Origin of the sequence: Legionella antarctica, from assembly GCF_011764505.1 — a bacterium.
Taxonomy (GTDB): domain Bacteria; phylum Pseudomonadota; class Gammaproteobacteria; order Legionellales; family Legionellaceae; genus Legionella; species Legionella antarctica.
The window spans coordinates 2,314,436-2,775,808 of sequence record NZ_AP022839.1; the positions used below are offsets into that span (position 1 = coordinate 2,314,436).

Sequence of the window (461,373 nt, forward strand, 5' to 3'; positions counted from 1 at the left end):
GGAGTTTGCAGCAATACAGCACCTAGTGTTCCCCCCAAAACAATCAATAAGGCAGCTTCATTGAATAGAGAATGGATATCCCCTCCCTCAATCATTTGTCCTACAATAATTGCAAGAAAACCTATTAATAAACCAATTAGCGTTAATGCATCCATTATTATTATTTATTCCGGTAAGCGTGATTTTATACGGTGAGTTGCCTGGCTAAGAATTTGAGATATACGAGACTCACTCACCTCCAAAATTTCTCCAATTTCCTTTAAATTAAGATCTTGTTCGTAATACAAGGACAATACTAACCGCTCTTTATGAGGCAATCCCTCAATAACCTCAGTAAGATGACTCATTAAATCAGTATGTTGAACGCTGATATGAGGCTCATTTGATGCCCCACTCCCTTCAGTATATAAAACATCGTCTGTTACACCCAAGTCATCAAAACCATATAAATGACTGCTGGCAGAGTCTTGCAGCATTTCATGGTATTCATTAATTGGAAGACCCAACTCCTCCGCCACTTCAAAATCTTTAGCCCCACGGCCCAATTTATGTTCAACCTGTTTTACAGCCTCAGAAATCATTCTGGAGTTACGATAAACAGAACGAGGAACCCAATCATTACGTCTAACTTCATCAAGCATATGTCCTCGAATACGAATTCCAGCATAAGTCTCAAATGAGGCCCCTTTAGACGAGTCATAATGTCTTGCAGCCTCAAGTAAACCAAGCATTCCAGCTTGAATTAAATCGTCAAGTTGAACACTTTGGGGTAAACGCCCTAATAAATGATGGGCTATACGTTTCACCAATAGAGCATGACCATTTACTAGTGTTTCCTGGGTTTGTTGATTTACTTTGCTGTATGCAGCTAAAGCATCCACGATACTCTCCTTACAAAAACAGCACAGATAATTGATAATCTATAAAATCTAACCCAAACGCATAAATCTATTCTAAGTATAGTGAACAATTTCTAAAATTCACCTGAAACTAATCGCTCCAGAAAGAAACTGGTGTTGCCCCCTAATAATGGTTTAAACGGCCAGTTATTTACTGCCTCTGCTAACTCCCTTAATGAAGCCGTAGCAGGGGAGTCCGGGTATGCAACCAGAACAGGTTTTTGCTTTTTTACCGCTTTATGAACGTTCTCATCAAACGGTATTGCTCCTAAGTAGTTTAGATGAACATCAAGGAATTGTTCTGAAACTCTGAATAATTTATTAAATAAATCGCGTCCATCTTTTAAACTTCTAACCATATTGGCTAAAACATGGAAATGAATCCATTCATATCGTTTACTCATCACCTTGATTAAAGCATAAGCATCGGTTAATGAAGTCGGTTCATCACATACAACAACGATTAACTCTTGTGAGGAACGAGCGAAACTTAATACTGTGTCCGAAATTCCCGCAGCAGTATCGATAATCATATAGTCCAAATCATCGGTTAATTCATTAAATGCATCGATTATTCCGGCATGCTCAGCCTGAGTAAGTTGGGTCATAAATTCCGTTCCAGAAGCAGCCGGTATTACTCTTATTCCATTGGGTCCCTGCAAAATAATATCGCTTAAATGACATATTCCCTGAATGACATGAGATAAATTATATTTTGTATGCAATCCCAACATGATATCAACATTGGCCAACCCCAAATCTGCATCAAGTAACATCACACTCTTGTTAAGCTGGGCCAGAGCAACAGCCAAATTAACTGAAACATTGCTTTTGCCAACGCCACCTTTACCTGCGGTAACTGCTATCACTTTAACAGGTTTAGTTCGTGACAAATTTCTAAGACCAGAAGCCTGATCTTTAATGCTTTTGATAATTTTAGACATAATATTCACTCCCAACACTCACTTGTTCTTTCTGGATATCTCTATCTGCCTGGAACAATTGAAGTTCTTGTTGAGCGAACAGCTCAACAAGCTGATGACGCGTAGCCATTTTAATGTCTTCTGGAACTCGTTGACCATGCGTCAAATAACTCACCCCTAAGCCAGATTCTATTACCGCACTCAAAACACCACCCGCCGCCAGGGATTCATCTAGTTTTGTTACTATGCATTGATCAATGTGATTTGACTGATATCGTCGTATTGCATCGATGAGCACCTGATAATGGCTAGTTGCAGGTAATACCAAAACCTTGGCAATAGATTGAAGATACGTACTCAAAACATGCATTTGCTTGGCTACTCGCTCATCAGCCGGATTCATCCCTGCGGTATCGATCAAAATTAATTTTTTATCACTTAATTGGCGCAGTACCCGTGCTAAAGAAACCTCATCCTGAGCAACACATACTTTTACCCCCAAAATTTTTCCGTAAAGAACCAATTGTTCTTGAGCTGCGATACGATAGGTATCCATGGTCACTAAACCTAATTTGTCAGCGCCAAATCTTAAAGAAAAACGTGCTGCTATTTTGGCAAGCGTTGTCGTTTTTCCAACACCTGTTGGCCCAACAAATGCATAAATGCCACCCTCCTCTATCCTTCGTGTATCACGAATAGGCAACAATTCTGAAACATGGGCTAAGACGGCTTGCCAGGCTCGTTGCTGATTTAAATCAGGACTGACAATACGTGCCCAGGTCGCAGCAGTAGTATGACTGACTCCAAGATACAGGAGCTTTTGTAACAACACCGTATGTAAGGGTTCATTACCGCCCACATTACCTCTTAATTGAGCTTCAAGCATTCCTCTTAACGTTTGAATTTCTTGACGCACATCATCTATTGGTGTTTGGTGGGAATACTTCTCAGTCAGGGTAGGCGGTTCCGCAGAAGCAACTGCAGCTTGGGTTGACAAAATCGACTCATCAAAATCAATGGCAGCAACAACCTCTACGCCACCCTCTACACGATGACTGGATAAAATTACGGCATCAGGACCAAAAGTTGCCTTAATTTGTTGCATGGCACTGCGGGTATCTGCAGCGACAAAACGTTTCAATTTCATAAAGCCTCCTGCTTTTTATACTCGCGATGAGTATGACTATCCTACGGTACCAATTATTCTTATCTGTTTGTTATCAGGAATTTCCTGGTAAGACAATACATGGAAGTCATTGGATATATTACGCACAAATCGTGCCAAAACAGAACGTATCGCTGGTTGTACTACTAACACTGAGCTTTCTTGTTTTGCTTGCTGCTGAGCAGCAAACTGTGCCAAAGAGTTTTGTATTTTATCTGCCATACCTGGCTCAAAGCTGACACCACCCGTTCCGCTATTCTGAATAGTACTCTGCAATAATTGTTCCAACTCCGGTTTTAAAGTAATAATTGGTAGTTCTTCGTCTAATCCACTGATTTTCTGGGTAATTAACCTTGATAATGCAATTCGTACCTGACTAATTAAAAACTCGCTGTCTTTGGATTTTGGCGCATTCTCCGCCAAAGTTTCGACTATTGTTCTAATATCGGTCAAAGGAATACGTTCTATTAATAACCCTTGCAATACTTTACTTACCATACCCAAAGAAAGCCCTTCAGGCACTAATTCTTTTACCAGTTTAGGCGAATTTACTGCCAACTTATCTAAAAGTTGTTGTGTTTCTTCATATCCTAATAATTGTTGACTATTCAAATCTACTATTTGGCTTAAATGCGTTGCAACAACTGTAGACGCATCTACTACGGTATAACCTAAAGTATGAGCCTGTTCTTTTTGATTTTCATTAATCCAAACTGCCTCCATCCCAAAAGCAGGATCTCTTCCAGGTATCCCTTCAAGAGCGCCAAAAACCTGTCCCGGATTGATTGCCAACCATTTATCAGGATGTATTGCTGATTCCCCCATAACCACACCCGCTAAACTAATCCGGTAATGATCAGGTTTTAAATCCAAATTGTCACGAATATGAACAGAAGGGATTAAAAACCCCAGCTCTTGTGATGTTTTCTTACGAACTCCTTTTATTCGAGAAAGTAATACGCCCCCTTGCGCACTATCAACTAAAGGAATTAAACGGTAACCTACCTCTAAACTAATTACATCAACAGGGTTAACATCATCCCATGATAATTCTGAGGCAACAGGATCTTTCATTTGAGTAAGCTCATTTTCTTTATTAATCTGCAAATCTTTTTTTTCTTTGGCTTGTTTGATAAATAAATAAGCTATTCCCGCTAAACCGGCGGCTAATAAAATAAATGCAATATGTGGCATACCTGGAATAATACCTATCAGGCCAATAATAGCTGATGCAATAATCAGTGAACGGGGATTTGCAAAAACCTGTGATAGAACCTCTTTCCCCATATTTTGAGCGCTGGACACTCGAGTAACAATAATTGCAGCAGCTGTAGATAAAACTATAGATGGAACCTGGGCCACCAAACCATCACCAATAGTTAATAAAATATAATTATGCAATGCATCCGTTAAACTCATTCCATGCTGCAGCACACCAATAATCAACCCACCAACAATATTGATCACCAGCACTAATATGCCCGCAACTGCATCACCGCGTACAAACTTGCTTGCACCATCCATAGAACCGTAAAAATCTGCTTCCTGAGCTACATCGGTTCGACGCTTAATTGCTTGCTCCTGATTGATTAAGCCAGCATTGAGATCGGCATCAATAGCCATTTGTTTTCCAGGTAAAGAATCAAGGGTAAAGCGTGCACTTACCTCAGATACTCGTCCAGCTCCCTTGGTAACAACCACAAAATTAATCACTACCAGGATAATGAAAACAACCAGTCCTACGGTGTAATTTCCACCAATGACTACTTCACCAAATGACTGAATTACCTGGCCAGCAGCATCAGTCCCATTATGACCGTTTAATAATACAACTCGCGTGGAAGCAACGTTAAGTGCCAATCTTAATAAGGTGGCGAGCAAAATAACTGTAGGGAATACCGCAAAATCCAAAGGTCTTTCGCTATAAATTACCGCTAATAACACCACCAAAGATAGCGCAATATTAAACGTAAAAAATACATCCAATAAGAACGTAGGCAAAGGCAGCATCATCATACTGAGCATGATGACCAACATCAACGGAGTACCTAATCCCTGACGCATCCAAAATTGTATATAATGCAAGGCGGCTATCATTTCAGGTCATCCTCTGCTTCACGAACCAATTCTGTTGGAATAGGTACGTTTTGTAAAATTTCAGGTTTATAATCATAACGCTGCTTGTCGCGCAGCTGGAAAACATAAGCTAATACCTGTGCCACGGCGATGTATAATCCTCTCGGGACCTCAGCATTTAATTTAGTAGAAAAATAGATAGCCCGAGCAAGAGGAGGTACCGAAATGATAGGAACTTTATGCATCTTTGCTTCTTTGCTTATTTGAAAAGCGATCAAATCTTTTCCTTTAGCAACAACAATAGGAGCTTGATTGCCTTTTTTATGATAACTTATTGCAACAGCGTAGTGAGTTGGGTTGGTTAGCACTACATTTGCTTTAGGAATCTCACTCATCATACGCCGCCTGGCCAACTCTTGCTGAGCCCGTCGAATAGCGCTTTTTACCTCTGGTTTTCCTTCTGTTTCTTTATATTCATCCTTTAATTCCTGCTTGGTCATTTTCATTGTCTTGCTGTGCTCATATAACTGAAACGGAACATCAACGGCTGCGATTAAAATTAAGCTTGCCGAAATAAAAAGAAAAGACTTAACAATAATATAGCCACCATCATGAATTGCTGTTTCTAATGGGACATTACTCAGACTTAGTAGTAAAGGAAACTGTAAGTTAAGAACTACTATGGCAAATCCTGCAATAAGAACAAACTTAAAAAAAGATTTAAGCATTTCCACAAATCCTTTAAGCGAAACCATACGCTTAAAACCTTTTAACATACTTAATCGCGAGAGTTTAGGCTGTAAGGATTGGCTACTAAATACCCATCCCCCCATCAATAAAGGTGCACTTAAAGATATAAGAAATATAACAACCAATATGGGTACAAGAGCCCAAAGTCCAGCTTTGGCTAAAATAAATAATCGCTCAAAAGCTACCGTTGGAGTTATAAATACCTGTATATCAAACTCAAAGGCCTGGCGCATCATCACAGCTAAATGGGAAGAGAGTTGATTTCCAAAAACAAAAAAACCTACAGCGGTAAATAGTAAAATTACCGTTGCATTAAAATCTTTGGATCGAGCAACCTGGCCTTTCTCTCGCGACTCTTTTAGTCTCTTGGCCGATGGCTGTTCGGTTTTTTCCTGAGCCTGTTCTTCATCTGACATCAGCGTAACATCCCTATTATAAAATGCATTCCCTGTTCAATACTTGAAACCATTTCTATACCGGCGTTCGGCAAGCCGACTCTAATAATACCCATTGCCATTATTAGAGTAATTGGAAAGCCCAAAGAAAAGATATTGAGTTGTGGAGCAACCCGGGTCATTATCCCAAATGATAAGCTGACAATAAGTAAAGACAGTATTGCCGGAATTGAAATTAATACGGCCTCCTTAAACATCCAGCTGGAAAACATAATAACTTGCCACACCATAGTATTATCCATTGAAGAATGGCCTATGGGCATTATCTTAAAACTATTTATTACTGCATCGAGCAAAGTAAGATGACCGTTGAGTGCTAAAAATATTAAAGTAGTCATCATCAGATACAACTGGCTTACTAAGGGAACACTCGCTTTACTGGAAGGATCAACCATCACAGCGAAACCTAAACCGGCCTGCATTGAAATGATCTGTCCAGCCAAAACAAAAATTTGAAATACAAGCTGCAATGCGAATCCCATTAGTATTCCAAGAAATAACTCCTGCAACATGTACACCACATAAATACCATTAAAATACAGAAATGATAGCTGTGGGGGTACGAAAGAAGCACATACCCAACCTAATGTTAAAAGAAATAACACCTTGATCCGTGAAGGGATTAATACAGAAGAAAAAAACGGGGCTGTGAGTATCAAACCACCCATACGCCACAAAGGCCAAATTACTTGGCTGAACGTACGTATCATTGTTGGATAATCCACATTCATCGTTAGTCCCTAACCTATCATATACGGGATATTGGTAATCAAAGAATCTGTATAATTAACCAAAGTTTTTAATAACCAGGGTCCTGCAAATACCAATACTAAAAATGTAACAAACAATTTAGGAATAAAACTTAAACTCGATTCATTTATTTGCGTTGCGGCTTGAAACATCGCCACAATTAAACCAACTATCAAACCTGGCACCATCAGGACAGTTAATAATAAAAGGATTATATTAACGCTTCCGCCAAATAAAGAGCCTATCGAATCCGGGGTCATAGCACCTCCTAAGTCATAGCAAAACTTGAAGCAAGCGAACCTAACACCAAAGTCCAACCATCAACCATCACAAATAGCATAATTTTAAAAGGCAATGAAATAATCAAAGGCGATAGCATCATCATCCCCATAGCCATAAGAACACTGGATACAACAAGATCAATAATTAAAAAAGGCAAAAATAAAATAAATCCGATTTGAAATGCTGTTTTTAGTTCGCTGGTAATAAAAGCTGGAATTACAACACTCATCGGGACTTCACCAAGAGGAGCTGATTCAGCGCGGGCAAATTGCTTAAACAGCGATAAATCATTTTTTCGCGTTTGATTTAACATAAATTCACGTAAAGGAGTTTGTGCATTAGACAAAGCTTGGGGAAAATCCATTTTTTCAGCCATATAGGGTTGTATTGCTGTATCGTTAATTTTATTGAAAACAGGCGACATCACAAAATAAGTCATAAATAAAGCAATACCAATTAGAATTTGATTGGTAGGTGTCTGAGCCATGCCAATGGCTTGGCGTAAAATTGACAGTACAATAATAATTCGCGTAAAAGCAGTCATTGCCATCAATAATCCAGGCAAGACACTCAATATCGTCATGAATAATAAAATTTGCAGGTTGACGCTATAGGACTGTGCGCCATTTACCCCTGGTTGTACTGTGACAGCAGGTAATGAAAGTGGTGCTGCCTGGACTGTTACAGGTAATAAAATGAAAAATATAAACATCATGATAAAAGTCTTGATTTTCATTTTAATGTTTTTCCCACTGCAGATTTAAGAAATTCGGCAAAAGCAGGTTTATTTTCCAAATGAAATCCTGCAGGTAGCTGTTCACCAAAATCATATAAAAGACTTACTGTACTTGCACCAACCCCCATCAACAAATGCCGATCACCCACTTTCAGCAATATAATTTTTTCTTTTGAACCCAAAGTCATACTCGCTATAGTTTGAAACCCTTTAGATGTACTTATCTTAACAAGATTTAAACGCTTCACTATCCATGATAAACAAATAATAATTAATAAAACCGAAAGCAAGCCCATAACAACCCGCATCAACTCATTGTGGCTAATAATATTAGAATGATCAGCAGGCACAGCCAAAGCCACTGTGCTTGAAAAAAGTGAAGTCATGAAGATAAAATGGCGTACTGTAATCATCATCTGAGTCGCTTAATCCGCTCAGCTTTACTCACTATATCAGTTAATCTCACCCCAAATTTATCGTTAACCACTACTACTTCTCCATGGGCCACTAGAGTGCCATTAACCAAAACATCCAGAGGGTCACCTGCTAAGCGATCGAGCGCAACAATTCCTCCTTGATTAAGCTGCAACAGATTGCGAATAGTCATTTTAGTACGACCAATCTCCACGGTCACAGACACTGGGATATCTAAAATCAATTCCATCTTTTCACTCTCAGCATCTTGAGCCAAGGCGTCAGCCTGTGGTGGTTGCTCGAGTACTGTTTCCTTTGATTGAGCCATCCATTTCCCCTAATAAATTATTGTTTTTATTATTTTTAGCGCCCGTTTTTCATTAGCACTACCCAAAGTTGCAGTAAAGCTAGGTGTCCCTTCAATATCCAAAGTGACTATCTCGCTCATTTCCAAAGGGATAAAATCACCTGCTTGCCACATCATGATCGTACCCAACGTACCGGTTGTTTCCGCCATCGCAGAACTAATTGTTAACTCAACGTCCATTAGCTCCTCTTTTAATGAGTTGATCCAGTTAGGATCAATTTCATCATCGGGACGAGAGGCACCTAATTCCAATTGTTGTTTGATAGGCTCCAGCATTGAATAAGGTAAAATAATGTAAAAAGATCCTATTTCTTTGCCAAAATTCATGGTAAAGCGAACCACAAGCAGCATTTCTTCGGATTCGGCTATATTGACTAACTGAGGGTTCGTCTCTTCATTCACTTTCATTAAATCAAGCTGCATAATCGGCTCCCAGGCATGGATTAGATTAGCCATTAGCTTTTTAGTTACTACATCCATGACGCGTAATTCTGTGGCCGTGAAATCGGTTTTATCTTTTTGAGCATAAAATTGAGTGCTGCCCCCAAAATAATAATCCACCAGGTCGTAAACAAAAATGCTGTCGAACAACACGATACCCTTACCGCGCAAGGGTTTAAATTTATAAATACTCATCAGGCTAGGGTTAGGTAAACTAGCCATAAAATCACGATGTTTAACTACTAAAAGTGGATCTTGTTTGAGCTCAAAATCTTTAGCCGTCAATTGATAAATATCCGTTGCAAAATAGCGCAATGCTCTATCGTAAATTTTATCTAATACGGGTAACTGGCCTTTAACAATACGCTTCTGACCAGTAAAATTAAGGGTTTTGACGCCATCATCCCCCACCCGTGTCTGCGGTTCAAATACAGTATCCGAATCAGACTCCTGGTCTTCAGATTCTTCTGCTTTATCTTTCGTGGGGTCCGTATCATTCTGAATTTGTGACTCATTCTCAGGAGATTCATCCTCAGGAGATTCATCCACCGCTTCGAGTAACGCATCTATTTCTTCTTGTGATAAAACATCTTTTTCAGCCATAAGCAGTCCGTTCGCATTTGATACTATTACCTAAATTCATCTTTGAATTTAAGATTAAACTTGTTTGTAAAGCGGTCAATTACTTTAAAATCATATTCAAGCAAATAACATGCCATTAAAAAAATTAGTGATAAATCAATAGCATGATTCATATAGGCTCTTCTAATTTGGCATATAAAAAATGATTCTGTCAATGAATTGACTGGAATATATTTGAAAGTTCGGAAGGAGAGATCAGAGATCTGGTTGGTAGTCCGCGAACAGATCATAATTTTAGTCAAATCCAAGTAGACCAAATCAATTTCTGTCTACTTATATGCATGATAGGGTTGTCGTAATTTATTTAAACTTTAGGTGCAATATTGATGCAGGTTGTTGTTGAACACAGTTTACTGGCAGGATGTGACGGTCGAGTTAGTCTATTTTCTGCAAACAAATCAGGAGCATTTTACTTTAAACCTGGCTTCACAGCATTGAATGAAACTTCTTTTGACGCATTATTTTACGAAGGTCAAAATGACATAGATGGTGGCGTCATGTTTTTAACCAACGCGTCCATTGAGGCCTGGAAAGAAAGGGTAAGTCAACATCCCCTATTGGCCAACTCATCAGAGTTGGAAGAAAATCATAGTGTCAACAGGTTTAAGTAGTTACATAGCAATGTAAGTTTGCTCAGAAATTTAGTCTCTGTTTAATGGACCTTTGGCTGTCGATAATGGGAAACATTAGTTAACTTCATTAATGTTCTCCTTAAAATCATTTCATTAAATTTCTCTAAGCAGCCCTGACATGTTCGAACATGAGTTATTTAATTACCTTTGGAGATTCATTCAATCCATTTTTTTCTAAATTTTTAGGTTTCTTATTTTTAGGCATGTATTGATTCCCAGGATTTGCAGAGTCTTCGAGAGAATCTTTTTTTTTGCCACTGTTTTCTGTTGAACCTTCCTTTTTTAATTTGTCACATACATCCTTAGTTTCTCTTAAATTTGGCGATATGTCGCAGATATTTTTCATGTCTTCAATCTCAGGATGCTCTTTATCCTTATTTTGACTGTCCATTATTTTCTCCCGTCTCACTTTCTATAGGTATAGCATATAAAAGCAGACAAATAGCATCCAGATGCATATAGCATCGATTTGGGTAGTAAAACACCCACTCTTGCTAAATGAATATCTCCCCAAAATCACCAATTCATCTCTTATTTTTCGTATCATGAAGCACGTCATTTTTATATAAATTTTTTCCCTTGTCGTCAGAAAAAATTGGTGCCAATATAACCGATATCTGTGCTATCGTTTCAATATTCTGGAGTACTCCTATGTCGGTATCTGTTAGTAATGAATTAATGTCAGAAGATTTATTATGATATTGTTAGATTTCAGTACCAAATCTTCTTTAAAACGCATTTTAATCCTATTGACCGTCGTATCGGTATTACTAATAAATCAAAAAATAGCTGCCAGTAATAGACTCTTTTTTAATATTATTGCAACAGGAGCCCCTGCCAAACTAAATATTACACTGTGCCTTAATGGGAAAGGACCATTATCGTGTCAAAATTATAAGATCACCTCTTTGGATTTAATTATAAGCACCACCAAACCCAATCATGTGTATCCATCAGTAGGAATAAAGCTAAATACTCCCGGATATTCATTAGTGGGTTGCACACCAAGTAGCAATGGCTATTGTTTGTTCACTACAAGCAATATGACGCCTGTAAGCATCGTTATAAAGAAGCCCCCTCAAACCACATTGACATCAAATCTCTCTACTTTAGTCCTTTCTGTTAATTGTCCACCGATGACCGCGGGATGTGTCTATACTAATAGCGCATTAACCGGTAATCCAAGACAGATAACCATCACCAATAACGGGAAATTTTCCGCTGCAAACTTGTCAATTCTAACATCTGGCTTTCCCTCTGGAACCACTGTTACCTCTTCTACTTGTGGTAATTTATTAGCCCCCGACAACTCGTGTACCATTACCCTTACTCCTGGTAAAACCGCAACTTCGGAATGCACATCAGGTATCGCTCCAATTAATGGGATTATTACTGTGAAGGCTGATGATGTGATTGCAATCCAAGTGGGGGTTTTGGTGTTGAGTTATAGTTGTATTTATCAAGGAGGGTATTTATATTCAATTGATGACAGTACTCCCAGTACAGGGAGTATTGGCGGCAGGGTTGTGGCACAGTTTGACCAAGCCACCCCCAATGCCCCCGGAATTGTCTGGAGTTCAGACAGTTCGGGAACTTATGATGGTGGAGTAAGCATTTGGGGAATTGATGCTCTCTCCACTCCCAGTAGTCCTAGCCCTAATGCAAGCACTCCAACGCCAGCTACACAATACTCTGGGCAATCTAATTGCAATGGCGCTACAGATGGATCTTGTAATAGCGAGAACATCTACATTTATTACAACACTATCGCCGCCTCAGTTCCTTCCTTATCACACTATGCGGCAGGACTTTGCAAACAAAATATCAGTGGCTACCTGGATTGGTACCTACCTGCCATTTGCGATATGGGGCCTGATGACGGGGAGCTAATTTGTACGTCTCCCCCACTAGTTCAGCTTCAACAGAATATGGCTGATAATCTGTCTGTATTATTAAATAATTGCATTGGGGCCAAGTGTTTGGCTGGAGATTATTGGAGTTCTACTGAACACTCAAGAAATCCGATTGATATTGCATGGTCAGAATGCTTCGCTGCAAATGGAGCCAGCTCTCAATGCCTGGATAATAAAGACGAGTTGTTAGGTGTTCGGTGCTCACGATCTTTTACTTCTTAACTTGAACTAATGAGTAAAACAGACAAATCATGAGATCAATTCCGACCCCATGGATAATGATACATTAGAGAATCTTCTCATAAAGAATTTCTTTTAATAAAGCCCCACCCTCGTAGAACTCCTCTAATTTAGTTGTTGCAGTGGCCTCGAAACCCAAAGCCTCATAGAATCCTCGGGCCTGGGTATTATCAGCCAATACCCATTGATATGGGTCCGCATGTCTGGAACAAAATTAAGGAAAAATAAGAGCTATTCATCCATCATTTATAGTTAAAAATTCACTCAAATTAACCTATTTAAACCTACTCAATACCGTATGAATAGTGATTGCTACTACGAATTGTCTTAGGTCATTTTACCACAACTCTATCAGAATGACTTATCCACAAGTCCACAGGTCAGGAGAGCTTCACTTTCTCGTATAGGCCTGTGGGCCTTGTGGGTAAGTCATGACGCTCTCATTTAGGGTTTATGGTCTTTTCCGGCCATAATACACCTCTGCGGGCGTTAAATAATTAAAGGACTGGTGAAGCCTTCGGTTATTATAATACTCAAAATACTCCGTTAAGGCCAGCTCAACCTCTTCAATTGTATCAAAATCATACCGGTAGATTTTTTCTTGCTTAACACTACGCCACAATCGCTCGATAAATATATTATCTAAATAACGTCCTCGCCCATCCATGCTGATAGAAATGTGGTGAGATTTTAGCGTATTTATCCAATCTTTTGAGGTAAATTGAGAACCCTGATCCGTGTTAAAGATCTCACAACGCGAATGCAGCAAAGCGTTTCTAAGCGCCTCAATACAAAATTCAGCCTCCATAGTAGGTGAAATAGCCCATCCAATCACATAACGACTATACCAGTCCATAATAGCTACTAAATACACATGCTTTCCTTTCATGCGGATGTAGGTGATATCTGCGGCCCAAACCTGATTTGGTTTGGTGATATCCACCTCTTTTAATAAATAAGGGAACACCTCATGCTCCTTATTGGGAACGCTTGTATTTGGCTTTGGGTAAACAGTCGATAACCCCATCATTTCCATCAACTTTTTTACTCGACGTTTACCAACAGGATAGCCTACTTCTTTTGACAGCCATCTTGCCCGCTTAATTTTACCTTCACATGGATACTGCAGATAGTGCTCATCAAGTAGCGCCATAAGCGCTTCATCTTCGACAGAAATGGGCTTGGCACTATAATAATAACTTGAAACAGGCAAGTCTAATAGCAAGCATTGTTCACGAATGGTGAGCTCGGCAAGAGGATCAATCATGACGCGCTTTTCATCCAGACTAAAGTTCATGCTTTTTTTTTAGCCAAGATAGCTGCGCTTGAAGTCGACCAATTTCTTGATATAATGCCTCAACAAGCTGCTCTTGGGACTTGGCTTCTTTTTCATTAGCCCCAGAGAATAAATCGTTAATGGCTTTGATGGCCGATTGCTTCCAAGTTTTTACCTGCGTTGCGTGAACACCGTATTCACTGGTAATTTGCGCTTGTGTGAGTTTCCCCTCAATCGCAGCTAGCGTTATTTTTGCCTTCTTGGCCGCCGTATAATAAGCTCGCTTTTTAGACATTTTATTCTCCTCTTTGTATTAAGAAGAATAGCTCTTAAAAAACCTTTTTTTGTGTCCAGAAAACCGCGCCTATATTACATAGATATACCTTGTTGTACCCAAGCTTTACCAGTTCAGACATTGCAGCCAAACATAATATGGTTCCCAATCCCTTGCGCCAGTAATCGGGATGTAAATAAATAGCACTTATTTCCCCAGAAAAACCATTTTCACCAGCATCACGATACGGACAAATACTTGCAAACCCAACAATTTGATGGTCAATTTCGGTGACTAGTATTTTGGCTTCTTGTTTTAAAAGGTTTTTCCACTGCTGAGTTCGCTCTTGTGGGGGTAAACTTTCAAGTATGGTTTCCGGGATAAATTCTTGATACATTTTTTGCCAGGAGCGAAGATGAATAAAAGCGATAGCCTCTGCATCTTTTAGTGTAGCTACTCTAATATGAGACATGGAATTTTTTAATCATAAAATCGCTTTGGTGTAGTATAGTTAATTCTCTTTGTCAGTGCATTAAAATTTTTTGAAATAAAAATTAACCGGGGAAAAAACATTTCAAAATTTTCCGTGTTCTTTTAAAGAGTTATCTTAAGATCTCAGATGAATTTTACCAATAAATTAGTATGAATATTTATACCAACACCTAGTTATACCAATGCCTCATCGAGGACCACAGTCGATAATGTCAGAACACTCGGCTGCAGTTGATATGTCCAATGTTGATTACCACAACCACTTTCCAGGGCTGTAACAGCAGCTTGAGAAGGATCTGATACCAGTTTTCGCTAACCACGAATAGTTTGCTCTATTGCACCATATTCGGGATGAAAGCCAGGATGTATTTTAATAAGAATTCTGGGGCTTTATCGCATTTGCACTAGATAAATCAGGCAAACCGTTCATGCGTAATCCATTAGAAAAAATAGGGATACATCTTATCATAAAATTAAACCATTGGGCAGAGAATGAACAGTTATATAGATAAGCAGCTCAGAAGGTTGTAGACAATTCATCCTTCTCAGGTTGAAATTGACTGCTGTTGCTATTAAGATGATTAATAGTTGGTGTACAAATTATATCTGTGGATATAAATTTTTATAAACATAATTTCATTTAAATTCAACTGGTTGATAAAAAATTAGGCGTTTTTTTAAATATATTAAGGAATCACAGATATTCTATAATGGATAAAATACTGTGTTAATTGATAATAATAAATTCATAGCAAGTGTATTGTTATAAATACCAACACTAAAGGATTATGTGATGAAAAATCAACTGAATGAATCCTCATCAACATCAACAGATTGTCCTGACTCATCATTATTGGCCTCATCCGTAGATGAAGAAGAAATAAATTTTCGTAGTAATGGTGTCCTTACATTAGGAGTAGAAATTGAATTACAAGTGATTGACGAATCCACTTATAACTTGTCCTCCCGAGCAGAAGAAGTATTGAAAGAAACTGCTCATATTGAAAAAATAAAACCAGAGTTTTATTTAAGCACGATAGAAATCGATACTGATATATGTACTACTGTACACCACGCAGAGGATGATCTATACCACACGCTGAGTTCACTGCAACTCGCTACACAAAACCTGGGTATTCTGTTTTCAACTTCCGGCTCTCATCCTTTTTCCAAATATTCAGACTGGATCATTTCCCCGACAGATCGTTACCAGGAGCTAATCGGTCGTAATCAATGGCTCACCCGCCGTATGAATGTTTATGGGCTGCATGTTCATCTTGGGATGTCTAGTGGTGAGGAATGTATTCGTTTTAATAATTTCTTTATGTTTTTTTTACCGCATTTGTTAGCGCTTTCTTCAAGCTCTCCTTTCTGGCAAGGAATCGATACTGGTCTTTCTTCCTGTCGCCCAACCACTTATGAATCACTACCTACAGCCGGACAACCGTATCATGTGCGTACATGGCAAGACTTTGAGCATCTATATAAAACGCTAAAAACATGTGGCTCTATCAAATCTCTTAAAGATTTGTGGTGGGATTTAAGACCAAGCCCTGGTTTTGGCACTTTGGAAATTCGGGTTTGTGATGGAGCAGCCACATTATCTGAAACCTTAGCCATTGTGGCCTTTATTCACTCTCTTGCCCATTGGTTTACCGATAATGGAAGTTGGCTTGAGTCGATAGCCTGTCCTCCATATTGGCTTTCACGAGAAAATAAATGGAGAGCAATGCGATATGGTTTAGATGCTGAATTGGTAATGAATACTGATGGGAAGACAAGGCTGATGCGTGAAGATATTGAGGAGTGGTTTGAAAAACTACAGCCGTACATTGAGCAACTTAATTATCAAACCTATTTCGCTACACTCCAGGCCATTATTGACCGTGGCACAAGCTCTGAGCGACAAAGAAAAGTATTTGAACGAACAGGGTGCCTCAAAGATGTAGTGAAACATAATGTCAGTGAATTTTTACTACAAGTACCTCTATACAGGCGTGAACAGATTATTGAATAATCAAAGTAATGGATTACTTAAAAAGCTGTATAGCGACTTGTGATTTAGAGTGGAGTATGCAATTAAGCAATAACATGCTGTTGGATATTATCAACAGTCCCCTATTAAAAACTATAAAAGGTGGATAAATATGTGTGGTATCGCAGGAGAATACCAGTTCAATAAAAAAAGCATTCCTCTCTTTAGTTTAGAAAAGGCTATTCTAAAACAGTTCAATCGTGGACCAGATGATGGACAACTCTATCAAGTTGAGGGACTTGCACTTGGGCACAGACGACTAAAGATATTTGACCTTACGAATCGTGCAGCGCAACCTATGGTTGACCCTGATCTTGGATTAGCACTTGTTTTCAATGGAGCTATCTACAATTTTTTGGAGTTACGAAAAGAATTGGAAGCTAAAGGCTACTCCTTTATTTCCGAGAGTGATACCGAGGTATTGCTTAAGGGCTATCATGCATGGGGAAAGAAATTTATTCCCCGACTTCGTGGTATGTTTGCATTTGCTATTTGGGAACAAAACACCGGTAACTTAATTCTAGCTCGTGACCGTTCTGGTATCAAACCAATTTATTATAATACTAATTATTCCAGCGGATTCAAATTTGCATCTACACTGCCAGCGCTAATTGAATTTGACGATATTGATACATCCATTGATAAACTTGCACTGCATTTTTATCTGACCTTTCATGCTGTTCCTGATCCACATACTATTCTTTCTGGAGTTAAAAAATTACCCCCAGGTTCGATTATGACCGTATTTCCCAGTGGGGAGGTCTCCCAAGAATCATACTGGCAATTAAAAATAGATGATACAAAAGCCAACCACTCATTTAACGAAAATGAGTGGTTGGCTAAGACTCATGAAGCATTATTGACCGCAACTCAACGTCAATTGGCTGCCGATGTTCCGGTTGGAATACTACTTTCTGGTGGATTAGACTCTTCTTTACTTGTTGCACTAGCCTCGCAACTGAAAAAGGAAGAAATACAAACATTCTCTATTGGCTTTGAGAGCTCTCATGGTGAGCAAGGTAATGAATTTTTATATTCAGATCTTATTGCTTCACAATTCGGCACCAGACATCAACAATTGTTTATTTCAAATAAACAACTCTCCTACTCATTGGGAGAATGTGTTTCTGCTATGTCTGAACCAATGCTCAGCCACGATAACATAGGATTTTATCTGCTTGCTCAGGAGGTTGCCAAGCATGTAAAAGTTGTACTTTCAGGACAAGGTGCAGATGAAATTTTTGCGGGATATCATTGGTTCCAAAATACTCTGGATAAAACTGCTTTAGCTTCACAATCTGCACAAATCATTCTTAACAAAGTGGCCGATCGTCACTATGATGAGTATCAGCAGCTCGTAACTCCAGCTTTTCATACCACACCTCATGCAATTTCATTCTTAACAGACCTATGCGAACAAAATGGTTCGACTAATCCTATTGATAATCTTCTTTTGTATGAAAGTACCTTTGCACTGGCAAATGGTCCTTTGAGTCGAGTTGATAGCATGACCATGGCGGCAAGTCTTGAAGCACGAGTCCCATTCCTTGATGAAGAGGTGATTGACCTGGCTGCCGCCATGCCCCTCCGATATAAGCTTCCTAATGGAGGAAAGTATATTTTAAAACAGCTTGGAAGAAAAATGCTCCCGGATAAAGTAGTAAATCGCTCGAAAGGATATTTCCCTGTTCCTGCACTGAAATACCTGGAAGGAAGTACTCTTGAGCTTATGCATGAAGTGCTCTCACCCGTCAATGTAAAACAGCGCGGTATTTTTAATCCAGAGGCAGTTAAAACATTGCTTGCGAATCCAGAAAAACATTTTACACCATCAGGTATCTCAAAGCTCTGGCAAATAGGTCTACTTGAATATTGGTTTCAACTGCATGGTTTATAAATAAACCTCACTTAAGGATTTGATGCGGTCAATTATTGATTCCGTGGAGTGACTTTAGTCACTCCACGAAATCAATAAGACTTATAGTCTTTAGTTAGCATCTTTCGCATTTCTATATGCGGGATGCTGTCTTCTTCATAAATTTTTCCATATGCTTGAAATCCAAATTGCTCATAAAATCTCGTTAAATAATTCTGTGCGGAACATTTAACAGTAACCCCTGAGTAATTGGTGCCACAATAAACCAACATTTCCTCCATTAACTTTTTCCCATATCCTTTTATCCGAGCAGATGGTTCCGTAACTAGACGACCAAATATAATATATTTCTCAGTAGGGGTTGGCAGAAATAAGCGAAGATAGGCTACTAATGAGCCATTTTCCAGTCCCAATAAATGCAATGCATCAGAGTCTTTCCCATCAGGATCAAGATAAGCACAGTTCTGCTCAACAACAAATACTCTGGAGCGTAGGCCAAGAACAGCATACAGTTGTTCCACTGTTAATTGGGAAAAGTTATACCAGTTAAAATGAATCATAATTGCTTCCGTTTATGTTTATTTCTTTTTTAATGTTAAGAGTCAAATAGCCAACATACCTGCACATAAACCTTAGTTCTCCAATGACTCTGCAGGTTATAATTTAAAAATGATTTATTATTTTCCGAACAATTAATCGTTACTTTGTTGTTGGCATTTTTGTTTTGCCATCGTTTGACAGTTAGCCTGACAATCTATTTCTTCTGAAGTTAAACAAATAGAATTAATGCAGGTTTGTGTGTTTTCGCTAACACACATCTTTGCATCAAATTGTTCACTACCAATTACATCTTGAGGAATGACAGCAGCAAATAGCGCACAAGAAAATAAGCTAAAAAAGACGGTATTCCATGTTGCTGTTACATAGCTCATGTTATTTCCATTTAAATAAAAGCTTAATAAATTATAGTAAGTTTAAATAATTTGATACGGTTTCATAAATAAATAAATCATGAGAGACTTAACAATAGAATATTCCTCTCATGAGCTGCACAGTATGCACAGCAAAAAAATGTTATTGACTAATTTCAGCCGTGCCATACATAGCGAGTCTGTATGTGTCAGACCTGATAACGAAAAACAACTTGCTGACTACCTTACCCTTAATAAACCGACCAATATACTGGCCAGAGGTACAGGACTAAGTTATAGCGACAGTTGTTTGAATGAGAATGGTCTTGTTATTGATACCAAACGCCTTAACCATCTCATTCATTTTGATAGCAGCTCAGGGACTGTAGTGTGTCAGGGAGGCACTTCTTTTAAAGACTTATTCTTACTGGATCCTGAATTTATCCCTCCGGTATTACCTGGAACAGTCCATGCTACTGTTGCCGGTGGTCTCGCCCATGATGTTCATGGTAAGAACAATTCTCTTGAAGGAAGTTTGGGGCATCATATATCCTGGTTTGAATTACTCCTCAATGATAAAACAATACGTTGCAGTCGCGAGCAACACCCAGACTTGTTTCATGCAACTATTGCGGGGTTGGGTTTAACAGGCATTATTACTCGTGTTGCTATCCGGTTAAAAAAAGCATCTCGATTTGTTCAAGTAGAAAATACCGTCTGGGACTCAATTAACTCCCTAACAGATCAGATGTCTACCAACAGTACTCATTATGATTATCAAGTCGCCTGGCTTGACTTGCTACACTCAAGCCCACGTGCCTTATTGTCCACAGCAAACCACTGCCCTCCTATTCCATATAAGGAAAAAAAGTCTCATACTGTTCCCAGGTTACCATTTGGCCTGATTCGATCTTGGAACATGAAGTTATTTAACTCGTTTTATATCAGTAGTAAAAAAGCCAGGGAACAGATAAGTCTGGAAGAGTTTAATAATCCACTGGATAAAATAGGCAGATGGAACAGACTCTACGGACCTAATGGTTTAATTCAGTTTCAGGCAGTATTCGATAAGGACAATGTCCTCGATACTCTGGAACACTTATTAAAGCTTATTCACCACCACAGGGCTACCCCAAGTCTGGCGGTACTCAAACTATTTGGTCAATCTGGTGAAGGGTTACTCTCATTTTGTAAACCGGGTTTTACTCTGGCTATTGATTTTATTCACAACGAACAGGCAAAAAAAGCGATTAAAGCGATGAATCAATGGATCACCGAGATAAACGGACGTATTTATTTGGCTAAAGATTTATTACTAATTCCGGAACAATACCAAAAAATGTATATAAATCACACACGGTTTTCGCAGATACTTTCTGATAATCAATGCAGGATGCAATCAGACCTTGCAAAACGGTTGGGAATAAAACGATGACTGTTAGAACATGGGTTATTTTGGGGGCAACGTCCATAATAGCGGAAAATTTTGCTCATATTGCAGCAGCACAAGGACATCATCTACGGTTAGTGGCTCGCAATGCGGATCAACTGGAAATTATTGCTCAGGATATACGGCTTCGTTATCAAGTTCCCTGCGATATCGTACCTTTAGAGTTTACAAAAAATGACGATCTATTAGCCAGTTTAAAACCAGGCACCAATGAATTAGACTTGTTTATCGCTCACAGTGATTTTACCGGGAATAATGAATTAAATTCACAAACAATTACCCAACTTATAGAAATAAATGTACTTGCTACCACCCTGATAATTCATGCTTATTTAAACCTCAATCAAACCCAACATCACCTCTTGTATTTAAGCTCGGTCGCCGCCTGTCGAGGAAGATCTAAAAATAGCCTTTATGGTGGAAGCAAAGCCATTATTGAAATTTATCTGGAGGGATTACAACAATCTGCACCACAAACCAAGCATATTACAGTTGTCCGATTAGGTTTTATTGATACAAAACAAACCTATGGTTTACCAGGAATTTTTCACGCCGCCGACCCGCAAAATTGCGCCCGAGTCTGCTGGAATGCTATTAAACGAAAAAAACACATATTCTATTATCCAGCTTATTGGCGAGTCATCATGTCTATTATTATCAGACTCCCCTTCTTTATCTATAAAAAAATGGGAAAAATCTAGAAACCACCGCACTTGAGCAAAATACAATTGAACATACAAGTTTATGTATAAAATAGGCATTTGCTGTGTTATTATTGATCAAATAAATATGGCAAGGTACTATTCAGGATATCAATGAGAACGCTAATTTTAAAAAAAATATTAAAGCAGCATGGTTTTGAACAAAATAATGTAGATATTTTTGACGATAAAATTAGGTTCAAAATCAAAGATATCAATAAATTGGAACTCCAGGAGGAAGGAGCTTCGATCCCTGGAAGAGATGACACAAATTATCATAACTACATCTATCCGGAGGGATTCATTTCAAATTTAGAACAAATTGAAGTGACTTTTTATCCTGAAAATCATAAATATCATGATCGAATATCTAGTGTCATGGGCCACGATTACTAGCCCACTAAAGGTCGGGTTTGGCCACGATTAATGGCCCACTCCATGGCCATCTCTGAGTCCCACTTTGAGTAGCAAATAAACAGTGTTAGTTTGGTCATTACCAATAACTAACGGATTTGTTATGAGATGAGGATTAAAACAATGGCAGAAATTAGAGAGGTGCTATATCAGCACAAAAAAGGGATGACTCAACGCAATATTGAAAAGTCTCTAAGCGTTTCACGAATGAGCATACGCAAGTACGTTTCAATGGCCAAGGATTTGGGTTATCAGGAGGATATTTCCAATGATGAGCTCGAAGTTATCGCTTTGCAGATACATAATAAAATCGTTAATACTACAGCCAACAACAGACCCAATAAATCAGAAAAAGAACTTGAGGCGCATCACGAAAAAATAGCATCACTCCTCACTGAGAAGTGGATTACCCATATGCAGATACACCGAATTTTAAGCGATAATGGTCTTGTTAGCAGTCGAAGAAGTCTTAGTCGTTATATTGAACGTCATTTCCCCTCGTTGCCTAAGGCTACGGTACATTTGTTAACAAAGCCTGGGCATGAAGCACAAGTTGACTATGCGTTTGTTGGGTTTATCAATAATAAAAAAACATACGCTTTTATTATGACGTTATCACATAGTCGGTATCGATATGTTGAGTTTGTACATTCTCAAAATCAGCAATCATGGGCGCAAAGCCATATCAATGCCTTTCATTTTTTTGGAGGCGTGCCCAACTGCATTCTTTTAGACAATTTGAAATCGGGAATTATTAAAGCACATATTTATGATCCAACGGTCAATGAAACCTATGCAGAGTTATCTCGCTTTTATGACTTTATAGCCGATCCGGCGAAGGCTCGAACGCCCGAGCACAAGGGGAAGGTTGAGCGTAGTGTTCAATTGGTAAAAGAACAGGTTATCGCGGGGATAACCTATGATGATTTGGCCTCGATGAACGCCTTTGCACGTGATTGGTGCGCTAATAAGGTATCGCACGTCATCTGCAGTACCACTGGTGAAAAGCCAATTGACGTATTTAAAAATGAAGAATTTAATTTATTAAACCCACTGCCAGCAGGCGCTTTTGATATGCCCATTTGGATGGATGCTCAAGTTCATCGTGACCATCATTTTGTTGTTGCTGGTAATTTTTATTCTGTGCCAACGATACATATCGGGACAAAGGTTAAAATTAGAGTTGGCTTGAAGACCGTTCAGGCCTATGTGAATCATGCTTTGATTAAGACCCATATTCGTAACTACGGGCGTGGACAGTGGGAAACGGATCCCAATGACTACCATAATTCTGCAAAGTATTACTTAGAAAATACTGCTGGCGTTTGTATTGAAGCGGCCAAAGCAATTGGTCAGGCAACGGAGGAAATGGTCACAAAGGTACTGGCTGAAGGCTCTAGAACGAGCTTAAGAAAAGCCCAGGCTATCATCCGCTTGGTTGAGGAATACGGTAATGAGCGCCTTGAAAATGCATGTTTACGCGCGATTTTATTTGATAATTATACTCATCAATCATTGAAAAAAATCCTCACGGAAGGCCTGGATAAAAAAGACACGAGAACATTCTCCACTAAGCGCTCGGCCAATCATGAGAACTTTGCCTATATTCGCGCAGCAAGTGATTACAGCTCAACGATGGAGGCTCATTATGAGTGATATCAATATGTTAGAGCTTGCAAAAAAACTACGTTTGACAGGGATCCCAGACACACTGCTAGCAAGAGTAGAACAGGCTCGCGCAGCGTCCCTCTCTTATGAAGAGTTGCTCTCAATGTTGTTTCAGGATGAGGATGAGGCTCGTCAACAAAAATTGCTTGCTGGGCGTGTAAGGCAAGCTCGATTTGAGGAGCCTCAGTGTTTTGAAAATTTTGAACTGGCTCGATATTCAACACAAGTCACACAAGCCATCCGCACCCTGATGACAGGGAAGTTTATCAAAGAAAAAAACCATGTCATCATCATGGGACCTGTTGGCACCGGAAAGACTCACCTGGCTCAAGCCCTGGGTCTAATGGCATGTCAACGACATAAAAAAGTCTGCTTTATAAGAGCGAATGAACTGTTAAATCAGTTCCACCAAGCAAGAGCGGATGAAACATGGACTGCGCTTTTTAAACGTTACTCACGATACGATGTGCTTATTTTAGATGACTTCGGGCTGAAAGCATTATCGCCAGAACAGTCCACTGATCTGTATGATTTAATAGCAGCTATCCATGTAAACTCTATGCTAATTATAACTACTAACCGTAAAATAGAAGGATGGATGGAGCTATTTTATGATCCGGTTATGGCAAACGCAGCATTAGATCGTATCGTAAATAAAGCTTATCGAATTGTTCTTGATGGGGAGTCATACAGGAAAAAATTTATACCGAAATTTAATTTAGTAGATGACAAGTGAGTTAAAAAAATTTACCCTAAGTGGGCTACTTTGAGTGGCCAGAGGGTGGGCTAGTAATCGTGACCCATGACATCTAGTATCAAAATTCCATTATGTATGTACAAAGATGCAGCAGAGACAGCCAATGCAATGTATAACACACAGCATGAAATCCAAAAAAAGACAGACTCCGTCATAATATCTGTTGATTATTCCAGCGGCAGCGGGTCAACCCCTGCAGAGCGATTACTTGATCAAGTGATAGCGGAACTACAGCCAAGAATTGCAAGCTCAAATGATATTAGCCAGAGGGCTAACTACATCAGTGACTTGGGACGTATTCTTCCACTGATAGTACCTGGTTTACAAAAAGAAATAAAAGATTTCCTGATCAGGAAATCTCGCACTGGCACGTTATTGCAGCTAAAAGACCGAATCGTTGATGCTCCCATGCAGGTTAAGGAGAGATACATTGACCTCGATATCAACATTTTTTACAGCTATATAGAAAAAATGGTCCGTGAAGAGGGATATTTAGCCCAACTTGTCCGTACCTATTTAAAGCTGGATCAAAAAAATTGGATTTTCGCAGACCTGGATTTACTTAATAATTTTACAAAAAATACAGATACTAATGCAAAAAAATTAAAATTAGCATTACTGAATAAAACAGAACCTTTATTTATAAGTACCACTACAGGAAATCATGCCTTTGCAGTTAAAGTAGACTTCCATCGCCAAACCCTGTTTTTAGCGAATCCAGGTGAGGATGATCGAAATTGTGAATCAGTCATTGAGCAATTAAAACAAATTACAGGGTGTATTCATGTTATAAGCGTTATAACTAAAAAATTAGATAGAGAAGAGGATATTCCGTTTAACGACCTTTGTACTGTTGACTCGCTTGCTCTTGCACAAATGATGATGGAGCACCCTATCTTGTCGGAAGAGTGTTTGAACAATACATTCTTAAAAACTGGAGTTTATGTCAATAGGGCGATCAGCGAGACAGACGAAATAGAGAATAGAGACGAGATGGATTCAGAGCTTTCAATTCATCAACCACCTGTTTGCACCACAAATTCTTTAAATACTCCATCTATTCACGAACATCTCATTTCTCTGCTCGTCCAGACCTCCACGGAGGACTCCCAAAATGGAGCAAGACGGTTAGACAACGATCAAAAAATTGTGGTAGAGAATCCACCTTCTGTTTCTTGCAATTTTAAAATGCAGATTTTAGGCGGATTTATAACTGCTTTAGGCGCTTCAGCTGTTGCAATTGCCTTTATAGCACTTAATGCAGGTACCTTTGGTATTGCTGGATTAGTGTTAGCAGGAGTTGGGATTGCAGCCACCCTGGCAGGAGTAGGTCTCTTTGCGAGAAGTAGCATTAAAAAATACGAAAATACACAGCCCAATATGGAACAACCCATGGCTCTACTGTATATGCATTAGTAGAAAGCTTCACTTTGCACTCATTTTGTCTTTATTTTAACTTAAAAGATCATTACAATAGCCAAATTAATATTAATTGTATATTTTGAGTATATTTATGACGTTTGATGATAAAAATAATATTATTGAAGTGTGTGTATTTGAAAGCTATCTTGCCAAATACTTTCTTGAGCACCCTGAGATCTTCCAACCACTTATCAATAAAATACTTGAAGCAATCGACCATGTAATTACAAGCAATTCTGATAGTTCCATGTTCAATAGATTGCTATTTTCGGTATTCTCTCAATTACGGGAAGAATGTCCAGGGATAGAAAATATGAGTGCACTCAAAGAATCTAAATCGCTAGTTGCGTTTGATACTTTTTGCAAGTACTTTAACGAGAGCGTCATGTCGCTTCCTTCAGTAAAATTACCCGAAACAGACCATAAAAACCCTATAAAGATAGCCTCACTAAGTAGTTTAGCCCAATATTCATTATTTACATCCCAAAAGCACGGGGAAGCCATTCTTTTAGAAAAAATGAGACCATCTTATCTGTTCTCAGATAGAAACAGGGGCGTGACAGAGATCGACTGTTCACATAATGAAGAAGAAACCCGAAATTTAGGTATTTTATCTTCTCAGGATACACCAGAGGATCTAACAAGCTTTTTTTTATCACCCCACTTTCCCAGCCGACAATACTATAAACCTCAGGAAAATAGCGTGATGGCACTATGTGGGTATTCCTGCCCATCGTGATCAGTCATTATCGCCCTACCGTGATCAGTGATTATCGCTTGATCGTGATCACCGATTATCGCCTGATCGTGATCACTTTTCCCAAAAAACAGGAATAGGTGATCACGATGCCACCACTCCATATGGGGCGTGGCTTTTGCAAGCATTAGCACCGGTTATACTAGTTAGTTTAATCGGAGAGTAAAAATGTCAGCAAAAGGAACATCTATGCGTAAATTGATTCAGATACTGCGTCTTCATTTTGAGTTAAAATTAAGCAGGCGCCAAATAGCAAACAGTCTTAGTGTATCGGTTGGTGTGGTTATCAAATACATCAATCGAGCCCTGGATAAAAATCTTTCATGGCCTCTTCCTGAGGGGATGGACGAGCCAGCTTTACTTGAAATTTTAAAGCCGAAAGCCGCTCATGCCAGCCTAAACAAGGCGCTAGACTTAATAGATTTCGCAAAAACTCACCAAGAATTAAGCCGAAAAGGCGTCACATTACAGTTGCTTTGGGATGAACATCAATCAGAACAAGAAGGCGCTTTAAGCTATTCTCGTTATTGTTACCACTATCGTGCTTATAAGCAAAGCCTAAAACGCTCGTTGCGTCAGACACATAAGGCGGGAGATAAGGTTTTTATTGATTACAGCGGTGTTACGTTCAGTATTATTGATCCTGAAACAAATGACATCAGGGCTGCTGAAATTTTCGTAGGTGTTTTGGGTGCCTCTAAGTATACGTTTGCTGAAGCCACATGGTCTCAGCAACTTCCTGACTTTTTGGGTTCTCAACGCCGGATGTTTGAGTTTTTTGGCGGTGTTCCAGCACTTGTTGTGCCAGATAATCTCCGTTCAGCCATCAGTAAATCATGTCGATATGAGCCTGATACGAATCCAACATACGCACACTTCATTGAGCATTATGGCACAGCTGTACTTCCAGCAAGGCCTTATCGTCCTCAAGACAAAGCATCTGTTGAATCAGGTGTTCAAGTTGCTCAACGTTGGATATTAGCCCGATTACGACATCAAACCTTTGTGGGTCTTAATGAACTCAATGCAGAGATTGCACGGCTATTAACCATAATGAACCAAAAACCATTTCAAAAACTACCTGGATGTCGCGAGTCAGTCTTCATGGAAATGGACAAACCTGTATTAAAACCGTTACCAGCAGATGCCTATTATTACAGGCAGTACAAAGCGTCTCGCGCAGGTATTGATTACCATGTTGTGCTTCAAGGGCATTATTACAGCGTGCCTCATAGGTACTGCGGCCAGCTCATTGATTTATGGTTTAACCAGCATACGGTTGAATGTTATTTTGAAGGAGAGCGCATAGCGATGCATCTGTATTCAAGCATACCAGGTAAACAATCCACGATTTCTCATCACATGCCCAAGAGGCACCGCATACACACCGAGCAATCAAAAGAGAGATATTTACGGTGGGCGAGCGAGATAGGTGCTTGCACACACATGGTCGTAAAAAGAATATTTGATGAAAAACCTCACCCCGAACAGGCTTACCGTTCCTGCCTTGGTATTTTGAAACTAGCGAAACGCTATGGAGAAATCCGTTTAGAGCAAGCCTGCTCCTATGGTGTACACCAGGGGGCATACAGCCGTAAAAGCGTGTTATCCATTCTAGAAAATAACCTTGACCAAGGAGCAAAAATTCATGCATCACGTGACGTGAACCTACATGGATTAACGCATGACAACATTAGGGGCTCTCAGTATTACCACTGAGTCTGTATCAACAATTTTTAATTAAAAAACAAGGAAAAAAATGAACAATGAATCCGTATTAGAACAAATGAGACAACTAAAAATGACGGGCATGCAGGAGGGCTTTCGTGAACAACAAAGCCAACCCAAACACGCCGACTTAAGCTTTGAAGAGAGGTTAAGTCTCTTGTTGGACCGCGAAATACTACGCAGAGACAATAATCGTGTGCAGAGTTTACAGCGGCGAGCAAAACTCAGGCAATCTGCAGCCATTGAAGATGTTTGTTATAAAAATAAGAGGGGTTTGGAAAAGGCAAAAGTGATGGCTCTTGCTAAATGTGACTTTGTTCGTCACCATCAAAATTTACTTATAACCGGACCTACCGGCTGCGGGAAAACATATCTTTCATGCGCTATCGGAAACCAAGCTTGCCGTCTAGGTTATAAAGTTCGCTATTTATTGTTAACGCGATTTTTAGAAGAAATGAGCATCTCACATGCCGATGGAAGCTATGCCAAGTTAATGACGCAATTACACAAGGATGATGTACTGATTCTTGATGACTTTGGATTAACAGCAATCAATGCAGCACAACGCCACGACTTGTTTAATCTTATTGAAGATCGGTATCAGCTAAAATCGACCATTATTACAAGCCAGTTTCCTGTGGCTAAATGGCATGAGTATTTAGGTGAGCCAACCATCGCCGATGCCATACTCGATCGCATCTCTGAAAATGCACATCGAATAGAACTCAACGGAGAGTCCATGAGAAAAAAAGAAATTGCTTCATCGTGATCACTTTGTAATAATCTCACCGCTTGTAAAAACAGCGCAGTAATAGGTGATCACGCTAGGCGATAATCGGTGATCACGTTCGCAGGAATACCCACTATGGCTTAGGGAGCATTCCTTACCCGTTATTTCTGGCGCATCTGGTGGCATAGGAAAAACTGTAAGCAAGTTAAACTCAATTGTAATGCTTTCAAAAATAGAATATCAACTATTAGGAATTTTGGTTGCATCCTCTACAATTTCTCTTGGTCACCATTCATTTTTTGAGGTACTAAGACCTCTGAGCTTTTTTATCGGCGAATTAGAGGAAAAAAGCAATTTATTAGAGTTTTATGAGCAAACTATCCCTGAGGATATTAGGCTTCTACCTTCTTATAAATCACACATCGAAAATTATTCCAAGTTAATAGATGAGGTGATTTTTGACAATCCCAAAATTGAAAATAGCTTTAAATAAACCAGTTTATTCATCAACTGGAAAATTGAATTTGGGATAAGCTTTAAAAAACTTAGAATAACTATCCCAGCGCAACTCTGTTCAATAGGTATTTCCAATCGATTTTTAATTGACCCGCATGTAAGCAATTATTATAATTTAAAGGTATATTCAATTTTAAAAGAAAACCATGCCTATTCAGGAAATTCATAAAAGATTTGATTTAGCGTGTACTGAAACTAAAAGTCTTATGCGCCGGATGCATTCAGCGATTGATGAGTTGCGAAAAAAATGTCCCGAATGGGACAATGAATTGGCAATAATTAGCCAAGGCTGTATGCAATCTCAAGTTAAACTAAAAGAACTTAGTTTATTAAAAACTGAGCTATCCACGATAACCCCTGATGAGACTAATCCTGCTGATGTACAACAGTTGGAGTTTAACACAAAAATGCAATCATTCTTAAATCAATACAATGATCAGATTGAAGAACAAGAACAAAATTTAGTTCGATTAAAAGAAATTTCTTGCAAAATTGAGTCAACAAATCGATTTTTTCCTAATGTAAGTTCTGATGCATTAAAACAAAATAACTTATCGCAATCAGAATGCCAATCTATATCTAAATTGAAAAATGAATGTACTCATAAAATGAATTAGCTTAGACCTCGACCAACAACTACCAAAATCCAGGGATCGTCCCTCTCGGTGTAGGCTTAAGTTCTTCAGAGCACTCCTTCAACGTGCAATTTTTATCTTGATTAAATGATTTTTTATAAAGCGCATAACGTTCCTTCACAGATAAGGCACCATATTCTTTAATAAAATGACCTGGCACACGTTTCTCACTTTGCTGCATGCAAAAGCATCCATTTTTATTCGGTATTATCTTGGCTTGGGAGGAAAAGAGTTGCTTGTGCCCTATTGATACCAAATATCGATCTATCGCTAACGCAGCCATTTGCTTTTGGTTCTTGTCGCCCAATTGAACGGCTCGATTGGCCCATACAAACGCCTGATAAAAATGATCTGGGATTTCTCCATGTTGATAAATTAAAGCAGCCGCTCTAAAATCTGCGGCGGTCTTAAAGCAACCTTCTCCAAATATTTCCCCGACCCTTTGTCTTCTTTTTAAATCAGCTAAAGCTATTTTTATTTTTCCTTTTTCAGAAAGCTTAAAGTAATTCGCCCTATCACTTTGATCGGTTTTTTCTAATTTTTGCAACTCCTTAGAGCGAAGTGCTTGTTTTTTTGGTTGTTCCCAGCACGGCATATACAACTGCTTCTGCAATGAGACTGAATCCGCATATGATTCCTCATGAAAACCAAGGAATATAAAAACTAATAAAACCAATGAACATCTTTTCATAAACCACCTTTTTTGGTATCTTTTTTTAAACCTAAGCTTATATGCCCCTTTTACCAGGTTACAGACCGAAGATCTATAATGAGTGTTTTTTTGAACATGAACTAAACCGCTTAACCTCCTCATTACCCAGATAGTATAAAGGGCGGAAGAAAAAAAATATCATCAGATTATTAAAGCGCTTCCAGCCAAATGCATGCATAAAATTATAGGATGCATTGATGATTATTTGTAGAGTTCTAAACATATCTCGTGCCAAATGTTTAAAGATACCTTTCTTTGAATGAAGATGAGAGTTGTTGATAATTGATAATCCATAGGGCAAAAATGAATAACATAGAATTATTAAAAGACACATGGAGATCTCTTTATGACCATACAATAAATGTCTATGAAACAATAGAAAAATTTTTTCATCGAGATTATGAACAATGTATCAATGGCGTTGTTATGGATAGAACCCAATATGTTCAACATGTGATTGAGCAAAGGGAAAATATGACTGTTGATTCCATTGATTACAAATATGTTATTGAAAAAGGTAACGAACTTTTTACTTTGTACTATCTTAAGGGAAAAAGCAAAAATGATCGTCCTATTGAAGCTGAAGTGATTGCTTATTGTTCTTTTTCAAAACACCAAATAATAAGAATACATGGTCAAGTCCGTTTAATTAAAGGTGATTATGCTGATGTTGACATGACAAGCGAATAAACACACCTACATTAAATGGAGCAGCTCATGGCTCTCCTGTAACCGAGTAATAAGACTTAGTAAAAAATCTTTAAGCCCTTATGAAAGTATTGCAGGATTTATATGCTATATTTTATACTTAGAGGACATTAATATGACCATCTATCTAAATCACACGATTGTGTCTGTACGCGATCCCAATCGCTCTGCTCACTTCTTAAGTGAAATTCTGGGACTTCCATTACCACATACATTGGGCCACTTCACCATCGTGCAAATCGGTGACACTTCTCTCGATTTTTTCGAAACTAATAAACAAATACAACCCCAGCACTATGCATTCCTTGTGAGCGAGGCTGAGTTCGACGCAATTTTCAAGCGTATTAAAAAACGAAACCTACCCTATTGGGCGGATCCCTATCGACGTAAAGAGAATCAGATTAACGGATGGGATGGAGGAAGAGGAGTGTATTGGGATGATCCGGATGGCCATCTGCTGGAAATCATTACAAGACCATACGGTACAGGCGGCACAACCACCAATATGCCCCATCCTCTAGCTAGAGACGAAAATTAATTACCTTACAACCCGGTTGCTTTTCGTAAAGTAGGAAAAGCAGCGAAGATCGCTCAAAGAAAAATGTGTTACTACCTTAGAAGCCGTCTCAATACAAATTAACACTATGGATAAATCCAACTCAACTCATTAAATCTCCGAATTCATAGATGACTAAGAGGCTATTCACAGAGATATCCACAGAAACTGTGGATAAGTTGTCGCTGTCGCGAAATGATTTGCTCGATAAATAATCGATGAGACTTGATTTGACGCACCAACATGTAACTTAAATCAGATCGAACCCAGCCAGCTCAATCACGCCCCTTGTATAACCGTTTTATAGGTGCTATTTGCATTATTTGCTGCAATATTAGTCATTTTATCAATTTCTGGACGTACCTCGCCTGAAAGATAACGAGTAAGTTGCCTTAAATTGAACCCAAATACAGCAGCATAACCAGCGCTTTTGGTGGTTTCATCAGATTTCATACGGCTTCTACCCAATTGACCTCCGTGTTTCGTGTGGCCAATCAAAGGCTCAATACCAGCGCGTCGATGATGCAATAATTGCCGAATTGGCCATGGTGTTGTTTCACGAGCCGCATTGAGCGTCCTATCAGGACGGGGTAATTGAATTTCAAGGACGCCTTTTTCAATCAATAGCTGTTCGTTGCTCAGTGAATAATACCCTTTATCTGTCGCCACAGATGCCAGCAACCCCTTTCCAAAAAGATGCTCATGTGTATTGAGCATCAGCGGTAAAGACTGAGCATCTGGCATATAAGTAGACGTGCATTCGCCAACAAAAAGAAAATTACCTCCAATACGTCCTAATTGATAGACGCGGCCAAACTGCACTCCTTTATTTAATTTACCTTTGTTAAAACAGCCGACTTCATAAGCATGCAATGAAGAGATCGATGTATTGATAATACCTTCAAAAAGATAACCATGTACATTCTGTAATAACATAGTCCCGCGCCAGCTCAGCGTCTCGACAGAACGGCGAAGCGCCCAATATTTACCCGATGCTAACTTAGCACCAAACAAATATAAATCATTTAAGATAGGCAGTACATCAGCATACGTTTCACGCCATAATCGCTGAAGTACCACGGATAATATACCCCCACCAACATCTTTACGTTTCAAATTAAAATAATACAGCGCGATTTGTTTTAAATTGCTTAGTCCAACGCAGTACTGTTTCATGCCACCAGAACACAATTGATTCAGTCCTTTTCCAACTTTTGACGCAAGGACAGCAACTTTAATCAATAAATTAGCGATTGCGGGATAGGCTATATTAGCTTCTTGCACAGTAGAGTCAATATCGAGCTCCGTAGGATTAGCATAATTCAGTTTAACCGCTTGTTGCGCTATCAAATTGGCAAGCCGTCGTTGTTTTTCAGGGCTTAATCGAGAACGAAACGTCTCGATTTTGGTATGGTCTGGCGCATGCCATTTCTTGATGAGACCATAACCACAAAACAGACGGAAGGCGGCATTATCACGTACCTGCTGCTCAGCAAACCTATCGGTTAAATTAAACATCTGCTGTAAGACATAAACCCCTAAATGAATACGGATTCGCAAGGGTCTGCCCATCCACCAATGTTTCTTCTCCGTGCGCTGTAAATCAGGCAATACTAATTGCAGCATCTCATCCCAGGGGAGTTTCTGAGCCAGCTTAACCAGGCGATGGTCATTACCGACTGTAATGGTAGCGGTGCCTCCTGTAACCGGCTCATCAAAGCCATTCACATCCAAGCTCATTGTTTGCTTACACCCTCTTTATCGTACTGTTCTTTGCTTCGCTACTAATTTGGCACATCTGTTACTGAAAAACATCAGATTCCACCACCAGATGGATAAGTGCTTTTTAAGCATGCCTTTTCGTAGGCGGTAGGTCTGGTAATGACTTAAAATCCCAAGATAAGAGTTGATGGAGCATAAAAAAGCCATCTGCTCTTCTTTGGTGGGTTTATGGTCTTTAACAACCTGGTTATGGCGCTGGATGGCCTCATAAAAATTCCCTTTGATGCGACGTCCGGCATGGATGCAGTGTGGTTTGAGCATCACTCCAAGAAACGGGACGCCTTTGCAGTAGTGCTGCAGGTATCGTTTACGCGGATGAAGCTCAAGTTCGAGCTCTTTTTGCAAAAACTGCTCCATTCGGGGTATGAGTGATTTTAAAAATGCATTATCTTCATGCACCAGAATAAAATCATCGACGTAACGACCATAGAAACGCACACCCAAATCGTGTTTGATGAAATGGTCAAAGGGATTTAAATAGAAATTGGCAAATACCTGGCTGGTGAGATTGCCAATCGGTAGCCCGCAGTGAGACCTGGCATAAAAAAGGCTCTTGTCTTTGGGAAAACCCTGCCAGTCGCGTCGTTTCCCCTTGATAAAGCAGTGGCTGGTTGGTTCATTTTGAATGACTTTGCAGGCGACCTCCAGGATTAATCCCTTGTCGGGCTGGTTATAATGGGTCTCGATAAAACAGCGAAGTTTCTCCCAGAGAATATGGCGGTTAATGCGGATGAAAAAACTTAAGATATCGAGCTTCAGCACATAGGAGTCTCTTTGGTAATTTAAAGAGCATTTGCGGATAAATTCGTCGGCACGCGCAATGCCCATGTGCGCGCCTCGTCCCTTGCGGCTCGCATAGCTATCATAAATAAAGGCTTTCTCAAACAGAGGATTCAATTGATTGATTAACCAGTGATGCACCACACGGTCACGAAAATCAGCAGCAAAGATTTCGCGTTTCACAGGCCTATCAATCACAAAAGCAATCGAGCGCCCAGGGTTCCAGGTGCTAGAATTGAGTTCATCTCGCAAAGCAATGAGATTGCTTTCATAATCCGTTTCAAAGCGGAGCGCATTCATGGTGTTGCGCTTGTTCTTGCGGCAGTCAAAATAGGCTTGAAATAAGGATTCCAATGACGCACCATAGTTCATACGGCTCTGTTCCTTTTCTATCAATAGTCTCATTCTAATAGGGTAGCGTGGACTTGTTAAAAGCCCACGCCGATTGTGACTTTACTTTGTTTAAAACCCCGAACACACCTAACCCGAAGATTGTTGTTCTTATTGTCGTCGTTCTGGTTGCCATTGTTGAAGTTCTGGTTCCAGGCGTTGTTCGTAGGATTGCCGGAAAACTCGGTAGAACTCCAGTAGTTGTCACCGGCAAAACCGCCTAAACAATTAATAAAGGTGTTTTGGTCTGTACAAGGCGTCTTGTGCAGACGCGAATCAACTGCCAAGTCAGTCCCTTTATCGCTTTTAAACAAAAGCATGCTCGCTCATGAACGCCGTAGCTCTCATGATTCTGGCTTTATCGACTGGCATTACGCCAGCCGGTCACCTGTTTGCCTATGCGATCTAAAAGCTCACTTAATAATGCCTGCTTTTTAAGTGATACCAGTTTCATCTCGACACACAGGCGAATTTCTAGTTTCAATAACTCCAACTCATCTAAAAACACCTCTAAGTGCTCTACTCTGTTTTGATTCTTGTTTGCTCGGTAAATACAACGAAGCAAATGAAGGGCGTCACGCTTCATATCCTGGCCCAGTGTGTATTTGTACTCCCTTGGAAAATCTTTTGTTATCTCAAACACCTTTAGTGTCAAAAGGTATGCGTCCCGATAAACCGGCAACTCGGTATATAGCGCCATCATTAAACCATAAAAATTAAGTCCGACCGCTATGCGGTTTTATAAGAGGCAGCTTCGCTGCCTCAAAAGAAAAGGGATAAAGGGTTTAAGGGGTAAAAGCCCGAACACACCTAACCCGAAGACTGTCGAACTTATTGTCGACGTCCTGGACGCCATCGAAGAAGTTCTGGATCCAGGCGCCGGTCGTAGGAACGCCGGAAAACTCGGTAGAACTCCAGTAGTAGTCACCGGCAAAACCGCCTAAACCATTCGTATGCAACGTTGTATATAAGTTGGGATTGGTAGTGCCACAACCCGCATCAGTTCCTCCTGGTGGATTGGAATATCGTCCCAACTCGCAAATCGCCGGCATGAACCAGTCAGTAAACCCCTGTTCACTCTTGTTTCGACAGGCCTGCGCTGCCGGATATTGACCTACAGGGGTTTCAAGCGCATTGGTGTTACTTAATCCATCCGTGATACTGTCCGCTGCCGTATTATCGAATAATGTTGCCCATTGGAAAAAAAAGTCTGCTGGACTTTCTTCTTCATCCGTTAATGCGGCCACTTTCCCACCAATGCTTTGTGTGCTGGGTGTGGCATTATCCACAGAAAACAAAAAACCCCCTTGATAAATACAACCGTATCCTAACACCAAGACATTAACGTCCGTAGATGGCGCATTATCTGCAGTTACTGTGACCGTTGTTGGTACAGGCGCAGTTCCTGGCGCAGTAGTGCAGGCAGAGCTTAAAGAATCCAAACTGGCATTAATGCCTGGGGTGATGGTGATGTCGCAGGTGGCTCCGTTATTCAGTGTGCCCATACAGGCATTACTGGTAATTGACGTTCCAGCAGGAAATCCGGATGTACTCACCTGTACGTTGTTTGCTGGTATTGAGCCCGTATTTTCTATTCGAATGATGCGCGCAGTGCCAGAAAGGGCTGGGTCTGCTCCTGGATTGTTAATTGACAAAGCCAAGTTTTGCGTGAGAGGAGACAGGGTTGTCTGATTAAAGGTTACCTCTATAGCATGATTAGCCTGGATATTGTTCAACTGGAAGCTCGTGCCACCATTTTGTACCACATTGCCATCCAGCAGCCACTGATTGACTCCGAAACCGGTATTGGGTGTTGCCGTAAACGTCAGGCTGCTGCCAGCATTGACCACCTGTGCTGTTGTGGGGGAAATGGAGCCATTCGCACCCGCCGATGGTGCCACGGTGAATTGCTGCACCGGTGGCGGCGTTGCCAGGTGAATACGCAGGATATTGGCTGAACTCGGCTGGTAACACTGCAGGTCATTGCCCTGTTGGCATAAAACAGGGCCGCCCAATACATCGCCCAGCAGGGCAGAGCCATTGATATTGAGCGTCAGCGTACAACTTCCTTTAGCTGGAAACTGGCAGGGTGCGCCCTGAATCACCCCTGCAATGGGTTTCATCACCAGGTTTTTGGCTCTCGAGGACTGATTTTGTACCGTGTAAATCACCTGTGCACTGCCCCCTTTAGCTACGGTAATCTCGGTTGGTGTTTGCGGCACAAACGTCCATAAGGGCTTCGCCGCCTGCGCACTTGCAAGCGTCAGACAGGAGAATAAAACGGTCAGTATTGCATTGCTGAAAAATGTCTTTGTTTTCTCTAGCATGATTTTTATCCTTATGCCACGTAAGTAAGATTGACCAACACCCCATTGGTGTAAAGGTGATTGAGTGCTAATCCTGAATTCATAGTCTGCCCAAAAGCGCGACCCAGTTCGCTTTTACCCCAGTCGGCAAACTCATATCCAACCCCTACCTGCCAGTGGTCATTGAGCGACTTTTGCACGCCAGCCCCCAGCGTGTAGGTCAATGCGGTTTTTGTGTGGTCTGTAAAATTGGCATTGGGTAAGGCTTCAAAAATCAAGGGTGTGTTGGTGAATTCATGAGTGCGGTTAAAACCAACGCCAAGGCTCGCGCTCACCCAGGGCATGAGCCAATAGCCTTTATCAAGCAGAAGTTTTCCTTTTGCCGCTATGCGCGTGTTGCGTACTTTATATTGGTAGCTGTAATTATCAAATTGAGGGTCGGCATCATCCCAGATAATGCCCTGAAGATGGGCACTGCCGGTGGTGGTCACTGCCAGTCCCAATTGACCCAACCACTGGGAGGATAATGACTTTTGTATCCCCACAAACAGCTCACCTGATGCTAATGCATTGGTCGATTTTCTGGCCGCATACGTCTTTTCAATTTCCGGAGCCAAATAAAAAGTCTGAGTCTCCCCACCACGAGCCCAAACCGGGCCTGCGCTCACAGAGCCTACCCAGGTCCAGTCTTTGATGGCCATGACAGGCCCCATAGTGCCAGCTGAGGCTGTACTTCCCAGCACTCCTGCCGTGATGAGAGAAAGAACTAAGCGATGCTTCATAAACGTTCCTTGTATAATACAAATGATTTATTAAATGGACTTAAACAACAGGCAGCGGCAATCGATTTCAATAACAAGCGAATAAATGGACTAATACGCATCGCTGAATAAAAACTGAGCAAAAGGATAGGCAAGAACCCTGAACAAAGGAAATACACACAATAAAAAATAATAGAGGACATTGAAAATAAGGAAAAAGCTATTGCTGATTGCTGATTGCTGATTGCTGATTGCTGGCAATCGTCCCGTCATTGGACCTTACCAGCAATCCTTTTTTGATATCTAATCGATAGTTCATTCCCTGCATCAGCAATCCTATATTTTTACTTGGCGTTAGTGAGTATTGAAAAATTACTCTTAATTATGATACTTTGTTCATGATTTAAAATCAAAAAAATTCCTTCGATTTTTATTCCTCAAACTTGCCCAAATCATTTCGCGACAGCGACTGTGTGCCGTAGATGCACAGAACGTGAATTTAAGGAACGAATTTACCTCGAAGCATAGAAGCTATAGAAAAGATGGCGGTAGTCCCGCCGAAGCAAGCGACCAAGAGCGGGCTTGAAACCACTTCATGTGGCGTATGTTAAGAGCATAGGTCATGAGCGATGAAGAAAAGTCAGAATAGATCTGGCAGGTGTGGAACAGAAAGACGAATGTAAATGAACCACTGATGACGCGTCGATAGCGCGTGATATTGACATCGAAACCGGGGGCAAGGTCGTACTTCCGGGAAGAGTTTATGAGCGAACTTGGGTGCTGCATAAATGGTGTCCGGCGTGTAGGTGGCGTGAGTCTGTTTTCGGGCTTTTCTATGGAACTGCGGGAACCAATGTATTGATGCCAAGGGAAAGGTCAAATTGCAGAAACAATGAGGCTGATAGTACTGATGCAATACATTGGGGCGGAGCAACTCGTATTAGTGTTGAAGTCACTGTAATGGTGATGGAGCGAAGGGGTTGCGTTAAGTCGTTAGCATTAATGTACAACTGGAAGCAGGATGACATATTAGTGACAACAAAACCATTTAACATACCAAAACAACTTGTCTGGCAAGCTTATAAATTGGTGCGAGCCAATGCTGGCTCTGCTGGTATTGATAATCAATCCATTGATGAGTTTAGCCAAGACCTCAAGGGCAACTTGTATAAGCTATGGAATCGCATGAGTTCAGGAAGCTACTTTCCACCAGCGGTGAAAGAAGTAGCTATTCCTAAGAAACAAGGCGGTGTGAGAAAATTAGGTATACCTACAGTGACGGACAGAATTGCGCAAATGACGGTGAAATTAATGATGGAGCCGCTTCTTGAACCGCACTTTTTGAACGACTCCTATGGATATAGGCCTAATAAATCCGCCTTAGATGCGATAGGCGTTACAAGGAAACGGTGCTGGGATTATGACTGGGTCGTTGAATTTGACATAAAAGGTCTGTTTGACAATTTATCCCATGAACTTCTCATGAAAGCAGTGAAGCATCACATCAGCGACAAATGGATAGTGCTGTATGTGGAAAGATGGTTAACTGCACCAATTCATGATCCACAAGGAATATGCCTGCCGAGAACGGCCGGCACGCCGCAGGGCGGCGTGATCAGTCCTCTATTAAGTAATCTGTTTCTGCACTATGCATTTGATCACTGGATGACAAAACATCACCCGGAGTCTCCATGGTGTCGGTATGCCGACGATGGGCTTGCCCATTGCCGGACACAGCGAGAAGCAGAGGAAATGCTAAAAGAGATTGATGATCGATTTAAGTCTCGTGGTCTTGAAATTCACCCTGACAAGACAAAGATTATCTATTGCAAAGACGGAGCACGGAAAGGACGATATGGAAATAAATCATTCGACTTTCTAGGCTATACGTTCAAAGCAAGACGAGTCAAAGTCAAGTCAAGAAACAGTTTCTTCATTGGCTTCACTCCGGTGGTATCATTAAAGGCCGTGAAGGCAATGACATTGAAACTGCGGAGGGGCAGCTGGAGAAATAACACTTCCTTGAGTCTTCAAGAACTGGCTGACTTCATCAACCCGATGCTAAGGGGATGGCTTGCGTATTATGGAAAATACTCACGATCCGCTATGTATCGAGTTTGGCGGTGCGTCAACAATATGTTGTTGGCCTGGGCAAAGAAGAAGTATAAATCATTGGGGAACAGCAGAACCAAAGCAGGCAAACTAATGGAACGAATCCATAAAGAAATGCCTACGCTGTTCATTCATTGGCGCGAAGGTATGTTCGGTGCGTTGACTTAATGGGAGCCGGATGATGCGAGAGTATCATGTCCGGTTCTGCGAGCGGCTGAGGGGGAAGTTCCCTCGGTCGACTCACCAAGTTATCAGTGAACGCAAGAAAAAACAAACAATAATAAGCTATATCCAGCAAGGGCTGAGCTTTAGATAAATTATTGAATTAAGAGAGAAGTCAAGTGGTGTCCCAAAAATTATCCACAAGCGAGTGGTATAAAAATGGATAATTGAAACACTAAGGTAACAACAAAATAATTAAAAAAACAGTCTTGACTGGGGTGTTTTTTGGAAAATACTAGGGTCTGTTGACATTTCACCTGCCGCCTACATGCCGCAGCTTGTCCGCGGCATCCAGTAGATGGTTAATCAAAAGCCACGCTATCTAATCCTTTGATTAATTAGAGCAAACCCCTAATATGACGGTTCTGACACCAAAGTATAAAACGAGTTTGCAATACTTAGCGTTATACTCAATGACGAGTTTTGGTCAAAGCTGAAGGTGCGTACATCTCGTCCAGTAAGTGCTGCACTTATGGTTAATTGCTCGCCTACTAATTGTACCCATCACCAGAATCTCCAGTAATACGGATAACAATCACGTCAGTCACTGACATAAAGTCTCGCTTCTTGCATTAATTGACGCATGTGTCTTACTGCCTCCTTAAATCCACAAAATAAAGCGCGGGCAACAATAGCATGTCCTATGTTAAGTTCAAGTAACTCTTTTATTGCGGCAATCGGTTTTACATTATGATAGTTCAACCCGTGTCCCGCATTAACAATCAGCTTTAAACTCACGGCATAACTTGCCGCTTGTCTAATTCGCTCCAGTTCGTGACTTTGCTTCTCTATGCAGGTTGCATCTGCATAGCAGCCAGTATGTAACTCGATTACTGGGGCACCAATTTCTGCAGCAGCTTTAATTTGCTCCCTATCGGGATCGATGAACAAAGACACTTCACTACCCATGTTTTGCAAACGTCTCACCGCATGTTCCACTGTCTTCTGGTGAGTTAAAATATCCAACCCACCTTCCGTAGTTAATTCTTCACGTTTTTCAGGAACTAAACAAGTATGCTCGGGTAAAATTTCTTCTGCAAAATCAAGCATTGCATCAGTGACCGCTAATTCAAGATTCATTCGTGTTTGTAACACTTGTTTAATTAAGCGAACATCACGTGCCTGAATATGGCGCAAATCCTCTCGCATATGGAGAGTAATGCCATCAGCCCCCGCTTCTTCTGCATCCATTGCTGCCTGAACCGGATCAGGATAGCGTGTTCCTCGAGCCTGGCGCACTGTTGCAATATGATCAATATTAACGCCTAACAATAACTCTTTATTCATTCTGCACCATAAAAATATAAAAAAAAAAGTATAATAGACTTCTTTGGAATATCAATATGTTAACACTTACCTGTATAAAGTACGTGCTTTGATCTCTCTACCTCCCAAAAGATGATCTATAGCTGATCTCATCATTTGTTTTGCTGATTTTAATAAAGCTTCATCATCTAAATTATCCTCTGCAAGAGCAAGAAGATGTTCACCAGGGATGCCTTTACTGACACATATAAATCCCTCACCGGCAACAAATTGGTACTGACGACTGGCATCAATTAAAGCTCCGGATCGAGCCTCCTGAGTCAAGGAGAAAGAGTATCCACAAGTTTTAAGCAAGGTCCACTCAAAACGGCGCAGTAAAGACTCCACCTCCAGGCGATCTGAAGCCAATGCCAAACCATTTAAAGTCATTAAATATGCATTAAACAATGACTCATCTGGAGATGCTGGACTCAATGCATAATAAAGAAGTTCGTTAATGTACAATCCTGAAAAAAGAGAGTTTCCTTCCAGGTGGAGCATGGGAGAGATGCTTTCAATAGTTCGAGTATAGTAACGATCATAACGATCATCAATCTCTACCCATAAAGGAGTAAATGCTTGCAAAAGAGACTGCTTTTTGGGGGTTCGCCCTCCTTTGCAAAGACACTGAATCAATCCTGACTCACGAGTAAAAAAACTCACTCTGGCACTGGTATCTCCAGACCACTGTTTGTGTATAACCCAAGCCTGTGAAGACTTAGTTGTCATAGCCTAGTTGCTTTAAGATGCGTTCATCATCCGCCCAGCCTGACTTAACTTTACACCAGCATTGTAAAAAGACTTTTTTTCCCAACATTTTTTCCATATCCAGACGAGCATTTGTCGCCATTTCTTTTAATTTTTGCCCTTTATCACCAATGACCATACGTTTGTGATTATCTTTTTCTACCAGGATCAAAGCATGAATGCGCACCAGATTCCCTTCATCTTTAAATGATTCAATATCTACTGTAACTGAATAAGGTAATTCCTGACCACAAAAGCGGAAAATTTTTTCCCGAAGTAATTCGGCGCATAAGAATTTTGTTGATCTATCCGTAAACTGATCGTCAGGAAATAAATGTGGGCCTTCAGGTAAATAAGCAATTAATTTAGCCTGGAGGTCATCCACCTGCACTCCAGTTTTTGCTGATACAGGAATAATTGCAACAAAATCATGCCGTTGACTCATTTGTTCCATCCAAGGTAATAATTGAGTTTTATCAGTGATTTTATCCACTTTATTTACTACTAGAACACAAGGAACCTGCGACTGTTTGATTAAACCCAATACGTATTCATCTTCTTCTTCCCAATGAGTTCCATCTACCAAAAAGGCAACTACATCAACATCGCGCAGTACACTAATAGCCGTTTTATTCATCATGCGGTTCATCGCCTTTTTGTTACCCTGATGAATACCAGGGGTATCCACATAAACAAACTGATGCTCCCCTTCCGAACGGATCCCTAAAATACTGTGTCGTGTTGTTTGTGGTTTTTTAGAAGTGATACTTAATTTTTGCTCCAAAATACGATTGAGTAATGTTGATTTCCCTACATTTGGTCTACCTACCAAAGCAATATATCCACAATAACTAGCCATTAAAATTGATTCCTGTTTACTTTTAAAACATTTTATCAGTCACGCCCTAAAACTTCCAGCCGTAAATGAAGATAACCACCGTTCTATTGGAGTTCGGCCAGGTTTTTTCCTGGGTAATTGGGTGGCTGATAGTTTGGTGCAGGGTACTTAGAAGAGATTTAGATACCCTCTTCCCTAAATTAGCTCGTTCATTCATGAGTTTTAGCTACCGGCACGACTACTGTTACACAATATCTACTCGTTTTCCACTTGCTATTTACTCTAAACATCAAGTAATCTGAATTCTATAAAAACAAGGAATGGTTTTTATGCTCGACTTTCAAACTACCGATGGCCAAACAAAGGTTATCATTCCATTACAAATCAGACCCTATAGTCATAAAGCAATGCCTACAATAACGGGAAGCGCTTTCAGTGAAGAAGCAGGAACAGTATTGTATGGACTGTACGAGATGGAATATCTCCTACCTGAGGGAGATAGAATAAGATTAATAGCGAACCATCATCAAAAAACTGTACAGTTAATGTTGTTTACTCACAATCCCCAATTGTTAAAGCTTCTTCCCGGAGAACGCCCCTCTTCACTAGTTGCAGACATAATCAATAGAATCCACCGCTATCAGATTCGTTCCCAGAGTTACAAAAAACCACTTAGTTCCGCCCAACAAGAGAAACTTCAACTGGCCAGGGAATGCATAAACTCCCTGACTCTTCTCTTAAGAGAAGAGCGTCGTTTAAAAAGCCTCGACTATATAGGGCATGAGGAGTTAAGAAGAAAAGTTCTTTCACTTATTGAGCTCTGTAGGGATGGTAACCGAATGTTGGCTAATAACCCCATAATTTCAGAGGGTACCTTTGGTTATTTGCTCTACGATGCACATAAAGCGGCACAACATTATCAGTTCAATCGACTCCATGCTGTTTCTCGACAGGATCAGATGGATTTCACGAAAATAAAGAGTAACAAAACCAATCAAGCCCCCCCCTGTTTTGTGTGGGACAGTGAACTGCATATTGGACATAACAGTCATGATCTGGATGATGCATTAAGAACGATTTGTCAACATTATCAATTGACTCCTGCGAATAATCTAAGTGAGCTTTCTGCAAACAGATTTGCAAAACTGGAAGATTTTTTTCGTCAATTTTGGCGCGACGGACAAGATTGGATGGAGTATTTGTCGATCACTGACAAGCCATCTCATAAAACAGATATCTCTCATCGTTCTGACGGAGTTTCCATCACACAAATCACCCCTTACTATAAGTTTAAAGGGCTTGCGCAAAAAGGTTATGTCAATTTAAATCAATTGATTAAGGATCTAACAAATAGCAGTCAAGAACCAGTTCATGCAAGAACGATCAAAGGGGCAAAAAAAATATTAGGGTGTTTACCAAATAATAATTGGGTAGCATTAACAAAACATCAACAAATCATTCTGCGCCTGGATAATAAACTGGTTCAAATCAGATATTTTATTAAAGATAATCTTTTTTACCCCTTACCTGAGGGCCAGGATTTATATATTTTGAGTCAGGTAAGTAAGCGACACCTTTATTTTCCTGAACGATTCGGTTTAAAAATTACTGCCTTCATTTCACATTTGCCTACATTTTTTAAAAGTTTTTTCAAGAGCATAGGACACTATATAGCTCATGATTTACAAGAGGAATTTTTTAATCAGGTTCATGCAACGCATCCGCACAGCGACCAGAACTTCAATACACCCAGCAGCTTGCCCCCCAAAAAGAGGAGTTCTTTGCATGAGGCACTGGAAAATAATGGACTGTTAGCCAATGGGCAAACACTTGAAGAATTTATTAAGGAACACATAAACAACAGCCCATATGTTATTGCTCGTGCCAATCACCCACCTAGTCCACCGGCCTACGATAATCCCTTTCATCGCGCTTTGGGACTTTTTCGTCATATAGCACGGCTGTTTATAGATACTGGGGAGCGCAATCCTATAGTTGGTACTTTAGCTATGGGGGCTTACGTGTATGGTGCAGGAGCCATCCTGGCCCCCAATACCTTGGCTGATGTCTTAACAAAACTGCATTTAAAAGGTTTAATTGCCGGCATTGAGCCAACTCAGAGACTGGCACATTGGATGAGTCACGGCACAAGGGCAGAGGCAGCTTCTGCATCAATAACTTATTGGCAAGCAACAGTTGCTAGCGGCAATATGGACAAGTTTTTTATAGATGCTGTAAATATTCTTAAAGATGATCTCGCGGAAGTAGCAATTATTGCTTCCCTGGCATTAAGTCTCGGATACGGTATCACTAAAGCAATACCCTCTCTGCAAAAAGAAATGGGTGATTTTCCCTATACCAACTACGCTGCTTTAGGCGGTAAAGGTGGTACTGCACTATACGATACTATCACCCACCCAGGAAATGACTGGTTACTTGGAACATGTAAATGGTTTTTAAAAGGTGTGATTAACGTAGGTAAATTAATCGTTGCTCCATTTTTTGAAGGATATTATTATGGCTATCAGAATGGTTTTCTCCGTGGATGGTGGAAAAGTGGCCTCTTGGTAAAACGACTCACTAAACAGTTTTTTGCTACTATTGCCGATTTAATACTTATAATTTTGACTATCCCTTTACTTGAGATTAGCTCTCTTTTAATTCATATCCCTTTTCGCGGCATTACCAATATTTTTCGTAAGTTATTGGCAAGCCTTGGCAACGTTAAAACTATAGGTCAGTTATTCCTGAGTTTTGCTGAAAGACCCTCTCTCAATAATTACCTCTCTGATTTTAGAATATCACGACTTTATGGCTTCACCTCTCCATTTGGTTATTTTTCCAATCATCTCTTAATCAATATAGGAATTAATACTCTTCGTTTCATTTTTTTACCCCCTCTCCAACTGATTAAAAATATTTTAATCCTCCCCTTTTTTGATCTGGCTTCACTGATTTTTCGTTTGAGCCTATCGATTATTAATCCCACAAGTCGTATTTTTGCCTATGCAATAGGTATAGTACTCGATACTCTTGGAGATGCTTGGGATAATTCACTGGGTTTTTTATTTTCTTCCAGCGCAACAGGCCTCACCATAATTTGCAATTGGCTGGATACTAAAATAGGTCAATTAAAACAATATTTGCTGTCGCTCATCGAAATTGCTCGCGGAGAATTATATAACTGGGCTTTTGCTGAAGAAGATAATCACACACATTTAGCTTTAAATGAGCAAGAGTATTACTGCAGCCAACCCAGACGTTTTGAATTAATTCCTCATAGCGAGAGCCACTGCTTGTTACATAAGTTGCTGGATAAAGGGACGGACTCATACCAAACAGAGAGTTTAAATCAAGAGATATATTACGATAAACTGTTTAAATCCCTCTCTAAAACCACCAGTGAAACTGCCGATCAACAATTTTGTACCGTACAGCCATCTTAAAAAATCATTCGATTTGCAAAAAAAAACACGTACCCCTAAGATGCAATATGAAGGTTTAATAATTTCTCGTTTCAAAGTGGGTTTGTAAATAATAAAAATCATGCCAACTGGTGTTTTATTGTTCAATATTGTGTATAATTAAATTAATCGGGGCAACGAGGAAGGTACTTATGTCTAAAGACCAAAATAAAAGTATAGATCAGAATCTTAAAAACCCCACTGCTACAGAAAAATCTGTCGACCTCGAAACTCAAAACAAACTTGTCCCTGAAAAAATTCCCGTCTTAGAAAAATGGGCTGATTTGATTACTAACAATATCGACAATCCCGATCAATCCCCTACTATTAAAATCAGTCGCTTTGGTCTAAAAAACTCAAAAGATGTGGTGGCTTTTTTACGTTCTCCAGCTGGTGACAGTGTGATAGCGGAAATTGGTACCAAACTTGCAGAGGAAAAGTCACTGCGTCAATACGAGCAACTCCAATTACGCGAAAAACAATTAATGATGAATCGCCTTAAAGCAGCATTTTTTCTTTGGTACATTGAAAAAAAAGCACATGCCGCTGATCAGAGAAGGGAAATAATTCTCGACCAAAATGAAAAAGCGATAAAGAATAGTGGACACACAACGCAACCCACAACACCACTAAACCCTTCATCAGATCGCACTAGTCTGATGAGATCTATTGCTGATTATGATCGTGCTATTAGCACCTACCAGAATAGACAGGATCAACTTCTAAACGAACATAAAATACTTAATACACGACTAAGTAAACTAGATGACCAAATGAGTATGATAAATTTCAAATATGATTTATATGATACCCAATTAAATGATTTTGATGACAGTTTGACCATGCTGGAAAACGCACCGACACCTGACAAAATTGCTGAAATACAATCTAAAATAGATTTAATCCAGGTACAGATGGATGAGATACAGAATAGAGTCAATGAGTTAACCAATTTAAATCTACACGATGAAACTGCCTCTTTAATGAAAACGCACACCAGTTTAGGCTTAGAGCGAGAGCAGTACTTAGAAGTAATTTCTGTAGATGCTAAAATTCAGTCTCAAATAGATTCCATCAGTATTGAGATGGATGAAATACTGGAACAGGTTGATGAGTTAATAAAATTAAATCAGGATGAGAAAGCAGCAACATTAATGAAAAAACACACCAGTATGGGCTTAAACCGTGCCAGACACTTTGATATGCTTGATGTACGAAAGGGTAACAAACATTATGTTACCCTTGATGGAAAAACAGAGTTAAATGGACAATCTGTCTCCTTTAAAGACGCTCATTTTGTTCTGAATAAAGGCCAACAAATTATTAAGGATGGAGATAAGCATTATCTTCTCCAACCAGGACAAGATTGGGAATCGGTAAAAGACAATCAAGAAGCTCTTAAGACAGCCCAGGTTGGCTTTGAACAAACAAAACATGAATTAATGGTGGTGGAAAACCTGGTGAAGCTTAACAAAGGATTAGAATCTACATTTACCAAAACACAGATTTTAGAAGTACATTCTAAAATTAAGAACATCGAAACCGAAGAAACCCTGATAAAAAATCAAACTGGTCTTATTCAAGCATCCAGAGCCAGTGCTCAAAATTTGTTAGATAATCCTAATTTAGGCCTTACAGCCCCAACCCCAACAATTACCCAAGGTAGTGCAAAACCTGCGCCCAAACAAACCCAGACTTCTCCTACCCTGTTATATAAAAACAAACTGGAAGAATTCAAAAATTCGCCAAGTGTGTCCCAAGCTGACCTGATGAATCTTGTCACTAAAGCCCCTGGGGTACATACCCAAGCAGCTACAGCCTATTTGCAAACGGAATTTGGTAAATCATTTTATAAAAACATGCTTAGGACTGCTCCTATTCCTCACTTGATGATGCAATCGTTACTCAGAAATCTTGAGCGTTTTGGTGTCGATCCAACAAAACCTTCAGTTACACCTATTAAAGGACCATTAGAGAAACAATTAGAGAAACCATTAGAACCAGAGTCAAAAAATGAATCTCGTAGCCAATTAACACCACTGTCTACGAATCCATTTAAATAATCTATTTAAAATTGCCTGGGCCTGATGACAAGTCATCAACATGATACTCAAAGCAAAAGGCTGGCTTGTGAAGTGGTTGATTTGGCTAATACCCTGTAGACAAGGAAGAACGACTTAATCACGCGAACAAGTCACGTTATTGATTAATAAAATTTATTTAGAGTATTGTTCGTATAGACTGCTGGCTTCCCGACTTATTAGTTAAAGACTTTCTTATAAACTGATAAAAAGCTCTATTTAATTGGTTTGCTTTTGTCTTTAATCTACTTGCCAACTTAAGACATCTCTTCTAACATGGAAAAATAATGTGACATTCACGGAAGTACACCATGATTATAGATAAGTTTTTGGGTAATCAATCAGTCATTGTATCACTTGATGTTGATAATTTCTTATTTCAACGATTAGAGCAAATCATTGATGCAGGTTTCAATTTGATTGAGATTAACTCTACAGAGCAAGATCTGTTATCTCAGATTATAAAGCAATACCCAAATATTAAGACAGGAGCTGGTGGCATTATAGATACTCAGCAATTAGAAATCTGTTATCAGGCTGGAGTTCATTTTGCATCCAGCCCTGGACTTTTACCAGCAATTGCACAAACAGCTAATGTTTATTCAATGAATTATTTACCAGGTGTTGCAACTATATCTGAAGCGATGACAGCAATGAGTCTTGGCTATCAACACGTACGCCCCTTCCCTGCTACCTTGGACTTTTGTACCCTTCTTAACAACGCCCTTCCCAGTCTGAATTTATTCCCCGCTGAAATTGAATGGGAAGATGCAGAGCATTTTATGAATTTACCAGCTGTCGCAGCAGTAACTATCCACAACCCGGATCAGAAGCAGCTCAATGCTCTGTCATCAGCAGTTTTGATTTGAGTCAGCAGAATTATAAATTACAACCTAGAACTCAATTGTCCTCTACAGGTTCAAGAGGAGTGATGAGCCACATAATAAGATAAACAATTAACGCAGTACCACCAGCCAAAAAGAAAAGAACAAAAATTAATCGGATCCAAAGAGGATCCACTTTAAAATAATTGGCTAATCCACCGCATACTCCTGCAATTTTTCGCTCTTTACGAGAGCGCCATAACCTTCTGTAAGGTGTTGATTTTTCCATATGCTGCTCCATAAATATCTAACCATGTACGTTGATTATTTCAACTACTGTCTTTTAATTGTATGTCATTCGTAATAAATTATCTTAATTTAACAAGAAATAATTAAAGATCACTCTCTGTGAATCAGTAAATCCAAAACAAGGAAAGCAGCACCGATACAAATAGCACTATCTGCTATATTAAATGTAGCAAAATGGTAGTGTTTGTAATAAACATCAATGAAATCAACCACGTAACCCTGAACCCCTCGATCAATCAAATTACCAATCGCTCCACCCAGGATAAGACTTACACCAGCTGATTGAAGCCGAGCCTGATTAGGAGTCCGCCACAACCAGATGATAAGAATGGTACTGACTACAAGGTTAAAACATGCAAAAAACCAACGATGCCAATCACCAGCACCACTTAAAAAACTAAATGCAGCCCCGGTGTTATAGGCCAGTGTAATATTTAACATCGGGAAAATAGGCATCGGTTTGTACGGTGTAAATGAAATTGCGACCCAATATTTAGTTAATTGATCAGCAATTATTACAATAGTACTAAGTAAAAACCAATACCATTTTTTCATATATAATGTCTCACTTCATCCTTTCCACTGATATTGCCCAGACAACGCATACATAATTCTGGATGCTCTTTATTCTGCCCTACATCCGGAAGCCTATGCCAACAACGTGCGCATTTCTCATGGGTGCTCGCCATAACTTCAATAGAAACGCCGTATTCTGTTGTAGTTAGTTCCTTAGCTGCAAGGCTCATGGGATGTACCGTTGCACCTGAGGTGATCAATAAAAAGCGCAACTCCTCTCCCAAACGAGTCAACTTTGGCAATACGTTAGTGTCGGCATAAAGAATAACTTCCGCTGCCAGAGCTGAGCCAATCGTACCTTTTTGCCTTGTTTCCTCTAACGACTTGTTTACCTCATCACGAATTAGATGCAATTGCTCCCAATCTGCCATATTAATTGTATCGATTGCTGGCCACGAGGTGTACCAACTCTCTGTAAAAATCGAATCATTGTTAAACCCGGGAATAGCTTGCCATATTTCTTCCGCTGTAAAGGACAAAATAGGTGCCAACCATAAAGTAAACGCTTTAACAATATGATACATCGCAGTTTGGCACGAACGCCTTGCCTTGCTTTGTTTTGCCGTGGTGTATTGTCGGTCTTTAATCAAATCCAAATAAAAACTTCCCATATCTACTGCACAAAAATTGTGAATTTTCTGATAGATAACATGGAATTGGTAGTGTTCATAAGCACTGATAATCTCTTCTTGTAAGAGCTGGCAGCGTTTTAAAGCCCATCGATCTAATTCCAACATATCATTAACTGAAATACAATCCTGAGCCTCAAAATCGCATAAATTGGCTAATAAGAAACGGGCTGTATTACGAATTCGTCTGTAAGCATCCGCGTTTCGTTTAATGATCTCATCAGAAATACTTACTTCATGTCTATAATCAGTAGATGCAACCCATAGACGTAAAATATCAGCTCCATACTGGCCTACCAGTTTGTCCAGGGCAACGTAATTACCTTTGGACTTAGACAGTTTCTTACCTTCAGCATCCACTGTATAGCCATGAGTTAATACTGTTTTATAGGGTGCAACCCCATACATAGCCACCGCTGTAGTTAAAGAAGAATTAAACCAACCTCTGTGTTGATCAGAACCTTCGAAGTAAACATCAGCAGGAAAATCTAAATCACTGTTTTGTTTCAAAACACTATAATGAGAGATTCCAGAATCCAGCCATACATCCATGGTATCAGTGATTTTATCGTAGAATGGAGCATCTTCACCCAGCAATTCAGTAGCATCTAATTCAAACCAGGCATCAATTCCTGATTGTTCAATAATAAGCGCTACCTTTTCAATAATCTCAAGGGTATCAGGATGGAGTTCTCGTGTTATGCTGTGCACAAATAAAGGCATAGGAGTACCCCACGCCCTTTGCCTTGAAATACACCAGTCAGGTCTATTTTCTACCATATTGCTAATGCGTGCCTTACCCCAGTCAGGAACCCAATTCACCTTATCAATTTCAGATAAGATAGAACTTCTAAGGTCACTTTTATCCATAGAAATGAACCATTGAGGCGTAGCCAGAAAAATCATTGGTGATTTATGGCGCCAACAATGGGGATAACTATGCCTAATCATGTCCTTAGACAGTAACCTTCCCTTTGCAGTCAGTACTTCCAAAATAGGTTCATTGGCCTTTAAAACAGAAAGGCCAGCAAAGAGCTCTACATCCTCAGCAAAACAACCGTTGGCTTTTACTGGATTTATTAATGGCAAACCATAAATTTTTCCAGCCATGTAATCATCAGGACCATGTGCTGGGGCGGTGTGAACAGCCCCGGTACCTGATTCAGTAGTAACATGCTCGCCAAGGATAACCGGAACCTGGCGATCGTAAAATGGATGCTCTAATTTTAGATTTTCAAAAGCTTTTCCTCTAGCCAAACCACATATCCTATAATCGCTTAGTTTATAGCGTGCCATAACAGACTCCACCAGCTCTGTAGCTACTATAAAGTAGGCTATACCCGCGTCAACTAATGAATATTCAATCTCAGGGTGTAAACATACAGCCTCATTAGCAGGTAAAGTCCAAGGAGTTGTTGTCCAGATAGGAAGAGTTAACGATTTAATTTCTAAATTTGCTTTAAACTGATTTAGAAATTCGCCTGCATTTACGGCCAAGAAGGCTACATCAATAGAAGGAGATGTTTTTTCCTCATAGTCTACTTCTGCCTCAGCTAAGGCAGAGCCACAGTCAATACACCAATGCACCGGTTTAAAACCTTGCTGGAGATGACCATTTTTAATCATTAAACCTAAAGCCCGTACAATATTGGCTTCATATTTAAAGTCCATAGTAACATAGGGATTAGACCAATCACCTAAAACACCAAGACGTTGAAACTCTTCTCTTTGAATATCAATTTGACTTGTCGCGTACTCACGACACTTAACTCGAAATTCTCTTGGAGATATTTTGACCCCAGCCTTACCAACTTTTTTTTCCACATTAAGTTCAATAGGCAACCCGTGGCAATCCCATCCTGGTACAAAAGGTGCGTCATATCCGCTAAATGATTTGGATTTAATGATAATGTCTTTAAGAATTTTATTCAGTGCATGCCCACAGTGCAGGTGACCATTGGCATAGGGAGGACCATCATGTAATATAAATCGCTGGTTGCCTGCACGTGCCTTGCGGATTTGTTCGTAAATCCCTTTTGCCTGCCACTCAGCTAACATTTCTGGCTCACGCGTTGCCAAACTCGCCTTCATTGGAAATGAAGTATTAGGAAGATTTAATGTATCTTTGTATTCAGCCATAAGTGTCTACTCTGCGAAATCGTTAAGTTCATGACGGTTTAAAAAAAACAAAATTATGCAGTTGAACCTACTGCACATTCACGTTTAAAAATGCTTTAGCCGCCGCAATATCATTATGAATCTGCGCAATTAAAGCATCCACTGATGTGAATTTAACCTCATCACGCAATTTGTGCAAGAAAAATACTTGCAATAACTCCCCATAAATTGAGTCATTAAAATCAAATAAATGTATCTCCAAAATATTTTTAGTGCCATCAACTGTTGGTCGCTTGCCAATATTAGCTACGCCATGAACTAGCTTCCTTCCTCGGTAGGCCTGCACGACAAAAACACCTTGAAGCGGTAATAATAAACGGTGAAGACTTAGATTAGCAGTAGGAATACCCCATTGTCGTCCTCTTCCATCCCCACGTATTACACGGCCACATAAGATATACGATCTGCCTAAAAGCTTTTCAGTCAAGTCGAGATTGCCTTGCTCAAGTGCCGATCTGATTTTTGTAGAACTAACTCTTGCACTTTGAAAGCAGAAATCCTCATATGTCTCCACTTGGCAATCATAGGGCGCACCCAGCGTTCTTAGCAAATTCACATCACCTGATCGATTTTTTCCAAACCGAAAATCTCCACCAACCAGAAGATACTTTACTTTTAAGACATTAAATAAATACAACATGGCAAAATCAGATGCTGTAGTTTGAGCTAATTTACTATCAAATTTAATACAATATACGTAATCAACCTGGCATTGTTTTAACATATCCAGTTTTTCTCTTAAACTGGATAGTCTTGCCGGTGCCATATCTTTTTGAAAATATTCTCGCGGTTGTGGTTCAAATAATATCAGAACCATAGGCAGGTTCATTTCTCTGGCTTTATCTTTTAATGATTTAATAAGATTTTGATGTCCTAAATGAACACCATCAAAATTACCAATAGTAGCTACTACGCCGTTATCAAACTCAGCTAGATGTTGAACACCACGCAACAATTTCATTAAACGCTTCGATCATCTGTATCAAAACATAGAGTATACTGGTTTTCTGTCTTATTGAGAAATACGGATTTAATAATTTTGTAGTTTGTAGGCAGCGAGACTTAAAATAAAATTGGCTACAACCTGCATTCTCATTATGCTCGTTGTCTACAAACTACATTGCATTGGATGTGGTAAATGAACTTACTAGTTAATGAGCTACTTTGGGTCGTACGATCAAAACATCACACTCTGCACCATGTAAAATTGCATTAGCAGTAGAGCCTAGTAATAAAGAGAGTCCATGTTTACCGTGACTTCCTGTAACAATTAAATCTATTTTATGTTCATTTGCCACTCTTAATATTTCATTTTTAGTAGAACCAAATTCAATAAATCGATGTTTGGCATCAACACCTAATTTTTCAGCAAGTTCATCAAGTTCTTTTTCAGCTTGTTCACGAATAGACAATTCAACTTCAGCAAAGCCAGCAAACCCTGGATATGCATAAGCGGGAATAGGCTCCACAACATGAACCAGAATTAAATCAGCACCATTTTCATCAGCAATTTTTTTGGCCTTATGGGCTGCTAAAACTCCTACCTCATCAAAATCAGTAGCAAATAAAACTCTCTTATACATCATTTTCTCCTTAAAATTCTTATCCTTACATAAGATTAGCAGATCTAAATTTAATTGCCCAGAAACTATCAATCAATCCATTTTATAATTTGCTCAATCTATCAGCTCTGTTTAGTCACTAAATTTAAGACAGATTTTATGTAAATAAGCGATTATGTTTGCTCTTTAATCCAGAAGGGGCAAAATTTTTACTTGGTTTAGCCAGATCCAAACGATATATTAAATCTTTCCGCCCACTTCTGACTGCTGATATAACAATTTAAAAGTAAAATTGAAAATAATGCTCTCTTTAACCAGGATCAGATGACATCATGCTCATTAACTTGATATCCTGTGTGTGATTATATATAGAGCATTCACTATGTTTTTTGACTTATTCGGTGCATCAGTTTCATTAATATCTACCTACTATTTTATTCGCTTGAATAGTAAAGCCTGGCCTGTTGGTATGATAGCTACCGTTATAAACAGCTGGCTTTATTGGCATAAAGGTATCTATGCCGATATGTTATTGGAGTTTTTCTACTTTTTAAGTATGGTTTATGGCTGGTATAAATGGCAAAAAAAACTGCCTCGGTGTATAACCTCTGCTCAAAGCTCCTTGGGCTATCTTAGACCGTTGCAGTGGATTTTATTATGTGTACTTTTTGTTATGCTTTATATATCAATTTACTTTTTGTTAGCAACGTTTACTCATTCAACTGTAGCGTTACTTGATGCGGCCACTACCTCACTCAGCTTAGTAGCCCAATGGTTAATGTGTCATAAAATCATCATTACATGGATACTATGGTTTATTACTGATGCCTTATATGCAGTAATGTATTTAAGTAAGAGTCTTCCTTTCCATAGTATCTTAATGATAATTTATACCTTTATGGCAATTGCCGGCTACTTGGTCTGGGAAAGGCGGTACAAAACAATATTACCCGCCTCACCGGATACCTCTGAGCTTAACCCACACTTGAAAGACCAGACATTGGTCTAATCCATGGATTTAATTTAGTCAGTTTTGCAGGTAACTTTCTGGCATTGAGTTGTGCTTTATTTCTGCTGTCGTACTCACCGAAAGTTAATATATACCAGGATCCTTTTGCATTAGTGAAATGTCTGATCTGTGTTTTATCCATCAGGTTATTATTTTTCCTGAACAGATGCACATCACTAATTACATGGCTTGCAACCAATTGAATCGTGTAGCCATTCGTTTTCAAGTGAGTATCTGGCTTTTTAACCACCATGCTATGTTCTCTGAATGCAACCAATTTGGACTCTGCCACTTTTCGCCCAACAAGGGAAACTGGTTCATCATGAATACTTTTTGGTTTGATAGTAGGAATAACAACTACTTTATCGACAAGTGCTAACCCTTTGAGGTTATCCTCGTCGAATTCCATACCATCTAAAACTTGTTTTTTTGGCAAAGCATAATGGACTAACTGTCGAATTGAAGAGTCTTGCCATGAAGCAATATGGCTTGGAAATTGTTCGGGATGAGTAATGTCCTGCGAAATCTCTTCTTTCTGAACAAAGGTTGATGCTCTGAATACATCAGTAACATATGGGTTACCATCAAAATAAAGATAAGAAATGCCAACAGTTAAAGTAGCGACAATTGCCAGACTTGTTCGTTTTAAAACCAATGTTTTGTTGTTTTTCTTTTGAGAAGAACAATTAAAAACAAACGCCTCCAAACTACTGTTAATTTTAGCCAGATTACCTTTAGTTAACTGATAAAACTGCTTAAATTGAGTATCAGTGAGCGGTTTGTTAATTAAATGAGCACCCATTGCCCGTTGTAATACATAAGTTCTGGTTTCGCTTTCGTTTAATGAGCCTAGTTCTATGGTATGAACCAAGTTATTGAAGTGGTCAGCAGCTAAACTGTTAAGTGTTGCCACTACTGAATAATCAGAGATAAGACAAAGATGAAAAAAGCCAAAATCATCCTGATTTTTGATGGCTAGCATTGCTTCTTTAATTAAGGTTTCGGGTAAATGTTGTGCATCATCAATAACTAATAAAACATGAGCCTTGCGCTCATTAACCTGGGCCACAATAGAGGTCATATTAGTTTGTGCATCGTTATTAAGGTGCAGCTGGGTAGCAATATCATTTATGATGGCTTCCCTATCACAAGGTGGTTTAACAGTCATTGCGATTGATTTAATTTGCAGGTCTAAATTATTTTGCAATAAGGCATTAAACGAGGTTTTACCGCCTTCTTTTTCCGATAAAACTGCAATCAATACATTATTAAACAGAATCAAATGATTGATAAAATCTATCTTGGCAAGCCAGGAACCAGGTTTAAATAACATTCTTGGTTGATTTGCGGTAGCATCAAACTGAGTCTTTCCTTCTTTCATTTTTTTACTCTCCTTCAACCGCAGTAATGAGGGTATTGTACAAACAGTCTTCTGTTATCTTATCATCAAGATAACAATCACCGGGCTTTTTAATCACAACAAAGCGTAGACAATTATTTTTAATTTTTTTATCCAAACTCATTAAATTTCTTAATTTTTCCAAATCAATGGTTCGGGGAATCTTATGTGGCAGACCAGCATAGCGCAACATGGATTCAATTTGTTCAACAACTTTCATATCAATCAATCCTGCTTTATGAGACAAAACTGCAGCGCAATACAAACCTATAGCCACCGCTTCACCGTGCAACCAACGTTGGTAATGCGTGTAAGTTTCCAGAGCATGAGCAAAAGTATGACCGAGATTAAGTAGAGCTCGCTGCCCGCACTCCCTCTCATCTTCTTCTACAAATTTCGCCTTAATATGACAACATTGAGCAATTAAATTTGGCAACTCTCGACTTTGTGCAGTTAAGTCATGTTCCAATGCCCGGAGAAGTTGTTTTAAAAAATCACCTCCAGCTAATAACCCATATTTTATCATTTCAGCAAGACCCGCACGAAACTCTCGCTCTGGCAAGGATTTCAAGGTATCCAAATCAATTATAACGGCATGAGGTTGATAAAAACTGCCTATCATGTTTTTACATGAATCATGATTGATTGCTGTTTTTCCACCTACTGAAGCGTCTACTTGCGCCAGCAGTGTGGTTGGTATTTGTACAAAACGAATGCCTCTTTGATAGGTAGATGCTGCAAAACCAGCTAAATCACCTATCACTCCGCCTCCAAGGGCAATAAGAGTCGTATCTCGGTGGTGTTTGTTTTTTATTAATGAATCATAAATAACAAATAAACTTTGCTGATTCTTATATTCTTCACCATCAACCAAGATTACTACATCACATTGAATCCCTAGAAAAACAGATTGCAAATAATTTAAAAAAAGTGGGGCAATAGTTTGATTAGTGACTATCAACACCTGCTGTGATCGCACCAAACCCCGCAACAACTCAGGGTTAATCAAGCCACCTCGACATATAATTATAGGATATTGATATCCAGGTAAAGAGACATCAACTTGTTCATAAACCTCAAACTTCGCCATAAATATATTTAATTATGTTATTAGCAACAGCCTTTACCGTTAATTTATCGGTTTCAAAACTAACATCAGCCAACTCATCATAAAATGGTTCGCGTTCATCTCTAAGTGACTCTAATCTTCCTTCAAGATCTTCCGTTTGTAATAATGGACGTTTTGTGTCGCGCTTGGTTCTTTCAAATTGTTGCTGAAGTGACGTTTTCAGATAAATTACTGTGCCTCTCCCGGCAAGAGCATTTCTGTTCTCTGGGGTTATTACCACACCGCCACCTGTAGCTAAAACAATATTCGTTTTTTGCGTTAATTCATCAATAACTTTCTGTTCACGGCGTCTGAATCCCTCTTCACCCTCTATATCAAAAATCCACGATATATCAGCACCAGCACGCTCTTCTATGACTTCATCAGAATCAAAAAACTCTAATTTGAGCTCCTTTGCCAAAGCACGACCTATAGTGCTTTTTCCTGCACCCATGGGCCCAATGAGAAAAATATTTCGTACTTTAACTATGCTCATTTTTTCTTACATACCTCTTTAGCTGTAGTGTCATAATTAACCAACTCATTATAACAACAAATTAGATACACGTCTTAGTTGATTTATGATATTAAACCCAAAAACCCAGCTCAGATAAGGCAATATACTTTCTGAAATCAGGATTTTTCATTAATTTAGCCTTTAATAGTGTTGATCTTACTGCAAACTAAATTCTTGCCTGATATTCTACAACGGATAAGCTCTAAAACCCATAAAATTATTTTCATATCCCATATTCAATCGTTTCGATTATTTATATACCTCTTTTTCCCGACCTTCAATCGTAGTAATTGACAAAGAATTAGTTATTATTTTCGGGGTAATGAAAATAAGCAACTCATTGTTATTTATTCCAACCTGTTTGTTTCTGAACAAAACACCTACAACTGGTAACTCACCAAAAAAGGGTATCCTATTGATCGTCTTGGTCTTATCTTGAGTATAGATCCCCCCAAGAACTATAGTCTGGCCATTATTTACCAAAACATTGGTCTGTATCTCCTTGGTAAGGATTGCAGGAACCCCGTTAAATGTCTGAGGCGATGCAGTGTCTTGGTTAATCTGTAAATCCATTAAAATTTTATTGTCTGGAGTGATTTGTGGAGTCACCTTCAAGCTCAGTACTGCCTTTTTAAAAGCTACTGCAGTAGCGCCACTTGAGGTGGCTTCTTGATATGGAATCTCTTGTCCTGATTCTATCAGCGCTGCTTGTTGGTTAATAGTAATCAGTCTCGGGCTGGATATTAACTCAGCACGTCCTTCACTTTCCAGAGCAGAAAGCTCCAAATCGAGTAATATATTATCATTAATTTTAGCCAAAGCGATACCAAGTGTAGCTGGATTAGCAAGATTTGCTGGTGCAGCAATTAGATCCAGGTTTAATCTGTCAGTGAAGGGGGTCACATTGGCCGCTGCAGCGAATGGCGCTACATTAGCCGTTGCTACAGCCTGTTGCATTTGGTTAGCACCTGCTAGCGAACCACTTAAAGTTGGAGATCTGGAAATACCCCATCTGATTCCTATATCCTGGCTAAAATCTTTAGATACTTCGACTATACGTGCCTCAATCAATACTTGTTTCACGGGAATATCTAATTGCTTGATCAAGTCCCTTACTTCTTCTATTTTTGTTCCAGTATCTTGAATCCAGATTGTATTCGTCCTGGCATCGACGCTTAATTTACCTTTTTCAGACAGTAGTGAATTTTGTTTGTCTTTTATTAAAATTGCCAGATCAGCTGCTTTCGCATAGTTGATTTGTAATAAGTCAGAACGTATAGGCTCTAATTTCTGAATGATTTGTTGACTTTTTAATTTTGACTCTTCCATCTTATCGAGATTAGCTTTAGTATCAATCAACATCACGTTCCCCGTTCTGCGCTTATCTAAACCTTGGGTTGTCAAAATAATATCTAATGCCTGGTCCCAAGGGATGTCGTTTAATCTTAAAGTGATATCCCCCTTTACGTTATCGCTAACCACCATATTTACTCCGGTAAAATCAGCAAGCAGCTGTAAAACTGCACGGATATTAATATTCTGGAAGTTTAAAGAGATTCTTTTACCCGTAAATACTTGTTTTTTAAGTTTTGCCTGGTGAAGTTCTTCCGCAGTCAATGGAAATATATCGACCATAAACTGATTATTTATCTGATACACAAAATGGCCATAATCACCCTTATTCAATATGGTCATGCGCACATTTTTTCTATCCTGTTGCATGGTAATGACCTGCGCTGGACTATGAAAATCAGATACATCAAAGCGCTTCATAAGTTGCTGTGGAATTTTTGTATTTAAAAAATTTACCACTACTTCTTTACCTGTTTGGGTTACATCTATAGGAATACTGGTGTCAGAAACATTAATAAGCACTCTTCCTCCTTGTTTTTCTATGCCACGAAAATCAATATGATTTATTGAATGTTTCGCATTAACCACTTGATTCGTTATAAAAACTTCTTTTGCAGGCTCAAAGATCTCATTACTTTTACCGTTTAAAACAAGACTATAAACACGACCGGCAACACTACCAGAGTAAGATACTGTACGAGATAGTTCCAGCATAACTCTGACTCGTTCACCTACCCCCACAATGTTGTATGAATTTACCGAACCTAATTTCACGTGTTGCATTTTCTGCTCTAACGGTAAATGCATGTCTGAATTAATAAAATCCAAAATAAGTCTTGGGGGCTTTTGAGTAATGAAGCTTGCCGGTAACTGTTTTAATGTTTTAGCAAATTCAAAGTCTATCCGTACCTTATCTTCCGGTAAGGGGATTACTTTAACTGATATAAGTGAATTATCTCTAGAAAATGCCACTCCGATACTGGCACTTATTATTAAAATAGCAATGAACGTTCTCAATCTATGATCCTAACTACCAATTCCTGTATCTAAATTTATTGTGGTCATATGTTTCTCCCACGTCCCAGAGTTTTTAATTGTTTCTTCCAATTTAATTAATTCACTCTTAATAACACTAACACGACCGTAATTTTGTCCCATATAACCGCCAACCCGAATTCGACTAATTTGATTATTGGGTTGTTTTATTAGAGCCCACACCTGACTTCCCTCTTTCAGGGTACCGGCAAATTTTAAAGAATCCAGGGGAAATGCCTCTAGAGGCTGTTTGACTCTTTTTTGGTCTGGGGCAAAAACATCAGTCTGTCTCTTAAGTTCAATTGGCTTAAATGGGTTGCGTCGATTATCATGTTCAGGAAATTTAAAAATGGGCAGGGGAGCAAATTTTGGAATTGGTTCAACTGCTAGAGCAGGTCTGGCTTTTATGTCATTAATATATTTTATAAGATCACTATTATCACCAGAACAGGCACTTAGAAATAACCATATGAAGCTCAATAGTAAAAGCTGGATGTGTTTTGTTTTAGTTATCATTGTGTTCGATATCTATATATTTTAGCCGTGATGCTCATCACAAGTACATCCTCAGCGACAATTTTCTTATCTGCGGAAGGCAATCCTTCAACACTAAACTCATGTAGGGTGACAATTCGATTCATTTCAGCGACACGGCTTAAGAAAAGGGCTAATTGCATGTAACTCCCTGTTACCGTAATTTTTATTGGTAATTCAACATAAAAATCATGTTCCACCTCAGGTTGAGGGGCGAATAGCATAAATTTCAATCCTGCACCTATTCCTGTTTTAGAAATTTCTTCCAATAAACCAGGCATTTCATTTTTTGCTGGAAGCTGTTTCAGCATTGTTCCAAAACGTTCATTCATTAACTGCAATTGATTGCGGTACGCTTGCAAGTTAGATGCTTGATGCTGTTTTGATTCGAAATCAGACTTTAAACTTACTTCCTTTGTCTGCAAATTAGCATATTGCTCAAAATTGGCTTTAATAATCAGCCAATACCCAAGTGCTACAATTAAAATACTGACTCCCAAAATAACCCCAATTTTTACAGGTATTGGCCATTGACCAATATTATCGAGGGTTAGTTCACTGAGGTTGATTTTATTCATAATTAATTACCAACCTAGTATTTAGATTTAAGTATAAAACTTAATTTAAATTCATTATTTGCAGGCTGTTTATTATCCATTTTTTTAATCTCTGTCAGATTGGGATTCTGAATCCAGACATTAGTTTCTATATTTCTCATTAAAATAGAGATATTTGTATTCGATTCAGAATACCCCCAAAGATTGACCATGTCATTCTTTCTTTCTAGTTTAGTAACATAGATACCCTGAGGCAATATTTGGATTAATTCATCAAATAAATGAACCATTAGCGTTCTGGTGGATTGTAGATTCTGAACTATAGACATTCTGGAAATAAGTGCTTTTCTGATTAGCGTCAAAGCGTTTATTTCCTTGATCTGAGCTTCCAATGAATTTATTTCTTTTTGCAAAATTTGATTTCTTGAGGTTTGATTACTTACTAATTCAGAAGCATAGTAATTCACGATAATAACAATAAAAGCTGCGAAAACTGAACTGGCAATCAATATCGTCGTAAATACCTTTTTTTCTTGCTCACGTTTTTGCTCACGCCATGGAAGCAGGTTGATTTGAGTCATCTGTTCACTCCATATTTCTTAGAGCCAAGCCACAGGCCACCATTAAAGAAGGAGCATCTTGGGTTACAGCCGCAATATCAATTTTTTCACTAAAAGACATGTGAGATAAAGGGTTTGCAACTGTAGTACTCACACCGAGCTGCTCTTGAATTAACGTAGCAAGATCTGGCTGCCTGGCCAACCCGCCAGCGAGTAAAATATGATCCACAAAACCATCCTGACTGGTAGAATAGAAAAACTGTAAAGTACGTTTTACCTGTAATAAAAGCGTTTCTTTAAAAGGCTCTAATACCTCAGAATCATAATCATCAGGTAATGTTCTTTGAGCTTGAGCCTCGATGACTTGCTGTTGTGTCATTTGGTAATGTTCAGCAATAGCATCAACAAGTTGGATACTCCCAAACTTCTCCTCTCTTGAGAAGACTAACTTCATTCCATGCAATACGAACAAATGACTGAACCTTGCCCCAATATCAATAATTGCTACTATTTTATCTTGCCCCCCAGCTGGCATTGCCAGCTGTTGCGCTGCACGCTCAACTGCATAAGACTCCACATCAACAATTGTTGCGGTTAACCCCGCACGATTTACTGCTTCCACACGACTGTTTACATTTTCGGCCCTTGAGGCAACTATTAGTACGTCTAACATTGCTGAGTTTTTTGCAGAATGACCTAGAATTTCAAAGTCAAGATTAATTTCATCTATCGGATATGGGATGTACTTATCAGCCTCTATAGCAATCAGCTCTTCCATTTCCTCATTATTTAAACCATCGTTGATTTGTACCACTTTACTGATAACTGCAGAATCAGGAACAGCTAATGCCACTTTTTTACAGGTCAAACGTGCATTAACAATAAGTTTTTTAATACAGTTTGATACCGCTTCAATATCCTTAATCACATTTCCGTCAAGAGCATTTAAGGGTAATAATTCACGCCCATAACTTTCAACACAAACCCCATCTCCAGAGCTGGAAATTTCTAATATTTTCACTGATGATGAGCTTATGTCTACTCCCAAGATGGAGTGCTGCCTGGATTGAAAGAGTTTGAGCACCGTTTTATCTCCCTGTATCCTTACTGTACCGCTCTAAAATCGCTGCAAGAGCCTGGACGAATTTGTAACTGATGTTAACGTAAGCTGTTGAAGATTGAAATCTTTTCATTTTTCTTTAGTTAGAGCACATCGATTATTTAATTAAGTTTTATATTTTCCAAGAGTTACATGCTTAAATGCCTCTTCAAACTGTATGTTTTTTCCCAATAATGTCTTTCGTAAGAAATACTTGCACCTCCGCAAAACATTTAATATAGTGAAATAGCAATTTGTAAGGGAATTTCACATCTTTAAGTTTTCATTTCAGTTTTAAAAGGAGTTTTAAATGACTATAGAAGATTTACTCATATCACTAACAACCTATATATTACGTTATCACGATAGTCAGCCTAAGAATATACCTATAATTCCTCCCGAATCTAATCTTGATTTATTGCAAGAACAATATAGAGCGCACGCTCTAAAAACACTTATGAACAGAGATGTACATTATGATGAATATTTAACTGGATTAATCAAAGAAGGAGAAAAAGATTATTCCGGTCGTCTCCCTTTACTATTTTACATTTTAAATGAAATCAAGGTTATAAAATCTATGGTGGATAGAACAACTCCCTTCAGTCCAAATGAATTGGAATGTTATAAAAAACAAATGACCCGGATGCTTATAGATTTAAGGCAGTTGGTTCTGACGATCAAGGGCACAACTTACAACGTAAAATACAGCTCAATAGTTGAGGATGACAAAGAAATCCCCGAAAAGAGTATTTCTCTTTCAGGTACTGCTTCATATTCTTATCTAACCGGGCATTCTTTATGTACCTCAGGATCTCTATTAACTGAGGAAGTATTAAAGCGATTTAATATCACAACTACCTCTTCCGATAAATACATACAAGACATAGCAGAGGAGTTTTGCAAAGCAAGACAAAATGCCTTATTGGTTCCTGAACTGTTATTAAAAATACAAGTGTTAACCAATCTTTCCAGTTCACAAAAAGAATCAATAGCATCACTGGAGCTCGACCTGAAAATGAAAGAAACTACTATCCAGGAACAAGGTGGATCCATTAGAGCCTTAACCGAGCAAGTTGAGAAATATTCAACCATTACAACTAAAGAAAAGTTTCATGCAACTGAGCCACCTGAAGTTGCTGAGACTTTGAAGTGGAAACCTAACCAAGACGAGGCTAAAGTAGAGGAGTTACAAGAGCCAAGCCTTAGTCCGATGAAACCGATTTCTACCATTAAAAACGGATTCGGTAACCCTATGATGCTAGGCTATGCTTATGGATCTCTATTTAGTATGCATGGTTCCCGGTTCCCCCAATTGAGAGCAGTCCAAAATCCTCATCCTGCACAGCAACCCCCAACTGAAGCACCATCATACACTGAGTAAATTTTTTCACGTTTCTTTGACCTATAGGTATACTAGTCAAAGAAACGTGAACTATCCTTCTAAGTTAATCCTTTTTCCTTGCAAAACTCGCAATATTGTATAAAACCACTGTATAATGTTCGTTATATCTCATTCAACTTTAGAATCTATGAAAAAAATGGCATACTTCTGGCGTAAAGGTCTATGGGCGCTGATGAGCCTCTTTTTTCTTTTATTAGTGGCAGGCAGCCTTTTATACCTCTATCTGGAAAGTCAATTACCTAACGTAGATTCACTAAAAACTGTACAATTACAAGTACCACTACAGATTTTCAGTAAGGACGGCTTGTTAATCCAGGAGTATGGAGAGAAGAAGCGTATTCCTGTTACTTATGATGAAATTCCACAAGCATTGGTTCATGCATTAATTGCAACCGAAGATCAGCGTTTTTTTGAACATCCCGGAGTCGACGTTCTGGGCCTTGGCCGCGCCACAGTGCGTATGCTCAGAACAGGTACAAAATCCCAGGGTGGCAGCACCATTACCATGCAGGTAGCACGCAATTTTTTCTTAAGTCGAAAAAAGACTTTTTTACGTAAGTTCAATGAAATCATGTTGGCCATTAAAATAGACCGTGAATTAAGTAAAGAGAAAATTTTGGAGCTTTATTTAAACCGGATCTATTTAGGGAATCGCGCCTATGGTGTTGGTGCAGCTGCCATGGTCTATTTTGGCAAACCCCTGAAAGAACTCAATTTGGCTGAACTGGCTATGATAGCAGGTCTTCCACAGGCACCTTCTACCCAAAACCCGATTGCAAATCCTTTAGCAGCTAAAAAACGCCGTGACCATGTGTTGGAGCGTTTATTAGAAGAGCACTACATCGATGAAGAGCAATATCAAAATGCCATCAATCAACCTATTACCGCAAAATATCATGGTACTAATATTGAGGTTAAAGCGCCCTATGTAGCTGAAATGATTCGTCAGTCTTTATACGACAATTTTGGCCCTGAAGCCTATACCAAAGGCTATAAAGTCTATACAACTATTGATGGTAATTTACAAAATACGGCTAATCAGGTAGTAGAAAAGAATTTAATTGCCTACGACCATCGCCATGGTTATAGAGGCCCCATCGCGACTATAGGAGAAAAAGACAGCCAATCGCCGCAGATTAGACAAAAATACCTGGCACAATACCCAGAATTAAATACCTTGATTCCTGCAGTAATTACCGAAGTTAGAGAGAAAGATGCTACTGCTGCCCTTCAGAACGGCCAAACGTTTATCATCCCTTGGGAGGGTTTATCTTGGGCCAGACCTGCTTTGAAAAAAGGCTGGGTAGGGAAATCACCAAGCAAAGCACAGCAGGTAGTTGCCATAGGTGATATTGTTTATGTTCACGCCACAGAAGATAGATGGCTGCTTGCACAAATACCTGAAGCTGAATCGGCTATGGTCGCCCTTAACCCTAAAAATGGTGCAATAGAGGTTTTAGTTGGAGGATTTAATTTTCAAAAAAGTAAATTTAACAGAGCAACTCAATCAAGCAGACAACCTGGATCCAGTTTTAAACCCTTCGTTTACGCTGCAGCTCTAAATAATGGTTACAATCTGGCTACATTAATTAATGATGCACCTATCGTTGTTGATGATCCAAGCCAACCAAATCTATGGCGACCACACAATGTAAATCTCAAATTTAACGGCCCAACACGTTTAAAACAAGCCTTGGTTCAGTCAAAAAACCTCGTATCCATCAGAATACTTGATGATATAGGCATAGATTACACCGTAGATTTCTTAACCCGTTTTGGATTTAGTAAAAAATCACTACCGAGAGGCTTATCATTGGCTTTAGGCAGTTTATCTGTGAGTCCCATGGATCTGGCTACAGCCTATGCAGTATTTGCCAATGGCGGTTATAAAGTAGAGCCTTATCTCATCGACCATATAACTGATTGTGATGGTAAAACTCTGCTTCAAGCTAAACCCACTGTTGTTTGCAACCCCTGTGATAACAAGGTAGATACTTCTGCCATGGCGCCGCGCGTCATACCAGAAGATATAGCTTTTTTAATCAACTCTGCACTTAGAGATGTTATTCAGCATGGTACTGGACGTTCAGCAAAAGTACTTAATCGTCAGGATCTGGCTGGCAAAACTGGAACAACCAATGATCAGGTAGATGCATGGTTCGCTGGCTTTAATCCTGATCTGGTTGTAACCGTATGGGTAGGTTTTGATAATCCTAAATCACTACACGAATATGCTGCAGGCCTTGCCCTTCCCCTATGGATAGATTTTATGAAAGTAGCCTTAAAAGGTAAATCTGAAAGCGAAATAAAACAACCTGATAATGTAGTGGCAGTACGCATAGACCCTATCAGTGGCTTGCTTGCCAAACCTAATCAGGAAAATGGAGTAATCGAATATTTCCGTGATAAAGAGGTGCCTGCAGAAGAAGATCAAGCACCGGTATACAATGCCAATAATCAGCAGCAACAACAACCTTTTATAGAAGATAATTTATTTTGATAATGAATAACAAACCCGCCAATGGTTTTAAGCATTAACGGGTTTACTACGAGTCATACAAACGTAACATGCCAAGGAGCATAATCTCGTATTAATAAACAGACTGCATCAGGATAAATTTTATAAATACAGTAACACTTCCTTCAGTACAATAGTCCAATCTGTACTTTGCCACTGAACAAATTTCATATCCCTACGTTCGACGGTTTGTCACAGGGAACCAAAGATCAAGTTAGAATAAATTAAAACACGGGAGAGAAATAGGGAGAAGGGATACGTTATAGGCCCATGTTCCAAGCCCTCTTCCGCGAATTATATCAGTTTATTATCCGTGTTTTTTTCGCGGGAGAGGGAGAAGCATGGTACCAAAAATTACAATACCTCAGGCCAGGAGCCCGGTATCATTATCTTCCAGCCAAGGCAATTGAAGCCTTAACATATTCATAATCCAAATCACGAGCAACTGCTTCGTAAGTAATTTTACCTTGATGAACATTTAAGCCATTAAGCAGGTGAGGATCATCTAATAAGGCTAACTTTACCCCTTTTGTTACAATACTCAAAACAAAGGGTAACGTCGCATTATTTAATGCAAAAGTTGATGTTCTTGGAACAGCACCAGGCATATTAGCCACACAATAATGCACTACGTTATCTACCACATAGGTTGGTTCCTGATGCGTTGTAGCACGACTTGTTTCAAAACATCCCCCCTGATCAATTGCAACATCAACAAGAACAGAACCTGGACGCATTGATTTCAGCATTGCTCTGGTTACAAGCTTAGGAGAAGCAGCGCCAGGTACTAATACAGCACCAATTACTAAATCAGCACTAGCCACATATTTTTCTAGAGCATCCGCGGTAGAGTAAACTGTATTTAGCTTTGAGCCAAACTGAAAATCCAGCTCATTCAACCTTTGCAGGGAGCGATCGAGCACTATAACTCGAGCCTCCATACCCATAGCCATCCGCACTGCATTGGTACCAACCACTCCACCACCTAAAACTACAACAGTTGCTGCAGCAACTCCAGGAACCCCTCCCAAAAGTACACCACTTCCCCCTTGGGCCATCTCTAAACAATGAGCCCCAGCCTGAATAGACATACGCCCAGCAACTTGAGACATGGGGGTAAGTAATGGCAGACCACCATTATTCTGAGTCACAGTCTCATAAGCAATCGCAGTTACTCCTGATTCTTTAAGCAGACGTGTTTGCTGAGGATCTGGTGCCAAATGTAAATAGGTAAACAAGGTTTGTCCATCTCGTAATCTTTTACATTCAATAGGCTGTGGTTCCTTTACCTTAACGATAAGTTCAGCACTTTCAAAAACTGCATCTGCAGTATCAACAATTTCAGCTCCTGCGTTTCGATAATCATCGTCAGAGATACCAATACCCAGACCTGCACCTCTTTCAACCAGAACAGAACTCCCCACTCGAACTATCTCTCTGACACTTGAAGGAACCAGTCCAACGCGATTTTCTTGAGATTTTATTTCCTTTGGAACACCTACTAACATAACAACTCCCTTTTAACGTTTCTTTAATTGTTCTATTAATTGCGGTACTAATTCAAATAAATCACCTACTAAACCATAATCAGCGATTTGAAAAATAGGAGCATCTTCATCTTTATTAATCGCAACTATTATCTTAGAGTCTTTCATTCCAGCCAAATGTTGTACAGCTCCAGAAATGCCTACTGCTATGTACAGTAGTGGAGCCACAACTTTTCCAGTTTGTCCTACCTGATAATCATTAGGTACAAACCCTGCATCCACAGCCGCTCTGGATGCTCCGACTGCAGCCCCCAAGGCATCAGCTAAATCTTCAACCAACTTAAATTTTTCCGCGCTTTGCAAACCTCGTCCACCAGATACAACTATTTTTGCAGAGCCCAGGTCGGGCCGTTCAGATTTACTTAATTCATGTTTAACGAACTTACTTCCACTTGCTGGAAGCTCCTGATTAATATTGTCGATACAGCATGGAATTTGTGTTTCCGTAACTGGATTAAATGCAGTAGTTCTCACCGTCATTACTTTCAAATCATCTAAAACACGTACTGTTTCAATTGCATTACCTGCATAAACAGGATGCTCAAAAGTATTAGAGTCTACGATTCTACTCACATCAGAAACTTGAGCTACATCTAACAAAGCCGCTATTCTGGGGAGTATATTTTTGCCATAAGTACTGGAGGAAGCAAGGATGGCATCAAATGAATCAGCAAATGAAACTACTAAATCACTGATTTGTTCAGCAAGCTGATGCTCATAGCATGGTTGATCCACATGCCAGACAGTATGAGCACCAGCCAGAGCAGCAGCTTGTGATGCTACTTTATCGCATTGATAGCCGATAACAAGTAAGGTAGGTTTATTATCCAACTCCAAAGCAGCGGCTAACGTATTTCGAGTCGCAGGATGCATGGTGTTATTATTATGTTCAACAAGTACTAGAGTGCTCATCACGTCTCCTTATCAAAGCACTTTGGCTTCATGTTGTAATTTATCCAGCAATACAGCAACTGACTCAACTATTACTCCTCCAGTCCGAGTTGCAGGTGCATTGACCTTTAAAATTTCCACATGCTGTTTTAGCGGTAACTCCAACGATTCTAATTCAAGCACATCTAAAGTTTTGCGTTTGGCTTTCATGATATTTGGAAGACTGGCGTATCGAGGCTCATTCAAGCGTAAATCAGTACTGACTACAGCAGGCAGAGTAATTTGAATAGTCTCCAAACCTCCATCAATTTCTCTAGTGACCTCCAGATGATCCACACTTTCAGTCACTTTGGATGCATTAGTAGCTTGAGGCCAATTTAATAAAGCAGCTAGCATTTGCGATGTTTGGTTATTATCACCATCAATAGTCTGTTTTCCCATCAAAACTAAATCAGGTTTTTCATCATCTACAATTTTTTTAAGGATTTTAGCAATGTTAAGACTCTCAAAAATTTTATCAGTGCGTACCAAAATAGCTCTATCAGCCCCTAAAGCCAAGGCATGTCGTAAAGTCTCCTGCGAGCTCTCTCCCCCAATACTTACGGCAACAACCTCGGTTGCCCAGTTTTTTTCGCGTAAACGTAAAGCTTCCTCTATAGCTATTTCATCAAAAGGATTCATAGCCATTTTAATGTTCTGTGTTTCAACTCCTGTATTATCCGATTTAACGCGAATTTTGATATATGGGTCTATTACACGTTTCACTGCCACGAGTATCTTCATGGTTCCTCACTGGAATATCAAAACAATCAGCATCTTGCCAGAGGTACGGGTATAAATTCAAGTGGTTGTTTGTATTTAAGCCATATATACACTAGCATAATTTATTTCCTTCTCCAATCGTAAAGACTACAAGTTGCAAAGCAGATGGATCTTGCTCACTCAATAAAGTAATGGCTTTTTCTGCATTATCAACGGCTTCAGCGGTTTTCCCACCTTTAGCATATACCTTTTTATTTGCTTTAATTTTCTCTAATTCTTTTCGTGCTGCAATCAATTTGGCTTCAATAGAATCAGTACCTGCATCCAGAACTCTCATCTTGAAAAGAAAGGTTTCAACCATGTGCCTTTTAGTCCAACCGATACGCCAACTTCCAAAAAACTGATGTCCATTTCCAAGATAAGCCTCTAGTGGTGCAGAAATAACTTTCAATGCCGGATTTTTAAATTGCATCCCTTCACTGAGATTTTTGCTTGCTAAAATTAAATCCTGACCCAAATTAACACCATGATCTGCATGGCTTGATTTACAGTCTTGATGTGGAACTTGTAACAATGGTTTTAAAATAGAAGAACCAATTTGTAAACTTACATCAAGGCATTGATGGGTGGCCCAAAATGTCATTTCTAATAAGCGCACCATCAAAGTAGTAGTTGCTGTTGCTGTAAGTACACTGATCTCTTGCAGGGTTCTCCCAATAGATTTTATTTCTGCGATTTCACTACGCTCCAGATACTGCCCGCCTTTTAGCATGACAAAATATAGCGCGTAAATTGCTAATAGTTCTTGTCCAAAAATTACGGCACCGTAACTAGCAAAGATAATGGGCATAAACGTGAGTAATGTCTTTAAACCATTTGGTTTTATCTGCCCCGCCTCATCAAAGTAACTTCCAGATTCATCCAATAGATTAATCAAACTATCAAAAAAAATTCGGGAAGTATAAGTTTGGGCGGTGCTTTTTAAACTATCGAGCCACTCTCGACAATCTTGTCTGCTGTTAATATCAGCAAAAGAAATTTCTTTAAATTTTTCAGGGTTTAATAATTTATCATAACAAGAAGATAAACATTTAAAACATACCTCATTTTTACCTTCTTGCGATAAATTTTGTTCAAGCCAAATGACTTCAGGCAAAAAATCTGGAGATCTGTCTGGATGAAAATACCGGGATAGTTTCTTATAATTTTTAGATATTCTTTCTTTTTCAGGGCCATTTACTAATAACTGTTGATTAATAAATTTAGCTAAATCCGCGTCTAATTTTAACAGCGCTGTCTTATCCAACTGAGATACATAAAGTTTTTTATCTGCATCGAACCTAGAATAAATCTTCACCAGCGCTGCTAATTCGGTTTCTATAGTCATAAATTACTCCTTTAATTAAATGAACTATTGATGGATGATTATTTTATCCAGGCTTTGCTCAAATATTGATTCCTTTTAATAAATTGAGTGAACGCACCAACTACCAGGATGCATAGATAAAAAGCGGTCATCACATCACTTAAATAATGATAATATAAAAGTACTCGCGTAAGGACAATAAAAAATGCCAAGGCAAGGAAGGCGTAAAAATATTTTGGAAACAGCACACCAAAGCCAGACGCCAAACTAACAACTGTAGTGGTATGACCTGATGGCAGTGACCAATATGATGAAGTTGGTTTAAACCAATAAAAACCATAAATATCGCTTGAAAATAATAAATCAGGTCGAGCACGACCCAAGCTTGTTTTTAAAATCAAACACAATAAATTAGGAAAAATAATACAAGCAAGCAAATACCATGCTCTCGCCTCATAAGTAGTATTAGTACCAATATATCTGAAATACAAACCGGCTAAGGTAAATAAAACAACATATATAATCATTTTTCCTAACGAGGTAACCAGATTAAGAACATGCAAATTAGTTCTGAGATCCAGTTGATAGAAATAAGTCGCCAAGGGCCTATCCAAAAAATGATAAGTTAAAATAACAAGGGCCAGGTAGGTTAAGATAACCCAAGGCCTTTTCATTAAACCGTATGTTCCTTCAAATTGAGTCATATATTATTACCTTCAAATTTTTGTATCCCATCTTATAAGACACTTCTGATTTAGCCAATACTAATCCGTTACTTCTGCTTGTCCATACTAACAAAAATGAATTGGAGATTCCCTAAACAGACATCCAACTACCCCGCTCTATAAGGAGATTGACAAAGTATGCACAGACATATCCACAGAAAATGTGGATAACTAAAGAATGCTCAATTCTGTATATCCTTGTTACAACCTATGTGGAACAAAGACCAAAAACGAAATATATGGTAATTTATAAATATAATGAGGATGCGCTGCTGAGAAATATCCACAAGCTGGAAATTTGGAATAAATGGATATCGGGTCGATTATACTAACAAAAAAATAATAAAAAAACAGTCTTGACTGACATTTTTTTATATTTTTATTGGCATCATATTTTGATTACCAGGGTATGTTGTCAACATCAAACGCTTAACATTCAGACTTCAGCACAGGAAAATTATAAAAAATTGCCCATTAGCTTGTTATTCTCAAGTGGTATTCGTAGAATCGAAATACTTTTTAATCTAATTTGAATTACTAATGCAAGAATTCACCATCATTCAACAAATATGCATTTGGGCTCTTCCTGTTTTATTAGCAATAACCCTCCATGAAGCAGCCCATGCATATGTTGCAAATAGATGTGGCGATACAACAGCGAAAATGTTTGGCCGTTTAAGTTTAAACCCAATTCGTCATATTGATCCTGTTGGAACAATAATACTACCAATAGTTGCAGGTCTGTTAACCAACTTTACTTTTGTTATCGGTTATGCAAAACCGGTTCCAATTAATCAGAATCAATTACGTAATCCCAGACGGGATATGATTCTGGTTACTTTAGCTGGCCCCTGCTCCAATTTTTTAATGGCCTTTTTATGGGCGGGATGCTTAAAGATTGCCACCCTCTTACACCCAGAGGCTTCCATGTTAGCTCTGTTTTTACTATTTACTTCTCGTGCAGGAATGATTATTAATTTAGTATTGGCCTTTTTAAATCTGATTCCTATTCCTCCATTAGATGGCAGCAGAGTGGTCAGCAGTCTTTTACCCACAAGGCAGGCGCTGATCTATGAAAAGATTGAACCATACGGTTTTTTTATCCTGGTCATTCTAATATTCACTGGCATCTTGGGTTATGTGTTGCTTCCATTGATTAATAGTAGCATGGCTTTATTAGGTATGATTTATCGTTTATGAAAATTCTTGCAGATGCATCACTGCCCGGTTTAGATAGCGCTTTTCCTGAACCTTTTACTTTGAGTCGCTATTCTAATGCGGATGAATTATCCAGTCTGCTGTGTGGACAAGATGTTCTCTTTTGTCGTTCGACATTAAAAGTAAATAGTGAGCTATTAAAAAATAATCAATTACAGTATGTAGCAACCGCTAGTAGTGGAACAGATCATTTGGATCATTTATTTTTGAAGTCGCAAAAAATACAAATTATTGATGCTAAAGGCTCTAATGCTTCTTCAGTTGCTGACTACGTGGTTTCTTGTGTTGCTCTTTTGGAAAAACAGAATCTGATAGGCGGCAAACAGGTGGGTATTATTGGTATGGGAAAAACAGGAAGTAAGGTATATTCGCGACTGAAAGCCGCTAATTTTCAGACATGGAATTATGATCCTCTTAAAGCCATACAAGAAAAACAGTTTGAAAGTTGCGAACTGGACAACCTACATGAAGCAGATCTTCTATGTATTCATGCAGAATTGCATTCTCATCTTCCCTACCCCAGTGTTAATTTAATTGATGAGGTGTTTCTTGGGCAACTTAAGCCCGGTTGTGTCATCATAAACGCCGCTCGAGGCGGTATCGTTAACGAAGCGGCTTTGCTCAATACTCGCTGTCCTCTAGTCTACTGTACTGATGTTTATCTTCATGAACCTGCTATAAACAAACATATTGTAGATATGGCAACTATATGTACTCCTCATATAGCAGGACATAGTATAGAGGCAAAATGGACAGCGGTAACCATGATTAGTAAACGATTACATCAGCTTCTTAGGCTACCTGTACCGGAGTTTGATTTACCTGTAAAACCCCAAAATCTGCATTTACCAGAAGATATCTCTTGGCAAGAGCGTGTATTATCAATATATAATCCCGCAGCAGAAACCTTACAGTTAAAAAAAGCTCATGATAAAAAATCCATTTTTTTGAAGCTGCGGAACAACCATCAAAACCGACATGATTTTTCTCTTTACCCCGATTTAATTTGTAATCAGGAAACGCGATTATTGTTGGGCAATATAGAATAGTAATTCTATAAAGTAAGAAACTAAACTGGGCTCTGATCCCTAATTATTTTCGTACTATGCAGCCTTGATGCAGTCCAGAGTAATCAATACTCATTTTTGTTCCTATTTTATTTAGAAAGTTTACCTTTGTTGGAGAATTAATCGCTTCACTACTTCCTGATCGGAAAAATCATGCTTTATGTTCCCTATTTGTTGATAAGCCTCATGCCCTTTTCCAGCAATTAAAATAATGTCGTCCTTCTCAGCATTATTTAGAGCATAGGCAATTGCATCTTCCCGATTTACTAATTTAATCACATGGGTAGCGTTAACAATTCCATCAGCAATCTCTTCAACAATTGCATCAGGATCTTCACTCCGGGGATTATCACTGGTTATTACAACTTTATCAGCATAAAGACTGGCAGCCTTTCCCATAACAGGCCTTTTAGTTTTATCTCTGTCGCCGCCACAACCAAAAACCACCCATAGACGACCTTTTTTTAGTTGACTCAGGGTAGTCAAAACATTTTCTAAAGCATCCGGAGTATGAGCATAGTCCACAAGAACATATGGTGAGTTAGCTACGATTTCCATACGCCCAGGCGCTCCTTTCAATTGAGCCATAACCTGAATTACCTGATCAGGTTTATAGCCACTTGCCAATAAACTGGAAAATATAGCAAGGCTATTATAAATATTAAACTCTCCCAAAGCTTTTGTTCGCAACTGATGTTGTCCCCAAGGTGAACGCACCTCTATTTTTGTTCCATGAATATCAATGTTCCACTTAACAGCTTTCACATCACATTCCTGATGCATGCCATAAGTTATTTTTTTTACATGTGATTTAACGGCACTGCTCATTATATGTTGATAAGCATCATCCTGATTAATAATTGCCCACTGCAATTGATCAATCTCAAATAATAATGCTTTTGCAGCACCATAAGCCTGCATGGTGTGATGATAATCCAAATGATCCAATGTTAAATTGGTAAATATCGCTTGTCTAAACTCGATGGCATCGACTCGATGTTGGCTTAAAGCATGAGAGGAGACTTCCATACAAACCTGTTTAATACTCTGTTTTTTATATTGATAAAGCATTCTTTGTAAACATAATGCGTCGGGAGTGGTATTATCCAGAGGTTGTAATAGATTAACATTCCCCTGGCCTATAGTGCCTATGTATGCAGACTGTTGCCCGAGTAGAAAATGCGCTTGTGCCAATTGATAGGCTATAGTGGTTTTTCCATTAGTGCCAGTTACTCCGGTTACGATTAAAGATTCGCTGGGATTACTATAAAATCGTTTGGCAATTTCTGCTAGTTGCTCAGCCAATTTTGGTAAGGCAATACAAGGAACTAAAGCAGGTAAATCACAAGAAGGAGGAAAGCAAACCGGATCATATACAACTGCAACAGCTCCAGCAGACACAGCCCTCTCGATGAACAGGCGTCCATCGGCTATCGCTCCTGGATAGGCAATGAATAAATCACCTCTTTGAATCAGGCGACTGTCGTTTTTAATGTCAGTGATAACACAGTCAACCACTTCGTGTTTGATCCAGGGTTTTAATAATTGAGTTAATTTCACTTATTGACTCCAAACTAAATGCTATCAATCTTCCCCGTACACACAATACGGCGACGCATTTATTATCAAGCTGCTAGTTCATCTGTAGGTATATTAAACAATCGCAACGCTCCAGACATCACTTTAGCAAATAAAGGGGCAGCAACTGCTGCTGCATAATACCCTTTTCGTGAAGGTTCATGAATAATTACAACTACTACAAATTTTGGTTTGGAAACAGGAGCTATTCCCATAAAACTGGCAGTATAACGCCTGTCTTTATACCCATTTTTTCCAGCAACTCGAGCAGTTCCAGTTTTACCTGCTACGCGGTATCCAGGGACTCTCGCACTCTTTCCAGTACCATCTTTTAACACAGCTTCCATCATCAACAATACTTGCTCTGCCGTTTTAGGTTGCATCGCTTGTATGCCAGGAGTAGGCGTATCATTATGCAGTAAAGTAATCGGCATTAATCTACCTTTATTGGCAAAAATTAAACTGCCTTTTGCCAATTGCAACGCCGTAACTGACAAACCATAACCAAAACCTAAAGTAGCTAAAACAAAAGGATTGGCATCTTTAACTTTCACTACCCCGCCTTCACTCTCTCCAGGATAAGTACTTTCAGTACTCCGACCAAAACCACAATTCCGCAGCAATCCTATCAATTGCTCAGGGGGACTGGCCAAAACCATTTTAGTAACCCCCACGTTACTGGAGCGCTTCAAAACTCCTGTTACATCCAGGACACCATAGTTATGACCATCACGTACAGTATGTCCATGAACAATCATCCAACTGGGGTTGGTATCTATTATCGTATCAGGAGTAAATAACCCTGTCTCTAAAGCACTGGCAATGCTAAAAGGTTTAATTACTGACCCAGGTTCAAACGTATCTGTTAACGCACGATTTCGATATGTGTCTCGATCATAATGTCCACGTGAATTAGGATTATAAGACGGTGCGTTGGCAATAGCTAAAATCTCACCATTTTCAGCATCTACGACTACCACTGAACCTGACTTAGCACCAAACTCTTCAACTGTTTTACTTAATTCACTATAAGCTAAATACTGCAATCGTCTATCAACACTCAAAACAAGCTCATGCCCTGGTCGAGGTTCTTTAAGAATCCCAAGTTCCTCTATAATGCGGCCCAAACGATCTTTAATTACTCTTTTTTTACCAACAATTCCCATTAACCAATCCTGGTAGGCAAGCTCTATTCCTTCCAATCCTTGATCATCCACATTTGTAAATCCTAACAGCTGTGAAATACTATCTGAATCGGGGTAATAACGTTTAAATTCTTTTTGAAAATGAATCCCGGGAATTTTTAATGCTTTTATTTGTTTAGAGAGGATCGGTGGCAACTGCCTTTGCAAATAAAGAAACTCGCGATTTTCAGCATTGACTACTTTTCTGCTCAGCTCTTTAGGGGATAAACTCAAGTATTTAGCCAACTTCATGAATTGTGGTTCATCAGGAGAAAATTCTTTAGGATTAACCCAGACAGACTCTACTGGGGTACTCACTGCCAAAGGAGTACCGTTTCTGTCAGTAATCATTCCTCGATAGACAGGAATATCAATTACCCTTAAGCTACGAGCATTACCTTGACCTTGTAAGAATTTTCTGTGCAAAACAGTAAGATCAACCATACGCCATATCAAAATGACCAGGAGCAAGAGAAAAAAAGCAGCAACTAGTACAAGCCTGGCAAAATGGCGTGATTGTTTCATGGATTACTACTCAAAAATAAAGTTTAGAAGCACAAGCTCTCGTGTGCAATAATTTACAAGACATCGTTTCAAACTGACTTTAATAAATCAGTGTACATGAAGCAATTAAATCTTTCGAGATGATTCCTCTCTAAATTTCAGGACAAACACGTACTCTGTTATTTCTTCAAATGAAGAATTAGTTTAATCGTGCGTGTAATAAATACGTGTTCTTTGAAGTAGGCAATGACATCTTTAGTTTTACTATTGCCAGTTCTTCGACTCTCGCAGGAGTAGCCAGGCTTGCCTGCTCCAGTAATAGCTGCCCCCATTGTAATTGTAAAAAATGGGTCTGTTGTACTTCTTGTTCGACCTGACTAAATGTGGATCGATATGAATTAGTGCTGTAGATCACCGCAAAAGCACTAATTAAAACAGCAACTAACAATACCATCAATAAATATATTGATTTCGACATATGCATATCTGCCAATTGTCCATTAAATAAATTGCCTTGATTGATTACTTTAGCCGCAGCATTCATGCTAATTTCTCCCCTATCCTCAGCACTGCACTTCGAGCTCTGACATTTTCATTTATTTCAACTTCTTTTGGCATTACAGCTTTACCTACTCGCTTAAAATTAGTTTTAGTCTCTTCGTAGCGAACCGGAACCTCTGGTGGCGGTCTCACTCCTTGTTCTTTATCTCTCATAAACTGTTTTACGATTCGGTCTTCGAGAGAGTGAAAACTAATCACCGATAATCGTCCCCCTGGTGCCAAAACATCGATGCACTGTTCTAAACAACTACTAAGATCACTCAATTCTTGATTAACGTGGATACGAATCGCTTGAAAAACACGAGTTGCAGGATGCTTGTGTTTTTCCCATTTGGGATTTGCTTCTTTAACAATTTCTGCTAACTGTAAAGTCGTCGTTATAGGGATTATATCTCTTGCTTCAACAATGGCTTTGGCAATTCTCCCTGCAAATCGCTCTTCACCATATAACCTAAACACGGAAGCCATCTCATTTACCTCGGCTTCATTAACAAATTTAGCAGCACTTATTGATTGAGTTAAATCCATTCGCATGTCTAGTGGACCTTGCTGCATAAAACTAAATCCTCGTTCGGGGTTGTCCAACTGAGGAGAAGACACGCCCAAATCAAGTAATATTCCGTCAACAGATCCAAACACATTTACCTCAGCAGTAAATTCACTAAGACGAGCAAAGGAACCATGAAATATATGAAATCGTTTATCTAAACCAAAGTTATCTTTTGCAAACTCAACAGCATCCGGATCCTTATCTATGGCGAATAATCTTCCTTTTTCGTTTAAATGGTTCAAAATTTCCTTGCTATGACCACCCCGACCAAAAGTTCCATCAAAATAAGTTCCACCCGGTTTAATAGCTAAACCCTTGATTGATTCATGTAGTAATACTGATTGATGCATTGCCATTTAGGTTTCCTATTACAAAGAAAACGTTTTCATTTCATCAGGTAATCCATCAGTTTTGGAAGCCTCTTCAGCTAACCATTGTTCACGTCTGGATTCCCAAAGCTCTTTATTCCATACTTCAAATTTATTTCCTTGCCCTATCATCACTACATCCTTTTCCAGCTGAGCATAATTTCGTAAAACAGTGGGTAAAAGTACACGTCCATTTGCATCAACTTCTATGTCAGTGGCATGACCAATCAACAAACGCTGAATTCTTCTCGCTGCAGCATTAAAACTGGGAAGCTTTTGCAAATTATCTTCAATAAATTGCCATTGTGCAGCGGTGTAAAGCAGTAAACATGTTTCCTCAGTGTCTATAGTCACCACCAAAGGGATTTTCTCTTCTGCCCCCAATGCACTTCTGTAACGCGTTGGAATAGCCAGGCGTCCTTTTGTGTCTATGGTGATGGTATTTATTCCACGAAACATAGTTTTCCTAATGTAAAGGATTTAACTCCTCCACAATTCTCCACTTTTTTATTATTTTACCCCACTTTTATACACTATAGAAACACATTTATTCCTTCGTCAAGGCGAAAACCCACTTTTTTGTTAATTTATTTACAGTTTGGAAGAAATAAAAAGAAGAATGATTATAAATTAATCACTATATCAATATAAGAAACATTTGATATCGGGTACGAATATCTGTCAGATTATTATTGGGAGGCTAGATTCCCTGATTTAGCGATAGATTGTAAAAACGCCATTCGAAACCCGTATGATGTGGGGACATACGGGACTTTAATTAATTGCTAAATGTTCATTAATGCAGCTAAACGAATACCCTGGAGAACTAAATCAGGAACGAGATAATCATAGACCTCTTGCTTATCGAATAAAGAAGCAAAACCACCTGTAGCTAAAACCAAGGGCTTACTGTCGGGAAAAGATTCATTATTGATTCTTTGAATTAACTCTCGGCAAGCACCGAGAACCCCATAATAAACTCCCGATTGAATACTCTCTACGGTAGATCTCCCAACTACATTTTCTATTTTTATAATTTCCACAGAAGGTAATTTAGCCGTATTTTTTGAGAGGGCATCAACAGATAATCTGACCCCGGGTAGTATAGCCCCGCCTAAATATGCTTTTTGTGCGGTAATAACGCAAAAAGTGGTTGCAGTACCGAAATCAATCACAATAATATTTCGATTAGGATAACTATGAGTTGCGGCAATTGCATTGGCAATGCGATCGGCTCCAACTTCCAGGGGATTACGATACTTAATGTTTAATCCGGTTTTAACTCCTGCCTGTAATAAAAAGGGCTCTGAAGAAAAATATTTAACGCAAGCTGATCGCAAGGAATAATCTAACTGAGGAACTACTGAACAAATGCCAATTTTCGTAATTTCTTCCGGGGAGCAATTATTTTCCCTTAAGACACTTTTTAAAAAAATACCTAACTCATCAGAAGTACTGACTTTAGAAGTATGGCGAAAACGCAATTTTATATCATCCTTGTCAAACACCCCACCATATATATGAGAATTTCCAACATCAATACAAAGAATCATAATGCAGTTCTACTCTTAAAAAAAACACGATAGTAAATTGGGATTCTATTATTATCAAGTGTCTCCAATTACTTAACAAGTTATGGATAAGAAACTCAGATTTTACCTTGCTCCGTTCGGCCTGAGGAGGGGTTTAGCCCGTCTCGAAGGCTAAGCACTGTACCAAAACCCTTCGAGACGTCGCTAAAGCGACTCTCCAGGGCGAACGGATCGAGATAGTCACTGGGTTTAATAAGCATCTTATCCATAACTGACGTTAATTAAGAGCAATTGATGTTCATCGACTGCCAAATAAAAAAACCCTGCAAGATGCAGGGCAGAGTGGAGATACAATAAGTTATTAAATATGATACTCATCAGTAGGGTTTAACTACGACAGAAGTACCTATGTCCATAAAACTTTCATTGAGCCATTTTGCTGCACTGGGTAGAACCCGGATACAGCCATGGCTTGCATTATAGCTTGGTACTTCATAGGCAGCATGTATTGAATATGCGCCAGAGAAGTGCATGCAATAAGGCATTTTCGCGCCACCATTGGTTTCAAGAGGATATAAGCTGGACTTACAATCCTCACCTTTTTTAGAGTAAACTCTAAAGTTACCTGTCACAGTACGGCATGGCCTACCTGAATCCTCACAGAAATCCTTACCACCAGAAGCACTACCTGTCTTGAGCCTGTTACCCTGAGCATCATAAGCTGCCCAAGCAGTAGCTTTAGGGTCAAAGACGAATACTTTTCTTCCTGTGGGTTCTTTTTTTGCAGGGAAGTAATTTGAGCCTTTACGGTCTGATGCCATACTCATAGTGTAATGGGTATACCCCGCATCATCGACAACAGCAGTTGATCTATCCATGGACGAACAAGAAGCCGCCAAGGCAAAAACGGGAACTAACAATAGTTGTTTTTTCACTTTATTTCTCCCTCTTTTTTTTACTGTATCGGGAGAATTTAAAATAGGTTTAGCTTTTTTTATTAAATTTTTCTACTGTTTGTATTTTTTGTGGTCTTTAAGTTCATTTAAAAGGTCTTTTTTGTCTTCTTTTGGTACAATTTCAACTATAGCTCGAATCAGCTGCTCATCAGTACATTCAAAACACCCTCCCCTGGCCGGCATAGCATTTAACCCTTCGTCGGTATGCCTGAAAAGAATATCAATTCCTTGCTTCACTCTTAATTTCCAATCACCAGTATACCCAATTCTTGGAGCACCTAAGGGGATCAGGGGCTTTGGGGCATGGCAATTAGAACAAAAATGACTGTATATCTGTTCTCCCTCATTTCTGGTTCCTTCAATAGTCTTTAGAAACTCTTGAGGATGATGGCTATTTGCATATAATGGTGCAACACACATGAATAAAATCAGTTTGTAGATGCTAAAACGATCGGTCATGTTATACTCCTAATGTTGGCGCAATATTTGCATGGAAATCTGACTACATACCAAGAGGGTTAATGTTGTGAACAAGAGCATACTAAGTGTTTTCCTATTTTTTGCAAGTATCTGCTTACATGCGACCCAGGTTCAATCCCTCGCCCTCTTGAAAGATAAAATAGAACAAACCATTTTGAATGAGCTATCCAATTACACCGAAGGTAAAATCCAGGTGTCTGCCAATAAAATTGACTCTCGTTTGAATCTTAAAGCATGTGCAGAAGAACGGCTTTTTGTTTTTAACCCCTATCAAACTCCAGTTTTAAGCAGCAGTACTATGGCAGTAAAATGTCTTGAAGAGGATAATCATTGGATCTTATATGTACCGTTCACAATCACCATCTTTAAAACTGTTTTAGTCTCAAAAAACATGCTTGTTAAGGGGACTCAAGTAAAAGAAAATGATATTTATCAAACTGAAATGGATACTCAAAAGCTAAAGTCAGGATATTTTACCAACAAAAATGAATTAATAGGACTTGTCTGTAAGCATGATGTTGCTGCAGATAGTCCTTTTACCCCATACAATATTGAACTGGCTAAACTGATTCATAAAGGTGAAGAGGTTACTATAGTCGCTAACAATGAAAACTTAACGGTGAGCATGCCCGGAATTGCTCTAAATGAAGGAGCACTGGGTGATACAGTTAAAGTAAAAAATCGGTCTTCAAAACGTATCATAGAAGCACAAGTTACAGGAGAGAAAAGGGTAACGGTTGTTCTATAAACGTCTTAGAAGCTTAAATTTGGATATTAATAGCAAAAAATATGAAATTTTATCGAAAATTTACTAAAGAAAATTTAAAAGGAGCCGATAATTATGCTAAATGTGATTGAGGACAAATCGATGGTTAACCAAATTAATGATTCAGCTAATAGGAAATCTATTGATTCTGATGCTCGCCTCAAAGCCCAACATCAGGAGGTTAGAGGAACGGTTATTGAAAATAGTCCTTCATCCAATAAAGTATCCTTAAGTAGTACTTCGCAGCAACTAGAGGCACTTAAAGCCTCTCTGCAGGATATACCCGAGATTAATGAAGCACGTGTATTGTATTTTAAAGCAGAAATTCAATCAGGAAACTACCTGATTCAAAGCGACAAAATTGCCAGAGGTATGTTAAATAATTTAGAATTAGCTTAAATTCAGAATGAATTTTATAACTTATCAATAACCTCGTGAAAATCGATAGCTTAAAGTCCCGCGGAAAAGCGGCGGGACTTTGAAGAAGTATTTTCCCTGGTTTTTTGAAAAATCGATTTTTTAGGATAATTTTTTTTAGGATAATTTAATGAATAATAATATAAAAACGTTAGCAAGCCATTTGGAGCAGGAAATCAATTGGGTAGAAAACCTCAATATCTTATTATCCGAAGAGAAAACAATACTTGCAACTCGGCAATTCGATTCACTTGAAGAGTTAGCAAACAAAAAGCAACTCTTATCAGATAAGATCGAAGAAAGTGCAAAACAACGAGTAGATTTAATTAGCAATTCAAACAACGATGCCAGTCTTTCTTTGAAAGAATTCCTTATAAATTGCTCTTCCGAAGAAGCCGACCGACTCACCAAGCTCAATCATAAACTGGCAGAATTATTAACTACATGCCGTGAACTGAATAATGTTAACGGGCAAGTTATTGTCACTAATATTCATACTCGCCAAGAAATTGTCAATGCTTTATCAGGAAACAAAGTTAATGGGGTCAGTGTTTATACCGCAACTGGAAATTTGAAATCATCACCCGATAACAACCACCATCAAGAAGCTTAATCTATATTCTAAAGCGCCAAATTTATATTCTGTAAACTGGCGCCATGCAATTTTAATGCACATTACTCCAAAAAAGATTCCCACCTATTTCTTTATACAATAAAATTCTTAAGGATATATCAGTTCAGATTTATGAGAAAAGGGCAAAAGAGGTTTGTACAACGTGCTGCCCTTTTCTATCAAGATTCATTGCATGCGAAGAGCGCCATCGAGCCGGATAACCGCCCCATTCAGCATACCATTTTCAATAATTTGACCAACCAACGATGCAAACTCATCGGGCTTACCAAAGCGTTGAGGGAACGTAATGGTGGCTTCCAGATTGTCTTGAACCTCTTGAGGCATATTTAATAACAATGGTGTTGCAAATAATCCTGGAGCTATGGTATTGACCCTGATTGCAAATCGTCCCAGCTCACGAGCGGCGGGCAAGGTCATAGAAACTATTCCGCCTTTGGATGCACTATAAGCCGCCTGACCTATTTGGCCTTCAAATGCAGCAATGGAGGCTGTATTAATTATAACTCCACGCTCTTGGGATTTACTTTCGATCTCTAAAACCGACATGGCATGAGCTGCTACACGCATTACATTGAAAGTACCAATAAGATTTACATCTATTACCTGTTTAAATGCAGATAGGGGCATAGCGCCTTCTTTTCCAACGATACGTTTGGCTGGAGCAATTCCAGCACAATTAATACATACTCTGGGAGTACCAGTTTGTGCGATGGTTTCTTTCATAGCATTTTCTACCGACTCTTCGCTGGTTACATCGCAAGTAACAAATAAATCAGCTTCACTAGTACTGTCTTCCTGTTTATCCCAAATGACTACTTTCATACCATGTTGAAGCAAGTATTCAACACAGGCCTTCCCCATACCTGAGGCACCGCCAGTCACTAAAGCAATTTGATTATCGAAATTCATTTATACTCTCCATTATTCAGATTTCGAAGTTATCGTTTATGAAATTAACACATTGAAGTCACGAAATAGATAGAATACTCATTCGGAATGAGTCAATTTTTTTCCAAAAAACTATGATGCAAATACAGTCTGACTCATTGCAAAAACTCTTTACTCAGGGCTTTGAATTGAGGTGTTCCTGCGTGCCTTAACCATTCAAAAAATACCATTTCAGCAGTTATCAAGTGAATACCCACTTGTTTCATTCGTTTTAAAGCATATTTTAAATCCTGCTCACTTCTACTGCTAACCGCATCAACAACAATATATACCTCATAACCTGCACTTTTCATTTCCATAGCGGTCTGCAGCACACAAACATGTGCTTCAATTCCAATTACTATTAATTGATTTTTATTGAATTTGCTCAAGCAGGATGTGTACTCAGGTTGTTGCATGCAAGAAAAATGAACTTTTTCGATACACTCTTTTTTATCATAATATGGACTGAGTTGTTCTACTGTTGCTCCAAGTCCTTTTGGGTACTGTTCGCTAACCAGAACAGGCACGCGCATGGTACGTGCTAATTTTAATAACCATTCACAACGAGCTAGAAAAGCATCACAATTTAAAACTGCTGATGTCAGTTTTTCTTGAACGTCAACCAATAACACAATGGAATCTTCTATATTAAGCAACATCCTTATATCCTTATATCCTAGTAAAATAAGCCCCGAATAGCCTCTCACATAATATAAAAAAATGGAGTGGGAGTATTCTATTGTTTTTACTCCAACCCATAAAGAAAAAAAGGCTTGTTGACAAGCCTTGGTAAAATATCAATTATAATGCAGCAATATCTATAGTTTTCATTTTAACATCCATCTGCTTATTACCTCTTTGTATTGAAAGTGTAACCAGATCCCCCACTTTAATTTCAGTGAGCAGATTATACAAAGCATCATAATTGGCAACCGGATGTGCATTTACAGCAACTATAATATCGCCCATAACAATGCGTCCCCAGGCATCTCTATAGGTTCCGCGTAATTTTAAGTGAGCTGCAGGGGTATTGGGTAGCACTTCAGAAATTAAAATTCCTTCTCTAACCCCTAGTTTTTTTGCAATATGAGGCTCAACTCGTTGAATACCTATACCCGATAAAACAACTCGACCGTGCTTAATTATTTGCGTTGCAACCCGCTCAATATCATCTGCAGGCACAGCAAAACCAATTCCAGCAGAAGAACCGGAGCGGGAAAAAATCATGGTATTCAAGCCGATTAATTGACCTGCGCTGTTTAACAGAGGTCCACCTGAATTACCTGGATTAATCGGAGTATCCGTTTGAATCATATTTCGAATAGTCACTCCACCAATTCCAGGAACTTTGCGTCCTAGTGCAGAAATCACGCCTTTAGATAAACTATGATCCAAACCAAAAGGATTACCAATCGCAATTGCTTTTTGACCTACTATTAAATCCTTAAGATGCACGATCTCAAAGGGTTTATAGGTCTTTAAATAAGCTAAAGCCTGGGGCGATTTTATCTCCAGTACGGCGATGTCTTTACGAGGTTCTGCACCAATTACTTTAGCTGGTACTGTCATATTACCAAGACTTACTGCCAAATCATCTGCCCCTTTAATCACATGGTAATTGGTAACAACATGACCTTTTTCATCCCAGATAATTCCGGATCCTGCCCCAGCTGGAACATGTTTTTTTATTGCCGAGTGATTTTGAACCGTTGCCAGGCGATGAACATAAACCACTTTGGGCGAAGACTTTTGAAATACATCTACAGTGTTGCGTTCGTCCGGAAGGAGAGTATTTAAATCGAGACTAAATACGGGGGTTGCCAAAGTAAAACATAAAATAAAAGACATAAACTCTAAACTACATTTCTTCATCATCTTTATACTCCATACCAGCTACACCAGCATATCTCTTGCGAAAAGCCTGACGTGCTAATAACTTATCAATTACTGGTTGCGGAAAATCGGTAATAGTAATAATATTTTTATCCATTAGAATATTTATTACGTCTTCAAGCACACGAATCAATTGCAAATCTGATTTAAGAAATTTTAATTGTAAATTTTTATCACAATCCATTAAAAAGTCAATAAATTCAGAATCATCAGTGTCAATTTGTTCCGTCACACTTCCAGTCTCTTGGCTATACATCGCACAAATCTGACCATCCTTATCACGTTTTATGTAGACCACGAGTTATTCCTCTTGCAACCAATCGGTTAAAGTCCTTGCATTCTAAGATTCCATCTTAAAAACGAGAAAGAGACTTTAGTGAATACCCACAACAGAATTTTGACTGCATGGGAACCATAGTGTAATATACATTATCATATATGTCATCAATTAACTCAAAAGAATAGTTTTTAAGCAATCAATAACTGCGAGTCATCCCCTGAATCTTCACGGTTTGTATCTGTATCATCTTCAATTAGAATCTCATCATCACTGTCTGATGGATCATTCATATCACTCTCTGCTTTTTCAACCTCATCCCTGGCATCATTCTCCATTTGAAACTTGTCCATGGAAATTCCGGTTGACAGATTAAAATATTGCAATAAAAATTGGGCTGGTGCCCAAACCATGGATTTAAAAGTAGATGTACCTGCATCAATAGTCTGTTTTGCAATATGCTCACTATGATCAATATGACGAATATATACCTTTTCTAACAGCCCCGAATGTTGCTTATAAATAAAATCAAGATTTTCATTACGCGACTTTTCCTGCTCTAATAGATATTCTTGTAAATCCGTATGAGTATCCCACAAAGAGATCCGTCTTTGCTGCAGATTCACCAGTTCACTATCGTAAAACTTAATCTCTTCATCAATCTCCAGCTTTAATCTATCGCATGCTACTTTACGCTGAGTAGATAGTGCACCATCCACTATAGCCTCAGATTCTTTGATAGATATTTTAGCATACCGATCAATCAGTTCTGTTTTTTTATGGAGTATGTCCTCTATTTTTCCATCTAAATAAAATATGGCGTCTTTATTAGCGCCAAGCACTTTATAATGCGAATCAAATCGTTTATTACTTTGCATTTGTTCACGCATTTTTTCAAGCTCACCAGCTTCCTGAGTCAATGCCGTTCTTTGTGCCTCATCATTTAATTCTTTGTCCCGACTTAACATCATCATCCTAATAAATGCTGCTATAGTCACTACTGCTCCAAACGAAGCTGCACAAATAAGAGCTATACTTATTGGATCCATAGTAAACTCCTTAATGAGGCAAATGAACCAATTGAGTGTGTATTCCAATAGTAAAATACTGACTAAATGCTTGATATGAATTTACTAAAGGCCATTCACTTGATTGATTGGATATACGGCTCATTGATGTTTCAAAAATTGGTTTATAATATTTTTTGATAAATGATCTCATTTCTTTTAAATCAGGAAAATTTTTTATCAGAACGGTAGCATTTTCTGTTAAATTAGAAAGGCTCACCCCCTCGATCACATTTTCCAGATCCTCATGTCCTTCTACCGCAGATTTCATCCAATCCAGTAACAAAGAACGGGGTTTTATGATCAGTAATTGATGACCTGATTCTAGAGATGCCTCCATTAGAATTATATGGGAATGTATCTCAAATTTAAAACAACAAAGGAAATCCAGGAAATTGGTTTCTATTTCATTGCGGGCCTCATTGCCTAGCCAACGACAAATCTCATGTCGAAACATAGTCGAAAAATTTTTTTCTATTTCCGCAACAGTCTCAGAAACTGAATGATGTTTATTTATGACATAAGCAGTACAATCTGTCTGTAATAGTTTCAGATCGGGTACATCAAGATCCGGTAATTGCGAGGCAAGAAACGATAAAAATACAGCGGTAGGTTTTAGTACCACAATTTCGGATGTTCCTTGATGCATGACGATCTCCTTGATTTATATAACTCATCCTGAAGTACTTCTAAAAAAATCAACGTCCTCATCTTTAATTAAGATAACCAATAACTGCCCGTTAATGGGATCGAACAGCCAAATTCAGTTTAAACGTTCTGAGTTAATCCTGTGTTAGCTATGAAAGCAGAACTAAAATAACTTAATCCATCTTTTCAGTCTAGTTTGACAACCTCATAGTTTCAATAGAAAACAAAGTTTTTTTAAGTACAACTTGACAGAAAGCCCTTTACCTATATGCTTCTGTTTTTATCCTAGGGTTCGGCCTTATGAAATTGTTAGGAAAAATTGCACTTACTTTGCTGTCCTTGTTACTGGTCACGTCGATCATTTTGTGGGTTTTAGCAAAGAATATTAATCCCGAAACAATAAAAAAACTCGTAGGGAGCCAAATTACTACCCTCACTCATAAGCAAAGTCACATCGATGGTACTATCTCCTGGCAATTATTCCCTCGCCCGGGGCTTAAATTTAGTAAAATTATAATTGGCGATACAAAATTAAATGAAGAATATTCACTAGCTATCGATACCATGCTTTTGAATTTAAAAATATCCCCCCTACTAAGCGGAAAATTCGTTTTTAGTCAAGTCAATATCGATGGGCTAAATGCCCGAGTTAACCAGAATGTTACCAAACCAGCCAAACCAACAGATCAATTAGAAAATAGTCATACCAGTAAAAGCACCTATGGGGAGCAATTTGCCATAGAACGATTATTAGTAAGTCATGGTCAAATCATCATCAACAACAATGGCTATTTTACTGTATTTAAAAACTTACAAATTGGGGTTGAACACTTTAATTTACAGAATATCCCATTTACTGTACAGGTTAAAACGAAACTAACTGAGTACAACTCTAATCCACTAATCAAAGCGAATATTAACTTCAAGGGAAGGTTGAATCTGGCGCCGTCAATATTGAATCAACTCCAGAATGGTATTATTCAGTCTGCGGCTGAAGGACAGATTCTTTTGCAGAATATTTCCTTGAATCAATTTGTTATCAAAAAAATAAGTGCCACTCTCAAAACAGGTAAAGAAAGCATCCAACTTAATCCACTTACCCTTTCTCTATACAATGGTGAGTCAATAGGCAATTTGGACTATGGGATTGCCATGAAACAATTCTCTCTCAATCAAACAGCAACAAATTTAAACGGTAAGCAATTAATGGGCATATTATTAGGACATGAAATAATCCATGGGGGATTGGATTACTCAATATAATATAGGCGCGGTTTTCTGGACACAAAAAAAGGTTTTTTAAGAGCTATTCTTCTTAATACAAAGAGGAGAATAAAATGTCTAAAAAGCGAGCTTATTATACGGCGGCCAAGAAGGCAAAAATAACGCTAGCTGCGATTGAGGGGAAACTCACACAAGCGCAAATTACCAGTGAATACGGTGTTCACGCAACGCAGGTAAAAACTTGGAAGCAATCGGCCATCAAAGCCATTAACGATTTATTCTCTGGGGCTAATGAAAAAGAAGCCAAGTCCCAAGAGCAGCTTGTTGAGGCATTATATCAAGAAATTGGTCGACTTCAAGCGCAGCTATCTTGGCTAAAAAAAAAGCATGAACTTTAGTCTGGATGAAAAGCGCGTCATGATTGATCCTCTTGCCGAGCTCACCATTCGTGAACAATGCTTGCTATTAGACTTGCCTGTTTCAAGTTATTATTATAGTGCCAAGCCCATTTCTGTCGAAGATGAAGCGCTTATGGCGCTACTTGATGAGCACTATCTGCAGTATCCATGTGAAGGTAAAATTAAGCGGGCAAGATGGCTGTCAAAAGAAGTAGGCTATCCTGTTGGTAAACGTCGAGTAAAAAAGTTGATGGAAATGATGGGGTTATCGACTGTTTACCCAAAGCCAAATACAAGCGTTCCCAATAAGGAGCATGAGGTGTTCCCTTATTTATTAAAAGAGGTGGATATCACCAAACCAAATCAGGTTTGGGCCGCAGATATCACCTACATCCGCATGAAAGGAAAGCATGTGTATTTAGTAGCTATTATGGACTGGTATAGTCGTTATGTGATTGGATGGGCTATTTCACCTACTATGGAGGCTGAATTTTGTATTGAGGCGCTTAGAAACGCTTTGCTGCATTCGCGTTGTGAGATCTTTAACACGGATCAGGGTTCTCAATTTACCTCAAAAGATTGGATAAATACGCTAAAATCTCACCACATTTCTATCAGCATGGATGGGCGAGGACGTTATTTAGATAATATATTTATCGAGCGATTGTGGCGTAGTGTTAAGCAAGAAAAAATCTACCGGTATGATTTTGATACAATTGAAGAGGTTGAGCTGGCCTTAACGGAGTATTTTGAGTATTATAATAACCGAAGGCTTCACCAGTCCTTTAATTATTTAACGCCCGCAGAGGTGTATTATGGCCGGAAAAGACCATAAACCCTAAATGAGAGCGTCATGACTTACCCACAAGGCCCACAGGCCTATACGAGAAAGTGAAGCTCTCCTGACCTGTGGACTTGTGGATAAGTCATTCTGATAGAGTTGTGGTAAAATGACCTAAGACAATTCGTAGTAGCAATCACTATTCATACGGTATTGAGTAGGTTTAAATAGGTTAATTTGAGTGAATTTTTAACTATAAATGATGGATGAATAGCTCTTATTTTTCCTTAATTTTGTTCCAGACATGCGGACCCATATCAATACATGCCTCTATCCCCCTGAAAAATCCAGGCGTTGAGACTATTAGCGGAACGGGGTCCATCTCGATTAGAGATGGTGAAATTTATAATTTAAACCTGGAACACATGCTAAATAATTTAAAAGATAAGCTTCAACCCGAGATCAAAAATACCCTTGGACAATTAACCAATTGGGATAGCAGCTCGTACAATCGGGGTAATACTTCGTTCAAACTAGCCAGTATGCAGTTCCAGTTTCAAAATGGAATGTTAACCAGTGAGTCTATTTTATTACAAACAGATAAATTACAAGTGAAGGGACATGGAGCTTTAAATCTATTCAATTACGAGTTGAACTCTAAACTTCAAGCTAGCTTAAATAACAACAGTGCAGACCCTGCCATGCTAGAAATTCAGGAAAGACTTAGAGGGTATTTTCCTTTAATAATCTCAGGAACCCTTGATCAACCCAAGGTTCTACCTGATTTTAGGGCAATGTTTCCTCTTCTTGGCCAAAAGCTATTGAATATCAGTATTGAAAAACCCATAAATCAAATCAGAAACCGACTAAAGATTTAAAACATTGATGAATAAAACATTGCAAGACCAGTTTAGTAAACCATTACTGGATTGGTTTGACTTATACGGGCGTAAAGATTTGCCTTGGCAATTACCTCGGACGGCTTATCGGGTATGGGTTTCTGAAATTATGTTACAACAAACCCAAGTACAAACTGTTATTCCCTATTTTAATCGCTTCATACAGCGATTTCCTGCTGTAGACGAATTAGCTCAAGCAAGTGAAGATGAGGTTCTTTCGCTTTGGTCGGGGCTAGGTTATTACAGTAGGGCGAGGAACCTTCACAGCACCGCTAAAACTATAGAAGAACAATATAATGGTTTATTTCCTGAAGATCTTAAATTACTCATGGATCTGCCTGGAATTGGTCCATCAACTGCTGCTGCTATTATGTCACAGGCATTCAATAAACCTGCAGCTATTTTAGATGGAAATGTGAAAAGAGTGCTGGCTCGTTTTTTTCTAATTAAGGGCTGGCCCGAACAAGCCCAAGTCAAGAGATGCATGTGGAGTCTCGCCGATGCCTGCATGCCCCGGAAACGTTGTGCTGACTATACCCAGGCCATTATGGATATGGGTGCTTTATGTTGTACGACTAAAAATCCTGATTGTTTTAATTGCCCTTTACAAAATCATTGCCAGGCTTTTAAAAATAATGAGCAGCACCTTTATCCTAATAAAAAACTAAAAAAACCAGTGCCCATCCAATCGCAACAAATACTGGTTTTATATGATGACCAGGGGCTAATCTATCTCGAAAAAAGACCTCCTACAGGGGTATGGGGTGGTTTGTGGTGTTTACCAGGTTTAGATCAAGGTAAATGCCCTCTCGGTTTCATACAACTTCAATACGACCTCAAGGGAGAAACACCCAAACAACTCACTGCCTTTAAGCACCGTTTCAGTCATTTTCATCTTGAAATCAATGCTCTAAGCATAAAAACCAGAGCTTTAAACAACAAAGTGGCTGCAACTTACGGACAATGGTTTTCAAAAAAGGAGTTATCTCATCTGGGACTTGCTAAACCTACAAGTTTAATCTTATCCAAGTTATATGAGAGTGAAGAAGCTCTTCAATAAAGTTGGAAGGCAGCATAGATATGTTATTGAACACTATACGCATCTCATCATTAAGACAGCCATATAGTTCTTATTTAACCTAAGGTATGGATAAGCTGAAGATTCAGTTGCTTCATTTTGTTTATTTTTATTTCTGATGTTTGGTAAGCAAGAACAGGAAAATCTCACGAAGTACATCAATGACGGCAGACTCAAAATAGAAAATAATCGTTCGGAAACACCATCAAGCATTTTTTTCACTAGTCGAAACGTTCAAAGAACACAATCTTGATGTCTTCGTCTATTCCTAATTACCCGATCGAGAAAGTCGTCACATGCCAAAACATGCAGCATATCCAAAAATTTTTACCCTAAAACACCAATTCTGATCTATTTAAAAGAGGCATATCTGTTTTAAACCATACCGACAAGTAACTCTTTTGTTTGGCGGTTACGGATTATCTTTTCCTTTTCGGTTCTGTAAACATTGTATTAGTTTTTTATCATTCTCATTTTTGTAAGGACATTTTTGCAGGTATTTTTCAACAGCACTAAATGCTGTTTGACTTCCTGTCGTTTGAAACAAAAATGGAAAAATAGCATGAATTAGACAGGCACATCCTCCCTTAATCATAATAAATCCAAATGAAATGGCAAAAAATAAATGAGCCCAATAACTTTGATTTACAGAAGCAGGATGTGCAGTGAATAGTTTTAACATAATAAATTCTCCCAAGAGCCAGATGGATAAGCAATTGGTACCAATTGCTTTATTTTTTCATCATAAATAGGGACGATTTTTGTGATATCTTCTTGTGCGCAAAAATAAATGTCTTTTTCTAAATTTAATTGGGACAAGCGAAGGCCTGCTGGGCAGGTTAAAAGTGAGTCCAATAAATTATCAGAATAAAGGAGGCCGGTGTCTAACAATTGAAATGATTGCAGTTGTTTATTATAAATTAATGAACCGGTTAGAAGATCATCGTTCTCCAGGTTGCCTTTATAGCCCGCTAAAACGATAGAGATGTTAATGTTTAAACGCAAAGCAATTTCTTTCGCCAGTCGTCCTACTGTATCTGCATTAATAATAGCTCCAATTAAAACGGGTACTTTATAGGAGGTACATGCTTTAATTGAAGGGATGCCATTAGTAGAGAAAAAAAGTAATTCGCATCCTTGATGACTATTGTGTAATAAGTCTTCTGGGGAATTACCATAGGTTAGGTGGTCTATTTTTATGCAATTCTGTTCTCCTGCTGTGATTTCCAGTTTACTTACATCGAATGAAGAATTATCGCCCAAACGAATCGATTTGATGCCACCCATGAAGGCTGCAATGATGGAACTGCTGGCACGTAATACGTCAACAATAATACAAAGGTCTCCTCGCTTTGCTGCTTGGCAAGCTCCTTCGGGACCGATTTCAAAACGAATAATTTTATTGTCCATATTACTCCTTTGAAATAGTATCTGCTCTGAGTGAAACACGGAGTGCTTCCAGAGCCAACACATCCCGTGGAGCAATATTTGCTAAATTAACCGAAACCCCAAGATTATTAATAAGCCACACTTGCTGATGCTTAATAGGTGCCTCAAAAAGTAAATCGTGGGCACATACTTCTGTTATAATGCGTTCAAAGTCTTGTGTTTTAATCGAAGTATCTGTATTAAAAAGACCTGTCGTACCAGACTCACGTGCCTCAAGAATAATTTTCCATGCTCCTGCATTTAATTGCTCTCTAATTTCAATTAAACGATCTTCGATACTTAATTGACTGTCTTGTTTCGCATCTTTTCTTCCTACTTCTGATAAGACGACAAAACCATAAGATTTAGCCTTCGTGATTAAATGAATTTTTTCTTCAATTGGAATACCTAATAAACCATCAGACAACTCAACACAATTAAAACCCAAGCGGATGCATTCTTTAAAATAATCCTCAATTTTATTTTGTCTGCGTGCCACTTCAAAGAAAGTACCACCTGGGCAGACATGAATATTGGCTGACTTTAATAAGTTTATTTTCTGCCGTAGTAGTTGTTCAGGATAAAGTTTTGACGTACCAAACCCTAATTTAACAATATCAATATAGTCAGCTACCATTAAAAGAAGCTGCTCTGTGTCCATCAAATGCATTCCCGTATCTAAAAGTGATGTTAAGCCTTCAGTTCTGGGTTTACAGAAGTGCTCCGGGATTTGTATAAAGGAATAAGGGGTGGATAAATTATTTAAGGACGTTGATTTATTAACCAATGATTGAATGTGCTCAATTAATAAGTTTATTGTCTGATTGTTGATTACTGCGGCCTCTGACAAACGACAACTGTTATTTAGGTGGTTTTGCAACCGGGCTTCTAACTCAACGGCCATTAAAGAATCCAGTCCAAATTCAGAAAAATTTTTATTATCGTCAATTGTATCAATACTTATATCAAGCATCTCACTTAATTCCAAATGAATCGCATCTCGTATATTTTGAATAAACGTCAAGTGTTCCAAAGCTTGGTTTTGTTGATCGTGTACTATGTCTTCTTTAGATAAACGATTTATTTCTCTTGATGGTAGTTTTTCTATTGTCCATAGTAATTTTGTGTTGAGTTGCTTATTGATTAATTGAGATTGAATTAGCTTGCGTCTAATTTTACCACTTGTAGTTTTAAGTAAGCTGTGCTCATTAATAAGAGCAATCTGATGGACCGATAATGAATGATCCTGAAGAATAATTTGTTTCACTGCACTAATAATTGCTTCTAAATCGGATTCAAGGTGGTTTTTATTAATTTCTATTACTACTGCAAGCTCCTCTTGATACTCTCCTGGAATACTCACTGCAGCACAAAAACCTTTTCGTACAGCTGGATGGCAGTTTTCTACAGAATTTTCTATGTCATGAGGATAGTGGTTTGTACCATTAATAATAATAAGGTCTTTTAATCTGCCCAAAATGAATAATTTATTATTCAAAGTGAATCCTAAATCACCTGTACGTAGGTAGTTATTCTCTTTACTTGTTGCTAGTTGAGCCTGAAATAAAGTTTCAGTTTCATGTTCTTGATTCCAGTAACCACAAGCCACACTCGCACTAGATAGCCAAATCTCCCCAATTTGCTGATCACCACATGGGATTAAGGTTTTTAGATTGACAACAGTTAGCCCTTCAGAGACTGTTCCGCAACTAACGATAGGATGTGCAAGAGGCTCTTTTGCATCAATTTCCATAAGTTTATTATTGCGTAAAGCTTCTCTATCAAAATAGTGAATTACACCTTCTTTCTCGCCAGTAACCAATAGTGTGTTTTCTGCCAAGCCATAACAGGGCATAAACATTTCTTTTTTAAAACCACAAGGAGAAAATTTCTTGGTAAATTCATCCATAATCTTTATATTTACAGGTTCTGCTCCATTTAAAAAAGCATCCATGCTGCTTAAGTCCAATTGTTCTATCGTAGCAGCAGAAATTTTTCTATTACATAGTGCATAGGCGAAGCTGGGTGCTGAAGTGACTGTTCCCTTGAAGGAGGTAATCGCCTTTAACCAGGTTGATGGATTACGCAAGAAAGTTATTGGTGACATTAAATAAACGGCTATTCCTGTAAAAACAGGATATAGAATTCCTCCAATTAATCCCATATCATGGTAAGGAGGGAGCCAAATTACACAGACAGAATCTAGTTGGGCAACATGAAATTCGTTAATAAATTGTAAATTATTTAATAAGTTACTATGACTTATCATCACACCTTTGGGTTGCCCCGTAGATCCTGATGTATATTGTAAAAATGCAATTTGCTCGGGCTTTATAATCTGTTCTTTATAATCATTAGCTTCGTCTAATGGAATACTATCGGTATTGATCCAGATAAATTTATCGAAGTTCAATTGGCTTAATTCATGAGAATTTTCCAGAAAGTGATTCATAAGATATGTAACAAAGGGTAATTTTTGTAATGCTTTGTTGTTTTTCAATCTGGTTATTTGGTTAATAATAACTTGAGTTGATAAAATTATTTTAGGTTCGGCATTTTTTATAACGGCTTGTAATTTTTCGATTAATTTTTTTTCTGCAGGAGGATAAACTGGTACGGCAATGACACCGGCATAAAATGCGCAAATAAAGAACAGTCCGGGCTGGTAAATTAATAAGACTCTATCTCCTGGTTGTGTATGTTTTTGAATTTTTGCGGCAATAGATTGAGCTTTTATTATTAGTGAAGGATAATTAAGTTTTTCTTCTATACTAATAGATGAATTTATAAAAAATAATCTATCTCGAGACGTTTCCTGAGCTTGTAAGTTAAGTAATTCAACCATATTTCCAAGTTTGGAATGATGAATTGACATACTATTCTCCTGATTAATTGAGCCCTAAACGATTACGCACAGATTGAAATGCGGATAAGGTAATTTCAACATCTTCAAGACTATGCGCAGCTGTAGGGACAAGGCGAAATAGAATAGTTCCCAGGGGAACAACAGGGGCTGATACTGCAGTTACAAAAATACCGTATTCATCTCTTAAAATATGCAATATCTCGATAGCTAACTTTATATCGCCACCACGAATATACACTGGAGTAATCTGTGTTTGAGTTTGTCCAAGATCAAACCCTAGTTTTTTTAATCCTGTTTGCAGGACCGTTGCTATTTGCCACATTTTTAACCGTTTTTCTTTACCATCGATGATAAGATCGGTTGCTTTATCAATTGCATGAATTAAAACCAAAGGATGTGCCTTAGAAAAAATAGCAGGTCTTGAATTAAGGCGTAAGTAAGAAATGACTTCACGAGGCCCACTGGCAAAACCGCCAATTGATACAAAAGCCTTGGCAAAAGTGCCAAAATAAAGATCAATTTCATTTTGTAAATTAAAATACTCCCCACTCCCCCGACCTTCATTACCAATGACACCCAAAGCATGGGCATCATCTAAAAATAAGCGCGCATTATATTTTTCTTTTAATGTACATATGTCCGGTAAATTTGCCAGATCACCTCGCATACCAAAAATGCCCTCAGTGACAATTAAAATCCCACCTTGATTTTCTTTTGAAGCTAATTTTAATTGCCGTTCCAGATCCATCATATCATTATGTTTAAACGGTTTGATCTTTACTCCAGTCCGTGACTGAGCAAGAAAAGCTGCATCAATCATGCATGCATGCGAAAATTGATCAATAATAATAGTATCCCCTTTTCCTACTAAACCGGTTATAGTTCCTAGTACACCCAGGTAGCCTGCAATAAATAAAATTGCAGCATCTTTTTGTGTGAAAGAGGCTAACTTATTTTCTAAATCTACATGAGATACTGTATTGCCAGACATCAGTCGCGCACCCATTGGAGTTGTAGTACTCCAATCCCGGACAGCGTTTAATCCAGCCTCTTGAATTTCTGTATTTTGTGCAAGACCTAAATAATCATTGATGGTCCAAACTATCATAGGTTTGTTTTGAAATTGCATGTGAGGTCCTGAGGGGCCATGTAAAATGGGGCTGATTAAATAGTTTTCATCTTCCTTGCTTTGTGCTGCAAAATTTCCTTTATCGCTATAACATTTATCAAAAATATCTGATTTATTAAATGCCATTTTTTATTCCATAATCTGGAGACCTAATAATGAGTATAGGAGTTAAATATAAATCAATCCAATCGTTTTTTGAACACCTATAATTTTATTGAAAATATACAAGTACCCTCATTTTATAAATATCCATACCAGTAAGACGGAAGAGATCTTCTTTTATATTTTATAATAAACGATTTGCAATCATATATTTTCTGTTTTAACCAATGCCAAAAACTTTCTATTTGATTGTACTTAAGGAGTATAGTGGTAGAACAAAAACTACCCAGGCATGCTCTTTAACAAAAGGCTAACTTTTTTGCGAATGAGACTATTTAAATGAGCCATGGTTTATTTTAGTGATTTACCCTATCTGCGCGAGATCACACAGATTACCTATTTGTAGAAATTGTATTTTATTGTATCAACGCGATAGTTTCTGGATTTGACAGCGGTGAAGCCATAGAGGACTAAGGAGTAGGTATCAACGTTTTCAATGCCACGAAGAAGACGAAAAGCCAGCCTTTATGACTAAATATAGAGATATAGTGTTAGGAATTTGAACTTTGATGCTCTTGCCCGGTTATATTATATTCTGCTAAAGCGTAAAACCTTTAGTATCCAATCAGGTAATGGTTTTTTTGAGTCTCTTTTCTGCAAATTTAAATACCAGCCCATTTTTTTTAGAATGGGTATTTTGTAAGTTTCAACAAACTCAATTAATGCCCCATCAGGATCCTCGATGTAAGCAAAATGCCCCGCAGCATCGCCCATATCAAAATCAGGATTGCTTTCTACTAAAAATTGATAACCTTGCGATTCACAATGCTTTTTAAGAGCTGGCATGTTGTATATATCGAAACAAAAATGGATGAATCCTTGGTCACCCCAAAACCTTCCTGCAAATATTTTTTTCCCTTTTTTATCGGCGAACTGTACTAACTCAATCACGCTGCTTCCCAATAATTTAGAAAAAGCACCTTGTCTTGGTTGGCTATGTTTTAATAAAACCCGTCTTACTTTGTTGCTACTACCTTCAACTCCTTTCCAATCAGAAAACACCCCGGACTTATCATACACAACAGTATCATATCCTAATATGCTCGAATAAAAATTGATTGACTTCTCCATGTTAGATACACCAATAACCATTCCGGAGACACCTCCTTGCTCTAAGACTCCCTTGCTAAACCAATTATTACCTTCAATTATTTCAAACATATTGCCAGATAAATCTTTTAGGTAAAAATGTTTTTGTCCATTGGGATCTGTTGTAACCGGTGTAATTAAATTAAGTTTATTGTGTTTTAGGCGAGCATAGGTTTTATGCACATCTTCCGTTTTCATTTTAGCAATTGTAAAACCCAGATCTCCAACACTTACTGTAAAAAGACAAGGCATAGAATCACGGGTTTTGTATTGCCACATTTCAAAGCCACCACCGCCTTTGAGGTTAATCGCCAGTACAGCATGACGCTGATGCGCTTCCCCACCCGTGTAGAGTAACATATGGCTTACCTCCGATTCTTGATCAAACAGAGGAATATCCATACCAAAATTTTTTCGATACCAGGAAAAAGCTTCAGTAAGTTCTAGATTGCCAATTCCTATTTGTTGAATTCCTGAAATTAAATAGGTCATACTTTATCCTCAAGTTTTTTAATTTGACTAGACTAAAGTGACCTTAGTATCTAGACTATTATCCAAAGAATGTGTTAGAGATCTTATCCATTATTTTATGTGTTAAAATTTAGCTACGGTAATCAGCGCCCTCGCCTACTGCGCACTCCACTGACGCCGATTACAGATTCCACACGATAACTGATTAAACCAGAGCATAACGACCCTGTTTTCAGTTTAGGATTTATCCTCCAAACTTTCCAATTTTGTAGCCTGTTTTTTCATTGACTCACCTTTCATACCAATCGATGAGTGTTATAAATGAGTCTATCTAAAAAAAAAATCGCCTAGCATCATCTCTACGATAGCTTTATACCCTAACCTGCTTGCCCTGTAATTTATCTTGGAGCTATATCCTGTAAATCATTCTCGTATTATTATCTAGAGCTAAGTCTTCTGTACTGAGTCCCTTAATGAGTGCTTTCTTGATATTAGTTATTAGCTTTATTTCCCTGGTATGGGCAGCTAATCATTTAATAACTGGCGCTTTGGGTTTAGCAACTCGCTTCCAACTCTCGCCATTTATTATAGGATTAACTATTGTTGCTTTCGGTACATCAGTTCCTGAGTTAATAATCTTTACTCTGTCTTACCTGGAGAACAAAAATCATCTGATTATAGGAAATGCTATAGGCTCTAATATAGCAAATATTAGTTTAATCTTAGGAATATCGATACTTATTAAACCCCTAACCATTAATTACAATGCCCTAAAAAAAACCTACCCTATAATTATTATCACCATGCTCTTTGCATATAGTCTCACCCTGGATGGTGTTTTAGGTATCATAGATGGGTACCTGTTTTTATTTGCTTGCATTGCCCTGATTATCTTATTTATTTATTTATCGAATCGCAATAACCCCAAAAACCAATTTATCAATGAATTTAAATCGGCAATTAATTGTAACCGATCATTAAAAATGCACATCCTTAGCATGTTTCTAGGCTTGTTTGTGCTTCCGCTTAGCACCAAATATCTAATACAAAGCGCAACAGAACTTGCAAATTTGGCGGGAATGACTCCATTGACAATAGGTTTAACCATTATAGCCATTGGAGCTACCCTGCCTGGTTTAGCCACTGCGGTCATAGCGGTTCTTAAAGGAGAAGAAGATCTTGCAACAGGAACTATTCTGGGTACAAATATTTATAGCTTATTACTAATCCTGGCTTTACCACCAATTATTAACCCGTCTAAAATAGGTTCTTCGCTCTTATGGCGAGAAATGCCGGTAATGGTTTCTTTGACCGTGCTGTTAATTTTTTTAAATTATCAGTATAAAAAGAAACTCGGACTCTGGCATGGTGGAATTCTTCTCATTGTATATTGCAGTTATATTATTTCTTTAATTATAAGAGCGCTTGATTGAACGCTTACAAAATATCGGCCCCATTCCGCGAACTACCAAAACAACCACGTCATCCAACGATATGAGCATGTAGATTATCTAACTGGAGGAGCACTTCCAAGAATTTTAACCGCTTCCACAGCATCTGGTTGGCCCAATCGAGCTGCCATATGAATCCAAAACCATGCTTTATCACGATCCTCTACAACACCTTGCCCATAATAATACATATAACCAATCGCATATTGAGCATCGGGCTGGCCTTTTTCTGCCTGAGGCTTTAACCGAATAAAAGCTCTTCTATAGTCTTGCCCCCTAAAACTCTCTATACCTTGGCGCAAACTTAATGCCCCTCCGGCAATACAGGCAACTAGCAAAGGAATAAGAATGATGACTATTATTAATTTGAATTTATACTTCATGTTCTTTATTCCTCTCGTAAAGGCTCTGCTACAGGTTCAAAGGTTAAATCATTTTTGGGTAAACTTAAACTTTCCAAGGCTCCATTTCGTTCTACCAAAACTCCATTTGCCATAATACGTTTGATTATTGCTCCACCCGGGATTTTATCACCTGTTTTGTACGTATTTTCCTCTCCACCTGCTGAACGAATTATTACTTGTGACTCGTCCGTTTTATCTCCTAACAAAATACCAACTAAATTAACATTCAACATCGATTTTTTAACATTATCCTCATTTAAATCATTCGGAACATACACTCCAAAAAGAGAAGAGTCCAAAATAAAATCTGATGAGTCTGTTTTGGTGTTGTTGGTAAGACTATTGTCAGATTCTGATAAAACAGGAGAATTAACACGAGGAAAAAAAAGGGTGGTGAATTCAAAAATAATCAATATTGAGAAAAGTGAAATTAAACTAATGATTATCCATTTTGCATATTTTGGCGAGAACAAGTAATGGATATCAAATTTCATGTACTCATAACCCTTATTAAATTTAATAGAGCACTATACTTATTAGCGCATTTTATTTATATAGCATGTTGCAAAATTCATTTAGATGCGAATTCATTTATTCTGTGCTAAAAATTAAATGGATACTCATCGTAGCACAAAATATTGTATCTTCATCTTACAAGGTATAAACCTAAGATGAAATAGCTTAAAAATCATTTGCCAAGGATTATTAATGAACAAAGAATCGATTCAAGCTCACGTACATTTAGCAGTCATGTCTCGAGAATATGTAGTCTCCCGATCTATTCAGACAATTGCCAATCTAGGTATTGCAGACCACATGTCTGACCAACCAACATCCCTCCCTGAACTGGCTCGTTTAACGTCAACAGTTCCTGAGCTTTTGGATAGAGTACTCAACTTCCTGACCGTTTACGGGCTTTTTAGCAAACATGGCAACGCTTATGCACTAACTCCATTATCTGCCCCATTAAGGCGCGATCATCCTCACTCTATGAAGGATGTGCTTGGTATGGTTGATGAATCATGGTGGCAAGCGTTCTCTCAACTGGAAGCTGCCCTCAAAACAGGAACCTCTGCATTTAAACTTCAACATGGCACTGATTTTTTTAATTTTCTCAATCATAATCCAGAAAAAAAAACACGCTTTCAGAAGGGTATAGAACAATTATCTAATTTTGATGATGAAGCCATAACTAAAGTATTTAACTTTGGGCAGTTTGAAAGTCTAATCGATATAGGATCGGGTCTAAACAATTTATCAAAAACTATTAAGCATCAATACCCAACCACAACAACTACCTTATTTAATCTGATTGATGAAATTAATCAAGATGTAACCAACGATTATTTCTCATCTTTACCCACTGCTGATGCTTATCTTTTTAAAGGAATATTACATGATTTTGATGATACAAAAGTAAAAAATATTCTTGCCAACTGCTACCAGCATTTACCTAAATTTGCCTCCTTAATTATTGTCGAACAAGTCATGCCTCAAAATCAACAACCCCATACCAACAAAACTATGGATATTATCATGATGGTTTTAGTGGGTGGAAAACAGCGTACTATTAATAGTTGGTGTGAACTGATTGAGACTTCAGGTTTTAAATTAAAAAATGCTTACCCAACCTCAGGGGTGTACACGGTTATGGAGTTTTCAGTAATATGAACCCGAAACTGAGAGATTAGGTATGTTTAATGCCCTAACAGTTCAGTACAGCTTATGAGGCTGATACAACATGGAGCTAAAAATTCCAACAGGATCATGTTGTTTTTTTAACGAGACCCACAGAGAAAATTGATCGCCAAAATGAGTACTCCAATATTCTGGAGGTAAATCCTGACCTAAAAATCCTGATAAATAACGTTTACCTCCTTGCTGAAGAAAACATGCATCCAAATTTTGAATGGCTTGTAAGCAACTATCTTTGAGAATATCAGGAACTCCTGGATTTAAAATCATGAAGGAACAAATTGAATCCTCTTCTGGCAACATTAAAAATCCTTGTTTACGTTTAGCCATAGGGGCTACATGAACCAGACTGGCATAATGAAGAGGCAGTTGTTGTAATAATTCAGCAAGATTTTCTTTTAATACCTTTGTCGTAATAAAACATTCATACCATGGATGCAACAAATCCCATTGCCCTAACATTTTCATTGTATCAAAACGAGAATTATGCCTTAGAAAATATGATGATATTGTTTCTTCTTGAGTATTAATTACCTGCCATGGTTTTAAATGGGAAAGTACGTCATTTAATGCAGGAGCTCTGTTTCCATATTCAACTGAAAGATGAAGCCCATATAGCCATTGGGCCATTGGAACTCTCTTTTCTCCTTTTAGCTTTGCCCCTTGAATTGATGGAGAACAAAACAACTCCATGTAATCTACTTTATCTTTTACTTTATCAATATCTTCAAACCACTGTTCCTGAGATGAATAAACGAGACAAAAGGTTTTAACAAATGACTTTACAGTTCTTAACTCAACAGCGACTTTAGTAATTACAGCAAATTGCCCTTGACCTGATAAACATGCATGAAATAAAGGTGAGTTTTTATTTACAATCTGTTTTAACCCTAAACCATCAATTACTTCCAGTGCACTAATATTACTATTAATAGCCCCATATTTAAATGAGGAAGAGCCGACTCCTCCAGCAGATAATACCCCCCCTACAGATAGATTGCAGTTATAGGGTAAGACAAAAGGTGCTTTGTGTTGTTGCAAAGATAATTCAAGTAAATCTGCCCAGCTTGTATTAGCCTCAATCCAAATTATATCCCCTTGTAAATCTAAAGGTTTTATAAAGTGTCGCATAGACAGAGTCAGGCCTCCGGGGATAGGCAAGGATTGCCCACATTGACTTAAACCATTACCGCGAATGGTTACAGGTAATTTATTTTGATGAGCAAATGTAATTAACGATTGGAGGGAGCTGGTGTTCTCAGGTATGCAGACAGCGGAGGGAGAGGATTGAATTAATTTGCCAAAGTCTTGGCTAAAGGAGACAAGCGTTTGCTCATCCTTGAGCAACGTTTGTCCAGTTTCTCTTTTATGCTGCTTGATTATCTCTGTATTCCACTTTTGGAGTGACATCTTGATTCCTTTCTTTTGCTTGTTCCAATCGTTTGTTACATGCAAGAACTAATCCATCTAACATCTTGTTAAATGCTGCATAGCAACGATCTACCATTTTTAGACCTTCACGACGCGTATTTATGGGCAATCTTCTTTCAAATATATTTTTCTCCATTTCTTCTTCAAATAAAGCATGAGCTAGTTCGACTTCCAAATGAGAGCTTGAGAAGTATTGAAGATTTTTATCTTCGCCCGTTTTTTGGATTTGCTTAACCACTTTTTCAAAGAATACATGTCCTGAAGACTCGATAGTCAAAAGTAAGGCTACATTTAAAATTTCCTCATCCAGTTGATACATTTCTGCCATGATGGCATATGCAGCATCTCGAATAAGCTGAGAATCTTTGCAATATAACCAAGCCACATCATCACGCTCACAAGATTTATCTGCACTGAACTGGCTCATATATTTTTTATCACTCAAGAACCATTTTTCATGACCAGCATCTTCTAACCTGTGATGACGTGCCACCTTTTTTAAATAGGGATCTTTAACTCTTTCTTCGTTAATGCGAAGAATGTCCTGGAAGGTCATAGCCCAAAAGGTTAATTCAGGAACAAAGTAACTGATTTCTTCAATGCTATTTAATTTTTCCAGTAAGCTAAAGAACGGATGATTCATAAATTCATTTTGTTTAGAATCTATATATGTTTGAATAGTTTTCATAACGGACTCCGGGATAAGTTTTATTGACAATTTAATCCTTGCAGTAGCCGTGCCAACATTTTCTCAATTTAAGGTGGGAATTAATCCTTTTTAGTCTGTTTTTTTATTTATTCCGCACCAAAATCTCAGGAAGCGACAAAAAAATGTCCCTGAATCCAAGTATTGTGACAAAATTTTGACCAACAATTTCCTTTAAAATTAATGGTCTATTTTTTGCTCAAAAATATTTGCCAATTTTTTGTCATAATCATTCATTAATTTATCAACTTCTTGCCAATTTACCTCCTTTATATGGTCTATCGAATAACAAATATGATCTAAAAGATTCTCTTGCAACTCTCCTTGCAGCATGGCTTGTGCATAAGGGGTATTGGTAAACATTACTAATACATGCTTTGAAACATATTGTTGGGAATAACGAACCATTAACTCATGTTCCACTTGTTTTCGGAGAATAAAATTTGAATTTCTGATGTCAGAGTGAATTTCATGATAATTATCCATAGACATTTTTGCTACCGCATCGGTATTTAGTTTCCTTTGTTCATAAAAAACAGGCATGACAATTGACCAGTCATCTTTGTGTCGCTCCAATAACTCATCCAAAATTCGGCAATCTTCAAAGGCACTATTCATTCCTTGACCGAAAAATGGAATTACTCCATGTGCTGCATCGCCAATTAATAAACACTCATCCCGATAATGCCAGGGCGAGCACTTTATAGTGCTCATATTTCCGGTTGGATTTTCAAAAAACTCACTAACCAGATTGGGCATTGCTCTATAGGCATCAGGAAACTCCCTTTGAAAAAAAGTAACCAGTTGTTCTTCATTGTCTAAAGACGCGAAACTGTCTTTGCCCTGATTTGCTAAAAATAAAGAACCCGTAATTGAATCATCCGGATTCGGATTACCAAGTAACAAAAAAGAATCGCGTGGCCAAAGGTGAAGATGCTCTTTTGCCATGCCCTTAGCATGTGTTTTACTAATGGATAACTCTTTATATCCATGCGATAAATAATCACGAGTAAACACTACTATTCCTTTGTTTTTTAAAACATCTCGTATATGGGATGAAGCACCGTCAGCGCCTATTAACCTCTCATAGAGGCACTCAACATGCTGTCCATCCCTGGTTTGAAATTGTAATTTTTTCTTATCAATATCTACGTGTTGCAATTTCATATCAAAATGCAATTGTATATTCCTCGACTGTTCTGCTTTATCAAGTAATAAAGCATTAAGTTCTGTTCTTGAAATAGCATTAATGTATTCGTTTTCATGACGACCAAATGGCTGATAGTGAACCTCTGCATTAGATTCATGTATCGCGCGCGCACGCATGGGCACCATAATTTTATTTACTTCATCCATAAGGTTCATGGCCTTCAAACCAGTAATCCCTCTACATGAAAGAGCAAGATTAATCGAACGTCCATAATCAGTTGGACTCTTACGAATATCTGCTCTAGACTCAAATAAATCGACCAAATAACCACGTCTTGCTAAATATAAAGAGCAAAGGGTTCCGGCCAAACCGCTGCCAATTATGGTAATTTTTTTCATTATGCCTCCGTACCCATATTACTTCCCTGTAAACAAACAGCTTTACTTAGGCTTTGTCTTAAATTAATACCCCCATATGCAAAATCTAATCCATACAACAAAGAAAGCTTCACTCAGTTTAAATGCAGCCGTCAATGTAATAGCGATAACAAGCTATGCTTGTAATCTATTATCAGCAATACACTTGTTATTTAAGGACAACAAGGAGCCTTAGCCAACAAGCTAATGCATCAGCAATAGAATTACTGCAAGAATTATACCTACTTTTGGAATATGACTACTGTTTAAGCGGGTTTGTAAGGTTATTAATGATAGCCTTCCAGACTTTTACCGCGAAAAACATGATATGCATATAAAGTGTATGCAAACAATATGGGTAACATAATAGCAACACCCACCAAAATAAAACGTAAGGTTGAGTCGGGTGCAGCAGCTTCCCATATAGTTACCTGATGAGGTATCAGGAAGGGATAAACACTTATAGCAATTCCTGCATAGGAGCATAAAAATATAATGATACTGAAGATAAACGGTTTGAGTTCATGACCCAAAGTTAAGCTTCTCCATGTCAAATAGACCATTAATGCGGTTATTACAGGTAAGGGGGTTAAATAAAGAATATTCGGAAAACTGTACCAGCGCTCAAAAATAATCTCGCTGTGCAAAGGAGTCCAAATACTAACAAAAACCAGAAAAAAACTAAGCAGAACAAGCAGGCCTTTAGCAAAATGAACCATTCTTCTTTGTAAGGCCTTTTCACTTTTAATAATCATCCAGGTAGCACCCAGCAAACCATAACCACAAATCAAGGCAATCCCGGTTAATAAACTAAAGGGGCTCAGCCAGTCAGGATTGTTGATAGTCATTGATCCTTCATCTATTTTAAATCCCTGAACAAAACAACCTAAGATCACTCCTTGGAAAAAAGTTACTCCTATTGAGCTTATTGCAAAAATCCAGTTCCACAAAACCTTGGAACGGTTCGCTTTAAAGCGGAACTCAAAGCTCACACCTCTAAAAATCAATCCGATCAGCATGAGCATAATCGGCATATACAGAATAGGTAACAAAACTCCATAAACCAGAGGAAAGGCTCCATAAAGCATGGCTCCACCAAAAACCAACCAAGTCTCATTGCCATCCCATACAGGTGCTACTGAATTCATCATTTGATCGCGTTCTTTTTCATTTTTTGTAAAAGGAAATAAGATGCCGATGCCTAAATCAAAGCCATCTAAAACAACATACATAATAACGATAAATGCAAGAATACTAGCAAAGATAAAAGGTAACATAGTTATTTATCTCCTGGATTGTTAGTCATGTATTGGAAGGCATGATGCTCTGAATCCTCTATTACTTTTGGACCGATTTTAATTGTCTTAAATAAATAAACGAGATAAAAACTAAAGGTAACCCCATAAGCTAAAAACAAAAGAATCATTGAGATAATTACCTCTTCCATACCGATTGCCGATACTGAATCCTTTGTTTTAAGTAAATTATAGACAACCCAAGGCTGCCGACCTATTTCAGCAGTTAACCATCCAGCAATACTGGCGATAAATCCCAGAGGAACAATTAGAATACACCAGCGATGGAACCATGAAGAGACGTATAATTTTTTTCTAATTCGCAAAAACAGAGCAAATATGGCCGTAAATAACATCAGCAAACCAATACCTACCATAATACGGAAAGTGAAAAATACACTGATCACGTCTGGCTGTTCCTGAGGACTAACTGTTTTTAAACCAATCAACTTGCCATCCCATGAGTGAGTGTTAATCAGGCTGGCAAGCTTCGGAATCTCTATAGCATAGAGATTTTTTTGCTCTGATTGGGAGGGAATAGCAAATAAAACCAAAGGAGCGCCTTTTTGAGTTTCCCATACCGCTTCCATTGCAGCAGTTTTAAGCGGTTGGTACTCTCTAACATTTAGTCCTACAACATCACCCACAAAAATCTGCAAAGGAATAACTAACAAAGCCGCCCACATAACAAAAGAAAGACCTTTTTTAGCCACTTCCACATGCTGTTTCCTGAGCAAATAATAACTGGAAACCGCAGCTACAACAAAACAGGTTGTTGCATAGGATGCCAGAACCATATGAATATAACGAGGAATAAAAGAAGGATTAAAAACGACATCCCACCAGCTACTTACAATGTATTTTCCAGCGATAAAATCATAACCAGACGGAGTCTGCATCCAGGAATTTGCAGACAATATCCAAAACGCAGAAATTGTAGTTCCAACTGTAACCAATAATGTGGCAGCAAAATGCAATATTGGAGGTACTCGCTTCCATCCAAAAAGCATAACCCCCAGAAACCCAGCCTCTAAAAAGAAGGCTGTTAATGTTTCATAAGCAAATAAGGCTCCCAGTACATTTCCAAATTTGGCAATAAAGGGACCGAAGTTAGTGCCTATTTGATAGGCCAGAACTATCCCGGAAACAACGCCCATTCCAAAGGTAAGAGCAAAAATTTTAGTCCAGAATTTACAGATACTTAGATAAACTGGATTTCCTGATTTAAGCCATATTGCTTCCATTATGACCAAAAATACGGCCAATCCTAAATTCAAGGTTGGAAACAAAATATGAAACCCTATGCTAAATCCAAATTGGATTCTTGATAATACTTCAACAATCATGTGACTACCTCAAAATTAGAGTGCTTTTAATCCAGTCCTATATCTTCCTCTTATTTCTTAAAAAATAACACATTGGTTCTACCTTTAGGAGTATCAATACCTCTCCTGCGCTCCCAACCTATCCGGAGCTTTCTCCCTTTTTTTTATCTCACTGCTGAAAAGATCTATCAAAAGCACGGACTGCATCCAGGATGTTCTTGCAAACTGGAGATGCCGAGTTTGAATACATAAAATTTATTGGTTATATGATAACTTAAAAAACTACAGGATGTAATAGTTGATAGTTCAGGAATTCTTGATTTTTGCCTGCGGGAGACTCTTTACATACTCAAAAATTTTATCAGGGGTATCAGGAGCCTTGTAATAGTAACCTTGAGCATAATCGCAGCCATGAGAAATAATGAAGTCTTTCTGAAACTCCGTTTCTATTCCTTCAGCTAACACTTCTATATTTAAACTGTGCCCTAAATTAATGATTGCCTTAGCTATAGAGGCATCATTTTGATTAGAAGCCATTTCACTAATGAACGAACGATCAATTTTTAATTTATCAACCGGAAATTGTTTTAGATAAGACAGACTTGAATAACCTGTTCCGAAATCATCAATTACTAATTTAATACCCATGTCTTTTAATGAATACATGGTGTCAACAACATGATCAATATCTTCAATTAACAAACTCTCTGTTAACTCAAGCTCGAGGTACTTTGCTGGCAGTCCAATACTTTCCAGTATTCCCGACACTAACTCGGGCAAATTCGTTTGACGAAATTGGCGCCCAGAAATATTTACAGCAACAGTTAAATTTTTGAGTCCTTGCTTTTGCCATTTTTTCATTTGCAAACATGCTTCCCGTAATACCCACTCCCCCATTTCAAGAATTAAGCCATTTTCTTCAGCCATCGGTATAAAATCTGTAGGACTGACCATACCCAAAATCTTGCTGTTCCAACGCATTAGAGCCTCAAACCCTACAATTTTAGATTGCTTTAAATCGATAAGAGGCTGATATACCAAAAATAATTCTCTATTTTTTAATGCATCTCTTAAGGCATTATCCAACTGCATATGATTAATGACTCGTCTATTCATTTCAGGCTCAAATACTCTGAAGGTATTTCTTCCATTATCTTTTGCGTGATACATTGACAAATCAGCACTTTTCATTAAAGATTCATAATCAAGGCCATCTCGAGGATAAAAACTAATTCCCAGACTGGCTGTAATTTTTAGATTGTGTTGGTCAATTTGCATGGGCCTTGCTATCGCGTGCAATAGCTCTTGTGCCATAGTTTCCGCCTGCTTCATATCGTCAAGATTGGAAAGTAAAATAACAAACTCATCTCCACCAAGACGAGCAACAGTATCAAAATCATCAGTGGCAATTAACAGCCTGTTTGCGATAAATTGTAATAATTTATCACCCATATTGTGACCTAGTGTATCATTAGTCATTTTAAAGCGATCTAAATCCAGAAATAAAAAAGCTAATATTGAGTTTTTCTTTTTCGCTTGTAAAATACCCTGCTCCACCCTGTCCATAAGCAGAACTCGATTAGGTAAGTTAGTCAGGGAATCATATGTAGCCTGCATTAGTAATTGGTTTTCCATATCTCGGCGTTGAGTTACATCATTTAAAATACAGACATAATGCTTAACATGCCCTAACAGATCCTTAACTGGCGCAACACTTGTTTCACACCAAAATACCTCACCATTTCTTTTGATGCTTTCCATTTCGACCGTTTCTTCACGTAATTCTCTTATTGCAAGCTGTATCCTTTTATTATTTACCTCATCAACATTTATACCCTGCAAGGTAGGTAAAGTTTTCCCTAAAGCCATGCTCTCGGGATATCCAGTAGTTTTTTCGAAGGCTTTATTAATGTATATCACCTTGTTTTCATTGTTGGTAATATCAATAATTGCTATACCGTGAGTACTTGCTTCGATAGCTCGCTCACGAATACGTAGTTCATCCAGTGCCATTCTTTTTTGAGTTACATCCCGAAAACTATACACTCGACCTACTATTTGATTACCTACACGTTGTGGTTGGGTAAATCGTTCGTATATTCGACCATCCTTAAAAATTAATTCCGGTAACTCGCCTTGCCATTCCGGATTTTGATAAAGATACTGAACATCTGAAATTAATGATTGAGGATCGGTTAATTGCTCTAATATGTAGTCAAAACTAATACTCTCTTTTCCAGACTCCATCATATAAGAAGGTATACGCCACATTTCGACAAATTTCTGGTTCCAATCAACTACCGCGCCTTGGCCATTTACCATCATAATCCCATCAGCAGTTGACTCTAACGTTGCACGCAAAAGGGATAGGGATTTCTCAAGTTCGGTATTTTTTTTAACTATTTCATCAGTTTTTACCGAAATATTATCGGTTAAAGGTGCGGTTGAAGAGCGCTTAAAATCGGGTTGATTGTGATACCATTGCTCAAGCAAAACAGATAGCTGAGGATGCATTCCAACTATATCCAATTCCTCACTTATATCAGTGATAGATGGCTCCTTGCCACTTTTTTTTATTATTTCTGCGGCAGCGGCAACTTTTTCGTAATTGAGTTCTTGCCTACGCATGCATCCCTCTCTAGAATGTTCTTACATATCAGTTCACTTTATTTAACTTTAGAACATAATAGACCAAATGTATAATACCAAGTCAAATAAAAGGCTGTATTAAACTTTTTTCAACTCGTTAATGAAGAAAGGAGTCTCTTGTTTGCCCCTGCTGAATTTGAACTATTAAAAGGAATAGAAATGAAAGCCAGTCATTTTGATACTCGTACAATTCACGCCGGTCAAGAGCCTTGCTCCAGTACCGGGGCTGTTATGACCCCTATTTATGCAACTTCTACTTACAAACAAAGCGCTCCAGGAGAGCATCTGGGCTATGAATACTCACGTTCTCAAAATCCCACTCGATTTGCTTATGAAGCATGTATTGCCAGTTTGGAGTCCGGGCAACGAGGATTTGCCTTTGCCTCTGGTATGGCAGCCATTAATACAGTGATTGATATACTGGATGCTGGGGATCACGTTATTGCCATGGACGATCTCTATGGGGGTACATTCAGATTATTTGATAAAGTTAAAACCCGAACATCAAATCTATCATTTTCTTTTATTGATATGTCAGAACCCCACCTTATTGAAGCAGCAATTACTCCGAAAACCAGGTTAATCTGGTTAGAAACACCATCAAATCCCATGTTAAAACTAGCGGATTTGCAAGCAATCGCAGCAATTGCCAAAAAACACAAGCTGATTACAGTTGCAGACAACACCTTTGCAACACCCTGGATTCAACGCCCCCTGGAAGCTGGATTTGATATTGTTCTTCATTCAGCTACAAAGTATCTCAATGGTCATTCTGATGTAATAAGTGGAGTGGTCGTAGTCGGTGATAACCAGGAGCTAATAGAAAAAATGGCTTTTCTCCAAAACTCTTGCGGTGGGATTGCCGGGCCTTTTGATAGTTTTCTTGTATTACGCAGTTTGAAAACACTGTCACTGCGCATGCAAAGACATTGCGAAAATGCAAACCAATTAGCGAATTGGCTGAGCCATCAAATCAAAGTTAAAAAGGTGATCTATCCCGGACTAAAGAGTCATCCTCAACATAAATTAGCTAAAGAACAAATGCATGATTTTGGTGGAATGATTTCCATAGTGGTAGATGGAGGTCTGGAGGGAGCTAAACGATTTTTAGCTCGTTGTGAATTATTCACTTTGGCTGAGAGTCTTGGCGGCGTGGAAAGCTTGATTGAGCATCCGGCAATTATGACCCATGCCTCTGTTCCTGCCGATAAGCGCAGGCAATTAGGAATAGAAGACGGTTTTATAAGACTCTCGGTAGGGATAGAACATGTTGGCGATTTACAAGCCGACTTGGAACATGCCTTGGCCTGATTGATACTGTATTGGAGTTACCTACTATGAAAAAAATAAAAAACAAGGGGCAAGTTCATGCTCTTCTTGCCCTATTAATTCTTGTTATAACAACCATTCTTTGTTTCATTCCCATTCTATTTATTGGTTTACTGAAGGTAGTGCCCAATAAACGATGGCAGGTATTATGTACTCAATGTGTAGACGCCATCTCAATGCTCTGGTGTGATGTGAATAACCTTTATATTGATAAAGTACAGAAAATAAATTGGGAGATAACTGGTCTAGATAATTTAAAACGTAAAGACTGGTATTTGGTTGTTGCCAATCATCAAAGCTGGCTTGATATAGTTATTTTACATCGCTTGTTTAATCGTAAAATCCCGGTTTTAAAATTTTTTATCAAAGATCAGTTAAAATGGGTGCCACTGCTCGGCTTTGCTTGGTGGGCAATGGGTTGTCCTTTCATGAAACGTTACAGCAAGGCATACTTGGCTAAAAAACCACACAAGCAAGGCAAGGATTTAATTTCCACACGCAAAGCCATAGAAACTTTTAAGAGAACTCCGGCCTCTATCATGAACTTTATCGAAGGAACACGCTATACTACTGCTAAAAAAGAACAACAAAAATCCCCTTACACCCATTTACTAAAACCCAAAGCCGGTGGAATCAGTTTCATTATCAGCTCGATGGGACATCAGATTAGCAGTTTACTGGACGTCACTATCGTCTATCCTGATAAGGCTCATTCTCTTTGGGATTTTCTTTGCAAACGAGTTAAAACTGTAAAGATAAATATCAGAATTCTCCCTATCCCACAAAAATTTACCTCGTCAAAATTACTCGATGATGACCAAACTCAAGCGGATTTTAAAAATTGGCTAAATCAGCAATGGGCAGTAAAAGACGACTTGATTGCTTCATTGAAATAATAAAATAGGACTATAAAACATGAATTCATTACAAATCATTATTGAGGAAGCTTTTGAACATCGTCAAACCCTGTCGATGAATACGGCCAAACCTGAGTTAATAGCAGCAATAGATGAGGTGCTTTCTTGTCTCGACAATGGACAATATCGAGTAGCAGAAAAAATAAATAAAGAGTGGATTGTTCACCAATGGATAAAAAAAGCAGTACTTTTATCTTTTAAACTATTCCCAAACCAAGTAATAGACTCCGGATTTTGTCAGTTTTATGACAAAGTACCCCTTAAATACAATGGCTATACCGATGAGCAATTCCAACAATCAGGAGTTAGAGTTGTTCCTCATGCGATGATAAGACGCGGGGCTTATATCGCTAAAAATACCGTATTAATGCCCTCTTATGTTAATGTTGGTGCCTATATTGATGAAGGCGTAATGGTGGATACCTGGGCTACGGTTGGCTCATGCGCTCAGATAGGAAAAAACGTTCATCTCTCAGGTGGTGCTGGTATCGGTGGGGTTTTAGAGCCACTCCAAGCCAATCCAACTATTATTGAAGACAATTGCTTTATTGGTGCACGCTCTGAAGTAGTTGAAGGAGTTATTGTTGAGCGTAACTCCGTAGTATCCATGGGCGTATTTTTAGGCCAAAGTACTAAAATATATAACAGACTCACAGGAACAATAACATATGGCCGAATTCCCGCAGGTTCTGTAGTTGTAGCAGGAAACTTACCCAGCGAAGATGGAAGTCATAGTTTATATTGTGCGGTAATTGTGAAACAAGTAGACGAAAAAACGCGTGCTAAAGTGAGCATTAATGAATTGCTTAGGGGCAATTAACATGACGGATTTGAAAAAAATTCTGAGGCAACTGATTAGTTTTCCTTCCATCACCCCCAACGATGCCGGATGTCAGGACTTTATGATCCAGTTTCTCAACCAATTAGGTTTTTCCTGTCAACAAATGAATCAAGGCCCTGTATCAAATTTCTTTGCCTGCTATGGTGAAATCGGCCCTTTATTGGTTTTTGCTGGCCATACTGATGTAGTGCCCGTAGGGGAAGTTAGCAAATGGCATACTGATCCCTTTGAATTAGAAGAAAAAGAAGGGATGCTTTATGGGCGTGGTGTTGCTGATATGAAGGGAAGTCTTGCCAGTATGTTGCTCATGGCAGAACGGTTTATAAAAACGTATCCCTCATTTCGTGGACGATTAGGTTTTCTTATAACCAGTGGTGAAGAGGGTGATGAGTTTAATTTAGGAACTCCTTATGTCATGGACCAACTATACCATCAAGGTACTTCTATTGATTATTGCATCGTAGGCGAACCCTCAAGCAGTAATCAAATCGGTGATGTAATTAAAATAGGCAGACGCGGCTCGCTCAGCGCGAAAGTCAGTTTACACGGGAAACAGGGACATGTGGCTTATCCTCATTTGGCAGATAATCCTATCCACATGATAAGCCCTGTTTTAGCAGACTTAACTTCAATAGAATGGGATAAGGGTAATGCTTACTTTCCCCCTACCTCCCTGCAAATAACTCATCTCCATTCTGGAGGTCATGCAGGAAATATCATTCCTGGAGAATTGGTTTTGCACTTAAACTTAAGGTATTCAACGGAACAAACAGAAAACTTACTCAAAGAAAAAATATTAAGCATTTTTAACCATTACCAACTTAGTCCTATAATAGAGTGGCGATTAAACGGTAAACCCTTCCTGACAGATAAAGGCTTGCTGCTTGAAAGTTGCAAACAAGTCATTATGGAGCAAACAGGAAAAGAGACAGAATTATCTACTAATGGTGGAACATCTGATGGACGTTTTATCGCTCCTTACGGGGTCGAAGTTGTAGAGCTAGGTCCTGTTAATGCCAGTATTCATCAAGTCAATGAATGGGTTTCTTTAAACGACTTACATTCATTAGAAGCTATTTATTTTTCTATTTGCGAAAAAATATTACTTGGCTAAGAAACAATACGGTATAGCAATCAGGATCATTAAGTTAAGGAATAATTGTAGGCTGAGCCTTGAACCATAGCCGTCAGGCTAAAGAGATATTTACTTATTATAAAGATTTTTCGATGAAAACATACTATCTAGACCGTTCGGGCTGAGGGGTCGTTTACGCCGTCTCGAAGCCCTTCTACTCCAAGACCGGAAAGGCTTCGAGACAGCGCTAAAGCGCTTCCTCAGCCCGAACGGATCGAGGATAGACACGTCTAGAACTGCTTACCCTGACGGCTATGGACCTTGGCCCGAAAAAGACTATTGAGCAAAGATACGCTTCTTTAACTTTCCTGTATTCCTAAGTAACTGTTGTAAGATACTTATCCTAATTCAGCTTCTAATAGAGAAGACTTTCTGGGTTTGAGTTTTACGTCCTCTACAGCAACGGCTTTATCATTAACAACTTTAGTTACACAAGCGTCAGACCAAACATTTAAAGCAGTTTCTAACATATCGATTAAACCATAAAAAGGTAAGATAACACCCATCAGGGTAATCGGTACATTCATGCTCGATAGCAGGCTCACACTAAGAAAAAAACAGCCCATGGGAACACCTGCATTCCCAATGGCGGCTATAGTCGCAACAAAGACCCATAAGCCCATAGTAGCAAAAGACACAGGCATGCCATGATTTTGCATCAGGTAAATGACTGTAGCAAAAATAAACGCAGCACAGCCATTCATATTAATACTGGTGCATAAAGGTAAAACAAAACGACTGATTTGTGGTTTAACCTGTAAGTTGTTCTCCACGGTATCCATGGTTACAGGCAGAGTACCTACCGACGATTTGGAAAAGAAAGCTACAGATAATGCCGGGATCATTGCCCGCATGGTTTTAAAAGGCTTAATCCCATTCATCTTTAACCAAAGTGGTAATATGACAAAACCCTGAACCAAATTAGCCAAAACAATAATCAATAAATATTGACCTATTCCTTTAATATCCATGCCAGAGCGCAGTTGAACCACTGTTGAAGTAATAAATCCAAATAAACCCAAAGGAATTAAAGTGATGATCCAGCGGGTCATAACTAAAAACATTCCATGCGCACCACGGAAAAAACGTGTAATAGTCTCCCGGGAGTCTTCTTCGGGAATCTGACGAACAGCAAAACCAATAACTATACTCAGCAATAACACGCCCATCACTTGTTGATCGAGAAAAGGGGATAATAAATTAGTTGGTATAATGTTAGTCAAATACCCTAAGTAGCCAATATTGTTCATTGATTGTGAAACATTAGCATCTAAAGTTACCTGAACAGAACTTGGGTGAATCAATATATAGAGTATGCAGCTAATGGCTGCTGCAACAAGGGTAGTTGCAAAAGTGTATCTTATAGTGCGCTGCCAGATACTCTTCATAAACCCTTCAGTTTTATAATTGGCAAGAGTAACAATAATAGATAAAGAAATTATGGGTAAACTGATGCATTTAAATATCTTTATAAATAAATCTGAAACCAATAACCCAATCCCTTTCAGAAAAGCGATATCTGACATGCCACTGGCAATACCTAAACCTATCATTAAGGTATAAATCATAGGGGTACTAAAAATGGATTTTTTCTTTGATTGATGTACTGCACACATGTTTAGGTCCTTAGAACGAATAAATAAAATATAATCAAGAGTAAAAAAAGATTTAATTAGCAGCAACAACAATAAAATGATCTATAGGAATTGAAGAGTTGGCGGGTAAAATGTTGCAATTGAATAGACATAGAAACCATCACCTGTGGACAAAAATTAAACATATCGGATATATTCTACCACATTCTGAAGGTGCGTCAAGAACTTACTTGATAAATAGCCAAATTCCATAAGAATGGATCTTACTATCTTTTATACCATCGGGCTTGGGGAGCAATGGCACAGCCAACCGACTTAAGAGATCTGTTTTATTTTAAAACATGAGGTTTCCACCATATCGGAGCACTAACCCTATAACTATGCTTTTCGCTTGGAATTATTAGATTGGCATTATTTAATGAAGTAATGATTATACAGACGTTTAAATATCCACCACAATTTTGACAGAAACATCGTTGCGTAGTTTCTGAAGATTGATAAAAAGCAGGCTTTTTTCCTGTCCATTCAAAATCTTTTAAAGGAAACTCAACCACAGGCAATTGTGGGCGCACCAGATGATTTTTGACACTTGGTCATAGATGGGGACTATGATCTCAAGACACAATTTAATGGAGAAGGCCTGATAATCATAAAGAGGAACCTCATTTTAAGGATCGATTTTTGTCTGGATCTTTTGGGATTAAAATTGATAAAAATAAATTAATTACCATACCTCACTCACCTTAAGCACGCCCCTTGTTTCATAACTGAAATTAATAACTCATGTTACGCACATGGACTTGCAGATTGAACAAAAAGCATTAGAATTCCGCCCTTAATTTTAGGGAGGGATTCAATGGATATGCTTGATCTCTATAGTGATTATTTAATTTTCCAAAATAAATATGCGACAGCTACAGGGTTGTCTGATTTGGTTGATGGAGCATTTGCTCATGACAAAGTAACCCGATTTCTTCGTCTTGAGGACTTTGGTTCAAAATCACTTTGGTGCTATGTAAAAAAGCCAGTTAGGTCGCAAGAAACAGTTGGTGGAGTATTGATTCTTGATGACTCCATTGAGGAAAAACCTTACACCGATGAGAATGAAGTGAATTGCTGGCATTACTCTCATGCTAAAGGGACTGTACTCAAAGGGATAAACATCTTGTCGTGCATGGTTCGCTACGCTGACTTCAGCCTACCCATAGGATATGAGGTGATTAAAAAAGATATCGCTTATTGTGATATTAAAACCAGACAAACGAGAAGAAAGTCCTCAGTGACTAAGAATCAATTATTTCAAAACCTGATTGCCCAGGCCATTACCAACAAGGTGATGTTTGATTATGTTCTGGCGGACAACTGGTTTGGCTCGAAGGCCAATATGGTTCACATCCATAAAGACCTTCAAAAGTCGTTTATCATTGGAATCAAGTCTAACCGAACATTAGCCTTATCTGAAAACGATGCCAAAAACGGACGGTACCAACAAGTAAGAGCATTAGATGTTGAAGAGGATGCAGCCCAAACAGTCTGGCTTAAAGGCCTAGACTTCCCAGTGAGGCTCCTGAAAAAAATATTCAAAAACGAAAACGGTTCAACAGGAATTCTCTATCTTGTTTCTAATGACATGCTAAGTAGTGCCGAACGTCTTTATGAAGTGTACCAGAAACGGTGGCGGATTGAAGAGTACAACTAATCAATTAAGCAAAACGCAAGCTTAACCAAGTCTCCCACTAGAACCGTCAAAACACAAAACAAATTGACCGACTTCTCAATAATAAAAAGCTTAAAATATGGGATATCGCTCGAAATTGGGTTCCTTATATTATAGGTGATCGCAAAGAAATCGAAGTTGCGCTGGACTGGACTAGCTTTTGGCACGATGAACAAAAGACTCTTTGTCTAAATTTATTAACTAATCATGGGCGGGCAACACCATTAATCTGGCAGAGTGTTGAGAATAATCGCCTTAAACATAATCAAGGTCATCATGAGGATCAAATTCTAACGCGTTTAAAGTCAGTAATGCCAGTTGGAGTAAAAGTAACTATTGTTGCAGATCGTGGATTTGCATCATACCGCTTCTTTGACTTTATTGAGAGAGAGCTAGGTTTTAGCTATGTTATTCGCTTAAAATCATCTACTACTATCATCAGTAAAAAATCAACAACAAAGAAAGCAAAAGAATGGCTTCGCACTGATGGCCGTTCCTTAAATATTAAGCAAGCAAAGCTTACAAAGGAAGAATTTCCAGTTGAACAAATAATTATTACCAAATAAAAAAATATGAAAGATGCCTGATATCTTGTTAGTAATTGCACAGATAAGGGATACGTGAAATCATCAACCTATATGGCCAACGCTGGAAAATTGAGCCTTATTTTTGTGACATTAAAGACCAGCGTTTTGGGTTAGGACTTGGCCATACCCACATAAAATCACCTGAGCGGCGAGATAGACTTCTTCTTGTCATTGCTATGGCCTATGTGCTGTTTACTCTATTGGGAGCCGCTGGAGAGCAATTAGATTATGATCGCAAATTAAAAGTAAATACCGTAAAAACAAGAACCCACTCTCTTATACGGCAGGGAATGTTTTACTATGATTTTTTCCGCCATTTTACAGATGAAGAAAAAGAAAATTTACTGAAAGTATTTAATTGCTTACTTGAACAACATGGAGTTTGGAGTGATATTTTATGTGTAATTTAATATGAGGGGATTTCTGAGGTCATCATGACAAAAACGGTCAGTCACTGTGCAGGCTTCAAAATAATGACTTTGATTGACTGCTGCATGAAATTTACCCAAGCTGGCCTTGCTCGATAATTTATATTTTTCATTATGCCACTCCCCTCGGCCAAATCGTTTTAAACCAGGCCTGATCGCTACCGAAATAGACGAAGACGATTTGGTTTGAGATTTAATTTGATTGCAGGAATTTATAATTTTGAGCTTTAGATAGGTTATGCAAGAGGTCTAATGATTGTAAATACCTGTTAAAGTCTTCTCATCCTCGAAGACTGTTTGCGCTACTTTACATCACTGATCGTTGCAAATCCATTCGAATTGCTTTTAAACGATAGCAATTTTCATAGTAACAGCAGATGTTATGCAAAGCACGATGCAAACGACAAAAGCCATTGAATAGTGTTAACTTAAGCAGGATTTTATCACAAGAAGAAGCCAGTACAATACAATGTATGACTCATTTTATCCTTGATTGACTTACCGTCTGGTAAAATGATTTCATAAGCCAATCTGTTTTGCGGTGACTCGGCAGATTGGAACGATATGGTGCGTTATATTTTAATAGGTAAAGCAACTGAAAAATGAACAACCCATCATCCAACCATGATTAAGTATAGGATGATGGGTTATAATTGATGCATTAAATTTTGTATTCATCAGAGGGTACCATATTCACGATTACTTCTTCAGCAAATCCTTTGCAAAGATGAATGATCGCGCCAGCTAAATTCTCATTTCTGTAAGCCGCATGTTGAGGATCTTTATAAGCAGCGAAAAATCGAGAACTATTGACTCGACTTTAGCCAATTATGCAGCCAAAGCCAGTTGATAAATCAATAAGTTAGCAGTTTTTTCGGTTATTTTTAAAGAATCCGTATTATTTTCGTAATTTTTAGACATTGAAAAATACATCTTCACCCAGATTGATCTTCTTATGGCTGTAATAATGTCGACTAAGGTGAGCTCGCCCTTTTTGTCATACCATGATGTAGTTTCTTGCACTAACAATTTTTTAGTTTCATGCATTTTAATGGCAACCAGTACCAATATCGAAAGTAGTCCCATAAGCAGAGGGGTAGTTCTTGCAATAGCCTTATCTGACCACTGACGCTGTGTTTCAATGCCTAAGTGGGCACGGGTTTCTTCAAAGGTAACTTCAATGTTCCAGCGTAAAACAAACCACTCAATAATTTGTGTCGGTGAATTTTCCGTATTGGTGCTGAAAAATGTCTCCGCCTCATTCTTACCATCGGGTGTTTTAACAAGCACTATGCGTAGCCTTATTGGTGGAACGCCTGCATGATACCATAGGCATTCAAAGGTTAAGCACTCAATAGTTTTTTGTTCACCACCATACCACTTTACCTGAAGTGTATCCCATGTCTTAGTATCTACTAGTAATTCCTTGAGCCGGATACGCTGTCCTTTAATTTGATTTCTTCCACGCTTTCCCGCTGGCTTGACCTCAGGAAATTCAAATAACTGCGCATCCATTCGTACTCTGGATATGAGTGTTGCACCATTTTTTATACAGACTTTTGCAAGGGCCATACAAGCATAGGCGCCATCACCAACCAAAATCCAAGGGGTACGGTGCAACCATCGGCTGACACAACGCACCATTTGTATGGTCCAGTCTATCGATGTTTTGTGTCTTTTTCCTGAGGCCTCATCTGACTTTTTTGATGGTGAAAGGATAACCATAAAAGGCAAAGCCCATGGTCTTTTACACCAAGGAAGCGGTACTATCAAGGTCATGCATTCCCATTTCAAACCAAAACAAATAACCACCCGTGATTGGCTGGACGCAACAGCATCACGGTATGCTCCTTTGGCTTTGATGTTCTTTCCGCGTCGGCGCTCCAGTGTTTCATCAACAGCAACAATCTTGGGCCATGATTCAGGAAGCAGTGTGATTAAAAGACCAAATAAAATTTTGCTGGCAGTTAAACCACTCCATTGTGTACGACTCAATACACGATGATATTTTGAGAAATTTTTAACCTCGCTTAAGCCCATAACACGTAAAATACTCGTAATACGCCTTGCCCCTCGACAAAGGATGGCACCAATGAAAAGCGTATTGATATTGTTCCAGGTAGGACGTGTAAATAAAGGTGCAAAAGCAGCTAAAACGGATATAATCTCGGGTGTCATTGTTGAGCAACTCCTTGTACCTTATTGTTTTTGCGAACATCAAGATACTCGCTTTATCCGCTTTAGCAATTTTTTTAAATAGGAGTCATCCCGCTCTTGGCCTCACACCACGAACATACAGAACAAAAATCAACATGAAACGATGGAGTATTGCCGACATGGTGAATATTGGCCGCAAGTTGTTCGCCAAAATTCACAAACAAAAACATCATGCAAACCCTAATCACGACGTGCATTTCATGGCACGAGAAATAGATGATTGGCTGGTGCGGGGTGTTGAATCCATGGTGAATGGCAGCTATACACCGCGCCATCTTAAGCGCCATTATTTTCCAGATGAAATGGTTGATCAGCTGCATTTATCGGACAGGATTTTCCAAAATATTTTGCTCAAACAAATAAAACCTACCTTCCCTTACGTGATGAACCCCAATTGCTACCATCTTCATGGACCAAGTGGTGTACGGCTTGCCACGCGGCGTATCCGGCAAGTGCTTTTGGAAAAAAAACCACAATACATCATCCGCGCTGACATCAAATCGTTTTACAAGTCCATCCCGCATCACCAATTGATTCAAGATATCAAAAAGCACTATAACGATCTCAATGTCCAATCCATGCTAGAACAAATTATTATCAATCCCATTGAAACCCCTCGCGGATATAAAAATCCCGATCAGGGAATTGCGCTACGTGGGCCGCTGTCTCAGTTTTTTAGTGGCATTTATTTAAAGCCATTGGATGATGCCTTCAATTCGATGGATGTAACCTATATCCGGTATCAGGATGACATTCTTATTCTGTGCCAAACCAGCCGTCAGCTTAACCGTTGCAAACAGCGCATGATGGAGGTGTTGCATGAAAGACGGCTCAGTTTATCGCGCAAAAAGACACGCATAGGCAACATTGAGAAAGGATTCCACTTTCTCGGAATACACTATCCTGGGACGCAAACCCAGGATAACACCCATGTGATACAGGCAAATGATAGAGCAGTTATCCCGGCGGGTACTGCGCAAAATCTAACCTCATTGTGGGGGGGGGTACAGAGATTGCAATTAATCATCAAACGCCTGGGCTTGACACTATTGTCCCGCACGCAAGGACGTTACGAAAAGCACGAGAGCAGATTAATCTTATGGTCAAAGATGGGGTGTCTCCCAAAAAGATCAGAAGGTACCTACATCTCTGGGTCATGTGGTGGGTAAGAACAACAGAAAGTTGGCAGTACCAGGAGCTACTTGAATGGTTTTTAAATGTGTGCTGGGATTTTAGCCCGGCGGCCTATGCCGCCGGTCTGCTCACGCACGCCATTAAAAAATACGGTTATCAATCTCAAGCCCAGGTTTTGTCGGCTCCAGGTTTTTACGCGACTGCGTGAGATCTAATGTTCTTACTTCATCAAGGCGGATTATAGCCGCCAAATCATCCGGCGCCGCCGAAAGCGTCCAACCCCCACGGCCCCGCCGCGCCCACCCCACGCCCCGCCCTAATTAATGCAAAATCAACCGCAAGCCCGGAAGAATCAGAAATAACCAAGGGGAACCACGATTCGCCTTTGTTTGTATTATAATTGTGGAACGCTAACTTACGGGGTAATTTGTCCTCATTAAACTGAGGTGTTGGGTCAAACGAGCGGTCTTTACGGCAATATTCATTAGCCACATGGACTGGAACATCGCGCTGCTCTTTTCCAACCTCCATCCATGCCGCCTTCATGGCGTCACAATTCTGGGAGCTCTCCCAGTTATCATAACCATCAATATAATTGTTCAGTGCTGTTTTGAGTGGGGTTAAGTCAAAATGCTTTGAATTCTTAACCTCGACCCCATGTTGCTTATAGGTTAACCCATTGCTCTCTATCGCTTCGCAGCGCTTTAGCATCGCCGCTTTTGTATTCTCGTCCATATGCGATTCAAGCATCCGGCACATATGCTTGTCCTTTGCCCAATAAGCGTATTCATACGCTGAAATATTGGTAAAGGTTCGACCTGAATAGTCGGTCACTGTGCCTCGTTCAAGTAATAACTCCTGGAGCTGGTGGGGATTTTTTTTCCTTATTGTAAATATTTTTTCTGCATGGTCTTGCTTTCCATGAGCCACAAACTCCAGGAATTTGGATAAAATGGCAGGGGGTTGAAATAAGGTTCGGGTATGTTTATCTAATATAGCATTCGTTTTGGCTTTTATCGAAGGTAGGTGACCCGAAATTTCCTTTCCTATCTCTGAAGGTAAATCGTAGATTGATTTTTTCATACCCATTCTCTCTTAATAATAATTCACATATTATAACCAGTATCACAAAAAAAGTACATAGTGAATTTATATTTATCATTTCGAATTCCATGCTATGGTTGAGGCGAGGTGAGTAGAATTGGGTTCGATATATTGCTTGAGGTTTTAAATTATCTCATAGCAGGTTTTGGAAAATGGCCAAAGTCCAGTTATTAAAGGTCTCATTAATCATCGTGTTCAATATAGCATGACGCAAATATTTGAATAGCTCCCTCAAAATTTTGGAGGTTAATTTATCACCCTGTACTTTTATCCATTCCTGGTATGCTGGATTAAGTTCTTTTTGAAGTAATTGCTCTACAAGATTAATAATGTCCGATTTTATAGGGCAAATAGAGTCATTAAGGAGGTATTGATTCTCTTTATAAAAGGAAGATTCATTCCTCAAATGAGTTTCTGTGCGTTCTGCACGATCTTGCTCCGTTTTATTCGTAAAATAGCTCTTATAGCTTACAGTATCTCCCCAAAGACCGGGATCCTCTCGCTTAATAATTAAATCATCAAGTAATATCGAATCATAAGATTTTTTTGGTAATTCAAATATGGAGTGTGCTGAGTAACCTGTACTTTCTGAAACTGGAGATCTACTGTAACTTAACGCTTTACTTGAGGTGAAACGAGGGAGTTTTTCTGCAGACGACTCAAGTCTGGTGCGGATTGGTTCAACATAATCAGTTTCTGTAACTGTTCGTCCACTGGTTGATCTTTTCCTGATTGGTGGCTCTTGTGCATCATGATATGGGTCCGCATGTCTGGAACAAAATTAAGGAAAAATAAGAGCTATTCATCCATCATTTATAGTTAAAAATTCACTCAAATTAACCTATTTAAACCTACTCAATACCGTATGAATAGTGATTGCTACTACGAATTGTCTTAGGTCATTTTACCACAACTCTATCAGAATGACTTATCCACAAGTCCACAGGTCAGGAGAGCTTCACTTTCTCGTATAGGCCTGTGGGCCTTGTGGGTAAGTCATGACGCTCTCATTTAGGGTTTATGGTCTTTTCCGGCCATAATACACCTCTGCGGGCGTTAAATAATTAAAGGACTGGTGAAGCCTTCGGTTATTATAATACTCAAAATACTCCGTTAAGGCCAGCTCAACCTCTTCAATTGTATCAAAATCATACCGGTAGATTTTTTCTTGCTTAACACTACGCCACAATCGCTCGATAAATATATTATCTAAATAACGTCCTCGCCCATCCATGCTGATAGAAATGTGGTGAGATTTTAGCGTATTTATCCAATCTTTTGAGGTAAATTGAGAACCCTGATCCGTGTTAAAGATCTCACAACGCGAATGCAGCAAAGCGTTTCTAAGCGCCTCAATACAAAATTCAGCCTCCATAGTAGGTGAAATAGCCCATCCAATCACATAACGACTATACCAGTCCATAATAGCTACTAAATACACATGCTTTCCTTTCATGCGGATGTAGGTGATATCTGCGGCCCAAACCTGATTTGGTTTGGTGATATCCACCTCTTTTAATAAATAAGGGAACACCTCATGCTCCTTATTGGGAACGCTTGTATTTGGCTTTGGGTAAACAGTCGATAACCCCATCATTTCCATCAACTTTTTTACTCGACGTTTACCAACAGGATAGCCTACTTCTTTTGACAGCCATCTTGCCCGCTTAATTTTACCTTCACATGGATACTGCAGATAGTGCTCATCAAGTAGCGCCATAAGCGCTTCATCTTCGACAGAAATGGGCTTGGCACTATAATAATAACTTGAAACAGGCAAGTCTAATAGCAAGCATTGTTCACGAATGGTGAGCTCGGCAAGAGGATCAATCATGACGCGCTTTTCATCCAGACTAAAGTTCATGCTTTTTTTTTAGCCAAGATAGCTGCGCTTGAAGTCGACCAATTTCTTGATATAATGCCTCAACAAGCTGCTCTTGGGACTTGGCTTCTTTTTCATTAGCCCCAGAGAATAAATCGTTAATGGCTTTGATGGCCGATTGCTTCCAAGTTTTTACCTGCGTTGCGTGAACACCGTATTCACTGGTAATTTGCGCTTGTGTGAGTTTCCCCTCAATCGCAGCTAGCGTTATTTTTGCCTTCTTGGCCGCCGTATAATAAGCTCGCTTTTTAGACATTTTATTCTCCTCTTTGTATTAAGAAGAATAGCTCTTAAAAAACCTTTTTTTGTGTCCAGAAAACCGCGCCTATATTATCAGGACCATAAACTTTGATACTGTTCTTATCTTTTTCGGCATGCAAATTCAATAAAGAGGATCTACTGACAAGTTTAGACAAGAAAGGCTTTGATGGGTAAGTGTGGGTAAACGAAGAGACGTTTTCAATAATTGCCGTTTCCGAAGTAAGCAATATCCCAGGAAACTGTTTACTGCTTAATTGCAACAAAACATCATAAATGCTCTCTACTTTTTCTGTAGACAGAAACGTGCACGTGGCTCTATTCGTTTTTTCATTATAGTCCCAAATGACGATAGTGTCGCTAAGCTCGTGATTGATTTTAGCCATCCATGGCTGAAATCGACTCGCAAACGCGACAAGTATGCCTCCGGCGGCCCTGGCCGTCCTGTGTCCGCTTGTTTTTTCACCCCATTCGGGGTTCAAAAACAACGCTACCCCAATGACTGACGCCTTTTCGGATGCCTTATATTTTGCCTGCGGCAAAACATCCGGCTCTAAGGCTACCAGGGACTACCAGCCTCGCTCGTTCCTCGCTTCCTTGGCTGGCAGCGGAGGAACATTATTAAACGTTATATCAGGAAAATATATCTTCATAGAAAACATCAATGTGTAAATCAAGGAAACTAAAAGTATTATTTAAATCCCAAATGGTCAAGCATATTTTATAATAAAGATGAAGTGTGCTCATAATACAAAAGCAATCCACTCGTTACTGATATACAGAAAACACTCAAGAACAACAATACGTAAAATAGGTTGCAGTAAATGATTCAGAGACACAAATAGAAAAGTGCAATCATAAATAATAATCGATATCTGTTACTGAGAATCTTTAGTCAGATAATTGTGTACATTTAATTTATCCAGTGTTAATTTAATTCAGTTTAATATCATTATGATCTGTATTTGGTCATTATAGATTGTAAATCAGCATGCAAAAATGACCCCCTTTTAGGGTAAATCAGCATCCAATTTTGACCCTCTAAAATCGAGTAAAACGTGTACTCTAGATTTTAATAATCTAGAGGGAATTAGAGGATGTTGATCATGGAAACAGAAGCAAAAATTAGGCGCATGTTTCATGTGCAAAAATTAACTATTGCGGAAATTGTTCGCACAACAGGATTATCGCGTAATACAGTTAGACGGGTAATCCGAGCAGAAAAGTCTGGGAAAAATTATCAACGCTCCATTCAACCACTACCTGCACTGAATATCTTCAAAGAGACGTTGGTATCATGGTTGAACAACGACCACAAGTTATCGAAAAAGGAACGCCGTAGTGCAATGAAGTACTACACTCAACTAAAAGAAAGTGGCTATTGCGGTTCTTATGATAGTGTCCAGCGTTTTGTTAAAGTATGGCGCTGTACGAGTCGAGAGTCATTAAAAGCCTATATTCCACAATACTATCATCCCGGAGAGGCCTATCAGTTTGATTGGAGTGAAGAAACTGTAGAGCTTGCAGGCGTTGTTCAAAAAATCAAAGTAGCTCAATTTCGTTTAAGCTACAGCCGTAAATTTTTTCTTGTAGCATATCCTCGAGAAACTCAAGAAATGTTATTTGATGCGCATAATTTAGCCTTCAAATTTTTTGGTGGCTTAACGCTAAGAGGTATTTATGACAACATGAAAACGGCGGTAGATAGTGTTTTCAAGGGTAAGGAGCGTGCTTTTAACCGGCGATTTTTGGCATTAATGGATCATTACTTAATTGAACCTACAGCCTGCAATCCCGCAGCCGGATGGGAAAAGGGGCAGATTGAAAATCAAGTTGATAATGTACGTGACTGGGTATTTAAACCACGTCTTAAATATGAAACCTTGTCGTTATTAAATGAACATCTTCAGCAGCAATGCCAATTATTGGCCGAGAAAAGGCATCACCCAGAACAACAAGAACTAACTGTTGACGCTGTATTTCAAGAAGAAAGAACTCATTTTAGAGCGTTAAATCATCCATTTGATGGGTATAAAGAAGTTTCAACTCTAGTACATTCAACCTGCTTGATTCATTGCGATAGAAATCGTTATAGCGTTGATTGTGCCTATGCCAACCAGATGGTGACGCTCAGGATATACGCATTAACTATAGAGGTATTTTCAGGTAATGAGTCCATCGGTTGCCACCAACGCACCTTTGGCCGCAATAAAACACTGTTTAATCCATGGCATTATTTACCTTTACTGGAGCGCAAGCCAGGGGCATTACGCAATGGTGCTCCATTCAAAGACTGGCAATTACCACCAGCCATTTTAAAAATCAAAAGCATTCTCATGAAGCGCCGTGGTGGTGACAGAGAATGCGTTGAGGTGCTGTTGGCAATGAGTGAGCATGGCATTGAGGCGGTGAGTGTAGCCTGTGAATTAGCGCTAACAGAGCAGGTGGTTAGCCGTGATTATATTCTTAATGCGTTGCATCGATTACGGCCTACAGCACTTCCTCAAGCAACGACAATGCCCGCTGGATTAATCTTAAAGGAAGAACCCACAAGTAATTGTCATAAATATAATTTACTCTTAACGGGAGCAAATCATGCCATTCACTAAATTATCTGAGTTGCTTAAGATATTAAAATTACAAGGCATGTTAGATAGGTTGCTAGCCTATGAAGAGTCGAAGCCTTTGGTGAAACTAACTCATTATGAGTGGTTATCTATGCTATTAGAAGCAGAACAAATAACACGCAAAACGCGTGCTATTAATTATCAACTGAGTGTCGCAAAATTCCCGGTCAATCGTAATTTAAGCCAATTTGATTTTACGCAACATCCTGTTAATGAAGAAGAAATAAGTTTATTGCACGCAGGGAGCTTTGTTGATGCTGGGCGCAATATTATTTTTGTGGGTGGCACGGGCTCTGGTAAAACGCACTTAGCTATTGCTATAGCAACTAATTTAATTAAGCAAGGAAAGCGGGCTTGTTTTTATAATGTTGTTGATCTGGTCAACAAATTAGAACAAGAAAAAAAACAAGTTAATACAGGACGGCTAGCTAATCGCCTGCAAAATTTTGATGCTATTGTCCTGGATGAGCTTGGATATTTACCATTTTCTGAAGCGGGCGGAGCTCTGTTGTTTCATTTAGTTAGCAAATTATATGAAAAAACATCATTAATCATTACAACAAACTTAAATTTTGGTGAATGGCCAAAGGTGTTTTGTGATACAAAAATGACCGCAGCCATGCTGGACAGATTGACTCATCATTGCTCTATTGTTGAGACTGGAAATGAAAGTTATCGCTTTAAAAATCGAAGCTAAAACAGTAAAGTAAATAATCAATGTGATATGTTTTTGAGGGTCAATTTTGGATGCGGTTTGAGGGTCAAAATTGGATGCTGATTGACAATTATAGATCGAATTGATAGCCTATTATGGCACTTAGTATAACTACGATACTTGACTACAGGGAGAAGAAAATGGAACAAAAAGTTGAATTTATTACACAAGATGCCAATATTTTTATCTATGACAAGATGGATCCTAAAGCAACAACTCAAATTCTGTTCAGTAAAATTGAATTATTAAAAAAATCACCGATATTTTCTCCGATGATTCTTAATCTACAAGAAAAAGGCGGTCATTTTTGGTTAATACGGGAGAGTCGGATTGAGGGCTTGCTGACAGTTCAATCCCTTAGTTATAATACTTCATCATCTCAGTGGCAAGCAAATACAGCGTCACGCTATATGTTATCAGTAGATAAGGGATGGATATCCAATAGGCACAATCCAAAAACTATCGAATTCAACACCCTTGTCCAACAAACAGGTGGTTTCATTAAAGTGACTGAGGAAAACGCAGGGACTGAGCTTCCTGGATTATTAAAGATATTGTCCAATGATGGTTATTATACAGAAAACAGAATAAACCCTAAAATAGATGAAGAAACAAAAACAAAAGGCTACTCTGACTATCATGTCAGATCGGTTGGTCATAGTTTCAAATTGGAACCAACAACAGTTACGTTACCTGAAAGGATACTTATGGCTCTTTCATGTCCTTTGGCAACGCAAAAAACAGGTGAGGCCAAACTAATGAAGGATCCTGTTACAGCCCTTGATGGAGTTACTTACGAGCGCACCAGTTTATTGGAACAATCTCCTTCTTTCCAGGAAAAGATTGATTTTTATCCAAATATCAAACTTAAGACAATCATTAATTATGTTGCTGCAACTTCGTTAAAACCAGAAGAGTATTTGACCAAACTTAAAAAAGTAGAGTTTGATATTCTGGATCCTATCTTATTGAGTAAGATGGATAGTCCGGTATTAAGCCCCAGTGGACATTCATTCGAAAAAAATTCTATAGAACAATGGATAAAATCGAAACAAAGTGATGTGCCAACATGGGGCAGTACGCTCCCTATTCCTGATCCTGTTACCAATGAGAATATAAGAGGCAAGCCCTTTATCGAAAATATAAATTTAAAAATGTTTATTCAAGCCTGGCCGAGTTTTTATGAGCAACAACAATCTACGCTTTCATCTCCCTCATACACGATAGGGTAATTTGTATGCATTCTCCCAACGCAGGGGAATGCGCATTTGAAACCAATACAAAACCTGATTAGGTTTGCTTAAATTTTTATTTACTGCATGTTCTTCATCCCTTACATTTAAAGGGGGAATAATCGAAATGTGACTAAAGAAGAAATTAACATTATCGATTGGGAATACTCTGGAATAAACGACAGGGCGGTAGATCTTGCTTCAAACCGCAGTGATACTAGCTCTTCAAATGGAATACTCATTTTATTCTCGTTGAATATTTTGGTTATTTTAAAGCATAATGACTGAATTTTGTTATTATTATTTGGCTGAGCCCGAGCATTTTTGAGATCTAACTGGTACGATCACCGTATATAGCTAAGCTTTAAATTCTTATTTAAATATTATCCATCTGTTGGAACTTTCTAAAATGAAATTGTTCAAAAAAAATTTTTATCCATTATTGTTATTGGCAATACCTCTTACTCTGACTGGCTTGCTGCAATCTTCCACCTATTTTTTTGAAACCATGTTTCTAGCTCAGTTAGGTTCAGAAGTATTAGCTGCAGGAGCTCTTGTGAGCTGGTTATTTGGAACCTTCATTGTCATACTCATTGGAATATTAAGTGCTATTAATATTCTGGTTGCCCATAAATATGGGGAACAAGATAAGCACGGAATTTCTTTAGTGGTGAGAGACGGAGTATGGCTGGCCTGCATTCTGTCCATTCCTTCGTTTATTTTATTTTGGAACTTGTCACCCATATTCATCTTGTTTGGACAAAATCCGTCTGTAGTTCAGTTTGCTCAATCTTACTTGCATGCCTTGGCTTGGGGACTATTACCGAATTTTCTAATGTTTGCCCTTCTGGAATTTATTGTAGGTTTAGGGCATGCCCGAGTTCTTTTAGTGTTTAGTATCCTTTCTGTCTCGCTTACATTGTTTTTGAGTTTTGCTCTGATTTTCGGTAAATTTGGATTCCCAGCCCTTGGAATAGCTGGAGCTGGATGGGGAACCTCTATCAGCTACTGGATCTCCTTTTTCCTCCTGACTATCTATGTGGTCCTCAACAAACACTACAGATCCTATCTACACTATTTAATATCGTTCACGGAGCGATCCTATATAATGGAATTAATAAAAATAGGCGCCCCCATGGGTATCATGTACTGTGTTGAAGTAGGGTTTTTCTTTGCTTTAACTCTGATAATGGGTTCTTTAAGCAGTCAACTACTCGCAGCGAATCAAGTTGCTTTACAGTATATGGGAACCCTGATGTCTCTCATTTTCTCCATTGCCCAAGCAATCACTGTGCGTATGGGTCATTTATTAGGCTCCAGGGATATAGTTTCAGCAGAGCGAGCCTGCTACGTGGGTGTTTTCCTGTCTGCATTTCTCATGATCATCATAGGCAGTTTGTATTGGTGTATTCCTTCAACATTGATTTCAATTGATTTTGATGTCCACAATCCCGATAATTTTGAACTGGTACAACTTGCAACTCAATTGTTAGCAGTTTCTGCTTTTTTTCAACTGTTTGAAGCCATGAGAATTGCTCTTTTTGGTGCTCTCCGCGCATTGAAGGATACCCGTTTTACTTTATTTATCTCAATTATCAGTTTTTGGGGACTTGCCTTACCTGTTGGTTGGCTGCTAACAACTCGTCTGAATTTGGGGGGAACCGGTCTTTGGTGGGGAATGGTATTAGGTGCAGGTTTTAGTGTCCTGTTACTTTTCTGGCGATTTAAGTTTAAAATTAGAAATGACTACGCGCATCACTTCTCTTGAACAAACGCTAAAATGGAGCTCATGTTTTAATCTGGTTTGCCTGTGCGGATTATGCAATAGGCTCCTAAACCCTATGCCACATGAAAAGAAACACCATACAAGTTTATTTGGAGTAATTTAAATGAATAACCAACCCAACACGGATATTGTTTTGCAAGATGAGTTTTACGTATCCTGTCAGAATCGCCGGGTAAGTGTCTGCCACTGAGTCCGGATTAATCCGAGCCGCGCGCGTCAGCAAGCGGAATTCTTTAAAAATATTCAAAATACCTATTGACACGGTTTTTCTGTAAAACTGATGTTTTTCCATATCAAACGTAAGTCATGCAATATGCATGCCCTAAGATCCCCAAGATCACAATGTAGCCCCTTTCACTAATAAAACATCTCCCTCCTGAGGTCAGATTTTTTCTTAGCCCTTAGTGGCGTTAAAACTCGAAAAATGCGTTCAAAAAAAGTCATGTTATGATTGCCGTATCAGCATTAGTAACGCAGTGGTAGATGATGAAACGCCAAGAAATCAAACAAGTTTTAGATGAGTTAACAAAAGATATCGATAGTCTTGCCGACAAAAAGGCCGTGACTATCATTAAGGTATTGGTTAATTTGGTCGAAATGCTTGCCGAAGAAAATGCTTTGCTCAGAGAGGAAAACCAAGTATTACGTGATGAGATAAACCGCCTTAAGGGTGAACAGGGCAAACCTAATATTCGCGGTCAATCCAAAGGTAGCAATGGCGATAATACAGGCAATTCCAATCATTCATCTGAAGGAGATCGCAATAAACGTGGTAAAGGGAACAATAAAAACACAGGCAAAGACAAAAAAAACGTACGTATTGATAGACGTGTTACGATTGCTCTGGACAAAGCAACGCTGCCAGATGACGCCAAGTTCAAGGGTTTTGAGATTCGAATCATCCAGGATCTAAAAATCATCACGGATAATGTTGAATTCAAGCTGGAAACGTATTACTCACCATCTTTGAAAAAAACCTTTATTGCGCCGATTCCTGGCGAATATAAGGGCAGTGAATTTGGTCCTGGGGTTAAAGCGCTGGTCATCACATTATACCGTGATGCAGGGATGACGGAGAGCGCCATTGAGCGCTTTTTAAAAACATGTGGTATTCAAATATCACATGGTAAAATTGCTTCCATGCTGACAGAAGGCAATGATATTTTTCATCAGGAAAAAGAAGATATTGTCGATGCCGGTAGCAACGCAGGCTTGTACCAGCAGATGGATGACACAGGCAGTCGTGTTAACGGCAAAAATCACTACACCCATGTTTTATGTAATGACTTTTTTACAGCATACTTCACTCGTCGTAAAAAAGATCGCTTGACCTTATTGGAGTTGCTGTGTCGAGACCAATTAAAGTTTATGTTTAATCAGGAGGCTTATGAGTTAATGGATGAGTTTGGTCTCGCAAAAAAATGGTTGGATCAAATTAAACCAATGCTGCATGCACAACCCCTCACACGTGAATCAATCGATAGTTTGATGGGAACACTTTTTCCAAATCCAAAAAAACACAGCACGAATCGACGCATAATTCTTGAGTCAGCAGCTCTTGCCTATTATCAGCACTCGAAATACTTCATCCATTATTTAATGACAGATGATGCGCCTCAGTTTAATAAATTGGCCCTACATCATGCGCTGTGCTGGATCCATGAAGGTCGTCATTATAAAAAACTCACTCCATTCTCAGATATGAATCAGAATATATTGGCTGTATTTCTTGAGCAATTATGGGATTTCTACCATGCATTATTGACTTACAAGACGGCTCCATCTCAATCAATGGCCCAACAACTATCAATGCAATTTGATACTTTGTTCGCAACCACGACAGGCTATGATGTTTTAGATCAACGCATTGCAAAGACACGTGCTAAAAAACAAGCGTTATTATTGGTGTTAGACCATCCATTTCTGCCATTGCACAACAATGCCTCTGAATTAGGGACACGGTTTCAAGCAAGGATACGCGACATCAATCTCCAAACGGTCTCCCAAAATGGCACCAAATCAAAGGATACGTTTGCCACGATTGTACAGACGGCCAGAAAACTGAAAGTTAACGTTTATCAGTATATTTACGATAGGGTGACTAAAAAATTTGAAATGCCATCATTGGCTGAATTAATCTTACTTAAAGTGCGGCAGGTTCCATGCACCACATAAGCATCTCGAGATAATTCCGCTTGCTGACGCGCGCGGCTCGGATTAGTCCGGGCTCAGTGGCAGACACTTACCCGGCGATTCTGACAGGATACAGTTTTACGATTTAAATTTTTCAAATTTAAAATTGGATGCAACAGAATTACACAATAAACAATTTGAAAATTGCACCTTTACCCGATCAAGCTTCGTTGAAACAATATTCCACTCGTGCAGATTTACTGAATGTGAATTCAAGCTATGTAATCTTAGTTCTGCCCAATTTAAGTATACTTCGTTTACTGATACTGTTTTTGATGAATCTAAATTAATTGGTATTAACTGGACCCAAGCCAAATGGCCCAATATTAGTTTAACCAGCCCAATTAAGTTTTATAAGTCAAATATTAGCCACTCCAGTTTCTTTGAATTACAATTAAGAGAAATTATTATTGAGGATAGCAAAGCCCACGATGTAGATTTTAGGGGGTGTGATTTATCAAATGGAGTTTTTATATTAACCGACTTCCAAAATAGCTTGTTCATGCGCAGCAAACTATATGCAGCAAATTTCATCGAAGCCATTAACTATTATAATATTAACCCCAAAGAAAATGACATTCGCAAAGGAAAATTCTCTATGCCTGATGCAATAAATTTACTTCACTATTTTGAAATCGAAATTGAGGGTATTTAAAAGATCTTATAAAATTTAATTCTGAGAGTCCAAATAAAAGCTAATAAACACCAGCCAGGCATTACTGTTTAAAATAAGGACGTTTAAATTTTACTAGTAAAAAACAACGTTTAATGTCAATCTTATAATAGAAGAGTGTTATCTAAATAAGTTAGTCAACTAAAACTGATGAATAGACTGCACTTGTAGATCCTTGTCTTCGTCCAAAGTGACAAGTTTCAGGGAATATTAAGCGACCACAAAAATTATTACAATTATGTGAGTCTTTAAATATCAAAGGAACTGATAGCTTAATATAGTGGACCCCAAAAATGAGACAGTGGTGTAAAATAGAAACCATTGTTAAACGGGGTAATATAGGCGCGGTTTTCTGGACACAAAAAAAGGTTTTTTAAGAGCTATTCTTCTTAATACAAAGAGGAGAATAAAATGTCTAAAAAGCGAGCTTATTATACGGCGGCCAAGAAGGCAAAAATAACGCTAGCTGCGATTGAGGGGAAACTCACACAAGCGCAAATTACCAGTGAATACGGTGTTCACGCAACGCAGGTAAAAACTTGGAAGCAATCGGCCATCAAAGCCATTAACGATTTATTCTCTGGGGCTAATGAAAAAGAAGCCAAGTCCCAAGAGCAGCTTGTTGAGGCATTATATCAAGAAATTGGTCGACTTCAAGCGCAGCTATCTTGGCTAAAAAAAAAGCATGAACTTTAGTCTGGATGAAAAGCGCGTCATGATTGATCCTCTTGCCGAGCTCACCATTCGTGAACAATGCTTGCTATTAGACTTGCCTGTTTCAAGTTATTATTATAGTGCCAAGCCCATTTCTGTCGAAGATGAAGCGCTTATGGCGCTACTTGATGAGCACTATCTGCAGTATCCATGTGAAGGTAAAATTAAGCGGGCAAGATGGCTGTCAAAAGAAGTAGGCTATCCTGTTGGTAAACGTCGAGTAAAAAAGTTGATGGAAATGATGGGGTTATCGACTGTTTACCCAAAGCCAAATACAAGCGTTCCCAATAAGGAGCATGAGGTGTTCCCTTATTTATTAAAAGAGGTGGATATCACCAAACCAAATCAGGTTTGGGCCGCAGATATCACCTACATCCGCATGAAAGGAAAGCATGTGTATTTAGTAGCTATTATGGACTGGTATAGTCGTTATGTGATTGGATGGGCTATTTCACCTACTATGGAGGCTGAATTTTGTATTGAGGCGCTTAGAAACGCTTTGCTGCATTCGCGTTGTGAGATCTTTAACACGGATCAGGGTTCTCAATTTACCTCAAAAGATTGGATAAATACGCTAAAATCTCACCACATTTCTATCAGCATGGATGGGCGAGGACGTTATTTAGATAATATATTTATCGAGCGATTGTGGCGTAGTGTTAAGCAAGAAAAAATCTACCGGTATGATTTTGATACAATTGAAGAGGTTGAGCTGGCCTTAACGGAGTATTTTGAGTATTATAATAACCGAAGGCTTCACCAGTCCTTTAATTATTTAACGCCCGCAGAGGTGTATTATGGCCGGAAAAGACCATAAACCCTAAATGAGAGCGTCATGACTTACCCACAAGGCCCACAGGCCTATACGAGAAAGTGAAGCTCTCCTGACCTGTGGACTTGTGGATAAGTCATTCTGATAGAGTTGTGGTAAAATGACCTAAGACAATTCGTAGTAGCAATCACTATTCATACGGTATTGAGTAGGTTTAAATAGGTTAATTTGAGTGAATTTTTAACTATAAATGATGGATGAATAGCTCTTATTTTTCCTTAATTTTGTTCCAGACATGCGGACCCATATCAGGGTACCAAGTGGCTAAAAAAAAATTTACATCTGACTTCAAAGCAAAGGTAGCAATTGAGGCATTAAAAAGTCACAAGACGACCAATGAATTGGCATCTGAATTTGAGGTGCATGCAACACAAATCAATCTGTGGAAAAAACAATTACTGGATGGAAGCAAGCAATTGTTTAGCGGCAAGCATGACAAAGACATGGACTCCATCATACAAGAACGAGATCGATTATACACGCAAATAGGCCAGCTAGCGGTTGAGTTAGACTGGCTTAAAAAAAAGACCGGTCATCTAAGTTGAGCGTGCGGGAGAAGCGAGCCATGATTGATGTCAATCACCCTACACTCAGCATCGTACGCCAATGTGCATTGGTTAATTTGTCACGCGCTAGCTACTATCGCACTGCTGGCGAAGGAATATGTACCGAGAGCCCAGAGAATCTGGCTTTGATGGTCTTGATTGATGAGGAATACATGCGCCATCCTTTCTATGGAAGCAGAAAGATGCGTTCTTATTTACGTCGCCTTGGCCATGACGTTAACCGTAAGAGAGTGCAGCGTTTGATGCGGATCATGGGTCTGGTTTCAGTGGCACCAAAGCCGAATACGAGTAAAAAGAACAAGGAACAAAAGGTTTATCCCTACTTGCTACGTGGTTTAGTGATTGATCGACCCAATCAGGTTTGGTGCACCGATATTACCTACGTTAGGATGCAAGGAGGCTTTGTATATTTGGTGGCAATAATGGACTGGTATAGCCGCAAGGTGCTCTCTTGGAAGGTATCAAACAGCATGGATGATGACTTTTGTGTAAGCGCTGTCAATCAGCATCCAATTTTGACCCTCAAACCGCATCCAAAATTGACCCTCAAAAACATATCACATTGATTATTTACTTTACTGTTTTAGCTTCGATTTTTAAAGCGATAACTTTCATTTCCAGTCTCAACAATAGAGCAATGATGAGTCAATCTGTCCAGCATGGCTGCGGTCATTTTTGTATCACAAAACACCTTTGGCCATTCACCAAAATTTAAGTTTGTTGTAATGATTAATGATGTTTTTTCATATAATTTGCTAACTAAATGAAACAACAGAGCTCCGCCCGCTTCAGAAAATGGTAAATATCCAAGCTCATCCAGGACAATAGCATCAAAATTTTGCAGGCGATTAGCTAGCCGTCCTGTATTAACTTGTTTTTTTTCTTGTTCTAATTTGTTGACCAGATCAACAACATTATAAAAACAAGCCCGCTTTCCTTGCTTAATTAAATTAGTTGCTATAGCAATAGCTAAGTGCGTTTTACCAGAGCCCGTGCCACCCACAAAAATAATATTGCGCCCAGCATCAACAAAGCTCCCTGCGTGCAATAAACTTATTTCTTCTTCATTAACAGGATGTTGCGTAAAATCAAATTGGCTTAAATTACGATTGACCGGGAATTTTGCGACACTCAGTTGATAATTAATAGCACGCGTTTTGCGTGTTATTTGTTCTGCTTCTAATAGCATAGATAACCACTCATAATGAGTTAGTTTCACCAAAGGCTTCGACTCTTCATAGGCTAGCAACCTATCTAACATGCCTTGTAATTTTAATATCTTAAGCAACTCAGATAATTTAGTGAATGGCATGATTTGCTCCCGTTAAGAGTAAATTATATTTATGACAATTACTTGTGGGTTCTTCCTTTAAGATTAATCCAGCGGGCATTGTCGTTGCTTGAGGAAGTGCTGTAGGCCGTAATCGATGCAACGCATTAAGAATATAATCACGGCTAACCACCTGCTCTGTTAGCGCTAATTCACAGGCTACACTCACCGCCTCAATGCCATGCTCACTCATTGCCAACAGCACCTCAACGCATTCTCTGTCACCACCACGGCGCTTCATGAGAATGCTTTTGATTTTTAAAATGGCTGGTGGTAATTGCCAGTCTTTGAATGGAGCACCATTGCGTAATGCCCCTGGCTTGCGCTCCAGTAAAGGTAAATAATGCCATGGATTAAACAGTGTTTTATTGCGGCCAAAGGTGCGTTGGTGGCAACCGATGGACTCATTACCTGAAAATACCTCTATAGTTAATGCGTATATCCTGAGCGTCACCATCTGGTTGGCATAGGCACAATCAACGCTATAACGATTTCTATCGCAATGAATCAAGCAGGTTGAATGTACTAGAGTTGAAACTTCTTTATACCCATCAAATGGATGATTTAACGCTCTAAAATGAGTTCTTTCTTCTTGAAATACAGCGTCAACAGTTAGTTCTTGTTGTTCTGGGTGATGCCTTTTCTCGGCCAATAATTGGCATTGCTGCTGAAGATGTTCATTTAATAACGACAAGGTTTCATATTTAAGACGTGGTTTAAATACCCAGTCACGTACATTATCAACTTGATTTTCAATCTGCCCCTTTTCCCATCCGGCTGCGGGATTGCAGGCTGTAGGTTCAATTAAGTAATGATCCATTAATGCCAAAAATCGCCGGTTAAAAGCACGCTCCTTACCCTTGAAAACACTATCTACCGCCGTTTTCATGTTGTCATAAATACCTCTTAGCGTTAAGCCACCAAAAAATTTGAAGGCTAAATTATGCGCATCAAATAACATTTCTTGAGTTTCTCGAGGATATGCTACAAGAAAAAATTTACGGCTGTAGCTTAAACGAAATTGAGCTACTTTGATTTTTTGAACAACGCCTGCAAGCTCTACAGTTTCTTCACTCCAATCAAACTGATAGGCCTCTCCGGGATGATAGTATTGTGGAATATAGGCTTTTAATGACTCTCGACTCGTACAGCGCCATACTTTAACAAAACGCTGGACACTATCATAAGAACCGCAATAGCCACTTTCTTTTAGTTGAGTGTAGTACTTCATTGCACTACGGCGTTCCTTTTTCGATAACTTGTGGTCGTTGTTCAACCATGATACCAACGTCTCTTTGAAGATATTCAGTGCAGGTAGTGGTTGAATGGAGCGTTGATAATTTTTCCCAGACTTTTCTGCTCGGATTACCCGTCTAACTGTATTACGCGATAATCCTGTTGTGCGAACAATTTCCGCAATAGTTAATTTTTGCACATGAAACATGCGCCTAATTTTTGCTTCTGTTTCCATGATCAACATCCTCTAATTCCCTCTAGATTATTAAAATCTAGAGTACACGTTTTACTCGATTTTAGAGGGTCAAAATTGGATGCTGATTTACCCTAAAAGGGGGTCATTTTTGCATGCTGATTTACAAAGCGCGTTGGAGAGCGCCATCAGGCTCCACGGCAGGCCTGATATTTTTAATACGGATCAAGGCTCCCAGTTTACCAGTAAGGCGTTTACCGATGTTTTAAAAGACCATGACATCAAAATTAGCATGGACGGGAAAGGTCGATGGATGGATAATGTGTTCATTGAACGGCTATGGCGTTCAGTCAAATATGAAGATATTTACATAAAAGAATACGGAACAGTTTTAGCACTACGAAATGGTTTAAGGGTGTATTTCAAGTTTTATAACGACGAAAGACCTCATCAATCATTTGGAATATACACGCCGTCAGAGGTTTATGCTGGCCTATATGAGGCTGCAGCGTAATGGAATGCCTGTGGATATGTGGACGCGTCCTGCGGATCAGCCATCGCCCTTCGGGACATGTGGACAAGCCATGGATAACAAAAAGACGTTATCCACCGCTTGACCACACTCGATGGCTTCGCGCCCACATACCCACAGGCTCAATAACAGGTGTTTCATTAACTGCTATTGTGGTTGACTCGTGTGCTACGCACCCTCGTCAACGAAAGAAAGTAGAATTAAAGTTATATCTTAAATTAAACGGATCGCTGTCTTGACAATGGGGTCCACTGTATAACATCATGAAAAAAAACCACCTGAAAGAATATACCCTTGAGCTTTTAAATTGTGCTGGAATAAATTTAAATGGTGATAAGCCGTGGGATATCCAAATACATAATGAAGATTTTTATACTCGTGTTTTGAAGCATGGTTCATTAGGACTTGGTGAAGCATACCTGGATCACTGGTGGGATTGCAAAAATCTGGATCAGTTTTTTGATCGAATAATTCAAGCGGATCTTGAAAGTAAAGTTAAAACAAATATAGGAATGTTATTTAAATTCGCATTGTTGAAAATCATTAACTACCAAACCAAAAATCGGTCCTTGTTGGTAGGAAAAAAACATTATGATTTAGGTAATGATTTGTTCCAATCCATGCTGGATAAACGCATGAACTATACCTGTGGCTATTGGAAAAATGCGAATAATTTAGATGATGCTCAGCTTGATAAACTCGAATTAACCTGTCAAAAAATGATGTTACAACCGGGCATGAAGGTATTGGATATTGGTTGTGGTTTTGGTTCATTTGCCAAGTATGCCGTTGAAAAATACGATGTTGATGTGGTAGTACAGTGGACCCCATTGTCAAGACAGCGATCCGTTTAATTTAAGATATAACTTTAATTCTACTTTCTTTCGTTGACGAGGGTGCGTAGCACACGAGTCAACCACAATAGCAGTTAATGAAACACCTGTTATTGAGCCTGTGGGTATGTGGGCGCGAAGCCATCGAGTGTGGTCAAGCGGTGGATAACGTCTTTTTGTTATCCATGGCTTGTCCACATGTCCCGAAGGGCGATGGCTGATCCGCAGGACGCGTCCACATATCCACAGGCATTCCATTACGCTGCAGCCTCATATAGGCCAGCATAAACCTCTGACGGCGTGTATATTCCAAATGATTGATGAGGTCTTTCGTCGTTATAAAACTTGAAATACACCCTTAAACCATTTCGTAGTGCTAAAACTGTTCCGTATTCTTTTATGTAAATATCTTCATATTTGACTGAACGCCATAGCCGTTCAATGAACACATTATCCATCCATCGACCTTTCCCGTCCATGCTAATTTTGATGTCATGGTCTTTTAAAACATCGGTAAACGCCTTACTGGTAAACTGGGAGCCTTGATCCGTATTAAAAATATCAGGCCTGCCGTGGAGCCTGATGGCGCTCTCCAACGCGCTTACACAAAAGTCATCATCCATGCTGTTTGATACCTTCCAAGAGAGCACCTTGCGGCTATACCAGTCCATTATTGCCACCAAATATACAAAGCCTCCTTGCATCCTAACGTAGGTAATATCGGTGCACCAAACCTGATTGGGTCGATCAATCACTAAACCACGTAGCAAGTAGGGATAAACCTTTTGTTCCTTGTTCTTTTTACTCGTATTCGGCTTTGGTGCCACTGAAACCAGACCCATGATCCGCATCAAACGCTGCACTCTCTTACGGTTAACGTCATGGCCAAGGCGACGTAAATAAGAACGCATCTTTCTGCTTCCATAGAAAGGATGGCGCATGTATTCCTCATCAATCAAGACCATCAAAGCCAGATTCTCTGGGCTCTCGGTACATATTCCTTCGCCAGCAGTGCGATAGTAGCTAGCGCGTGACAAATTAACCAATGCACATTGGCGTACGATGCTGAGTGTAGGGTGATTGACATCAATCATGGCTCGCTTCTCCCGCACGCTCAACTTAGATGACCGGTCTTTTTTTTAAGCCAGTCTAACTCAACCGCTAGCTGGCCTATTTGCGTGTATAATCGATCTCGTTCTTGTATGATGGAGTCCATGTCTTTGTCATGCTTGCCGCTAAACAATTGCTTGCTTCCATCCAGTAATTGTTTTTTCCACAGATTGATTTGTGTTGCATGCACCTCAAATTCAGATGCCAATTCATTGGTCGTCTTGTGACTTTTTAATGCCTCAATTGCTACCTTTGCTTTGAAGTCAGATGTAAATTTTTTTTTAGCCACTTGGTACCCCGTTTAACAATGGTTTCTATTTTACACCACTGTCTCATTTTTGGGGTCCACTATAGTAGGTATTACAATTTCTAAAGAGCAATGTGAATTTGCTCAAAAAAATTGCGCTCATTTACCAATTGAAATTCTTTTTCAGGATTATAGAGATGTACAGGGTCGTTATGATTAATATAGGCGCGGTTTTCTGGACACAAAAAAAGGTTTTTTAAGAGCTATTCTTCTTAATACAAAGAGGAGAATAAAATGTCTAAAAAGCGAGCTTATTATACGGCGGCCAAGAAGGCAAAAATAACGCTAGCTGCGATTGAGGGGAAACTCACACAAGCGCAAATTACCAGTGAATACGGTGTTCACGCAACGCAGGTAAAAACTTGGAAGCAATCGGCCATCAAAGCCATTAACGATTTATTCTCTGGGGCTAATGAAAAAGAAGCCAAGTCCCAAGAGCAGCTTGTTGAGGCATTATATCAAGAAATTGGTCGACTTCAAGCGCAGCTATCTTGGCTAAAAAAAAAGCATGAACTTTAGTCTGGATGAAAAGCGCGTCATGATTGATCCTCTTGCCGAGCTCACCATTCGTGAACAATGCTTGCTATTAGACTTGCCTGTTTCAAGTTATTATTATAGTGCCAAGCCCATTTCTGTCGAAGATGAAGCGCTTATGGCGCTACTTGATGAGCACTATCTGCAGTATCCATGTGAAGGTAAAATTAAGCGGGCAAGATGGCTGTCAAAAGAAGTAGGCTATCCTGTTGGTAAACGTCGAGTAAAAAAGTTGATGGAAATGATGGGGTTATCGACTGTTTACCCAAAGCCAAATACAAGCGTTCCCAATAAGGAGCATGAGGTGTTCCCTTATTTATTAAAAGAGGTGGATATCACCAAACCAAATCAGGTTTGGGCCGCAGATATCACCTACATCCGCATGAAAGGAAAGCATGTGTATTTAGTAGCTATTATGGACTGGTATAGTCGTTATGTGATTGGATGGGCTATTTCACCTACTATGGAGGCTGAATTTTGTATTGAGGCGCTTAGAAACGCTTTGCTGCATTCGCGTTGTGAGATCTTTAACACGGATCAGGGTTCTCAATTTACCTCAAAAGATTGGATAAATACGCTAAAATCTCACCACATTTCTATCAGCATGGATGGGCGAGGACGTTATTTAGATAATATATTTATCGAGCGATTGTGGCGTAGTGTTAAGCAAGAAAAAATCTACCGGTATGATTTTGATACAATTGAAGAGGTTGAGCTGGCCTTAACGGAGTATTTTGAGTATTATAATAACCGAAGGCTTCACCAGTCCTTTAATTATTTAACGCCCGCAGAGGTGTATTATGGCCGGAAAAGACCATAAACCCTAAATGAGAGCGTCATGACTTACCCACAAGGCCCACAGGCCTATACGAGAAAGTGAAGCTCTCCTGACCTGTGGACTTGTGGATAAGTCATTCTGATAGAGTTGTGGTAAAATGACCTAAGACAATTCGTAGTAGCAATCACTATTCATACGGTATTGAGTAGGTTTAAATAGGTTAATTTGAGTGAATTTTTAACTATAAATGATGGATGAATAGCTCTTATTTTTCCTTAATTTTGTTCCAGACATGCGGACCCATATCAGATCGTATCGTGTCACTGGGTATGTTCGAGCATGTCGGCGCAAAAAATTACCTTACTTACCTGCAAAAAGTCCATCACTGTTTAAAAGACGATGGGATGTTTTTATTACATACCATTGGCAGTAATATTACTAACCTTTCCGTTGATCCATGGGTAGCCAAATATATTTTTCCACATGGCAGTCTGCCTTCAATTATGCAAATAGGAGCCGCTACAGAAAAGTTATTTATTATGGAGGACTGGCATAACTTTGGAGCTGATTACTCTAAAACATTAATGGCGTGGCATAACAATTTCAATCACAATTGGAATGAATTAAAGGCTCAATACGACAGCCGCTTTTACCGTATGTGGAACTATTACTTACTCTCTTGTGCAAGTACCTTCAGAACTCGTCAAACCCAGCTTTGGCAAATTGTATTTTCCAAAAATGGAATCAAAAAAGGGTATCAAGCACCCAGACTTTAACTACTGCATAATCATACCAGAGGTTATCATGTCAGATAAAAAGGTAAATTAATGGTGGGCCGTGTAGGGATCGAACCTACGACCAAGAGATTAAGAGTCTCCTGCTCTACCAGCTGAGCTAACGGCCCTTAAGAGATAAGAAATAAAACTTATTATACTATACATTAATCCAAACAATCCATCCTTAAAAAATCATGAGGCAGCTGCACTGCCTCAAAAGAAGTGGAACAAAGGGCTAAGGGCTACAGTAACGGGGTAAAAGCCCGGACACACCTAACTCGAAATTCGGCCGTCTTAAAGTTGGAAGTCTCAAAAAAGCTGAATATGTAGGCCCAGGCAGCGTCCTCAGGTTGGCCAGCATCCTCAGTAGAGCTCCAGTATTGGGCCGGTTCAAAACCGCCAATTTCATCTCTATTTGTATTCAAGCAGTTGAGTTGGCCTGAGGGTAGGGTATTGTTTCCTGCTGGCAGGAACCAATCGTCATAACAGGTATTACCAAGCTCACAAGGGCTATGTCCTAGCGAATCAACACTATAAATACTACAAATTCCTGCGGCATAGGTATTTTCATCTATAGTTCCAGGAGGAGGACAACCAGCCCCTATCCCATTGGTCAAACAGTCAACAATAGCTGTCGTATTGCTCTCCCCATCAATAGTCCCGGCGCTAGTACCAACAGCTATGCCAGATCCGCCCCATGGTATATCGATGCCGTTATCATCAGTGGCTGCAATCAAATTATTTAATCCTCCATTTAGGCAAGCAATCGTTCCACCAAAAGCCGATTGTCCTAGTTCTGTGGCCACATAGGTAAAACCATTAGTCAGAGTTGCTCCCCCAGCTGGCGTTTCAATGACTACATCCACAACTCCAGCCACATGGGGTGGTGTTACCGCAGTCACCGTGGTCGAGTCGACTACATGGACATCGGTTGCAGGGTCTCCATCAAAGGTCACGGCAGTAGCATCGGTTAACCCCGTTCCGGTAAGCGTTACGCCAACCCCGCCTGATGCAGTTCCTGAATTTGGATTTATCCCTGTTAGAGTGCTTCCTGATTCAATGGCAATGGCTGCCGTAAGTGCGCTGGTATTGGTGCCCTGAATGGTGAAGTTGGTCTGCGGTACAACCGTATTATCAGGGGTAAAGGTCAGCGTACAACTACTACCTGGTGGTACGTTGGCACAAGTGTTGCCTGTTTCTGTCACATGACCTTCTAGTTGTCATGGGTCACGATTACTAGCCCACCCTCTGGCCACTCAAAGTAGCCCACTTAGGGTAAATTTTTTTAACTCACTTGTCATCTACTAAATTAAATTTCGGTATAAATTTTTTCCTGTATGACTCCCCATCAAGAACAATTCGATAAGCTTTATTTACGATACGATCTAATGCTGCGTTTGCCATAACCGGATCATAAAATAGCTCCATCCATCCTTCTATTTTACGGTTAGTAGTTATAATTAGCATAGAGTTTACATGGATAGCTGCTATTAAATCATACAGATCAGTGGACTGTTCTGGCGATAATGCTTTCAGCCCGAAGTCATCTAAAATAAGCACATCGTATCGTGAGTAACGTTTAAAAAGCGCAGTCCATGTTTCATCCGCTCTTGCTTGGTGGAACTGATTTAACAGTTCATTCGCTCTTATAAAGCAGACTTTTTTATGTCGTTGACATGCCATTAGACCCAGGGCTTGAGCCAGGTGAGTCTTTCCGGTGCCAACAGGTCCCATGATGATGACATGGTTTTTTTCTTTGATAAACTTCCCTGTCATCAGGGTGCGGATGGCTTGTGTGACTTGTGTTGAATATCGAGCCAGTTCAAAATTTTCAAAACACTGAGGCTCCTCAAATCGAGCTTGCCTTACACGCCCAGCAAGCAATTTTTGTTGACGAGCCTCATCCTCATCCTGAAACAACATTGAGAGCAACTCTTCATAAGAGAGGGACGCTGCGCGAGCCTGTTCTACTCTTGCTAGCAGTGTGTCTGGGATCCCTGTCAAACGTAGTTTTTTTGCAAGCTCTAACATATTGATATCACTCATAATGAGCCTCCATCGTTGAGCTGTAATCACTTGCTGCGCGAATATAGGCAAAGTTCTCATGATTGGCCGAGCGCTTAGTGGAGAATGTTCTCGTGTCTTTTTTATCCAGGCCTTCCGTGAGGATTTTTTTCAATGATTGATGAGTATAATTATCAAATAAAATCGCGCGTAAACATGCATTTTCAAGGCGCTCATTACCGTATTCCTCAACCAAGCGGATGATAGCCTGGGCTTTTCTTAAGCTCGTTCTAGAGCCTTCAGCCAGTACCTTTGTGACCATTTCCTCCGTTGCCTGACCAATTGCTTTGGCCGCTTCAATACAAACGCCAGCAGTATTTTCTAAGTAATACTTTGCAGAATTATGGTAGTCATTGGGATCCGTTTCCCACTGTCCACGCCCGTAGTTACGAATATGGGTCTTAATCAAAGCATGATTCACATAGGCCTGAACGGTCTTCAAGCCAACTCTAATTTTAACCTTTGTCCCGATATGTATCGTTGGCACAGAATAAAAATTACCAGCAACAACAAAATGATGGTCACGATGAACTTGAGCATCCATCCAAATGGGCATATCAAAAGCGCCTGCTGGCAGTGGGTTTAATAAATTAAATTCTTCATTTTTAAATACGTCAATTGGCTTTTCACCAGTGGTACTGCAGATGACGTGCGATACCTTATTAGCGCACCAATCACGTGCAAAGGCGTTCATCGAGGCCAAATCATCATAGGTTATCCCCGCGATAACCTGTTCTTTTACCAATTGAACACTACGCTCAACCTTCCCCTTGTGCTCGGGCGTTCGAGCCTTCGCCGGATCGGCTATAAAGTCATAAAAGCGAGATAACTCTGCATAGGTTTCATTGACCGTTGGATCATAAATATGTGCTTTAATAATTCCCGATTTCAAATTGTCTAAAAGAATGCAGTTGGGCACGCCTCCAAAAAAATGAAAGGCATTGATATGGCTTTGCGCCCATGATTGCTGATTTTGAGAATGTACAAACTCAACATATCGATACCGACTATGTGATAACGTCATAATAAAAGCGTATGTTTTTTTATTATTGATAAACCCAACAAACGCATAGTCAACTTGTGCTTCATGCCCAGGCTTTGTTAACAAATGTACCGTAGCCTTAGGCAACGAGGGGAAATGACGTTCAATATAACGACTAAGACTTCTTCGACTGCTAACAAGACCATTATCGCTTAAAATTCGGTGTATCTGCATATGGGTAATCCACTTCTCAGTGAGGAGTGATGCTATTTTTTCGTGATGCGCCTCAAGTTCTTTTTCTGATTTATTGGGTCTGTTGTTGGCTGTAGTATTAACGATTTTATTATGTATCTGCAAAGCGATAACTTCGAGCTCATCATTGGAAATATCCTCCTGATAACCCAAATCCTTGGCCATTGAAACGTACTTGCGTATGCTCATTCGTGAAACGCTTAGAGACTTTTCAATATTGCGTTGAGTCATCCCTTTTTTGTGCTGATATAGCACCTCTCTAATTTCTGCCATTGTTTTAATCCTCATCTCATAACAAATCCGTTAGTTATTGGTAATGACCAAACTAACACTGTTTATTTGCTACTCAAAGTGGGACTCAGAGATGGCCATGGAGTGGGCCATTAATCGTGGCCAAACCCGACCTTTAGTGGGCTAGTAATCGTGGCCCATGACACTAGTGCGGTTCCTGTGAAATTGGAGGTAATATTGGTAGCTGTGACTTGGGTCGAGGTGTTGTTAATATTCAGTTGCCCGGTTGGGCCACCCACTGTCAGGGTTAGAGGAGACCCCGAACCAGTGATAACCACATTTGTTATCGGTGGTGACTGGGTGATGCGTAAAATGTTATTGGCACTTGGTCGATAGCACTGACTGGTAGAGCCCTGTTGGCAAACCACTGGTCCATCAACAATAGGTCTGTTTAACTCCCCTCCGTTTATCTGTAAAGAAAGGATGCAGGAATTCTTGCCTCGTAACACAAAGGGATTACCGCATACACCCAGTCCCGTAGTGATTTGCGAAATACCCTCAATACGCTGCAAGGTCAGAGTATGCGGAGCCCTGGATTGATTGGTCACTCTGTATTGCACTGTAGCGGTTCCATTAGCAGGAACCTGAATATTGGTCGCCGTCAAGGGCTCAAAAGTCCACAATGGGAGGCCGACTGCCTGTGCTGCGGATAACATCAACCCAGATCCCAGGAACGCTGTTATTTTCCAAAAAAGGTGTTTGTTACTTTTTTGCATGGTTATAGTCCTTTTACCACATCATTAAAGTTAGATAGCACACCATCATTTTAGTGGTGTTTTAGCGTTGAAACTCAGATAAGAGTCTATCTCAAACTGAATTAATATCCAACTAAAATACCTTTTAGCAAAACCCTTGTTCAGGCGAAGGCCTGACCGAACAGAAAAGCTTGCACCTGATTCAAATGGCCCAATTGGCCTTCGAGAGTCTGTAAAGTATTCGCTGAATCCAGTTCGATCTCCTTGAACACAAGGTCTTTCTGTTTTGTATAAGATCTGCGGGTCGCGTATTAAGTTCACTAGGCAGGTTGTTACGTTCAGAAATATGGCTTGGCTTCTCATGGCTTTAAACGATGAATTGTAAGCAGTCCTTCATGGTTTTGCTTATTTTAATGTATTTTACTACACTTTAAGATAACCATTTTTTTGCAAAAAGGCTTGGCAGGATCCAGCCAAAGTCTAATATGTTACTCAAGCCATGTATTCATTTTTAAGCTATAAACTATATTTTCCCGAAAATCTGGCTTTTAACGTATCTAGGTCAGTTTAAAACAATGCAGCATTAAGGAGAATATTATGAACGCAATCGATTTTCTTATAAAGGAGCACAATGACGTAAGACATGCTTTGGCGAAAATTGAGGAAAATTCTCTTCACGATGAAACCAAAAGACAAATGTTTCAATCTTTATGCCAGGATCTGATTAGACATGAGACTATGGAGCATGTAGTTTGGTATCCACACTTTAAGAATGACCAAAGATTAAACCCAACTGTAAGGCATTTATTATCTGAGGAGAAAACCGCTGAGGAAATTATAAAGCAGTTTGAACATATTGACGCGCAGCAGGAATGGGATAGAAAATTTTCCAAATTAAAAAATGAAGTGGAGCACCATGCCGATGAAGAAGAGGAAAAGCTTTTCCCTGAAGTTAAAAAAATTTTAACAGAGGATGATTTAGAAAAAATTGGCCTGGACATGTTTCATTTTAAAAAAGATTATCCCAATTGAAAATAGTTACTCGATCTGAACAAATTTAAGAGTCGTTGTTCAAATCAGGTCGAGTAAATAGTGTGCGGATATCTCAAAAAATCTTTTTTTTTGATTGTATCATACTGGTTGTTTCTTTTTTTAAGGTAAATTAATTTGGTTTTCAATTTACTCATAACGGATAAGCAGAGAAATTAAAAGCTCAGAGAGAAAAAAAATTCGCTGAGCTTCATATTATATGACCATTACTTGTTACTGACCAGTGTTAGTATCTTCGGTACCTGTGCTACTACCAGTCCCTATACCACTATCACTACCCATGCCAGTTCCACTATTGTCAGCAGGATCAGTATTGATGCCTGTATCAGTGCTGCCAGGAGTACCCATACCTGGATTAGTGCCCGCGCCAGGATTTATACCCGTGCTGCCTGCTGGGTCAGTAGTTATTCCTGTATCTGTCCCTGTTCCAGTGGTGGTCGTGGTACCTGTGCCCGTACTTCCGCTGGAGCCAGAATTTTCATCCATAGCATTTGCTGTGGCAAAAGCAAAAATTGTTAATAAAGTTAACATTATTTTTTTCATCATTATCTCCTTGGAGAGTATATAACTATGTTCAAAATCACTTATTTGAGATTAAAACTCGAACAACAGCTATGTGACATAGAATATTTCTGACATCTTCTAGCTATTGATATTAGACTAATATACTCATCTGAATTATCTCCTTGTGTTATGTCTATTCTATAGTGATAGGACAATAAAAAAATTTATTCAACCTTCGTATTATTTTTTTTCATTAACCTATTGAAGATACTAATAATATTTTTTGTTATGTTTTAGCATCACAATGCTCAAAACGTCTCTATTTTATCTTAATAGCCATTAATCCCCAAAAAAAACGTACTCACTACTTTGGATTTATTCCAGTTCATCTAAAGGTAATAATTGATTTGTCTTTAAAAAATTCTCCCAAGGATCTGTTTTTAAGGCATCCAGACGTGAAAAAATATTTTTTAGATTAAAATCAGTATCTTTTTGATTGTTACTTAATTCATCCCAGGCAATTGGTGTAGCGACAGGAGCGTGGATTCTTGCTCTGGTAGAGTAGACAGCAATCGCAGTGGCGCCCCGTTGATTTCGTAAATAATCAATAAATATTTTTCCTGCTCTTTTTGATTTGGACATTTTGCTGATGTAATTTTTCGGCTTTAGTTGCTCCATAAAATTCACAAAAACATGAGTAAAATTTTTTATATCCGCCCAATCGTATTCAGGCTTGATTGGAATTACCACATGTAATCCTTTTCCACCGCTCGTTTTAACAAAGCTCGTTAATTTATATTGTGCTAAATTTTGCTTGATATCTAATGCAGCAGCTACAACTTTTTTCCACTCCACATCTGGTGCAGGATCCAAATCCATCGTTATCCAATCAGGATACTCAAGGGCATTAATCTGGCTACCCCAAGGATGGATTTCTAATACCCCCATTTGTACCAGACTCAACAGACCTTTTTTATCATCTAAATAGATGTATTTTTCACGTATACCTTTGCTTTCAATAGCAATAGCCTTCAGCGCTTCAGGAGTCCCTTTATTATGATGGCGCTGATAAAAACAATGTTGGTAACCTTCAAGGCAACGCAGCAAAGTTAAAGGTCGATTTGTTATATAAGGTAATATGTAAGGACTAACTACATCATAATAATCCAGTAACTCTTCCTTGGTAATTTTGTCTTCAGGGTACATAATTTTACCAGGATGACTTATTTTAAATACCGATGCTTTTTTGATAATTTTATGATCAGATTTGAATTCAGGAGAAGAAACGGTCTTTTCCAATGATTTTTTCAGTTCTGCTTTAACCGTATTTGCTTTTTTATCCAGACGTAATCCTTTAAAGCTTGGGTGACGCAAATACCCTTCTGCCGTCCACTCGCTGAATTCAACTTCTGCCACAAAAATTGGTCTTACCCAAGAGGCATCTCGAGCCCCTGGAGGTAATGTATGAAATGGATTGTCAGATTGAGCGTGTTTTTGTAACAGAGAGCCTATTTCTTTCAAGGAGGCATCACTAAACCCGGATCCTACCTTTCCAGAGTATACTAACTCACGGTTACTGTTATATACACCCAGTAACAAAGCACCAAAAGAACGATGCTCCCCCTTGGACTGTGTATAACCACCAATTACAAACTCTTGTCGATTAGTGCATTTTATTTTTAACCAACTTTTACTTTGCCTGGTAACATATGGAGCATTTGCTTCTTTAGAAATAATCCCCTCCAATGACATATGACAGGCCTGTTCAAAAACCTCAGATCCCTGAGCTTGAATGAAATCACTGTAACGAATAGTGGTAGATTGATTTCTCAATAAAGTATGTAACAAGTCTTTTCTTTTGATTAAAGGCAAAGACATCAAATCATATTGATCGTAATAAAGCAGATCAAAAATATAATAGATAAAAGGAGCGTCAGAATTACCTTTGATTGCGTTTTGCAATAACTGAAAATCTGATTTACCCTCTTTATTTAATAATACGATTTCACCATCAAAAACAGCTTTATTTAATTTAAGTTTTTTTATATCAGCAACAACCTTCGGAAAATGGCTCGTCCAATCTTTATTATTGCGCGATTTCAGAGCAACACTGCCTCTATCGACAAAGGCTATAATCCGATATCCATCAAATTTCACTTCATGCAACCAATCATCTCCTTTTGGAGGTTTAATCGCCAAAGTAGCAAGTTGCGGGGAAATGAATTCAGGCAAAGGGCTGGTTCTTAAATGGTCCAATCCTTTCAGTTGAGGAGCTTTAAGGCTGGATTTGGATTTAACTGCAGGTATTTTTTTTTCTCCCTGCGCAGTCCATATTTTATGATAATGCTCGCTGATTTCCTTAATAGATTGGTTGGTAAGTACGCTATTAGGCTGCTCTTCAGTGATATTATAATCATTCAATGAGTGGCTATGAACATCTTTATGTTTAATTAAAAACCAATGTTGCTCGTCTTTAAATCGAATTAAATCCCAACGTCCCTTTAACTTCTCAGCATCTATCTCGAAACGAAGATGACCTTTTTTAAAAGCCTTACGTGGATTATCATCCAGCGGTTCCCAAACTCCTTTATCCCAAAGCATGACGGTACCTCCACCATATTCTCCCTTTGGTATAATGCCTTCAAAAAATCCATATTCAACCGGGTGATCCTCCACATGTATCGCTAATCTTTTAACTGCAGGATCCAGACAAGGACCTTTGGGAATTGCCCAGCTTTTTAAAACACCATCTAACTCGATACGAAAATCATAGTGTAAATGACGAGCCGCATGTTTTTGTATGACAAATAAACGGTGGTATTGAGGAGTAATTTTTCCTTTAGGTTCCGAGGTTTTATTAAAATCTCTTTTTTGACGGTATTTTTTTAAAGTCATAATTTTGTCCGAAACTTCCTGTTGTAAATCGAGTTATCAAGCTACCAGTTTAATTATAGTAAAATTAACCAGATCCTGGAAAAGACAGATTTTGCCTGCTCGTTGCGTTTATTGACGCACAAACACAATAAAACTAAAACCATGACGGCTATCGAAGTTGTTGCTCTTGATATTGATATTGATACCACGCTTCAGCCCCATAGGCATGCAATAATTTCTTTTCCTGTAGAGAGTGATAGTTATAAACAATCTGGATTTATTACGATGATTATCCCCAAAAGGGTTTGATATGGTATCCATGCGAAACCTACTGAATTTACCTTAGAAAAACTAAAACTTAGGCTCTATTTCAGGTGATAAGTGTCTTGAATAGAGAAATAAAGGCCTGCTTTATTTTTATTTGGATTATAATTAACCCAAAGGGCAGTCATCTTCCTGGGGAGGATTATGAGAAGGTTACCATTTAAAAAATCATTCGTTTCCTCAATTGGAGTCGAATTAGAATTACAACTCGTCGATCCTCATTCCTTTGCTTTAATTTCGCGCTCCAAAGATTTAATCAGAAGTATTAAACCTAATAAAGAACAACTCAGAATCAAACCTGAAATAACGCAAAGTATGATCGAAATCAACTCTTCTATTCACCATTCCCCTCAAGCCATGCTAAAAGAGTTGAATGAGATAAAAATTTATTTACTCCAGAAAGCAAATAACCTGGACCTTGCCATTTGTGGGGGGGGGACTCATCCATTTCAAACCTGGTCATTGCAAAAAATATTTCCCACCATGAGGTACAAAGAAATTTCACGAAAATTTACTTATTTATCTAAAATAGCAACTGTCTTTGGTCAACATATACATATTGGCTGTGGAAATGCAGAGAATGCCATTTATCTTACTCATGCAATTTCACGATATGTGCCTCAATTAATTGCAATAGCTGCATCCTCACCTTTTTATCAGGGAGTAGATACACATTTTTACACATCCAGGGCTACAGTTTTTAACGCCTTTCCACTAAGCGGGTCTATACCTTATCTAACTGATTGGAATGAATTTTCAGATTATTTTTATAAAATGCGTCGTCTTGGTATTGTAACAAGTATGAAAGATTTCTATTGGGATATCAGACCAAAACCTGAGTTTGGAACTGTTGAAATCAGAGTTTGCGATACACCATTAACCATCAGGAAAGCAGTATTGATTAGCGCCTATATTCAATCCTTAGCTCTTTATTTATTGGAAGAAAGGCCAACACAAGTGAATCATGACTTATATTATCTTTACAATCAAAATCGTTTTGAAGCTTGTCGCTACGGCTTTGAGGGAAATTTTATTGATCCCTTTACTTTGAAATCATGTTCAATAAGTGAAGATATCTTGTGCACAATTAAGATTATCGAGAAATACAGTCACCAATTAGGCAATACTGATTATATCTCACAGTTACTTGATAACGTCACCCACGGAATTAATGATGCAACAATTTTAAGAGGTATTTTTAAACAGGTAGACTCTTTGCCTAAGGTGGTTGCAAAACAATGCGAAGCTTGGTCTGAAGTGACTAAACAATAAATTTCATTACTGAAGTATCACATTTCGCCTTACTGCAGGACAAATCTGTAATCGTTTAAACATACAACACGACCGGGTCGCTGCCTTTATTTCGAATCAAACATGACCGGTTTAGCATTTTTTGGAGAGGTGACTGACTCATTAAATCAACCTAAAAAAATTTATCAAGTATTCCCCAAAAAATTTTATTCGCCAATCCTCAGGCGAATTCCATTTGATTCTATGATAATCCTGCCTTGCTTATAAAGTTGACCAATTGCACTTTTAAAGCTTTTTTTACTTTCACCGAAGGCACGCTGAATATCTAATGGAGAGCTTTTATCGTGCAGGGGTAGGAAACCCTCTTTTTTATTCAATTCCGTAAGGATGCGTTTTGCCAGTTCATTGATGCTGTCTTGACCCGTTTTCCGTAATACGACATCAATCTTGCCATCTTCTCGTATTGCTTTAATATAACCTTGCATCCTTTTTCCATAACCTAACCTCTGAAAAATGTCCCCGGCATGAATTAAACCCCAGTGAGTATCGTTAATAATTACTTTATTTCCCAACATAGTTGTTTCTGCAATGAGCAGACTCACTTCATCTCCTTGCTTGTAATGAGCTGGGGATTTATCCAGAAAATAATCCAGTTTGGAGCTGGCAATAATCCGCCCTTGATTGTCCTGCTTCACGTAAACGATGTAAGCTTTATCCTTTTCCATCGGACGAAACTGCTCAGGCTTTGGCACCAGTAGATCTTTATCTAGGCCCCAATCTAGAAATGCCCCCACTTGATTAACATCAATTACCTTTAAACAAGCACAACTTCCCAAGGTCACACTCGGACGGAGTGTTGTAGCAATAATTTTATCTTCCGAATCAAAATAGATAAACACCTCCACCATGTCATCGAACCGGGTACCACGTGGCACGAATTTTTTAGGTAATAAAATTTCGCCTAATTCGTCACCATCCATATAAACACCAAATGGCACCTCTTTTATTACTCTTAATTTGTTAAACTGCCCTACTTTGATCATTTATCGCCTCACGTTGGTATCATCGCCAAGCTTACCATAGAAAGGAGGCCTGTGTTGACTTCCCATTCAAATGTGACTGTTTATCTTCATCACTATCCCGCCTGTTGTCGTTATAAAGACATCGATTGCTATCCTCGTAGCAACTTAATTACTGATGCAAAGAATTCCTATATTAAGACTGTCCTTCATGGTTAGTTAATAAATCTGAACGATGCTATTTCAGAAAGTCATTTGCTTCTAAGTTATGTTTTTTTAAAAGATCAATATCAAACCTTTATATTCTCATATAAACTCTGTGAACTAGTCGAAACACCAATGACATATGATAATTTATTGACTTTAAAAATGTTTTGAATTTACAAAGTGTAAAAGGGGTAAGGATGCAGCGCTTTTTTGTTTTTTTTATTGTCTTTTTTTTTCAATTTAATTGTTATTCATATTCTGAACAACTCAGAAAATCTATAGATTCGCAGGTGGATGAATATATTGAAAAAAGCTGGGATACCCTGACCCGCAATAGTAAAGATTTATTCCTGACCAATGCCGATGAAAAATTATCAGAGGCTCAATCAATTATTTACCTGCCCGCCCATGAAAATCTTGTCGCCATAAGGGATAAAATTACTAAAAATTGGCAAACAAAGACAACAAATCGAGTAATTTTTAAATACCTGCCCAAAGATGTTTCCACAATAAAACAGCATGGCTTACTTTATTTGCCCTATCCATATGTTGTGCCGGGAGGTCGCTTTAATGAAATGTATGGTTGGGACAGTTATTTCATTGAGTTAGGCTTGCTAGAACATAATCGCCTGAAAATGGCTCGGAACATGATTGATAATCTGATCTATGAAATTAATTTTTACGGTACCATTCTCAATGCGAACCGAACTTATTATCTGCAACGTTCTCACCCGCCATTATTAACAGAAATGATACTGGCCTATTTTAATAAAAGCCATGATAAACACTGGCTAAAATCCACGGTACCGGCGATACAAAAATTACATAAATACTGGACTACGCCCCCTCATTTGATTTCAAAACTAGGTTTGTCACGTTATTGTGCTGGTGGAAGCGGAAGGCCCCCTGAAGAATCCTCTGTTTATTATGCAAACGTATTAAATTTTTATAAAACACATCCAATCGAAGATTATGATAAATCACTTTTTTACAATGCAAAATCAAATCAATTGACATCCCAATTTTATGTTGCTGACCGAACCGTCAGGGAGTCGGGATTCGATATTACGGGCAAATATGGACCATTTAGTGCCGGAATTCAGGATTATGCCCCGGTAGATTTGAATGTATTGCTCTATCAGATGGAAAAAGACCTGCACGAAATTTATATGATTCTTGGTGATAATTCGAGGGCTGCACATTGGGCCAAGAATGCCAATAAACGTGCCAGACTGATCAATCAATATTTATGGAGTGAAGAGACTGGTTATTATTTTGACTATAATTTTAAAACCAATCAATTAAGACCTTATATTTATGCGACAACCTATTATCCTCTTTGGGCGGGTATTGCGTCTAATAAACAAGCACAAGCAGTAGTTAGCAATCTTCATGATTTATTAGCAAAGGGAGGTATTTTAACCAGCTGCTATAAACAGGGAGTACAATGGGATGCCCCTTTTGGTTGGGCACCTTTGCAATATTTTGCGGTACGGGGACTGGAGCGATATGGTTATAAAAAACAAGCCCTGGACATTGCAACACGATTTATACGCACGATAAATAAAGGCTATGAGGAAACTCATACTCTTTTTGAGAAGTATGATGTTAGAAGTATGAGCCCACACACCGAGAACAAAATACAATACAGCTACAAAACTAATGTAGTAGGCTTCGGATGGACTAATGGTGTATATCTTGTATTTAGGACATTTATTAATTCTTCTGCAACGAGGCGAAGTTCTTCTTCTGCATAATAACGATAACCTGCTTTAGGATATGTCGCCGCGACCTCTCCTTCCTGATACTTTGATCCTTATAGTTCCCTCCACAATTACTCATGCTGCAGTTCTTTTGAGACAGCCCAAAGTGCCAGTCAGTGACCCCTGGGGCTTCGCAGGATCACAAACATGAACGTTGCTATCAAACTTGATATACGTTTATCCATAATTAGATTTTTTTTTCTTTGATGGCAAAATACTGCTTTTCTTTAAATGCTTTTCAATTTCTTTAGGAGTTAATGGCTGGCTAAATAAAAAACCCTGTATCTCATCACAATCTCTTTGTTTCAAAAAATCCATTTGTTTTAGAGTTTCTACCCCTTCCGCCAACACCTTGAAATTGAAGCTACGTGCCATAGCAATAATTGCTTCAATGATCACTTCATCACTACGCGAAGTTGATATGTTTTGCACAAACGACTTGTCTATTTTCAAACAATCAAATTGAATTTGTTTCAGGTAATTTATACTTGAGTTTCCAGTTCCAAAGTCATCTAACGCAATTTTAATACCTATTTCCTTTAATTGATTAATCGTTTGAATGATATCCTGGTGAGTTATGACGACATTCTCTGCTATTTCAAACTCCAGATATTGGGAATCAAGCTCGAACTCATTTAATATTTCTTGCACCGTATGAGTAAAATTGGCTTGTCGCAATTGTTGGGTAGCAATATTAACAGCTACTCGAATTAGAGGGAGTCCTGTTTTATGCCAGGCATTTATCTGCCGACAAACTTCTCGGAGAACCCACTCACCTATAGGTACAATTAATCCAGAATCTTCTGCTATTGGAATAAAATCCAAAGGAAGCAATAAACCCCTGGTCGGATGATTCCAACGAATCAATGCTTCAGCACATAACAGGCTTCCTGGATTTATATTAAACTGGGGTTGGTATAACAAAAAAAATTCCTTATTTTTTATTGCCTTACGTAACTCAGCCTCCAATTTAAAACAACTTTTGCTACGCTCATTTAAGTATTTAGCATAAAAGTAATATTGGTTTCCGCCTCGCTCTTTTGCTTGATACATTGCCAAATCCGCACATTTTAATAACTCATTAACCGTTTTTCCATCCTTGGGAAAAAGACTAATTCCCATTGTAGTATTTATATTTATGTCACGATTTTTTATTTGGAAGGGTTGATTAAGAGAGTCTAAAATTTTAGACGCTACTGAAATAATATTTTCAACTGTTTTAAATCGATTGAAAATCATAATATAGGCGCGGTTTTCTGGACACAAAAAAAGGTTTTTTAAGAGCTATTCTTCTTAATACAAAGAGGAGAATAAAATGTCTAAAAAGCGAGCTTATTATACGGCGGCCAAGAAGGCAAAAATAACGCTAGCTGCGATTGAGGGGAAACTCACACAAGCGCAAATTACCAGTGAATACGGTGTTCACGCAACGCAGGTAAAAACTTGGAAGCAATCGGCCATCAAAGCCATTAACGATTTATTCTCTGGGGCTAATGAAAAAGAAGCCAAGTCCCAAGAGCAGCTTGTTGAGGCATTATATCAAGAAATTGGTCGACTTCAAGCGCAGCTATCTTGGCTAAAAAAAAAGCATGAACTTTAGTCTGGATGAAAAGCGCGTCATGATTGATCCTCTTGCCGAGCTCACCATTCGTGAACAATGCTTGCTATTAGACTTGCCTGTTTCAAGTTATTATTATAGTGCCAAGCCCATTTCTGTCGAAGATGAAGCGCTTATGGCGCTACTTGATGAGCACTATCTGCAGTATCCATGTGAAGGTAAAATTAAGCGGGCAAGATGGCTGTCAAAAGAAGTAGGCTATCCTGTTGGTAAACGTCGAGTAAAAAAGTTGATGGAAATGATGGGGTTATCGACTGTTTACCCAAAGCCAAATACAAGCGTTCCCAATAAGGAGCATGAGGTGTTCCCTTATTTATTAAAAGAGGTGGATATCACCAAACCAAATCAGGTTTGGGCCGCAGATATCACCTACATCCGCATGAAAGGAAAGCATGTGTATTTAGTAGCTATTATGGACTGGTATAGTCGTTATGTGATTGGATGGGCTATTTCACCTACTATGGAGGCTGAATTTTGTATTGAGGCGCTTAGAAACGCTTTGCTGCATTCGCGTTGTGAGATCTTTAACACGGATCAGGGTTCTCAATTTACCTCAAAAGATTGGATAAATACGCTAAAATCTCACCACATTTCTATCAGCATGGATGGGCGAGGACGTTATTTAGATAATATATTTATCGAGCGATTGTGGCGTAGTGTTAAGCAAGAAAAAATCTACCGGTATGATTTTGATACAATTGAAGAGGTTGAGCTGGCCTTAACGGAGTATTTTGAGTATTATAATAACCGAAGGCTTCACCAGTCCTTTAATTATTTAACGCCCGCAGAGGTGTATTATGGCCGGAAAAGACCATAAACCCTAAATGAGAGCGTCATGACTTACCCACAAGGCCCACAGGCCTATACGAGAAAGTGAAGCTCTCCTGACCTGTGGACTTGTGGATAAGTCATTCTGATAGAGTTGTGGTAAAATGACCTAAGACAATTCGTAGTAGCAATCACTATTCATACGGTATTGAGTAGGTTTAAATAGGTTAATTTGAGTGAATTTTTAACTATAAATGATGGATGAATAGCTCTTATTTTTCCTTAATTTTGTTCCAGACATGCGGACCCATATCAAAGCATATTAAAAACCAATTTAAGAATTTTGTTGTAAATTATATCATAAAATAAGCCAAGTGACTAAACGGTGATCATAAAAGCTAAATGCTTGTATTAATGATATTTGTAGAAGGAGTGTCAGGATGAAGAAATTTATTGTGGCTGGAAACGAGTGTAGATACCGATCAGAAGATGTAGAAAAAATGAACCGATAGGTAATATTTTCTTAATAATGGTATGGTAGGATTCACTTAATTTTTCTCATGAGATTGTTCAAATGCCATATCAGAGTAAACTCTTAATAAAATTTAAAGATAAAGAGGCGGGTAAAAATAGAAGTTCTGTAGATGGTTTTTATCGCGACCCTGATGGCAATGAATATTTTATCAAAAAACCGTCCGATAAATGTGAGTTATTTGCAGAATTATTTGCCGGTTTGTTATTGAAGCAATTTATAAATGAAGGTTTAATTGATAAAGACTATTGTCCTTCCTTAATTTGTGCTGATGCTATTCAGTTTGAAGAGGGTACCTATGGTTTGATACAACCGCTTATTTCGTTTAACGAACTGCATAAAGCTATCGGAACAAGTTACAGCAATGGTAACGACAGAAATCCGCTCAAGGAAGCTGTTTATGGCCCTGATTATTATACTCAGGTGATGCAAGGAAATGCTTATTTTGGATTATCTTTAGTGCTGATGTATTCACTGTTATTTAGTGCTCACAGTGTACACAGTGGTAATATCATTATTCTTAAAAATAAAGATGTAATCGCCAGCAATCAATACGGTCGTATTGATTGGGGGGATGCTTTTCGTTACCTCGCCCATCCCCAAAATAATGACAACATACTTTATGCCTACGAAAATCGTGGTTTGTTTAATATTAAAAAGCTCACTAAAGAATATTTTCTTAACTACAAAAAAATAATCGGAATATATCCAGCAATGGCTGAGAAAGCAAGACAACTGCAAGACAAAATGACACCGAATTTAATGTTAAAGATGGTTACTAATGCTTTAAAATTAACACCTCATGATTTGTTGGATACTACCACGCGCACAAATTTTGCAAACTATATTTCAATGCCCTCATTCGAAAAGGTAATATTTGGTTTTAATGGCAATTATGAGCCTTTTGCTCAGGAATTCGCTGATTTATTAACAGCTCGACTTGCTAAAATCACAGACTTAAAAGACTTGAATGTACAAGAAGCTCAGGAAAATCTTTATAAAAGTACTATAGTTTTACCATCGATTACTCTATCTTTTAATGAGAAGGAGGCATTTCCTGCTATTATGGATAATTGGGAGAAAAAATTAACAAAAACGAATGATGGCCGGACTTTAGATATTAGTAATTTGGATTTATCCACATTAGCAGAGCACTATAATTGTTATTTGAATGAAATTGCAGAGCAATGTGAACAATCTAATATCTGGGACCACACTGATGATTCTGCTAATATGTTTCAACCTTTTGATTTTTCAAATGGAGCCCTTATACATGGACATGCGTTCATTAGTAGTTATAAAGAAAGTACTGTTTTACGTCGATTATTCTCAATAAACCCATCAAATTTAAATTTATCCCGTTTTGCTGCTTTTGAAGACCCAAGTAATGACTACTCAAAAAAATATCCAGAATCCGTTTGGCATAAACTTGAATTGTTATTAGTGACGGGACAAGGGGTGTCAATCAGCATCCAATTTTGACCCTCAAACCGCATCCAAAATTGACCCTCAAAAACATATCACATTGATTATTTACTTTACTGTTTTAGCTTCGATTTTTAAAGCGATAACTTTCATTTCCAGTCTCAACAATAGAGCAATGATGAGTCAATCTGTCCAGCATGGCTGCGGTCATTTTTGTATCACAAAACACCTTTGGCCATTCACCAAAATTTAAGTTTGTTGTAATGATTAATGATGTTTTTTCATATAATTTGCTAACTAAATGAAACAACAGAGCTCCGCCCGCTTCAGAAAATGGTAAATATCCAAGCTCATCCAGGACAATAGCATCAAAATTTTGCAGGCGATTAGCTAGCCGTCCTGTATTAACTTGTTTTTTTTCTTGTTCTAATTTGTTGACCAGATCAACAACATTATAAAAACAAGCCCGCTTTCCTTGCTTAATTAAATTAGTTGCTATAGCAATAGCTAAGTGCGTTTTACCAGAGCCCGTGCCACCCACAAAAATAATATTGCGCCCAGCATCAACAAAGCTCCCTGCGTGCAATAAACTTATTTCTTCTTCATTAACAGGATGTTGCGTAAAATCAAATTGGCTTAAATTACGATTGACCGGGAATTTTGCGACACTCAGTTGATAATTAATAGCACGCGTTTTGCGTGTTATTTGTTCTGCTTCTAATAGCATAGATAACCACTCATAATGAGTTAGTTTCACCAAAGGCTTCGACTCTTCATAGGCTAGCAACCTATCTAACATGCCTTGTAATTTTAATATCTTAAGCAACTCAGATAATTTAGTGAATGGCATGATTTGCTCCCGTTAAGAGTAAATTATATTTATGACAATTACTTGTGGGTTCTTCCTTTAAGATTAATCCAGCGGGCATTGTCGTTGCTTGAGGAAGTGCTGTAGGCCGTAATCGATGCAACGCATTAAGAATATAATCACGGCTAACCACCTGCTCTGTTAGCGCTAATTCACAGGCTACACTCACCGCCTCAATGCCATGCTCACTCATTGCCAACAGCACCTCAACGCATTCTCTGTCACCACCACGGCGCTTCATGAGAATGCTTTTGATTTTTAAAATGGCTGGTGGTAATTGCCAGTCTTTGAATGGAGCACCATTGCGTAATGCCCCTGGCTTGCGCTCCAGTAAAGGTAAATAATGCCATGGATTAAACAGTGTTTTATTGCGGCCAAAGGTGCGTTGGTGGCAACCGATGGACTCATTACCTGAAAATACCTCTATAGTTAATGCGTATATCCTGAGCGTCACCATCTGGTTGGCATAGGCACAATCAACGCTATAACGATTTCTATCGCAATGAATCAAGCAGGTTGAATGTACTAGAGTTGAAACTTCTTTATACCCATCAAATGGATGATTTAACGCTCTAAAATGAGTTCTTTCTTCTTGAAATACAGCGTCAACAGTTAGTTCTTGTTGTTCTGGGTGATGCCTTTTCTCGGCCAATAATTGGCATTGCTGCTGAAGATGTTCATTTAATAACGACAAGGTTTCATATTTAAGACGTGGTTTAAATACCCAGTCACGTACATTATCAACTTGATTTTCAATCTGCCCCTTTTCCCATCCGGCTGCGGGATTGCAGGCTGTAGGTTCAATTAAGTAATGATCCATTAATGCCAAAAATCGCCGGTTAAAAGCACGCTCCTTACCCTTGAAAACACTATCTACCGCCGTTTTCATGTTGTCATAAATACCTCTTAGCGTTAAGCCACCAAAAAATTTGAAGGCTAAATTATGCGCATCAAATAACATTTCTTGAGTTTCTCGAGGATATGCTACAAGAAAAAATTTACGGCTGTAGCTTAAACGAAATTGAGCTACTTTGATTTTTTGAACAACGCCTGCAAGCTCTACAGTTTCTTCACTCCAATCAAACTGATAGGCCTCTCCGGGATGATAGTATTGTGGAATATAGGCTTTTAATGACTCTCGACTCGTACAGCGCCATACTTTAACAAAACGCTGGACACTATCATAAGAACCGCAATAGCCACTTTCTTTTAGTTGAGTGTAGTACTTCATTGCACTACGGCGTTCCTTTTTCGATAACTTGTGGTCGTTGTTCAACCATGATACCAACGTCTCTTTGAAGATATTCAGTGCAGGTAGTGGTTGAATGGAGCGTTGATAATTTTTCCCAGACTTTTCTGCTCGGATTACCCGTCTAACTGTATTACGCGATAATCCTGTTGTGCGAACAATTTCCGCAATAGTTAATTTTTGCACATGAAACATGCGCCTAATTTTTGCTTCTGTTTCCATGATCAACATCCTCTAATTCCCTCTAGATTATTAAAATCTAGAGTACACGTTTTACTCGATTTTAGAGGGTCAAAATTGGATGCTGATTTACCCTAAAAGGGGGTCATTTTTGCATGCTGATTTACAGACAAGGGGCTATTAACGATCTAAAAATGATAAATCAAGCTAGAGAGTTTGGGTTTGACGAAGATGTGGTTGAAATTCAAAATCGTCTAAAAGAGCGTTTATCTTCATTTCAACTTCTACACACTATAGTGGACCCCAAAAATGAGACAGTGGTGTAAAATAGAAACCATTGTTAAACGGGGTACCAAGTGGCTAAAAAAAAATTTACATCTGACTTCAAAGCAAAGGTAGCAATTGAGGCATTAAAAAGTCACAAGACGACCAATGAATTGGCATCTGAATTTGAGGTGCATGCAACACAAATCAATCTGTGGAAAAAACAATTACTGGATGGAAGCAAGCAATTGTTTAGCGGCAAGCATGACAAAGACATGGACTCCATCATACAAGAACGAGATCGATTATACACGCAAATAGGCCAGCTAGCGGTTGAGTTAGACTGGCTTAAAAAAAAGACCGGTCATCTAAGTTGAGCGTGCGGGAGAAGCGAGCCATGATTGATGTCAATCACCCTACACTCAGCATCGTACGCCAATGTGCATTGGTTAATTTGTCACGCGCTAGCTACTATCGCACTGCTGGCGAAGGAATATGTACCGAGAGCCCAGAGAATCTGGCTTTGATGGTCTTGATTGATGAGGAATACATGCGCCATCCTTTCTATGGAAGCAGAAAGATGCGTTCTTATTTACGTCGCCTTGGCCATGACGTTAACCGTAAGAGAGTGCAGCGTTTGATGCGGATCATGGGTCTGGTTTCAGTGGCACCAAAGCCGAATACGAGTAAAAAGAACAAGGAACAAAAGGTTTATCCCTACTTGCTACGTGGTTTAGTGATTGATCGACCCAATCAGGTTTGGTGCACCGATATTACCTACGTTAGGATGCAAGGAGGCTTTGTATATTTGGTGGCAATAATGGACTGGTATAGCCGCAAGGTGCTCTCTTGGAAGGTATCAAACAGCATGGATGATGACTTTTGTGTAAGCGCGTTGGAGAGCGCCATCAGGCTCCACGGCAGGCCTGATATTTTTAATACGGATCAAGGCTCCCAGTTTACCAGTAAGGCGTTTACCGATGTTTTAAAAGACCATGACATCAAAATTAGCATGGACGGGAAAGGTCGATGGATGGATAATGTGTTCATTGAACGGCTATGGCGTTCAGTCAAATATGAAGATATTTACATAAAAGAATACGGAACAGTTTTAGCACTACGAAATGGTTTAAGGGTGTATTTCAAGTTTTATAACGACGAAAGACCTCATCAATCATTTGGAATATACACGCCGTCAGAGGTTTATGCTGGCCTATATGAGGCTGCAGCGTAATGGAATGCCTGTGGATATGTGGACGCGTCCTGCGGATCAGCCATCGCCCTTCGGGACATGTGGACAAGCCATGGATAACAAAAAGACGTTATCCACCGCTTGACCACACTCGATGGCTTCGCGCCCACATACCCACAGGCTCAATAACAGGTGTTTCATTAACTGCTATTGTGGTTGACTCGTGTGCTACGCACCCTCGTCAACGAAAGAAAGTAGAATTAAAGTTATATCTTAAATTAAACGGATCGCTGTCTTGACAATGGGGTCCACTGTACACTGAGTTTAGTAAATTACTGACAGTTTCTGGAACTTCAGTCCTTAAATCCCTTGAAGTACCTGTTGAAAGCTCATTTTTTTATCCCATTTATGATGTGCAGCTTATGCAGATGAACGAAAATCAATTAGCAACAATTTGTCTGGAGGAGATGAATACCCCCATTACAAGCCCTTTAATTATCCGAATTCTTCAAAACGAAATGCTTTGGAAAAAAATAGAAACATCTTTTTTTAGTGGGGTATTTAATGCACGTATGGACAACCCACTTGAAAAAATAACAAAAATAGTTAAATGGCATCAGCTATTACAAAACCCCAATGTAAAAACTGCTAATGATATACGGATATTAGAAGAAAAAGAGAGGTTGTTGCAAAATCAGGATAAAGCAGAGGAAAAGAACATAAAAGATACAACGCAACAAGGTTACCAAATGGGTGATATTTCACGACATTTATTTCAGAAAGCTCAAGAGGCTCAGGCAAACTATCATTTTGGTGATATAACAAAAGGTCTTTTGGCAATGGTGAACAAAAAAAGCTCACCTTCTTCTCAGCCTTCTCAAGAACTTCCCCCCGAAAAGAGCTATAAAATAGGTGATTATACTAGAAGTTTTTTCTCTTCTAAGAAACCTGCTGCCCCTGAGAGTCCTCCCTCAAATGACCCAATCTTGCCACAGAAAAACGAAAAGCTATAGGTTAAGAGTTGATATGATAGCTTAGCTCAAATAGAGATTGGCGATCATAGTACAGTGAAATCCTGATAGTTTCCCGGCAATCGGAAAGTCAGAATTTTACTGTAGGTTTATTTCAGTGACCTGAACCAATAAGGGGGTATGATGATGACCGGTATGGGCAAAAAGCAACGATCCTTCAACGATTACTTTGCTATTTAGAAATTTTTTTCCCTGCTTGTAGAGCTCAGGAGTTAGTATTAATTGGAATCGACTCTGATTGTCCTCTGTAATTACTTTACCTGTGTTGATAAAGTCTTCCCCCTGAACGCAATAGGTTTTTTTTGTTACAAGAATCCAATAGGTTTCTGGATGATCCCCTTTTTCTATACTTTTATACTCAGGAAGCCCAGGGAATGTCTCGATATGAATTGTTCCTGATAATTGAGTATTTTGGTCCGTGAGAATGCACCCGGCTGTTTCAGCAGTTACTGTCAGGGAAAGTAGATTCATCAGTAGAAAAAGCAGAATATTCATAATAATCCTTATCTGTTTACTGGTCCGTACATCTGTAAGAATAGTACAAATAGCAAGCGCATCAATATTCACTATAGAGACGCGGAGCTTGTACATAGCTAATTTTCCACCCGGTTCTGGTTTGCTGTAAATACCAACGTGTTTAGTGTTCGAAGCCAATGATTCGCGGAATCCAGCATAAGAATATGTATTTGCTAAGGTGACCCGTGCCGATAGGACTCCATCATTTTTTATCTCTTTATATACAAAAATAAACGAATCACTGAAGATAAAATACGAGGAAAATATTGACCATTTTCGGTTGAATGTTATCGGGTAAGGATCTTTATCGCTGGAAAATGTCCCTTCCATCTATTAAATTCCCAATTTTATTTGCTCTTAATTTACACTTCAGGTCTTTTCTTTGTACTCTGTGTGATGGATCATGTCTATACTGAGATCAAAACACTCTTATTTAGAGCACCTATAGTCAACCTGGATCTGGAGGATTTATGACGTTTAAGTATCGGGCAATCACCGCTAATTGTGGCAATGATGTTATAGGTAAAAATGCCTGTAAAAAGATTGCCAATATGTTACAAGCTGAAAAGCCGGATTTTTACATTATTAATTGTCAGGAGGTAGCAGTTGAAGCAACCCTGCGACAATTACAAAAGGCCGCTGGTAAAGGGTATACTGTTGTATGTATAGGACAAATGGCTACCCACACTAAACTATCAACGCAATTTCATTCCGGTACCGGAATTGCCACTTTTATCATTCATAATGATGATATAGAAGTTGATTGCCAGACAACTCAAGTGGCAAGGCGAAGCAACAGCAGGCTAAGCGGAGGTAGTGGTTTCAATAAAGGTGGTTTAATTACTGACTTTACTGTGGCAAGAAAAATAGGTGATAAGATAGTTCATTTACAAGCAATTAGTGGGCATTTAGAATCAAATGACACACAAAAACGAATTAAAGACTGGCATAACATCAATCAAACGATCGCAAAAGAGGTAACTAACTGGGAGAACTTGGTTGACGCTTGTCCTGATTTAATAGTTTCTGGTTATGATGCTAATACGCGCAATAAATTAAACGATAATGGAGAAGCTGAAAATTTATGGATTGTTCCAGGTGGTACCAGCACACCAGAAATCCAAGCGCTGCATCAAGCGGCTCTTGGAGGGCAACACTTCAGTGATCCCTCTACTTACAAAACAGAATTAGAAGATATAACCGAGATAGAGGATAAAAAACGACCAGGATATACCCGAGGTGGGATGCTGGATTTTGTTAGCATCGCTGATGGTGGAGAACCAAGCTCAGAGATTACAGTTGATGGTGTAATTAAAATTAAATCTAATGCAAAAGATTCTGCACGAGATCACGATGTCATTATTTGTCCAGCTAAAGAATATCCATTGGTTGTAAATGATTTTGCCAGAGTCAGGGGGCAAATAGCCATGCGCCTTGAACGATCTGCTCCTAGTTTGGCCAAAGAGATTAGAGGGTTAACAGATGATAATGCAGAGAGCAAAAATCAATTAATTCAAGTATATCAGCAATTTCTAAGTCCCAAAGGATTATTAAACAATAGTATTGCGTTACATATCCAGAAACTAGCCAGTTTGAATCGATTAACTGATCCTGCTTTTTTACAAGATGAAAAGTTAAAAAAACTGATCACAGAAACACTGTTTCCAGCCACTGCCTGGTTTGAAAGTGCTCATTTAGCCAGTAACGCGGAATCGGCGAAACAACTAAATCAAAAATTAGAGTTAATGCATCTGTTGCTCACATCATTGAGTCAATGCCCGAGTCAATTCGAAGTCGAAAAACGCATTACATTATATGCAGAACAGGTCCAAAATATTGAAGGTAATACATACAATGCTCAAACAGCAGCTGATACATTTAAAGAGTTGCAGGTGATTGAATATTGGGCCCTTTACGCAGAATTAAAAGCTAACTTACTAAGAATTAAGCAGAACAATCCCTATACAAAAGATTTATTAGAACAAGGAATGGAAATTCTAGGGCACATGAACGCAATTATCCCTAACGCTGATAAGGCTAGGGAGTTGGACTCACATAGCATGGCTCAACTTGGTCGCGTCCTAAGATATAGCTCGCAAGCTATAGAAACTCTCGATAACCATGGGGATATTACCCCCCTCACTATAAAACTGACCGCCCTTGCTCAAGACGTATCGGGAAAATCATCTCCTGATTGGAGAAAATTAGGTAGGGCATTAGTAGTATTTGCATGCCTGGCATTAGTTGTTGCTGGTGTATTAGCTGCAATTCCAACAGCAGGTTCCAGTCTCATCTTGGCTTTAATGGGGGCAGGTGCTGTTGCAGGTGCACTTGGTTTGACCGTATATGAATTTGGTGAGGAAGAAGGATTGGCAAAAGCAGTTTTAGATTATAAAACTGCTGTGGAAAATATTGTTACAGATGAACGTTCAATTGATGAGGATCCCGAGGAGGATACCTACGGTGGAACGTTCAATAACTCCTAAGGCGATGTTGATTTACAATAACCAATTCATTGAAACCAAACCGGGATAAACTATAGTACAACCGGAGTTTAAACAGGTGGAGTTGACTATACATTGGCAACTTATGCCACTGTGACATTTTCTATCTATAGGATCTCATACGAAAAATAACAAGACAGAGTGGGAAGGTGAAAAAAGTAAATAGTTATTTTTCGCGTAGAAAGGCAACCTTAGCAATAACCTGTATAGGTCAACATTTATAAGCCAACGCCAAAAGTACCTGTTTAATTAAAAAAGAACTAAACTTATACAATACATATGAAAGATACTTTATTAAACCAGATCAAGTGTCTATTTTTAAAATAGGATAAAACATGATTTATATTGTAATCAAAAACCTGCCTCATTTACTAAAAACCAATAATCCTCTGCAACATATTAAAGACACGTTAACAAAAATAAAACCAAAACTAGTGTTCATGAGTGAGATAGAAGCAGCTCAGTATATCGAGTCAGAATATAAGGTTATGAGTCCACAACTTATGCAAAGCACCAGTTATGGGTTAGTTGAGCTAGATACCGATAAATCCAATTTTTATTTACTTCAATCAGAATCAAAATTAGTAGAAGTTTTAAAGGCAATAATCATTAAAGGTAAAAGAATGGATGCTCAATTGATTGAGGTGGAGGAACATGAAAAACAACAATTAGCCGAGATGAATTACGAGGAAATCAACCCTCAAGACATGCTGCTGACAGAGCCTTACCCGTGTTCGTTATTAAAAATACCTGGGGAGTTACGTTTTCTTTGTTTCATTGATTATGCTTTGTTTCATCATTATTTGGAAAATTGGATTGCATACAATACACGTGAACCTGGCTCTGTTTTAGATTTATTCAATACACAAGCAAATATTTGCCGTTCAATATTTTCGGAAAAAAGTCCTGAGCCATTATCGATAAAACATATCAGGGACTTACAGGCCTCGTTAAGCTTCAATTTATTTCAAACAGAAAAATCGAAGTCAGGGAAGCTTCGCGATGGATTTAACTCATTTCCCATTAGCAGGGATGCCATAAATGTTGAGGGGGCAATTGAATTATTAAAAAGAATAAAGAATGAAAACAACGAGAATGGCTTCATGATAGGGGCGGTGAAACACTTTGAAATTGTGCATATATATTGTATGCAATTGTCTAATGCATCACGAGAAAGATATTTAAGCACTAAACTTCCGTTAACATTTCAGAAGTACAATGAAATATTTACAGAAATAAAGGCTAGTGCTTTAAAAAATACAATAAAGAAAGTTATTGAACAAAATCCACATATCCGTTCAGATGCATTGGAACAAATTATTAATTCCTTTCTAAAAGAAAGTAAAATTGAGGAGCAGTTTCTAAATGAAGAAAAATATAAACCAGTTCAATTAGACTCGCTTTCTGCTTATACACACAACATAGCTATGAGAGCAAAACTAGTCCCAACCAAGGTTGAAATGGCTTTTGAATTGGGTGTAGCTCGAGAGAATGCTTGGATTAGCCATACTACCTTAAAGAATACTACTGATGAAGAACTAGAAACTATCGCGAAGCAGTTAGTGACTTCCGTTAAAGATACCTCCTTATCATTATTAACCCCAGATCCTGTTTCTGCTGAAGAAAAGGCCAAAATGGCCATCGATAGATATAATGTTGATATAAATACAGCAAAAACCCCCGATGATGTCATACTTTGTATCGTCACCCTGGTTCATGAATTGGAGATTTTACATGTGTTTCATGATGTAAATTGTCGTACCAACTATTTTTTACTCAATGAGCAGTTGATTAAGCATGGCCTCAAACCTGCCATACTTTACAATCCGAATCGTTTGGACTGTTATAATATTGCGAGTTTGGTAAACCAGGTAAAACAGGGAATATGTCGTTATGATTATGTGATGACTAATAGTGTGGAGTTATTTAAAATGAATGAGTCAATCACAGGTACAAAAAAATCCAGTGATAAACTTTATGAAATCATCTCAAGTCAATTAACAGAGGTGATTACTGATTTTAATGATCAATATCAAATGCATATCAATAATCTTGAAAAAATCTTATTAAGGCAAACTCCCTCTTCCTCAGGATTGTTTTCCTCACGTGTTAATACCGGGATGATTGAAGAAATAAAGATGTTATTTGAACAATTTAAAATTGACCAGAATTTACTCTCCTTTATAACGGGTATTAATCAAATGCCTAGAGTGGAGTTGAACTTGATTATTGGGAAGGAGTTCCTAGATGAATTCGATAGGTTAATAATTTTTAGTCAAATTAATTCATTTTGTCAGTTCACATGTGCTCGTGATCAACCTGTTCAACAGTTAAATAATCAAATTTATTAACATGAGGCTTGTCAGGTAGAAATTGAATTCCCCACAGTGCGATACTTGAATTATCGTCGTATAAAAAGCGACCATCTGCAATGATTAAGGGTAAAGAGTTCACAAGAATAAGATAGCCCCCACTAAACCAGGTAAAAATTTTAAAGTCACGCAATAAAGTCGGCGATTTTTTTACATATTCAGGTAATGCATCAGGTAAAAACAGCGGGTAACTTTTGATAAGCCTAATCTCACTAGTTTTAAATAAAGGGGTAGTTACCTCAAAGACCAGCAAATTTTTATTGATCGCAATTCCTTTCCAGGAAGTTGAACTTGCGAGTTTTGGAAGAGCCCGGATCCTGGTTGTTGCAAGCTGCAGTTTCTTAACCTCCGATTTTATTGCATCAAGGGCGCGATGGTGCTGAAACGCATTAAACATCATAAATGAACAGGCAAAAATAAGAGCGAAAATTAGTATCCTGTCAGAATCGCCGGGTAAGTGTCTGCCACTGAGTCCGGATTAATCCGAGCCGCGCGCGTCAGCAAGCGGAATTCTTTAAAAATATTCAAAATACCTATTGACACGGTTTTTCTGTAAAACTGATGTTTTTCCATATCAAACGTAAGTCATGCAATATGCATGCCCTAAGATCCCCAAGATCACAATGTAGCCCCTTTCACTAATAAAACATCTCCCTCCTGAGGTCAGATTTTTTCTTAGCCCTTAGTGGCGTTAAAACTCGAAAAATGCGTTCAAAAAAAGTCATGTTATGATTGCCGTATCAGCATTAGTAACGCAGTGGTAGATGATGAAACGCCAAGAAATCAAACAAGTTTTAGATGAGTTAACAAAAGATATCGATAGTCTTGCCGACAAAAAGGCCGTGACTATCATTAAGGTATTGGTTAATTTGGTCGAAATGCTTGCCGAAGAAAATGCTTTGCTCAGAGAGGAAAACCAAGTATTACGTGATGAGATAAACCGCCTTAAGGGTGAACAGGGCAAACCTAATATTCGCGGTCAATCCAAAGGTAGCAATGGCGATAATACAGGCAATTCCAATCATTCATCTGAAGGAGATCGCAATAAACGTGGTAAAGGGAACAATAAAAACACAGGCAAAGACAAAAAAAACGTACGTATTGATAGACGTGTTACGATTGCTCTGGACAAAGCAACGCTGCCAGATGACGCCAAGTTCAAGGGTTTTGAGATTCGAATCATCCAGGATCTAAAAATCATCACGGATAATGTTGAATTCAAGCTGGAAACGTATTACTCACCATCTTTGAAAAAAACCTTTATTGCGCCGATTCCTGGCGAATATAAGGGCAGTGAATTTGGTCCTGGGGTTAAAGCGCTGGTCATCACATTATACCGTGATGCAGGGATGACGGAGAGCGCCATTGAGCGCTTTTTAAAAACATGTGGTATTCAAATATCACATGGTAAAATTGCTTCCATGCTGACAGAAGGCAATGATATTTTTCATCAGGAAAAAGAAGATATTGTCGATGCCGGTAGCAACGCAGGCTTGTACCAGCAGATGGATGACACAGGCAGTCGTGTTAACGGCAAAAATCACTACACCCATGTTTTATGTAATGACTTTTTTACAGCATACTTCACTCGTCGTAAAAAAGATCGCTTGACCTTATTGGAGTTGCTGTGTCGAGACCAATTAAAGTTTATGTTTAATCAGGAGGCTTATGAGTTAATGGATGAGTTTGGTCTCGCAAAAAAATGGTTGGATCAAATTAAACCAATGCTGCATGCACAACCCCTCACACGTGAATCAATCGATAGTTTGATGGGAACACTTTTTCCAAATCCAAAAAAACACAGCACGAATCGACGCATAATTCTTGAGTCAGCAGCTCTTGCCTATTATCAGCACTCGAAATACTTCATCCATTATTTAATGACAGATGATGCGCCTCAGTTTAATAAATTGGCCCTACATCATGCGCTGTGCTGGATCCATGAAGGTCGTCATTATAAAAAACTCACTCCATTCTCAGATATGAATCAGAATATATTGGCTGTATTTCTTGAGCAATTATGGGATTTCTACCATGCATTATTGACTTACAAGACGGCTCCATCTCAATCAATGGCCCAACAACTATCAATGCAATTTGATACTTTGTTCGCAACCACGACAGGCTATGATGTTTTAGATCAACGCATTGCAAAGACACGTGCTAAAAAACAAGCGTTATTATTGGTGTTTGATATGGGTCCGCATGTCTGGAACAAAATTAAGGAAAAATAAGAGCTATTCATCCATCATTTATAGTTAAAAATTCACTCAAATTAACCTATTTAAACCTACTCAATACCGTATGAATAGTGATTGCTACTACGAATTGTCTTAGGTCATTTTACCACAACTCTATCAGAATGACTTATCCACAAGTCCACAGGTCAGGAGAGCTTCACTTTCTCGTATAGGCCTGTGGGCCTTGTGGGTAAGTCATGACGCTCTCATTTAGGGTTTATGGTCTTTTCCGGCCATAATACACCTCTGCGGGCGTTAAATAATTAAAGGACTGGTGAAGCCTTCGGTTATTATAATACTCAAAATACTCCGTTAAGGCCAGCTCAACCTCTTCAATTGTATCAAAATCATACCGGTAGATTTTTTCTTGCTTAACACTACGCCACAATCGCTCGATAAATATATTATCTAAATAACGTCCTCGCCCATCCATGCTGATAGAAATGTGGTGAGATTTTAGCGTATTTATCCAATCTTTTGAGGTAAATTGAGAACCCTGATCCGTGTTAAAGATCTCACAACGCGAATGCAGCAAAGCGTTTCTAAGCGCCTCAATACAAAATTCAGCCTCCATAGTAGGTGAAATAGCCCATCCAATCACATAACGACTATACCAGTCCATAATAGCTACTAAATACACATGCTTTCCTTTCATGCGGATGTAGGTGATATCTGCGGCCCAAACCTGATTTGGTTTGGTGATATCCACCTCTTTTAATAAATAAGGGAACACCTCATGCTCCTTATTGGGAACGCTTGTATTTGGCTTTGGGTAAACAGTCGATAACCCCATCATTTCCATCAACTTTTTTACTCGACGTTTACCAACAGGATAGCCTACTTCTTTTGACAGCCATCTTGCCCGCTTAATTTTACCTTCACATGGATACTGCAGATAGTGCTCATCAAGTAGCGCCATAAGCGCTTCATCTTCGACAGAAATGGGCTTGGCACTATAATAATAACTTGAAACAGGCAAGTCTAATAGCAAGCATTGTTCACGAATGGTGAGCTCGGCAAGAGGATCAATCATGACGCGCTTTTCATCCAGACTAAAGTTCATGCTTTTTTTTTAGCCAAGATAGCTGCGCTTGAAGTCGACCAATTTCTTGATATAATGCCTCAACAAGCTGCTCTTGGGACTTGGCTTCTTTTTCATTAGCCCCAGAGAATAAATCGTTAATGGCTTTGATGGCCGATTGCTTCCAAGTTTTTACCTGCGTTGCGTGAACACCGTATTCACTGGTAATTTGCGCTTGTGTGAGTTTCCCCTCAATCGCAGCTAGCGTTATTTTTGCCTTCTTGGCCGCCGTATAATAAGCTCGCTTTTTAGACATTTTATTCTCCTCTTTGTATTAAGAAGAATAGCTCTTAAAAAACCTTTTTTTGTGTCCAGAAAACCGCGCCTATATTAGTTAGACCATCCATTTCTGCCATTGCACAACAATGCCTCTGAATTAGGGACACGGTTTCAAGCAAGGATACGCGACATCAATCTCCAAACGGTCTCCCAAAATGGCACCAAATCAAAGGATACGTTTGCCACGATTGTACAGACGGCCAGAAAACTGAAAGTTAACGTTTATCAGTATATTTACGATAGGGTGACTAAAAAATTTGAAATGCCATCATTGGCTGAATTAATCTTACTTAAAGTGCGGCAGGTTCCATGCACCACATAAGCATCTCGAGATAATTCCGCTTGCTGACGCGCGCGGCTCGGATTAGTCCGGGCTCAGTGGCAGACACTTACCCGGCGATTCTGACAGGATACGAAAATTACTCCTTTCTTTTTATTAAACGTATAAGTCCAGACAACACCTAAAAAGAGAGGTATGGTTATAAATGGATCTATTATTGAAATAATATCCCAGCTGACTCGTTCATCTGAGAATGGCCAAAATAATACTGTTCCGTAGGCAGTACACGCATCAAGCAGGCCATGTGTAGCATAGCCAATTAAAGCTGCAAGTAAGGTTAGTCGCCAATTTTTACGGAAGCGTTCAAACAACAGTAATATTAATGTTATTACAATGGTGCCAACAGGGATAAATAAGAGGGAGTGAGTAAAATGTCTATGATAAAGAAAAAACAGCATTGGATCGTCCGCAGATTGAATTAACACGTCCAAATCAGCAGCCATTCCTGCCAAAGCTCCAACCAACCAGGCATTATGTTTGTCCTGGTTATGTAAAAAAGCCTGGGCAGAAGCAGCGCCAACAACTCCCTGTGTAATAAAATCCATAAACGTCCTTTAGCAACATGTTTAAAATAAGTCCCCGTACTGGAAATTTTTCTATACTACGCTACTTGTGTGATCAAAAAAAATATATAACAAGTTAAATCATATTGGGTACTTATGAGTTTACAATAAATGTTTGTTCTTTAGCTTTAACAAATCTTCAGTAACTAAATATTTTTGATTAATTGACGCAGCAAACGATTTTGTATATGTTGCGATATTTAAAGAGAAGCCTTATCTTTTTTTAGGGATTAAACAGGAGTTTATATGATTCAAAAAGGTGTAGTAGCATTCCTGCTGTGTTTAAGTATTGCTAATCCTATATATGCAACGTCTTTGTTTGGAAATATAACTCAGCCCAAAGCATTAAGTTCTGTCAAAAACGAGTTACAAAAAAACGAATCTAATCAAGATTATACCGATTTCAGTGGCACATGGGAATCATCAAAATGTATGGGGAGTTCGCTTACTCTAAAGATTAGAAATTCATCTACTGAATTTACTGTAAATGATACTGAACCCATGACAATCGGAACCATGATGACAAAATCGAACTCTGGAATAAAAAATGGCTCTTTAATTGCGACTGGAAATGAGACAACCTCTATTGAATGGGATGACAGTAAAAGTCAGTTAATTATTAAGATCATAAGTATTAATAAATCGTTTACCACTGAAAGCACGGACTATTTATCGGATACTCAGATGTATTTAACAATGAATCATTTAACATTTAAACTCGATAATGGGCAATTAAAAATAAAGATGGACACTGCTGATTATGCCGATTTACAACGTATTGATGAATCACATCCAACCTGTGTCTTCAGTAAAGTTGAATAATTGAACCATCTTATACTAATTCAGTATGAGTCAATTGTCGTTACGAGCCCTCTGGGATTGCTTCTCGCAACGACGCGATTTTTTCTTAGCTTGATTGTTGTAGCTTTACATCTCAGACTTATTTTGGTTGCTTTAGAAATCAATAGTTGCAATGATCGTATGTCATCGACCCCAGTCGTTTAAAGCTGTTTTATATTCATTTTTATAATCCAAATTCAGCAAGCATAAACCGTGAGGGAATTTTAGTAAATGGTATCAGTTTATTAATACCTTCAGTGCAGAGTTGTTTGCTAAAAAAAGTCTAAATCAAGATCACTCTTGAGAGTTAGTTGGACTAATCCATTAATTGCTGAATAATAGTTTACCCTGAGAACTTTGATAGGAGCACCTGTTATTTGATGCAAATATATGTTAATAAATAATCAATCTGATTGCTATAAGAATAATTTCCTGGTCTATATTAAATTAAAAGCTGTTTCATTTTTGAGGAGATTCTATGATACGGACATCTTGGTTAATTGTAATTGGTGATAGTTTATCAGATATAGGGACACTTAATAAACGTAAGCTGCTAGGCCTGCTTCCTATGAGTTATGTAACTGGTCTCGATGGTAAATCACCAAGAGGGAGGTTTACCAATGGCTATCTTTGGGCCGATTATCTCAGCGCGACTACCATAGAAGACTTTGAAATAGAGTTTGAACGCAAACGACTTAAATTAAAACATAGTCCCAGAGCTAATGCCGATATTGGGGACGAATTTCTGACGAGCAGCCTACGTCGCAATAAAAATGAATCGTCCTTTAATTTAAATGATGACAGGCACATCATGTTTGATGAGAGACGATTTGCACGATTCTATTGTGAGGGTGGTTTAACCTCTTATGATTATTCTTATAGCTTATCTTTAGAACCGAGATTAGAAGCTTACAGACTCATCGTAGCGACGTTGGAAAAAAAACGCGAAGAACTCATAGCCGATGATATAAAATATCATGTAACCAGTCCCGAAAAAGAGGAGACACTCGTTATTGAATGGTCAGGTGCCAATGATTTATTGACGGTGAACGAAAAACCTTCCTACCAAGCTGTAGATAATGCAGTTAATGAACGAATTAAGAATATTGAGCAATTAATTCAAAATGGATATAGAAATTTTGTTTTATTTAATTTACCTAATCTTTCCTTAACCCCCCGATTTCAAGCTAGACAGCAAGACGAGAAAGACAATGCTGCAGAGTGCTCTGAGTATTTCAATATGCAGTTAGCCACGCGATGCGAGGAGCTCACTAAAAAATATCAAGACTCACCTCGTTCATTAAATCTTTCTGTTTTCGATGTCCATTCTCAGTTTGAGGAGGTCTATGAAAACCCAAGTCTGTATGGGTTTGATCAAGATAAACTTAAGATCCCTTATACTGCTTCAGCAGAATTTGAAAAAAACAAAATAAATCCAAGATTGGTTGCAGGAAAAATTTCTCCAGCTAAAGGGTACATGTTCTGGGATGATGTCCATCCTACAATGGCTATGCATCATTTTTTAGCAAAGCGATTTAAAGAAAAATACGGCACCTTTTATGATTTCGTTCCTTCCCAACCTTCCCGCAAAATATCGGTCAAAGATGATTCTTGCATCCCCAATAGAACGTTCATCTCATCAGAAGTGGCTGTAAACCTGGATCCAGAGGTGAGGTTACCTGAAGATATAAAGGCAATTCTTTATACGCTCCAACAAAATGCTAAGAATATGTGTGAATCAAAATATCCAAATTACCGCGAAAAAGGTATTTTATTAAAAAAATTTCTGTTTGAGCTTCAATGCCAAAACGGAGATTTGGAAAAACTAGATGAGGTTATATCTTCATTTCATATGGCAAGAAATAACGTAGGAGCATTAAAAACACATTATCGGCCACTCTTTGACTTTTTTGCCCTGAAAACAATACAGTGGACCCCATTGTCAAGACAGCGATCCGTTTAATTTAAGATATAACTTTAATTCTACTTTCTTTCGTTGACGAGGGTGCGTAGCACACGAGTCAACCACAATAGCAGTTAATGAAACACCTGTTATTGAGCCTGTGGGTATGTGGGCGCGAAGCCATCGAGTGTGGTCAAGCGGTGGATAACGTCTTTTTGTTATCCATGGCTTGTCCACATGTCCCGAAGGGCGATGGCTGATCCGCAGGACGCGTCCACATATCCACAGGCATTCCATTACGCTGCAGCCTCATATAGGCCAGCATAAACCTCTGACGGCGTGTATATTCCAAATGATTGATGAGGTCTTTCGTCGTTATAAAACTTGAAATACACCCTTAAACCATTTCGTAGTGCTAAAACTGTTCCGTATTCTTTTATGTAAATATCTTCATATTTGACTGAACGCCATAGCCGTTCAATGAACACATTATCCATCCATCGACCTTTCCCGTCCATGCTAATTTTGATGTCATGGTCTTTTAAAACATCGGTAAACGCCTTACTGGTAAACTGGGAGCCTTGATCCGTATTAAAAATATCAGGCCTGCCGTGGAGCCTGATGGCGCTCTCCAACGCGCTTACACAAAAGTCATCATCCATGCTGTTTGATACCTTCCAAGAGAGCACCTTGCGGCTATACCAGTCCATTATTGCCACCAAATATACAAAGCCTCCTTGCATCCTAACGTAGGTAATATCGGTGCACCAAACCTGATTGGGTCGATCAATCACTAAACCACGTAGCAAGTAGGGATAAACCTTTTGTTCCTTGTTCTTTTTACTCGTATTCGGCTTTGGTGCCACTGAAACCAGACCCATGATCCGCATCAAACGCTGCACTCTCTTACGGTTAACGTCATGGCCAAGGCGACGTAAATAAGAACGCATCTTTCTGCTTCCATAGAAAGGATGGCGCATGTATTCCTCATCAATCAAGACCATCAAAGCCAGATTCTCTGGGCTCTCGGTACATATTCCTTCGCCAGCAGTGCGATAGTAGCTAGCGCGTGACAAATTAACCAATGCACATTGGCGTACGATGCTGAGTGTAGGGTGATTGACATCAATCATGGCTCGCTTCTCCCGCACGCTCAACTTAGATGACCGGTCTTTTTTTTAAGCCAGTCTAACTCAACCGCTAGCTGGCCTATTTGCGTGTATAATCGATCTCGTTCTTGTATGATGGAGTCCATGTCTTTGTCATGCTTGCCGCTAAACAATTGCTTGCTTCCATCCAGTAATTGTTTTTTCCACAGATTGATTTGTGTTGCATGCACCTCAAATTCAGATGCCAATTCATTGGTCGTCTTGTGACTTTTTAATGCCTCAATTGCTACCTTTGCTTTGAAGTCAGATGTAAATTTTTTTTTAGCCACTTGGTACCCCGTTTAACAATGGTTTCTATTTTACACCACTGTCTCATTTTTGGGGTCCACTATATTTAAAAAAACATGGGTTATTGTAAACAGCGAACTTCTGGATAATTGTATTATCGCGGTTGGTTTTTACGGAAAAAACCTTCAAGTGGGGCATGCATCTCAAGGAGGTTGGGATATTTTTGGTCCAGTACGTAGAGTAACTCGTTCAAAAGCAAATGCTCTATATGAACTGGATTACAAACCTGCTTTGCAGCTTTACAAAGAATACTTAGGTGAAAAATCTGTCGATTTACCGGCATCAGGATTACTTTACCCTTTGTCAATTAGTGATCCTTCAACTGATGAAAGAACTCACTTGGTTAGAACCATCTTACATGTTGATGAACAAACTCAATCGCTGATCTTTGCAGGTGATATTCCATTAGGATTTAATGCGCAGTTAATGCGTGCTAATTTTGACCGCTTAATTGATAGCGCCAGTGAAGCAAGTTTATTGGCGAGTAAAGAAATGTCTGTTGATGAGAATAGTAAAGATTTTCCGGTATTTGCTATTTGTATTAGTTGTTTTGGCAGACGCTTATTACTGGGAGAGAGGACGGAGGAAGAAACAGATTCAACCCTTAAAAGCTTACCGCAGGGTTCTACCCAGACTGGTTTTTATTCCTATGGTGAATTGTCACCTTTTACTTCGGGAAAATGCGAATTACATAATCAAACCATGACCATTACAACTTTTTATGAGCGATGAACAGTACCTCATATTGTAATAAGAGGGCGTATGGATATTCATAAACTTTTAAAACGTCAACTTGAAAAATGCAACATAGTCGTTGATAAAAAACCTGAAAACGATGAAGCGTGGCAGAAGTTTCTTGCTCGTGTTAATCAAACTTATACTGATGCAGATCAAGATCGGTACATGCAAGATAGAGCTATAGAGATCTCCTCTCGAGAAATGAGATATTTAAATCAAAAGCTGGAAAACGCACAACACATTGCTGGGCTGGGCTATTGGAGCTACGATGGAAAATCTGATCGTGTGATTTGGTCAAATGAATTATTTATTATGATGGGTCTTAATCCTAATGATTATCCGCCTAATGTCAATGAATTTATGGAATTGGTTTACGAGCAGGATCGATACGCGTTGCAACAGAAACTAAAAAACGCTCTTGAAAATGGAATTAATTATGAGTGTGAATTACGGGTAAGAAACACTGATGGGACCTATCGTTGGTACAAAACAATTGGTATTTGTCTGGAACAAGAGCAACAACTTGAAGGCATTTTTATAGATATCCAAAAAAATAAAATAGCTGAAGAGAAAATAAAAGACTTAAATCAAAAAATATTCTCTACTGCTCGTCGAGCAGGCATGGCTGAGGTAGCTACCAATATTTTGCACAATATTGGTAATATTTTAAATAGTTCAAACACCTCAATTAGTCTCTTAAAAAGCAGCTTTTGTCAAAATTACATGAAAAAATTATTTAAAATTATTGAAATGATGTCTCAACATAAAGAGGATATGGGTTATTTTTTAATCAATGACCCTAAAGGCCAATTAATTCCGGAATATTTAGTTGTTCTTTCTAAAAAAATACTTGAAGAACACCAGAGCAATATTGTTGAGGTGGACAGTCTTATTAATGATTTAAAACATATTAGTGAGATAGTAACCATGCAAAATCCTGTTAGTGGATCCTCCAGCATCAATGAACAGGTTTATCTGCCTGAATTGATAGAAATTGTATTAAGTATGTCGTTTAGTGTATCAGAAAGAGAATTAATTGAGGTAATTAAAGAGTTTAATCAATGTCCTTTGATATTTAATGACAAATCAAAATTAATACAAATATTAGTAAATTTATTGCAAAATGCAAAAGAAGCTGTATTGCTAAATACAACACACGCAATAAAAAAAATTAGAATTGTAACCCATAAAATCAATAGTAATTCGATTCAAATCAAAATTATAGATAATGGAGTTGGGATTAATGATATGGGTCCGCATGTCTGGAACAAAATTAAGGAAAAATAAGAGCTATTCATCCATCATTTATAGTTAAAAATTCACTCAAATTAACCTATTTAAACCTACTCAATACCGTATGAATAGTGATTGCTACTACGAATTGTCTTAGGTCATTTTACCACAACTCTATCAGAATGACTTATCCACAAGTCCACAGGTCAGGAGAGCTTCACTTTCTCGTATAGGCCTGTGGGCCTTGTGGGTAAGTCATGACGCTCTCATTTAGGGTTTATGGTCTTTTCCGGCCATAATACACCTCTGCGGGCGTTAAATAATTAAAGGACTGGTGAAGCCTTCGGTTATTATAATACTCAAAATACTCCGTTAAGGCCAGCTCAACCTCTTCAATTGTATCAAAATCATACCGGTAGATTTTTTCTTGCTTAACACTACGCCACAATCGCTCGATAAATATATTATCTAAATAACGTCCTCGCCCATCCATGCTGATAGAAATGTGGTGAGATTTTAGCGTATTTATCCAATCTTTTGAGGTAAATTGAGAACCCTGATCCGTGTTAAAGATCTCACAACGCGAATGCAGCAAAGCGTTTCTAAGCGCCTCAATACAAAATTCAGCCTCCATAGTAGGTGAAATAGCCCATCCAATCACATAACGACTATACCAGTCCATAATAGCTACTAAATACACATGCTTTCCTTTCATGCGGATGTAGGTGATATCTGCGGCCCAAACCTGATTTGGTTTGGTGATATCCACCTCTTTTAATAAATAAGGGAACACCTCATGCTCCTTATTGGGAACGCTTGTATTTGGCTTTGGGTAAACAGTCGATAACCCCATCATTTCCATCAACTTTTTTACTCGACGTTTACCAACAGGATAGCCTACTTCTTTTGACAGCCATCTTGCCCGCTTAATTTTACCTTCACATGGATACTGCAGATAGTGCTCATCAAGTAGCGCCATAAGCGCTTCATCTTCGACAGAAATGGGCTTGGCACTATAATAATAACTTGAAACAGGCAAGTCTAATAGCAAGCATTGTTCACGAATGGTGAGCTCGGCAAGAGGATCAATCATGACGCGCTTTTCATCCAGACTAAAGTTCATGCTTTTTTTTTAGCCAAGATAGCTGCGCTTGAAGTCGACCAATTTCTTGATATAATGCCTCAACAAGCTGCTCTTGGGACTTGGCTTCTTTTTCATTAGCCCCAGAGAATAAATCGTTAATGGCTTTGATGGCCGATTGCTTCCAAGTTTTTACCTGCGTTGCGTGAACACCGTATTCACTGGTAATTTGCGCTTGTGTGAGTTTCCCCTCAATCGCAGCTAGCGTTATTTTTGCCTTCTTGGCCGCCGTATAATAAGCTCGCTTTTTAGACATTTTATTCTCCTCTTTGTATTAAGAAGAATAGCTCTTAAAAAACCTTTTTTTGTGTCCAGAAAACCGCGCCTATATTACTTCCCGTGATAGTTTTTGATGAACCAGAAGATTGTGATTACATTTTTATTGATAACGATAATAGGGTTCACCTGCTTTTACCTATTATTGGGGGGCAGGAAATAGCAATTGATAATACTTGTGAATCCGCACGTGAATTGCAAACTTTTTTCGGAACAAACAGTAACTCTGCAGAAAATATTCTTCGTCGCTATAAGGACCGTTTATTAAATGACATCTCTGCTATTCAAAGCCAAAAAGGCATATCCCGTTGTGCTTATCAAGATTTAATGAGAGAGAAAAAACAAAGACTTGAGCAAATTGAAAAATACATCAATCTGATTGGAGAAATAAAAGATAACTACAATACTGGTATTAATCGGCTATTTACAGTAGGAATTCCAGAGCTCCCCTCTACCATTCATAAAATAATAAAGTCAGCAAACAACGCATTTGTAGTAAGACTTTCCCCGCATCACCCAGATCCATTTACAAAATTTTACGATCCCTTATTCAGTCTAATGAGAAACAGATCCAGGTATGCGATTTGGGGTTTCAAGGCACTTACTAAGGGATTGGGAGCTCGATTACGCTCAGCATTCCAGCCAGAAGACTCCACGCCACTTTTAATCAATCGAAAATCACCTAAAGAACAGGTAATACAAAAAGTTTTAAGTGCAATCGAAGACAAAAACATGAATGTTCCTGTCGAGGCACGCGAAAAAAAACTGAACGATTTAAAAATAATCATTCAAAATGAATTGGTTAAAATTATTCCCGAAATAACATCACTGGAAAAAAATCGCTCTGGACAAACTATGGATTTGAACTTTATGGAGCTAATGGGTATAAATGAACACGATGTTATTGAAGAGTGGATTAACACACTTATAGACAGTAGTTTGGATCCAATTACCTGGGAAAATCCAGAATTATGCGAGATATTGCTTGGCGTCGAGAACAAAGGTAGTGTGTTCTATGATCCTGCTGATAAGGGAATTAGCCCAGAACAACTAGCGGAACTCATGTCAATCAGGGTCCAATATTTACTAGCCGAGATCAACATTTATTGTAAAAAAAACGAATTATCCAAGGCGAATTTTGGCAAATTTTTTGATAAAGAGCCGCATGCTACTCAAATTAGCAGATTGGTTAAAGAGGGTCTTGCTCAAGGGCAAGACATAGAGCCAATTATTTACGGATATGTCAACAACCACTTAGCTGCGCTTGGGCTTAAAACCTCTCTAGCGGTTACTCAACAAGCGCATATCACTAAGAAATTTACCGATAATTATAGGGTTATCAGAGACTCTCCTCATTTTGACGAGTTCCTTGTTATAGATCCAGATAAAAAAGGGGCTATTTTTTCTTACAAATCAAGGATCTCTTGTCATTTTTTAGATTTTTTTACCTTACAAACCAAAGGAAAATACCCCTTGGGTGATTTTGAGAATCATGCAGAAGCCCTTAAAAGCGGTACTTCAAATCGTTTACATCATAAAAATCACATCGTTAGTGAAGGATATGAGACGATAAAAATATTTCGAGAAGAAGTAATAAAATTACTGGCAGAGAATAAACCGAATGAATTGTTGGCATTTTTAATCGCCAAATCACCTTATGGCGTGCCTAATTACTCAATGCTATCTCTTGAAACGCAAAATTATATTTCCTACAATCGCAACTGGCCTTTCATTGAACAAGAGCTTTTAAATACGACTACTATTTTAGCAAATGAGAAACAGGACCTTTTAAAACTTCTCTCGCCCAATAATGTGAATAGAGAAAACCTCAGTGCTATTGTCTGGTCAAAATATTCCTCAAAACTGCTTTTTGAAGTTGAGCTAAATAAGGTTGCAGATGGTTTAATACGAATGGTACATGTATATAACAAAAAACGATCAAGGCAATGGTACAAAGGATTTCGCGATGAAGTGCGTATCAAGCAATGTGAGGTTTTAATGCAAGTTGGACAGGAGATTAACTCACTTTTGGATTGTCATCCCCTTTCAAAAGAACAGATTCTTGAAAAAATAGTACAGTCAATAGAGACACTTAATCGAATTAATAATGAAATCTCGTTAGAGACCTCCAACCGATTTCAGAGTACCCTACAACAAGAAATTAAAATATTCCAAGCGAAATTGATAACCCTGTGTGAACTAGACTCCTATGAATTTATATCAATGAACATTAATATGAAAATTGAAGAGCAATTAGATAAAATCAGAGACCCAGCAGTAAAGGACATTGTTAAGACCCTCCCCGCTCATTACCATACAGACGAAGGAATTATGTTATTCAACACGCTTAATCTCGAAGAGTCTATGAAAGTTGCCAGTTATTTAAATATAGAATATCGTGACTTAGATAGAGCTGTTGATAAAAAAACTCTTTTGGAACACGACATTCCACTACTGTTTAAAGAGATCAATTTGCAGTTGCTTTTACAGTTAAAAGAAGATGCAAGCATTAGCCAAGAGGTTTTTGAAAGATTCATTAAATTAGCTGATACAATCCCACCAGAACTTATGACAAGAAAAAACATCAAGGCATGGTCTCATGCTGAAGTTTCAGAGGAATCGGATCCTGCTAAATTGTTAGCCAAGGTTAAAGAAACAAAACCAATTGATAAATTAAAATTTTTTAATAGGGAGCCCGAAAAAAGACCCGACGATGAACCAAAATCATCTGCTCCTCAAATAGGCCCATTCCAATAAAAGGACTGATGAAAATGGCACCAGTTAATTACTTTGATTTGTACCTGGTATCAATACATGAGTAAACTTAAAGGGATCGGATCTAATTAGGAGGGTATTAGGGTCTGTTGACATTTCACCTGCTGTCTACGTGCCCTGGCTTGTCCCTGAATCTCCTACACATCTTGTATGTAAGAAGAAATAATGATCAAATTCACCTTATTATTTTTAAATAAGGTGAGTTTTATGAATTCGGCATTAAGCGATTCTAGTGTATGGTCAGAGGCATTATTTAGTGGTATTGAGCTAGGCGATAAACGATTGACAAAACGTCAAGTTGAATTAATGATAAAGGCAGTCAAAGTAAGTCTGCAACCGCCCGAGCGCAGAAATGGAGAAGAACCATTAAAGCCCGTCTCAGTGAATGTAGTATATGCCACTGAAACACATCCTCAAACAGAAGCTATTTTGGAGTGGATATTAATAACGACAGAAGATATTTTCTCTTTTGAACAAGCAAGGAAAGTGATCCGATATTATGAACTCAGGTGGCGTATCGAGGACTTTCATAAAGCATGGAAATCCGGAACAAACGTAGAACTTTTACGAATGCAATCTGCTGATAATTTAGAAAAAATGATAGTCATTCTATCTTTTTTAGCCATTAGATTACTTCAACTCAAAGAGTATTTTGAGCCAGACTCTCAACTCCTGGATGCGGAACATGTTTGTGTTCCTTGTGATGAGTTATTGAGCGAGGTTGAATGGAGGGTTTTATGGAAAACGGTGGAGAAAACGGAGTTTCCATCTCAAACTCCTGATGCATACTGGGCATTCAAAGCAATTGCCAAACTTGGTGGATGGACCAACTCCAAGAGAACTGGTAAATCGTCATGGTCAACTATTTGGAACGGTTGGTTTAAATTGAATGAGCGAATAGAAGGATTTCTAATCGCTCAAAGCATCTACATGGATAAGATGTGATCAAGAGACAGGGACAAGCCGCGGCACGTAGACAGCAGGTGAAATGTCAACAGACCCTAGTTGAATTATTATTTTTTTGCAGCATGCAATTTCGCTTGAAGTAAGGAAATTGGCTGTATGTAGTTTTGCCAAAAATTGCCCACTAAAGTAGAACTCTCATAAAAAGTTAGATTCATTCCTGGTGGAATTGTATGACGTTGATAAAGCGCTGAAAAGCAATCCTCTTGATAAACACCTCTGTTTAATACGTCAATTATATTGAGTATAGTGGAATTAAAATATTCTTTTTTTGCAATATAAGACATGCTTTTTTTTCGTACTCTATCAATCGAACTATATAACGATGGCAAATACATCCTGTCCATGGCTCTTATTTGAAGCGCATTCGATTGTGCTTGTCGGTATCCGTTCGGTGAACTACGGGTTGCATTAGAAGAAGGGGTTAATTCATCTTGAGATTAAAAGGAAGAAGATTCGTGAAGTCTTCTGCGGTTTTACAGAAGCGGATTTTTTCGAAGAGGACTTTGAGGTAATCAAAAGGATTAAGGCCATTGGACTTAGCTGTTGCAATAAGGCTATAGAATAATGCCCCAGCATGAGCCCCTCTAGGGCTTCCAGACATGAGCCAGTTTTTTCTGCCCAGAGCAAAAGGCCTAATGATGTTTTCAATGGCATTATTATCAATCTCGAGCATCCCATCAAGCAAATAAGCAGTAAGCTCCTTCCATCGCTGAGACATGTAAACTAAGGCATCACCCAGCTTTGATTTGGGTACCGCATTTTTTAAGGATTGGTCAAGCCAAGTCTTTAAAGCGTCAAGAATGGGTTTTGATTGTTCGAGCCTTATCTGATAGCGTTGTTCTGCCGTATAGTTCCCATCCCGAGCAATTTTTTCAATGGCATAGAGCTTTTGAATATACGCCACGGCCTGATGTGATTTACCTGTGGTTTTAGCCAGTTTGACAAGCTCAGCAAAAGGACGTCTGGCATGTGCAAAACATCCCAAATGAATAATATCAGGATGGTCATCAACCCAGTCATAACCAACATACCCATCTGTTTGTAAATAGCCTTTAAACTCTTTAAGTAGTTCTTTAGGCCATTGGGCTTGTCGGGTTTCACGATAATCAAACACAATGATTTTTTTATCCGGTTTGTGATTCTGGTATACCCACATATAGCTCTTGGATGTATTTTTTCGATTAGGCTCATCCATCACCTGAAGTGGTGTTTCATCGGCCTGAAGGTAGTTTGATGCAACCAGCTCTTTGATTAGAGCGTTCCTCATTGGGCTACATACCTCAGATGCTGCCATTATCCATCCACATACTGTATTGCGAGCCATCTCAATGCCCATTCGTTTCCAGATGTGCTCTTGACGGTATAAAGGGAGGTGGTCTTGGTATTTACTAATAATGGCATGAGCTACAAGGCTTGGTGTGGCAATGCTTTTAGGAAGGAATAATTGCGGCATAGGGGCAATGCTTACCCCTTCATCACAACGATTACATGCATATTTGGGTCGCACATGGGCAATGACCGTCAGCTTTGCAGGAACAAACTCTAGCTGTTCCGTGACCTCTTCGCCAATACGTTGCTTCATACAGCCGCAAGCACACAGTTTTTCTTCTTCTGCAATGTCATGCTCAATGGTTTCACGGGGTAACTCTGGAGGTAATGGGCGTCGTACTGGTTTTTTGCGAGTATAGGTGACCGTAATTGTATTATCTTCTTGCGGCAGCTCTGTGACCTCTATGCTTTCTGCTTCATCAAATTGCAACTCGCCTTGCAGAATATTGTGTTCAGATGAGGGAGAGTATTTACGCTGTTGAGCCAGTTTGAATTGCTCTAGCATATTAAAATACTTTTGCTTCCATTCCAGAGCTTCTTTTTTTAATTGATTAATTTCTTCCTGCAAAGGCATTAAAAGTGATTGGTCTTTTGAGGAAATCATGGCTGGTTTAGTGCTTGTTTTAATGGTGATATTATACCATAACCACCATGATTTCTTCAGTGTTTTTCAATGAAAATCACGGTAAATCACCGGGTTTCCTCCTTGATGAAAGGTGAATTTATTGCTGGCCATGAGCCATTTTAAGTGCTCTTTTGTCAGCTCAATATGACCTTGGGTATTGCGGGGGAAAATGAATTTCCCTTTCTCTAATCTGCGGTACCATAAGGTAAAACTCTGCTCTTCATAGTACAGTGCTTTTAACTTATCTCCTCCTCTGCTACGAAACAAAAATAAATGACCTGCACTAAGCTCCATTCCAAAAACTTCATGCACCAGAATGGCTAGAGTATTAATGGATTTGCGCATATCAGTTATTCCACAATATAAATGCACTTGAACATCATCTGGAATTAACATAAGGTCATCAACTCCCTTAATAATATCAGTCGGTGTTGATGGTCAGCTGCATCAAGTTCACAGCGTATTTTATTAGGGAGTTCAATAACTAATTTAAACACTGCCTTAGCAGAAGGTAATGGAGTAATAATAAGTGGCTCAAATAAAGCCTCTTTGGCTGGGGTAACTGCTTTAGACTCTTTCTTGAATTTATTGCGATAAAATCTGAGCCTGGAGTCTGATATTCCTTTATTACGGCAAAATAATCCTGGTGCTAAACCACTTTCCTCATAGGATTTAACCATGTCACTCCAGTACTCATCTCTTTTTGTCATCGTCTACTCCAATAGTTATGGTGTAGCGATCTTCTTCAATTTTCACTTATTCCTCTAGGTGTATTTCACCGAACGGATACGCTTGTCGAACTAAAAGTGTAGAAATATTTTTAGCAGGGTATGAATCCAGATGTTTTAACGTTAAGAAACAATCATCAAAATGAATGTGATTATCACCAAACCATCCTTTATTTTCTATCACTTCAAGATACTTTAATTTATATCCTTTTCTTAATTGAAAACATGCTTGCAAATCCATCTGTTGTTGAAGAGGCAAATCGCCAAGTTCGGTGCATATCAATTTGTCCAGAAGAGTTGAAATATAATCAGTAAAATCATTTAAATGGATAAAGGCACGTGCTTTATTTGTATCCTGTCAGAATCGCCGGGTAAGTGTCTGCCACTGAGCCCGGACTAATCCGAGCCGCGCGCGTCAGCAAGCGGAATTATCTCGAGATGCTTATGTGGTGCATGGAACCTGCCGCACTTTAAGTAAGATTAATTCAGCCAATGATGGCATTTCAAATTTTTTAGTCACCCTATCGTAAATATACTGATAAACGTTAACTTTCAGTTTTCTGGCCGTCTGTACAATCGTGGCAAACGTATCCTTTGATTTGGTGCCATTTTGGGAGACCGTTTGGAGATTGATGTCGCGTATCCTTGCTTGAAACCGTGTCCCTAATTCAGAGGCATTGTTGTGCAATGGCAGAAATGGATGGTCTAACACCAATAATAACGCTTGTTTTTTAGCACGTGTCTTTGCAATGCGTTGATCTAAAACATCATAGCCTGTCGTGGTTGCGAACAAAGTATCAAATTGCATTGATAGTTGTTGGGCCATTGATTGAGATGGAGCCGTCTTGTAAGTCAATAATGCATGGTAGAAATCCCATAATTGCTCAAGAAATACAGCCAATATATTCTGATTCATATCTGAGAATGGAGTGAGTTTTTTATAATGACTGATATGGGTCCGCATGTCTGGAACAAAATTAAGGAAAAATAAGAGCTATTCATCCATCATTTATAGTTAAAAATTCACTCAAATTAACCTATTTAAACCTACTCAATACCGTATGAATAGTGATTGCTACTACGAATTGTCTTAGGTCATTTTACCACAACTCTATCAGAATGACTTATCCACAAGTCCACAGGTCAGGAGAGCTTCACTTTCTCGTATAGGCCTGTGGGCCTTGTGGGTAAGTCATGACGCTCTCATTTAGGGTTTATGGTCTTTTCCGGCCATAATACACCTCTGCGGGCGTTAAATAATTAAAGGACTGGTGAAGCCTTCGGTTATTATAATACTCAAAATACTCCGTTAAGGCCAGCTCAACCTCTTCAATTGTATCAAAATCATACCGGTAGATTTTTTCTTGCTTAACACTACGCCACAATCGCTCGATAAATATATTATCTAAATAACGTCCTCGCCCATCCATGCTGATAGAAATGTGGTGAGATTTTAGCGTATTTATCCAATCTTTTGAGGTAAATTGAGAACCCTGATCCGTGTTAAAGATCTCACAACGCGAATGCAGCAAAGCGTTTCTAAGCGCCTCAATACAAAATTCAGCCTCCATAGTAGGTGAAATAGCCCATCCAATCACATAACGACTATACCAGTCCATAATAGCTACTAAATACACATGCTTTCCTTTCATGCGGATGTAGGTGATATCTGCGGCCCAAACCTGATTTGGTTTGGTGATATCCACCTCTTTTAATAAATAAGGGAACACCTCATGCTCCTTATTGGGAACGCTTGTATTTGGCTTTGGGTAAACAGTCGATAACCCCATCATTTCCATCAACTTTTTTACTCGACGTTTACCAACAGGATAGCCTACTTCTTTTGACAGCCATCTTGCCCGCTTAATTTTACCTTCACATGGATACTGCAGATAGTGCTCATCAAGTAGCGCCATAAGCGCTTCATCTTCGACAGAAATGGGCTTGGCACTATAATAATAACTTGAAACAGGCAAGTCTAATAGCAAGCATTGTTCACGAATGGTGAGCTCGGCAAGAGGATCAATCATGACGCGCTTTTCATCCAGACTAAAGTTCATGCTTTTTTTTTAGCCAAGATAGCTGCGCTTGAAGTCGACCAATTTCTTGATATAATGCCTCAACAAGCTGCTCTTGGGACTTGGCTTCTTTTTCATTAGCCCCAGAGAATAAATCGTTAATGGCTTTGATGGCCGATTGCTTCCAAGTTTTTACCTGCGTTGCGTGAACACCGTATTCACTGGTAATTTGCGCTTGTGTGAGTTTCCCCTCAATCGCAGCTAGCGTTATTTTTGCCTTCTTGGCCGCCGTATAATAAGCTCGCTTTTTAGACATTTTATTCTCCTCTTTGTATTAAGAAGAATAGCTCTTAAAAAACCTTTTTTTGTGTCCAGAAAACCGCGCCTATATTAGACGACCTTCATGGATCCAGCACAGCGCATGATGTAGGGCCAATTTATTAAACTGAGGCGCATCATCTGTCATTAAATAATGGATGAAGTATTTCGAGTGCTGATAATAGGCAAGAGCTGCTGACTCAAGAATTATGCGTCGATTCGTGCTGTGTTTTTTTGGATTTGGAAAAAGTGTTCCCATCAAACTATCGATTGATTCACGTGTGAGGGGTTGTGCATGCAGCATTGGTTTAATTTGATCCAACCATTTTTTTGCGAGACCAAACTCATCCATTAACTCATAAGCCTCCTGATTAAACATAAACTTTAATTGGTCTCGACACAGCAACTCCAATAAGGTCAAGCGATCTTTTTTACGACGAGTGAAGTATGCTGTAAAAAAGTCATTACATAAAACATGGGTGTAGTGATTTTTGCCGTTAACACGACTGCCTGTGTCATCCATCTGCTGGTACAAGCCTGCGTTGCTACCGGCATCGACAATATCTTCTTTTTCCTGATGAAAAATATCATTGCCTTCTGTCAGCATGGAAGCAATTTTACCATGTGATATTTGAATACCACATGTTTTTAAAAAGCGCTCAATGGCGCTCTCCGTCATCCCTGCATCACGGTATAATGTGATGACCAGCGCTTTAACCCCAGGACCAAATTCACTGCCCTTATATTCGCCAGGAATCGGCGCAATAAAGGTTTTTTTCAAAGATGGTGAGTAATACGTTTCCAGCTTGAATTCAACATTATCCGTGATGATTTTTAGATCCTGGATGATTCGAATCTCAAAACCCTTGAACTTGGCGTCATCTGGCAGCGTTGCTTTGTCCAGAGCAATCGTAACACGTCTATCAATACGTACGTTTTTTTTGTCTTTGCCTGTGTTTTTATTGTTCCCTTTACCACGTTTATTGCGATCTCCTTCAGATGAATGATTGGAATTGCCTGTATTATCGCCATTGCTACCTTTGGATTGACCGCGAATATTAGGTTTGCCCTGTTCACCCTTAAGGCGGTTTATCTCATCACGTAATACTTGGTTTTCCTCTCTGAGCAAAGCATTTTCTTCGGCAAGCATTTCGACCAAATTAACCAATACCTTAATGATAGTCACGGCCTTTTTGTCGGCAAGACTATCGATATCTTTTGTTAACTCATCTAAAACTTGTTTGATTTCTTGGCGTTTCATCATCTACCACTGCGTTACTAATGCTGATACGGCAATCATAACATGACTTTTTTTGAACGCATTTTTCGAGTTTTAACGCCACTAAGGGCTAAGAAAAAATCTGACCTCAGGAGGGAGATGTTTTATTAGTGAAAGGGGCTACATTGTGATCTTGGGGATCTTAGGGCATGCATATTGCATGACTTACGTTTGATATGGAAAAACATCAGTTTTACAGAAAAACCGTGTCAATAGGTATTTTGAATATTTTTAAAGAATTCCGCTTGCTGACGCGCGCGGCTCGGATTAATCCGGACTCAGTGGCAGACACTTACCCGGCGATTCTGACAGGATACCTTTATTTGTTAATATTTTTTCCGATAGATTGACTGTACCAGGAAAACAACCCTCAATTACAGATAATAATGGAACGTAAGTTTTTGCCAACTCAGCCAGCCTTTCTGGCCAGGTTAAGGTTACAATCGCAAGCTGGGGCTTATAATTTTCCCACTCAGTAAATAAAGTTAAATTTTGCTTTATTGCAAACCCGACCATCATGCCAAGGACTAATTCCTCCATAAATGGCCTGGGAGCTTCAATTGCAGTCAAGAGTTTATTACAAAAATATTTTGGTGGTTTATTTTTAAAAAGTTTTGCCGGAAAAACATTGGCTCCTTGGATTACAAGAGAGCTATAAAGAGTGTTATCCCAGTCAAAAGTTATCTTATCGATAGAATTTCTAAGAATAAAATCTCTTGCATATTTGAATGTTTCTACAGCTAATGCTTCTGCGGGAGATTTTGGCAGATATCGATTAAGACAGACATAGTTAAGTAGACGTACTATGTCTGTATGATCATTAGTGTTTAAAAGGATATCGGGCGCCGAATTGTAGCCTGATATATTCGTTCTATTTAGACTGAGATCAGAATTAATAAAACCCTTATAACTCATAACACAACTCCAGCCACCTAAAATTCTCAACAGCTAATAAGATATTAGTGCTGCCTATTGAGGTTGTATATTTTTTAATTATAGCAGCTGCTGACTAAGGTATTTTTCAGGAAACAAATTAGTTCTTTTTTTAAATTCACTACTATAATTTTATAAAGCTAAAAAAAAAGTTACTATGAATAATCATTTTTCGGGCCTTTCCAAAATAAAAGTTATGCTTAATTACTTTAGTATCATAGCCTTAATCTTTTTGCTGAGTGGTTGTGAGAATTCCTCGCCCCTTAAATTCAATGGCTATGTGGAGGGACAGTATATTTATATAACAACACTCATCCCAGGTACCTTAAAATTATTTAGTGTAGAAAAGGGAATGACTGTGCGAAAAAATCAATTACTATTTACTTTAGAATCAGACACTTCCAGTCAAAATCTCGCAATTGCCCAAGCAAAAGTTGAGGCAGCCCTTGAAGATTTAAGAAAGGCGAATGACCTTTACAAGATGCAGAAACTTAATAAAGACAGAAATACTATTTTATCAAGTAAGGATATTATTTCAAAAGAAGAATGGGAAAATAGTATATTAAATTACGAGCAGGCCATCCAAAATAAAAAAATAGCTCAGGCAAACCTTACTTCGGTAAAAGCGCAAGAGCAAAAAGAGAAGTGGAGTATAAAACAACAGAAGGTACTGGCGCCCAAAACTGCCTTGGTTTTCGATACATTCTATACCGAAGGAGAGTATATACCCTCGGGAACACCGGTGATGTCGTTACTGGATCCAAGTCAAATTAAGATTATATTTTTTGCTCCTCAAAATATTCTAGCAAAAATCAAAATAAATCAAAAAATTAAGGTAACTTACGATGGTGCTCCTGAACCTGTTGATGCAAGGATAAGCTATATTTCTACAAAAGCTGAATATACCCCTCCTATTATTTACAGTAATGAGGAAAAAGAACGCCTTATTTTTCGAATTGAAGCATCAGTAGAACTTAATGCAAAGAATGCGACTGTACATCCAGGACAGCCTGTTAGTATCAGCTTTTAGTTGAGGGGATTATGCAAAATTCCAGTTATATTATTGAAGCACAAAATTTATACAAATACTTTTCAGAGGTACCTTCTGTTAAGGATGTTAGTTTAGAAGTTAAATATGGCGAAATTTTTGGTTTTTTAGGTCCTAATGGTTCTGGAAAAACAACTTTAATCAGAATGTTGTGTGGTTTATTAACGCCCGACTCTGGTGGCGGAACATGTCTTGGTTAATATAGGCGCGGTTTTCTGGACACAAAAAAAGGTTTTTTAAGAGCTATTCTTCTTAATACAAAGAGGAGAATAAAATGTCTAAAAAGCGAGCTTATTATACGGCGGCCAAGAAGGCAAAAATAACGCTAGCTGCGATTGAGGGGAAACTCACACAAGCGCAAATTACCAGTGAATACGGTGTTCACGCAACGCAGGTAAAAACTTGGAAGCAATCGGCCATCAAAGCCATTAACGATTTATTCTCTGGGGCTAATGAAAAAGAAGCCAAGTCCCAAGAGCAGCTTGTTGAGGCATTATATCAAGAAATTGGTCGACTTCAAGCGCAGCTATCTTGGCTAAAAAAAAAGCATGAACTTTAGTCTGGATGAAAAGCGCGTCATGATTGATCCTCTTGCCGAGCTCACCATTCGTGAACAATGCTTGCTATTAGACTTGCCTGTTTCAAGTTATTATTATAGTGCCAAGCCCATTTCTGTCGAAGATGAAGCGCTTATGGCGCTACTTGATGAGCACTATCTGCAGTATCCATGTGAAGGTAAAATTAAGCGGGCAAGATGGCTGTCAAAAGAAGTAGGCTATCCTGTTGGTAAACGTCGAGTAAAAAAGTTGATGGAAATGATGGGGTTATCGACTGTTTACCCAAAGCCAAATACAAGCGTTCCCAATAAGGAGCATGAGGTGTTCCCTTATTTATTAAAAGAGGTGGATATCACCAAACCAAATCAGGTTTGGGCCGCAGATATCACCTACATCCGCATGAAAGGAAAGCATGTGTATTTAGTAGCTATTATGGACTGGTATAGTCGTTATGTGATTGGATGGGCTATTTCACCTACTATGGAGGCTGAATTTTGTATTGAGGCGCTTAGAAACGCTTTGCTGCATTCGCGTTGTGAGATCTTTAACACGGATCAGGGTTCTCAATTTACCTCAAAAGATTGGATAAATACGCTAAAATCTCACCACATTTCTATCAGCATGGATGGGCGAGGACGTTATTTAGATAATATATTTATCGAGCGATTGTGGCGTAGTGTTAAGCAAGAAAAAATCTACCGGTATGATTTTGATACAATTGAAGAGGTTGAGCTGGCCTTAACGGAGTATTTTGAGTATTATAATAACCGAAGGCTTCACCAGTCCTTTAATTATTTAACGCCCGCAGAGGTGTATTATGGCCGGAAAAGACCATAAACCCTAAATGAGAGCGTCATGACTTACCCACAAGGCCCACAGGCCTATACGAGAAAGTGAAGCTCTCCTGACCTGTGGACTTGTGGATAAGTCATTCTGATAGAGTTGTGGTAAAATGACCTAAGACAATTCGTAGTAGCAATCACTATTCATACGGTATTGAGTAGGTTTAAATAGGTTAATTTGAGTGAATTTTTAACTATAAATGATGGATGAATAGCTCTTATTTTTCCTTAATTTTGTTCCAGACATGCGGACCCATATCACTATACTTACTCTATTAATTTCCTTTTTTTTAGTGAACGATAAATAAGGAAAGCGAGATGATACAAATAATACCAACGATATTATCAGGTGGAGAAGGTACCAGACTGTGGCCTGTATCTCGTTTGTCACACCCGAAACCTTTTATAAAACTTCAAGACGGCTATAGCCTTTTACAAAAAAACTTTCAAAAAGCCTATGATTTAAAAAGTACAAAAGAGATTATAACCGTTACTAATCAAGACTTTTTCTTTAAAACTTTAGATAACTACTCTGAGTTAAATAAAACAAACAAAGAATTGTCATTCATCCTAGAGCCATACCCTTGCAACACCTGTTCAGCCATCCTAACAGCCGCATTTTTTATAGCAAAAAAATATAATATGAATGCCCTGTTATTGGTTTTACCCGCCGATCATCTAGTTGAAAATCAAAGTTCATTCGAAGAGGCTGTAAAAATTGCCACCGATCTTGCCACACAGGATAGGCTTGTTACCTTCGGCATTAAGCCTGACAAGCCTCAAACTGCCTATGGATATATTGAAGTTAGTGGCTCTGAAGTTCTTGGATTTATAGAAAAACCTTCTTATGATAAAGCGGTAGAGTATCTCAAATCGGATAATTACCTCTGGAATTCCGGCATGTTTTGTTTTAAAACAGGCATAATACTCGAGGAAGCCCAAAAACATTGTCCTGAACTTTATCAGGCCACAAAAAATTGTTTCGAATCATCAAGAATTATTTCCTCTGAAGATTATAACAAGGTCACACTGGATATTGAAACCTATAAGCTTATCGACAATGCAAGCATTGATTATGCTATTTTAGAAAAATCCAATAACATCGCAACAGTACCTTGTGATATTGGTTGGAAGGATCTTGGATCATGGGACAATGTAGCCGATTTAATTCCTGCAGATAATTCAGGAAACCAGATTGATGCAGAGGTGATTTTGAATAATGTCTCTAACTCATATATCAAAAGTGACCATCGAATTATTGCCGCACTAGGGATCAATAATTTAATGATTATTGACACCAGCGATGCTTTATTAGTTGCAGACAAAAATGAAGCTCAGAATATAAAAATTATTTATGAACAATTAAAAAAGGTCAATCATAAAACCTATAAAGATCAAAGCATAGAACATCGCCCCTGGGGTTCTTACTCAATTCTTGATGAGGGTAAAGGCTTTAAAATTAAGCACATACAAGTAAATCCCAAGGCATCTCTAAGCTTGCAAATGCATCATCATCGTAGTGAACACTGGGTAGTAGTTCAAGGGAAAGCCAAAGCTAATCTGGATGGCATTGATGTTTATATCAATCCAAATGAATCCTTATATGTACCTATAGGAAAAAAACATAAATTAGAAAATCCTTATGATGAACTTTTGATCCTCATTGAGGTTCAATGCGGTTCATACCTTGCAGAAGACGATATAGTCCGTTTCGATGACCTGTATGGACGTTGCTAAATCAATAAGCCCCAAAAACCTTTTAATTGAGGAAGTAATGACTAAAAAAAAATTATCAATTTTTATAGTCGCAGAAACTTTTCCACCAGAAGTAAACGGTGCAGCACGCTTTGGACAAAGACTGGCTGAAGGATTAAGTAAAAAAGGACATGATGTATCCGTTATAGCCCCTTGTTCCACGAAGGGAACAAGCCATACAACAACCAATCATGGATATACTGAGTTCCGATTAAAATCACATTCAGTTATCACACATACCACGTTCAGAGTATGCTTTCCCTGGCAAGTCAAACGCCTTATCAAACAAATTTTTGAAGAAAAAAGTCCAGATATTGTGCATGTCCAATGTCATTTCTCTCTGGGTAGACTTGCTATAAAAGAAGCCAAAATACGTAAAATACCCGTTGTTGCAACAATACATGTGATGCCCGATAACATAGCACCTTTCCTTCCTTTGCCTCAGAACATGAAAAAATGGTTTATCCGATATCTATGTCGTGATACAGAAAAAGTATTAAGTAATGTGGATGTCATTACTGCCCCCACGCAATTAGCAATCCAACACCTTAGTAAAAATGTTACTATTGAAGGGATAATAGCGGTTTCCAACGGGATTGATCCGGGTTTATACGAACTAAGGGAACATGAAGTCAGTATGAAAAATGACAATCCCACAGTTCTATTTGTAGGACGTCTAGCACAAGAAAAAAATATCGATGTGCTAATTAAGGCAATTGCCAAGCTTTCCGCCTCGATGAAAATCACCTTGGAAATTATAGGTGAAGGAGAACTTCATGATGAATTACGTCAATTAGCCAGCTTGTCATGGGCCACGATTACTAGCCCACTAAAGGTCGGGTTTGGCCACGATTAATGGCCCACTCCATGGCCATCTCTGAGTCCCACTTTGAGTAGCAAATAAACAGTGTTAGTTTGGTCATTACCAATAACTAACGGATTTGTTATGAGATGAGGATTAAAACAATGGCAGAAATTAGAGAGGTGCTATATCAGCACAAAAAAGGGATGACTCAACGCAATATTGAAAAGTCTCTAAGCGTTTCACGAATGAGCATACGCAAGTACGTTTCAATGGCCAAGGATTTGGGTTATCAGGAGGATATTTCCAATGATGAGCTCGAAGTTATCGCTTTGCAGATACATAATAAAATCGTTAATACTACAGCCAACAACAGACCCAATAAATCAGAAAAAGAACTTGAGGCGCATCACGAAAAAATAGCATCACTCCTCACTGAGAAGTGGATTACCCATATGCAGATACACCGAATTTTAAGCGATAATGGTCTTGTTAGCAGTCGAAGAAGTCTTAGTCGTTATATTGAACGTCATTTCCCCTCGTTGCCTAAGGCTACGGTACATTTGTTAACAAAGCCTGGGCATGAAGCACAAGTTGACTATGCGTTTGTTGGGTTTATCAATAATAAAAAAACATACGCTTTTATTATGACGTTATCACATAGTCGGTATCGATATGTTGAGTTTGTACATTCTCAAAATCAGCAATCATGGGCGCAAAGCCATATCAATGCCTTTCATTTTTTTGGAGGCGTGCCCAACTGCATTCTTTTAGACAATTTGAAATCGGGAATTATTAAAGCACATATTTATGATCCAACGGTCAATGAAACCTATGCAGAGTTATCTCGCTTTTATGACTTTATAGCCGATCCGGCGAAGGCTCGAACGCCCGAGCACAAGGGGAAGGTTGAGCGTAGTGTTCAATTGGTAAAAGAACAGGTTATCGCGGGGATAACCTATGATGATTTGGCCTCGATGAACGCCTTTGCACGTGATTGGTGCGCTAATAAGGTATCGCACGTCATCTGCAGTACCACTGGTGAAAAGCCAATTGACGTATTTAAAAATGAAGAATTTAATTTATTAAACCCACTGCCAGCAGGCGCTTTTGATATGCCCATTTGGATGGATGCTCAAGTTCATCGTGACCATCATTTTGTTGTTGCTGGTAATTTTTATTCTGTGCCAACGATACATATCGGGACAAAGGTTAAAATTAGAGTTGGCTTGAAGACCGTTCAGGCCTATGTGAATCATGCTTTGATTAAGACCCATATTCGTAACTACGGGCGTGGACAGTGGGAAACGGATCCCAATGACTGATATGGGTCCGCATGTCTGGAACAAAATTAAGGAAAAATAAGAGCTATTCATCCATCATTTATAGTTAAAAATTCACTCAAATTAACCTATTTAAACCTACTCAATACCGTATGAATAGTGATTGCTACTACGAATTGTCTTAGGTCATTTTACCACAACTCTATCAGAATGACTTATCCACAAGTCCACAGGTCAGGAGAGCTTCACTTTCTCGTATAGGCCTGTGGGCCTTGTGGGTAAGTCATGACGCTCTCATTTAGGGTTTATGGTCTTTTCCGGCCATAATACACCTCTGCGGGCGTTAAATAATTAAAGGACTGGTGAAGCCTTCGGTTATTATAATACTCAAAATACTCCGTTAAGGCCAGCTCAACCTCTTCAATTGTATCAAAATCATACCGGTAGATTTTTTCTTGCTTAACACTACGCCACAATCGCTCGATAAATATATTATCTAAATAACGTCCTCGCCCATCCATGCTGATAGAAATGTGGTGAGATTTTAGCGTATTTATCCAATCTTTTGAGGTAAATTGAGAACCCTGATCCGTGTTAAAGATCTCACAACGCGAATGCAGCAAAGCGTTTCTAAGCGCCTCAATACAAAATTCAGCCTCCATAGTAGGTGAAATAGCCCATCCAATCACATAACGACTATACCAGTCCATAATAGCTACTAAATACACATGCTTTCCTTTCATGCGGATGTAGGTGATATCTGCGGCCCAAACCTGATTTGGTTTGGTGATATCCACCTCTTTTAATAAATAAGGGAACACCTCATGCTCCTTATTGGGAACGCTTGTATTTGGCTTTGGGTAAACAGTCGATAACCCCATCATTTCCATCAACTTTTTTACTCGACGTTTACCAACAGGATAGCCTACTTCTTTTGACAGCCATCTTGCCCGCTTAATTTTACCTTCACATGGATACTGCAGATAGTGCTCATCAAGTAGCGCCATAAGCGCTTCATCTTCGACAGAAATGGGCTTGGCACTATAATAATAACTTGAAACAGGCAAGTCTAATAGCAAGCATTGTTCACGAATGGTGAGCTCGGCAAGAGGATCAATCATGACGCGCTTTTCATCCAGACTAAAGTTCATGCTTTTTTTTTAGCCAAGATAGCTGCGCTTGAAGTCGACCAATTTCTTGATATAATGCCTCAACAAGCTGCTCTTGGGACTTGGCTTCTTTTTCATTAGCCCCAGAGAATAAATCGTTAATGGCTTTGATGGCCGATTGCTTCCAAGTTTTTACCTGCGTTGCGTGAACACCGTATTCACTGGTAATTTGCGCTTGTGTGAGTTTCCCCTCAATCGCAGCTAGCGTTATTTTTGCCTTCTTGGCCGCCGTATAATAAGCTCGCTTTTTAGACATTTTATTCTCCTCTTTGTATTAAGAAGAATAGCTCTTAAAAAACCTTTTTTTGTGTCCAGAAAACCGCGCCTATATTACATCCGCTTGGTTGAGGAATACGGTAATGAGCGCCTTGAAAATGCATGTTTACGCGCGATTTTATTTGATAATTATACTCATCAATCATTGAAAAAAATCCTCACGGAAGGCCTGGATAAAAAAGACACGAGAACATTCTCCACTAAGCGCTCGGCCAATCATGAGAACTTTGCCTATATTCGCGCAGCAAGTGATTACAGCTCAACGATGGAGGCTCATTATGAGTGATATCAATATGTTAGAGCTTGCAAAAAAACTACGTTTGACAGGGATCCCAGACACACTGCTAGCAAGAGTAGAACAGGCTCGCGCAGCGTCCCTCTCTTATGAAGAGTTGCTCTCAATGTTGTTTCAGGATGAGGATGAGGCTCGTCAACAAAAATTGCTTGCTGGGCGTGTAAGGCAAGCTCGATTTGAGGAGCCTCAGTGTTTTGAAAATTTTGAACTGGCTCGATATTCAACACAAGTCACACAAGCCATCCGCACCCTGATGACAGGGAAGTTTATCAAAGAAAAAAACCATGTCATCATCATGGGACCTGTTGGCACCGGAAAGACTCACCTGGCTCAAGCCCTGGGTCTAATGGCATGTCAACGACATAAAAAAGTCTGCTTTATAAGAGCGAATGAACTGTTAAATCAGTTCCACCAAGCAAGAGCGGATGAAACATGGACTGCGCTTTTTAAACGTTACTCACGATACGATGTGCTTATTTTAGATGACTTCGGGCTGAAAGCATTATCGCCAGAACAGTCCACTGATCTGTATGATTTAATAGCAGCTATCCATGTAAACTCTATGCTAATTATAACTACTAACCGTAAAATAGAAGGATGGATGGAGCTATTTTATGATCCGGTTATGGCAAACGCAGCATTAGATCGTATCGTAAATAAAGCTTATCGAATTGTTCTTGATGGGGAGTCATACAGGAAAAAATTTATACCGAAATTTAATTTAGTAGATGACAAGTGAGTTAAAAAAATTTACCCTAAGTGGGCTACTTTGAGTGGCCAGAGGGTGGGCTAGTAATCGTGACCCATGACACCAGCACATTAAAAATTGAAGATCAGGTAAAGTTTTTAGGATGCATTGATGATCAGGGATTACGTAAAGCCTATCTCCGAGCGTCTATCTTCTGCATGCCCAGCACTGCAGAACTCCAATCTTTGGCCACCCTGGAGGCAATGTCAGCTTCACTACCGGTTATGTTAGCTGATGCTTTAGCTCTACCTGCTTTGGTGAAAGAAAATTTGAATGGCTATCTATTTAAGCCTGGTGATTATGATGATTTAGCAAATAAGATAAAGCATTTTTTCCAGCTTCCTGATGAACTGAAAAATAGAATGGGACAACAAAGCAGACACATTATTTCGTCCCATAGCTTGGAAAATACTTTATCAATTTATGAAAAAATGTATAGAAACCAGTTAAATAAAGATTCGATTTCTCCAAACGAAGATAAACCCAAAAAAATTAATAGAAAATCCACTTAACAATCATTCTTGTTATTGCTACAAAGTGTAGTAATTATTTATCACCTAAAGAATAATTGTCTAACCATTTTTCAATAGCTTTTAAGGTTACTTCATTAACTGATAGAAGTTGATAGTATAGTTTATCCAACTATAGTGGACCCCAAAAATGAGACAGTGGTGTAAAATAGAAACCATTGTTAAACGGGGTACCAAGTGGCTAAAAAAAAATTTACATCTGACTTCAAAGCAAAGGTAGCAATTGAGGCATTAAAAAGTCACAAGACGACCAATGAATTGGCATCTGAATTTGAGGTGCATGCAACACAAATCAATCTGTGGAAAAAACAATTACTGGATGGAAGCAAGCAATTGTTTAGCGGCAAGCATGACAAAGACATGGACTCCATCATACAAGAACGAGATCGATTATACACGCAAATAGGCCAGCTAGCGGTTGAGTTAGACTGGCTTAAAAAAAAGACCGGTCATCTAAGTTGAGCGTGCGGGAGAAGCGAGCCATGATTGATGTCAATCACCCTACACTCAGCATCGTACGCCAATGTGCATTGGTTAATTTGTCACGCGCTAGCTACTATCGCACTGCTGGCGAAGGAATATGTACCGAGAGCCCAGAGAATCTGGCTTTGATGGTCTTGATTGATGAGGAATACATGCGCCATCCTTTCTATGGAAGCAGAAAGATGCGTTCTTATTTACGTCGCCTTGGCCATGACGTTAACCGTAAGAGAGTGCAGCGTTTGATGCGGATCATGGGTCTGGTTTCAGTGGCACCAAAGCCGAATACGAGTAAAAAGAACAAGGAACAAAAGGTTTATCCCTACTTGCTACGTGGTTTAGTGATTGATCGACCCAATCAGGTTTGGTGCACCGATATTACCTACGTTAGGATGCAAGGAGGCTTTGTATATTTGGTGGCAATAATGGACTGGTATAGCCGCAAGGTGCTCTCTTGGAAGGTATCAAACAGCATGGATGATGACTTTTGTGTAAGCGCGTTGGAGAGCGCCATCAGGCTCCACGGCAGGCCTGATATTTTTAATACGGATCAAGGCTCCCAGTTTACCAGTAAGGCGTTTACCGATGTTTTAAAAGACCATGACATCAAAATTAGCATGGACGGGAAAGGTCGATGGATGGATAATGTGTTCATTGAACGGCTATGGCGTTCAGTCAAATATGAAGATATTTACATAAAAGAATACGGAACAGTTTTAGCACTACGAAATGGTTTAAGGGTGTATTTCAAGTTTTATAACGACGAAAGACCTCATCAATCATTTGGAATATACACGCCGTCAGAGGTTTATGCTGGCCTATATGAGGCTGCAGCGTAATGGAATGCCTGTGGATATGTGGACGCGTCCTGCGGATCAGCCATCGCCCTTCGGGACATGTGGACAAGCCATGGATAACAAAAAGACGTTATCCACCGCTTGACCACACTCGATGGCTTCGCGCCCACATACCCACAGGCTCAATAACAGGTGTTTCATTAACTGCTATTGTGGTTGACTCGTGTGCTACGCACCCTCGTCAACGAAAGAAAGTAGAATTAAAGTTATATCTTAAATTAAACGGATCGCTGTCTTGACAATGGGGTCCACTGTAAACATCACACGATGCCCAGCTTTAAAATATCGCTCCAAATATTGGCATGCGTAAAATAGTCTTCTGGTACCTATATAGACAGCACCACTTTTTATCTTGTGAGCAATTGTTTCGATCTTTTCCCAATCACCTTGAGCATAAGCAAGAGTCATTTTCTGTATATCTTTTTGAACAACATCTGAAATGCTCTCTTTAAGAATAACTAGTAGCGTCGACAAATCGCTTATTTGATTCATCGCATATTTGATATCAAAAACTGGAAAATCATCGAGTTCAAATAATTCTTGTTCTGTATTGGGTAAATCCAACCCGAGTCCCTCGGTTTTCTTTTTTGTTTTTTCTTTTTGCACTCCCAATGGAGTATTTAGAACATATTGGTTTACCAATTGCTCAATCAGCTTTGAGCTCCCAGACTTGGTGAATACATCATTCATTCCTGATGCGATGCACTCATCATAAGCTACTGCTTTAGCATGTCCGGTTAATCCAATTATAGGTTGAGCCATTCTATTATTATCGTTTTCCCACTGACGTATTTTTATAGCTAAGTCATTGCCGGACATGCCAGGAAGACCTATATCGGTTATAATTAAATCAAAGGCATCGGATTGCGCTAAGGCCAACCCCTCCTCACCAGTAGTAGCTGATTTAAAAGTATACCCTAATTTAATAACTAAAGTTTCTAGTACTTTTAATGCCATTAAATTATCTTCAATCAATAATAAATGAGGTATCTTCTCCCTATCCTTTGCCTGAAATGACAAGACATTTTTTTTGTCCCTTGTAATATCATCATCAGTTGCTCTTTTGCATATTATGTCAAAGAAAAAAGTAGTTCCTCGCCCCTCTTCACTTGTTAAAGTGATATTTCCTCCCAGTAAGTGAACATAGGACTGAGCAATAGATAGTCCTAATCCATAGCCATTATAAATCCCTTTGTAGGATGGACTTACACGAAAAAATCGATCAAATACTTTACCCTGCAATTCTTTTGTTATACCTATACCCGTGTCTGCTACGCTAAATTGCAAGTGCGCTTGATTGCCTTCATCACTAATACAGTTTATGTTTATAGCAATATAGCCTTTTTGAGTAAATTTAATTGAATTTCCTAAAAGATTAAGAAGGACACGCTGAATTTTTTTCCTATCACTTATGATGTATCGGGGCACTTTAGAATCAATGCTAACAGTCAAATCTATATTCTTTAAAAGAGTTGTTGGACGCTCTAATTTTATTAATTCATCGATATTTTGTATCCTGTCAGAATCGCCGGGTAAGTGTCTGCCACTGAGTCCGGATTAATCCGAGCCGCGCGCGTCAGCAAGCGGAATTCTTTAAAAATATTCAAAATACCTATTGACACGGTTTTTCTGTAAAACTGATGTTTTTCCATATCAAACGTAAGTCATGCAATATGCATGCCCTAAGATCCCCAAGATCACAATGTAGCCCCTTTCACTAATAAAACATCTCCCTCCTGAGGTCAGATTTTTTCTTAGCCCTTAGTGGCGTTAAAACTCGAAAAATGCGTTCAAAAAAAGTCATGTTATGATTGCCGTATCAGCATTAGTAACGCAGTGGTAGATGATGAAACGCCAAGAAATCAAACAAGTTTTAGATGAGTTAACAAAAGATATCGATAGTCTTGCCGACAAAAAGGCCGTGACTATCATTAAGGTATTGGTTAATTTGGTCGAAATGCTTGCCGAAGAAAATGCTTTGCTCAGAGAGGAAAACCAAGTATTACGTGATGAGATAAACCGCCTTAAGGGTGAACAGGGCAAACCTAATATTCGCGGTCAATCCAAAGGTAGCAATGGCGATAATACAGGCAATTCCAATCATTCATCTGAAGGAGATCGCAATAAACGTGGTAAAGGGAACAATAAAAACACAGGCAAAGACAAAAAAAACGTACGTATTGATAGACGTGTTACGATTGCTCTGGACAAAGCAACGCTGCCAGATGACGCCAAGTTCAAGGGTTTTGAGATTCGAATCATCCAGGATCTAAAAATCGTATCCTGTCAGAATCGCCGGGTAAGTGTCTGCCACTGAGTCCGGATTAATCCGAGCCGCGCGCGTCAGCAAGCGGAATTCTTTAAAAATATTCAAAATACCTATTGACACGGTTTTTCTGTAAAACTGATGTTTTTCCATATCAAACGTAAGTCATGCAATATGCATGCCCTAAGATCCCCAAGATCACAATGTAGCCCCTTTCACTAATAAAACATCTCCCTCCTGAGGTCAGATTTTTTCTTAGCCCTTAGTGGCGTTAAAACTCGAAAAATGCGTTCAAAAAAAGTCATGTTATGATTGCCGTATCAGCATTAGTAACGCAGTGGTAGATGATGAAACGCCAAGAAATCAAACAAGTTTTAGATGAGTTAACAAAAGATATCGATAGTCTTGCCGACAAAAAGGCCGTGACTATCATTAAGGTATTGGTTAATTTGGTCGAAATGCTTGCCGAAGAAAATGCTTTGCTCAGAGAGGAAAACCAAGTATTACGTGATGAGATAAACCGCCTTAAGGGTGAACAGGGCAAACCTAATATTCGCGGTCAATCCAAAGGTAGCAATGGCGATAATACAGGCAATTCCAATCATTCATCTGAAGGAGATCGCAATAAACGTGGTAAAGGGAACAATAAAAACACAGGCAAAGACAAAAAAAACGTACGTATTGATAGACGTGTTACGATTGCTCTGGACAAAGCAACGCTGCCAGATGACGCCAAGTTCAAGGGTTTTGAGATTCGAATCATCCAGGATCTAAAAATCATCACGGATAATGTTGAATTCAAGCTGGAAACGTATTACTCACCATCTTTGAAAAAAACCTTTATTGCGCCGATTCCTGGCGAATATAAGGGCAGTGAATTTGGTCCTGGGGTTAAAGCGCTGGTCATCACATTATACCGTGATGCAGGGATGACGGAGAGCGCCATTGAGCGCTTTTTAAAAACATGTGGTATTCAAATATCACATGGTAAAATTGCTTCCATGCTGACAGAAGGCAATGATATTTTTCATCAGGAAAAAGAAGATATTGTCGATGCCGGTAGCAACGCAGGCTTGTACCAGCAGATGGATGACACAGGCAGTCGTGTTAACGGCAAAAATCACTACACCCATGTTTTATGTAATGACTTTTTTACAGCATACTTCACTCGTCGTAAAAAAGATCGCTTGACCTTATTGGAGTTGCTGTGTCGAGACCAATTAAAGTTTATGTTTAATCAGGAGGCTTATGAGTTAATGGATGAGTTTGGTCTCGCAAAAAAATGGTTGGATCAAATTAAACCAATGCTGCATGCACAACCCCTCACACGTGAATCAATCGATAGTTTGATGGGAACACTTTTTCCAAATCCAAAAAAACACAGCACGAATCGACGCATAATTCTTGAGTCAGCAGCTCTTGCCTATTATCAGCACTCGAAATACTTCATCCATTATTTAATGACAGATGATGCGCCTCAGTTTAATAAATTGGCCCTACATCATGCGCTGTGCTGGATCCATGAAGGTCGTCATTATAAAAAACTCACTCCATTCTCAGATATGAATCAGAATATATTGGCTGTATTTCTTGAGCAATTATGGGATTTCTACCATGCATTATTGACTTACAAGACGGCTCCATCTCAATCAATGGCCCAACAACTATCAATGCAATTTGATACTTTGTTCGCAACCACGACAGGCTATGATGTTTTAGATCAACGCATTGCAAAGACACGTGCTAAAAAACAAGCGTTATTATTGGTGTTAGACCATCCATTTCTGCCATTGCACAACAATGCCTCTGAATTAGGGACACGGTTTCAAGCAAGGATACGCGACATCAATCTCCAAACGGTCTCCCAAAATGGCACCAAATCAAAGGATACGTTTGCCACGATTGTACAGACGGCCAGAAAACTGAAAGTTAACGTTTATCAGTATATTTACGATAGGGTGACTAAAAAATTTGAAATGCCATCATTGGCTGAATTAATCTTACTTAAAGTGCGGCAGGTTCCATGCACCACATAAGCATCTCGAGATAATTCCGCTTGCTGACGCGCGCGGCTCGGATTAGTCCGGGCTCAGTGGCAGACACTTACCCGGCGATTCTGACAGGATACTAAAAATCATCACGGATAATGTTGAATTCAAGCTGGAAACGTATTACTCACCATCTTTGAAAAAAACCTTTATTGCGCCGATTCCTGGCGAATATAAGGGCAGTGAATTTGGTCCTGGGGTTAAAGCGCTGGTCATCACATTATACCGTGATGCAGGGATGACGGAGAGCGCCATTGAGCGCTTTTTAAAAACATGTGGTATTCAAATATCACATGGTAAAATTGCTTCCATGCTGACAGAAGGCAATGATATTTTTCATCAGGAAAAAGAAGATATTGTCGATGCCGGTAGCAACGCAGGCTTGTACCAGCAGATGGATGACACAGGCAGTCGTGTTAACGGCAAAAATCACTACACCCATGTTTTATGTAATGACTTTTTTACAGCATACTTCACTCGTCGTAAAAAAGATCGCTTGACCTTATTGGAGTTGCTGTGTCGAGACCAATTAAAGTTTATGTTTAATCAGGAGGCTTATGAGTTAATGGATGAGTTTGGTCTCGCAAAAAAATGGTTGGATCAAATTAAACCAATGCTGCATGCACAACCCCTCACACGTGAATCAATCGATAGTTTGATGGGAACACTTTTTCCAAATCCAAAAAAACACAGCACGAATCGACGCATAATTCTTGAGTCAGCAGCTCTTGCCTATTATCAGCACTCGAAATACTTCATCCATTATTTAATGACAGATGATGCGCCTCAGTTTAATAAATTGGCCCTACATCATGCGCTGTGCTGGATCCATGAAGGTCGTCATTATAAAAAACTCACTCCATTCTCAGATATGAATCAGAATATATTGGCTGTATTTCTTGAGCAATTATGGGATTTCTACCATGCATTATTGACTTACAAGACGGCTCCATCTCAATCAATGGCCCAACAACTATCAATGCAATTTGATACTTTGTTCGCAACCACGACAGGCTATGATGTTTTAGATCAACGCATTGCAAAGACACGTGCTAAAAAACAAGCGTTATTATTGGTGTTAGACCATCCATTTCTGCCATTGCACAACAATGCCTCTGAATTAGGGACACGGTTTCAAGCAAGGATACGCGACATCAATCTCCAAACGGTCTCCCAAAATGGCACCAAATCAAAGGATACGTTTGCCACGATTGTACAGACGGCCAGAAAACTGAAAGTTAACGTTTATCAGTATATTTACGATAGGGTGACTAAAAAATTTGAAATGCCATCATTGGCTGAATTAATCTTACTTAAAGTGCGGCAGGTTCCATGCACCACATAAGCATCTCGAGATAATTCCGCTTGCTGACGCGCGCGGCTCGGATTAGTCCGGGCTCAGTGGCAGACACTTACCCGGCGATTCTGACAGGATACATAAAATCGATTTAAAATTAACCATAAGATAAATAACCATGAGTAAATTAAGGGTAAATTATGGGCAAAGTAATTCTTATTCATGCTAATTGTCATAATCCAGCTGCAAAAGGTGATTTTGCTTTTGCTGGTAACATGGCAAAGGATCTTGTTCGTGAATTAAACAAACAAGGTATCAATGATATTGATGTCATTTTAGTGAGCTCACTAGACGGAATACCTCGATTTAAAAGTATGTATGGCAATCCGGTGGACGGGCGTGTATCCATTGAGGGTACGAGCGTAGGACTTTCTTCCTTGGAAGAGTTTGATGCCGTTGAAAATACAGTGGTTTCTTTTGTTGACGCAAATCGTTGTAAACATTCTTCATCTGATATTATAAAACGTGTTATTTCTCCAGACACAAAATTCCAATTTATTGGAAATGTGAATCAAAACGCCTTTTCCAATCTATTCACGCAATCTCTTTATCGTATGCAAGCGAAACAGCAACAACTTGGCCTTTATGATGCTTTTGATGATGAGGACATGCAAATCGGAAGTGCGGGTCTTGGTCAGGATAGATTAGGTATACCTTCGATTACTAAATCAGAAGATTTGCCTACCCTTTCACTTGTTGAACAGTCACAGGTTCCACAAGGTGAATATGGATTTATGTACATTGCTGCAGTAAATTCATCCAAAGATTATAAATTAATTGCGCAATACATTAAATTAAGCGGTAAAGATACCTATACTCTGGTAGGCCAGTTTACAACGAAGCAAACTGAAATTCGTTACGCATTCGATCATGATTTGACGCTAATTACCTCCAAGGCATTTCCTAAAATTGATTACCATCAATCCTTACCTTATGGAGTGATGCGTCAAACGGTAGCAAATTCGTCAAGCATATTGGTTATGTCAACGGGCGTAACCAGCACTCTTGAAGCGATGCAGGACAAAAAACTGCCTTATTATCAAGATATGGATAACAATACTGAATTTGTGGCAGCCTATCTCATTGCAGTGAAGTCAATGGTTTTAAGTGACACTACATTATTTAGTGCATTGCCCGATATGATTATTGAATTGTCGAAACTTCTTTTTGCTAATAAGCCACTAAGCCGTATGGATATGGAGCGTACCAATGATTTGCTCGAGCTCCATTCAGTAAGCTCAAGATTAGTAACTACAAACCAGTCTATTATAGATCAGGCCAGTGGAAAAATTGCACCTAAATTACTTGGTTTCTTAGGTGAATCAAGAAAGACTAAAGATCCGGTGCAACTTGCTACCGTGTGTGCCTCTTTACGTAAATCAGTTGAAATGGGAAGCCCAGTGCATGACCAAGCCTTAAGAAGAGCTGCTACATGGGGACGTTTATTTGAACTTAAAGTATTGATTAAATCCATGTCCGTGTCTGATTTGGATAAAGTGGATCCTAATTATGGTCGTGCAGCACTCCACTGGGCTGTTGGGAACAAAAACTTTGATTGTGCGCGTGCATTGATTAGATCGGGTGCTTCTATAGATCTGCAGGATACAAACGGGCAAACTCCATTACACAAAGCTGTAAAAAATGGGGATAAGCCTATGATTAAAATGCTTATCGAAGCTGGTGCTTCTGTTGATATTCCAGATAACAGTAAAAGCAGCCCTAAAGATTGTGCTCCTGACAGTGGTCTCTTGTTATTTATCAATGATTGCCATTCACATCTGAATTCAAACATCATATAACATACCGGATAATTAACATCCTTAAGGTAATCTATTAACTATGTTGAGTGTGCCTACAGGCAGCTCAATATAGTTATTTTCCCAGTAACTTTTGAAATGCTAATTTTAAACGCTCCAAATATTGGTTATAAAACATGGTTGTGTTTTCTCTAACATCGCGCTGGAACCGACCTTCTGCCATGATCGGTGCAGATGGATAATAATAGGATTATTTTGGATGGACAAAGGTAATAAAGACTACATTGACGCCTCTTTATTCTAATGATTCTTAAGGGTGATCTTGCCCCGGAAAATCGGACACTTTGCTAAGCGACAATTTTAGCTTCAAAGAACTCCGGCGTTTTGTAACCGATCGTCGAATGAAGTCGTTTTCGATTGTAGTATATTTCAATATATTCGAACACATGATTTTTAGTAAGGGCTCTTGTTGTTAGTTTTTCTCCATGAATAGCCTCAACCTTGAAACTATGATTCCAGCTTTCCATTGCAGCATTGTCAAAACAATCGCCACGCTTACTCATGCTGCATGTTAGTCCATGAAAGGCAAGAAGCTTTTGATACTCATGGGAACAGTATTGGCTACCACGATCCGAGTGAAGAATAAGCCCTGGTGGTGGTTTACGACGCCATAAAGTCATTTGTAATGCATCGATAACCAATTTGGCACTCATACGCTCTGATATAGACCAGCCAACGACCATGCGCGAATACAGGTCCATCACAACAGCAAGGTAGAGCCAACCCTCATCAGTCCACACATACGTAATGTCGCTCACCCATTTTTCATTTGGTTTTTGAGCTGAAAAATCTTGTTCCAATCGATTCGGCGAAACAGGCAATTGATGATTACTATTTGTTGTTGCTTTATATTTTTTCGCAGCCCGAGCACGCCAACCGTGTTGTTTCATAATGCTAGCAACACGGTGGCGACCAGCTGGCTCTCCCTCAGCGTTTAATCGCTTAGTAATTCGAGGAGCTCCTGGGCGTGATTTCTCGTCATCAAAAATAGCCTTGATTTTACAGGCTAACTTTATATTTTCCTTTTGGCGTAAAGAGGGTTCTCGATTTAGCCAGCTGTAGTAACCACTGACAGACACTCTTAATAAACGGCACATGAGCATCACTGGAAATTTATTCGATTGGTCCTTAATCATGGCGTACCTCACTTTGATTCCTTGGCAAAGTACGCCGCCGCTTTTTTTAAAAAGGCATTTTCCTCTGCTAATCGAGCAACCTCTCGTTTTAATCGGGATACTTCTGCTTGTTGTAACTTTTGATTCTCAATGGAGTCACCGCCTTGTTTCTGTTGAGTTCTCCAGTAATACAACATGGATTCTTTTAAGCCAAGATCTTTCGCTACTTGTGGTATGCCATCTTTAACCGCTCGTTCAAGAGCTTGATCTTTAAATTGAGGGCTATATTTTTTACGTACTATTTTTTTATCTGACTCATTATTGCTCATTGTTCACCTCTGCTTTAGGAGTTTACTCCCTTAGCTAGGTGTCCGACAAATCAGGGCAAGATCAACAGTTAAAATCAAATAAAACCACCAGCCTAAAGATAATAGTTTCGGATATAGCAAACAAATCAGTAAGCCTGAAACGAAATAAACTGATTTAATTAACGCTATATCCAGTATTGAAAATTTTTGAAGTTTTGATTCTAAATAGCTTTCAGCCGTCATAATGTTCTCCTTTAAATGAAAATCCTAAAGTCTAGGCTTATTAGTCTAATGTGTTCTATCATGACTACAGCAGCTAATTGGAATTACAAAAAATCATGACACAATCTTTATTTAATAGTGTAGCAGTCATTTCCATGTTATTGGGTATCTGGTTTTTGTTTCATAAAAAAATTCGGAATTCAGTAATATGGGGTGCTACAGTAACTCCTTTGGCATCCATCATTGGTAGTGGATTTTTAGTTTCTGCACCAATACTTATTCTAGCAACGGGCCGTTGGGCATCGTTAGTAATGATATTAGTTGTTTGTATTGCTTATGGTTTGGGAGCTTGCCTTAGATTTAATATTAAAAATATTGAACCGGTTTTAGGCAATTTAGTTACCTATCCTTGGCTTAATCGAATTGAAGCTATATCCCGACCTTGTCTTGGAATAGCTTATGTTATTTCTGTGGCATTTTACTTAAAACTATTATCGGCATTTGCTTTACGCGGTTTAGGTTTAGATAATCTTATATATGAAAAAAGTATTACAACATTAATCTTGTTTTTTATTGGAATCGTGGGGAAACTCCGTGGATTACATAGTCTTGTATTTTTTGAAACTTATGCAGTTAATCTAAAATTAGCGATTATATTTTCTATTATTGTCTGCTTTGCCTTATACAACAGTGAATTACTGACTCAAGGAACATGGATCATAAAACAATATCCTAATGAAACGTGGTGGATGGGATGTCGCAAGGTGATGGGTATGTTAATTATTATCCAAGGCTTTGAAACCTCACGATATATTGGGCTAGGTTTCAGCGAAACCATTCGGATTAAAACAATGCGTTATGCCCAATGGATTTCTGGTGTTATCTATATTTTGTTTGTAGCATTGGCTATGGTTGTTTTCACTGATATTCATCAAATTAGTGAAACTTCCATAATTGATATATGTCGTATTGTGGCACCTGTATTAGCACCTATGTTAATTATTGCTGCAATTATGAGTCAATTTAGTGCTGCAATTGCAGATACTTTAGGCAGTGGGGGATTACTTGTTGAGGCAACTCACAAAAAGATAACTGTAAATAACAGTTATCTTTTGATTACCATGTTAGCAATAGTATTAACCTGGCTTACTAATATATATGAAATTTTAACGTTGGCATCAAAAGCATTTGCTGTTTATTACGCCTTTCAAATTGTATTAACACTTATCTCTCTTGAACACTTTAAACCTCAGAAAAATTATTTGATAAATAGAGTGTTTTATAGTTGTCTTTTATTGTTAATGCTCGCCATTCTTACTTTTGGCATTCCAAGTGGATAAAAATTCCCTTATTAAAAATATCACTTGGATAAGTATAGTCCTTTTCTCGTATTATTTTTTTGGTCTATGACTTTTGGAACAAATTTAAAGATCTTCTGCGTCACTGAAGATTTATCTGCAGTGACGCAGAAAAATCACCTTGATTTTGCCGCTAAAATCAACACATTTCAGCATTTTGTCCGATCCCGCCAATCGGGATTGGACAAAATTCTTTCCAAAACACCTTGCGAAGCAAGCACTGCTTTGCTAATTTGGAATCAAGCATGACTGAAGAGCTGGTGAAAATCCGGCGAAACGTCAACCGACGTCTTATGCTAAGCCACTTCATTCCCTAACTCTGTGGCTGGACGTTCAGTCGGGAAAATCATCTAGGAATCTCTGTCATCCGACAGGGCAACTCCCTCGGGAGTTTAAGTCAATTTATTTCAATTTGACCATGGACTTGTATGACAAGAGCCATTGTCTTGTCGTTTTTATTAATCATCAAAACAAGGAGGAAATAACCACCCAAAAAACTGTGGTAAATTGGCGAGATCGTTTGCCTTATAACGATTGATTTGCCCCCTACTTCGAGCTTTATGGCTTTGGCCAGGTTTCATCTTTGAGTGAACCGCTCGTTCAACACTAAACCAAAGACAGGGCAAATAATTTTTTATCGGATGAGATGATGAGAAAATACAACTCGATAGTGTCGCTAAGCTCGTGATTGATTTTAGCCATCCATGGCTGAAATCGACTCGCAAACGCGACAAGTATGCCTCCGGCGGCCCTGGCCGTCCTGTGTCCGCTTGTTTTTTCACCCCATTCGGGGTTCAAAAACAACGCTACCCCAATGACTGACGCCTTTTCGGATGCCTTATATTTTGCCTGCGGCAAAACATCCGGCTCTAAGGCTACCAGGGACTACCAGCCTCGCTCGTTCCTCGCTTCCTTGGCTGGCAGCGTAAGACAAACTGCCAATCAATATTTAAAGCTCGGCAATCAAGGCAGCTACAAAATCAAAAAACAACGAGCATACGTCATTCGTAAAATGATTGATGATCTCTATACCATTGGTGATGTTCCATCCTCCTGGAAAAATATCCAATCACATCATATTCACCAACTGGTAGCCCATTGGAAAAATAGTAAACTACGTTCCAGCACGTTTATGAATCATATGACTATCGTCAGACATTACCTGCTCAGCATAGACTGCCCCATTCCCAATATCGACAATAAATCGCTGCAACTTAGCAAAACCTGCAAAAAACGCAAAAGAAAACTCAAAATACAGCACAACCATTGGCAATCTTGGGATAATCCAATCCCCCGTCTCATCATGGCATTACAAACTGAATTTGGTCTTACCTTTCAAGAAGCCATTTATATAAAACCAGAAATTAACATACAAGCAGACAGTATTTGGATAACCAGAAACATCGCCTTTAACTCCTTAGACAGGACAATTCCTATCAGATTTGAAACGCAAAAATCCATTCTGGTTGAAATCAAAAAGATGACTAATGGTAAGTCTATTGCTGAATTTAACGATTATGAAGACACCAGAATTGCTTGGCGAAAAGCTTTAAAAAAACATGCTCTACCGATTAATAAAGCCTACCGCTACCTATACGCAAAACAGATGGGTCAGTATCTTTTGCCCCTATTAGGAAAATATGAAACCTACTGGGTTATTCGCAGCGAAATGGGCATCAAATCCCGTGATTCTTTATGGAGGTATCTCAATGAGTAAGTCTAAACTTAAAAATGCTCAGTATTCCATCAATGAATGCATTAAGAAAATCCAAAACTACTCTCACGCCAGCAGAGCGGATATGAAACACATGCTGAATCGCTGCATCAAAGATCTGCATGAACTTGGCTACATGGTCACGCACATAAAAGGATTAAAGCCAAAGCACATACACATCTTGGTTGAGCATTGGAAAAACCAAAATAAGAACCCTGCAACGATTAAAAATTACATGTCTAAATTGCGTAAAGTGGCATCAGTGCTGAACACACCTGGATTGGTTAAATCAGGTAATGACAGCTATCAAATAAGTAAACGAAATTATATACCCCAATATAATAAAGCAATCAATAACGTCGATTTTTCAAAATGCCCAGATCCGATGATCCGCCTATCCCTCGAAGCCCAATCCCTCTTTGGCCTTCGTCGTGAGGAATCCATGAAGATAGTACTCAGTGATGCCTGGCAGGGAAATAAATTGGTCATAAAGCCTAGCTGGACAAAGGGAGGGATCGGGCGCGATATAAAATTAACCAACGAGCAACAACGGCAATGGTTGCTTAATGCCATAAAACAAGTTCCTGAAGGGCAATCTCTCATTCCAAAAGAAAAGTCCTACAAAAATCATTTGGCTCAATATCAGGAGGTCATTACAAAAATGGGGCTAAGCAAATGTCATGGACTTCGCCATGCTTATGCCCAGCGAAGATATCATGAAATAACAAAGTCCTATGACAAAACTGGTCAAGGTCTTATATGCCCAATACAAGGGGGTAAAACTTATAAGGAGCTTAATCCTCTTGAAAAATATTGGGATAGGACTGCAAGAGAAATAATTACCCAGTCCCTTGGACATTCGAGATTGAGTATTACCAAGGTCTATTTGGGTTAATTAATAAGTAGTATAATCACGGTTAAATCGGCAGTAAATTAGGATTACTGAAATGTATCAACTCATACGCTTATCATCCAATCATGACGAACAAAGCCACCTAATCGAAGAAAAGGTTATAACATCATGGGAAGGAAAATATGGAAAGATTCATAAAAGAATCAACTTAAAATTAAACATATTAATTGCTCTGTCTGTTGTAAAATTAATTAGAGGCTATCCGGAAAATACCACTTTTATTCAAGAGCCCTATACTGAGATAATGAGCTCACAATAATAATAGCAGAAATGGAACGAAAATCTTATCGAACTGATTTAACAGACAAGCAATGGCAATTAATTAAGCCCCATTTACCACCAGAGAAAGATCGGGGAAGACCACGAACAACAGATTTACGTGAAGTGGAGAATGCACTACTCTCTATGTTACGCACCGGGTGTCAATGGGATATGATCCCAGAAGGATTTCCTCCTAAATCAACGATAAACGATTACTTCAACTCATGGAAAAGAAATGGAACCCTAGATGAAATAAACAGAGTTTTGCGCCAGGATGTACGCAAAAAAGCCGGACGTAACCGCTTACCAAGCGCTTCAATTATTGATAGTCAAACCAGTAAAACAGCTTCTGTTGCTGAGTCTTCTGGCTATGATGGAGGCAAGAAAACCAAAGGTCGAAAGCGCCATATTGCCGTTGATGTTATAGGTTTGCTTCTTTGTGTTGTTGTACACTCAGCAGCAATTGATGAACGCAGTGGTGCAAAGTTGCTTATGCTACGCGTTAAACAAAGGTTCCCAACACTATTAAAGGTTTGGGCTGATGGCGGTTATACTGGCAGCAAACTACAAAACTGGTTTTCATCAGTATGCCAGTGCATTCTAGAAATAGTTAAAAGACCTCGTAAAAAATTCCAAATAGTGAAATGGAGATGGATTGTTGAGCGCTCTTTTGGCTGGCTAAATTGGCACAGACGGCTTAGCAAAGATTACGAATATTATGAGGATAGCGCTGAAGCATGGATTAAGCTTGCTTTCATTAATGTAATGATTCATCGGCTCCAGCCTGGATAAACAGAATAAATTAGTGGGGCTTTCGATGAAAAATATAAGCTCCGAGGGTTAGGTATGTTTACTGACTGAATCTGTTTTAATTTTTTGCAAAAAAATTATGAAGCAGGTAAATTTTAGTATTATTTAAACCAGACGCATGTTTAAATATAGACCAAACATGACTGGTTCGGGCTATGCCTCCGATTTTTCGGATAGCCTCTTAAAAGATGCACCTATTTTGATATTAGATGAAGCCACAAGTTCCTTGGATACTTTAACAGAAAAATTGATACAGGAGTCATTACAAATAGCCATGAATAACCGGACTGTTATCGTGATTGCCCATAGACTATCAACAATTTTAGCTATGGATAAAATTCTAGTTATGGAGAATGGCAAAATTATTGAAATGGGCAATCACCAACAGTTAATCAATGCAGGAGGCTTTTATAAAACATTATGGGATGCTCAAAGCGGACATAGTTTTATTTAACTACCATTAAAAAGATTCCTTGCTTGTTTATTTAATCGAATCATAATCCGTATAAATTTCATGCAAAACCCCTTTTACGTCAGTACCTTTAATTGGCCAACATAAGGTTTTCCATAATGCCCATCCTAGAGCACGTAACCAGGTATCATTATCCAGTTGAACTGCATTTTTAAATACTGCCCGTTCTTCACTGGAAAAAAAATTCCACGCCATCACCAAATCACACGCAGGATCACCAACAGCAAGTTGACCGAAATCGATAATAGCGCACAGCTTTCCATTACGAACTAAAATATTGCCAATGGCTATGTCTCCGTGAACCCAAACAGGTTCTAAACGCCATTCAGAAGAGAGTGCCTGTTGCCATAATGATGCTGCAAGGTTTTGTTCATGAGAGCCTTCAATTTTAGGAATTGCAAGTTGCATTTCATGTTCATAGGCCTTTAACGAACCACCTCGATGAAAATTATGTGCGCCTGCCAGAGGCCCACCAGTAGCATCTAAAGATTGAAATTCTTTTAAACACTGACCTAATGTTTCCGCAAAATATTTTATATCATGAATATTCTGTCTTGAAGCAGACTCTCCTTCAATCCAACGATTAATACTCCAATGACATGGATAATCTGGTGATGGTTTTCCAAGTGCCATCGGTTGCGTAATTTGAAATGAGAGTTGTTTAGTAATATAGGCGCGGTTTTCTGGACACAAAAAAAGGTTTTTTAAGAGCTATTCTTCTTAATACAAAGAGGAGAATAAAATGTCTAAAAAGCGAGCTTATTATACGGCGGCCAAGAAGGCAAAAATAACGCTAGCTGCGATTGAGGGGAAACTCACACAAGCGCAAATTACCAGTGAATACGGTGTTCACGCAACGCAGGTAAAAACTTGGAAGCAATCGGCCATCAAAGCCATTAACGATTTATTCTCTGGGGCTAATGAAAAAGAAGCCAAGTCCCAAGAGCAGCTTGTTGAGGCATTATATCAAGAAATTGGTCGACTTCAAGCGCAGCTATCTTGGCTAAAAAAAAAGCATGAACTTTAGTCTGGATGAAAAGCGCGTCATGATTGATCCTCTTGCCGAGCTCACCATTCGTGAACAATGCTTGCTATTAGACTTGCCTGTTTCAAGTTATTATTATAGTGCCAAGCCCATTTCTGTCGAAGATGAAGCGCTTATGGCGCTACTTGATGAGCACTATCTGCAGTATCCATGTGAAGGTAAAATTAAGCGGGCAAGATGGCTGTCAAAAGAAGTAGGCTATCCTGTTGGTAAACGTCGAGTAAAAAAGTTGATGGAAATGATGGGGTTATCGACTGTTTACCCAAAGCCAAATACAAGCGTTCCCAATAAGGAGCATGAGGTGTTCCCTTATTTATTAAAAGAGGTGGATATCACCAAACCAAATCAGGTTTGGGCCGCAGATATCACCTACATCCGCATGAAAGGAAAGCATGTGTATTTAGTAGCTATTATGGACTGGTATAGTCGTTATGTGATTGGATGGGCTATTTCACCTACTATGGAGGCTGAATTTTGTATTGAGGCGCTTAGAAACGCTTTGCTGCATTCGCGTTGTGAGATCTTTAACACGGATCAGGGTTCTCAATTTACCTCAAAAGATTGGATAAATACGCTAAAATCTCACCACATTTCTATCAGCATGGATGGGCGAGGACGTTATTTAGATAATATATTTATCGAGCGATTGTGGCGTAGTGTTAAGCAAGAAAAAATCTACCGGTATGATTTTGATACAATTGAAGAGGTTGAGCTGGCCTTAACGGAGTATTTTGAGTATTATAATAACCGAAGGCTTCACCAGTCCTTTAATTATTTAACGCCCGCAGAGGTGTATTATGGCCGGAAAAGACCATAAACCCTAAATGAGAGCGTCATGACTTACCCACAAGGCCCACAGGCCTATACGAGAAAGTGAAGCTCTCCTGACCTGTGGACTTGTGGATAAGTCATTCTGATAGAGTTGTGGTAAAATGACCTAAGACAATTCGTAGTAGCAATCACTATTCATACGGTATTGAGTAGGTTTAAATAGGTTAATTTGAGTGAATTTTTAACTATAAATGATGGATGAATAGCTCTTATTTTTCCTTAATTTTGTTCCAGACATGCGGACCCATATCATAGAGAGCCATGGCAACCATTTATATTCTTTATTTATTTGTGGCTCATACTCCAAATCGCTAGGCAAACGAATCACCATTTCTTCACCTAGATGAAATGTTCGATTATCCCAACCACTTTGAGCAACTGGGTGAATTGGTAGTGACTGCCATTGTGGAAATTGCTCAGCAATCAGCTTTTGAGCTAAGTTTGTGTCAATTTTTACTTTATCCATTAAGGACTCTTTATTGTATATTTCTATTGAGCTATCTTAACACATATCCAAAAGGTGCATAAAAAGCACTCATCATACCGAGGCAAACATGATTGTAATAAAAAAGCTGGGCGAATTGCATGTAGATGAATTGTCATCCTATCTCAACCATTATCAAGAAACGACCATGTTCATTAGAAACAATCTATACCACTCGGGAATTACCTATCAAAATGCACCATTTCACGGAGAATATTACGGTTCCTTTGAAAACAACCAACTGAATGGCGTTTTAGCGCATTACTGGAATCGTAATGTGATGATGCAAGCTGAAAATTTTTCTGCATTATCAGCATTGGTAGAGGAATTTGAACTTAATAGAACAAGACCCATTGCTGGAGTACTTGGCGAAGACACCCAAGCCGGTTTTGTCATTGATAAGCTAAATTTAGAAACGTCCCTATTTGCCATTAATTATCAGGAAAAACTATTCTTACTTGATCTTGAAAAAATGACTATACCCCAAGCAGTTCATTCATATAGCTGCACACTAAAACCAGTGCAAGAATGTGACATTCACATCATCAAAGAATGGCTTATCGCTTATCATATTGAAGCACTTGGGGACGATGCTGATAATCCCACACTTGAGCAATCTATTGTTGATGAGATTCAAGATACACAGCTTAGCCAAAATCGATGGGTTTTATTTGTAAATAACACCCCTGTTTCTCTATGTGGGTTTAATGCCAATCTCCCTGATATTGTACAGCTGGGTCCCGTTTATACTCCTCCTTCATTAAGAAATAGAGGTTTTGCCAGAATTGCTGTGTACCTTTGCCTAAAACAAGCTACAGACCGACAAGTCAAAAGAGCCATTTTGTTCACTAATGATAATTCCGCCATATGCGCATACCAATCCCTTGGTTTTCATCAAATTGGAAAATACCGATTAGCACTGTTAAAATAATGTGCTTATTGGAGGTAAGATGTATGGTTGATCTTGAAATCGTTAGTTTATTGTCGTTAATTTTTCTAGGTATAGTATGTGGTTATATTGCCGGAAGATATCGTAAACGGGTAGCTGAAAATTGCGGTGAATCTCGAGTCAGACACTCGTTAGCAAAGTATTGCCAAAACAAAGATGCTCATGTTCTGAGCAATATTACTTTACGTTTAGAGGATGGTTCCACTACTCAAATTGATCATATTCTAATTACAAAAAAAGGCATATTCGTTATAGAAACAAAGCACTACAAGGGATGGATATTTGCTATAGAAAAATCAAGATTTTGGTCTCAATCCCTCTATTACGATAAATTCAGATTTCAAAATCCCATACACCAGAATTATAAACACGTTAAAGCCATACAAAAGACTCTTGATTTTATAGAACCACAACATATCCATAATATCGTAGTTTTTAGTGGCGCAGCCGTGTTTAAAAGTGCCAAACCTCATAATGTTTTTTATTTAGAAGAATTAATCCCTGCAATCGAGCAATACTCCGATGGTGCTTTAAGTTTAAACCGTGTTCAGTTTTGCGTTGGGCGATTAGAGTATATGCGCCTGGCATTAACACAAGAAACTGATATTGAGCATCAGGCATATTTAACACAACGGTTTGGCAATTATTGAAGCTAACCCAGACAAAGTCATCATGGGGAAAAGAATAAATTATTTACCAGGGCATTACTAAAATTTATCGTAGAAGAGAAAATAAAACAGCATGATACAATACTCAATTAAATACCTATTGAGTCAGAAATGATCGCATTACGAGAACCCTCCGCCCAAGATGAAACTGTATTTGTTTCTACAATGAAAAATAGCAGCGATTTTCATTTTCCTTTTATAACCGCACCCTGCACTTCTGAAGAGTTCCAGACTTATTTGAATAAGAGCAAACAAGAAAGCGAACAGTATTATTTGGCTTGGAATGATGACCAACAGATTATCGGTGTCTTTAATATTAGTGGCATTATGCGAGGTGTATTTAAAAGTGCTTATTTAGGGTATTACGCCGCTGAGGAGTATGCTGGGAAAGGATTAATGAGCGAGGCACTAAAATTAGTTCTGCAAGAAATATTCACAACTTTAGATCTCCATCGAATTGAAGCCAATATCCAGCCAACAAATACTGCGTCGATACAATTGGCAACGAAAAACGGCTTTATCAAAGAAGGGTTCTCACCCCGTTATTTGAAAATCAATGGCATCTGGCAGGATCATTTTCGTTTTGCTCTAACCTTTGAAGATTGGTTAGCAAACCAGTAGCAGGAAACAATGTAATAAATCTATCGGGTTATATCTGAACTCCTAAAAATGAATTATTATTCATACAGTATCAATAATATTCAAGATAAAATTCACCCTCTCAAAAACCGCCCACAAAGGAATATCTATTAATTGATATCCCAATTCTGCATACGCCTGTCTAAATCATTTTCAAATACCTGAGCCGCATCAAAAGTTAGCGTTCGCTCCTCATCATTAATATAAATCTGTTCCCATGCCGGAGCAAAAAACACTGTTGGATTATATCGATTAGTATGGCTAGCTTTTAGCTCAGAACCAATGTCTAAATTAAAACATTTACTATAAGCAATCAGATCAGGAAGACCTCTATCAAAAAATACCAAATCAAATTTGGGAGCGCTCTCATAATCATAAAGCATCCTTGATAACATCAACTCTTTAAACAAAAAGGGATTCTTATCATAAACACCTTCACCATCAATGAGTCGTTGCTGTAATAAAACTCGCCTGGCAGGCTCATCAACGATGGGAAAACCCCGCTTTGATAATTCAGCCAACATTGCAGTTTTACCGCTACCTGGCGAGCCAGTTAATATGTAAAGTTGGTTCATTATTTCCTCTTAAAAATATTTTATATCTAATACATTAAAGTTAATCATGATTCAATTACGTTCATTTAATATCAACAGAAAAAAATTCTTGATTTCCAATACTGGCTTGCTAATCTGGAAGCAACACAACTGACGAGCCAGTGTAACTCTGACGAAACCTATAGGTCTTGTGATATGCCATCTTGTTCCCTAACTCCATGGCAGAGCGTTTAGCAGGGAAACCACTTCAAGAGATGTTTTTACGGCTTTACGCCCGAGGAGTGCTTTAAGCACATCATCATTAATAATTAGGTAAATCAACCGATGTTTCGGTGATCTTTTTTGCATAACCCAATTGGGATGAATTGTCCCTTTGGGGCTAATCCTCCCTATTTCTAAGGAGTCTACCATGCAACAGCAGGAACCAGTACAACTTGAGATTGAACATTTGCTCTTTGAGCTGAATTGTTGTGTGAATGAATTAAGTCGTCATCGACTGCAAATTAATCCCTATGACCTTCAGCATGCAGAATTAAGTTTGCATAAATTGGAGTCTCTGATTTCCTTTGTCAAACAGTTCGACACTCAACGAATTGCTTGTTAATTGAATCAACTAAGCCTTATCCGCATAACAGCAAACCACCTGCCTATGCGGATGTTTTCCTGTTATGCACTCACATTTAATAATAACAGGAGAATATAATGACTGCATCGTTAAACCGCGTTCAATTAATCGGCAATCTCGGCGCTGATCCTAAAAATATCACCGGAAAAGACGGACAATCTTTTGTCACAGCCACTTTGGCTACCAATGAGTCATTCAAACAGAATGATGAATGGCAAACCAGAGTGGAATGGCATCAGCTGGTACTCTTTGGAAAGCTAACCAAAATCGCTGAGTATTTAAAGAAAGGTTCGCAAGTATACCTAGAAGGTAAACTGCGTTCTAATCAATGGACTGACAATGAAGGAAAAGCGCGTCAAGCCTTAACCATTGTTGTCAGTCATATTCAGCTACTCAGCCCACCCAAATCAGCTGATGAGTCAAGCAACAAAACCGCAGAACACCATATGGCGCAAATGCGAGAAATATTGCAACACGATTCAGAAGAAATTCCGTTTTAATCATACCCTATCACGGGAGCAAGCTCCCTTGTGGGATTGCTCCCTTTCCACAAGGAGATAATCCCATGGACACCCCTTCAATTTACGTCGCCTGTCTAGCATCTTATAACAACGCCACTTTACATGGTGTCTGGATAGATGCCACGCAAAGCGATGATGAAATCATGGAGGAAATCTGGACTATGCTAGATAACAGCTCAGAACCCAATGCTGAAAAATACGCCATAAACGATTATGAAGGATTCGGCAGCATCAAGATCCATGAGTACGAGTCAATATGTAATATTGTTGAGTACGCCTCATTTATCCAAGAACACGGAGAGCTAGGTTTAGCTCTTCTCTGTGACTATTCGATTGATGATGCACAAACTATGTTAGAGGATCATTACCAGGGTTGTTATGATTCAGAGGTTGATTTTGCCAGGCAATTATTTGATGACTGTTATACTCATCAAATACCGGATAGTTTGATCTGTTATTTTGATTTTGAGGATTTTGCTCGGGATCTTTTTATCAGTGATTATTGTTCGGTGAAAGTTGAGGGGCAAACCTATATCTTTTCATCTTTTTAAGCTCCTTAATGGAGCTTTATTTTATACTTAAAACCCCATATCATACCGTTTTTTTACCCAATAGAGTTTTGTTGATGAAAATAGTGCTGTACAAATATATGTCATTAGAAAAAGAAGAACATTTTGAATATTTGGACAGTTACCTTAAGCAACAAATTTGGCTTACTCCTCTTTCATCATTTAATGATCCATTTGAAGGACGGTTTAAACTAACGTCCTTTAGGCCTGAGACTATTTTATCAAAACCAGATCTATTTAATCAGATGCTCGAGTTACAACGTCAAAATGGAGAGCCTGATTTAAATAAAGAAACATTTGCATCTCGGCTTACATCAGCAGAATTCCAAGATGTGTTATTAACTCATTCCCCTGAGGTGCATAATATTTTTCAGGCACATGGAACAATTTGTTTAACACCCGATCCAGCTAACATTCCTATGTGGGCTTATTATGGTAATAACCATCAAGGTTGCTGCATTAAATTTGAACTTGACTTTCAGCTTATTCAAAATGAAACGGGACTTGTTGATTTAGCCCTTTTTGCCAAAGAAATAAATAATGGAAAAACATTATTATCTTTTCATTTACCTAAAACAGATTATGAGTTTGTGTTATCTAAAGTTCAATATGAAGAGGAAATGCCCACAATAGACTTAAATGAAATTATTAAATTAACAGAAATAGAGAAGATAAAGTATTTAGTTTCTCGCTCTGTTGGGGTGAAATATAAGCAGTGGCAACATGAATATGAATACCGTTTAATTGCAAATACGAACAGCTTTATTGAGAACAACCAGTCTCTGCCATTGGTGAACATTGCCCCTTTCTTAAGTGTCACAGGCATCGTAATTGGTTCAAATATGAAGAGTGACACTATAGACCGAGTAAAAAAGATGGCTAATCAATATGAAATGAGTTTATCAAAAGCATCATGCTCATCTGATGGATATAAAATCGAAATTACAGAATATATGGATGTACAAGAAAGTGCTGAAAATCAAGCAAGATACTTAGAGCCGGAAGCTATTTCATGATGATTTTCTCGTTTCTAAACCCAGCAATCAAGGTTAGCACCACAAAAAGAAGTAGTAAATTTAATATCAATTAATAACTATGAATTACATTTCAAAACTGGTACCAAAAACGGTACCAAAATTTTTCTATTTTTAAACTCCAACACGTAACCCATTGATTCTACAATGCCGCTGCGCGGAATCGAACCGCAGACCTTTTGATTACGAATCCCAGATCGTGCTATTAATGGCAATAATACACGACAAATAACGATAATAAAATCAATCAATTAACTCAAATCAGTGATTGGCATTTGTTGCCGTAAATCATGGTTTCTTGTCATCTCGTGCCACTAGAGTGCCACTAAATCGCATAACCATATTAGCACTGGAATTATAACTAAATATAACCTATAATAACCATTAAGAATAATAACAAGGTTTTACGGTGTCGTTCACGCTGCTGATCAAAAAACAGGCTAAGAAAGCACTGCAAAGTGTACCACAACCTGATAGAACCAGAATTACTGAGAAGCTTGTATTGTTAGGAGAAAACCCCGACAACACAAGCTTGGATATAAAAAAGCTACAAGGCGAACCCTATTTTCGTCTACGTGTTGGACAATGGCGCATTATTTTCGATAGAGATAATGAAGTGAAAATTATTTCAATTGAGAAAATTAAACCCCGTGGAGGTGCTTACAAATGAACCTACAAACAATTAAATCAATGGATGGCAAGATCGAATATGTCCTTTTGCCAGTTGCCGCCTACCATGCCTTGCGTCATCAAATTACAGAGCAATTAAAACATCCGCAAGAAAACGAAGATTATGAAGTGTTTAACCCAGCTGATTATATTGATAATCCAGTCGCCCTAGCCCGAATTCAAGCAGGTATTACACAAGAAGATTTAGCCAAGCTGATGGAGGTTACTCAAGCTTATATCAGTAAAATTGAGAACCAAGATAATGTATCTGTAAAATTATTAAACAAGACTCATGAGGCACTTAGAAAGATTCAAGGGCTAAGTTGAATCGTCAGTATCTCTTTAAGTAGCATTTTGCCGTTTTATCACAAATGATATTCGCCAACATGTAAGCTTGATATATGTTACCCCCAATTTTATTTTCTAGCTCAGCCAGATCATGCTCAAGTTCACTGTTTGTTTTATTTGTCATAAAATTAAAAGAATCAATTAACTTTATAGCAGTTGCCTTCCAAGCATAATCTAATATAGGATTTTTAAAATCAGGGTCATCAGAATAAAACTCAGAGACTTTATAAGCACAAGTCCTATTTCCATCTAAAGCACATCGCTTAAAGTATTTTAAAGAGTCTCTCTTATTATTCATTTCAAGTGAAAATCCTATCATGGCAGCACAAACACTCACATTTTCATTATAATGATGTGTGTATATGTACTGACCTTTTACAAGATAAGGATAAGCATCCAAGTACCGGGGATTGTCTTGAGGATTAAGAAAATAAAAATATCCTAGACGATTGGAGCAAAACAAATTGCCTCTATCGGCACATTCCTTTAATTTCCCTTCCCATAATTGAGAGTTTTTCTTTACAGCATGGTACTCATAATCAATTTTTTCATCCTCTTCTCGACTAAGTCTATCTCTACACTGTTTATTTCCATTTGCTGTACATTCAATAAGTTTCTGAGTAAATTCTTTATTGAACAAAGATTTATTATATTTAGTTTGAATTTGGGTAAGTACTTTTAAATCTTCTAAAGCAATTAAATCTATATCTTGTTCTAGGACAGGTTTGGCATAACATTTAATGCCTAAGATAAATAGGTAACACACCAGCAAAGCAATTTTTTTCATAAGATGATCTCGGTCTATTAACATCAACTTCGACCACAGTGATTTATTTTTATAATTATTTTATCTAAGTAAGCCGACTTAATTATTTTTGGTTATGATTACAAAAGATTGTCATTCTATCAAATAATGGGCGCAATGCAAACATGATGGTTAATAAATACTAATTATTCTTCAAATCGACTGGCAGAGGAACTCAGAGAGTTGTGCCCCCCCGGATGACCACTACGCCGCCAAAACCCCGGCTACCCCCTCCCACCCCTGTCCACAATCTAAAATTGAATTCCATTTTATGCTTGGCTAAATAAGCTCTTTGATAAACCTATTGCTACGTTTAATTGCCAGTCTAATCTCCTCTCTGAATGCCTTAGCCTCGCCTGTTGTCTCTCCATGCTTTAATGCGTTGAGATTATAGAGTGGCGCACCTGAGCCTCTTGCTCCTCCATGTACACGACAACGGGCTTTGCCTCTGATTGCTGGGCAGCGACAAGGCTTACCATTATTGCCTTTTGTTCGTGCGCCACACCGAGGCGCAGATTCAAAGGCATAGCATTTTTTCTCGGTTCTTGAGGTTGTTTTCATGTTTTTTCCTTATTACCCAGACCCCCTTGAATATTCCCCACAATAGCTTGGCCGCCTTGATGAACATCAACACGTTCAACAATAATTTTTTGGCCTCCAATACCTTGTAGCTTAGCTAGTACAGCAGCTTGCTGAGTAAAACAATTCGCTAATTTTATTGCAGAGTTGGTGTAACATTTCTTCAGCTCAAAATCAGTAGCCCCAATAGCAAAAGCCATTGTTGTCTGTTGTAATTCGTGGATCGAGAGCATTTCAGCCACAAGCATAGCTTGCAAGCTACTTTGAGCATTTAAAGCTGTCAAAGCATCGCAACTCTTCTCTTTAGCTTCATCAAGATTAAAACTGTCTGACCGAATGTTGTTAGCGGCAATAGCATTTTTATGAATCACACGTCTATTAAATCTCTCTCTTGCGTGAGCTTTGGCATCTGTTTTATCAAGTTGCTTTTCTTTTGTTCTCTTAATGCTTTTCATGTTTGTCTCACTCATTTCATCATGCTCAAATAGTTCACTATTTATCTGGGCTGATAGTTTCTAAAAACACTCAAAACCCTTACTGACAAAACCGACAGAATAGAGTTTTGTCAGTTTTGTCGGTCAGCATGTGGTGGTATTCCCTATTTTTAACCTCTGTTTCATGTTAATCATTCCAATGGTAAGCCACTTTCGGGCGGCCATTTGTATCTACTGAGCTTATTGTTTCTCTGCTAAGATAACCGTAGTCCATTAGCCAAGCTAAAGATTCGTTAATCAACGCAACCGAATCAAGCCCTGACCATCCTTTCCGCTGTATATCCCGAACAGATAAAGGATTAGGCAATTTCTTCTTACGATCCAAAATCAATTTTGCACTATCAAGACTGAAGTTAGTTGCAATGCTATAAAGCCTCTCGGCATGGCTAAGCAAATAATCTGTCCAACTCAAGGCTCGCACCGTTGCAGCTATTCCAACAGCCTCACGTCCCCCATCAATTATTTCAAACAACAATGCCAATCCAGCAATTGTTTGAGGCATTTTCAATATATGACTTTCAAGTACAGGATGAATCTCAGGAGATCTGGCAATATCCTGAATTTTCTTCATCCATTGAATAAATAATTCCTGTGCTTCACTGGTAAATCTAAATTGGCGAGGCTCTTCATCTACGCCCATAAGATCGAGATTATGTAGCGTCTCAAAAACACCGTCATATCTCACTTTTGCTTCTTGGTTAGGTACTCTATCAATCCATTGCCAGCTACCAATGTCATCCGGCCATATAGCTAACTGAAAACGTTGAATTAGCCCATCATCGACAATGCCCCTTGTTGCGTCACGTACTAACAAAGAGATTTTGCTAGGCTGAATGCCACCTATAATTGAAAGAGTACAGCTTTCAATTTCAATCGTACCTCGACCAATGCGGTCGTAAACATAACGGCCATTCCCATCAAAGCATTCAAGATAAAAAGCACGATCAGATTGATATTCCTCGCGATTTAGATTAGCTAACCACCCTGATAGTTCATCACGCACAAACACCAGCCCATTAGGATTTTCATTTAATAACTCACCCAATTTTTCTACAGTGGGGTCGTTTACTATTAATCTATGCCGCACGGGCGGAATAATATTATCCACTATTCTAAGTGCTTCCCTTGCCGCATCACGGTTATTCTTTTTTAGTGCTTCTTTCGCCTTACTTTTGGCTGTAGTAGCCTCCAATTCCAGCAAAATACATTCTTCCTTGTGGTTTTGTTGATCTTCTTTATATTGCTGTGCTGCCTGCTTTTCAAATTGCCATAAAGGCCTTAATGCTTCTTTCATACTCGGGCTTTTCATAGCAGATGGCCTTCCGATAATTGCTCCCCATTGATTAGGTACAACACACCAGCTATCAAATTGTTTGGGGCAGATTGATGCCTTACGGCCTAGTAAACCAGATAATCCGATAATTGCAGTTACAGCAACAAAATCAGGTAGGCTTTGCTGCCGCTCGGCCACATCAAAAATATAATCTCGGATTGATTCGGGCAACATCTCAGCTAATAGAGGAAGAACTGGCGGTCTTGATTCTGGTAATGCCCTAGGCTTGGTTTTTGTTTTTAATCTGCTTTGTACTGATTTATTATGCTGATCAATGGTATTGCCATCTGGCGCAAAAGTAAGTTGTGCTGCTCTTATAACAGCGTCATGGACTGATAATTCTTCATGTAGCATCATCAAATCAAACGCATCATGCCAATAGCCATCATTAAGTCGATTATTATGATGACTAAAGACTCGTTCACCCCTCACCACCATACCAGCACTATTGGATGCAGAGTCAGGCGGCAGCCAACGTTCTTGAGCAGATGTTGCTAACTTTCGTTTATAGCCATATTGAGTTAAAAGTTTAGTAAGGGAGTTCTGTTCATTAAATGCGTTTATTGGGGATAAATCATCACCTGAAGAATTTTGCTTAGGTGGCATATGGGTGTTTGGAGGTAATATTTCCGGCTCAAAAACATCAATTGGATTCCCATTTAAATACTCAAAACACAATGGTTTAATATCAGAATTCACGAGTTTTCTAGGACAATACCAAGCCTGAGCAAACACACTATTTTCCTTAGCATAGGCAAGTAATTCTTCATCAAGATTATGATTGATAAGCAAGACTAATGCTTCTGCTGTAGCTGCCAATTGCTCCTTATGATAGGGCTTCTTGGTAACCAGTATAATACGGTAACGATTGCCTTTGCCCCCTGCGTAATGCGAATATGAGCCATAAATGATATGCCCGATATTAAGTTTCTTTAAAGCGTTATGAACAAGCAATGGATCAGGTGCTCCTTCAATTTCTTGTCCATATTGGTTCATTCGCTTATCACAATCTATTATCAGTGTGCTGGCTAAGCCTTCTATGTTAATGTCAGCGCGAGGCATACACCGGCCAGCTTCCATAATTTTTAATCTGGCTCGAAGGAAATGACTACCATCCTTATCACCTATTTGAATGGTTCTAAGCTTTTCTAGTAATGCTTCTCCAGTGATATGGGTATACTGGTTAGTAACTCGCACCCCCTGTTCAGAGGATGCGATTTCAGTATTTCTTATTATTGTTATAAAATCACTCATGGGATTTACCTCCCGTTAGGCTTGAGGTTGCCGCCTCTAGGCTAACGTATTTATCTGCGCAGGTTATCGTGGTCTTTGATTGGCTAATAGCGCTAACCTGCTCCAACCTTTTTAAAGCTTGCTGCTTTCGACGCTTTAATACTTCTGCTTTTGTTTCTTGGCGTTGTTCTTGTCGCAATTCCGGATTTTTATAACGGTTAATTTCCTTCCAAGGCATGTAATAATCACAGGTGCGATCATGCGTATAAATACTTTCCACAGGGATGAACCATTGATTCCGTATAGTTGATATCCATGAATGAAGAGAAGCATTACCAAAGTCCTTGCGGTTCAGCTTCTTACCCTCCAGCATGGCTTTTAAGGCCATTGATGTTTTACCATCACTTTTATTGCTCATGCTTGATTCTCCTTCAGCCAAAGGAAGAATTTTTCTTCATCAATTAAGACCCTGCGGCCGTTGCGTAAAATGGCCCCGATTTTTTTTAATCCATTGGAGTCGGCATAGAAAATACGATCTCTGATTCCCCCTTCTGTAAACGCCGGATATTTTTGGCAGAATTGCTTTACTGTAGATAACGAAGGGATTGAGCTTATAACGGTCATAATTCACCTCAGGGTTGTTACTAAGAATGATCACGGTTTACCGCAATCGCCTGACGTTAATTAAGCCTTATTGAAAATTTGCTGTACCCCAATAGGGGTATAAACTGCCCGATTAGAGCTTATTCGGTTTTGATGGTCGATGTTTTTGGGATGCTGTTTTTAACAGATTACGGATTGTATCGTCACTAAGATCAATTCCATATTTTTCGAGAATTCCACTAAATCCATATCGATTTGAGCCAGTGGCTATATTTTTGGTATTGTTTGGGTCATAACCAAGCTCCAATGCTAACCCAAGATACAGCTTCTCAGATGAGTTAATCAGCCTTGGATCTGGTGCTTTCTCTTTTTTGGCCTCAGATACAGCCGTTAATTGCTCTGGAAGTGCCCATTTTTTCTGAGTAGCATAATCAAGCAAGTCTTTGAGGGTATACTCATAATTCCGATCTTCAAGTGGTATTCCAGCATTTAAGTCTTGTGTTCCTGAGATAGGACTAATCATACCAATTTTCATAGCCTCTGTGAGTCTCAATCTAAAATAACTCTCGCTTCTTTCGGAATTGCAAACAGCCAAGAGTATTGAAAATTCATTTCTTGAAACAACATCTCTGTCTAAAAACTCACTTACAAGATTAGTTATTTTTCTGTTTTCCGAGATAATCGGATCATAATTTTGATGGACTTGGATGCCTTTAGATTGTGCCCAACTTATTAGATAAACTGCTTCATATTTAGGTTCAGATGTCATTCGATCCTTTATTTCTGTTGCCTTTGTTGTATTTAAAGGCAACTCTTCACCTAAACGTTTAATCTTCCTGTAAAACTCCTTCATCTTTTCATAAGATAAATTTAAATAACCATTTCCATGTATGCCGATATGAAGAGGTTCAAATCCTGCGGCCAAATAAATAAATTCGTTCAAAGTTACAAAAGCAACTTGGTTCCAATGTAAAAAATCAGCTCTTTTTAAATTTTGATGATCGAAATAGCTCATTTTAGCCCCCCAAATATTTTTTCATTCATACTGCCAACTACAGAGCTGATATGATTGTCACTAAGATGAGAATAACGCTTGGTCATCTGTACTGTTTTGTGTCCGAGAACCTCCATCAGATCACGCTGAGTCGCGCCATTCATAGCAAGATAGCTAGCGCAGCTGTGACGCAAATCATGAAACCTGAAATCAGTAATTAATGCCTTTGATACGGCAACTTCCCAAGGCCTCTTGATATCAATAGGTTGTTTGCCATCTTTACTTGGAAAAATATAATCAGAATCAAGTCGAGCAATTTTTAAATGCTGAGCAAGTACTTCATGAGCGTAGCCGATTAGCGGTACTCTGCGCCGTTCTTTATTTTTGGTATTTTCAAGAATCAAAAATCCTTCATTAAGAAACACATCACGCCGTGTTAAATTAAGGATCTCCCCCTTACGCATTCCCGTAGAAAGAGCTAATACGACAATTGTATGTAGTTGTTGATTACCTGACTCCTTACAAGCTTCAAGTAATCTGCTGCGCTCATTATCATCAAGATAACGTACTCGGCCTTGGCTCTCTGGATGCTTCTTAATTTTTAAAACAGGATTTGATTCGATCCATTCCCATTCATTAATTGCAGTGTTTAACGCATGGGATAAAGCTGCCAAATAACGATTAACAGTGGCGGCTGTCCTTTTTTCACCCCTGTTAGTTGTTCCATTAGCCAGCTCCTCCCTTAAAGATGAAATAGCTTGAGAGGTGAAATCAGCTAAGACATGATACCCAGCCTTATCTTTCCACCATAATAATTGTTTTTTCTGTGCTGATTGCATTGACGCTGATTTGTGAGGCAAGATGATTTCAATGTAACGGTCTATTAGCTCAGCTAATGTTCTCTTTTTCGATTCTGCTGTCTTGAAGTGACGGTTCTCATGAATAGCTGATTCAATACTACTCGCCCACCGTCTGGCATCTGTTAGCCTTTCAAATATGGCTGACTCTGCCCGTTTTCCTTTTAACCTAACCCTCGCAAGGTATTTAACTTTGCCTTCTTTTGTTATTCTTTTTTCTATCGATGCCATACCAAACTCCTACAATGGAGATCGGCAACTGATATGCTATAGTTACATCAGTCACCATTAGCCCCGTAACGGTTAATGTTGATTAGGGTTGGTGGTTACCGCCATCAACCCATCCTGCCGCAGAGACTACAATAAACTATAAAAAACCGCAACTATTGATGGTTAATCATAATACCAAAGAATTTAATTCTTTTTAAATCAACAAATTAAGCACTCCAACTTATGCTTAGTGGCAATAGCGTGGCATTTAAAATTAACAAGACCCGATATCTTGTTTTAATTTAAAACAATTTGAATTAAGTCAGAAGTGAGTAGGCTGTACTGCTTAGAGCATCGTTGAAAAAATCTATGATGGTTTTTGATGATGGGAAAACTCGCCACTCAGATGTGATTTACTGCCACTTGTTATTATCTATTGCCACTACAGTGCCACTAAATTACATTTTAACTTTTGATTTTCTGCGAAATACCGCATTTTTACTGGTGCCGTTGAGACGAATCGAACGCCCGACCTATTGATTACGAATCAACTGCTCTACCAACTGAGCTACAGCGGCATGAAGAAAAGTATACTTTAGTTTATTGATGTTGCAATACAAGTTTTAATAGTACAGTGGACCCCATTGTCAAGACAGCGATCCGTTTAATTTAAGATATAACTTTAATTCTACTTTCTTTCGTTGACGAGGGTGCGTAGCACACGAGTCAACCACAATAGCAGTTAATGAAACACCTGTTATTGAGCCTGTGGGTATGTGGGCGCGAAGCCATCGAGTGTGGTCAAGCGGTGGATAACGTCTTTTTGTTATCCATGGCTTGTCCACATGTCCCGAAGGGCGATGGCTGATCCGCAGGACGCGTCCACATATCCACAGGCATTCCATTACGCTGCAGCCTCATATAGGCCAGCATAAACCTCTGACGGCGTGTATATTCCAAATGATTGATGAGGTCTTTCGTCGTTATAAAACTTGAAATACACCCTTAAACCATTTCGTAGTGCTAAAACTGTTCCGTATTCTTTTATGTAAATATCTTCATATTTGACTGAACGCCATAGCCGTTCAATGAACACATTATCCATCCATCGACCTTTCCCGTCCATGCTAATTTTGATGTCATGGTCTTTTAAAACATCGGTAAACGCCTTACTGGTAAACTGGGAGCCTTGATCCGTATTAAAAATATCAGGCCTGCCGTGGAGCCTGATGGCGCTCTCCAACGCGCTTACACAAAAGTCATCATCCATGCTGTTTGATACCTTCCAAGAGAGCACCTTGCGGCTATACCAGTCCATTATTGCCACCAAATATACAAAGCCTCCTTGCATCCTAACGTAGGTAATATCGGTGCACCAAACCTGATTGGGTCGATCAATCACTAAACCACGTAGCAAGTAGGGATAAACCTTTTGTTCCTTGTTCTTTTTACTCGTATTCGGCTTTGGTGCCACTGAAACCAGACCCATGATCCGCATCAAACGCTGCACTCTCTTACGGTTAACGTCATGGCCAAGGCGACGTAAATAAGAACGCATCTTTCTGCTTCCATAGAAAGGATGGCGCATGTATTCCTCATCAATCAAGACCATCAAAGCCAGATTCTCTGGGCTCTCGGTACATATTCCTTCGCCAGCAGTGCGATAGTAGCTAGCGCGTGACAAATTAACCAATGCACATTGGCGTACGATGCTGAGTGTAGGGTGATTGACATCAATCATGGCTCGCTTCTCCCGCACGCTCAACTTAGATGACCGGTCTTTTTTTTAAGCCAGTCTAACTCAACCGCTAGCTGGCCTATTTGCGTGTATAATCGATCTCGTTCTTGTATGATGGAGTCCATGTCTTTGTCATGCTTGCCGCTAAACAATTGCTTGCTTCCATCCAGTAATTGTTTTTTCCACAGATTGATTTGTGTTGCATGCACCTCAAATTCAGATGCCAATTCATTGGTCGTCTTGTGACTTTTTAATGCCTCAATTGCTACCTTTGCTTTGAAGTCAGATGTAAATTTTTTTTTAGCCACTTGGTACCCCGTTTAACAATGGTTTCTATTTTACACCACTGTCTCATTTTTGGGGTCCACTATATAGTGAGTTTCTAATTAAATTAGGAGTTAGGAGATTTAGGGTATTATTAATTATTATTGGTTGGTTGGTTATTCTTATAATCCAAGTTGATCTGTTCTTTTTAAGAGAGTCTTTTTGCATAGATCATATTCTGGTTGTAGCCTAGTTTTTCATAAATAGGGCTTCTATGAATTTCAGTAAGATAGCCTTGTTGTTGCAAATAAGAGGCAATATGCTCGACTCTGTTATCGATATTATTGACCTCAATACATAACTGTTTAATCATGGCAAATTGTGATGGCTTGATACTTTTTACAACATCAAATTCAGCTCCTTCAACATCAATTTTTATAAAATCGATATGATTTATATCGTTTTTTTCAATAAAATGACCAAGTGATGTAAGCCTACACTGGACTTTTTTTTCTACCGTTCGTTGTTTAAAATTTCGTTTAATCAAAAATTTTCGCATAAAAGGCAAAAATTTCAGTTGGTAATACAATAATTTGTAACGAACTCGAGAAATTTTTAATAACGTATCATAATTTAACAGAGGATTATAATTAGAAATGAGTTTATCAATAGGCTTAAAGGTTGCAGTTGTCAAATCATTCCCAAAAAGGGTAAATTCAACAGAACAATCTTCTCTAACATCCCCAATGCCCAGGTTATAGAGGCGCGTTTGCTCTTTAAACTGCTTTAAATTTTTCTTTAGACATTCAAAAGAGGCAGGAATGGGTTCAAAGGAATAAATTAGAGCATCGTATTCACATTTTCTCAGGGCAAAAAGGGAAAACAGCCCTATATTGGCTCCTACATCAATAATAATATCACCAGGATTTAAAGTAAGATGATTAAATAAATAAGCGTTTTGATAAAAAATTTCATAAATTAATGCACGCGCCTCAAAATCATTGATGTAATATAATTTACCAATTGTGAATTCTTTGCTTAAGATTTTATCATTCATCTAATGTAACCTTTCGATCCTGAATTTAATTACTACATTAATAGATTATTAACTTCATGATAGCATATTCCAAATTGATTATTCCCTAATATAGGCGCGGTTTTCTGGACACAAAAAAAGGTTTTTTAAGAGCTATTCTTCTTAATACAAAGAGGAGAATAAAATGTCTAAAAAGCGAGCTTATTATACGGCGGCCAAGAAGGCAAAAATAACGCTAGCTGCGATTGAGGGGAAACTCACACAAGCGCAAATTACCAGTGAATACGGTGTTCACGCAACGCAGGTAAAAACTTGGAAGCAATCGGCCATCAAAGCCATTAACGATTTATTCTCTGGGGCTAATGAAAAAGAAGCCAAGTCCCAAGAGCAGCTTGTTGAGGCATTATATCAAGAAATTGGTCGACTTCAAGCGCAGCTATCTTGGCTAAAAAAAAAGCATGAACTTTAGTCTGGATGAAAAGCGCGTCATGATTGATCCTCTTGCCGAGCTCACCATTCGTGAACAATGCTTGCTATTAGACTTGCCTGTTTCAAGTTATTATTATAGTGCCAAGCCCATTTCTGTCGAAGATGAAGCGCTTATGGGTATCCGTTCGGTGAACTACGGGTTGCATTAGAAGAAGGGGTTAATTCATCTTGAGATTAAAAGGAAGAAGATTCGTGAAGTCTTCTGCGGTTTTACAGAAGCGGATTTTTTCGAAGAGGACTTTGAGGTAATCAAAAGGATTAAGGCCATTGGACTTAGCTGTTGCAATAAGGCTATAGAATAATGCCCCAGCATGAGCCCCTCTAGGGCTTCCAGACATGAGCCAGTTTTTTCTGCCCAGAGCAAAAGGCCTAATGATGTTTTCAATGGCATTATTATCAATCTCGAGCATCCCATCAAGCAAATAAGCAGTAAGCTCCTTCCATCGCTGAGACATGTAAACTAAGGCATCACCCAGCTTTGATTTGGGTACCGCATTTTTTAAGGATTGGTCAAGCCAAGTCTTTAAAGCGTCAAGAATGGGTTTTGATTGTTCGAGCCTTATCTGATAGCGTTGTTCTGCCGTATAGTTCCCATCCCGAGCAATTTTTTCAATGGCATAGAGCTTTTGAATATACGCCACGGCCTGATGTGATTTACCTGTGGTTTTAGCCAGTTTGACAAGCTCAGCAAAAGGACGTCTGGCATGTGCAAAACATCCCAAATGAATAATATCAGGATGGTCATCAACCCAGTCATAACCAACATACCCATCTGTTTGTAAATAGCCTTTAAACTCTTTAAGTAGTTCTTTAGGCCATTGGGCTTGTCGGGTTTCACGATAATCAAACACAATGATTTTTTTATCCGGTTTGTGATTCTGGTATACCCACATATAGCTCTTGGATGTATTTTTTCGATTAGGCTCATCCATCACCTGAAGTGGTGTTTCATCGGCCTGAAGGTAGTTTGATGCAACCAGCTCTTTGATTAGAGCGTTCCTCATTGGGCTACATACCTCAGATGCTGCCATTATCCATCCACATACTGTATTGCGAGCCATCTCAATGCCCATTCGTTTCCAGATGTGCTCTTGACGGTATAAAGGGAGGTGGTCTTGGTATTTACTAATAATGGCATGAGCTACAAGGCTTGGTGTGGCAATGCTTTTAGGAAGGAATAATTGCGGCATAGGGGCAATGCTTACCCCTTCATCACAACGATTACATGCATATTTGGGTCGCACATGGGCAATGACCGTCAGCTTTGCAGGAACAAACTCTAGCTGTTCCGTGACCTCTTCGCCAATACGTTGCTTCATACAGCCGCAAGCACACAGTTTTTCTTCTTCTGCAATGTCATGCTCAATGGTTTCACGGGGTAACTCTGGAGGTAATGGGCGTCGTACTGGTTTTTTGCGAGTATAGGTGACCGTAATTGTATTATCTTCTTGCGGCAGCTCTGTGACCTCTATGCTTTCTGCTTCATCAAATTGCAACTCGCCTTGCAGAATATTGTGTTCAGATGAGGGAGAGTATTTACGCTGTTGAGCCAGTTTGAATTGCTCTAGCATATTAAAATACTTTTGCTTCCATTCCAGAGCTTCTTTTTTTAATTGATTAATTTCTTCCTGCAAAGGCATTAAAAGTGATTGGTCTTTTGAGGAAATCATGGCTGGTTTAGTGCTTGTTTTAATGGTGATATTATACCATAACCACCATGATTTCTTCAGTGTTTTTCAATGAAAATCACGGTAAATCACCGGGTTTCCTCCTTGATGAAAGGTGAATTTATTGCTGGCCATGAGCCATTTTAAGTGCTCTTTTGTCAGCTCAATATGACCTTGGGTATTGCGGGGGAAAATGAATTTCCCTTTCTCTAATCTGCGGTACCATAAGGTAAAACTCTGCTCTTCATAGTACAGTGCTTTTAACTTATCTCCTCCTCTGCTACGAAACAAAAATAAATGACCTGCACTAAGCTCCATTCCAAAAACTTCATGCACCAGAATGGCTAGAGTATTAATGGATTTGCGCATATCAGTTATTCCACAATATAAATGCACTTGAACATCATCTGGAATTAACATAAGGTCATCAACTCCCTTAATAATATCAGTCGGTGTTGATGGTCAGCTGCATCAAGTTCACAGCGTATTTTATTAGGGAGTTCAATAACTAATTTAAACACTGCCTTAGCAGAAGGTAATGGAGTAATAATAAGTGGCTCAAATAAAGCCTCTTTGGCTGGGGTAACTGCTTTAGACTCTTTCTTGAATTTATTGCGATAAAATCTGAGCCTGGAGTCTGATATTCCTTTATTACGGCAAAATAATCCTGGTGCTAAACCACTTTCCTCATAGGATTTAACCATGTCACTCCAGTACTCATCTCTTTTTGTCATCGTCTACTCCAATAGTTATGGTGTAGCGATCTTCTTCAATTTTCACTTATTCCTCTAGGTGTATTTCACCGAACGGATACGCTTATGGCGCTACTTGATGAGCACTATCTGCAGTATCCATGTGAAGGTAAAATTAAGCGGGCAAGATGGCTGTCAAAAGAAGTAGGCTATCCTGTTGGTAAACGTCGAGTAAAAAAGTTGATGGAAATGATGGGGTTATCGACTGTTTACCCAAAGCCAAATACAAGCGTTCCCAATAAGGAGCATGAGGTGTTCCCTTATTTATTAAAAGAGGTGGATATCACCAAACCAAATCAGGTTTGGGCCGCAGATATCACCTACATCCGCATGAAAGGAAAGCATGTGTATTTAGTAGCTATTATGGACTGGTATAGTCGTTATGTGATTGGATGGGCTATTTCACCTACTATGGAGGCTGAATTTTGTATTGAGGCGCTTAGAAACGCTTTGCTGCATTCGCGTTGTGAGATCTTTAACACGGATCAGGGTTCTCAATTTACCTCAAAAGATTGGATAAATACGCTAAAATCTCACCACATTTCTATCAGCATGGATGGGCGAGGACGTTATTTAGATAATATATTTATCGAGCGATTGTGGCGTAGTGTTAAGCAAGAAAAAATCTACCGGTATGATTTTGATACAATTGAAGAGGTTGAGCTGGCCTTAACGGAGTATTTTGAGTATTATAATAACCGAAGGCTTCACCAGTCCTTTAATTATTTAACGCCCGCAGAGGTGTATTATGGCCGGAAAAGACCATAAACCCTAAATGAGAGCGTCATGACTTACCCACAAGGCCCACAGGCCTATACGAGAAAGTGAAGCTCTCCTGACCTGTGGACTTGTGGATAAGTCATTCTGATAGAGTTGTGGTAAAATGACCTAAGACAATTCGTAGTAGCAATCACTATTCATACGGTATTGAGTAGGTTTAAATAGGTTAATTTGAGTGAATTTTTAACTATAAATGATGGATGAATAGCTCTTATTTTTCCTTAATTTTGTTCCAGACATGCGGACCCATATCACCCTGCCACAAGTCGCACCGCAAGATGAATCTACCTGAGAGGGAAATTGTTCGATTTATCAGTTATATTTAATAAAATATACTTTAAATTCAGTCCCCTGACTTGCTTTTTAATTCATACGAAGAATAATTAAAAACATTAAATTTATTTAAGAAGCCCAGATTTAATGCTATAAATGCTGAAAATATTCATTTTGAATATAATTTTTAACCAACCTCAAAAATAATTTCTTATTTAAATCATTAAGATATGATTTTTTCTTATTTTTTTTAAGTTGGAATAGTTTTATTATTTTCCATATGAATATAACATTAGCTCCCTATTAATTATTGTGAGAATTAAACAGCCCGTGAAGAAGAATATTCCAACTATGTCCAAACCTATTAAAGACAGTGGCTACCGCCGAGGTTTAAAGGATCGTCATGTTCAGTTAATTGCCTTGGGTGGAATCATTGGCTCAGGTTTTTTCTTAGGAACTGGAGAGGTTATTAATCTCGTAGGCCCTGCTGTATTTATAGCCTATATGTTGGGCGGGTTGATAATATATTTGACAATGCTGTGTATGGGTGAACTGGCAGTTGCCATTCCCATTTCAGGTTCTTTTGTTACCTACACTTCTGATTTTATTTCTCCTGCAGTTGCTTGTGGTGTCGGGTGGTCCTATTGGATTAGCTGGGTAGCTTATATTCCAGCAGAATGTGTGGCAGGGGGCATCCTTATGGAGATGTTTACCGGGATTAATGGCTATATTTGGGCTGTTTGTTTTGGTTTACTGATCACATATATCAATCTGGCAAAGGTAGATACTTTTGGAGAGATCGAATTCTGGTTGGCTTTAATTAAAATTGTAGCCTTGATGGGATTCGTTGTCTTAGCCATTTTGATTTTTCTTGGAGTTTTTAGTGGCACTGAGCCTCATGGGTTTATTGGTCTTAGATACATCTGGGATGATGGTGGTTTGCTTCCTAATGGAACGATGGCCTTATTGACAGCCATGGTTCTGCTACTGGTAAACTATCAAGGCTCTGAAATTATTGGTCTTGCTGCAGGAGAGTCTGAAAATCCCGCACGGATGATTCCTCACGCTATTCGTAACGTTACACTTAGAATCCTGTTTATTTATATTATTCCAGTCTTTTGTCTGGTATTAATTTTCCCTTGGCAGAAAGCTGGTTTATCCAACTCTGTATTTGCAGATGCGCTGAATTTCTATGGTTTAAAGTGGGCCGGATCAGTAACCAGTTTTGTAACTCTATCTGCAACTCTTTCCTGTGCCAACTCAGGATTTTATGGCACAGTTCGTTCTTTGAATGCTCTGGCTCGAGATGGAATGGCTCCTCATACTTTTGCTAAATTCAATCAAAATGCCGTCCCTCAGAATGCTGTAATCGCTACTTTGATTGGAGTTTGGGTCCTCTTGGGTGTAGGGTATTTTTTTGGACAAACGAAACTTTACATCGCGTTATTGCTTGTCTCTGGATTTACTGGAGCTTTAGCATGGATTTCCTTATGTGCCTCCCAAATTAGCTTTCGAAACAGGTTGTATCAGGCGGGTTATACTACTAAAGATTTACGTTATGTAACGCCCTACTCTCCATATACTGGGATTGTGGCGATAATTTTAATGGTTATTGCCCTGTTTTTCCTCGTTTTAAATAAAGATCCAATGTATAAATTGGCTTTTGTAATTGGCATGGTGAGTTTTCTTGTGCCCATTGCGATTTATAAGATATTTGATGTCTCTAAAAAGAGACGTAAAGCTTTGCATGTGAAAAGTCGAGTTAAGTTTCAGGATTTGTTCCCTCCGCTTTAAGTTTTTTGTGGAGTAAGGAAAAACGTCATCCCTAAGGAAATGAGGGATCTCCTAGTGGCTGTGCAGCGCTTATTAGGGTATCTCTGCCTGTCTTTAAAGGGAATTAATGTAGTTTTTGTCCATTAGGAACTTTGGGATCGGATGTAATGAGGCAGATGGCTCCGTTCTCATCGGTAAAACCAACCAATAAAAATTGTGAAGTAAAGCCTGCAATGTTCTTTTCACCTAAATTCACACAACCGACCACTGAGCGTCCTAGTAAAGACTCCGGAGTGTAGTGAACGGTGACTTGAGCTGATGTTTGTAGTACGCCCAAATCCTTTCCAAAATCCACCCATACTTTACAGGCAGGCTTTATAGCGCGTGTAAACTCCTCTACTTTGACCACAATTCCGGAACACAGCTCTATTTTATTAAAATCATCATATGTCACAATCATTTTCTTACCTCCTTTTAAAATTTTAAAACCATTATAGTTACCAATTTTTGTCTTACTGGTGGAAAGAGTAAAAGTTTATCGAAAGACAAATCTCGTTGGTGGTTATAACCTCTGGCAATATTCGACAAAAGCCAAGCTCACTTCTTCAGGATTATCAATCCAGGGAAAATGCCCAGCCTCACGAATTTCCCTGATGAAAATATTATCACGCTGAAACAGCATTGAGTTTCTAAATAATGTTAATGGGGTTAACTGATCACGCTCGCCAGCAAAAATCAGTGTCGGGATCGTTTCTGGTATCCATTGAGATACATAATCGCTGTCAAAAAATTGTGCAGACCACTCACAGCTCTCATAATTGAAGGGCAGAGATTCAAAAAAAGAAAGAGCCTTTGTTAATCCGGCTGAAGTAAACAAGTATGGGGCAGAGGCAATAGTCATCTTTTTCAGGAGTTCATTATTGGGTTGTTCGAGGTATTTTTTGTTCAGCTTTTCGAGTGCGTCAATAGGATTCCTCTTGACGTAGCTCATAAATACAGTTTGCCAGGATGCATCAGGTGCAGAATCCATTAATACCAAACCGGTGAGTAACCCCTCTAGCTTTGCTGTTGCCAAAGCATACATCCCTCCAGTTGAATGGGCAACAAGAATCACCTGTTCCAGCGATGCAACGGCTTCAATAAGAGCGTCAGACCAATGAGAAAAATAATGCTTGTTGTCTTCGGTGACGTTTGAGCCATCACCTGGCAAATCAAGGTGCCAAATAGTACCTGGTAGTTGCAGTAATGAGGATAAATCCGTAAGTGACTCAGAGCCAAGCCCTGGTCCCCCAGGCAATAAGACCCAGTTAAATGGCTTACCCTCTCTGCTTTTGATATATTGTAGACGTGCTCTTAAAGAAGTCCAAAGATATTTACTCATAATCTTACCTAATAAATTGAGATAATTTAAAATTTAAAACAGAGCATAACTAATCCTGGAACTATTTGAAATATCGGTTTCAACTCATCACGAACTCGTTCAATTGCAGTTCAGGCACAAGGCTTCTTAATAAAATTAAAAGTTCATGTTCTTGATAGTCAACACATGCACTATTTAACATTCGCATAGTCTGTGTAAGCTCATTCCAATCCAGCTCGCGGAATTTTGCTTTGAATAGTTTTTCATGCTCTGTCGGCGCTAATTGCTCTGATTCATGGAACAACTCTTCATATAATTTTTCTCCGGGGCGCAATCCAGTGTATTCAATGAGAATGTCTTTGTCAGGTTCTTTACCAGCAAGGCGAATCATTTGCTCCGCTAAATAGCTTATTTTTATAGGTTCACCCATGTCCAACACAAAAATTTCACCACCACACCCATTAATCATTGCTTGCAAAATTAACTGACATGCTTCGGGAATCGTCATAAAATAACGTTGCATGTCAGGATGAGTTACTGTTAACGGGCCACCTGCTTGTAATTGTTTTTGAAATAGGGGAACAACACTCCCAGCTGACCCAAGAACATTACCAAAACGAACTGTAATAAATTGAGTTTGCACTTTGTCATTTAAATTCTGACAGTATATTTCCGCAACACGCTTGGTAGTTCCCATAATGTTAGTGGGATTAACTGCTTTGTCCGTAGAAATTAAAATAAATTTCTCTACGCCATAAGTAACACTGGCTTTAGCAACTGTCTGCGTACCCAATACGTTGTTATACACAGCAACGCGTATCTGATTTTGCAGCATGGGAACATGCTTATAAGCCGCAGCATGGAATACGATTGTCGGTTGAAAGCGAGCGAACAGATGATTGATTGCTATTTCATCAGTAACACTTACCAAGCACAACTCGATAGGAATTCCAGGGAAACTCTCCTTCAACTCCTGCTCGATTTTATAGAGATTAAATTCACTATTTTCCACGATAATCAAACTGGCTGGTTTCAGGGCCAAAACCTGTCGGCATAATTCAGAACCAATTGAGCCACCACCCCCAGTTATTAAAACTCGTTTTTCAAAAATAGTTGCCGCAATTTTATCCCATTGCAGACTGACCTGATCTCTGCCTAATAAATCCTCTATATTTACTGGCCTTAAGGCATTCACCTCAACTCGACCAGCTGCTAAGGCAGAAATACTGGGTAATGTTCTGAAAGGCACGCAACTTGCTTCACAATAAGTAACTATTCGCCTCATGGTCGAAGAGCGTGCAGAAGGAATGGCGATAAATATTAAATCTACATCATAAAGGTTAACAAACTCCACAATCTGCCGAGTTGTTCCCAATACCCTGATTCCATGAACCTCTAATCCAGTTTTGCTGATATTATCATCAACAAATCCTATAGGTTGATAAATATTGCTCCGTTTCAGATCCCGAGCCAACCCTTCTCCTGAGTGTCCTGCCCCTATGATCAAAACTTTCTTGAGGTCGACCTCTTTCTTACCCATTTCGCGCTTATCCCAATGAATACGAAACAATAATCTTCCACCACAGAGCAAGGTAGCCAGAATAATGCAGTATAAGGGAAAAACAGACCTGGGAAGATAATGTAATGATGAGGTTAGGTAAAATACGGGTATTACCAAAACAATCCCACTGACTGAGGCTTTTAAGATGCGTACTACATCATTTAAAGATGAAAAACGCCATAAGCCTCTATAGGTTTTAAAATAATAATAACAACTAATTTGGACAACGATTAGTGACGCCAAGGCAATAAATGAATGATTGGAGGTTAAAATACTGGGGTAAGGATGCATATTATAACGGAGCCAGTAAGCCGCATTCCAGGCAATTGGAATGGCTGATACGTCAAACAAAATAACGGGCAACTTTGAAAGCAATTTTCTTAGAAATAAAATTATTTTTTTTATCATGAAATACACAGTATTTAATCCATTCTAATAGAAAGGATGGTACACCAAGTTAAAGGGCATAGCATCAAAAATTAGTAAACAATTCATACTGATATTTAGAATCGGGAGATTCAGTATAAAAAACCTTGGTTAATTTGTACTCATCCTGACCTTTAAGTATTTTTTTCAAGCAAATATCACTTGGAGTATAGGTCACTTGACCATGTTCAATTAGAGCAGTCAAAATAATTACTTGCGGTTTTTCACCTAAAATTCGGTGGCAAAATTGCTCATACATCTGTGCTTTAGGATATTGGGTCATTGATAAATTATTCAAACAATAAGAATCTATAAAATTTAACTGACTATGATATGGAATGAACCCTGCATCGGCTAAAACAACGGTATCATGCTTGCGAGCGTGCCTATCTAACCAACGTAGCACCTTAGTGCGTAGTTGTTCTCCTTGTACCGGATTATTTTTAAAATAGCGGTATTCTGCAAGAGTGGCTGATGGAATGAAAAAAAAGGCAACACAGAAAGAGACTATATATAAAGCCGTAAAAAAAATCTGATCTCTTTGTTTGGAATACATTATAACAGTATCACATATACCCTTAAGTGCTAAGGGGAGTAACAGAACAAAAGCGGGTAAAAAAAGACGATTATCAAAAGCTGCCACTGGATCTGAACCTAGCAGCATTAACAAGTACAACAAACTAGGCAAACCTAAAAAATAATAGCGCTTATCTGGTTTCTTAAACCAGGCAAAAAAAGAAAAAGCAGCGAATGGCCATATGAGTTTAAGATAGTTTTTATCCAGTACATACGAGGTATTCGCAAGACCTTTGCAATAAACAGAGTTGGGAAATAAAAATCCGTAGTAGCTCCATCGCCATAAAAAATAGGGCAGGAAGATGAATAAAAGGGGCAGAAAAAAAAGAAGCATCCCCTGCCAATAATTTTTACTTCCTTTTTGAGGCATATCCCACAGAATCAAGATAATAAATAAAACCATAAAGACAGGAGCTTCTGGACGAGTCATCCCCGCTAGTGTCAATAACAGCCCAGAAAATAAAAAATAAGTGGGTTTAGGAATTCCACGTAGGCCAGGGAATAAATTGTATCCTAATCCACGTAGAACAAAATAAACTGCCCCACATAGTAAGGCCTGATACATCGTAGTCTCAAAACCACTCACTGCCCAGATGATTTGTCCCTTGTAAAGCAGTATTCCAAGACAGGGAATTAACGATTCACGTCGTTCAAACCAAAATCGGCTTATCAAATAGATAAAATAACAGGTAAAAAAAAGACCTAACACCCCAGCAGACTTCAGTACCAAAACCGGGTCACTATTTAAAATTAGTGAAAATGCTCCCAAGACAACAAAACTAAAATTTGAATAGCCTTCTACCGGAGGGGATTGTAGATTCCATAGTAATCCATCTCCTGCGGCCCAATTTCTGGCATAACGCAAGGAAATGAACATATCATCTATTGTAAAAGGCCAGATTGCTTGTATTTGAAAAATAAATAAATAGATTAAGAGGAAAATAAAAATACTATCATACCAATGAAACCCCTTTTTCATTGGGTTAAAGCCATAAAAGTTAATACAGCAAAACAGTATAAATTTATTCGTGACAATCTATCACTCACAAAGACATTTACCGGATCATCATTATCTATATTCTGAGTAGAAAGCCAGGAAAAACGCCATAAAGCGATAGCAGCAAAAGGTAACGTCAAAATGAAATAAAATGACTCATCCCTCGCATAAATAGTGTAGAAAAGGTAGGTGATGAACGTGGCTATCCCGGTACTGATTATCAGCCACTGAAGAAGCAATGGATGGTATTTTTTGAGAACTTTTCTTGTAGAGTGTTTTAATCCTAATTGCATTTCCAGTCGACGTTTATTTAAGGCAATAAATAAACTCAGTAAAGTTGCAGCTACAGTCAACCATCCTGAAATAGGCAATCCTATTCCTACGGTACCCGCGAGGACTCTTTGCATGAAACCTGTCGCAATACAGGCCACATCCAAAATAGGTATTAATTTTAATATATGGTTATAAGCCAGATTAACTACCAAATAAACTGTCAGAATAATAGCTAATTGTTTTGAAATGAACCACCCAAGGGTAAGGCCTGTTATCAGTAATAGAAACAACATGAAAATGGCCTCGGAAACCGACACATTATCACTTGCTATAGGACGACGACATTTATGAGGATGTAAACTGTCTTCCGATCGATCCTGGATGTCATTATAAATATATACCGCACTTGAAATCAAACAAAAAGCGAAAGAAGCTAATAAAGCAGGAACCAAATATCCTGATGCGGGTGTATAGAAAAACCCCAACATAACAAAAGCGGCTTTACTCCAATGTGATACCCGCAAGATTAAGAAAAAATGGCTCAGCCGTTCCATAAAACGTACCTTTATGAGGTTATTCATTAATTTGACCATGTAACATGTTCCTACAAAGCTTAAAACAGCACTGCTATTTACTCTTTAGATAAAAGTACCATAATTCAGAAAAAAAACATCCTTTCAATGACTTAATTGCCAAATAAAATAAGATCAGCAAAGAGAATGCAAAAATTTAGTAAAAAACAATCAAATATGATTGCATTAAGCCAATGAGCAAGTAAGATAAACTATACAAATAGATTACTCTCAACGGATATGAGGTATATATTATGCGCTTGATTCTTTCCAACGATGCCCTGGATAAACTGCCTTTTTTACGCGAACAATATCAAAAAGCAAGAAATGTTGATCTGGAAGAAACTCCTTCCATGTTAGGGTTACCTACTATGTTTGGCGGAACGGACATTAAAACCCGAAAAAAACAGGTTATCTTCATGGAGAAAATATTCGCCTTACTCCGGCCCAATCTAAAAAAACTAGAAAATATAACCTCCCCTGAGGAATTACCGGCTAATACGACTGCCTGGAGAGTTTACCTTACTGCATGTTGGTACGTGCAATCGCAAAACTCTAAAAACTCTGCTTTATCATCGGGCCTTAATGAGATGCTGGGAATAACCGCTGAAAATTACCCTGACGAAGAAGATAAGGAGAACTGCTACGCGACAGCCAATCGATTTATCAATACTAAAAATGCACTGGAAGAAGCAAACGTCGCATTGATCAACGCAAAATTAAGACCGTTCACTGAAAAAGACTGGAGTGATTTCGCGCAATTTATTAGCGAATCCAAGGTGAAAAAAGAATCTAGCAATCATTATACTGATTTTCCTATCACATCGATTGCTCAACCGTTATTCGCCGCAACGTTCGCCTACACTGGAGCTACAGTAGGTTTATTAAGCGGCGATGTAATCAGTAAATCTACTCAAGGCATGTCAGCCAAGTACCAACTCACAGCTCTAATCGGAGGGAGTCTTTTACTTTTCGGCCCTACGGGAACCACGGGGGTTGCCTTTTTTGCTCCAGTTATCGCAAGCAAATTAATTACTGCCTTTTGTAGTATTACTCTAGCCCATGTTCTAGGGGCTACCATGGGAATTATCGGTCATGGTGTAGGAACTGCAATAGGATTACCCTTGGATCTGGCTTATCATTTACTTTGGAAAGTGTGTGCTGCAATAAGTGGCTACTATTACAAAGATCCTGGTGCCCCAACAATTACCGGCATACGCATTTCAGACGGAGCCGCCATAATTAGTGGTATAGCAATAGCTATCACTCCTGTAGAGGAACTTAGCGAAGTTCATCAAAAACAAATAATAGAACTCAAAGAGGACGGTTCGCTGTATGTCAATGGTAAGGATATCATGACAGCACAAAGCGGAATTCAACTTCCACCAATGGTCATTGATGAGTTAAAAGAACATATAAAAAGGCACCCAGCAGCAATGATAGAGAACTCTGAAAGTGTGCAAGAAACGGTTTTAGCCGAAAATTCAGTTCAGGACACTCAGGATGAATCTCATGCACTGCCCTGTTCAATTTAGTTCTCCAATAACTAGCCCGCAATCGACAGCGTTTGCAGGCTTAGTTTAATACCTCATTCCTACCTGATCCGCTCCTAAAAGATTAGTCATCAGACTCAATAATTGATCAGTTGGTGTTACATGCCACTGCTGTGGCAAACTCAAATGTGCTTTTGCATGTTCATTCATATAATTTAATTGAACGATACAACGCCCCGAATGGGATTTTAAAATCGTCTGGATTGAAGTAATTAACGATTCACTGTTTTGCTTAAGGCGCAGTTCCAAACAACGTGCAAACTTGGTGCGAGCATCAGCAATACTGTAAAGCTGGGTGGCGGTCATTTTCACGCCCCCATTATAATCATCAAGCGCAACCTCACCCTCAACAACCAGCATGTGCCCTGTTGCTATAGGATCAGTACACTGTTCAAAAATTTCACCAAAGACCACTACATCCATTCTGGCTGTAGAATCATCCACGCCAAGGATTACCAATTTTTTACCACGTTTGGTAATGATCTTTCGAACACTTGAAACCTGTGCACAAATATTTGCCTTTTTATGCATTGAGGGATTTAGTTGACTTATAGGCAGGATAAAATCGCCGAATTCTCGTCGATATTGATCTGCAGGATGCCCTGTAAGGTAAAAGCCCAAAACCTCTCGCTCTCCTTCGAGTCTTTGTGCCTCAGACCAAGGTTTGCAGGAATTATAACTTTGTTCACTGGCATTATCTTCAAGCAGCGAGAATAAATCAAATTGTCCGCTGGACTGATTTTGATGCTCTTTTTCAGCGACTTTTAACGCTTTTTCCAAAGATGCCGTCAATACTGCTCGTTCCACTTGCCAATCATCAAAGCCTCCGCTTTTAATCAAAGCCTCAAGTACCCTTCTGTTCACTTTACGCAAATCGAGTCTTTGACAAAAAGTGAATAAATCAGTGTAGGTATCATTTCTCCCACGCTCTTCAGTAATACAGTCAATGGCTGACTCTCCCACCCCTTTTATAGCCCCAAGTCCATAAATAATGGTGGTATCATCGCTAACTGTAAAATGATACAAAGAACGATTAATAGATGGGGGTAACACCTTTAATTTCATATGGGCACATTCATCTATAAAGGTGACTACCTTATCGGTATTATCCATATCTGAAGACATGACAGCAGCCATAAATGCGGCGGGATAATGGGCTTTGAGCCAAGCGGTTTGGTAAGCAACTAAAGCATAGGCTGCCGAATGTGATTTATTGAATCCATAACCTGCAAATTTCTCCATCAAGTCAAATATATGAGTTGCAACCTGCTCGTCTACACCCCTTTCTGTCGCACCCTTGGTAAAAATCTCCCTTTGCATGGCCATTTCTTCAGGTTTTTTCTTACCCATAGCTCTTCTTAACATATCAGCAGCACCTAAGGTGTAATTTGCCAATACCTGAGCAATTTGCATTACTTGTTCTTGATATAAAATGACCCCATACGTTGGCTTTAGAATAGGCTCCAAATCAGGATGAGGGTAATCCACCAAAGCTCTACCGTGCTTTCGATCAATAAAATCGTCAACCATACCTGATTGCAAAGGTCCAGGTCTAAACAGGGCGACCAAAGCAATGATGTCTTCAAAACAATCGGGCTGAAGCCGGCTAATCAATTCCTTCATACCTCGTGATTCAAGCTGAAAAACTGCCGTAGTTTTACAGGCCTTTAATAAATCAAAGGTAGCGGGATCATTCGTAGGTATTTGACTGATGTCTACAGGAACTAAACCTGATTGCTGACACTGTTTGTTAACCGTGGCTAATGCCCAATCAATAATGGTCAGTGTTCTTAAACCTAAAAAGTCAAATTTGACTAAGCCAGCCGCCTCAACATCATCTTTATCAAATTGACAGACTATTTGATTCGAACCCTCTTCACAGTAAATCGCTGTGAAATCAGTAAGTTGCGATGGAGCAATGACTACGCCCCCGGCATGCTTTCCTGCATTACGGGTTATTCCTTCCAATTTGAGTGCCAGATCGATTAATTCTTTAACTTCTTCTTCATCTTCATACCGTCTTTGAAGCTCGGGTTCAAGCTCCAGAGCTTTACTTAAAGTAATTCCTATTTCAAATGGAATTAATTTTGCCAGTTTATCGACAAAACCATAGGGATGGCCAAAAACACGTCCTACATCTCGTATAACCGCTTTTGCAGCCATAGTGCCAAAGGTAATAATTTGAGACACACTTTGCCTGCCGTATTTTTCGGCGACATAATCAATAACTCTATCCCGACCCTCCATACAGAAATCAATGTCAAAGTCAGGCATGGAAACCCGTTCAGGATTCAAAAATCGTTCAAAAAGCAATTCGTATTCTAAAGGATCCAGATCGGTAATCTTTAATGCATAGGCAACAAGAGAACCCGCCCCTGAACCCCGTCCCGGTCCAACCGGGACACCATTTTTCTTGGCCCATTGAATGAAGTCAGCAACGATTAAGAAATAACCGGCAAAACCCATGTTATTGATCACTTCTAATTCAATGTGCAAGCGGCGATCATATTCGCCTCTTGCCGCCATTAGATCATCTTCTGATTTTGTGCGAAATAATTGTTTTAAACGCTCCTCCAGCCCTACCTCGGATAAGTGGGATAAATAAGCTTCAACCGTAGAGCCTGTAGGAATGGGAAAATTGGGTAAGTAATTATTACCCAAATCAATTTTTAAGCTGCACCGTTTACTAATTTCCACCGTATTTGTAACTGCGCTTGGCAAATCAGAAAATAATGCTTCCATTTCTTCTGCTGACCGCAAATACTGTTGAGAACTATGTCGTTGAACTCGTCTTGGATCCGCTAAACCATACCCTTCATGAATACAAACTCGAGCCTCATGTGCTTCAAAATCCTCTTCATCAATGAAATGAACGTCATTCGTAGCAACAATGGGTAAATTAAGCTCTTCTGCCAAAGCAATCAACTTTTCGTTATAATGAGTTTCGTCTGCTCGGCCGGTACGTTGGATCTCCAAATAAAATCGATTAGGGAATAACTTCATCCAGTGTAACGCACGTGTTTTTGCTAGAGGCTCATCATTAGCTAACAGCGCTTGACCAATATCACCAAACTTTCCCCCTGATAAGGCAATTAATCCAGCGGCATAATCATCAATCCATTGATTTTGGACGCGGGGCTGGCCTTGATATTGTCCCTCCTGGTAGGCTTTAGACACCAAACAGGTTAAATTTTTATACCCTTCAGAATTAAGGCATAAGAGCACTAAAGAGGAAATAACATCGGGACTCTCAGGATTATGGCAAGGTAAATCACTGCCGATGATGGGTTTAATTCCGGCATCTACAGCACTCTTAAACACCTTTACTGCGGCAAATAAATTGCAATAATCAGTCACTGCTACAGCAGACATCCCTCGAGCCGATACAGCCTTCATTAGTGGTTTAATTCGAACCAAACCATCAACTAAAGAAAACTCCGTGTGGACACGCAAATGAACAAATCGTTGTTGCATAGGGGATAAACTCATTAAGCATAATAGGTGAACTTTACCCTAAATAGGGTTAACTAATCTAGGGGCTGATAACAATTCACCTTTTACAAATTAGATTGATGAGGATCAAAAGCGTCCCTTACGGCATCTGCAAATAAATTAATAGCTAAGACTAAAAGAAACATCAGTAAAAATGCCGCAAATATTGGCCACCAAACTAAGGGATCACGCGTTAATTCAAGTCGAGCACCATTAATCATATTCCCCCAACTGATTGTCATTGGCGATACCCCTACTCCCACATAAGATAAAACTGCCTCAGCCAAGACCAGAAAACTAAAATCCAGGACCAGGGTTATGACCACAATATGCATCATATTAGGCAGCAAATGTTTGCGAATAATTGTAAACCAATTGCTCCCCTGTGCCCGTGCCGCTGTGACATAATCTACTTCGCGTAATTTCAGGGTTTCTGCTCGCAACAGACGACATAAACTTGTCCAACTGGTAACCCCAAGAATCAAACAAAGAGCTAATAATCGTGCATCAGCACTTTGCGCAAGAGTTGTAAACTGTTCAGGGTGACTGGCGATATAGGTTTGCAAGGACAACACTGATGCTGTAATTAACAATACGCCAGGAATCGAACTTAATGTGGTATATACATATTGAATAATATCATCGATTACGCCACCAAAATATCCTGCGGCTATCCCAAGAAACAATGCCAGGGGTAGCATAAATAGAGTGGTTAACAGCCCAATAATTAGTCCCGTACGAATGCTTTTGATAGTAAAATAAAAGATGTCCTGTCCAATTTGACCAGTACCAAACAAATGGAATGATCGAGAGAGCCAATAAGAAAAAAAAACTGCGAATACCAGAATACCCAAGGTAATTAAAGCGCTCATACCCGGGGCGCTTAAAGCATAAATATGCTCGGAGCACCTAACCAATTTGATTACAACACTTACCAACCAACAACCTATAATGAAAACAAGAGAATATACTAAAGAGCGACTGCCAATCTCTTTGATGAGTTCATCTCTATCAGCTTTAGTTGTTACCGACTGGGGAGGATAGTTTAAACGTGGATATACCTGTTTCGCTAAACCATTAATCAATTCCGTCTCTGTAACAAACATTGTCAAAGCTAAGGGTGCAGAATAAGTTTTCTCATACGTGCTGCCAAGAGGAGCCACTATTTTATCTAAAAAAGACTCCGCATGTTCAGTTCCATTCTTTGTTGATTGGAGATGAATGGAATCCAACACGCCTATGGTTAAAAAAAATAATAATACTATGCCTGCACTAACTGCCAGCGGCCTATGCAGAATGAGAGAAAAGGACATTCTGATGTGTCGTTTGCGCAAGCTGGCTAAAATCATGACGCAACTCAATACTAGAAGAGTGAGAAAACACTTGTCTGACCAGAGTAATTCAAATCTCATTGCTCCCCTCTCAACCTATTTCGACTCATGATAATCGTACCCGGGGATCAACGAGCACATAGGAAAAATCAGTTAATACTAATCCCACGATATAAAGAATAGAACCTAAAAAAACCATAGCTCTGACTATGGCAAAATCCTGTTGCTGGATGGCATCAATGATATAGCTCCCCAGTCCTGGAACTCCAAAAAAAGATTCCAGAACTAGACTGCCCATAAATAAAGAAGGAATAATTACTACGATACCGGTTAAAATGGGCAGCATTGCATTTTTTAATACGTGTCTAAAAAGAACTCTTTGTTCCGATAACCCTTTAGCACGTGCTGTTTTAACATAATCCTTATTAATTTCTTCCAGAAATAAAGTACGATACCATCGGGAACCTGCTCCTATCTGGCCAAGAACCGCCACAATAACAGGCAACATAATAAATTTCAGTGCATCCATACCCCCATCATAACCAGAGATAGGGAATAACTTTAATATTTTTCCAAACAGAAACTGACCGCCAATAATATAAAATAAACTGGAAATAGACATTAAAATAATACAAATAATTACCCCAGCTAAATCAAGGTACGTGGTCCGAAAAAAGGCCATGGACATCGCAAACATAATATTAACCACTATGCCTAACACTAAAACAGGTAAGGCAATAGCCAAGCTAGGCCACATTCTATAACCAATATCATAACTAATATCTCTGCCCGCATCAGAAACTCCAAACTCAAAGCGAAACAACATCAATGATTTTTGGAAAAATAACGTTTCTTTCACACGATTAATTCCTAATTGAGATCCATTATAAAACAAAGGTAAATTGTAACCATGAACTTGTTTCCATTCATCTACTGCTGTTTGCGCCACATGCTTATTTCCTAAATGCATGCGGGCGATATCATCGGGTGTATTGACCATGAAAAACAAAACAAAAGTTAGTAGATTTATTCCAAATAGGATAGGGATTGCATACATAACCCGACGAAGCATATATCTGATCATGATATTTTAATCCTTGCAGCCGGCAACTTTTCCTTCTTTATATAAGCAATGAACAGAAAAGCGGTTAAAGCAATAATGAGGAGGAGCAGTATACCTAACGGCCATAGAACAGGCTGATTCCAGGTAAGGCGTAATTCATTTCGCTTAGATACATTGATAGAAACATACTTTAAGGTATTGTGTGAAATTGTATCCGCTTTAACTCGTGAAACCCAGCTTTGGGACAAAGTAAAATCCTGTGAATGCATACCCCACACCCAAGGGGCATCATTTCTTATTATTTCTAACATTTTGTCGATAATCTCCTGCCTTTGCTGGTCATTGCTCCGATTTTTCATTAAATCATATAAGCGATCATACTCAGGATTCTTATAATTTGTAGCATTCTCTCCACCATATTTTACCTTGCCATTTGGTCCGTAGAGCTGAAAGAGAAAATTTTCAGGATCTGGATAGTCTGCATTCCATCCCCAACTAAATAATTGCATATTACCTGTACGAATTTTTTCCTGAAAACGATTATAAAGAGTTGCTCTGATATTCAGATCAATGCCAATGCTAGCGAATTGTTTACGCATCCAATCCAAAATGGATTTATCTTCAGGTGTGCCCTTGGTGGTCACATCGTAATGAAGTATTAAACTTGCGCCGCTTTTAGGATCAATACCCTCAGGATAACCTGCCTCCGTCATCAATTTTTTAGCATCCTCTAAGGAACGCCTTCTTATAGCATTATCGTTCCATTCATACACATAAGGATTAATCCCGGCTTGGCCCTGTTTATGGCCATATATGCCGGGGGGAATAGGCCCTTGTGCTGGACGTCCTCGTCCATTATAAAAAATGGCGATATATTCATCGTAATTCACGGCAATGGAAATTGCCTGTCTTAACTTTCGTGCTCTTTCACTAGTTCCGCCAACCACACCATCAAACATATTAAAACCCATATAAAAAATATTAGGTTCCAAAGTTTGAGTTAAGTAAATTTTTTTAGCAGCCATTTCCTCACTTAGCATGGCTTCCCCAAAACGATTGATTCGTATTGCCTGATCAAAACTATCCGCACTAATCCCTGAAACATCATAATATCCCTGTAAAAATTTATTCCAGCGAGGTATTGATTCTTTTTCCAAGGTATAAACAGCTTTATCAATCAAAGGTAAACGCTTTCCTGCATTGTCCAGATAGCCTGTTTTTCTGTCTTCTTCAGAAGCATTTAAAGGAAAATATACTTCCCGATAATTAGGATTTTTTTCAAGTACCATTCGTCTATTCGGATTATTTTCCGTTAACATAAATGGACCCGTGCCGATAGGATACCAGCCAAAATTGATATTTTTATCATCCATTCCATTTTGTGAGTAAAATAAATCCACCTCCCAGGGAACAGGTGAAAAAAATGGCATTGCCATCCAATATAAAAATTGGGAATACTGTCCTTTTAAAGTAATTTCAACGGTATAATCATCCAGCTTTTTTACCCCTTTTAATGGAAAGTTCCGCAGATCCACATACTGGTTTTCACCTCTACCAGAAGAAGGAAGCAAATCAGCGAACTCCTTAAAACCAAGAATATACTCACTCATCAACCCATAAATCGGTGAGCTTACGGCAGGATTAGCCAAACGTTTTATTTGATAAATAAAATCATCAATAATTAATTCACGAGTTCCTGTGTATTTAAAATCGGATAACTTATGGATGTCATGATCATCAAGATAATCTTCATCGATATCAAAATAGCGATAAGACCCATTTTTATTTTTAGCTAATGCTGGATGCGGTTGATAGAAAATGCCCTTTTTGATTTGGACAGTGTATACACTATAGGTGGGTTCGATCTTGCTCCCATTAGTAATAAAGGCTCCATTGGCATCAAGATATTCAGGTTGTGGCAATTCCATAGCTATTAAAGGTGTCAGTTGGTAAGGTCGAGTAAAATAATCGTATGCAAGCATGGGTTCATAAATCTGGGTTATAAACACATATTCATTTGCAGAATAGGAGCGAGCTGGATCCAGTGTTTTAGGCTGTTGTGTAAAGGAAGAGTAATATATATTTTCTTTAGTCTCGCTTTCTGGATAGGGATTATTCATTATCCAGCCGTCAGCATACACTAAACCCCAGTTTATTAGCATGAAAACCAGCAACACTCTTATAAAGGTTAGTCGTCCCACCCACTTTTCCCTGTACCAAATAACCATATTAACTTTGCAGTATATCCCTAATTGGATTTTTTCCAAAATGGCAATTTAAGGAGCCGGGAAGCTTCATCTCGAACTTAACGCGATCTCTGTTTCCAAATTTAAAGAGGGTACATCCCTTTACCCTTGGCTTACTTAAATCTCAATCTTATTTTTAGGTTCAAAGGGACAGCATCTTTAGCAACTGTTCCTCTTCCAGAACAGCAACACCTAGTTCTGTTGCCTTTACCAACTTGGACCCAGCTTCGCTTCCGGCAATTAGGAAATCTGTTTTTGCAGATACACTACCGCTTACTTTAGCACCTAAGGCCAATAGTTTTGCTTTTGCATCTTCACGCCCCATAGTATTCAGGGTACCGGTTAATACCACTGTCCTCCCAAATAAAGGATGCTCTTGATTGATTACTTTTTTTTCTGTTTTAGGCCAATGGATACCCAACTCTAACAAACGTTGAATCACCTCAAGATTGTGGGGTTGAGCAAAAAAATGTACCACATAGGCAGCACCTACCGGTCCTATGTCATTTAAGCTCATCAGCTCATCCACAGTAGCAGACTGAATAGCATCAATATCTGAGAAATGTTCTGCTAAAACGCGAGCACTGGACTCACCAATTTCCCTAATCCCTAATGCATAAAGAAACCGGTTAAACGTGGTTTTCTTACTCTGTTCTAAAGACGACAATAGATTTTGTGCTGACCTCTCTCCCATTCTGGGTAGATTGGCCAAAGTAGGCAAATCAAGCTCATACAGATCAGATAAACGATGCACTATACCCTCATCGACTAACTGCTCTATGAGCACAGAGCCTAAACCGTCTACATCCATAGCCTTGCGGGATGCAAAATGCCACATCATTCTTTTTAACTGAGCTTTGCAAAATAGACCCCCGATACATCGTGCAACAGCTTCTCCTTCCTCGCGGATGACCTCAGATCCACATATTGGACATTGTTCAGGAAGATGAATCATTTCAGTATCGGATGGACGATTGACCAACACCACGGAGACTACCTCAGGAATCACATCCCCAGCCCGACGAATAATCACCGTGTCGCCAATGCGTATATCTTTACGGGCAATTTCATCAAGATTATGCAAGGTAGCATTGCTTACGGTTACACCACCTACACTTACAGGTTCCAGGCGAGCCACAGGAGTCAATGCTCCGGTTCTTCCTACTTGAAAATCAACAGCTATTAATCGAGTCATTTCTTCTGAGGCAGGGAACTTATGAGCACAGGCAAAACGAGGGGCACGCGACACATAGCCTAATTGTTGCTGCAAAGGAATACTGTCAATTTTATAAACCACACCATCAATTTCAAAAGGTAACTTATCTCGTTTGACCAGCATGGCATGATAATAACTCAAACAGCCCTCTATTCCAGATTCCTTTCTGGTTTCAGAAGACACTCTAAAACCAAAATCTTTAAGCAATTGCAGTTGCAATAAATGACTGGCAGGTAATCGGTACCCTTCGCAAGCGCCAATCCCATAACAATATATAGCCAAGGGTCTGTTAGCAGTAATGGCCGGATTTAATTGTCTTAAACTACCTGCTGCTGCATTACGCGGATTTGCAAAAGTTTTTTCTCCCGACGCTCTTGCTTTCCGATTATAAGCTTCGAACCCCGCTTTAGGAATATAAACTTCCCCGCGCACTTCTATAAATTGAGGTGGATTTTGAGTTCTTAATTTTAAGGGAACTGCTGTAATGGTCTTAATATTTGCAGTAATGTTTTCGCCAACGGTTCCATCTCCCCGGGTTGCAGCATGAGTTAATATACCCAATTCATAAGTAAGATTTACTGCCAAACCATCAAGTTTGGGTTCACAGGTAAAAATTAGCTGCTGATTAGGCTCATCCAATTTATCGGTCGCACGTTTAATAAATGACTGTAATTCCTCGGTTGAAAAGACATTAGAGAGCGATAACATAGGCTGTTTGTGAGCGACAGGCATAAAGGCTTCCAGGGGGGTGCCACTAACTCTTTGTGTTGGTGAATCTGCTGTTAAAAATTGCGGATATTCAGCTTCTAATTTTTGTAAGGCTCGGAAACAACGATCGTACTCCGCATCGGGTATCAGGGGTTCATCCAGTGCATAATAATGATAATCATAATCTCTTATTTGCTCTTTAAGTGCCGCGATCAGTCCCTTTATCTCGATATCACCCATTAAAAAAATCACCAAAAAATTTAAAACATCAGTTTATCATTATTATGTTCAATTTCGAATATTAGCATTATTAACCACACAGTTTTTCACTGATTTTTAGCATCTATCCTCCCCGGCATTCACTTCTTGAACATGATATAAAATCCATGTTATAGATATTGAATACCATAAATGAGGCATAAGAGAAATGGAACTTCACCGTGTTTTAATTACTTTTTTTTTGTTTGTATTTTTTACTTCACTCCAGGCAACTCCACCCACAGACGAAAATCAAGGGATCGCCTTTGTTCATGGTACTCGAGATCATCGCGAGGATGCTTACGGAGGATATTGGAAAACGGAGTTTATTCAAAGTGTTATTCAGCGCATGGAAAATCCAGAAAATTATTTTATAGTCCATTGTGATTTTAGCCGTTACATGTGGCATGAAGATGCCGCGAATTGTACTACCGTTCAGCTTTTAACTTTTATAGCTGATAAAAATATCAGCTCTCTTACTGTTTATACTCACTCTGATGGTGCCAATATCATACGGTGGATTCTTTCAAATCCTACCTACGATGAAAAATTTCTGAGGCTAACACACAAAATTAAACAAGTGATTGCTATAGCACCATCAAGTGGAGGAACCCCCTTGGCAGACGAGGTGCTGAATGGCGGTGTATTTGAAACCAGTCTCGCCTGGTTATTGGGCTACATCTCTGATGCCGTAAAACAACAGCGTGTCTCTGATATGCTTATTTTTAATCAAGAACTACTCTTGGGTGGAAAAGGTCGTCCTTCTTTATCGGTACCATTTAAAGTCATTGTAGGTACTGATGTGTTCGCATCTCCTTTTTCTTCATCCAGTTATTGCAATGGGTACTGGCATAATAGTGGTCTTAAAATTGCTAAATTATATCTTGATCCCTGTTCTGATGGTTTTTTAAATTGTTCTTCACAAGCAGAAGCTGGAGATGTCTGGTTTTATGATTTGGATAAAACAGAAAATAATATCCCTTTAAGTCATAATCAAAGCCGTCATTCCTGTTTTGGTTTGGATGAAATTCTTCTCACTGCTATAGCTGCAAACGGAGTTGCATAATGAAAATAAAGACCACTCACCTTATTTTGATGTCTGCATTGGGTTTCTCACAAATCCATGCATACACTTTACCCAGCCAAACGACAAAGGCATACGAATGCGATCTTTGCAGCAAATTATCGCATGAAAAACTGCAAGATAAATGGAGCATTTCGGATGAGCCATTGAATAAGAAAATCACCAATATCCAAAAAAGTTTCGGATATAAAGAACGAGTGACCGCCAAACAATTGCAGGCTGGTGTGGTCGTAACAACATTGGCACCAGGAGCAGTAATTCGCATAACGCCCTTACAAAAAAAACCGGTTCCTCAATTGCTGATTAAAGCATCCACCAGTAAACTAATGAATTTGAAAGATGCCTCCTCTCTTTACAGCCAGGATGAAGTATCAGGAGATGAGTACTTTGCAACAAGATATCAAACCATATTGCAAATTAAACCTGAATTAGGTGCTGGTAAATTTATCATCAAAAGTACAGATTTTAATGGAAAAAATTCTAATGCTTACCTAATCAGTGTATTGGACAAGTTCTCTTTACTTTACTTACAAGTTGAATCTGATTCAGTTCATTATCAATACGGTGAAAAATTAACCTCAACAATTACTCTTAAAGATAATGACGCTGATTATTCCATTAGCGATATTGATCTTTCTCTGGTGGGTCCCAGAGGACAAGTTACCCCCTTAAAATTAACCAGACTCAAACGGAACAAATTCGAAGCCATTACTGTTCTTGATTCTGAATTAAATGATCATGGTGAAAATTGGTATATTGAAGCAAACATAGAAACTGATATAGGCGAAACACGAATCAAGCGAAGTGGGCATACCGCATTTTCTTACTCAATTCCATCTGCCAGTTTATTGACCATCACTAAAACCTCATCCAAGCCATTAACTTTTAGGGCTACCGTGGATGTTGCAACCGCAAGCAGATACGCATTGCAAAGCGTAATATTTCATAAAAACAGCAATGGTGAAATTATGCCCATTGAAACCACTCAAAGTGCTCAATGGTGTGAATCAGGCAATCAGGTAATCGAATTTACCTTTGACAACTCCAGACAATTATCAGACGATAGTCTCTACTTAGGTTATTTACGTCTGTTGGATTACGGCCAATTAAAAACCGTCTATCAATATAACCAACCAATTAAGGTTACTAAATTACTGGAATAATGAATGTTATTTTTTTCTTCTATTACACTGATGGAGGGCATAGGATACGGCATTGCCCTTCAGTTCGTCCTGCTTCTCTGGTTTTTTAAAAAACAAAATCAGCAGAAGGCTCTAAGTGAACTGCTCCATGAAAAAATTCAACAAGCATTAACAACACAGCTTCATCAGTTACATCTTGATTTAAGCCAATCGTATCAAAGCAGCCAACACTCCATTAATGAAAAAGTAGCTCAAGGCCAGCTGTCTATGCAATTGCTCATGAGTGATACCATCCAAAAACAAATGAGTGATGTAAGAGAGCAAATGAATCACAGTTTCAAACAGCATGCGAGCTCCCTTACTTCCCACTTGCAAATACTTACCGAAGAAATTCGCACTCACCTGCATACTCTTACCCAACAAGTAAATCATAAATTGACGGAAGGTTTTGAAAAAACCTCATCCACTTTTATTGATGTTGTGAAAAGATTAACCATTATCGATGAAGCGCAAAAAAAAATTACTGAACTTTCCAATCATGTCGTCAGTCTGCAGGATGTATTGGTAGACAAAAAAGCCAGAGGTGCATTTGGCGAGGTTCAGCTTTCTACTCTGATAAGCAATATGATTCCCAGCGCTCACTATCAAATGCAATATACCTTAAGTAACCAAAAACGTGCAGATTGCATTTTATTTTTACCTGAACCCACGGGAAATGTAGTGATTGATGCCAAATTCCCCTTGGAAACCTATCAACGACTAATCAATACAGAGGCCGTTTCTGTTGAGAGAAAATCCCTGCAACAACAATTTCGTCAAGACATTCAAAAACACATTAAAGACATCGCCGAAAAATACATTATACCGAATGAAACTACTGATGGGGCCATGATGTTTATTCCAGCTGAATCTATCTTCGCTGAAATTCACGCCAATTATCCCGAATTGATTTCCATGTCACAAAGAATGAAGGTATGGTTGGTTTCACCAAGTACCCTTATGGCCGTTCTTACAACGGCGAAAGCGGTATTAAAAGATGATGCGACAAGAAAACAGGTTCACATCATCCAAAAGCATTTGCACGCGCTGGCTGATGATTTCCAGCGTTTTGAAAAACGTATGGATAAATTATCCAAGCATATTGATTTGGCTCATCAGGATGTAAATGAAGTCAATACATCGGCAAAAAAAATCACTTCTCGTTTTCAGAAAATTGAATCTGTTGAAATGGATTTGAAAGAATTGGAATCATCTCTTGAAACATCTATAGTGTAATAAGACCTAAGGTGTAACCCGCCTCGTATGCCTTATAGCGATAAACGGTTATGGATAGAAGTTGTTGAACCTTTAAAAAGGAAACTACTGTGCTGAAACGTGATATTTCTACAACAAACATACTCATTGCTTCCGCAGGAGGAATGGTCGGCTCCGGATGGCTTTTTAGCCCCTTCATTAGTGCTCAAATGGCAGGGTCCAATGCTTTAATAAGTTGGGTAATAGCAGCTCTTTTCATGATATTTATTGCCCTGCCCTTATGTGAATTAGGAACCATGTTTCCTATATCAGGCGGAATGTCTAATTATCCTTCGTTTACCCACGGTCAGGAAGTTGGCTTTTTATTCGCCTGGACCTCCTGGCTTTCTTATGTTGTTATGACTCCGATTGAAATCCAGGCCATTCTCCAATATTCCAGTCATTTTTTTCCCACTTTAATTGTGAATGATCCTACAACCCTCAGATTGTCAGGTTATGGATATCTGGTTGCTATAGGAATCATGCTTTTTGTCGTCCTCCTGAACTCTTATGGCATTAAAATGCTGGCTGAGTGCAACAAATACGCCAGTATCATTAAATTTACCTTGCCTGCTATTGCGATCATTGCTCTTTTACATAGCGCACCTAATATGGCGAACGTCAGCATCCATTTAGGTGATAAGTCCAGCTGGGCAAATATCTTTGCCGCACTCTCTGCAGGAGGAGTAATATTTGCCTTTACAGGGTTTCAGAATGGTTTAATCCTGGCAGGTGAGGTGAAAAATCCTCAACGCAATATTCCGATAGCGATTTTAGGTGCAGTCCTGATTGGTTTTATTTTATATTTTATGTTGCAATTAAGTTTTCTTGCCGCAGTGCCGCAAAAGTATCTGACCCAGGGTTGGAGTGCATTGAATTATCCCGGTGACAGTGGTCCTCTGGTGGGGTTAACTTTGTTACTCGGATTAGGAGTTGTGGCTACTCTTTTAATGATAGATGCCGCCTTTTCTCCCTTTGGAACAACCCTTGTCTATACTGCAGCAACTTCCAGAATAGTATATGGAATGGCTCTAAATCATCACTTGCCCAAAGTGTTTTTAAAAGTGAATCGGCATAAAATTCCATATATAACCCTCTATGCGAATTTTTTAGTCGGTGTTTTTTCTTTCTTACCCTTCCCTGGCTGGCAAAAACTGGTAGCATTTCTTTCCTCAGCCAGTATTCTTTCTTATAGTATCGGTCCTATTTGTCTTCTAGCCATGCGAAAATTGCAACCGAACACTCATAGACCGTTCAAACTTTCCAGTCACGTATTTTTTTCTCATCTCGCTTTTTATATTTGTAACCTGATGTTGTACTGGTGTGGCTTCTCTATTTTATGGAAACTTGATGTGGCGTTACTAATCGGTCTTTTTATAGCTATAACTTATCATGGTAAAAGCCTTTTTACGCCAAATTATCCACTTTATTGGTTCATATTTTATATGTCCTCGCTGCTCATAGTCTCTTATTATGGTTCCTTCGGTGGTATAGGGCTCTTGCATTTTCCCTTTGATTTAGCATGCCTTTTACCGCTTAGTATGCTAACCCTTTACTTGTCCCAACGTGTCTTAAACAGCGACACTCATAAGGAAATCACGTGTGAGGTGGAAGGGGCTCCTGCTTAACCCATAGCCGTCAAGCTAGGAGTTTTAGCCATGTCTTCCTCGATCCGTTCAGGCTGAGGAAGCGCTTTAGCGCTGTCTCGAAGCCTTCCTGGTTTGACGTTGAGGCTTCGAGACGGCGTAAACGCCACTCAGCCCGAACGGTATGTTTTTTGATCTAACGACCTTGTGAGGCTGTTAAGAAGTAGTGTACCGAATCTTTAAGATGCAGAAGATTAAATATAAAGGTATAATGCTCCCTCTTTAAGTCATGATCCGTAATTCCATGGTGACAAATACGCTACTCTTTCAAACCACTAAGTCCAAACAAATATGGGGACAATTGTATGGTAGCAGCCTGGCGCTTGCCTTAGCCGAATATTGCCAGCAAACACCCGGTGTGAAACTGCTTATTGCTCGGGATAATCTCAGCGCAAGTCAACTCCAGGATGAATTACAATTTTTCCTCAATGAGCAAAATACTCATCAGGAATTATTATTTTTCCCCGACTGGGAAACCTTGCCTTATGATCAGTTCTCGCCACACCAGGATATTATTTCGGAACGACTTCATACGCTAAGCCGTGTGCAGCAAGTCACCAATGCGATAATAATTACCTCAGCAAGCACCTTAATGCATAAACTTTGTCCCCCTGAATTTTTAAATCAATATGCATTGATGCTTAGAGAGGGTCAAAAATTAGAGTTAAATTCCTTTAGAACTCAGCTGCAACAATCCGGATATCATTGTGTCAATAAAGTTCTGGAACATGGCGAATTTGCCCTACGCGGATCGATTATTGATGTTTACCCCATGGGGAGTGGCTTGCCCTTTCGTATCGAACTGTTTGATGATGAAATCGAAAGCCTGAGAGAATTTGATACCGAAACACAGCGCACTATAGAAAAAATATCGGAAATTAACGTTTTGCCAGCTCGAGAGTTCCCTTTGAATGAGCAAAGTCAGACTCTTTTTAGAAAAGCATTTAGAGAGCTCTTTCCAGGAAACCCGAGCCAATGCCCTATTTATGAAGCCATTACCAACGGTCAATTTCCTTCGGGCATAGAATATTTTCTTCCTCTTTTTTTTGAAAAAACGGTCACTTTTTTTGATTATTTACCCCAAAATGCTAAAATTTGTCTCATAGAAGATATTCAGGAAAATGCAGAGCAGTTCTGGCAGGAGTTAACCGAACGATATGAGCAAAGGCGTTATGACATCACTCGGCCTATACTCGCACCAGCTGCATGTTTTATTAATCCAACCGAATTATTAACACAAGCCAACACCTACGAACAATTGCGATTGTTTCATAAACCTTCCGAAAGAAAAGGGGCTCTCAATTTTGATATTGCCATAGCACCGCAATTACCTATAGATAGAAAAACACCTGAGCCATTGAGTCTTTTACGAGAGTATTGCGCTAATACTGCTCGTCGATATTTAATTATTGTTGAAAGTGCTGGCCGCCGTGAAGTCTTACTGGATTTATTAAAACTGAGTGGACTTGCTCCTAAAGTACAACCTTGCTGGCAAGATTTTATCAATGATAATGTACCGCTCAATATAACAACTGGACCACTAATTTATGGTTGTGAGTTGAGCAATAAAAATATTGTTTTAATTGTTGAATCACAATTATTTGGCGAACAGAGCACTCCTCAACGTCGCAGTTCTCAGAAGGCTGTTGATCCGGACCTTATTATTCGTGATATGGCCGAGTTACGATTAGGGGCGCCAGTAGTTCACCTTCAGTTTGGTGTTGGACGCTATCAAGGTCTGCAATACATCACCACTAATGGTATGTCCAGTGAGTTTTTAGTACTGTCCTATTCAGGCGATGATAAAATATACGTACCAGTCACCTCACTTCATTTAATCAGCCGCTACACTGGAGTTGACAGTGAACACGCCCCCTTGCACAAGCTCGGCTCTGAACAATGGCAAAAAGAGAAGAAAAAAGCAGCTGAAAAAATCCATGATGTTGCTATTGAATTACTGGATCTTTATGCCAAAAGAGAAGCGCAACCAGGGCATCAATATGATTTCAATCAAGCTGAATACATAAAGTTTGCCAGTGGTTTCCCTTTTACAGAAACCAGCGATCAGTTGAATGCAATAGACCAAATCATTAATGACATGCAATCCTCGAGGCCTATGGATCGATTAATTTGTGGTGATGTAGGTTTTGGAAAAACAGAAGTCGCAATGCGCGCTGCGTTTGTGGCGGTTCAGAATGGAAAACAAGTGTGTGTGCTGGTTCCTACAACGCTATTGGCCGGACAACATTTTGAATCATTCCGAGATCGTTTCGCCGACTTCCCAATAAATATAGAATTATTATCTCGTTTTCGCAGTAGTAAGGAATCCCAAGGAGTCCTGGCAGGCTTGTCCTCCGGTCAGGTAGATATAGTAATTGGTACTCATAAATTATTTCAAAGTAATATCGCTTTTAAAAATCTGGGATTATTAATTATTGATGAAGAACATCGTTTTGGAGTAAAACAAAAAGAACACATGAAATCTCTAAGAACCCATGTTGATATTTTATCCATGACGGCCACCCCCATCCCCAGAACTTTGAATATGGCAATGGCAGGAATTAGAGATATCTCATTAATTGCCACCCCCCCTGCCAAGCGATTAGCCATCAAAACTTTTTGGCAGGAAAAAAAGGATATTGTAGTTAGAGAGGCATTACTGCGTGAAATTTTAAGAGGTGGACAGGTGTTTTTCCTCCATAATAATGTCCAAACAATTGATAGAGTGTGTCAGGATCTGCAATCCCTTGTTCCTGAAGCGAAAATTCGTAGTGCACATGGACAAATGCGCGAGCGAGAATTGGAGCGAGTGATGTCTGACTTTTATCATCACCGTTTTAATGTGTTGGTCTGCACGACCATTATTGAGACCGGAATCGATATCCCTACCGCCAATACAATTATTATTGATCGAGCTGATAAATTTGGCTTAGCCCAGCTTCATCAGCTACGAGGTCGGGTCGGGCGTTCACATCATCAGGCTTATGCTTATTTACTAACTCCTGATGAGAAACTATTAACCCCCGATGCCGTCAAGCGCCTGGAAGCTATAGTCTCACTGGAGGATTTAGGCGCTGGGTTTACCTTGGCAACTCATGATCTGGAAATTCGTGGTGCTGGCGAATTGTTAGGTGAAGATCAAAGTGGCAATATGCACGCTATTGGTTTTAATTTATTTATGGAGATGCTCGATAGAGCCGTAGATGATTTAAAAGCAGGAAGAACACCTGAATTATCAACGCCCATGCATCAGGGACCTGAAATAGACTTGCGTATCAGTGCGATTATCCCGGAAGATTATATAGGTGACATTCATAATCGCTTGATCATGTATAAGAGAATTTCCAATGCTAAAACCACACAACAATTACATGATTTACAAATTGAATTAATTGATCGCTTTGGATTGTTACCTCAGCCTGTAAAACATTTGTTGCTCATTACTGAATTAAAATTAAAAGCAGATAAATTAGGTATTCAAAAAATTAGTGCAGCCCTGGAAAAGGGCAAATTAGATTTTAATGAAAAACCCTCGATTAACCCTGGAGTATTAATTAATCTAATTCAGGTTCATGCTAAACGTTATCAGATGGAAGGACCGCAACGCTTACGCTTTAGTTTAGATAGCACTACCCCTGAAGAGCGTATATTTGAGATAAGCTCCTTGCTCACAAGGTTAGCCTCTTGACTGCAAAATTAAAATCTTATTTTTCCCAATAAATACGCTGCGATTGATCTAATGCAGATCCAATTACATCAGCATAATATTCCTCTACAACGCGCCGCTTCACTTTAAGGGTTGGGGTTAACAAATCATTAGCTGGGGTCCACTCCCCTTTTGCAATGATTACATGACCTATTCGTTCGTATTTTACTAAGCCAGTGTTAACATGATGCCAAAGTTCTTCCAGGACTTTATTGATCTCTTCTTTCTTATTTCGAATCAAAACCCCTTCTTTTAGTGTGATTAATAAAACATTAGTAGGAAGGCCACGGCCTACTAAACATAATTGATCGATCATTTCATTTTGAAATTGCCGCTCTATAGGTGATGGAGCCACAAATTCGCCACTTTGGTTTTTGAAATTTTCTGAGGTTCTCCCCACAATTTTAACTCGATTCTGTGCATCAATCTCTACCAGATCACCTGTTCTCAACCATCCTTCAGAAGTAAACGCCTTCTTAGTTGATTCTTTATCTTTATAATATCCAGACATTAAACAAGGGGACTTAAGCAACAACTCTCCCTCCTCTCCGGGTTTAATCTCAACCCCTAGCCTTGGAGTACCCACAAAACCGGGCTTTCTTTCACCTAACAGGGATAAAGTTGCATAGGCTAAATTTTCCGTTTGACCATATCCCTCTTGAATATTTACACCTATTTTTTCAAAAAAATCCAAAATAGGGACAGGTAAAGGAGAAGCACCAGAAAATGAATTAGTACATGCAGTTAAACCCAGTCCATGAGTAATTTTATTCTTAATTAAACCGGAGATAAAGGGGGTTTTTAATAAAAAATTTAGTAATGACGGAGATAATTTTTCTCCAATTTTTTGCTGGAAAACACCCCATATGCGAGGAACGGCTGTAAAAAAATTGGGTTGAATTGTTTGTAAATTTTTAGAAAACTGAGCCAGACTCTCTACAAAAGAAACATCACAGTTTATAGAGACACTAGCTAATTCAATTGCAGATCGCTCGTAAATATGGGCCAGCGGAAGGTAAGAAATTAATTTATAGTGGTCTAATTTTCTGACTCTCAGCAAATCTTCTGGGAACAGATTCAGATAGTTTGTTATAGCCTGATTCGTAAACATCGCCCCTTTTGGCAAACCCGATGTTCCTGAGGTATAAATAATGGTATAGATATCCTCCGGCTTTGGTTCTTCTAATTCTACAAGCGGTTGAATTTCCAGTACATCTGACCAACTGTGATTTACCTCCAGGTCTTTATGATAATCAAAACCAATAGTCATATATTGTTCTGGAATATAACTGCGAACCAGTTGATGATCATCCAATTTACCTATAAAGACTGCTTCAATATCAGCATGCTCCAAAATGTAGTGAATACTTTTCTCATGTTGATTGCTAAAAAGAGGCACACTAACCATACCCGCCAGATAAATACCAAAATCTGTGATAAACCACTCCGCACAATTTTTAGAAATAATAGCAACATGACTGCCTTTTTTTAGCCCTAACTGTTGCAAAAAAGCAGCTACTTTACGTGCTTGCAGCATCGTCTTAGCCCAGGTAAATTCATGCCAGACGCACTCTCTTGGTTGTCTTAAATACACCCGGGTAGCAATTTCCTTTTCATTTTTTAAAAGTAATTGGCTTAGTGAACCTAAATTAGTATCTTTTGACATATTTCATCCTTTTCTAGAATAATCCCTGGAAAACCTGCCATTATATTTATTTTAGACCAACTGGTTGTAAAGTATCAATTTTTTTCATCATAAGTTATCTTGTTCGTTTAGATAATAATAATGTATATTTGTTTTTTCTTTTTAAATAAGTTAACAGAGTTTAATCATGCTAAATACTACATCTGCTTTATTAGTAAACCTAAACATGAAACACGATCATATCAAAGACTCTCCCATACTTAATATTCCCATGTTCCTGTTTAAAGAAACGCAATACGCTGATTTGCTCCTTATTCTGTGGCTCTATGAGCAAAAATGGATTGATGATTCTAAAATTCCGGAACCAGGGGTAGTTATGGGAGAAGTTTCACACAAACATGTAACTGTATTTTGTTCTGAAATAAAAAAAGAAGCATATCAGGCTATAGCAAGGCTCAATGATGTTAATTCCGAAAGCAGAAAATCATTCACTATCACCAGTAAACCAAATATATGGGTAAATCCCACTCAGGTAACTCACTATATTAGTAATAACCCTGTTTTTAAGTTAGTGACTGAGTTAATGACTGATAGTTCCGAATGTGCTAATGAACTAATTTTTTTCTTAAGTTGGATTGAACATATTTCTGCTTTAGATAAAACCAAGGTGGTAAGCGACTGGGAATGTCTCAAAAAAACAGGAAATTACAAATTTAATATGCTCAAATTGGTTTTGGCTTTGACTCAAACAGAGCCTTTTAAAAGCCATCCCAATCCTCCAAGTTTAGTTTATAAATTCCTCGGAGAAATAGGTAAGCGCCAAAGCAACCCCATCTACACAGGACAAGTGAATTAACTCAAACTCCTTTAAATTACAAACAAAGGAGACATGAGTATGAGTTCAAATCGACAGGCCTATTGGTCAGAGCAAAACAGCCTCTGGGAATCAAGTGGATTAGCGCAACCAAAATTTTGTGAACAACAAGGTCTGGTATATAAGCAATTTGTTTATTGGCGCGGAAGACTTAATAAAAAGATCTCCGGGAACGCTGAGCCGAAGCTGTTGAAGGTATCAACGACCCCAGCACGTGAACTATCCCAAGTTAAAGCTGCGCCGACATCCTGTCTGGAAGTTATCCTACCTACGGGTATTAAATTGCACATTAAAACTGAAGCAGACATCAGCAAAGCCAGTGCGCTTATCCAGCTATTAGGCGATGCACGATGATATCATTTGACCAGCAGCAGATTTATTTATACAGCCAGCCCATAGATATGCGCAAATCAATTAACGGCTTGAGTTATATTATTAGTGACCTATCGAGCCATATAGTACAAGATGGTTCACTGACTCTATTCTATAATCGGGCTCGTGATAAAGTGAAGTTGCTGTACTGGGACAAGAATGGCTTTGTCCTGATTTATAAACGTCTGGAAAAAGGCCGGTTTAAAATCATAAAATATGATGAAAATATGGATGTTGCAACACTTGATAACAAGCAATTAAGTTGGTTATTGGCAGGCCTTGATTATGACCTGATGGCTCAGAATAAAGCCCTTGATTACAGTGGTTTTTATTAATGAAACGTGTTGGTTTTATTGGGTCAAATGATGGTTTGGCCACTGGTTTTTTGGTATAATAAGCCCATGAAAAAGACCAATTACATCACTCAAAAAGACTCCAAAACCATGGAACAAATGGTGGCTGATTTACAGCTGAAATTGGTCGAGTCCGAGAAAAAACACCAAGAACATATTCAATCAAAAGACATTATTATTTCTGCGCTGCACCATCAGCTCTTTGTATTAAAAAACGCTAAATTTGGCCGAAAAAGCGAGAAGCTTGAAGAAGACAAACAGCTGGATTTAGGCTTTGATGAAGCAGAACTGTTGAGCTCACAAGATGTTACATCTGAAGAAGTTATTGAAACCAAAACCATTACGATTAAAAAGAAAAAACCTGGCCGCAAGCCACTCCCCTCAAACATGCCTTATATCGAGCACATTCATGACATCAATGATGCAGACAAACACTGTGCTTGCGGTTGTGCCTTAACACACATTGGCAATGAAACCAGTGAGCAACTTGATGTATTGCCTCAAGTCACTTATCGCGTGATTCACATCAGAAGAAAATACGCCTGCAAGTCATGCGAAGATACTATTAAAACAGCCAAGCCACCTAAACAACCTTTTCCAAAGAGCATTGCCACGGCAGGTCTTGTGGCAGCGGTCATTGATGCTAAGTTCAACCGTCATTTACCTCTATATCGCCAAGAGGATATGTTTAAAAGCATGGGCGCTGAGATTAGTCGTACTAATTTGGGTAACTGGGTGGTAAAAGCTGCCGAGCTGCTCAAGCCCATCGTTGATAAAATGGTGACACAAATACAAAGCTATGATGTAGCCTATGCTGATGAAACCGTACTTCAAGTCCTTAATGAACAAGGCAAGTTATCAACCAGCACCTCCTACATGTGGCTTTTTGGTGGGGGTCCACCAGATAAGCGCTGTTTTGTTTATCAATATCATTCGAGTCGCCAAGATGCGATTGCCAAGCAGTTCTTTGATTCGTTTGAAGGCTATCTTCATGCCGATTGCTACAGTGCTTATGTAAATCTTGATAAGTCGCGCATTAAGCATGTTGCTTGTATGGCGCATGCCAGACGTTACTTTGTTGATATTGTCAAAGCCACTAAAAACAAACCCGGTATTGCTAAATCAGCGGTTGAGTGGTTCGCGAAACTTTATGCTATTGAAAAGCGCTTAAAAGAAGACAAGGCAACAAATGAGCAAGTTAAACAGGCACGAATGACTGAAGCCAAGCCGATTTTAAGTGAGTTCAAGCAGTGGTTGTTAACACAACAAAAAACCACCTTGCCAAAGTCGCCACTCGGAAAAGCACTTTTTTATTCAATAAAGCACTGGGATAGTCTCACGCAATACATTAATGATGGTCGGCTTGAAATAGATAATAATCGTTCTGAACGCGCCATCAAACCCTTTGTGATCGGGCGGAAAAATTGGTTGTTTAATACATCAACTAAAGGTGCTGATGCTTCGAGTATTCTCTTTTCTCTAGTGCAAACATGCAAAGAGCATAGCGTGGATGTCTTTGCTTACTTTAAATTCGCGCTTGAGAGTGTCGCCAAATGTAATAATGAGCATGATATTCAACTCTTATTGCCCTACAACGTCAACCCAGAGTTACTCAAGGATCAAAGAATCATTCCTGTTTTACAGTATGAAGACAAGTAGGTCTTTGGTTTGGCGCTTACAGAAATAGAGGCACAACTGACTCTAGCTGACGAACGGAGTTTGATTCCTGAAATATTAAGATATTATCAGGAAATATTAACTTATTTAGCTAAAAAATATCCGCCAACGTTGGAGGTCTTGTTAATGCAGCAGGGGATTAGAACCCCTGATACGTTGAGTATTGAATTAACCTTATTGCTTAGGATGGATCTAGATCTTATTCCTGGTTTAACAGAAGAACAGGTGCCCGAACTTATCTATTATACCTCTCTGTTTCTATTTAACCACGCAAACGCAGATCGTTCTGTGCTGTTTTTTACCTATTCTGGTACAGAGATCCCGGCTGTACTCAATACTTTGGCACAGAAATATCGGGCATCAATACAAAAAGATACCCTGTCCCCCGAACAAAGCATGAAAGCAACTGATGTAACTTTTAGTGCTGTTCTGAATACTCAATTAAAAGAAGCCAACCTTGATCTTCATCCATTACTTCTGTCCTTGATCTGTTTTGAAAATTGTGAGCCACTCAGAAATTTATTTATTATGATTTGGGAACAACAAGGTTTTAAGGTTTCAGGTAATAAAACAACTCCCCTGAAACCCTCTCCTAATAAATTCCTCCTGGGCGAATCTTATTATAGAGGTCCTAGCCTTCTACCTTTTAAAATCAGTAAGCATGACTTAATTCTATTAGAAAAATTAATCGTTTTATCACAAGAGGTTCTTTCTTCTAAAGCTTCCAAAACTTCTTCACCAGATCAGTTATTAACAGTGCGAAAATTACTAGCCGCTCAACGCCAAGGGACTCCCTTTTTTACTCCTGGTCCTGAAATAACAGCGAATCGAGTAGAATTTGATGCACTTAAAAAGCAAATTGAAGATCCCGTATTACGTAAATCACTGTTTATTTACACCATGGCCGAATTTTTTCCTGTTAAACAAATTAACTTCTCTGCCATTACCTCGTTTTTTATCGAACATAACAGCGCTCTGACCAATCCAAGCCTACCGACTTTTCAACAGCTTCAACAGCTTTTTGAAGTAATTAACAAAGCTGATGCCCTGGAGACGGTTACTTTAGAATTGGAAAAAACAGGGTTATTTATTAAGTTAAACTCATTTAATACTCTGGGTTCTCAAATAGAGGGACTCAATAAATCAATCAATAAAATCAACACTATTATGGAATCATTCACCCAAACACCTGGAAACGAAGAGTTTGAGTTAAGAATGCGGTGGTTTGAAACCCAAAAACGAATCCACACTCAATGGAAAGAAAAGGCCTCAACGCAACTGGAAGCTTGGGAAAATATACATAATAGTTTTATGCCTTGAATAGTAATTTGGCCTGCTTAACGCTGTCAGAGAAAGCATTCCAACTGTCAGCGCAAACAGAGTTAGAGTAGACCAGAAATTAACTTGTTCCTCCAACCGTTAATGCATCAATTTTCAAAGTAGGCTGCCCAACACCAACTGGAACTGATTGACCGTCTTTACCACACACACCAATCCCTCTATCCAAGGCCAAATCATTGCCTATCATGCTGATTTTTTTCATTACGTCAGGTCCATTGCCAATTAAAGTGGCTCCTTTAACGGGCTTGGTCACCTTACCGTTTTCAATTAAGTAAGCCTCACTTGCTGAAAACACAAATTGACCTGAAGTGATATCAACTTGTCCCCCACCAAAATTAACGGCATACAAGCCATGCTTAACCGAACGAATAATCTCTTCCGGATCATGCTGCCCTGCCAACATATAAGTATTGGTCATTCGTGGCATGGGTACATGGGCATAGGACTCACGACGACAATTACCTGTAGATTGCATGCCCATTAATTTAGCATTTAATTTATCCTGCATGTAGTTAACTAACACTCCGTTGTCAATTAAAGTAGTACACTGAGAAGGAGTTCCTTCATCATCAATGGTCAGAGATCCACGTCTATCAATCAGGGTTCCATCATCCACTACAGTGACTCCTGGAGCTGCAACTGGCTGGCCTAGCCGTCCAGAAAATGCTGACAAGCCTTTACGATTAAAATCGCCCTCCAGACCATGTCCTACCGCTTCATGCAGTAAAACCCCCGGCCAGCCTGGGCCCAAAACCACAGGCATGGTTCCGGCGGGAGCGGGTTGGGCATCCAGATTAATCAGCGCCTCTCGCACTGCTTCCCGAGCGTAATTCAGGGCATTTTCTTTTTGGGTAAAATAAGAATAGGCCACTCGACCTCCCCCACCAGAACGGGCGGATTCTCGTTTCCCGTTTTTGTCTTCAACAATGACACTTACATTAATGCTAACCAAGGGTCTGACGTCAGCCATCATCTGTCCATTCATCGTAGCGACCATTACCACTTCATAGCAACCACTTAAAGAAGCATTCACCTGAGTCACGCGCGGATCGATTCGCCGGGCTTCTTTGTCAATAGCCTCAAGTAAAGCAATTTTTTCCTGTTTGCTCATACCTTCAATGGGGTTTATACCTTCATAACGGCTAACCGGAGCACAGTTGACCTGAATAGCCTGCACCATTTTACCGCCAGAAAGAGCTATAGAACGAGCAGCATCGGCGGCTCGAAGCATGGATGGTAATAAAATATCATCACAATAGGCAAAACCTGTTTTATCACCACTTACTGCACGAATCCCTACTCCCTTATCAAGAGAAAAGCTGCCACTTTTCACTTCGGAGTCTTCCAGATACCAGGATTCATAACTACAACTTTGAAAATATAGATCGGCATCATCTATGTTTCGACTGGCCATTGTTTTAAACAACTGTTCTATTCCCGTTTCATCCAGGGATGCGGGAGACAGTAAAAGTTTTTTTGCTATTGTCAGAGCTTGTGTCATTTGATCACCTTTTAATAAACTTTCTAAAGCAGGACATGATGATCGACACAGGGAAAGTGTCGTCTTAATTGTTGCAAACGTTGCAAATCAATATCCGCAGTAATTAATCCAGCTCCTGTTTCCGCTTCTTTTTGGATAACAACTTTGCCCCAAGGTTCTATTACCATGCTATGGCCATAAGTCTGTCGCCCATTTTCATGGTGACCACCTTGATTTGGAGCCAATACGTAACATAGATTTTCTATTGCTCTTGCTCTAAGCAAAATGTCCCAATGAGCAAGGCCGGTTACTGCTGTAAAAGCCGATGGTACGGTAAATATCTGTGCGCCTTTTAATAATAATTGCTGATATAGCTCAGGAAAACGTAAATCATAACAAACGGTTAATCCGATAATACCTAATGGAGTATCAACAACGACAAGCTCATTCCCTCGCTCGACTGATACCGATTCCTGGTGCGCTTCCTGTTCTGAAACACGCACATCAAATAAGTGAATTTTATCGTAGCGTGCAACGCTTAAACCCTTATCATCATAAACAATACAGCTGGATCTGACTTTTGAGCCCATACCTTTTAAAGGTATTGTTCCTGCTATAACCCATAAACCAAGTTTTTTCGCTAACTGACTTATTTTATTTTGTATAGCACCCTGTTCATAATATTCAGCTACCTGTAATTTATCCGTTTCCTTGACGCCCATAAATGCAAAGTTCTCAGGAAGTACCGCAAGCACTGCCTGTTCTTCTTTGGCTAAAGTCAAATAATGTTCCGCTTGTTGTAAATTATCTGCAACTTTAGCTGAAGATACCATTTGGATAAGCCCAACTCGTGCCATAAAACATCCTTAGTAAATTTAAACTTATCTATTCATCTTACTCTATTCTATTCATCTTACTCTATTGAAGCAAAGAACCCCAAAACAAAATTGACAGAAAAGACATTTCACATTAATAATAACGCGTCTATTATTCTTCAAATGAAGATTAATTAGAAAATTTCAAGTCACAAACTTGAAATACAGGAAACTTGCCTAGAGATATGCTAGACTAATTATAAACAACCTGGAGTTCGAAGAATGAACCGAAATAATGTTAACATCCTTACCCAACGTGGTGAGTCTGTTCTTTCAACCAATAAGGTACTGCGTAATACTTACCTGTTACTTAGTTTAACCTTTATGTTCAGTGCACTAACCGCCTATTTATCTTTTGCTAGTGGCGCTCGGCCAATGAACCCGTTCCTGATGATAGTCGGTGTGTACGGTTTGATGTTTTTAACTCAGGCATTGAGAAATAGCGCTTGGGGATTAGTCAGTGTTTTTGCTTTCACAGGTTTTCTGGGATATACCTTGGGGCCAATTCTGAGCTTTTACATGACTAGTTTTTCTAATGGTCCTCAGTTAATAGCTACAGCACTAGGCGGTACCGGAATGATCTTTTTTGCATTATCAGGCTATGCCCTGACCACTAAAAAAGACTTCAGCTTTCTTGGCGGATTCCTGTTCGTAGGCATTATGGTCGCTCTATTGGCGATGATAGCTGGTATTTTCTTCCAAATGCCTGCCTTACAATTGACTATCTCTGCTGTATTTGTACTTATTTCATCAGGATTAATCCTGTTTCAAACCAGTGAGATAATCCATAACGGTGAAACAAACTACATATCCGCCACTGTTGGATTATTCGTCTCAATTTATAATTTGTTCGTCAGCCTGCTTCAGTTGTTAGGTGCGTTTTCAGGTCGTGACTAACTACCCTCTCCTTACAGTGGACCCCATTGTCAAGACAGCGATCCGTTTAATTTAAGATATAACTTTAATTCTACTTTCTTTCGTTGACGAGGGTGCGTAGCACACGAGTCAACCACAATAGCAGTTAATGAAACACCTGTTATTGAGCCTGTGGGTATGTGGGCGCGAAGCCATCGAGTGTGGTCAAGCGGTGGATAACGTCTTTTTGTTATCCATGGCTTGTCCACATGTCCCGAAGGGCGATGGCTGATCCGCAGGACGCGTCCACATATCCACAGGCATTCCATTACGCTGCAGCCTCATATAGGCCAGCATAAACCTCTGACGGCGTGTATATTCCAAATGATTGATGAGGTCTTTCGTCGTTATAAAACTTGAAATACACCCTTAAACCATTTCGTAGTGCTAAAACTGTTCCGTATTCTTTTATGTAAATATCTTCATATTTGACTGAACGCCATAGCCGTTCAATGAACACATTATCCATCCATCGACCTTTCCCGTCCATGCTAATTTTGATGTCATGGTCTTTTAAAACATCGGTAAACGCCTTACTGGTAAACTGGGAGCCTTGATCCGTATTAAAAATATCAGGCCTGCCGTGGAGCCTGATGGCGCTCTCCAACGCGCTTACACAAAAGTCATCATCCATGCTGTTTGATACCTTCCAAGAGAGCACCTTGCGGCTATACCAGTCCATTATTGCCACCAAATATACAAAGCCTCCTTGCATCCTAACGTAGGTAATATCGGTGCACCAAACCTGATTGGGTCGATCAATCACTAAACCACGTAGCAAGTAGGGATAAACCTTTTGTTCCTTGTTCTTTTTACTCGTATTCGGCTTTGGTGCCACTGAAACCAGACCCATGATCCGCATCAAACGCTGCACTCTCTTACGGTTAACGTCATGGCCAAGGCGACGTAAATAAGAACGCATCTTTCTGCTTCCATAGAAAGGATGGCGCATGTATTCCTCATCAATCAAGACCATCAAAGCCAGATTCTCTGGGCTCTCGGTACATATTCCTTCGCCAGCAGTGCGATAGTAGCTAGCGCGTGACAAATTAACCAATGCACATTGGCGTACGATGCTGAGTGTAGGGTGATTGACATCAATCATGGCTCGCTTCTCCCGCACGCTCAACTTAGATGACCGGTCTTTTTTTTAAGCCAGTCTAACTCAACCGCTAGCTGGCCTATTTGCGTGTATAATCGATCTCGTTCTTGTATGATGGAGTCCATGTCTTTGTCATGCTTGCCGCTAAACAATTGCTTGCTTCCATCCAGTAATTGTTTTTTCCACAGATTGATTTGTGTTGCATGCACCTCAAATTCAGATGCCAATTCATTGGTCGTCTTGTGACTTTTTAATGCCTCAATTGCTACCTTTGCTTTGAAGTCAGATGTAAATTTTTTTTTAGCCACTTGGTACCCCGTTTAACAATGGTTTCTATTTTACACCACTGTCTCATTTTTGGGGTCCACTATACCTCTACCTGAATCCCGGCTTCCGCCGGGATTTTTTTTAGCGAGATTGTTTTACTTGATTAGCTCTCTATTGATAAGTTCACAACATTGATCGCTCTTTAAGAATCAGATAACAATGATACATTTGACCGAACCTACATAACGGTCACTATTAAATTACTTGCACAAAACTCTTTGAGGAATAATTGTTTACTTATATAGGCTTGTTTAAATCAATTCACAAGTAGGATGAGGTACTAAATCAAGGAGATTAATTACCTCTTGATGTGATAGTGTCATCTCATTTCCTTATAGCTGGATCTAATAACGAAGTAAACAATGAAACCTGAGATGATATCAATTAACGAAATTTTTAAAAAAAAATTTACAAGGATTTCGGGTTAACCCCTAATCCTTGCAGTATTCAACCTTATAAATCATACCACGATCATTTTAAAATTCTAACCACTGGTAAGATGTTATGGATGATGCCAAAAAATTGTAAGATATAGATAATTAAAACAATTAAAACCAATATATTTAAAAGACTTTTAATTGCTCCAGGCATAGGAATAAATGCATTAATCAACCACAAGCACACACCAAAAACAATGATAAGTGCAATTAGATTCACTAGTTCGCTCATAGAATATCCTTATTAATTAGCTACTAGATCTAGTATAGCAGATCCAAAAATTTTTGATTAAACTCATACCAAATAAGATTGGGTTTTAAGTGGGTTTGATCCTGTCCTTTAACAAATCACGAATTTCCATTAATAAAACTTCCTGATGCGATAGTATGGAAGTCTTATCTTCCTTTTCCTTCTTTTTTAATATATTAACAAATTTGATTGCTACAAAAATTGCAAAGGCTATTATGGTAAAATCAATAATAGTTTGAAGAAATCCACCCCACTTAACAACAGCATCCCCCAAGGTAAATGATTTATTGCTTATATTAATCCCGCCCAACAGTAAACCAATCAGGGGCATAATAATTCCATCTACCAAGGAGGTGATAATCTTGCCAAAAGCAGTACCTATAACAACAGCAACGGCTAAATCAATGACGTTGCCCCGCATGGCAAACTGTTTAAATTCCTTAATAAAACTCATCATTATCTCCTTTGATGATCTTTGTAGATTAGGCCTGAGCAGCATTACGGTCTGGATAATTCTCCAATCTTGTTAACCAATACCCAAATATGGAATAAATACCGGATTATTTTGTGAATTAATTTCCACTCCCTACGTACCGAGCTTTATGCTCGGTATCCAGAACAATGGTTCTGCTTAATAAGAAGCTGTTGTACAGGGATAATATTAACCAGTCCAAATATTCATCTTAAGCATTTTCTACCATTGTTTTTATTTCTTTTATTTTCCCAGCCAAATCGTCTGGTATGGCTCCTCCACCCTGAGCCATATCATCTCTGCCGCCCCCTTTTCCACATAAATGGCGTACTAACATGGCAGCCGTTGGCGCTTTTTCCAAGATATTTTTACTCACTCCAGCAATGACATTCATTTTATTTTGATCAACGGTAAATAATACAATTACAGCCGAATCTAAAGTTGATTTTAGCTGATCCAGAGTAGTTCGTAACGTTTGATTGTCCATTCCATCAAGTTGTTTGATCAATAAATTAATCCCATTTATATTCTCGACTTCGCTTACAAGATCCGCACCTGATTTCTGCGCCTTTTCACTCAGAAGTTTCGCGATTTCTTTCTCCTGGCTTTTATTATCAGCTAATAACTGGAACATTTTATCACGTAAATTGCCAACAGAAGTCTTCAGGTTTGCAGCCAGGTCACCTAAAAGATCCTGTTGCTCATTAACCCAGGCTAATGCATAACTCCCGGTAACCATATCTATGCGTCTTACACCGCTGGCAATTCCATACTCAGCAGTAATTTTAAATAAACCTATATCCCCTGTTCTTCGCGCATGGGTACCGCCACAAAGCTCTTTGGAAAATTCCCCCATTGATAAAACACGCACTGAGTCAGCATATTTTTCTCCAAAAAGCGCAACGGCCCCGCTCTTCTTGGCCGCTTCAATATCCATAACTTGAGTCACCACTTCATTATTAGCTCTAATTTGCTTATTAACCAAAATTTCAATTTGACGAATTTGTTCTTGAGTCAAAGCTTCAAAATGTGAAAAATCGAACCGAGCCCGCTCAGCTTCCACCAAAGAACCCTTTTGCTGAACATGGGTACCTACTATAGTTTTAAGTGCTGCATGCAATAAATGTGTTACAGTATGATTCAAACGAATTGCATCTCGTCTGGGATTATCAATTTGCGCTCTAACCGGGAGATTTAAAGTTAGTGTACCCTCAGTGATTTCACCGTGGTGTACTATGGCTTGACCTACTTTTTGAGTATCATCCACACGAAAACTAAATCCTTTTCCGGAAAGAATGCCTTTATCACCTGCCTGTCCACCGCTTTCTGCATAAAAAGGAGTATTATCAAGAATAACCGCGCCTTTTAATCCTTTATCCAGAGTTTTAACTTCATGACCTTCTTGCAGTAAGCCAATGATCTTGCCCTCTGCCACTTCTTTATCATAACCATGGAACTCGGATTGATGATCCAATTGAGACGTAGCATGATAATCTGTATTGAATTGGCTGGCTGCTTGTGATTGTTCTCTTTGCTGTTGCATTAACTCATTAAAACCATCCATATCAACATGCAAACCCTGTTCTCGAGCTATATCAGCCGTTAGATCTACAGGAAAACCATAGGTATCATATAATTTAAAAGCAATCGCCCCAGATATTTCATCACCACCCATGGTGTGCATTTGCTCGTGTAACAAACGAAGTCCCTGTTCTAGTGTACGAGCGAATTGATTCTCTTCCTGGATTAAAACTTTTTCTATATGCGTCTTAGCAGTGACTAATTCTGGATAAGCATCACCCATTATTGCAATTAAAGGCTCAACTAACCTGGAAAAAAATGGACTGGATAACCCTAATTTATTACCGTGTCTTACCGCTCTTCTGATAATTCTTCGTAATACATAGCCGCGCCCCTCATTGCCTGGCACTACCCCATCAACAATTAAAAAAGAACATGAACGAATGTGATCTGCAATTACTTTAAGTGAAGTATGATTTAAATCAATCTCGCTGCCAAGTTTTGCTATGGATTTAATTAAAAATTGGAACGTATCTACTTCGTAATTATTATGAACTCCTTGAACTACAGCAGCAAGTCGCTCCAATCCCATACCCGTATCAACTGAGGGCTTTGGTAAAGGGTGAAGATTGCCTTCTTTATCTCTGTTAAATTGCATGAACACCAGGTTCCAAATCTCTATGTATCTGTCTCCATCTTCATCAGGACTTCCAGGCGGACCGCCAGCAATATCAGGTCCATGATCATAAAAAATTTCAGTACAAGGACCACAAGGGCCAGTATCTCCCATAGACCAAAAATTATCCTTTTCCCCACAGCGAGAAAAACGTTCAGCAGAGACACCCATTTCTTTTAACCAGATGTCCTCTGCCTCCTTATCCTCTTTGTATACAGTTACCCATAAACGTTCTGCAGGTAAATGCAACACTTGAGTTAAGAAGTCCCAGGCAAATTGGATGGCTTCTCTTTTAAAATAATCACCTAAACTAAAATTACCCAGCATCTCAAAGAAGGTATGATGCCTGGCTGTATAGCCAACGTTTTCCAAATCATTATGTTTTCCACCAGCACGAACGCAACGCTGAGCACTAACTGCACGCTGATAAGGACGAGCTTCAAGCCCTAAAAATGAGTCTTTAAATTGCACCATGCCTGCATTAGTAAATAATAAAGTAGGATCATTAGCAGGAATCAATGAACTGGACTCTACTAACTGATGACCACGTTGTGCAAAATAATCAAAAAATGCTTGTCTAATTTCAGAACTTTTCATTTTTACTACTTACCAGTTAAGTTAATTAAATAGCGTACCATGCTATTGAATAGCGATGGTTAGCGCCAAACGAAGTGAAGTCCGATACTCGGCTTCTTTTCACTGCTTATTGTGCTCAAATGTGTTTGAGACGTTGCTATCATAAAGCAAACTACTGCAGTGAATATAACATTGCATGAGTCTTTCCGAAAATAATAGTGATGAATTTGTTACATTAAATTTTTAATGATGGTCTGTAATTTTACTTTAATTCCTTTACGACCTTTGCGATTATATCCATACTAAAGCCGCGGTAAAGTAAAAAATGCTGTAGTTTTTGTATCTCATCAAACGATAAATCAACTTTTCCTCTACTCTTTTTCTGCCAGACCTTCATTGCATAGTCTAACCAGTTCTGTTGTTCTTGCTGTAATTCATGGAGAATAAGTTCATTGTCAATACCTTTGATTTTTAATTCCTGACTGATTTTTTGAGGACCATATCCCTGGCGAATACGTGAACGACAGTAATTTTCTGCAAAACGACTGTCACTTTGTAAACCAAGGCGTTGGCAAGACTCCAATGCATCTTTAGCCTCTGTAGGGCTAAATCCTTTTTGTTCTAACTTATTGCATAATTCTATAGCGCCATGCTCACGCCTGGTTAACAGGCGTAAGGCGCTATCAAATGCTTTAGTCATCAATAGTCTCTAAGCTATCTTCAGTTGCCTCAGCAAGCATGGGTAGTTTTTTTTCTAATAGTTCAGCACGAATCTGCTGTTCAAGAACAGAAGCTATCTGAGGATTATCCTTCAGATATAATCGAACATTATCCTTACCCTGGCCGATTTTTTCTTGCTTATAACTATACCATGCACCTGATTTTTCAATTAGATTCAATTGAACACCCAAATTAATAATTTCACTTTCCCGTGAAATACCTTCGTTATACAAAATATCAAATTCTGTCATTTTGAAAGGAGGCGCGACTTTATTTTTAACTACTTTAACGCGTGTTTCACTACCTAATATTTCTTCCCCTTTCTTAATTGAGCCGATGCGTCGAATGTCCAAACGAACCGATGCATAAAATTTTAATGCATTACCACCTGTTGTTGTTTCAGGGCTGCCAAACATCACCCCAATTTTCATCCGAATCTGATTAATAAAAATAACCAAGGTGTTAGAACGCTTGATATTAGCAGTTAATTTACGTAAAGCCTGGGACATCAGTCTTGCTTGTAATCCAACATGAGTATCACCCATTTCACCTTCAATTTCAGCTTTTGGTGTTAAAGCTGCAACCGAGTCAATAATTACCACATCCACAGCAGCTGAACGTACTAACATATCGGTGATTTCCAGAGCTTGCTCCCCTGTATCAGGTTGAGAAACTAACAGCTCATCGACATTAACTCCCAGTTTTTGAGCATAGCTTGGATCCAAAGCATGTTCTGCATCGATAAATGCTGCCGTACCCCCCAATTTTTGACATTCAGCAATAACCTGAAGGGTCAAGGTTGTTTTACCAGAAGATTCTGGTCCGTAAATCTCAACCACCCGACCTTTAGGTAAACCGCCAATCCCTAATGCAATATCCAGACCTAATGATCCTGTAGAAATAGCTTCTATATCACGTGAGACAGTACTATCCCCCATACGCATTACTGATCCTTTACCAAATTGACGCTCAATTTGCGAGAGGGCGGCTGATAATGCTTTTTGTTTATTCTCTTCCATTTTTTTATCCAAGTAGTAATGTGCAAGAACAAAATTATCACACAGATAGGGGCGAGCAGCAAAGTGAATTAATCACGAATTAATTGAATGTTCCTGATTGTCGTAAGAACGCCTTGTAAAGCCTCATGACATGAAGTCAAACGAATTTCCTGTCTCGTTCCCATAAATTGTTTTTTCAGAGTATGTATTGAACCCTCACGAGTAGCCCAGGCAAACCATACCGTTCCCACGGGTTTATCAACAGTTCCTCCATCAGGGCCAGCAATGCCAGTTACGGATAAACCAATATCCCCCATACTGTGTTGTAATGCGCCAGTTGCCATGGCTGAGGCAACTTCCTCACTTACTGCCCCAAACTCTTCAATTAGCTCCTTGGGAACACCCAGCATCTCCTGTTTGGCTAAATTGCTGTAAGTAACAAACCCTCGCTCAAACCAAACGGAACTACCCGGTAGTTCTGTGATATAACTTGCAATTAATCCACCAGTACATGATTCTGCAGTAACTAACTGCCAATCATTTTTTTTAAAAAGCAGGGCTATTTCTTTAATTAAAACGTCAAAGTGATTCATTAAGAAAAACCTGTAAAAGAAATAACTCCATGCTATTACAACATGGAGTTATTTGAATTAGAACAGTAGAAGCAATAAAAATATTATTGAGTTTTGTTACTGTCTGTTTGATCTGGCGTTGGGCTCGTTGTTTGGACAGCTGGAGTTTCAGTAGTATCCGTAGTTGGCCTAGGAGTACTTTGCTCACCACAAGCAGTTAACGCGAATCCCAAAAAACAAGTTACAGCTATCATAGCTAAACGATTCATAACTATTCTCCCTATTTAATTAAACATTATTATAAATCTCTTATATTGTAGCAAATAGTAACATTAAATGAAGGATATATCTTAAATCTATAATAAATATAATTTTTTTAACCAAGAAATGTTCAATTAAAACACAGACCATCTCTTTACTGACTTACTACTGTGATTTTGCTAGAATTACATCAATTTCATTTTAGCAAGCCCTCTATGTCTACTTCTCATACACCCATGATGCAACAGTATTTGCGCATCAAATCAGAATATCCCGACATGCTCTTGTTTTATCGTATGGGTGATTTTTATGAACTATTTTTTGATGATGCAAAGCGGGCATCCAAATTACTGGATTTAAACCTGACTCATAGAGGGCAATCTGCTAACAAACCAATTCCTATGGCAGGGTTACCCTATCACGCGGTGGAAAACTATTTAGCTCGCCTCATTAAAAAAGGAGAGTCAGTAGCAATCTGTGAGCAAACAGGCGATCCAGCGACCAGCAAAGGACCTGTTGAACGAGAAGTAACGCGCATTATTACGCCAGGTACAGTGACTGATGAGGCACTTCTGGATGCAAAAAAAGACAATCTGCTGTTGGCAATCCACCAAAAAAAACAAAAAACTGGTCTCGCCTGGGTAGATTTGAGTAGTGGCCGTTTTCATTTACTTGAATTGTCAGAGAGTAATCAACTCCATGCGGAATTAACACGACTGCAGCCTGCAGAACTGCTTATAGAAGAATCATCCCCCTTAAGTGAATACTGCAGCAACTTTCCTGTTAAATACAGACCAGGCTGGGAATTCAATGCAGACAGTGCTCATAAATTGTTATGCAATCAATTTGCCGTTACCGATTTATCGGCATTTGGAGAACCAGACCATCCTACAGCCTTAATTGCAGCAGGTGCTTTACTTGCCTATTTGCAGACCACTCAAAAACAAGCATTGCCTCATCTTACTTCCATAACGCTTGAAAACTCACAGGATTACTTACAACTGGATGCTTCAACTCAAAAGCATTTAGAATTATTTGAAAATATTAATGGGAGAAGCGATCACTGTCTACTCTCCATTCTTGATAATACCGCTTGTACTATGGGCAGTCGTTTACTGAAGCGTTGGCTGGGAAGACCTCTCAAACAACACCATTTAATTCAAGCCCGTCAACACGCCATTAAAGAAATAATCCAATTTCAACAAGATACCAAGCTCCATCAGCTACTGAAACAATGCTGCGATGTAGAACGAATCCTATCTAGAATTGCTTTAAAATCCGCTCGTCCACGTGATTTAATTGCTTTGCGTTCTACCATAAGCCTAGTTCCAGATATAAATTTCGTCATCCAAAATAATCAAACCATCCTTACCGATCAATTGAAAGAACATATCCGTCCATTTCCTCTCCTGCAGGAATTACTTGATTCAGCAATAGTAGACAATCCACCCATGCTCATTCGAGATGGGGGGGTTATTGCTCCTGCTTTTGATGAAGAACTGGATGAATTAAGAAAACTGAGCACCAATGCCAATGAAACCTTAGTTCAATTGGAACTTGAAGAAAAACAACGTACCGGTCTTTCAACTCTGAAACTGGGTTTCAATAGTGTTCAGGGCTTTTATATAGAATTATCTAAAACACAAGCAGAAAAGGCCCCTGTTAATTACCAAAGAAAGCAAACTTTAAAAAATGTGGAGCGCTACATTACCCCAGAGCTTAAAGTATTTGAAGAAAAAGTGCTTTCAGCCCAAGTTAAAGCCTTGGCTCGTGAAAAATGGTTGTATGACAACTTACTGATTGAAATTCAAAACTACATCACCGAATTATCTCGCCTGGCTCAAGCTTTAGCAGAGTTGGATGTATTGGCTACCTTGGCAGAACGTGCGCGAACTTTCAATTGGAATTGTCCTATACTGTTGCCAGAAGCAGGAATTACTATTCAATCGGGTCGTCATCCTGTTATTGAACAACTACTTCAAGAGCAATTCATTGCCAATGATCTCAGCCTTAATCCCAATCAAAATATTTTATTAATCACTGGTCCTAATATGGGTGGAAAGTCTACTTACATGCGCCAAACCGCATTAATAGTACTCATGGCACACATAGGCAGTTTTGTTCCTGCCCAATCTGTAACTTTAGGCCCCATTGATCGAATTTTTACTCGTATAGGAGCCAGTGATGATCTGGCATCAGGGCGGTCTACATTTATGGTGGAAATGACTGAAACGGCACACATTTTAAGACAAGCAACATCCGAAAGCCTTGTTTTGATTGATGAAATTGGACGTGGAACAAGCACCTATGATGGCATGGCACTTGCGTATGCAAGTTGTACTTATCTGGCCACAGCCATTAAAGCATACACTTTATTTTCTACTCATTATTTCGAACTAACCAACCTTCCTGATCAATGGGCTTGTATTCGCAACGTTCATTTGCAGGCATGTATAAAGACTGGTCGCATTATATTTTTATATCGAGTCGAAGCAGGACCGGCAAATCGTAGTTATGGCCTTGAAGTTGCTGAGCTTGCAGGTATTCCGGCAGAGGTTCTAAAAGTGGCACATGCTCATCTAAACCACCTGAAAGACACCGAACAACCCACTAAGAAACATCCAATTAATAACCCTTCAACCAAGGTGCCGTCCGCCTCTCTTATATTGGCCGAATTGGCTAATATTGAGCCAGATAAACTGACTGCAAAACAAGCATTGGATTTAATTTATCAACTTAAAAAGATGGAGGCAGCCGATGCTATTTAACAGTACAATGGTCACATGAAAAAACTAATTTGCATCATTTTCATTCTTTCTTGTTTTCCTATATTTGCAGCGAACTCCAAAATGGCTTCTCTGGATATTAGGGGCGTAAGTGGCAAAGTACTTGCTAACGTTGAAAAACGCCTGAATGAATTACAAGAGTTAAAACCATTAAATGAAATCAGTCAGGACGAGTTACGCAGCCAAATAATCAAAGCAATTCAGCCATTTGGCTATTTCAGGGCAGATGTTGATATTCGGATACTAAGTCACCAAAAGATCTCTATCAATGTTTATCCTGGCCCCCAAACTCATATCTCTTTGCTTAAGATACAAATAGCTGGGGAAGGTGCGCAAAATCCATTACTTCTTAATACACTTAAACAATTACCATTGCATGTAGGAGACCCTCTTAGTACAGAGCCTTATAATCAGGCAAAACAGAGCTTAATCAACGCCGCCGAGAGCTTAGGATTTTTACAAGGAACATTTCAAAAAGCGGAAATTCTCATCGATGAAAATAAAAATACCGCCACGATTACGCTTATTTTTAATACAGGGAATCTATACTACTTTGGGCAGGTGCAATTTGATCCAACGAATATAGATCCTGCTTTATTACACCGATTCGTCCCATTTACAGTAGGGAAAGCGTATTCTACAGATCAAATTCTTAAATTTAATAATTATCTATCCAATAGTGGTTACTTCAGTTCAGTACTGGTTAAACCACAGATTTCAGATGATCGGTTTGTCCCTGTTATTGTCCATTTACAGCCTGTTTCAAAATATACTTACTCTGTAGGAGCTGGCTATGGAACAGATACAGGAGTTCGAGGGAGAGCTGGTCTTAATATCATACCAGTCAATCGCTTTGGTCATAAATTTAATGCCTTGGCTCAGGGTTCCCTTACTCAGAACGCACTGCAAGCTCAATATGTCGTCCCTGGTAAAAATCCGGTGACTGATCAATACAGTCTTACAGGTAATTTTTCCAGTTTAAATTACAATACGGGTTATAGTAATGCCTTCCTTGTTTCCCTGGCTCAACAACATAATGTAGAGAGTTTTAAACGTATTTTATCGATTAACAGCTTGTATGAAAGTTTTCACTACTCTTTGCAACCTAATAACAACCAATTCATGCTTTATCCAAAAGCTACATTTGCATTCAGGAAAACAACAAACCCGTTATTTTCCCCATCAGGGTATAGCATTACTTTAAATGGTTTGGGAGCTAGCCAACTCACCCTGTCAAAAATCAGTTTTGCACAAACCTCAATAGATGCAAAAGCGGCATTCATGATAGAACCCTGGCGTCTGCGGCTCTATGGGCATACTATTCAAGGAGTGACTGCCACGAGCAACATCAATCAACTTCCTTTATCTCTGGCCTTACTTCTAGGAGGAACGGACAATTTAAAAGCATTCGGCTTAAATTCCATAGGACCTGGAAGAATAATCACTTATAGTGGGTTTGAAATTCAAAAAGAAACCAAAAAAAACTGGTACCTCGTAGGTTTTTTTGATTCTGGAGATGTTTATAATCCAACAGCTAGGAATATTCAATATGATGCAGGCGGTGGTTTAATGTGGGTTTCACCTATTGGTCCCATTAAAATAGGATTAGCACAAGCATTAACCAGTCGATTGCAACGATCAGCTACCAATCCACGATTAATCATTAGTATGGGACCAGACTTATGAGGAAATTAATCAGAAAGATGCTTTATAGTATATTAATCCTCTTGATACTATCAGTAAGTCTTTTATCTTTTTTTCTATCTACAACCCCTGGTTTGTATACCCTAATCAAGTTAAGTGGGCTTTATCTACCTGGAACCCTTAAAGTTCATCAACTAAGTGGTAATTTATTGAAACAATTTACTGTTGAAGGCCTCGATTATCAAATGGGCGAGAACACAATAAGCATAAAACACTTAACCTTTAACTGGCAGCCTCGCTCATTACTGCATCGTCAAATATTGATCAATTATTTAACTGCTGATGCTGTTCAAATAAAACAAGACATGGACATAATCAGCCTAAAAAAGATTAAATTAACTGGACAGTTGAATGAACAACGTTTAATCATAAATTCATTACAATTTAATTACGCCAAACAATCCATATACAGTCGGCTGCAAGCCGATATAACTCCCCCTTATTCTTTATCTGGTAAGATCAAATTAAATCCTCATGCTAAAAAACAAAAAACGCTCACAGGCATTTTAAATATAGGTGGTGAACTCAATCAGCTACAATGGACTGGTGATTTCCATGGTCCAGCAAATATTTCTTTAAATGGAAATTTAAAAGAATTATCTCAACTCAATCAAATAATAAAATGGCGTGATCTGCAATGGCAAAATGGCTCAGAAGTAACTGCTAATAGTCCAGAAGGAAGAATGAAGTTATCTGGTATTCTGCCTAATCTAAACATTGAGCTTACTTCTAAAATAAACAGGTCCTCTGAAGAACATTGGCAATTAGCGGCAACGGTTCATGGAACTGCTCCCTGGAAGTGGAGCTTTAATGTTAATTTATCTCAAACAGTTAATCCATCTTTCAAGCATGAGGGTCTTTATACAAGCCTCACTGCTAAGGGGGTTATTAAGAATAGCAATCAAGGCAATGTAACATTGACGTTAAACCCAGGCCACTATCAGATGCCTGAAGGGAGCCTTGTTCCTTCCCTTAAATTTCAAGGGGGAGTATTGGATGTTTCTCTTTCCCCTCAGCAATTGGAAGGAAAAGGTTCATTTGCGATAGATGCAAACAAAAAATTAAATTTAGCATTTAAACTGCCCAGGTTTGATCTTGGAAAAGGTTTATCAAACGATCAACCTATATCTGCAAATCTGTCTCTCCTGTTAAACTCATTTGATTTTTTACAAAGCATCAGTCCAGACATCAGTAATCCCAGAGGACGCCTAATTGCCTCTATAAAAACAACTGGTACTTGGGGTAAAAAAATCATTGAAAGCAATCTCATGTTAAAACAAGCAAGTGTAGCGCTCCCTACCTTAGGTATTCATTTAAACTCTATAGATTTGACTGCCCATGCAAGAAAGCAACACTGGCAAGCAGAAGGTTCATTAACTTCTGAAAATAAAAAAATAATCCTTAAGGGAAAGGGGCCGTTAACAACTTCTTTTATAGGCGATTTCTTGCTGCAAGGCACTGATTTTAAAATCATGAATACCAAGGAATACCAGGTTAATATATCACCTAAAATAAATTTGAACTTCACCCAATCAGGCCTCAATATTTCTGGATCGATTTTAGTTCCCTCTGCCCAAATTAAGCCTCAAACATTTTCAAGCAGCATCACCTTATCAGAGGATGTGGTCTTTAAAAGTAACAATGAGAGCCCCACTACCAGTCCATTTAATACCTCCTTGGATCTGAGTGTAGAAATGGGTAATGAGGTAGAATTATCCGTCAAAGGTTTAAATACTACTTTAGGAGGAAAAGTACAGCTTAAAAAACTACCTCAAGGTACTATAAATGCTACCGGTGAACTAAATGTTATAAAAGGACAATATAAAGCCTATGGTCAAGCTTTAGCAATTGAGCATGGGGAATTAATTTTTACAGGCGGACAGATTGATAATCCGGGAATTAACTTAAGAGCATCTAAAAAAATCAAGACATCAGCAGCCTCCAATTCTGCGACAAATCAAAATTTTAATTTTAATAACAGTAATCTTCAAACTGCAAATGTGCGCGGTAATATAAGTGTTGGAGTTGAAGTAACAGGACGAATAACTCAACCCAAAATAATATTATTTTCAAACCTTTCCAGCCTTTCTCAGGCTGATATTCTGTCCATGCTGCTCTTGGGTCGACCTGCCAGTCAAGCTAACAAAGCGGGGGGGCAGTTACTTTTAGCTGCAATCTCCTCAATGAATCTGGACAATGGAACCAACGGGGTGCAACTTCTGGAACAATTAAAAAAGAATCTGGGATTTGATCTAGACCTACAAACCGCCAGTAAATACAATCTGGCAACCAATCAAATCAGTGACTCTACAGCAGTTGTAGTAGGTAAATCGATTTCCAAACGAATTTATTTAAGTTATAACGTAGGTTTATCACAGTCGAATCCTAACGTGCTCACCTTAAAATACTTACTTAATAAATTCTACAGTATCCAAGTAAGCAGTAGCACCAATAGCAGTGGTATTGATATTTTATATACATCGAGTAAATAAGATCCCATTTAGTAATTTCAGTCCAAAGGATAAAATTAATGAGTCACTATAATATTCCGCTTAGAATGACCCGATTACGCAGCAGTCCACTATCTCGATCCATAATGAAAGAAACCAGATTGCATGTTCAGCAATTTATAGCTCCTTTATTTATTAGTGAGCATTTGACGGAAGCTAAAGAAATCAGCTCCATGCCAGGTCAATTTCAACTCAGTCTTGAATGTCTTCCTCAAGAAATAGAAACATTAAGTGCATTAGGCATTCCTGCGGTCTTACTTTTTGGCATACCTCAAAACAAAGATGCATGTGGCAGTGAATCGTACAATAAAAATGGAATTATTCAAAAAGCAATCAAACTTATACGTTCTTTAAATAAAGAACTATTAATTATTTCTGATTTGTGTTTTTGCGAATATACCGATCATGGCCATTGTGGCGTTCTGCAAGGAGAACGGATAGATAATGATCAAACACTTGATTTGCTTGGAAAGCAAGCAGTAAGCCATGCTGAGGCAGGAGCGGATTGGGTCGCCCCCAGCGGCATGACTGATGGTATGGTTGGTGCCATTAGACTGGCTTTAGACTCGGCTGGATATCAACATATTCCCATATTAAGTTACAGTGCCAAATACTGCTCATGTCTTTATGGACCGTTTAGAGAAGCAGCCCAAGGAGCACCTCAATTTGGTGACCGAAAAACCTATCAAATGGATCCTGCCAATAGTGCCGAAGCGTTAAGAGAAACAGACTTAGACCTTGAAGAAGGCGCTGATATGATTATGGTTAAACCAGCAGGGTTTTATTTGGATATTATTTATAAACTCAAGCAGCATTTTCCTGAAGTACCCCTTTGTGCTTATCAAGTGAGTGGAGAGTATTCCATGATAAAAATGGCAGCAAAACATCATCTAATTAACGAAGAACAAGCCATTATAGAAAGTCTAACTGCTATAAAACGTGCTGGAGCCGATTTTATTATTTCTTATTTTGCCAAAGATATAGCACAAATATTAAAACGATAATTTATGGAATGAAGATAAATACATCTAATCAAAGTTTATATTGACAAGAAATGTCAATTACATTTACAAATAAGGTTTAGTGCTTGCCTCGAGAAAGACAATAACCTATAGTAATCTCGATTGGTCGCTACCAATCACTTACAAAATCTTAATGGAGAAACTGATGAAGTTAATGCTTAAAAGTTTATCGGCAATAGCCCTGAATCTGGTTGCCGCCACCGCTTTAGCAGTACCTGCTTATTTAACAACACATAATAATACCGATGAAGAATCGAATGCCTATGTTGCTGGCACTATTCCTTCCCCTTATTCAACTTCCGCTCATACTACTCGCCAGGTTTATTGGAATATGGTGAGAATGGCATGTTTTGGTCACACTACTAACGGAAAATGCAGTGCCCTGATTAAAGTGGCAACCAATACAGCTAATCCTATAGACATTGGAACTGTAACTATGGATCTGGAAACTGGTGACATTACTCCAAAGCAAATATCCTATAACGGATATAGCATAGTGATCAATGGACCAGGTGAAGCAACTATAAGTAAAAATTAATAGAATAAAAGTAGGCAACGCCCCTAGTATCAGTCCTCCTGAATACTACCCTCCCCTGGTCTTGTTGTTGAGTAGCAAGTGCCTACTATCTCCAGGGGATTCGAACAGCATTGCTGCTAACCTTAAACCTTTCGATAAAAATTTAAAAACCGATGTTAATACCTTTCAAAATATAAAATTTAAAAAAACCACGCGTAGCGTGGCTTTTTTAGTAATCAATAAAGATTATTTATATGGAGTTTCAGGCTCTTTATCGATAGTCCAAACTACCTGCGCACCAACTAGATCTGCATAAGCTTTACCTGTAGCATTTACTGTATAGGTAGATGTAGCGCTGAGTCTATCAAAACGATTAATCTCAGGATCATCGGCAAATAGATGCGTGTATCCTACATCAACTCCAAGACTGGGACGAGCTTGATAATGAGCACCTACAGATAATGCCCAACGGTTTGAGTCAGGTAAACGAACATCTCTATCAATATTATTTGTTGGTGTAGCATCATATCCTCCACCTACTCGTAACATCAATAATGGATTCACACGATAGTTCGCGCCTAAGGCAAAACGCCATACGTCTGAATAGTTCTGCGCTGAAGTTCTATTAACTTGTACCAGACTAACTGTCGTATTTGGATTAATGGATGGTGCTGCTACATTATTCAGCTCAACGTCTTTAAATGAACTCCATCCGGTATAAACAACGGAACCTAATATCGCAATAGTCTCATTTAAATCATGGTATCCGCTTAAAGTGACTATATCAGGTAAATCTACAGCATTACTGCTTAATTGATTGTTTTTGAAAACTGCATCGGGATTAGCTGTAAGAACTGAATCAGGAAGACCCAATACGATTCCAGGAGAAGCTAATTTGCCTGTTAACCTGCTTTGACCATGGAATTTGTGTCTCATTTTAGATTGGTAATTCAAACCCACGCGAGTATGTTGATCATTGAACATGGTCATCACACCAGTATGGAATCCAACACCAATAGAATTGCCATTGTTATAACTTAATGTATCTACAGCAGCAGGATTAAACGGTGCATATAACGTTGGAACGCCAAGCATACGATTGTATTTTACTCGTGCGTATTGGAAGTCAATACCAGCACCCACAGCAAAATGCTCGCTAATTTTTGCACCAATTTCTGGAGAAACATTTATCGTCAGGAGTTCAGTGAATGTAGTCTGATAGCGAACTTCTGAATCAGTTTGCCAATCTGTTGCTAATCCAAACGGAGATACGGCACTGAAACCAAATGTAGCATTTTCACCTAAAGGTAATGCGTAATGGAATGAGGGAACCAAAGCATTCTCGGCACCATCCAGCCCATTAAAGTTTTGTACAAAATTGGGAAGTCCTGTTGTTGTAAAGGTACTTGTTCCGTTTAACCTCGATGAAGGAAATACACCAACTCCACCACCTACCATTTGTGTTTTGTGAATGAGTGCCAAACCAGCCGGGTTATACCAACCTGTAGACGCATCTGCGGCCTCAGCTGCAATACCTGCAGCATAGTTTCCGATAGCAGAACCGGTGCCCTCAGAATACAGCGAGAATGCCCCTGAGTGAGCGACACTAGCACTCAACATTCCAGCTACGGCAACACTGACTAGCGTTCTTATGGGTTTGTGCATCTTTTTCACTCCACACTCTTTTAACATAATGCTTCCGAATTCGAATTTGGCTTCCGATGATAAATGAAATTATCTTAATTTCAAACGATTAATCGGATTTTTTTTTTTAATATATTCAATAGGTAACAAATTTAGATCCATGATGATCCATTAGAAAGCATCATGATTAATTTAGACACCAATATAGGGATTGTTTCTGAAAAAAACGAATTTTGTGCCTCTACAAGTTATTTTGATCGTTAGCGAAATGACCTGGACTTAACTTCAAACAACGGATGGATCCGTGAATTGTCGTGGTTAGAATCCCTTTAAGCAAAAAAAGATTTGTCTTTTAAGTCAATCCGAAAATATTTACAAGTACTTGTGCAGATAGTTTAGTCCATGCTAACGTGCATTAATTTTGTGCGGAATCTTACTATGCAACAAATCATTACGAAATTTGGTGGAACCAGTGTTTCAAGCAGAAACACATGGAATAATATTGCAGCTATTACTAAAAAACATATAAAGTCTGGAGTACAGCCTGTCATTGTGTGTTCTGCGTTGACTCAAATTTCTAATAAGCTCGAAAAGGCTATAGAAGCCGCTCTTATAGATGAACACCTTAGCATATATACCGAGATTCGTAACAGTCACTTGAACCTTGCAGACGAGCTTGAGGTGAATCCTGAGTTGGTTGCTGCAGATCTCCATCAGTTACAACAATGGCTAACAGGTATCGCTTTATTAAAACAGGCTCCAGCCAAAACACATGCTCAAATTTTAAGCCTGGGCGAACTGATGATGACACGCCTTGGCCAGGCTTTCCTTGGAAACCAGGGAATTCATACTCAATGGCATGATGCTCGCGAAATATTAACAAGCACCCCTACTCTTGGTGGTGAAACAGTTAATTTCCTCTCTGCCCGTTGTGACCATGAATATGATCCCCAATTAGCAGCAAAATTTTTGGCTTCAGGAGCTCAGGCGATAATTACTCAAGGTTTTATTGCTGCTAACGCTCATGGTGAAACTGTCTTGTTAGGAAGAGGTGGATCGGATACTTCGGCAGCCCTCCTTGCTGCCAAACTGCAAGCTTCCTCATGTGAAATTTGGACTGATGTGCCTGGAATTTATACTGCAAATCCGCATCAACTTCCCCATGCCCGCTTGCTAAAACAACTAAACTACGATGAAGCTCAGGAAATTGCCTCTATGGGTGCCAAGGTTCTGCATCCCAATTGCATTCCCCCCGTCAGGAGAGCCAATATTCCAATGACGGTTAAATATACTCACATGCCCCAGCATTCAGGAACACTCATTACAAAAGATACAGATGAATCCTCCCCTTTGATTAAATCCATTCAGGTAAAGCACAGTATCTTATTGATATCAATTGATACACTTAATATGTGGCAGCAAGTAGGATTTCTGGCTGATGTATTTTCTGCATTTAAAAAACATGGCTTTTCAGTAGACTTATTATCTTCCTCTGAATTTAATGTCACCTTGTCATTAGATACTAATGCAAAATTTTATGACAGGCCCGCAATCAATATTCTTTTGGCTGAATTAAATCAATTTGGAAGAGCAAAACTAATTGAGCCATGCAGCGCTGTGAGTCTTGTTGGACATCATATCAGAACAGTTTTACCACATCTCGGCCCAGCGCTGGAGATATTTGAAGCCAAGCAAATTTATTTAATGTCGCTGGCATCCAATGACCTAAACCTGACTTTTGTGGTTGATGAATCGCATGCTGATAAATTATGTCAAAAACTGCATCATTTACTTATCGAAAGTAACCCGCAAATTTTTTATTATTCTAAAAGTTGGCATGAAGAGTTTGGTAAACCTAATAAACGTAATATTCCATGGTGGGAGACCGAGCGAGAGCGTTTACTAGCGACCAGTGCTCTTTATTCGCCTTGCTATGTTTACCATAGCCCAACTCAGGCAAGTAGAGCAAAGCAATTATTGGAATTACAATCTGTAGATAATTTATTTTATGCAATTAAAGCAAATCCTCATGTTTCCATCCTAAAAACTTTAGAAAAGGAAGGGGTTGGCTTTGAATGCGTCTCTATTCAGGAGTTGGATTTAGTATTAGAACTCTTTCCCAAAATCAATAAAGAACGAATTTTGTTTACCCCCAATTTTGCCCCAAAATCCGAATATGAACGTGCTGTATCCAAAGGATATTTTGTCACCATAGACAGTTTATATCCCTTGGAAAATTGGCCTGAGTTATTTAAAAGTCAGGAGGTCATCGTACGTATTGATCCGGGTTCTGGAGCTGGTCATCATAAACATGTCTCTACAGGAGGTAACGAGTCGAAATTCGGTATTACTCAGAATGATGTAGGCAAAATCCTGACATTGACCAAGAAGCATAACATCCGGGTAATTGGATTACATGCGCATTCAGGAAGTGGCATTCTCACTCCTGAGTTATGGCAACAAACCGCTTTAATGTTAGCTTCACTAACCGAGCAATTTCCTGAAGTACGCTCCATTAACTTGGGAGGAGGCTTGGGTATTGTTGAAAAACCCGGACAGCACCCCTTGGATTTCGCCGCATTGGATGCATCCTTGCTTGCGGTAAAGTCGCGTTACCCTCAATTGCAAATCTGGCTTGAGCCAGGCCGTTTTTTTGTGGCAGAAAGCGGTGTCATTCTTGCCAAAGTGACGCAATGTAAAGAAAAAGGAAAAGTAAAATTTATAGGTATTGAAACTGGAATGAACTCTTTAATCAGACCATCTCTCTATGGCGCTTATCATGAAATTGTTAATTTAAGTCGCCTCCATGAAGAAAAAGCAGGATTTTCCCACATAGTTGGCCCAATTTGTGAATCAGGAGATACCCTTGGCTACGACCGGTTACTACCAGTCACCAAAGAAGGTGATGTCTTGTTAATTGCCAATACAGGAGCTTATGGTTATTGCATGAGTTCTCATTACAATTTAAGACCTCCCGCTCAAGAAATTGTTTTGGAATAAATCGCATGAGCCTGCTAGATAGCGATCAGAGGAGCAAAGCCACTAACCCTGGTTTATCGTTTATAGTACAAGCTCCTGCGGGGTCAGGGAAAACTGAAATTCTGACCCAACGCTTTTTGCGTTTATTAAGTACCGTCACTGCTCCAGAACAGATTATTGCTTTAACGTTTACTCGTAAAGCAGCCAGTGAAATGCGTGAACGTATCGTATTAGCCCTACAACAGGCAGCTTCTAACCTCAGCGCTACCAGCCCTCATCAACAAATGACTCTGGATTTTGCAAAACATGCATTAAGTCGTAGTCACCAGTATCAATGGGATTTGCTCCAACAGCCGAATAGGTTAAAAGTTATAACCATAGACTCATTATGTCAGAGTATTAATCATTCCATTCCATTATTAGAAAAACAAATAGCCTACCCTCGAGTTACTGACAACCCGGAAAGTCATTACCTTGATGCTGCTCGACGCTGTATCCAGTTTGCTACCGAAACACCAGAATACCAGTCGGCAATAAAAGCGCTACTGCTGCATGTAGACAATAAACAGGATCGCTTACTGAATTTATTCAAAACCCTTTTATCTCAAAGAGATCAGTGGTTATCGCCTCTATTTCAAGCAAGAGCTCAAAATAAATCAACATTTGAACACGCTTTACGTCTCATAGAGCAGCATGAATTAGCTCGATGTAAAAATAGTCTTCCGCCCCAGTTAGCGTCAGAAGTAACCCAGTTAACACGCGAGTTGGCCAGTATAGAAAATAATCCGAATTCACCACGATATTTATTAAAAGACTGGCATGACTTCCAACAAATTAATCAAGAGATTTCCGCAGCATTAAGCCAAACGTTGCTCGTAGGTGACAAGGGTTTTCGAAAAAGTTTTGATCATCATGTCGGCTTAAAACAAGGGGTATGCACAGATGCTGAATACCGCAGACTTAAAACAGCAAGTAAGGAGTTATTAACTCAATTAAAAGATCATCCTGATTTTCTTAATTCTTTAATACAAGTGAGCAAGCTGCCCAAGCCAGAATATGACAAGGAGCAATGGGACGTGCTTCAAGCTCTGTTTGTCTTGCTCCCTCTTCTTGTGAGTCATTTGCACGTTTTTTTCAGTGAGCATAATGAAGTTGATTTCACAGCTATTTCACAACAGGCATTGACTGCGTTGGGTGACGCAGATAACCCGACTGATCTTGCTTTATATCTGGATAATGCAATCCATCATTTGTTAGTTGATGAATTTCAGGATACCTCAATTACGCAATTTGAATTGTTGACAAAACTGGTTCAGGGTTGGCAAGCCGATGATGGAAAAACTATGTTTGTAGTTGGTGATCCCATGCAATCCATCTACCGCTTCAGACAAGCAGAAGTAGGTTTGTTTTTTCGCGCGAAAGAAAATGGAATTGGACCCGTGCGACTTCAATCGCTCGAACTGCGTTGTAATTTTCGTTCCTCAGAAACCATTGTTGATTGGGTAAATAACCATTTTTCTAAAATATTTCCACAGAAAGTAGACATAGAGTCTGGGGCCGTCTCATTCCATCCATCTATAAATGTAATCAAAGATAAAGAACGAAGCGCCATTCAAGCCCTGCAATTTAAAGATAAGAAGCAAGAGGCTGAAACCCTGATTAAATTAATTGAGAATGAGTTAAAAATTAATCCTGATCAGACTTTGGCTATTTTAGTACGTTCAAGAACACACCTGACTGAAATTATTAATTTGCTGAGACAATATCAGATTCCTTATCAAGGTACTGATATTGATTTATTAGCAAATTTGGAGCATTTGCGTGACGTTTGGTCCTTGACTCACGCTCTGTTATTCCCAGGCAACAGACTGTCGTGGTTGGCGATGCTTCGCAGCCCTTATTGTGGCCTGTCCTTAAATGATATTCTCTATATTGCTCAATTTAATAAAAATAAATCCATTCATCACATTTTATTACAACTGGATAAAATTCAGTTCTTAAGCGAGGAGGGTCGTATTCGCGCTGGCTTCTTTATTCAAGTGATGCAGCAAGCACTTTCACAAAGATATCACGGTCGATTATCCGATTGGGTAGTACAGACCCTAAAAGAACTTCATGTTGAAAAGATATTAAACCAAAGTCAATTAAATGATTTAGATCAACTATGGACATTATTAGACCGATACGAACAAGAAGGTCGTTTACCTGATACCTGCCAATTCCTTAACGAATTCAATAAGCTCTACTCCCAACAAACGACTCCATCCCGTCTACATATAATGACCATTCATAAATCCAAAGGATTAGAATTTGATACTGTTTTTCTTCCTGGATTAGGAGCACAGCCCAACCGAGGAGAAAATCCCATGTTGCGATGGCTTAACATAGCCACCCCAAACCATGGAAATCTGGCACTCGTATCCCCCATTCAGGCAGCACATCAAGATCACTGTGTTTTATATGATTACTTAAGCCAATTAGATGACGAAAAAAACAATTATGAGTCGCAAAGGTTGCTTTACGTTGCAGCTACTCGTGCAAAATCTCGACTGTATTTAACAGCCAGCTCTTCAAAATCATCCAAAAGATCTTTTCATAGCCTGTTAAAAAATCAGGAATTCCTTGATATTGAACATACAGCAGCTCCAGAAAATGCAACTCTTTCTCTACCCACACTAACTACACTTCCTCTGGTTTTCTACAGCCACAACAAGCTAACTTCAATTACCCCTTTAAATGCCCCTCCACCTGATTTATCAGCAGGTATTCCTCGATTGACGGGTATAGTATCTCATCAATTTTTACAATGGATTTGCGAGCGTCATCCCAAATCTATAGAGCAAATACCCTGGAATCTGGCACGTGATGAATTTAAAAAACTAGGTTTTGATAAAGAGATGCAACAAAGCGCCTTATCTACATTGCAAGATCAGATAACCCTAATGTTTCATAATAAAACTGGGGCATGGATTATTTCCAGGCATCATAATGAGCAAAATGAATATGAGTTACTGGTAGAAGCGCAAGATACCTTAGTCACTCGCATCATCGACCGTACATTTGAAGATAATGGAAAGCTCTGGATTATTGATTTTAAAACGGGAACAGAAGCCGGAATTGCCTCAACGCAACATCAAAAACAATTAAACGAGTACGGGTATTATTTATCAAGCCGAACCAACCTTCCCATTCATTGCGGCCTGTATTATCTGAATAGCGGCCATTGGGTGAGCTGGCACTATCAACCAGTACCAATTGGCTAGTGATTAATTAATTCCTGCGTTATCATGCACTTTTTCAATTAACAAGGTTAATCAAATGACTGTGGAACATACGGTAGCAAACCTTTTGGACTCATTAAAGGACCCTTTTCTAGGATTATGTGGTAAGGAGATGAATTTACAATACCACCTGGAGCCCAAACCTGGTGAGCTTCTGGTTAATCTGACATCGGGGTTTCCCAGTAGTTTATTAGAAAAAAATTTTAAGACTTTGGCTTTAGCCAGTTTACAAAATCAATTTCCCAATCAACGGATTACTATCCGGATTAATCAGTTTATTAGAGCTCATAAAACACAATTAGCAGGTAAAGGTTTGCGAGGAGTCAAAAATACCATTGCAGTTGCCTCTGGCAAAGGGGGAGTAGGAAAATCTACTGTAACTGTTAACCTTGCAACCGCCTTGGCTCGATTAGGTGCTCGAGTTGGTATTCTTGACGCGGATATTTATGGACCTAGTATGCCATTAATGTTAGGCAAGACTGAATCTGTCCAAGTCAGTGGTGATTTTTATTTGCCGGTTCAAGCCCATGGGATACAGGCGATGTCGATTGGTTATCTTACAGGCAATGATCAAACACTTATTTGGCGAGGTCCGATGCTTGCCAAATCGTTAATCCAAATGTTGGATATCACCCTTTGGGATGAATTGGATTATCTTTTTATCGACTTACCTCCCGGAACTGGAGATATTCAACTTACTTTAGTTCAAAAAATTCCTCTTACGGCAGCCATAGTTGTTACTACGCCACAAAATGTAGCTACCCTGGATGCCCAAAAAGCGATTACCATGTTTGCTAAAACAGGAATTGATGTTTTGGGAATCATTGAAAATATGTCCACCCACATTTGCAGCGAATGCGGTCATCAAGAGGCAATATTTGGGGAGGGAGGAGCAACAGCTCTCTGCGAGGCCCACCACAGTATTTTATTAGGACGATTGCCTCTAGACAGTCGTATTCGCCAACAATGTGACGAAGGTATACCTACCGCCACCCAACCACAAGATGAGTTAACGGATGCCTTTATCAAAACCGCGATGCGTTCAGCTGTTGAACTGGCAAAAAAACCAATCAACTATGCAGATAAGTTTCCTAAAATTGTTGTTGAATAGTCGAGTTTAGTAACAGGTCAGCAAAAGCCCAGCAGTTAATATCGAAAGATATCTTGAGGCATACTGGGCTTTCGCTGACTATTTAGATCACTATTCTATTTTCTTCTATGTATTATTTTCACTACATGGTTATAATACAAAAAAATAAAAAAGAAGAAACCATGTTAAGATTATTTATATTAACAATCAGTGTGTTATACTCCTGCTTCACTCTAGCCAAATCAAACTTTCAAGTTGACTTGATTATTTTTGCCTACCCACAGGGTGGCGAAAATAACAGTAACTTACCCATGAACTCCCTTTTGATTCCAATCAGTATCAATGCAACTAAACTTAACAGCGATTCAACCAAGCCCTATGGATTACTTTCCCCTTCAAAATCAGGATTACGTGATGAATATTACATACTCAGTCGTAAGTCCCATTATAAGGTTCTTGGCCACTATTCATGGAAACAGCCGGCTAATAATCAACAAAGTGTAGTTTTACCTGATATCAAACACGATGGATGGCAAATGCAAGGTACCGTGCGGGTACGCCAAAGCAACTACTATTTGTTCGATACGGATTTACAGTTATCCCATCCTGATAATCCTCAATCCTCTTTTTTTGTATCACAAAAACAGCGATTAAAAAGCGGCTTGGTTTATTTTCTCGATCACCCTCAGGTAGGCATGTTAGTCAAAGTCCATAAATTAGCTTAGGACTGACTTCAATTCAGGTGTTATTAACTGAGTTATAAGATCAGCAAGAGCATGAAGGCAGTGATTCTTTGGCGTTCCGGATCGCCAGAATAAAGCTAGACTCCGAGTAGGAACTGGCTCTTCAAAAGGAATGCATTTTAGTAAAGTCGAAGTCTCCGTCCCCACGGCCAATGCTGGTAACAAAGTCACTCCAATTCCTGCTTGTACCATTAATCTTAATGTTTCTAAACTGGTAGCCGTAAAATCAGCAACTTCATTCATTTTAGCCATTTGACAGACAGCCATAGCTTGATCACGTAAACAATGTCCCTCAGCTAAAAGCATCACTTGCTGATTAGTTAAATCACTAATCGCTATGCTGCTGGATTGGGCTAAGGGATGATTATTGGCACAGGTAAAGTAAAAGGCTTCTTCAAACAAATTTTGATAAATAAACTTACCTGCAATAGGCTGAGCCATTATTGCAGCATCAATCTCTCCACCTTCTAACTTACTTACTAACCGTTCGGTTTGCTCTTCAATTAACCATACCTTTAAATTAGGAAAATTGGTGTTGATGAGGGGCATCACTTTAGGTAGTAAATAAGGTGCGACCGTAGGAATAACTCCTAAATGTAAATCACCGGCAAAAGGATCCTGTAAATTTTGAGCCATTGCCTTCATCTCATCACAAAGGATCAGTATTTTTTTTGCTTTAAATAACAATTCATGACCTGCAGCAGTCAAAAAAACTTGCTTGTTAGTCCGTTCGAACAGAATTACTCCTAGAGTTTCTTCCAGTTTTTTTATTTGCATACTTAAAGTAGGTTGACTAACATAACAGAGTCTAGCCGCCTCACCGAAGTGTCTATGCTCCGCTAAAACGACAAAATAGTTTAAGTCTCTTAAATTCATAAATCACCAAGAAATATTGATATAATCTATTATTAGAGCTAATTTATAATCTATCATCTATTGTTACAACTCAGTGAAAACTTTCTATAAAATAATTAAAAAAAATTTACACCACCCTTAATGTCCTATATATTCGCTTTTTTTTGAGGAAATGAATGGCACTAACAAACACAACTACTTCCCATAAGTCAAGAACCATCATCTGGCTGGTCGGAGTATCTTTTTTACTATTCCAATTTTTTTTGCAATTATCTTCCGGGATTATTATTGGCGCTATTATGCATGAGCAAAGACTATCAGCTCTTTGCGCAGGTATTTTAAGTAGTGCTTTTTACTATGTTTATACTTCGTTACAAATTCCAGTAGGACTACTTTTTGATCGCTATAATGCACGTACCTTATTAGCAGTAAATGCTGCTCTATGTGCGATAGGTTGTTTTCTATTTGCATCAGGTCAGACAGTATTAGCCCTATTCCTGGGACGTTTGATTATCGGAGCTGGTTCGTCTTTTGCATTTGTTGGTCTGACCCATGTACTGCGGCAAAACTATCCTTTGAAACAATATGCATTCATGGTGGGACTATCTGAAACCTTAGGTTTTACCCTTACTGTATTTGGAATGATCGGTATGGGTTCCTTTATAGGTCATTTTGGCTGGCGCTACTTCATTGCTGGCGCAGGCTTATTAGGCCTATTAATTGCCTGTATATGCTGGCAATACATTCCCAGTAATAGACCTATAGTGCATGCTAATCTTATTAACTATAAAAGACAGCTTATTTTAATTTTAAAAAATAGATTAGCCTGGGTTAATGGACTGTTTGTCTGTTTAGAGTTCTCTGTTATTACCGTTTTTGGCGCCATGTGGGCGGTTCCCTTTATACAGCTAAAGCTGGATTGTAGTCTGAAAGCGGCAAGTATTCTAACGTCCATGATATTATTGGGAGCAGGCTTCAGTTGTCCAGTTTTCGGACAGCTCTCAATTCATCTGACTAAACGTAAACCCTTAATCCATTTTTCATGTTTATCGACTGCCGTACTATTTATCATCACTTTGTACTTGCCCACCCACAATATGATATTAATTGGTTTCTTGCTATTTACTATTGGACTTTGTTGTGGGGCTTATATGTTGGCTTATTCCATCTCTAATGAGTTAGCACCACCAGAGGCCTTATCTACCTGTACTGGATTTACTAATACCCTGGCAATGCTTTCTGCGCCCCTCCTACAACCTCTTATCGGGTATTTACTGGATCTATTCAGTACTACACCTGGGGTTTATACTTTAGAAAATTATCAAGCAGCTCTTTTTATCATTCCTGTAGCCTTGGTTGTGGCAAGTATGCTCGCTCAATTTCTTCCGGAAAAAGATGTTCAGGATGCATCCTCTGCCTTAACGCTTAACCCTGACCCGTTATCGTGATGATGGTTTATTCCTCCTGCTTGCCTTAATGGACAAGATTGTTCCATAAAAATCGTTATGTCCTACTCTATATTTATTGATTATAAAGTCAAAATATTATTTTGTTCAGGGCTTTTGATGAACTTATTTGCAAGTACTAAAGCACCAGCACCTAGCGCAAATAAGCCTGCAAATTTGATTAAAGTTTGCGTGTTAAAACTGGAAGGGGGATTGTTATCTTTAGATATTTCAGGTTGTTTTTTATAGTGTTTTGGCGGGATATAATCTTTACCATCACTATGGCTAAAGCTTTGTATCTGAATTTTCCGGGGCTGTGGATTAGCTATAAATGTTTCAAAATCACCTAATAACTTATCCCCTGCTTTTTCAATATTAAGTTCGAATGTCCTTATAGTCTGTCCTGAGTCTGAATATAAATACCAGAGCGCTTGATCATCATAGTTTCTAAAAAAGTAGAGAATTTCACTGGCACACCCATTATGAATTCCTCCGGCAATACTAAAAATTAATTTCTTTTTATGAGTATCAAAATAAAACTCAAAACCCATTCCTTCTTTAGGGGGATATGTAATTTTGCTAAAGATAAAAGATTTCAATTCTTCATATGTAGTAAATTGTTTTTGATCAGCATTGAGTATTTGATTGTATTTTTTTTGAAAGTTCTCGAAGCGCCTTTCCAACAACATGAAAATCTCCTGTCTTTAGTGGGTACATGACTTTTTTTTTGAAAACCAAGTTCCAGCAAGTGTGGCCTCCTTGACTCTTATAGACTAGTTAACTTGAGGCCGCTTCGGCAACAGCAGCAGTAGTGACTTCCACTGCTGGCTCTTCCATTTGGGCAAACGATTGCTCTGTAACAAAACAAAATCCCTTGGGATTTTCTTTTGAAAAACCAGCAATTGAAAGAGGCGACTTATCTACTTCGTTTAAAGTATTTAGTACTTTCAAATTCAGTTTGGGTAAACCCAAGCTCAGCAAACATTGATCTTTAGCTATGGATTTTATAGAAAGGAATTGCGACATTTTTACTTTGTTTCCTGAAGCATCCCGCCAGCCAGCGACAGCAGCACCGGTAGCATCGGCCTCTTTAAGATTTGCAGAATAAAATCCGTTATCATCGCTCAGACGACAAAATGTGGTACTGATATCATGCGGGGATTTCTGATCTTTGCTAAACCATAACTTACCAAACCAGGCATTGTTGCCAGTAACAAATTGCTCTTTACTACCCGCACCAGTTTGTACATGGCCATTTAAACGACTGGTTTGTAATGCTTGTAACTCTACTCCAGGACGTAATATTGAAGTCTCATGGGCATTAATATTTGCCTGTTTTAACATGTCTACTTTAAAATTAAACCCTTTTTCGTTTTCGTCCTTTACTCCAAAAACCCAACTGTCATTAATTGGATTGTAGCGAATAAAGGAACGTCCTACCTGCCAATTGAGTTGGGTTGAATTATCTATTTTCTCTGTGCCTTCATAAAATAATACCAATTTGTTCGTTTGCCCATCAATCAGGGCTGTTTTAGAATGAAAATCAGAACCTTGTCGCTGCATTTGAAAAAAATAACCGTATCGCTCGCCACTTTCATTAGTCACCATACCAGAGAAAGTCCAACTCCCTACAGTAGGCTCGGTCAGCTGAAGCGCCTGATCAGCAGCTGCGAATACACCAGTACTAATAAATAGAATTATAAAATAAAACAAAAAACACATTCTAATTAGTATCATAGTAGCAATAACCTTTTAACTGTTGATGTGACCACAGTGCTTGCCAAAATGCATCATTCAAATGGGCCTCCACTGGTAAATAGTACAGTCTGTCGGAATTAAAGGAATGGCATTTCACGGCATCCTTTTCCGTCATGATAACTATAGACTCCATATAATTTAAATCATGGGATTTAAATTGATAATGATCAGGGTAAGAGTATGAATTGAATTCTATCCCTAATTGAGACAAAGTGGAATAAAAACGTTGAGGATTTCCAATAGCAGCAACAGCAGCTATTGTTGCACCCAGGGAGTCGTGGTTAATTTCCTCTTGAGTAGATATTTTTTTAATTTTTCCAGGTATTAGTTTCATGGAATATGCATTTTCCCAAATCCCTTCGTTAACGATAATAAAATCCACCTGTTTTAACCGCGTACCAGATTCTCTTAAAGGTCCTGCCGGTAAGCATAAGCCATTACCTAAACCCCTCATTCCATCAATTACTGCAATTTCAATAGCTCGCCCCATTCTGTAATGCTGCAATCCATCATCGCTGATAATTATCTGGACTTGATGTTTTTCTAAAAGATAGTCGACTGCCTTATTACGTGCAGGAGAGATAATTACCGGGCAATGAGTTTTTTGAGCGATCATAAGAGGCTCATCCCCTACCTGATCTGCAGAATCATCTAGTTTGATCTCATATGGATAGTTTTTGACTTTAGCACCATAACCGCGACTGACTATCCCCACTCGTAAACCTTTTTGCTGCATTTTTTTTGCCAACTCAATCACCAACGGGGTTTTACCAACACCACCTACAGTCAAATTACCAACTACAATAAGAGGAACCGGACATTTAATCTGGCAAAAAAGTTGCAAATACCAACGTCTGACTCGAGTAATAAATCGATACCCCCAAGACAATGGGAGGAGTACCCATTGCAAAGGGTGCTTACCGTACCATAATTTATCAGGAGTTATGAGCATCAAACTACGGCTTCCTCTTGAACTAAACCTAACTGCTGCACTTTATAAAGCTGGGTATAATGGCCATTTAAATCGAGCAACTCTTGATGACCACCCTGCTCTACAATGCGTCCATGCTGCATTACAACAATCTTATGTGCATGTTTAATCGTTGATAAACGATGGGCAATCACTAAAGTAGTTCTATTTTTCATCACTTGCTCTAAAGCCGCCTGTATGTATTGCTCAGACTCACTATCAAGAGCAGAGGTGGCCTCATCAAGGATAAGAATAGGAGCATCCTTTAATATAGCCCGAGCAATAGCCAGTCTTTGCCGTTGTCCGCCTGATAACAGTACTCCATTTTCACCTACGCGAGTATCATATCCTTGAGGTAACTGGCGAATAAATTCGTCAGCATAGGCTAATTTGGCCGCTGTAATAATTTGTTGACGAGTCACATCAAAACGACCGTACGCGATATTATTCGCTAAAGTATCATTAAACAGTGTCACATTTTGACTAACAAGCGCCATCTGCTCACGCAGACTGGCTAAACCAAGCTGATTTATAGGCATGCCATCTAAAGTAATCATCCCCTGAGTCACTTCATAGAAACGTGGTAATAAACTGGCTAAAGTTGTCTTACCACTTCCTGAATGCCCAACTAAAGCAACAGAGGTACCTGGATCTATGGTAAAATTTACATCATGCAATACAGCTTTACCCTGTCTGTAAGCATAAGACACGTGTTTAAATTTAATCTCACCGGATGTTTTTTTTGTTAAAACCACGCCCTGCCCCTGTTCTGTAGGCATATCCAGTAGATTAAAAACACTTTCTGCCCCAGCTAACCCTCTTTGAATGGTTACATTCAAGGTAGTTAATCTCTTCATCGGTTTGATCAATTGCAACATTGCAGCAATAATCGCCAAAAAGGAGCCGGCAGTGATCACAATTACGGTCGACAATTTTATAGCTACCATAACGATCATAGCAATTCCAAGAGCGATAACGAACTGTACTCCAGAGACATTAACTACGTCACTCACCGCAACTTTCATGTCATTATGACGAGAACGCTCGGTCGCCTGGTTAAATTTACCTGTTTCGTATTGCTCCCCGCCAAAAATACGTACCACGCGATATCCTTCAATTGCTTCACTGGCAATTTCAGTAACTTCACCCATGGTTTTTTGGACTTTATGACTGATACGTCTGACTCGTTTATTCGTATAATTGACTATTAAACCGACAAAAGGAACAGTCAGTAGAAACATCAGAGACAACTGCCAACTGATTATCATCATTACCGTGATAAGACCAATAACCAAACAAACATTTTGAACAAAATCGGTTAAGGCGTCAGCGCTTACCTGAGCCACTTGTTCCACATCGTAGAGAATTTTCGAGAGCATCTGCCCTGAAGTAGCTTCATCATAAAAATCTGCGGGTAAACGAACAATATGAGCAAATACCTTTTGTCTTAGCACTTTAACTACTGAACGAGCCACCCAAGTCATGCTGTAGCTTCCCAGAGAACTCACTAACCCTCTAAGGGTAATACCTATTAAAACGATAAGAGGAATTTTATTAACAAAGGCCATGTCCAGATTGATAAACCCTTTATCTAAAAATGGTCTTGTCATGTAAGTAAAACCTGCATCTATACCCGAGTACAGCATATTGGCAAATATGCCCAAAAGAAGTATTGGCCAGAAAGGTTTTACGTAACAGAGCAATCGTTTATATAAATAGCCGTTTTTTACAGGTACTTTATTAGTCATTAATTATGGATTCTAAGGTAGGCAAAATGTATGAAATTGTAACTCGTATTCAGCTCGAGCGCCAATGTTCTCGATTAGCAGACTATTTTTCGAATTATCTTTCAATGTTGCATCATTGAAGTAAAAACATAATCCTAAAGCCAAGCGACAACCAAATCACTTATGTAACAGAATTTATATGGCTCTGTTGCATAAAAGGAAAATCTTATAATCTTTTAAAGGTTAAGTGGCTCGAAAGTCATCTTAACTCGAGTATACGCGCAGTGAAAACCTGACTTCTGAATATTAAGATCAGAAATAGTGCCTGGCTCGGTAGTCACTGTTGCTAATGCCAGGTCATGTTGTTTGGCAAAATCCAAGCGAGTACACAGCAGTTTTTTTTGCAACCCTCTTCCTCTGTAAGCCGGCAGGGTACTGGTAACACCTAAATCACAAACATCGTTATGTATCGCAAGGGTAGCACCGGCAACTATCTTATCCTGATCAAAAGCAGCAAAGGCGGCGATACCTTTTGCCCGAGCATAATGAGAAAATTGTTCCTGAGCCTCAGGATAGCCAAAACCTGCAGCCACTCTCTTGGCCCATTCTTCCAATTCAGCCTGTTGTACCTCTTTTATGATAAACTTCTCGTCAAAATCCCCTTTTATTTTATGACTCTTGAGCTCCAGTGCCGACACATTATTTAATTCAGTGATACCATAACCTCGTTGGCTTAAAAAAACAGCTAAATTATTTCCTACGAAGGGACACAGCTCAATATCAATACGCTCATGTTCTAATGACTGATAAAATTGTTCTATGAGTTCAATTTCAGCTTTAAATTGTTTCGGTTTCGTTACAAACCCCCACCCGACTACCTGCGATAAAAAAGAGTCCAAACCTGAGAAACAAGCAGCTCCACCCTTAATTTCCAGTATCCTGCCCTGGGGATATTGTTTCGTAACTTCAATATGACTTTGCTTAATGCATGCTTCCATCCGCGCTGCCAAATCTTTAGTAATGTACATTGTTTCGTTCCATTAAAGGCTCTTTAATCCTGAGACTACTTCAGAAACCAACTTCGGTCCTTGATAAATCAAGCCACTATATACCTGCACTAATGATGCTCCGGCATTAAGCTTTTCCTGGGCACTAATACTACTATCAACACCTCCTACGCCGATTAGAGTAAGCGCGTCTCCTACATAATGTTTTAACAACCGCAAACAATGATTCGATAAGTCAGTCAAAGGTCTGCCACTTAAACCTCCTTGCTCTTGAGCATGAGGTAAACTCTTAACCAATTCTCGCGAGCAAGTAGTATTGGTTGCAATAATACCCTCGACACCATGATGCAAAATAATCTCAGTCATTTGTTTTAACGTTTCATCAGTCTCATCAGGGGATACTTTAACAACCAAGGGTACATGACGTTGAAATTGATCCGCTAATTTAATTTGTTCACCCTGTAATTGCGATAATAAATCAGCAAAATATTCACTTCGTTGTAACTGACGTAAATCTGGAGTGTTAGGAGAGGAAATATTAATGGTAACGTACGATGCGTGCTCATATACTTTACGTAAACAAAAAAGATAATCATCAACTGCCTTATTTAGAGCAGTATCTTTATTTTTTCCAATATTGATCCCTAAAATACCTTTATAGCTGGCATTCTTGACATGGGTAATCAACGTGTCTACACCCTGATTGTTAAAGCCCATTCGATTTATAATAGCCCGGGCTTCTGGTAAGCGAAATAAACGAGGCTTCGGATTACCATCTTGCGGCCTGGGAGTTATCGTACCTAATTCTATGAAAGAAAATCCTATTTTTGCCAATCCATCCAGATACTCTCCATTTTTATCCAAACCAGCTGCTAAACCTACTGGATGAGCAAAATCCAATCCCATTGCTTTAACAGGCATTTCTTGTGGTTTGCGAAAATAAAATTGAGGCAGGTAAGCTAAAGATGATAATGCAAAATCATGGGCTTTCTCTGCTTCCAGTTTAAAAAGCACTGGACGTAGCACTGAATACATAAGTTACTCCGGAACTGAGTTTAATAACGTCATATAATTGGGGGGGTGATATTAGGCTTCATCAATACGAAAAAAGATTTTAGCTGATGTTTAGTAAAAATCCTATCTAGGTTGAACGATACTTTCGTCATTACAAGAGAATCATAAACAAGAAAGGTGATTTTTTGTTCCTAACTATAGAGAACTGCAAACAGATACAGTCTTCCAGAGGTTCTCTTACTGGATTTTGATGTTGATCAAGCCTCTTGAAGGGGGCCTGATCAATATCTTTACAAAAACGCTCTAATAGCATGCCACGTTGAATTTCCCCAAATTAAATAACACACTCTTGAGCCCATACCCTGAGCATGGCATTTCCTGTTGGGTGCAAATGAAAAGCCACCTCTCTGACTTCTACACCATAATTATGCTCCTGGAGTCCCAACAGTACAGGTCCCAGGAAATCAGATGTTTTTCCCTCTCTATCAATCAAAGGAAAAATTCTAACTTCCTTAGCAACTCGAGCTAACTCACGAATTATTTCTAAATGAAATGGTACCGTTTGGTCGTCCAGATCAGCAAACAAATAATGGGAGCTTAGGGCATAATCAAAAGAAAAATCTGCGAATGGCAGATGATAATCAGCAACCCCAAGATATCTGCCCTGAGCTTTGCCGGCTGCATAATCTGCAAAAAAATTTTTCATGCCCTGTTTTCTTTCGGCAACCAGATTTTCATAACTTCCACTACGAGTAAAATCGAATCGCTCCTGCTCTTTTTTTACTTGTTCAGCCATGTCCGCAAATATCATTATTACTTTAGAGGAAAGGGTATCTTTATCCAATACAAACAGAGGATCACAACTAACAATCTTATGATCTTTTTGGGTTTGCTGGTAGTTAACCGCACTGGGTCCACAGCCATATTCTAAAATACTGGAATTTATCTCCTCTTGAGATAAATCAAACATTTCACGATATTCATCTACACCGTGCCCCCAGAGTACCAGTTTACGCATGAGCAACTCTCCTTATATTAACCCGATTCACAGTCAAATCGATACCCATTAAAACTATAGTGAATCCAGGATAGAACAAACAGCAATCCATAAGGATTAAGCTTTGCCCCTAGATTAGGTGATTTTTTAAATCAGGTAAAGGCTCACATCAAAAATAGAAATATCAAATAAATTAGTAACGAAGATTCATTAAAAGAAATAACATATAGGAAATCCTAATTTGATTTTTCCAGATTGAATTCAATGGCAGATTGGGGTTGCAAGTTTAATTCTATTGGGTATAGTCTAAAGTTATTTATCAAAAGTAACAGGAATTTTTCCATGCACGCAGGCTTACACTATCAGTTAGGTGAAACATACGATATGTTAAGAGACAGTGTCTATCAATTTGCTCGTACAGAAATTGCACCTATCGCAGCTCAAATCGATGAGAATAACAGCTTCCCTAATCATCTGTGGCGAAAACTAGGGGATTTGGGATTATTGGGCATTACTGTAAGTGAAGAGTATGGCGGTGCTAATATGGGCTATCTGGCTCATACCATAGCTATGGAAGAAATATCCAGAGCCTCTGCATCTGTAGGTTTAAGTTACGGTGCGCATTCCAATTTGTGCGTTAATCAAATTTATTTAAATGGTACCAGTGCCCAAAAACAGACATATTTGCCTAAACTTATTAGCGGTGCTTTTGTCGGCGCTCTGGCAATGAGTGAATCTAACTCAGGATCTGATGTAATCAGCATGCAGTTGCAGGCACGTCAATCAGGAGAAAAATACATTCTAAACGGCACTAAAATGTGGATCACTAACGGTCCGGATGCGGATGTGTTAGTTGTTTATGCTAAAACTGATAAACACGCAGCAAGTAAAGGAATTACCGCATTTCTTGTTGAAAAAGGAATGACCGGATTCAGGACAGCTCAAAAGCTGGATAAACTGGGTATGCGTGGTTCCAATACCTGTGAACTGGTGTTTGAAGAGTGTGAAGTTCCAGCGAACAATATATTGGGAGAAGTAAATCAAGGTGCCAAAGTCCTCATGAGCGGTCTCGATTACGAACGTACTATCCTGGCAGGAGGACCTGTGGGTATCATGCAAGCCTGTATGGACCTGGTCATACCCTATGTACATGAAAGGAAACAATTTAACCAGGCCATAGGTGAATTTCAATTCATTCAAGGCAAATTAGCCGATATGTATACCGAGCTTAGTGCATGTAGAGCCTACTTGTATACCGTTGCAAAAGCTTGTGATAATGGCAGGGTTAGTCGTAAGGACGCCGCAGGGGCCATTTTATATACAGCTGAAAAAGCAACGCAAATGGCGCTACAGGCAATACAAATATTGGGCGGTAATGGATACATCAATGACTATCCAGCCGGTCGATTGTTGCGGGATGCAAAGCTGTATGAGATAGGAGCTGGCACTTCTGAAATCAGGAGAATGCTAATTGGACGTGAACTTTTTAAAGAAACAGCATAAGGAATAGGGATATGGAAAAGAATGAAATAGTAATCGTTGCAGCAAAAAGAACCCCAATGGGGGGAATGCTAGGTAATTTATCTCCTCTTTCAGCCCCGGAACTGGGTGCTGTAGCACATCAAGCCGTCTTATCTCAGTCAGGGATGTCACCTGCCGAAATTGATGAGGTAATTAGCGGCTGCGTATTACAAGCGGGTATTGGCCAGGCTGCTGCCAGACAGGCTGCGATTAAAGCCGGTATACCAAACTCTACTGGCGCTACAACAATTAATAAAATGTGTGGTTCTGGAATGAAAGCAGTTATGTTAGCTCATGATTTAATTCTTGCCGGCTCAGCAAATGTCATTTTAGCCAGTGGTATGGAAAGCATGAGTAATGCTCCCTACTTGTTAGCTAAAGCACGCTCAGGTTATAGATTGGGCCATGGCGAAATAAAAGATCATATGTTCCTTGATGGACTTGAAGATGCATACAACAAAGGACAGTTAATGGGTTGTTTTGCCGAGGCCACTGCCAGCCATTTTAAGTTTAGCAGAGACCAACAAGATGAATATGCTATTCAGTCTATGACTAAAGCACTAAAAGCTATAGAAAATGGTTCTTTCTCGGAAGAAATTGCCACTGTCACCTTAAATACACGCAAAGGCGAAGTTACGGTCTCTGTGGATGAGGGACCTGACGCTGCAAAACTTGCAAAAATAACCCAGCTAAAACCTGCCTTTAAATCAGATGGTACGGTCACTGCTGCGAACTCCAGTTCAATTTCTGATGGCGCTGCAAGTTTGATAATAATGAGTGCAGCAAATGCACAAAAGCGTGGTGTTAAACCCCTGGCACGAATCGTGGCTCATGCTAGCCATGCTCAAGCCCCTGAATGGTTCACTACTGCTCCTGTTGATGCAATTCGCAAAGTGATGAATAAAGCCGGTTGGAATCAAAATGATGTTGATCTCTATGAAATTAATGAAGCCTTCGCCGTAGTAGCTATGGCAGCAATCACCCAGCTTGAATTAAATCCAGAACAGGTTAATATTCACGGTGGTGCTTGCGCTTTAGGTCATCCTATAGGCGCTTCAGGTGCACGTATCCTGGTAACTTTGATACATGCATTACAACAGCAAGGTAAAAAACGCGGTGTAGCCTCTTTATGTATAGGCGGCGGTGAAGCCACAGCTATGGCAATTGAATTGTTATAGTTTAGGTACTAACTCGACATAAACAGCGTAATATGGGGATAATTACATCCTCGTATTACGCTTTATTACATATGGGCTACGGAAAAGTAAAAAGATACGAACAATAAAAATAAAGAAAGGATGTACATGTTAAGACATAGTCTCATTTACCTGCTACTAAGCATCTTGGTAGTGATTTTTGCCCGATACGCTCATCGTCTTGTCGTTTATATCGATATGTTTTTCACTTATGTTAATTATCTACTGATTCCTATATTCAGCCATACGGGCTGGGGAGTCACCATTAGAAAAATTCTGGTCTTGATTCTAATACCAATAGTCATTGCGGGAATCCCTGCACTACTTTATAGGGTAATCAAAGGTCGTGATATGCCTCATTTTATCGCTATTGTTTGGGTAATCTGGGCTGTCATCGTTTTGAGTGATATCTTGATACGGTAAGGATAAAGGGATGGCCACGTTAAACAGTCAAATCAATACGAACAGCGAAGAGTTCAAAGACAATCAGAAGATCATGCAAGCCCTGGTTGATGAGTTGAAAGCAAGAGTCAACCTGATTGCTTTAGGTGGCGATGAAAAAGCCAGAGCCAGGCACCTGCAGCATGGTAAATTACTTCCCAGAGAGCGTCTGCAGCAATTATTAGACCCAGGCACACCTTTTCTCGAATTATCCCAACTTGCAGCCTATGAAGTTTACAAAGATGTGGTTCCAGCTGCCGGGATTATTACTGGAATAGGTCGCGTTGCTGGTACCGAGTGTGTCATCGTGGTAAACGATGCAACAGTCAAAGGGGGAACTTACTATCCATTAACAGTAAAAAAACATCTAAGAGCTCAGGAAATCGCCTTGATCAATCATCTGCCCTGTATTTATCTGGTAGACTCAGGGGGGGCATTTTTACCGCTTCAAGATGAAGTATTCCCTGACCGCGATCATTTTGGCCGTATTTTTTACAACCAGGCACAAATGTCAGCACAAAATATCCCCCAGATTGCTGTAGTTATGGGATCATGCACTGCAGGTGGTGCTTATGTGCCAGCGATGTCTGACGAATCCATTATGGTAAAAAATCAGGCCACGATTTTTCTTGGCGGCCCTCCGTTGGTTAAAGCCGCTACAGGAGAGATCATCAGTGCGGAAGAGTTGGGTGGCGCAGAGGTGCATTGCAGACATTCGGGTGTTGCGGATCACTATGCGGAACATGATGCACATGCGCTTCATTTGGCACGTGTTGCCGTAGGTAACTTAAACCGAAAAAAAATTGACCCCATTCATCGTATTGAAACTGTTGAACCAATCTATGATAGTAACGAACTCAATGGCATTATTCCGGGGGATTTAAGAAAACCCTTTGATATCCGGGAAATTATTGCGCGTTTAGTAGATGGTTCCGAGTTCGACGAGTTCAAGGCGCTCTATGGAACTACTTTGGTTTGTGGTTTTGCCCGACTGTATGGTTACCCAATTGGTATTATTGCCAACAATGGCATCCTGTTTAGCGAAAGTGCTTTAAAAGCCAGTCACTTTATCGAACTATGCTGTCAACGTAAAATCCCTTTAGTATTTCTGCAAAATATTACAGGCTTTATGGTAGGCTCTAAATATGAAGCATCAGGCATCGCCAAACATGGAGCTAAAATGGTTACCGCTGTTGCTAACGCCAACGTCCCCAAATTTACAGTGATCGTAGGCGGAAGCTTTGGTGCCGGCAATTATGCCATGTGTGGACGAGCGTACAATGCTCGTTTCATCTGGACTTGGCCTAATTCGCGGATTTCGGTGATGGGTGGTGAGCAGGCGGCAAATGTTATGGCTCAGGTAAACAGAGACAAAGCCACCAAACAAGGCAAAAGCTGGTCTTCTGACGAAGAAGAACAATTTAAAGCCGAAATGCGTTCTCAATATGATGCTCAAGGAAATCCTTACTATGCCAGTTCAAGACTTTGGGATGATGGGGTTATAGCTCCTCAAGATACACGCCGGATATTAGGACTTAGTTTATCTGCCGCATTAAATGCACCAATTGAATCCACACGCTTTGGCGTTTTTCGTATGTAAGGATAATAAACACATGAGCGATTTATTAAGCGAAGTCCGGGAAAGAGTATGTTTACTTACTGTAAACCGCATCAGTAAACACAATGCTTTTAATAACCAACTCTTAACAGAAATGCAGGAACAACTGGATGACGCTGTTCGTAATCCTGAGGTTCGAGTCATAGTGCTCAAAGCCAATGGCAAGCATTTTTCTGCTGGTGCGGATTTGGCCTGGATGCAGAACATGGTTCAGTTTAGTGAGGAAGAAAACCTGGAAGATACTATGGTACTTGGAAATTTAATGTACTCTTTCAATCAAAGCCCCAAACCCACCATAGCGATGATCCAGGGGTCTGCCTTTGGTGGAGGAGCAGGCTTGGCTGCTGCCTGTGATATTGCTATCGCTGCTACAACAGCTCGTTTTTGTTTTTCAGAAGTAAAATTAGGCCTTGTTCCTGCAGTTATTAGCCCATATGTTGTTAGAGCTATTGGCGAGCGAGCTGCCAAGATGCTGTTCATGAGTGCCGAAATTTTTGACGCGAAGCGAGCCATGGACTTAAATTTGGTCCAACATTGTGCTTCAGAAGAAGAGCTATTAGAGTTTACCTTCAAGTATGCAAAACAAATAAGTAACAATGCGCCTGAGGCAGTTAAACAGGCAAAACAATTGGTACATGATGTAGCAAATAAAACTATCAATGAAGAGTTAGTGCGTTATACCGCGTCCCTGATCGCTCGTAAACGAGTTTCCACTGAAGGGCAACAAGGTCTAAAAGCGTTCTTAAATAAAGAAACACCCAACTGGAACTAGGGGCTTGCATGTTTAATAAAATTCTTATTGCTAACCGAGGTGAAATAGCCTGTAGAATCATCAAAACAGCACGCTTCATGGGCATACACGCTATCGCTATCTACTCTTCAGTAGATAAAGAAAGTCTCCATGTGAAACTTGCCGATAGTGCTTACTATGTTGGGGAAGCACCTGCCAAAGACAGTTATCTAAATATAGAACAAATTATTAAAGTAGCTCAGGAATGTGGCGCCCAAGCCATCCATCCCGGTTATGGATTTTTATCTGAAAACCCTAAATTTGCAAAAGCCTGTGGGCAGGCGGGTATAGTCTTTATTGGCCCCTCTATTGAAGCAATGGAGGCAATGGCTTCAAAACAATTATCCAAACAACTTCTTGAACAAACTAATGTTCCCTTAACTCCCGGGTATCATGGTAACGAACAAACCGAAGAGCAACTAATGAACGCGGCAAAAAAAATCGGATTTCCTGTTTTAATTAAAGCAGCAAATGGTGGTGGTGGTAAGGGTATGCGTGCTGTTCATAATGAAACAGAGTTTAGCGAGTCACTCGCAGGAGCTAAAAGAGAATCCATGGCCAGCTTTGCTGATGACACAATGATTATCGAAAAACTCGTTCTCAATCCACGTCATGTCGAACTGCAAATTATGGCAGATAATTATGGAAATGTGGTTCATCTGTTTGAGAGAGACTGCTCGATTCAGCGCAGACATCAAAAAATCATTGAAGAAGCACCAGCTCCTGATTTATCTTCAATGATGCGTCAAAATTTAGCGGATGCAGCCTGTGAAGTAGCACGCTCCATTAAATACAGAGGTGCAGGTACAGTCGAGTTCCTTGTAGAAGGTGATGAACATTTTTACTTTATGGAAATGAATACAAGACTACAGGTAGAGCATCCCGTGACTGAAATGATAACCGGTCTTGATCTGGTTGCCTGGCAATTAAAAATCGCTGCAAATGAACCTCTGCCCTTGTTGCAAGATCAGATTCAGGCCAAGGGCCATGCAATAGAATGTCGTATTTATGCTGAAGATCCATTCAATGGATTTATACCTTCAATTGGCCAACTTCATTATTTAAAAGAGCCCTCTTTAGAAGGCATCCGTATTGACACAGGAGTTACCCTTTCATCACAAATATCCAAGTATTACGATCCCATGATTGCCAAACTTATTGCCTGGGGACAAACTAGAGAGGAAGCATTGCAACGCCTGCAACAGGCTCTGAATCACTATTTTATTGGCGGTGTAAAAACTAATATCCCTTTTTTAAAAGCTATTTGCAAACACCCCAAATTCTCTCAAGCTCAACTGAGTACCGATTTTTTAAGCAAAGAGACGATAGATTTAGTAACTCCGGATAAAGAAGTAGCCTTACTGATGACTGTAGGTTTTGATTACCTGAGCACAGTCACTAGTATTAAAGATCCCTTACTTCAGGCGGCTTTTTCCTGGCAAATGCATGTGTTAGGGCATTGGACCTGCCGTTATCAAGACAACGGGGAATTAATTGAAGCAGTTATTACCCCAATAAACAAAAATAAATTTAGCGTCAGGTTAAAAAATAAAGAACAAAATATCAACGTCAATTTCTCTGATGACACGCTAAGAGTTGAAATAGAAAATCAAAGTTACAAAGCCCTGACCGATAATACAAACCAATCATTGACCTTATACTCAGAGCAAGGTCAAATTACTGTAGAGCGCTTTCATTGGAATAAATTAGACCCTCAAGCAGCATTACATAAAGGACAACTCATCGCACCAATGCCATCCACAGTAGTAGCTATTCTTAAAAAAATTGGCGAACAGGTTAAAGCTGGAGATCGTTTAATTATACTGGAAGCAATGAAAATGGAGCACACCATTCATGCTCCCAATGATGGGGTACTGTTGGATGTATTTTATGCTGTAGGGGCTCAAGTCAGCGAAGGCGCGGAGTTATTGTCACTAAGTGAATCAGACTCCTAAAATATAGGACAATCAAGAGATAATCATGGACTATCCGCAACACGTGACAATAATAGAAGTAGGTCCTCGTGATGGCCTGCAGAATGAATCAGCTTTTGTATCTAGTGAACACAAAATTGAGTTAATAAACTTGTTAAGTCAAACAGGTTTAAAGCACATTGAAGTCACCAGTTTTGTTTCTGCAAAATCCATTCCCCAGTTAGCAGATAATGACGTGGTTTTTTCCACTATAGATAAAGTACCTGGTATTGCTTACTCAGCTTTGGTTCCAAATGAGCGAGGCATGAATAAAGCTCTGGAGGCAGGAGTTAGGGAAATCTCTGTGTTTACTGCAGCTAGCGAATTATTTAATCAACGTAATATCAATTGCTCTATTGCAGAAAGCATTGCTCGCTTTCAACCTGTCCTTGATCTTGCCAAAGCTCATGATGTTAAGGTCCGAGGATATATCTCCTGCGTTCTGGGTTGTCCCTACCAGGGAGAAATAGACCCCCGGCAAGTTGCCGATGTCACCCACAGACTTATTGATCTTGGAGTCAATGAAATTTCTTTAGGGGATACGATAGGTGTCGGTACTCCCAAACAAACCCAAAGACTACTCGATAAAGTTTTAAAAGTATTGCCTCTTAGTCAATTAGCCATGCATTTTCATGACACTTATGGCCAGGCAATAGCTAATATCTATGCCTCATTACATTATGGTGTAAACCGCTTTGACAGTTCGGTGGCAGGGCTTGGAGGTTGTCCTTATGCACAAGGAGCAAGCGGGAATGTAGCTACCGAAGATGTACTTTATTTAATGCATGGGTTAGGAATAAACACAGCGGTTGACATATTTAAAATCGTGGCTGCTGGAGACCTGATTTGTAAGATATTGGGACGCAAAAATCAATCTAAAGTTGCAAATGCAATGTTGGCTAATCCATGCAATTGAGCATTAATGACCAGTGGCTTCCCATTTTAAAATCAGGTCAAGGGAATTACATCGCAAGAGAGAGTTTTTAATGAACGATATAGTATGGACACCTAAACACCCGGAAAAAACCAGAATGTGGCAATTTATGCTCTATGCCACAGAAAAAAATGGGCAACTTTATGAGAGCTATCATGATCTTCACATTTGGTCCGTTAAACACCCCGATTCATTCTGGAAGACTCTCTGTGATTTTTTTAGTTTAAGTTTTGATACTCCGCCTCATCAGGTTCTAAACTATTACAAGGAAATGCTGGACGCACGCTGGTTTTCAGGGGCTCGATTTAATTTTGCGCAAAAACTGTTAGCTCGCAGAGATCATCACCCTGCTCTAATCAGCTTAAATGAAAATGATGATAAGCAGATTATAAGTTACGAACAATTGTATCTTGAAGTTGCTCAATGTGCAGCGGGCCTAAAAGCAATTGGAGTAACAGCAGGTGACCGAATTGCTGCATTGATGCCTAATACACCCTATACCATTATTGCAATGCTGGCCACTACATCTTTAGGAGCAATCTGGTCTTCTTGCTCTCCTGATTTTGGTGCTCAGGCAGCTTTAGATCGTCTTGGACAAATCGATCCGAAAGTTCTTTTTATATGCGATGGCCATCAATATCAAGGTAAAAAACATAGTGGTGCGAATAAAATCAAGCAACTCAGTGCCGAAATTTCTTCATTAGTTCAAATTGTTATTTGTCCTAATATTAGTGAAGAAATCAATCCGTCAACAATACCCAAATCCTTGCACTGGAAAGACTTCATTAAACCATCTAACCATTGTGAATTTGTTTCTCTGCCTTTTGATCACCCTATATATATTGTGTTTTCCTCAGGCACTACTGGAAAGCCTAAATGCATCATTCATGGTGCAGGAGGAACATTAATTCAACACATTAAGGAGCTAGGGTTACATACTGATATAACAGAACAGGATAATTTGTTTTTTTATACAACCTGTGGTTGGATGATGTGGAATTGGACTGTTTCTGCCTTAGCATTAGGTGCCACTTTGACTTTGTATGAAGGTTCCCCTACTTATCCTGAAAATAATCGTTTATTCCGCTTACTAGAGGAAGAAAAGGTAACTGTTTTTGGAACCAGTGCTAAATTTATTTCTGCTATTGAAAAAGCGGGCGTAAAACCCAAATCCGAATTTGAATTAGCCCATCTGCGCTGCATCCTCTCGACAGGATCTCCCCTGCTGCCGAAAAACTATGATTTTGTCTATGAACAGATAAAGTCAGATATTCAACTAAGTTCCATATCGGGAGGTACCGATATCATTTCCTGTTTTGCTCTGGGCAACCCCATTCTTCCTGTATACAGAGGTGAATTGCAGTGCATTGGTTTAGGAATGGATGTGGAGGTATTTAATGAAAGCGGACATCCAGTTCATCAAATTAGAGGAGAGCTCGTTTGTAGCAGACCGTTCCCATCCATGCCTATAGGCTTCTGGAATGATATAGATAAAACGGCCTACACCCATGCCTATTTTGAACGATTTCCAGGGGTCTGGGCACATGGTGATTTTGCTGAACTAACTGCCCATTATGGCTTAATCATATATGGACGTTCAGATGCAGTATTAAATCCAGGTGGAGTACGCATAGGTACTGCTGAGATCTATAGACAGGTAGAAAAGGTTGATTCAGTCCTTGATAGCATTGTTATCGGGCAAGAGTGGCAGGATGACGTCAGAGTTGTTTTATTTGTAAAATTACGTGAAGGAATAACGCTTGATGAGGAGCTGATTAACACCATCAAGCAAACCATTAAGCAACATGCTTCCCCAAGACATGTGCCAGCAAAAATTCTGCAAGTTGCTGATATCCCACACACAATTAGTGGCAAAATAGTTGAAATAGCAGTGAGACAGGTGGTTCATAGCCAACAGGTAAATAATTTACAATCCTTGGCAAATCCTCAGGCATTGGAACATTTCAAAAATCGAGAGGAATTGAAGAGCTAGGGCATGATGACAATTCAATTACAGATAAACTCGTTAAATCTGAGGAAGTGCGAAGCACTATCTCGATGCTTTGGTACAGGCCTTCGAGACGGGGCTTTTGCCCCTCCTCAGGCTGAACGGTTCTAAGAAATTCCCAGATCTTCACAGTATAATTTTATCAAGCTCTCAGGACAGTTTAACCAAAAACTTTAAATCCTTCACCTAATTCACAATGAATTAAATGACTGCCTAATACCTCATAATTAGTGGCATTCATCATCGTCATTTTAATTGAAGCCCCACCTTCTGAATCAATATTAAACTTGCTGTAATCAAATACAGGAGTACCACGTGCAATTGGATCATCCAGTGTAAAATGCCTGTCTGATGCGGTGATTCGCTTATTGGCTACAATCATTATTGCGTTAGGTATGATTGAAGCAGATATGGAAGGCAGTGGCATTTGAGAGCTACACTCTTTAAAATTAATAACAAAGGTAATAGGCTTACCTTTTGATACTACTGCGACGATATCATTAAAGGTTGATAACTCATCGGCTTGAACAGCAAACGAAAATAGAGCTAAAACAGATAGAACAATTCTTTTCATCACAGCAACTCCTTATATTAAATTCTGACTAAGAGTGCCAATTAGGATAAAAATTGTCAATCGTCTCCTTCAGACAACGACCTATAGAGATAAAACTATAAATTCCCTCTTTGTTTACAAAAGTACTTTGTGTATACTGTCACCCAGCGTCGATTTGAAAACTCAGCTTGCGGACGCTCAAAAGAGTTAACTTTTTTGAAAAAACGGCTAAAGCGGGCATGATAATCACCCCTACAAGCCTTCCGCCAGCTACAATCCCAGGCTAAAAGAATGATAGAACTAACTGGATTAACTAAATCCTTTTCAGGTAAACCAGCAGTAAAAGATGTAAATTTATTTATTCAAGAAGGTGAGATTTTTGGCATTATCGGTAAAAGTGGGGCAGGCAAATCCACTTTATTAAGATGCATTAATTTATTAGAACGCCCTGATAAAGGCGAAGTCATCATTGATGGTCAATTTCTAATGAATCTTTCAAGAAAAGATTTAGCTTTGGCTCGTCATAAAATTGCAATGATTTTCCAGCATTTTAATTTATTAAATTCAAAAAATGTCTATGACAATATAGCTCTTCCCATGCGAATTCAGGGAATAGATGAGGAATCCATTAAACAAAAAATCGAAGAACTACTCCCCGTTGTTGAATTAGACGATAAAAAAGATGCGTATCCATCACAACTCAGCGGGGGGCAAAAACAACGGGTAGCAATTGCTCGTGCCCTTAGTTGTTCTCCTAAAATTTTGCTTTGTGATGAGGCAACATCAGCACTTGATCCGGAAACAACTGATGCAATCCTGACCTTACTTAAAAAAATTAATGCCCTGTATGGAATTACAATAGTTCTTATTACTCATGAAATGGATGTTGTTAAGAGAATTTGCAAAAGGCTTTCTGTAATGGTTAATGGAGTAATCGTTGAAACAACAGCTTTATCAAATGTATGTAACAAACCAGACAGTCTCGCAAGAAGCATGCTCTATGCTCAACTGAGTCCAGAACTACCAGCGTGCCTCACCATTAGACTTGCAAGCTATGCAACAATGAAACCATTGCTTCGTATATTTTTCCAGGGTGAGGAGGCTACTGTACCCTTTATCAGCCAAACCAGTCGTGAATTAAATTTAGATATCAATATATTATTGGCTAATATTGATCGCTTTGATGGGGTTACATGCGGAGTTTTGGTTATTGAATTAACGGCGCATCAATTATTACTCGAAGCCTTCCTTGATCGTTGTAAACGAGCCGAACTAACTGTGGAGGTTTTAGGCTATGTCCTACCAGATGGTATATAATTTACTCAATGCAACAGGTGAAACCCTTTATATGGTAGTCATCAGTACCTTGTTTGCCATTTTGCTAGGATTCCCATTAGGCACCCTACTCTATTCATCTAAATATATTAAACCCAATCTTAAACTTCATAAAACTTTGTCAGCTCTGATTAATATATTCCGTTCTATCCCGTTTATTATATTGCTGGTTGCCATCATCCCTTTTACTCGAATTTTGGTAGGTACCTCTATAGGTATGAACGCAGCTATTGTCCCTTTAAGTATTGGTGCTACACCATTTTTTGCTCGACTGGTGGATAATGTCTTTCAAAGTTTATCCACTGGCCTAATAGAAACAGGGTACGCCATGGGTGCAAATACCCGCCAGATTATTCTCCATATTTTGCTCCCTGAGGCAAAACCTGGCTTAATTCATGCTGTCACTGTAACGGCGATTACATTAGTAAATTACTCAGCAATGGCAGGTACAGTAGGTGCAGGCGGCTTGGGCACGTTAGCAATTAATTACGGTTATCAACGTTTTGATGCAGGAGTCATGATATCAACTGTTATTGTTTTGATTCTAATGGTCCAATTAATGCAAATGTTGGGTGATTACTTGGCAAAGAATTTTATACATCACTAATTTTGGAGTCTGAAAGATGCGAATTTTAAGTTATTTTCTTCTTATATTAAGTCTGGCAGGATGCAGTAATAAACCCTCACCGAATACTTTAGTCGTAGGAACTATTGCTGGACCTGAAACTGCACTCATAGAAACAGCAAAAAATGTTGCAGAAGCAAAATACGGATTAACTATTAAAATAGTAGAGTTTAATGATTACAACTTACCTAACGAAGCCTTACAAGATAAAAGTCTGGATGTTAATGTGTACCAACATTTGCCCTATTTGAAAGCAGCGATTCTTTCTCATGGTTTTAATTTACAGGCAATAGGAAGAACTTTTGTTTATCCTATGGGAATTTACTCCCAAAAATTCAAATCGCTAAATGACCTGCCAGAAGGCGCAATTATAGCGGTTCCCAATGATCCTTCTAATGAAATGCGTGCCTTTTTATTATTAGAAGAATCACATTTAATCACTTTAAAGAATACTACCAACAATGGTACTCCCGAAATAGAGTCTAATCCCAAGAAATTCCAATTCAAAGAAATGGATGCAGCGCAATTACCCAGAGCTCTTCCCGATGTTGCCGCAGCAGTAATCAACACAACATTTGCCTTACCTGCAGGATTAAATCCCATGCGTGATGCGTTATTCACTGAGAATAAAGATTCTCCTTACGCCAATATTATTGTTATTAGACGCGATACTCAGAAAAGACCACAACTGGAATTATTTGTTAAGGCCCTGAATTCAGATGAAGTAAAAGAGAAAGCAAAAACTCTCTTTGGTGATGCAGCAATTCCTGCCTGGTAAAGGGCCTGGCCCAGCTCAGCAGCTGGGCCATAACGTGTTCCTGATAATTAATTATTTCACCTGTAAAGACACAATTTCTGCCAAATTTTTTTTCAAAAATCATTTTTTTATATAAAAATCTTGTGGTTAAATTTAATTTTCACTTAAGAAAAAGGTGTTATACTTTACTTAAGTTATTCTATAGGTATATATTATGGCCTTCTACAACGGTTTACCTCTTTTCGGCCCACATTTATTATCAAATAGCCGCTTGGCAATACATTCTCCAGAAGAACAAAAAAAGTTACAAATTGAATATAGAAACGCATTGGGCATTGGAAAAAGCACCACCTTTAGTGCTGAGGCGTTTGATGACCTGGCTAAAGGAAGCCCAAGAGACGTTCATCTTTTTAAAGAGACCAAAGGTCCTGGAGATGCTCCTCTTCATCAGAAACTCACTGGAGCTGCTTTTAAAGACGATGAACAAAATAAAAAAGACGCTGCCTCAAAAGTCAGAGAAGCAATTAATACCGCATTAACAGTTGACCAAAAATTTACAGATGCACAAAAAGATTACAATGAGTCTGTAGCTACTTTTAGACAGTTAGCGGATCAAGTACCCGGTAAATTCAAAGTAAACGCGCTAATAAACTTAATGGTTGAATTAAAAAGTAATGCAATAAAAGCAATCAAAGTGCAACAGCAAGCTGAGAAAAAAGCGCTGGAAGATAAATTTCAGGATCCAGATTTTAGAGTGAATCTAAGCCAAACTTTAAATCTCAATAGCGACTCAGATATCGATGTGGTAAAAACAAACATGATAGCAGACCTGGAGACCAACCAGAAAAAACAACTGGATTCATTTGAAAAATCAACTACAGAGTCTGTAAATACCCTCCATAAGGCAGCAGCCGCAGAACAGAGCGAACTTTTATTTATTGCTAATTTGTATAAAAACAATGCGGAAATGCGACGCATAATTATAGATAAGGTGGAACACAAACGACAACAAGCAATAAAGGATGCGCAGGATAAGGGACTGCCCCCACCGCAACAGCCTCCTGCGGTTGGCGTAACAATTGGAGCAAGTCAAAATGGGATGGTGCTTTCCGGGATTACTATGGCTGACTTGCCTCTAATAAAAACTCTTTCCGGAAAATATGACATCCATGCAATTACCGGCAAGCCAGGCTCCTTTTCAATGGATATGGGTTCAGAGCAAACTTTGGGTGCAACTCTTTTCAATCCAGCTTATTACCAGGATCCTCGCCAAAATGTTAAAGCAGATTTCATGCTCATGGTACAGGCGGTTCGAGCGTCAGGCTTTGATAAAATCAAGATGGAAATGGATTTTCAACCTCAAGAAGTTGCGCTGGAACGAGCAAGACAGGCATACGAAGCTGCTATTGAAAGTGGTTTCTCACCACAAGCAGTTCCAAAAGATGATAAAAATAAACCAGATAAAATTGTGATTATGGTCAATGGTAAAGAGATGCGAGTAGACGAACTCTTTGCCGACCAGAAGGTACGTTTAGATACTATTAATGGGAAAGCAGCCTCTATCGCTGAGGAGTTAAAAAAATTATCAGATCGGCCCAAGAGCCATGTAGATCTCGTGTCAATAAGACAAGAAATGAATGACTTAAGAGCGAAAAACAGAACAGCCAAAGAACAAGAAGTAACAGACACTCAAACCTCAGATTTAGATGGTTCAACTACGCTATCAGCATAATAAGATGATTAAGGATTAATTTGGCAGTCTTCTTACTGCCAAATCCAACTGATTATTCAATGTTCACTGCTCAAAAAATTTCACTGTTCCTAACCGTTAAATTCTGGTATTTTAAAGATTAAAATCTGTGATCAAAACTTTACGTTTTGAAAAGTAGCTCATTAATTTTTATAGAAATTTTTTAAATGCAAGGATAATTAAATCAGTGCAATTTTTTTATAATCTAAATGGATTTGATTTGTTTGGGCTAAGGAGATAGCTATGAGTGCTTGTCGTTTTGATGAATTTGAAAATGAAACTGATAATTTGAGCAACAAGGAAAAAGTTGCCACTGAATCAAGTCCTACTACCAAGTTAGAAAGAAGAAGAAAAATCGAAGATTTATTTGAAGAGAAACGCTTAAGAGAAGAGCTTGAAGAGTATGTTCCTTCTCAGTAGGTAGTCTTACGACAATTCGTCTCGCCAAACTAAGTGAGGATCTGGCATTTTGCCAGCATCACAACTCTCTATCGGAGATTGAGTGTCCTTTTTATTTAAAAATCAGCTAATTTTTCGGCGAATAAATATCAAAGCGGATTGTTTTCCCTTCAATGCATGAGTTAGCTGCAAGTAAGGATTTAGTCTTTTGTGGCCACTTAACCACCACACGTTGCTTGACGCGAGCAGTAGCTAGCTTTATCAGAGCCAAAGCATCTTGATCGGCACCAATCATTTGCTGCAGTGCCTGCATATCTTTTTTCACTAAAGCTGATTTATTGCGCTCTGGGTGCATGGGATCGATATAAATTAAATCAGGATAATCTTTTTTGGCTAAACGGTCTAAATATGAATAGGCATCTGTTTCTTTTAAAGTTAATTGCATTTGTTGTTTATCCAGGGGAGCTCTTTGTTCTATGGCATCAGCAAGCAAAGCGGCCATCACCGGATGGCGTTCGAGCATGGTCACCTCTGAACCAAAACTTGCTAAAATAGCCGCATCTCTACCCCAACCTGCCGTTGCATCAATTATTTTAAGTCCTTTAGCCGGTTTACAAGCCCGCACCAAACCTTGCTTTTTTCCTTCTGCTTTTCTTTTACTCCAAGACGCACAGGTAAAATCTGCAAAGAGCAGAGAAAAGCCCGGTATTTTTAAAGCAAGTTTCTCAGCAGTGACAAATAAACAAGGATTTGCATCCTTATCTAAAAGATAATTCAAACGTTCCGCAAGTAAATTTGCTTTAGCTTGCAAGACATCTTTTTCATAACCTACAGAAGTAATAACAGTCATGATTGCAGCAACAGCTTATCAACGTATTCCGCAAGAGAGTGAAATACAGGAACTTCGGGATAAGCCTTTAAAATCGACCTATCAGTCATGGTCGATAATACCATAATGGGATTCGCTCCAACTGCAAGAGCTGCTTGAATATCAGAAACTCTATCACCAACAAAAGGGGTATGCTTTAGCGAACAGTTAAGTCGTTTTGCTAAAGCATATAACATCCCAGGCTGAGGTTTTCTGCACAGGCATCCTTCTTCTGGCAAGTGGATGCAATATTCTATAGCATCAATGTGACCACCTGATTTTTGTACTGCTTGAACCATTTTTTCGTGTATTGCATTGAGTTCTTTTTCTGTATAAAGACCTCTTGATACCCCTGACTGATTAGTTGCGATACCGATTTTGTACCCTGCCCTATTTAATCGAACAATGGCTTCGACAGATTCAGGAATTAAAATAAACTCATCCACATTTTTAATGTACTGAAGTGAGTCCTGATTAACTACCCCATCTCTATCTAAAAGAATCAAACGAGTCATATCAGCTGTAACATAGAAATATCGGCAACCCCTTGTAATAGTTTTTGTAGACGTGCGAGGATCGCTAAACGATTCTTTTTTACTTGCTCGTCATCAACCATTACCATCACCTGATCAAAAAATGCATCTACTGGTTCTCTAAGGCTCGCCAGTTGTTTCAGCACTGAGCCGTAATCTGCTGTAACGTACAGTGACTCTATTGAGTTTGTCACTTGATTGAGGTGTTGGTAAAGGCTTTTTTCTGCTCCCTCTTCAATTAGTTTTTCATTAATATCAACATTGGAGCTTATTTTTGCTTGGCTTATTAAATTATTAACACGTTTACATGCAGCCGAAAGGGAAGCTGCTTCTGGCATAGCCACAAACGATTTTAAAGCATTTAATCTTTTGTCTAAATCATAAAGCCATTCATCCTGCCTGGCTCTTACAGCATGGATTAAATCAACGCTAATACCCAAGCTTTGATAATAAGATTGTAATCGCTCCAGAATAAAGGGTTTTAATTCAAGAACTAATGTTTTATCTACAGGAGGTAATGTTTCACCATAATTATTTATGGCCTCATCTATCAATGTAGCTATATTTAATGCTGCAGGAGTCGCGATTAGTAACCGCACAACAGCCAAAGCATGTCGACGCAATTTAAATGGATCTTTTACACCTGAGGGCTTCTGACCTATTGCAAAAATACCCACTAGAGTATCTATGCGATCAGCCAATGAAAGTGCAGTGCCTAATGTTGATTTGGGTAAATTATCCGCAGCAAATCGAGGCATATATTGCTCATTTAATGCTTGAGCCACATCCTTGTCTTCACCATCATTAAGAGCATAATAATAGCCCATCAGACCTTGTAACTCAGGAAACTCGCCAACCATACCGGTCAATAAATCACATTTACTCAATAAAGCGGCTCGCTCCGCCTGTCGCGGGGATATACCCAGTGCCAGACTTAAATGATTCATTAATTCTTTTACACGTCGTGCTTTATCCTGCAAACTTCCTAACCGTGCTTGAAATACAACCTGCTCCATTGCAGGAATATGTTGACTTAAAGGGTGTTTTTTATCTTGCTGGAAAAAGAATGCTGCATCACTCAAGCGTGCCCGCATTACTTTTTCATTCCCCTGGATCACCTGCTGAGGATTAGTACTTTCTATGTTGGCAACTGTAATAAAATGGGGCAACAACTCACCCTGCTGATTCTTTAAGGCGAATGTTTTTTGATGTGATTGCATAGACGCAATCAATGCCTCGGCTGGAACATCAAGAAACTCTTCTTCAAAATTGGCAATCAATGCCTGAGGCCATTCGACAATTGAGGTGACCTCATCAACTAACTCTTCTGGCATAACGACCGTTGCGTTATAGGGCACAGCTAATTGCTGTACTTGATCTATAATCATTTGGCGTCTGACTGAAAAATCGGCAATCACGAAACAATCTCGCATTTGCGACTCATAGCTTTGTGCGGATTGAATCGACACTTCCTTAGGATGGTGGAAGCGATGCCCCCTGCTTTGACGAGCGGTTTTAACACCAAGAATATCATGATCCAGTAGTTCATCACCAAAGATCATTACAGCCCAATGCACTGGTCTGGAAAATTCCTCTTCACCATTTCCCCAACGCATGGGTTTAGCAATTGACAAAGAGGCAATGCACCGGCTAACCAGTTCAGGCAATAGATTTTTCGTCTGGCTTCCGGAACTTTTTGTTTCACAAGCCAACCAGTCGCCTTTGTCGGTTTGTATCTTTATTAGCTGTTCAATTTCCACACCACAGGACTTTGCAAAACCCAAGAGAGCAGGAGTAGGTTTACCTTCCTGATCGTAAGCAGCAACGACTGCCGGACCTCGCCGAGTCACAGCTTGACTTTTCTGCTCCGTTTGCAAATCCTGAATCACAATAGCCAGGCGCCGGGGAGTGGCAAAGCGTTTTACCTCACCATAATGCAATTGTGCCTTATCTAAAGCCGCTAATAATAGATTGGCAAACTCATTAGCCAACGGCCAAACCGCACCTGATGGCAATTCTTCACAACCTAACTCAAATATAAAATCATTAACCATCACACACCCTTTTGCATAGGGAAGCCTAAAGCCTCTCGCGCCTGATAATAAGCTTGTGCCACTGCTCTTGACAGTTGCCTCACACGTAAAATAAAACGTTGTCGCTCGGTAACAGAGATCGCTTTACGAGCATCAAGCAAATTAAATGAATGAGATGCTTTCATTACCATTTCATAGGCAGGAAGTGGCAACTGCAAAGCGATTAATTTTTGCGCTTCGTGCTCATAATAATCAAATTGCTTAAATAATTCGTCAACATTGGCATGTTCGAAATTATAAGCCGACATCTCTACTTCATTTTGGTGGAACACATCCCCATAAGTTACTATGCCACCAGGAGTTTTACACCAGGGTAAATCAAATAAATTATCTACCCCCAAAACAAACATGGAAATACGCTCCAGGCCGTAGGTTAATTCACCGGTAACAGGTTTACAAATCAAACCACCAACTTGTTGAAAATAGGTAAATTGAGATACTTCCATACCATTTTGCCATACCTCCCAACCTAGTCCCCAAGCACCCAGGGTAGGTGACTCCCAGTTGTCCTCAACAAAACGGATATCATCTGCTAGAGGATCAACTCCTAAAGCACGTAATGAATTTAAATATTTGTCTTGAATATCCAGGGGAGAAGGCTTTAACACCACCTGAAACTGATAATAATGTTGTACACGGTTGGGATTTTCCCCATAACGTCCATCAGTAGGTCTTCTTGAAGGTTGTACATAAGCTGCAGACCAGGGTTCCGGACCTATTGCCCGCAAAAAAGTCGCAGGATGAAAGGTACCTGCGCCAACTTCCATATCGAGAGGTTGCAAAATGACACAGCCCTGAGCTGCCCAATATTGCTGTAAGGTTAAAATAATATCCTGAAATGTGGTTGGTTTTATCATGAGAATCTCAAAATTAACATTATGACGTGCACATCACGTAGGTAAACCCAAAGATTTGGAAGGACCGGTAGGTATTATAAACAAATCAGAACGATATATAGTGTCCACCTAAGTCAGCAAGTGTTGGACTGTACTTTATCCAGCACTAACCTACGTTTTTGAATAACCCTGGTTGCAAGGCAACCAGGGTTAAGAATTTAGTTTCCAGCTGCTTTTTTAATTAACTCTTGTAATGATTCTTCACTTGCAGCACCAGGAATAAATGAAGGTTCACTACCTGATTTTAGTTGACCATCAGGTGTAGAAGCTACTATAAATGCAGGTGTCCCCATCAAGTGTAATTTCTCAGCTAACTGACGATTGGCATCTAAAATATCACTGACCTCTTTACTGTCCATATCCTTCTTCAATTTGACTATATCCAGACCCAAGGATTTAGCAGTGTTCATAACGATTTGATCATCCATACGCTTTTCAACTTTGAATAAAGCTTCGTGCATGGCTTGATATTTACCTTGCATGCCTGCAGCAAGAGCTGCTCTTGAAGCCATCTCTGAGCTTTTACCAAAAATCGGAAATTCTTTATAGATGACTCGCAAATCTCTGTCTTTTTTAACCAAATTACTCATGGTTTGCGACATTTTTTTGCAATGAATGCATTGATAATCAAAAAACTCTACTACAGTAACATTTCCTTTAGGATTGCCGGCAGTTGTCAACTTACCTTGAAATAATTCGGCGGCATTTTCCTGAATTGCAGATTGAGCTTGTTGTTGCATGTTTTGTTGTTGCTTTTGTTGTAACGCTTGAGATGCTTCCAGCAGAACTTCAGGGTTACTTACCAAATAATCATGGACCAGTTTTTCAATGGCTTTTTTTTGAGCATCGGACATAGGAGGGGTAGTTGGGGCATCAACTGCCATAACTGCTGGTGATACTAAAGATGTTGCCAGTGCTCCTGCCGCTAGTAAATTTGTAAATTTCACTCAATTCCCCTTTTTAAATAGTTAACTACTAATTTAAGTCAATTTCCTTCACCAAACGGCACCCTAGCATCGAGTTGGGAAAAATTCAATATTTTAATGTATAAGTCTGTTAGATAACGATCAAAAATGGGAACATTCGTCAACTACAGTTAAATTGGCATAGGCCAATACTAACCACTTGACCCCCTGCTCTCTGAATTTAACCTGCACTCGGGTGTGTGCACCTGTTCCCTCAACCGCTAAAACAACCCCTTGGCCAAATTTGGCATGAACAACATTTTGTCCTAAAGGGATTCCTGCAGAATCAGCTGCAGATGGCATTTTCGAACGTGTGTTTACAGGAGATTGAAAACGAGCTTTAACCCGTACTTCATCAATCAATTCCTGTGGTAATTCACGTAAAAATCGTGAAGGTCTGTGATACTCTTCGCGCCCATATTGTCGTCTTACTTCAGCATAAGATAAAACCAGTTTTCGCATAGCACGAGTCATACCCACATAACACAAACGCCGCTCTTCCTCCAAACGCCCAGGCTCTTCAATAGATTGTTTTCCGGGAAAAACCCCTTCCTCCATACCCACCAAAAATACGATTGGAAACTCAAGCCCCTTTGCAGCATGAAAGGTCATCAAATGCACATAGCGCTCATGTTCTTCTGCTTGCATTTCGCCCGACTCCAAAGAAGCATGCGCTAAAAATGCATTAACAAGTGGAAGATCATCTTCCTCATCTTGCTCATAACGGTATTGTTTCGCGGCATTAATTAATTCCTGCAAGTTATCCAGACGAGACTCAGATTTATCTCCTTTAATTTTGTTGAAATGAGCGTACAAACCACTCTTCTGAATCACTTCAGATAATTGCTCGTCTAATTCCATTTGAGTTGTTTGGAGTTGTAGCGTTTCAATTAATTCAAGAAATTTTGCCAAAGACGTACTTGCTCTTTGTGCCATCGCACCGGATTGCAGCACTACTTTAGCTGCATTCCACATTGAGCTTTGTTCGGACTTAGCGTAATTGCGTAACTCATCCAATGTTTTTTCACCTATTCCTCGAGTAGGTAAATTCACTACCCGCTCAAAAGCAGTATCATCATTAGGATTTACTAATAGACGTAAGTAAGCCAATGTATCCTTTACTTCAGCTCTATCAAAAAAACGTACGCCTCCATAAATTCGATAAGCAATGCCTGTACGCAATAAAGCTTCTTCCAAAACTCGCGATTGCGCATTGGAACGATATAAAATAGCAATTTCATCCGCACTATTACCCTGATTAATTTCCATCATGATTCGTTCAGCAACAAAACGTGCTTCTTCTAATTCGTTAAAAGCGCTGTAGACCACAATCTTTTCACCAACACTTCCCGCAGTCCATAAATCTTTGCCCATGCGTGAATTATTATTGGTAATTAATTTATTTGCGGCTTCCAGAATAGTCCCCGTTGAACGGTAGTTTTGTTCCAGTCTAATAATGTGGGTCTCTTTAAAATCTTTCGAAAATTGTTGAATATTCTCCACCTTCGCTCCGCGCCATCCATAAATAGACTGGTCATCATCACCAACTGCCAAAACAGCAGCTTCTTCCCCTGCGAGAAGGCGAATCCAGGCATATTGGATGGTATTGGTATCTTGAAACTCATCCACTAATATTGCTTGAAAACGATTACGATAATGAGCAAGAATTTCGGAATTATCACGTAATAACTCATGAGCTCTTAACAATAACTCTGCAAAGTCAATAACCCCTGCGGTTTGACAGGCTTGCTCATAAGCTTGATAGATAGCAATTAAAGTCTTACCCGGACCATAATGCAATGCATTGACATGTTGGGGACGTACTCCTTCATCTTTTCGTCCATTAATAAAAGATTGCGCCTGCTTCACCGGCCATTGATCGGGATCAAGATTGAGTGAGGCAATAACCCGTTTAATCACCCTGGCCTGATCCTCTGAATCAAGAATATGAAATTGCTCTGGCAAATGGGCTTCTTTATAATGACGGCGTAATAAGCGATGGCATAAGCCATGGAAGGTTCCAACCCATAAACCTAATACCGATGTAGTGAGCATGGAGTTTAGCCGTGTTCGCATTTCACCTGCTGCCTTGTTGGTAAAGGTTACAGCCAAAATTGCATGAGGGGAAAGCTGTTGCTGTTCAATTAACCAAGCGATACGACTGACCAAAACTCGAGTTTTTCCACTTCCTGCACCCGCTAAAAGCAGCATATTTCCCATGGGAGAGGTGACTGCCTCACGTTGCCTTTCATTCAATCCGTCAAGAAATGCTGCCTTGGTCATAAATTAGTTCCAACAAAAAATAGAGTGGGTATTATCTTCAATTTAGCCAGTAAAGTAAAAGCCATTAACATTTTATCGAAGTAACCCGTTGGTATTGCTTTCAGCCTATTCAGAGCGCAAAATATCTATTCTGATAAACCACCAGTTAAGTATAATCCTAAAGGACTAATATGCACTCCCTTTACCCAGCGATTAAATCCTATGCGCAGCATGAGTTAAAAGTAAGCGGACCTCACATTCTCTATATTGAAGAGACGGGAAATCCTGAAGGAATACCTGTTGTAGTTCTTCATCCCGGGCCAGGAGCTGGATCTGATGTCTATCTGAGGCGATTTTTTGACCCACAGCGTTACAGAATTATCCTTTTTGATCAACGAGGCTGTGGTCGTTCCAGCCCTCACTTGGAAACCAGTGAAAATAATACCGCCCTCTTATTAGATGACATCGATGCAATCAGAGATTATTTAGGCTTGAATGAATTTGTTTTATCGGGTGGAGGATGGGGATCATTATTAGCCTTATTGTACGCACAAAAATTCCCACAACAAATTAAAGCATTGCTTTTGCATCAAGTATTTTTAGGCAGACAAAAAGATATAGACTGGTTTTATAAACATGGGGCAAGTTTGGTTTATCCAGATCATTGGGAAGAATTTATCAACCAGGTTCCCGAAAAAATGATGACTAATATCCCTCAATATTATGCTGATTGCGTGATGGGATCTAACGAATTAGCACGTATGAGTGCTGCAAAAAACTGGGCTCTCTGGCAAGCGCGTTGCAGCAGTTTGCAACCTCATCTGTACGTCATTGATCAATTTAGCGATCCTCATTTTGCTCTGGCACTCGCAACCCTTGAATCGTTCTTCATCACCAATCATTATTTTATCGAAGAAAATCAGGTGATGGCCAATGTTCATAAAATTAGACATATTCCTACGTACATCGTTCACGGACGCTTTGATTTGGTTACTCCTTTAGCCAGTGCCTGGGAGCTTCATCAAGCCATACCCGCTTCAAATCTTCGCATAGTTCGTGATGCGGGCCACTCTGACCGAGAGTCTGGAATTATTGACGCACTTATATATGCCAATAAGGAAATTTCCAAGCAGGATCTGGATGCATGCTGAAAGTTATTCAGAATTACTAGTGCGCATCCCAAGAAACCATAGGTGCATAAAGGTCGGGATCAGTGTGAATTGAAACCAGTACGGGTCCCCTTTTGATTGAAAAAGCAAGTTTTAGTTGCTCCTCTATTTCGCTGTCATTTGAAATAGTAATTCCCGTTATGTGACAACTTTTTGCTAACGCCTCAAAATCTGGGTTCAATAAAGCTGTTCCATACATTTGTTTTTGTTGTGCTATAACACGTTGCAATACGTTATTACAAAAAATAAATAGAATAATCTTAAGATTACATTGCGCCGCGGTGAGAAGTTCTGCTAAAACCATTTGTAATCCTCCATCGCCACAAATTCCCAGAACAAGATGATCTGGTTTGGCCAATTTAGCCGCTATCAGGGCCGGCAGACAAAACCCCATGGTTCCAAGACGATTACTAACGATTACGGTTTGATATGATTTAAGTATTAAATGTTGTGTCGCCCAAACCACACAATCACCGATATCTAAAGCAATAATTGTTTTTCTTGTATTTACAAAAGAGTTAAGTTTAGAAAAAAATACAGCCTGATGAACAAATTGAGATTTTTTAATTACGGAACGAGGTTTCACTGTTTGTATATTGTGAGGCCTGGAAGTTACTTTAGCAGTTAATTTTGCGGATATTTCATTAATATTCCCTAAAAGTATTCTCTTTTGAATAAATTGATAATTTAACAGGCTCGTGTTGGATTCACATTGAATTAAATCCCGAACCTGATCGATACGCTTATCCGTTAGAAAATAAACTAAGTCATCAACCCCAAACGCAACAATCATTTCAGCTTCCTGGATAATATCAAAAGCGTGACCATTTGCTGGTGCTCCAAATAAACCGAGCACCCCAAAATACAGTGGATGATTTTCTCGGATTAATATAGGCGCGGTTTTCTGGACACAAAAAAAGGTTTTTTAAGAGCTATTCTTCTTAATACAAAGAGGAGAATAAAATGTCTAAAAAGCGAGCTTATTATACGGCGGCCAAGAAGGCAAAAATAACGCTAGCTGCGATTGAGGGGAAACTCACACAAGCGCAAATTACCAGTGAATACGGTGTTCACGCAACGCAGGTAAAAACTTGGAAGCAATCGGCCATCAAAGCCATTAACGATTTATTCTCTGGGGCTAATGAAAAAGAAGCCAAGTCCCAAGAGCAGCTTGTTGAGGCATTATATCAAGAAATTGGTCGACTTCAAGCGCAGCTATCTTGGCTAAAAAAAAAGCATGAACTTTAGTCTGGATGAAAAGCGCGTCATGATTGATCCTCTTGCCGAGCTCACCATTCGTGAACAATGCTTGCTATTAGACTTGCCTGTTTCAAGTTATTATTATAGTGCCAAGCCCATTTCTGTCGAAGATGAAGCGCTTATGGCGCTACTTGATGAGCACTATCTGCAGTATCCATGTGAAGGTAAAATTAAGCGGGCAAGATGGCTGTCAAAAGAAGTAGGCTATCCTGTTGGTAAACGTCGAGTAAAAAAGTTGATGGAAATGATGGGGTTATCGACTGTTTACCCAAAGCCAAATACAAGCGTTCCCAATAAGGAGCATGAGGTGTTCCCTTATTTATTAAAAGAGGTGGATATCACCAAACCAAATCAGGTTTGGGCCGCAGATATCACCTACATCCGCATGAAAGGAAAGCATGTGTATTTAGTAGCTATTATGGACTGGTATAGTCGTTATGTGATTGGATGGGCTATTTCACCTACTATGGAGGCTGAATTTTGTATTGAGGCGCTTAGAAACGCTTTGCTGCATTCGCGTTGTGAGATCTTTAACACGGATCAGGGTTCTCAATTTACCTCAAAAGATTGGATAAATACGCTAAAATCTCACCACATTTCTATCAGCATGGATGGGCGAGGACGTTATTTAGATAATATATTTATCGAGCGATTGTGGCGTAGTGTTAAGCAAGAAAAAATCTACCGGTATGATTTTGATACAATTGAAGAGGTTGAGCTGGCCTTAACGGAGTATTTTGAGTATTATAATAACCGAAGGCTTCACCAGTCCTTTAATTATTTAACGCCCGCAGAGGTGTATTATGGCCGGAAAAGACCATAAACCCTAAATGAGAGCGTCATGACTTACCCACAAGGCCCACAGGCCTATACGAGAAAGTGAAGCTCTCCTGACCTGTGGACTTGTGGATAAGTCATTCTGATAGAGTTGTGGTAAAATGACCTAAGACAATTCGTAGTAGCAATCACTATTCATACGGTATTGAGTAGGTTTAAATAGGTTAATTTGAGTGAATTTTTAACTATAAATGATGGATGAATAGCTCTTATTTTTCCTTAATTTTGTTCCAGACATGCGGACCCATATCAGATGATCCCTTTGCCTGCAAAAGTAGAAATTATAGGAACGCCAATTTTTTCAGCAAACGCTTCAATATTTTTACCTGCACCACGCGCTCGGGATCCCACTGCAATTACAATTTTTTTAATTGAATCTATAGTGTCTGCAACGACTTTAAACGCCTCATCGGGAGGACTAAGTAATATAAAGGGGTGATGTAGTTGGTTGTAATGCTTTGTTGCAGAAGCCAGTTGAGTATTGGTAAATTCTGTCAGCTGAAGATCCGTTGCAATTGCAAGATGAGCTGGTCTGTTATGTCGGATGATATAACCAATAGCCGCCTGTAATAATTGTGGCACTTGAGCGGGATGTTCACACACTGCATTAAATCCACAACAAGATTCAAGCAGCTGGATCTGATTCACACTTTGAAAATGAGATAGTCCGTGCCTTACAGTTGGTGTTAAACCAGTAATTGCAAGTACTGGAGAACAGTCTAGTTCTGCATCAAGCAAGCCGGTGATTAAATTAGATGCACCAGGACCACTTGTAGCCATACAGACGCCAATCTCTTCTGTTATTTTCCCATGCGCTGAGGCAGCCAAGGCAGCTGCTAATTCATTACGCATCAATACCCATTCCAGCTCAGGATGCTTCTCAATGGCATCCATAAGCGGCAAAATTGATGCACCTGGATAGCCAAAAATATGCCGTACTTTATAAAGGGCCAAATAATTACAAATATGTTCTGCAACATTCATTGCATACCCTCCCGCTTGGGAAAACATCTATAATCTTGTAGAATAAGCGACACTCAATTGTTTCTATAAGCATCATTATGATTACCGACCAAATAGTACCTATAATAGTTATTATAGTTCTCGGAATCTGGATTGAAAAAAATAAATTGTTGGGTTCCGAGGGATATCGAGTAATTAACACTTTTGCATACTATATCGGCATGCCTTTACTCCTGATTTCATCGATTGCCACTAATCCTATCATTTTGCAAGACTATCGAAGTTATTCATTAGCATTTGTATGTTCTATGCTGATCCTTTTTATAGGTCTTTTTTGTTATTTTATTATTAAAGACAATAAAATCCAGTTAGCCGCATTAAAAGGATTAGGATCAACTTTTCCAAATTCAGGATTTATTGGTATACCCGTATTAACAGCATTATTTGGGCAAGCAGGTTTGACTACAGCAGCATTTTCAACACTACTGACATTAGTTCCTTTCTCCATTGCAATTATAGTTCTAGAGATTAATAAATGCGGTTTTCGAATGGCGTTTATTGATGCGTTTCGCTCAATTATAAAAAACCCCCTTCTGTTAGCGACTGTTACTGGTTTACTTATCTCTCATTACCATTTAGCTCTACCACCTATTATGCTAACTACTTTTCAGATTCTGGGCAATTCAGCAATACCATTAGCGTTGCTAGGGGTCGGACAAATGCTGGTTGTGTTCAAAATAAATAAACTATCTGAAATTTATTCGCTTGCGTTAATAAAATTATTTGTTCATCCCTTGGTGGCATTCTGTTTTTTTTATTGGTTTCATGTTAATCCACCATTGATGGTGATGGGAGTAATTATCGCATCCTTACCAACTGCTGTGATGCAATCGGTATTGGCCTATCAGTACAATGCTTACGAAGCTGAAAGCTCCGGATTAGTGTTGTTAACTACAGTTTTGTCATTCATAACTTTGCCTTTAACAATATACTTAATTAACAGAATCGGATTTGTAGTTTAGTTTCGAGTGCATGTAAGGAGAGGTGTAAGGACCTCATTTGAGCTTGATTACGTCAATCATTATCAGGCATTGGTTCAGTCACTGGAGAGACTTCTTTATTTGGTCTGAGTACTTTAGCCTACAACTGCTTATACGTTTTTTAAAACAACCCCTGTTGCAGAGGCTGTTAAAATCGTTGCGCGCCGCCCATTAGCTAGTCATGAGATCAGCTGCTCATGAACCTTAATTTTGAACTTACGACCGGTTTGCAAGAATCACAAACTGGTGTAACATCAATCGTAAGTATCTAATAATTAGAAATATAATGCGCTTAATTGTAATGTTTTACAGTATGATTGGAACCCTCTTGTTAACAGGCTGTGCTGTGCACAAAGGAACTAATCCCGTTGACCCTTACGAATCCTTTAATCGCAAGGTATACAATTTCAACATGGCTGTTGATGCCACCATGTTAAGACCCCCAGCAAAACTCTATCATGCCGTTGTTCCGCGAGTAGTTCGCAAGGGAATTGGAAATGCTTTTAATAATCTGGATATGCTTCCCACCATCGCCAGTGATATTCTTCAAGCCGAAGGAAAATGGGCGATTAAAGATTCCTGGCGTTTTGTTATTAACTCTTCTTTAGGAGTTGCAGGTTTATTTGATGTTGCTGATAAATTCGGCCTACCGCCACATTACAACGATTTAGGAATAACCTTTGCTAAATGGGGAGATAAACACTCGCCCTATCTGGTCATTCCTTTGATAGGGCCGAGCACAATTCGTGATGGCTCAGGATGGTTATTCCAATTTGCTCTTTGGAGCCCCTATGTTTACATTCGGAATGATGCGCTAGCCTTTGGTTTATTTGGATTACGTTATTTAGATTTGCGTTCACAACTGTTTGATTCAGAGCGCATAATGAATGAAGCTTTAGACAAATATTCATTTATGAGAGATGCTTACCTGCAACACCGAGCCTACCTCATTGCTGGAGCAGAACAAGATGATGGTTCGCTTTACGTAGATGATGCAGCAGCAGACCAAGTAGCTCTTGGCAAGGAAAGTGGAGCCAGGAATGATCCGGCTCCAGCAGATTATATAGATGAATAGTTCTTTATGCATTGCATTTAGCCCGTATTAGCGCAGTGTAAGCGGGCTATCTGGCTAAATAACTACTGATGCTGCACGTATTTTTTCAAGACAACGTAAGTAATCACCTGCAACATCCAATCCAGTTTCAGTTGAAATTTCACACAGACAAGTCGGACTGGTTACATTTATCTCGGTCAAATAATCCCCTATCACATCGATCCCCACAAAATACAAACCTTTTGCTTTCAGGGTGGGGGCTAATTGTTCACAGATCCATTTATCTCTTGCAGAAATTGCAACAACTTCGCCTTTGGCGCCTGCTGCTAAATTACCGCGTAATTCTCCTTTGGCAGGAATACGTGCTAAAGCGTAAGGAACAGGTTCACCATTAAGTAACAAAATACGTTTATCTCCCGCTGTTGTGATTTCAGGAATATAACGCTGAGCCATAATATTAATGTTTTGCCCTTGGGTTAGTACTTCCAGAATTACTGATAAGTTTCGCCCATGCTGATCCACGTAAAAAACGGAACTCCCTCCCATCCCCTCCAATGGTTTAAAAATAACATGTTGATGGGTTTTCCAAAATTCTTTTAAACGTACAATGTCGCAGGAAACCAGTGTTGCAGGACAACATTGAGAAAAATTCAAAGTAAAATACTTCTCATTTGCATCACGCAGACTTTGAGGTTTATTAGCTACCAATACCCCATCGCGTTCGGCTAACTCCAATGCATAGGTGGTATAAATATATTCCATGTTAAAGGGAGGATCTTTACGCATCAGAATGATGTCAAAATCACTCAAGGGCTGCTCACCCAAATCTTTAGTTTTAGCCCAATCACTACTGTATACATCGCCAATAGTGATGTCATAAACCCGTGAGTATGCATGTCCTTCACGACAAAATAAATCCATCTGCGTGAAATATACACAAGACCAGCCCAAATCCTTGGCACTCTTGATCATAGCAACAGTAGTATCCTTGTGTGGCTTTAATTGATGCAAAGGATCGATAAGTACCGCGAGTTTCATTATTCTCCTCCAATTGCCGCAACTTCTCGTGCTGCCGCTAAAGCGGCCAGACGTGCGATCACTCCATAGACATAAAAACGATTGGGACAATCCACTACTTCCAAATCATCACTGGGCATGTTGCAGGCTTGAGCAAAAGCCAGAGGTTCAAAATGCATTCCAGGAGCATTGAGATTCTCATCTATCCCCCTACTCTGATGGACTCGATAAAAACCACCAACAACAAATTGACCAATCATGTAGACAACTGGCTCTGCCACAGCACCATCAGGCATAGTTTCAAAAGTATAAACTCCTTCCTGAATAATCACCCTATCTACCTTGCGGCTTCCTTTACTAGATGACATCTTGGTACGCTGCTTTCTATTTAACTGCCGCAACTCCTCACCATCATGCACCATCATAACACTCATACCATAAGTACCATTATCAGCTTTAACTACTGCAAAGGGCCTATCCGTTATGCCATAAGTAGCATACTTATCACGCACTAATGATAGTATTTTATCTACCTCGTGGGCTAATTGTTCAACGCCCTCTTGAGCCATGAAATCAACTCGGTCTAAAGCACTAAAATAGGGATCAATTAACCAGGAATCAATGCCAGCCAACTCAGCAAACTCAGTAGCTACTTCGTTAAAAAAATGAAAATGGCTTGATTTCAAACGCGTTGCCCAGCCCAATTTTGCAGTGGGTCTAATCCGTTGTTGCAAACCCTGCAAAATTTCAGGAATACCTGAAGATAAGTCATTATTTAACATTAGAAAGCAAGGATTAAAATTATTCAGTCCTACTCGATTCCCCTGACGTTGCAGAGGCTCTATCAATAAAGCCTCGCCATGCTCAAGAATTACTTCAAAAGGATCTTTAAGTTCTGGATCTAAACTACCAATACGCACCACAAATCCCGCCTTGGTTAATATATTGTGCAGCACGTTCAGGCTTTGTAAATAAAATTTATTACGGGTATGACTTTCGGGAAGAATTAATATTTTAGTGCAATCAGGAATATACTCCACCAATACGGATTGTGCAGCTTGAATACATAAAGGCAAAAATTCCGGATTTAAATTATTAAAACCCGCTGGAAATAAATTAGTATCAACTGGAGCCAGTTTAAAGCCGGCATGACGCAGATCCACTGATGAGGTTAAAGGTGGTGGGGTTTCTTTCCACTTTAGACGGAACCAGGCCTCTATTTCAGGAACCTGATTTAAAATAATTTTTTCCACATGATGTAAAGGACCTGAATGAGCGGTAGTCAAATGTGGGACTGGGACTTCGGTGGCATTCATACTCATACCCGTTATATTTTGAATGGATTAATGGTACCGATGTTGATGATAAAATGAAAGATCTACCTGATTTTATGTCTCAGAAGTTCTTTGATATAGTAATCCCTAAAATACTATGGAGCTATCTTCATGATAGACAAGAAGTTATATCAGTCTGGTAAAAAAATCACTGCTTTCTACCGAAAATGGCTGTCTGCTGATTGGTCAACACCATTATTTTCCATCCAGCATTTATTAAATCCACTCAAATTCATTAAAGTTTCTATATCCTCAGCAATTTCTGGAACGGTATTGAGATGAGCTACACTCTTAAAAAAAAAGAGACCATCATAATTCGCTTGCAATTGTTTTAAAGCTTTAGAAAACTCCATATAGCCGGCTGGTATGGGGAAGAGCATAGCAGAAGTAGAGCATAACCTGGACTGGGATTGTAAATCATATTTTTTTAGTATCGTCTCAAGATTCTGTTTAAAGGTCTTTTCATACTCCTCCAGCGTTTCAACCAATTGCTGTGATATCTCCCGATACTGAGTATCCACATTTACCTGGCTTAACTCTTCAGCAGAGTAATCAACTGTTTGCAACCCTTCTTTGTTTCCCAAATAGATAAGATCAATTCGTTTATTATCCTCAAGCAGCTGCTCTTGATGCTCTATAATGTAGTCCGTACGTAACATGCCCTGTATATGCTGCTGAACCCGTTCTTTTTTACTGTAAGCATCCAGACGATTCGGATTGAATTCTATAGACCATCTAAGGGAATGAGTCATAAATAAAAAATTCATCAATAGATAATTGGTACGACAATTAACATCAGGAAATAAATGTAATATCTCCAACTCATGAACCAACTCGTCAATTATTTCAATAATTTCCATAGGGCATTTTGCCAAGCCAATGGTATTTTGATATTTTTTCAGGGCTACATTAGCCCACTTTTCTGCGAGTTTTGGCTCAGGTGTGCAAAGAGAAATATCATTTGAATTCTGGATGCGAGCATAAATAGTTTTTGCCAGTGTTTCAAGTTCAGGACCAGTACACTCTTTAATATTGATCGCGGATGACTCAATATTTCCAGCTGCTGCTACTGCATTCGCACGGGCATGGATTAGATCATATTGAAGCTCCATTTTTGTTGACCTTCTGGAAAATTTCCTTGCTGAATCACAATAGTAATAGCTTAAATTACCCCAAAATTGAGATCGAGCTACTTTTTTATCGGGCTTAAAATTTTCCAGGAAGTCCTTAACAATCCTTTTTACATCCTTATACGCAATCTCTTTTTCTTTGCAGGTTTCTCTGATAGCTCTATTCTCAAATTCCTCTATTTTTATAATCATCTCGTTGGTTAATTCCCCGGCTGCATCGAAGTATTGCTTCCAGGGCTTTTCCTCCTGGATAATGGAATACATATTCCAACAAAAAGTAGCAACAACATTGCTTCTTTTGACAGGACCAATTCTAAAACCAGTTGCTTCGTTATCGTTCTTGATTCGTTGTAATAACTCCTTAATACCATCAATTGTTACTGCATCAGAACTCAAAGAAAAAGCATTGTAGCTTGTTCTAAAGAGTCCCCTCCTATCCTCCGTTGAACCGAAAAAAACACTATCGCTTAATAGCTTTTGAACTGTTTGTATGTGTTCAAGGGTAAAATGATTTAACGTTAGAGGGAACCGATTGCACAGGAACGTTGTTGTTTGAAATAAATCATAGATACAACCGTTCCCATTCGGCTCTCTTGCATTATAATGACGCCAATTTTCAAAATTGAGAAAATGCTGATGATCAGTAAAAAGCATAAAAAGTAATTCATCAGGTATTTGTTTTAAATAAAGTAAAGGAGGTTTGTTTAATTGTAATTTTGAATCCTCAACTAAACTAAAAGAGGAGATTTGTGCGACTTCACGATCCCGCATACCCAACTCATCGAAAGGTAGCTTAAACCCTTTCACATAGACGTTTTTAATAAATAATGAGCATTTTTTTGCCTTTTCTTTATCTGAGCGCAATCCCTGAATTTCTTTACAAAACTTTAGAGTATTTTTTTCATTTAGATCGCCTTCTGCTTCTATCTCTAATTCCATGATACCCGCAGTAGCCATCTGTTTTTTTAAGTCAAAAGACTTATCTCTGTTAGCTCTTTCAAGACTTGGATAGACTAAATATTCCTTGCGTAATATTGCCCGTTCTATAATTTGAGCGATTTTTGTAGCGCACCCCGCATCATTATAAAATGTGGATAAATCGGGAATAAGTATATAGCGTTTTAAAGGCATGGGAGCTCTTTTGAGATCATCATATAAAAATTATGGCATTAAACGATAATAAATCAAAAAATTGACCTTTACGAAGTAAACATAAATACCAAAGTTTCGTAGTTAAACGGTTCTTGAAATGGCATAATCAATCATCATTCAGGCTTATTTGCTTTCTTTGTATGCACCCACTTAAAACTATAAAAGCACTCTTGCTTCTCATTCTCCTGGGTATTATTTGGGGTTCTGGTTACACTTTGGCTAAATTCGCCATGATTAATGGAGTCTCGCCACTAGGGTATGCGTTCTGGCAATCTTTAGGCCCGGCTGTGTTATTGACTTGCTTTTGCCTTGGAACGAAGAAAACATCCATGCTCAATCCCCAACATTGGCCTTATTTTCTCTTGTGCGGGCTGATTGGTATTGCCATTCCCAATACCAATATGTACTTTATAGCCAGCCATATTCCAGCTGGAGTATTGGCTGTTCTGGTTAATACGGTTCCTTTAATAGTTTATCCTCTAGCACTCATATCTGGTCAAGAAAAGCACGATAAGTGGCGGTTTTTAGCTTTATTACTCGGCATGACAGGAATATTACTCATTATAGGAATTAACACTGCAGGACTTTATTCCAGCTGGACCCTGTTGGCCATGATAACTCCCCTGGGTTTTGCACTGTGTTCTTTGTATATAGGTGCCAAACAACCCCAGGAATTAAACTCTCTGCAGGCAGCAAGCGGCATGTTGCTTACAGCATCTATCTTACTTATCCCTATGGTCATTAATCAACATGCCTTTTACTCGTTATCAGGACCATTGACTGTTGTTAAACAAATTATTATTTTAGAAATTATATTATCCAGTTTAGGATATTTACTCTTTTTTATTCTTATCCGCATGGCAGGTCCGGTATTTTATAGTCTAACTGGAGGGATAGTTTCATTAACTGGCCTCTTCTGGGGTTATTTGGTCTTTGGTGAAACACCTACTTCTGTTCAAAGTGTAGCGGTGGCTTTAGTTATTTTTTCCCTTTTTCTGTTATCATGGAGACAGTCGAGACAAACTCAAGGAGCTTGATTGATGCTAAGTGAACTAGCAAAGCAGTTTGCTACGCAAATCCAGTCGTTTTTTTATTTAATTATGTTAATTAATGGCATCTTACATTTCATATTTGCAGGGGCCGTAGCACGTGATGCAGGTAATTTATATAGACTGGGACAAAAACCAGTTTTAGTTTCTGCGCCAACATGGGCCTTTGCTACTTTGATTGGTGGTGTATTTACTGCAACAATATATTGGATTCTCCACCACTCCACATTAACAAGACCAGCACTGAGAGAAAGACCCTATGACAAAGCATGAAATTAAAACTATAGACGTTCATGAATTAAAAAATAAAATGGATGGGCAGCAAGACTTATGTTTAATTGACGTTCGTGAATTGGAAGAATGGCAGGCAGTCCGTATTCCAGGAGCTCATCATATTCCTAAAGATACTATTAGCGCCAACATAGAAACTAAAGTTTCCGATAAAAAACATCCAGTCTATCTTCATTGCCGTGGCGGTGTCAGGTCGCTCCATGCGGCACAGAGCTTAATAGATATGGGCTATCAAGAAGTGTACTCTGTAAATGGAGGGATTACTGAGTGGGCTATGTTTGGTTATCCGGTTAAGGAATGAATTATACCCCCTAAATAAGGGGGTAGTTTCATAATCTGTCTATCGTTGGCCCTGCTATAACACAATCCTTTTTCACAGGTTCAACAGAACTACTGCCAAAAATACTCCCAAATCCTAAATATCCTCTGGACACGACTACTGGCTTCTTAGCCTCCAGTTCCTCGAGATGTCGCTCTTTAGCTCTTTGTATGACCTCCATTCCCCAGGTATGAACTTTAGTCGATAAAGTAATAATGTCTGATTCAACTGAATATCCTTTGATGTCGAAAGGCTGCTCTTCTAAATAACCCTTTTTAGGTTTAGCGGATTTATAGACGTGCATTAGGAGAAACTTCCTTAAAGACCCATACATATCTACTAAATCAGCAGTGTCTGGGTAGTTATTTGTATTAAGGTCAAGAGACGCGGTTAAATGATTATATAGGGTGCTTCTTTCTGGTGAGACATAGGGGAATGTAGTTTCGTAAATTACTTTAATTTGATCGCGAATATAAAAAGTTATCGCATTTAAAATGCGTGCTTGTATTCTACGCGCCTCTTCGGTTTTTGGATTAACAGCATCCAAAAGTGCGATGGTTTTAAGTAATAACCGGGCTTGAATTCTTCTGTCATCAGGCAGTTTCTCTATAGACTCTTCAAGTTTTAGTGGGTCAAGTCCTTTGGATTTGATTTCAGTGACGATACTTTCTTTTATACTTGTTTTAAGCAGATCATAGGCTACCAGGGTAAATGACATTGTACATTCTCCTTATACTCCATTAAAAGGATGGTGAAATCTATTCCACCGGAATGTCAGTTTAAACTAATTATCTATTTTCGTCATATAATTTTTCCGCACTAATTGATTTTTTTTTGGCCTAGGGTTTTGATTTTAACATTTAAAAAACATTTCTTTCTTGCTTTTAGCTGCTTTTCCACGATATTTTAGCGTCAAATTTTCTTTTAATAATTCAACACATTATGAAAACAATTACGTGCAGCATACTTCTTCTTATCACCAGTGTTATGAGTCATGCGCAAAGCAATCAACCAAGACTTATAGTACAACTAGTTGTTGATCAATTAAGAGGTGATTTAATTCATCAATATCAAAAACAGTTTGGCAGCAACGGTTTTAATTATTTATTAAACCATGGGATTAATTACCATAATGCCCATCATCCTCATGCAAATACTACAACATGTGCGGGACATGCAACCATAGCTACTGGCAGCGTCCCTTCCATACATGGAGTGGTTAATAATGAATGGTATGATAGAAAGTCCAGAAAAATAACCTATTGCATGGAGGATTTTAAAACCAGTATTCTACCTACTATACATACCCGAAAAAAAAATCCAGGACGCTCTCCCTTCAATTTAAACGTTTCTACTCTAAGTGATGAAATACTACTGGCCGATAAAGGAAAAGCTTTTGGAGTATCTTTAAAAGATCGGGCTGCAATTACACTGGCTGGCCACTCAGGTAAGGCATTTTGGTTTGATAAAATTAACGGGGGATTCGTCACTTCCAGTTATTATTATTCTGCTTATCCTCAATGGGTTCAAGAATGGAATAAACAATATAAACCCGTGCAATACAGTTGGAGTCTAGGTCGCCCGTTAGAGGAATACTACAATGCAAATAACCCGACTTTTCACCATAATTATGAAAATTTTGGTCAAACCTTCCCCCACCATATTTCAAATCCTCCTACTGAGGAGTATTTCACTTATTTGTCCAGAACCCCTAAAGCGGATCAATTAACAGCCGACTTTGCAGAGCAACTTTTAATACAGGAACAATTGGGATTATCGGTAAATAAAACAGATTATTTAGCAATAAGTTTTTCTGCAGTTGATACTATTGGTCATCAATTTGGCCCAAACAGTCTGGAGGCTGAAGATAACTTAATAGAACTGGATAAAACTTTAGGCCATCTCCTTGCCGTTATTGATAAACAGGTTGGTCTCAAAAATACACTTGTAATCCTGACCGCAGATCATGGTATTAATGACAGTCCAGCATACCTGAAAATGCATCACATTCATGAGGTCAAGCCAATCGATATTAAATCAATAGAACAACAGATTCGTGCTCAGTTAAAAACACGCTACACACTCCCTCCGGAAGTGTTGCTGTCCATTACCCCCCCTTATATTTATCTGGATCACCAAATTATTAATGATCATCATCTTAATTTAACCAATGTCTCTCAATACTTATCCGAAATAGTAACTCAACAACCGGGTGTATTTAAAGCTTATCCTCTGCCTGTTACAACCACTGAAAAAGATTGGCTCAGTGCGAAGGTGAATAAAATGGCTTATCCCTATCGCGCAGGAGACATCTATATAGTTCAACCACCTTACCAATCCAATGGCAGCAAAAATGATAATAGAGTAACTCATGGAAGCCCATGGCAATATGACAGTTATGTTCCCCTATTATTTGTCCATCCGAGTTTCAATGCCCGAATGATCTCACGGCCCGTTAAAACAACAGACATAGCGCCAACTTTGGCCGCTGTATTGATGATAAAGCAACCCTCTGGAACAGTGGGACAGCCTTTATCTGAAGTATTGAGCGCATTTAATGGAAAAAATATGCTTAAGAGAAATTAATTTTTTGCAGTATTGCAAAGTGAATAACCATTGGTGACCGATCATCCAAGGATAAGGTTGTAATCTTTTGGTTATTCGCTGCCACCCAGACAAAAATCCAAAGTCAGACGATGCAGAAAAATTCATCAAACTGACCAATCAAGAATATTTTATTGAGTTTAGAGTTGAGAGATTTCCATGACAAACTTTTCTCAATTCAACCGAAAATTGAAAATCAATCCTTAACATGATTTAGGCCTAACCGGAGGACAGTACTTTTCCCCCGGTACTTAAAAAACTCATTCAATTAACCCGACTTAGTGTTTATTCTACTTCTAGTAAGCTTAGGTGGGTTGACTGTTCCTTGATTTCCCAAACCCGGAGAGTGATGAGACCGTATGATCAACCGTTTCTGCATCAGGATAAAATGATTTGGTTGATTGGGTGAGGCGTTTATGTAATTTGGTAAACAGAATAGGAAAAACACCATTTGCCGTGACATTGGCCGTTGTACCAAAGGGATCACAAATTAAATACACAGCCGTAATCAATCCCACCATATCACTTGAAAACCCCAGATGGGCCTCCAAGATAGGAGCAACTACGATAATGACCCCTCCAGGAACCGCGGCAACAGCGTACTTCGCCAATGCGGTATAAAGGGCAAAAACAATAAATACAGAAGGTGATGGCATCGGCAAGCCAAAAGTCAGCAATGTGGCGAGGCTTAAAATAGGAATGCCAATTGCACTGCCAATAGTATGAATATTGATAATAGCAGGTACAAGCATTTTTGCTTGCTCAGAGTTGCTCAAATTTTTTTCTGTTGAAAGTAGAAGCACGGGCATTGCAGCAGCACTGGATATAGTGCTAAATCCGGTCAGACTGGCAGGCATAACATTTCGCAGGTAAAACCAGAATTTTTTAAATGAAAATTGGCCCGCAACAAAATACCATGAGGCAATATAGAGCCATTGGGTAGCAACGATTAAAATCAAAATAGGGCCATATAAGCTTAAAGCGGTTTTTAATAAATGCTCATGTTCCAGCTTGAAAACAAATCCTAATATAAATATCGGCAAAACAGGAATAAATATTTTCTTTAAAAAGATATTAGCTAGCCCATTAAAGTGAGTAGCCATTTTTTTTGCTGTAGAGTTTGGCCAAACAGAAAAAAAGATGCCAATAGAAAAACCACATAACAAAGCGATGTCATTAGATATCAACTTGGTTAGATGAAAGTGCCATGCAGGCGCCAATTGTGGAGCAGAGTCAATGTGAGTTGCGGTAAAATGTAAGAGATTAAGGCCAATATAGCCAGAACTATAACCCACCATCAATGCTGTAAAATTAGAAACAAAGATACAGGCTATTAATAAAAATACAAAAAAGAGCGCTCCCTTTTGTAAGTTTGAAAGACAATAAAAAATAAAACTAAAAATAATAAAGGGTAATGCAAACTCCAGGACTCCTTTTATGCTCAAACTTAAAGCATAGCTAATGGATTTTATCTCAAGAGGAATTTGCGAACCAAAATACATCGGAAGTAACAGTGTTGCGCAAAGAATAATCGGTATTTTAATTTTTCTTAAAAATTCTATAGACATATAAATCCTTAATTTTAAAACGAATTCCAAATTCAAAAACGAACCAGTATAATGGCAAGTTAGGTTATTTGGAAGTACACAGTACCTCAAACCCCGCCCCTGCTGCAAGGATGCATTTGTTTTCGAGTATTTTTTCATTTTGATTTAACGTACATAAATCTGTTCTTATTTGCTTTTGCTGAGATCCAAAGGCTTGTTTTTTCCCTACCTTGATGGCTAAAATCTTACAGCCCACCCTATAAAGCATTTCAATTTGATTATTGATATACCTTACCTTTAACCTCGATGACAGGTTCTGCTAAAAGATAAAAATGCACCTTAATTTACCAATAAATTAATATTTTCTTAATAAACATGATGTAAAGTGATGCATTTTGATTCTGGATTATATAAATGGGTACTCGAGAACATGCCGAAACACTACTTTTAAGAATTGAAAAACTTATTATAAAAAGCTCTAACCCCAAATTAGTTAAGGATCTATTGGTTACACTTAACCTTCATTCACTCGCTACCAAGAATAGAGAGTATGCTGATTTTATTTTAAAAGCGTCAACCGAGGAAATTAATCTTAGTGCATTACTCAATCACCTCAAGATCTGTATCTTAAATAACCATCCTTTATGTTCTTTACTTGCATTTATTCAGGAAAACGATTTAGTCAGTGATTATGAACTTGCAAATATAGCTGATACTTTGCAGCTACAAGTGAATTTAATAGGGATTTTTGAGGCAATAACAATTACCATGGCTAACGGAAAAGAGTTTGCCCAAGATGTTTATGATCATCTTAATCGATTCAGCTCTTCTTTTTTCCCCGCCAATCCAGTTGCTGAGTTCTTTTTTGGCGTTCCCTATACCGCCTCATTATTTGAACGATTAAAGCTAATGTCTATTAAACCGGGAATGCTTAATATTTTGTTTCATAAATTAATGGGAGAAAAAGTTGAGACAGTCGCGGATGCCAATGCCTTCATCACTGACAAAAATTTATCGGGATGGAATGCAGATATCCATCCAGCTGAACTCGAGGCCCCAGCAAAAGGTACTGCTCCAGGAATGGGTGTTAATATATTGGAAGCCACCTGGGAGGATTCTACAGGCCATGCCAAAGACAAAGGCGGAATTGAAAATGCTATGGCTGGCATTGGACTTATTATGATCATGGAATCGCAACAATTTGCAAGCAGCTTCAGGTTAGTATCTCACATTCTTCCTCAAGGCGTTGATTTGCAGGAAACCTCTGCCTATGAGCTTTTACCAGATTTAAAAATAGAGAGCACAAGGAAAAAAATAGCTCAATTTGGTATCGATTCACAATGGCGTGATTTATATAACAGTTGGAATCTATTTTTTGTTATTTCTAATATCGACAGTATATTCATGCCAATTAAATTGTTATTACCAACCGTTTTCTCTGCTGACCCCCAAAATTATAAAGAAGTCAGACTTTTAACACTATTCTTATTTGCTAATCTTCTTCTTAGTGAAAGCACAAGAAGTAATCCTGTTTTTGCAAAAAACTATTTCATTAAAAATGCGGCTATTATTCTTAAAAAATGGGGGGAAATTAATAAAGAATATGCCAGGGATATACTTCATAATAAAGGTGGAGACTCAGCAGCAGACATTGAATCTGTCTATAAGCATTTATTCGGAAATTATCCAAATTTAAACTTTTTACGACAATTAATTTTATTTAGTCAAAACCCAAATGAATATAGTTTTACCAAATCCTATACAAGTCATCAGATAAAACATCAAAGTCCGCTCTTTTTTGCAATGAAGCGATCATTAGAAGAGGCAAATACATCTAAATTACAAATACACGCTGTGGATACTCCAGGATTAGAAATGTAAGCAAGAGGCTCACACGACATTAATACTACTGTTTTATAACGAGTTTTTGGTGTTTACAATTGGATTAAAGTCCACTTTTTTATATTTGAAACCCCAATATTAAAGTAACACCCCAATTTTAATTTTTAAGATTTAATATGTGCTGTTTTCATGATCTGTTATGCAGTATAATCTGCACGAAATTACACTAGGAGTTTGAGTATGCTGAAAGATCTACATGTAGCCCATTTGACAGGAACGGCGACCGTCATTGAAAATCGCCTTTTAGAAGATACAGTCAGCTGGGATAGAAATGCCCGTACCACAAGTCAAATGTTCTTTAAACCCTATGAATCACCACAGGAATTCGTATTTTGCGCGCGCCATACATTACAACCAATAGCACTGATTGCATTAACATTAATGGATCCACTTGCATTAGTGGCAGGCTCTTGCGTTATTGCTGTTGGTATCGCCGGTTTTTTAGCCTTGAGTGGCATCAATACCTGCTTGGGTAATGAGAGATCAGCAAAATGGGCCATGGATATGGTCGAAGAAATTTTTTCTCGTGTGTGTCAAACTATTATCAACCTCATTGTATTACCTTTAGCAGCCTTATCAATGCTCACCCGTGGAATATCAACTGGATTGCAGGCGGCTGATATCTATGATTATGATGCCCCTGAAGCTCAGTATGCTCTGCCCTAAATTAACAATTAATTTCAACTGCTACTCTGCAGTCATATAATCACCTCCCTCTAGGCTTCAGCTCCTGGATGGAGACTACTGATTGACAAAGAATTCGATTGAATTTGACGCAAAAAACCCTTACTATTTGCACAAAATTTCTAATGATATAAACATGACTAAGCAAGCAATAATAATTGGGATTTCCGGCCCTTCTGCATCCGGTAAAAGTCTTTTAGCCAATACAATAGTTAGTGAGTTAGGTTCCGAACAAGTAGTAGTTATATCGGAAGACGCCTACTATAAAGATAATGGGCATTTACCTTTCGCTGAAAGAGAAAAAATAAACTACGATCATCCTGATTCTTTTGATCACTCTCTGCTATGTGATCATTTACGCCAGTTAAGAGAAGGAAAATCAGTAGACATCCCTATTTACTCTCATTCGAAACATCTTCGTTTACCTGAAACTCGAACGGTAGGTAAGCATGCCATTGTGGTATTAGAAGGTATTTTGCTGTTTAGCGATAAAGCCCTACGTGAAATTATGGATATTCGTATATTTATGTCTACTCCACTTGATGTATGTCTGACACGGCGCTTAAAGAGAGATGTCGTTGAAAGACAAAGAACTTTTGAATCAGTAGTTCATCAATATGAAACAACGGTCAGGCCAATGTATCTGCAATTTATTGAACCCTCAAGCCGATATGCAGATATAATTGTTCCCCGTGGCGGAGAAAACAGAATTGCTATTGAAATGATTCAAGCAAAAATGCGTGAGTTATTGGCAACTCATACCACCAAAAAATAGTAAATAGAAAGGAGAATACAGTGGGATTTTTATCGGGAAAAAAAGCATTAATTATTGGGTTGGCAAGTAATCGTTCAATAGCATATGGAATTGCTAAGGCATTACATGCTCAAGGTGCAGAATTAGCGTTTACTTATCAAAATGATAGATTGCAAACTCGAGTTGAAGATATGGCGGCTGAGTTCAATTCCACACTAACCTTCCCTTGTGATGTAGCTCACGATGAAGAGATCAATACACTTTTTACCAATCTTCATCAACATTGGGATAAACTCGATATTTTGATTCATTCTGTCGCCTATGCTCCTGCTGATCAAATAAGTGGTGACTTTATAGAATGTGCCAACAGAGAAGGTTTTAGAATTGCTCATGATATTAGCGCCTACAGCCTGGTTGGTCTTGCGCAAGCGGCATTACCGATGATGGAAAAAACTCAGGGTTCTATACTAACTCTAAGTTATTATGGTGCAGAAAAGGCTGTTCCCAATTACAATGTCATGGGTATTGCAAAAGCGAGTCTCGAAGCGTCGGTTCGCTATTTGGCGGCAAGCTTAGGACCAAAAGGAATAAGAATCAATGCAATATCTGCAGGTCCCATTAAAACGTTAGCTGCTGCAGGTATTAAAGACTTTCGTAAAATCCAGGCCGCTTATGCAAACATCACTCCACTACAAAGAAATGTTACCGCAGACGAAGTAGGAAATGCTGCAGCATTTCTTTGTTCTGATTTAGCATCGGGAATTACCGGTGAAGTTGTTCATGTGGATGCTGGCTATCACGCAGTCTCTACTATGAGCGATTTAACATAGGCTATGTAGGACTCGGATTCAAATAAAATACATCAATAATAAAAGAGCTTTTATAGCTCTTTTTTTATACTCCATAGAAATTTTTCAGTACATCGTCTTAGCCAAATTCATGATTTATCACTTGGTTACAGACACAGTAAGCACAATAGCTATTAAAGGAAAAAAGCCGTTATGAAACCTGACCAATCTAAACCACTACGCCTGTGGAAGTAACTCAACTTCGATTCATGCAGACAGGTTTTAAGATCTATTCGATCAAAGCTTATCGCTAAGATCGGGGTTGTATTGACTTTATTATTGTATCCTTCAATAGAAAGCACGGAAATTTTTCAGAACTTGTTGTAATAACAAGTACTATTAATAAAAAAAGCCAGGAGAAACCTGGCTTTTAGATTATTTATCAGACGTTATATCGCATAAGATTAACTCTTCACAATTTTAGCTTTTTTTGTTAAGTTGTTTACATACAAATCATAATCCATCATGCCATAACTGGCTTCTATTTGTTGTATTAAGCTAGTTCTTTGCTCTTGATCCAGGTACGTTAATTGTCCATCATTAATACGTTTAAGTCGTACAACAACATAATCTCCATTCTCTAAAATAATACCATCGCGACTTTCTGGTCTTAATAAATTAAAAGCTAAATCATTGATTAAAGCACTGGATTTTTCATTATCTCTAGCAGCTTTTACTACTTCATGCCACTTCAATTTATGGGTACTTATCAATTCTTGTTGCTGCTTATCTTCAACAGGATTCAATAAGTAAGAGCCAATCTCTTTCGCTTTTGCTTCAGCTAATTGTTTAGTAAGAATTTTTTCAATTTCACCGTGTACAGCAAATAAGGGCTGCTGCTTAGCAGGTATATGAGCATTCACTCGCAATACCATTACTGAATCATTGTCCAGCTGGACAGGATCGCTGTTATTTCCCAGATCAAGAACATCATGGCTAAAAGCTGCATTAACCACTTGTTTATTTTGAGCTAGAGGAGTTGTTCCTCCTAAACGTGAGAACGGTTCAGAATGTTGGATTTTTAAGTCTAATGCGTCTGAAACTGGTGTAAGAGAATCAGGGGACTGATAACTTAAATCAGATAATTGTTCTAGAGCTTGCGCATATTGAGTTTGAGCCATATCAGTCAATAGTTGTTCTCTGATCATCGAATCAACATCAGCTAAAGAACGTATTGTTACTGGCTTATAAGCTATTAATTTAAAAATCTCATAACCATGCTTTGTTTTCTCTGGTCTGGAGATTTTTCCTGGCTCCGTCATGGCTGCTAAAATCTTGCCATATTCATTTTGACCGGCAGTAATCCAGGGCAGAATCCCTTTACCTGCGATAGATAATTTATCATCAGACTTTGATGCCACCAAACGATTAAAGTGATCAGGATTTTTTTTCAACTCATCGAATGCTGCTTCAGCTTTTTTCTGAGCATTCTCCATCTCATCTTGGGATGCATTATCCGGAACAGCGAATAAGATATGAGCTACTTGCCATTGTGCGGGTGTTAAGAAATTACTTTGATTTTCATCATAATAACGTTTTACATCTTCATTAGAAATTTTAATCTTGGAACGTATATCGCCCATTGAAAGCGTCACAAAATCAATGCTGACTTGTTCAGGCATCATAAATTCTTTTTCATGCTTTGTATAATACTCATCGATTTTATCTTCTGAAATTTTAATTTCTTTTTTAAAACGGGCTGCGGGAACTGTGAGGTACTCATAATCCCGGGTTTGCATGTATAATCTGACAAAACGGTTAATCTCACCAGGTAATGCAAAAGAACTACCCATAAAAGCAAAACGTTGCTGATTAAGCAACATCCCTTGTCTTACTTCATTTTGAAATGTTTCAGGAGTAAATAATGCGCCACTTAATGCTTGCTGGTACCTTTCAGTAGAGAAATGACCGTCCTCCTGAAATTGAGGGATATTAACAATTGCGGCATTAGCTTGCTCAGGACTTACTTCAAAACCATAGTGACGCGCTGATTGAACGGTCACTTCATTAGTGATCATTTGATTCAGAACTTGATTTTGCAGATTTTTTTCATCTCCAGCAGTCATTTGCGCCATATCCTGCTGAGCACGAGTCCGTCTGTAGTTAGTTTCGAAGGCTTGTTTGGTTATAGATTGATCGTTAACGACTACTTTAGCATCGGATGTTTGGTGAGATTGTAAATAATAATCCAAACCAAAAAGGGTAAAGGTAAAAGCGATTAATATAATGACTAACCAAGCAACCACGCCTTGTATGCGTTCATTTAACTTCTGCAACATTTCCCGAGATCCATTTTGATAATAAATAAGCTTGATGAAGACAAATTATAACATAAGCTGATAAAAAAAACGCGCCTTTCGGCGCGTTAATCTGGCGGAGTGGACGGGGCTCGAACCCGCGACCCCCGGCGTGACAGGCCGGTATTCTAACCAACTGAACTACCACTCCATTTCATGGTGGGTGCTGTAGGGATCGAACCTACGACCCTCGCCTTGTAAGGGCGATGCTCTCCCAGCTGAGCTAAGCACCCTGAAAACTTAAGCTTGTTGTACTGCTTCTTTCAGGTTTTTACCCGCTTTAAACTTGGCTACTCGTGACGCTTTAATTTGAATAGCTTTCCCAGTTTGTGGGTTTCTACCAGTACGTGCTGAACGATTACCTGTTGAAAAAGAACCAAATCCAGGTATTACAACTTGATCGCCACTTTTTAAGGCATCAGTTACAGTAGTCATAAAAGTTTCAAGAACTCTGCTTGCGTCAGCTTTTGTCAAACCTGATCCGCTTGCTATAGCATCTACTAATTCACTCTTATTCATCTTTTCCCCTTTACAGTTAATCATCCATATTTCCGGAGCTGATTTAAACAGATTTAACTGCCCCAGTCAAGTTCGTACATCCTTGCAGTGCCCGCCAGTAGTGGGCAACGAAGTGAAATATACCCCGTATTAATGTGCATGTAAATCATTATTTTTAATTTTTTTTGATCTTTTACTTATTACAGGGTCAGGTTGTACATTTGTTGGCTTATCTAGCCAAGGACTGCGTTGTAAAGCAAGTTCAAGAACCTGTTCAATCGTCTTGACGGGATGAATAGTTAACTGGCGCAATATATTATCTGGAATCTCTTCCAGGTCTTTTACATTGTCCTCCGGAATAAGCACATGCTTAATCCCCCCGCGATGCGCAGCTAATAATTTCTCTTTTAAGCCGCCTATTGGTAGAACTTGCCCTCGCAACGTAATTTCTCCTGTCATCGCAACAGCAGCTTTAACCGGAATTTGGGTTACAACAGACACCAGAACCGTACACATACCTATACCAGCACTTGGCCCATCTTTAGGTGTTGCTCCCTCGGGAACATGAACATGAAAATCATTTTTTTCATAAAAATCGTCGGTCAAACCAAACTTACTAGCACGACTTCTCATCACCGTCATTGCCGCATGTATTGACTCTTGCATGACTTCGCCTAATTGACCGGTATGGGTTACTTTCCCCTTACCTGGCATCATGGACGCTTCAATAGTAAGTAACTCACCACCTACGCTTGTCCATGCAAGTCCTGTAACCTGTCCGACCTGATCGAATTCTTCGGCTAATCCATATCTGAATTTTTTAACACCCAAAAACTTCTCAATATTACTAACAGTCACATTGATTTTTTTAGTTTTCTTGCTGGATAATATATCTTTTACTACCTTTCTACAGATACTCGCTATATCTCTCTCCAGATTCCTCACCCCCGCTTCACGAGTATAATGACGAATTACATCTCTGATAGCCCCTTCACTAATTGTAATCTCATTGTTATTTAAACCATTTAACACAATTTGCTTCGGCACCAAATATTTCTCAGCAATACTTATTTTTTCATCCTCGGTATATCCAGCCAGACGAATAACTTCCATTCTGTCCAGCAGAGGTGCTGGAATTTCCAAAGAATTAGCTGTTGCAATAAACATAACATCGCTTAAATCATAATCAACTTCCAAATAATGATCACTAAATGTATGATTTTGTTCAGGGTCTAATACTTCAAGCAGTGCAGATGCAGGATCCCCACGGAAATCCATAGCCATCTTATCGACTTCATCCAACATAATAAGAGGATTTTTAACGCCTGCTTTACATAATTTCTGAATAATTTTTCCTGGCATAGAACCTATATATGTTCTTCTATGGCCTCGAATTTCAGCCTCATCTCTGACACCGCCCAATGCAATACGAATAAAAGTTCGCCCAGTAGCGTTAGCTATAGATTGTCCTAAAGAGGTTTTACCTACCCCTGGAGGGCCAACCAAACATAAGATTGGTCCTTTTAACCGTTTTACTCTTTGCTGTACTGCTAAATACTCAATAATACGTTCTTTAACTCGCTCTAGACCATGATGTTCTTTGTCAAGTAATTGTTCTGCTTTACTTAAGTCAAATTGAATTTTATTTTTCTTTTTCCAGGGAACCATCAGCATCCAATCGAGATAATTACGAATAACTGTTGCTTCAGCAGACATTGGAGACATCATTTTTAATTTATGCAATTCTGCAAGCGATTTTTCTTTGGCTTCTTTAGGCATTCCTGCTTTATTAATTGAATTTTCTAATTGATCTATTTCGTTGCCTTCTTCACCCAACTCTCCCAATTCTTTCTGAATCGCTTTCATCTGTTCATTTAGATAATATTCACGCTGGCTCTTTTCCATCTGGCGCTTAACTCTGCCTCTCACACGTTTTTCAACGTGGAGCAGATCGATTTCATTTTCTATAATCGCCATCAGTCGTTCTAACCGAACGCCAACATCAGTAGTCTCAAGCAGATCTTGTTTATCATCTACTTTAAGTGCTAAATGAGCAGCAATGGTGTCAGCAAGACGACCCGGCTCTTCAATACCGGCCAAGGGTGATAATACTTCAGGAGGTATTTTTTTATTGAGTTTAATATATTGCTCGAATTGCGACATTAAAGAGCGCATTAAAATGTCAACCTCTTGTGCTTCTAGAGCCGAGCTCACTTCTTCAACTGGCTCTAATGACGCTTCTAAATATCCTTTTTCCTGAGTATATTGAATCACTCTGGCACGTTGTTCCCCTTCAACCAATACTTTCACAGTACCATCAGGTAGTTTCAACAATTGCAATACACTGGATAAAGTACCAACATCATAAATATCATCAGCAGTTGGATCATCATTAGCTGATTTTCGCTGGGCAACGAGAAAGATCTGCTTTGCATCAAGCATGGCCGCTTCCAAAGCTTTAATTGACTTACCACGACCGACAAAAAGAGGAATAACCATATGCGGGTAAACCACTACGTCTCTTAATGGCAATACAGGTAAGTTAGACATATTTACAGTCTCATTCGATGTTATTTCATTTTCACAAGACATAATGAACCCTTATTCAAACGAAAAGCCTTAATTATAGTTTTTTGCTGCTTTTTTTATGAGTATACAGATATTAGAGCTTATGAACAATTCGTTATGTGAGAGCTAACTTATGGATTTTTTTGTACCCAGTCCTTCCAGATAGATTAAAAAATCTTATCTTTCGATAAAATTTTTGTCTCAATAATTTAAAAAGGATGAAATTAAATTTCCGCAGCAACGTAGCTACGGAAATCTTTTGAACTTTCTTATTCTTTGCCACCTGATGCACTTTTCATTTCATCTTGTTCATAAATGAGAATAGGCTTCGACAAATTATTAACTACACTCTCATCAATAACCACCTTATTTACACCTTCAAGAGAAGGTAGGTCATACATGGTGTCTAAAAGAATATTTTCAAGTATAGCTCTTAGGCCGCGAGCACCCATTTTTCTATCCAAAGCTTTTTTTGCAATTGCAATCAGAGCTTCTTCTCTGAACTCCAGCTCAACACCTTCCATTTTGAAAAGAGATTGAAATTGTTTTGTTAATGCGTTTTTAGGGCTGGTTAAAATATCAATCAAAGCAGCCTCATCAAGCTCCTGCAAAGTAGTAACTACTGGTAAACGCCCTACAAACTCAGGAATTAACCCATATTTAACTAAATCATCAGACTCTAACTGGCTTAGAACTTTTGAGATTTCATTACTCGTGTCTTTTTTATTTTTAAGTTGGGCAGAAAATCCAATACCAGACTTATCGCCTCGTTCTCTTATTACTTTTTCCAAACCAGCAAAAGCACCACCACATATGAATAAAATGTTTGCAGTGTCAACCTGCAAAAACTCTTGTTGCGGGTGTTTACGACCACCTTGAGGAGGTACAGAAGCAATAGTACCTTCAATTAATTTTAACAATGCCTGTTGGACGCCTTCTCCAGATACATCTCTTGTTATTGAAGGATTGTCTGACTTACGTGAAATTTTATCAATTTCATCGATGTAAACAATCCCTTGTTGTGCCTTATCAACGTCATAATCACATTTTTGCAATAGTTTCTGAATTATATTTTCTACATCCTCACCAACATAGCCTGCTTCGGTCAGCGTTGTAGCATCAGCCATGGCAAAAGGAACATTCAGGATGCGAGCCAGGGTTTGTGCCAGTAGAGTTTTACCACTCCCTGTTGGACCAATAAGTAAAATATTACTTTTTCCAAGCTCTACCCCATCTTCACTCTTATGTTGTAAGCGTTTGTAATGATTATAAACAGCTACTGACAAGACTTTCTTGGCATGAGGCTGTCCTATGACATATTCATCCAGGAAATTAGAAATTTCTTTTGGTGGGGGTAGATGTGTTTCTGTCTCTTCATGAGTTTCATGAGTTTCCTCTCGAATTATATCATTACATAATTCAACACATTCATCACAAACGAACACAGAAGGACCAGCAATTAGTTTTTTTACTTCATGCTGACTCTTGCCACAAAAAGAACAATACAGAACTTTATCTCCACTTCCGTTACCGGATTTACTCATAACCAAACCCCTTCTTACAGCTATTACATAAATAAAGTAATATACATGTAAAATTTTAGTCAATCGGGAAAAGACTAGCTACTATGTTTGGGCCAATTTAAGGATTTTAAAACATCCAATCGACCCCAAAGTACTAACTTACTCGACTTTACCAGCTAACAACTCTCTATCGTAGAGCACTTTATCTATCAGTCCATAATCAACAGCCTGTGTAGCACTCATGAAATTATCACGTTCTGTATCACGCATGATCTGATCTGATGTTTTTCCGGTATGTTTTGCCATAATGCTGTTCAACCGCTCTCTTACCGTTAACGTTTCACGAGCATGAATTTCAATATCTGTAGCCTGCCCCCTGTAACCACCTAAAGGTTGATGAATCATCACCCGGGAATTTGGCAAACAAAATCTTTTTCCATCAGCACCAGCACAGAGCAACAGGGCTGCAGCACTCGCTGCTTGCCCTATACATAAAGTACTCACATCTGGCTTTATAAACTGCATGGTATCATAAATTGCAAGACCTGCAGTTACTACGCCACCAGGAGAATTGATATAAAGAGATATATCTTTCTCAGGATTTTCAGACTCAAGAAACAGCAATTGAGCAACGACTAAATTAGCCATGTGATCTTCAACTTCACCCAAAAGAAATATGATACGTTCTTTCAACAATCTTGAGTAAATATCATAAGAGCGTTCACCACGAGATGTTTGCTCAATAACCATTGGAACTAAACCACTAGCATTGCGTATTATGTTATCTGAATAACCTGGCATGCTTATTCTCCTTTATTTTCAGTATCCTTTTTCGGATTCATCACTAAATCATATTCCATAGTCTTATGTTTTAGCTTGGCATCTGCAGCTATTTTATCCGCCACTAAATCTTCCATCACTAAAGCCTCGATTTCAGCCATATGTTCTTTGCTGCTGTTGTACCAGGAACGAAGTTCCTCAGGGCTTTCATAAGCACTGGCAAATTTATCAATCATGGCATTCACTTTCTCTTTTTCAGCTGTTATTTGATGCTTTTTGACATATTCTGAAAAGAGTAAACCAAGATGAACGCGACGCATTGCCTGTTCTTCAAATAGCTCTCTGGGAAAATCAGGAATTTGTTCATTATCTTTGTGCTCATGTCCAAATAGGCGATGATACATATCATGCTTCAAATGTTCGATTTCTTTGTCAATCAATGCCAATGGTAAATCAATTTTATTCACGTTCATTAATGCATCGAACAGTTTTTCTCGGTTCATCATGCCAACCCGTCTTTCTAACTCACGAGTCATGTTGTCTTTAATGTCTTTACTCAGGGCTTCTACGCCACCTTTTTTGATATTAAATTTTTCTGCAAAGGCTTCATCAAGTACAGGCAATTTACCCTCCATGACTTTTTGAATAGTAATTTTAAATGTAGCTTCTTTACCAGCCAGCTCTTTATGGCCATAATCAGCGGGGAAATTAACTTTTATGTCAAAAGGCTTCTCTTTTTTACCACCGATAATTCCATCTTCAAATCCAGGAATCATTGCACCAGAGCCAATAACTAACTCATGTCCTTCAGCACTTCCACCTTCAAAAGGTTTATCTTCCATAAATCCCTGGAAGTCGATAATAACTTTATCACCTGCTTTAACAGCATGCGAAACCTCGTGCCATTCCTTGTTTTGTTCTCTTAATTTTTCCAACATGTCTTTAACATCTTTGTCGGTTACTTCAGAGCGTATCAATTCAACTTCGGCCTGATTGAGTTCAACAATATCAAATACAGGCAATATTTCAAATACAGCGGTGTATCTGAAGTCTTTACCTGGCTCGAGTTGTTCAGGCTCAACAGCTGGGTAACCAGCTGGAACCAGTTCATTTTTTTGAAGCGCTTCGAATAATGTAGATTGTACCATTTCTCTGGCTACCTCTTCACGAACGCTATCTGAATAACGGGTTTTAACAACATCCATAGGTACTTTACCAGGACGGAAACCATCAATTTTAACTTTGCGAGCAAGATTTCTGAGACGCAAGCTCACTTCTTCCTCAACTTTCTCTGTAGGTACAGAAACTGTTACCTTACGCTCCAAACCTTTTAGGGTCTCAACAGAAACTTGCATCAATTCACCTCTTGGAAATTATCATGAAATGGTGCGAAAGGAGAGACTCGAACTCTCACGGGTTGCCCCGCTGGAACCTAAATCCAGTGCGTCTACCAATTCCGCCACTTTCGCAAATCAGGTTGGATTATCAATCAGTAATTCAGTCTTGTAAAGAGTCAGATGGAATCTTTAGCGGTAGACTGCTTTTAAACATGTTGTGGGGTGAACGATGGGATTCGAACCCACGACAACCGGGATCACAACCCGGGGCTCTACCAACTGAGCTACGCTCACCATAATTTACTGCCAGCATTTATCTATTTTAATACTTAGACGGCTGGTGCGCCCGGCAGGATTCGAACCTGCTACCCTCGGCTTAGAAGGCCGATGCTCTATCCAGATGAGCTACGGGCGCTAAATGGTCGGGGAGGAGGGATTCGAACCCCCGACATCCTGCTCCCAAAGCAGGCGCGCTACCAGACTGCGCTACACCCCGTTACCCGTCCCAAGGACAGAGCGCAGATAATACTAGGTGATATCCTTAAGGTCAATATCCTGAATCATTAAATTTTAATTCATTTCAAATTAATTAAAAATATTGAAATATCTTTAAACAAAATAAACTGTTTCTATCTAAATAGGTATTTTTCAGCTAGCATTAATTATTATTTTTTATTCGCAGATCCCATGAAAATCAAATTATTGCCGTTATTTGACAATCTGACCCATTTACACAGAAATCATGAAAATGTAGTAATTCCTGAAACACGCTTTCAAAATGACTTTAATTACACTTTAAATTTTCTTAAAAGCTACACTGGAAGCCAGGGAACATTTAACAGTTACAGACGAGAAGCTGAGCGGTTATTGCAGTGGTCCTGGTTAATCATGAATAAAACTATAGATGAATTAAAGCGGGAAGATATAGAACAATACATTCATTTTTGTCAAAGCCCCCCTAAGTCATGGATAAGTTTAAAAAAAGTTCCTCGTTTTATTGAAAAAGATGGCAAACGCATACCTAATGAAGAATGGACTCCATTTGTCGCCTCCGTGACTAAGTCTGCAAGAAAAAATGGACAGACTGCCAGTATCGAGCTATTTGGCTTATCTCAAGGAGCTACTCAGGAAATTTTTGCCATTTTGAGCACCTTGTTCAATTTTTTAATTGCTGAAGAGTATCTGACATCAAATCCCGTGGCATTAATTCGCCAAAAGAGTAAATTTATCCGTAAACGACAACAGAATACTCCTGTTCGTCGCTTAAGCATGGTGCAGTGGAATGCGGTATTACAGGCGGCTGAATCTCTGGCAACTGAATCACCCGAAAAACATGAAAGAACTCGTTTTATGTTGAGTCTTTTATTTGGTATGTATTTACGCATTTCCGAGCTTGCTGCAAGCGATAGATGGATACCCAGTATGAATGATTTTGCTAAAGACAGTAATGGACACTGGTGGTTTACTACCGTAGGTAAAGGAAATAAAGAACGACAGGTTGCTGTAAGTGATGACATGTTACATTGTTTGATGCGCTGGCGGATTTTTCTGGGATTAACTCCCTTACCCTCTCCAGCAGATAACTCACCGCTACTGCCTAAATTACGTGGTAATGGACCGTTGAGCGATACGGCTCCTATTCGACGTATTATCCAGCGATGCTTTGACTTGGCCGCAGAACAACTTAGATGTAGTGGGGTCACTGATGAGGCTGATAACTTATCTGCGGCAACTGTTCACTGGCTCAGGCATACGGGTATCTCCGAAGATGTTAAAATCCGACCGCGTGAACATGTTAGAGATGATGCGGGACATAGTTCCAGTGCCACAACAGATCGTTATATAGATATCGAAAATAAGGCTCGATATCAATCGGCACAAAAAAAAACTATAGAGCCAGCTGAATAAAGTTAATCCGAACTTTAGCCATTTTTTCTAGGAAATTTTCAACATGGATGTAATGGAAGGACATCTGTTTTTATTCAGAAGCCCCTGCGCCTAAAAGCTTAAAGGATTGTATTATGAAGAACAGAGTTTTACCCTCTGGTACCGTCGATTAGAGAAGAAATCATTCATGATATCGATGACGCGGATAAAAGCTGCGAATGCGGTTGCCAGAAGAAAATTGGTCAAGAGCCATCAGGCAATCAGTTTTATCAAAAAAATATATGCTATTGAAAATCAGGCTAAAGATATGGGGCTATCTTCATTGGATGCCGGTTGCCTGATTATTCCTGCTTGCCGTTGCAGGGATGGCTTCTACAAAATGAGGTGATGTCTGCTTCTTCCTATTGGAAAGTCGGTTGTGTTGATAAATAAAACTACGAAAACTTATCCCTTCCTGCTCACAATAGGCCTGTTGCGTTAATCCGCTTTCCAGCCAGAATTTTGAATGATTTTGCCAAAAACCAGGCCCGCTCGTTGATTTATTTGCGCTGCTCATTAATTCCTCCTTTAAAAATAAATAAGGAAGAGTTTCTATAGTTTTTTGGTGAGTGAAAAGGTGGGGTTAATTATGCGCTTACCTTACAGTTTGTCCATTCTTTGGCGGTTAGAATGAAAAATCATGATTTAGGTGTAGAAAAAGAACGTTAATCGCTATGCAAGCATTTTATATCCCTATGAGCTAAAAAGCACATAGGGGTAATTTCCTACATATAAAAATACATTGTTATTGAACTCTAGAGAGGTGGTGGGCTGAAGCTCTTTTTTTCTATGCCATCTTCTTGTTTACTATCTAAGGGAGAATTAGCTGCAGAGGAAGACAGTGTCAATTTTTCTTTTGACATTAATGATAACATAGTACTTTTAATTAACTTTTTTTCATTAGGGCTAAGAGCCTTATTTACATCAATCCAATCAAAAGGGGTCTTTCCATTAGATGATTTTTCAGTAAAGTCCAAGGATAAGACGGAGTGATCATTTAAGAAGATTTGAATGATTTCTTCCTTAAACTCGGAACAAGCTTTACGAAGAGCTAAATTGAATTTTTCAGCCTTTATTGCTGAAATAAATGGTTCATTTTTTTTATCATTTACGTTTATTATTAAAGATAATTGTTCGAGTATTAGAGAAACTTTAGATGTTGTTTTATCAGCTAAGAAACAATATCGATTAGTAACTAAACTTTCAGGATTGTCTTTTATCACGCAATCGATAAACGAGGAAATTAATGATTGATCTTCAATATCGTGAAGCTCCTGAGGGCTACAGGTAATTGATCTGAGTTTTATATTAATTGCTGCTGGTGTTAAAAGTGTTAAATTCCCATTTTGATGCTGGGTAATTTGTTGATAGTGAGTCTGCCCTTGTTTAACCATATCAACTAATTCAGTCGTTGAAAAACCATCAAGGCTGTTAGGATTCATCATTACAGTCAAAGAAAAACCATGATCGCGAAGCAATTTATTAAGCAGTATATTAGCTGTTCTGATATTACCATCTGCAAAAGGATGTAATTGCTCCATACGCTGCACAAAGTGAACGATTGCTATTAATTTTTCATCATCAGACTTGGCTAGTTTTATTTCTTTATCATAACTGGTAATAAGCTCTTGCATTCTAATGGCTATTAAAGTCTGTAGTTTTTCTTGGGGTTCATGGATCATACAGTTTACTTCGCATTGATACTCTAATTTAAGTAATAATTGATGAATCAACTCAAGGCCGGCTTCCGTACTAACCACATGAGAAATAGTTGAATTTTTACTGGCCATTATCTGAAGATATTTCAAACCTTTAGGGTTATTTTCAAACACGTAACAAGGAGCGTTTTCTATATTATCCATTACCTCAAAACATAGGGCATGAATTGGATTGTGATTTTCTTTCATCCAATATTTTATAAATTCTTCCATTCCAGCGTCAGTTACACTATATGTTGGAACCCCAAACTCTTCGTTTTTTAAATTATGTTTTGTAGAAGGAGCAATTTCAAATTTCCCCCAATCATTTTTATACTCACCTGGATTTGAACTGGGATTAAAATTCATGGCTGCTTTATGGATGCTTTTGATTAAGCCTTCAGTTATTTTTCCATCTTTCTTGGTTTTAAATGCGGTAAGGTAAGCTTGCAACATAGAAGCCCCATATCCAGGCTCTTCTTTAGCATAACTTTTATAGTCATGTTGAAATGGCACTCTGCAAAGATCTGTTAGAAAAAGATAGATGAATTGATTTAACATATTTTTACCATGGTGAATTATTTTCGAGCATTCTATCATATAGATAACAATGTGCAAATATATAATACAGCATGGTTTCATTAACCTCTATCTATACTCGACTTTAGTACCCCAGGCTAATAAGCCAAATATCGGAAAAGAACTTTTGCCTTGATAGAATAGATTAGAGGAAGCTCTTTAGGAGCCATTTAAGCAGCTAAAGAGAACTGATAAATAACCCAAACAATAAAAGAGCTATTTATGCAATAGGTAATTTTACCCACCTTTTCGACTAAATACCTTCCAGTTTCCCCACAAAATCATCACTAGATTCTCTCCCAGCAAGTGGCTAGCGTTTAATGCACTCATTTAAAGCTAGGATGTCAAAACTGTTCCTCTTGCTACAACAGGGTTACAATTGGGCTCAAGAATACTCTCTTTACTCAACCTTGCATCAAAAAATCTTAGCCCACCTTGCCTAATTTTAGATCTGTCGTCTGATGTTGATAATAGAGAATTATTTTGAAGTGCATCTGGAGTATGACTTTGACTCATTTGTTCTATCGATGGCTCCTCCATCTGTAAGGGACATTGAGTCGAATTTTTTCTGTGAAAAACGGTAGGCCAAGTAAAAGCTATCGACACGAATACTAAAATAACTGGAGACAGGATTGCCATGGTTATGGTTAATGCGAGTTTTGCCCCTATTGTTTCTCCCAGAGCTTCACCAACATAAATTCCGCTTCGGATTCCACCGGCAACAGAATAAGCAAGAGAATCACCTATCAAAGCACATAATTTGAGCACGTTGATGACTCCATACTTTATCTTTTGTGCTTTTGTTTGGTATTCTTCCGATGGTTGATGTATTGATTCAAATTTTTCTTTTAGATCGACATACGTTTTCGGGTTAAATACTTTATATACTTGTGAAAAAGTATTAACAACCATGGTTGTCGATGTACATATCATAGAAAGAACATGTGCTAAAAAGGTATCAGGATTTGCAGCTAAAGCATTGAATAGCTTATTAACCCCTGATACCGTAGTAAACCAGGTTAGCGTAGCATAAACAGCTAAAAAGATCGTACTTATGATTCCTAACAAGACACATCGCAAAAGACCATAGGGTTTTTTATAATCTTCAATAAAAAGATTTTTAAATTTTGCATAATTTTCACGTATGCCTACAGCTTGAAACGAATAAAAAGAGATAGCTGTAATCACAGATAAACCAATCGTAACTATCAAAACCAGAGGGTTAGAGGCGATCACACCTGCCCCCAAGAACGTGAGAAGTCCTATGAGACCAGCATATCCAGAAATGCCTGCAGAAATGCATGCCAACAATGTCACCATACCAAAAAATACTTTCTGCCCCCTATCGAATATCGTTTTTTCTTGTATATTTTCTTCGATGGTCTTAAACGTTTTTTGTTTTTGAGGCTGAAAGCCAGCACTATCGAGCATGGCTTGACCACGACTTAATAGACAAACAATTCCGTTACATAAGGAAAGTACTATTGCTAAGCCAAGGCAAAAGCCAAAGGGAGCTCCTAAAGTACTTATTAATCCCAGGCAAAATACCATACAAAGTGCCATGGAGGTGACGACTTTGCCAATGACTAAAGGCACTCCTTTAATCAGCCTGTTTCTATTTTGAATGGGGGTTCTTGCAAATTCTTGGCTATTGCAAGAGTAGGCAGCAATTTGTAAAACCTCTTGCTTAGGTAATCTTTTTCCACCCGAAAGTATCTCTCCCCACTTAAAGGTAAGGAAACTCCAAAAATAGTGGGAAAATGGACGTTTTAGAAGATCTGTTATTCGAAGGTCCCCATTTAGAATGGCTTGTTGGATTTTTTCCGACTCTTCTTCAGTAAAGTGATATTGGTTAAAAGAAGTAATAATCCAATCTTTTTGAGTACGAAATTTTCTTCTTAAAACCATTATAACTGCAGAACGTTTATCAATAGCAAGATCGATTTGATCGTGTTCTAATAAACTAATAATTTCTTTCATTCCAACAAATCCCTTTTTAGGCAAATGGTGTAGCTTATTTATAATTTCACAAGAATTCCATTTAAATTTTTAAATAATTATCAACAGGTATGATAACGCTATCTTTTCCTTAGAAAGATTTGACATACTTTACCAGTTCCATTCTAATCTTATTTTTTATCATGATATGGACCATCATGGCATTTTTGAGTTTTCTAAAACCTGCTCCTTATCTTCATCAAATTCAGGATAAAAACATTGTTACACGGCAATATCGTTATTGGCGTATTCGCACCTTTTATGCAATGTATATAGGGTATGTTTTGTTTTATTTTACGCGAAAAAGTTTTATCTTTGCGATGCCTGCATTACAAAGCACCTTGGGGATGACGAAAACTGAACTGGGAATGATTGCTAGCATTTTAAGCTTAAGTTATGGCATCAGCAAATTTTTGAGTGGAATTCTTGGTGATAAGTCAAATCCTCGTTATTTAATGGCGATTGGGCTAATTTTGACAGGTATTTTTAATATTTTGTTTGGTTTGTCTTCCACCTGGTGGTTATTTGCTATTTTTTGGGGATTAAATGGTTGGTTTCAAGGGTGGGGATGGCCAGGATGTACTAAATTATTAACGCATTGGTATTCTCAATCCGAACGTGGTCGTTGGTGGAGCATTTGGAATACATCACATAACGTTGGTGGTGCATTAATTCCATTAATTGTTGCCATGTGCGCGCAGTATTTCGGCTGGCGTTCGGCCATGTTTGTGCCTGGGATCATCTGCATTTTAGGAGGTATTTTTTTGATCAATCGCTTAAGAGATACTCCTCAGTCACTTGGTTTACCTGCGATCGAGCAATACCGAGAAGATTTTTCTGGCTTAGCAAATCACCACCAGGAAAAAACAGAACTCTCTGTCAAAGAAATTCTTTGGAATTATGTGTTAAGCAACCCATATATCTGGATACTTTCCATTTCTTACTTGTTTATTTACATTGTCAGAACGGCCATTAATGACTGGAGCATGATGTACTTAACGGAAGTGAAGGATTATTCCTTAATCACGGCAGGTAGTTGTGTCATATGGTTTGAGGTTGGTGGTTTTTTTGGAAGTCTGGTGGCCGGCTGGCTTTCTGATAAAATATTTCAAGGGAAACGTAATCCAATCAATGTTCTCTTTACTGCAGGTGTATTTGCCACTTTGTTGCTATTTACGTTGACTGGGGGATATACACCATTCATCGATTCTTTATTTCTTTTTTTCTTTGGTTTTTTTATCTTTGGTCCACAAATGATGATTGGTATGGCGTGTGCGGAGTTATCGCATAAAAAAGCAGCAGCGACTGCAACAGGCTTTGCCGGATTTTTTGCTTATTGTTTAGGAGCTGTTCTGGCTGGGGCTCCTTTGGGGGCAATTATTATAAATTACGGCTGGGATAGTTTCTTCCTCACATTGCTTATTTGCTGCTTGATTCCTTTTTTTATGATGCTGCCACTCTGGCATGTAAAAGACCGTCCAGGGTACCGTAAATCAGAATTTACAGGCAAATCTGAGTTTGCTTAGTGCTTGGCTTTCCTAGGTGATCCAGTGCAAATAAAGGGTGGTGCAATTACTGAAGTTGCTAGAGTGTCTAGGCTGGTTCCGTCCTAAGAAGAAAGTTAGTATCAGTATCCTTACTGGTCATTGGTAATTGTCTGCTTGACGCTGGCTCTTAACTAATTCTAATTTTCAAGATTACCAGACTTTTCATCTAAGCACGCCCCATGTCTCATTCTTCACTTCAAAACAAGTTGAGGCAATAATGTAATTTTTATAGGCAATTAGTGCGTATATTATTTAATATTTCGTATCCTGTCAGAATCGCCGGGTAAGTGTCTGCCACTGAGTCCGGATTAATCCGAGCCGCGCGCGTCAGCAAGCGGAATTCTTTAAAAATATTCAAAATACCTATTGACACGGTTTTTCTGTAAAACTGATGTTTTTCCATATCAAACGTAAGTCATGCAATATGCATGCCCTAAGATCCCCAAGATCACAATGTAGCCCCTTTCACTAATAAAACATCTCCCTCCTGAGGTCAGATTTTTTCTTAGCCCTTAGTGGCGTTAAAACTCGAAAAATGCGTTCAAAAAAAGTCATGTTATGATTGCCGTATCAGCATTAGTAACGCAGTGGTAGATGATGAAACGCCAAGAAATCAAACAAGTTTTAGATGAGTTAACAAAAGATATCGATAGTCTTGCCGACAAAAAGGCCGTGACTATCATTAAGGTATTGGTTAATTTGGTCGAAATGCTTGCCGAAGAAAATGCTTTGCTCAGAGAGGAAAACCAAGTATTACGTGATGAGATAAACCGCCTTAAGGGTGAACAGGGCAAACCTAATATTCGCGGTCAATCCAAAGGTAGCAATGGCGATAATACAGGCAATTCCAATCATTCATCTGAAGGAGATCGCAATAAACGTGGTAAAGGGAACAATAAAAACACAGGCAAAGACAAAAAAAACGTACGTATTGATAGACGTGTTACGATTGCTCTGGACAAAGCAACGCTGCCAGATGACGCCAAGTTCAAGGGTTTTGAGATTCGAATCATCCAGGATCTAAAAATCATCACGGATAATGTTGAATTCAAGCTGGAAACGTATTACTCACCATCTTTGAAAAAAACCTTTATTGCGCCGATTCCTGGCGAATATAAGGGCAGTGAATTTGGTCCTGGGGTTAAAGCGCTGGTCATCACATTATACCGTGATGCAGGGATGACGGAGAGCGCCATTGAGCGCTTTTTAAAAACATGTGGTATTCAAATATCACATGGTAAAATTGCTTCCATGCTGACAGAAGGCAATGATATTTTTCATCAGGAAAAAGAAGATATTGTCGATGCCGGTAGCAACGCAGGCTTGTACCAGCAGATGGATGACACAGGCAGTCGTGTTAACGGCAAAAATCACTACACCCATGTTTTATGTAATGACTTTTTTACAGCATACTTCACTCGTCGTAAAAAAGATCGCTTGACCTTATTGGAGTTGCTGTGTCGAGACCAATTAAAGTTTATGTTTAATCAGGAGGCTTATGAGTTAATGGATGAGTTTGGTCTCGCAAAAAAATGGTTGGATCAAATTAAACCAATGCTGCATGCACAACCCCTCACACGTGAATCAATCGATAGTTTGATGGGAACACTTTTTCCAAATCCAAAAAAACACAGCACGAATCGACGCATAATTCTTGAGTCAGCAGCTCTTGCCTATTATCAGCACTCGAAATACTTCATCCATTATTTAATGACAGATGATGCGCCTCAGTTTAATAAATTGGCCCTACATCATGCGCTGTGCTGGATCCATGAAGGTCGTCATTATAAAAAACTCACTCCATTCTCAGATATGAATCAGAATATATTGGCTGTATTTCTTGAGCAATTATGGGATTTCTACCATGCATTATTGACTTACAAGACGGCTCCATCTCAATCAATGGCCCAACAACTATCAATGCAATTTGATACTTTGTTCGCAACCACGACAGGCTATGATGTTTTAGATCAACGCATTGCAAAGACACGTGCTAAAAAACAAGCGTTATTATTGGTGTTAGACCATCCATTTCTGCCATTGCACAACAATGCCTCTGAATTAGGGACACGGTTTCAAGCAAGGATACGCGACATCAATCTCCAAACGGTCTCCCAAAATGGCACCAAATCAAAGGATACGTTTGCCACGATTGTACAGACGGCCAGAAAACTGAAAGTTAACGTTTATCAGTATATTTACGATAGGGTGACTAAAAAATTTGAAATGCCATCATTGGCTGAATTAATCTTACTTAAAGTGCGGCAGGTTCCATGCACCACATAAGCATCTCGAGATAATTCCGCTTGCTGACGCGCGCGGCTCGGATTAGTCCGGGCTCAGTGGCAGACACTTACCCGGCGATTCTGACAGGATACAATATTTCCTTAACATTAAACAAGTATACTTCGTACTAAATATTTACTTATGAACAAAAATAACACCAAACCACCCATGTTAATAATAACCACGTGAGAATTAATGTTTCAAAAAAAACAATTTTCAACTCTATCCCAAAGAGAGTTTCCTTAAGACTTTAACTAAGTGCATTTAGCTGTAGATTTGTCCTAAAAGGCTATAATTTTATTTTAATCAAAAAAAATCAAAGTGAGTAATTTATGTACGATCAAAAACTTGTTTGTCACAGCATATCAAATATTTTATCCCTTCCGGAAAAAGGCTACATTCCTCCAAAGGCGGGCTCTTCTTTCTCAGCCGGAGACACACATGGTAATGCAATTGCTCTGATAAGATATCTATACGAGGCAGGTATCATTAACATCAACCAAGAACAATATATTGTATTAATAAAAATTTACGAGATTGACTCCCTTATAAGGGATCGCAGTGCGTTAAATCCAAAGGATTTGCAACGTTTTAGGGATATTTTACGTACCGGATTTTCACATGCCCACGTTCCGAACGGCGTCACTTTGCGTTGTTTTGGAGACATGCTTGCAGACAGGGGAAGCAACGATGTTCTGTCCCTGCTTATCTTATTGGAAATGCGTTTGGCTTTTCCTGAGTTACGTGGCGTTATCCTTCTCTCAAATCATGATAAATGCTTATTAAGTAATTACTTAAGAGGTGCATTAGCCCCTGGGGAAAAATTAACTATGGAGTTATCTCCTTGCAATTCTCTTACTCGATTGAAATGGTTAATTGACAATCACATTATTTCCTATGAAGAAGTGGGGGATATGATTCAAAAAGCTTACTTACCTGCACTCAAACTTGTAGATTATGTCCGTAAAGAAGATGGCAGTATTGATATTATGGGTCATGCTCCTTTAACTTTAAGAGCCATAGATAAAGCAATGCATGAATTTCTTCCTTCTAACCACCATAAAGATATCTACGCATCGGTAGATGATGTAGTGTATGTTTTAGATCAATTAAACATTATGTTTTCCAAGGATCTAACGGATAAAGAAAGTCCTATATATCAGGCCCTGACAACACTTCCTTCTGGAACAAATCCAATATATAACTTTATTTGGCCACGTTTGACTGATATTGGTCCAGAAATTAAGGTTCCATCTTATAATTACAGGTTTCGACATGGTCATGATGGCTCGCCTGGAGAAATAAAGATTCACGGGGTAACTTATATTGGATATAACAGTATTTTTGGTAAGACCACCCCACAGCAATGGAGACAAGCTGAAAATGCGCAATTGACAATGAGTTGTATCGGAGGCCTATCAGAGCAAAAAATGGACGAAGATGAAATGAATGAAGCTATTGGTGAGGTTTTTAATGCCGAAATGAGTCCTACAACAATAATTTTAGAGACTGATACCAAAGCATCTCCTTCATGCGATGAAATCAGTACTTCTTATTTGTCTAACCCGTTGTCTATGAGTACTCTTGATAATTCAACTGAAGAGGCTGAGCAGGTTGTAATGACATTTAAAACCCTAGCCACCCTTTCTATTAATAATTATATAAAAAATAGAGGAAGTTACACTCAAACAGAGTTGGGAGAGAAACTTTGGACAGGAGTAGCATCAGCCCGTAATTACGTTCGTGGTTTTTTTAAAGCAAGCTTAGTGGATATACCCCAAGTACCCAAAGCCCTTGAATTGAAACAACACATTAATGCTTTAACAGTTGATAATTTAAAGAATAACTGGCCAATTATAGCACAAGAACTTATTGAGGCGGAACAGCTAACTCAAAGTGGAGAGTATGTAATGGTTGCCAAAGGAATTGATCAGTATTTTAATACGAATGTATTATCAAATGATATTTTGAAATCCTCCATGCAAGATAGTTACTCTTTATTTTAGCGATTATTGAGGTGAAAAAAAGGAATTGTACTTAATTTTTATCGGGTGAAAGGATAACCATCAAAGGCAAAGCCCATGATCTTTTACACCAAGGAAGCGGTGGGGTCATGTGGTGGGTAAGAACAACAGAAAGTTGGCAGTACCAGGATCTACTTGAATGGTTTTTAAAAGTGTGCTGGGATTTTAGCCCGGCGGTCTATGTCGCCGGTTTGCTCAAGCACGCCATTAATAAATACGGTTATCAATCCTAAGCCCAGGTTCTGTCGGCTCCAGGTTTTTACGCGACTGCGTGAGATCTAATGTTCTTACTTCATCGAGGCGGCTTATAGCCGCCAAATCACACACCAGCCACGCCCTGGACACCCCGAGCCCACCGCCCCCCACTGCGCCCGCCGTCAGCCTAACTAATGCAAGATCAACCCCAAGACCGGAAGAATCAGAAATAACTAACGGGATCCATGATTCGCCTTTGTTTGTATGATGATTGTCGAACGCTAACCCACGGGGAAATTTGTCCTCATTAAACTGAGGTGTTGGGTCAAACGAGCGGTCTTTACGGCAATATTCATTAGCCACATGGACAGGAACATCGCGCTGCTCTTTTCCAACCGCCATCCATGCCGCCTTCATGGCGTCCCAATTCTTAGTGCTCACCCAGTCATCATAACCATCAATAAAATCGCTCTCTTGGGAGATAGTTCCGCGTTTTGTGTAGAGGAAATGAAGACCCTTCTTGGAGATTAAATACAACTATACAACAAAAATACTTAGGCGCTGCTGTGGTACCTGGAAATATTAATTGTGAGGGCCTCACCAAATTATGATAAAATTTCTTATTGATTTTTGCTAATGGTTTAACATGCTTACCTTGCGTCACATTACTTTATCACGCGGAAATAAAGTCTTACTCAATAAAGCCAGCGTTAGTCTCTATGAAAAACAAAAAATTGGATTGATTGGGCATAATGGTTGTGGAAAATCCACTCTATTTGACTTTTTATTAGGTAAATTAACGGCAGATACTGGTGAGTATTTAATTAATCCACAATTAAGTATCAGTCATTTATCCCAGCACTTACCTGATAGTCATGAAAAAGCGTTAGACTTTGTCCTAGGTGGTGATGAAGAGTATATAAATCTGCTGCAACGTCTGGCAAATGCGGAACAATTGGGAAATGATGCAGACGTGTTTGCTTGCCACGAAGAACTCACCCATAGTTCAGGCTACAGTAAACCCGCTCAGGCGGCTACTATCATGTCTGGTCTTGGCTTTAAGGGAGATCAACAGCAGGCTTCGGTGAATAGTTTTTCTGGTGGTTGGCGAATGCGTTTAAGTCTTGCTCGCTGTTTAATGAAGCCAGCAGGCTTGCTCTTACTGGATGAACCAACAAATCACCTGGATATGGAAGCGATTTTCTGGCTGGAACGTTTTTTAAAACAAAGCCCAAGTACCATTATTTTAATTTCTCATGATAGAGAGTTTCTTGATGCTTTTGTCTCTCATATCTTACATATTGAAAATCAAAATTTAGCCCTTTATACCGGTGATTACAGTTGTTTTGAAAAAACCCATGCACAACAATTGGCCTTACAACAAATCATGCATGAAAAACAACAAACAAAAATTAATCACATGATGGTTTTTGTAAATCGCTTTAAAGCAAAAGCTACCAAAGCAAAGCAAGCTCAAAGCCGAGTTAAGGCAATTGAAAAAATGGAAATTATTGCAGCTGCTCAAGCAGACTCCCCTTTTTCGTTTGACTTTTTTCCTTGTCCACGTGCCGGTAATCCTTTAATCCAATGCAATCAGGTTAATGCGGGATATTATGAAAATGCACCCATTCTGAAAAAAATTAATTTATCGCTTAATCCCGGCGACCGGATTGCCCTGCTCGGCCCCAATGGTGAAGGAAAATCTACTTTAATTAAAACGTTAACTGATTCTTTGTCTGCTTTAAGCGGTGATATTCATCGTTCTCCTCACTTAAAAATAGGCTATTACGCCCAACATCAGCTAGAGCAGCTGGATTGTAAACTAAGCCCTGTAGAAACCATTCAAGTCTTGTCACCTGAAGTAAGAGAACAGAGCATTCGTGATTTTTTGGGCGGTTTTAATTTCATCGGTGATATGGCAGTTCAAGCCATTCATCATTTTTCAGGTGGTGAAAAAGCACGTTTGGCTTTGGCAAAACTCGTCTGGCTAAAGCCCAATTTATTATTACTTGATGAACCTACAAACCACCTGGATCTGGGAATGCGCTCAGCTATTGAACTGGCTCTACAAAGCTATGAAGGAGCTCTGATTTTAATTTCCCATGATCGCCATATGCTAAAAACTAGCGTAGATGATCTCTATTTGGTATATCAGCAGAAAGTTCAACCTTTTGATGGGGATCTGGATGATTATTATTCCTGGTTACAATCAAAAGACACCGTAAAAGAAAGCATCACCCCCCCCTCTGCTAAGGTTTATAAAGAGAAAAAATCCTTACAAAATCGCTTAAAAAAATTAGAACAATTAATGGAGCAATACCAGGAAAAAATCCACCAGCTGGATCACCAGCTTGGCGACTCCATGCTTTATGAGGATACTAGTCAAAAGAAAAAATTGGAGAAACTATTGTCAGACCGCGAGCTTGCCCATTCCACCTTGCACAAGATCGAGGAAGAATGGTTGGAAATATCCAGCACTTTAGAGCAATCAGATTAAAATTATAAAATAACGAGCTTACTAAGGTTTTTTCTGTAACTGCGCCAAGAGAGATCTGGCGGCTAATTGCTCTGCTTTTCTTCTATTGGAGCCTTGGCCATGAGATATTTTTTGTATCCCCTCTACAACGCAGGTTACAAAAAATATTTGATCATGCTCATCCCCCTCAACTTTTGTTAAAGTATATTCGGGTAAAGCGTATTTCTCGGCCTGTAAGTATTCCTGTAACTGAGTTTTAGCATCTTTGAGGCAATCATTTAAATTCGGATCGTTAAGTCTTGAACGAAATAAGTTTAAAATAACTTCTTTTGCTGCAGCGATACCACCGTCCAAAAAAACAGCTGCAAAAACAGCTTCCAAGGCATCAGCAAGTATGGAGGATCGACGAAATCCGCCACTTTTTAATTCACCCTGGCCAAGAAAAAGAAAGTCGCCCAGTGCTAATTCTTTAGCAATTTCTGCGAGCATATCCCCTCTGACCAGAAAGGACCTCAATCGACTAAGTTGCCCTTCGCTTTGTGTCGGAAATTGATTAAATAATTCGTTAGCAATCACAAAACTTAATATAGAATCACCAAGAAACTCAAAGCGCTCATAATTGTCACTGCCAACGCTACAATGGGTTAAGGCCTGTTTTAGATAAGCAGGTTTTACGAATTGATAATTCAAACGTCTACATAATCTCTCTAAATCAATTTTCACTACCAGCTACTACCTCATACGTATTATCAAAGTTAATCAACAGATTTATATTGTATGCCAAAAATCGAATGGCTTGATATCTTAGTTTTACTTGATACCGATGCTCCCCTTTAGGTGTAATGATTATCTCATTATTCTTAAGATGATCCACACCATTAATATCAAGACGCTTGTTTAAACTGCTTCGCAGTACATCCACATCGGCAAGAGGATCGCCTGATAAGGAAGCAACAGGAACTGTATTTAAAGATTTTATAGACTGCACTATTTCATAATGCTGTATATATGCAGGTACTAATCGCATCATAACAACTGCTGCCATTACTAAAACCGCTACAGTAAATAACATACTAATAAATGTCATTCCTTGTTGTTTTTGCATCAATTATTCCTTTAATTAATCAATCTTCCAATTCGTGACCAGCGCAGATTATCAGTCTTGCCATTCCAGCTCATCCATACTAAAAATGCTTTCCCTCGAAGATAACTATCTGGAACAAAACCCCAATAACGACTGTCGGCGCTATCATCGCGATTATCGCCCATCATGAAATAACTTCCTTCAGGGACAACCACATCAAAATCAACTGAGGGAACATCTGCTCTGATAAAAATATCGTGCACCACCCCGTTCAAGTTTTCCTTATATTTAGCTACTGCTTTACCCGAACTCTCATCAATTGTATATTCAACAAAAGTGCGCGTCGCTTCCTTACCGTTAACTGATAAAATTTTATTATGATAGCTGATTTCATCACCAGGAACACCAATCACCCTTTTGATGTAATCAAAAGAGGGAGCAGGAGGCCAACGAAAAACTGCAATCTCACCAGTTTTAGGATTAGCAAGTGATACCATTTTCTTTTCCAATACTGGAAGCCTTAAGCCGTAAGCAAATTTATTGACTGCCACAAAATCTCCAACTAACAACGTTGGCTCCAGAGAACCTGAAGGGATACGGAACGGCTCAACAAGAAATGAACGTAATAATAAAACAATAAAAAAAACCGGAAAAAAGGAGCGGGAATATTCAATAATCCGTCCAGGCTTTTGATTTGGCCCACGTTTTCTGGCCCAAAAAACAACATCTAGTAAATAAATAAATCCACTGATAAAAGATAATAAAACTAATATTAAAGCAAAATTCATAAATTTATATCCCAAAAGTTGATTTCCAAGAGTACAGCAAAATAACAATCCTATTTTTTTCTATCAGTTTGAAAAACTGCCATAAACGCTTCTTGCGGTATTTCCACATGACCGACTTGTTTCATGCGTTTTTTCCCAGCTTTCTGTTTGTCTAATAATTTTCTTTTACGTGACACATCACCACCATAGCATTTTGCAGTAACATTTTTACGCAGAGCCTTAACTGATTGACGGGCAATAATATGACTTCCAAGCGCGGCTTGAATAGCAACGTCAAACATTTGACGCGGAATCAGATCCCGCATCTTTTCAGCGACTATTTTTCCTCGACTATGAGCAGTACCTCGATGAACAATGACGGAAAGTGCATCTACTTTTTCACTATTAATTAATATGTCCATTTTCACCAAGTCAGCTTCCTGGAAACGTAAAAAATTATAATCCAATGAAGCGTAACCCCGACTGACTGATTTTAACCGATCAAAAAAGTCTGACACGACTTCGCTCATCGGGATATCATATGTAACTGAAACCTGGCGCCCGCTGTAGGTCATATTTACCTGTACCCCACGTCGCTCAACACATAAAGTAATAATGGGTCCCAGATAGTCTTGTGGAACTAAAATATTAGCTCGCACGATAGGTTCATACATCTCTTTAATTTGTGTAATCGGGGGGAGATGGGAGGGATTATCAATTAATAAAGTCTCTCCTTTTTGAGTAATAATCTGATATACAACAGTGGGAGCAGTAGAAATCAGATCAAGATTGTATTCCCGCTCCAGTCGTTCCTGCACTATCTCCATGTGCAGCATCCCCAAGAATCCACATCGAAATCCAAAACCAAGAGCCTCTGATGATTCAGGTTCATAAAATAAGGACGCATCATTTAAACTTAGTTTGGCCAAGGCTTCTCTGAATGCTTCAAAATCATCTGAACTAATAGGAAATAAACCAGCGTAAACCTGAGGCTTAACTCGCTGGAAACCTGGAAGTGCCTTTATAGCAGGGTTTTTGTCTAAAGTTAGGGTATCTCCTACAGGAGCACCTTGAATTTCTTTAATTCCAGCAACAACATACCCAACCTCGCCTGCTTGCAATACATCCAGTTTAGTACGTTTGGGAGTGAATATACCTACTTGATCCACCTCGTATGCTCTTCCAGTAGACATAATGCGCATTTTATCACCTTTTCGTATGGCACCATTGACTATACGCACCAGTGAAACAACCCCAAGATAACTATCAAACCAGGAATCGATAATAAGAGCTTGCAGAGGCGCATCCGTCTCTCCTTCAGGAGGAGGAATATGAGTAACAAGGGCTTCAAGAACATCTTCAACTCCCATACCACTTTTAGCACTGACCCTTATCGCATCATGAGCATCAAGACCTATAATATCTTCTATCTCTGAGATAACCCGCTCAGGTTCAGCTTGGGGGAGGTCTATTTTATTTAATACCGGCAATACCGATAATGATTGATCTATAGCTGTATAACAAACAGCCACAGTTTGTGCCTCAACACCCTGAGCTGCATCGACGACCAAAATTGCCCCCTCACAAGCAGCAAGAGAGCGAGACACCTCATAGCTAAAATCTACATGTCCTGGAGTATCAATAAAGTTTAATAAATAAGTTTTCCCATCTTTTGCGGTATAATTTAATGAGACGCATTGTGCCTTGATGGTAATACCGCGTTCCCGCTCTATGTCCATAGAATCGAGAACCTGAGAGCTCATTTCACGTGCGGTCAAGCCACCACAAATTTGAATAAACCTATCTGCCAAGGTGGATTTACCGTGATCGATATGGGCAATAATTGAAAAGTTACGAATTCGCTTTAAGTTACTCAACTGAAATAGCCTTTCTGTAAATAGCCTGATTCTATCTTAAATGTTTGCAGGCAGAAAGTAGGCAAGATGAATTCTGTTATTTTTGTGAACTAATTGATTCATTATGTAAAGAAAATTTGCTAATGACCCATAATTTCACTAAAATTCCCGGTTTGGTCTCAACATAGGATGCACCATGCGACGAATAAGCTGGCTAGGCTTTACTGTACTTTTTCTTATTTCTTTTACTACCTTTTCAAATACTACATTTACTCAACGCAAAGACGTACAGCTTTTTATTAAAAGCATGGTAAAGCATCATCACTTTAACGCCAAACAATTAGTTGAAATGCTAAATCAGGTCCAGATTCAACCACAGATTATTGAATCGATGGAAAAGCCCTATGAAAGAAAAAACTGGGATGTTTACAAAGAATTATTTCTTACCCAGAAAAGATTAAACGGTGGGTTGAACTATTGGAAGGCTAACCAGAAACTATTGGAAAAAAGCCAAAAAAGATATGGTGTACCTCCAGAGATCATTGTTGCTATTCTGGGTGTAGAAACTTTATACGGAGAGCGTCAAGGTGAATACAGAGTTCTGGACGCTCTTGCCACCCTGGCTTTCAATTACCCTAAGCGTTCGGCCTATTTTACTAAAGAATTAAAAGAATACCTCCTTCTATGCCGTGAACACAAGGTTCCCGCAACATACTATAAAGGTTCATATGCTGGTGCAATAGGCAAACCACAGTTTATGCCAAGCAGTTATAGATATTATGCAGTGGATTTTAAAAATAAAGGTACACGTGATCTGATCTCTAATAACGGTGACACTATTGCCAGTGTTGCCAATTATTTCCAAAAACACGGCTGGAGATTAAACGAAGGCATAGCCCAACAGGCTAAGTTAACTGGCTGGAAATTCAGACATATCAAAACAAATCCCAGAACTGCCAATTATAATTTAGTACAATTGGAAAAAGCAGGTGTTAGACCAATAACTGCCTCTCTTAATCATCCTAAGCGTGCGGCCTTAATTGAGCTCCTGACTGATGAAGGAAAAGAGTATTGGTTAGCCTACCCTAACTTCTTTGTTATTACTCGTTATAACTCTAGCCCACAATATGCCCTTGTCGTCTATTTATTGTCACAACAATTAAAAAAGCAATGGCTTGAGATGAATGCGCAAAAACACAGAGCATATGTATAATTAATTATTCCCTACGCAGCGAAGCGTCCTAAGGGGAATAAATGAGAAAACGCCCCGTATTCCAGACTTCACAGAATACGGGAGCGTTCTGTATTAACTAATAGAGTTCGACTCATGGATTATTGCTTCTTATTTGCTAAACATCTTGATGATAATGGTTGTCTTTGTTTAAAAATTTCTCAGGAAGGAGAGCTTATCGCTCCGCCTGCCCAACGTAGTTTTACCGAAATAAAAACCTTACAAAAGGAATGTAATACCCTAATAATTGAAACTACCACAAGCTCCAGTATTCTTGAGCTTGAGTTGCCGTGGCTGCCTGAGAGGAAAGCAAGAATAGCTATTCCTTATGCTCTTGAGGATAAAGTTGCCCAATCTGTAGAAGAGCTTCATTTTGCTTTTGATAAATTAAGATATCAAAATAATCGATACATTATCAGCGTAGTGAGCAAACAAAGAATCCAGTATCTAATGAACTATCTTGATGAACATGACATTGAATTTGATCTCATCACTTTAGACTGGTTTGCTTTATCTCCCCGAGAATTATGTATCAGTGAATCTGTCTTATTGATTAATAATGATGATTTTAAAGGGGCTCTTTCCGATGAACTGGCAAGAGCTTATATAAAAAAGCATCTGTTAAATGAACCGCTTGTATTTAAAGACAGCGCAATTATGGTAGATAATTCCTTGCCCAAAAAAGAGGGTTTTTCCTATAATTGGATAGCTCAAAAAATCCTTAATGCAAAACCGATGAATCTTTGTCAGGGTGAAATGTTACACGGTAATGCTTCTGCCGACTGGATTCAAAAAGGATATAAAGTTGCAGGATTGCTCTGTGGACTCTGGTTTTTGTCTCTCTTGTTAGTCAATGCCCTCTCTCTTTATTCATTAAATAAAAAAACTGATACTGTTGATCGGCAAATCGCAGCTATTTATCACGACTTTTTTCCTGAGGCCAAACAGGTGATTAGCCCTAAATTTCGAATCAGCCAGCTACTGGATACTAATGGGTCTAATACTCAAACTCGTTTTTGGTTTTTATTAAATCAATTTGCCAAGGCAATGAATGAGAATCAAATAACTCTTGAAGAGCTCCGCTATCAAAATAAAACCTTATCTGTAACACTAATTAGCTCTGACTTTGCCAGTTTGGAAGATATTGAAAATAAATTAAAAAAATTACAACTTAAGGTCAAGCAAACACAGGCCTCAACTCGAGATCAACACGTTGTCGCGACCCTGGAGTTAATGTGAAAAACTACTTAAATACTCTAAATGAGCGGGAAAAATGGATGGTAATTATTGCTGCAATATTTCTTTTTACCTACGGCTACTATTTAGTACTCTATGTGCCACTAAGCACTATGGTTACTCAAAAAACCACTCAATTAAATGAGAAAATTGAAACATTGGCCTGGATGCAAAAAATAAAACGGCAAGGTCACTCCTCAAAGACAAAGCAAACATTGGACAACAGTCAATTACTAACTTTGTTAGCAACACAACTTAAAGATAATCCCACTCTTAAATTTCCCTACCAACTGCAACAAACTGGATCTGGGGATATACAATTAACTTTTGATACCGTGCCTTTTAAATTATTTATGAGTTGGTTAGCTAAAATTAACGAACGGTATACGCTTACAATAAAGCAATTTGATGTACAACAAAATAAACCCCCAGGAACAACCAAGCTGATGATTATCATCAGCAGTACCTAGTACAACGTTTCACTGATTCTGTCCTGTTGCATTAAGGACAGGATACAGCTTTTTTAATTTAATTCTGGCATCCGCAGTTGTAAATTGCCAATCAATTGTTGCTTCCTCTGCGTTTCTTTGCTGGTTCCATTCGGATATTTCACGAACAAAGGTCTCTTTATCAGGAATCCGTCGATCAAGACATTGCCTGCTTAAATGGCTTAGTTCAATCTCAGCCATATTTAACCAGCTTCCATGCTTTGGCGTATAATGAATTTCAAGTTTATCCAAAATTCTTTTGGCTTCCACCGGCTCAAAAGCTTCATATAAGGATGAACCAGCATGAGTGTTCAAATTATCCATGATCAATATAATGATATCCGCTGAGGAGTAATGGGTATCGAGCAACTCTCTGATAAAGTGCGCCCAGTCAATTTTTTTACGCTGCTCCGTTACCTTTGTTGTTCGTTTTCCCTTTAAAGGCTCACAACTTAAAAAAATATTACACGTACCATTTCTTTCATATTCTGCATCATAACGTAAACTCTCACCTGGGCTTGCTGGAATTGGTGTTCTTGTTTCTTTGATCAACTGTTTACTTGTTTCATCCATACAAACAACGGGACGTTTTGAATCATAGGGTCGTTTATAAATATCCAAAACATCTTCCATTTTACAAACAAATTCAGCATTAGCCTCAGGGATACACCATTCTCTCTTTTGCCATGGCTTTATTTCGTTTTTTTTAAAACCCTACAAATTGTTGAAGGTGAAACACTGTCAATAATTTCCAACGCCACTAATTTATGTGCTAACAATTTTAGCGTCCACCGACTCCTACCCTCTGGTGGTGTTGAGCAGCATAATGCAACCAAATGAGCCTCTTGTTCGCCGTCAATTTTACGAGATTTTGGATTGGCATGTGGCCTACGTGATAGTGCTGATTCCATACCTTCCTCAACAAATCGTTGGCGTATCCGAGCAACCGTTTTACTACTCACATGCATTTCAGTAGCTATTTCTTCATCCGTTTTTTGTTTTAATTTTGTATCATTTGCATCTGCAGACAATAACACTCGCGCATGCATTAATTTATTTGCCGCTTTTTTCCCAACTCGAATCAAAATCAACAATTCTTCTCGTTCTTCTAATGTTAATTTTACGATATACTTTTCCATGTGTGCTGCTTTCCAATGCGCCTCAAGAACGCGGAAGGTTAGCACACCTTGCCATAACAGGACAGAATCAGTGAAACGTTGTACTAGTAATTAAAACGATATTGGCCTGACTTGTCTTAAGAGGTATGGACACTTATTAAGATATTTTGGGATAAAACGATTTTCAGCCTGGATAAAAAAAAGTGACTTCATGTTTATTGTAAAACATATTCAAAATACGTGCGTTGGGAATTGATTGAAATTGCTTAATGGTGACCAAATCAATTTTACCCTGCAATTTTATCGTGAAAATCATTTGCTTTGCTTTACCTGACTCTATCCATTTCATAATAAGAGAATAGGCTCTATCCGGATAACATGCTACGTCAGATAATACCCAATCATAATTGTGTTCCAGCCTGGATGGCTCTATGGCAAAAGCACTTTGTTTTAGATATTGAACACGAGGGAGCTTTGCAATTTTGGCATCCAAAGGGGCTTTATCAACTGAGGTCACGCTTGCTCCTAATGATTGCATGACATAAGTCCATCCACCCGGCGATGCGCCTAAATCCAAAACCGAGTTTCCTGATGCAGGATACTTTTCTAAAAGAAAAAGTGCTTCCCATAGTTTCAAGTAAGCTCGATTAGGTGGATTAATTTTATCTTCAATAAAAAAACAATGTCCTTGTGGCCATTTTTTTAAACGTTTTGTACTGTATAACAAAGTATTCTGATCCAGAAGACTAAAACCACCTATAGGATAGGGAATTTCTGTTTCAATAGGAAAGTGGCGCTGAAGTGAGGGGCATTTGCGTAATTGCTCTTCAATTAATCGAGATCTTCTGATTTGACTGACGGGGTGCATATACCAAAACTTTCCCGCCTGACGAAGGATTTTTACCGCCTCAGAAATGGATTGAAATGTTACAATTTTTGGTTCAAACCACATATCTAAAGCAAAACATACGTTCGTTTTTATCTGTGATGAGAAAACCATATCCTCAATAACCTGAGAGACGCCTCCTAACTCGTCACAGAGTTCACCAAGAAACTCAGCCTTGGTAATATATATTACATCAGGGTTCTTTTTAATTTGCATAAATAAATCTAAATATCACTCACATCTAATTAATAATCTATTAATTTGGAAATATATTTAGTAAATAAACATCCAAGTCGCAATATAGCAAAACTAATGCAATATCCCTATCTCTTTTTGATCCATTCTTTAATTTATTCAGAACTACTGAAAATTAATTCATGAAGCCTGCTACAAATCAGTTCTAGAATGTACGACTGGTTTACTGCCAGGTAATTTCCTTAAAATAGGTAAGTTTTTTTATTATGACCTTGATATTTTAAGCATTGAATATAAACTGTTTGTTTTGCTTCTTTTGAATCTATGGCTTATCGAATTTTCTCTTTTTTTTTAAAAATCACCCTCGCTCTTTTTCTTTTTATTGGATTAAGCCCTGCCATTAGTGCCCCCTATAATAAAGGTTGGGTGGTCTCAGCTGTTACTGGATCTTTATCAGATGACTCATCCTTTAGGTACTATTTGGAACCCCAGTTACGTTTAATTGATGATACTTACTTTTTTAATCAGCTTCTTTTACTTGGAGGGCTGGGTTATCAGTTTAATAACGATATGAGCCTATTCATTGGTCCCGGTTGGATCGTAACAAAAACACCGGAAAACGCAACGACCCATGAAGAACGATACTGGGAACAATTCAACTGGAGAGTAGTTAATAAACCTTACCTTAACCTGATAAGTCGTACACGTTTCGAACAAAGAAAAAATGTGGATGAATCTAGAATAGCTTTGCGTCTGCGCCCGAGAATGTGGTTAAGGATCCCATTTAAAAATAATAGTAAATACTCCTTTTCTATTTTTGATGAACTGTTTTTTAATCTAAATCATCCCCAATGGGTTTCTCCTCGTCTGTTCGAACAAAATCGTGCGTTTATTGGAATTGCTGCTCAGTTATCCAATTCGATTCTTATGGATGTAGGGTATTTAAATCAGCACCTTCGCTCATTCACTAACCAAACAGACAATGTTTTATTGTTGAGTTTTACAATAACAATCTAAGCGCAGCATCTCTTTGGGGCTTCTCATTTTTTACATTATAGCTAAACCATAAATTTTAGATAATTTGACGCGCGTTGTCCTCGAGTGAGATTAATACCTAATCAGAGAAACTTCTAACACATCCAAATTCAACCCTTAATTTTTAAATAGTCAGAGCATATAATCTGCCTATCTTCGGATAGCCATTTATAAAGAGATAAACGATGATTTTAAGGTACGCAGTTTGCTAAAGACCCAATAGATTACCAATTAAATTTGCCAGCTAGAGACTTGCTGTAAATAGTGTAACGTACCATCAGAAGATGTTATTTTTCCTTTATCTATTGAAGCTTCAATCGTATAGTCTTCATACAAATGGTCATGCTTATCTAACATCTCTTTCTCAGGATTGGCTCCTCTAAGGGGACGTCCCTCTCTAGGTGCGGGGATTCTTTTAAACAATCCATACCTATTCTTGTAATTAATCTCATCTGTATATACAGAATTCTTTGTTTCTGTTGAATACCCATAACAAAGAGACTCGTAGTTTTTAATTGAACCATCTGGACGAGTACTTATATCTATAAGATGATGCTGCTCTAATTCAGTAATCACAATACTGCAATTAAATTGATATAGAGCAGAGATGACGCAACAGCGTTAAAATTTTCAGGCCGAACACAATTTAAAGATTAAACTTTAACCACAATGGCAAAAACAAATCTATTTGATTTATTTTGCAAGATTTTTTTACCTATTGTTAAGCTTCTGTTAAGTAATCTCTTTGTATAATGACCTATTTTAACTTCCCATGTAATTTATATGTCCTTAGAAGCGTTGTTTGAAACTGTATTCGAGAACTACAAAAAATTTGAAAATGGAGATGTCCAGGCTTTGACAAATAGCTTTAAATTATACGAAGCTATTAGCCCAAAAGAGATACAAGCTGAACTGAGTTCTAATAATTTATTCACAGTAAGAAATTGTAATGAAGCGTTACTCTTATTAGCCAAAAGCTATATTGATTATGCCTTCGCTCGAATAAATACTTTAAGGCCAGAGACTGCAGAAAAAATCCTGGAAAAAGCCTCCCAATGCTATAAGCATATCATCAGAGCCGTGGCAAAAATCAGTTCTTCCAATCTCTCACTTGAAGTGGGTCAACAGAGTACGGAAACCAAATATTACATGCATAAAGTTAAATTCCAAAAAGCTGAAATGCGTTTATTCTTTATCAAAAAACAAATGCATAAGGATTAAGATGATCAAGATATGCTCAAAATGCTAAATACAATAGCGGAAGACTATGAAGAATTTGACAAACGTCTTAAAGATGGTTACCGAGGCGTCTATCGTAAACAATTAAATATCACAGAAGAATTATTTACTCATATCAGATCCGGATTGGACGATGTTAATGGGTTATTGGCATGTGTAAATCAGAAGATAGCTTCTTCGAGTACTTCCTCTCGAGAGACTCAAGAGTTCGAAATTCAGCCAACGTCCATGGACAGTAGTCAGAATAAAAAACGCAAATCATCAACTTTGGAAAAAGCAGATAAGAATCCTGTTCAGCCAATTAAACGTCGTGCATCACACAACCACAGCGTGGTTGGCAAAACTTCGGAAAAAAATAGTGAAGTAGTAATCGCTGAGCCTTCAAGTACGTCTCAACGTATCGAAACTTCTGGTATGGAGGGTCACCAGAAAAAAACAACCGTCTCAATGGATACTTCCTGTTTGAAAATGCTCAGTTCTTTAGCGTCTCAAATTTTTACAACCCCTGAAAAGACCTCTCCGGTAAAGGATCCTGATCCTTTTGAATTGGCTCCCCCATCCCCTCCACCATCGTTTAGTTTTTGGTCTCAAGGACCTACTGTCAATCCTGCTCTAGATAGCACGATTGCATACCAATTATTAAATGAATGGAAATTGGCCGCCTTAAGAAAGCGCTCACCTATGACCAGCCAAAATGAGAAGGCTTTTTGTTTTGAAAAATTGGGGCATTGTCTATTAATTGCTGCAACTAAGTTACAAAAATCAAATAGTAGCGTCATGCACCCTGCGCTCCGTACTAGCATACAATTTTTATGCAAATCCGGAGAACTTTATACGCATAACTTTGATCCCATTAATACACTTTACAGCTTATCGAAAAAATATGCGGACCTCCTGAAAAATTTTAATTGTTTTCTAAACAAACGACCTTTGACACAAAAGGAGTATCTTTCCTGTTTAAAAAAACAAATGAGAGACCAAACTTTGCTTGGTTTGAATCAAGTCAGTGAAGAAGAGGCCGTTAAAAACCTCTTTACAAGTTTGGCTGGTGCCTGTTCTTATGAAGAATACAGCATAATAAAAGAAACATGCTGTGAATCACTTAGAGACGCAACGACTGGATTATCAATATCCTATCAGTAATCGATTTCAGGGACTCTTAGTCACCCTTGTCATGCCGCCTTCGCGCTGGGGCATGGCAGCTAGGCAAAATCTTGAATATCGTTGATTTCGTGGTTGCTTCACTCTGGTGAGTCAACTTGTCACAGCCTGTAACAGAATTTCAGTTTATATTGCACTGCAATTGATGAGGCAGCGACGATTTAACAAGAAATCAGATATCCATATGATAAACATGTTTTTAAATCATAATAGTAGCTATATACACGACTTAGGGCGGCTAATAATAAAAACAAAGGGAATGAGATAAAATAGTAAAACATTTGCATCCCGGAAGACTCATAGGGACAATGAAAAATATTATTTTTCATTGTCGAGCAGGCCACCTCAGTGTATAAATATATCAGAAAAAGAACGAACCCATTGATTAAAAGTAATAAAAATAACCCAAAAACTCTTTTTGATTTATCCAGTCGTGGCTGCACAGTTTATAATTACTCATTTAAATTTTCCTGAACACTGCTCCAATTTTTTACTCCGGCTCCTTGTTTAATATCCGGAGGAAGAGCATCTAATGCTTTTTGCGCTGCTTCAGCACTATGATAAGTCCCGTATAAACCTTTATAATACTCTTTACCATTTTTTTGATATTTAACTTGAGCCATACGATCGTTTTTAGGCGCTTTATACAGTTTTTTTGCCACTAGTGAGGCTTTCTCATCATTCGCAACCTCAATCGTATAACCTTGTGGGTTTTGGCTGCTTACCCAGTTTCGATCTCTGTCTTTAAAAGAAACAGGAGAATGGTATTCGCCAACATGATAAGATTCAGGAACGGATACTCTTCTACTTGACTGATCCTGATATCCAAAATTACTCATACGGTAATTTTGAGGATATAATTGGCTGGAATCGTAAGCGTAGCTTGTATAACTGGAATTGAAATTATCTTCATACATCATGCATGAAGATAGATTAATGGTGCAGATTGCAGCTGCAATTAATTTAATCTTTGTATTCATACAACGCCCCCTGATTTATTATTTTTATATATATTTTTTATTGTTATCTTTATAATTATAGGAAACTTTAGAAACTTATGTTGTTTCCAAACAATCTATGACATACAGTATCTATTTTGTTGTTTTGGGGCTTAATTTATGTGGACTCATCGACGTTCTGGTCAAACAAACCAAAGAGGATCCCAAGATCATCGCGATCCCTATGAGCGAGATAGAACACGCGTTATTCATTGCCCTGCATTTAGAAGATTGCAAAGAAAAACTCAAATTCTTGGGACTGATGAAGGAGACTTTCACCGCACTCGTTTAACTCACTCTCTGGAAGTAGATTCTATAGGGCGCAGCATAGTACGCAATCTGATTACTAATCAAAATCAACAGATGATATTAGCAAGCCTATTACCCAATGATGATCTCGTCAGTGTTATTTGTTTATTGCATGATATTGGGCACCCTCCTTTTGGTCATGGTGGAGAAGTGGCACTAAATTACATGATGCGCGATTACGGAGGCTTTGAAGGAAATGGACAAACCCTTAGATTGCTTACCAAAGTCGAGAACAGTTATGGAGCTTTTGGCCTTGATTTAACCCGACGAGCATTATTAGGGATTTTAAAATATCCAGTTAAACGCTCCATTGTTGCCGCAAGGAAACAACCACCTATCCATGCATCCATTCATAAAACCATCAAAATTAACGACTGGCTTCCGCCTAAAGCTTATTTTGATTGCGAACAGCCTGAGATCGATTGGTTACTGTCACCTTTCTCAGAAAACGATATAAAACTGTTCCAGACTTTGGCTATTAAACCTCAGAACACCCAAGTAGGAAAGTCCGCTTATCACAGCTTTGACTGCTCCATTATGGATACAGCAGACGATATTGCTTATGGAGTTCATGATTTAGAGGATGCCATTCATTTAAGATTAATAAGTCAAGCTCACTTTGATACTCAGGAGTTTAGACAGCTATTAAGTAATACGTCGTTAGCTGAACATCAGGATAGATTACTTAACTCTTTATTTTCTAAAGAGTTGTGTTTAAGAAAACAAACCATTGGCGAAATGGTTAACTATTTTATTACCTCAACTCAAGTTGTTATTACCAATGAAAACTTCGAGAATAATTTATTTAAGCATAATATTGCCCTTAAGCCAGAAGCTGCTGATCTTTTAGAGTATTTGATGCAATGTATTTATCATCATGTTATTGACTCACAAGAAGCTCGTACATTTGAATATGGGGGACAAACCGTAGTATTAAGACTATTTGACGCTATCAGCTCAAATCCTGCTAGTTTACTAGATAATAAAAATAGAGAACTATTTAAACAAGCTGAGGATGAAACCGCTGCATATCGGGTGGTTTGTGATTACTTGGCCAACATGACAGATGAATATGCTTACAGAATGCATGAGCGATTATTTGGATTTAATACCCGGACAATTTTTGAAAGACTTTAATGGACAATACCTATCGGCACTATCAAGTCGCATTCAGTAGGTGTGGCTCTTTATAGAGTTCTTAAATCATGCGCAGCCTAACCAAATGGGATACTTAAAGTCCTTCTGTTCCTATGCAATTTACTTCAAATGCCACGTTACGAAGTGAATAAAATTTAAGTTGACCACTTGATAGAGCTAAAGTATCCAGGGCGATTTCATCAAAGGGAAATGCCAGAGGCTATTCGAGAGCATGGAAAAATTGAAAATAATTTACACTATAAATTAGATGTCGCAATGAATGAAGATCATTGTCCTATTTATCGTGGCTGTTCAGATAGATCCATTATGAGAAAAGAAGTGATCAAACTATTATCAGATTAGAAAATAACTAACCACGGCATTGCTTTAAAAAGAATGAAAACCGCGCTTTATGTTCAATACTATAAAAAGTGATTGGATTTTAACTTTTATGAAATCGCCCTAGGCTAAATATCGAGATTTTTTATCTTAATATTGCCCTAATTATTCTTTGCTATCATACACCCTCTTTAAATAAAAAGAGTCAAATAAATGACACGCACGATACATATTAAATATAATCGAGAAGAGCTTTTAAGACTAAATACTTCTGATTGCAAAAGAGCACCTGTGGAAATTTCTAAGATCCCAGGGATTACTAAATCTGATCATGTAACTACCCTCTTCAATAATCGTAGTCGCTGCAAACCGGAAGAAAAATTTTTTAATAAAGAAGATGATATAGATCCCAATAGTTCTGCAATGAGCATCATTGGAGTATGTTAGTTATTGGAATCTAAAATGATTTGGTGTTGTAGCCCGTATTAAGCGCAAAGCAATACGGGATCTACTCCCTCACAACCCTAGACTATGCAAGAACAAAAATGGGACTAAAAATGAATGGCGTATCGCGCCAACCCGAGGTTTTAACCAAGTTTTTTTATAAGGAATACTATTATTTCATGATCTCGACCCCGGATGGAGGGATGATTTATAAAATTACGAAGCCAAAATAATGGCGTCCCCAAGGGGATTCGAACCCCTGTTACCGCCGTGAAAGGGCAGTGTCCTAGGCCTCTAGACGATGGGGACCTTGAACATACGTACTACTTTACTGCTTTACTACTAACTACCAAATAATGGCGTCCCCAAGGGGATTCGAACCCCTGTTACCGCCGTGAAAGGGCAGTGTCCTAGGCCTCTAGACGATGGGGACCCTGAACTATTTCTCCATCAACATAAAAAGATGTTGATGGTGGAGCTAGGCGGGATCGAACCGCCGACCTCTTGCATGCCATGCAAGCGCTCTCCCAGCTGAGCTATAGCCCCAAAATAAGACTCGCAGTTTAATGAGCTACCTCAATAGTGTCAAGCAAATTTTTGACTTTTTGGGATATTTTGATCAGTAATACCATTAATTAATGCTTTATCTGTCCTTGCACCTGAGCTATCTGTTGTTGCAGGGTAGTTTGTATTTGCTTCATCTGATTTTGGGTCTGGGTATTGGCGGTTTGAATTTGGGTTTGCAACTCGGTTTGTATCTGTTTTAGCTGAGTCTGCAATTGAGAGTTTAAAGTCGCGATTTGTTGCTGCTGTTGGGCCTGCAAGGCTTTTAACTGGTTCTGAATCGTCGTATTAAGCGTTGCAATTTGCTCAGTGGGTGAAGCAGCGGAAGAAGCTGGAGTAGCTGGAGTAGCTGGAGTAGCTGGAGTAGCTGGATCTGCCGCATAGGTCATCGTACTTATTAATAACGAACAAAAAATAAACTTAGCTGTAGATTTCATTTCAATTCCTTTTAAGTAGAAATATAAACTCTAACTGTAACTAATATTTTTTTATTTGCAAAGCTCTTATTCTATCTCACAGATATTTTTGTTCTGGCATGCATGGAGTTTAAATTTCCTCAAGAAATAGTTTAAACTGCAAAGAAACAATATGACCTGGAGTATTTCACTATATGATATGTGAAGTCTGGCGGATATTAACCTAGTCAAAGAGTCAGCAGCCCGGCATCATGTACAACGTTTATTGGATACTGAAATTTCCCAGAATGCATTGGAACAATTTAATTTGAACCCACCTGACTACTTTAACAAGTCTTACAAAATCCATGGTTGAAATGAACAGTTTAACCTATTAGTATAAAAATTGGTTTGTGTACTAATGATGTCAGCAATACTTTCTGTTTTAAATATCTTAAGATGAGGAGAGTACCTTATGGGAAATACAAATTATACCTCTAAAAAAGTTGGAGATATTACTATTTCAGTTGTTGATGGCAATAAATTTACAATAACTACTAACAGGCTGGTGCTGTACTCATTAAATCAAATCGAAGAAGACTCTTTAATAGAAAATTACAATCATCTGTTGCGGGACCCTAAAAATGTAGCGCTATATGGCTACGGTGAACCTTGGAGTAGAGAACATGTAGAAAAACTCATCCGTGAACAGACTTTGAAATGGAATAGCGGTGAGCGTTTTTGTATTTTTTCCGTTCATGATGCTGCCTCCAAAAACTTTATTGGCAGTTTAACTATTAAACACGCTAAAAATGATTTCTCCACCGTAGGATCAGGTCATGAAAATGCAGCAGAGATTGGCTATATTCTTGACAAGAAATTTTGGGGAAAGGGATTTGGTACTGAAGTCGCCATTATCGGTAAAAAATATATAAAGCATCTTGTTGCCGAAGCACGTAATAGCCATCAAGACTCACCTCAAGAAATTGTTGCAACTGTGCACCCATTAAACGGAGGCTCAAAAAGAATTTTACAAAAAACCTTAAAAAATCAAGAGCCTGATGAGTTTCTTAAATTTGGAGATCTCCCGCGTCTTTTGTTCTTCAAACCATTAAAACAGATAAATTCGTTATTCGAACAACCTGCAGCTTTAGAGTTAAAGTAATAACTTAGCGTGCTATAGCAGTCTTAATTTTATCTTGTCCCAATTGACAGTTATGGCACACATACTATGTTATGTTGCAGTCGCGATGACTATCAGCCAAACCCAAACCATTTGATAATTTATTCAATTTGTACTGGGTTTTATGAGCCTTTTAAATCCTAAAATGGTTATTTATTTCAATAAGGAAATACAAATGACAGGTAATTCCTGTAAAATTGTTATTTTGTTCATTGTTCTGGCAAATAATGCTTGGGCATTACCTTGGTTCCAACCCCCTTACGAAGTAGAGATCCTCCCCCTGCTCCAGTCACCCTTGGATGACAAAATTCAAGCAAATACAATAAATTTTTCTGGAACTTGGAAAGGTCACTGTGATAAGAATCCTGCAGTAGACTTAACAATAAAACATGACCAGAACCAACTCACCATTTCTTATGGTTTTATAGAAGAAAAATATGTCTTGGGTGAAATTAAATCAGTAGCATCGACACGTACAGACGGATCAGAGAACAGCAATAGTGCCCTGATGTGGAATATAGATCATACTGGATTAGTTTTTACTAACTATTATTTGTTTACCAATGGGACAAGCAAACTGAATGCTTTTTTTAGCAAGGTTTCTATGACTTTGAAGTACGAACAGTTGTTGGTAAAGGGACAATATTACCACACCAATGATGCCCAGGATGATATCGAACAAGAAACAATTTTCTGTACGTATTTACACCAATAAACTCTTTGAAAAAGCGATTTGATATTTTCCTTGAACTCCTAACCCAAAAGATAATATAGTATATTTTAATTTAATTTAAATGGACTAAAACATGTATAAAAAAATAGGATTAATTTCAATGCTGGCGTCACTCCCTTTATTTGCAGGAACGATGGGTGATACAAGACCACTGTATCCATGGTTTGCCTCAATAGGTACTGGTTATTCCTGGACTAATGAGCCTGGTATAATAAATCCTGACCCTACTTTCTGGGATTTTTCCAACGAGGGTTATGATTCTCCTTTGGGGAATAAAGGGTTTTATACTTTTTCTATTGGGAAACAAGTTCATGAATATGTTGATCTGAGTTTAATGTACCTGAATCATGAAGTATTTAATTATCAGAAATTTCAAACAGGCGGCGGAACAACTGTTGGTTTTACAGGAACTAGCCGAACACGCTATTTTCAATTACAGAATCGTGCATTGCTAGTTAATGGCTTCCTCCATCCAGCAAACTACTTATATAATCCAGTAGGTTTGGAATTAACCCCATACATTGGCGGAGGAATAGGTTTCTCAAATAATGAAGTACAAGATTTTCACACTGTGGGCACTACCACAGTTGCGGGCGTGGCCATCGGATCAACTTCTTCAATTGGCGATGATACCAGTAGGAACAAATTCGCCTGGCAAGGGACGGTAGGATTAAATATTCGTCCCCAACAAAGTCATTTGAGCGCTAATATTGGCTATCGTTACTTTGATGGTGGAAGATTTGAAGGCCCCGGTACTGTGTTTACAAATAGTGACGGGTTTGAAACTTCAATTCCATGGTCTGGACGTTTAAAAGCAAACCAGTTATTTGTTGAGTTTCAATATAGCGTTTAAGTGCTGATTTGCTTTATTTTGCAGTACCCTCAGTTTTTTCCACGAAGTCGGGAATCCAATCAGGATTCTCCTCTTCGTAAGAGACTTCTCTCGTTTAGTAAATTCAAAGCTATTTAAAATAGTTCACAGTACCAACACAGGGAATGATTTCGAACAAAAATTATATTTTTACTTTATTTGTCGCAATGAGGGAGTTATATTAACCTATCACGTACAGGCCTCGACCTTACAGCTTCCACGTGTCGAAATAGACTCCAAGATCTGGATAACAGCTAAAATTCTCTTTTATCCAGATCTATAATTCTCAACTAAATAACCTAAAGTATTTATTATTGTAACATACTAAATGATGGAACAAGAGCTTGCGGTGTGCATAGCCTTCTGTTGTTCGACTCCTATATTGGCATTGTTTACTGATAACTAATATAGGCGCGGTTTTCTGGACACAAAAAAAGGTTTTTTAAGAGCTATTCTTCTTAATACAAAGAGGAGAATAAAATGTCTAAAAAGCGAGCTTATTATACGGCGGCCAAGAAGGCAAAAATAACGCTAGCTGCGATTGAGGGGAAACTCACACAAGCGCAAATTACCAGTGAATACGGTGTTCACGCAACGCAGGTAAAAACTTGGAAGCAATCGGCCATCAAAGCCATTAACGATTTATTCTCTGGGGCTAATGAAAAAGAAGCCAAGTCCCAAGAGCAGCTTGTTGAGGCATTATATCAAGAAATTGGTCGACTTCAAGCGCAGCTATCTTGGCTAAAAAAAAAGCATGAACTTTAGTCTGGATGAAAAGCGCGTCATGATTGATCCTCTTGCCGAGCTCACCATTCGTGAACAATGCTTGCTATTAGACTTGCCTGTTTCAAGTTATTATTATAGTGCCAAGCCCATTTCTGTCGAAGATGAAGCGCTTATGGCGCTACTTGATGAGCACTATCTGCAGTATCCATGTGAAGGTAAAATTAAGCGGGCAAGATGGCTGTCAAAAGAAGTAGGCTATCCTGTTGGTAAACGTCGAGTAAAAAAGTTGATGGAAATGATGGGGTTATCGACTGTTTACCCAAAGCCAAATACAAGCGTTCCCAATAAGGAGCATGAGGTGTTCCCTTATTTATTAAAAGAGGTGGATATCACCAAACCAAATCAGGTTTGGGCCGCAGATATCACCTACATCCGCATGAAAGGAAAGCATGTGTATTTAGTAGCTATTATGGACTGGTATAGTCGTTATGTGATTGGATGGGCTATTTCACCTACTATGGAGGCTGAATTTTGTATTGAGGCGCTTAGAAACGCTTTGCTGCATTCGCGTTGTGAGATCTTTAACACGGATCAGGGTTCTCAATTTACCTCAAAAGATTGGATAAATACGCTAAAATCTCACCACATTTCTATCAGCATGGATGGGCGAGGACGTTATTTAGATAATATATTTATCGAGCGATTGTGGCGTAGTGTTAAGCAAGAAAAAATCTACCGGTATGATTTTGATACAATTGAAGAGGTTGAGCTGGCCTTAACGGAGTATTTTGAGTATTATAATAACCGAAGGCTTCACCAGTCCTTTAATTATTTAACGCCCGCAGAGGTGTATTATGGCCGGAAAAGACCATAAACCCTAAATGAGAGCGTCATGACTTACCCACAAGGCCCACAGGCCTATACGAGAAAGTGAAGCTCTCCTGACCTGTGGACTTGTGGATAAGTCATTCTGATAGAGTTGTGGTAAAATGACCTAAGACAATTCGTAGTAGCAATCACTATTCATACGGTATTGAGTAGGTTTAAATAGGTTAATTTGAGTGAATTTTTAACTATAAATGATGGATGAATAGCTCTTATTTTTCCTTAATTTTGTTCCAGACATGCGGACCCATATCAAACTGACGGGCCGCACTATTAATTTCCGTTCGTGCATCAGTAAAAAAATCAAATGTAGATCTTAAAGCATCAATTGTGTGATGATTTTTTAAGTATGCAATCTTATCTGGTAAATTGTCACATAAAGTTTTAGCACGATTAATAGTAACTTTATTAAATTTACTTAAAGTAACAGAAAACTCTCTCATTAATTCTAATATTTCATTAAACTGCGAATTATACTCACTTATATCAGATTTTTTTATAGACACTATATTTTTTTCTGGCTTTTCATAATTCAACATTTCAACAGTTAAATTGTGTAAACTTTGTTTTATCAAATCCAAGTCCTTAATAATTTTATCTTTTTCTTCAGCAATATAATTCTGGGTTGGTTCAATGATAGACGTTGTATCCACTGGATGTATCAATTTATTTTTAAAGAATCTTGCCATGAGTCACTATCCTTGTAATCATTAAGAGATGGTTATTATATAATTAATTTCATGATCTAAAAATAAAAATCGTTACAATTTGCTCTTATTAAGAAGGAACGTTAAAAACAAAATAACCGAAAAAGAGCCATTTCCCGTTTCTTTTTAACACAAGTTCTTCTTTCAATTAAGATGGCCTGTATGATACGGTAATTATTAAGAATATATTTTTACACTTTAATTGATGCAAGAATATTGAATACAACGGAGATTCATATGAAAACTGCACTAATTACAGGAGCCAATAGAGGAATTGGTCTGGAATTTGTTCGCCAACTTAAAGATAAAGGATACTATATTATTGGATGCTGCCGTAATACAGTGAAAGCACAGGAGCTTAGAAAGTTGGCTGATGAGCTTATCCAATTAGATGTAACTAATGACAATGACATAAGCTCTTTAATGAAAACGCTAAATAGCAGACCCATTGATTTGCTGGTTAATAATGCGGGTATTAGTGGCGAGCAAGGGGTAACAATAGGCAATATTAATAGAGATAACTACAGTGGACCCCATTGTCAAGACAGCGATCCGTTTAATTTAAGATATAACTTTAATTCTACTTTCTTTCGTTGACGAGGGTGCGTAGCACACGAGTCAACCACAATAGCAGTTAATGAAACACCTGTTATTGAGCCTGTGGGTATGTGGGCGCGAAGCCATCGAGTGTGGTCAAGCGGTGGATAACGTCTTTTTGTTATCCATGGCTTGTCCACATGTCCCGAAGGGCGATGGCTGATCCGCAGGACGCGTCCACATATCCACAGGCATTCCATTACGCTGCAGCCTCATATAGGCCAGCATAAACCTCTGACGGCGTGTATATTCCAAATGATTGATGAGGTCTTTCGTCGTTATAAAACTTGAAATACACCCTTAAACCATTTCGTAGTGCTAAAACTGTTCCGTATTCTTTTATGTAAATATCTTCATATTTGACTGAACGCCATAGCCGTTCAATGAACACATTATCCATCCATCGACCTTTCCCGTCCATGCTAATTTTGATGTCATGGTCTTTTAAAACATCGGTAAACGCCTTACTGGTAAACTGGGAGCCTTGATCCGTATTAAAAATATCAGGCCTGCCGTGGAGCCTGATGGCGCTCTCCAACGCGCTTACACAAAAGTCATCATCCATGCTGTTTGATACCTTCCAAGAGAGCACCTTGCGGCTATACCAGTCCATTATTGCCACCAAATATACAAAGCCTCCTTGCATCCTAACGTAGGTAATATCGGTGCACCAAACCTGATTGGGTCGATCAATCACTAAACCACGTAGCAAGTAGGGATAAACCTTTTGTTCCTTGTTCTTTTTACTCGTATTCGGCTTTGGTGCCACTGAAACCAGACCCATGATCCGCATCAAACGCTGCACTCTCTTACGGTTAACGTCATGGCCAAGGCGACGTAAATAAGAACGCATCTTTCTGCTTCCATAGAAAGGATGGCGCATGTATTCCTCATCAATCAAGACCATCAAAGCCAGATTCTCTGGGCTCTCGGTACATATTCCTTCGCCAGCAGTGCGATAGTAGCTAGCGCGTGACAAATTAACCAATGCACATTGGCGTACGATGCTGAGTGTAGGGTGATTGACATCAATCATGGCTCGCTTCTCCCGCACGCTCAACTTAGATGACCGGTCTTTTTTTTAAGCCAGTCTAACTCAACCGCTAGCTGGCCTATTTGCGTGTATAATCGATCTCGTTCTTGTATGATGGAGTCCATGTCTTTGTCATGCTTGCCGCTAAACAATTGCTTGCTTCCATCCAGTAATTGTTTTTTCCACAGATTGATTTGTGTTGCATGCACCTCAAATTCAGATGCCAATTCATTGGTCGTCTTGTGACTTTTTAATGCCTCAATTGCTACCTTTGCTTTGAAGTCAGATGTAAATTTTTTTTTAGCCACTTGGTACCCCGTTTAACAATGGTTTCTATTTTACACCACTGTCTCATTTTTGGGGTCCACTATAAACTTCATTGAGGTGTTAAACGTAAATTGTATTAGTGTTGTTAAACTAAGCGATGCATTACTCCCCAATCTTCAGGCAAGCATGGATAAAAATATAATAGTTATCAGCTCACGAATGGGGAGTATTTCTGAAAATGACAGAGGTAGATCTTATGCTTACCGTACTAGTAAAGCAGCTCTCAATTGTGTCATGCGCAGTTTTGCCATAGATGTGAAAGACAAAGGAGTCCATGTAATGCTCATGCACCCAGGATGGGTAAAAACAGCCATGGGCGGACCTGATGCTCTCATTGATGTTCAAACCAGTGTTTCAGGAATGCTTGAGCAAGCAGACAAGCAATTATCCAGTAGTCATGCTGAGAAGTTGCATCGTTTTGATGGTGGTGAGATAGCTTGGTAAAGAACATCCTTCAACTGGTTTACCTATGACTGGTGGATTAGATGTAATGGGTAATCTAATTAGGACCGATCTTCAATCAGACTCTGTTCAATTTGAGATTTAAATAAAAATGAGGTTATATATTCTAATAGGTGTTTATTTTTTCGCATATTGCTTCTTTGGAGCAGTCGTGTTTCTTTCCATAACTGGTTTTACGGATAGCTTAAATATTTTAACAGCCTCACCTATAGCTCCAGGTATGAATGGAACAGTTATCTTTTTCTCGTCATTTATATCCAGTGCCTCAATACTTTTACTCATGAGAAAACGCTTATCCTTACAGCCTTATCCCTATTTTATGCTAGGTTTATATATTGGAAATTTATCTTTATTATTAATTTTTATCCTGGATGCCTTTATAAAAAATTATATAACTTGGCAATTTCCTGAGTTTTTATTAATTTTCTTTGCACCATTTATGGAGTTATTTTTATCTTATATTTTTGGTTTTGCATTTATGGCATTAATTCCTTCGTTATTAAGTGCATATATTCTTTTTAAAACGGTAAAATATAAAAAATCACATGAATAGCAAAGGTAGAGCATTTAGATCGTCTTGCAAGAGTTTAATCCCTTACTCTTCAGAGTAAGGGATTTGAAATAAAGGCAGTCTTTTTCGAACAGTGCTTTTAAGAATATTCAGTAGTTTCTATAACTGGTGGTTTAGCGCTAAAGTCCTCATTTACCCAAGGCATGGATTCTTTTCAGAGAAAAAAATTGACATTAAGTCAAAATACAAAGCTCTATGACTTAATAATATCTTAATCTATCTCGCTTATAATTTTCACCTAATTTTTCATTGGTGGGCCTATGCCATACGATAAACCGATCAAATTTGATGCACCCATTGCGCATCACGCACAATATATTTTCGAGCAGACTTATCTACGACCTTTTCCTGGTACTGCGAGCGAGAACAAAACTGACCTCTACCAACTGCCAGTTGAGCGCATCTCCCATGCATCGCGCGTAGCGATACTAGTGCATATACTCTCTAATTTCCTCACCCAAACCCAGCATAAGGATGCCGACTTGCTGGATGAGAAAACCATTAAATTATTAGCAATTGTCGCCCTCTGCCATGACGTGGCAAGAAAAAATGACAGGGAAGCTGGTTTCTGGGAAAAGGAAAGCGCCGAGTTCTGCGCGAATTACTTAAGCGCCCTAGGTGAAAAAACAGAACTGGCCCGCCTGATTTCTCACGAGGAAGATAGAGGCCTTTTAGGTCAAATCCTCCAGTCAGCTAACTGCCTGGATATTATGCGTTGTAAAGAACAATTTGATATTTCAAGAATGAGTCTTTGGACTTTTTTTAACCAACAACAAAAGAGACAATTCTTAGTCCTTATCCAAGAACAGCTTAGTCTCATTTCTGAACAACATGATTTGAAATATGATTTAGAATTTAAAATCATGGGGAAAAGATTTTTCCAAAAAGCTACCCGTGATGCCCTGCTTCCTGAACTAAAACAAGCCTACGAACAGGCAGATAACGCTTATCTGAAAACCTTGAACGGATTGCAGGACAAAAAAATACTCCTCGCGCTTTACCAGAACCAAAAAGACACCGTCTTACCAGCGCCTGAAAAAACAGCAGTCGATGGTAAGACTGAGGAAGAGGAACCAAGCAAAAACAGCACCGGAGCCTTTCAAAAAGGACCCTTTCTTTTGGCTACAAAGATTTATCCTGAAAAAAAGATCTTCTCCAGAAACTTTCATTTATACTGCTATGCAAACAAAGAAAAAGCTGAAAACCAACTAGCGATTATTATAGAGCTCATCGGAGAAAAGCATCCTGAACTCAAAGAAAAAACAGGTATCGTAGAAAATCAAAACTACAAAGAAACACCCTATCGGTTGCTAATCTCTTCTAAGCAAGAGAAAAGCTTAAACGAAGTCATAGGCTCTCAATTGAATAAAGCAGTCCGTTGGGATCCCCATTGCTTTATTGAAGACTTCATTCTCGGAATAACACCATTAAAAAACAGGCCTCGTCATCGCCAGGATTTGCGACACGGCCGGCATAAAAATTTCACTGTATTTGCAGAGGGCGTCTTTCCTTATGCAGAAAGACCCTCACCCTATCCAGAAAAGCAGCTTTATAAAAAAGAAAAACGCTCTCAGCATCAGTCCACAAGCCTATGTACCAGAAAGGCTCAGACACCAATTTTTGGCCATAACAAAGCCCGCGCGAGCAAACTCGCTGGTGTTATTTTAGACGCCGATGACGCGATGGTAAGAAGCTATTCCATGTATGATGGTGGCACCGTGAATCGACCCTATGAGGCATATATCTTCACTAAGGCCAAAACCTATCACCAAAAAATGACAAACCCAGACAATCCTATCCTCTTTTCAGACCGAAAGGCATTTGAAAAAGCCTTGGAAAAAAACACCGGGAAACACAATGAAGTATTAGCAAGAATTCGATGGAAAGTAACCTCCAGCAGTGTCGGTATTTTCAACGACATCTTTGAGGGGCGTTGTGTTGCAAGTTACTATGCTGAGCGCATCTATGTCGCTGTTAAAGCACAATATGAAGCATCTGGTAAGCCCTGGGATGAGAACTATCAAATACCGATTACCTTTTATTTGCCAGGCAATGATAAAAACTGGACAAGCTACTCTGAACAAAGCCGTCAGGAAGATACTAAGAAAGCCCAAAGCATCTATAGTGACCCTAGAAAACAACAAAAAGCAGTTGCAGAAGGTAATGGCGAATTCCTTCTTCTGCTTGATGAACCACAGGCCGTATGGCAAAGCTTGCTTGATGATGCCTCCCATCCTTTACTGACAGTGATAAAACAAGGACAATTCCAATTGGTTGAGGCCTTGTATCAAAGATCAGGACATCAAGCATCCCTCGAAGACGCGCTACACTTTTATGCCGAAACCCTCCATCAACAACATGAAATACTGTCTGAGTTTCTCTTTAAAAACGGTAAAGAGGACACGCTTTTATTTCAGGCCGCGAAATCAAACAGAATCGGTATTTTAATATTTATCTTAGACTTGGATAGAGATAGGAAACTTTTAAATCAGACAGACAAGGAGGGCACAACCCCGCTGTATACCGCTGCTTATAACGGCCACCTCAATATCGTTCTAGCCTTATTAGCGAATAAAGCCGATGTGAATAAAGCCAGGAAAGATGGTGCAACCCCGTTGCATATCGCCGCCCAAAAAGGCCACATCGATGTCGTTCTAGCCTTACATAAGAATGGGGCGGATGTAAATAAACCCATGAAGAATGGTACAACCCCGCTGTATATCACAGCTTATAACGGCTACCTCAATGTCGTTCTAGCCTTACTTAAGAATGGGGCGGATGTGAATAAAGCCAAAGAGGAGGATGGTGCAACCCCTCTGTATGTCGCCGCGTATAACGGCTACCTCGATATCGTTCTAGCCTTACTTAAGAATGGGGCGGATGTGAATAAAGCCGCGAAGAATGGTACAATCCCGCTGCATGCCGCCGCTTATATCGGCCACCTCAATGTCGTTCTAGCCTTACTAGCGAATAAATCTGATGTGAATAAAACCAAGGAGGATGGCGCAACCCCTCTGTATGTCGCCGCCCAAGAAGGCCACATCCATGTCGTTCTAGCCTTACTGGCGAATAAAGCTGAGGTGAATAAGGCCAAGAAGGATGGCACAACCCCGCTGCATATAGCCGCTTGTAACGGCCACCTCGATGTCGTTAAAGCCTTACTGGCGAATAAAGCTGATGTGAATAAAGCCAAGGAGGATGGCACAACCCCGCTGCATACAGCCGCTTGTAACGGCCACCTCGATATCGTTCTAGCCTTACTTAAGAATGGGGCTGATATTAAGGACTGTCCAAACATCGCCGACCGTGCCGCCAGGTCAGGAAACACAGAACTTCTTCAATGGATAGCAGCTAATCAGCCGAGATTGTTATACGAAACCATTGCCCACCATGTCGCCCTTTCTAAAAACCCAAGCTGCCTAAACATAGCGTTGAGTTTAAGTAAAAAACCGCACTCATTTACTCTACCAAAGTATAGTGACGATAAAGAGACCGAGTCTTCAGTTAAAACTTTACTAGACGCACTAGATGATAACTTCACACTTATATACTTCACACCCCCTCAAGGCATCAATGCTGATTTATATGAAGGAATCAAAGGCAAACTATCAAGAAATCAAAAATTTGCAGAAGCAGTGGATGAATTTGTAAAATTTGCCAAAGGATATTACCAAAAAGGGTCCCCAGTCTCCATCATGTCGCTTGATGAACTTTTTGAGAATTTTAAGCAAAAAATATCCGATGAAGTGCCTGAGAAGTATATAGTGGACCCCAAAAATGAGACAGTGGTGTAAAATAGAAACCATTGTTAAACGGGGTACCAAGTGGCTAAAAAAAAATTTACATCTGACTTCAAAGCAAAGGTAGCAATTGAGGCATTAAAAAGTCACAAGACGACCAATGAATTGGCATCTGAATTTGAGGTGCATGCAACACAAATCAATCTGTGGAAAAAACAATTACTGGATGGAAGCAAGCAATTGTTTAGCGGCAAGCATGACAAAGACATGGACTCCATCATACAAGAACGAGATCGATTATACACGCAAATAGGCCAGCTAGCGGTTGAGTTAGACTGGCTTAAAAAAAAGACCGGTCATCTAAGTTGAGCGTGCGGGAGAAGCGAGCCATGATTGATGTCAATCACCCTACACTCAGCATCGTACGCCAATGTGCATTGGTTAATTTGTCACGCGCTAGCTACTATCGCACTGCTGGCGAAGGAATATGTACCGAGAGCCCAGAGAATCTGGCTTTGATGGTCTTGATTGATGAGGAATACATGCGCCATCCTTTCTATGGAAGCAGAAAGATGCGTTCTTATTTACGTCGCCTTGGCCATGACGTTAACCGTAAGAGAGTGCAGCGTTTGATGCGGATCATGGGTCTGGTTTCAGTGGCACCAAAGCCGAATACGAGTAAAAAGAACAAGGAACAAAAGGTTTATCCCTACTTGCTACGTGGTTTAGTGATTGATCGACCCAATCAGGTTTGGTGCACCGATATTACCTACGTTAGGATGCAAGGAGGCTTTGTATATTTGGTGGCAATAATGGACTGGTATAGCCGCAAGGTGCTCTCTTGGAAGGTATCAAACAGCATGGATGATGACTTTTGTGTAAGCGCGTTGGAGAGCGCCATCAGGCTCCACGGCAGGCCTGATATTTTTAATACGGATCAAGGCTCCCAGTTTACCAGTAAGGCGTTTACCGATGTTTTAAAAGACCATGACATCAAAATTAGCATGGACGGGAAAGGTCGATGGATGGATAATGTGTTCATTGAACGGCTATGGCGTTCAGTCAAATATGAAGATATTTACATAAAAGAATACGGAACAGTTTTAGCACTACGAAATGGTTTAAGGGTGTATTTCAAGTTTTATAACGACGAAAGACCTCATCAATCATTTGGAATATACACGCCGTCAGAGGTTTATGCTGGCCTATATGAGGCTGCAGCGTAATGGAATGCCTGTGGATATGTGGACGCGTCCTGCGGATCAGCCATCGCCCTTCGGGACATGTGGACAAGCCATGGATAACAAAAAGACGTTATCCACCGCTTGACCACACTCGATGGCTTCGCGCCCACATACCCACAGGCTCAATAACAGGTGTTTCATTAACTGCTATTGTGGTTGACTCGTGTGCTACGCACCCTCGTCAACGAAAGAAAGTAGAATTAAAGTTATATCTTAAATTAAACGGATCGCTGTCTTGACAATGGGGTCCACTGTAGTATGCCCGAATTGCTTTTGATAGAGCCATATACACTGCTTCACCCCAGGGTAGACAAGCCGCTGCACTATTAGCCATTATCCAAAAGTTCTCAAAAGATGAGCTACCCCCAACCCATAGAAACTCATTTCACAAGAAGTTGATAGAAGCAAGCGACGCAAAACAACAAATACACACTGCTGTTAAAGCTATAATTGATGCAGAATACCCATCACCGGATGCATTAAAAAAGCATGTCACTGAATACTACAAATATAATAAGGTTGCCATTAATCATCAAAGAAACGAAATCCATGCTTTCTTCAATTCAAATCATAAAACATCGACACGCATGATGTTCGATGAGATGTTTAAGGCATTAGATTCAAGCGAAACTGACACATCGGCACCAGCGCCGTAGCTCTAAACTGAATCAGATAATGAATAAATAAATCATGGGTGGAATCAAACAATAAATAAAATTAGTTGGGTTAGAGTATCAACATACTCAGGCTTAGTGTTAATGGCAAGTGAACGGGGTTAATGAGATAATACTACCCTAAGTGCAGCATTTTCAGCTCTTCACTTTAAATTGTTAATATTACTAAAATAAGGAAATTAAATGCCGATTAGAACAGTTATTTTTGATTTAGGTGATGTATTAATGCCACTTAATAAAGAGAAAATGTATACCTCATTCCAATCCTTGGGTGTTAAAAATGCAAAAGAGCTTTTTGAAAAAAAAGAGTGTCAGGAATTATATACTAAGCTCGAACAAGATTTGGATACGTCTTTATTTAGATCCCGTTTGAGAGAACTACTCTGTCTAACCCCTGGTATTACTGACCAGCAAATTGATGAGGCATGGTCTGCTATGCTCGAAGATATTCCTGAAGAACGATTGGAATATATTCAATATCTTAAAGAACAAGGATATAAAATACTCTTGTTAAGTAACAGCAATGAAATTCATCATGCAAATATACAGCATCGTTATGGTCTGGTTTTTGGGCAGCTGTTCACTACTCAATATTATTCTCATATATTAAAACTGGCTAAACCTAGTGTTGATGTTTTTAAACATGTAATGGATAAGGAAGAGCTAATAGCAGAAGAAATTTTATTTTTAGATGACAAAGAAAGTAATGTAGATGGCGCCCTAAATACGGGTATGCGGTCTGCACAATTTACTGTGCACGATCCGTCTATTCGTATCGGTACAATCCTGAACAGCATTAATAAAAGGATGAGTCCAGAGTACAAACAAAATATTTCACTTTCTGTGTTTCAAGCACCAGTCTTAGCTACGAGCCACGAAGATGATACAGCATTAGTGAATACTATATTGTAATTTACAAGACTGGGGTTTGAAGATCTAAAACAATTGCGACCTAACAGCAATTTTGTTTAGCAACGCTGTATTTTTGAAGGCAAAAAATTTCCATAATAGTTGAGTTAGCTACATCGCGCATTAATATGGATTAAGTAAGTCTGATAGAAGGATTCAATCAGACTTACTCTTCATCGTTACTCAATCATAGCGCGGTTTAAACCTGATCTAACATGAAATTTCTTTTCAGATTTGATTGATGTCTTGAAGCCCTGACGTGGTCAACTAAAACGTTACACTCCAGTTAAGCAACTTTCATTAAAAAATCACTCTGTTTTTCAAATTGATTTGGGCTTAAATATCCCAAATAAGAATGTAATCTGTGGCTGTTATAAAACATGGTGATGTAATTCAAAATGTCCTGTTGAGCCTCCCATCGGTTTTGATAATTTCGCCATTGAACTCGTTCTTGTTTCAAACTGCCAAAGAAGCTTTCAATAACACTATTATCCCAGCAATCACCTTTTTTACTCATACTGCCAATATAGCCTTTACTCTTTAATAAATTGCGGTATTGGTGGCTCGCATATTGAACCCCTCTGTCTGAATGAACAATAAGTCCTGATGAAGGTTTCCGCTGCCAAATAGCCATATTCAGAGCATCACAGACCAATGTTGCTTTCATTCTGGAACTCATACTCCAACCAACTACTTTTCTTGAAAATAAATCCATAACTACCGCTAAATAAAGCCAGCCTTCTTGAGTCCAGATATAGGTAATATCTGATACATAGGATTTATTAGGTTCTTTAACATGAAATTGCCTATTTAAGACGTTTTCATAAACCGGCTGTTTATGGTTACTATTTGTAGTTACTTTGTATTTCTTTCGATAACGAACAAAAACTTTAGCTTCTCTCATTAAACTTTGAGTTCGTCTTCGACCTACTGGATAACCTAATGCATTTAAAGCATTCTTCATCCGGCGGCTTCCATAACAATACTGGCTTGTCTCTGCGATGTTCTTTACCCAGTCAATAAGCTCCTGATGCTCAGGATCGTCCGGTTTATTTCTTTGACGTTTCTGATAACTGTAATATCCATGTCGTGTAATGCCCAGTAGTTGACACATTAAATCAACAGGCCAGGTCTTCTTATTTTGGGCGACAAACGAATATTTTATTTCGTTTCTTGAGCAAAGAAGACCGCCGCCTTTTTTAAGATTTCCTTTTCCATTTTCAGGCGTTTATTTTCCTCTTGTAAACGACGGATTTCTAATTGCTCGGCGGTTAACTTGCCATTTCCTCGAAATGCTTGTCCATCTTGCTCTTTATGTTCTTTTATCCATCGGCTTAGTAGGGCTTGAGCAATCCCTAAGTTAGTTGCTGCTTCTGTTACCCCATATCCTTGCTCTAATACAAGGCTAATTGCATCAAGTTTAAATTCTTTTGGGTATTTCTTTCTTATAGTCACTACTTTCTCCAGTTCAGTACATTATCTCTTAACTGGGGTGGTCAGATCCATTGAACCACATCACCCTATTGGTTCACATCTGATTTTAAGGTAAACGATACTGTTTTAATAAGGTGAGTCTGGTTTTGTTGCATTGTTCCCTAACTTGTCTGCGCCGTCTTTGTTATCTAACTCCATTTCTGAAGTCTCTTTAGCGTGACTTCCAAATAGCCCCCATTGACATAGCTGCAATGCAGTAGGTGAGACTGGGACAATAGCACCACTATTTTGGCTTTCATGAGAGTAATACTCTGGTAATGAAAGAAAAGAATCTGTATCAAAGGAGTCGGACTTAACGGAATCCACGGGGGATGGTATCCCCGCTGGCAATGAAGGTAAAGTATCCATCTCAAAGGGATATGGCATCTCCTCTAGAAATGGAACCAGGTAATCCGTAGCCTCCTCATTGCTCTCACTACTAGTATCATAGGGCATCGAAGCAATATGGTGTTGTTTATAAAACTCATGGAATTTAGATAAGTCAGAGATCTCTATTGTATATCGATCAATACCTTTCATTTTGCGAATGGTTTCAATACCCAAAGTCTTGATAAGGGATTTATCCAGGCTCTCTAAGCCACCAGCAGTCTCTGGCTCAACCAAAAAATGTAATGTCCCACTTAAACTATCTCCTGAAGGTAGTTTCTCTAGCAGAGCCATTAGGTTTTGTGATTCTTTGAGGATAGGAGTCTTTCTTTTTTTTCTTTTTTCAGGTGGAGACGAACTCGTTAGTTTTCTTTTGTTTGAGGGGCTGGTGGAAGGGGCGGCCTCTTCTTTTTCAGAGGCATTGTTCTGTGGCGGCAGGTTCTTCGTTGTCTTTTTCTCACAGAACTCTTTTAAATCATCAATGCAATTTAATTGTAATTCTGTTAACGTCTTGCTGCTACACGTTTTGATTTTTAAGAGCAAATCCAGAAGAAGTGACTCTCTCCTAATTTCTATACGTAAGTCCTCCTTACTCAAAACATCAGCTAAAAAGGCAATATGAACAGACTTGGAGTTACGATTTGCCAAACTGATAAGAGAATCATGCGCCCCAGGGTGTGAGGAAATAAAATCACTAATAGAGATATTCGTGAGCAAGTTAAACAGGGCATCTAAATTCTTGGTACCCCCATCACGCCCCAGTATCGCCACCAGAATACCGCAGGTAAAGCCTGCTTTGGTTAACAGGCTAAGGTAAGTTGACTCGCTGTTTTCGATTAAGGGTAACAATAATCCTTTTAAGACGTCTAAGCCCATGGAGCCGCCACTATGCCCCAGTACTTTCACCAGATTTTCGCTAGTAAAGCCTGCTTTGGTTAACAGACTAAGGTAAGTTGACTCGCTGTTTTCGGTTAAGGGCAACAATAACCCTATTAAGGCGTCTAAATTCTTGGCACCACCACCATGCCCCAGTACTTTGACCAGATTATCGCGGGTAAAGCCTGCTTTGGTTAACAGACTAAGATAAGTTGACTCGCTGTTTTCGGTTAAGGGCAACAATAACCCTATTAAGGCGTCTAAATTCCTGTAACCACCATGATTCCCCAGTACTGTCACCAGATTATTGAGGGTAAAGCCTGCTTGAGTTAACTGGCTAAGGTAGGTTGATTCGCTGCCTTCTGCTAAGGGCAACAACAACCCTTTTAAGGCTTCTAAATTCCTGAAACCACCAATATGCCCCAGTACTGTCACCAGGTTATTAAGGGTAAAGCCTGCTTGAGTTAACTGGCTAAGGTAAGTTGATTCGCTGCCTTCTGCTAAGGGCAACAACAACCCTTTTAAGGCTTCTAAATTCTTGGAATTTTTGCTTATTCTTCGAATCTGAGCTGGGGAAAAGAGAGTATATAATTTTGATTGATGGTGACTGTTATCGACTATATTAAATTCCATCTGCTTCTAGGCGACTATTAAATCCATATAGTCTCATATTTGAACGCCAAAGTCTTCTGGCTGAAGTGGCCCGGTGCTAAAAACAATCCAATAAGAAATATAGTTAAAAATTAATTTATTGAATTACAAAGATATTTACCTTAGAGTACTTTTTCGCGTCACTGGTCTCATGAAAACGGATAGGAATTAAGAAATTGATGCTCATTTTTTCTTGAAAAAGCTTTCAACATCTTCTTCTAGTTAGCTTCGCCTATTAATCCAATATCATATTCTTTACCTTGAATGGTATAGAGGAAGATAAGGTCTTCTCCAAACGATTCAGTTGGCCCACCCCAAAGATAGCCATTAATTTACTGTACTCATTATTGCTTAATAATATAATATTACGCTCTCAAGAAAGCATAAATAAGTTTGTTTATTTAGCTTAATTCACTATATTTATTAGTAATGGAGTTCTTTTGTGAAACTTGCAGACCAAGTTAGCGAAACCAGAGATATTTTTTTTCAGGCAATCAAAAGTGGTAATACTCTACTATTTAAGGTGCTCCTTGTAACTTTATTAAATCGATTCAAAATAGAAGAAATAATTGACTCAAAGTATAACGCAACTCCATTACATTGGGCTGCGAATTATGGCCACTTGGAAATAACGCAACTCTTAGTTGAAGAATTTCCTCAGCTTATTGATTCTTTAACCCCAGATAACTCAACTCCCATTTTATACGCGGTAATCAATGATCAGACAGAAGTTGTAAAATTTTTGACGCCAAAGGTTGCCTCTCTAATTATTAGGTCTCAATCGGGTAAAACTCCTTTAAGTGCAGCAGCTGAAAAATCAGATGCTCACCCGATAAAAATGTTTTTAAAAAAACATCAAAATAGATTAAATGAACAGTTTATTCAAGCCATTCAAAGTGAAGACTTAATGCTTGCAGCTATGTGCCTGGATGTCGGTGCTGAGGTTGATACTCCGATTCAAGAAAATATTAATAACACAAAATATACTGCTTTATTTTATGTATGCTCTACTGGGAATATTGACTTGGTTAAATTGCTAATTTCGCGTAAGGCCAATTTAAACAGTCTTGGCCCAAATGACTCTACACCTTTGCATGTTGCTGTTAGTTTTAATCACCAACAAATTGTTCAATTATTAAAAAACGAGGGAGCAGAGCTTTTAAGAGATACCAACAATCAAACACCTGTAGATGTTGCAAAAAATCGTGCTATGGGACACATGATTACTATCCTGGATACAAGTTCAGAACAAGAAGAATCAATTTCCCAAGATAAAACGGGATTTGAGCCTCCCCAATTAAACATCAATTATTACGAAGAACTGGTTAAATCTATTCCTGGCAAAGATAGAGATAGTTTATTTAACGAATTAGAATCGCTTTCCATTAGGCAAAGAGCGGAAAAATTATGTGAAGAACTAGCATCTGAACAATGTGTAGGGCTCGATGTAAGTGAGTCACGCACTATGTTCTTAGCCGCATTAAGAAATTTAAAATATGGGAAAATGACGGCAGCACAATTAGCATCGTTACATCTATTTGATGCTGCCATCCATACCTTATATATTAATCCTATAGTTTATTTGACTCATAAGTATGTGGAAGATAGTAACCTAAAAATAACTAACAATCTGTTTGAAGTAACAAATATGAAGGGTATGCCGACCTCAGTTAAAAAATATCAGTACAATTCTTTGATTTTGCCCAAAGAAAATATGTCGCTCTCAGGTTTACCTCAACGTATGCAAAAACCGTTGATGCAACGCTTTTTTAATTTTAGTGATCACGAATGGACCCTTTTTTGTGAAGAAATGAACAAAGCTCCAGTCACAGAACAGTTTTTCCAGGTTTTAATTGCTCCATCAGAAGGTTGTTGGTCTAGCATTGTTGCGAGTATTCAGCACCATTTAAAATGTATGCACGTAATAGATTGGTTGATTTCAGTTAAAAATGGTGATTTTGCAACAGAAAATATCATGCTCGTTCCCTCTTTTACTATGCTGCAAGAAGCACTTAATGTTAAGGCAATTACTTTAGGTCGAAAGCCCATCAAATTGATTCCTACCTATGGTTACATTGACGAGGAACCCTATCAGCTTTTAAAGGCATCGGGAGTAATGCCTCTTACTTTATATTTACCTGAACAAGATATTCAAAAAAGGTATAATTCTTTTGTGGGACAGTTCAGAACTGAAGTAGATGGGCATCCGATAGAAACTGCCTTTGGTGGTGCTATGCATGATGTATATCATGCAATGCGTGAAATGAGCATGTCTGAATCAGTGGCGAAAGCCAGATGGCGATTAGTCCATATTGCAAAACATCATCCTGAAAATCAGCTTAATGCGAATAGCAGGCCAATAGATGAAACTTTAGCTGATGGGGAGTTAATTTATTCCTATCCATTAGAGAAGGATACCATGTTTCATCCGGACTATCGTGTGGGTTACGCACAAAAATTTGGTGATATTTTTAATATGTCGAACATAAAATATTCACTGCACGAAGAGTTAAAGCGTGCTTTTATTGAAGATATGGTGGTGAATAGGGCTATTTGGTCCAAGTCATTTAATCTAGGCCGAGAAGACCTCAACAAGCCTGAGCGGGAGATATATGATGAGTTGATGACTCAAAAAACAAGTACTTCTATACAACGACCTGCTAAAAATCCAACTTACAGCTCAGCACAAACTATTAGTGAAATTGGTCTTTTAGCTAATAATCACACAGGTAAAAAAGATCTCCACTTAACCAACGACCAAAAGTTTAATTATGGCCCCAATTAAATAATTAATTGTTTGTAATTTGCAGAACAAGGAAGTTCAAGGCATCCTCCTGACTCTAAGCAACCTCTTAGGTTGCTATTAAACACGCTCCGTATTAAAGCTCAATATTGAGGTATGGGCATAATGGAGTTACCAACCGACTTAAGAAAATGAACTGTGTTTTATAATCTGAGTCTTCCACCATTTGGGTGCACAGTACTTATAACTATGTTGTTCACTCGGAATAATCTGATTAGGTTTATTTAACGAGGCAATGGTTATGCAGATATTTGAATAACCTCTATTAAAGGTCGCCAGTAAACCACCACAATTTTGACAAAAACATCGTTGGGTTAATTCAGAGGATTGATATAAAGCGGGATTACTTCCTGTCCATTCAAAACTTTTTAATGGGAACTCAACCCAAGCAACAGTTGGTGCACCAGAATTTTTTTGGCACATAGTGCATGAACATAAATGGGGATTATGTGGTTCACCTTTAGCCATATAGGTAGTGGCGTTACATAAACATCCACCATCAAACTCTGCCATTTTCTGTCTCCGAGAAATTAAGTTGCATCAATTTTGTATTTAACTTGAAAAATCCTTTGGATGGTACTTGGTTCTTGGACTTTATCATCCAGAATCTCATAGTTTAGTAACGAAATCCAGATGAGGAGTATTCGAGTTGTGCTTCGTTTGAATCTTTAACCACACCCATTAATTTTTTTATTAGCTTTGATAAATCATTTTTGAAAACAATGGGCATAAAATCGCTCAAAAAAAAGGGTAGATCATCGGAACTGCCCTTATGAACAACTGGAACTATAGTAGCGCTTCGTTGCTGCATAACATTAAAAATAACATCAAGGTCATCTTCTAATCTTTTATCTTTTTTTAGTGTTGCTGAAGGTTCGCTGTTAATAAAAATAATAACTTTTGCCTTGTTTATTTCCTCAAAAGAAATTGATTGTCTAACTAACTCGGTCTCTAATTCTTTTACAAACTTAGCTGTATCATGATTGCTTCGATCATAAGAAATATAGCATGTAACATGATGTTTGTTAGCTACCGTCACGGGTGGTTTCGTAGAACCCATAAAACGGTTAACCAGGATAAGAGAGGAGGAGGATTTTGGGGCTTTATTTGTTGATATTTGCTCTTTGTCTGATGTGGCTTGACAATTTATGGCTGGAGATGATTGCTCGACAGAGGGGATGTGTTTCGCAGATTCTGTTCTTTCTGGTGTAATATTCCCGGTAGAGAGAACAGGGGGAAAAGTAAAGTGGGTTTGTAACTCATGTGACAGGTTAGTCCCCTGCTCGTTTTTGGAGACTGAGAGATTCATGATAGAAGATATAAATTTATATAAGTCCTCATCATCGGGATACTCATCTACTTCGTGACGGAAAGGTGATATACCTTGATCTTTAAATACATTTAATAACTCTTGCGGCCAGCATTCTTCAGCACTGCCGTTTAATATGACGGGAATTACTTTTGTTTTTCCCTGGTTAATGAGTGCTAACATCAATTTAAATTCTCTAGCATAAGGAGGGCAGTTGGCTAACAGCTCGTTCCCTTTTTTGCTACCTAACAAGACAAAATAATCTACCGTCTGAGTCTCCAAAGTTTTATAATTTGATGTCTGGGATCGTAAAATTGATTGGGAAGGCAGGGTTGACGCTGAACATATCTGCACTTTACCTTCCAGCTCCGTCGCTATGTCATCAGCAATAGTCGTTATATTTGCGACATCGGGTTTATAAAAATTATGAAAGATGTAAGCTGTTTTCATTTTATTCCTGGTTGTAAAAACTTTAGATGAGAAATTCTATCTTGTTCAATTAAATCGGGATACTCGGTTTTTAAAAAGGTTAAAATACAAGTCCTATTGGGCCTATCAAATCGCACTAGTGGGTGATCTTACTTGCTCAGTTTCCTTACTGTTAAGAAGTTCTGGGTATTTCTTTAATAAAATTAATAAAATTAAACGTTCCAAGACTGAAATAAGTTTCAGCTATGCCTCCTGCATCCGTGAGGAACATGGCACATTCTTCATTATTCCTATTATACGCAAACCAAAAATTTTTATAAAGAAACTGATCTCCCTTTTCTATTCGATACACATTTTTAAATTTGACATTAAATGCATCAACCTCTACATCCAGATCCTTCCCCATGAATAAAAATTGTTACATATTGTATCATGATAAACCAAAAAAATCTTTTGGTTTTGTACTGTAGTCATGTATCAACCGCTTAGCCAATTCTTAGGTCATTTCACAAATCGGCGTGTCTCATAATAAGTGCTAAACTTATTCCTAGAGATCTCTATGGATGCACAAATCATGGCAAAAAAATCAGGGACAGACAGCAAAGGAAAACCCACTCTCGTTGATCTGGCATTACAAGGCGGTGGTGCTCACGGAGCTTATACCTGGGGGGTTCTTGATCGTTTTCTTGAAGAACCTGGGTTAGTAATCGAAGGAATTTCCGGAACTTCCGCAGGTTCAATGAATGCGGCTGTTTTGGCTAGTGGCTATGCAAGTCACGGAGCAAAGGGAGCGCGAGACTCTTTAACTGCATTTTGGCAACGTGTCTCGCAGGCCGCACGTTTTAGTCCTTTTCAAAGAGGGCCATTGGATATTCTTTCCGGAAATTGGACCATGGATTACTCTCCTTTATTTGTCGCCATGGATTTAACGTCACGTCTTTTTTCTCCCTATGATTTAAACCCTGCGGCTCTTAATCCTTTGCGAGATATTCTTGCTGAAAGCATTGATTTTGCAGCACTGGTAACATCACCTATCAAGTTGTTTATCACCGCCACAAATGTAAAAACTGGTCGAGGAAAAGTATTCAGAAATAAGGAAATTACTCCGGATGTCTTACTTGCTTCTGCCTGCTTGCCTTCAATGTTCCAAGCGATCGAGATTGACGGTGAGCTATATTGGGATGGTGGATATACAGGAAATCCTACTATCACTCCACTGATACAGGAGTGTGAATGCAGTGATACCCTCCTGGTGCAGATAAATCCAATTGAACGAGCTGGAACGCCAAGGAGTGCACGAGATATTCTAAATCGGCTTAATGAGGTTGCTTTCAATGCAACCCTAATGAAAGAGCTACGAATGATAGCGTTGCTTAAACAGACTGTTAATTCCGGCTCTGGAGAGGGAGCACGTTGGGCTAAAATGCGTATTCATCGCATTACCAGTCCCAAAATGGTTGATTTAGGATATTCTTCCAAATTAAATGCCGAATGGTCTTTTCTTAGCATGCTTTTTGAAGAAGGACGAACCACAGCAGATACATTTTTGGTTGATCATGGCAAAGCGCTTAATCACTACTCCACCTTTGATTTGGATTCACTTCTCTAGATACCGATCACTATTTGATTTAAAGGGAATGATCTTCCGAATCATTTGGGTCATTGTTACCATCAGGTGACAGATTAAAGTCAATTGGGTCACCGGGAATTTTTCGGGTTTCATTAGCCCATTCACCCAAATCAATTAGTTTACAGCGGTCAGAACAAAAAGGCCTAAAGGCGTTTTGAGGTTGCCAGGTATTCGGTTTGCCACAAGTAGGACAAGTGATTTTCTTAAGGTTATTCATGACGCTCTTATTAATCTATATTAAGGATTGCATTAGCAATCCAACAAAACCAAAATATCCTATTTTATCATGTCATGATATTTTTAACATTAATTTCTACGCGCCTTACCTGGAGATTTGCGATAATGACAGGGCAACCACATCTTAATTTAAACCCTTAACGAGGGTTGTACGCACATCATCACTCATTGCAGCCATATGCCTCTTGCGTTTCACACTTGCATCAATAGAAGTATTGCGACGAATGATATTGAGTGCAATATGCCTGAAAATGGCGTAGTTTTCTGGAGCAGCTTCCTTTCTAATTCTAGACTCATCTTCTCGAAATGTAACATCTAGCGTCAAGTGCAAAGAATTTTCTCTGTACAAGAAATGCGGCTTCGTTACCATTAATGAATATTAAAATTGCCGGGAATCCATTTGATAGCAAGATTAATCGCTATGTCATGGCAGAAATGCATTTTAAATTTAAAGAAAATGACTCTCTTGATATGTTGATTATTAAAGTTACCAATGCAGATGAATGTGATCAATTACTTAAAGTCGCGGGATCAGTATGGGAGCTAAATAAAAAAATCATTGTTGTATGCCCTGATGAGGCTGCCTTTCTTAACTTACTTGAATCAAGGTTGTATTTTGTTTCCGACAAAGAAAGGCTCAGGGCGCGTTTAGGTATGATGTTATTAACACCCAGCATTTTAAAAGCGCTACCTGCATCAACGATATTACCATCTGTTACTTCACCTACCAACAACCCAGTGAGCGTAATTCCAGCAAGTATTTTTAATCAGCTCAAGACTAGTGTAGACGCCAATTCACCAGAAGAAAAAAAAGACTTTCAATCAGGCAGGAGTTCAGTAGATAAAAAGCCTAGGTCTAAGACTCTATCCGAAAAGTCGGTGGCTTCGCCTACCCGCTTCTGAGTTACCCAAAAACATTATTGGTTAAAACTCTGACCGGAACTGACACCTGAAAAAAAATCACTAAACGTTCTTTTAGCAGTACTGAAAAAGGTCATGCCCAATTCAGCATAACTTGCTGATTCAAAATAACCATCTCTCATAGCTTTATTTAAAACTGGGTGTGTATTTGGCATGATACATAGAACAATTTGCATCAAATCATCATTTGTAAGATATTGCTTAAAGTCATTTAAGGCTAATAATGACTTATTAATCCTCATTAAATGACGATAGGCACGCCCTTCATCGATAACTTTTTGGATGTGTTTTTGAAAGAGTTCAGGAATAGATTGATTTGTCTTGATAGTCTTGGGCAATTCTCTTACTAAAGCCGCATAGCTTTGTAATTCTTCCTGACTCAGGGGTTCAAGGCTCATTTCACCAAAATCATAAAGACCGAGATATATTTGATTTCCGTCTACAGTTACGCGTAACTGACTACCATGGCGGTCGGAATCAAAAACACCACCACTTAATAAAATTTGTAATTCCTTGGTCATTACCGCTTTAGCAATCGCTTCTTTGATTGTCATATCCGTAAGCTCATTAAATTCATTGCCCGGCATGCGGGTTAAGATCTTAAATCCTGGGCCATTTACTAAATTAGCACAAGTCTTAAAATGAACATGATATTTATTTTGACTCACTGTAACTTCTAAAGAAGTTTTATCATAATGTTGTTTAGCATGACGATATTGGACGTTTGATACGTCATTATTTATTTCCCAGTGACTTAATGTCTCGGCTTCATTAATCATATGAAGGAATGTTTGCTTTGATTTCAGAATCGTTGGATGCTGACAATGATTAATTGCTTTTCTTAGATGAATAAACCCTTTTTTAGCATCACGTGAGGCATTCTCTCTTAATAAAGTCACGACCATTTCGGGGTTATCTTTATAGGCACATGCCATCGCAAGATTATAAGATGCTGAGCCTAATAGTCTACCGACTGTTTTAATATGATTATATTCTTGCGCCGGCAAGGTGTCTTTTAGTAATCGCCATAACTGCCACCTTTGTGGCGGGTTTGCCCGCCCTTTCACATGTGCCAAGTCTTTTTTAATGTCTATAGGAGTATCAGGATGAGAATGGATTGACTGGGCAAGCTTGACATAAGCAGGCCCCATATGTTCGCATAATAACGCAAATTTTCCACCAATGGTTTCATTTTTACCTGAAGACTCATTACTCGTAACAAATAATCCAGCAAGTAAAAATTGGCGTTCAAATTTATCAGCACTGAGCAGGTATGACTCTAATAAAGCTAAAGCAAACCCTTCTCTTTCATTAGTTGTCGCATTTGGGAATAATTTATTGACAATAAAATCAAAACCAAATTGATAAGCCTTTAGCATCGATTGCTCTGTGACTTCTTCGTTAGCCGTAATGATTAATCCGTCGAGAACGACAGCACGTTGATGGATTTTTAAATCCCAAAACTGTTGGTAAAAACATCTTGCGCCAAAAATAACATCGTCTTTCTTTATATCTCTCGGATTTAAATTAAATTTTTGTGCAATTTCATTGCGATTTCTGTGGTTCATCACATATTCAGCAAATTGATCTAAAGAAGCCGCGCTCAACGGACTGGAAATAAATGTCATCATCGCTTCTTTATCAACGTAATTTTGGCCAAGTTCAGAAATTAATGATGTAAGGCCGGCATAACAATCCAGACTGCTGCTGAAATAGTTATCATGTTTTTCAGGCTCCATCAATTGCCCCAGATGACGACTGACAAACTCTTGGGAGACAATCTGTTCAGAAAAACAGGTATATATTTTAAGCGTATCCTGTACACTTGCATTTTGATAAATGCGATTAAGCACTGGCTCTACATTTTGATAGTAAGCTTTAGTACCATCGTCTTGTTTATATTTATCAGCATAGCATTGTCCTAATGACTGATTAAGATAATTTATAAATATTTTATCTGTAAGAACAAAGCGACTAAGGCTTTCTTTAATAAAAATAAGTTGTTCAAGAAACTCTATTTTTTGGTCTAAATCTTCGAGTGCTTCAAGCCCAGTTTTAATTCGAGATGTTAATACCTCCCGAAAATGCTGATTTTCAAAGCCAAAGTCACGATCAAAAATACGGTATAAAATGATACAATCACGTAAGGGTAATTGCCCAAAGTCATGCAAACTAAATATTATATTCTTGATAATATCTTTAGTTAAATTTTTTTCATTTAAAAAATCTAAAATACGCATGACACGTTTATTGAATCTTAGCTTACCATGCTCACTAAAAAAATTTTCCCAATAAGGATGAATAATACCTGGCATATATTTTCCAAACATACAGTAATCTGTAAATGCTAATAACCTGGAAAGCTCATCAGGGTAACGCTCGTTAAATTCAAATGCTGCCATAATGACATCTAAACTATCCTGTTTACTATCAAATTGAAGGTTCCGGATAATACATTCAATCCGAACGGGCGATATTTTTTTTCTGTTTTTGATTAAAAACTGGATATAAGGATTCTGCTTTGAAAAAGAATTATTGCCTTGAATTTCGTGAAATGGACTTCTATAACCTTCATAGAACTCTAAAACAAAATTTTGTTCTAAATCATTGCCCTCTAAAAGTTTTTGCAATTCATCTAATACTATTTTTATTAATTCCTGAAAGTAAGGGCTTTTAAAGTTAATCAAGTGTGTTTTATTCGCTTTCCAGAACGCATCAAATGCTTCAGGAAAATTGCCCTTTAGCATTGATAAATCAGGTTTTTGGGTTCGCGTTAAATAGTTATGAGCGATCTCTTGGGCAGAAAAAGGATAAGATATTGGGTAACTTTGACTTACTACCGGTATCAAATTGACGCCCAGTTTTTGAAAGTCATCGGCATCCTTTCCATTTATAATATTCTGTAAAAATGTTTTGGGAATGGCATCGAACAATCTTTCATCGTAGTAAAAACCCATTATCCAAAGTGCTTGCCAGATATAACCGGCAGTATCCTCTTTAAGATAGCCAAGGGCTACATTAATGCTTGTTAATCGGGGCCAACCTATCAAAGAACCAACATCAGACTCAACCGCCAATTGACCTGGAAGCTGACCATCATGTTCATAAACATATTTGATTAGCTCTCGGTTATTGACATGTTGATTCTTAAAGTGTGATTTTATTAAAGGTAATAACACAACCATCTTTTCAGCAGCATTGCTTACGTCCGATACAGGCTTATTTTGTTCACAGCAGAGTGTAAATTCAACCATAGCCTCATACATATCTCGAAAACAGCCCAAAGCCAGAAAATGCGCTCCGTCACCAACATGTTGATGGCCTTTGGTCGGGGAAAAATCAACCACTGTTTTATAAATATAGGGAAAAGAATGTAATTTGGCATCATAGACTGCGCGGATGAAATCATCTTTCATCGCATCATCAAATCTGCATCTTTTAATTAAAGCACAATACTGCTTGACTCTTTGTGAAGCTACTTCCTTTAAAACATAAGGTATAAACTCTTTCTTTAAGCCAACGAGATGGGATTTTAGGTAATCAAGTTTTTCCTGTTTATGGCCATTCTCTGGAAAATCAGGGAAAAAATTGTGGGGAGTACAACGTGACACGTAGTTTCTCAAGTCAGAATATAACGCCGGCACTTCTTCACAATCCATGCCATCTTTAAAATCGATATTCGTAACTTTTAATCCTTTCAAACGGCTGACCAAAAATAAATCACCAAAATCACAGTAAATATCACCTCTATAAACTTCATTAGGCCAATTGAAAAAGTCTGGACTATCGAAACTATCAAGATCCTTATAGCGCTCATGAAAACTGGTTTGTTCCTGAAGATATTCCAAAGCCACTTTCCGGCTGCCTATAGTTTTAAGGGCTTTTTTGTCTGCCTCAATTCGTTCGGACAGACTGATAAGATTAAATTGTCGCTCGCCATATTGATTAAAAAGCGCAAGTTCATGAGCAATCACAAAAACCAAATGATTTATATCAAGCCTCTCATTAAAAAAGAACGCTTTGTTAACCGCTATAACCGGACGGCTGAATCCCGCACAGGTTCTATAGTGGACCCCAAAAATGAGACAGTGGTGTAAAATAGAAACCATTGTTAAACGGGGTACCAAGTGGCTAAAAAAAAATTTACATCTGACTTCAAAGCAAAGGTAGCAATTGAGGCATTAAAAAGTCACAAGACGACCAATGAATTGGCATCTGAATTTGAGGTGCATGCAACACAAATCAATCTGTGGAAAAAACAATTACTGGATGGAAGCAAGCAATTGTTTAGCGGCAAGCATGACAAAGACATGGACTCCATCATACAAGAACGAGATCGATTATACACGCAAATAGGCCAGCTAGCGGTTGAGTTAGACTGGCTTAAAAAAAAGACCGGTCATCTAAGTTGAGCGTGCGGGAGAAGCGAGCCATGATTGATGTCAATCACCCTACACTCAGCATCGTACGCCAATGTGCATTGGTTAATTTGTCACGCGCTAGCTACTATCGCACTGCTGGCGAAGGAATATGTACCGAGAGCCCAGAGAATCTGGCTTTGATGGTCTTGATTGATGAGGAATACATGCGCCATCCTTTCTATGGAAGCAGAAAGATGCGTTCTTATTTACGTCGCCTTGGCCATGACGTTAACCGTAAGAGAGTGCAGCGTTTGATGCGGATCATGGGTCTGGTTTCAGTGGCACCAAAGCCGAATACGAGTAAAAAGAACAAGGAACAAAAGGTTTATCCCTACTTGCTACGTGGTTTAGTGATTGATCGACCCAATCAGGTTTGGTGCACCGATATTACCTACGTTAGGATGCAAGGAGGCTTTGTATATTTGGTGGCAATAATGGACTGGTATAGCCGCAAGGTGCTCTCTTGGAAGGTATCAAACAGCATGGATGATGACTTTTGTGTAAGCGCGTTGGAGAGCGCCATCAGGCTCCACGGCAGGCCTGATATTTTTAATACGGATCAAGGCTCCCAGTTTACCAGTAAGGCGTTTACCGATGTTTTAAAAGACCATGACATCAAAATTAGCATGGACGGGAAAGGTCGATGGATGGATAATGTGTTCATTGAACGGCTATGGCGTTCAGTCAAATATGAAGATATTTACATAAAAGAATACGGAACAGTTTTAGCACTACGAAATGGTTTAAGGGTGTATTTCAAGTTTTATAACGACGAAAGACCTCATCAATCATTTGGAATATACACGCCGTCAGAGGTTTATGCTGGCCTATATGAGGCTGCAGCGTAATGGAATGCCTGTGGATATGTGGACGCGTCCTGCGGATCAGCCATCGCCCTTCGGGACATGTGGACAAGCCATGGATAACAAAAAGACGTTATCCACCGCTTGACCACACTCGATGGCTTCGCGCCCACATACCCACAGGCTCAATAACAGGTGTTTCATTAACTGCTATTGTGGTTGACTCGTGTGCTACGCACCCTCGTCAACGAAAGAAAGTAGAATTAAAGTTATATCTTAAATTAAACGGATCGCTGTCTTGACAATGGGGTCCACTGTATTCTGACATAACCCTGACCCTCGTGGGCAATGGCAAATATCGGTTTTGGCGTAGAAATATCAGGATGACACCGATTTAAAATATCCTCAAAAAAGTTAAACAGAAACTCATGCTCCGTTTCACTAATCATGGTTAAGCGATATTCAATTGCTAATTCTTCATCTACCCTGCTCCGCTCTGTTGCCCCTGAGTAATCAAGATAGACTTGATATTCTCGTTCTAATTCCCACCATACCTTCTTTGATCGTTTTGAGCATTGGTAATCATCAAAAACCTTTCGGTCCTTACCGCTATATATAATATCGGCTGTTTGCCTTAATCGAGGATGTTTCACGGTTAAATCAACATTCTTCTCTAACAAACACTTTATTCGTGCATCTTCTCCTCTTTCAGCGGCAATCAAAACTGAAGTGTATTTGAAATAAAAACCATTACAATCAGCTCGGCTAAGTAAATAATCAAATGTTTTATCAGAACATAAGAACAGCATTGCATAGGCCAATACACCTTTATTGGCTGGATGCTCATAGCTTGCGCCATTACGTTGCAATAAGTCCATCATATCTAATGCATTGCTCTTTGCCGCAAACATCAATGGTGTTACTTTTAGTTTACCAACCGCCTGATTCGGATTAGCACCTTTACTTAGTAAACATTCAGCCAATCTCAGGTTGCGATGGAGAATGGCGAACATTAAAGGCGTCATTGGGTCTTTAAACTCTTTATTAATGGCATTAATATCGTAGCCATAATCAAGTAGCGCAAGAACAATATCCTGATTAGGCGATTTCAAGTCACACGCCTTGAACAGAGCTGTTTGCCTTTGATCGATAACACCGTCTCTAAGACAAAATCGTGCTTCCTGAATATTTTGATTTTCTATCGCCGCCACCAATCGATGATGTTGACTTAGCGCCAAATTAATTTGATTTACAGATTTATTTTCGAGAAATAATCTGGCAAGATTTGCCATGGGTAAATCCTTCTGAACACGGGAATCAAGCCAAATTGGTAGGGCAAAATACTCAGTATCATTTGCTCTAATATTATTATCTAAAATTTTGAGCTCATAAACCTGGGCAACTTCATCTTGTTGAGAAACTTCTGTTATTTTTATCAATTCATAGGAGACTGGACGCAAACCTGTTGCTGAGAAAAGGGTGGCCAACATTGCATCTTCTGAAAAATTAGCAGCCATGTAGTCTAATGGTTGCCAAAAAGAAGACATTGAACCATCTTCACGTCGTCTCTTGATTAAAAGTAACTTCCCTTTATTATTTTTCACCATCAAATGTACATGAGTCGATTGGCCCGTCATAGCATCAGCAGTATCAGCCCCTGATTTTATCAATAGGTCACAAGATTTTAGGTCTTTTGTTTTTCTAGCGTAGCTTAAGATGGGTAATCCCGTATTATAATTTTTTATATCAGGATTACAGCCCGCTTTGAGAAATGCCTCTAACAGTTCATATTTTTGGTTTTTGATGCATTGTTCTAGAGCGTCATAAATACATTGCTGATCATAAATTTTTTGATCATTAAACTGAAAGCCTCCATCAACCATCACTTGAAATATTTCCATGGCACTGAATTCATTCATATCGGCAAGATATAATAAACTGCTCTGCGGCATAGATAAAAAAGATAAACCATACTCAGAAAACAGGCGTATCATCATGATATCTTGATTCATTACAGCACATACAATCGCTTTTTCATCACGATTTATATCCAGGTATAGTTTCACTCGATGTGTTCTCTTGTCATGAATTCCCTTTGTCAAAAGGGCTTTTACTATAGGATAATCCCTGTTTCCAACAGCCATGGTCAAAAGAGATAGTTCATGCACTGTTGTTTGAATATTTGCGCCCTGATTTATAAAGTAAATTGCTGCGTTGCGCGCCCATTTAATATCACCATTACTTTTTAACAAACAGTATCCTAAAGGCGTCACACCAGCTTCTAACTTAAGATCAATTGGATAACCTTGTTCTAATAAGGCATCAATTTCTTCAATTTTGCCTGAATCTATGGCTCGAGTCATGTTGGCAGCAGCATCGGGACATAAGTGATGTGTTTGATTAAACGGCAAAATGTCAATACGATTATCATTCAATGGTAATGTTGCTGGAATAAGCGCCTCAAAGTTTCGTTGTTCATAAACCATATCAACAAAAGCTTCAAGAACCGGACCTTGAGGATTCCGCAAGCACGTTTGTCTAAACGCCTGTGTTGTATGGCGTAATTCAAAAATCGTATTAAGTGCTAAAAACGGAAGTATGTCAGAGCCTGATATTGTTTCATAGCCGAAAGGAACTATTCTGGAAATCTTGCTGCCATCGGAATATTTCCATTGATATAACTTATAATCATCTTCGCTGATAAAACGTTGACCAGTATTTTTTTTGGTATATTGAACTGTTCTTTTAACATCATCAACCCTGGCATTGAGTTGACGCGCCGCACTATATCCATACCATGCTGACGATAACCACAAACCGCTCAATTTATCACCCGGTATGCCTTCGGCATTCATAAATGGTCGAATAGGCACTCTGACTTCATGTCCTTCTGAAAGCTGTAAAAACTCTGCAGGCCGACCGTTGGAACTGGAAATGGTAAAGTAAATATTATCACTGCGCCCCTCGAAGTCACTGGTAAATCGCACATCGTTAGCACGCGCTTCACGACTTCTTTGATGAAGCGATTTTAAAGCGTTACCGTTTTCTTTTATCACTGGTAGGTCAGGGGTAACATGTTTCAAGACCCAATCAAATTCATGTAAAAGAAATTGGTTTAAAGCGTCTTCTTCTGGTAATAAAATTTGACCATTGAGCCTGGCTTTGTCTTCCACTGGCAAACCATGGCCTTCTGCCATTTGCTGCTTTAAATATTTAAGATTTTTTAATGAAACCTTTGGGGGTATCACATTGACGGCCTGTTTTGTATTTCTATGGGCCCGGTTGATTCGATAGGCTCTCTTGATGATATTCGCAGCCTGAGCTTCATGTTTCTCTTCCTGAACCAGCGCTTCAACAGCTGACTGCATTTCATTGGTTTTTTCGCTATCCTGTTCGGCAATCAAAGGTACAAATTTTGCCGCCATTTGCGATAATGCAGCAATCTGATGAGCTACTTGTAACACATTGTTTTTTCTTAATTGGATTGGCGGTATAAATTTGTCATAAGTTCCATTATGTTTATAGTAAGGTGTACCTGTAAGGGCATTACCGGCCCGAGCAAAGTTCAGCAGGATATCATTGGACGCCTTGACACTTTCAGGCTGTAAAAGACCTGATAAGTTTTCCCAATTATTGGAATTAATTTTTTTAACATCACCCCAGCAACGCACCAAGTCACTATGGTGACTTATATCTAAGACAGCTTTAACCAGGCGTGATTTTCCAATTTGAATATTCTGCGTTCCTGCAAAGCCATCATAAGGAATTGTTTTGGATAAAACATCATCCATGATAGGAGCGTGGTTACACATTGAAAGGGCAATATCATCAATTAATTTCGCATTAAAACCTACCGCTTTAGCAATTTCAGAAAATAACAATGCTGAACGCTCAGCGTTACTGGGATCGTTTTTACCACCATGTTCATTTGTTCTTCCTGCCCTGAACAAATACGCAGCCAAACGAATTGCAGCGCGCTCTTCCTGAGTTAATTCCTGTAGAACCAACTTCATTTCAGGTTGACCATGGAGCTCAATAACTTCGAATAATAACTGGCTATTCGCAGCCTGCCTCAACGCATGACCAACATCATGATTAGGTCGGTAGATTACTACGCCATTAGTCTCTAGAAGGTAATACCCATCATCTACGTAAGGAATGTTAATTACATTGTCTGCAAGCGCCTGAAAAAATTCATGTTCTGCGCTTTCATTGTGCCAGAAATTCAGCCAGTCGGAATTAATAACTAATTTTACTTGATAAGGATTTCCATGGGATGATGTTGACTCTACTACTAATTCGTTCATTATTACTCCTGGCTAAAATATGACCTTTGTAGACAAGGCCATGCATTGCACCACAAAGAAGCAATAAAGTCAAATAAAGGTCTTTATGTTCAGGACAAGATCGACTAAATCATAACTACCGCCATAATTCAGACGAATTGTATATTATATGGATCGACAAAGTCGCATAGAAATGATCAAATGTTTCTTTTTTTATAAAGGAACATCATGAAAGCAGACTTATTATCGCACTTCAAAGCACTCGAAGATCCTAGAGTTGATAGCACTAAACGTTATCCATTGATTGAAATTATTTTTTTGATTATTAGTGCCTCAATTTCTGGGTGCGAGGGTTGGCAATCCATCAGAGATTTCGGTTTACTTAAGCTCGAATGGTTGAGGCAACTCCTACCATATGAGAATGGCATTCCTGTTGATGATACGATAGCGCGAGTAATGAGGAAACTGAACACCAAACAATTTGCCAATTGTTTTACACGCTGGATTCAAGCAGTAACAAAAGCAACGGATGGTGATGTTATTGCCATTGATGGAAAAACACTGCGGCGCAGCTTTAACACGGCTGATGAGAAGTCAGCAATTCATATGGTCAGCGCTTGGAGAACTGCTAATGGCGTTGTGTTAGGACAAGAAAAACAGCTGAAAAAAGCAATGAGATCACAGCCATTCCAGAGTTGCTAAATAGTTTGGCTATTAAAGGATGCATTGTTACCATCGATGCCATGGGATGCCAAAAAGAAATAGCTGAGAAAATTGTAAAGCAAAAAGGTGATTATTTACTTGCACTCAAAGGTAATCAGGGCAATCTTCATGAAGAAGTTACCTCATTTTTAACAGTCGCAAAAGAGACTAATTTTAATAATGTGGAGCATGATTTTCATGAATAAGTTGATGCTGGCCATAGCCGTGTAGAAACACGACGAGCTTATGCCATTGATTTTAAAAAATATAAAAAACACATGCCTGAAGGGGCGAAATGAAAAAAATTAACCAGCGTAGTCATGGTTGAAACAATTAGAGAAGGGCGTAATTTTAGAACAATGGATACGCGGTTTTATATCAGTTCTTGTCTTCCATGAGCCGCGCCACTTGTAGGCGCCACTCGTAAGCATTGGGCTGTCGAAAATTCTTTGCACTTGACGCTAGATGTTACATTTCGAGAAGGTGAGTCTAGAATTAGAAAGGAAGCTGCTCCAGAAAACTACGCCATTTTCAGGCATATTGCACTCAATATCATTCGTCTCAATACTTCTATTGATGCAAGTGTGAAACGCAAGAGGCATATGGCTGCAATGAGTGATGATGTGCGTACAACCCTCGTTAAGGGTTTAAATTAAGATGTGGTTGCCCTGGCGATAATGAGATTAATTGACATGATGTTAAATTGAGTGAATAATGAACTTTTATTTTGATATTAGTCCCAATATAATGCAACTAGTACGCTTACAACATATGATGATGCGCCGCCTGGACACTGTTGTCGAGGTTGGGCGGAGTTATTTGTAAATAGCGCTAACAAACTAATCCTCACCAATACCAGTGTCCAGGTCCCGCGGCACTGGTTCTAAACCGCTGAACCAGCAAAAAGCGCTCAAACTATAAATTCAGCAGTAAAAAATTCAGGCTAAACAGCGCAACAATGTCCTTAAGAATTAGTCTGTTAGCCGTCATTTTATTACTATCTTGCTGCTGAATTTAACCCGACTTACTTAACCATTTTGAAAATCCAGGGTTAGAAGTTCGGGGAGAAGAGGCTATATTCATGAGTTCTAATTTAACAGATATTGAATCAGATATTTTTAACATCGAGTTCGTTTTAAAGTCTTATATTCAGCGCCATATTAAAGGTGTTCCACCCAAGTATACCTATCCCGAGGAGTCCGGAGTAAATCCTGCATTTCAATGCATTGAAGAGGTAGACAGACCCCTTCGTTTAAATGAAAAACGGATATTTGTTTTACGCAGTGATTTCTTGCTTGCAACGGGGGTAAAAAATGCTGAACAGCAACATGGTTACTTAGGGATGAAAGAAACTTTTGATGAGTCACAACAAGTCTTCCTGAATTGGCAAGACAGATATGGTCATCCCTCTCTTGCCATAGCAGATAATAACTACGATGGAACTGTTCTGTACGCTGGCTTTCTTTGCCAACGCAACGGATATCTGGATATCTTTTTATCGTCTGGAAGATATAATCGTTATGGAAGAGCTGGGGATGGAATTTTACCCTTAACAAAAGAACAGATTGATATAGTAGAGTCTTATCTGACCCTAAAGTTTTGCAAAGCTTATGGGACAAAAAAAATAGTCTTTTATGATACTACACCCGAGCACGATAATGCTGACTCAACATTATTCTTTAATGATAAGCCGTTTCCTGAAAGTAAAAGTTCCAGGACATATAACTTATCAGCAATAAAAAATGCTGTGAATGTAGCGCAATGTGATTCCTGTTATGCCAAAGCTCAGCGATATATAAAAAAAAATATTCCTCCTGTTAAACCTAAATACAGATACCCTGGCGAAAGCTGCATTAATCCAGCATATCAGGATATTAGCAGTATCCGATCTCCCTTGCGTCCACAAGAGAAGCGAATTTGGGTCCTACGGGGTGATTTTATTTTAGCAACTGGGGTAAAAAATGCGTACCAGAAAGAGTATGGATATACTGGACTTAAGGATAGCTTTAGCAATTCCCTTTACCTTTTTTTAAATTGGAGCGATCGTTATGGTCATCCTTCACTTACACTGGCTGAAGGTAATTACGATGGCTCCGCATTTTATGCAGGGTATATATGTCAACGAACAGATTATTTGCAGGTTTATCTTGTCTCAGGACGTTTTGAGCGCCGTGATTTAAATAGGGACCAAACCCGCATATTGGAAGCTTACATTGCTGCTCAGTTTCAGACAGTTTATGGCCATCAGGATATTGTTTTTGATTATGGCGATTCAGAAATTCCCAGATATCACGCAACTTTTTTCAGTGGAGGAATATTTGAGAACGGTAACCCTCAACGACGTTACAATCAATCATTAATCAGAGATATTTTACAGAATATACCCATGGAGCCGAATAAAGATGTATGGGAAAGAGTAATTTTTCAGCATAATTAATAATTCATGAGGGCTAGCTTCCCTCATTTCGATAACAGAAAATTCCAGAGTAAAAGTTGCTAAAACAACTCGTATTTAGCGAACAGATAAACCATCATTGGAGTGATGTGCTTAAAGCGGATCCGGCTGCGGCAGCACCTACCCCCAAAACCAATCCTATTGCTACGGGTTTAAAAAAATTAAAGTGATTCGTTTTTTTTTCTGTTTCATTGGGCTGAGGCGCTTGAAGCATCGTAGGGCCGTTTGGTGGAGATGCATTTACAAGAACTCCTTTACGGGCCTTGATTTTAATTGCAGAAAAAATTACGTCCCTTTTTTTTGCTTCCAGAGTATATTCTCCTTCGGGTACATTGAGAAAAGCAACGCCGCCATCCAGAGAAGTAGCTTCTAGTGTTCTGATAAAGGGATTGGTTTTATGGATAATTGGGAAGATCCCAAAATAAAAGGGTTTATTGCTTACCTTCGGTGATAAAGTCACTTCAACATCGGCAACACCTTGTGGAATGTCATCCATAGTTGTATTGGGCGGCGTAATGGTTGCAGCAATCTGACAGGCTTGAGTATCTTCAGTAACCCCCATAGCCCAGGAAAGAAATTTACAAGCCAGATGAGAAGGAACTTGAAATGTAATATTTTTTAGATAGTTATCATCGTTGATACCTTCAGGAGGAACGATTAAAGTTGCACTTTGTGTTGTTCTATATCCAGACCAAAGTGACCCTGTCTTTTCAAAAACCAAAGTAATCGGCTCCCCAATAGGCCATTCAAACGGCCCAAACTTTCCATCAGAATCGGTACAAAGCTCTAACCCTTCATCTTCAATAGCAGTAATCCTTCCTCCAGAAATACGTTCACCTGATAGAAATGAAAGTACTACGCCAGAAACTTTTGTTACACCAATCTTCATAATAAATTCCTTTTAAAATCTATGGATGCCCATGGTATTATATCAAGTCTTGCAGATGTGATTCGTACTTTAATGAGTTTTTTCGAAAGCAGAAAGCCTATTTAACACGATACATACCTGAAATCCAAAAATATGTGTATATTTTACCCGCATCCAAACTCAAAAACCAACATAGTTCTTTAGCTTACTTTATTTAATTGTTTTAGTGCAAATCGCTACTAATAAGCTATGGAATATGGCCACATAATAAATTGAAACTAAATGCATTTTTTGCTTTGTTATATCCAAAATATGATTTAAATAAAGATTAAATGAATAAAAATTGGAAAATAAGCCGATAATATGTTGCTTTAAATTTGATCTTGTGTAAAATTTGCTTCAACTATGAACAGCAAATATATAATAATTGGTATAATTTATCTTACGTTCAGATTCCTAGTGCTTGTGCACCATGAAAAAGCTCCTGAGATAACAGTACCTCCTAAAAAAGAAGTCACTCAAACTCTGGTACCTCTAAAAGAAGAGGCTACTAAAACCCAATCTCTAAAGAAACCAACAACACAGAAGGATACTTCTGCTAAGGTTAAATTAAAGAAGGTGACTGCAAACAAAGAAACTTCCTATAAGCGGAGTAGTACCTCTCATAAACATAAAGAGAAGATGATTATAAATAACAGTGCATCTGATAAGCTATCTTTGATAAAAGTCTCTTTTGACGAATTGCCAGGCTGGGATAAAGCTGATGTCAAAAAGTCTTTGTTAGCATTCCAGTTGTCTTGTGACGCATTCTTAAAGCAGAAACCATCTCACTCAACCGGATCCACTCTCATCAAATTAAAAGCTGGAGACTGGCATCCAGCATGTAAAGCGGCTGTCGCTCTTGATTCAATCTCGGAAGATACAGCAAGAACATTTTTTGAAAAGTGGTTTCATCCTCTTGAATTTGAGCAAAAAAAACCTGTTCATGGATTGTTTACAGGTTATTACATGCCTCGACTGGAAGGAAGTTTAAAAAAAACCTCAAAATACAATACACCAATTTATGGATTACCAAAAAACTCAAGACAAATACATTATACCCGAGAACAAATAGACAACGGATTGCTTAAGAGAAGCGCACCTGTTCTTGCTTGGATTCACAGCCCTGTTGAACGACTTTTTTTGGAGATAGAAGGTTCGGGAGTTATTCAACTAACTAATGGTAAAAATATATACTTAGGATATGCCGGTGAAAACGGTGCTCCCTATACATCAATTGGCAAAGTACTTATTGATAAAGGGATCATGACTAAAAATAATGCGTCTAAATCGGCCATTATACGCTATTTGGAGAGTCATACTGATATTGCAAATAATATCATCCATAAAAATAAATCCTTTGTTTTTTTTGAACACTTAAAGAGACCTGTTGCTGTAGGGGCTCAAGATATGACTCTTACTCCGGGTTACTCTTTAGCCATTGACAAAAAATGGATTCCACTTGGTGCACCTCTTTGGTTGGATACTAAAAGACCTAGTGCACAACAAAGTAAGGAGAAGCAATTTCAACGACTTATGATTGCTCAAGATACAGGTGGAGCAATTCGCGGATTTATGCGAGGAGATATTTATTGGGGATCTGGGAAAATCGCCGCATTTCTTGGCGAACATATGAAAAATAAGGGACACTATTGGCTATTGCTCCCAAAACATAGTTTTAACAGACTTGCTCAATAAAAAAGCACGAGGAATTGATATCAAAAATAATAATCTCGACTCAAGGTATTGATTCAAGAGCGTTACAACTGTTTTGTATTCCTGAAGTACATCTTTGATCTAAATTCTACAATAACTCCAACTTTTTGATTTGAACTTAATAGTTACTTATTTGCCTTCAGCATTATTTATTTTTCACTGCTTTTGAAGAAGGAATTTGATGTGAGGTTATTGCAACCGGCCATGTTCTTATAGGGGCAGACATACTATCTGCTACCTTTCGGACCTCTCGAGAAGAGCGTATTGGGCCTATAGACACCCGATAATAATTGCCATGATGGATGGTCTTTACCGGATAAGTAGTTTTTGATTGTAAAAAAAGCCGATATTGATTCGCTCGGGATTGATTTAGAAAACTTCCTGCCTGAATGTACAGCTCACCAGTAGAAGATCTGTTGAATTGCTCCGCATTTTCAATACCGTATATAGTTCGAGCCAGAACCTGTTTAGAAAAACCAATTACACTGCTGTCATGGGTCACGATTACTAGCCCACCCTCTGGCCACTCAAAGTAGCCCACTTAGGGTAAATTTTTTTAACTCACTTGTCATCTACTAAATTAAATTTCGGTATAAATTTTTTCCTGTATGACTCCCCATCAAGAACAATTCGATAAGCTTTATTTACGATACGATCTAATGCTGCGTTTGCCATAACCGGATCATAAAATAGCTCCATCCATCCTTCTATTTTACGGTTAGTAGTTATAATTAGCATAGAGTTTACATGGATAGCTGCTATTAAATCATACAGATCAGTGGACTGTTCTGGCGATAATGCTTTCAGCCCGAAGTCATCTAAAATAAGCACATCGTATCGTGAGTAACGTTTAAAAAGCGCAGTCCATGTTTCATCCGCTCTTGCTTGGTGGAACTGATTTAACAGTTCATTCGCTCTTATAAAGCAGACTTTTTTATGTCGTTGACATGCCATTAGACCCAGGGCTTGAGCCAGGTGAGTCTTTCCGGTGCCAACAGGTCCCATGATGATGACATGGTTTTTTTCTTTGATAAACTTCCCTGTCATCAGGGTGCGGATGGCTTGTGTGACTTGTGTTGAATATCGAGCCAGTTCAAAATTTTCAAAACACTGAGGCTCCTCAAATCGAGCTTGCCTTACACGCCCAGCAAGCAATTTTTGTTGACGAGCCTCATCCTCATCCTGAAACAACATTGAGAGCAACTCTTCATAAGAGAGGGACGCTGCGCGAGCCTGTTCTACTCTTGCTAGCAGTGTGTCTGGGATCCCTGTCAAACGTAGTTTTTTTGCAAGCTCTAACATATTGATATCACTCATAATGAGCCTCCATCGTTGAGCTGTAATCACTTGCTGCGCGAATATAGGCAAAGTTCTCATGATTGGCCGAGCGCTTAGTGGAGAATGTTCTCGTGTCTTTTTTATCCAGGCCTTCCGTGAGGATTTTTTTCAATGATTGATGAGTATAATTATCAAATAAAATCGCGCGTAAACATGCATTTTCAAGGCGCTCATTACCGTATTCCTCAACCAAGCGGATGATAGCCTGGGCTTTTCTTAAGCTCGTTCTAGAGCCTTCAGCCAGTACCTTTGTGACCATTTCCTCCGTTGCCTGACCAATTGCTTTGGCCGCTTCAATACAAACGCCAGCAGTATTTTCTAAGTAATACTTTGCAGAATTATGGTAGTCATTGGGATCCGTTTCCCACTGTCCACGCCCGTAGTTACGAATATGGGTCTTAATCAAAGCATGATTCACATAGGCCTGAACGGTCTTCAAGCCAACTCTAATTTTAACCTTTGTCCCGATATGTATCGTTGGCACAGAATAAAAATTACCAGCAACAACAAAATGATGGTCACGATGAACTTGAGCATCCATCCAAATGGGCATATCAAAAGCGCCTGCTGGCAGTGGGTTTAATAAATTAAATTCTTCATTTTTAAATACGTCAATTGGCTTTTCACCAGTGGTACTGCAGATGACGTGCGATACCTTATTAGCGCACCAATCACGTGCAAAGGCGTTCATCGAGGCCAAATCATCATAGGTTATCCCCGCGATAACCTGTTCTTTTACCAATTGAACACTACGCTCAACCTTCCCCTTGTGCTCGGGCGTTCGAGCCTTCGCCGGATCGGCTATAAAGTCATAAAAGCGAGATAACTCTGCATAGGTTTCATTGACCGTTGGATCATAAATATGTGCTTTAATAATTCCCGATTTCAAATTGTCTAAAAGAATGCAGTTGGGCACGCCTCCAAAAAAATGAAAGGCATTGATATGGCTTTGCGCCCATGATTGCTGATTTTGAGAATGTACAAACTCAACATATCGATACCGACTATGTGATAACGTCATAATAAAAGCGTATGTTTTTTTATTATTGATAAACCCAACAAACGCATAGTCAACTTGTGCTTCATGCCCAGGCTTTGTTAACAAATGTACCGTAGCCTTAGGCAACGAGGGGAAATGACGTTCAATATAACGACTAAGACTTCTTCGACTGCTAACAAGACCATTATCGCTTAAAATTCGGTGTATCTGCATATGGGTAATCCACTTCTCAGTGAGGAGTGATGCTATTTTTTCGTGATGCGCCTCAAGTTCTTTTTCTGATTTATTGGGTCTGTTGTTGGCTAATATAGGCGCGGTTTTCTGGACACAAAAAAAGGTTTTTTAAGAGCTATTCTTCTTAATACAAAGAGGAGAATAAAATGTCTAAAAAGCGAGCTTATTATACGGCGGCCAAGAAGGCAAAAATAACGCTAGCTGCGATTGAGGGGAAACTCACACAAGCGCAAATTACCAGTGAATACGGTGTTCACGCAACGCAGGTAAAAACTTGGAAGCAATCGGCCATCAAAGCCATTAACGATTTATTCTCTGGGGCTAATGAAAAAGAAGCCAAGTCCCAAGAGCAGCTTGTTGAGGCATTATATCAAGAAATTGGTCGACTTCAAGCGCAGCTATCTTGGCTAAAAAAAAAGCATGAACTTTAGTCTGGATGAAAAGCGCGTCATGATTGATCCTCTTGCCGAGCTCACCATTCGTGAACAATGCTTGCTATTAGACTTGCCTGTTTCAAGTTATTATTATAGTGCCAAGCCCATTTCTGTCGAAGATGAAGCGCTTATGGCGCTACTTGATGAGCACTATCTGCAGTATCCATGTGAAGGTAAAATTAAGCGGGCAAGATGGCTGTCAAAAGAAGTAGGCTATCCTGTTGGTAAACGTCGAGTAAAAAAGTTGATGGAAATGATGGGGTTATCGACTGTTTACCCAAAGCCAAATACAAGCGTTCCCAATAAGGAGCATGAGGTGTTCCCTTATTTATTAAAAGAGGTGGATATCACCAAACCAAATCAGGTTTGGGCCGCAGATATCACCTACATCCGCATGAAAGGAAAGCATGTGTATTTAGTAGCTATTATGGACTGGTATAGTCGTTATGTGATTGGATGGGCTATTTCACCTACTATGGAGGCTGAATTTTGTATTGAGGCGCTTAGAAACGCTTTGCTGCATTCGCGTTGTGAGATCTTTAACACGGATCAGGGTTCTCAATTTACCTCAAAAGATTGGATAAATACGCTAAAATCTCACCACATTTCTATCAGCATGGATGGGCGAGGACGTTATTTAGATAATATATTTATCGAGCGATTGTGGCGTAGTGTTAAGCAAGAAAAAATCTACCGGTATGATTTTGATACAATTGAAGAGGTTGAGCTGGCCTTAACGGAGTATTTTGAGTATTATAATAACCGAAGGCTTCACCAGTCCTTTAATTATTTAACGCCCGCAGAGGTGTATTATGGCCGGAAAAGACCATAAACCCTAAATGAGAGCGTCATGACTTACCCACAAGGCCCACAGGCCTATACGAGAAAGTGAAGCTCTCCTGACCTGTGGACTTGTGGATAAGTCATTCTGATAGAGTTGTGGTAAAATGACCTAAGACAATTCGTAGTAGCAATCACTATTCATACGGTATTGAGTAGGTTTAAATAGGTTAATTTGAGTGAATTTTTAACTATAAATGATGGATGAATAGCTCTTATTTTTCCTTAATTTTGTTCCAGACATGCGGACCCATATCAAAGAGAAGGTCGAGTTATTTCATTTTCGAGATAAATATCAAAATGAAGTGGATATCATCTTAGAGAGGATTAATCATTGGAGTTGAAGTCAAAACATCAGCAACTGTAACCATGCACGACTTTAAAGGATTAATAAAGTTGGCAGAATTTAATCCTTCAAAATTTCAATATGGTGTCATTTTTTATTCTGGAAAAGAGATATTATCTTTCTCTCAAAATGAAATTAAACTATTTGCCTTACCAATAAGTTTGTTTATCAAATCGATTACTAAAAAAGTATCCGTTCGGTGAAATACACCTAGAGGAATAAGTGAAAATTGAAGAAGATCGCTACACCATAACTATTGGAGTAGACGATGACAAAAAGAGATGAGTACTGGAGTGACATGGTTAAATCCTATGAGGAAAGTGGTTTAGCACCAGGATTATTTTGCCGTAATAAAGGAATATCAGACTCCAGGCTCAGATTTTATCGCAATAAATTCAAGAAAGAGTCTAAAGCAGTTACCCCAGCCAAAGAGGCTTTATTTGAGCCACTTATTATTACTCCATTACCTTCTGCTAAGGCAGTGTTTAAATTAGTTATTGAACTCCCTAATAAAATACGCTGTGAACTTGATGCAGCTGACCATCAACACCGACTGATATTATTAAGGGAGTTGATGACCTTATGTTAATTCCAGATGATGTTCAAGTGCATTTATATTGTGGAATAACTGATATGCGCAAATCCATTAATACTCTAGCCATTCTGGTGCATGAAGTTTTTGGAATGGAGCTTAGTGCAGGTCATTTATTTTTGTTTCGTAGCAGAGGAGGAGATAAGTTAAAAGCACTGTACTATGAAGAGCAGAGTTTTACCTTATGGTACCGCAGATTAGAGAAAGGGAAATTCATTTTCCCCCGCAATACCCAAGGTCATATTGAGCTGACAAAAGAGCACTTAAAATGGCTCATGGCCAGCAATAAATTCACCTTTCATCAAGGAGGAAACCCGGTGATTTACCGTGATTTTCATTGAAAAACACTGAAGAAATCATGGTGGTTATGGTATAATATCACCATTAAAACAAGCACTAAACCAGCCATGATTTCCTCAAAAGACCAATCACTTTTAATGCCTTTGCAGGAAGAAATTAATCAATTAAAAAAAGAAGCTCTGGAATGGAAGCAAAAGTATTTTAATATGCTAGAGCAATTCAAACTGGCTCAACAGCGTAAATACTCTCCCTCATCTGAACACAATATTCTGCAAGGCGAGTTGCAATTTGATGAAGCAGAAAGCATAGAGGTCACAGAGCTGCCGCAAGAAGATAATACAATTACGGTCACCTATACTCGCAAAAAACCAGTACGACGCCCATTACCTCCAGAGTTACCCCGTGAAACCATTGAGCATGACATTGCAGAAGAAGAAAAACTGTGTGCTTGCGGCTGTATGAAGCAACGTATTGGCGAAGAGGTCACGGAACAGCTAGAGTTTGTTCCTGCAAAGCTGACGGTCATTGCCCATGTGCGACCCAAATATGCATGTAATCGTTGTGATGAAGGGGTAAGCATTGCCCCTATGCCGCAATTATTCCTTCCTAAAAGCATTGCCACACCAAGCCTTGTAGCTCATGCCATTATTAGTAAATACCAAGACCACCTCCCTTTATACCGTCAAGAGCACATCTGGAAACGAATGGGCATTGAGATGGCTCGCAATACAGTATGTGGATGGATAATGGCAGCATCTGAGGTATGTAGCCCAATGAGGAACGCTCTAATCAAAGAGCTGGTTGCATCAAACTACCTTCAGGCCGATGAAACACCACTTCAGGTGATGGATGAGCCTAATCGAAAAAATACATCCAAGAGCTATATGTGGGTATACCAGAATCACAAACCGGATAAAAAAATCATTGTGTTTGATTATCGTGAAACCCGACAAGCCCAATGGCCTAAAGAACTACTTAAAGAGTTTAAAGGCTATTTACAAACAGATGGGTATGTTGGTTATGACTGGGTTGATGACCATCCTGATATTATTCATTTGGGATGTTTTGCACATGCCAGACGTCCTTTTGCTGAGCTTGTCAAACTGGCTAAAACCACAGGTAAATCACATCAGGCCGTGGCGTATATTCAAAAGCTCTATGCCATTGAAAAAATTGCTCGGGATGGGAACTATACGGCAGAACAACGCTATCAGATAAGGCTCGAACAATCAAAACCCATTCTTGACGCTTTAAAGACTTGGCTTGACCAATCCTTAAAAAATGCGGTACCCAAATCAAAGCTGGGTGATGCCTTAGTTTACATGTCTCAGCGATGGAAGGAGCTTACTGCTTATTTGCTTGATGGGATGCTCGAGATTGATAATAATGCCATTGAAAACATCATTAGGCCTTTTGCTCTGGGCAGAAAAAACTGGCTCATGTCTGGAAGCCCTAGAGGGGCTCATGCTGGGGCATTATTCTATAGCCTTATTGCAACAGCTAAGTCCAATGGCCTTAATCCTTTTGATTACCTCAAAGTCCTCTTCGAAAAAATCCGCTTCTGTAAAACCGCAGAAGACTTCACGAATCTTCTTCCTTTTAATCTCAAGATGAATTAACCCCTTCTTCTAATGCAACCCGTAGTTCACCGAACGGATACCTAAAAAAGAGGATATTCAATAAAGCAAATCTATATCCAAAAAAACAAGAGCCTCAAAAGAGGCTCTGTGCCCTAGGGGAAAAGTCCTAGAGGAAGTAGTCACATCACTACACGTAATGGATGAGGTTGTTAAATCGAATTATTCCCTATAGGTGCTGATAGGCTTTTTCAAGGCTCTGAATGAAACTTTAGGGGCTTGCAGTTCGCGAACTGCAAGCATCAATTGAATACCCTATTGCCTTAAACCACTTAATCAACCGCTTCTAAATTTACTGCCAGCTGGTTAATCAAATAATCTGTTATTCGCTGCATCGGTTTTCGTAAGCGTTCGACATCTCGCATGATATACACTGCAGTTATATCATGTGTCATTTTATTGGTTGAGCAAACGCTTTAAGGCAAAAGCTGGGAAGACAAACTCTCACCGGTTTTAAGTTTTTTTCTTTACAAAAAAAATCATAAAAAAAATCAGATATAGGTAGAGCATGGACTTCCCTGTTTTTATAAACGTTTGGGTAAATTTAAATCTTGTTCCAAATCTTCTACTGCCTCTAATGATGCTGGTTTTACTTTAATAAAGAATGAATTAACATTTCCTAAAGTCACAGTCCAGATAACAGCATTTGCCAAAGTTTTCAGTAGATTTACAAGATAATCTCCCCAGGCAAGATCTCTTTCCAATATCGGTTTTGCGTCAATTATTGCGCGTTCACAAGCCTCGTTAAACGTATTCCGAATAGTATTTATATCAACTTTTCCAGATTGTAGAGTCGCTGCATATTGATTACGCGCATTATTTAAATTATCTAAAAGATTTAGCGCTATATCTTTAGACTCAGAAAATTGATGGCGATCAACTTCCCCAATTTTTGACTTAAGTTGCTGTAAAACATTATCAATTGTTTCAATAGTTCCCAATAGTTCTACTTGCTTGAGTTGCTCAAGTTTAACCTGCTTTTCTTGTTCTTCATGAAGTTTACGCTGTTCCTCGAGTTTAACCTGCTTTTCTTGTTCCTCTTGAAATTTGCGTTGCTTTTCTTGTTCTTCATGAAGTTTACGCTGTTCTTCTTGTTGATTTGTAGCTTCCTGTTTCATTAACATAGGCAGTTTCAACCATTGATCTTGCGTTAAAATAACCACATGATACATTCCATCTGCATTAACCCATTTGGGGTTGCCTTTTGAGCCAAAAACCTGAAGACGCGCTAAAAACTTACTAAACTTCCTTGCGCTTTCTTCCTTTGTAAAAGATATTTTATAGTCACCAGATGTGGCTTGTGTGATAGATGGTGACTCTTCTGAGTCTAAGTTCAATTGCTGATTAATCTCAACAGCTACGGTCTTGAATTGCTCTTGAGCCTTGCTGCGTCGCTGTTCCTCGAGTTTAACCTGCTTTTCTTGTTCCTCTTGAAATTTGCGTTGCTTTTCTTGTTCTTCATGAAGTTTACGCTGTTCTTCTTGTTGATTTGTAGCTTCCTGTTTCATTAACGTAGGCAGTTTCAACCATTGATCTTGCGTTAAAATAACCACATGATACATTCCATTTGCATTAACCCATTTGGGGTTGCCTTTTGAGCCAAAAACATTAAGACGCGCTAAAAACCTACTAAACTCCCATGCGCTTTCTTCCTTTGTAAAAGATATTTTATAGTCACCAGATGTGGCTTGTGTGATAGATGGTGACTCTTCTGAGCCTAAATTCAATTGCTGATTAATCTCAACAGCTACGGTCTTGAATTGCTCTTGAGCCTTGCTGCGTCGCTGTTCCTCGAGTTTAACCTGCTTTTCTTGTTCTTCATGAAGTTTACGCTGTTCTTCTTGCTTTCTGAGGTCTTCTGGTTTTTGGGGAAGGGAAGAGAATCGTTTCCATTGGTCTGGTGTTAAATAAACCGCATAATAACTCCCATCTGACAAAATTTCTTTCCTATCTCCTGATTGCCGTACAATATTTATCTCTGGACTTGCTAAAAACGTGCTGAACCTATCAGCGTTATCGGATTTTTTAAAGGATATTTTATATTTACCATCTGATGTCACCTTAATAAAAGGTGATTCGGAACATAATGGCACTTGATCTTTAATATATTCAGATGCAGTCTTGAATAGAATTGTTTGACCCTCTGCTTTTTTAAGCTCTTCTTCTTTTTTGTGTCCAAGCTGAGGTAATTTATTCCATTCCTCTTGTGTTAAATAAACTACATAGCAACTTTTATTTCGTTGAACAAATTTTAATTTTCCATTAACATCTGTAATGTTATTATTTGCTAGAAACGCACTAAACTGCATGGCATTATTTTTGTTGTAAAAGCCGATACAAAAATGGTTGTTTTTTTGCAGGATTACCGGATGCTCTTCAACTCCCAACTGCGTTTTAATAGTATTCCAATCAATAAATTTGAATGTCTTGTTTAACATTTCCTCAGTTTTAAGCTCTCCTGCCGTTTTAAGCTTAGGTATTTCTTGCTTAGGAGTGTATCCAATTTTTCGTTGCTGAAACTCGGTATCAAATACATGTGTCATGGATTGGTTCAATTCAGAATGGAGAAGGATTAAGTCAGATTTTTGAGCTATTTGCTCTTCAAGCGTTTTAGGATTTCTATGGGTATAAGCTCCCCCAATAGTACGATCACTTCCCGGATTTAATAGGACTACCTTTTCGCCTTTTTGTTGCTGCTCTTGCCCATACGATATCATATCCGTATGGAGGACTGCATTCATGTACTTATTACCAGGAACATAGCTTTGATATCGTTGTGTTGTTGTAATTGATCCGTCAGGATTCCCCAGGTCATTCCATACTACCCAATCAACGTTAACTTCATGTTTTTTAGCCGCCTCAGCAAAAACTCCATACATTATCCTTTGTGCCGTTTCTTGAGAACCATAATATGGATTGAGTTGATCGATATAAACTCCTACTCCAAAAGTAGGCATAATCAATCGTTGATTACCATTTGCTTTTGCTTGGGATACGATAAAATCAGCTAGTTTTCTGCATTCATTTCCATACTGATCGGCTTTCAATATTCCAGCTTCTGAAAATTCGTCTAAATCAACTTGCGAAGTTCCCATAAGGTTTGGAGCACAAGCAGTAATTACAGGTATCTCTGTCGGTTTATTTAACTGATTACTTAAGTAGAAATCAACAGGACCATACACCAATCTATAGCGACTTAAGCGTCTATTTTTTTCGTTAATTGCACCACCATCTGGCGCTAATGTAAGTTGATCAGATTTATAGGCAACATAATCTAAAGGCTGATAGCCAATTCTTGTCGTTTCAAGCTCTTTTCCTTGTTCAACATTTAGGAACTCATCCAGAAAAAAGATGCGCTGTTGTTTTTGTAAGTGAGTAATCCTTTGTAAGCGCGCGTCATCATTAGAATGACAAATTTTTCTAATGAAGCGATCAAAAAACTGCATTTGTTTAGAATAATACTCTTCATACGATTCCTGTTTAGGAACAACCACCGTGTCATCAATAATAACAGGTTGGGGATCAACTATAGATTTAGGTTTACGCTGAATATGAAGTTTCTGTTTCTTGATTTCCTCATGAAGTTCATAAAGTGAAGCCACCTGTTTTTTACCATCATTGTGTTGTAAAAAATTACTGTGAAGCGATGTAGCATGCATTTCGAGTATGCTGGTTACCAACTGCTTTATAGAAAAGATGGTACAACTTCCACCCCGTTGCGTATAATTTTTTTGGTTTTTCATCACAGATCTAACAGATTTACCATCCAAACCTATTGAGAAATAATTTAACTCATGGTCCTGACCAATAGGGTTTCCTTTCAACAAGGTAAGATGGTTATTTAATCTTGTCCATTCCAATGCCTCAGGACTTCCCGCCGGAGAGGAGCCCTCACCATTTGGGCCTTGTTGTGGCTTGCGATAAAAAGACATTTGGCGCTCAGTCTTAATTAGTTCGCGTATAGTAGTTTCCATAGCTTGCTGATAGCCCTTTGGATCAACCTCAGGAATTATAAACAATGGAGTGATATCGTCATTTTCCAATTTTATAGGTGCAAGTTTAGTAATATAAGTCCCTGAACATACATCACCGTTGAGCTCATTACACTCAGCACCTAAATTTGTTTGAACATGGTAATATTCAAAATGATGAATTTTATTAGGATCAGTAGTTATACCACCAGTTGCCGTATTTCCAACTTTAATGATCCTAAACATTGCTGAATGATTTATCATTCGGCCGCCCTGAAGCGTGATTTCATTTGTTTCAGACATCATGTTTGCATCAGGCAAAAACCGTCTCATTTTGTAGGGTGGTTTACCCTTAGCTCCTCCCCACCACTCTACATTAGGATTCCCATGAAGCAAATTATCAATATTTTCATTTATCTTTTCTTCTAATTGTGGATAAACCAATCTGCTTTTTATAGGGTTAATACAATTTTGCGTGTTCCATAAAATCGATGCCCTTTGCTCTGGAGAGGCTTCTATTGTGCCCATATAAGAGGCGGCCGAGTTAATATAAACTTTATTTCGAATCCCCAAAGTTCTAACCAGATAATGCATAAAATTTGCATCTGTCTTTAAACCTTGCTCTACACCTCTCCCTAAAATATTAATTGCATGTTGCAGAGCAGCATATTCTTGTGAAGATAAAAGCCCTCTATTTAGTTCTGCGTAAATTTGCATTGATACGGAGTATCCAGAACAGGCTTCAAATACAGCGTTATTGATCTCACTATCATTACTATAATCTTTTGATAAATGATGAGCTTTGTCCACATAGCTCGCTAATTGTGGATTAGCCCGGATTATTTCTATTAAGGAAACAATTTTCTGTTCCCAAGCTTCTAACTGTTCCAACGTCATGGGATTTTTTTCTTGTTCGCTTTTTAATTCAGCTTTATATTCAGTATATAAGTGCTCTAAATAAACAGGTTCCGCTAAAAAAGCCCAGGTGTTACTTAAAGGATCATATTTTTTCCCAGGAGATAAGTTGTGTTTTCTAGTGAACTCCCAAAATTTCCCCTCCGCATTAATTTTAAAATAAATAGGTGCGGGTTCCTTATATTCGTATGTCTTAGGGTAAGTATTAGAGTCCAGTTTCATCCATCCCGGACACACAAACCCCTGGATTTCCTGGACTCCTTGAATATTTAGTTTTTTTTTCATGTATTCATAAATACTTCCATCTTTCGGTGTAAGAGGTCTTAATTTCATACCTGGTGGTGGATTAGTACCTGGAACAAATTTTAAATCTGTAATTTTCCCTTCAACAACGTCTTTGATTCCGTATTTTTTATCACACCACTCTTTAAAACCAATCATCATAATATTCCAATAATTTTTTATATCCTAGTATAGATTGTTTTACTTAAGTTAATATTAACGGGGGATTGAAATCCTCGTGTCGCCAGGGCGATTTCATCAAAATTCAAAAACCAACCACTTTTTTCAAATATTGACAAGAGAGTGCAAATTTCAAGCGTTTTAAAGCGATACCTTCTTGAGAGACCTTGTCGTCAACTAATAATTTCAGAACAATTTTTCTCATAATGCTCAAATTTCTATCCGCATAACCTCGATAAATTCGGCATTGATCCTCCCTCATCCCAACATCCAACTGATAGGGTTCAAACGGCGACATAGGTAACAATACAAACCGGTCAGCTGAGTAACCAGTTAATGTCCTATTTTATTCATACTATCAATCTGTTGCAATTCGCATTATCTATTGGTTTCTGGAAAAACCAAATCTAAATTTAAACTATACATCAGCTTTTTCGTTAAACTGATTAATCCTGGTCTTAAATAACTTCTCTGTTCATACCATCTTTAATCATCCTTCTTACTTGCAGCATCAAATTCGAGGCGACGTTTCAAATCACCATATATTTTTCTTTATGATCCTTTATTCCTCCGCATGTTCAGTTTATTAAAAATATCTGTTAACATTGTGCTCTTTTTACGTCCAGATTGTTCCTATTATTTTCGAGGCTGTTTTATGAAAGAAATGAAAAAAATGATAACCAGAATGACAACGATATTTATTACTCAGGTAAAAGATAAATTGCCTATTACTACTGAGCGATTCCTTGAGGTGCAAAAACTCATCTCTGATAGTGCTTTATGCCAGTACATTGCAACCTCTATTAAAAACCAACCAGGTATTAATCTTACTACAAAAATAACGCTAGCCACCGCGCTTGTTGACTTACCTGAAGTAAAGGCAGAAATAAAGAACCTGGCGTTCTTATATCTAAGCCAAAGGATTCCGGCGGCCGCGCCATGCTCTGATCCAGATGAGTCAGGCACGGTACTAGAGAGCGCAAAGCAGGCCATCGACCGCTATATCAATGCGCAGTCGCAACGTATCGATACGAGAATTCAGGATGATGCAGATATTTTAGTCAGGAGACTTGATTCCTTAGCAAGATTATTGACTGTCAGCAGCCGATACTCCTCCTGCCTGGCATTAACCATCCATGAAGATACTTTGTGGGTTTCCCTTAATCGAGACAAGGAAGAACTTTTTAGAGGGGTTCTGTTATTAATTAAGCAGCGGGTCGATTTTATCAAAAATACCATTGAGAAATATAAAGAGGAGGATTATGACACCCTGCTCAAGGTAACTGTCCCTGGTCTCGTTGCGGACTTAATCAAAATTGGCGGAAGTACTATCCCTGCAGAAAACCTTACTCAGGATTTTGCAAAGCTAATATTTGCCAATGGAAGCAATTGTTCACGGCTTTCCAGTGAGCAGAAAAAAACGCTTACTCTGGACGATAAACGAGTTGTTCTGCTTCATGCTGGACGTGATAAAGAAAATACCAAGGCGATGGGGGTCGAGGTAACCGAATTAACCGATCAAGAGTTAGGGCAATCATCCTTTCATCGCCTGCCCCTGAGGCTTAACAAACCTCCGCTTTACCGTCAATTTCACGCAGAGCAATTAATGATTCATTATTTACGCGAATTAGGCATGCTCGACCCTGAAAACCCGGTTCGGCTTGGTATTACAAAGCTGTGCTGTTATACATGCGATAAATATTTAAGTGATACTCCTGAAGTATTAAAACGCGGTACTCATGGCTTAGCTTATGAAGGCACTTTTAATTTACATACTGGAGAAGCAGCTCAGGCAAACGGCTTAAACCCACGGGTTACCCATCCCCATAGAAGCCCCCCATTTTCGCCAATAAAAACACAGCCTATCGGGAGTCCCCAGCAGTTTGTAAATGGACCTGAAACCGCCTTGCGACCACCTCGTTCCCCGAACATTACCAATAGTCCTAAAAAACTGTCACCAAATCTATTTAAAATTAAACAATTTTTTTCACAGCATCCATTACCGCCACCATCAATGACAGAAATTCCATCAAGTCCTTTTCCTGCCTCAAATACGATCCATCGGCCTTTTTTCAACAGGGAAAATAAAGGCACAAATATAGAAATAACGGGGGTTAATAACGCACCCACGTGATAAAATTTGGAAGAGAAGAACTTGTTTTGGGACTTACATTAACACATACGATGAAAAAAACTTGTGCCTTTAAAATTATTTGAAGCCTCCCATGGTCAGATCATTGTTTCTGATCTTGACCCGTGTAATCGTCAAAAAAGGCTGCTATCCCAATGGAACATTTATAATTTACCGATGCTGCTAATTTATTTTTATCATTAGAGTTTTTTAATATCACTCTACTCAAGTATGCCCTGCACTCCATTAACTTGCCTGTTGCAATATAGACTTGCTTTAGCCTAGGATAGGAAAAGACATACTACTTGAGAAAAGTTCAATGGATAAATCAAGTGCAAACCGATTAAACCTGCAAATCATCATCGCGATAGTTTCCGGTATTATTGTCGGTGCTCTTTTGAAATTGATTCCTGAAGACAGCTGGGTTTTTCAATACCTTGTTGAAGGTTGTCTTGACTGGGGTGGTAAGGTGTTTATTACTATCCTGAAAATGCTGGTGATTCCTGT

Annotated in this window: 398 protein-coding genes, 11 tRNA genes and 21 pseudogenes (2 of these 430 only partly in view); 205 read left to right on the forward strand and 225 right to left on the reverse strand. The window is 38.9% G+C overall.

The window, feature by feature from the left end; translation table 11 throughout:
* From HRS36_RS10970 to fliM, 12 genes are all read right to left on the reverse strand, one after another.
* Window positions 1–155 carry the start of a flagellar motor protein gene (locus tag HRS36_RS10970; protein ID WP_173237342.1) on the reverse strand. 619 nt of this gene lie to the left of the window's left edge, so the window shows 155 of its 774 coding nt (coding positions 1–155); its start codon is at window positions 153–155; its stop codon lies beyond the left edge, outside the window.
* 9 nt (window positions 156–164) lie between these two features.
* Entirely contained in the window at window positions 165–881 is a 717-nt protein-coding gene (locus tag HRS36_RS10975) for an RNA polymerase sigma factor FliA (RefSeq protein ID WP_173237343.1), read from the reverse strand.
* 92 nt (window positions 882–973) lie between these two features.
* On the reverse strand, window positions 974–1,843 hold the full coding sequence (locus HRS36_RS10980; RefSeq protein ID WP_173237344.1) for a MinD/ParA family protein: 870 nt from the start codon (window positions 1,841–1,843) through the stop codon (window positions 974–976).
* On the reverse strand, window positions 1,836–2,969 hold the full coding sequence (gene flhF / locus HRS36_RS10985; protein ID WP_173237345.1) for a flagellar biosynthesis GTPase FlhF: 1,134 nt from the start codon (window positions 2,967–2,969) through the stop codon (window positions 1,836–1,838). The genes HRS36_RS10980 and flhF overlap by 8 nt, the downstream gene beginning before the upstream one ends.
* A gap of 36 nt (window positions 2,970–3,005) precedes the next feature.
* Window positions 3,006–5,084: a flagellar biosynthesis protein FlhA gene (flhA, locus tag HRS36_RS10990; RefSeq protein WP_173237346.1), complete on the reverse strand. Its 2,079-nt coding sequence runs from the start codon at window positions 5,082–5,084 to the stop codon at window positions 3,006–3,008.
* The gene (gene flhB / locus HRS36_RS10995) at window positions 5,081–6,229 is read right to left on the reverse strand and encodes a flagellar biosynthesis protein FlhB (protein ID WP_173237347.1); all 1,149 of its coding nucleotides are present in this window, start codon (window positions 6,227–6,229) and stop codon (window positions 5,081–5,083) included. Before flhB ends, flhA begins: the two co-directional genes overlap by 4 nt.
* Window positions 6,229–6,999, reverse strand: coding sequence for a flagellar biosynthetic protein FliR (gene fliR, locus HRS36_RS11000; RefSeq protein WP_173237348.1), 771 nt, complete (start codon window positions 6,997–6,999; stop codon window positions 6,229–6,231). The genes flhB and fliR overlap by 1 nt, the downstream gene beginning before the upstream one ends.
* Before the next feature lie 9 nt (window positions 7,000–7,008).
* A complete protein-coding gene (fliQ, locus tag HRS36_RS11005; RefSeq protein WP_173237349.1) occupies window positions 7,009–7,278 on the reverse strand; it encodes a flagellar biosynthesis protein FliQ in 270 nt (89 codons plus the stop codon).
* An 8-nt stretch (window positions 7,279–7,286) separates the two neighbouring features.
* Window positions 7,287–8,036: a flagellar type III secretion system pore protein FliP gene (gene fliP, locus HRS36_RS11010; RefSeq protein ID WP_173237350.1), complete on the reverse strand. Its 750-nt coding sequence runs from the start codon at window positions 8,034–8,036 to the stop codon at window positions 7,287–7,289.
* Complete coding sequence (fliO, locus tag HRS36_RS11015; protein WP_420814300.1) at window positions 8,033–8,452, reverse strand: flagellar biosynthetic protein FliO; 420 nt, start codon at window positions 8,450–8,452, stop codon at window positions 8,033–8,035. Before fliO ends, fliP begins: the two co-directional genes overlap by 4 nt.
* A complete protein-coding gene (fliN, locus tag HRS36_RS11020) occupies window positions 8,449–8,778 on the reverse strand; it encodes a flagellar motor switch protein FliN (RefSeq protein ID WP_173237351.1) in 330 nt (109 codons plus the stop codon). The genes fliO and fliN overlap by 4 nt, the downstream gene beginning before the upstream one ends.
* A 9-nt stretch (window positions 8,779–8,787) precedes the next feature.
* A complete protein-coding gene (gene fliM / locus HRS36_RS11025; protein ID WP_173237352.1) occupies window positions 8,788–9,861 on the reverse strand; it encodes a flagellar motor switch protein FliM in 1,074 nt (357 codons plus the stop codon).
* 365 nt (window positions 9,862–10,226) lie between these two features.
* Between fliM and HRS36_RS11030 the strand changes: the two genes are divergently transcribed.
* Window positions 10,227–10,511: a hypothetical protein gene (locus HRS36_RS11030; protein WP_173237353.1), complete on the forward strand. Its 285-nt coding sequence runs from the start codon at window positions 10,227–10,229 to the stop codon at window positions 10,509–10,511.
* Between the two features lie 154 nt (window positions 10,512–10,665).
* Here HRS36_RS11030 and HRS36_RS11035 read toward each other — a convergent pair whose 3' ends face one another.
* On the reverse strand, window positions 10,666–10,923 hold the full coding sequence (locus tag HRS36_RS11035) for a hypothetical protein (RefSeq protein WP_173237354.1): 258 nt from the start codon (window positions 10,921–10,923) through the stop codon (window positions 10,666–10,668).
* A gap of 304 nt (window positions 10,924–11,227) precedes the next feature.
* Between HRS36_RS11035 and HRS36_RS11040 the strand changes: the two genes are divergently transcribed.
* Window positions 11,228–12,667 carry an Lcl C-terminal domain-containing protein gene (locus tag HRS36_RS11040; protein ID WP_173237355.1) on the forward strand — a complete coding sequence of 480 codons (1,440 nt, stop codon included), beginning with the start codon at window positions 11,228–11,230 and terminating at the stop codon, window positions 12,665–12,667.
* Window positions 12,668–12,731: 64 nt separating this feature from the next.
* Here the strand turns inward: HRS36_RS11040 and HRS36_RS18970 are convergent.
* From HRS36_RS18970 to HRS36_RS11055, 4 genes and pseudogenes are all read right to left on the reverse strand, one after another.
* Window positions 12,732–12,869, reverse strand: a pseudogene (locus HRS36_RS18970) (GNAT family N-acetyltransferase); the annotation flags it as partial.
* Between the two features lie 267 nt (window positions 12,870–13,136).
* A complete protein-coding gene (locus tag HRS36_RS11045) occupies window positions 13,137–13,982 on the reverse strand; it encodes an IS3 family transposase (protein ID WP_173235473.1) in 846 nt (281 codons plus the stop codon).
* Window positions 13,972–14,256: a transposase gene (locus HRS36_RS11050; RefSeq protein ID WP_173235475.1), complete on the reverse strand. Its 285-nt coding sequence runs from the start codon at window positions 14,254–14,256 to the stop codon at window positions 13,972–13,974. The genes HRS36_RS11045 and HRS36_RS11050 overlap by 11 nt, the downstream gene beginning before the upstream one ends.
* Before the next feature lie 34 nt (window positions 14,257–14,290).
* Entirely contained in the window at window positions 14,291–14,707 is a 417-nt protein-coding gene (locus HRS36_RS11055) for a GNAT family N-acetyltransferase (protein ID WP_173237356.1), read from the reverse strand.
* Window positions 14,708–15,520: 813 nt separating this feature from the next.
* Here HRS36_RS11055 and HRS36_RS11060 point away from each other — a divergent pair.
* Window positions 15,521–16,744: a carboxylate-amine ligase gene (locus HRS36_RS11060; protein ID WP_173237357.1), complete on the forward strand. Its 1,224-nt coding sequence runs from the start codon at window positions 15,521–15,523 to the stop codon at window positions 16,742–16,744.
* A 130-nt stretch (window positions 16,745–16,874) separates the two neighbouring features.
* Window positions 16,875–18,659 (forward strand): N-acetylglutaminylglutamine amidotransferase, encoded by a 1,785-nt coding sequence (locus HRS36_RS11065; protein WP_173237358.1) that lies wholly within the window; start codon window positions 16,875–16,877, stop codon window positions 18,657–18,659.
* A 71-nt stretch (window positions 18,660–18,730) separates the two neighbouring features.
* Here HRS36_RS11065 and HRS36_RS11070 read toward each other — a convergent pair whose 3' ends face one another.
* Window positions 18,731–19,198, reverse strand: a complete 468-nt coding sequence (locus HRS36_RS11070) for a GNAT family N-acetyltransferase (RefSeq protein ID WP_173237359.1) — start codon at window positions 19,196–19,198, stop codon at window positions 18,731–18,733.
* 132 nt (window positions 19,199–19,330) lie between these two features.
* Window positions 19,331–19,570 carry a hypothetical protein gene (locus tag HRS36_RS11075; RefSeq protein WP_173237360.1) on the reverse strand — a complete coding sequence of 80 codons (240 nt, stop codon included), beginning with the start codon at window positions 19,568–19,570 and terminating at the stop codon, window positions 19,331–19,333.
* A 124-nt stretch (window positions 19,571–19,694) separates the two neighbouring features.
* Here HRS36_RS11075 and HRS36_RS11080 point away from each other — a divergent pair, with 124 nt between their 5' ends.
* The 11 genes from HRS36_RS11080 to HRS36_RS11130 all read left to right on the forward strand — a co-directional run bounded on the left by HRS36_RS11080 (window position 19,695) and on the right by HRS36_RS11130 (window position 30,309).
* A complete protein-coding gene (locus HRS36_RS11080) occupies window positions 19,695–20,984 on the forward strand; it encodes an FAD-binding oxidoreductase (RefSeq protein ID WP_173237361.1) in 1,290 nt (429 codons plus the stop codon).
* Window positions 20,981–21,700: an SDR family NAD(P)-dependent oxidoreductase gene (locus HRS36_RS11085; RefSeq protein WP_173237362.1), complete on the forward strand. Its 720-nt coding sequence runs from the start codon at window positions 20,981–20,983 to the stop codon at window positions 21,698–21,700. Before HRS36_RS11080 ends, HRS36_RS11085 begins: the two co-directional genes overlap by 4 nt.
* A 114-nt stretch (window positions 21,701–21,814) precedes the next feature.
* On the forward strand, window positions 21,815–22,096 hold the full coding sequence (locus HRS36_RS11090) for a hypothetical protein (RefSeq protein WP_173237363.1): 282 nt from the start codon (window positions 21,815–21,817) through the stop codon (window positions 22,094–22,096).
* A 126-nt stretch (window positions 22,097–22,222) separates the two neighbouring features.
* Complete coding sequence (gene istA, locus HRS36_RS11095; RefSeq protein ID WP_173235442.1) at window positions 22,223–23,770, forward strand: IS21 family transposase; 1,548 nt, start codon at window positions 22,223–22,225, stop codon at window positions 23,768–23,770.
* Entirely contained in the window at window positions 23,763–24,518 is a 756-nt protein-coding gene (gene istB / locus HRS36_RS11100; protein ID WP_173235440.1) for an IS21-like element helper ATPase IstB, read from the forward strand. Before istA (HRS36_RS11095) ends, istB (HRS36_RS11100) begins: the two co-directional genes overlap by 8 nt.
* A gap of 66 nt (window positions 24,519–24,584) precedes the next feature.
* The gene (locus tag HRS36_RS11105) at window positions 24,585–25,955 is read left to right on the forward strand and encodes a hypothetical protein (protein WP_173237364.1); all 1,371 of its coding nucleotides are present in this window, start codon (window positions 24,585–24,587) and stop codon (window positions 25,953–25,955) included.
* A 97-nt stretch (window positions 25,956–26,052) separates the two neighbouring features.
* Complete coding sequence (locus tag HRS36_RS11110; protein ID WP_173237365.1) at window positions 26,053–26,700, forward strand: hypothetical protein; 648 nt, start codon at window positions 26,053–26,055, stop codon at window positions 26,698–26,700.
* 186 nt (window positions 26,701–26,886) lie between these two features.
* A complete protein-coding gene (gene istA / locus HRS36_RS11115) occupies window positions 26,887–28,437 on the forward strand; it encodes an IS21 family transposase (protein ID WP_173236263.1) in 1,551 nt (516 codons plus the stop codon).
* A gap of 40 nt (window positions 28,438–28,477) precedes the next feature.
* Window positions 28,478–29,215 carry an IS21-like element helper ATPase IstB gene (gene istB / locus HRS36_RS11120; RefSeq protein ID WP_173236264.1) on the forward strand — a complete coding sequence of 246 codons (738 nt, stop codon included), beginning with the start codon at window positions 28,478–28,480 and terminating at the stop codon, window positions 29,213–29,215.
* Between the two features lie 181 nt (window positions 29,216–29,396).
* Window positions 29,397–29,669, forward strand: a complete 273-nt coding sequence (locus HRS36_RS11125) for a hypothetical protein (protein ID WP_173237366.1) — start codon at window positions 29,397–29,399, stop codon at window positions 29,667–29,669.
* Window positions 29,670–29,838: 169 nt separating this feature from the next.
* Window positions 29,839–30,309 (forward strand): hypothetical protein, encoded by a 471-nt coding sequence (locus HRS36_RS11130; protein WP_173237367.1) that lies wholly within the window; start codon window positions 29,839–29,841, stop codon window positions 30,307–30,309.
* A gap of 19 nt (window positions 30,310–30,328) precedes the next feature.
* On the opposite strand, the gene HRS36_RS11135 is transcribed toward HRS36_RS11130, so the two are convergent.
* Complete coding sequence (locus tag HRS36_RS11135; protein ID WP_173237368.1) at window positions 30,329–31,018, reverse strand: hypothetical protein; 690 nt, start codon at window positions 31,016–31,018, stop codon at window positions 30,329–30,331.
* Window positions 31,019–31,342: 324 nt separating this feature from the next.
* Between HRS36_RS11135 and HRS36_RS11140 the strand changes: the two genes are divergently transcribed.
* Together HRS36_RS11140 and HRS36_RS11145 are read left to right on the forward strand one after the other, a co-directional pair.
* Window positions 31,343–31,729: a hypothetical protein gene (locus HRS36_RS11140; protein ID WP_173237369.1), complete on the forward strand. Its 387-nt coding sequence runs from the start codon at window positions 31,343–31,345 to the stop codon at window positions 31,727–31,729.
* Window positions 31,730–31,862: 133 nt separating this feature from the next.
* Window positions 31,863–32,285 (forward strand): VOC family protein, encoded by a 423-nt coding sequence (locus HRS36_RS11145; protein ID WP_173237370.1) that lies wholly within the window; start codon window positions 31,863–31,865, stop codon window positions 32,283–32,285.
* A gap of 297 nt (window positions 32,286–32,582) precedes the next feature.
* On the opposite strand, the gene HRS36_RS11150 is transcribed toward HRS36_RS11145, so the two are convergent.
* The 6 genes from HRS36_RS11150 to HRS36_RS11175 all read right to left on the reverse strand — a co-directional run bounded on the left by HRS36_RS11150 (window position 32,583) and on the right by HRS36_RS11175 (window position 38,343).
* Window positions 32,583–34,043, reverse strand: a complete 1,461-nt coding sequence (locus HRS36_RS11150; protein WP_173235467.1) for a transposase — start codon at window positions 34,041–34,043, stop codon at window positions 32,583–32,585.
* An 18-nt stretch (window positions 34,044–34,061) separates the two neighbouring features.
* Window positions 34,062–35,261: an RNA-directed DNA polymerase gene (locus tag HRS36_RS11155; RefSeq protein WP_226905453.1), complete on the reverse strand. Its 1,200-nt coding sequence runs from the start codon at window positions 35,259–35,261 to the stop codon at window positions 34,062–34,064.
* Between the two features lie 32 nt (window positions 35,262–35,293).
* Window positions 35,294–35,575, reverse strand: a complete 282-nt coding sequence (locus tag HRS36_RS11160; protein ID WP_173235465.1) for an Lcl domain-containing protein — start codon at window positions 35,573–35,575, stop codon at window positions 35,294–35,296.
* Window positions 35,576–35,613: 38 nt separating this feature from the next.
* Window positions 35,614–35,958 (reverse strand): four helix bundle protein, encoded by a 345-nt coding sequence (locus tag HRS36_RS11165; RefSeq protein WP_338033693.1) that lies wholly within the window; start codon window positions 35,956–35,958, stop codon window positions 35,614–35,616.
* A gap of 82 nt (window positions 35,959–36,040) precedes the next feature.
* Window positions 36,041–37,171 carry an Lcl C-terminal domain-containing protein gene (locus HRS36_RS11170; protein WP_226905452.1) on the reverse strand — a complete coding sequence of 377 codons (1,131 nt, stop codon included), beginning with the start codon at window positions 37,169–37,171 and terminating at the stop codon, window positions 36,041–36,043.
* A gap of 422 nt (window positions 37,172–37,593) precedes the next feature.
* Window positions 37,594–38,343, reverse strand: a complete 750-nt coding sequence (locus HRS36_RS11175) for an outer membrane protein (RefSeq protein ID WP_173235454.1) — start codon at window positions 38,341–38,343, stop codon at window positions 37,594–37,596.
* Window positions 38,344–39,183: 840 nt separating this feature from the next.
* On the opposite strand from HRS36_RS11175, the gene ltrA reads away from it, so the two are divergent.
* On the forward strand, window positions 39,184–40,602 hold the full coding sequence (gene ltrA / locus HRS36_RS11180) for a group II intron reverse transcriptase/maturase (protein WP_226905451.1): 1,419 nt from the start codon (window positions 39,184–39,186) through the stop codon (window positions 40,600–40,602).
* Window positions 40,603–41,196: 594 nt separating this feature from the next.
* On the opposite strand, the gene pdxJ is transcribed toward ltrA, so the two are convergent.
* From pdxJ to era, 3 genes are all read right to left on the reverse strand, one after another.
* Complete coding sequence (gene pdxJ, locus HRS36_RS11185) at window positions 41,197–41,943, reverse strand: pyridoxine 5'-phosphate synthase (protein ID WP_173237371.1); 747 nt, start codon at window positions 41,941–41,943, stop codon at window positions 41,197–41,199.
* 66 nt (window positions 41,944–42,009) lie between these two features.
* Window positions 42,010–42,690 (reverse strand): DNA repair protein RecO, encoded by a 681-nt coding sequence (gene recO, locus HRS36_RS11190; protein WP_173237372.1) that lies wholly within the window; start codon window positions 42,688–42,690, stop codon window positions 42,010–42,012.
* Window positions 42,680–43,567 (reverse strand): GTPase Era, encoded by an 888-nt coding sequence (gene era, locus HRS36_RS11195; RefSeq protein WP_173237373.1) that lies wholly within the window; start codon window positions 43,565–43,567, stop codon window positions 42,680–42,682. The genes recO and era overlap by 11 nt, the downstream gene beginning before the upstream one ends.
* 308 nt (window positions 43,568–43,875) lie before the next feature.
* Between era and HRS36_RS11200 the strand changes: the two genes are divergently transcribed.
* The 3 genes from HRS36_RS11200 (at window position 43,876) to HRS36_RS11210 (ending at window position 49,960) form a co-directional block, all read left to right on the forward strand.
* The gene (locus tag HRS36_RS11200; RefSeq protein ID WP_173237374.1) at window positions 43,876–46,992 is read left to right on the forward strand and encodes a hypothetical protein; all 3,117 of its coding nucleotides are present in this window, start codon (window positions 43,876–43,878) and stop codon (window positions 46,990–46,992) included.
* Between the two features lie 170 nt (window positions 46,993–47,162).
* On the forward strand, window positions 47,163–49,073 hold the full coding sequence (locus HRS36_RS11205) for a hypothetical protein (protein ID WP_173237375.1): 1,911 nt from the start codon (window positions 47,163–47,165) through the stop codon (window positions 49,071–49,073).
* A 329-nt stretch (window positions 49,074–49,402) separates the two neighbouring features.
* Window positions 49,403–49,960 (forward strand): bifunctional 4-hydroxy-2-oxoglutarate aldolase/2-dehydro-3-deoxy-phosphogluconate aldolase, encoded by a 558-nt coding sequence (locus HRS36_RS11210; protein ID WP_173237376.1) that lies wholly within the window; start codon window positions 49,403–49,405, stop codon window positions 49,958–49,960.
* Between the two features lie 31 nt (window positions 49,961–49,991).
* Here the strand turns inward: HRS36_RS11210 and HRS36_RS11215 are convergent, their stop codons facing one another.
* The 5 genes from HRS36_RS11215 to HRS36_RS11235 all read right to left on the reverse strand — a co-directional run bounded on the left by HRS36_RS11215 (window position 49,992) and on the right by HRS36_RS11235 (window position 55,190).
* Window positions 49,992–50,204, reverse strand: coding sequence for a PspC domain-containing protein (locus HRS36_RS11215; RefSeq protein WP_173237377.1), 213 nt, complete (start codon window positions 50,202–50,204; stop codon window positions 49,992–49,994).
* Between the two features lie 110 nt (window positions 50,205–50,314).
* Window positions 50,315–50,779 carry a signal peptidase II gene (gene lspA / locus HRS36_RS11220; protein WP_173237378.1) on the reverse strand — a complete coding sequence of 155 codons (465 nt, stop codon included), beginning with the start codon at window positions 50,777–50,779 and terminating at the stop codon, window positions 50,315–50,317.
* Window positions 50,776–53,568, reverse strand: a complete 2,793-nt coding sequence (ileS, locus tag HRS36_RS11225) for an isoleucine--tRNA ligase (protein ID WP_173237379.1) — start codon at window positions 53,566–53,568, stop codon at window positions 50,776–50,778. The genes lspA and ileS overlap by 4 nt, the downstream gene beginning before the upstream one ends.
* Window positions 53,569–53,635: 67 nt before the next feature.
* Window positions 53,636–54,568 (reverse strand): bifunctional riboflavin kinase/FAD synthetase, encoded by a 933-nt coding sequence (gene ribF, locus HRS36_RS11230; protein WP_173237380.1) that lies wholly within the window; start codon window positions 54,566–54,568, stop codon window positions 53,636–53,638.
* Between the two features lie 190 nt (window positions 54,569–54,758).
* Window positions 54,759–55,190 carry a universal stress protein gene (locus HRS36_RS11235; RefSeq protein WP_173238512.1) on the reverse strand — a complete coding sequence of 144 codons (432 nt, stop codon included), beginning with the start codon at window positions 55,188–55,190 and terminating at the stop codon, window positions 54,759–54,761.
* Between the two features lie 361 nt (window positions 55,191–55,551).
* Here HRS36_RS11235 and pnuC point away from each other — a divergent pair, with 361 nt between their 5' ends.
* Window positions 55,552–56,178, forward strand: coding sequence for a nicotinamide riboside transporter PnuC (gene pnuC / locus HRS36_RS11240; protein WP_173237381.1), 627 nt, complete (start codon window positions 55,552–55,554; stop codon window positions 56,176–56,178).
* On the opposite strand, the gene HRS36_RS11245 is transcribed toward pnuC, so the two are convergent.
* The 8 genes from HRS36_RS11245 to pilM form a co-directional block, all read right to left on the reverse strand.
* Window positions 56,144–57,559, reverse strand: a complete 1,416-nt coding sequence (locus HRS36_RS11245; protein WP_173237382.1) for an AAA family ATPase — start codon at window positions 57,557–57,559, stop codon at window positions 56,144–56,146. The two genes, pnuC and HRS36_RS11245, sit on opposite strands and share 35 nt — an antisense overlap.
* A 4-nt stretch (window positions 57,560–57,563) precedes the next feature.
* A complete protein-coding gene (gene aroB / locus HRS36_RS11250) occupies window positions 57,564–58,667 on the reverse strand; it encodes a 3-dehydroquinate synthase (protein ID WP_173237383.1) in 1,104 nt (367 codons plus the stop codon).
* Window positions 58,654–59,181, reverse strand: coding sequence for a shikimate kinase AroK (gene aroK / locus HRS36_RS11255; RefSeq protein WP_018576163.1), 528 nt, complete (start codon window positions 59,179–59,181; stop codon window positions 58,654–58,656). The genes aroB and aroK overlap by 14 nt, the downstream gene beginning before the upstream one ends.
* A gap of 270 nt (window positions 59,182–59,451) precedes the next feature.
* Window positions 59,452–61,572: a type IV pilus secretin PilQ gene (locus tag HRS36_RS11260; protein ID WP_173237384.1), complete on the reverse strand. Its 2,121-nt coding sequence runs from the start codon at window positions 61,570–61,572 to the stop codon at window positions 59,452–59,454.
* A 9-nt stretch (window positions 61,573–61,581) separates the two neighbouring features.
* The gene (locus HRS36_RS11265) at window positions 61,582–62,106 is read right to left on the reverse strand and encodes a pilus assembly protein PilP (RefSeq protein ID WP_173237385.1); all 525 of its coding nucleotides are present in this window, start codon (window positions 62,104–62,106) and stop codon (window positions 61,582–61,584) included.
* Window positions 62,103–62,702 carry a type IV pilus inner membrane component PilO gene (locus HRS36_RS11270; protein ID WP_173237386.1) on the reverse strand — a complete coding sequence of 200 codons (600 nt, stop codon included), beginning with the start codon at window positions 62,700–62,702 and terminating at the stop codon, window positions 62,103–62,105. The genes HRS36_RS11265 and HRS36_RS11270 overlap by 4 nt, the downstream gene beginning before the upstream one ends.
* A gap of 14 nt (window positions 62,703–62,716) precedes the next feature.
* Window positions 62,717–63,262 carry a PilN domain-containing protein gene (locus HRS36_RS11275; protein WP_173237387.1) on the reverse strand — a complete coding sequence of 182 codons (546 nt, stop codon included), beginning with the start codon at window positions 63,260–63,262 and terminating at the stop codon, window positions 62,717–62,719.
* 4 nt (window positions 63,263–63,266) lie between these two features.
* Window positions 63,267–64,325, reverse strand: coding sequence for a type IV pilus assembly protein PilM (pilM, locus tag HRS36_RS11280; protein ID WP_173237388.1), 1,059 nt, complete (start codon window positions 64,323–64,325; stop codon window positions 63,267–63,269).
* A gap of 325 nt (window positions 64,326–64,650) precedes the next feature.
* Between pilM and HRS36_RS11285 the strand changes: the two genes are divergently transcribed.
* Both HRS36_RS11285 and HRS36_RS11290 read left to right on the forward strand, forming a co-directional pair.
* Window positions 64,651–65,724, forward strand: a complete 1,074-nt coding sequence (locus tag HRS36_RS11285) for a hypothetical protein (RefSeq protein ID WP_173237389.1) — start codon at window positions 64,651–64,653, stop codon at window positions 65,722–65,724.
* Window positions 65,725–65,872: 148 nt separating this feature from the next.
* Window positions 65,873–68,245 carry a penicillin-binding protein 1A gene (locus HRS36_RS11290; protein WP_173237390.1) on the forward strand — a complete coding sequence of 791 codons (2,373 nt, stop codon included), beginning with the start codon at window positions 65,873–65,875 and terminating at the stop codon, window positions 68,243–68,245.
* 404 nt (window positions 68,246–68,649) lie between these two features.
* On the opposite strand, the gene ald is transcribed toward HRS36_RS11290, so the two are convergent.
* The 5 genes from ald to HRS36_RS11315 all read right to left on the reverse strand — a co-directional run bounded on the left by ald (window position 68,650) and on the right by HRS36_RS11315 (window position 73,533).
* Window positions 68,650–69,771, reverse strand: coding sequence for an alanine dehydrogenase (gene ald / locus HRS36_RS11295; RefSeq protein WP_173237391.1), 1,122 nt, complete (start codon window positions 69,769–69,771; stop codon window positions 68,650–68,652).
* 12 nt (window positions 69,772–69,783) lie between these two features.
* On the reverse strand, window positions 69,784–70,722 hold the full coding sequence (locus HRS36_RS11300) for an electron transfer flavoprotein subunit alpha/FixB family protein (RefSeq protein WP_173237392.1): 939 nt from the start codon (window positions 70,720–70,722) through the stop codon (window positions 69,784–69,786).
* A gap of 12 nt (window positions 70,723–70,734) precedes the next feature.
* On the reverse strand, window positions 70,735–71,484 hold the full coding sequence (locus HRS36_RS11305) for an electron transfer flavoprotein subunit beta/FixA family protein (RefSeq protein WP_173237393.1): 750 nt from the start codon (window positions 71,482–71,484) through the stop codon (window positions 70,735–70,737).
* Window positions 71,485–71,575: 91 nt separating this feature from the next.
* Window positions 71,576–72,850, reverse strand: a complete 1,275-nt coding sequence (locus HRS36_RS11310) for a J domain-containing protein (protein WP_173237394.1) — start codon at window positions 72,848–72,850, stop codon at window positions 71,576–71,578.
* A 38-nt stretch (window positions 72,851–72,888) separates the two neighbouring features.
* Entirely contained in the window at window positions 72,889–73,533 is a 645-nt protein-coding gene (locus tag HRS36_RS11315) for a phosphatase PAP2 family protein (RefSeq protein ID WP_173237395.1), read from the reverse strand.
* A 561-nt stretch (window positions 73,534–74,094) separates the two neighbouring features.
* On the opposite strand from HRS36_RS11315, the gene HRS36_RS11320 reads away from it, so the two are divergent.
* Window positions 74,095–74,754 carry a site-2 protease family protein gene (locus tag HRS36_RS11320; RefSeq protein WP_173237396.1) on the forward strand — a complete coding sequence of 220 codons (660 nt, stop codon included), beginning with the start codon at window positions 74,095–74,097 and terminating at the stop codon, window positions 74,752–74,754.
* Window positions 74,751–75,821, forward strand: a complete 1,071-nt coding sequence (locus HRS36_RS11325; protein ID WP_173237397.1) for a 4-phosphoerythronate dehydrogenase — start codon at window positions 74,751–74,753, stop codon at window positions 75,819–75,821. The genes HRS36_RS11320 and HRS36_RS11325 overlap by 4 nt, the downstream gene beginning before the upstream one ends.
* Before the next feature lie 120 nt (window positions 75,822–75,941).
* Here HRS36_RS11325 and HRS36_RS11330 read toward each other — a convergent pair whose 3' ends face one another.
* The 8 genes from HRS36_RS11330 to HRS36_RS11365 all read right to left on the reverse strand — a co-directional run bounded on the left by HRS36_RS11330 (window position 75,942) and on the right by HRS36_RS11365 (window position 83,531).
* Window positions 75,942–77,399 (reverse strand): UDP-N-acetylmuramoyl-L-alanyl-D-glutamate--2,6-diaminopimelate ligase, encoded by a 1,458-nt coding sequence (locus tag HRS36_RS11330; RefSeq protein WP_173237398.1) that lies wholly within the window; start codon window positions 77,397–77,399, stop codon window positions 75,942–75,944.
* A 65-nt stretch (window positions 77,400–77,464) separates the two neighbouring features.
* Window positions 77,465–79,126, reverse strand: a complete 1,662-nt coding sequence (locus tag HRS36_RS11335; RefSeq protein ID WP_173237399.1) for a peptidoglycan D,D-transpeptidase FtsI family protein — start codon at window positions 79,124–79,126, stop codon at window positions 77,465–77,467.
* 178 nt (window positions 79,127–79,304) lie between these two features.
* Complete coding sequence (ftsL, locus tag HRS36_RS11340) at window positions 79,305–79,649, reverse strand: cell division protein FtsL (RefSeq protein ID WP_173237400.1); 345 nt, start codon at window positions 79,647–79,649, stop codon at window positions 79,305–79,307.
* Window positions 79,646–80,572: a 16S rRNA (cytosine(1402)-N(4))-methyltransferase RsmH gene (gene rsmH, locus HRS36_RS11345; protein ID WP_173237401.1), complete on the reverse strand. Its 927-nt coding sequence runs from the start codon at window positions 80,570–80,572 to the stop codon at window positions 79,646–79,648. The genes ftsL and rsmH overlap by 4 nt, the downstream gene beginning before the upstream one ends.
* A gap of 12 nt (window positions 80,573–80,584) precedes the next feature.
* Window positions 80,585–81,043, reverse strand: a complete 459-nt coding sequence (gene mraZ, locus HRS36_RS11350) for a division/cell wall cluster transcriptional repressor MraZ (protein WP_173237402.1) — start codon at window positions 81,041–81,043, stop codon at window positions 80,585–80,587.
* Window positions 81,044–81,369: 326 nt separating this feature from the next.
* Window positions 81,370–82,137, reverse strand: a complete 768-nt coding sequence (locus tag HRS36_RS11355) for a type III pantothenate kinase (protein WP_173237403.1) — start codon at window positions 82,135–82,137, stop codon at window positions 81,370–81,372.
* 356 nt (window positions 82,138–82,493) lie between these two features.
* Window positions 82,494–83,051 (reverse strand): L,D-transpeptidase, encoded by a 558-nt coding sequence (locus HRS36_RS11360; RefSeq protein ID WP_173237404.1) that lies wholly within the window; start codon window positions 83,049–83,051, stop codon window positions 82,494–82,496.
* A 72-nt stretch (window positions 83,052–83,123) separates the two neighbouring features.
* Window positions 83,124–83,531 (reverse strand): c-type cytochrome, encoded by a 408-nt coding sequence (locus HRS36_RS11365; RefSeq protein WP_173237405.1) that lies wholly within the window; start codon window positions 83,529–83,531, stop codon window positions 83,124–83,126.
* 67 nt (window positions 83,532–83,598) lie between these two features.
* Between HRS36_RS11365 and flgA the strand changes: the two genes are divergently transcribed.
* From flgA to HRS36_RS11380, 3 genes are all read left to right on the forward strand, one after another.
* A complete protein-coding gene (flgA, locus tag HRS36_RS11370; RefSeq protein ID WP_173237406.1) occupies window positions 83,599–84,300 on the forward strand; it encodes a flagellar basal body P-ring formation chaperone FlgA in 702 nt (233 codons plus the stop codon).
* Between the two features lie 93 nt (window positions 84,301–84,393).
* Entirely contained in the window at window positions 84,394–84,717 is a 324-nt protein-coding gene (gene flgM / locus HRS36_RS11375; protein ID WP_173237407.1) for a flagellar biosynthesis anti-sigma factor FlgM, read from the forward strand.
* A gap of 148 nt (window positions 84,718–84,865) precedes the next feature.
* Entirely contained in the window at window positions 84,866–85,348 is a 483-nt protein-coding gene (locus HRS36_RS11380; RefSeq protein ID WP_173237408.1) for a flagella synthesis protein FlgN, read from the forward strand.
* Window positions 85,349–85,534: 186 nt separating this feature from the next.
* On the opposite strand, the gene HRS36_RS11385 is transcribed toward HRS36_RS11380, so the two are convergent.
* The 6 genes from HRS36_RS11385 to HRS36_RS11410 all read right to left on the reverse strand — a co-directional run bounded on the left by HRS36_RS11385 (window position 85,535) and on the right by HRS36_RS11410 (window position 90,185).
* Window positions 85,535–86,278, reverse strand: coding sequence for an SDR family NAD(P)-dependent oxidoreductase (locus tag HRS36_RS11385; protein WP_173237409.1), 744 nt, complete (start codon window positions 86,276–86,278; stop codon window positions 85,535–85,537).
* 134 nt (window positions 86,279–86,412) lie between these two features.
* On the reverse strand, window positions 86,413–86,958 hold the full coding sequence (locus HRS36_RS11390; RefSeq protein WP_173237410.1) for a hydrolase: 546 nt from the start codon (window positions 86,956–86,958) through the stop codon (window positions 86,413–86,415).
* A gap of 142 nt (window positions 86,959–87,100) precedes the next feature.
* Complete coding sequence (locus HRS36_RS11395) at window positions 87,101–88,174, reverse strand: S1C family serine protease (RefSeq protein ID WP_173237411.1); 1,074 nt, start codon at window positions 88,172–88,174, stop codon at window positions 87,101–87,103.
* The gene (locus HRS36_RS11400; RefSeq protein ID WP_173237412.1) at window positions 88,158–88,490 is read right to left on the reverse strand and encodes a hypothetical protein; all 333 of its coding nucleotides are present in this window, start codon (window positions 88,488–88,490) and stop codon (window positions 88,158–88,160) included. The genes HRS36_RS11395 and HRS36_RS11400 overlap by 17 nt, the downstream gene beginning before the upstream one ends.
* 170 nt (window positions 88,491–88,660) lie before the next feature.
* Complete coding sequence (locus HRS36_RS11405; protein ID WP_173237413.1) at window positions 88,661–89,518, reverse strand: hypothetical protein; 858 nt, start codon at window positions 89,516–89,518, stop codon at window positions 88,661–88,663.
* A 10-nt stretch (window positions 89,519–89,528) separates the two neighbouring features.
* Window positions 89,529–90,185: a hypothetical protein gene (locus HRS36_RS11410; RefSeq protein ID WP_173237414.1), complete on the reverse strand. Its 657-nt coding sequence runs from the start codon at window positions 90,183–90,185 to the stop codon at window positions 89,529–89,531.
* Window positions 90,186–90,484: 299 nt separating this feature from the next.
* Here HRS36_RS11410 and HRS36_RS11415 point away from each other — a divergent pair, with 299 nt between their 5' ends.
* The 5 genes from HRS36_RS11415 (at window position 90,485) to mutY (ending at window position 94,546) form a co-directional block, all read left to right on the forward strand.
* Window positions 90,485–91,447 (forward strand): AsmA family protein, encoded by a 963-nt coding sequence (locus tag HRS36_RS11415; protein ID WP_173237415.1) that lies wholly within the window; start codon window positions 90,485–90,487, stop codon window positions 91,445–91,447.
* A gap of 74 nt (window positions 91,448–91,521) precedes the next feature.
* On the forward strand, window positions 91,522–91,806 hold the full coding sequence (locus tag HRS36_RS11420; protein WP_173235475.1) for a transposase: 285 nt from the start codon (window positions 91,522–91,524) through the stop codon (window positions 91,804–91,806).
* Complete coding sequence (locus tag HRS36_RS11425; protein WP_173235473.1) at window positions 91,796–92,641, forward strand: IS3 family transposase; 846 nt, start codon at window positions 91,796–91,798, stop codon at window positions 92,639–92,641. The genes HRS36_RS11420 and HRS36_RS11425 overlap by 11 nt, the downstream gene beginning before the upstream one ends.
* Before the next feature lie 212 nt (window positions 92,642–92,853).
* Window positions 92,854–93,465 carry an AsmA-like C-terminal region-containing protein gene (locus tag HRS36_RS11430; RefSeq protein WP_173237416.1) on the forward strand — a complete coding sequence of 204 codons (612 nt, stop codon included), beginning with the start codon at window positions 92,854–92,856 and terminating at the stop codon, window positions 93,463–93,465.
* 4 nt (window positions 93,466–93,469) lie between these two features.
* The gene (gene mutY / locus HRS36_RS11435) at window positions 93,470–94,546 is read left to right on the forward strand and encodes an A/G-specific adenine glycosylase (RefSeq protein ID WP_420814301.1); all 1,077 of its coding nucleotides are present in this window, start codon (window positions 93,470–93,472) and stop codon (window positions 94,544–94,546) included.
* Between the two features lie 430 nt (window positions 94,547–94,976).
* Here the strand turns inward: mutY and HRS36_RS11440 are convergent, their stop codons facing one another.
* The 5 genes from HRS36_RS11440 to HRS36_RS11460 all read right to left on the reverse strand — a co-directional run bounded on the left by HRS36_RS11440 (window position 94,977) and on the right by HRS36_RS11460 (window position 101,730).
* On the reverse strand, window positions 94,977–95,246 hold the full coding sequence (locus tag HRS36_RS11440; protein WP_173237418.1) for a DUF6356 family protein: 270 nt from the start codon (window positions 95,244–95,246) through the stop codon (window positions 94,977–94,979).
* The gene (locus HRS36_RS11445; RefSeq protein WP_173237419.1) at window positions 95,240–95,974 is read right to left on the reverse strand and encodes a 2-phosphosulfolactate phosphatase; all 735 of its coding nucleotides are present in this window, start codon (window positions 95,972–95,974) and stop codon (window positions 95,240–95,242) included. Before HRS36_RS11445 ends, HRS36_RS11440 begins: the two co-directional genes overlap by 7 nt.
* 1 nt (window position 95,975) lies before the next feature.
* Window positions 95,976–98,867 (reverse strand): phosphosulfolactate synthase, encoded by a 2,892-nt coding sequence (locus HRS36_RS11450; RefSeq protein WP_173237420.1) that lies wholly within the window; start codon window positions 98,865–98,867, stop codon window positions 95,976–95,978.
* 13 nt (window positions 98,868–98,880) lie between these two features.
* Entirely contained in the window at window positions 98,881–100,113 is a 1,233-nt protein-coding gene (locus HRS36_RS11455; RefSeq protein WP_173237421.1) for an aminotransferase class I/II-fold pyridoxal phosphate-dependent enzyme, read from the reverse strand.
* 564 nt (window positions 100,114–100,677) lie between these two features.
* Window positions 100,678–101,730 carry a VOC family protein gene (locus HRS36_RS11460; RefSeq protein WP_173237422.1) on the reverse strand — a complete coding sequence of 351 codons (1,053 nt, stop codon included), beginning with the start codon at window positions 101,728–101,730 and terminating at the stop codon, window positions 100,678–100,680.
* Window positions 101,731–102,182: 452 nt separating this feature from the next.
* Between HRS36_RS11460 and HRS36_RS11465 the strand changes: the two genes are divergently transcribed.
* Window positions 102,183–103,142, forward strand: coding sequence for a calcium/sodium antiporter (locus HRS36_RS11465; protein ID WP_173237423.1), 960 nt, complete (start codon window positions 102,183–102,185; stop codon window positions 103,140–103,142).
* Between the two features lie 74 nt (window positions 103,143–103,216).
* Here HRS36_RS11465 and HRS36_RS11470 read toward each other — a convergent pair whose 3' ends face one another.
* Complete coding sequence (locus HRS36_RS11470; RefSeq protein ID WP_173237424.1) at window positions 103,217–103,543, reverse strand: SEL1-like repeat protein; 327 nt, start codon at window positions 103,541–103,543, stop codon at window positions 103,217–103,219.
* 5 nt (window positions 103,544–103,548) lie between these two features.
* Window positions 103,549–104,058 (reverse strand): type II secretion system protein N, encoded by a 510-nt coding sequence (locus tag HRS36_RS11475; RefSeq protein ID WP_173237425.1) that lies wholly within the window; start codon window positions 104,056–104,058, stop codon window positions 103,549–103,551.
* Window positions 104,059–104,272: 214 nt separating this feature from the next.
* Between HRS36_RS11475 and HRS36_RS11480 the strand changes: the two genes are divergently transcribed.
* Entirely contained in the window at window positions 104,273–105,235 is a 963-nt protein-coding gene (locus tag HRS36_RS11480) for a methyltransferase (RefSeq protein WP_173237426.1), read from the forward strand.
* A gap of 42 nt (window positions 105,236–105,277) precedes the next feature.
* Here HRS36_RS11480 and HRS36_RS11485 read toward each other — a convergent pair whose 3' ends face one another.
* The 6 genes from HRS36_RS11485 to HRS36_RS11510 form a co-directional block, all read right to left on the reverse strand.
* Complete coding sequence (locus HRS36_RS11485) at window positions 105,278–106,669, reverse strand: FAD-binding protein (protein ID WP_173237427.1); 1,392 nt, start codon at window positions 106,667–106,669, stop codon at window positions 105,278–105,280.
* On the reverse strand, window positions 106,626–107,378 hold the full coding sequence (locus HRS36_RS11490) for a hypothetical protein (RefSeq protein ID WP_173237428.1): 753 nt from the start codon (window positions 107,376–107,378) through the stop codon (window positions 106,626–106,628). Before HRS36_RS11490 ends, HRS36_RS11485 begins: the two co-directional genes overlap by 44 nt.
* Window positions 107,379–107,576: 198 nt before the next feature.
* The gene (locus HRS36_RS11495) at window positions 107,577–108,944 is read right to left on the reverse strand and encodes an FAD-dependent oxidoreductase (protein WP_173237429.1); all 1,368 of its coding nucleotides are present in this window, start codon (window positions 108,942–108,944) and stop codon (window positions 107,577–107,579) included.
* Between the two features lie 305 nt (window positions 108,945–109,249).
* A complete protein-coding gene (gene cydB, locus HRS36_RS11500) occupies window positions 109,250–110,239 on the reverse strand; it encodes a cytochrome d ubiquinol oxidase subunit II (RefSeq protein ID WP_173237430.1) in 990 nt (329 codons plus the stop codon).
* 2 nt (window positions 110,240–110,241) lie between these two features.
* On the reverse strand, window positions 110,242–111,603 hold the full coding sequence (locus tag HRS36_RS11505) for a cytochrome ubiquinol oxidase subunit I (protein WP_173237431.1): 1,362 nt from the start codon (window positions 111,601–111,603) through the stop codon (window positions 110,242–110,244).
* Window positions 111,604–111,888: 285 nt separating this feature from the next.
* Window positions 111,889–114,210 (reverse strand): EAL domain-containing protein, encoded by a 2,322-nt coding sequence (locus HRS36_RS11510; protein WP_173237432.1) that lies wholly within the window; start codon window positions 114,208–114,210, stop codon window positions 111,889–111,891.
* Between the two features lie 180 nt (window positions 114,211–114,390).
* Between HRS36_RS11510 and HRS36_RS11515 the strand changes: the two genes are divergently transcribed.
* The 4 genes from HRS36_RS11515 to dapE are packed head-to-tail and all read left to right on the forward strand — an operon-like array spanning window position 114,391 to window position 118,432.
* Window positions 114,391–115,542 (forward strand): trans-sulfuration enzyme family protein, encoded by a 1,152-nt coding sequence (locus tag HRS36_RS11515; protein ID WP_173238513.1) that lies wholly within the window; start codon window positions 114,391–114,393, stop codon window positions 115,540–115,542.
* 26 nt (window positions 115,543–115,568) lie between these two features.
* Window positions 115,569–116,456 (forward strand): acyltransferase, encoded by an 888-nt coding sequence (locus HRS36_RS11520; RefSeq protein WP_173237433.1) that lies wholly within the window; start codon window positions 115,569–115,571, stop codon window positions 116,454–116,456.
* A gap of 19 nt (window positions 116,457–116,475) precedes the next feature.
* Complete coding sequence (gene dapD / locus HRS36_RS11525; protein ID WP_173237434.1) at window positions 116,476–117,297, forward strand: 2,3,4,5-tetrahydropyridine-2,6-dicarboxylate N-succinyltransferase; 822 nt, start codon at window positions 116,476–116,478, stop codon at window positions 117,295–117,297.
* Between the two features lies 1 nt (window position 117,298).
* Window positions 117,299–118,432: a succinyl-diaminopimelate desuccinylase gene (dapE, locus tag HRS36_RS11530; RefSeq protein ID WP_173238514.1), complete on the forward strand. Its 1,134-nt coding sequence runs from the start codon at window positions 117,299–117,301 to the stop codon at window positions 118,430–118,432.
* Between the two features lie 359 nt (window positions 118,433–118,791).
* On the opposite strand, the gene HRS36_RS11535 is transcribed toward dapE, so the two are convergent.
* A complete protein-coding gene (locus tag HRS36_RS11535; protein WP_173237435.1) occupies window positions 118,792–120,069 on the reverse strand; it encodes a dicarboxylate/amino acid:cation symporter in 1,278 nt (425 codons plus the stop codon).
* 835 nt (window positions 120,070–120,904) lie between these two features.
* On the opposite strand from HRS36_RS11535, the pseudogene HRS36_RS11540 reads away from it, so the two are divergent.
* The 3 genes and pseudogenes from HRS36_RS11540 to HRS36_RS18870 all read left to right on the forward strand — a co-directional run.
* Window positions 120,905–121,843: pseudogene (locus tag HRS36_RS11540) on the forward strand (IS701 family transposase); the annotation flags it as partial.
* 209 nt (window positions 121,844–122,052) lie between these two features.
* Window positions 122,053–122,331 (forward strand): transposase, encoded by a 279-nt coding sequence (locus tag HRS36_RS18865; protein ID WP_338033750.1) that lies wholly within the window; start codon window positions 122,053–122,055, stop codon window positions 122,329–122,331.
* A 110-nt stretch (window positions 122,332–122,441) separates the two neighbouring features.
* On the forward strand, window positions 122,442–122,762 hold the full coding sequence (locus HRS36_RS18870; protein ID WP_420814332.1) for a hypothetical protein: 321 nt from the start codon (window positions 122,442–122,444) through the stop codon (window positions 122,760–122,762).
* On the opposite strand, the pseudogene HRS36_RS19070 reads toward HRS36_RS18870, so the two are convergent.
* Together HRS36_RS19070 and HRS36_RS11555 are read right to left on the reverse strand one after the other, a co-directional pair.
* A pseudogene (locus HRS36_RS19070) lies at window positions 122,760–122,927 on the reverse strand (IS5-like element ISLlo3 family transposase); the annotation flags it as partial. The gene HRS36_RS18870 and the pseudogene HRS36_RS19070 sit on opposite strands and share 3 nt — an antisense overlap.
* A gap of 681 nt (window positions 122,928–123,608) precedes the next feature.
* A complete protein-coding gene (locus HRS36_RS11555; protein ID WP_173235460.1) occupies window positions 123,609–124,958 on the reverse strand; it encodes an IS701 family transposase in 1,350 nt (449 codons plus the stop codon).
* A gap of 134 nt (window positions 124,959–125,092) precedes the next feature.
* Between HRS36_RS11555 and HRS36_RS11560 the strand changes: the two genes are divergently transcribed.
* Both HRS36_RS11560 and HRS36_RS11565 read left to right on the forward strand, forming a co-directional pair.
* Window positions 125,093–126,166 carry a reverse transcriptase/maturase family protein gene (locus HRS36_RS11560; protein WP_173235461.1) on the forward strand — a complete coding sequence of 358 codons (1,074 nt, stop codon included), beginning with the start codon at window positions 125,093–125,095 and terminating at the stop codon, window positions 126,164–126,166.
* On the forward strand, window positions 126,154–126,339 hold the full coding sequence (locus HRS36_RS11565; RefSeq protein WP_173235382.1) for a hypothetical protein: 186 nt from the start codon (window positions 126,154–126,156) through the stop codon (window positions 126,337–126,339). Before HRS36_RS11560 ends, HRS36_RS11565 begins: the two co-directional genes overlap by 13 nt.
* 44 nt (window positions 126,340–126,383) lie before the next feature.
* Here HRS36_RS11565 and HRS36_RS11570 read toward each other — a convergent pair whose 3' ends face one another.
* The 5 genes from HRS36_RS11570 to HRS36_RS11590 all read right to left on the reverse strand — a co-directional run bounded on the left by HRS36_RS11570 (window position 126,384) and on the right by HRS36_RS11590 (window position 129,917).
* On the reverse strand, window positions 126,384–127,214 hold the full coding sequence (locus HRS36_RS11570; RefSeq protein ID WP_173235463.1) for a hypothetical protein: 831 nt from the start codon (window positions 127,212–127,214) through the stop codon (window positions 126,384–126,386).
* Window positions 127,215–127,847: 633 nt separating this feature from the next.
* On the reverse strand, window positions 127,848–127,988 hold the full coding sequence (locus HRS36_RS11575) for a hypothetical protein (protein ID WP_173237438.1): 141 nt from the start codon (window positions 127,986–127,988) through the stop codon (window positions 127,848–127,850).
* A 265-nt stretch (window positions 127,989–128,253) separates the two neighbouring features.
* A complete protein-coding gene (locus HRS36_RS11580) occupies window positions 128,254–129,099 on the reverse strand; it encodes an IS3 family transposase (RefSeq protein ID WP_173235473.1) in 846 nt (281 codons plus the stop codon).
* Window positions 129,089–129,373, reverse strand: coding sequence for a transposase (locus tag HRS36_RS11585; RefSeq protein ID WP_173235475.1), 285 nt, complete (start codon window positions 129,371–129,373; stop codon window positions 129,089–129,091). The genes HRS36_RS11580 and HRS36_RS11585 overlap by 11 nt, the downstream gene beginning before the upstream one ends.
* A gap of 34 nt (window positions 129,374–129,407) precedes the next feature.
* A complete protein-coding gene (locus HRS36_RS11590) occupies window positions 129,408–129,917 on the reverse strand; it encodes a hypothetical protein (protein WP_173237439.1) in 510 nt (169 codons plus the stop codon).
* A 555-nt stretch (window positions 129,918–130,472) separates the two neighbouring features.
* On the opposite strand from HRS36_RS11590, the gene istA (HRS36_RS11595) reads away from it, so the two are divergent.
* From istA (HRS36_RS11595) to HRS36_RS11645, 11 genes and pseudogenes are all read left to right on the forward strand, one after another.
* Window positions 130,473–131,984, forward strand: a complete 1,512-nt coding sequence (istA, locus tag HRS36_RS11595) for an IS21 family transposase (protein WP_197933184.1) — start codon at window positions 130,473–130,475, stop codon at window positions 131,982–131,984.
* A complete protein-coding gene (gene istB / locus HRS36_RS11600; RefSeq protein WP_173235816.1) occupies window positions 131,971–132,699 on the forward strand; it encodes an IS21-like element helper ATPase IstB in 729 nt (242 codons plus the stop codon). The genes istA (HRS36_RS11595) and istB (HRS36_RS11600) overlap by 14 nt, the downstream gene beginning before the upstream one ends.
* Before the next feature lie 158 nt (window positions 132,700–132,857).
* The gene (locus HRS36_RS11605; protein ID WP_173237440.1) at window positions 132,858–133,949 is read left to right on the forward strand and encodes a U-box domain-containing protein; all 1,092 of its coding nucleotides are present in this window, start codon (window positions 132,858–132,860) and stop codon (window positions 133,947–133,949) included.
* A 129-nt stretch (window positions 133,950–134,078) separates the two neighbouring features.
* Window positions 134,079–134,237 carry a hypothetical protein gene (locus HRS36_RS11610; RefSeq protein ID WP_173237441.1) on the forward strand — a complete coding sequence of 53 codons (159 nt, stop codon included), beginning with the start codon at window positions 134,079–134,081 and terminating at the stop codon, window positions 134,235–134,237.
* A gap of 121 nt (window positions 134,238–134,358) precedes the next feature.
* Window positions 134,359–135,717, forward strand: a complete 1,359-nt coding sequence (locus tag HRS36_RS11615) for an MATE family efflux transporter (protein WP_173237442.1) — start codon at window positions 134,359–134,361, stop codon at window positions 135,715–135,717.
* Window positions 135,718–136,218: 501 nt separating this feature from the next.
* The gene (locus HRS36_RS11620) at window positions 136,219–137,910 is read left to right on the forward strand and encodes an IS66 family transposase (protein ID WP_173235423.1); all 1,692 of its coding nucleotides are present in this window, start codon (window positions 136,219–136,221) and stop codon (window positions 137,908–137,910) included.
* Window positions 137,911–138,034: 124 nt separating this feature from the next.
* The gene (locus HRS36_RS11625) at window positions 138,035–138,583 is read left to right on the forward strand and encodes a pentapeptide repeat-containing protein (protein WP_173237443.1); all 549 of its coding nucleotides are present in this window, start codon (window positions 138,035–138,037) and stop codon (window positions 138,581–138,583) included.
* Window positions 138,584–139,012: 429 nt separating this feature from the next.
* Window positions 139,013–139,297, forward strand: a complete 285-nt coding sequence (locus HRS36_RS11630) for a transposase (protein WP_173235475.1) — start codon at window positions 139,013–139,015, stop codon at window positions 139,295–139,297.
* The gene (locus HRS36_RS11635) at window positions 139,287–140,132 is read left to right on the forward strand and encodes an IS3 family transposase (protein WP_173235473.1); all 846 of its coding nucleotides are present in this window, start codon (window positions 139,287–139,289) and stop codon (window positions 140,130–140,132) included. The genes HRS36_RS11630 and HRS36_RS11635 overlap by 11 nt, the downstream gene beginning before the upstream one ends.
* Window positions 140,133–140,407: 275 nt before the next feature.
* Window positions 140,408–140,692 (forward strand): transposase, encoded by a 285-nt coding sequence (locus HRS36_RS11640; protein ID WP_173237134.1) that lies wholly within the window; start codon window positions 140,408–140,410, stop codon window positions 140,690–140,692.
* Between the two features lie 20 nt (window positions 140,693–140,712).
* Window positions 140,713–141,219, forward strand: a pseudogene (locus HRS36_RS11645) (IS3 family transposase); the annotation flags it as partial.
* Between the two features lie 77 nt (window positions 141,220–141,296).
* Here the strand turns inward: HRS36_RS11645 and istB (HRS36_RS11650) are convergent.
* Entirely contained in the window at window positions 141,297–142,025 is a 729-nt protein-coding gene (istB, locus tag HRS36_RS11650; RefSeq protein ID WP_173235816.1) for an IS21-like element helper ATPase IstB, read from the reverse strand.
* Complete coding sequence (gene istA / locus HRS36_RS11655) at window positions 142,012–143,523, reverse strand: IS21 family transposase (RefSeq protein WP_197933184.1); 1,512 nt, start codon at window positions 143,521–143,523, stop codon at window positions 142,012–142,014. Before istA (HRS36_RS11655) ends, istB (HRS36_RS11650) begins: the two co-directional genes overlap by 14 nt.
* 121 nt (window positions 143,524–143,644) lie before the next feature.
* Between istA (HRS36_RS11655) and HRS36_RS11660 the strand changes: the two are divergent.
* Window positions 143,645–143,986: pseudogene (locus HRS36_RS11660) on the forward strand (transposase); the annotation flags it as partial.
* A 281-nt stretch (window positions 143,987–144,267) separates the two neighbouring features.
* A complete protein-coding gene (locus HRS36_RS11665) occupies window positions 144,268–144,858 on the forward strand; it encodes a class I SAM-dependent methyltransferase (protein WP_173237446.1) in 591 nt (196 codons plus the stop codon).
* Between the two features lie 236 nt (window positions 144,859–145,094).
* Here HRS36_RS11665 and HRS36_RS11670 read toward each other — a convergent pair.
* A pseudogene (locus tag HRS36_RS11670) lies at window positions 145,095–146,236 on the reverse strand (IS3 family transposase).
* A 252-nt stretch (window positions 146,237–146,488) separates the two neighbouring features.
* Between HRS36_RS11670 and HRS36_RS11680 the strand changes: the two are divergent.
* From HRS36_RS11680 to HRS36_RS11690, 3 genes and pseudogenes are all read left to right on the forward strand, one after another.
* On the forward strand, window positions 146,489–146,773 hold the full coding sequence (locus HRS36_RS11680) for a transposase (RefSeq protein WP_173235475.1): 285 nt from the start codon (window positions 146,489–146,491) through the stop codon (window positions 146,771–146,773).
* Entirely contained in the window at window positions 146,763–147,608 is an 846-nt protein-coding gene (locus HRS36_RS11685) for an IS3 family transposase (protein WP_173235473.1), read from the forward strand. The genes HRS36_RS11680 and HRS36_RS11685 overlap by 11 nt, the downstream gene beginning before the upstream one ends.
* Window positions 147,609–147,874: 266 nt before the next feature.
* Window positions 147,875–148,342: pseudogene (locus HRS36_RS11690) on the forward strand (class I SAM-dependent methyltransferase); the annotation flags it as partial.
* Window positions 148,343–148,394: 52 nt separating this feature from the next.
* Here the strand turns inward: HRS36_RS11690 and HRS36_RS11695 are convergent.
* The 5 genes from HRS36_RS11695 to HRS36_RS11715 form a co-directional block, all read right to left on the reverse strand.
* Window positions 148,395–148,470: transfer RNA gene (locus HRS36_RS11695), tRNA-Lys, on the reverse strand.
* Between the two features lie 114 nt (window positions 148,471–148,584).
* Window positions 148,585–149,547, reverse strand: coding sequence for an IPT/TIG domain-containing protein (locus tag HRS36_RS11700; RefSeq protein WP_173237449.1), 963 nt, complete (start codon window positions 149,545–149,547; stop codon window positions 148,585–148,587).
* 85 nt (window positions 149,548–149,632) lie between these two features.
* Entirely contained in the window at window positions 149,633–150,388 is a 756-nt protein-coding gene (gene istB / locus HRS36_RS11705) for an IS21-like element helper ATPase IstB (RefSeq protein ID WP_173235440.1), read from the reverse strand.
* Window positions 150,381–151,928, reverse strand: a complete 1,548-nt coding sequence (gene istA / locus HRS36_RS11710) for an IS21 family transposase (RefSeq protein ID WP_173235442.1) — start codon at window positions 151,926–151,928, stop codon at window positions 150,381–150,383. The genes istB (HRS36_RS11705) and istA (HRS36_RS11710) overlap by 8 nt, the downstream gene beginning before the upstream one ends.
* 95 nt (window positions 151,929–152,023) lie before the next feature.
* Window positions 152,024–152,554, reverse strand: coding sequence for a hypothetical protein (locus HRS36_RS11715; RefSeq protein WP_197933189.1), 531 nt, complete (start codon window positions 152,552–152,554; stop codon window positions 152,024–152,026).
* Between the two features lie 669 nt (window positions 152,555–153,223).
* Between HRS36_RS11715 and HRS36_RS11720 the strand changes: the two genes are divergently transcribed.
* Window positions 153,224–153,658, forward strand: a complete 435-nt coding sequence (locus HRS36_RS11720; protein ID WP_173237450.1) for a hemerythrin domain-containing protein — start codon at window positions 153,224–153,226, stop codon at window positions 153,656–153,658.
* 231 nt (window positions 153,659–153,889) lie between these two features.
* Here the strand turns inward: HRS36_RS11720 and HRS36_RS11725 are convergent, their stop codons facing one another.
* Complete coding sequence (locus HRS36_RS11725; protein WP_173237451.1) at window positions 153,890–154,222, reverse strand: hypothetical protein; 333 nt, start codon at window positions 154,220–154,222, stop codon at window positions 153,890–153,892.
* A gap of 333 nt (window positions 154,223–154,555) precedes the next feature.
* Entirely contained in the window at window positions 154,556–157,075 is a 2,520-nt protein-coding gene (ligD, locus tag HRS36_RS11730) for a DNA ligase D (RefSeq protein ID WP_173237452.1), read from the reverse strand.
* Window positions 157,076–157,522: 447 nt separating this feature from the next.
* On the opposite strand from ligD, the gene HRS36_RS11735 reads away from it, so the two are divergent.
* A complete protein-coding gene (locus HRS36_RS11735; RefSeq protein WP_173237453.1) occupies window positions 157,523–158,650 on the forward strand; it encodes a YbdK family carboxylate-amine ligase in 1,128 nt (375 codons plus the stop codon).
* A 185-nt stretch (window positions 158,651–158,835) separates the two neighbouring features.
* Here HRS36_RS11735 and HRS36_RS11740 read toward each other — a convergent pair whose 3' ends face one another.
* On the reverse strand, window positions 158,836–159,672 hold the full coding sequence (locus HRS36_RS11740) for a CvfB family protein (RefSeq protein WP_173237454.1): 837 nt from the start codon (window positions 159,670–159,672) through the stop codon (window positions 158,836–158,838).
* Window positions 159,673–160,052: 380 nt separating this feature from the next.
* Between HRS36_RS11740 and HRS36_RS11745 the strand changes: the two genes are divergently transcribed.
* Entirely contained in the window at window positions 160,053–161,612 is a 1,560-nt protein-coding gene (locus tag HRS36_RS11745; protein ID WP_173237455.1) for a trehalase family glycosidase, read from the forward strand.
* A gap of 183 nt (window positions 161,613–161,795) precedes the next feature.
* Here the strand turns inward: HRS36_RS11745 and HRS36_RS11750 are convergent, their stop codons facing one another.
* Complete coding sequence (locus HRS36_RS11750) at window positions 161,796–162,857, reverse strand: putative bifunctional diguanylate cyclase/phosphodiesterase (RefSeq protein WP_173237456.1); 1,062 nt, start codon at window positions 162,855–162,857, stop codon at window positions 161,796–161,798.
* A 76-nt stretch (window positions 162,858–162,933) separates the two neighbouring features.
* Between HRS36_RS11750 and HRS36_RS11755 the strand changes: the two genes are divergently transcribed.
* From HRS36_RS11755 to HRS36_RS11765, 3 genes are all read left to right on the forward strand, one after another.
* A complete protein-coding gene (locus HRS36_RS11755) occupies window positions 162,934–163,218 on the forward strand; it encodes a transposase (RefSeq protein WP_173235475.1) in 285 nt (94 codons plus the stop codon).
* Window positions 163,208–164,053 (forward strand): IS3 family transposase, encoded by an 846-nt coding sequence (locus HRS36_RS11760; RefSeq protein WP_173235473.1) that lies wholly within the window; start codon window positions 163,208–163,210, stop codon window positions 164,051–164,053. The genes HRS36_RS11755 and HRS36_RS11760 overlap by 11 nt, the downstream gene beginning before the upstream one ends.
* A gap of 525 nt (window positions 164,054–164,578) precedes the next feature.
* Window positions 164,579–166,018: a hypothetical protein gene (locus tag HRS36_RS11765; RefSeq protein ID WP_173237457.1), complete on the forward strand. Its 1,440-nt coding sequence runs from the start codon at window positions 164,579–164,581 to the stop codon at window positions 166,016–166,018.
* Window positions 166,019–166,082: 64 nt separating this feature from the next.
* Here HRS36_RS11765 and istB (HRS36_RS11770) read toward each other — a convergent pair whose 3' ends face one another.
* Both istB (HRS36_RS11770) and istA (HRS36_RS11775) read right to left on the reverse strand, forming a co-directional pair.
* Window positions 166,083–166,811 carry an IS21-like element helper ATPase IstB gene (gene istB / locus HRS36_RS11770; RefSeq protein WP_173235816.1) on the reverse strand — a complete coding sequence of 243 codons (729 nt, stop codon included), beginning with the start codon at window positions 166,809–166,811 and terminating at the stop codon, window positions 166,083–166,085.
* A complete protein-coding gene (gene istA, locus HRS36_RS11775; RefSeq protein WP_197933184.1) occupies window positions 166,798–168,309 on the reverse strand; it encodes an IS21 family transposase in 1,512 nt (503 codons plus the stop codon). The genes istB (HRS36_RS11770) and istA (HRS36_RS11775) overlap by 14 nt, the downstream gene beginning before the upstream one ends.
* 104 nt (window positions 168,310–168,413) lie before the next feature.
* On the opposite strand from istA (HRS36_RS11775), the gene HRS36_RS11780 reads away from it, so the two are divergent.
* From HRS36_RS11780 to HRS36_RS18910, 3 genes and pseudogenes are all read left to right on the forward strand, one after another.
* Entirely contained in the window at window positions 168,414–168,584 is a 171-nt protein-coding gene (locus HRS36_RS11780; protein ID WP_173237458.1) for a hypothetical protein, read from the forward strand.
* A gap of 30 nt (window positions 168,585–168,614) precedes the next feature.
* Window positions 168,615–169,756 (forward strand): annotated as a pseudogene (locus tag HRS36_RS11785) (IS3 family transposase).
* A 386-nt stretch (window positions 169,757–170,142) separates the two neighbouring features.
* On the forward strand, window positions 170,143–170,727 hold the full coding sequence (locus HRS36_RS18910) for a LepB GTPase-activating domain-containing protein (protein ID WP_275940992.1): 585 nt from the start codon (window positions 170,143–170,145) through the stop codon (window positions 170,725–170,727).
* 96 nt (window positions 170,728–170,823) lie between these two features.
* On the opposite strand, the gene HRS36_RS11795 is transcribed toward HRS36_RS18910, so the two are convergent.
* Window positions 170,824–171,591: a DUF4431 domain-containing protein gene (locus HRS36_RS11795; protein WP_173237460.1), complete on the reverse strand. Its 768-nt coding sequence runs from the start codon at window positions 171,589–171,591 to the stop codon at window positions 170,824–170,826.
* Between the two features lie 221 nt (window positions 171,592–171,812).
* Here HRS36_RS11795 and HRS36_RS11800 point away from each other — a divergent pair, with 221 nt between their 5' ends.
* Together HRS36_RS11800 and HRS36_RS11805 are read left to right on the forward strand one after the other, a co-directional pair.
* Window positions 171,813–173,747, forward strand: coding sequence for a sbcc family protein (locus HRS36_RS11800; RefSeq protein WP_173237461.1), 1,935 nt, complete (start codon window positions 171,813–171,815; stop codon window positions 173,745–173,747).
* A gap of 353 nt (window positions 173,748–174,100) precedes the next feature.
* Window positions 174,101–176,116, forward strand: coding sequence for a hypothetical protein (locus HRS36_RS11805; protein ID WP_173237462.1), 2,016 nt, complete (start codon window positions 174,101–174,103; stop codon window positions 176,114–176,116).
* Here the strand turns inward: HRS36_RS11805 and HRS36_RS11810 are convergent.
* The gene (locus tag HRS36_RS11810; protein ID WP_173237463.1) at window positions 176,064–176,537 is read right to left on the reverse strand and encodes a hypothetical protein; all 474 of its coding nucleotides are present in this window, start codon (window positions 176,535–176,537) and stop codon (window positions 176,064–176,066) included. The two genes, HRS36_RS11805 and HRS36_RS11810, sit on opposite strands and share 53 nt — an antisense overlap.
* A 364-nt stretch (window positions 176,538–176,901) precedes the next feature.
* On the opposite strand from HRS36_RS11810, the gene HRS36_RS11815 reads away from it, so the two are divergent.
* Window positions 176,902–178,371 (forward strand): cell division protein ZapB, encoded by a 1,470-nt coding sequence (locus tag HRS36_RS11815; protein WP_173237464.1) that lies wholly within the window; start codon window positions 176,902–176,904, stop codon window positions 178,369–178,371.
* Window positions 178,372–178,594: 223 nt separating this feature from the next.
* Here the strand turns inward: HRS36_RS11815 and HRS36_RS11820 are convergent, their stop codons facing one another.
* Entirely contained in the window at window positions 178,595–179,440 is an 846-nt protein-coding gene (locus tag HRS36_RS11820) for an IS3 family transposase (RefSeq protein WP_173235473.1), read from the reverse strand.
* Window positions 179,430–179,714, reverse strand: coding sequence for a transposase (locus tag HRS36_RS11825; RefSeq protein WP_173235475.1), 285 nt, complete (start codon window positions 179,712–179,714; stop codon window positions 179,430–179,432). The genes HRS36_RS11820 and HRS36_RS11825 overlap by 11 nt, the downstream gene beginning before the upstream one ends.
* 99 nt (window positions 179,715–179,813) lie before the next feature.
* On the opposite strand from HRS36_RS11825, the gene HRS36_RS11830 reads away from it, so the two are divergent.
* Entirely contained in the window at window positions 179,814–180,059 is a 246-nt protein-coding gene (locus HRS36_RS11830; RefSeq protein ID WP_173237465.1) for a hypothetical protein, read from the forward strand.
* Between the two features lie 53 nt (window positions 180,060–180,112).
* Here the strand turns inward: HRS36_RS11830 and HRS36_RS11835 are convergent, their stop codons facing one another.
* Window positions 180,113–180,622, reverse strand: coding sequence for a metal-dependent hydrolase (locus HRS36_RS11835; RefSeq protein ID WP_173237466.1), 510 nt, complete (start codon window positions 180,620–180,622; stop codon window positions 180,113–180,115).
* A 264-nt stretch (window positions 180,623–180,886) separates the two neighbouring features.
* Here HRS36_RS11835 and HRS36_RS11840 point away from each other — a divergent pair, with 264 nt between their 5' ends.
* Both HRS36_RS11840 and HRS36_RS11845 read left to right on the forward strand, forming a co-directional pair.
* On the forward strand, window positions 180,887–181,462 hold the full coding sequence (locus HRS36_RS11840) for a hypothetical protein (RefSeq protein WP_173237467.1): 576 nt from the start codon (window positions 180,887–180,889) through the stop codon (window positions 181,460–181,462).
* Window positions 181,463–181,958: 496 nt separating this feature from the next.
* Window positions 181,959–183,443 carry an SGNH/GDSL hydrolase family protein gene (locus tag HRS36_RS11845; RefSeq protein WP_173237468.1) on the forward strand — a complete coding sequence of 495 codons (1,485 nt, stop codon included), beginning with the start codon at window positions 181,959–181,961 and terminating at the stop codon, window positions 183,441–183,443.
* A gap of 236 nt (window positions 183,444–183,679) precedes the next feature.
* On the opposite strand, the pseudogene HRS36_RS11850 reads toward HRS36_RS11845, so the two are convergent.
* Window positions 183,680–184,821, reverse strand: a pseudogene (locus HRS36_RS11850) (IS3 family transposase).
* A gap of 64 nt (window positions 184,822–184,885) precedes the next feature.
* Here HRS36_RS11850 and HRS36_RS11855 point away from each other — a divergent pair.
* A pseudogene (locus HRS36_RS11855) lies at window positions 184,886–185,572 on the forward strand (FIST signal transduction protein); the annotation flags it as partial.
* Window positions 185,573–185,602: 30 nt separating this feature from the next.
* A complete protein-coding gene (locus tag HRS36_RS11860; RefSeq protein ID WP_173237470.1) occupies window positions 185,603–186,865 on the forward strand; it encodes a PAS domain-containing protein in 1,263 nt (420 codons plus the stop codon).
* 223 nt (window positions 186,866–187,088) lie between these two features.
* Here HRS36_RS11860 and HRS36_RS11865 read toward each other — a convergent pair whose 3' ends face one another.
* Together HRS36_RS11865 and HRS36_RS11870 are read right to left on the reverse strand one after the other, a co-directional pair.
* Entirely contained in the window at window positions 187,089–187,934 is an 846-nt protein-coding gene (locus HRS36_RS11865) for an IS3 family transposase (protein ID WP_173235473.1), read from the reverse strand.
* Window positions 187,924–188,208, reverse strand: a complete 285-nt coding sequence (locus HRS36_RS11870) for a transposase (protein WP_173235475.1) — start codon at window positions 188,206–188,208, stop codon at window positions 187,924–187,926. The genes HRS36_RS11865 and HRS36_RS11870 overlap by 11 nt, the downstream gene beginning before the upstream one ends.
* 83 nt (window positions 188,209–188,291) lie before the next feature.
* Between HRS36_RS11870 and HRS36_RS11875 the strand changes: the two genes are divergently transcribed.
* Window positions 188,292–190,985 (forward strand): protein SdcA, encoded by a 2,694-nt coding sequence (locus tag HRS36_RS11875; RefSeq protein WP_173237471.1) that lies wholly within the window; start codon window positions 188,292–188,294, stop codon window positions 190,983–190,985.
* Between the two features lie 306 nt (window positions 190,986–191,291).
* Window positions 191,292–191,948: pseudogene (locus HRS36_RS11880) on the forward strand (IS4 family transposase); the annotation flags it as partial.
* Between the two features lie 68 nt (window positions 191,949–192,016).
* Here HRS36_RS11880 and HRS36_RS11885 read toward each other — a convergent pair.
* The 4 genes from HRS36_RS11885 to tnpA (HRS36_RS11900) form a co-directional block, all read right to left on the reverse strand.
* Window positions 192,017–192,313 carry a hypothetical protein gene (locus HRS36_RS11885; protein ID WP_173237473.1) on the reverse strand — a complete coding sequence of 99 codons (297 nt, stop codon included), beginning with the start codon at window positions 192,311–192,313 and terminating at the stop codon, window positions 192,017–192,019.
* Between the two features lie 77 nt (window positions 192,314–192,390).
* Window positions 192,391–193,902, reverse strand: coding sequence for an IS66 family transposase (gene tnpC, locus HRS36_RS11890; protein WP_173236282.1), 1,512 nt, complete (start codon window positions 193,900–193,902; stop codon window positions 192,391–192,393).
* Between the two features lie 66 nt (window positions 193,903–193,968).
* Window positions 193,969–194,319: an IS66 family insertion sequence element accessory protein TnpB gene (tnpB, locus tag HRS36_RS11895; protein ID WP_173236281.1), complete on the reverse strand. Its 351-nt coding sequence runs from the start codon at window positions 194,317–194,319 to the stop codon at window positions 193,969–193,971.
* On the reverse strand, window positions 194,313–194,633 hold the full coding sequence (tnpA, locus tag HRS36_RS11900) for an IS66 family insertion sequence element accessory protein TnpA (RefSeq protein WP_173236280.1): 321 nt from the start codon (window positions 194,631–194,633) through the stop codon (window positions 194,313–194,315). The genes tnpB (HRS36_RS11895) and tnpA (HRS36_RS11900) overlap by 7 nt, the downstream gene beginning before the upstream one ends.
* Window positions 194,634–194,753: 120 nt before the next feature.
* Here tnpA (HRS36_RS11900) and HRS36_RS11905 point away from each other — a divergent pair, with 120 nt between their 5' ends.
* Window positions 194,754–194,966 carry a hypothetical protein gene (locus tag HRS36_RS11905; RefSeq protein WP_173237474.1) on the forward strand — a complete coding sequence of 71 codons (213 nt, stop codon included), beginning with the start codon at window positions 194,754–194,756 and terminating at the stop codon, window positions 194,964–194,966.
* A 127-nt stretch (window positions 194,967–195,093) separates the two neighbouring features.
* Here HRS36_RS11905 and HRS36_RS11910 read toward each other — a convergent pair whose 3' ends face one another.
* The 5 genes from HRS36_RS11910 to HRS36_RS11930 form a co-directional block, all read right to left on the reverse strand.
* Window positions 195,094–195,615: a hypothetical protein gene (locus HRS36_RS11910; protein WP_173237475.1), complete on the reverse strand. Its 522-nt coding sequence runs from the start codon at window positions 195,613–195,615 to the stop codon at window positions 195,094–195,096.
* 250 nt (window positions 195,616–195,865) lie between these two features.
* A complete protein-coding gene (locus HRS36_RS11915; RefSeq protein ID WP_173235473.1) occupies window positions 195,866–196,711 on the reverse strand; it encodes an IS3 family transposase in 846 nt (281 codons plus the stop codon).
* Window positions 196,701–196,985: a transposase gene (locus tag HRS36_RS11920; RefSeq protein ID WP_173235475.1), complete on the reverse strand. Its 285-nt coding sequence runs from the start codon at window positions 196,983–196,985 to the stop codon at window positions 196,701–196,703. Before HRS36_RS11920 ends, HRS36_RS11915 begins: the two co-directional genes overlap by 11 nt.
* A gap of 69 nt (window positions 196,986–197,054) precedes the next feature.
* Window positions 197,055–198,251, reverse strand: coding sequence for a cell division protein ZapB (locus HRS36_RS11925; RefSeq protein WP_173237476.1), 1,197 nt, complete (start codon window positions 198,249–198,251; stop codon window positions 197,055–197,057).
* Window positions 198,252–198,533: 282 nt separating this feature from the next.
* Window positions 198,534–199,181: a hypothetical protein gene (locus tag HRS36_RS11930; RefSeq protein WP_173237477.1), complete on the reverse strand. Its 648-nt coding sequence runs from the start codon at window positions 199,179–199,181 to the stop codon at window positions 198,534–198,536.
* A gap of 175 nt (window positions 199,182–199,356) precedes the next feature.
* On the opposite strand from HRS36_RS11930, the gene HRS36_RS11935 reads away from it, so the two are divergent.
* From HRS36_RS11935 to istA (HRS36_RS11965), 7 genes and pseudogenes are all read left to right on the forward strand, one after another.
* A complete protein-coding gene (locus HRS36_RS11935) occupies window positions 199,357–200,229 on the forward strand; it encodes an HlyD family secretion protein (RefSeq protein ID WP_173237478.1) in 873 nt (290 codons plus the stop codon).
* An 11-nt stretch (window positions 200,230–200,240) separates the two neighbouring features.
* A pseudogene (locus tag HRS36_RS11940) lies at window positions 200,241–200,444 on the forward strand (ATP-binding cassette domain-containing protein); the annotation flags it as partial.
* A gap of 77 nt (window positions 200,445–200,521) precedes the next feature.
* Window positions 200,522–200,806 (forward strand): transposase, encoded by a 285-nt coding sequence (locus tag HRS36_RS11945; protein ID WP_173235475.1) that lies wholly within the window; start codon window positions 200,522–200,524, stop codon window positions 200,804–200,806.
* Window positions 200,796–201,641 (forward strand): IS3 family transposase, encoded by an 846-nt coding sequence (locus tag HRS36_RS11950; RefSeq protein ID WP_173235473.1) that lies wholly within the window; start codon window positions 200,796–200,798, stop codon window positions 201,639–201,641. The genes HRS36_RS11945 and HRS36_RS11950 overlap by 11 nt, the downstream gene beginning before the upstream one ends.
* Before the next feature lie 323 nt (window positions 201,642–201,964).
* Complete coding sequence (locus HRS36_RS11955; RefSeq protein WP_226905459.1) at window positions 201,965–203,383, forward strand: mannose-1-phosphate guanylyltransferase/mannose-6-phosphate isomerase; 1,419 nt, start codon at window positions 201,965–201,967, stop codon at window positions 203,381–203,383.
* A 37-nt stretch (window positions 203,384–203,420) separates the two neighbouring features.
* Window positions 203,421–204,257: a glycosyltransferase gene (locus tag HRS36_RS11960; protein WP_173237479.1), complete on the forward strand. Its 837-nt coding sequence runs from the start codon at window positions 203,421–203,423 to the stop codon at window positions 204,255–204,257.
* Between the two features lie 95 nt (window positions 204,258–204,352).
* The gene (gene istA, locus HRS36_RS11965; RefSeq protein WP_173237480.1) at window positions 204,353–205,528 is read left to right on the forward strand and encodes an IS21 family transposase; all 1,176 of its coding nucleotides are present in this window, start codon (window positions 204,353–204,355) and stop codon (window positions 205,526–205,528) included.
* Between the two features lie 263 nt (window positions 205,529–205,791).
* Here istA (HRS36_RS11965) and HRS36_RS11970 read toward each other — a convergent pair whose 3' ends face one another.
* Complete coding sequence (locus HRS36_RS11970) at window positions 205,792–206,637, reverse strand: IS3 family transposase (RefSeq protein WP_173235473.1); 846 nt, start codon at window positions 206,635–206,637, stop codon at window positions 205,792–205,794.
* Window positions 206,627–206,911 carry a transposase gene (locus HRS36_RS11975; RefSeq protein ID WP_173235475.1) on the reverse strand — a complete coding sequence of 95 codons (285 nt, stop codon included), beginning with the start codon at window positions 206,909–206,911 and terminating at the stop codon, window positions 206,627–206,629. The genes HRS36_RS11970 and HRS36_RS11975 overlap by 11 nt, the downstream gene beginning before the upstream one ends.
* 51 nt (window positions 206,912–206,962) lie before the next feature.
* On the opposite strand from HRS36_RS11975, the gene HRS36_RS11980 reads away from it, so the two are divergent.
* The 4 genes and pseudogenes from HRS36_RS11980 (at window position 206,963) to HRS36_RS11995 (ending at window position 209,823) form a co-directional block, all read left to right on the forward strand.
* Window positions 206,963–207,217, forward strand: a complete 255-nt coding sequence (locus HRS36_RS11980) for a hypothetical protein (protein ID WP_173237481.1) — start codon at window positions 206,963–206,965, stop codon at window positions 207,215–207,217.
* The gene (gene istB / locus HRS36_RS11985; RefSeq protein WP_173235440.1) at window positions 207,210–207,965 is read left to right on the forward strand and encodes an IS21-like element helper ATPase IstB; all 756 of its coding nucleotides are present in this window, start codon (window positions 207,210–207,212) and stop codon (window positions 207,963–207,965) included. The genes HRS36_RS11980 and istB (HRS36_RS11985) overlap by 8 nt, the downstream gene beginning before the upstream one ends.
* 59 nt (window positions 207,966–208,024) lie before the next feature.
* Window positions 208,025–208,486, forward strand: coding sequence for a glycosyltransferase (locus HRS36_RS11990; protein WP_173237482.1), 462 nt, complete (start codon window positions 208,025–208,027; stop codon window positions 208,484–208,486).
* 195 nt (window positions 208,487–208,681) lie between these two features.
* Window positions 208,682–209,823 (forward strand): annotated as a pseudogene (locus HRS36_RS11995) (IS3 family transposase).
* Between the two features lie 231 nt (window positions 209,824–210,054).
* Here HRS36_RS11995 and HRS36_RS12000 read toward each other — a convergent pair.
* Window positions 210,055–211,269, reverse strand: coding sequence for an ATP-binding protein (locus tag HRS36_RS12000; protein WP_173237483.1), 1,215 nt, complete (start codon window positions 211,267–211,269; stop codon window positions 210,055–210,057).
* A 415-nt stretch (window positions 211,270–211,684) separates the two neighbouring features.
* On the opposite strand from HRS36_RS12000, the gene HRS36_RS12005 reads away from it, so the two are divergent.
* The 4 genes from HRS36_RS12005 (at window position 211,685) to ankY (ending at window position 217,311) form a co-directional block, all read left to right on the forward strand.
* Window positions 211,685–212,158, forward strand: coding sequence for a hypothetical protein (locus HRS36_RS12005; protein ID WP_173237484.1), 474 nt, complete (start codon window positions 211,685–211,687; stop codon window positions 212,156–212,158).
* Window positions 212,159–212,451: 293 nt separating this feature from the next.
* Window positions 212,452–214,143 carry an IS66 family transposase gene (locus HRS36_RS12010; protein WP_173235423.1) on the forward strand — a complete coding sequence of 564 codons (1,692 nt, stop codon included), beginning with the start codon at window positions 212,452–212,454 and terminating at the stop codon, window positions 214,141–214,143.
* A 148-nt stretch (window positions 214,144–214,291) separates the two neighbouring features.
* Window positions 214,292–215,500 carry an IS66 family transposase gene (locus tag HRS36_RS12015; RefSeq protein WP_173237485.1) on the forward strand — a complete coding sequence of 403 codons (1,209 nt, stop codon included), beginning with the start codon at window positions 214,292–214,294 and terminating at the stop codon, window positions 215,498–215,500.
* A gap of 152 nt (window positions 215,501–215,652) precedes the next feature.
* Window positions 215,653–217,311 carry a Dot/Icm T4SS effector AnkY/LegA9 gene (gene ankY, locus HRS36_RS12020; protein ID WP_173237486.1) on the forward strand — a complete coding sequence of 553 codons (1,659 nt, stop codon included), beginning with the start codon at window positions 215,653–215,655 and terminating at the stop codon, window positions 217,309–217,311.
* A 305-nt stretch (window positions 217,312–217,616) separates the two neighbouring features.
* Here ankY and HRS36_RS12025 read toward each other — a convergent pair.
* Both HRS36_RS12025 and HRS36_RS12030 read right to left on the reverse strand, forming a co-directional pair.
* Window positions 217,617–218,773 (reverse strand): IS3 family transposase gene (locus HRS36_RS12025; protein WP_173237487.1). Its coding sequence is split into 2 segments (ribosomal slippage): window positions 217,617–218,503 and window positions 218,503–218,773, totalling 1,158 coding nucleotides; the frame shifts between segments, so codons are not numbered across the junction.
* A 30-nt stretch (window positions 218,774–218,803) separates the two neighbouring features.
* The gene (locus tag HRS36_RS12030; RefSeq protein ID WP_173237488.1) at window positions 218,804–218,995 is read right to left on the reverse strand and encodes a hypothetical protein; all 192 of its coding nucleotides are present in this window, start codon (window positions 218,993–218,995) and stop codon (window positions 218,804–218,806) included.
* A gap of 77 nt (window positions 218,996–219,072) precedes the next feature.
* On the opposite strand from HRS36_RS12030, the gene HRS36_RS12035 reads away from it, so the two are divergent.
* The 5 genes and pseudogenes from HRS36_RS12035 to HRS36_RS12055 form a co-directional block, all read left to right on the forward strand.
* Window positions 219,073–220,314 carry a hypothetical protein gene (locus HRS36_RS12035; RefSeq protein WP_173237489.1) on the forward strand — a complete coding sequence of 414 codons (1,242 nt, stop codon included), beginning with the start codon at window positions 219,073–219,075 and terminating at the stop codon, window positions 220,312–220,314.
* An 832-nt stretch (window positions 220,315–221,146) separates the two neighbouring features.
* The gene (locus HRS36_RS12040) at window positions 221,147–222,049 is read left to right on the forward strand and encodes a phage integrase N-terminal domain-containing protein (RefSeq protein WP_226905460.1); all 903 of its coding nucleotides are present in this window, start codon (window positions 221,147–221,149) and stop codon (window positions 222,047–222,049) included.
* Window positions 222,042–222,941 carry a phage integrase N-terminal domain-containing protein gene (locus tag HRS36_RS12045; RefSeq protein ID WP_173237490.1) on the forward strand — a complete coding sequence of 300 codons (900 nt, stop codon included), beginning with the start codon at window positions 222,042–222,044 and terminating at the stop codon, window positions 222,939–222,941. The genes HRS36_RS12040 and HRS36_RS12045 overlap by 8 nt, the downstream gene beginning before the upstream one ends.
* Before the next feature lie 288 nt (window positions 222,942–223,229).
* Window positions 223,230–224,012: an IS5 family transposase gene (locus HRS36_RS12050; protein ID WP_173237491.1), complete on the forward strand. Its 783-nt coding sequence runs from the start codon at window positions 223,230–223,232 to the stop codon at window positions 224,010–224,012.
* Between the two features lie 193 nt (window positions 224,013–224,205).
* Window positions 224,206–224,484, forward strand: a pseudogene (locus HRS36_RS12055) (ABC transporter ATP-binding protein); the annotation flags it as partial.
* Window positions 224,485–224,511: 27 nt separating this feature from the next.
* Here the strand turns inward: HRS36_RS12055 and HRS36_RS12060 are convergent.
* A complete protein-coding gene (locus HRS36_RS12060) occupies window positions 224,512–225,135 on the reverse strand; it encodes an aminoglycoside phosphotransferase family protein (protein WP_226905461.1) in 624 nt (207 codons plus the stop codon).
* Between the two features lie 109 nt (window positions 225,136–225,244).
* Here HRS36_RS12060 and HRS36_RS12065 point away from each other — a divergent pair, with 109 nt between their 5' ends.
* Complete coding sequence (locus HRS36_RS12065; protein ID WP_173235475.1) at window positions 225,245–225,529, forward strand: transposase; 285 nt, start codon at window positions 225,245–225,247, stop codon at window positions 225,527–225,529.
* The gene (locus HRS36_RS12070; protein WP_173235473.1) at window positions 225,519–226,364 is read left to right on the forward strand and encodes an IS3 family transposase; all 846 of its coding nucleotides are present in this window, start codon (window positions 225,519–225,521) and stop codon (window positions 226,362–226,364) included. The genes HRS36_RS12065 and HRS36_RS12070 overlap by 11 nt, the downstream gene beginning before the upstream one ends.
* 195 nt (window positions 226,365–226,559) lie before the next feature.
* Here the strand turns inward: HRS36_RS12070 and HRS36_RS12075 are convergent, their stop codons facing one another.
* Window positions 226,560–226,844: a hypothetical protein gene (locus tag HRS36_RS12075; protein WP_226905462.1), complete on the reverse strand. Its 285-nt coding sequence runs from the start codon at window positions 226,842–226,844 to the stop codon at window positions 226,560–226,562.
* Between the two features lie 88 nt (window positions 226,845–226,932).
* Here HRS36_RS12075 and HRS36_RS12080 point away from each other — a divergent pair, with 88 nt between their 5' ends.
* The 3 genes from HRS36_RS12080 (at window position 226,933) to HRS36_RS12090 (ending at window position 229,100) form a co-directional block, all read left to right on the forward strand.
* On the forward strand, window positions 226,933–227,793 hold the full coding sequence (locus tag HRS36_RS12080) for a GNAT family N-acetyltransferase (protein ID WP_173237492.1): 861 nt from the start codon (window positions 226,933–226,935) through the stop codon (window positions 227,791–227,793).
* A gap of 23 nt (window positions 227,794–227,816) precedes the next feature.
* Window positions 227,817–228,461, forward strand: coding sequence for a nuclease-related domain-containing protein (locus HRS36_RS12085; RefSeq protein WP_173237493.1), 645 nt, complete (start codon window positions 227,817–227,819; stop codon window positions 228,459–228,461).
* 129 nt (window positions 228,462–228,590) lie between these two features.
* Complete coding sequence (locus HRS36_RS12090; RefSeq protein WP_173237494.1) at window positions 228,591–229,100, forward strand: GNAT family N-acetyltransferase; 510 nt, start codon at window positions 228,591–228,593, stop codon at window positions 229,098–229,100.
* 128 nt (window positions 229,101–229,228) lie between these two features.
* Here HRS36_RS12090 and HRS36_RS12095 read toward each other — a convergent pair whose 3' ends face one another.
* Complete coding sequence (locus tag HRS36_RS12095) at window positions 229,229–229,693, reverse strand: AAA family ATPase (protein WP_173237495.1); 465 nt, start codon at window positions 229,691–229,693, stop codon at window positions 229,229–229,231.
* Window positions 229,694–230,081: 388 nt separating this feature from the next.
* Here HRS36_RS12095 and HRS36_RS12100 point away from each other — a divergent pair, with 388 nt between their 5' ends.
* The 6 genes from HRS36_RS12100 (at window position 230,082) to HRS36_RS12125 (ending at window position 233,417) form a co-directional block, all read left to right on the forward strand.
* Window positions 230,082–230,276 (forward strand): hypothetical protein, encoded by a 195-nt coding sequence (locus HRS36_RS12100; protein WP_173237496.1) that lies wholly within the window; start codon window positions 230,082–230,084, stop codon window positions 230,274–230,276.
* A 98-nt stretch (window positions 230,277–230,374) separates the two neighbouring features.
* Window positions 230,375–230,797, forward strand: a complete 423-nt coding sequence (locus HRS36_RS12105; RefSeq protein WP_173237497.1) for a single-stranded DNA-binding protein — start codon at window positions 230,375–230,377, stop codon at window positions 230,795–230,797.
* 65 nt (window positions 230,798–230,862) lie between these two features.
* Complete coding sequence (locus tag HRS36_RS12110; protein ID WP_173237498.1) at window positions 230,863–231,369, forward strand: antirestriction protein ArdA; 507 nt, start codon at window positions 230,863–230,865, stop codon at window positions 231,367–231,369.
* 74 nt (window positions 231,370–231,443) lie between these two features.
* Window positions 231,444–232,403, forward strand: coding sequence for a DUF2971 domain-containing protein (locus tag HRS36_RS12115; protein WP_226905647.1), 960 nt, complete (start codon window positions 231,444–231,446; stop codon window positions 232,401–232,403).
* Between the two features lie 427 nt (window positions 232,404–232,830).
* The gene (locus tag HRS36_RS12120) at window positions 232,831–233,091 is read left to right on the forward strand and encodes a type II toxin-antitoxin system RelE family toxin (protein ID WP_173237500.1); all 261 of its coding nucleotides are present in this window, start codon (window positions 232,831–232,833) and stop codon (window positions 233,089–233,091) included.
* Window positions 233,088–233,417, forward strand: coding sequence for a helix-turn-helix domain-containing protein (locus HRS36_RS12125; protein WP_173237501.1), 330 nt, complete (start codon window positions 233,088–233,090; stop codon window positions 233,415–233,417). Before HRS36_RS12120 ends, HRS36_RS12125 begins: the two co-directional genes overlap by 4 nt.
* Before the next feature lie 4 nt (window positions 233,418–233,421).
* On the opposite strand, the gene HRS36_RS12130 is transcribed toward HRS36_RS12125, so the two are convergent.
* From HRS36_RS12130 to HRS36_RS12180, 11 genes and pseudogenes are all read right to left on the reverse strand, one after another.
* The gene (locus tag HRS36_RS12130) at window positions 233,422–234,225 is read right to left on the reverse strand and encodes a hypothetical protein (protein WP_173237502.1); all 804 of its coding nucleotides are present in this window, start codon (window positions 234,223–234,225) and stop codon (window positions 233,422–233,424) included.
* Between the two features lie 297 nt (window positions 234,226–234,522).
* Window positions 234,523–234,804: a hypothetical protein gene (locus tag HRS36_RS12135; RefSeq protein WP_173237503.1), complete on the reverse strand. Its 282-nt coding sequence runs from the start codon at window positions 234,802–234,804 to the stop codon at window positions 234,523–234,525.
* Complete coding sequence (locus HRS36_RS12140; protein ID WP_226905463.1) at window positions 234,801–235,277, reverse strand: hypothetical protein; 477 nt, start codon at window positions 235,275–235,277, stop codon at window positions 234,801–234,803. The genes HRS36_RS12135 and HRS36_RS12140 overlap by 4 nt, the downstream gene beginning before the upstream one ends.
* Before the next feature lie 166 nt (window positions 235,278–235,443).
* On the reverse strand, window positions 235,444–237,903 hold the full coding sequence (locus HRS36_RS12145) for a YfjI family protein (protein ID WP_173237504.1): 2,460 nt from the start codon (window positions 237,901–237,903) through the stop codon (window positions 235,444–235,446).
* Window positions 237,896–238,300: a hypothetical protein gene (locus tag HRS36_RS12150; RefSeq protein WP_173237505.1), complete on the reverse strand. Its 405-nt coding sequence runs from the start codon at window positions 238,298–238,300 to the stop codon at window positions 237,896–237,898. Before HRS36_RS12150 ends, HRS36_RS12145 begins: the two co-directional genes overlap by 8 nt.
* Window positions 238,297–238,506 (reverse strand): hypothetical protein, encoded by a 210-nt coding sequence (locus HRS36_RS12155; RefSeq protein WP_173237506.1) that lies wholly within the window; start codon window positions 238,504–238,506, stop codon window positions 238,297–238,299. The genes HRS36_RS12150 and HRS36_RS12155 overlap by 4 nt, the downstream gene beginning before the upstream one ends.
* A 112-nt stretch (window positions 238,507–238,618) precedes the next feature.
* Window positions 238,619–239,500, reverse strand: coding sequence for a hypothetical protein (locus HRS36_RS12160; RefSeq protein WP_173237507.1), 882 nt, complete (start codon window positions 239,498–239,500; stop codon window positions 238,619–238,621).
* Window positions 239,497–240,567, reverse strand: coding sequence for a tyrosine-type recombinase/integrase (locus HRS36_RS12165; protein WP_173237508.1), 1,071 nt, complete (start codon window positions 240,565–240,567; stop codon window positions 239,497–239,499). The genes HRS36_RS12160 and HRS36_RS12165 overlap by 4 nt, the downstream gene beginning before the upstream one ends.
* 481 nt (window positions 240,568–241,048) lie before the next feature.
* Window positions 241,049–241,124: transfer RNA gene (locus HRS36_RS12170), tRNA-Thr, on the reverse strand.
* A 326-nt stretch (window positions 241,125–241,450) separates the two neighbouring features.
* Window positions 241,451–242,592, reverse strand: a pseudogene (locus tag HRS36_RS12175) (IS3 family transposase).
* Window positions 242,593–242,756: 164 nt separating this feature from the next.
* Window positions 242,757–243,605, reverse strand: a complete 849-nt coding sequence (locus HRS36_RS12180) for an FkbM family methyltransferase (protein ID WP_173237509.1) — start codon at window positions 243,603–243,605, stop codon at window positions 242,757–242,759.
* Between the two features lie 163 nt (window positions 243,606–243,768).
* On the opposite strand from HRS36_RS12180, the gene HRS36_RS12185 reads away from it, so the two are divergent.
* Together HRS36_RS12185 and HRS36_RS12190 are read left to right on the forward strand one after the other, a co-directional pair.
* A complete protein-coding gene (locus HRS36_RS12185) occupies window positions 243,769–244,053 on the forward strand; it encodes a transposase (protein WP_173235475.1) in 285 nt (94 codons plus the stop codon).
* Window positions 244,043–244,222: a hypothetical protein gene (locus HRS36_RS12190; protein WP_173237510.1), complete on the forward strand. Its 180-nt coding sequence runs from the start codon at window positions 244,043–244,045 to the stop codon at window positions 244,220–244,222. Before HRS36_RS12185 ends, HRS36_RS12190 begins: the two co-directional genes overlap by 11 nt.
* Before the next feature lie 9 nt (window positions 244,223–244,231).
* Here the strand turns inward: HRS36_RS12190 and tnpC (HRS36_RS12195) are convergent, their stop codons facing one another.
* The 3 genes from tnpC (HRS36_RS12195) to tnpA (HRS36_RS12205) all read right to left on the reverse strand — a co-directional run bounded on the left by tnpC (HRS36_RS12195) (window position 244,232) and on the right by tnpA (HRS36_RS12205) (window position 246,474).
* The gene (tnpC, locus tag HRS36_RS12195) at window positions 244,232–245,743 is read right to left on the reverse strand and encodes an IS66 family transposase (protein ID WP_173236282.1); all 1,512 of its coding nucleotides are present in this window, start codon (window positions 245,741–245,743) and stop codon (window positions 244,232–244,234) included.
* 66 nt (window positions 245,744–245,809) lie between these two features.
* Entirely contained in the window at window positions 245,810–246,160 is a 351-nt protein-coding gene (tnpB, locus tag HRS36_RS12200) for an IS66 family insertion sequence element accessory protein TnpB (protein ID WP_173236281.1), read from the reverse strand.
* Window positions 246,154–246,474 carry an IS66 family insertion sequence element accessory protein TnpA gene (gene tnpA, locus HRS36_RS12205; RefSeq protein WP_173236280.1) on the reverse strand — a complete coding sequence of 107 codons (321 nt, stop codon included), beginning with the start codon at window positions 246,472–246,474 and terminating at the stop codon, window positions 246,154–246,156. Before tnpA (HRS36_RS12205) ends, tnpB (HRS36_RS12200) begins: the two co-directional genes overlap by 7 nt.
* Window positions 246,475–246,558: 84 nt before the next feature.
* Between tnpA (HRS36_RS12205) and HRS36_RS12210 the strand changes: the two genes are divergently transcribed.
* The gene (locus HRS36_RS12210) at window positions 246,559–247,260 is read left to right on the forward strand and encodes an IS3 family transposase (RefSeq protein WP_173237511.1); all 702 of its coding nucleotides are present in this window, start codon (window positions 246,559–246,561) and stop codon (window positions 247,258–247,260) included.
* A 615-nt stretch (window positions 247,261–247,875) separates the two neighbouring features.
* Window positions 247,876–249,339, forward strand: coding sequence for an amino acid permease (locus HRS36_RS12215; protein ID WP_173237512.1), 1,464 nt, complete (start codon window positions 247,876–247,878; stop codon window positions 249,337–249,339).
* 103 nt (window positions 249,340–249,442) lie between these two features.
* Here HRS36_RS12215 and HRS36_RS12220 read toward each other — a convergent pair whose 3' ends face one another.
* The 5 genes from HRS36_RS12220 to HRS36_RS12240 form a co-directional block, all read right to left on the reverse strand.
* Window positions 249,443–249,778 carry a tRNA-binding protein gene (locus HRS36_RS12220; RefSeq protein ID WP_173237513.1) on the reverse strand — a complete coding sequence of 112 codons (336 nt, stop codon included), beginning with the start codon at window positions 249,776–249,778 and terminating at the stop codon, window positions 249,443–249,445.
* 102 nt (window positions 249,779–249,880) lie between these two features.
* A complete protein-coding gene (locus HRS36_RS12225; protein WP_173237514.1) occupies window positions 249,881–250,699 on the reverse strand; it encodes an alpha/beta fold hydrolase in 819 nt (272 codons plus the stop codon).
* A gap of 79 nt (window positions 250,700–250,778) precedes the next feature.
* On the reverse strand, window positions 250,779–252,647 hold the full coding sequence (locus tag HRS36_RS12230) for a polysaccharide biosynthesis protein (protein ID WP_173237515.1): 1,869 nt from the start codon (window positions 252,645–252,647) through the stop codon (window positions 250,779–250,781).
* 64 nt (window positions 252,648–252,711) lie between these two features.
* Window positions 252,712–254,118 (reverse strand): glycosyltransferase family 39 protein, encoded by a 1,407-nt coding sequence (locus HRS36_RS12235; RefSeq protein WP_226905464.1) that lies wholly within the window; start codon window positions 254,116–254,118, stop codon window positions 252,712–252,714.
* Between the two features lie 98 nt (window positions 254,119–254,216).
* Entirely contained in the window at window positions 254,217–255,092 is an 876-nt protein-coding gene (locus HRS36_RS12240; protein ID WP_420814302.1) for a decaprenyl-phosphate phosphoribosyltransferase, read from the reverse strand.
* Between the two features lie 245 nt (window positions 255,093–255,337).
* On the opposite strand from HRS36_RS12240, the gene HRS36_RS12245 reads away from it, so the two are divergent.
* On the forward strand, window positions 255,338–256,618 hold the full coding sequence (locus HRS36_RS12245) for a type IV secretion protein Dot (protein ID WP_173237518.1): 1,281 nt from the start codon (window positions 255,338–255,340) through the stop codon (window positions 256,616–256,618).
* A 45-nt stretch (window positions 256,619–256,663) separates the two neighbouring features.
* On the opposite strand, the gene dnaE is transcribed toward HRS36_RS12245, so the two are convergent.
* From dnaE to ligA, 5 genes are all read right to left on the reverse strand, one after another.
* Window positions 256,664–260,110, reverse strand: a complete 3,447-nt coding sequence (gene dnaE, locus HRS36_RS12250) for a DNA polymerase III subunit alpha (protein ID WP_173237519.1) — start codon at window positions 260,108–260,110, stop codon at window positions 256,664–256,666.
* Between the two features lie 83 nt (window positions 260,111–260,193).
* Window positions 260,194–261,540, reverse strand: a complete 1,347-nt coding sequence (locus tag HRS36_RS12255; protein ID WP_173237520.1) for an ABC transporter permease — start codon at window positions 261,538–261,540, stop codon at window positions 260,194–260,196.
* A gap of 25 nt (window positions 261,541–261,565) precedes the next feature.
* A complete protein-coding gene (locus tag HRS36_RS12260) occupies window positions 261,566–262,543 on the reverse strand; it encodes an ABC transporter permease (protein WP_173237521.1) in 978 nt (325 codons plus the stop codon).
* The gene (locus HRS36_RS12265; protein ID WP_173238519.1) at window positions 262,540–264,684 is read right to left on the reverse strand and encodes an ABC transporter substrate-binding protein; all 2,145 of its coding nucleotides are present in this window, start codon (window positions 264,682–264,684) and stop codon (window positions 262,540–262,542) included. The genes HRS36_RS12260 and HRS36_RS12265 overlap by 4 nt, the downstream gene beginning before the upstream one ends.
* A 226-nt stretch (window positions 264,685–264,910) precedes the next feature.
* Window positions 264,911–266,932 (reverse strand): NAD-dependent DNA ligase LigA, encoded by a 2,022-nt coding sequence (gene ligA / locus HRS36_RS12270; RefSeq protein ID WP_173237522.1) that lies wholly within the window; start codon window positions 266,930–266,932, stop codon window positions 264,911–264,913.
* 187 nt (window positions 266,933–267,119) lie between these two features.
* On the opposite strand from ligA, the gene HRS36_RS12275 reads away from it, so the two are divergent.
* From HRS36_RS12275 to mfd, 5 genes are all read left to right on the forward strand, one after another.
* Complete coding sequence (locus HRS36_RS12275) at window positions 267,120–268,016, forward strand: hypothetical protein (protein WP_173237523.1); 897 nt, start codon at window positions 267,120–267,122, stop codon at window positions 268,014–268,016.
* On the forward strand, window positions 268,016–269,197 hold the full coding sequence (locus tag HRS36_RS12280) for a DUF4785 domain-containing protein (RefSeq protein WP_226905465.1): 1,182 nt from the start codon (window positions 268,016–268,018) through the stop codon (window positions 269,195–269,197). The genes HRS36_RS12275 and HRS36_RS12280 overlap by 1 nt, the downstream gene beginning before the upstream one ends.
* 3 nt (window positions 269,198–269,200) lie before the next feature.
* Entirely contained in the window at window positions 269,201–270,451 is a 1,251-nt protein-coding gene (locus HRS36_RS12285) for a DNA recombination protein RmuC (protein WP_173237524.1), read from the forward strand.
* 89 nt (window positions 270,452–270,540) lie between these two features.
* Entirely contained in the window at window positions 270,541–272,097 is a 1,557-nt protein-coding gene (locus HRS36_RS12290) for an APC family permease (RefSeq protein ID WP_173237525.1), read from the forward strand.
* Between the two features lie 262 nt (window positions 272,098–272,359).
* Entirely contained in the window at window positions 272,360–275,803 is a 3,444-nt protein-coding gene (gene mfd, locus HRS36_RS12295) for a transcription-repair coupling factor (protein WP_173237526.1), read from the forward strand.
* A gap of 16 nt (window positions 275,804–275,819) precedes the next feature.
* On the opposite strand, the gene HRS36_RS12300 is transcribed toward mfd, so the two are convergent.
* Window positions 275,820–277,487, reverse strand: coding sequence for an AMP-binding protein (locus HRS36_RS12300; RefSeq protein WP_173237527.1), 1,668 nt, complete (start codon window positions 277,485–277,487; stop codon window positions 275,820–275,822).
* A 166-nt stretch (window positions 277,488–277,653) separates the two neighbouring features.
* Here HRS36_RS12300 and HRS36_RS12305 point away from each other — a divergent pair, with 166 nt between their 5' ends.
* Genes HRS36_RS12305 through HRS36_RS12325 form a run of 5 tightly spaced genes read left to right on the forward strand, consistent with a single transcriptional unit; the run spans window position 277,654 to window position 282,062 of the window.
* Window positions 277,654–278,322: a hypothetical protein gene (locus HRS36_RS12305; protein WP_173237528.1), complete on the forward strand. Its 669-nt coding sequence runs from the start codon at window positions 277,654–277,656 to the stop codon at window positions 278,320–278,322.
* Between the two features lie 39 nt (window positions 278,323–278,361).
* A complete protein-coding gene (gene tnpA / locus HRS36_RS12310; RefSeq protein WP_173236269.1) occupies window positions 278,362–278,694 on the forward strand; it encodes an IS66 family insertion sequence element accessory protein TnpA in 333 nt (110 codons plus the stop codon).
* Entirely contained in the window at window positions 278,691–279,047 is a 357-nt protein-coding gene (gene tnpB / locus HRS36_RS12315) for an IS66 family insertion sequence element accessory protein TnpB (RefSeq protein WP_173236292.1), read from the forward strand. Before tnpA (HRS36_RS12310) ends, tnpB (HRS36_RS12315) begins: the two co-directional genes overlap by 4 nt.
* Before the next feature lie 27 nt (window positions 279,048–279,074).
* Window positions 279,075–280,724: an IS66 family transposase gene (tnpC, locus tag HRS36_RS12320; protein WP_226905466.1), complete on the forward strand. Its 1,650-nt coding sequence runs from the start codon at window positions 279,075–279,077 to the stop codon at window positions 280,722–280,724.
* Between the two features lie 9 nt (window positions 280,725–280,733).
* The gene (locus HRS36_RS12325; protein WP_226905467.1) at window positions 280,734–282,062 is read left to right on the forward strand and encodes a hypothetical protein; all 1,329 of its coding nucleotides are present in this window, start codon (window positions 280,734–280,736) and stop codon (window positions 282,060–282,062) included.
* A 79-nt stretch (window positions 282,063–282,141) separates the two neighbouring features.
* Here the strand turns inward: HRS36_RS12325 and tldD are convergent, their stop codons facing one another.
* The gene (gene tldD / locus HRS36_RS12330; protein WP_173237530.1) at window positions 282,142–283,584 is read right to left on the reverse strand and encodes a metalloprotease TldD; all 1,443 of its coding nucleotides are present in this window, start codon (window positions 283,582–283,584) and stop codon (window positions 282,142–282,144) included.
* Window positions 283,585–283,607: 23 nt separating this feature from the next.
* Window positions 283,608–284,420, reverse strand: a complete 813-nt coding sequence (locus tag HRS36_RS12335) for a carbon-nitrogen hydrolase family protein (RefSeq protein WP_173237531.1) — start codon at window positions 284,418–284,420, stop codon at window positions 283,608–283,610.
* A 240-nt stretch (window positions 284,421–284,660) separates the two neighbouring features.
* Here HRS36_RS12335 and HRS36_RS12340 point away from each other — a divergent pair, with 240 nt between their 5' ends.
* On the forward strand, window positions 284,661–285,335 hold the full coding sequence (locus HRS36_RS12340; protein WP_173237532.1) for a Bax inhibitor-1/YccA family protein: 675 nt from the start codon (window positions 284,661–284,663) through the stop codon (window positions 285,333–285,335).
* A gap of 286 nt (window positions 285,336–285,621) precedes the next feature.
* Here the strand turns inward: HRS36_RS12340 and HRS36_RS12345 are convergent.
* The 8 genes and pseudogenes from HRS36_RS12345 to HRS36_RS12380 all read right to left on the reverse strand — a co-directional run bounded on the left by HRS36_RS12345 (window position 285,622) and on the right by HRS36_RS12380 (window position 293,273).
* Window positions 285,622–286,763, reverse strand: a pseudogene (locus HRS36_RS12345) (IS3 family transposase).
* A 490-nt stretch (window positions 286,764–287,253) separates the two neighbouring features.
* Complete coding sequence (locus HRS36_RS12350; RefSeq protein WP_173237533.1) at window positions 287,254–287,451, reverse strand: Thivi_2564 family membrane protein; 198 nt, start codon at window positions 287,449–287,451, stop codon at window positions 287,254–287,256.
* A gap of 85 nt (window positions 287,452–287,536) precedes the next feature.
* Complete coding sequence (gene mscL, locus HRS36_RS12355; RefSeq protein WP_173237534.1) at window positions 287,537–287,923, reverse strand: large-conductance mechanosensitive channel protein MscL; 387 nt, start codon at window positions 287,921–287,923, stop codon at window positions 287,537–287,539.
* A 229-nt stretch (window positions 287,924–288,152) separates the two neighbouring features.
* On the reverse strand, window positions 288,153–290,735 hold the full coding sequence (gene alaS, locus HRS36_RS12360) for an alanine--tRNA ligase (RefSeq protein WP_173237535.1): 2,583 nt from the start codon (window positions 290,733–290,735) through the stop codon (window positions 288,153–288,155).
* Between the two features lie 241 nt (window positions 290,736–290,976).
* Window positions 290,977–291,414, reverse strand: coding sequence for a recombination regulator RecX (gene recX, locus HRS36_RS12365; protein ID WP_173237536.1), 438 nt, complete (start codon window positions 291,412–291,414; stop codon window positions 290,977–290,979).
* Complete coding sequence (gene recA / locus HRS36_RS12370) at window positions 291,407–292,453, reverse strand: recombinase RecA (RefSeq protein ID WP_173237537.1); 1,047 nt, start codon at window positions 292,451–292,453, stop codon at window positions 291,407–291,409. Before recA ends, recX begins: the two co-directional genes overlap by 8 nt.
* Before the next feature lie 68 nt (window positions 292,454–292,521).
* Window positions 292,522–293,025 (reverse strand): CinA family protein, encoded by a 504-nt coding sequence (locus HRS36_RS12375; RefSeq protein WP_173237538.1) that lies wholly within the window; start codon window positions 293,023–293,025, stop codon window positions 292,522–292,524.
* An 83-nt stretch (window positions 293,026–293,108) separates the two neighbouring features.
* Window positions 293,109–293,273, reverse strand: a complete 165-nt coding sequence (locus tag HRS36_RS12380; RefSeq protein WP_173237539.1) for a hypothetical protein — start codon at window positions 293,271–293,273, stop codon at window positions 293,109–293,111.
* Window positions 293,274–293,480: 207 nt separating this feature from the next.
* Here HRS36_RS12380 and mutS point away from each other — a divergent pair, with 207 nt between their 5' ends.
* The 5 genes from mutS (at window position 293,481) to HRS36_RS12405 (ending at window position 301,825) form a co-directional block, all read left to right on the forward strand.
* Entirely contained in the window at window positions 293,481–296,033 is a 2,553-nt protein-coding gene (gene mutS / locus HRS36_RS12385) for a DNA mismatch repair protein MutS (RefSeq protein ID WP_173237540.1), read from the forward strand.
* Between the two features lie 15 nt (window positions 296,034–296,048).
* Window positions 296,049–297,737 carry an autotransporter assembly complex protein TamA gene (locus HRS36_RS12390; RefSeq protein ID WP_173237541.1) on the forward strand — a complete coding sequence of 563 codons (1,689 nt, stop codon included), beginning with the start codon at window positions 296,049–296,051 and terminating at the stop codon, window positions 297,735–297,737.
* Window positions 297,734–300,247 carry a translocation/assembly module TamB domain-containing protein gene (locus HRS36_RS12395; RefSeq protein ID WP_173237542.1) on the forward strand — a complete coding sequence of 838 codons (2,514 nt, stop codon included), beginning with the start codon at window positions 297,734–297,736 and terminating at the stop codon, window positions 300,245–300,247. The genes HRS36_RS12390 and HRS36_RS12395 overlap by 4 nt, the downstream gene beginning before the upstream one ends.
* A gap of 38 nt (window positions 300,248–300,285) precedes the next feature.
* A complete protein-coding gene (gene hemB / locus HRS36_RS12400) occupies window positions 300,286–301,269 on the forward strand; it encodes a porphobilinogen synthase (RefSeq protein WP_173237543.1) in 984 nt (327 codons plus the stop codon).
* 163 nt (window positions 301,270–301,432) lie between these two features.
* Window positions 301,433–301,825 carry a hypothetical protein gene (locus HRS36_RS12405; RefSeq protein ID WP_173237544.1) on the forward strand — a complete coding sequence of 131 codons (393 nt, stop codon included), beginning with the start codon at window positions 301,433–301,435 and terminating at the stop codon, window positions 301,823–301,825.
* A 225-nt stretch (window positions 301,826–302,050) separates the two neighbouring features.
* Here the strand turns inward: HRS36_RS12405 and HRS36_RS12410 are convergent, their stop codons facing one another.
* Window positions 302,051–303,478: an OmpP1/FadL family transporter gene (locus tag HRS36_RS12410; protein ID WP_173238521.1), complete on the reverse strand. Its 1,428-nt coding sequence runs from the start codon at window positions 303,476–303,478 to the stop codon at window positions 302,051–302,053.
* A gap of 408 nt (window positions 303,479–303,886) precedes the next feature.
* On the opposite strand from HRS36_RS12410, the gene HRS36_RS12415 reads away from it, so the two are divergent.
* The 4 genes from HRS36_RS12415 (at window position 303,887) to HRS36_RS12430 (ending at window position 311,523) form a co-directional block, all read left to right on the forward strand.
* The gene (locus HRS36_RS12415; RefSeq protein WP_173237545.1) at window positions 303,887–306,448 is read left to right on the forward strand and encodes a bifunctional aspartate kinase/diaminopimelate decarboxylase; all 2,562 of its coding nucleotides are present in this window, start codon (window positions 303,887–303,889) and stop codon (window positions 306,446–306,448) included.
* Window positions 306,449–306,453: 5 nt separating this feature from the next.
* Window positions 306,454–309,690 carry a UvrD-helicase domain-containing protein gene (locus tag HRS36_RS12420; protein ID WP_173237546.1) on the forward strand — a complete coding sequence of 1,079 codons (3,237 nt, stop codon included), beginning with the start codon at window positions 306,454–306,456 and terminating at the stop codon, window positions 309,688–309,690.
* 55 nt (window positions 309,691–309,745) lie between these two features.
* The gene (gene apbC / locus HRS36_RS12425) at window positions 309,746–310,819 is read left to right on the forward strand and encodes an iron-sulfur cluster carrier protein ApbC (protein WP_173237547.1); all 1,074 of its coding nucleotides are present in this window, start codon (window positions 309,746–309,748) and stop codon (window positions 310,817–310,819) included.
* Window positions 310,820–310,980: 161 nt separating this feature from the next.
* Window positions 310,981–311,523 carry a CsiV family protein gene (locus HRS36_RS12430; protein WP_173237548.1) on the forward strand — a complete coding sequence of 181 codons (543 nt, stop codon included), beginning with the start codon at window positions 310,981–310,983 and terminating at the stop codon, window positions 311,521–311,523.
* On the opposite strand, the gene HRS36_RS12435 is transcribed toward HRS36_RS12430, so the two are convergent.
* Window positions 311,515–312,417, reverse strand: coding sequence for a LysR substrate-binding domain-containing protein (locus HRS36_RS12435; RefSeq protein WP_173237549.1), 903 nt, complete (start codon window positions 312,415–312,417; stop codon window positions 311,515–311,517). The two genes, HRS36_RS12430 and HRS36_RS12435, sit on opposite strands and share 9 nt — an antisense overlap.
* Before the next feature lie 155 nt (window positions 312,418–312,572).
* Between HRS36_RS12435 and HRS36_RS12440 the strand changes: the two genes are divergently transcribed.
* Complete coding sequence (locus HRS36_RS12440; protein ID WP_173237550.1) at window positions 312,573–313,844, forward strand: MFS transporter; 1,272 nt, start codon at window positions 312,573–312,575, stop codon at window positions 313,842–313,844.
* A gap of 80 nt (window positions 313,845–313,924) precedes the next feature.
* On the opposite strand, the gene HRS36_RS12445 is transcribed toward HRS36_RS12440, so the two are convergent.
* From HRS36_RS12445 to HRS36_RS12475, 7 genes are all read right to left on the reverse strand, one after another.
* Window positions 313,925–314,530 carry a hypothetical protein gene (locus HRS36_RS12445; protein ID WP_173237551.1) on the reverse strand — a complete coding sequence of 202 codons (606 nt, stop codon included), beginning with the start codon at window positions 314,528–314,530 and terminating at the stop codon, window positions 313,925–313,927.
* A gap of 88 nt (window positions 314,531–314,618) precedes the next feature.
* Window positions 314,619–315,578, reverse strand: a complete 960-nt coding sequence (locus HRS36_RS12450; RefSeq protein ID WP_173237552.1) for a hypothetical protein — start codon at window positions 315,576–315,578, stop codon at window positions 314,619–314,621.
* Window positions 315,565–316,551, reverse strand: coding sequence for a tetraacyldisaccharide 4'-kinase (gene lpxK, locus HRS36_RS12455; RefSeq protein ID WP_173238522.1), 987 nt, complete (start codon window positions 316,549–316,551; stop codon window positions 315,565–315,567). The genes HRS36_RS12450 and lpxK overlap by 14 nt, the downstream gene beginning before the upstream one ends.
* The gene (msbA, locus tag HRS36_RS12460) at window positions 316,551–318,317 is read right to left on the reverse strand and encodes a lipid A export permease/ATP-binding protein MsbA (RefSeq protein WP_173237553.1); all 1,767 of its coding nucleotides are present in this window, start codon (window positions 318,315–318,317) and stop codon (window positions 316,551–316,553) included. The genes lpxK and msbA overlap by 1 nt, the downstream gene beginning before the upstream one ends.
* Window positions 318,318–318,532: 215 nt before the next feature.
* A complete protein-coding gene (locus HRS36_RS12465; protein ID WP_173237554.1) occupies window positions 318,533–319,324 on the reverse strand; it encodes a GNAT family N-acetyltransferase in 792 nt (263 codons plus the stop codon).
* Between the two features lie 12 nt (window positions 319,325–319,336).
* Window positions 319,337–320,338, reverse strand: coding sequence for a quinone-dependent dihydroorotate dehydrogenase (locus HRS36_RS12470; protein ID WP_173237555.1), 1,002 nt, complete (start codon window positions 320,336–320,338; stop codon window positions 319,337–319,339).
* A gap of 313 nt (window positions 320,339–320,651) precedes the next feature.
* Window positions 320,652–321,335: a class I SAM-dependent methyltransferase gene (locus HRS36_RS12475; RefSeq protein ID WP_173237556.1), complete on the reverse strand. Its 684-nt coding sequence runs from the start codon at window positions 321,333–321,335 to the stop codon at window positions 320,652–320,654.
* Window positions 321,336–321,656: 321 nt separating this feature from the next.
* On the opposite strand from HRS36_RS12475, the gene HRS36_RS12480 reads away from it, so the two are divergent.
* The 8 genes from HRS36_RS12480 to HRS36_RS12515 all read left to right on the forward strand — a co-directional run bounded on the left by HRS36_RS12480 (window position 321,657) and on the right by HRS36_RS12515 (window position 331,780).
* Window positions 321,657–322,817 carry an isovaleryl-CoA dehydrogenase gene (locus tag HRS36_RS12480; RefSeq protein WP_173237557.1) on the forward strand — a complete coding sequence of 387 codons (1,161 nt, stop codon included), beginning with the start codon at window positions 321,657–321,659 and terminating at the stop codon, window positions 322,815–322,817.
* Between the two features lie 11 nt (window positions 322,818–322,828).
* Window positions 322,829–324,013 (forward strand): acetyl-CoA C-acyltransferase, encoded by a 1,185-nt coding sequence (locus HRS36_RS12485; protein WP_173237558.1) that lies wholly within the window; start codon window positions 322,829–322,831, stop codon window positions 324,011–324,013.
* Window positions 324,014–324,139: 126 nt separating this feature from the next.
* Window positions 324,140–324,454, forward strand: coding sequence for a hypothetical protein (locus HRS36_RS12490; RefSeq protein ID WP_173237559.1), 315 nt, complete (start codon window positions 324,140–324,142; stop codon window positions 324,452–324,454).
* Between the two features lie 10 nt (window positions 324,455–324,464).
* A complete protein-coding gene (locus tag HRS36_RS12495) occupies window positions 324,465–326,072 on the forward strand; it encodes a carboxyl transferase domain-containing protein (protein WP_173237560.1) in 1,608 nt (535 codons plus the stop codon).
* A gap of 13 nt (window positions 326,073–326,085) precedes the next feature.
* Entirely contained in the window at window positions 326,086–326,862 is a 777-nt protein-coding gene (locus HRS36_RS12500) for an enoyl-CoA hydratase-related protein (RefSeq protein ID WP_173237561.1), read from the forward strand.
* 8 nt (window positions 326,863–326,870) lie between these two features.
* Window positions 326,871–328,835, forward strand: a complete 1,965-nt coding sequence (locus HRS36_RS12505) for an acetyl-CoA carboxylase biotin carboxylase subunit (RefSeq protein ID WP_173237562.1) — start codon at window positions 326,871–326,873, stop codon at window positions 328,833–328,835.
* Between the two features lie 25 nt (window positions 328,836–328,860).
* Window positions 328,861–329,769, forward strand: a complete 909-nt coding sequence (locus HRS36_RS12510; RefSeq protein ID WP_173237563.1) for a hydroxymethylglutaryl-CoA lyase — start codon at window positions 328,861–328,863, stop codon at window positions 329,767–329,769.
* 70 nt (window positions 329,770–329,839) lie between these two features.
* A complete protein-coding gene (locus HRS36_RS12515) occupies window positions 329,840–331,780 on the forward strand; it encodes an acetoacetate--CoA ligase (RefSeq protein WP_173237564.1) in 1,941 nt (646 codons plus the stop codon).
* Between the two features lie 175 nt (window positions 331,781–331,955).
* Here the strand turns inward: HRS36_RS12515 and HRS36_RS12520 are convergent, their stop codons facing one another.
* Window positions 331,956–332,369: a VirK family protein gene (locus HRS36_RS12520; RefSeq protein ID WP_173237565.1), complete on the reverse strand. Its 414-nt coding sequence runs from the start codon at window positions 332,367–332,369 to the stop codon at window positions 331,956–331,958.
* A 270-nt stretch (window positions 332,370–332,639) separates the two neighbouring features.
* On the opposite strand from HRS36_RS12520, the gene HRS36_RS12525 reads away from it, so the two are divergent.
* From HRS36_RS12525 to HRS36_RS12545, 5 genes are all read left to right on the forward strand, one after another.
* Complete coding sequence (locus tag HRS36_RS12525) at window positions 332,640–333,665, forward strand: methionine ABC transporter ATP-binding protein (RefSeq protein ID WP_173237566.1); 1,026 nt, start codon at window positions 332,640–332,642, stop codon at window positions 333,663–333,665.
* Entirely contained in the window at window positions 333,643–334,290 is a 648-nt protein-coding gene (locus tag HRS36_RS12530) for a methionine ABC transporter permease (RefSeq protein WP_173237567.1), read from the forward strand. Before HRS36_RS12525 ends, HRS36_RS12530 begins: the two co-directional genes overlap by 23 nt.
* 16 nt (window positions 334,291–334,306) lie before the next feature.
* Complete coding sequence (locus HRS36_RS12535; protein WP_173237568.1) at window positions 334,307–335,086, forward strand: MetQ/NlpA family ABC transporter substrate-binding protein; 780 nt, start codon at window positions 334,307–334,309, stop codon at window positions 335,084–335,086.
* A 193-nt stretch (window positions 335,087–335,279) separates the two neighbouring features.
* Complete coding sequence (locus HRS36_RS12540) at window positions 335,280–336,797, forward strand: hypothetical protein (protein ID WP_173237569.1); 1,518 nt, start codon at window positions 335,280–335,282, stop codon at window positions 336,795–336,797.
* A gap of 261 nt (window positions 336,798–337,058) precedes the next feature.
* Window positions 337,059–337,235 (forward strand): PA3496 family putative envelope integrity protein, encoded by a 177-nt coding sequence (locus HRS36_RS12545; protein ID WP_173237570.1) that lies wholly within the window; start codon window positions 337,059–337,061, stop codon window positions 337,233–337,235.
* A 106-nt stretch (window positions 337,236–337,341) separates the two neighbouring features.
* On the opposite strand, the gene HRS36_RS12550 is transcribed toward HRS36_RS12545, so the two are convergent.
* The 6 genes from HRS36_RS12550 to uvrD all read right to left on the reverse strand — a co-directional run bounded on the left by HRS36_RS12550 (window position 337,342) and on the right by uvrD (window position 344,852).
* On the reverse strand, window positions 337,342–338,064 hold the full coding sequence (locus HRS36_RS12550; RefSeq protein ID WP_173237571.1) for a class I SAM-dependent methyltransferase: 723 nt from the start codon (window positions 338,062–338,064) through the stop codon (window positions 337,342–337,344).
* Entirely contained in the window at window positions 338,061–338,597 is a 537-nt protein-coding gene (gene gmhB / locus HRS36_RS12555) for a D-glycero-beta-D-manno-heptose 1,7-bisphosphate 7-phosphatase (RefSeq protein WP_173237572.1), read from the reverse strand. Before gmhB ends, HRS36_RS12550 begins: the two co-directional genes overlap by 4 nt.
* On the reverse strand, window positions 338,594–340,669 hold the full coding sequence (glyS, locus tag HRS36_RS12560; protein ID WP_173237573.1) for a glycine--tRNA ligase subunit beta: 2,076 nt from the start codon (window positions 340,667–340,669) through the stop codon (window positions 338,594–338,596). Before glyS ends, gmhB begins: the two co-directional genes overlap by 4 nt.
* On the reverse strand, window positions 340,669–341,565 hold the full coding sequence (gene glyQ, locus HRS36_RS12565; protein ID WP_173237574.1) for a glycine--tRNA ligase subunit alpha: 897 nt from the start codon (window positions 341,563–341,565) through the stop codon (window positions 340,669–340,671). Before glyQ ends, glyS begins: the two co-directional genes overlap by 1 nt.
* Before the next feature lie 197 nt (window positions 341,566–341,762).
* Window positions 341,763–342,551, reverse strand: a complete 789-nt coding sequence (locus tag HRS36_RS12570; RefSeq protein ID WP_173237575.1) for a DsbA family protein — start codon at window positions 342,549–342,551, stop codon at window positions 341,763–341,765.
* Between the two features lie 120 nt (window positions 342,552–342,671).
* Window positions 342,672–344,852: a DNA helicase II gene (uvrD, locus tag HRS36_RS12575; RefSeq protein WP_173237576.1), complete on the reverse strand. Its 2,181-nt coding sequence runs from the start codon at window positions 344,850–344,852 to the stop codon at window positions 342,672–342,674.
* A gap of 170 nt (window positions 344,853–345,022) precedes the next feature.
* On the opposite strand from uvrD, the gene pip reads away from it, so the two are divergent.
* Entirely contained in the window at window positions 345,023–345,982 is a 960-nt protein-coding gene (pip, locus tag HRS36_RS12580; protein WP_173237577.1) for a prolyl aminopeptidase, read from the forward strand.
* Between the two features lie 16 nt (window positions 345,983–345,998).
* Here the strand turns inward: pip and HRS36_RS12585 are convergent, their stop codons facing one another.
* On the reverse strand, window positions 345,999–346,793 hold the full coding sequence (locus HRS36_RS12585) for a thiamine pyrophosphate-dependent enzyme (RefSeq protein WP_173237578.1): 795 nt from the start codon (window positions 346,791–346,793) through the stop codon (window positions 345,999–346,001).
* Between the two features lie 170 nt (window positions 346,794–346,963).
* On the opposite strand from HRS36_RS12585, the gene HRS36_RS12590 reads away from it, so the two are divergent.
* Both HRS36_RS12590 and HRS36_RS12595 read left to right on the forward strand, forming a co-directional pair.
* On the forward strand, window positions 346,964–347,248 hold the full coding sequence (locus HRS36_RS12590) for a transposase (RefSeq protein ID WP_173235475.1): 285 nt from the start codon (window positions 346,964–346,966) through the stop codon (window positions 347,246–347,248).
* On the forward strand, window positions 347,238–348,083 hold the full coding sequence (locus tag HRS36_RS12595; RefSeq protein WP_173235473.1) for an IS3 family transposase: 846 nt from the start codon (window positions 347,238–347,240) through the stop codon (window positions 348,081–348,083). Before HRS36_RS12590 ends, HRS36_RS12595 begins: the two co-directional genes overlap by 11 nt.
* Window positions 348,084–348,346: 263 nt before the next feature.
* Here the strand turns inward: HRS36_RS12595 and HRS36_RS12600 are convergent, their stop codons facing one another.
* A complete protein-coding gene (locus HRS36_RS12600; RefSeq protein WP_226905468.1) occupies window positions 348,347–349,108 on the reverse strand; it encodes a thiamine pyrophosphate-binding protein in 762 nt (253 codons plus the stop codon).
* 50 nt (window positions 349,109–349,158) lie between these two features.
* On the opposite strand from HRS36_RS12600, the gene HRS36_RS12605 reads away from it, so the two are divergent.
* Window positions 349,159–350,082, forward strand: coding sequence for an AEC family transporter (locus HRS36_RS12605; protein WP_173237580.1), 924 nt, complete (start codon window positions 349,159–349,161; stop codon window positions 350,080–350,082).
* A gap of 304 nt (window positions 350,083–350,386) precedes the next feature.
* A complete protein-coding gene (locus tag HRS36_RS12610) occupies window positions 350,387–351,175 on the forward strand; it encodes an MlaA family lipoprotein (RefSeq protein ID WP_173237581.1) in 789 nt (262 codons plus the stop codon).
* Between the two features lie 54 nt (window positions 351,176–351,229).
* On the opposite strand, the gene gshB is transcribed toward HRS36_RS12610, so the two are convergent.
* The 3 genes from gshB to HRS36_RS12625 form a co-directional block, all read right to left on the reverse strand.
* Window positions 351,230–352,192 (reverse strand): glutathione synthase, encoded by a 963-nt coding sequence (gene gshB, locus HRS36_RS12615; protein ID WP_173237582.1) that lies wholly within the window; start codon window positions 352,190–352,192, stop codon window positions 351,230–351,232.
* Window positions 352,192–353,487 carry a glutamate--cysteine ligase gene (gshA, locus tag HRS36_RS12620; RefSeq protein ID WP_173237583.1) on the reverse strand — a complete coding sequence of 432 codons (1,296 nt, stop codon included), beginning with the start codon at window positions 353,485–353,487 and terminating at the stop codon, window positions 352,192–352,194. The genes gshB and gshA overlap by 1 nt, the downstream gene beginning before the upstream one ends.
* Before the next feature lie 176 nt (window positions 353,488–353,663).
* A complete protein-coding gene (locus HRS36_RS12625; protein WP_173237584.1) occupies window positions 353,664–355,766 on the reverse strand; it encodes a hypothetical protein in 2,103 nt (700 codons plus the stop codon).
* 161 nt (window positions 355,767–355,927) lie between these two features.
* On the opposite strand from HRS36_RS12625, the gene HRS36_RS12630 reads away from it, so the two are divergent.
* The 3 genes from HRS36_RS12630 to HRS36_RS12640 are packed head-to-tail and all read left to right on the forward strand — an operon-like array spanning window position 355,928 to window position 357,428.
* Window positions 355,928–356,824 (forward strand): DMT family transporter, encoded by an 897-nt coding sequence (locus HRS36_RS12630; protein ID WP_173237585.1) that lies wholly within the window; start codon window positions 355,928–355,930, stop codon window positions 356,822–356,824.
* 3 nt (window positions 356,825–356,827) lie between these two features.
* On the forward strand, window positions 356,828–357,109 hold the full coding sequence (locus HRS36_RS12635) for a hypothetical protein (protein ID WP_173237586.1): 282 nt from the start codon (window positions 356,828–356,830) through the stop codon (window positions 357,107–357,109).
* Window positions 357,096–357,428: a rhodanese-like domain-containing protein gene (locus HRS36_RS12640; RefSeq protein WP_173237587.1), complete on the forward strand. Its 333-nt coding sequence runs from the start codon at window positions 357,096–357,098 to the stop codon at window positions 357,426–357,428. The genes HRS36_RS12635 and HRS36_RS12640 overlap by 14 nt, the downstream gene beginning before the upstream one ends.
* 28 nt (window positions 357,429–357,456) lie before the next feature.
* Here the strand turns inward: HRS36_RS12640 and HRS36_RS12645 are convergent, their stop codons facing one another.
* A complete protein-coding gene (locus tag HRS36_RS12645) occupies window positions 357,457–358,164 on the reverse strand; it encodes a hypothetical protein (protein WP_173237588.1) in 708 nt (235 codons plus the stop codon).
* A gap of 224 nt (window positions 358,165–358,388) precedes the next feature.
* Between HRS36_RS12645 and HRS36_RS12650 the strand changes: the two genes are divergently transcribed.
* Window positions 358,389–360,032 carry an alkaline phosphatase family protein gene (locus HRS36_RS12650; RefSeq protein ID WP_173237589.1) on the forward strand — a complete coding sequence of 548 codons (1,644 nt, stop codon included), beginning with the start codon at window positions 358,389–358,391 and terminating at the stop codon, window positions 360,030–360,032.
* 323 nt (window positions 360,033–360,355) lie between these two features.
* Here HRS36_RS12650 and HRS36_RS12655 read toward each other — a convergent pair whose 3' ends face one another.
* Complete coding sequence (locus HRS36_RS12655) at window positions 360,356–361,756, reverse strand: cation:dicarboxylate symporter family transporter (RefSeq protein WP_338033698.1); 1,401 nt, start codon at window positions 361,754–361,756, stop codon at window positions 360,356–360,358.
* A 255-nt stretch (window positions 361,757–362,011) separates the two neighbouring features.
* Between HRS36_RS12655 and HRS36_RS12660 the strand changes: the two genes are divergently transcribed.
* From HRS36_RS12660 to HRS36_RS12675, 4 genes are all read left to right on the forward strand, one after another.
* Window positions 362,012–363,478 (forward strand): symporter, encoded by a 1,467-nt coding sequence (locus HRS36_RS12660; RefSeq protein WP_197933191.1) that lies wholly within the window; start codon window positions 362,012–362,014, stop codon window positions 363,476–363,478.
* A gap of 201 nt (window positions 363,479–363,679) precedes the next feature.
* A complete protein-coding gene (locus HRS36_RS12665; RefSeq protein WP_173237591.1) occupies window positions 363,680–364,165 on the forward strand; it encodes a hypothetical protein in 486 nt (161 codons plus the stop codon).
* A gap of 154 nt (window positions 364,166–364,319) precedes the next feature.
* Window positions 364,320–364,958 (forward strand): uridine kinase, encoded by a 639-nt coding sequence (gene udk / locus HRS36_RS12670; protein WP_173238523.1) that lies wholly within the window; start codon window positions 364,320–364,322, stop codon window positions 364,956–364,958.
* A 20-nt stretch (window positions 364,959–364,978) separates the two neighbouring features.
* Window positions 364,979–365,767, forward strand: a complete 789-nt coding sequence (locus HRS36_RS12675) for an enoyl-ACP reductase FabI (protein WP_173237592.1) — start codon at window positions 364,979–364,981, stop codon at window positions 365,765–365,767.
* A 422-nt stretch (window positions 365,768–366,189) separates the two neighbouring features.
* Here the strand turns inward: HRS36_RS12675 and HRS36_RS12680 are convergent, their stop codons facing one another.
* The 12 genes from HRS36_RS12680 to HRS36_RS12735 form a co-directional block, all read right to left on the reverse strand.
* Window positions 366,190–368,064, reverse strand: coding sequence for a SurA N-terminal domain-containing protein (locus HRS36_RS12680; protein ID WP_173237593.1), 1,875 nt, complete (start codon window positions 368,062–368,064; stop codon window positions 366,190–366,192).
* A 92-nt stretch (window positions 368,065–368,156) separates the two neighbouring features.
* Window positions 368,157–368,233, reverse strand: a tRNA-Asp gene (locus HRS36_RS12685).
* A gap of 6 nt (window positions 368,234–368,239) precedes the next feature.
* Window positions 368,240–368,315, reverse strand: a tRNA-Val gene (locus HRS36_RS12690).
* A 7-nt stretch (window positions 368,316–368,322) separates the two neighbouring features.
* Window positions 368,323–368,601, reverse strand: coding sequence for an HU family DNA-binding protein (locus tag HRS36_RS12695; protein ID WP_173237594.1), 279 nt, complete (start codon window positions 368,599–368,601; stop codon window positions 368,323–368,325).
* Between the two features lie 129 nt (window positions 368,602–368,730).
* A complete protein-coding gene (gene lon / locus HRS36_RS12700; RefSeq protein ID WP_173237595.1) occupies window positions 368,731–371,172 on the reverse strand; it encodes an endopeptidase La in 2,442 nt (813 codons plus the stop codon).
* A 245-nt stretch (window positions 371,173–371,417) separates the two neighbouring features.
* A complete protein-coding gene (clpX, locus tag HRS36_RS12705; protein WP_173238524.1) occupies window positions 371,418–372,692 on the reverse strand; it encodes an ATP-dependent Clp protease ATP-binding subunit ClpX in 1,275 nt (424 codons plus the stop codon).
* Between the two features lie 138 nt (window positions 372,693–372,830).
* On the reverse strand, window positions 372,831–373,472 hold the full coding sequence (gene clpP, locus HRS36_RS12710) for an ATP-dependent Clp endopeptidase proteolytic subunit ClpP (protein WP_173237596.1): 642 nt from the start codon (window positions 373,470–373,472) through the stop codon (window positions 372,831–372,833).
* A 2-nt stretch (window positions 373,473–373,474) separates the two neighbouring features.
* Window positions 373,475–374,806 carry a trigger factor gene (gene tig / locus HRS36_RS12715; RefSeq protein WP_173237597.1) on the reverse strand — a complete coding sequence of 444 codons (1,332 nt, stop codon included), beginning with the start codon at window positions 374,804–374,806 and terminating at the stop codon, window positions 373,475–373,477.
* A 29-nt stretch (window positions 374,807–374,835) separates the two neighbouring features.
* Window positions 374,836–374,920, reverse strand: a tRNA-Leu gene (locus tag HRS36_RS12720).
* Window positions 374,921–375,006: 86 nt separating this feature from the next.
* Window positions 375,007–375,082: transfer RNA gene (locus HRS36_RS12725), tRNA-His, on the reverse strand.
* 44 nt (window positions 375,083–375,126) lie between these two features.
* Window positions 375,127–375,203 (reverse strand) — tRNA-Arg (locus HRS36_RS12730).
* 4 nt (window positions 375,204–375,207) lie between these two features.
* Window positions 375,208–375,284, reverse strand: a tRNA-Pro gene (locus HRS36_RS12735).
* A gap of 191 nt (window positions 375,285–375,475) precedes the next feature.
* Here HRS36_RS12735 and HRS36_RS12740 point away from each other — a divergent pair.
* A complete protein-coding gene (locus tag HRS36_RS12740) occupies window positions 375,476–376,696 on the forward strand; it encodes a tyrosine-type recombinase/integrase (protein WP_173237598.1) in 1,221 nt (406 codons plus the stop codon).
* 298 nt (window positions 376,697–376,994) lie between these two features.
* Here HRS36_RS12740 and tnpA (HRS36_RS12745) read toward each other — a convergent pair whose 3' ends face one another.
* From tnpA (HRS36_RS12745) to HRS36_RS12755, 3 genes are all read right to left on the reverse strand, one after another.
* The gene (gene tnpA / locus HRS36_RS12745) at window positions 376,995–377,231 is read right to left on the reverse strand and encodes an IS66 family insertion sequence element accessory protein TnpA (protein ID WP_173237599.1); all 237 of its coding nucleotides are present in this window, start codon (window positions 377,229–377,231) and stop codon (window positions 376,995–376,997) included.
* 238 nt (window positions 377,232–377,469) lie between these two features.
* Entirely contained in the window at window positions 377,470–378,972 is a 1,503-nt protein-coding gene (locus tag HRS36_RS12750) for a Fic family protein (RefSeq protein ID WP_173237600.1), read from the reverse strand.
* Between the two features lie 354 nt (window positions 378,973–379,326).
* The gene (locus tag HRS36_RS12755) at window positions 379,327–380,970 is read right to left on the reverse strand and encodes a hypothetical protein (protein WP_173237601.1); all 1,644 of its coding nucleotides are present in this window, start codon (window positions 380,968–380,970) and stop codon (window positions 379,327–379,329) included.
* 176 nt (window positions 380,971–381,146) lie between these two features.
* On the opposite strand from HRS36_RS12755, the gene pgtP reads away from it, so the two are divergent.
* From pgtP to HRS36_RS12775, 4 genes are all read left to right on the forward strand, one after another.
* Complete coding sequence (pgtP, locus tag HRS36_RS12760) at window positions 381,147–382,514, forward strand: MFS transporter (RefSeq protein ID WP_173237602.1); 1,368 nt, start codon at window positions 381,147–381,149, stop codon at window positions 382,512–382,514.
* 615 nt (window positions 382,515–383,129) lie between these two features.
* Window positions 383,130–384,821 carry an IS66 family transposase gene (locus HRS36_RS12765; protein WP_173235423.1) on the forward strand — a complete coding sequence of 564 codons (1,692 nt, stop codon included), beginning with the start codon at window positions 383,130–383,132 and terminating at the stop codon, window positions 384,819–384,821.
* 332 nt (window positions 384,822–385,153) lie between these two features.
* Entirely contained in the window at window positions 385,154–386,827 is a 1,674-nt protein-coding gene (locus tag HRS36_RS12770; protein ID WP_173237603.1) for a hypothetical protein, read from the forward strand.
* A gap of 107 nt (window positions 386,828–386,934) precedes the next feature.
* Entirely contained in the window at window positions 386,935–387,078 is a 144-nt protein-coding gene (locus HRS36_RS12775) for a hypothetical protein (protein ID WP_173237604.1), read from the forward strand.
* On the opposite strand, the gene HRS36_RS12780 is transcribed toward HRS36_RS12775, so the two are convergent.
* Window positions 387,053–387,577: a hypothetical protein gene (locus tag HRS36_RS12780; RefSeq protein ID WP_173237605.1), complete on the reverse strand. Its 525-nt coding sequence runs from the start codon at window positions 387,575–387,577 to the stop codon at window positions 387,053–387,055. The genes HRS36_RS12775 and HRS36_RS12780 overlap by 26 nt on opposite strands.
* A 109-nt stretch (window positions 387,578–387,686) precedes the next feature.
* Between HRS36_RS12780 and HRS36_RS12785 the strand changes: the two genes are divergently transcribed.
* On the forward strand, window positions 387,687–389,537 hold the full coding sequence (locus HRS36_RS12785) for an ABC-F family ATP-binding cassette domain-containing protein (protein ID WP_173237606.1): 1,851 nt from the start codon (window positions 387,687–387,689) through the stop codon (window positions 389,535–389,537).
* Between the two features lie 21 nt (window positions 389,538–389,558).
* Here the strand turns inward: HRS36_RS12785 and rnc are convergent, their stop codons facing one another.
* Genes rnc through lepA form a run of 4 tightly spaced genes read right to left on the reverse strand, consistent with a single transcriptional unit; the run spans window position 389,559 to window position 393,274 of the window.
* Window positions 389,559–390,239: a ribonuclease III gene (rnc, locus tag HRS36_RS12790; RefSeq protein WP_173237607.1), complete on the reverse strand. Its 681-nt coding sequence runs from the start codon at window positions 390,237–390,239 to the stop codon at window positions 389,559–389,561.
* On the reverse strand, window positions 390,229–390,621 hold the full coding sequence (locus HRS36_RS12795) for a DUF4845 domain-containing protein (RefSeq protein WP_173237608.1): 393 nt from the start codon (window positions 390,619–390,621) through the stop codon (window positions 390,229–390,231). The genes rnc and HRS36_RS12795 overlap by 11 nt, the downstream gene beginning before the upstream one ends.
* Window positions 390,622–390,632: 11 nt before the next feature.
* On the reverse strand, window positions 390,633–391,388 hold the full coding sequence (gene lepB, locus HRS36_RS12800) for a signal peptidase I (protein WP_173237609.1): 756 nt from the start codon (window positions 391,386–391,388) through the stop codon (window positions 390,633–390,635).
* Between the two features lie 50 nt (window positions 391,389–391,438).
* Window positions 391,439–393,274 (reverse strand): translation elongation factor 4, encoded by a 1,836-nt coding sequence (gene lepA, locus HRS36_RS12805; protein WP_420814333.1) that lies wholly within the window; start codon window positions 393,272–393,274, stop codon window positions 391,439–391,441.
* Window positions 393,275–393,419: 145 nt separating this feature from the next.
* Here lepA and mltB point away from each other — a divergent pair, with 145 nt between their 5' ends.
* The 3 genes from mltB (at window position 393,420) to lspM (ending at window position 396,160) form a co-directional block, all read left to right on the forward strand.
* A complete protein-coding gene (mltB, locus tag HRS36_RS12810; protein ID WP_173237611.1) occupies window positions 393,420–394,436 on the forward strand; it encodes a lytic murein transglycosylase B in 1,017 nt (338 codons plus the stop codon).
* A gap of 114 nt (window positions 394,437–394,550) precedes the next feature.
* A complete protein-coding gene (gspL, locus tag HRS36_RS12815; protein WP_173237612.1) occupies window positions 394,551–395,693 on the forward strand; it encodes a type II secretion system protein GspL in 1,143 nt (380 codons plus the stop codon).
* A complete protein-coding gene (gene lspM / locus HRS36_RS12820; RefSeq protein WP_173237613.1) occupies window positions 395,690–396,160 on the forward strand; it encodes a GspM family type II secretion system protein LspM in 471 nt (156 codons plus the stop codon). The genes gspL and lspM overlap by 4 nt, the downstream gene beginning before the upstream one ends.
* 9 nt (window positions 396,161–396,169) lie before the next feature.
* On the opposite strand, the gene HRS36_RS12825 is transcribed toward lspM, so the two are convergent.
* Together HRS36_RS12825 and HRS36_RS12830 are read right to left on the reverse strand one after the other, a co-directional pair.
* A protein-coding gene (locus HRS36_RS12825; RefSeq protein WP_173236722.1) for an IS630 family transposase occupies window positions 396,170–397,317 on the reverse strand; the annotation gives its coding sequence in 2 pieces (ribosomal slippage) (window positions 396,170–396,891 and window positions 396,891–397,317; 1,149 coding nt in all).
* 163 nt (window positions 397,318–397,480) lie between these two features.
* Complete coding sequence (locus HRS36_RS12830) at window positions 397,481–398,398, reverse strand: SAM-dependent methyltransferase (RefSeq protein WP_173237614.1); 918 nt, start codon at window positions 398,396–398,398, stop codon at window positions 397,481–397,483.
* 303 nt (window positions 398,399–398,701) lie between these two features.
* Here HRS36_RS12830 and HRS36_RS12835 point away from each other — a divergent pair, with 303 nt between their 5' ends.
* On the forward strand, window positions 398,702–399,394 hold the full coding sequence (locus tag HRS36_RS12835) for a DUF2490 domain-containing protein (protein WP_173237615.1): 693 nt from the start codon (window positions 398,702–398,704) through the stop codon (window positions 399,392–399,394).
* 249 nt (window positions 399,395–399,643) lie between these two features.
* On the opposite strand, the gene HRS36_RS12840 is transcribed toward HRS36_RS12835, so the two are convergent.
* Window positions 399,644–399,988 carry a hypothetical protein gene (locus tag HRS36_RS12840; protein ID WP_173237616.1) on the reverse strand — a complete coding sequence of 115 codons (345 nt, stop codon included), beginning with the start codon at window positions 399,986–399,988 and terminating at the stop codon, window positions 399,644–399,646.
* Window positions 399,989–400,195: 207 nt separating this feature from the next.
* Between HRS36_RS12840 and HRS36_RS12845 the strand changes: the two genes are divergently transcribed.
* Window positions 400,196–400,633: a BrxA family protein gene (locus tag HRS36_RS12845; RefSeq protein ID WP_173237617.1), complete on the forward strand. Its 438-nt coding sequence runs from the start codon at window positions 400,196–400,198 to the stop codon at window positions 400,631–400,633.
* Window positions 400,634–400,645: 12 nt separating this feature from the next.
* Window positions 400,646–401,794 (forward strand): hypothetical protein, encoded by a 1,149-nt coding sequence (locus tag HRS36_RS12850; protein WP_173237618.1) that lies wholly within the window; start codon window positions 400,646–400,648, stop codon window positions 401,792–401,794.
* Window positions 401,795–402,264: 470 nt separating this feature from the next.
* Here the strand turns inward: HRS36_RS12850 and HRS36_RS12855 are convergent, their stop codons facing one another.
* The gene (locus HRS36_RS12855) at window positions 402,265–402,792 is read right to left on the reverse strand and encodes an SPOR domain-containing protein (protein ID WP_173237619.1); all 528 of its coding nucleotides are present in this window, start codon (window positions 402,790–402,792) and stop codon (window positions 402,265–402,267) included.
* Between the two features lie 138 nt (window positions 402,793–402,930).
* Between HRS36_RS12855 and HRS36_RS12860 the strand changes: the two genes are divergently transcribed.
* From HRS36_RS12860 to HRS36_RS12870, 3 genes are all read left to right on the forward strand, one after another.
* On the forward strand, window positions 402,931–404,256 hold the full coding sequence (locus HRS36_RS12860; RefSeq protein WP_173237620.1) for an anti-phage deoxyguanosine triphosphatase: 1,326 nt from the start codon (window positions 402,931–402,933) through the stop codon (window positions 404,254–404,256).
* Window positions 404,257–404,466: 210 nt separating this feature from the next.
* Window positions 404,467–404,619 (forward strand): transposase, encoded by a 153-nt coding sequence (locus tag HRS36_RS12865; protein WP_173237621.1) that lies wholly within the window; start codon window positions 404,467–404,469, stop codon window positions 404,617–404,619.
* Between the two features lie 189 nt (window positions 404,620–404,808).
* Window positions 404,809–405,042: a hypothetical protein gene (locus HRS36_RS12870; RefSeq protein ID WP_173237622.1), complete on the forward strand. Its 234-nt coding sequence runs from the start codon at window positions 404,809–404,811 to the stop codon at window positions 405,040–405,042.
* Between the two features lie 230 nt (window positions 405,043–405,272).
* Here the strand turns inward: HRS36_RS12870 and HRS36_RS12875 are convergent.
* The 4 genes from HRS36_RS12875 to HRS36_RS12890 all read right to left on the reverse strand — a co-directional run bounded on the left by HRS36_RS12875 (window position 405,273) and on the right by HRS36_RS12890 (window position 406,040).
* Window positions 405,273–405,348: transfer RNA gene (locus HRS36_RS12875), tRNA-Glu, on the reverse strand.
* A 48-nt stretch (window positions 405,349–405,396) separates the two neighbouring features.
* Window positions 405,397–405,472, reverse strand: a tRNA-Glu gene (locus HRS36_RS12880).
* A 37-nt stretch (window positions 405,473–405,509) separates the two neighbouring features.
* A tRNA-Ala gene (locus tag HRS36_RS12885) sits at window positions 405,510–405,585 on the reverse strand.
* 89 nt (window positions 405,586–405,674) lie between these two features.
* Window positions 405,675–406,040 (reverse strand): hypothetical protein, encoded by a 366-nt coding sequence (locus HRS36_RS12890; protein ID WP_226905469.1) that lies wholly within the window; start codon window positions 406,038–406,040, stop codon window positions 405,675–405,677.
* Window positions 406,041–406,473: 433 nt separating this feature from the next.
* On the opposite strand from HRS36_RS12890, the gene HRS36_RS12895 reads away from it, so the two are divergent.
* The 5 genes from HRS36_RS12895 to HRS36_RS12915 all read left to right on the forward strand — a co-directional run bounded on the left by HRS36_RS12895 (window position 406,474) and on the right by HRS36_RS12915 (window position 410,385).
* A complete protein-coding gene (locus HRS36_RS12895; protein WP_173237623.1) occupies window positions 406,474–407,163 on the forward strand; it encodes a GNAT family N-acetyltransferase in 690 nt (229 codons plus the stop codon).
* A gap of 193 nt (window positions 407,164–407,356) precedes the next feature.
* Window positions 407,357–407,896, forward strand: coding sequence for a hypothetical protein (locus tag HRS36_RS12900; RefSeq protein ID WP_173237624.1), 540 nt, complete (start codon window positions 407,357–407,359; stop codon window positions 407,894–407,896).
* Between the two features lie 91 nt (window positions 407,897–407,987).
* A complete protein-coding gene (locus HRS36_RS12905; RefSeq protein ID WP_173237625.1) occupies window positions 407,988–408,767 on the forward strand; it encodes an outer membrane protein in 780 nt (259 codons plus the stop codon).
* Between the two features lie 498 nt (window positions 408,768–409,265).
* Entirely contained in the window at window positions 409,266–409,550 is a 285-nt protein-coding gene (locus tag HRS36_RS12910) for a transposase (protein WP_173235475.1), read from the forward strand.
* Window positions 409,540–410,385 carry an IS3 family transposase gene (locus tag HRS36_RS12915; RefSeq protein ID WP_173235473.1) on the forward strand — a complete coding sequence of 282 codons (846 nt, stop codon included), beginning with the start codon at window positions 409,540–409,542 and terminating at the stop codon, window positions 410,383–410,385. Before HRS36_RS12910 ends, HRS36_RS12915 begins: the two co-directional genes overlap by 11 nt.
* Window positions 410,386–410,608: 223 nt before the next feature.
* On the opposite strand, the gene HRS36_RS12920 is transcribed toward HRS36_RS12915, so the two are convergent.
* Entirely contained in the window at window positions 410,609–411,085 is a 477-nt protein-coding gene (locus HRS36_RS12920) for a hypothetical protein (RefSeq protein ID WP_173237626.1), read from the reverse strand.
* Window positions 411,086–411,340: 255 nt separating this feature from the next.
* On the opposite strand from HRS36_RS12920, the gene HRS36_RS12925 reads away from it, so the two are divergent.
* Window positions 411,341–411,700, forward strand: a complete 360-nt coding sequence (locus HRS36_RS12925) for an SDR family NAD(P)-dependent oxidoreductase (protein ID WP_173237627.1) — start codon at window positions 411,341–411,343, stop codon at window positions 411,698–411,700.
* A 199-nt stretch (window positions 411,701–411,899) separates the two neighbouring features.
* Here HRS36_RS12925 and HRS36_RS12930 read toward each other — a convergent pair.
* Window positions 411,900–413,041: pseudogene (locus HRS36_RS12930) on the reverse strand (IS3 family transposase).
* 49 nt (window positions 413,042–413,090) lie between these two features.
* Here HRS36_RS12930 and HRS36_RS12935 point away from each other — a divergent pair.
* Window positions 413,091–413,504, forward strand: coding sequence for an SDR family NAD(P)-dependent oxidoreductase (locus tag HRS36_RS12935; RefSeq protein ID WP_173237628.1), 414 nt, complete (start codon window positions 413,091–413,093; stop codon window positions 413,502–413,504).
* Window positions 413,505–413,639: 135 nt separating this feature from the next.
* On the opposite strand, the gene HRS36_RS12940 is transcribed toward HRS36_RS12935, so the two are convergent.
* Entirely contained in the window at window positions 413,640–413,804 is a 165-nt protein-coding gene (locus HRS36_RS12940) for a hypothetical protein (RefSeq protein WP_173237629.1), read from the reverse strand.
* Here HRS36_RS12940 and HRS36_RS12945 point away from each other — a divergent pair.
* From HRS36_RS12945 to HRS36_RS12965, 5 genes and pseudogenes are all read left to right on the forward strand, one after another.
* Window positions 413,803–414,075 carry a hypothetical protein gene (locus HRS36_RS12945; protein WP_173237630.1) on the forward strand — a complete coding sequence of 91 codons (273 nt, stop codon included), beginning with the start codon at window positions 413,803–413,805 and terminating at the stop codon, window positions 414,073–414,075. The genes HRS36_RS12940 and HRS36_RS12945 overlap by 2 nt on opposite strands.
* A 278-nt stretch (window positions 414,076–414,353) precedes the next feature.
* Window positions 414,354–417,887 (forward strand): ankyrin repeat domain-containing protein, encoded by a 3,534-nt coding sequence (locus HRS36_RS12950; protein WP_173237631.1) that lies wholly within the window; start codon window positions 414,354–414,356, stop codon window positions 417,885–417,887.
* 30 nt (window positions 417,888–417,917) lie between these two features.
* Window positions 417,918–419,059 (forward strand): annotated as a pseudogene (locus HRS36_RS12955) (IS3 family transposase).
* 413 nt (window positions 419,060–419,472) lie between these two features.
* Window positions 419,473–419,733, forward strand: coding sequence for a hypothetical protein (locus HRS36_RS12960; RefSeq protein ID WP_173237632.1), 261 nt, complete (start codon window positions 419,473–419,475; stop codon window positions 419,731–419,733).
* Window positions 419,734–419,934: 201 nt separating this feature from the next.
* Entirely contained in the window at window positions 419,935–420,663 is a 729-nt protein-coding gene (locus tag HRS36_RS12965; RefSeq protein WP_173237633.1) for an HAD family hydrolase, read from the forward strand.
* A 283-nt stretch (window positions 420,664–420,946) separates the two neighbouring features.
* Here the strand turns inward: HRS36_RS12965 and HRS36_RS12970 are convergent.
* Both HRS36_RS12970 and HRS36_RS12975 read right to left on the reverse strand, forming a co-directional pair.
* Window positions 420,947–422,115, reverse strand: a protein-coding gene (locus tag HRS36_RS12970) for an IS3 family transposase (protein WP_420814303.1) whose coding sequence is annotated in 2 segments (ribosomal slippage) — window positions 420,947–421,866 and window positions 421,866–422,115 — 1,170 coding nt in all. Because the reading frame shifts where the segments join, the coding sequence is not laid out codon by codon here.
* 105 nt (window positions 422,116–422,220) lie between these two features.
* Complete coding sequence (locus tag HRS36_RS12975; RefSeq protein ID WP_173237635.1) at window positions 422,221–424,029, reverse strand: Clp protease N-terminal domain-containing protein; 1,809 nt, start codon at window positions 424,027–424,029, stop codon at window positions 422,221–422,223.
* A 460-nt stretch (window positions 424,030–424,489) separates the two neighbouring features.
* Between HRS36_RS12975 and HRS36_RS12980 the strand changes: the two genes are divergently transcribed.
* The gene (locus HRS36_RS12980) at window positions 424,490–426,832 is read left to right on the forward strand and encodes an ankyrin repeat domain-containing protein (protein WP_173237636.1); all 2,343 of its coding nucleotides are present in this window, start codon (window positions 424,490–424,492) and stop codon (window positions 426,830–426,832) included.
* 141 nt (window positions 426,833–426,973) lie between these two features.
* Here HRS36_RS12980 and HRS36_RS12985 read toward each other — a convergent pair whose 3' ends face one another.
* The 3 genes from HRS36_RS12985 to HRS36_RS12995 all read right to left on the reverse strand — a co-directional run bounded on the left by HRS36_RS12985 (window position 426,974) and on the right by HRS36_RS12995 (window position 428,994).
* Window positions 426,974–427,363, reverse strand: coding sequence for a GFA family protein (locus tag HRS36_RS12985; RefSeq protein ID WP_173237637.1), 390 nt, complete (start codon window positions 427,361–427,363; stop codon window positions 426,974–426,976).
* A 103-nt stretch (window positions 427,364–427,466) separates the two neighbouring features.
* Window positions 427,467–428,609, reverse strand: a complete 1,143-nt coding sequence (locus tag HRS36_RS12990) for a hypothetical protein (protein ID WP_173237638.1) — start codon at window positions 428,607–428,609, stop codon at window positions 427,467–427,469.
* Between the two features lie 151 nt (window positions 428,610–428,760).
* Complete coding sequence (locus tag HRS36_RS12995) at window positions 428,761–428,994, reverse strand: hypothetical protein (RefSeq protein WP_173237639.1); 234 nt, start codon at window positions 428,992–428,994, stop codon at window positions 428,761–428,763.
* A gap of 168 nt (window positions 428,995–429,162) precedes the next feature.
* Here HRS36_RS12995 and HRS36_RS13000 point away from each other — a divergent pair, with 168 nt between their 5' ends.
* Window positions 429,163–430,197 carry a patatin-like phospholipase family protein gene (locus HRS36_RS13000; protein WP_173237640.1) on the forward strand — a complete coding sequence of 345 codons (1,035 nt, stop codon included), beginning with the start codon at window positions 429,163–429,165 and terminating at the stop codon, window positions 430,195–430,197.
* A gap of 19 nt (window positions 430,198–430,216) precedes the next feature.
* On the opposite strand, the gene yacG is transcribed toward HRS36_RS13000, so the two are convergent.
* Together yacG and HRS36_RS18710 are read right to left on the reverse strand one after the other, a co-directional pair.
* Window positions 430,217–430,435 (reverse strand): DNA gyrase inhibitor YacG, encoded by a 219-nt coding sequence (yacG, locus tag HRS36_RS13005; protein WP_173237641.1) that lies wholly within the window; start codon window positions 430,433–430,435, stop codon window positions 430,217–430,219.
* A 248-nt stretch (window positions 430,436–430,683) separates the two neighbouring features.
* Window positions 430,684–430,795: pseudogene (locus HRS36_RS18710) on the reverse strand (ISAs1-like element ISAzs12 family transposase); the annotation flags it as partial.
* A 32-nt stretch (window positions 430,796–430,827) separates the two neighbouring features.
* Here HRS36_RS18710 and HRS36_RS13010 point away from each other — a divergent pair.
* On the forward strand, window positions 430,828–431,358 hold the full coding sequence (locus HRS36_RS13010) for a hypothetical protein (RefSeq protein ID WP_173237642.1): 531 nt from the start codon (window positions 430,828–430,830) through the stop codon (window positions 431,356–431,358).
* A 14-nt stretch (window positions 431,359–431,372) separates the two neighbouring features.
* Here the strand turns inward: HRS36_RS13010 and HRS36_RS13015 are convergent, their stop codons facing one another.
* On the reverse strand, window positions 431,373–435,350 hold the full coding sequence (locus HRS36_RS13015) for a hypothetical protein (RefSeq protein ID WP_173237643.1): 3,978 nt from the start codon (window positions 435,348–435,350) through the stop codon (window positions 431,373–431,375).
* A 153-nt stretch (window positions 435,351–435,503) separates the two neighbouring features.
* On the opposite strand from HRS36_RS13015, the pseudogene HRS36_RS13020 reads away from it, so the two are divergent.
* A pseudogene (locus tag HRS36_RS13020) lies at window positions 435,504–436,645 on the forward strand (IS3 family transposase).
* A gap of 236 nt (window positions 436,646–436,881) precedes the next feature.
* Here the strand turns inward: HRS36_RS13020 and HRS36_RS13025 are convergent.
* On the reverse strand, window positions 436,882–440,907 hold the full coding sequence (locus HRS36_RS13025) for a SidE phosphodiesterase domain-containing protein (protein WP_173237644.1): 4,026 nt from the start codon (window positions 440,905–440,907) through the stop codon (window positions 436,882–436,884).
* A gap of 207 nt (window positions 440,908–441,114) precedes the next feature.
* Between HRS36_RS13025 and HRS36_RS13030 the strand changes: the two are divergent.
* Window positions 441,115–441,794: pseudogene (locus HRS36_RS13030) on the forward strand (ISAs1 family transposase).
* 875 nt (window positions 441,795–442,669) lie between these two features.
* Window positions 442,670–444,025: a hypothetical protein gene (locus HRS36_RS13040; protein ID WP_173237646.1), complete on the forward strand. Its 1,356-nt coding sequence runs from the start codon at window positions 442,670–442,672 to the stop codon at window positions 444,023–444,025.
* A gap of 94 nt (window positions 444,026–444,119) precedes the next feature.
* On the opposite strand, the gene HRS36_RS13045 is transcribed toward HRS36_RS13040, so the two are convergent.
* Complete coding sequence (locus tag HRS36_RS13045) at window positions 444,120–444,932, reverse strand: peptidase associated/transthyretin-like domain-containing protein (protein ID WP_173237647.1); 813 nt, start codon at window positions 444,930–444,932, stop codon at window positions 444,120–444,122.
* Window positions 444,933–445,316: 384 nt separating this feature from the next.
* Between HRS36_RS13045 and mltA the strand changes: the two genes are divergently transcribed.
* Window positions 445,317–446,648 carry a murein transglycosylase A gene (mltA, locus tag HRS36_RS13050; RefSeq protein WP_173237648.1) on the forward strand — a complete coding sequence of 444 codons (1,332 nt, stop codon included), beginning with the start codon at window positions 445,317–445,319 and terminating at the stop codon, window positions 446,646–446,648.
* Between the two features lie 163 nt (window positions 446,649–446,811).
* On the opposite strand, the gene HRS36_RS13055 is transcribed toward mltA, so the two are convergent.
* The 3 genes from HRS36_RS13055 to istA (HRS36_RS13065) are packed head-to-tail and all read right to left on the reverse strand — an operon-like array spanning window position 446,812 to window position 449,313.
* Entirely contained in the window at window positions 446,812–447,168 is a 357-nt protein-coding gene (locus HRS36_RS13055; protein WP_173237649.1) for an SPOR domain-containing protein, read from the reverse strand.
* A gap of 59 nt (window positions 447,169–447,227) precedes the next feature.
* Complete coding sequence (gene istB / locus HRS36_RS13060) at window positions 447,228–447,983, reverse strand: IS21-like element helper ATPase IstB (protein ID WP_173235440.1); 756 nt, start codon at window positions 447,981–447,983, stop codon at window positions 447,228–447,230.
* Window positions 447,976–449,313, reverse strand: a complete 1,338-nt coding sequence (gene istA / locus HRS36_RS13065; RefSeq protein WP_173238527.1) for an IS21 family transposase — start codon at window positions 449,311–449,313, stop codon at window positions 447,976–447,978. Before istA (HRS36_RS13065) ends, istB (HRS36_RS13060) begins: the two co-directional genes overlap by 8 nt.
* 71 nt (window positions 449,314–449,384) lie before the next feature.
* On the opposite strand from istA (HRS36_RS13065), the gene HRS36_RS13070 reads away from it, so the two are divergent.
* From HRS36_RS13070 to tnpC (HRS36_RS13090), 5 genes are all read left to right on the forward strand, one after another.
* Window positions 449,385–449,669, forward strand: a complete 285-nt coding sequence (locus HRS36_RS13070; RefSeq protein WP_173235475.1) for a transposase — start codon at window positions 449,385–449,387, stop codon at window positions 449,667–449,669.
* Window positions 449,659–450,504 (forward strand): IS3 family transposase, encoded by an 846-nt coding sequence (locus HRS36_RS13075; protein WP_173235473.1) that lies wholly within the window; start codon window positions 449,659–449,661, stop codon window positions 450,502–450,504. The genes HRS36_RS13070 and HRS36_RS13075 overlap by 11 nt, the downstream gene beginning before the upstream one ends.
* 622 nt (window positions 450,505–451,126) lie before the next feature.
* Window positions 451,127–451,447: an IS66 family insertion sequence element accessory protein TnpA gene (gene tnpA / locus HRS36_RS13080; RefSeq protein ID WP_173236280.1), complete on the forward strand. Its 321-nt coding sequence runs from the start codon at window positions 451,127–451,129 to the stop codon at window positions 451,445–451,447.
* Window positions 451,441–451,791: an IS66 family insertion sequence element accessory protein TnpB gene (tnpB, locus tag HRS36_RS13085; RefSeq protein ID WP_173236281.1), complete on the forward strand. Its 351-nt coding sequence runs from the start codon at window positions 451,441–451,443 to the stop codon at window positions 451,789–451,791. Before tnpA (HRS36_RS13080) ends, tnpB (HRS36_RS13085) begins: the two co-directional genes overlap by 7 nt.
* A gap of 66 nt (window positions 451,792–451,857) precedes the next feature.
* Window positions 451,858–453,369 carry an IS66 family transposase gene (tnpC, locus tag HRS36_RS13090; RefSeq protein WP_173236282.1) on the forward strand — a complete coding sequence of 504 codons (1,512 nt, stop codon included), beginning with the start codon at window positions 451,858–451,860 and terminating at the stop codon, window positions 453,367–453,369.
* A 542-nt stretch (window positions 453,370–453,911) separates the two neighbouring features.
* On the opposite strand, the gene HRS36_RS13095 is transcribed toward tnpC (HRS36_RS13090), so the two are convergent.
* Complete coding sequence (locus HRS36_RS13095; protein ID WP_173237650.1) at window positions 453,912–458,255, reverse strand: hypothetical protein; 4,344 nt, start codon at window positions 458,253–458,255, stop codon at window positions 453,912–453,914.
* Between the two features lie 565 nt (window positions 458,256–458,820).
* On the reverse strand, window positions 458,821–459,033 hold the full coding sequence (locus tag HRS36_RS13100; protein ID WP_173237651.1) for a hypothetical protein: 213 nt from the start codon (window positions 459,031–459,033) through the stop codon (window positions 458,821–458,823).
* Between the two features lie 366 nt (window positions 459,034–459,399).
* Here HRS36_RS13100 and HRS36_RS13105 point away from each other — a divergent pair, with 366 nt between their 5' ends.
* Together HRS36_RS13105 and HRS36_RS13110 are read left to right on the forward strand one after the other, a co-directional pair.
* The gene (locus HRS36_RS13105; RefSeq protein ID WP_173237652.1) at window positions 459,400–460,869 is read left to right on the forward strand and encodes a hypothetical protein; all 1,470 of its coding nucleotides are present in this window, start codon (window positions 459,400–459,402) and stop codon (window positions 460,867–460,869) included.
* A 316-nt stretch (window positions 460,870–461,185) separates the two neighbouring features.
* A protein-coding gene (locus tag HRS36_RS13110; protein ID WP_173237653.1) for a dicarboxylate/amino acid:cation symporter crosses the window boundary here: on the forward strand, window positions 461,186–461,373 show its beginning. 1,081 nt of this gene lie beyond the right edge of the window; only the first 188 of its 1,269 coding nucleotides appear in the window; it begins with the start codon at window positions 461,186–461,188; its stop codon lies beyond the right edge, outside the window.

Excerpts from the sequence above, each read along its gene's own strand:
- HRS36_RS11950 (WP_173235473.1), top strand. The coding sequence starts at position 200,796 with ATGAACTTTAGTCTGGATGAAAAGCGCGTCATGATTGATCCTCTTGCC.
- fliN (WP_173237351.1), bottom strand. The coding sequence starts at position 8,778 with ATGGCTCAATCAAAGGAAACAGTACTCGAGCAACCACCACAGGCTGAC.
- HRS36_RS11080 (WP_173237361.1), top strand. The coding sequence starts at position 19,695 with ATGCACAGCAAAAAAATGTTATTGACTAATTTCAGCCGTGCCATACAT.
- HRS36_RS11505 (WP_173237431.1), bottom strand. The coding sequence starts at position 111,603 with ATGATTGTTGAAGTATTATCAAGAATCCAATTTGGATTTAGCATAGGG.
- HRS36_RS11215 (WP_173237377.1), bottom strand. The coding sequence starts at position 50,204 with ATGGAAAAATCAACACCTTACAGAAGGTTATGGCGCTCTCGTAAAGAG.
- HRS36_RS12395 (WP_173237542.1), top strand. The coding sequence starts at position 297,734 with ATGAGGAAATTAATCAGAAAGATGCTTTATAGTATATTAATCCTCTTG.
- HRS36_RS12635 (WP_173237586.1), top strand. The coding sequence starts at position 356,828 with ATGCTAAGTGAACTAGCAAAGCAGTTTGCTACGCAAATCCAGTCGTTT.
- HRS36_RS12430 (WP_173237548.1), top strand. The coding sequence starts at position 310,981 with ATGTTAAGATTATTTATATTAACAATCAGTGTGTTATACTCCTGCTTC.
- HRS36_RS12130 (WP_173237502.1), bottom strand. The coding sequence starts at position 234,225 with ATGAAAAAAATTGCTTTGCTGGTGTGTTACCTATTTATCTTAGGCATT.
- HRS36_RS12450 (WP_173237552.1), bottom strand. The coding sequence starts at position 315,578 with ATGATACTAATTAGAATGTGTTTTTTGTTTTATTTTATAATTCTATTT.
- HRS36_RS11310 (WP_173237394.1), bottom strand. The coding sequence starts at position 72,850 with ATGACTATAGAAACCGAATTAGCAGCGCTGGTGAAGATTTATTCTAGG.
- HRS36_RS13000 (WP_173237640.1), top strand. The coding sequence starts at position 429,163 with ATGGCAAAAAAATCAGGGACAGACAGCAAAGGAAAACCCACTCTCGTT.
- HRS36_RS11475 (WP_173237425.1), bottom strand. The coding sequence starts at position 104,058 with ATGAAATTTGATATCCATTACTTGTTCTCGCCAAAATATGCAAAATGG.
- HRS36_RS11750 (WP_173237456.1), bottom strand. The coding sequence starts at position 162,857 with ATGATTTTCAATCGATTTAAAACAGTTGAAAATATTATTTCAGTAGCG.
- HRS36_RS12480 (WP_173237557.1), top strand. The coding sequence starts at position 321,657 with ATGCACGCAGGCTTACACTATCAGTTAGGTGAAACATACGATATGTTA.
- HRS36_RS12520 (WP_173237565.1), bottom strand. The coding sequence starts at position 332,369 with ATGAAAAGAATTGTTCTATCTGTTTTAGCTCTATTTTCGTTTGCTGTT.
- flhB (WP_173237347.1), bottom strand. The coding sequence starts at position 6,229 with ATGTCAGATGAAGAACAGGCTCAGGAAAAAACCGAACAGCCATCGGCC.
- istB (WP_173235816.1), top strand. The coding sequence starts at position 131,971 with ATGCCATTCACTAAATTATCTGAGTTGCTTAAGATATTAAAATTACAA.
- HRS36_RS11415 (WP_173237415.1), top strand. The coding sequence starts at position 90,485 with ATGAAATTGTTAGGAAAAATTGCACTTACTTTGCTGTCCTTGTTACTG.
- HRS36_RS12625 (WP_173237584.1), bottom strand. The coding sequence starts at position 355,766 with ATGCCTTTAAAACGCTATATACTTATTCCCGATTTATCCACATTTTAT.
- ligA (WP_173237522.1), bottom strand. The coding sequence starts at position 266,932 with ATGGGTGATATCGAGATAAAGGGACTGATCGCGGCACTTAAAGAGCAA.
- HRS36_RS13105 (WP_173237652.1), top strand. The coding sequence starts at position 459,400 with ATGAAAAAAATGATAACCAGAATGACAACGATATTTATTACTCAGGTA.
- HRS36_RS11585 (WP_173235475.1), bottom strand. The coding sequence starts at position 129,373 with ATGTCTAAAAAGCGAGCTTATTATACGGCGGCCAAGAAGGCAAAAATA.
- HRS36_RS12900 (WP_173237624.1), top strand. The coding sequence starts at position 407,357 with ATGACAGGTAATTCCTGTAAAATTGTTATTTTGTTCATTGTTCTGGCA.
- HRS36_RS12585 (WP_173237578.1), bottom strand. The coding sequence starts at position 346,793 with ATGATTGTTGCGTTTGGGGTTGATGACTTAGTTTATTTTCTAACGGAT.
- HRS36_RS11810 (WP_173237463.1), bottom strand. The coding sequence starts at position 176,537 with ATGATGTTTAATGCGTTTCAGCACCATCGCGCCCTTGATGCAATAAAA.
- istB (WP_173235440.1), bottom strand. The coding sequence starts at position 447,983 with ATGAGTGATATCAATATGTTAGAGCTTGCAAAAAAACTACGTTTGACA.
- HRS36_RS12190 (WP_173237510.1), top strand. The coding sequence starts at position 244,043 with ATGAACTTTAGTCTGGATGAAAAGCGCGTCATGATTGATCCTCTTGCC.
- HRS36_RS12060 (WP_226905461.1), bottom strand. The coding sequence starts at position 225,135 with ATGGCACTTGGAAAACCATCACCAGATTATCCATGTCATTGGAGTATT.
- clpP (WP_173237596.1), bottom strand. The coding sequence starts at position 373,472 with ATGCCAGGTTATTCAGATAACATAATACGCAATGCTAGTGGTTTAGTT.
- HRS36_RS11760 (WP_173235473.1), top strand. The coding sequence starts at position 163,208 with ATGAACTTTAGTCTGGATGAAAAGCGCGTCATGATTGATCCTCTTGCC.
- HRS36_RS12990 (WP_173237638.1), bottom strand. The coding sequence starts at position 428,609 with ATGAAAACAGCTTACATCTTTCATAATTTTTATAAACCCGATGTCGCA.
- HRS36_RS11570 (WP_173235463.1), bottom strand. The coding sequence starts at position 127,214 with ATGAAAAAATCAATCTACGATTTACCTTCAGAGATAGGAAAGGAAATT.
- HRS36_RS12605 (WP_173237580.1), top strand. The coding sequence starts at position 349,159 with ATGATTACCGACCAAATAGTACCTATAATAGTTATTATAGTTCTCGGA.
- HRS36_RS11780 (WP_173237458.1), top strand. The coding sequence starts at position 168,414 with ATGCTGATTTACAGACAAGGGGCTATTAACGATCTAAAAATGATAAAT.
- HRS36_RS12510 (WP_173237563.1), top strand. The coding sequence starts at position 328,861 with ATGGACTATCCGCAACACGTGACAATAATAGAAGTAGGTCCTCGTGAT.
- HRS36_RS12005 (WP_173237484.1), top strand. The coding sequence starts at position 211,685 with ATGATGAAACGCCAAGAAATCAAACAAGTTTTAGATGAGTTAACAAAA.
- flhF (WP_173237345.1), bottom strand. The coding sequence starts at position 2,969 with ATGAAATTGAAACGTTTTGTCGCTGCAGATACCCGCAGTGCCATGCAA.
- HRS36_RS12860 (WP_173237620.1), top strand. The coding sequence starts at position 402,931 with ATGTGGACTCATCGACGTTCTGGTCAAACAAACCAAAGAGGATCCCAA.
- HRS36_RS12785 (WP_173237606.1), top strand. The coding sequence starts at position 387,687 with ATGCTTACCTTGCGTCACATTACTTTATCACGCGGAAATAAAGTCTTA.
- lpxK (WP_173238522.1), bottom strand. The coding sequence starts at position 316,551 with ATGCTCATAACTCCTGATAAATTATGGTACGGTAAGCACCCTTTGCAA.
- HRS36_RS11840 (WP_173237467.1), top strand. The coding sequence starts at position 180,887 with ATGATTCAAAAAGGTGTAGTAGCATTCCTGCTGTGTTTAAGTATTGCT.
- tnpB (WP_173236281.1), bottom strand. The coding sequence starts at position 194,319 with ATGTTAATTCCAGATGATGTTCAAGTGCATTTATATTGTGGAATAACT.
- HRS36_RS12220 (WP_173237513.1), bottom strand. The coding sequence starts at position 249,778 with ATGATTGTGACATATGATGATTTTAATAAAATAGAGCTGTGTTCCGGA.
- HRS36_RS12545 (WP_173237570.1), top strand. The coding sequence starts at position 337,059 with ATGAGTGCTTGTCGTTTTGATGAATTTGAAAATGAAACTGATAATTTG.
- HRS36_RS12380 (WP_173237539.1), bottom strand. The coding sequence starts at position 293,273 with ATGAATCGTTTAGCTATGATAGCTGTAACTTGTTTTTTGGGATTCGCG.
- HRS36_RS12680 (WP_173237593.1), bottom strand. The coding sequence starts at position 368,064 with ATGTTGCAGAAGTTAAATGAACGCATACAAGGCGTGGTTGCTTGGTTA.
- HRS36_RS12225 (WP_173237514.1), bottom strand. The coding sequence starts at position 250,699 with ATGAGTAAATATCTTTGGACTTCTTTAAGAGCACGTCTACAATATATC.
- HRS36_RS11405 (WP_173237413.1), bottom strand. The coding sequence starts at position 89,518 with ATGGATCCAATAAGTATAGCTCTTATTTGTGCAGCTTCGTTTGGAGCA.
- HRS36_RS12435 (WP_173237549.1), bottom strand. The coding sequence starts at position 312,417 with ATGAATTTAAGAGACTTAAACTATTTTGTCGTTTTAGCGGAGCATAGA.
- fliO (WP_420814300.1), bottom strand. The coding sequence starts at position 8,452 with ATGATGATTACAGTACGCCATTTTATCTTCATGACTTCACTTTTTTCA.
- HRS36_RS12135 (WP_173237503.1), bottom strand. The coding sequence starts at position 234,804 with ATGAAAACAACCTCAAGAACCGAGAAAAAATGCTATGCCTTTGAATCT.
- alaS (WP_173237535.1), bottom strand. The coding sequence starts at position 290,735 with ATGAAAAGTTCTGAAATTAGACAAGCATTTTTTGATTATTTTGCACAA.
- HRS36_RS12505 (WP_173237562.1), top strand. The coding sequence starts at position 326,871 with ATGTTTAATAAAATTCTTATTGCTAACCGAGGTGAAATAGCCTGTAGA.
- istB (WP_173235440.1), top strand. The coding sequence starts at position 207,210 with ATGAGTGATATCAATATGTTAGAGCTTGCAAAAAAACTACGTTTGACA.
- istA (WP_173235442.1), bottom strand. The coding sequence starts at position 151,928 with ATGAGGATTAAAACAATGGCAGAAATTAGAGAGGTGCTATATCAGCAC.
- HRS36_RS12155 (WP_173237506.1), bottom strand. The coding sequence starts at position 238,506 with ATGACCGTTATAAGCTCAATCCCTTCGTTATCTACAGTAAAGCAATTC.
- HRS36_RS11470 (WP_173237424.1), bottom strand. The coding sequence starts at position 103,543 with ATGAAGTATAAATTCAAATTAATAATAGTCATCATTCTTATTCCTTTG.
- HRS36_RS11450 (WP_173237420.1), bottom strand. The coding sequence starts at position 98,867 with ATGTCAATTCATCATTCCAAACTTGGAAATATGGTTGAATTACTTAAC.
- HRS36_RS12475 (WP_173237556.1), bottom strand. The coding sequence starts at position 321,335 with ATGCGTAAACTGGTACTCTGGGGGCACGGTGTAGATGAATATCGTGAA.
- HRS36_RS12610 (WP_173237581.1), top strand. The coding sequence starts at position 350,387 with ATGCGCTTAATTGTAATGTTTTACAGTATGATTGGAACCCTCTTGTTA.
- HRS36_RS11060 (WP_173237357.1), top strand. The coding sequence starts at position 15,521 with ATGAAAAATCAACTGAATGAATCCTCATCAACATCAACAGATTGTCCT.
- HRS36_RS12010 (WP_173235423.1), top strand. The coding sequence starts at position 212,452 with ATGATGAAACGCCAAGAAATCAAACAAGTTTTAGATGAGTTAACAAAA.
- HRS36_RS11430 (WP_173237416.1), top strand. The coding sequence starts at position 92,854 with ATGAATAGCTCTTATTTTTCCTTAATTTTGTTCCAGACATGCGGACCC.
- tldD (WP_173237530.1), bottom strand. The coding sequence starts at position 283,584 with ATGACACAAGCTCTGACAATAGCAAAAAAACTTTTACTGTCTCCCGCA.
- HRS36_RS11085 (WP_173237362.1), top strand. The coding sequence starts at position 20,981 with ATGACTGTTAGAACATGGGTTATTTTGGGGGCAACGTCCATAATAGCG.
- HRS36_RS12180 (WP_173237509.1), bottom strand. The coding sequence starts at position 243,605 with ATGAATGATAAAATCTTAAGCAAAGAATTCACAATTGGTAAATTATAT.
- HRS36_RS11915 (WP_173235473.1), bottom strand. The coding sequence starts at position 196,711 with ATGAACTTTAGTCTGGATGAAAAGCGCGTCATGATTGATCCTCTTGCC.
- aroB (WP_173237383.1), bottom strand. The coding sequence starts at position 58,667 with ATGGCGAAGTTTGAGGTTTATGAACAAGTTGATGTCTCTTTACCTGGA.
- apbC (WP_173237547.1), top strand. The coding sequence starts at position 309,746 with ATGACTGTGGAACATACGGTAGCAAACCTTTTGGACTCATTAAAGGAC.
- flgM (WP_173237407.1), top strand. The coding sequence starts at position 84,394 with ATGCTAAATGTGATTGAGGACAAATCGATGGTTAACCAAATTAATGAT.
- HRS36_RS11065 (WP_173237358.1), top strand. The coding sequence starts at position 16,875 with ATGTGTGGTATCGCAGGAGAATACCAGTTCAATAAAAAAAGCATTCCT.
- HRS36_RS11040 (WP_173237355.1), top strand. The coding sequence starts at position 11,228 with ATGATATTGTTAGATTTCAGTACCAAATCTTCTTTAAAACGCATTTTA.
- ankY (WP_173237486.1), top strand. The coding sequence starts at position 215,653 with ATGGGCAAAGTAATTCTTATTCATGCTAATTGTCATAATCCAGCTGCA.
- tnpC (WP_173236282.1), bottom strand. The coding sequence starts at position 193,902 with ATGATTTCCTCAAAAGACCAATCACTTTTAATGCCTTTGCAGGAAGAA.
- HRS36_RS11970 (WP_173235473.1), bottom strand. The coding sequence starts at position 206,637 with ATGAACTTTAGTCTGGATGAAAAGCGCGTCATGATTGATCCTCTTGCC.
- istB (WP_173236264.1), top strand. The coding sequence starts at position 28,478 with ATGAACAATGAATCCGTATTAGAACAAATGAGACAACTAAAAATGACG.
- dapD (WP_173237434.1), top strand. The coding sequence starts at position 116,476 with ATGAATTCATTACAAATCATTATTGAGGAAGCTTTTGAACATCGTCAA.
- HRS36_RS12870 (WP_173237622.1), top strand. The coding sequence starts at position 404,809 with ATGACACGCACGATACATATTAAATATAATCGAGAAGAGCTTTTAAGA.
- HRS36_RS12775 (WP_173237604.1), top strand. The coding sequence starts at position 386,935 with ATGTGGTGGGTAAGAACAACAGAAAGTTGGCAGTACCAGGATCTACTT.
- HRS36_RS11945 (WP_173235475.1), top strand. The coding sequence starts at position 200,522 with ATGTCTAAAAAGCGAGCTTATTATACGGCGGCCAAGAAGGCAAAAATA.
- HRS36_RS13070 (WP_173235475.1), top strand. The coding sequence starts at position 449,385 with ATGTCTAAAAAGCGAGCTTATTATACGGCGGCCAAGAAGGCAAAAATA.
- udk (WP_173238523.1), top strand. The coding sequence starts at position 364,320 with ATGACTAAGCAAGCAATAATAATTGGGATTTCCGGCCCTTCTGCATCC.
- HRS36_RS12850 (WP_173237618.1), top strand. The coding sequence starts at position 400,646 with ATGCTCAAAATGCTAAATACAATAGCGGAAGACTATGAAGAATTTGAC.
- HRS36_RS12485 (WP_173237558.1), top strand. The coding sequence starts at position 322,829 with ATGGAAAAGAATGAAATAGTAATCGTTGCAGCAAAAAGAACCCCAATG.
- HRS36_RS12110 (WP_173237498.1), top strand. The coding sequence starts at position 230,863 with ATGGACACCCCTTCAATTTACGTCGCCTGTCTAGCATCTTATAACAAC.
- HRS36_RS11740 (WP_173237454.1), bottom strand. The coding sequence starts at position 159,672 with ATGATCAAAGTAGGGCAGTTTAACAAATTAAGAGTAATAAAAGAGGTG.
- HRS36_RS12640 (WP_173237587.1), top strand. The coding sequence starts at position 357,096 with ATGACAAAGCATGAAATTAAAACTATAGACGTTCATGAATTAAAAAAT.
- HRS36_RS11485 (WP_173237427.1), bottom strand. The coding sequence starts at position 106,669 with ATGTCACTCCAAAAGTGGAATACAGAGATAATCAAGCAGCATAAAAGA.
- ltrA (WP_226905451.1), top strand. The coding sequence starts at position 39,184 with ATGCCAAGGGAAAGGTCAAATTGCAGAAACAATGAGGCTGATAGTACT.
- HRS36_RS11685 (WP_173235473.1), top strand. The coding sequence starts at position 146,763 with ATGAACTTTAGTCTGGATGAAAAGCGCGTCATGATTGATCCTCTTGCC.
- HRS36_RS12895 (WP_173237623.1), top strand. The coding sequence starts at position 406,474 with ATGGGAAATACAAATTATACCTCTAAAAAAGTTGGAGATATTACTATT.
- HRS36_RS12050 (WP_173237491.1), top strand. The coding sequence starts at position 223,230 with ATGGAACGAAAATCTTATCGAACTGATTTAACAGACAAGCAATGGCAA.
- HRS36_RS11320 (WP_173237396.1), top strand. The coding sequence starts at position 74,095 with ATGCAAGAATTCACCATCATTCAACAAATATGCATTTGGGCTCTTCCT.
- HRS36_RS11515 (WP_173238513.1), top strand. The coding sequence starts at position 114,391 with ATGAAAGCCAGTCATTTTGATACTCGTACAATTCACGCCGGTCAAGAG.
- HRS36_RS11465 (WP_173237423.1), top strand. The coding sequence starts at position 102,183 with ATGAGTGCTTTCTTGATATTAGTTATTAGCTTTATTTCCCTGGTATGG.
- fliP (WP_173237350.1), bottom strand. The coding sequence starts at position 8,036 with ATGAAAATCAAGACTTTTATCATGATGTTTATATTTTTCATTTTATTA.
- HRS36_RS11725 (WP_173237451.1), bottom strand. The coding sequence starts at position 154,222 with ATGATGAAAAAAATAATGTTAACTTTATTAACAATTTTTGCTTTTGCC.
- HRS36_RS11745 (WP_173237455.1), top strand. The coding sequence starts at position 160,053 with ATGCAGCGCTTTTTTGTTTTTTTTATTGTCTTTTTTTTTCAATTTAAT.
- HRS36_RS11665 (WP_173237446.1), top strand. The coding sequence starts at position 144,268 with ATGAAAAAAAACCACCTGAAAGAATATACCCTTGAGCTTTTAAATTGT.
- HRS36_RS12490 (WP_173237559.1), top strand. The coding sequence starts at position 324,140 with ATGTTAAGACATAGTCTCATTTACCTGCTACTAAGCATCTTGGTAGTG.
- HRS36_RS12340 (WP_173237532.1), top strand. The coding sequence starts at position 284,661 with ATGAACCGAAATAATGTTAACATCCTTACCCAACGTGGTGAGTCTGTT.
- recX (WP_173237536.1), bottom strand. The coding sequence starts at position 291,414 with ATGACTAAAGCATTTGATAGCGCCTTACGCCTGTTAACCAGGCGTGAG.
- HRS36_RS12405 (WP_173237544.1), top strand. The coding sequence starts at position 301,433 with ATGAAGTTAATGCTTAAAAGTTTATCGGCAATAGCCCTGAATCTGGTT.
- HRS36_RS11315 (WP_173237395.1), bottom strand. The coding sequence starts at position 73,533 with ATGACTCAATTTGAAGGAACATACGGTTTAATGAAAAGGCCTTGGGTT.
- HRS36_RS18910 (WP_275940992.1), top strand. The coding sequence starts at position 170,143 with ATGAACGAAAATCAATTAGCAACAATTTGTCTGGAGGAGATGAATACC.
- HRS36_RS13100 (WP_173237651.1), bottom strand. The coding sequence starts at position 459,033 with ATGTCGCCGTTTGAACCCTATCAGTTGGATGTTGGGATGAGGGAGGAT.
- tig (WP_173237597.1), bottom strand. The coding sequence starts at position 374,806 with ATGCAAGTTTCTGTTGAGACCCTAAAAGGTTTGGAGCGTAAGGTAACA.
- HRS36_RS11565 (WP_173235382.1), top strand. The coding sequence starts at position 126,154 with ATGTGGTGGGTAAGAACAACAGAAAGTTGGCAGTACCAGGAGCTACTT.
- HRS36_RS11165 (WP_338033693.1), bottom strand. The coding sequence starts at position 35,958 with ATGATGGCGCTATATACCGAGTTGCCGGTTTATCGGGACGCATACCTT.
- HRS36_RS12740 (WP_173237598.1), top strand. The coding sequence starts at position 375,476 with ATGAAAATCAAATTATTGCCGTTATTTGACAATCTGACCCATTTACAC.
- HRS36_RS11860 (WP_173237470.1), top strand. The coding sequence starts at position 185,603 with ATGGATATTCATAAACTTTTAAAACGTCAACTTGAAAAATGCAACATA.
- HRS36_RS11305 (WP_173237393.1), bottom strand. The coding sequence starts at position 71,484 with ATGAAGATACTCGTGGCAGTGAAACGTGTAATAGACCCATATATCAAA.
- HRS36_RS13075 (WP_173235473.1), top strand. The coding sequence starts at position 449,659 with ATGAACTTTAGTCTGGATGAAAAGCGCGTCATGATTGATCCTCTTGCC.
- HRS36_RS11755 (WP_173235475.1), top strand. The coding sequence starts at position 162,934 with ATGTCTAAAAAGCGAGCTTATTATACGGCGGCCAAGAAGGCAAAAATA.
- HRS36_RS12795 (WP_173237608.1), bottom strand. The coding sequence starts at position 390,621 with ATGCAAAAACAACAAGGAATGACATTTATTAGTATGTTATTTACTGTA.
- istA (WP_197933184.1), bottom strand. The coding sequence starts at position 143,523 with ATGTTGATCATGGAAACAGAAGCAAAAATTAGGCGCATGTTTCATGTG.
- yacG (WP_173237641.1), bottom strand. The coding sequence starts at position 430,435 with ATGAATAACCTTAAGAAAATCACTTGTCCTACTTGTGGCAAACCGAAT.
- HRS36_RS12650 (WP_173237589.1), top strand. The coding sequence starts at position 358,389 with ATGAAAACAATTACGTGCAGCATACTTCTTCTTATCACCAGTGTTATG.
- mutS (WP_173237540.1), top strand. The coding sequence starts at position 293,481 with ATGTCTACTTCTCATACACCCATGATGCAACAGTATTTGCGCATCAAA.
- ileS (WP_173237379.1), bottom strand. The coding sequence starts at position 53,568 with ATGGCTGAATACAAAGATACATTAAATCTTCCTAATACTTCATTTCCA.
- pip (WP_173237577.1), top strand. The coding sequence starts at position 345,023 with ATGCACTCCCTTTACCCAGCGATTAAATCCTATGCGCAGCATGAGTTA.
- HRS36_RS12245 (WP_173237518.1), top strand. The coding sequence starts at position 255,338 with ATGCGCTTGATTCTTTCCAACGATGCCCTGGATAAACTGCCTTTTTTA.
- HRS36_RS12335 (WP_173237531.1), bottom strand. The coding sequence starts at position 284,420 with ATGGCACGAGTTGGGCTTATCCAAATGGTATCTTCAGCTAAAGTTGCA.
- lepB (WP_173237609.1), bottom strand. The coding sequence starts at position 391,388 with ATGAATTTTGCTTTAATATTAGTTTTATTATCTTTTATCAGTGGATTT.
- HRS36_RS11135 (WP_173237368.1), bottom strand. The coding sequence starts at position 31,018 with ATGAAAAGATGTTCATTGGTTTTATTAGTTTTTATATTCCTTGGTTTT.
- HRS36_RS11490 (WP_173237428.1), bottom strand. The coding sequence starts at position 107,378 with ATGAAAACTATTCAAACATATATAGATTCTAAACAAAATGAATTTATG.
- HRS36_RS11575 (WP_173237438.1), bottom strand. The coding sequence starts at position 127,988 with ATGATGCACAAGAGCCACCAATCAGGAAAAGATCAACCAGTGGACGAA.
- HRS36_RS11635 (WP_173235473.1), top strand. The coding sequence starts at position 139,287 with ATGAACTTTAGTCTGGATGAAAAGCGCGTCATGATTGATCCTCTTGCC.
- HRS36_RS11835 (WP_173237466.1), bottom strand. The coding sequence starts at position 180,622 with ATGGATTTTATTACACAGGGAGTTGTTGGCGCTGCTTCTGCCCAGGCT.
- mltB (WP_173237611.1), top strand. The coding sequence starts at position 393,420 with ATGCGACGAATAAGCTGGCTAGGCTTTACTGTACTTTTTCTTATTTCT.
- HRS36_RS11680 (WP_173235475.1), top strand. The coding sequence starts at position 146,489 with ATGTCTAAAAAGCGAGCTTATTATACGGCGGCCAAGAAGGCAAAAATA.
- HRS36_RS11130 (WP_173237367.1), top strand. The coding sequence starts at position 29,839 with ATGCCTATTCAGGAAATTCATAAAAGATTTGATTTAGCGTGTACTGAA.
- HRS36_RS12660 (WP_197933191.1), top strand. The coding sequence starts at position 362,012 with ATGGGTACTCGAGAACATGCCGAAACACTACTTTTAAGAATTGAAAAA.
- HRS36_RS12465 (WP_173237554.1), bottom strand. The coding sequence starts at position 319,324 with ATGTACATTACTAAAGATTTGGCAGCGCGGATGGAAGCATGCATTAAG.
- HRS36_RS10980 (WP_173237344.1), bottom strand. The coding sequence starts at position 1,843 with ATGTCTAAAATTATCAAAAGCATTAAAGATCAGGCTTCTGGTCTTAGA.
- flhA (WP_173237346.1), bottom strand. The coding sequence starts at position 5,084 with ATGATAGCCGCCTTGCATTATATACAATTTTGGATGCGTCAGGGATTA.
- tnpA (WP_173237599.1), bottom strand. The coding sequence starts at position 377,231 with ATGAGCAGCGCAAATAAATCAACGAGCGGGCCTGGTTTTTGGCAAAAT.
- HRS36_RS11385 (WP_173237409.1), bottom strand. The coding sequence starts at position 86,278 with ATGAATTTCGATAATCAAATTGCTTTAGTGACTGGCGGTGCCTCAGGT.
- istA (WP_173236263.1), top strand. The coding sequence starts at position 26,887 with ATGTCAGCAAAAGGAACATCTATGCGTAAATTGATTCAGATACTGCGT.
- HRS36_RS12525 (WP_173237566.1), top strand. The coding sequence starts at position 332,640 with ATGATAGAACTAACTGGATTAACTAAATCCTTTTCAGGTAAACCAGCA.
- glyS (WP_173237573.1), bottom strand. The coding sequence starts at position 340,669 with ATGGTTAATGATTTTATATTTGAGTTAGGTTGTGAAGAATTGCCATCA.
- HRS36_RS12080 (WP_173237492.1), top strand. The coding sequence starts at position 226,933 with ATGATTGTAATAAAAAAGCTGGGCGAATTGCATGTAGATGAATTGTCA.
- HRS36_RS12865 (WP_173237621.1), top strand. The coding sequence starts at position 404,467 with ATGCCAGAGGCTATTCGAGAGCATGGAAAAATTGAAAATAATTTACAC.
- fliR (WP_173237348.1), bottom strand. The coding sequence starts at position 6,999 with ATGAATGTGGATTATCCAACAATGATACGTACGTTCAGCCAAGTAATT.
- HRS36_RS11735 (WP_173237453.1), top strand. The coding sequence starts at position 157,523 with ATGAGAAGGTTACCATTTAAAAAATCATTCGTTTCCTCAATTGGAGTC.
- HRS36_RS11270 (WP_173237386.1), bottom strand. The coding sequence starts at position 62,702 with ATGAATAAAATCAACCTCAGTGAACTAACCCTCGATAATATTGGTCAA.
- HRS36_RS11175 (WP_173235454.1), bottom strand. The coding sequence starts at position 38,343 with ATGAAGCATCGCTTAGTTCTTTCTCTCATCACGGCAGGAGTGCTGGGA.
- HRS36_RS12185 (WP_173235475.1), top strand. The coding sequence starts at position 243,769 with ATGTCTAAAAAGCGAGCTTATTATACGGCGGCCAAGAAGGCAAAAATA.
- HRS36_RS12755 (WP_173237601.1), bottom strand. The coding sequence starts at position 380,970 with ATGAAAGAAATTATTAGTTTATTAGAACACGATCAAATCGATCTTGCT.
- HRS36_RS11160 (WP_173235465.1), bottom strand. The coding sequence starts at position 35,575 with ATGCTTTTGTTTAAAAGCGATAAAGGGACTGACTTGGCAGTTGATTCG.
- HRS36_RS11480 (WP_173237426.1), top strand. The coding sequence starts at position 104,273 with ATGAACAAAGAATCGATTCAAGCTCACGTACATTTAGCAGTCATGTCT.
- HRS36_RS12235 (WP_226905464.1), bottom strand. The coding sequence starts at position 254,118 with ATGTTCATTTCCTTGCGTTATGCCAGAAATTGGGCCGCAGGAGATGGA.
- istB (WP_173235816.1), bottom strand. The coding sequence starts at position 142,025 with ATGCCATTCACTAAATTATCTGAGTTGCTTAAGATATTAAAATTACAA.
- HRS36_RS12145 (WP_173237504.1), bottom strand. The coding sequence starts at position 237,903 with ATGAGTGATTTTATAACAATAATAAGAAATACTGAAATCGCATCCTCT.
- HRS36_RS12920 (WP_173237626.1), bottom strand. The coding sequence starts at position 411,085 with ATGGCAAGATTCTTTAAAAATAAATTGATACATCCAGTGGATACAACG.
- HRS36_RS12045 (WP_173237490.1), top strand. The coding sequence starts at position 222,042 with ATGAGTAAGTCTAAACTTAAAAATGCTCAGTATTCCATCAATGAATGC.
- HRS36_RS11070 (WP_173237359.1), bottom strand. The coding sequence starts at position 19,198 with ATGATTCATTTTAACTGGTATAACTTTTCCCAATTAACAGTGGAACAA.
- HRS36_RS12600 (WP_226905468.1), bottom strand. The coding sequence starts at position 349,108 with ATGTTTTCCCAAGCGGGAGGGTATGCAATGAATGTTGCAGAACATATT.
- HRS36_RS12105 (WP_173237497.1), top strand. The coding sequence starts at position 230,375 with ATGACTGCATCGTTAAACCGCGTTCAATTAATCGGCAATCTCGGCGCT.
- tnpB (WP_173236292.1), top strand. The coding sequence starts at position 278,691 with ATGATATCATTTGACCAGCAGCAGATTTATTTATACAGCCAGCCCATA.
- recO (WP_173237372.1), bottom strand. The coding sequence starts at position 42,690 with ATGACAACTAAGTCTTCACAGGCTTGGGTTATACACAAACAGTGGTCT.
- HRS36_RS11870 (WP_173235475.1), bottom strand. The coding sequence starts at position 188,208 with ATGTCTAAAAAGCGAGCTTATTATACGGCGGCCAAGAAGGCAAAAATA.
- tnpA (WP_173236269.1), top strand. The coding sequence starts at position 278,362 with ATGAGTTCAAATCGACAGGCCTATTGGTCAGAGCAAAACAGCCTCTGG.
- ftsL (WP_173237400.1), bottom strand. The coding sequence starts at position 79,649 with ATGAATGCTGCGGCTAAAGTAATCAATCAAGGCAATTTATTTAATGGA.
- HRS36_RS12915 (WP_173235473.1), top strand. The coding sequence starts at position 409,540 with ATGAACTTTAGTCTGGATGAAAAGCGCGTCATGATTGATCCTCTTGCC.
- HRS36_RS11075 (WP_173237360.1), bottom strand. The coding sequence starts at position 19,570 with ATGAGCTATGTAACAGCAACATGGAATACCGTCTTTTTTAGCTTATTT.
- HRS36_RS12765 (WP_173235423.1), top strand. The coding sequence starts at position 383,130 with ATGATGAAACGCCAAGAAATCAAACAAGTTTTAGATGAGTTAACAAAA.
- HRS36_RS12500 (WP_173237561.1), top strand. The coding sequence starts at position 326,086 with ATGAGCGATTTATTAAGCGAAGTCCGGGAAAGAGTATGTTTACTTACT.
- istB (WP_173235440.1), bottom strand. The coding sequence starts at position 150,388 with ATGAGTGATATCAATATGTTAGAGCTTGCAAAAAAACTACGTTTGACA.
- HRS36_RS11275 (WP_173237387.1), bottom strand. The coding sequence starts at position 63,262 with ATGACTCAAATCAACCTGCTTCCATGGCGTGAGCAAAAACGTGAGCAA.
- HRS36_RS12535 (WP_173237568.1), top strand. The coding sequence starts at position 334,307 with ATGCGAATTTTAAGTTATTTTCTTCTTATATTAAGTCTGGCAGGATGC.
- HRS36_RS11425 (WP_173235473.1), top strand. The coding sequence starts at position 91,796 with ATGAACTTTAGTCTGGATGAAAAGCGCGTCATGATTGATCCTCTTGCC.
- HRS36_RS12160 (WP_173237507.1), bottom strand. The coding sequence starts at position 239,500 with ATGAGCTATTTCGATCATCAAAATTTAAAAAGAGCTGATTTTTTACAT.
- istA (WP_197933184.1), top strand. The coding sequence starts at position 130,473 with ATGTTGATCATGGAAACAGAAGCAAAAATTAGGCGCATGTTTCATGTG.
- HRS36_RS11045 (WP_173235473.1), bottom strand. The coding sequence starts at position 13,982 with ATGAACTTTAGTCTGGATGAAAAGCGCGTCATGATTGATCCTCTTGCC.
- HRS36_RS12415 (WP_173237545.1), top strand. The coding sequence starts at position 303,887 with ATGCAACAAATCATTACGAAATTTGGTGGAACCAGTGTTTCAAGCAGA.
- HRS36_RS12910 (WP_173235475.1), top strand. The coding sequence starts at position 409,266 with ATGTCTAAAAAGCGAGCTTATTATACGGCGGCCAAGAAGGCAAAAATA.
- aroK (WP_018576163.1), bottom strand. The coding sequence starts at position 59,181 with ATGAGCATAGTTAAAGTACGAAATATTTTTCTCATTGGGCCCATGGGT.
- HRS36_RS11090 (WP_173237363.1), top strand. The coding sequence starts at position 21,815 with ATGAGAACGCTAATTTTAAAAAAAATATTAAAGCAGCATGGTTTTGAA.
- HRS36_RS12230 (WP_173237515.1), bottom strand. The coding sequence starts at position 252,647 with ATGATAAAAAAAATAATTTTATTTCTAAGAAAATTGCTTTCAAAGTTG.
- HRS36_RS11920 (WP_173235475.1), bottom strand. The coding sequence starts at position 196,985 with ATGTCTAAAAAGCGAGCTTATTATACGGCGGCCAAGAAGGCAAAAATA.
- HRS36_RS12260 (WP_173237521.1), bottom strand. The coding sequence starts at position 262,543 with ATGATCAGATATATGCTTCGTCGGGTTATGTATGCAATCCCTATCCTA.
- HRS36_RS12445 (WP_173237551.1), bottom strand. The coding sequence starts at position 314,530 with ATGTTGTTGGAAAGGCGCTTCGAGAACTTTCAAAAAAAATACAATCAA.
- HRS36_RS12285 (WP_173237524.1), top strand. The coding sequence starts at position 269,201 with ATGTTATTTTTTTCTTCTATTACACTGATGGAGGGCATAGGATACGGC.
- recA (WP_173237537.1), bottom strand. The coding sequence starts at position 292,453 with ATGGAAGAGAATAAACAAAAAGCATTATCAGCCGCCCTCTCGCAAATT.
- HRS36_RS12965 (WP_173237633.1), top strand. The coding sequence starts at position 419,935 with ATGCCGATTAGAACAGTTATTTTTGATTTAGGTGATGTATTAATGCCA.
- HRS36_RS13040 (WP_173237646.1), top strand. The coding sequence starts at position 442,670 with ATGAGTTCTAATTTAACAGATATTGAATCAGATATTTTTAACATCGAG.
- HRS36_RS12040 (WP_226905460.1), top strand. The coding sequence starts at position 221,147 with ATGACTGACGCCTTTTCGGATGCCTTATATTTTGCCTGCGGCAAAACA.
- HRS36_RS11495 (WP_173237429.1), bottom strand. The coding sequence starts at position 108,944 with ATGAAAAAAATTACCATAATTGGCAGCGGTTTGGCCGGAACCCTTTGC.
- HRS36_RS12995 (WP_173237639.1), bottom strand. The coding sequence starts at position 428,994 with ATGGGGAAGGATCTGGATGTAGAGGTTGATGCATTTAATGTCAAATTT.
- istB (WP_173235440.1), top strand. The coding sequence starts at position 23,763 with ATGAGTGATATCAATATGTTAGAGCTTGCAAAAAAACTACGTTTGACA.
- HRS36_RS11285 (WP_173237389.1), top strand. The coding sequence starts at position 64,651 with ATGACTATAGAAGATTTACTCATATCACTAACAACCTATATATTACGT.
- HRS36_RS11265 (WP_173237385.1), bottom strand. The coding sequence starts at position 62,106 with ATGATAACTAAAACAAAACACATCCAGCTTTTACTATTGAGCTTCATA.
- HRS36_RS12350 (WP_173237533.1), bottom strand. The coding sequence starts at position 287,451 with ATGAGCGAACTAGTGAATCTAATTGCACTTATCATTGTTTTTGGTGTG.
- tnpA (WP_173236280.1), top strand. The coding sequence starts at position 451,127 with ATGACAAAAAGAGATGAGTACTGGAGTGACATGGTTAAATCCTATGAG.
- HRS36_RS11800 (WP_173237461.1), top strand. The coding sequence starts at position 171,813 with ATGTTACAAGCTGAAAAGCCGGATTTTTACATTATTAATTGTCAGGAG.
- HRS36_RS12085 (WP_173237493.1), top strand. The coding sequence starts at position 227,817 with ATGGTTGATCTTGAAATCGTTAGTTTATTGTCGTTAATTTTTCTAGGT.
- HRS36_RS12275 (WP_173237523.1), top strand. The coding sequence starts at position 267,120 with ATGGAACTTCACCGTGTTTTAATTACTTTTTTTTTGTTTGTATTTTTT.
- HRS36_RS11105 (WP_173237364.1), top strand. The coding sequence starts at position 24,585 with ATGACATCTAGTATCAAAATTCCATTATGTATGTACAAAGATGCAGCA.
- HRS36_RS12375 (WP_173237538.1), bottom strand. The coding sequence starts at position 293,025 with ATGAATCACTTTGACGTTTTAATTAAAGAAATAGCCCTGCTTTTTAAA.
- HRS36_RS11365 (WP_173237405.1), bottom strand. The coding sequence starts at position 83,531 with ATGACCGATCGTTTTAGCATCTACAAACTGATTTTATTCATGTGTGTT.
- tnpB (WP_173236281.1), top strand. The coding sequence starts at position 451,441 with ATGTTAATTCCAGATGATGTTCAAGTGCATTTATATTGTGGAATAACT.
- HRS36_RS11440 (WP_173237418.1), bottom strand. The coding sequence starts at position 95,246 with ATGTTAAAACTATTCACTGCACATCCTGCTTCTGTAAATCAAAGTTAT.
- HRS36_RS11235 (WP_173238512.1), bottom strand. The coding sequence starts at position 55,190 with ATGTATAAGAGAGTTTTATTTGCTACTGATTTTGATGAGGTAGGAGTT.
- HRS36_RS11820 (WP_173235473.1), bottom strand. The coding sequence starts at position 179,440 with ATGAACTTTAGTCTGGATGAAAAGCGCGTCATGATTGATCCTCTTGCC.
- gspL (WP_173237612.1), top strand. The coding sequence starts at position 394,551 with ATGGATTATTGCTTCTTATTTGCTAAACATCTTGATGATAATGGTTGT.
- HRS36_RS11845 (WP_173237468.1), top strand. The coding sequence starts at position 181,959 with ATGATACGGACATCTTGGTTAATTGTAATTGGTGATAGTTTATCAGAT.
- HRS36_RS13025 (WP_173237644.1), bottom strand. The coding sequence starts at position 440,907 with ATGAACGAATTAGTAGTAGAGTCAACATCATCCCATGGAAATCCTTAT.
- HRS36_RS11455 (WP_173237421.1), bottom strand. The coding sequence starts at position 100,113 with ATGGCATTTAATAAATCAGATATTTTTGATAAATGTTATAGCGATAAA.
- HRS36_RS11050 (WP_173235475.1), bottom strand. The coding sequence starts at position 14,256 with ATGTCTAAAAAGCGAGCTTATTATACGGCGGCCAAGAAGGCAAAAATA.
- dapE (WP_173238514.1), top strand. The coding sequence starts at position 117,299 with ATGACGGATTTGAAAAAAATTCTGAGGCAACTGATTAGTTTTCCTTCC.
- HRS36_RS11300 (WP_173237392.1), bottom strand. The coding sequence starts at position 70,722 with ATGAGCACTCTAGTACTTGTTGAACATAATAATAACACCATGCATCCT.
- HRS36_RS12695 (WP_173237594.1), bottom strand. The coding sequence starts at position 368,601 with ATGAATAAGAGTGAATTAGTAGATGCTATAGCAAGCGGATCAGGTTTG.
- HRS36_RS11975 (WP_173235475.1), bottom strand. The coding sequence starts at position 206,911 with ATGTCTAAAAAGCGAGCTTATTATACGGCGGCCAAGAAGGCAAAAATA.
- HRS36_RS11125 (WP_173237366.1), top strand. The coding sequence starts at position 29,397 with ATGCTTTCAAAAATAGAATATCAACTATTAGGAATTTTGGTTGCATCC.
- HRS36_RS12890 (WP_226905469.1), bottom strand. The coding sequence starts at position 406,040 with ATGAAATCTACAGCTAAGTTTATTTTTTGTTCGTTATTAATAAGTACG.
- HRS36_RS11815 (WP_173237464.1), top strand. The coding sequence starts at position 176,902 with ATGATGAAACGCCAAGAAATCAAACAAGTTTTAGATGAGTTAACAAAA.
- HRS36_RS12210 (WP_173237511.1), top strand. The coding sequence starts at position 246,559 with ATGGCGCTACTTGATGAGCACTATCTGCAGTATCCATGTGAAGGTAAA.
- HRS36_RS12530 (WP_173237567.1), top strand. The coding sequence starts at position 333,643 with ATGTCCTACCAGATGGTATATAATTTACTCAATGCAACAGGTGAAACC.
- HRS36_RS11150 (WP_173235467.1), bottom strand. The coding sequence starts at position 34,043 with ATGAGCTTGGATGTGAATGGCTTTGATGAGCCGGTTACAGGAGGCACC.
- HRS36_RS12115 (WP_226905647.1), top strand. The coding sequence starts at position 231,444 with ATGAAAATAGTGCTGTACAAATATATGTCATTAGAAAAAGAAGAACAT.
- glyQ (WP_173237574.1), bottom strand. The coding sequence starts at position 341,565 with ATGATAAAACCAACCACATTTCAGGATATTATTTTAACCTTACAGCAA.
- HRS36_RS11795 (WP_173237460.1), bottom strand. The coding sequence starts at position 171,591 with ATGGAAGGGACATTTTCCAGCGATAAAGATCCTTACCCGATAACATTC.
- HRS36_RS12265 (WP_173238519.1), bottom strand. The coding sequence starts at position 264,684 with ATGCTAATAAACTGGGGTTTAGTGTATGCTGACGGCTGGATAATGAAT.
- HRS36_RS11605 (WP_173237440.1), top strand. The coding sequence starts at position 132,858 with ATGGAACAAAAAGTTGAATTTATTACACAAGATGCCAATATTTTTATC.
- uvrD (WP_173237576.1), bottom strand. The coding sequence starts at position 344,852 with ATGACCAAGGCAGCATTTCTTGACGGATTGAATGAAAGGCAACGTGAG.
- HRS36_RS12150 (WP_173237505.1), bottom strand. The coding sequence starts at position 238,300 with ATGAGCAATAAAAGTGATGGTAAAACATCAATGGCCTTAAAAGCCATG.
- HRS36_RS11510 (WP_173237432.1), bottom strand. The coding sequence starts at position 114,210 with ATGCGTAGGCAAGAACTCAATTACGAAAAAGTTGCCGCTGCCGCAGAA.
- HRS36_RS12830 (WP_173237614.1), bottom strand. The coding sequence starts at position 398,398 with ATGCAAATTAAAAAGAACCCTGATGTAATATATATTACCAAGGCTGAG.
- HRS36_RS11200 (WP_173237374.1), top strand. The coding sequence starts at position 43,876 with ATGCTCGACTTTCAAACTACCGATGGCCAAACAAAGGTTATCATTCCA.
- HRS36_RS11420 (WP_173235475.1), top strand. The coding sequence starts at position 91,522 with ATGTCTAAAAAGCGAGCTTATTATACGGCGGCCAAGAAGGCAAAAATA.
- HRS36_RS12835 (WP_173237615.1), top strand. The coding sequence starts at position 398,702 with ATGGCTTATCGAATTTTCTCTTTTTTTTTAAAAATCACCCTCGCTCTT.
- HRS36_RS12495 (WP_173237560.1), top strand. The coding sequence starts at position 324,465 with ATGGCCACGTTAAACAGTCAAATCAATACGAACAGCGAAGAGTTCAAA.
- HRS36_RS12300 (WP_173237527.1), bottom strand. The coding sequence starts at position 277,487 with ATGTCAAAAGATACTAATTTAGGTTCACTAAGCCAATTACTTTTAAAA.
- HRS36_RS11825 (WP_173235475.1), bottom strand. The coding sequence starts at position 179,714 with ATGTCTAAAAAGCGAGCTTATTATACGGCGGCCAAGAAGGCAAAAATA.
- HRS36_RS11030 (WP_173237353.1), top strand. The coding sequence starts at position 10,227 with ATGCAGGTTGTTGTTGAACACAGTTTACTGGCAGGATGTGACGGTCGA.
- HRS36_RS12550 (WP_173237571.1), bottom strand. The coding sequence starts at position 338,064 with ATGACTGTTATTACTTCTGTAGGTTATGAAAAAGATGTCTTGCAAGCT.
- HRS36_RS11410 (WP_173237414.1), bottom strand. The coding sequence starts at position 90,185 with ATGCATCAAGGAACATCCGAAATTGTGGTACTAAAACCTACCGCTGTA.
- HRS36_RS12165 (WP_173237508.1), bottom strand. The coding sequence starts at position 240,567 with ATGGCATCGATAGAAAAAAGAATAACAAAAGAAGGCAAAGTTAAATAC.
- HRS36_RS11885 (WP_173237473.1), bottom strand. The coding sequence starts at position 192,313 with ATGGACAGGATGTATTTGCCATCGTTATATAGTTCGATTGATAGAGTA.
- tnpA (WP_173236280.1), bottom strand. The coding sequence starts at position 246,474 with ATGACAAAAAGAGATGAGTACTGGAGTGACATGGTTAAATCCTATGAG.
- HRS36_RS12630 (WP_173237585.1), top strand. The coding sequence starts at position 355,928 with ATGCACCCACTTAAAACTATAAAAGCACTCTTGCTTCTCATTCTCCTG.
- HRS36_RS13010 (WP_173237642.1), top strand. The coding sequence starts at position 430,828 with ATGAATATTAAAATTGCCGGGAATCCATTTGATAGCAAGATTAATCGC.
- HRS36_RS11620 (WP_173235423.1), top strand. The coding sequence starts at position 136,219 with ATGATGAAACGCCAAGAAATCAAACAAGTTTTAGATGAGTTAACAAAA.
- HRS36_RS12655 (WP_338033698.1), bottom strand. The coding sequence starts at position 361,756 with ATGAAAAAATACTCGAAAACAAATGCATCCTTGCAGCAGGGGCGGGGT.
- rsmH (WP_173237401.1), bottom strand. The coding sequence starts at position 80,572 with ATGGCAATGCATCAATCAGTATTACTACATGAATCAATCAAGGGTTTA.
- tnpC (WP_173236282.1), top strand. The coding sequence starts at position 451,858 with ATGATTTCCTCAAAAGACCAATCACTTTTAATGCCTTTGCAGGAAGAA.
- mscL (WP_173237534.1), bottom strand. The coding sequence starts at position 287,923 with ATGAGTTTTATTAAGGAATTTAAACAGTTTGCCATGCGGGGCAACGTC.
- HRS36_RS11560 (WP_173235461.1), top strand. The coding sequence starts at position 125,093 with ATGAAACGATGGAGTATTGCCGACATGGTGAATATTGGCCGCAAGTTG.
- gshB (WP_173237582.1), bottom strand. The coding sequence starts at position 352,192 with ATGAAACTCGCGGTACTTATCGATCCTTTGCATCAATTAAAGCCACAC.
- mfd (WP_173237526.1), top strand. The coding sequence starts at position 272,360 with ATGGTGACAAATACGCTACTCTTTCAAACCACTAAGTCCAAACAAATA.
- HRS36_RS11355 (WP_173237403.1), bottom strand. The coding sequence starts at position 82,137 with ATGATTCTTTGTATTGATGTTGGAAATTCTCATATATATGGTGGGGTG.
- HRS36_RS11055 (WP_173237356.1), bottom strand. The coding sequence starts at position 14,707 with ATGTCTCATATTAGAGTAGCTACACTAAAAGATGCAGAGGCTATCGCT.
- HRS36_RS11290 (WP_173237390.1), top strand. The coding sequence starts at position 65,873 with ATGAAAAAAATGGCATACTTCTGGCGTAAAGGTCTATGGGCGCTGATG.
- HRS36_RS11960 (WP_173237479.1), top strand. The coding sequence starts at position 203,421 with ATGACTAAAAAAAAATTATCAATTTTTATAGTCGCAGAAACTTTTCCA.
- tnpA (WP_173236280.1), bottom strand. The coding sequence starts at position 194,633 with ATGACAAAAAGAGATGAGTACTGGAGTGACATGGTTAAATCCTATGAG.
- HRS36_RS11245 (WP_173237382.1), bottom strand. The coding sequence starts at position 57,559 with ATGAAAGAAGGAAAGACTCAGTTTGATGCTACCGCAAATCAACCAAGA.
- HRS36_RS11205 (WP_173237375.1), top strand. The coding sequence starts at position 47,163 with ATGTCTAAAGACCAAAATAAAAGTATAGATCAGAATCTTAAAAACCCC.
- HRS36_RS11325 (WP_173237397.1), top strand. The coding sequence starts at position 74,751 with ATGAAAATTCTTGCAGATGCATCACTGCCCGGTTTAGATAGCGCTTTT.
- HRS36_RS11905 (WP_173237474.1), top strand. The coding sequence starts at position 194,754 with ATGAATCCAGATGTTTTAACGTTAAGAAACAATCATCAAAATGAATGT.
- cydB (WP_173237430.1), bottom strand. The coding sequence starts at position 110,239 with ATGTTACCTTTTATCTTTGCTAGTATTCTTGCATTTATCGTTATTATG.
- HRS36_RS12905 (WP_173237625.1), top strand. The coding sequence starts at position 407,988 with ATGTATAAAAAAATAGGATTAATTTCAATGCTGGCGTCACTCCCTTTA.
- fliM (WP_173237352.1), bottom strand. The coding sequence starts at position 9,861 with ATGGCTGAAAAAGATGTTTTATCACAAGAAGAAATAGATGCGTTACTC.
- clpX (WP_173238524.1), bottom strand. The coding sequence starts at position 372,692 with ATGAGTAAATCCGGTAACGGAAGTGGAGATAAAGTTCTGTATTGTTCT.
- HRS36_RS11390 (WP_173237410.1), bottom strand. The coding sequence starts at position 86,958 with ATGTTGCTTAATATAGAAGATTCCATTGTGTTATTGGTTGACGTTCAA.
- tnpC (WP_173236282.1), bottom strand. The coding sequence starts at position 245,743 with ATGATTTCCTCAAAAGACCAATCACTTTTAATGCCTTTGCAGGAAGAA.
- tnpC (WP_226905466.1), top strand. The coding sequence starts at position 279,075 with ATGATGGTTTGGCCACTGGTTTTTTGGTATAATAAGCCCATGAAAAAG.
- hemB (WP_173237543.1), top strand. The coding sequence starts at position 300,286 with ATGAGTCACTATAATATTCCGCTTAGAATGACCCGATTACGCAGCAGT.
- mltA (WP_173237648.1), top strand. The coding sequence starts at position 445,317 with ATGAACAGCAAATATATAATAATTGGTATAATTTATCTTACGTTCAGA.
- HRS36_RS11110 (WP_173237365.1), top strand. The coding sequence starts at position 26,053 with ATGACGTTTGATGATAAAAATAATATTATTGAAGTGTGTGTATTTGAA.
- pdxJ (WP_173237371.1), bottom strand. The coding sequence starts at position 41,943 with ATGAATAAAGAGTTATTGTTAGGCGTTAATATTGATCATATTGCAACA.
- fliQ (WP_173237349.1), bottom strand. The coding sequence starts at position 7,278 with ATGACCCCGGATTCGATAGGCTCTTTATTTGGCGGAAGCGTTAATATA.
- HRS36_RS12140 (WP_226905463.1), bottom strand. The coding sequence starts at position 235,277 with ATGAAAAGCATTAAGAGAACAAAAGAAAAGCAACTTGATAAAACAGAT.
- dnaE (WP_173237519.1), bottom strand. The coding sequence starts at position 260,110 with ATGCAACAACGATTTGTTCATTTGCGTGTCCACACGGAGTTTTCTTTA.
- lspA (WP_173237378.1), bottom strand. The coding sequence starts at position 50,779 with ATGAAAAAATGGTATTGGTTTTTACTTAGTACTATTGTAATAATTGCT.
- HRS36_RS12750 (WP_173237600.1), bottom strand. The coding sequence starts at position 378,972 with ATGTTAAATCAATTCATCTATCTTTTTCTAACAGATCTTTGCAGAGTG.
- ligD (WP_173237452.1), bottom strand. The coding sequence starts at position 157,075 with ATGACTTTAAAAAAATACCGTCAAAAAAGAGATTTTAATAAAACCTCG.
- HRS36_RS11535 (WP_173237435.1), bottom strand. The coding sequence starts at position 120,069 with ATGTGTGCAGTACATCAATCAAAGAAAAAATCCATTTTTAGTACCCCT.
- HRS36_RS12925 (WP_173237627.1), top strand. The coding sequence starts at position 411,341 with ATGAAAACTGCACTAATTACAGGAGCCAATAGAGGAATTGGTCTGGAA.
- HRS36_RS11955 (WP_226905459.1), top strand. The coding sequence starts at position 201,965 with ATGATACAAATAATACCAACGATATTATCAGGTGGAGAAGGTACCAGA.
- HRS36_RS11395 (WP_173237411.1), bottom strand. The coding sequence starts at position 88,174 with ATGATGAAGAAATGTAGTTTAGAGTTTATGTCTTTTATTTTATGTTTT.
- HRS36_RS12540 (WP_173237569.1), top strand. The coding sequence starts at position 335,280 with ATGGCCTTCTACAACGGTTTACCTCTTTTCGGCCCACATTTATTATCA.
- tnpB (WP_173236281.1), bottom strand. The coding sequence starts at position 246,160 with ATGTTAATTCCAGATGATGTTCAAGTGCATTTATATTGTGGAATAACT.
- istA (WP_173235442.1), top strand. The coding sequence starts at position 22,223 with ATGAGGATTAAAACAATGGCAGAAATTAGAGAGGTGCTATATCAGCAC.
- istA (WP_173237480.1), top strand. The coding sequence starts at position 204,353 with ATGAGGATTAAAACAATGGCAGAAATTAGAGAGGTGCTATATCAGCAC.
- HRS36_RS11925 (WP_173237476.1), bottom strand. The coding sequence starts at position 198,251 with ATGATGAAACGCCAAGAAATCAAACAAGTTTTAGATGAGTTAACAAAA.
- HRS36_RS12075 (WP_226905462.1), bottom strand. The coding sequence starts at position 226,844 with ATGGATAAAGTAAAAATTGACACAAACTTAGCTCAAAAGCTGATTGCT.
- HRS36_RS11445 (WP_173237419.1), bottom strand. The coding sequence starts at position 95,974 with ATGGACAATAAAATTATTCGTTTTGAAATCGGTCCCGAAGGAGCTTGC.
- HRS36_RS11555 (WP_173235460.1), bottom strand. The coding sequence starts at position 124,958 with ATGACACCCGAGATTATATCCGTTTTAGCTGCTTTTGCACCTTTATTT.
- ald (WP_173237391.1), bottom strand. The coding sequence starts at position 69,771 with ATGTTAGTAGGTGTTCCAAAGGAAATAAAATCTCAAGAAAATCGCGTT.
- era (WP_173237373.1), bottom strand. The coding sequence starts at position 43,567 with ATGGCTAGTTATTGTGGATATATTGCTTTGGTAGGTAGACCAAATGTA.
- HRS36_RS12855 (WP_173237619.1), bottom strand. The coding sequence starts at position 402,792 with ATGAATACAAAGATTAAATTAATTGCAGCTGCAATCTGCACCATTAAT.
- gshA (WP_173237583.1), bottom strand. The coding sequence starts at position 353,487 with ATGAATGCCACCGAAGTCCCAGTCCCACATTTGACTACCGCTCATTCA.
- pgtP (WP_173237602.1), top strand. The coding sequence starts at position 381,147 with ATGGCATTTTTGAGTTTTCTAAAACCTGCTCCTTATCTTCATCAAATT.
- HRS36_RS11335 (WP_173237399.1), bottom strand. The coding sequence starts at position 79,126 with ATGAAACAATCACGCCATTTTGCCAGGCTTGTACTAGTTGCTGCTTTT.
- istA (WP_197933184.1), bottom strand. The coding sequence starts at position 168,309 with ATGTTGATCATGGAAACAGAAGCAAAAATTAGGCGCATGTTTCATGTG.
- HRS36_RS12095 (WP_173237495.1), bottom strand. The coding sequence starts at position 229,693 with ATGAACCAACTTTACATATTAACTGGCTCGCCAGGTAGCGGTAAAACT.
- HRS36_RS11140 (WP_173237369.1), top strand. The coding sequence starts at position 31,343 with ATGAATAACATAGAATTATTAAAAGACACATGGAGATCTCTTTATGAC.
- HRS36_RS12280 (WP_226905465.1), top strand. The coding sequence starts at position 268,016 with ATGAAAATAAAGACCACTCACCTTATTTTGATGTCTGCATTGGGTTTC.
- HRS36_RS11615 (WP_173237442.1), top strand. The coding sequence starts at position 134,359 with ATGAAATTGTTCAAAAAAAATTTTTATCCATTATTGTTATTGGCAATA.
- HRS36_RS11210 (WP_173237376.1), top strand. The coding sequence starts at position 49,403 with ATGATTATAGATAAGTTTTTGGGTAATCAATCAGTCATTGTATCACTT.
- ribF (WP_173237380.1), bottom strand. The coding sequence starts at position 54,568 with ATGAAATTGTTGCGTGGTGTTCAACATCTAGCTGAGTTTGATAACGGC.
- HRS36_RS12770 (WP_173237603.1), top strand. The coding sequence starts at position 385,154 with ATGTACGATCAAAAACTTGTTTGTCACAGCATATCAAATATTTTATCC.
- HRS36_RS12420 (WP_173237546.1), top strand. The coding sequence starts at position 306,454 with ATGAGCCTGCTAGATAGCGATCAGAGGAGCAAAGCCACTAACCCTGGT.
- HRS36_RS11460 (WP_173237422.1), bottom strand. The coding sequence starts at position 101,730 with ATGACCTATTTAATTTCAGGAATTCAACAAATAGGAATTGGCAATCTA.
- HRS36_RS12665 (WP_173237591.1), top strand. The coding sequence starts at position 363,680 with ATGCTGAAAGATCTACATGTAGCCCATTTGACAGGAACGGCGACCGTC.
- HRS36_RS11520 (WP_173237433.1), top strand. The coding sequence starts at position 115,569 with ATGAAAAAAATAAAAAACAAGGGGCAAGTTCATGCTCTTCTTGCCCTA.
- HRS36_RS12125 (WP_173237501.1), top strand. The coding sequence starts at position 233,088 with ATGAACCTACAAACAATTAAATCAATGGATGGCAAGATCGAATATGTC.
- HRS36_RS12305 (WP_173237528.1), top strand. The coding sequence starts at position 277,654 with ATGCTAAATACTACATCTGCTTTATTAGTAAACCTAAACATGAAACAC.
- HRS36_RS12945 (WP_173237630.1), top strand. The coding sequence starts at position 413,803 with ATGAGAAAACGCTTATCCTTACAGCCTTATCCCTATTTTATGCTAGGT.
- HRS36_RS11910 (WP_173237475.1), bottom strand. The coding sequence starts at position 195,615 with ATGCGGACCCATATCAGTCATTATAAAAAACTCACTCCATTCTCAGAT.
- HRS36_RS12390 (WP_173237541.1), top strand. The coding sequence starts at position 296,049 with ATGAAAAAACTAATTTGCATCATTTTCATTCTTTCTTGTTTTCCTATA.
- HRS36_RS11580 (WP_173235473.1), bottom strand. The coding sequence starts at position 129,099 with ATGAACTTTAGTCTGGATGAAAAGCGCGTCATGATTGATCCTCTTGCC.
- HRS36_RS12645 (WP_173237588.1), bottom strand. The coding sequence starts at position 358,164 with ATGTCATTTACCCTGGTAGCCTATGATCTGCTTAAAACAAGTATAAAA.
- HRS36_RS12590 (WP_173235475.1), top strand. The coding sequence starts at position 346,964 with ATGTCTAAAAAGCGAGCTTATTATACGGCGGCCAAGAAGGCAAAAATA.
- HRS36_RS11035 (WP_173237354.1), bottom strand. The coding sequence starts at position 10,923 with ATGGACAGTCAAAATAAGGATAAAGAGCATCCTGAGATTGAAGACATG.
- HRS36_RS11380 (WP_173237408.1), top strand. The coding sequence starts at position 84,866 with ATGAATAATAATATAAAAACGTTAGCAAGCCATTTGGAGCAGGAAATC.
- mraZ (WP_173237402.1), bottom strand. The coding sequence starts at position 81,043 with ATGTTTCGTGGAATAAATACCATCACCATAGACACAAAAGGACGCCTG.
- HRS36_RS11930 (WP_173237477.1), bottom strand. The coding sequence starts at position 199,181 with ATGAGTTATAAGGGTTTTATTAATTCTGATCTCAGTCTAAATAGAACG.
- pnuC (WP_173237381.1), top strand. The coding sequence starts at position 55,552 with ATGTTTTTTGACTTATTCGGTGCATCAGTTTCATTAATATCTACCTAC.
- HRS36_RS11145 (WP_173237370.1), top strand. The coding sequence starts at position 31,863 with ATGACCATCTATCTAAATCACACGATTGTGTCTGTACGCGATCCCAAT.
- HRS36_RS11935 (WP_173237478.1), top strand. The coding sequence starts at position 199,357 with ATGAATAATCATTTTTCGGGCCTTTCCAAAATAAAAGTTATGCTTAAT.
- HRS36_RS12845 (WP_173237617.1), top strand. The coding sequence starts at position 400,196 with ATGTCCTTAGAAGCGTTGTTTGAAACTGTATTCGAGAACTACAAAAAA.
- lon (WP_173237595.1), bottom strand. The coding sequence starts at position 371,172 with ATGTCTTGTGAAAATGAAATAACATCGAATGAGACTGTAAATATGTCT.
- HRS36_RS13095 (WP_173237650.1), bottom strand. The coding sequence starts at position 458,255 with ATGACGTTGGAACAGTTAGAAGCTTGGGAACAGAAAATTGTTTCCTTA.
- HRS36_RS12985 (WP_173237637.1), bottom strand. The coding sequence starts at position 427,363 with ATGGCAGAGTTTGATGGTGGATGTTTATGTAACGCCACTACCTATATG.
- HRS36_RS11865 (WP_173235473.1), bottom strand. The coding sequence starts at position 187,934 with ATGAACTTTAGTCTGGATGAAAAGCGCGTCATGATTGATCCTCTTGCC.
- HRS36_RS12240 (WP_420814302.1), bottom strand. The coding sequence starts at position 255,092 with ATGAATAACCTCATAAAGGTACGTTTTATGGAACGGCTGAGCCATTTT.
- HRS36_RS11805 (WP_173237462.1), top strand. The coding sequence starts at position 174,101 with ATGATTTATATTGTAATCAAAAACCTGCCTCATTTACTAAAAACCAAT.
- HRS36_RS12470 (WP_173237555.1), bottom strand. The coding sequence starts at position 320,338 with ATGTATTCAGTGCTACGTCCAGTGCTTTTTAAACTGGAAGCAGAGAAA.
- HRS36_RS12515 (WP_173237564.1), top strand. The coding sequence starts at position 329,840 with ATGAACGATATAGTATGGACACCTAAACACCCGGAAAAAACCAGAATG.
- HRS36_RS13045 (WP_173237647.1), bottom strand. The coding sequence starts at position 444,932 with ATGAAGATTGGTGTAACAAAAGTTTCTGGCGTAGTACTTTCATTTCTA.
- HRS36_RS11720 (WP_173237450.1), top strand. The coding sequence starts at position 153,224 with ATGAACGCAATCGATTTTCTTATAAAGGAGCACAATGACGTAAGACAT.
- gmhB (WP_173237572.1), bottom strand. The coding sequence starts at position 338,597 with ATGACTCGTTTGATTCTTTTAGATAGAGATGGGGTAGTTAATCAGGAC.
- HRS36_RS12595 (WP_173235473.1), top strand. The coding sequence starts at position 347,238 with ATGAACTTTAGTCTGGATGAAAAGCGCGTCATGATTGATCCTCTTGCC.
- HRS36_RS12070 (WP_173235473.1), top strand. The coding sequence starts at position 225,519 with ATGAACTTTAGTCTGGATGAAAAGCGCGTCATGATTGATCCTCTTGCC.
- HRS36_RS12100 (WP_173237496.1), top strand. The coding sequence starts at position 230,082 with ATGCAACAGCAGGAACCAGTACAACTTGAGATTGAACATTTGCTCTTT.
- HRS36_RS12940 (WP_173237629.1), bottom strand. The coding sequence starts at position 413,804 with ATGAGTAAAAGTATTGAGGCACTGGATATAAATGACGAGAAAAAGATA.
- HRS36_RS11765 (WP_173237457.1), top strand. The coding sequence starts at position 164,579 with ATGCCATATCAGAGTAAACTCTTAATAAAATTTAAAGATAAAGAGGCG.
- istB (WP_173235816.1), bottom strand. The coding sequence starts at position 166,811 with ATGCCATTCACTAAATTATCTGAGTTGCTTAAGATATTAAAATTACAA.
- HRS36_RS12090 (WP_173237494.1), top strand. The coding sequence starts at position 228,591 with ATGATCGCATTACGAGAACCCTCCGCCCAAGATGAAACTGTATTTGTT.
- HRS36_RS12030 (WP_173237488.1), bottom strand. The coding sequence starts at position 218,995 with ATGACGGCTGAAAGCTATTTAGAATCAAAACTTCAAAAATTTTCAATA.
- HRS36_RS12950 (WP_173237631.1), top strand. The coding sequence starts at position 414,354 with ATGCCATACGATAAACCGATCAAATTTGATGCACCCATTGCGCATCAC.
- msbA (WP_173237553.1), bottom strand. The coding sequence starts at position 318,317 with ATGACTAATAAAGTACCTGTAAAAAACGGCTATTTATATAAACGATTG.
- HRS36_RS12975 (WP_173237635.1), bottom strand. The coding sequence starts at position 424,029 with ATGGAATTTAATATAGTCGATAACAGTCACCATCAATCAAAATTATAT.
- HRS36_RS12255 (WP_173237520.1), bottom strand. The coding sequence starts at position 261,540 with ATGAGATTTGAATTACTCTGGTCAGACAAGTGTTTTCTCACTCTTCTA.
- HRS36_RS12440 (WP_173237550.1), top strand. The coding sequence starts at position 312,573 with ATGGCACTAACAAACACAACTACTTCCCATAAGTCAAGAACCATCATC.
- HRS36_RS11630 (WP_173235475.1), top strand. The coding sequence starts at position 139,013 with ATGTCTAAAAAGCGAGCTTATTATACGGCGGCCAAGAAGGCAAAAATA.
- HRS36_RS12065 (WP_173235475.1), top strand. The coding sequence starts at position 225,245 with ATGTCTAAAAAGCGAGCTTATTATACGGCGGCCAAGAAGGCAAAAATA.